At 56.3% G+C, this 455,045-nt stretch carries 463 protein-coding genes, 12 tRNA genes, 1 other RNA gene, 2 pseudogenes and 1 riboswitch (1 of these 479 running past the window's edge); of the genes and pseudogenes, 212 read left to right on the plus strand and 266 right to left on the minus strand.

Annotated features, from left to right (window positions below):
* Positions 1–277: 277 nt before the first annotated feature.
* Together rfbA and rfbC are read right to left on the minus strand one after the other, a co-directional pair.
* Complete coding sequence (gene rfbA / locus M2119_RS00005; RefSeq protein WP_280802927.1) at positions 278–1,144, minus strand: glucose-1-phosphate thymidylyltransferase RfbA; 867 nt, start codon at positions 1,142–1,144, stop codon at positions 278–280.
* Positions 1,145–1,148: 4 nt separating this feature from the next.
* A complete protein-coding gene (rfbC, locus tag M2119_RS00010) occupies positions 1,149–1,757 on the minus strand; it encodes a dTDP-4-dehydrorhamnose 3,5-epimerase (protein WP_280802928.1) in 609 nt (202 codons plus the stop codon).
* A gap of 278 nt (positions 1,758–2,035) precedes the next feature.
* Here rfbC and rfbD point away from each other — a divergent pair, with 278 nt between their 5' ends.
* Positions 2,036–2,887 (plus strand): dTDP-4-dehydrorhamnose reductase, encoded by an 852-nt coding sequence (rfbD, locus tag M2119_RS00015; RefSeq protein ID WP_280802929.1) that lies wholly within the window; start codon positions 2,036–2,038, stop codon positions 2,885–2,887.
* Here the strand turns inward: rfbD and M2119_RS00020 are convergent.
* The gene (locus M2119_RS00020) at positions 2,884–4,497 is read right to left on the minus strand and encodes a glycosyltransferase family 2 protein (protein ID WP_280802930.1); all 1,614 of its coding nucleotides are present in this window, start codon (positions 4,495–4,497) and stop codon (positions 2,884–2,886) included. The two genes, rfbD and M2119_RS00020, sit on opposite strands and share 4 nt — an antisense overlap.
* 91 nt (positions 4,498–4,588) lie before the next feature.
* Here M2119_RS00020 and M2119_RS08145 point away from each other — a divergent pair, with 91 nt between their 5' ends.
* Positions 4,589–5,476 (plus strand): glycosyltransferase, encoded by an 888-nt coding sequence (locus M2119_RS08145; RefSeq protein WP_432418488.1) that lies wholly within the window; start codon positions 4,589–4,591, stop codon positions 5,474–5,476.
* Between the two features lie 234 nt (positions 5,477–5,710).
* Here the strand turns inward: M2119_RS08145 and M2119_RS00025 are convergent, their stop codons facing one another.
* Together M2119_RS00025 and M2119_RS00030 are read right to left on the minus strand one after the other, a co-directional pair.
* On the minus strand, positions 5,711–6,955 hold the full coding sequence (locus M2119_RS00025) for an oligosaccharide flippase family protein (protein WP_280802931.1): 1,245 nt from the start codon (positions 6,953–6,955) through the stop codon (positions 5,711–5,713).
* A 51-nt stretch (positions 6,956–7,006) separates the two neighbouring features.
* The gene (locus tag M2119_RS00030) at positions 7,007–7,885 is read right to left on the minus strand and encodes an alpha-1,2-fucosyltransferase (protein WP_280802932.1); all 879 of its coding nucleotides are present in this window, start codon (positions 7,883–7,885) and stop codon (positions 7,007–7,009) included.
* A gap of 121 nt (positions 7,886–8,006) precedes the next feature.
* Here M2119_RS00030 and gmd point away from each other — a divergent pair, with 121 nt between their 5' ends.
* The 5 genes from gmd to M2119_RS00055 all read left to right on the plus strand — a co-directional run bounded on the left by gmd (position 8,007) and on the right by M2119_RS00055 (position 12,522).
* Complete coding sequence (gmd, locus tag M2119_RS00035) at positions 8,007–9,035, plus strand: GDP-mannose 4,6-dehydratase (RefSeq protein ID WP_280802933.1); 1,029 nt, start codon at positions 8,007–8,009, stop codon at positions 9,033–9,035.
* Positions 9,036–9,037: 2 nt separating this feature from the next.
* Positions 9,038–9,988 (plus strand): GDP-L-fucose synthase family protein, encoded by a 951-nt coding sequence (locus M2119_RS00040; RefSeq protein WP_280802934.1) that lies wholly within the window; start codon positions 9,038–9,040, stop codon positions 9,986–9,988.
* 71 nt (positions 9,989–10,059) lie between these two features.
* On the plus strand, positions 10,060–11,352 hold the full coding sequence (locus tag M2119_RS00045; protein WP_280802935.1) for a hypothetical protein: 1,293 nt from the start codon (positions 10,060–10,062) through the stop codon (positions 11,350–11,352).
* A 67-nt stretch (positions 11,353–11,419) separates the two neighbouring features.
* Positions 11,420–12,160: a glycosyltransferase family 2 protein gene (locus tag M2119_RS00050; protein WP_280802936.1), complete on the plus strand. Its 741-nt coding sequence runs from the start codon at positions 11,420–11,422 to the stop codon at positions 12,158–12,160.
* On the plus strand, positions 12,157–12,522 hold the full coding sequence (locus tag M2119_RS00055; protein WP_280802937.1) for a DUF2304 domain-containing protein: 366 nt from the start codon (positions 12,157–12,159) through the stop codon (positions 12,520–12,522). Before M2119_RS00050 ends, M2119_RS00055 begins: the two co-directional genes overlap by 4 nt.
* 21 nt (positions 12,523–12,543) lie before the next feature.
* Here the strand turns inward: M2119_RS00055 and M2119_RS00060 are convergent, their stop codons facing one another.
* Positions 12,544–13,668 (minus strand): glycosyltransferase family 4 protein, encoded by a 1,125-nt coding sequence (locus M2119_RS00060; protein WP_280802938.1) that lies wholly within the window; start codon positions 13,666–13,668, stop codon positions 12,544–12,546.
* Between the two features lie 66 nt (positions 13,669–13,734).
* On the opposite strand from M2119_RS00060, the gene galE reads away from it, so the two are divergent.
* Positions 13,735–14,712, plus strand: coding sequence for a UDP-glucose 4-epimerase GalE (gene galE / locus M2119_RS00065; protein ID WP_280802939.1), 978 nt, complete (start codon positions 13,735–13,737; stop codon positions 14,710–14,712).
* Positions 14,713–14,997: 285 nt separating this feature from the next.
* Positions 14,998–18,633, plus strand: a complete 3,636-nt coding sequence (locus tag M2119_RS00070; protein ID WP_432418508.1) for a multifunctional oxoglutarate decarboxylase/oxoglutarate dehydrogenase thiamine pyrophosphate-binding subunit/dihydrolipoyllysine-residue succinyltransferase subunit — start codon at positions 14,998–15,000, stop codon at positions 18,631–18,633.
* 10 nt (positions 18,634–18,643) lie between these two features.
* Here the strand turns inward: M2119_RS00070 and M2119_RS00075 are convergent, their stop codons facing one another.
* Genes M2119_RS00075 through M2119_RS00085 form a run of 3 tightly spaced genes read right to left on the minus strand, consistent with a single transcriptional unit; the run spans position 18,644 to position 20,220 of the window.
* Positions 18,644–19,396, minus strand: coding sequence for a hypothetical protein (locus M2119_RS00075; protein WP_280802941.1), 753 nt, complete (start codon positions 19,394–19,396; stop codon positions 18,644–18,646).
* Between the two features lie 9 nt (positions 19,397–19,405).
* Positions 19,406–19,645 (minus strand): zf-HC2 domain-containing protein, encoded by a 240-nt coding sequence (locus tag M2119_RS00080; protein WP_280802942.1) that lies wholly within the window; start codon positions 19,643–19,645, stop codon positions 19,406–19,408.
* A complete protein-coding gene (locus M2119_RS00085; RefSeq protein ID WP_280802943.1) occupies positions 19,645–20,220 on the minus strand; it encodes a sigma-70 family RNA polymerase sigma factor in 576 nt (191 codons plus the stop codon). The genes M2119_RS00080 and M2119_RS00085 overlap by 1 nt, the downstream gene beginning before the upstream one ends.
* A gap of 89 nt (positions 20,221–20,309) precedes the next feature.
* Here M2119_RS00085 and aroA point away from each other — a divergent pair, with 89 nt between their 5' ends.
* Positions 20,310–21,686, plus strand: a complete 1,377-nt coding sequence (aroA, locus tag M2119_RS00090) for a 3-phosphoshikimate 1-carboxyvinyltransferase (RefSeq protein ID WP_280802944.1) — start codon at positions 20,310–20,312, stop codon at positions 21,684–21,686.
* Positions 21,686–22,732 carry a ribosome small subunit-dependent GTPase A gene (gene rsgA, locus M2119_RS00095; RefSeq protein ID WP_280802945.1) on the plus strand — a complete coding sequence of 349 codons (1,047 nt, stop codon included), beginning with the start codon at positions 21,686–21,688 and terminating at the stop codon, positions 22,730–22,732. Before aroA ends, rsgA begins: the two co-directional genes overlap by 1 nt.
* Before the next feature lie 13 nt (positions 22,733–22,745).
* Here the strand turns inward: rsgA and rfbB are convergent, their stop codons facing one another.
* Positions 22,746–23,744: a dTDP-glucose 4,6-dehydratase gene (gene rfbB, locus M2119_RS00100; RefSeq protein ID WP_280804426.1), complete on the minus strand. Its 999-nt coding sequence runs from the start codon at positions 23,742–23,744 to the stop codon at positions 22,746–22,748.
* A gap of 103 nt (positions 23,745–23,847) precedes the next feature.
* Between rfbB and bcp the strand changes: the two genes are divergently transcribed.
* Positions 23,848–24,315: a thioredoxin-dependent thiol peroxidase gene (bcp, locus tag M2119_RS00105; protein WP_280802946.1), complete on the plus strand. Its 468-nt coding sequence runs from the start codon at positions 23,848–23,850 to the stop codon at positions 24,313–24,315.
* Here the strand turns inward: bcp and M2119_RS00110 are convergent.
* Positions 24,312–24,764: a hypothetical protein gene (locus M2119_RS00110; RefSeq protein WP_280802947.1), complete on the minus strand. Its 453-nt coding sequence runs from the start codon at positions 24,762–24,764 to the stop codon at positions 24,312–24,314. The genes bcp and M2119_RS00110 overlap by 4 nt on opposite strands.
* 205 nt (positions 24,765–24,969) lie before the next feature.
* Here M2119_RS00110 and M2119_RS00115 point away from each other — a divergent pair, with 205 nt between their 5' ends.
* A complete protein-coding gene (locus M2119_RS00115; protein WP_096380259.1) occupies positions 24,970–25,218 on the plus strand; it encodes a WhiB family transcriptional regulator in 249 nt (82 codons plus the stop codon).
* 30 nt (positions 25,219–25,248) lie between these two features.
* Here the strand turns inward: M2119_RS00115 and M2119_RS00120 are convergent, their stop codons facing one another.
* The 4 genes from M2119_RS00120 to M2119_RS00135 all read right to left on the minus strand — a co-directional run bounded on the left by M2119_RS00120 (position 25,249) and on the right by M2119_RS00135 (position 27,686).
* Positions 25,249–25,467, minus strand: coding sequence for a hypothetical protein (locus M2119_RS00120; protein ID WP_280802948.1), 219 nt, complete (start codon positions 25,465–25,467; stop codon positions 25,249–25,251).
* Positions 25,468–25,616: 149 nt separating this feature from the next.
* Positions 25,617–26,195 (minus strand): GNAT family N-acetyltransferase, encoded by a 579-nt coding sequence (locus M2119_RS00125; protein ID WP_280802949.1) that lies wholly within the window; start codon positions 26,193–26,195, stop codon positions 25,617–25,619.
* A 17-nt stretch (positions 26,196–26,212) separates the two neighbouring features.
* Positions 26,213–26,929, minus strand: a complete 717-nt coding sequence (locus tag M2119_RS00130) for a uracil-DNA glycosylase (protein ID WP_280802950.1) — start codon at positions 26,927–26,929, stop codon at positions 26,213–26,215.
* On the minus strand, positions 26,907–27,686 hold the full coding sequence (locus tag M2119_RS00135) for a potassium channel family protein (RefSeq protein WP_280802951.1): 780 nt from the start codon (positions 27,684–27,686) through the stop codon (positions 26,907–26,909). Before M2119_RS00135 ends, M2119_RS00130 begins: the two co-directional genes overlap by 23 nt.
* Before the next feature lie 18 nt (positions 27,687–27,704).
* Here M2119_RS00135 and M2119_RS00140 point away from each other — a divergent pair, with 18 nt between their 5' ends.
* The 4 genes from M2119_RS00140 to metX all read left to right on the plus strand — a co-directional run bounded on the left by M2119_RS00140 (position 27,705) and on the right by metX (position 32,188).
* Positions 27,705–28,739, plus strand: a complete 1,035-nt coding sequence (locus M2119_RS00140; RefSeq protein ID WP_280802952.1) for an acyltransferase family protein — start codon at positions 27,705–27,707, stop codon at positions 28,737–28,739.
* A gap of 73 nt (positions 28,740–28,812) precedes the next feature.
* A complete protein-coding gene (locus M2119_RS00145) occupies positions 28,813–30,120 on the plus strand; it encodes a bifunctional o-acetylhomoserine/o-acetylserine sulfhydrylase (protein WP_280802953.1) in 1,308 nt (435 codons plus the stop codon).
* 55 nt (positions 30,121–30,175) lie between these two features.
* Complete coding sequence (locus tag M2119_RS00150; RefSeq protein ID WP_280802954.1) at positions 30,176–30,961, plus strand: crotonase/enoyl-CoA hydratase family protein; 786 nt, start codon at positions 30,176–30,178, stop codon at positions 30,959–30,961.
* Between the two features lie 12 nt (positions 30,962–30,973).
* The gene (gene metX / locus M2119_RS00155; protein ID WP_280802955.1) at positions 30,974–32,188 is read left to right on the plus strand and encodes a homoserine O-acetyltransferase MetX; all 1,215 of its coding nucleotides are present in this window, start codon (positions 30,974–30,976) and stop codon (positions 32,186–32,188) included.
* On the opposite strand, the gene galU is transcribed toward metX, so the two are convergent.
* Genes galU through M2119_RS00180 form a run of 5 tightly spaced genes read right to left on the minus strand, consistent with a single transcriptional unit; the run spans position 32,185 to position 37,537 of the window.
* Complete coding sequence (gene galU, locus M2119_RS00160) at positions 32,185–33,069, minus strand: UTP--glucose-1-phosphate uridylyltransferase GalU (RefSeq protein WP_280802956.1); 885 nt, start codon at positions 33,067–33,069, stop codon at positions 32,185–32,187. The two genes, metX and galU, sit on opposite strands and share 4 nt — an antisense overlap.
* A gap of 2 nt (positions 33,070–33,071) precedes the next feature.
* The gene (locus M2119_RS00165; protein WP_280802957.1) at positions 33,072–34,319 is read right to left on the minus strand and encodes a glycosyltransferase 87 family protein; all 1,248 of its coding nucleotides are present in this window, start codon (positions 34,317–34,319) and stop codon (positions 33,072–33,074) included.
* A 2-nt stretch (positions 34,320–34,321) separates the two neighbouring features.
* On the minus strand, positions 34,322–35,158 hold the full coding sequence (locus M2119_RS00170; protein ID WP_280802958.1) for an ADP-dependent NAD(P)H-hydrate dehydratase: 837 nt from the start codon (positions 35,156–35,158) through the stop codon (positions 34,322–34,324).
* A gap of 11 nt (positions 35,159–35,169) precedes the next feature.
* Complete coding sequence (locus M2119_RS00175; protein WP_280802959.1) at positions 35,170–36,222, minus strand: hemolysin family protein; 1,053 nt, start codon at positions 36,220–36,222, stop codon at positions 35,170–35,172.
* Positions 36,215–37,537: a hemolysin family protein gene (locus M2119_RS00180; RefSeq protein WP_280802960.1), complete on the minus strand. Its 1,323-nt coding sequence runs from the start codon at positions 37,535–37,537 to the stop codon at positions 36,215–36,217. Before M2119_RS00180 ends, M2119_RS00175 begins: the two co-directional genes overlap by 8 nt.
* Positions 37,538–37,787: 250 nt before the next feature.
* Between M2119_RS00180 and M2119_RS00185 the strand changes: the two genes are divergently transcribed.
* Both M2119_RS00185 and M2119_RS00190 read left to right on the plus strand, forming a co-directional pair.
* Entirely contained in the window at positions 37,788–38,348 is a 561-nt protein-coding gene (locus M2119_RS00185) for a nucleotidyltransferase domain-containing protein (protein WP_280804427.1), read from the plus strand.
* Positions 38,345–38,731: a hypothetical protein gene (locus M2119_RS00190; RefSeq protein WP_280802962.1), complete on the plus strand. Its 387-nt coding sequence runs from the start codon at positions 38,345–38,347 to the stop codon at positions 38,729–38,731. The genes M2119_RS00185 and M2119_RS00190 overlap by 4 nt, the downstream gene beginning before the upstream one ends.
* A gap of 8 nt (positions 38,732–38,739) precedes the next feature.
* Here the strand turns inward: M2119_RS00190 and M2119_RS00195 are convergent, their stop codons facing one another.
* Positions 38,740–40,239 (minus strand): sensor histidine kinase, encoded by a 1,500-nt coding sequence (locus tag M2119_RS00195; RefSeq protein WP_280802964.1) that lies wholly within the window; start codon positions 40,237–40,239, stop codon positions 38,740–38,742.
* 17 nt (positions 40,240–40,256) lie between these two features.
* On the opposite strand from M2119_RS00195, the gene M2119_RS00200 reads away from it, so the two are divergent.
* Positions 40,257–41,321: an alpha/beta hydrolase gene (locus M2119_RS00200; RefSeq protein ID WP_280802965.1), complete on the plus strand. Its 1,065-nt coding sequence runs from the start codon at positions 40,257–40,259 to the stop codon at positions 41,319–41,321.
* On the opposite strand, the gene M2119_RS00205 is transcribed toward M2119_RS00200, so the two are convergent.
* Positions 41,275–42,129 (minus strand): AAA family ATPase, encoded by an 855-nt coding sequence (locus M2119_RS00205; RefSeq protein ID WP_280802966.1) that lies wholly within the window; start codon positions 42,127–42,129, stop codon positions 41,275–41,277. The two genes, M2119_RS00200 and M2119_RS00205, sit on opposite strands and share 47 nt — an antisense overlap.
* Complete coding sequence (locus tag M2119_RS00210) at positions 42,126–42,788, minus strand: SAF domain-containing protein (protein WP_280802967.1); 663 nt, start codon at positions 42,786–42,788, stop codon at positions 42,126–42,128. Before M2119_RS00210 ends, M2119_RS00205 begins: the two co-directional genes overlap by 4 nt.
* A gap of 50 nt (positions 42,789–42,838) precedes the next feature.
* Here M2119_RS00210 and M2119_RS00215 point away from each other — a divergent pair, with 50 nt between their 5' ends.
* On the plus strand, positions 42,839–43,108 hold the full coding sequence (locus tag M2119_RS00215) for a helix-turn-helix domain-containing protein (protein WP_280802968.1): 270 nt from the start codon (positions 42,839–42,841) through the stop codon (positions 43,106–43,108).
* A 5-nt stretch (positions 43,109–43,113) separates the two neighbouring features.
* On the opposite strand, the gene M2119_RS00220 is transcribed toward M2119_RS00215, so the two are convergent.
* Positions 43,114–43,701, minus strand: a complete 588-nt coding sequence (locus M2119_RS00220) for a hypothetical protein (RefSeq protein ID WP_280802969.1) — start codon at positions 43,699–43,701, stop codon at positions 43,114–43,116.
* 101 nt (positions 43,702–43,802) lie between these two features.
* Between M2119_RS00220 and M2119_RS00225 the strand changes: the two genes are divergently transcribed.
* Complete coding sequence (locus tag M2119_RS00225; RefSeq protein ID WP_280802970.1) at positions 43,803–44,228, plus strand: Rv3235 family protein; 426 nt, start codon at positions 43,803–43,805, stop codon at positions 44,226–44,228.
* A gap of 22 nt (positions 44,229–44,250) precedes the next feature.
* Here the strand turns inward: M2119_RS00225 and M2119_RS00230 are convergent, their stop codons facing one another.
* The 10 genes from M2119_RS00230 to M2119_RS00275 form a co-directional block, all read right to left on the minus strand.
* Complete coding sequence (locus M2119_RS00230; RefSeq protein WP_280802971.1) at positions 44,251–44,832, minus strand: hypothetical protein; 582 nt, start codon at positions 44,830–44,832, stop codon at positions 44,251–44,253.
* A gap of 43 nt (positions 44,833–44,875) precedes the next feature.
* Positions 44,876–47,680, minus strand: coding sequence for a preprotein translocase subunit SecA (gene secA / locus M2119_RS00235; RefSeq protein ID WP_280802972.1), 2,805 nt, complete (start codon positions 47,678–47,680; stop codon positions 44,876–44,878).
* 145 nt (positions 47,681–47,825) lie between these two features.
* Positions 47,826–48,272: a ribosome hibernation-promoting factor, HPF/YfiA family gene (hpf, locus tag M2119_RS00240; RefSeq protein ID WP_280802973.1), complete on the minus strand. Its 447-nt coding sequence runs from the start codon at positions 48,270–48,272 to the stop codon at positions 47,826–47,828.
* Between the two features lie 109 nt (positions 48,273–48,381).
* Positions 48,382–49,086: a ComF family protein gene (locus tag M2119_RS00245; protein ID WP_280802974.1), complete on the minus strand. Its 705-nt coding sequence runs from the start codon at positions 49,084–49,086 to the stop codon at positions 48,382–48,384.
* Between the two features lie 74 nt (positions 49,087–49,160).
* Positions 49,161–50,855, minus strand: coding sequence for a GerMN domain-containing protein (locus tag M2119_RS00250; RefSeq protein WP_280802975.1), 1,695 nt, complete (start codon positions 50,853–50,855; stop codon positions 49,161–49,163).
* A complete protein-coding gene (gene mtrB, locus M2119_RS00255; protein ID WP_280802976.1) occupies positions 50,855–52,435 on the minus strand; it encodes an MtrAB system histidine kinase MtrB in 1,581 nt (526 codons plus the stop codon). Before mtrB ends, M2119_RS00250 begins: the two co-directional genes overlap by 1 nt.
* Before the next feature lie 7 nt (positions 52,436–52,442).
* On the minus strand, positions 52,443–53,129 hold the full coding sequence (mtrA, locus tag M2119_RS00260; protein ID WP_280802977.1) for an MtrAB system response regulator MtrA: 687 nt from the start codon (positions 53,127–53,129) through the stop codon (positions 52,443–52,445).
* A gap of 79 nt (positions 53,130–53,208) precedes the next feature.
* Positions 53,209–54,687: an adenosylhomocysteinase gene (gene ahcY / locus M2119_RS00265; RefSeq protein ID WP_280802978.1), complete on the minus strand. Its 1,479-nt coding sequence runs from the start codon at positions 54,685–54,687 to the stop codon at positions 53,209–53,211.
* Between the two features lie 9 nt (positions 54,688–54,696).
* Entirely contained in the window at positions 54,697–56,121 is a 1,425-nt protein-coding gene (locus M2119_RS00270; RefSeq protein WP_280802979.1) for a phosphomannomutase/phosphoglucomutase, read from the minus strand.
* The gene (locus tag M2119_RS00275; RefSeq protein ID WP_280802980.1) at positions 56,114–56,332 is read right to left on the minus strand and encodes a DUF3499 family protein; all 219 of its coding nucleotides are present in this window, start codon (positions 56,330–56,332) and stop codon (positions 56,114–56,116) included. The genes M2119_RS00270 and M2119_RS00275 overlap by 8 nt, the downstream gene beginning before the upstream one ends.
* Positions 56,333–56,364: 32 nt before the next feature.
* On the opposite strand from M2119_RS00275, the gene M2119_RS00280 reads away from it, so the two are divergent.
* Entirely contained in the window at positions 56,365–56,799 is a 435-nt protein-coding gene (locus M2119_RS00280; protein WP_280802981.1) for a metallopeptidase family protein, read from the plus strand.
* A gap of 8 nt (positions 56,800–56,807) precedes the next feature.
* On the opposite strand, the gene M2119_RS00285 is transcribed toward M2119_RS00280, so the two are convergent.
* The 4 genes from M2119_RS00285 to manA all read right to left on the minus strand — a co-directional run bounded on the left by M2119_RS00285 (position 56,808) and on the right by manA (position 62,964).
* Positions 56,808–58,376 (minus strand): DUF5719 family protein, encoded by a 1,569-nt coding sequence (locus tag M2119_RS00285; protein ID WP_280802982.1) that lies wholly within the window; start codon positions 58,374–58,376, stop codon positions 56,808–56,810.
* On the minus strand, positions 58,360–61,257 hold the full coding sequence (locus M2119_RS00290; RefSeq protein WP_280802983.1) for a glycosyltransferase: 2,898 nt from the start codon (positions 61,255–61,257) through the stop codon (positions 58,360–58,362). Before M2119_RS00290 ends, M2119_RS00285 begins: the two co-directional genes overlap by 17 nt.
* Positions 61,258–61,336: 79 nt before the next feature.
* Positions 61,337–61,660 (minus strand): WhiB family transcriptional regulator, encoded by a 324-nt coding sequence (locus M2119_RS00295; protein ID WP_280802984.1) that lies wholly within the window; start codon positions 61,658–61,660, stop codon positions 61,337–61,339.
* A 143-nt stretch (positions 61,661–61,803) separates the two neighbouring features.
* Positions 61,804–62,964: a mannose-6-phosphate isomerase, class I gene (manA, locus tag M2119_RS00300; protein ID WP_280804428.1), complete on the minus strand. Its 1,161-nt coding sequence runs from the start codon at positions 62,962–62,964 to the stop codon at positions 61,804–61,806.
* A gap of 21 nt (positions 62,965–62,985) precedes the next feature.
* On the opposite strand from manA, the gene M2119_RS00305 reads away from it, so the two are divergent.
* The 3 genes from M2119_RS00305 to M2119_RS00315 are packed head-to-tail and all read left to right on the plus strand — an operon-like array spanning position 62,986 to position 66,760.
* A complete protein-coding gene (locus tag M2119_RS00305) occupies positions 62,986–64,164 on the plus strand; it encodes an acyl-CoA dehydrogenase family protein (RefSeq protein WP_280802985.1) in 1,179 nt (392 codons plus the stop codon).
* 9 nt (positions 64,165–64,173) lie between these two features.
* Positions 64,174–65,487, plus strand: coding sequence for an O-antigen ligase family protein (locus M2119_RS00310; protein ID WP_280802986.1), 1,314 nt, complete (start codon positions 64,174–64,176; stop codon positions 65,485–65,487).
* A 4-nt stretch (positions 65,488–65,491) separates the two neighbouring features.
* On the plus strand, positions 65,492–66,760 hold the full coding sequence (locus tag M2119_RS00315; protein ID WP_280802987.1) for a hypothetical protein: 1,269 nt from the start codon (positions 65,492–65,494) through the stop codon (positions 66,758–66,760).
* Positions 66,761–66,774: 14 nt separating this feature from the next.
* Here the strand turns inward: M2119_RS00315 and M2119_RS00320 are convergent, their stop codons facing one another.
* Genes M2119_RS00320 through M2119_RS00330 form a run of 3 tightly spaced genes read right to left on the minus strand, consistent with a single transcriptional unit; the run spans position 66,775 to position 69,858 of the window.
* Positions 66,775–68,157 (minus strand): LCP family protein, encoded by a 1,383-nt coding sequence (locus M2119_RS00320; protein WP_280802988.1) that lies wholly within the window; start codon positions 68,155–68,157, stop codon positions 66,775–66,777.
* Entirely contained in the window at positions 68,154–68,654 is a 501-nt protein-coding gene (purE, locus tag M2119_RS00325; protein ID WP_280802989.1) for a 5-(carboxyamino)imidazole ribonucleotide mutase, read from the minus strand. Before purE ends, M2119_RS00320 begins: the two co-directional genes overlap by 4 nt.
* 16 nt (positions 68,655–68,670) lie before the next feature.
* Entirely contained in the window at positions 68,671–69,858 is a 1,188-nt protein-coding gene (locus M2119_RS00330; RefSeq protein ID WP_280802990.1) for a 5-(carboxyamino)imidazole ribonucleotide synthase, read from the minus strand.
* Here M2119_RS00330 and M2119_RS00335 point away from each other — a divergent pair.
* Both M2119_RS00335 and M2119_RS00340 read left to right on the plus strand, forming a co-directional pair.
* A complete protein-coding gene (locus tag M2119_RS00335; protein WP_280802991.1) occupies positions 69,857–70,339 on the plus strand; it encodes a GtrA family protein in 483 nt (160 codons plus the stop codon). The genes M2119_RS00330 and M2119_RS00335 overlap by 2 nt on opposite strands.
* Complete coding sequence (locus M2119_RS00340) at positions 70,336–71,085, plus strand: polyprenol monophosphomannose synthase (protein WP_280802992.1); 750 nt, start codon at positions 70,336–70,338, stop codon at positions 71,083–71,085. Before M2119_RS00335 ends, M2119_RS00340 begins: the two co-directional genes overlap by 4 nt.
* Here M2119_RS00340 and M2119_RS00345 read toward each other — a convergent pair.
* On the minus strand, positions 71,082–71,636 hold the full coding sequence (locus tag M2119_RS00345; protein ID WP_280802993.1) for a PH domain-containing protein: 555 nt from the start codon (positions 71,634–71,636) through the stop codon (positions 71,082–71,084). The genes M2119_RS00340 and M2119_RS00345 overlap by 4 nt on opposite strands.
* Before the next feature lie 7 nt (positions 71,637–71,643).
* On the minus strand, positions 71,644–72,468 hold the full coding sequence (locus tag M2119_RS00350; protein ID WP_280802994.1) for a biotin--[acetyl-CoA-carboxylase] ligase: 825 nt from the start codon (positions 72,466–72,468) through the stop codon (positions 71,644–71,646).
* A gap of 104 nt (positions 72,469–72,572) precedes the next feature.
* Between M2119_RS00350 and M2119_RS00355 the strand changes: the two genes are divergently transcribed.
* Together M2119_RS00355 and M2119_RS00360 are read left to right on the plus strand one after the other, a co-directional pair.
* The gene (locus tag M2119_RS00355) at positions 72,573–74,144 is read left to right on the plus strand and encodes an acyl-CoA carboxylase subunit beta (protein WP_280804429.1); all 1,572 of its coding nucleotides are present in this window, start codon (positions 72,573–72,575) and stop codon (positions 74,142–74,144) included.
* Positions 74,141–74,356, plus strand: coding sequence for a hypothetical protein (locus M2119_RS00360; protein ID WP_280802995.1), 216 nt, complete (start codon positions 74,141–74,143; stop codon positions 74,354–74,356). Before M2119_RS00355 ends, M2119_RS00360 begins: the two co-directional genes overlap by 4 nt.
* A gap of 2 nt (positions 74,357–74,358) precedes the next feature.
* On the opposite strand, the gene M2119_RS00365 is transcribed toward M2119_RS00360, so the two are convergent.
* Positions 74,359–75,648 (minus strand): class I SAM-dependent RNA methyltransferase, encoded by a 1,290-nt coding sequence (locus M2119_RS00365; protein WP_280802996.1) that lies wholly within the window; start codon positions 75,646–75,648, stop codon positions 74,359–74,361.
* 33 nt (positions 75,649–75,681) lie between these two features.
* On the opposite strand from M2119_RS00365, the gene M2119_RS00370 reads away from it, so the two are divergent.
* Both M2119_RS00370 and M2119_RS00375 read left to right on the plus strand, forming a co-directional pair.
* Positions 75,682–76,308: a Maf family protein gene (locus M2119_RS00370; protein WP_280802997.1), complete on the plus strand. Its 627-nt coding sequence runs from the start codon at positions 75,682–75,684 to the stop codon at positions 76,306–76,308.
* Positions 76,309–76,395: 87 nt separating this feature from the next.
* The gene (locus tag M2119_RS00375; RefSeq protein WP_280802998.1) at positions 76,396–78,171 is read left to right on the plus strand and encodes an acetyl/propionyl/methylcrotonyl-CoA carboxylase subunit alpha; all 1,776 of its coding nucleotides are present in this window, start codon (positions 76,396–76,398) and stop codon (positions 78,169–78,171) included.
* 63 nt (positions 78,172–78,234) lie between these two features.
* Here M2119_RS00375 and M2119_RS00380 read toward each other — a convergent pair whose 3' ends face one another.
* Entirely contained in the window at positions 78,235–79,671 is a 1,437-nt protein-coding gene (locus tag M2119_RS00380) for an NAD(P)H-quinone dehydrogenase (protein WP_280802999.1), read from the minus strand.
* Between the two features lie 39 nt (positions 79,672–79,710).
* On the opposite strand from M2119_RS00380, the gene M2119_RS00385 reads away from it, so the two are divergent.
* A complete protein-coding gene (locus M2119_RS00385) occupies positions 79,711–80,565 on the plus strand; it encodes a purine-nucleoside phosphorylase (RefSeq protein WP_280803000.1) in 855 nt (284 codons plus the stop codon).
* On the opposite strand, the gene M2119_RS00390 is transcribed toward M2119_RS00385, so the two are convergent.
* Together M2119_RS00390 and M2119_RS00395 are read right to left on the minus strand one after the other, a co-directional pair.
* On the minus strand, positions 80,562–81,686 hold the full coding sequence (locus tag M2119_RS00390; RefSeq protein ID WP_280803001.1) for an adenosine deaminase: 1,125 nt from the start codon (positions 81,684–81,686) through the stop codon (positions 80,562–80,564). The genes M2119_RS00385 and M2119_RS00390 overlap by 4 nt on opposite strands.
* A 36-nt stretch (positions 81,687–81,722) precedes the next feature.
* Positions 81,723–82,847 (minus strand): mannose-1-phosphate guanylyltransferase, encoded by a 1,125-nt coding sequence (locus M2119_RS00395; protein ID WP_280803002.1) that lies wholly within the window; start codon positions 82,845–82,847, stop codon positions 81,723–81,725.
* 138 nt (positions 82,848–82,985) lie between these two features.
* On the opposite strand from M2119_RS00395, the gene sdhC reads away from it, so the two are divergent.
* From sdhC to M2119_RS00415, 4 genes are read left to right on the plus strand one after another with little or no spacing between them, the layout of a single operon-like run.
* The gene (gene sdhC / locus M2119_RS00400; protein WP_432418509.1) at positions 82,986–83,330 is read left to right on the plus strand and encodes a succinate dehydrogenase, cytochrome b556 subunit; all 345 of its coding nucleotides are present in this window, start codon (positions 82,986–82,988) and stop codon (positions 83,328–83,330) included.
* On the plus strand, positions 83,327–83,779 hold the full coding sequence (locus M2119_RS00405; protein WP_280803004.1) for a succinate dehydrogenase hydrophobic membrane anchor subunit: 453 nt from the start codon (positions 83,327–83,329) through the stop codon (positions 83,777–83,779). Before sdhC ends, M2119_RS00405 begins: the two co-directional genes overlap by 4 nt.
* A 35-nt stretch (positions 83,780–83,814) precedes the next feature.
* Positions 83,815–85,629 (plus strand): succinate dehydrogenase flavoprotein subunit, encoded by a 1,815-nt coding sequence (gene sdhA / locus M2119_RS00410; RefSeq protein WP_280803006.1) that lies wholly within the window; start codon positions 83,815–83,817, stop codon positions 85,627–85,629.
* Between the two features lie 2 nt (positions 85,630–85,631).
* A complete protein-coding gene (locus M2119_RS00415; RefSeq protein WP_280803007.1) occupies positions 85,632–86,387 on the plus strand; it encodes a succinate dehydrogenase iron-sulfur subunit in 756 nt (251 codons plus the stop codon).
* A gap of 90 nt (positions 86,388–86,477) precedes the next feature.
* Here M2119_RS00415 and ptsP read toward each other — a convergent pair whose 3' ends face one another.
* Positions 86,478–88,121, minus strand: a complete 1,644-nt coding sequence (gene ptsP, locus M2119_RS00420; protein ID WP_280803008.1) for a phosphoenolpyruvate--protein phosphotransferase — start codon at positions 88,119–88,121, stop codon at positions 86,478–86,480.
* Between the two features lie 224 nt (positions 88,122–88,345).
* On the opposite strand from ptsP, the gene M2119_RS00425 reads away from it, so the two are divergent.
* From M2119_RS00425 to M2119_RS00495, 15 genes are all read left to right on the plus strand, one after another.
* Entirely contained in the window at positions 88,346–89,107 is a 762-nt protein-coding gene (locus M2119_RS00425; protein WP_280803009.1) for a DeoR/GlpR family DNA-binding transcription regulator, read from the plus strand.
* Positions 89,104–90,090, plus strand: a complete 987-nt coding sequence (locus tag M2119_RS00430) for a 1-phosphofructokinase family hexose kinase (RefSeq protein ID WP_280803010.1) — start codon at positions 89,104–89,106, stop codon at positions 90,088–90,090. The genes M2119_RS00425 and M2119_RS00430 overlap by 4 nt, the downstream gene beginning before the upstream one ends.
* On the plus strand, positions 90,087–90,551 hold the full coding sequence (locus M2119_RS00435; RefSeq protein ID WP_280803011.1) for a PTS sugar transporter subunit IIA: 465 nt from the start codon (positions 90,087–90,089) through the stop codon (positions 90,549–90,551). Before M2119_RS00430 ends, M2119_RS00435 begins: the two co-directional genes overlap by 4 nt.
* The gene (locus M2119_RS00440; RefSeq protein ID WP_280803012.1) at positions 90,548–90,976 is read left to right on the plus strand and encodes a PTS fructose transporter subunit IIB; all 429 of its coding nucleotides are present in this window, start codon (positions 90,548–90,550) and stop codon (positions 90,974–90,976) included. The genes M2119_RS00435 and M2119_RS00440 overlap by 4 nt, the downstream gene beginning before the upstream one ends.
* Before the next feature lie 79 nt (positions 90,977–91,055).
* On the plus strand, positions 91,056–92,180 hold the full coding sequence (locus tag M2119_RS00445; RefSeq protein WP_280803013.1) for a PTS fructose transporter subunit IIC: 1,125 nt from the start codon (positions 91,056–91,058) through the stop codon (positions 92,178–92,180).
* Positions 92,173–92,448: an HPr family phosphocarrier protein gene (locus M2119_RS00450; protein WP_280803014.1), complete on the plus strand. Its 276-nt coding sequence runs from the start codon at positions 92,173–92,175 to the stop codon at positions 92,446–92,448. Before M2119_RS00445 ends, M2119_RS00450 begins: the two co-directional genes overlap by 8 nt.
* Positions 92,449–92,518: 70 nt before the next feature.
* Positions 92,519–93,427 (plus strand): YihY/virulence factor BrkB family protein, encoded by a 909-nt coding sequence (locus M2119_RS00455; RefSeq protein WP_280803015.1) that lies wholly within the window; start codon positions 92,519–92,521, stop codon positions 93,425–93,427.
* Between the two features lie 9 nt (positions 93,428–93,436).
* Positions 93,437–94,282: an exodeoxyribonuclease III gene (locus M2119_RS00460; protein ID WP_280803016.1), complete on the plus strand. Its 846-nt coding sequence runs from the start codon at positions 93,437–93,439 to the stop codon at positions 94,280–94,282.
* A 3-nt stretch (positions 94,283–94,285) separates the two neighbouring features.
* Complete coding sequence (trpS, locus tag M2119_RS00465) at positions 94,286–95,293, plus strand: tryptophan--tRNA ligase (RefSeq protein ID WP_280803017.1); 1,008 nt, start codon at positions 94,286–94,288, stop codon at positions 95,291–95,293.
* A 76-nt stretch (positions 95,294–95,369) separates the two neighbouring features.
* Positions 95,370–95,508: riboswitch (FMN riboswitch) on the plus strand.
* Between the two features lie 91 nt (positions 95,509–95,599).
* Positions 95,600–96,637: a bifunctional diaminohydroxyphosphoribosylaminopyrimidine deaminase/5-amino-6-(5-phosphoribosylamino)uracil reductase RibD gene (gene ribD, locus M2119_RS00470; RefSeq protein ID WP_280803018.1), complete on the plus strand. Its 1,038-nt coding sequence runs from the start codon at positions 95,600–95,602 to the stop codon at positions 96,635–96,637.
* 2 nt (positions 96,638–96,639) lie between these two features.
* Entirely contained in the window at positions 96,640–97,266 is a 627-nt protein-coding gene (locus tag M2119_RS00475; protein WP_280804430.1) for a riboflavin synthase, read from the plus strand.
* On the plus strand, positions 97,266–98,540 hold the full coding sequence (gene ribA, locus M2119_RS00480) for a GTP cyclohydrolase II (protein ID WP_280803019.1): 1,275 nt from the start codon (positions 97,266–97,268) through the stop codon (positions 98,538–98,540). The genes M2119_RS00475 and ribA overlap by 1 nt, the downstream gene beginning before the upstream one ends.
* A complete protein-coding gene (gene ribH / locus M2119_RS00485; RefSeq protein WP_280803020.1) occupies positions 98,537–99,010 on the plus strand; it encodes a 6,7-dimethyl-8-ribityllumazine synthase in 474 nt (157 codons plus the stop codon). The genes ribA and ribH overlap by 4 nt, the downstream gene beginning before the upstream one ends.
* 13 nt (positions 99,011–99,023) lie before the next feature.
* Positions 99,024–99,383: a hypothetical protein gene (locus M2119_RS00490; RefSeq protein ID WP_280803021.1), complete on the plus strand. Its 360-nt coding sequence runs from the start codon at positions 99,024–99,026 to the stop codon at positions 99,381–99,383.
* 10 nt (positions 99,384–99,393) lie between these two features.
* Positions 99,394–101,331 (plus strand): ABC transporter ATP-binding protein, encoded by a 1,938-nt coding sequence (locus tag M2119_RS00495; protein WP_280803022.1) that lies wholly within the window; start codon positions 99,394–99,396, stop codon positions 101,329–101,331.
* Here the strand turns inward: M2119_RS00495 and M2119_RS00500 are convergent.
* The 7 genes from M2119_RS00500 to M2119_RS00530 all read right to left on the minus strand — a co-directional run bounded on the left by M2119_RS00500 (position 101,328) and on the right by M2119_RS00530 (position 107,948).
* On the minus strand, positions 101,328–101,468 hold the full coding sequence (locus tag M2119_RS00500) for a hypothetical protein (protein WP_280803023.1): 141 nt from the start codon (positions 101,466–101,468) through the stop codon (positions 101,328–101,330). The genes M2119_RS00495 and M2119_RS00500 overlap by 4 nt on opposite strands.
* A gap of 6 nt (positions 101,469–101,474) precedes the next feature.
* Complete coding sequence (locus tag M2119_RS00505; protein WP_280803024.1) at positions 101,475–102,947, minus strand: NAD-dependent succinate-semialdehyde dehydrogenase; 1,473 nt, start codon at positions 102,945–102,947, stop codon at positions 101,475–101,477.
* 125 nt (positions 102,948–103,072) lie between these two features.
* A complete protein-coding gene (locus M2119_RS00510) occupies positions 103,073–105,361 on the minus strand; it encodes an MMPL family transporter (protein ID WP_280803025.1) in 2,289 nt (762 codons plus the stop codon).
* A 46-nt stretch (positions 105,362–105,407) separates the two neighbouring features.
* A tRNA-Thr gene (locus M2119_RS00515) sits at positions 105,408–105,483 on the minus strand.
* 57 nt (positions 105,484–105,540) lie between these two features.
* Complete coding sequence (locus tag M2119_RS00520; protein WP_280803026.1) at positions 105,541–106,134, minus strand: copper resistance CopC family protein; 594 nt, start codon at positions 106,132–106,134, stop codon at positions 105,541–105,543.
* Complete coding sequence (locus M2119_RS00525; protein ID WP_280803027.1) at positions 106,131–107,363, minus strand: Dyp-type peroxidase; 1,233 nt, start codon at positions 107,361–107,363, stop codon at positions 106,131–106,133. Before M2119_RS00525 ends, M2119_RS00520 begins: the two co-directional genes overlap by 4 nt.
* A gap of 30 nt (positions 107,364–107,393) precedes the next feature.
* Entirely contained in the window at positions 107,394–107,948 is a 555-nt protein-coding gene (locus M2119_RS00530) for a copper chaperone PCu(A)C (protein ID WP_280803028.1), read from the minus strand.
* Positions 107,949–108,035: 87 nt separating this feature from the next.
* Between M2119_RS00530 and M2119_RS00535 the strand changes: the two genes are divergently transcribed.
* Positions 108,036–108,401 carry a BlaI/MecI/CopY family transcriptional regulator gene (locus M2119_RS00535; RefSeq protein ID WP_280803029.1) on the plus strand — a complete coding sequence of 122 codons (366 nt, stop codon included), beginning with the start codon at positions 108,036–108,038 and terminating at the stop codon, positions 108,399–108,401.
* Positions 108,402–108,410: 9 nt separating this feature from the next.
* The gene (locus tag M2119_RS00540) at positions 108,411–109,190 is read left to right on the plus strand and encodes a M56 family metallopeptidase (protein ID WP_280803030.1); all 780 of its coding nucleotides are present in this window, start codon (positions 108,411–108,413) and stop codon (positions 109,188–109,190) included.
* Here the strand turns inward: M2119_RS00540 and M2119_RS00545 are convergent.
* The 9 genes from M2119_RS00545 to M2119_RS00585 form a co-directional block, all read right to left on the minus strand.
* Complete coding sequence (locus M2119_RS00545; protein WP_280803031.1) at positions 109,187–110,701, minus strand: alpha/beta hydrolase; 1,515 nt, start codon at positions 110,699–110,701, stop codon at positions 109,187–109,189. The genes M2119_RS00540 and M2119_RS00545 overlap by 4 nt on opposite strands.
* On the minus strand, positions 110,698–111,867 hold the full coding sequence (locus tag M2119_RS00550) for a DNA polymerase III subunit delta' (protein ID WP_280803032.1): 1,170 nt from the start codon (positions 111,865–111,867) through the stop codon (positions 110,698–110,700). Before M2119_RS00550 ends, M2119_RS00545 begins: the two co-directional genes overlap by 4 nt.
* Before the next feature lie 46 nt (positions 111,868–111,913).
* A complete protein-coding gene (gene tmk, locus M2119_RS00555; RefSeq protein WP_280803033.1) occupies positions 111,914–112,534 on the minus strand; it encodes a dTMP kinase in 621 nt (206 codons plus the stop codon).
* Positions 112,534–115,371, minus strand: coding sequence for a type I DNA topoisomerase (gene topA, locus M2119_RS00560; RefSeq protein ID WP_280803034.1), 2,838 nt, complete (start codon positions 115,369–115,371; stop codon positions 112,534–112,536). Before topA ends, tmk begins: the two co-directional genes overlap by 1 nt.
* A 63-nt stretch (positions 115,372–115,434) precedes the next feature.
* Entirely contained in the window at positions 115,435–115,776 is a 342-nt protein-coding gene (locus tag M2119_RS00565) for an Rv3654c family TadE-like protein (RefSeq protein WP_280803035.1), read from the minus strand.
* On the minus strand, positions 115,766–116,104 hold the full coding sequence (locus tag M2119_RS00570) for a hypothetical protein (RefSeq protein WP_280803036.1): 339 nt from the start codon (positions 116,102–116,104) through the stop codon (positions 115,766–115,768). Before M2119_RS00570 ends, M2119_RS00565 begins: the two co-directional genes overlap by 11 nt.
* Positions 116,082–116,267 (minus strand): DUF4244 domain-containing protein, encoded by a 186-nt coding sequence (locus tag M2119_RS00575; RefSeq protein ID WP_280803037.1) that lies wholly within the window; start codon positions 116,265–116,267, stop codon positions 116,082–116,084. The genes M2119_RS00570 and M2119_RS00575 overlap by 23 nt, the downstream gene beginning before the upstream one ends.
* A gap of 75 nt (positions 116,268–116,342) precedes the next feature.
* The gene (locus tag M2119_RS00580) at positions 116,343–117,272 is read right to left on the minus strand and encodes a hypothetical protein (RefSeq protein WP_280803038.1); all 930 of its coding nucleotides are present in this window, start codon (positions 117,270–117,272) and stop codon (positions 116,343–116,345) included.
* Positions 117,190–118,110, minus strand: a complete 921-nt coding sequence (locus M2119_RS00585) for a CpaF family protein (RefSeq protein ID WP_280803039.1) — start codon at positions 118,108–118,110, stop codon at positions 117,190–117,192. The genes M2119_RS00580 and M2119_RS00585 overlap by 83 nt, the downstream gene beginning before the upstream one ends.
* A gap of 364 nt (positions 118,111–118,474) precedes the next feature.
* Between M2119_RS00585 and acs the strand changes: the two genes are divergently transcribed.
* Entirely contained in the window at positions 118,475–120,430 is a 1,956-nt protein-coding gene (gene acs, locus M2119_RS00590) for an acetate--CoA ligase (protein WP_280803040.1), read from the plus strand.
* A gap of 63 nt (positions 120,431–120,493) precedes the next feature.
* Here the strand turns inward: acs and M2119_RS00595 are convergent, their stop codons facing one another.
* Together M2119_RS00595 and M2119_RS00600 are read right to left on the minus strand one after the other, a co-directional pair.
* The gene (locus M2119_RS00595; protein ID WP_280803041.1) at positions 120,494–120,964 is read right to left on the minus strand and encodes a RidA family protein; all 471 of its coding nucleotides are present in this window, start codon (positions 120,962–120,964) and stop codon (positions 120,494–120,496) included.
* A 24-nt stretch (positions 120,965–120,988) separates the two neighbouring features.
* Complete coding sequence (locus M2119_RS00600) at positions 120,989–121,147, minus strand: hypothetical protein (RefSeq protein WP_280803042.1); 159 nt, start codon at positions 121,145–121,147, stop codon at positions 120,989–120,991.
* A gap of 48 nt (positions 121,148–121,195) precedes the next feature.
* Here M2119_RS00600 and M2119_RS00605 point away from each other — a divergent pair, with 48 nt between their 5' ends.
* Both M2119_RS00605 and M2119_RS00610 read left to right on the plus strand, forming a co-directional pair.
* Positions 121,196–123,805 (plus strand): transglycosylase domain-containing protein, encoded by a 2,610-nt coding sequence (locus M2119_RS00605; protein ID WP_280803043.1) that lies wholly within the window; start codon positions 121,196–121,198, stop codon positions 123,803–123,805.
* Positions 123,805–124,752: a metallophosphoesterase gene (locus M2119_RS00610; protein ID WP_280803044.1), complete on the plus strand. Its 948-nt coding sequence runs from the start codon at positions 123,805–123,807 to the stop codon at positions 124,750–124,752. The genes M2119_RS00605 and M2119_RS00610 overlap by 1 nt, the downstream gene beginning before the upstream one ends.
* On the opposite strand, the gene M2119_RS00615 is transcribed toward M2119_RS00610, so the two are convergent.
* On the minus strand, positions 124,749–125,825 hold the full coding sequence (locus tag M2119_RS00615; protein WP_280803045.1) for a lipid II:glycine glycyltransferase FemX: 1,077 nt from the start codon (positions 125,823–125,825) through the stop codon (positions 124,749–124,751). The genes M2119_RS00610 and M2119_RS00615 overlap by 4 nt on opposite strands.
* A 66-nt stretch (positions 125,826–125,891) precedes the next feature.
* On the opposite strand from M2119_RS00615, the gene murJ reads away from it, so the two are divergent.
* Both murJ and M2119_RS00625 read left to right on the plus strand, forming a co-directional pair.
* Positions 125,892–127,508: a murein biosynthesis integral membrane protein MurJ gene (murJ, locus tag M2119_RS00620; RefSeq protein ID WP_280803046.1), complete on the plus strand. Its 1,617-nt coding sequence runs from the start codon at positions 125,892–125,894 to the stop codon at positions 127,506–127,508.
* Positions 127,509–127,560: 52 nt separating this feature from the next.
* A complete protein-coding gene (locus tag M2119_RS00625) occupies positions 127,561–128,397 on the plus strand; it encodes a polysaccharide deacetylase family protein (RefSeq protein ID WP_280803047.1) in 837 nt (278 codons plus the stop codon).
* Here the strand turns inward: M2119_RS00625 and M2119_RS00630 are convergent.
* The 11 genes from M2119_RS00630 to ffs all read right to left on the minus strand — a co-directional run bounded on the left by M2119_RS00630 (position 128,394) and on the right by ffs (position 140,245).
* Positions 128,394–129,707 carry a UDP-glucose dehydrogenase family protein gene (locus tag M2119_RS00630; protein ID WP_280803048.1) on the minus strand — a complete coding sequence of 438 codons (1,314 nt, stop codon included), beginning with the start codon at positions 129,705–129,707 and terminating at the stop codon, positions 128,394–128,396. The genes M2119_RS00625 and M2119_RS00630 overlap by 4 nt on opposite strands.
* A gap of 67 nt (positions 129,708–129,774) precedes the next feature.
* A complete protein-coding gene (locus M2119_RS00635; protein WP_280803049.1) occupies positions 129,775–130,437 on the minus strand; it encodes a thymidine kinase in 663 nt (220 codons plus the stop codon).
* On the minus strand, positions 130,437–131,093 hold the full coding sequence (locus M2119_RS00640) for a DNA-binding response regulator (RefSeq protein WP_280803050.1): 657 nt from the start codon (positions 131,091–131,093) through the stop codon (positions 130,437–130,439). The genes M2119_RS00635 and M2119_RS00640 overlap by 1 nt, the downstream gene beginning before the upstream one ends.
* On the minus strand, positions 131,080–132,180 hold the full coding sequence (locus tag M2119_RS00645; RefSeq protein WP_280803051.1) for a hypothetical protein: 1,101 nt from the start codon (positions 132,178–132,180) through the stop codon (positions 131,080–131,082). The genes M2119_RS00640 and M2119_RS00645 overlap by 14 nt, the downstream gene beginning before the upstream one ends.
* The gene (locus tag M2119_RS00650) at positions 132,173–133,378 is read right to left on the minus strand and encodes a sensor histidine kinase (RefSeq protein ID WP_280803052.1); all 1,206 of its coding nucleotides are present in this window, start codon (positions 133,376–133,378) and stop codon (positions 132,173–132,175) included. Before M2119_RS00650 ends, M2119_RS00645 begins: the two co-directional genes overlap by 8 nt.
* Positions 133,379–133,425: 47 nt before the next feature.
* Positions 133,426–134,901, minus strand: coding sequence for a malate:quinone oxidoreductase (locus M2119_RS00655; protein WP_280803053.1), 1,476 nt, complete (start codon positions 134,899–134,901; stop codon positions 133,426–133,428).
* A 124-nt stretch (positions 134,902–135,025) separates the two neighbouring features.
* Positions 135,026–136,087, minus strand: coding sequence for an aspartate-semialdehyde dehydrogenase (locus tag M2119_RS00660; RefSeq protein ID WP_280803054.1), 1,062 nt, complete (start codon positions 136,085–136,087; stop codon positions 135,026–135,028).
* On the minus strand, positions 136,084–137,349 hold the full coding sequence (locus M2119_RS00665) for an aspartate kinase (RefSeq protein WP_280803055.1): 1,266 nt from the start codon (positions 137,347–137,349) through the stop codon (positions 136,084–136,086). Before M2119_RS00665 ends, M2119_RS00660 begins: the two co-directional genes overlap by 4 nt.
* Positions 137,350–137,461: 112 nt before the next feature.
* Positions 137,462–138,058, minus strand: coding sequence for a recombination mediator RecR (recR, locus tag M2119_RS00670; RefSeq protein WP_280803056.1), 597 nt, complete (start codon positions 138,056–138,058; stop codon positions 137,462–137,464).
* Between the two features lie 2 nt (positions 138,059–138,060).
* Entirely contained in the window at positions 138,061–140,076 is a 2,016-nt protein-coding gene (locus M2119_RS00675; RefSeq protein WP_280803057.1) for a DNA polymerase III subunit gamma and tau, read from the minus strand.
* 72 nt (positions 140,077–140,148) lie between these two features.
* Positions 140,149–140,245, minus strand: an RNA gene (ffs, locus tag M2119_RS00680) — signal recognition particle sRNA small type.
* A gap of 109 nt (positions 140,246–140,354) precedes the next feature.
* On the opposite strand from ffs, the gene M2119_RS00685 reads away from it, so the two are divergent.
* From M2119_RS00685 to M2119_RS00710, 6 genes are all read left to right on the plus strand, one after another.
* Positions 140,355–140,439 (plus strand) — tRNA-Ser (locus M2119_RS00685).
* A gap of 118 nt (positions 140,440–140,557) precedes the next feature.
* Complete coding sequence (locus M2119_RS00690; RefSeq protein ID WP_280803058.1) at positions 140,558–140,956, plus strand: VOC family protein; 399 nt, start codon at positions 140,558–140,560, stop codon at positions 140,954–140,956.
* 79 nt (positions 140,957–141,035) lie between these two features.
* A complete protein-coding gene (locus M2119_RS00695; RefSeq protein WP_280803059.1) occupies positions 141,036–141,302 on the plus strand; it encodes a muconolactone Delta-isomerase family protein in 267 nt (88 codons plus the stop codon).
* Between the two features lie 56 nt (positions 141,303–141,358).
* The gene (locus M2119_RS00700) at positions 141,359–141,628 is read left to right on the plus strand and encodes a hypothetical protein (RefSeq protein ID WP_280803060.1); all 270 of its coding nucleotides are present in this window, start codon (positions 141,359–141,361) and stop codon (positions 141,626–141,628) included.
* Positions 141,616–142,011 (plus strand): type II toxin-antitoxin system VapC family toxin, encoded by a 396-nt coding sequence (locus tag M2119_RS00705; RefSeq protein ID WP_280803061.1) that lies wholly within the window; start codon positions 141,616–141,618, stop codon positions 142,009–142,011. The genes M2119_RS00700 and M2119_RS00705 overlap by 13 nt, the downstream gene beginning before the upstream one ends.
* A 77-nt stretch (positions 142,012–142,088) precedes the next feature.
* A complete protein-coding gene (locus M2119_RS00710) occupies positions 142,089–142,562 on the plus strand; it encodes a phage tail protein (RefSeq protein ID WP_280803062.1) in 474 nt (157 codons plus the stop codon).
* 1 nt (position 142,563) lies between these two features.
* On the opposite strand, the gene M2119_RS00715 is transcribed toward M2119_RS00710, so the two are convergent.
* The gene (locus M2119_RS00715; RefSeq protein WP_280803063.1) at positions 142,564–142,992 is read right to left on the minus strand and encodes a cupin domain-containing protein; all 429 of its coding nucleotides are present in this window, start codon (positions 142,990–142,992) and stop codon (positions 142,564–142,566) included.
* A 70-nt stretch (positions 142,993–143,062) separates the two neighbouring features.
* Here M2119_RS00715 and M2119_RS00720 point away from each other — a divergent pair, with 70 nt between their 5' ends.
* Entirely contained in the window at positions 143,063–143,266 is a 204-nt protein-coding gene (locus tag M2119_RS00720) for a hypothetical protein (protein WP_280803064.1), read from the plus strand.
* Here the strand turns inward: M2119_RS00720 and M2119_RS00725 are convergent.
* The 5 genes from M2119_RS00725 to M2119_RS00745 all read right to left on the minus strand — a co-directional run bounded on the left by M2119_RS00725 (position 143,263) and on the right by M2119_RS00745 (position 147,516).
* Positions 143,263–143,706: a hypothetical protein gene (locus M2119_RS00725; RefSeq protein ID WP_280803065.1), complete on the minus strand. Its 444-nt coding sequence runs from the start codon at positions 143,704–143,706 to the stop codon at positions 143,263–143,265. The genes M2119_RS00720 and M2119_RS00725 overlap by 4 nt on opposite strands.
* A gap of 26 nt (positions 143,707–143,732) precedes the next feature.
* The gene (locus M2119_RS00730) at positions 143,733–144,089 is read right to left on the minus strand and encodes a DoxX family protein (protein WP_280803066.1); all 357 of its coding nucleotides are present in this window, start codon (positions 144,087–144,089) and stop codon (positions 143,733–143,735) included.
* 82 nt (positions 144,090–144,171) lie between these two features.
* Entirely contained in the window at positions 144,172–144,699 is a 528-nt protein-coding gene (locus tag M2119_RS00735) for an ATP-binding protein (protein ID WP_280803067.1), read from the minus strand.
* A 34-nt stretch (positions 144,700–144,733) separates the two neighbouring features.
* Entirely contained in the window at positions 144,734–146,086 is a 1,353-nt protein-coding gene (gene argG / locus M2119_RS00740; protein ID WP_280803068.1) for an argininosuccinate synthase, read from the minus strand.
* 146 nt (positions 146,087–146,232) lie between these two features.
* Positions 146,233–147,516 carry a saccharopine dehydrogenase family protein gene (locus M2119_RS00745; protein ID WP_280803069.1) on the minus strand — a complete coding sequence of 428 codons (1,284 nt, stop codon included), beginning with the start codon at positions 147,514–147,516 and terminating at the stop codon, positions 146,233–146,235.
* Positions 147,517–147,620: 104 nt separating this feature from the next.
* Between M2119_RS00745 and M2119_RS00750 the strand changes: the two genes are divergently transcribed.
* Positions 147,621–148,871, plus strand: a complete 1,251-nt coding sequence (locus tag M2119_RS00750) for an Nramp family divalent metal transporter (protein ID WP_280803070.1) — start codon at positions 147,621–147,623, stop codon at positions 148,869–148,871.
* 64 nt (positions 148,872–148,935) lie between these two features.
* Here M2119_RS00750 and rplL read toward each other — a convergent pair whose 3' ends face one another.
* Together rplL and rplJ are read right to left on the minus strand one after the other, a co-directional pair.
* Positions 148,936–149,322, minus strand: coding sequence for a 50S ribosomal protein L7/L12 (rplL, locus tag M2119_RS00755; RefSeq protein WP_280803071.1), 387 nt, complete (start codon positions 149,320–149,322; stop codon positions 148,936–148,938).
* Positions 149,323–149,370: 48 nt separating this feature from the next.
* Positions 149,371–149,886, minus strand: coding sequence for a 50S ribosomal protein L10 (rplJ, locus tag M2119_RS00760; RefSeq protein WP_280803072.1), 516 nt, complete (start codon positions 149,884–149,886; stop codon positions 149,371–149,373).
* Positions 149,887–150,244: 358 nt separating this feature from the next.
* On the opposite strand from rplJ, the gene M2119_RS00765 reads away from it, so the two are divergent.
* Positions 150,245–151,261: a 1-phosphofructokinase family hexose kinase gene (locus M2119_RS00765; RefSeq protein ID WP_280803073.1), complete on the plus strand. Its 1,017-nt coding sequence runs from the start codon at positions 150,245–150,247 to the stop codon at positions 151,259–151,261.
* Between the two features lie 61 nt (positions 151,262–151,322).
* Here the strand turns inward: M2119_RS00765 and M2119_RS00770 are convergent, their stop codons facing one another.
* Both M2119_RS00770 and M2119_RS00775 read right to left on the minus strand, forming a co-directional pair.
* Positions 151,323–152,810: a sensor histidine kinase gene (locus M2119_RS00770; protein WP_280803074.1), complete on the minus strand. Its 1,488-nt coding sequence runs from the start codon at positions 152,808–152,810 to the stop codon at positions 151,323–151,325.
* Complete coding sequence (locus tag M2119_RS00775) at positions 152,810–153,550, minus strand: response regulator transcription factor (protein ID WP_280803075.1); 741 nt, start codon at positions 153,548–153,550, stop codon at positions 152,810–152,812. The genes M2119_RS00770 and M2119_RS00775 overlap by 1 nt, the downstream gene beginning before the upstream one ends.
* 133 nt (positions 153,551–153,683) lie before the next feature.
* Here M2119_RS00775 and M2119_RS00780 point away from each other — a divergent pair, with 133 nt between their 5' ends.
* Positions 153,684–154,319, plus strand: coding sequence for a YqaJ viral recombinase family protein (locus tag M2119_RS00780; protein WP_280803076.1), 636 nt, complete (start codon positions 153,684–153,686; stop codon positions 154,317–154,319).
* A gap of 23 nt (positions 154,320–154,342) precedes the next feature.
* A complete protein-coding gene (locus M2119_RS00785; RefSeq protein WP_280803077.1) occupies positions 154,343–154,936 on the plus strand; it encodes a GNAT family N-acetyltransferase in 594 nt (197 codons plus the stop codon).
* A 20-nt stretch (positions 154,937–154,956) separates the two neighbouring features.
* Here M2119_RS00785 and M2119_RS00790 read toward each other — a convergent pair whose 3' ends face one another.
* The 7 genes from M2119_RS00790 to M2119_RS00820 all read right to left on the minus strand — a co-directional run bounded on the left by M2119_RS00790 (position 154,957) and on the right by M2119_RS00820 (position 159,205).
* The gene (locus tag M2119_RS00790; protein WP_280803078.1) at positions 154,957–155,553 is read right to left on the minus strand and encodes a LysE family translocator; all 597 of its coding nucleotides are present in this window, start codon (positions 155,551–155,553) and stop codon (positions 154,957–154,959) included.
* Between the two features lie 27 nt (positions 155,554–155,580).
* Positions 155,581–156,648 carry a histidinol-phosphate transaminase gene (gene hisC / locus M2119_RS00795; protein ID WP_280803079.1) on the minus strand — a complete coding sequence of 356 codons (1,068 nt, stop codon included), beginning with the start codon at positions 156,646–156,648 and terminating at the stop codon, positions 155,581–155,583.
* 86 nt (positions 156,649–156,734) lie between these two features.
* Complete coding sequence (rplA, locus tag M2119_RS00800) at positions 156,735–157,424, minus strand: 50S ribosomal protein L1 (protein WP_280803080.1); 690 nt, start codon at positions 157,422–157,424, stop codon at positions 156,735–156,737.
* 11 nt (positions 157,425–157,435) lie between these two features.
* The gene (rplK, locus tag M2119_RS00805) at positions 157,436–157,867 is read right to left on the minus strand and encodes a 50S ribosomal protein L11 (RefSeq protein WP_280803081.1); all 432 of its coding nucleotides are present in this window, start codon (positions 157,865–157,867) and stop codon (positions 157,436–157,438) included.
* 111 nt (positions 157,868–157,978) lie between these two features.
* On the minus strand, positions 157,979–158,755 hold the full coding sequence (nusG, locus tag M2119_RS00810) for a transcription termination/antitermination protein NusG (RefSeq protein WP_280804431.1): 777 nt from the start codon (positions 158,753–158,755) through the stop codon (positions 157,979–157,981).
* A gap of 67 nt (positions 158,756–158,822) precedes the next feature.
* Complete coding sequence (secE, locus tag M2119_RS00815; RefSeq protein ID WP_280803082.1) at positions 158,823–159,113, minus strand: preprotein translocase subunit SecE; 291 nt, start codon at positions 159,111–159,113, stop codon at positions 158,823–158,825.
* 19 nt (positions 159,114–159,132) lie between these two features.
* A tRNA-Trp gene (locus tag M2119_RS00820) sits at positions 159,133–159,205 on the minus strand.
* Positions 159,206–159,353: 148 nt separating this feature from the next.
* Between M2119_RS00820 and M2119_RS00825 the strand changes: the two genes are divergently transcribed.
* Positions 159,354–160,553 carry a pyridoxal phosphate-dependent aminotransferase gene (locus M2119_RS00825; RefSeq protein ID WP_280803083.1) on the plus strand — a complete coding sequence of 400 codons (1,200 nt, stop codon included), beginning with the start codon at positions 159,354–159,356 and terminating at the stop codon, positions 160,551–160,553.
* On the opposite strand, the gene M2119_RS00830 is transcribed toward M2119_RS00825, so the two are convergent.
* From M2119_RS00830 to M2119_RS00845, 4 genes are read right to left on the minus strand one after another with little or no spacing between them, the layout of a single operon-like run.
* Entirely contained in the window at positions 160,546–160,902 is a 357-nt protein-coding gene (locus M2119_RS00830) for an iron chaperone (RefSeq protein WP_280803084.1), read from the minus strand. The genes M2119_RS00825 and M2119_RS00830 overlap by 8 nt on opposite strands.
* Positions 160,902–162,017, minus strand: a complete 1,116-nt coding sequence (locus M2119_RS00835) for a UDP-N-acetylmuramate dehydrogenase (RefSeq protein WP_280803085.1) — start codon at positions 162,015–162,017, stop codon at positions 160,902–160,904. Before M2119_RS00835 ends, M2119_RS00830 begins: the two co-directional genes overlap by 1 nt.
* A 3-nt stretch (positions 162,018–162,020) precedes the next feature.
* Positions 162,021–162,440 carry a MaoC family dehydratase gene (locus M2119_RS00840; protein WP_280803086.1) on the minus strand — a complete coding sequence of 140 codons (420 nt, stop codon included), beginning with the start codon at positions 162,438–162,440 and terminating at the stop codon, positions 162,021–162,023.
* Between the two features lie 2 nt (positions 162,441–162,442).
* Positions 162,443–162,892 carry an FAS1-like dehydratase domain-containing protein gene (locus M2119_RS00845; RefSeq protein ID WP_280803087.1) on the minus strand — a complete coding sequence of 150 codons (450 nt, stop codon included), beginning with the start codon at positions 162,890–162,892 and terminating at the stop codon, positions 162,443–162,445.
* Positions 162,893–163,409: 517 nt separating this feature from the next.
* Between M2119_RS00845 and M2119_RS00850 the strand changes: the two genes are divergently transcribed.
* Genes M2119_RS00850 through M2119_RS00860 form a run of 3 tightly spaced genes read left to right on the plus strand, consistent with a single transcriptional unit; the run spans position 163,410 to position 166,577 of the window.
* Positions 163,410–164,792 carry a pyridoxal phosphate-dependent decarboxylase family protein gene (locus M2119_RS00850; protein WP_280803088.1) on the plus strand — a complete coding sequence of 461 codons (1,383 nt, stop codon included), beginning with the start codon at positions 163,410–163,412 and terminating at the stop codon, positions 164,790–164,792.
* 41 nt (positions 164,793–164,833) lie between these two features.
* Positions 164,834–165,844, plus strand: coding sequence for an agmatine deiminase family protein (locus M2119_RS00855; protein WP_280803089.1), 1,011 nt, complete (start codon positions 164,834–164,836; stop codon positions 165,842–165,844).
* A gap of 25 nt (positions 165,845–165,869) precedes the next feature.
* Positions 165,870–166,577 (plus strand): type 1 glutamine amidotransferase, encoded by a 708-nt coding sequence (locus M2119_RS00860; protein WP_280803090.1) that lies wholly within the window; start codon positions 165,870–165,872, stop codon positions 166,575–166,577.
* Here the strand turns inward: M2119_RS00860 and M2119_RS00865 are convergent.
* Complete coding sequence (locus tag M2119_RS00865; protein ID WP_280803091.1) at positions 166,574–167,545, minus strand: quinone oxidoreductase family protein; 972 nt, start codon at positions 167,543–167,545, stop codon at positions 166,574–166,576. The genes M2119_RS00860 and M2119_RS00865 overlap by 4 nt on opposite strands.
* A 150-nt stretch (positions 167,546–167,695) precedes the next feature.
* Here M2119_RS00865 and M2119_RS00870 point away from each other — a divergent pair, with 150 nt between their 5' ends.
* Together M2119_RS00870 and M2119_RS00875 are read left to right on the plus strand one after the other, a co-directional pair.
* Positions 167,696–169,534 carry an ABC transporter ATP-binding protein gene (locus tag M2119_RS00870; RefSeq protein ID WP_280803092.1) on the plus strand — a complete coding sequence of 613 codons (1,839 nt, stop codon included), beginning with the start codon at positions 167,696–167,698 and terminating at the stop codon, positions 169,532–169,534.
* Entirely contained in the window at positions 169,531–171,339 is a 1,809-nt protein-coding gene (locus M2119_RS00875; protein ID WP_280803093.1) for an ABC transporter ATP-binding protein, read from the plus strand. The genes M2119_RS00870 and M2119_RS00875 overlap by 4 nt, the downstream gene beginning before the upstream one ends.
* Before the next feature lie 329 nt (positions 171,340–171,668).
* Here the strand turns inward: M2119_RS00875 and M2119_RS00880 are convergent.
* Positions 171,669–173,354, minus strand: a pseudogene (locus M2119_RS00880) (amidase); the annotation flags it as partial.
* 208 nt (positions 173,355–173,562) lie between these two features.
* Here M2119_RS00880 and M2119_RS00885 point away from each other — a divergent pair.
* Positions 173,563–175,449, plus strand: coding sequence for an alkyl/aryl-sulfatase (locus M2119_RS00885; RefSeq protein ID WP_280803095.1), 1,887 nt, complete (start codon positions 173,563–173,565; stop codon positions 175,447–175,449).
* A gap of 12 nt (positions 175,450–175,461) precedes the next feature.
* Here the strand turns inward: M2119_RS00885 and M2119_RS00890 are convergent, their stop codons facing one another.
* Genes M2119_RS00890 through M2119_RS00905 form a run of 4 tightly spaced genes read right to left on the minus strand, consistent with a single transcriptional unit; the run spans position 175,462 to position 180,049 of the window.
* On the minus strand, positions 175,462–177,078 hold the full coding sequence (locus M2119_RS00890) for a cytochrome b/b6 domain-containing protein (protein ID WP_280803096.1): 1,617 nt from the start codon (positions 177,076–177,078) through the stop codon (positions 175,462–175,464).
* Between the two features lie 3 nt (positions 177,079–177,081).
* Positions 177,082–178,053 (minus strand): electron transfer flavoprotein subunit alpha/FixB family protein, encoded by a 972-nt coding sequence (locus M2119_RS00895; RefSeq protein ID WP_280803097.1) that lies wholly within the window; start codon positions 178,051–178,053, stop codon positions 177,082–177,084.
* Positions 178,054–178,065: 12 nt separating this feature from the next.
* Positions 178,066–178,842, minus strand: coding sequence for an electron transfer flavoprotein subunit beta/FixA family protein (locus tag M2119_RS00900; protein WP_280803098.1), 777 nt, complete (start codon positions 178,840–178,842; stop codon positions 178,066–178,068).
* Positions 178,843–178,882: 40 nt separating this feature from the next.
* Positions 178,883–180,049, minus strand: a complete 1,167-nt coding sequence (locus M2119_RS00905; RefSeq protein ID WP_280803099.1) for an acyl-CoA dehydrogenase family protein — start codon at positions 180,047–180,049, stop codon at positions 178,883–178,885.
* 236 nt (positions 180,050–180,285) lie between these two features.
* Between M2119_RS00905 and heR the strand changes: the two genes are divergently transcribed.
* Positions 180,286–181,125, plus strand: coding sequence for a heliorhodopsin HeR (gene heR / locus M2119_RS00910; protein ID WP_280803100.1), 840 nt, complete (start codon positions 180,286–180,288; stop codon positions 181,123–181,125).
* Positions 181,126–181,163: 38 nt separating this feature from the next.
* Here heR and M2119_RS00915 read toward each other — a convergent pair.
* Positions 181,164–181,237 (minus strand) — tRNA-Met (locus tag M2119_RS00915).
* 52 nt (positions 181,238–181,289) lie between these two features.
* Positions 181,290–181,361: transfer RNA gene (locus M2119_RS00920), tRNA-Thr, on the minus strand.
* Between the two features lie 142 nt (positions 181,362–181,503).
* Here M2119_RS00920 and M2119_RS00925 point away from each other — a divergent pair.
* Positions 181,504–183,147 (plus strand): glycoside hydrolase family 13 protein, encoded by a 1,644-nt coding sequence (locus M2119_RS00925; protein ID WP_280803101.1) that lies wholly within the window; start codon positions 181,504–181,506, stop codon positions 183,145–183,147.
* Here M2119_RS00925 and M2119_RS00930 read toward each other — a convergent pair.
* Both M2119_RS00930 and M2119_RS00935 read right to left on the minus strand, forming a co-directional pair.
* The gene (locus M2119_RS00930; RefSeq protein ID WP_280803102.1) at positions 183,144–184,427 is read right to left on the minus strand and encodes a M23 family metallopeptidase; all 1,284 of its coding nucleotides are present in this window, start codon (positions 184,425–184,427) and stop codon (positions 183,144–183,146) included. The genes M2119_RS00925 and M2119_RS00930 overlap by 4 nt on opposite strands.
* A 106-nt stretch (positions 184,428–184,533) precedes the next feature.
* Positions 184,534–185,361 (minus strand): inositol monophosphatase family protein, encoded by an 828-nt coding sequence (locus tag M2119_RS00935; RefSeq protein ID WP_280803103.1) that lies wholly within the window; start codon positions 185,359–185,361, stop codon positions 184,534–184,536.
* A 346-nt stretch (positions 185,362–185,707) separates the two neighbouring features.
* On the opposite strand from M2119_RS00935, the gene M2119_RS00940 reads away from it, so the two are divergent.
* The 4 genes from M2119_RS00940 to M2119_RS00955 are packed head-to-tail and all read left to right on the plus strand — an operon-like array spanning position 185,708 to position 187,803.
* Entirely contained in the window at positions 185,708–186,052 is a 345-nt protein-coding gene (locus M2119_RS00940) for an ArsR/SmtB family transcription factor (protein WP_280803104.1), read from the plus strand.
* Between the two features lies 1 nt (position 186,053).
* Complete coding sequence (locus M2119_RS00945; RefSeq protein ID WP_280803105.1) at positions 186,054–187,103, plus strand: permease; 1,050 nt, start codon at positions 186,054–186,056, stop codon at positions 187,101–187,103.
* Positions 187,104–187,121: 18 nt separating this feature from the next.
* The gene (locus tag M2119_RS00950) at positions 187,122–187,373 is read left to right on the plus strand and encodes a thioredoxin family protein (protein WP_280803106.1); all 252 of its coding nucleotides are present in this window, start codon (positions 187,122–187,124) and stop codon (positions 187,371–187,373) included.
* A 4-nt stretch (positions 187,374–187,377) separates the two neighbouring features.
* The gene (locus tag M2119_RS00955) at positions 187,378–187,803 is read left to right on the plus strand and encodes an OsmC family protein (protein ID WP_280803107.1); all 426 of its coding nucleotides are present in this window, start codon (positions 187,378–187,380) and stop codon (positions 187,801–187,803) included.
* On the opposite strand, the gene M2119_RS00960 is transcribed toward M2119_RS00955, so the two are convergent.
* A complete protein-coding gene (locus M2119_RS00960) occupies positions 187,800–189,536 on the minus strand; it encodes an amidohydrolase (protein ID WP_280803108.1) in 1,737 nt (578 codons plus the stop codon). The two genes, M2119_RS00955 and M2119_RS00960, sit on opposite strands and share 4 nt — an antisense overlap.
* 171 nt (positions 189,537–189,707) lie before the next feature.
* Between M2119_RS00960 and M2119_RS00965 the strand changes: the two genes are divergently transcribed.
* Complete coding sequence (locus M2119_RS00965) at positions 189,708–190,709, plus strand: FUSC family protein (RefSeq protein ID WP_280803109.1); 1,002 nt, start codon at positions 189,708–189,710, stop codon at positions 190,707–190,709.
* A 33-nt stretch (positions 190,710–190,742) separates the two neighbouring features.
* On the opposite strand, the gene M2119_RS00970 is transcribed toward M2119_RS00965, so the two are convergent.
* From M2119_RS00970 to M2119_RS01000, 7 genes are all read right to left on the minus strand, one after another.
* The gene (locus M2119_RS00970; RefSeq protein WP_280803111.1) at positions 190,743–191,579 is read right to left on the minus strand and encodes a CPBP family intramembrane metalloprotease; all 837 of its coding nucleotides are present in this window, start codon (positions 191,577–191,579) and stop codon (positions 190,743–190,745) included.
* Between the two features lie 74 nt (positions 191,580–191,653).
* The gene (locus tag M2119_RS00975) at positions 191,654–193,873 is read right to left on the minus strand and encodes an NADP-dependent isocitrate dehydrogenase (RefSeq protein ID WP_280803112.1); all 2,220 of its coding nucleotides are present in this window, start codon (positions 193,871–193,873) and stop codon (positions 191,654–191,656) included.
* Between the two features lie 83 nt (positions 193,874–193,956).
* Positions 193,957–195,726, minus strand: coding sequence for a sensor histidine kinase (locus M2119_RS00980; RefSeq protein ID WP_280803113.1), 1,770 nt, complete (start codon positions 195,724–195,726; stop codon positions 193,957–193,959).
* The gene (locus M2119_RS00985) at positions 195,723–196,370 is read right to left on the minus strand and encodes a response regulator transcription factor (protein ID WP_280803114.1); all 648 of its coding nucleotides are present in this window, start codon (positions 196,368–196,370) and stop codon (positions 195,723–195,725) included. Before M2119_RS00985 ends, M2119_RS00980 begins: the two co-directional genes overlap by 4 nt.
* A gap of 16 nt (positions 196,371–196,386) precedes the next feature.
* Positions 196,387–197,859, minus strand: coding sequence for a hypothetical protein (locus M2119_RS00990; protein ID WP_280803115.1), 1,473 nt, complete (start codon positions 197,857–197,859; stop codon positions 196,387–196,389).
* A gap of 205 nt (positions 197,860–198,064) precedes the next feature.
* A tRNA-Tyr gene (locus M2119_RS00995) sits at positions 198,065–198,149 on the minus strand.
* Between the two features lie 76 nt (positions 198,150–198,225).
* A complete protein-coding gene (locus M2119_RS01000; protein ID WP_280803116.1) occupies positions 198,226–199,002 on the minus strand; it encodes a hypothetical protein in 777 nt (258 codons plus the stop codon).
* Positions 199,003–199,067: 65 nt separating this feature from the next.
* Here M2119_RS01000 and M2119_RS01005 point away from each other — a divergent pair, with 65 nt between their 5' ends.
* The gene (locus M2119_RS01005) at positions 199,068–199,556 is read left to right on the plus strand and encodes a YajQ family cyclic di-GMP-binding protein (RefSeq protein WP_280795356.1); all 489 of its coding nucleotides are present in this window, start codon (positions 199,068–199,070) and stop codon (positions 199,554–199,556) included.
* A gap of 54 nt (positions 199,557–199,610) precedes the next feature.
* On the opposite strand, the gene M2119_RS01010 is transcribed toward M2119_RS01005, so the two are convergent.
* Together M2119_RS01010 and M2119_RS01015 are read right to left on the minus strand one after the other, a co-directional pair.
* Positions 199,611–201,191 carry a carboxylesterase/lipase family protein gene (locus M2119_RS01010; RefSeq protein WP_280803117.1) on the minus strand — a complete coding sequence of 527 codons (1,581 nt, stop codon included), beginning with the start codon at positions 201,189–201,191 and terminating at the stop codon, positions 199,611–199,613.
* Between the two features lie 3 nt (positions 201,192–201,194).
* Positions 201,195–202,223: an alpha/beta hydrolase gene (locus M2119_RS01015; RefSeq protein ID WP_280803118.1), complete on the minus strand. Its 1,029-nt coding sequence runs from the start codon at positions 202,221–202,223 to the stop codon at positions 201,195–201,197.
* 158 nt (positions 202,224–202,381) lie between these two features.
* On the opposite strand from M2119_RS01015, the gene M2119_RS01020 reads away from it, so the two are divergent.
* Together M2119_RS01020 and M2119_RS01025 are read left to right on the plus strand one after the other, a co-directional pair.
* A complete protein-coding gene (locus M2119_RS01020) occupies positions 202,382–203,737 on the plus strand; it encodes a transaminase (RefSeq protein ID WP_280803119.1) in 1,356 nt (451 codons plus the stop codon).
* A 5-nt stretch (positions 203,738–203,742) separates the two neighbouring features.
* Complete coding sequence (locus tag M2119_RS01025) at positions 203,743–205,068, plus strand: aspartate aminotransferase family protein (protein ID WP_432418489.1); 1,326 nt, start codon at positions 203,743–203,745, stop codon at positions 205,066–205,068.
* A gap of 18 nt (positions 205,069–205,086) precedes the next feature.
* On the opposite strand, the gene M2119_RS01030 is transcribed toward M2119_RS01025, so the two are convergent.
* The 7 genes from M2119_RS01030 to phoU all read right to left on the minus strand — a co-directional run bounded on the left by M2119_RS01030 (position 205,087) and on the right by phoU (position 210,570).
* Positions 205,087–205,467 (minus strand): type II toxin-antitoxin system death-on-curing family toxin, encoded by a 381-nt coding sequence (locus M2119_RS01030; protein WP_280803120.1) that lies wholly within the window; start codon positions 205,465–205,467, stop codon positions 205,087–205,089.
* Positions 205,464–205,667 (minus strand): CopG family transcriptional regulator, encoded by a 204-nt coding sequence (locus M2119_RS01035; RefSeq protein ID WP_280803121.1) that lies wholly within the window; start codon positions 205,665–205,667, stop codon positions 205,464–205,466. The genes M2119_RS01030 and M2119_RS01035 overlap by 4 nt, the downstream gene beginning before the upstream one ends.
* Before the next feature lie 45 nt (positions 205,668–205,712).
* Positions 205,713–206,492 carry a phosphate ABC transporter ATP-binding protein PstB gene (pstB, locus tag M2119_RS01040; protein ID WP_280803122.1) on the minus strand — a complete coding sequence of 260 codons (780 nt, stop codon included), beginning with the start codon at positions 206,490–206,492 and terminating at the stop codon, positions 205,713–205,715.
* Between the two features lie 24 nt (positions 206,493–206,516).
* Positions 206,517–207,587 carry a phosphate ABC transporter permease PstA gene (gene pstA, locus M2119_RS01045; protein ID WP_432418490.1) on the minus strand — a complete coding sequence of 357 codons (1,071 nt, stop codon included), beginning with the start codon at positions 207,585–207,587 and terminating at the stop codon, positions 206,517–206,519.
* Positions 207,587–208,531: a phosphate ABC transporter permease subunit PstC gene (pstC, locus tag M2119_RS01050; protein ID WP_280803123.1), complete on the minus strand. Its 945-nt coding sequence runs from the start codon at positions 208,529–208,531 to the stop codon at positions 207,587–207,589. The genes pstA and pstC overlap by 1 nt, the downstream gene beginning before the upstream one ends.
* Before the next feature lie 87 nt (positions 208,532–208,618).
* Positions 208,619–209,716 carry a phosphate ABC transporter substrate-binding protein PstS gene (gene pstS / locus M2119_RS01055; RefSeq protein WP_432418491.1) on the minus strand — a complete coding sequence of 366 codons (1,098 nt, stop codon included), beginning with the start codon at positions 209,714–209,716 and terminating at the stop codon, positions 208,619–208,621.
* A gap of 188 nt (positions 209,717–209,904) precedes the next feature.
* Complete coding sequence (gene phoU, locus M2119_RS01060) at positions 209,905–210,570, minus strand: phosphate signaling complex protein PhoU (RefSeq protein ID WP_280803124.1); 666 nt, start codon at positions 210,568–210,570, stop codon at positions 209,905–209,907.
* Positions 210,571–210,747: 177 nt separating this feature from the next.
* On the opposite strand from phoU, the gene M2119_RS01065 reads away from it, so the two are divergent.
* Complete coding sequence (locus tag M2119_RS01065) at positions 210,748–211,890, plus strand: sensor histidine kinase (RefSeq protein WP_280803125.1); 1,143 nt, start codon at positions 210,748–210,750, stop codon at positions 211,888–211,890.
* Positions 211,887–212,570: a response regulator transcription factor gene (locus M2119_RS01070; RefSeq protein WP_280803126.1), complete on the plus strand. Its 684-nt coding sequence runs from the start codon at positions 211,887–211,889 to the stop codon at positions 212,568–212,570. The genes M2119_RS01065 and M2119_RS01070 overlap by 4 nt, the downstream gene beginning before the upstream one ends.
* Positions 212,571–212,624: 54 nt before the next feature.
* On the opposite strand, the gene M2119_RS01075 is transcribed toward M2119_RS01070, so the two are convergent.
* Both M2119_RS01075 and M2119_RS01080 read right to left on the minus strand, forming a co-directional pair.
* Positions 212,625–213,032, minus strand: a complete 408-nt coding sequence (locus tag M2119_RS01075; RefSeq protein WP_280803127.1) for an arsenate reductase ArsC — start codon at positions 213,030–213,032, stop codon at positions 212,625–212,627.
* Positions 213,025–213,702 carry an MIP/aquaporin family protein gene (locus M2119_RS01080; RefSeq protein WP_280803128.1) on the minus strand — a complete coding sequence of 226 codons (678 nt, stop codon included), beginning with the start codon at positions 213,700–213,702 and terminating at the stop codon, positions 213,025–213,027. The genes M2119_RS01075 and M2119_RS01080 overlap by 8 nt, the downstream gene beginning before the upstream one ends.
* Positions 213,703–213,852: 150 nt before the next feature.
* On the opposite strand from M2119_RS01080, the gene M2119_RS01085 reads away from it, so the two are divergent.
* Positions 213,853–215,556, plus strand: coding sequence for a sensor histidine kinase (locus M2119_RS01085; RefSeq protein WP_280803129.1), 1,704 nt, complete (start codon positions 213,853–213,855; stop codon positions 215,554–215,556).
* On the opposite strand, the gene M2119_RS01090 is transcribed toward M2119_RS01085, so the two are convergent.
* From M2119_RS01090 to M2119_RS01110, 5 genes are all read right to left on the minus strand, one after another.
* Positions 215,522–216,808, minus strand: coding sequence for a glycosyltransferase (locus M2119_RS01090; RefSeq protein ID WP_280803130.1), 1,287 nt, complete (start codon positions 216,806–216,808; stop codon positions 215,522–215,524). The two genes, M2119_RS01085 and M2119_RS01090, sit on opposite strands and share 35 nt — an antisense overlap.
* Positions 216,809–216,998: 190 nt before the next feature.
* Entirely contained in the window at positions 216,999–217,775 is a 777-nt protein-coding gene (locus M2119_RS01095; protein ID WP_280803131.1) for a HEAT repeat domain-containing protein, read from the minus strand.
* Between the two features lie 204 nt (positions 217,776–217,979).
* Entirely contained in the window at positions 217,980–218,348 is a 369-nt protein-coding gene (locus tag M2119_RS01100) for a response regulator transcription factor (protein ID WP_280803133.1), read from the minus strand.
* 67 nt (positions 218,349–218,415) lie between these two features.
* The gene (locus tag M2119_RS01105; RefSeq protein ID WP_280803134.1) at positions 218,416–219,258 is read right to left on the minus strand and encodes a GGDEF domain-containing protein; all 843 of its coding nucleotides are present in this window, start codon (positions 219,256–219,258) and stop codon (positions 218,416–218,418) included.
* 53 nt (positions 219,259–219,311) lie between these two features.
* Positions 219,312–220,670, minus strand: a complete 1,359-nt coding sequence (locus M2119_RS01110; RefSeq protein ID WP_280803135.1) for an FAD-dependent oxidoreductase — start codon at positions 220,668–220,670, stop codon at positions 219,312–219,314.
* 66 nt (positions 220,671–220,736) lie between these two features.
* On the opposite strand from M2119_RS01110, the gene purD reads away from it, so the two are divergent.
* The 10 genes from purD (at position 220,737) to M2119_RS01160 (ending at position 228,691) form a co-directional block, all read left to right on the plus strand.
* On the plus strand, positions 220,737–222,005 hold the full coding sequence (purD, locus tag M2119_RS01115) for a phosphoribosylamine--glycine ligase (RefSeq protein ID WP_280803136.1): 1,269 nt from the start codon (positions 220,737–220,739) through the stop codon (positions 222,003–222,005).
* Positions 222,006–222,893 (plus strand): phosphoribosylaminoimidazolesuccinocarboxamide synthase, encoded by an 888-nt coding sequence (locus M2119_RS01120; RefSeq protein WP_280803137.1) that lies wholly within the window; start codon positions 222,006–222,008, stop codon positions 222,891–222,893. It begins immediately after the preceding gene.
* Positions 222,894–222,954: 61 nt separating this feature from the next.
* Positions 222,955–223,611: a YczE/YyaS/YitT family protein gene (locus M2119_RS01125; protein WP_280803138.1), complete on the plus strand. Its 657-nt coding sequence runs from the start codon at positions 222,955–222,957 to the stop codon at positions 223,609–223,611.
* 65 nt (positions 223,612–223,676) lie between these two features.
* Positions 223,677–224,153 (plus strand): hypothetical protein, encoded by a 477-nt coding sequence (locus tag M2119_RS01130; protein WP_280803139.1) that lies wholly within the window; start codon positions 223,677–223,679, stop codon positions 224,151–224,153.
* Positions 224,154–224,241: 88 nt separating this feature from the next.
* The gene (locus M2119_RS01135) at positions 224,242–224,844 is read left to right on the plus strand and encodes a DUF305 domain-containing protein (RefSeq protein WP_280803140.1); all 603 of its coding nucleotides are present in this window, start codon (positions 224,242–224,244) and stop codon (positions 224,842–224,844) included.
* Positions 224,845–225,054, plus strand: coding sequence for a heavy-metal-associated domain-containing protein (locus tag M2119_RS01140; protein WP_280803141.1), 210 nt, complete (start codon positions 224,845–224,847; stop codon positions 225,052–225,054).
* 102 nt (positions 225,055–225,156) lie between these two features.
* Positions 225,157–226,026, plus strand: a complete 870-nt coding sequence (locus M2119_RS01145) for an SGNH/GDSL hydrolase family protein (protein WP_280803142.1) — start codon at positions 225,157–225,159, stop codon at positions 226,024–226,026.
* A gap of 19 nt (positions 226,027–226,045) precedes the next feature.
* Positions 226,046–227,194: a glycosyltransferase family 4 protein gene (locus tag M2119_RS01150; RefSeq protein ID WP_280803143.1), complete on the plus strand. Its 1,149-nt coding sequence runs from the start codon at positions 226,046–226,048 to the stop codon at positions 227,192–227,194.
* Positions 227,169–227,801, plus strand: coding sequence for a DedA family protein (locus M2119_RS01155; protein WP_280803144.1), 633 nt, complete (start codon positions 227,169–227,171; stop codon positions 227,799–227,801). The genes M2119_RS01150 and M2119_RS01155 overlap by 26 nt, the downstream gene beginning before the upstream one ends.
* Positions 227,798–228,691: a UTP--glucose-1-phosphate uridylyltransferase gene (locus tag M2119_RS01160; protein ID WP_280803145.1), complete on the plus strand. Its 894-nt coding sequence runs from the start codon at positions 227,798–227,800 to the stop codon at positions 228,689–228,691. The genes M2119_RS01155 and M2119_RS01160 overlap by 4 nt, the downstream gene beginning before the upstream one ends.
* Positions 228,692–228,736: 45 nt before the next feature.
* On the opposite strand, the gene M2119_RS01165 is transcribed toward M2119_RS01160, so the two are convergent.
* Positions 228,737–229,246: a hypothetical protein gene (locus tag M2119_RS01165; RefSeq protein ID WP_280803146.1), complete on the minus strand. Its 510-nt coding sequence runs from the start codon at positions 229,244–229,246 to the stop codon at positions 228,737–228,739.
* Positions 229,247–229,383: 137 nt separating this feature from the next.
* On the opposite strand from M2119_RS01165, the gene M2119_RS01170 reads away from it, so the two are divergent.
* Entirely contained in the window at positions 229,384–233,355 is a 3,972-nt protein-coding gene (locus M2119_RS01170) for a Pls/PosA family non-ribosomal peptide synthetase (RefSeq protein WP_280803147.1), read from the plus strand.
* A 2-nt stretch (positions 233,356–233,357) separates the two neighbouring features.
* Positions 233,358–234,650, plus strand: coding sequence for a M1 family metallopeptidase (locus M2119_RS01175; RefSeq protein WP_280803148.1), 1,293 nt, complete (start codon positions 233,358–233,360; stop codon positions 234,648–234,650).
* On the opposite strand, the gene M2119_RS01180 is transcribed toward M2119_RS01175, so the two are convergent.
* The 3 genes and pseudogenes from M2119_RS01180 to M2119_RS08150 form a co-directional block, all read right to left on the minus strand.
* On the minus strand, positions 234,647–235,183 hold the full coding sequence (locus tag M2119_RS01180; RefSeq protein ID WP_280803149.1) for a 4'-phosphopantetheinyl transferase family protein: 537 nt from the start codon (positions 235,181–235,183) through the stop codon (positions 234,647–234,649). The genes M2119_RS01175 and M2119_RS01180 overlap by 4 nt on opposite strands.
* A gap of 165 nt (positions 235,184–235,348) precedes the next feature.
* Positions 235,349–237,511, minus strand: coding sequence for a fibronectin type III domain-containing protein (locus M2119_RS01185; protein ID WP_280803150.1), 2,163 nt, complete (start codon positions 237,509–237,511; stop codon positions 235,349–235,351).
* Between the two features lie 18 nt (positions 237,512–237,529).
* Positions 237,530–238,912: pseudogene (locus tag M2119_RS08150) on the minus strand (fibronectin type III domain-containing protein); the annotation flags it as partial.
* Positions 238,913–239,037: 125 nt separating this feature from the next.
* Here M2119_RS08150 and M2119_RS01190 point away from each other — a divergent pair.
* From M2119_RS01190 to purL, 5 genes are read left to right on the plus strand one after another with little or no spacing between them, the layout of a single operon-like run.
* Entirely contained in the window at positions 239,038–239,817 is a 780-nt protein-coding gene (locus tag M2119_RS01190; protein WP_280803151.1) for a TetR/AcrR family transcriptional regulator, read from the plus strand.
* Between the two features lie 57 nt (positions 239,818–239,874).
* The gene (gene purS, locus M2119_RS01195; RefSeq protein WP_110234659.1) at positions 239,875–240,123 is read left to right on the plus strand and encodes a phosphoribosylformylglycinamidine synthase subunit PurS; all 249 of its coding nucleotides are present in this window, start codon (positions 239,875–239,877) and stop codon (positions 240,121–240,123) included.
* A complete protein-coding gene (gene purQ / locus M2119_RS01200) occupies positions 240,123–240,824 on the plus strand; it encodes a phosphoribosylformylglycinamidine synthase subunit PurQ (protein ID WP_280803152.1) in 702 nt (233 codons plus the stop codon). The genes purS and purQ overlap by 1 nt, the downstream gene beginning before the upstream one ends.
* A gap of 5 nt (positions 240,825–240,829) precedes the next feature.
* Complete coding sequence (locus tag M2119_RS01205; protein WP_280803153.1) at positions 240,830–241,321, plus strand: DUF3817 domain-containing protein; 492 nt, start codon at positions 240,830–240,832, stop codon at positions 241,319–241,321.
* Positions 241,322–241,372: 51 nt separating this feature from the next.
* Positions 241,373–243,664 carry a phosphoribosylformylglycinamidine synthase subunit PurL gene (gene purL, locus M2119_RS01210; RefSeq protein ID WP_280803154.1) on the plus strand — a complete coding sequence of 764 codons (2,292 nt, stop codon included), beginning with the start codon at positions 241,373–241,375 and terminating at the stop codon, positions 243,662–243,664.
* Here the strand turns inward: purL and M2119_RS01215 are convergent, their stop codons facing one another.
* Complete coding sequence (locus M2119_RS01215; protein WP_280803155.1) at positions 243,665–244,132, minus strand: HtaA domain-containing protein; 468 nt, start codon at positions 244,130–244,132, stop codon at positions 243,665–243,667.
* A gap of 101 nt (positions 244,133–244,233) precedes the next feature.
* Here M2119_RS01215 and M2119_RS01220 point away from each other — a divergent pair, with 101 nt between their 5' ends.
* The gene (locus M2119_RS01220) at positions 244,234–245,019 is read left to right on the plus strand and encodes a hypothetical protein (RefSeq protein WP_280803156.1); all 786 of its coding nucleotides are present in this window, start codon (positions 244,234–244,236) and stop codon (positions 245,017–245,019) included.
* A 64-nt stretch (positions 245,020–245,083) separates the two neighbouring features.
* Here the strand turns inward: M2119_RS01220 and M2119_RS01225 are convergent, their stop codons facing one another.
* From M2119_RS01225 to M2119_RS01275, 11 genes are all read right to left on the minus strand, one after another.
* Complete coding sequence (locus M2119_RS01225) at positions 245,084–246,034, minus strand: Gfo/Idh/MocA family oxidoreductase (RefSeq protein ID WP_280803157.1); 951 nt, start codon at positions 246,032–246,034, stop codon at positions 245,084–245,086.
* A gap of 2 nt (positions 246,035–246,036) precedes the next feature.
* Entirely contained in the window at positions 246,037–246,882 is an 846-nt protein-coding gene (locus M2119_RS01230) for a class III extradiol dioxygenase subunit beta (protein WP_280803158.1), read from the minus strand.
* Positions 246,882–247,280 (minus strand): protocatechuate 4,5-dioxygenase subunit alpha, encoded by a 399-nt coding sequence (gene ligA, locus M2119_RS01235; protein ID WP_280803159.1) that lies wholly within the window; start codon positions 247,278–247,280, stop codon positions 246,882–246,884. Before ligA ends, M2119_RS01230 begins: the two co-directional genes overlap by 1 nt.
* A 2-nt stretch (positions 247,281–247,282) precedes the next feature.
* Positions 247,283–248,170, minus strand: coding sequence for an amidohydrolase family protein (locus M2119_RS01240; protein ID WP_280803160.1), 888 nt, complete (start codon positions 248,168–248,170; stop codon positions 247,283–247,285).
* Positions 248,167–249,186, minus strand: coding sequence for an amidohydrolase family protein (locus tag M2119_RS01245; RefSeq protein ID WP_280803161.1), 1,020 nt, complete (start codon positions 249,184–249,186; stop codon positions 248,167–248,169). The genes M2119_RS01240 and M2119_RS01245 overlap by 4 nt, the downstream gene beginning before the upstream one ends.
* Positions 249,183–250,283, minus strand: coding sequence for a 4-oxalomesaconate tautomerase (locus M2119_RS01250; RefSeq protein WP_280803162.1), 1,101 nt, complete (start codon positions 250,281–250,283; stop codon positions 249,183–249,185). The genes M2119_RS01245 and M2119_RS01250 overlap by 4 nt, the downstream gene beginning before the upstream one ends.
* Positions 250,276–250,959 (minus strand): 4-carboxy-4-hydroxy-2-oxoadipate aldolase/oxaloacetate decarboxylase, encoded by a 684-nt coding sequence (locus tag M2119_RS01255; protein ID WP_280803163.1) that lies wholly within the window; start codon positions 250,957–250,959, stop codon positions 250,276–250,278. Before M2119_RS01255 ends, M2119_RS01250 begins: the two co-directional genes overlap by 8 nt.
* Positions 250,960–251,064: 105 nt before the next feature.
* Positions 251,065–251,853, minus strand: a complete 789-nt coding sequence (locus M2119_RS01260; RefSeq protein ID WP_280803164.1) for an IclR family transcriptional regulator — start codon at positions 251,851–251,853, stop codon at positions 251,065–251,067.
* 9 nt (positions 251,854–251,862) lie between these two features.
* The gene (locus M2119_RS01265; RefSeq protein ID WP_280803165.1) at positions 251,863–252,129 is read right to left on the minus strand and encodes a HepT-like ribonuclease domain-containing protein; all 267 of its coding nucleotides are present in this window, start codon (positions 252,127–252,129) and stop codon (positions 251,863–251,865) included.
* A gap of 62 nt (positions 252,130–252,191) precedes the next feature.
* Positions 252,192–252,677, minus strand: a complete 486-nt coding sequence (locus M2119_RS01270) for a nucleotidyltransferase family protein (RefSeq protein ID WP_280803166.1) — start codon at positions 252,675–252,677, stop codon at positions 252,192–252,194.
* Between the two features lie 66 nt (positions 252,678–252,743).
* On the minus strand, positions 252,744–253,505 hold the full coding sequence (locus M2119_RS01275; RefSeq protein WP_280803167.1) for an IclR family transcriptional regulator: 762 nt from the start codon (positions 253,503–253,505) through the stop codon (positions 252,744–252,746).
* Positions 253,506–253,624: 119 nt separating this feature from the next.
* Here M2119_RS01275 and M2119_RS01280 point away from each other — a divergent pair, with 119 nt between their 5' ends.
* Positions 253,625–254,818: a 4-hydroxybenzoate 3-monooxygenase gene (locus M2119_RS01280; RefSeq protein ID WP_348520936.1), complete on the plus strand. Its 1,194-nt coding sequence runs from the start codon at positions 253,625–253,627 to the stop codon at positions 254,816–254,818.
* A 70-nt stretch (positions 254,819–254,888) separates the two neighbouring features.
* On the opposite strand, the gene M2119_RS01285 is transcribed toward M2119_RS01280, so the two are convergent.
* From M2119_RS01285 to pyrE, 16 genes are all read right to left on the minus strand, one after another.
* Entirely contained in the window at positions 254,889–256,346 is a 1,458-nt protein-coding gene (locus tag M2119_RS01285) for an aldehyde dehydrogenase (protein ID WP_280803168.1), read from the minus strand.
* A 7-nt stretch (positions 256,347–256,353) separates the two neighbouring features.
* Positions 256,354–257,010, minus strand: a complete 657-nt coding sequence (locus M2119_RS01290; RefSeq protein ID WP_280803169.1) for an HD domain-containing protein — start codon at positions 257,008–257,010, stop codon at positions 256,354–256,356.
* An 11-nt stretch (positions 257,011–257,021) separates the two neighbouring features.
* Positions 257,022–258,266 carry an NAD(P)/FAD-dependent oxidoreductase gene (locus M2119_RS01295; RefSeq protein WP_280803170.1) on the minus strand — a complete coding sequence of 415 codons (1,245 nt, stop codon included), beginning with the start codon at positions 258,264–258,266 and terminating at the stop codon, positions 257,022–257,024.
* A 5-nt stretch (positions 258,267–258,271) separates the two neighbouring features.
* Positions 258,272–258,592 (minus strand): 2Fe-2S iron-sulfur cluster-binding protein, encoded by a 321-nt coding sequence (locus M2119_RS01300; protein WP_280803171.1) that lies wholly within the window; start codon positions 258,590–258,592, stop codon positions 258,272–258,274.
* A gap of 36 nt (positions 258,593–258,628) precedes the next feature.
* Complete coding sequence (locus M2119_RS01305; RefSeq protein WP_280803172.1) at positions 258,629–259,390, minus strand: SDR family NAD(P)-dependent oxidoreductase; 762 nt, start codon at positions 259,388–259,390, stop codon at positions 258,629–258,631.
* Positions 259,390–260,103: an HD domain-containing protein gene (locus M2119_RS01310; protein ID WP_280803173.1), complete on the minus strand. Its 714-nt coding sequence runs from the start codon at positions 260,101–260,103 to the stop codon at positions 259,390–259,392. Before M2119_RS01310 ends, M2119_RS01305 begins: the two co-directional genes overlap by 1 nt.
* Before the next feature lie 25 nt (positions 260,104–260,128).
* The gene (locus M2119_RS01315; RefSeq protein WP_280803174.1) at positions 260,129–261,976 is read right to left on the minus strand and encodes a PEP-utilizing enzyme; all 1,848 of its coding nucleotides are present in this window, start codon (positions 261,974–261,976) and stop codon (positions 260,129–260,131) included.
* A gap of 72 nt (positions 261,977–262,048) precedes the next feature.
* Positions 262,049–263,119, minus strand: coding sequence for a PEP/pyruvate-binding domain-containing protein (locus M2119_RS01320; protein WP_280803175.1), 1,071 nt, complete (start codon positions 263,117–263,119; stop codon positions 262,049–262,051).
* Between the two features lie 9 nt (positions 263,120–263,128).
* Positions 263,129–264,355, minus strand: a complete 1,227-nt coding sequence (locus M2119_RS01325; protein ID WP_280803176.1) for a cytochrome P450 — start codon at positions 264,353–264,355, stop codon at positions 263,129–263,131.
* Between the two features lie 139 nt (positions 264,356–264,494).
* Positions 264,495–265,265: an IclR family transcriptional regulator gene (locus tag M2119_RS01330; protein ID WP_280803177.1), complete on the minus strand. Its 771-nt coding sequence runs from the start codon at positions 265,263–265,265 to the stop codon at positions 264,495–264,497.
* Positions 265,266–265,568 (minus strand): chorismate mutase, encoded by a 303-nt coding sequence (locus M2119_RS01335; protein WP_280803178.1) that lies wholly within the window; start codon positions 265,566–265,568, stop codon positions 265,266–265,268.
* Positions 265,569–265,592: 24 nt separating this feature from the next.
* Positions 265,593–266,507 (minus strand): DMT family transporter, encoded by a 915-nt coding sequence (locus M2119_RS01340; RefSeq protein ID WP_280803179.1) that lies wholly within the window; start codon positions 266,505–266,507, stop codon positions 265,593–265,595.
* Positions 266,508–266,590: 83 nt separating this feature from the next.
* Positions 266,591–267,877, minus strand: coding sequence for an adenylosuccinate synthase (locus M2119_RS01345; RefSeq protein WP_280803180.1), 1,287 nt, complete (start codon positions 267,875–267,877; stop codon positions 266,591–266,593).
* A gap of 98 nt (positions 267,878–267,975) precedes the next feature.
* Positions 267,976–268,599, minus strand: coding sequence for a class I SAM-dependent methyltransferase (locus M2119_RS01350; RefSeq protein ID WP_280803181.1), 624 nt, complete (start codon positions 268,597–268,599; stop codon positions 267,976–267,978).
* A gap of 11 nt (positions 268,600–268,610) precedes the next feature.
* Positions 268,611–269,192: a TrmH family RNA methyltransferase gene (locus tag M2119_RS01355; protein ID WP_280804436.1), complete on the minus strand. Its 582-nt coding sequence runs from the start codon at positions 269,190–269,192 to the stop codon at positions 268,611–268,613.
* 62 nt (positions 269,193–269,254) lie between these two features.
* Entirely contained in the window at positions 269,255–269,809 is a 555-nt protein-coding gene (pyrE, locus tag M2119_RS01360) for an orotate phosphoribosyltransferase (RefSeq protein ID WP_280803182.1), read from the minus strand.
* Positions 269,810–269,975: 166 nt separating this feature from the next.
* Between pyrE and M2119_RS01365 the strand changes: the two genes are divergently transcribed.
* The 3 genes from M2119_RS01365 to M2119_RS01375 are packed head-to-tail and all read left to right on the plus strand — an operon-like array spanning position 269,976 to position 271,835.
* A complete protein-coding gene (locus M2119_RS01365; RefSeq protein WP_280803183.1) occupies positions 269,976–270,653 on the plus strand; it encodes an Abi family protein in 678 nt (225 codons plus the stop codon).
* A gap of 4 nt (positions 270,654–270,657) precedes the next feature.
* The gene (locus tag M2119_RS01370; RefSeq protein WP_280803184.1) at positions 270,658–271,491 is read left to right on the plus strand and encodes an exodeoxyribonuclease III; all 834 of its coding nucleotides are present in this window, start codon (positions 270,658–270,660) and stop codon (positions 271,489–271,491) included.
* Positions 271,492–271,499: 8 nt separating this feature from the next.
* Positions 271,500–271,835, plus strand: coding sequence for a hypothetical protein (locus M2119_RS01375; protein WP_280803185.1), 336 nt, complete (start codon positions 271,500–271,502; stop codon positions 271,833–271,835).
* Here the strand turns inward: M2119_RS01375 and M2119_RS01380 are convergent.
* Entirely contained in the window at positions 271,832–272,425 is a 594-nt protein-coding gene (locus tag M2119_RS01380) for a hypothetical protein (protein WP_280803186.1), read from the minus strand. The two genes, M2119_RS01375 and M2119_RS01380, sit on opposite strands and share 4 nt — an antisense overlap.
* 48 nt (positions 272,426–272,473) lie before the next feature.
* Positions 272,474–273,307: an SDR family NAD(P)-dependent oxidoreductase gene (locus tag M2119_RS01385; protein ID WP_280803187.1), complete on the minus strand. Its 834-nt coding sequence runs from the start codon at positions 273,305–273,307 to the stop codon at positions 272,474–272,476.
* Positions 273,308–273,434: 127 nt separating this feature from the next.
* On the opposite strand from M2119_RS01385, the gene M2119_RS01390 reads away from it, so the two are divergent.
* Positions 273,435–274,793: a DUF6421 family protein gene (locus M2119_RS01390; protein ID WP_280803188.1), complete on the plus strand. Its 1,359-nt coding sequence runs from the start codon at positions 273,435–273,437 to the stop codon at positions 274,791–274,793.
* 32 nt (positions 274,794–274,825) lie between these two features.
* Positions 274,826–275,869: a threonine aldolase family protein gene (locus tag M2119_RS01395; RefSeq protein WP_280803189.1), complete on the plus strand. Its 1,044-nt coding sequence runs from the start codon at positions 274,826–274,828 to the stop codon at positions 275,867–275,869.
* Between the two features lie 60 nt (positions 275,870–275,929).
* On the opposite strand, the gene M2119_RS01400 is transcribed toward M2119_RS01395, so the two are convergent.
* From M2119_RS01400 to M2119_RS01410, 3 genes are all read right to left on the minus strand, one after another.
* Positions 275,930–276,505, minus strand: a complete 576-nt coding sequence (locus M2119_RS01400; RefSeq protein ID WP_280803190.1) for a nitroreductase family protein — start codon at positions 276,503–276,505, stop codon at positions 275,930–275,932.
* 111 nt (positions 276,506–276,616) lie between these two features.
* Positions 276,617–279,565: a DEAD/DEAH box helicase family protein gene (locus M2119_RS01405; RefSeq protein WP_280803191.1), complete on the minus strand. Its 2,949-nt coding sequence runs from the start codon at positions 279,563–279,565 to the stop codon at positions 276,617–276,619.
* Complete coding sequence (locus M2119_RS01410) at positions 279,562–281,544, minus strand: site-specific DNA-methyltransferase (RefSeq protein WP_280803192.1); 1,983 nt, start codon at positions 281,542–281,544, stop codon at positions 279,562–279,564. The genes M2119_RS01405 and M2119_RS01410 overlap by 4 nt, the downstream gene beginning before the upstream one ends.
* 96 nt (positions 281,545–281,640) lie before the next feature.
* On the opposite strand from M2119_RS01410, the gene M2119_RS01415 reads away from it, so the two are divergent.
* Positions 281,641–281,937: a helix-turn-helix domain-containing protein gene (locus tag M2119_RS01415; RefSeq protein WP_280803193.1), complete on the plus strand. Its 297-nt coding sequence runs from the start codon at positions 281,641–281,643 to the stop codon at positions 281,935–281,937.
* A 19-nt stretch (positions 281,938–281,956) separates the two neighbouring features.
* Here the strand turns inward: M2119_RS01415 and M2119_RS01420 are convergent, their stop codons facing one another.
* The 9 genes from M2119_RS01420 to dnaK all read right to left on the minus strand — a co-directional run bounded on the left by M2119_RS01420 (position 281,957) and on the right by dnaK (position 290,750).
* Positions 281,957–282,562 (minus strand): hypothetical protein, encoded by a 606-nt coding sequence (locus tag M2119_RS01420; RefSeq protein ID WP_280803194.1) that lies wholly within the window; start codon positions 282,560–282,562, stop codon positions 281,957–281,959.
* Positions 282,563–282,567: 5 nt separating this feature from the next.
* Positions 282,568–282,747 (minus strand): hypothetical protein, encoded by a 180-nt coding sequence (locus M2119_RS01425; protein ID WP_280803195.1) that lies wholly within the window; start codon positions 282,745–282,747, stop codon positions 282,568–282,570.
* Positions 282,748–282,933: 186 nt separating this feature from the next.
* The gene (locus M2119_RS01430; protein ID WP_280803196.1) at positions 282,934–285,135 is read right to left on the minus strand and encodes an ATP-dependent Clp protease ATP-binding subunit; all 2,202 of its coding nucleotides are present in this window, start codon (positions 285,133–285,135) and stop codon (positions 282,934–282,936) included.
* A 117-nt stretch (positions 285,136–285,252) separates the two neighbouring features.
* Positions 285,253–286,413, minus strand: coding sequence for a class I SAM-dependent methyltransferase (locus M2119_RS01435; RefSeq protein ID WP_280803197.1), 1,161 nt, complete (start codon positions 286,411–286,413; stop codon positions 285,253–285,255).
* Positions 286,414–286,446: 33 nt separating this feature from the next.
* Positions 286,447–286,710, minus strand: coding sequence for a hypothetical protein (locus M2119_RS01440; protein WP_280803198.1), 264 nt, complete (start codon positions 286,708–286,710; stop codon positions 286,447–286,449).
* Between the two features lie 106 nt (positions 286,711–286,816).
* On the minus strand, positions 286,817–287,233 hold the full coding sequence (locus tag M2119_RS01445) for a heat shock protein transcriptional repressor HspR (protein ID WP_280803199.1): 417 nt from the start codon (positions 287,231–287,233) through the stop codon (positions 286,817–286,819).
* 26 nt (positions 287,234–287,259) lie between these two features.
* The gene (locus M2119_RS01450) at positions 287,260–288,237 is read right to left on the minus strand and encodes a DnaJ C-terminal domain-containing protein (protein WP_280803200.1); all 978 of its coding nucleotides are present in this window, start codon (positions 288,235–288,237) and stop codon (positions 287,260–287,262) included.
* 30 nt (positions 288,238–288,267) lie between these two features.
* Positions 288,268–288,885, minus strand: a complete 618-nt coding sequence (locus tag M2119_RS01455) for a nucleotide exchange factor GrpE (RefSeq protein ID WP_280803201.1) — start codon at positions 288,883–288,885, stop codon at positions 288,268–288,270.
* Positions 288,886–288,887: 2 nt separating this feature from the next.
* Positions 288,888–290,750: a molecular chaperone DnaK gene (dnaK, locus tag M2119_RS01460; RefSeq protein WP_280803202.1), complete on the minus strand. Its 1,863-nt coding sequence runs from the start codon at positions 290,748–290,750 to the stop codon at positions 288,888–288,890.
* Between the two features lie 221 nt (positions 290,751–290,971).
* Between dnaK and M2119_RS01465 the strand changes: the two genes are divergently transcribed.
* Entirely contained in the window at positions 290,972–292,348 is a 1,377-nt protein-coding gene (locus M2119_RS01465) for an MFS transporter (protein WP_280803203.1), read from the plus strand.
* A 26-nt stretch (positions 292,349–292,374) separates the two neighbouring features.
* Here M2119_RS01465 and M2119_RS01470 read toward each other — a convergent pair whose 3' ends face one another.
* From M2119_RS01470 to M2119_RS01495, 6 genes are read right to left on the minus strand one after another with little or no spacing between them, the layout of a single operon-like run.
* Positions 292,375–293,289 carry a prenyltransferase gene (locus M2119_RS01470; protein WP_432418492.1) on the minus strand — a complete coding sequence of 305 codons (915 nt, stop codon included), beginning with the start codon at positions 293,287–293,289 and terminating at the stop codon, positions 292,375–292,377.
* On the minus strand, positions 293,253–293,579 hold the full coding sequence (locus M2119_RS01475; protein WP_280803205.1) for a lycopene cyclase domain-containing protein: 327 nt from the start codon (positions 293,577–293,579) through the stop codon (positions 293,253–293,255). The genes M2119_RS01470 and M2119_RS01475 overlap by 37 nt, the downstream gene beginning before the upstream one ends.
* Entirely contained in the window at positions 293,576–293,887 is a 312-nt protein-coding gene (locus tag M2119_RS01480; protein ID WP_280803206.1) for a lycopene cyclase domain-containing protein, read from the minus strand. The genes M2119_RS01475 and M2119_RS01480 overlap by 4 nt, the downstream gene beginning before the upstream one ends.
* A 5-nt stretch (positions 293,888–293,892) precedes the next feature.
* On the minus strand, positions 293,893–295,506 hold the full coding sequence (gene crtI / locus M2119_RS01485; protein ID WP_280803207.1) for a phytoene desaturase family protein: 1,614 nt from the start codon (positions 295,504–295,506) through the stop codon (positions 293,893–293,895).
* Positions 295,503–296,417 (minus strand): phytoene/squalene synthase family protein, encoded by a 915-nt coding sequence (locus M2119_RS01490; protein ID WP_280803208.1) that lies wholly within the window; start codon positions 296,415–296,417, stop codon positions 295,503–295,505. Before M2119_RS01490 ends, crtI begins: the two co-directional genes overlap by 4 nt.
* Positions 296,414–297,484, minus strand: a complete 1,071-nt coding sequence (locus M2119_RS01495) for a polyprenyl synthetase family protein (protein WP_280803209.1) — start codon at positions 297,482–297,484, stop codon at positions 296,414–296,416. The genes M2119_RS01490 and M2119_RS01495 overlap by 4 nt, the downstream gene beginning before the upstream one ends.
* Before the next feature lie 34 nt (positions 297,485–297,518).
* Here M2119_RS01495 and idi point away from each other — a divergent pair, with 34 nt between their 5' ends.
* Positions 297,519–298,064 (plus strand): isopentenyl-diphosphate Delta-isomerase, encoded by a 546-nt coding sequence (gene idi, locus M2119_RS01500; protein WP_280803211.1) that lies wholly within the window; start codon positions 297,519–297,521, stop codon positions 298,062–298,064.
* 38 nt (positions 298,065–298,102) lie between these two features.
* On the opposite strand, the gene dcd is transcribed toward idi, so the two are convergent.
* From dcd to M2119_RS01515, 3 genes are read right to left on the minus strand one after another with little or no spacing between them, the layout of a single operon-like run.
* Entirely contained in the window at positions 298,103–298,708 is a 606-nt protein-coding gene (gene dcd, locus M2119_RS01505) for a dCTP deaminase (protein WP_280803212.1), read from the minus strand.
* 42 nt (positions 298,709–298,750) lie between these two features.
* Positions 298,751–299,173 carry a thiol-disulfide oxidoreductase DCC family protein gene (locus M2119_RS01510; RefSeq protein WP_280803213.1) on the minus strand — a complete coding sequence of 141 codons (423 nt, stop codon included), beginning with the start codon at positions 299,171–299,173 and terminating at the stop codon, positions 298,751–298,753.
* Positions 299,174–299,175: 2 nt separating this feature from the next.
* A complete protein-coding gene (locus M2119_RS01515) occupies positions 299,176–300,471 on the minus strand; it encodes an ATP-dependent DNA helicase (RefSeq protein WP_280803214.1) in 1,296 nt (431 codons plus the stop codon).
* Between the two features lie 66 nt (positions 300,472–300,537).
* Between M2119_RS01515 and M2119_RS01520 the strand changes: the two genes are divergently transcribed.
* Positions 300,538–301,536 carry a hypothetical protein gene (locus M2119_RS01520; protein ID WP_280803215.1) on the plus strand — a complete coding sequence of 333 codons (999 nt, stop codon included), beginning with the start codon at positions 300,538–300,540 and terminating at the stop codon, positions 301,534–301,536.
* Here M2119_RS01520 and M2119_RS01525 read toward each other — a convergent pair whose 3' ends face one another.
* The 10 genes from M2119_RS01525 to M2119_RS01570 all read right to left on the minus strand — a co-directional run bounded on the left by M2119_RS01525 (position 301,537) and on the right by M2119_RS01570 (position 308,774).
* Positions 301,537–303,510, minus strand: a complete 1,974-nt coding sequence (locus M2119_RS01525) for a cytochrome c oxidase assembly protein (RefSeq protein WP_280803216.1) — start codon at positions 303,508–303,510, stop codon at positions 301,537–301,539. It lies immediately after the preceding gene.
* 90 nt (positions 303,511–303,600) lie between these two features.
* On the minus strand, positions 303,601–303,879 hold the full coding sequence (locus tag M2119_RS01530; protein ID WP_280794712.1) for an HU family DNA-binding protein: 279 nt from the start codon (positions 303,877–303,879) through the stop codon (positions 303,601–303,603).
* 244 nt (positions 303,880–304,123) lie between these two features.
* Positions 304,124–304,429, minus strand: a complete 306-nt coding sequence (gene rpsN / locus M2119_RS01535; RefSeq protein WP_280803217.1) for a 30S ribosomal protein S14 — start codon at positions 304,427–304,429, stop codon at positions 304,124–304,126.
* On the minus strand, positions 304,430–304,597 hold the full coding sequence (gene rpmG / locus M2119_RS01540; RefSeq protein WP_096382799.1) for a 50S ribosomal protein L33: 168 nt from the start codon (positions 304,595–304,597) through the stop codon (positions 304,430–304,432).
* Positions 304,597–304,833, minus strand: coding sequence for a 50S ribosomal protein L28 (rpmB, locus tag M2119_RS01545; RefSeq protein WP_110234752.1), 237 nt, complete (start codon positions 304,831–304,833; stop codon positions 304,597–304,599). Before rpmB ends, rpmG begins: the two co-directional genes overlap by 1 nt.
* Before the next feature lie 189 nt (positions 304,834–305,022).
* Positions 305,023–305,418 (minus strand): Fur family transcriptional regulator, encoded by a 396-nt coding sequence (locus M2119_RS01550; protein WP_280803218.1) that lies wholly within the window; start codon positions 305,416–305,418, stop codon positions 305,023–305,025.
* Positions 305,415–306,224 (minus strand): metal ABC transporter permease, encoded by an 810-nt coding sequence (locus tag M2119_RS01555; protein ID WP_280803219.1) that lies wholly within the window; start codon positions 306,222–306,224, stop codon positions 305,415–305,417. The genes M2119_RS01550 and M2119_RS01555 overlap by 4 nt, the downstream gene beginning before the upstream one ends.
* Entirely contained in the window at positions 306,221–307,075 is an 855-nt protein-coding gene (locus tag M2119_RS01560; protein WP_280803220.1) for a metal ABC transporter permease, read from the minus strand. The genes M2119_RS01555 and M2119_RS01560 overlap by 4 nt, the downstream gene beginning before the upstream one ends.
* A 2-nt stretch (positions 307,076–307,077) precedes the next feature.
* Positions 307,078–307,845 carry a metal ABC transporter ATP-binding protein gene (locus tag M2119_RS01565; RefSeq protein ID WP_280803221.1) on the minus strand — a complete coding sequence of 256 codons (768 nt, stop codon included), beginning with the start codon at positions 307,843–307,845 and terminating at the stop codon, positions 307,078–307,080.
* Positions 307,842–308,774 (minus strand): metal ABC transporter substrate-binding protein, encoded by a 933-nt coding sequence (locus tag M2119_RS01570; protein ID WP_280803222.1) that lies wholly within the window; start codon positions 308,772–308,774, stop codon positions 307,842–307,844. Before M2119_RS01570 ends, M2119_RS01565 begins: the two co-directional genes overlap by 4 nt.
* A gap of 80 nt (positions 308,775–308,854) precedes the next feature.
* Between M2119_RS01570 and M2119_RS01575 the strand changes: the two genes are divergently transcribed.
* Positions 308,855–309,760 (plus strand): rhodanese-related sulfurtransferase, encoded by a 906-nt coding sequence (locus M2119_RS01575; RefSeq protein ID WP_280803223.1) that lies wholly within the window; start codon positions 308,855–308,857, stop codon positions 309,758–309,760.
* Here the strand turns inward: M2119_RS01575 and M2119_RS01580 are convergent.
* The 7 genes from M2119_RS01580 to M2119_RS01610 all read right to left on the minus strand — a co-directional run bounded on the left by M2119_RS01580 (position 309,750) and on the right by M2119_RS01610 (position 316,103).
* Positions 309,750–310,538 (minus strand): uroporphyrinogen-III synthase, encoded by a 789-nt coding sequence (locus M2119_RS01580; RefSeq protein WP_280803224.1) that lies wholly within the window; start codon positions 310,536–310,538, stop codon positions 309,750–309,752. The genes M2119_RS01575 and M2119_RS01580 overlap by 11 nt on opposite strands.
* Positions 310,539–310,624: 86 nt before the next feature.
* The gene (locus M2119_RS01585) at positions 310,625–310,942 is read right to left on the minus strand and encodes a DUF3618 domain-containing protein (protein WP_280803225.1); all 318 of its coding nucleotides are present in this window, start codon (positions 310,940–310,942) and stop codon (positions 310,625–310,627) included.
* Positions 310,932–311,354: a phage holin family protein gene (locus M2119_RS01590; protein ID WP_280803226.1), complete on the minus strand. Its 423-nt coding sequence runs from the start codon at positions 311,352–311,354 to the stop codon at positions 310,932–310,934. Before M2119_RS01590 ends, M2119_RS01585 begins: the two co-directional genes overlap by 11 nt.
* Positions 311,355–311,356: 2 nt before the next feature.
* On the minus strand, positions 311,357–311,674 hold the full coding sequence (locus tag M2119_RS01595; RefSeq protein WP_280803227.1) for a hypothetical protein: 318 nt from the start codon (positions 311,672–311,674) through the stop codon (positions 311,357–311,359).
* Positions 311,675–311,723: 49 nt separating this feature from the next.
* Complete coding sequence (locus M2119_RS01600; RefSeq protein ID WP_280803228.1) at positions 311,724–312,626, minus strand: hypothetical protein; 903 nt, start codon at positions 312,624–312,626, stop codon at positions 311,724–311,726.
* A 19-nt stretch (positions 312,627–312,645) separates the two neighbouring features.
* Positions 312,646–314,031 carry a glycine--tRNA ligase gene (locus M2119_RS01605; RefSeq protein WP_280803229.1) on the minus strand — a complete coding sequence of 462 codons (1,386 nt, stop codon included), beginning with the start codon at positions 314,029–314,031 and terminating at the stop codon, positions 312,646–312,648.
* Between the two features lie 23 nt (positions 314,032–314,054).
* Positions 314,055–316,103 carry a M13 family metallopeptidase gene (locus M2119_RS01610; RefSeq protein WP_280803230.1) on the minus strand — a complete coding sequence of 683 codons (2,049 nt, stop codon included), beginning with the start codon at positions 316,101–316,103 and terminating at the stop codon, positions 314,055–314,057.
* A 64-nt stretch (positions 316,104–316,167) separates the two neighbouring features.
* Here M2119_RS01610 and M2119_RS01615 point away from each other — a divergent pair, with 64 nt between their 5' ends.
* The 4 genes from M2119_RS01615 to M2119_RS01630 all read left to right on the plus strand — a co-directional run bounded on the left by M2119_RS01615 (position 316,168) and on the right by M2119_RS01630 (position 319,110).
* Positions 316,168–316,971 (plus strand): SDR family NAD(P)-dependent oxidoreductase, encoded by an 804-nt coding sequence (locus M2119_RS01615; RefSeq protein ID WP_280803231.1) that lies wholly within the window; start codon positions 316,168–316,170, stop codon positions 316,969–316,971.
* Complete coding sequence (locus tag M2119_RS01620) at positions 316,968–317,675, plus strand: HAD hydrolase-like protein (protein ID WP_280803232.1); 708 nt, start codon at positions 316,968–316,970, stop codon at positions 317,673–317,675. Before M2119_RS01615 ends, M2119_RS01620 begins: the two co-directional genes overlap by 4 nt.
* Positions 317,676–317,684: 9 nt before the next feature.
* Positions 317,685–318,380, plus strand: coding sequence for an endonuclease NucS (gene nucS / locus M2119_RS01625; RefSeq protein WP_280803233.1), 696 nt, complete (start codon positions 317,685–317,687; stop codon positions 318,378–318,380).
* Between the two features lie 73 nt (positions 318,381–318,453).
* A complete protein-coding gene (locus tag M2119_RS01630) occupies positions 318,454–319,110 on the plus strand; it encodes an HAD hydrolase-like protein (RefSeq protein WP_280803234.1) in 657 nt (218 codons plus the stop codon).
* On the opposite strand, the gene M2119_RS01635 is transcribed toward M2119_RS01630, so the two are convergent.
* The 6 genes from M2119_RS01635 to M2119_RS01660 all read right to left on the minus strand — a co-directional run bounded on the left by M2119_RS01635 (position 319,096) and on the right by M2119_RS01660 (position 324,490).
* Positions 319,096–320,055 (minus strand): DMT family transporter, encoded by a 960-nt coding sequence (locus tag M2119_RS01635; RefSeq protein ID WP_280803235.1) that lies wholly within the window; start codon positions 320,053–320,055, stop codon positions 319,096–319,098. The two genes, M2119_RS01630 and M2119_RS01635, sit on opposite strands and share 15 nt — an antisense overlap.
* A gap of 65 nt (positions 320,056–320,120) precedes the next feature.
* Positions 320,121–320,522: a hypothetical protein gene (locus M2119_RS01640; RefSeq protein WP_280803236.1), complete on the minus strand. Its 402-nt coding sequence runs from the start codon at positions 320,520–320,522 to the stop codon at positions 320,121–320,123.
* 191 nt (positions 320,523–320,713) lie between these two features.
* Entirely contained in the window at positions 320,714–321,118 is a 405-nt protein-coding gene (locus tag M2119_RS01645) for a hypothetical protein (RefSeq protein ID WP_280803238.1), read from the minus strand.
* A 143-nt stretch (positions 321,119–321,261) separates the two neighbouring features.
* Positions 321,262–321,771: a hypothetical protein gene (locus M2119_RS01650; protein ID WP_280803239.1), complete on the minus strand. Its 510-nt coding sequence runs from the start codon at positions 321,769–321,771 to the stop codon at positions 321,262–321,264.
* 404 nt (positions 321,772–322,175) lie between these two features.
* A complete protein-coding gene (locus M2119_RS01655; RefSeq protein WP_280803240.1) occupies positions 322,176–323,342 on the minus strand; it encodes an HNH endonuclease family protein in 1,167 nt (388 codons plus the stop codon).
* Positions 323,339–324,490: an adenine-specific methyltransferase EcoRI family protein gene (locus M2119_RS01660; protein WP_280803241.1), complete on the minus strand. Its 1,152-nt coding sequence runs from the start codon at positions 324,488–324,490 to the stop codon at positions 323,339–323,341. Before M2119_RS01660 ends, M2119_RS01655 begins: the two co-directional genes overlap by 4 nt.
* A gap of 111 nt (positions 324,491–324,601) precedes the next feature.
* Between M2119_RS01660 and M2119_RS01665 the strand changes: the two genes are divergently transcribed.
* Positions 324,602–324,895 carry a helix-turn-helix domain-containing protein gene (locus tag M2119_RS01665; protein WP_280803242.1) on the plus strand — a complete coding sequence of 98 codons (294 nt, stop codon included), beginning with the start codon at positions 324,602–324,604 and terminating at the stop codon, positions 324,893–324,895.
* Positions 324,896–324,966: 71 nt separating this feature from the next.
* Here M2119_RS01665 and M2119_RS01670 read toward each other — a convergent pair.
* The 5 genes from M2119_RS01670 to M2119_RS01690 all read right to left on the minus strand — a co-directional run bounded on the left by M2119_RS01670 (position 324,967) and on the right by M2119_RS01690 (position 328,469).
* A tRNA-Leu gene (locus M2119_RS01670) sits at positions 324,967–325,049 on the minus strand.
* A gap of 47 nt (positions 325,050–325,096) precedes the next feature.
* A complete protein-coding gene (locus M2119_RS01675) occupies positions 325,097–326,635 on the minus strand; it encodes a 2Fe-2S iron-sulfur cluster-binding protein (protein WP_280803243.1) in 1,539 nt (512 codons plus the stop codon).
* Positions 326,632–327,597, minus strand: coding sequence for an FAD:protein FMN transferase (locus tag M2119_RS01680; RefSeq protein ID WP_280803244.1), 966 nt, complete (start codon positions 327,595–327,597; stop codon positions 326,632–326,634). Before M2119_RS01680 ends, M2119_RS01675 begins: the two co-directional genes overlap by 4 nt.
* A 7-nt stretch (positions 327,598–327,604) precedes the next feature.
* Positions 327,605–328,021, minus strand: a complete 417-nt coding sequence (locus M2119_RS01685) for a hypothetical protein (RefSeq protein WP_280803245.1) — start codon at positions 328,019–328,021, stop codon at positions 327,605–327,607.
* On the minus strand, positions 328,014–328,469 hold the full coding sequence (locus tag M2119_RS01690) for a hypothetical protein (RefSeq protein ID WP_280803246.1): 456 nt from the start codon (positions 328,467–328,469) through the stop codon (positions 328,014–328,016). The genes M2119_RS01685 and M2119_RS01690 overlap by 8 nt, the downstream gene beginning before the upstream one ends.
* 122 nt (positions 328,470–328,591) lie before the next feature.
* Here M2119_RS01690 and M2119_RS01695 point away from each other — a divergent pair, with 122 nt between their 5' ends.
* The 9 genes from M2119_RS01695 to pknB all read left to right on the plus strand — a co-directional run bounded on the left by M2119_RS01695 (position 328,592) and on the right by pknB (position 339,538).
* A complete protein-coding gene (locus tag M2119_RS01695; RefSeq protein ID WP_280803247.1) occupies positions 328,592–329,269 on the plus strand; it encodes a response regulator transcription factor in 678 nt (225 codons plus the stop codon).
* The gene (locus M2119_RS01700; protein ID WP_280803248.1) at positions 329,266–330,657 is read left to right on the plus strand and encodes an ATP-binding protein; all 1,392 of its coding nucleotides are present in this window, start codon (positions 329,266–329,268) and stop codon (positions 330,655–330,657) included. Before M2119_RS01695 ends, M2119_RS01700 begins: the two co-directional genes overlap by 4 nt.
* Positions 330,658–330,751: 94 nt before the next feature.
* A complete protein-coding gene (locus tag M2119_RS01705; RefSeq protein WP_280803249.1) occupies positions 330,752–331,495 on the plus strand; it encodes a DUF3662 and FHA domain-containing protein in 744 nt (247 codons plus the stop codon).
* Positions 331,488–332,009 carry an FHA domain-containing protein FhaB/FipA gene (locus M2119_RS01710; RefSeq protein WP_280803250.1) on the plus strand — a complete coding sequence of 174 codons (522 nt, stop codon included), beginning with the start codon at positions 331,488–331,490 and terminating at the stop codon, positions 332,007–332,009. Before M2119_RS01705 ends, M2119_RS01710 begins: the two co-directional genes overlap by 8 nt.
* A 10-nt stretch (positions 332,010–332,019) precedes the next feature.
* Positions 332,020–333,243: a PP2C family protein-serine/threonine phosphatase gene (locus M2119_RS01715; RefSeq protein ID WP_280803251.1), complete on the plus strand. Its 1,224-nt coding sequence runs from the start codon at positions 332,020–332,022 to the stop codon at positions 333,241–333,243.
* Between the two features lie 2 nt (positions 333,244–333,245).
* Positions 333,246–334,643 carry an FtsW/RodA/SpoVE family cell cycle protein gene (locus tag M2119_RS01720; RefSeq protein ID WP_280803252.1) on the plus strand — a complete coding sequence of 466 codons (1,398 nt, stop codon included), beginning with the start codon at positions 333,246–333,248 and terminating at the stop codon, positions 334,641–334,643.
* A complete protein-coding gene (locus M2119_RS01725) occupies positions 334,640–336,097 on the plus strand; it encodes a peptidoglycan D,D-transpeptidase FtsI family protein (protein WP_280803253.1) in 1,458 nt (485 codons plus the stop codon). Before M2119_RS01720 ends, M2119_RS01725 begins: the two co-directional genes overlap by 4 nt.
* Positions 336,094–337,764, plus strand: coding sequence for a protein kinase domain-containing protein (locus M2119_RS01730; RefSeq protein WP_280803254.1), 1,671 nt, complete (start codon positions 336,094–336,096; stop codon positions 337,762–337,764). Before M2119_RS01725 ends, M2119_RS01730 begins: the two co-directional genes overlap by 4 nt.
* A gap of 31 nt (positions 337,765–337,795) precedes the next feature.
* Entirely contained in the window at positions 337,796–339,538 is a 1,743-nt protein-coding gene (gene pknB, locus M2119_RS01735; RefSeq protein ID WP_280803255.1) for a Stk1 family PASTA domain-containing Ser/Thr kinase, read from the plus strand.
* A 4-nt stretch (positions 339,539–339,542) separates the two neighbouring features.
* On the opposite strand, the gene M2119_RS01740 is transcribed toward pknB, so the two are convergent.
* The 3 genes from M2119_RS01740 to M2119_RS01750 are packed head-to-tail and all read right to left on the minus strand — an operon-like array spanning position 339,543 to position 341,061.
* Entirely contained in the window at positions 339,543–340,175 is a 633-nt protein-coding gene (locus M2119_RS01740) for an anthranilate synthase component II (protein WP_280803256.1), read from the minus strand.
* Positions 340,172–340,330 (minus strand): hypothetical protein, encoded by a 159-nt coding sequence (locus tag M2119_RS01745; protein WP_280803257.1) that lies wholly within the window; start codon positions 340,328–340,330, stop codon positions 340,172–340,174. Before M2119_RS01745 ends, M2119_RS01740 begins: the two co-directional genes overlap by 4 nt.
* Positions 340,330–341,061: a class E sortase gene (locus M2119_RS01750; protein WP_280803258.1), complete on the minus strand. Its 732-nt coding sequence runs from the start codon at positions 341,059–341,061 to the stop codon at positions 340,330–340,332. The genes M2119_RS01745 and M2119_RS01750 overlap by 1 nt, the downstream gene beginning before the upstream one ends.
* Positions 341,062–341,130: 69 nt before the next feature.
* Between M2119_RS01750 and M2119_RS01755 the strand changes: the two genes are divergently transcribed.
* Positions 341,131–341,373 (plus strand): cell division protein CrgA, encoded by a 243-nt coding sequence (locus M2119_RS01755; protein ID WP_280803259.1) that lies wholly within the window; start codon positions 341,131–341,133, stop codon positions 341,371–341,373.
* A gap of 59 nt (positions 341,374–341,432) precedes the next feature.
* On the opposite strand, the gene M2119_RS01760 is transcribed toward M2119_RS01755, so the two are convergent.
* Both M2119_RS01760 and M2119_RS01765 read right to left on the minus strand, forming a co-directional pair.
* Positions 341,433–342,311 (minus strand): rhomboid family intramembrane serine protease, encoded by an 879-nt coding sequence (locus M2119_RS01760; RefSeq protein WP_280803260.1) that lies wholly within the window; start codon positions 342,309–342,311, stop codon positions 341,433–341,435.
* Positions 342,312–342,317: 6 nt separating this feature from the next.
* Complete coding sequence (locus tag M2119_RS01765; protein WP_280803261.1) at positions 342,318–342,857, minus strand: peptidylprolyl isomerase; 540 nt, start codon at positions 342,855–342,857, stop codon at positions 342,318–342,320.
* 100 nt (positions 342,858–342,957) lie between these two features.
* Here M2119_RS01765 and M2119_RS01770 point away from each other — a divergent pair, with 100 nt between their 5' ends.
* Genes M2119_RS01770 through M2119_RS01780 form a run of 3 tightly spaced genes read left to right on the plus strand, consistent with a single transcriptional unit; the run spans position 342,958 to position 345,130 of the window.
* Entirely contained in the window at positions 342,958–343,437 is a 480-nt protein-coding gene (locus M2119_RS01770) for a hypothetical protein (RefSeq protein ID WP_280803262.1), read from the plus strand.
* A gap of 6 nt (positions 343,438–343,443) precedes the next feature.
* Entirely contained in the window at positions 343,444–344,073 is a 630-nt protein-coding gene (locus M2119_RS01775; RefSeq protein ID WP_280803263.1) for an LON peptidase substrate-binding domain-containing protein, read from the plus strand.
* Positions 344,074–344,101: 28 nt separating this feature from the next.
* Complete coding sequence (locus M2119_RS01780) at positions 344,102–345,130, plus strand: lipid II:glycine glycyltransferase FemX (RefSeq protein WP_280803264.1); 1,029 nt, start codon at positions 344,102–344,104, stop codon at positions 345,128–345,130.
* Here M2119_RS01780 and M2119_RS01785 read toward each other — a convergent pair whose 3' ends face one another.
* Both M2119_RS01785 and M2119_RS01790 read right to left on the minus strand, forming a co-directional pair.
* The gene (locus M2119_RS01785) at positions 345,131–345,397 is read right to left on the minus strand and encodes a YdeI/OmpD-associated family protein (protein WP_280803265.1); all 267 of its coding nucleotides are present in this window, start codon (positions 345,395–345,397) and stop codon (positions 345,131–345,133) included. It lies immediately after the preceding gene.
* A gap of 9 nt (positions 345,398–345,406) precedes the next feature.
* Positions 345,407–345,601 carry a hypothetical protein gene (locus M2119_RS01790; RefSeq protein WP_280803266.1) on the minus strand — a complete coding sequence of 65 codons (195 nt, stop codon included), beginning with the start codon at positions 345,599–345,601 and terminating at the stop codon, positions 345,407–345,409.
* Between the two features lie 56 nt (positions 345,602–345,657).
* Between M2119_RS01790 and M2119_RS01795 the strand changes: the two genes are divergently transcribed.
* Positions 345,658–346,023: a hypothetical protein gene (locus M2119_RS01795; protein WP_280803267.1), complete on the plus strand. Its 366-nt coding sequence runs from the start codon at positions 345,658–345,660 to the stop codon at positions 346,021–346,023.
* Positions 346,024–346,058: 35 nt separating this feature from the next.
* A complete protein-coding gene (locus M2119_RS01800; protein ID WP_280803268.1) occupies positions 346,059–346,352 on the plus strand; it encodes a cupin domain-containing protein in 294 nt (97 codons plus the stop codon).
* A gap of 38 nt (positions 346,353–346,390) precedes the next feature.
* Here M2119_RS01800 and M2119_RS01805 read toward each other — a convergent pair.
* The 9 genes from M2119_RS01805 to dnaA form a co-directional block, all read right to left on the minus strand.
* A tRNA-Ala gene (locus M2119_RS01805) sits at positions 346,391–346,463 on the minus strand.
* A 44-nt stretch (positions 346,464–346,507) separates the two neighbouring features.
* Positions 346,508–346,581 (minus strand) — tRNA-Ile (locus M2119_RS01810).
* A 61-nt stretch (positions 346,582–346,642) separates the two neighbouring features.
* Entirely contained in the window at positions 346,643–347,083 is a 441-nt protein-coding gene (locus M2119_RS01815) for a DUF3566 domain-containing protein (protein WP_280803269.1), read from the minus strand.
* Complete coding sequence (gene gyrA / locus M2119_RS01820) at positions 347,076–349,550, minus strand: DNA gyrase subunit A (RefSeq protein WP_432418510.1); 2,475 nt, start codon at positions 349,548–349,550, stop codon at positions 347,076–347,078. The genes M2119_RS01815 and gyrA overlap by 8 nt, the downstream gene beginning before the upstream one ends.
* Positions 349,551–349,617: 67 nt before the next feature.
* Complete coding sequence (gene gyrB / locus M2119_RS01825; RefSeq protein WP_280803271.1) at positions 349,618–351,591, minus strand: DNA topoisomerase (ATP-hydrolyzing) subunit B; 1,974 nt, start codon at positions 351,589–351,591, stop codon at positions 349,618–349,620.
* 124 nt (positions 351,592–351,715) lie between these two features.
* A complete protein-coding gene (locus M2119_RS01830) occupies positions 351,716–352,261 on the minus strand; it encodes a DUF721 domain-containing protein (RefSeq protein WP_280803272.1) in 546 nt (181 codons plus the stop codon).
* Entirely contained in the window at positions 352,254–353,378 is a 1,125-nt protein-coding gene (recF, locus tag M2119_RS01835; RefSeq protein ID WP_280803273.1) for a DNA replication/repair protein RecF, read from the minus strand. The genes M2119_RS01830 and recF overlap by 8 nt, the downstream gene beginning before the upstream one ends.
* 22 nt (positions 353,379–353,400) lie before the next feature.
* Positions 353,401–354,543, minus strand: coding sequence for a DNA polymerase III subunit beta (gene dnaN / locus M2119_RS01840; protein WP_280803274.1), 1,143 nt, complete (start codon positions 354,541–354,543; stop codon positions 353,401–353,403).
* 342 nt (positions 354,544–354,885) lie between these two features.
* Positions 354,886–356,301, minus strand: a complete 1,416-nt coding sequence (gene dnaA / locus M2119_RS01845) for a chromosomal replication initiator protein DnaA (RefSeq protein ID WP_280803275.1) — start codon at positions 356,299–356,301, stop codon at positions 354,886–354,888.
* Between the two features lie 330 nt (positions 356,302–356,631).
* Between dnaA and rpmH the strand changes: the two genes are divergently transcribed.
* The 8 genes from rpmH to M2119_RS01885 are packed head-to-tail and all read left to right on the plus strand — an operon-like array spanning position 356,632 to position 361,470.
* On the plus strand, positions 356,632–356,769 hold the full coding sequence (gene rpmH, locus M2119_RS01850; RefSeq protein WP_022881903.1) for a 50S ribosomal protein L34: 138 nt from the start codon (positions 356,632–356,634) through the stop codon (positions 356,767–356,769).
* A gap of 8 nt (positions 356,770–356,777) precedes the next feature.
* Positions 356,778–357,113, plus strand: coding sequence for a ribonuclease P protein component (rnpA, locus tag M2119_RS01855; RefSeq protein WP_280803276.1), 336 nt, complete (start codon positions 356,778–356,780; stop codon positions 357,111–357,113).
* Positions 357,110–357,418 carry a membrane protein insertion efficiency factor YidD gene (yidD, locus tag M2119_RS01860; RefSeq protein WP_280803277.1) on the plus strand — a complete coding sequence of 103 codons (309 nt, stop codon included), beginning with the start codon at positions 357,110–357,112 and terminating at the stop codon, positions 357,416–357,418. The genes rnpA and yidD overlap by 4 nt, the downstream gene beginning before the upstream one ends.
* 7 nt (positions 357,419–357,425) lie before the next feature.
* The gene (yidC, locus tag M2119_RS01865) at positions 357,426–358,388 is read left to right on the plus strand and encodes a membrane protein insertase YidC (protein ID WP_280803278.1); all 963 of its coding nucleotides are present in this window, start codon (positions 357,426–357,428) and stop codon (positions 358,386–358,388) included.
* A gap of 2 nt (positions 358,389–358,390) precedes the next feature.
* Positions 358,391–358,894 carry a protein jag gene (locus M2119_RS01870; protein ID WP_280803279.1) on the plus strand — a complete coding sequence of 168 codons (504 nt, stop codon included), beginning with the start codon at positions 358,391–358,393 and terminating at the stop codon, positions 358,892–358,894.
* Between the two features lie 14 nt (positions 358,895–358,908).
* Positions 358,909–359,535: a 16S rRNA (guanine(527)-N(7))-methyltransferase RsmG gene (rsmG, locus tag M2119_RS01875; RefSeq protein WP_280803280.1), complete on the plus strand. Its 627-nt coding sequence runs from the start codon at positions 358,909–358,911 to the stop codon at positions 359,533–359,535.
* Positions 359,536–359,570: 35 nt separating this feature from the next.
* Positions 359,571–360,524 carry a ParA family protein gene (locus tag M2119_RS01880; protein WP_280803281.1) on the plus strand — a complete coding sequence of 318 codons (954 nt, stop codon included), beginning with the start codon at positions 359,571–359,573 and terminating at the stop codon, positions 360,522–360,524.
* Positions 360,511–361,470, plus strand: a complete 960-nt coding sequence (locus M2119_RS01885; RefSeq protein ID WP_280803282.1) for a ParB/RepB/Spo0J family partition protein — start codon at positions 360,511–360,513, stop codon at positions 361,468–361,470. The genes M2119_RS01880 and M2119_RS01885 overlap by 14 nt, the downstream gene beginning before the upstream one ends.
* Positions 361,471–361,509: 39 nt before the next feature.
* On the opposite strand, the gene M2119_RS01890 is transcribed toward M2119_RS01885, so the two are convergent.
* From M2119_RS01890 to M2119_RS01910, 5 genes are all read right to left on the minus strand, one after another.
* Positions 361,510–362,457: a D-alanine--D-alanine ligase family protein gene (locus M2119_RS01890; protein WP_280803284.1), complete on the minus strand. Its 948-nt coding sequence runs from the start codon at positions 362,455–362,457 to the stop codon at positions 361,510–361,512.
* 17 nt (positions 362,458–362,474) lie between these two features.
* Complete coding sequence (locus tag M2119_RS01895; RefSeq protein WP_432418493.1) at positions 362,475–363,824, minus strand: PLP-dependent aminotransferase family protein; 1,350 nt, start codon at positions 363,822–363,824, stop codon at positions 362,475–362,477.
* Positions 363,825–363,877: 53 nt separating this feature from the next.
* A complete protein-coding gene (trxA, locus tag M2119_RS01900; protein WP_280803286.1) occupies positions 363,878–364,204 on the minus strand; it encodes a thioredoxin in 327 nt (108 codons plus the stop codon).
* Between the two features lie 21 nt (positions 364,205–364,225).
* Positions 364,226–365,179 carry a thioredoxin-disulfide reductase gene (gene trxB / locus M2119_RS01905; protein ID WP_280803287.1) on the minus strand — a complete coding sequence of 318 codons (954 nt, stop codon included), beginning with the start codon at positions 365,177–365,179 and terminating at the stop codon, positions 364,226–364,228.
* A 124-nt stretch (positions 365,180–365,303) separates the two neighbouring features.
* Positions 365,304–367,301: a DUF6049 family protein gene (locus M2119_RS01910; protein ID WP_280803288.1), complete on the minus strand. Its 1,998-nt coding sequence runs from the start codon at positions 367,299–367,301 to the stop codon at positions 365,304–365,306.
* A 61-nt stretch (positions 367,302–367,362) separates the two neighbouring features.
* Between M2119_RS01910 and M2119_RS01915 the strand changes: the two genes are divergently transcribed.
* The 8 genes from M2119_RS01915 to M2119_RS01950 all read left to right on the plus strand — a co-directional run bounded on the left by M2119_RS01915 (position 367,363) and on the right by M2119_RS01950 (position 373,285).
* Positions 367,363–368,787: a CCA tRNA nucleotidyltransferase gene (locus M2119_RS01915; RefSeq protein ID WP_280803289.1), complete on the plus strand. Its 1,425-nt coding sequence runs from the start codon at positions 367,363–367,365 to the stop codon at positions 368,785–368,787.
* 168 nt (positions 368,788–368,955) lie between these two features.
* Entirely contained in the window at positions 368,956–369,333 is a 378-nt protein-coding gene (rpsF, locus tag M2119_RS01920) for a 30S ribosomal protein S6 (protein WP_280803290.1), read from the plus strand.
* 5 nt (positions 369,334–369,338) lie between these two features.
* Positions 369,339–369,818, plus strand: a complete 480-nt coding sequence (locus tag M2119_RS01925) for a single-stranded DNA-binding protein (protein WP_280803291.1) — start codon at positions 369,339–369,341, stop codon at positions 369,816–369,818.
* Between the two features lie 55 nt (positions 369,819–369,873).
* Positions 369,874–370,137 carry a 30S ribosomal protein S18 gene (rpsR, locus tag M2119_RS01930; protein WP_096382948.1) on the plus strand — a complete coding sequence of 88 codons (264 nt, stop codon included), beginning with the start codon at positions 369,874–369,876 and terminating at the stop codon, positions 370,135–370,137.
* A 12-nt stretch (positions 370,138–370,149) separates the two neighbouring features.
* A complete protein-coding gene (rplI, locus tag M2119_RS01935) occupies positions 370,150–370,602 on the plus strand; it encodes a 50S ribosomal protein L9 (protein WP_280803292.1) in 453 nt (150 codons plus the stop codon).
* Between the two features lie 464 nt (positions 370,603–371,066).
* Positions 371,067–372,434, plus strand: a complete 1,368-nt coding sequence (dnaB, locus tag M2119_RS01940) for a replicative DNA helicase (protein WP_280803293.1) — start codon at positions 371,067–371,069, stop codon at positions 372,432–372,434.
* A 39-nt stretch (positions 372,435–372,473) separates the two neighbouring features.
* The gene (locus M2119_RS01945; RefSeq protein ID WP_280803294.1) at positions 372,474–373,046 is read left to right on the plus strand and encodes a DUF308 domain-containing protein; all 573 of its coding nucleotides are present in this window, start codon (positions 372,474–372,476) and stop codon (positions 373,044–373,046) included.
* The gene (locus M2119_RS01950; RefSeq protein WP_280803295.1) at positions 373,043–373,285 is read left to right on the plus strand and encodes a hypothetical protein; all 243 of its coding nucleotides are present in this window, start codon (positions 373,043–373,045) and stop codon (positions 373,283–373,285) included. Before M2119_RS01945 ends, M2119_RS01950 begins: the two co-directional genes overlap by 4 nt.
* Positions 373,286–373,345: 60 nt before the next feature.
* Here M2119_RS01950 and purB read toward each other — a convergent pair whose 3' ends face one another.
* Entirely contained in the window at positions 373,346–374,725 is a 1,380-nt protein-coding gene (purB, locus tag M2119_RS01955; RefSeq protein ID WP_280803296.1) for an adenylosuccinate lyase, read from the minus strand.
* A 115-nt stretch (positions 374,726–374,840) separates the two neighbouring features.
* Between purB and M2119_RS01960 the strand changes: the two genes are divergently transcribed.
* Together M2119_RS01960 and M2119_RS01965 are read left to right on the plus strand one after the other, a co-directional pair.
* The gene (locus M2119_RS01960; RefSeq protein ID WP_280803297.1) at positions 374,841–375,074 is read left to right on the plus strand and encodes a hypothetical protein; all 234 of its coding nucleotides are present in this window, start codon (positions 374,841–374,843) and stop codon (positions 375,072–375,074) included.
* Positions 375,071–376,420 (plus strand): hypothetical protein, encoded by a 1,350-nt coding sequence (locus M2119_RS01965; RefSeq protein WP_280803298.1) that lies wholly within the window; start codon positions 375,071–375,073, stop codon positions 376,418–376,420. Before M2119_RS01960 ends, M2119_RS01965 begins: the two co-directional genes overlap by 4 nt.
* Here the strand turns inward: M2119_RS01965 and M2119_RS01970 are convergent, their stop codons facing one another.
* On the minus strand, positions 376,421–376,819 hold the full coding sequence (locus M2119_RS01970) for a phage holin family protein (protein WP_280803299.1): 399 nt from the start codon (positions 376,817–376,819) through the stop codon (positions 376,421–376,423).
* Between the two features lie 109 nt (positions 376,820–376,928).
* On the opposite strand from M2119_RS01970, the gene M2119_RS01975 reads away from it, so the two are divergent.
* Genes M2119_RS01975 through M2119_RS01985 form a run of 3 tightly spaced genes read left to right on the plus strand, consistent with a single transcriptional unit; the run spans position 376,929 to position 380,450 of the window.
* Positions 376,929–378,065: a thiamine pyrophosphate-dependent dehydrogenase E1 component subunit alpha gene (locus tag M2119_RS01975; protein WP_280803300.1), complete on the plus strand. Its 1,137-nt coding sequence runs from the start codon at positions 376,929–376,931 to the stop codon at positions 378,063–378,065.
* A complete protein-coding gene (locus tag M2119_RS01980) occupies positions 378,065–379,045 on the plus strand; it encodes an alpha-ketoacid dehydrogenase subunit beta (RefSeq protein ID WP_280803301.1) in 981 nt (326 codons plus the stop codon). Before M2119_RS01975 ends, M2119_RS01980 begins: the two co-directional genes overlap by 1 nt.
* A gap of 10 nt (positions 379,046–379,055) precedes the next feature.
* On the plus strand, positions 379,056–380,450 hold the full coding sequence (locus M2119_RS01985) for a dihydrolipoamide acetyltransferase family protein (protein WP_280803302.1): 1,395 nt from the start codon (positions 379,056–379,058) through the stop codon (positions 380,448–380,450).
* Here the strand turns inward: M2119_RS01985 and M2119_RS01990 are convergent.
* Genes M2119_RS01990 through M2119_RS02000 form a run of 3 tightly spaced genes read right to left on the minus strand, consistent with a single transcriptional unit; the run spans position 380,447 to position 383,133 of the window.
* Complete coding sequence (locus M2119_RS01990; protein WP_280803303.1) at positions 380,447–381,085, minus strand: LysE family translocator; 639 nt, start codon at positions 381,083–381,085, stop codon at positions 380,447–380,449. The genes M2119_RS01985 and M2119_RS01990 overlap by 4 nt on opposite strands.
* Before the next feature lie 2 nt (positions 381,086–381,087).
* Positions 381,088–382,668 (minus strand): phytoene desaturase family protein, encoded by a 1,581-nt coding sequence (locus M2119_RS01995; protein WP_280803304.1) that lies wholly within the window; start codon positions 382,666–382,668, stop codon positions 381,088–381,090.
* 33 nt (positions 382,669–382,701) lie between these two features.
* Positions 382,702–383,133 (minus strand): Lrp/AsnC family transcriptional regulator, encoded by a 432-nt coding sequence (locus tag M2119_RS02000; protein WP_280803305.1) that lies wholly within the window; start codon positions 383,131–383,133, stop codon positions 382,702–382,704.
* A 24-nt stretch (positions 383,134–383,157) separates the two neighbouring features.
* Here M2119_RS02000 and M2119_RS02005 point away from each other — a divergent pair, with 24 nt between their 5' ends.
* From M2119_RS02005 to M2119_RS02020, 4 genes are read left to right on the plus strand one after another with little or no spacing between them, the layout of a single operon-like run.
* Positions 383,158–384,441: a Mur ligase family protein gene (locus M2119_RS02005; RefSeq protein WP_280803306.1), complete on the plus strand. Its 1,284-nt coding sequence runs from the start codon at positions 383,158–383,160 to the stop codon at positions 384,439–384,441.
* Positions 384,438–385,151, plus strand: a complete 714-nt coding sequence (locus M2119_RS02010) for a type 1 glutamine amidotransferase (RefSeq protein WP_280803307.1) — start codon at positions 384,438–384,440, stop codon at positions 385,149–385,151. The genes M2119_RS02005 and M2119_RS02010 overlap by 4 nt, the downstream gene beginning before the upstream one ends.
* A gap of 10 nt (positions 385,152–385,161) precedes the next feature.
* Positions 385,162–386,637, plus strand: coding sequence for a peptide MFS transporter (locus M2119_RS02015; protein ID WP_280803308.1), 1,476 nt, complete (start codon positions 385,162–385,164; stop codon positions 386,635–386,637).
* Complete coding sequence (locus tag M2119_RS02020; RefSeq protein ID WP_280803309.1) at positions 386,637–387,482, plus strand: alpha/beta fold hydrolase; 846 nt, start codon at positions 386,637–386,639, stop codon at positions 387,480–387,482. The genes M2119_RS02015 and M2119_RS02020 overlap by 1 nt, the downstream gene beginning before the upstream one ends.
* On the opposite strand, the gene M2119_RS02025 is transcribed toward M2119_RS02020, so the two are convergent.
* Positions 387,479–387,805: a GNAT family N-acetyltransferase gene (locus tag M2119_RS02025; RefSeq protein WP_280803310.1), complete on the minus strand. Its 327-nt coding sequence runs from the start codon at positions 387,803–387,805 to the stop codon at positions 387,479–387,481. The genes M2119_RS02020 and M2119_RS02025 overlap by 4 nt on opposite strands.
* Before the next feature lie 37 nt (positions 387,806–387,842).
* Between M2119_RS02025 and M2119_RS02030 the strand changes: the two genes are divergently transcribed.
* Both M2119_RS02030 and M2119_RS02035 read left to right on the plus strand, forming a co-directional pair.
* Positions 387,843–388,694 (plus strand): DNA-methyltransferase, encoded by an 852-nt coding sequence (locus M2119_RS02030; RefSeq protein ID WP_280803311.1) that lies wholly within the window; start codon positions 387,843–387,845, stop codon positions 388,692–388,694.
* Positions 388,687–389,352: a pyridoxamine 5'-phosphate oxidase family protein gene (locus M2119_RS02035; RefSeq protein WP_280803312.1), complete on the plus strand. Its 666-nt coding sequence runs from the start codon at positions 388,687–388,689 to the stop codon at positions 389,350–389,352. The genes M2119_RS02030 and M2119_RS02035 overlap by 8 nt, the downstream gene beginning before the upstream one ends.
* Positions 389,353–389,400: 48 nt before the next feature.
* Here the strand turns inward: M2119_RS02035 and M2119_RS02040 are convergent, their stop codons facing one another.
* The gene (locus tag M2119_RS02040; RefSeq protein ID WP_280803313.1) at positions 389,401–391,212 is read right to left on the minus strand and encodes an MDR family MFS transporter; all 1,812 of its coding nucleotides are present in this window, start codon (positions 391,210–391,212) and stop codon (positions 389,401–389,403) included.
* A gap of 106 nt (positions 391,213–391,318) precedes the next feature.
* Here M2119_RS02040 and M2119_RS02045 point away from each other — a divergent pair, with 106 nt between their 5' ends.
* Positions 391,319–391,726, plus strand: a complete 408-nt coding sequence (locus M2119_RS02045; RefSeq protein ID WP_280803314.1) for a winged helix-turn-helix transcriptional regulator — start codon at positions 391,319–391,321, stop codon at positions 391,724–391,726.
* A 6-nt stretch (positions 391,727–391,732) separates the two neighbouring features.
* Here M2119_RS02045 and M2119_RS02050 read toward each other — a convergent pair whose 3' ends face one another.
* A complete protein-coding gene (locus M2119_RS02050; RefSeq protein ID WP_280803315.1) occupies positions 391,733–392,962 on the minus strand; it encodes a CapA family protein in 1,230 nt (409 codons plus the stop codon).
* Between the two features lie 23 nt (positions 392,963–392,985).
* Between M2119_RS02050 and M2119_RS02055 the strand changes: the two genes are divergently transcribed.
* Entirely contained in the window at positions 392,986–393,762 is a 777-nt protein-coding gene (locus tag M2119_RS02055; protein ID WP_280803316.1) for a M15 family metallopeptidase, read from the plus strand.
* Positions 393,763–393,774: 12 nt separating this feature from the next.
* On the opposite strand, the gene pgm is transcribed toward M2119_RS02055, so the two are convergent.
* Entirely contained in the window at positions 393,775–395,397 is a 1,623-nt protein-coding gene (gene pgm, locus M2119_RS02060; RefSeq protein ID WP_280803317.1) for a phosphoglucomutase (alpha-D-glucose-1,6-bisphosphate-dependent), read from the minus strand.
* Between the two features lie 35 nt (positions 395,398–395,432).
* Between pgm and pheA the strand changes: the two genes are divergently transcribed.
* The 8 genes from pheA (at position 395,433) to M2119_RS02100 (ending at position 401,238) form a co-directional block, all read left to right on the plus strand.
* Complete coding sequence (gene pheA / locus M2119_RS02065; RefSeq protein ID WP_280803318.1) at positions 395,433–396,377, plus strand: prephenate dehydratase; 945 nt, start codon at positions 395,433–395,435, stop codon at positions 396,375–396,377.
* 18 nt (positions 396,378–396,395) lie between these two features.
* Complete coding sequence (serS, locus tag M2119_RS02070; protein WP_280803319.1) at positions 396,396–397,664, plus strand: serine--tRNA ligase; 1,269 nt, start codon at positions 396,396–396,398, stop codon at positions 397,662–397,664.
* Entirely contained in the window at positions 397,665–398,492 is an 828-nt protein-coding gene (locus M2119_RS02075) for an HAD family hydrolase (protein ID WP_280803320.1), read from the plus strand. It abuts the gene before it with no gap.
* 90 nt (positions 398,493–398,582) lie between these two features.
* Positions 398,583–398,670, plus strand: a tRNA-Ser gene (locus M2119_RS02080).
* A 36-nt stretch (positions 398,671–398,706) separates the two neighbouring features.
* Positions 398,707–400,050 carry an LCP family protein gene (locus M2119_RS02085; protein ID WP_280803321.1) on the plus strand — a complete coding sequence of 448 codons (1,344 nt, stop codon included), beginning with the start codon at positions 398,707–398,709 and terminating at the stop codon, positions 400,048–400,050.
* A gap of 70 nt (positions 400,051–400,120) precedes the next feature.
* Positions 400,121–400,212 (plus strand) — tRNA-Ser (locus M2119_RS02090).
* An 88-nt stretch (positions 400,213–400,300) separates the two neighbouring features.
* Positions 400,301–401,095, plus strand: coding sequence for a transglutaminase-like domain-containing protein (locus tag M2119_RS02095; RefSeq protein ID WP_280803322.1), 795 nt, complete (start codon positions 400,301–400,303; stop codon positions 401,093–401,095).
* 70 nt (positions 401,096–401,165) lie between these two features.
* Positions 401,166–401,238: transfer RNA gene (locus M2119_RS02100), tRNA-Arg, on the plus strand.
* A gap of 296 nt (positions 401,239–401,534) precedes the next feature.
* Here M2119_RS02100 and M2119_RS02105 read toward each other — a convergent pair.
* Complete coding sequence (locus M2119_RS02105; protein ID WP_280803323.1) at positions 401,535–403,229, minus strand: ABC1 kinase family protein; 1,695 nt, start codon at positions 403,227–403,229, stop codon at positions 401,535–401,537.
* A 39-nt stretch (positions 403,230–403,268) separates the two neighbouring features.
* Entirely contained in the window at positions 403,269–403,811 is a 543-nt protein-coding gene (locus M2119_RS02110; protein ID WP_280803324.1) for a PadR family transcriptional regulator, read from the minus strand.
* 105 nt (positions 403,812–403,916) lie between these two features.
* Between M2119_RS02110 and M2119_RS02115 the strand changes: the two genes are divergently transcribed.
* The 5 genes from M2119_RS02115 (at position 403,917) to M2119_RS02135 (ending at position 408,001) form a co-directional block, all read left to right on the plus strand.
* On the plus strand, positions 403,917–404,057 hold the full coding sequence (locus tag M2119_RS02115; protein WP_280803325.1) for a DUF2256 domain-containing protein: 141 nt from the start codon (positions 403,917–403,919) through the stop codon (positions 404,055–404,057).
* 82 nt (positions 404,058–404,139) lie between these two features.
* On the plus strand, positions 404,140–405,837 hold the full coding sequence (locus tag M2119_RS02120) for a circularly permuted type 2 ATP-grasp protein (RefSeq protein ID WP_280803326.1): 1,698 nt from the start codon (positions 404,140–404,142) through the stop codon (positions 405,835–405,837).
* Positions 405,831–406,760: an alpha-E domain-containing protein gene (locus M2119_RS02125; protein WP_280803327.1), complete on the plus strand. Its 930-nt coding sequence runs from the start codon at positions 405,831–405,833 to the stop codon at positions 406,758–406,760. The genes M2119_RS02120 and M2119_RS02125 overlap by 7 nt, the downstream gene beginning before the upstream one ends.
* Complete coding sequence (locus M2119_RS02130; RefSeq protein ID WP_280803328.1) at positions 406,757–407,602, plus strand: transglutaminase family protein; 846 nt, start codon at positions 406,757–406,759, stop codon at positions 407,600–407,602. The genes M2119_RS02125 and M2119_RS02130 overlap by 4 nt, the downstream gene beginning before the upstream one ends.
* A gap of 36 nt (positions 407,603–407,638) precedes the next feature.
* Complete coding sequence (locus tag M2119_RS02135) at positions 407,639–408,001, plus strand: rhodanese-like domain-containing protein (RefSeq protein ID WP_280803329.1); 363 nt, start codon at positions 407,639–407,641, stop codon at positions 407,999–408,001.
* Between the two features lie 53 nt (positions 408,002–408,054).
* On the opposite strand, the gene M2119_RS02140 is transcribed toward M2119_RS02135, so the two are convergent.
* Complete coding sequence (locus tag M2119_RS02140) at positions 408,055–409,473, minus strand: cryptochrome/photolyase family protein (RefSeq protein WP_280803330.1); 1,419 nt, start codon at positions 409,471–409,473, stop codon at positions 408,055–408,057.
* Positions 409,474–409,657: 184 nt separating this feature from the next.
* Positions 409,658–410,275: a winged helix-turn-helix domain-containing protein gene (locus M2119_RS02145; protein WP_280803331.1), complete on the minus strand. Its 618-nt coding sequence runs from the start codon at positions 410,273–410,275 to the stop codon at positions 409,658–409,660.
* Between the two features lie 229 nt (positions 410,276–410,504).
* Here M2119_RS02145 and tadA point away from each other — a divergent pair, with 229 nt between their 5' ends.
* On the plus strand, positions 410,505–410,975 hold the full coding sequence (gene tadA / locus M2119_RS02150) for a tRNA adenosine(34) deaminase TadA (protein ID WP_280803332.1): 471 nt from the start codon (positions 410,505–410,507) through the stop codon (positions 410,973–410,975).
* Here the strand turns inward: tadA and M2119_RS02155 are convergent.
* Positions 410,972–411,934, minus strand: coding sequence for a cation diffusion facilitator family transporter (locus M2119_RS02155; RefSeq protein ID WP_280803333.1), 963 nt, complete (start codon positions 411,932–411,934; stop codon positions 410,972–410,974). The two genes, tadA and M2119_RS02155, sit on opposite strands and share 4 nt — an antisense overlap.
* An 84-nt stretch (positions 411,935–412,018) precedes the next feature.
* Between M2119_RS02155 and proC the strand changes: the two genes are divergently transcribed.
* Positions 412,019–412,831 carry a pyrroline-5-carboxylate reductase gene (proC, locus tag M2119_RS02160; RefSeq protein ID WP_280804437.1) on the plus strand — a complete coding sequence of 271 codons (813 nt, stop codon included), beginning with the start codon at positions 412,019–412,021 and terminating at the stop codon, positions 412,829–412,831.
* On the opposite strand, the gene M2119_RS02165 is transcribed toward proC, so the two are convergent.
* Positions 412,832–413,503, minus strand: a complete 672-nt coding sequence (locus M2119_RS02165; protein WP_280803334.1) for a potassium channel family protein — start codon at positions 413,501–413,503, stop codon at positions 412,832–412,834.
* On the minus strand, positions 413,496–414,914 hold the full coding sequence (locus tag M2119_RS02170; RefSeq protein WP_280803335.1) for a TrkH family potassium uptake protein: 1,419 nt from the start codon (positions 414,912–414,914) through the stop codon (positions 413,496–413,498). Before M2119_RS02170 ends, M2119_RS02165 begins: the two co-directional genes overlap by 8 nt.
* Before the next feature lie 68 nt (positions 414,915–414,982).
* Between M2119_RS02170 and M2119_RS02175 the strand changes: the two genes are divergently transcribed.
* From M2119_RS02175 to M2119_RS02190, 4 genes are all read left to right on the plus strand, one after another.
* Positions 414,983–415,456 carry an ArsR/SmtB family transcription factor gene (locus M2119_RS02175; protein ID WP_280803336.1) on the plus strand — a complete coding sequence of 158 codons (474 nt, stop codon included), beginning with the start codon at positions 414,983–414,985 and terminating at the stop codon, positions 415,454–415,456.
* An 81-nt stretch (positions 415,457–415,537) separates the two neighbouring features.
* Positions 415,538–415,636: a 30S ribosomal protein bS22 gene (locus tag M2119_RS02180; RefSeq protein ID WP_003792170.1), complete on the plus strand. Its 99-nt coding sequence runs from the start codon at positions 415,538–415,540 to the stop codon at positions 415,634–415,636.
* An 81-nt stretch (positions 415,637–415,717) separates the two neighbouring features.
* Positions 415,718–415,975, plus strand: coding sequence for a glutaredoxin family protein (locus tag M2119_RS02185; RefSeq protein ID WP_280803337.1), 258 nt, complete (start codon positions 415,718–415,720; stop codon positions 415,973–415,975).
* Positions 415,972–416,274, plus strand: coding sequence for a Dabb family protein (locus M2119_RS02190; RefSeq protein ID WP_280803338.1), 303 nt, complete (start codon positions 415,972–415,974; stop codon positions 416,272–416,274). The genes M2119_RS02185 and M2119_RS02190 overlap by 4 nt, the downstream gene beginning before the upstream one ends.
* Positions 416,275–416,329: 55 nt before the next feature.
* Here M2119_RS02190 and M2119_RS02195 read toward each other — a convergent pair whose 3' ends face one another.
* Positions 416,330–416,710, minus strand: coding sequence for an SHOCT domain-containing protein (locus tag M2119_RS02195; RefSeq protein ID WP_280803339.1), 381 nt, complete (start codon positions 416,708–416,710; stop codon positions 416,330–416,332).
* 92 nt (positions 416,711–416,802) lie between these two features.
* On the opposite strand from M2119_RS02195, the gene M2119_RS02200 reads away from it, so the two are divergent.
* The gene (locus M2119_RS02200) at positions 416,803–417,063 is read left to right on the plus strand and encodes a glutaredoxin family protein (protein ID WP_280803340.1); all 261 of its coding nucleotides are present in this window, start codon (positions 416,803–416,805) and stop codon (positions 417,061–417,063) included.
* Between the two features lie 66 nt (positions 417,064–417,129).
* Here M2119_RS02200 and aspS read toward each other — a convergent pair whose 3' ends face one another.
* Positions 417,130–418,440: an aspartate--tRNA(Asn) ligase gene (gene aspS, locus M2119_RS02205; protein ID WP_280803341.1), complete on the minus strand. Its 1,311-nt coding sequence runs from the start codon at positions 418,438–418,440 to the stop codon at positions 417,130–417,132.
* Positions 418,441–418,505: 65 nt separating this feature from the next.
* On the opposite strand from aspS, the gene M2119_RS02210 reads away from it, so the two are divergent.
* From M2119_RS02210 to ccsB, 5 genes are read left to right on the plus strand one after another with little or no spacing between them, the layout of a single operon-like run.
* Positions 418,506–419,165: a histidine phosphatase family protein gene (locus tag M2119_RS02210; protein ID WP_280803342.1), complete on the plus strand. Its 660-nt coding sequence runs from the start codon at positions 418,506–418,508 to the stop codon at positions 419,163–419,165.
* Positions 419,162–419,770, plus strand: coding sequence for a TlpA family protein disulfide reductase (locus tag M2119_RS02215; RefSeq protein WP_280803343.1), 609 nt, complete (start codon positions 419,162–419,164; stop codon positions 419,768–419,770). Before M2119_RS02210 ends, M2119_RS02215 begins: the two co-directional genes overlap by 4 nt.
* On the plus strand, positions 419,767–420,519 hold the full coding sequence (locus M2119_RS02220; protein ID WP_280803344.1) for a cytochrome c biogenesis CcdA family protein: 753 nt from the start codon (positions 419,767–419,769) through the stop codon (positions 420,517–420,519). The genes M2119_RS02215 and M2119_RS02220 overlap by 4 nt, the downstream gene beginning before the upstream one ends.
* Entirely contained in the window at positions 420,503–422,101 is a 1,599-nt protein-coding gene (resB, locus tag M2119_RS02225) for a cytochrome c biogenesis protein ResB (RefSeq protein ID WP_280804438.1), read from the plus strand. The genes M2119_RS02220 and resB overlap by 17 nt, the downstream gene beginning before the upstream one ends.
* Positions 422,094–423,011, plus strand: coding sequence for a c-type cytochrome biogenesis protein CcsB (gene ccsB / locus M2119_RS02230; RefSeq protein WP_432418494.1), 918 nt, complete (start codon positions 422,094–422,096; stop codon positions 423,009–423,011). Before resB ends, ccsB begins: the two co-directional genes overlap by 8 nt.
* On the opposite strand, the gene M2119_RS02235 is transcribed toward ccsB, so the two are convergent.
* Complete coding sequence (locus M2119_RS02235) at positions 423,000–423,980, minus strand: o-succinylbenzoate synthase (protein WP_280803345.1); 981 nt, start codon at positions 423,978–423,980, stop codon at positions 423,000–423,002. The genes ccsB and M2119_RS02235 overlap by 12 nt on opposite strands.
* 46 nt (positions 423,981–424,026) lie before the next feature.
* Between M2119_RS02235 and M2119_RS02240 the strand changes: the two genes are divergently transcribed.
* Genes M2119_RS02240 through M2119_RS02250 form a run of 3 tightly spaced genes read left to right on the plus strand, consistent with a single transcriptional unit; the run spans position 424,027 to position 427,014 of the window.
* Complete coding sequence (locus M2119_RS02240; protein ID WP_280803346.1) at positions 424,027–424,917, plus strand: 1,4-dihydroxy-2-naphthoyl-CoA synthase; 891 nt, start codon at positions 424,027–424,029, stop codon at positions 424,915–424,917.
* A 9-nt stretch (positions 424,918–424,926) separates the two neighbouring features.
* Positions 424,927–426,096, plus strand: a complete 1,170-nt coding sequence (locus M2119_RS02245; protein ID WP_280803347.1) for an AMP-binding protein — start codon at positions 424,927–424,929, stop codon at positions 426,094–426,096.
* A gap of 9 nt (positions 426,097–426,105) precedes the next feature.
* Entirely contained in the window at positions 426,106–427,014 is a 909-nt protein-coding gene (locus tag M2119_RS02250; protein WP_280803348.1) for a 1,4-dihydroxy-2-naphthoate polyprenyltransferase, read from the plus strand.
* Here M2119_RS02250 and M2119_RS02255 read toward each other — a convergent pair.
* Positions 426,985–427,275 (minus strand): DUF4229 domain-containing protein, encoded by a 291-nt coding sequence (locus M2119_RS02255; RefSeq protein ID WP_280803349.1) that lies wholly within the window; start codon positions 427,273–427,275, stop codon positions 426,985–426,987. The genes M2119_RS02250 and M2119_RS02255 overlap by 30 nt on opposite strands.
* A 62-nt stretch (positions 427,276–427,337) precedes the next feature.
* Between M2119_RS02255 and M2119_RS02260 the strand changes: the two genes are divergently transcribed.
* Positions 427,338–427,622, plus strand: a complete 285-nt coding sequence (locus M2119_RS02260; RefSeq protein WP_280803350.1) for a PLDc N-terminal domain-containing protein — start codon at positions 427,338–427,340, stop codon at positions 427,620–427,622.
* Positions 427,615–429,306 (plus strand): 2-succinyl-5-enolpyruvyl-6-hydroxy-3-cyclohexene-1-carboxylic-acid synthase, encoded by a 1,692-nt coding sequence (gene menD / locus M2119_RS02265; protein ID WP_280803351.1) that lies wholly within the window; start codon positions 427,615–427,617, stop codon positions 429,304–429,306. The genes M2119_RS02260 and menD overlap by 8 nt, the downstream gene beginning before the upstream one ends.
* Here menD and M2119_RS02270 read toward each other — a convergent pair.
* The gene (locus M2119_RS02270) at positions 429,303–430,577 is read right to left on the minus strand and encodes an isochorismate synthase (RefSeq protein ID WP_280803352.1); all 1,275 of its coding nucleotides are present in this window, start codon (positions 430,575–430,577) and stop codon (positions 429,303–429,305) included. The two genes, menD and M2119_RS02270, sit on opposite strands and share 4 nt — an antisense overlap.
* A gap of 36 nt (positions 430,578–430,613) precedes the next feature.
* Here M2119_RS02270 and ubiE point away from each other — a divergent pair, with 36 nt between their 5' ends.
* Genes ubiE through M2119_RS02290 form a run of 4 tightly spaced genes read left to right on the plus strand, consistent with a single transcriptional unit; the run spans position 430,614 to position 433,070 of the window.
* On the plus strand, positions 430,614–431,321 hold the full coding sequence (ubiE, locus tag M2119_RS02275) for a bifunctional demethylmenaquinone methyltransferase/2-methoxy-6-polyprenyl-1,4-benzoquinol methylase UbiE (protein ID WP_280803353.1): 708 nt from the start codon (positions 430,614–430,616) through the stop codon (positions 431,319–431,321).
* Between the two features lie 19 nt (positions 431,322–431,340).
* Positions 431,341–432,402 carry a polyprenyl synthetase family protein gene (locus tag M2119_RS02280; protein ID WP_280803354.1) on the plus strand — a complete coding sequence of 354 codons (1,062 nt, stop codon included), beginning with the start codon at positions 431,341–431,343 and terminating at the stop codon, positions 432,400–432,402.
* Between the two features lie 4 nt (positions 432,403–432,406).
* The gene (locus M2119_RS02285; RefSeq protein ID WP_280803355.1) at positions 432,407–432,766 is read left to right on the plus strand and encodes a sterol carrier family protein; all 360 of its coding nucleotides are present in this window, start codon (positions 432,407–432,409) and stop codon (positions 432,764–432,766) included.
* 1 nt (position 432,767) lies between these two features.
* Entirely contained in the window at positions 432,768–433,070 is a 303-nt protein-coding gene (locus M2119_RS02290) for a hypothetical protein (RefSeq protein ID WP_280803356.1), read from the plus strand.
* Positions 433,071–433,076: 6 nt separating this feature from the next.
* Here the strand turns inward: M2119_RS02290 and purF are convergent, their stop codons facing one another.
* Positions 433,077–434,534, minus strand: coding sequence for an amidophosphoribosyltransferase (gene purF / locus M2119_RS02295; protein WP_280803357.1), 1,458 nt, complete (start codon positions 434,532–434,534; stop codon positions 433,077–433,079).
* A gap of 96 nt (positions 434,535–434,630) precedes the next feature.
* Here purF and purM point away from each other — a divergent pair, with 96 nt between their 5' ends.
* Entirely contained in the window at positions 434,631–435,737 is a 1,107-nt protein-coding gene (purM, locus tag M2119_RS02300) for a phosphoribosylformylglycinamidine cyclo-ligase (RefSeq protein WP_280803358.1), read from the plus strand.
* An 11-nt stretch (positions 435,738–435,748) separates the two neighbouring features.
* Positions 435,749–436,507 (plus strand): sulfite exporter TauE/SafE family protein, encoded by a 759-nt coding sequence (locus tag M2119_RS02305; RefSeq protein WP_280803359.1) that lies wholly within the window; start codon positions 435,749–435,751, stop codon positions 436,505–436,507.
* Here M2119_RS02305 and M2119_RS02310 read toward each other — a convergent pair.
* The 4 genes from M2119_RS02310 to M2119_RS02325 form a co-directional block, all read right to left on the minus strand.
* Positions 436,504–436,695 carry a DUF3073 domain-containing protein gene (locus M2119_RS02310; protein ID WP_280803360.1) on the minus strand — a complete coding sequence of 64 codons (192 nt, stop codon included), beginning with the start codon at positions 436,693–436,695 and terminating at the stop codon, positions 436,504–436,506. The genes M2119_RS02305 and M2119_RS02310 overlap by 4 nt on opposite strands.
* Positions 436,696–436,786: 91 nt before the next feature.
* Positions 436,787–437,167 carry a fluoride efflux transporter FluC gene (locus tag M2119_RS02315; RefSeq protein WP_280803361.1) on the minus strand — a complete coding sequence of 127 codons (381 nt, stop codon included), beginning with the start codon at positions 437,165–437,167 and terminating at the stop codon, positions 436,787–436,789.
* Entirely contained in the window at positions 437,164–437,565 is a 402-nt protein-coding gene (locus M2119_RS02320; protein ID WP_280803362.1) for a fluoride efflux transporter FluC, read from the minus strand. The genes M2119_RS02315 and M2119_RS02320 overlap by 4 nt, the downstream gene beginning before the upstream one ends.
* A 9-nt stretch (positions 437,566–437,574) precedes the next feature.
* Positions 437,575–439,635, minus strand: coding sequence for an APC family permease (locus tag M2119_RS02325; protein ID WP_432418495.1), 2,061 nt, complete (start codon positions 439,633–439,635; stop codon positions 437,575–437,577).
* Between the two features lie 101 nt (positions 439,636–439,736).
* Between M2119_RS02325 and M2119_RS02330 the strand changes: the two genes are divergently transcribed.
* From M2119_RS02330 to M2119_RS02340, 3 genes are all read left to right on the plus strand, one after another.
* A complete protein-coding gene (locus tag M2119_RS02330) occupies positions 439,737–442,934 on the plus strand; it encodes an efflux RND transporter permease subunit (RefSeq protein ID WP_280803363.1) in 3,198 nt (1,065 codons plus the stop codon).
* Between the two features lie 13 nt (positions 442,935–442,947).
* Entirely contained in the window at positions 442,948–443,871 is a 924-nt protein-coding gene (locus M2119_RS02335; protein WP_280803364.1) for a DMT family transporter, read from the plus strand.
* Positions 443,872–444,111: 240 nt separating this feature from the next.
* Positions 444,112–446,199: a DEAD/DEAH box helicase gene (locus M2119_RS02340; RefSeq protein WP_280803365.1), complete on the plus strand. Its 2,088-nt coding sequence runs from the start codon at positions 444,112–444,114 to the stop codon at positions 446,197–446,199.
* Between the two features lie 66 nt (positions 446,200–446,265).
* Here the strand turns inward: M2119_RS02340 and M2119_RS02345 are convergent, their stop codons facing one another.
* Positions 446,266–447,180 (minus strand): EamA family transporter, encoded by a 915-nt coding sequence (locus M2119_RS02345; protein ID WP_280803366.1) that lies wholly within the window; start codon positions 447,178–447,180, stop codon positions 446,266–446,268.
* A 167-nt stretch (positions 447,181–447,347) separates the two neighbouring features.
* On the opposite strand from M2119_RS02345, the gene M2119_RS02350 reads away from it, so the two are divergent.
* Positions 447,348–449,375, plus strand: coding sequence for an acyl-CoA dehydrogenase (locus M2119_RS02350; protein ID WP_280803367.1), 2,028 nt, complete (start codon positions 447,348–447,350; stop codon positions 449,373–449,375).
* Between the two features lie 65 nt (positions 449,376–449,440).
* Here M2119_RS02350 and M2119_RS02355 read toward each other — a convergent pair whose 3' ends face one another.
* Positions 449,441–451,054: an MFS transporter gene (locus M2119_RS02355; protein WP_280803368.1), complete on the minus strand. Its 1,614-nt coding sequence runs from the start codon at positions 451,052–451,054 to the stop codon at positions 449,441–449,443.
* Between the two features lie 103 nt (positions 451,055–451,157).
* On the opposite strand from M2119_RS02355, the gene M2119_RS02360 reads away from it, so the two are divergent.
* The gene (locus M2119_RS02360; protein ID WP_280803369.1) at positions 451,158–452,468 is read left to right on the plus strand and encodes an NRAMP family divalent metal transporter; all 1,311 of its coding nucleotides are present in this window, start codon (positions 451,158–451,160) and stop codon (positions 452,466–452,468) included.
* Here the strand turns inward: M2119_RS02360 and M2119_RS02365 are convergent.
* Positions 452,465–452,677 carry a DUF5652 family protein gene (locus M2119_RS02365; protein ID WP_280803370.1) on the minus strand — a complete coding sequence of 71 codons (213 nt, stop codon included), beginning with the start codon at positions 452,675–452,677 and terminating at the stop codon, positions 452,465–452,467. The two genes, M2119_RS02360 and M2119_RS02365, sit on opposite strands and share 4 nt — an antisense overlap.
* A gap of 59 nt (positions 452,678–452,736) precedes the next feature.
* Here M2119_RS02365 and M2119_RS02370 point away from each other — a divergent pair, with 59 nt between their 5' ends.
* The 3 genes in view from M2119_RS02370 to M2119_RS02380 are tightly spaced (at most 35 nt apart) and all read left to right on the plus strand, a layout consistent with a single transcriptional unit that may run on beyond the window.
* A complete protein-coding gene (locus M2119_RS02370) occupies positions 452,737–453,396 on the plus strand; it encodes a Pr6Pr family membrane protein (RefSeq protein WP_280803371.1) in 660 nt (219 codons plus the stop codon).
* Between the two features lie 35 nt (positions 453,397–453,431).
* Positions 453,432–454,364: a polyphosphate kinase 2 gene (gene ppk2 / locus M2119_RS02375; RefSeq protein WP_348520937.1), complete on the plus strand. Its 933-nt coding sequence runs from the start codon at positions 453,432–453,434 to the stop codon at positions 454,362–454,364.
* A 26-nt stretch (positions 454,365–454,390) separates the two neighbouring features.
* Positions 454,391–455,045 carry the 5' portion of a DUF2252 domain-containing protein gene (locus M2119_RS02380; RefSeq protein ID WP_280803372.1) on the plus strand. It continues 731 nt past the right edge of the window, so 655 of the gene's 1,386 nt are visible here — the first part of the coding sequence; its start codon is at positions 454,391–454,393; its stop codon lies off the right edge, out of view.

Raw genomic sequence — 455,045 nt, forward strand, 5'->3', positions numbered from 1 at the left:
AACACCCTTACGCTCCCCCCAGGACAACACACAATCTGTGTCAAGGGGGTCAACGTCGGTGTTGGACAAGACGCCCAACTCACAAACGGCTGCACGACTAAGTCTGTCGGATAAATAAATTCTCAGTCTACGCTTCCAGGCTCTATCGTTCAACCAAACCAACCAACCAACCATACTGGTGGTCGATTGGGCGCAAGCGTAAATTGTTTATCTGTCACGGAATTAGTCTGTAATGATATTGGCGGAAGTAATTCCAGGTAAAGTAAACAAAATTTATTTATTCAGACTTGATAAGATTTATTAGATAGGAGCCATATCCGCTTTTGAAGAGTTCTACCCCCAAGGCATGCATTTCATCGCCCGAGAGCCAACCGTTCCTCCACGCAATTTCCTCAACACAGCCAATCTTGAAACCCTGGCGATCCTCGATAACTCTTACGAATTCAGAGGCCTGCATCATTGATTCGAAGGTTCCTGTATCTAGCCAGGCGGTGCCCCGATCAAGCATCTCGACTTGTAGCTTCCCGCGTTTGAGGTATTCCTCATTGACGCTGGAGATTTCCAGTTCCCCGCGAGCGCTCGGCTTGATGCTAGCCGCAATTTCGACTACATCATTGTCATAGAAATAAAGTCCTGGAACAGCGTAATTACTCTTTGGCTGTGCTGGCTTTTCTTCGATGGAAATAGCCTTCATATTTCCGTCGAATTCAACAACACCATAGGCAGTTGCATCACTCACGCGATAAGCAAAAATAAGACCGCCATCAATGTCTGTGTTGCGCTTCAAAGCAGAGCCTAACGAGGTTCCATGGAAAATGTTGTCCCCCAAGACCAGTGCAACCTTTTCATCCCCGATGAATTCCTTACCGATGAGGAATGCCTGTGCAAGGCCATCAGGGGAAGGCTGAACTGCATACTGTAATTCAATTCCCAATTGAGAGCCATCGCCCAACAACGCTTTGAATTGCTCGTTGTATTCAGGAGTTGTAATGATAAGAATTTCCCGAATTCCAGCCATCATCAACGTAGACAGGGGGTAATAGATCATTGGCTTGTCATAAATAGGCATCAATTGCTTAGAGATGCCCTTGGTAATTGGCCAAAGACGAGTGCCGGATCCACCAGCTAAAATTATTCCCCGCATAATGCTAGTTCCCCTTACTTAGTGATTCATAGTATCCACGTGCTTGCTCCCATGAAGGAAGTAGACCTAGTTTTTGGGCGTTTTCCAGTGTCGGCGCTTCCAAATCCTTAGGAGATAACAGCAATAACGCGGAGTCAATTCCGAAGTCAAGTCCAATCGCGGGATCGAGAGGATTGATTCCGTGTTCGCGCTCTGCATTGAAGGTCGCGGTCACGAGGTAGCTCACAGTTGCGTTGTCAGTCAACGCAACGAAGCAATGCCCGATTCCTTCAGATATGTAGATTGCGCGGCGATTGACGTCATCGAGAAGGACTGAATCCCATTGCCCGAAGGTGGGGGAACCAACTCGAATATCAATGACGAAGTCTAGGACAGCCCCATGAGTTGCCGTGACGTATTTAGCCTGACTCGGTGGAATTTCAGCAAAGTGAATACCCCGGACAGTCCCCCGCTTGGAAACTGAAGTGTTTCCCTGAACAAAGTTGAGGGGATGCCCGACAACATCTACCAATTTATCGAAACGATACCACTCCAAAAAAACACCACGATCGTCTTTGTGCTGTCGAGGCGTGATTTCGTAAGTGTCGGGAATCTTGAGTTCTCGAATTTGCATAACTTGGTACCAATTACCTTTGCACTGGGTTCGAATCTCGTATATTAGAGACTCAACGATGTTACTTCACTGTAATTTGACACGTTCCTAGAGAATTTGCCGGAATATCAGTATTCGGTTTCCTGAAGTTGAAAGCACACCAATATATTTTCAAAGGCACGAATTTGTTCTCCAAGATGAGAATCAATCCGTCATCCTGGAAACTAAATCTGTGTGCCGCGAGTCCAATCTTATAGCTTCGGTAGGCTATACAGAGAGTTGAGTTAGGGAAGCCAAATATGCGGTTCGTTGTCACAGGAGCACGGGGGATGCTGGGTTCCGACCTCACAGAAATTCTTCGTGATCGCGATGTACTTGCTCTAGGTCACGCTGAACTTGATGTGACGGATCTTGACGCTGTGAGAAATGTCATACTCCCCAACGATGTCATCATCAACTGTGCTGCATACACACGAGTCGATGATGCAGAGTCACACGAAGATGAAGCATTTGCAATCAATGCCGTAGGCGTGAAGAACTTAGCCATAGTTGCGCGTGAGTCCAAATCTCGGCTCATCACCATTTCATCTGATTACGTTTTTGGGGGAAATGCAATAAGTCCTTACTCGGAGAATGAGTTGCAGGCTCCCATTTCCGCTTATGGGCGGAGTAAAGCATCCGGTGAAAAATTTGCCCTCGATATTTATCCTGAAGGCACCTTCATCGTGCGATCCGCTTGGATGTATGGCAAATATGGTGCGAATTTTGCTCAAACAATGCTCAACCTTGCTAACACAAAGGACACTTGGGCAGTTGTTGACGACCAACTTGGGCAACCAACCTGGTCAGTGGACTTGGCTCATCAAATTTTGCTTTTGGTTGAATCGAATGCGCCTGCAGGAATTTATCACGCTACAAATACGGGTCAAACCACGTGGCACGAATTCGCCAAAGTAGTTCTTCAGGAAGCGGGTCTCGACCCCTCGCGAATCACCCCTACTGATAGCGGATCATTTACAAGGCCTGCACCCCGCCCGGCATATTCAGTCCTCGGGCAAGGACATTGGTCCGAAGCTGGCCTCTCTCCAATGCGAAGCTGGCGTGCAGCTCTGCACGACGCATTTGAATCCGGAGTCTTTACCTGGAACTAATTTTCCAGACCACGATAGTGTCGGTCATGTTGAATCTTGTTGCGCCACCTGGCTTGGAGCAACAAGATTTCTGATTTCTTTACGGTTGCATCCCTGGATTTGGATTCAAAATGGTACAGACGTGCAGAACCAGCGACAGCTATATCTACGCCAATAAGCGCCAACTTCATACTCAAGTCGACGTCATTATAGCTTCCCGGAAATTCAACCGAAAAACCGCCCACTCGTTCAAAAAGTGACTTCGAAACCAAAGAACAGGCAGCTGTAACCCCTGAGACTTTTCGATCAAGATGGGTTAGCTGATTCGGATCCTTGAGGCGCATCTTTTCGCCAAAGCCAATGTGACCGGCCCCGCCTTTGTATACGTGCCCGGCGTGCTGAATCGTTTGGTCATCAAAAAACAGTAGGGCACCTGCGTAGCCAATCCGGTCTACCCCAATTAGCGACAACATGTCTTCCATCCAATGCGGGCTGACCACTTCCGTATCATCATTGAGAAATAGCAAGTACTCTCCCGATGCGCAAGCAGCACCTAGATTCATTTTTTCGCTGAAGTTGAAGGGTTTTGACCATCGCACCCATTTCACCGAACTTGAATTAAAAGCATCAATCGTATTAATTACGCTTTGTGGAGTGTCGTCATCAGCCACAATGATGACCTCAAAGTTTGCGTACGAGGATTTTTGAATTATTGAATCAACCGCATCAACCACGAACGCCCTACCACTGTCATTAGCTGTTCCACGAGTGGGAATGATGATCGAAATGTAGGGGATTTGTCCAAAGTCGTACGCGACCATACGCCGGGAATTCGAAACTTCGGTAACTGTCGCTTGTATGTGAGACCTTTGTAGTTCTGAACGAACGATACTCGCTGCTGTTTTTTCGGACCCGTGCAAATTTGAAACCGTTACGTCCCCCAGCGCAAGAATCTCTGGGATGAGTTCGATTTCATTTTCAAGCGAATTGAGGCCTACATAAAGCGGCCACAGGTGCGGGGGAATTGCTTGGGGAATTCTGCGTAACACGTTGGTTCGAATGACTACAACAGGGCCTAGAGCGTCGACTTGCCGAAGTAGGAGTCTGTTAAATTCCGACCGGCGTTCGATTCTGCCCAAACGATTTCGACTATCACCAAACCACATAATCGCGCTCGAGTGACTGAGAACGCGGCGAATGGCTCTTACCCCTTGCGGAAATAGCTTTGCATGGTCGCGCGTGAGAACCCAAAACTCAGAATCCGTTGTTTCCAGCCTTTTCCGAAGGTTCGCATTATTTAAGTGAATAATTTCGACTTTGCTTGGATTTGAGCCTCTCGGTTGCCAGCGAGAATTTCCTAGGAATTTTCCTAGTCGCCGAAACCATTGCGCCTTGAGGAACTCAATCGGGCGCAATATGAAATATCTATAGGACTTCCTGAACTCAATCCTCAGCCGGTTTGCGACACGCTCCATGAAACTTCGTCGAGGCAAAACACCTTGCGCACGGCGTTGTTCCTTGCCTATGTTTCGGTCTGTCATTTGCAGTGCAGCAATGAACGACGATTCTTCTAGGGTTATCGTGTGTTCGCGAGCAGAACTCCAGGTTTCAATATTCGAGCCCAGCGACACGTTGAATCCTTTCGATTGACATAAACTAGTTTAGGCTCCACCGGTGTGAGGCTTTGGCGAAAGGTCTGATGTGGCGCTTATTTTCGGCGTAATGAGTACATTTCGACCTGACCAAGATGTCGTAGAGCGTGCCTTAGTCCATGCTCGACTAGTTGATCACCTCATTGTGGTTGACGACGGGAGCCCCGATTCCGCGATTCTTAATTCATTTACATCAGACAACATCCAAGTCGTTAGGCTCAACCAAAATTCAGGAATTGCTAAGGCGTTAAACACAGGCCTCAAGATTGCACTCGACGCCAATGCAGACTTTATTTTGACGCTTGATCAAGATTCAGTTCTTGACGAGAATTACCTCAGTCGAGTCATGGACACATTTGATCGCGCTGCACGGGCAACAAGGTTGGGAGTTGTCCTCACTGACTGCGTCAATCATCAACCGTCGATTCCACCCTTATACACTCCAGAAGGATTTGGACTTGTCGAAGAGGGCATCCAATCTGGGCTCGTCGTCTCAGCAGCTTGCTTAAAAGATATTGGACTACTTGATGAACGTCTTTTCATCGACTGTGTTGACATCGAATTTTGCTTACGTGCACGTGATAGAAATTGGCGAGTCGCGGTAGCGCCTGGTTCGAATATCACGCATTCCCTCGGGCATATGACACCATTCCGGCCCTTCGGTAGACAAAAGTTTCGAAACGGAATGGCTGTCGAATATCAATATCATCCGCCGTTTCGAAGGTACTACATCGTCCGAAACAATGTGGACCTTTGCATCAGAAATGTAGTTAAGAGGCCGCGGTGGGTCTTATCGGTCCTGCGGCGCGAACTAACGCCACAAATTAAAGTATTGATAAGCGGACCTCACGTTTCCCAGCAATGGCTGGCGACGACGGTGGGCTTATTCCATGGACTAGTGCGACGCAGAGGGAAAATCCCAACTTGGCTTACTAGGGCTTTACAAAGCCGTTTGTAGCAGAGGTCGTCAACTTAGAATTTGACGTCACACGAAACGATACCCTCCGAGATGCACCGCAGAGTGCCTCTGTGACCAGTCGCGTCAATATTTATCTGAATAAAACGATGGCCAGGTTCGACGTTTTACGCGCGCTGATGGATGGCATACCAAAGTATTCATTTCGCATGAGACACGTTGCAGCGTGATGGGTGAAAGAGCTCAACAACTATCGAGCAAAATCGACTTTAAAAATTACCGAGCTTTGAGTTCTTCTCGTTTGAGAAGAAACATCGTTGAGATCGAGCGGGCGACCGCTGAGATTGCCAGGGCCCAGAATGCTCCTGAAATTTCATAATCGGGAATAAGCAGCGCACATGCCACAAAACTCGCCAAAACTGCGATAACACTGAGTGTGATGGTGTGGCTGTACATATTTTGAATGATGACGCCGATATTGGAGAAACTCGCATAAGGAAGGGCAAGAATCGCGACGCCAATCGGAATCGCGATCGCGATTGAAAGCTGAAAAGTAGGCCCGAAAATAACTGGTATGAGGTAATAAGAAAGTATCAAACCGATTATTGCCACGGGGGTCACAAGCAACGTCCACAAGAATGCGGTTTTGGCCAAAAAGTGGAAAAAACCACGGGGCGCTATGTTGTCATCTGTGCGCGCTTGTCGGGCTCTCGGTATCCACCCTTGAGCAACTGTTCCCAGGAAAATGTCTGCGACAGCAAAAACATAGAAGTAAATTGCAAAATGTGCCACAGCATCTGCACCGAAGTTTACAGAGAGAAAATATTGCGGCATCGAGGCAAGTAGCGCAACGAGCGCCCCGCCAAGGCCGATGGGCAAACCAGCGCGCAAAATGTCACGACTAGGGCGAGCGGATTTCGACAGTCCCGCATTATCTGTTTTCTCGAATGCGGCCAGGATCCGATTCCCAGGGCGCCACAGCAATATTAACGACGCCAGGAGAGAGACAAGGAAAAGTGCCACGAGTGTGAGTTCAAGGCTGTGCGTGGCGATGAGGACAGCTATGGAAATGACAGCCGAAGATATTGCAGTGAAGAAGAAACCATTAAAAATCAGGTTGGTTTTTGAGTGACTCTGCAAAGGACCCGAATATAGATCAGATATTGCATCAACACACTTGATTAGCGAAACAATTCCCACAGTGATGGCCAACGTGACATCGGTAATCATCGCTACTGCAACCGACAATAGCGAAGCGCTCAAGACAGCGAATAATTGAACCTCTAAGTAGCGGGAAAAACGAAAGGCAGATTTATGAGTGAGATAAATCCCCTTCAGCCCAAGCTGCGCAAAAACGAAAATTGGTGCCGTGATTGCCATTGCCAAGGCATAGCGGCCGACTGTCTCGGCTGTTGTAAAACGAGCTAGGACAATCAGAATGACGAGAAGGCCTGCAGTCTTAGAAAGATTTGCACCAAACAGCCAGCCTGTATCTCTGGCCCACGACTTTTTTGAAGTCATCGATGCCTCAATTTAAAACTAACACTCGATTCAACAGACACAAGTTCTGTATTAAGCACCAAGAGTAAGCCAATGTCCCGGTAGTAACGTGTGCGCAGAAGAACCGCCGGCTAACCATGGTCTGGGTGCTATGAACACAGCCTCCGGAGAACGTTGAGATGAAATCCAAGCTGCCCACCAACTAAATGAGGAATTACTCATAATTAGGCCATTATTTTCTGCCAGCATCAGTAACGCTTCCAATGGAGCTGCCTGGAGCTGTTGCTGATCTAACGTCGCATCCCACCGTTTCAGAAACTCTTGTGGAATTTGCTCGGGTGAATCGGTAAATACACGGAACGCTGATTTTGGTTGGACCGCACGAATCAGCTCGGCACCCCGATCAAAATAATCAAGCGATGCGACCCCATGATGGTTTTGATGCTTAGCAAGTAGGTAGTCTCCACGCCGGATGTGCATAAACACTTCCTTAGACGGGGCCAAATCAAATTTCGCTGACAAAGCGGAGAAGGCCGCCGTTAAAATTTCCTCCGCACCATGCGTGAAATAGAAGGGCGATTGAAAATAGCCGCTCAGAATGGTGCCTGGACGAATCTTCTCTATGGCATTGGAATAATCTAGGCCTGGCTCTTTGAAGTATCGGGTACCGGGAATTCGTGAAGCCGCCTCGCGAAATGCACTCACTCCAGCTGAAAGACGCCTGCCCGCGAATGAGATTGGAAAGTCGATGCAATCCAATAGCGGGGCAATCTCCAAATCGCGACTTACGTGTTGACCGGAATAAGAATCCAATTTGCTTGTGTCTAAAGTTAATGGGACTTCGAGCCGTTTCGCTTGAGAAAGACCTGCAGCAAGTTGAAAGAGTTGGTTGCCAGCGCCACCTTGCAGTTCAACCGAAATCGCGTTTGAACGAGAGTGGTTACCTAACATTTTGTCAGCCTAACATCCAACTTATTTCTTTCGTTTGCTAGTGCCACGGAACCGCAAATTCAAGGATTTTAAGTACCTACCGATATCCTACAAAGCAGTGCACAGCATTCGAGAGGCAACCATGACAAAACGCGCTTTTATAACGGGTATCACCGGTCAAGATGGGTCGTACCTCGCGGAATTGCTTCTTTCGAAGGGTTACGAAGTCCACGGCCTGATTCGACGTGCGTCGACATTTAATACTGCACGTATCGAACACCTTTACGTCGATCCACACAATTCTGACGCGAAATTATTCCTGCACTATGGAGATTTGAGCGACGGCTCTCGTCTCGTGACGCTGCTATCTGAAATTCAGCCCCACGAGGTCTATAACTTGGCTGCTCAATCGCATGTACGAGTTTCATTTGACGAACCAGAACATACCGCTGATACAACTGGGACGGGGACTGTACGTCTCCTTGAAGCCGTCAGGGTTTCAGGAATTCAGACCAAGTTCTATCAAGCATCGTCATCCGAACTCTACGGGGCCACTCCGCCCCCACAAAGTGAAACTACTCCGTTTTACCCAAGATCTCCCTACGCGGCAGCCAAACTTTACAGTTTTTGGATTACGAAGAACTATCGGGAGGCATACGGACTTTTTGCCGTAAATGGGATTTTGTTCAACCATGAATCTCCACGACGAGGCGAGACTTTCGTAACCCGCAAAATCACCCGCGCTGCCGCGAGAATCGCCGCGGGCAAGCAAGATCAACTGTTCATGGGGAATTTAGATTCAATTCGAGATTGGGGTTATGCACCCGAATATGTCGAAGGAATGTGGCGAATGCTCCAAGCCGATGAACCCGATGATTTTGTTCTCGCAACGGGTGTCGGCATTACGGTGCGCGAATTTTTGGAAATTTCTTTTTCTAGGCTCGGCCTTGACTGGGAAAAGCATGTTCGGTTTGATGAAAAATACCTTCGCCCGACCGAGGTAGACGCCCTCATTGGAGACCCATCGAAGGCCAAAGAAAAACTGGGATGGGTTCCCACAGTCGATGGCCGTAAACTTGCAGAAATTATGGTGGATGCTGACATTCAAGCGCTTGCCGCCGAAGGTCAACATTGGATTGATAAAGTTGCCCTTTCAAATTGGAATGCCTAAGCATGAGCGCACTGGCCCGCTCCGAACCCTTTTACATCGCTGGGCATCGCGGCCTCGCCGGATCGGCAATTTGGCGACACCTCGCCAACAATGGTTTCGACAATTTAATTGGCCGTCGTTCTTCAGAGCTCGACCTTCGAGATCGAAATAGCGTCTTCAAGTTCTTTGAGTCTGAACAGCCCAAATACGTGGTGCTGGCGGCTGCAAAGGTTGGCGGGATAAAGGCAAATAACGACTTCCCCGTGGACTTTCTCTCGGAAAATTTGCAGATTCAGACCAACGTTATGGATGCCGCAGTTAGCGTAGGCGTCGAGAAATTCCTGTTTCTCGGTTCATCTTGTATCTACCCAAAGTTTGCGCCTCAACCCATCAAGGAAGATTCTTTACTCACAGGGCATCTTGAACCCACAAATGATGCCTATGCGATTGCAAAAATCGCTGGAATACTCCAGGTGCAGGCGGTCCGGAGACAATACGGATTGCCTTGGATTTCGGCAATGCCAACTAACTTATATGGCCCAAATGATAATTTTTCGCCAAATGGTTCCCACGTACTTCCTGCTCTTATTCGGCGCTATTTAGAAGCTGTCGATTCACACTCAAGTTCTGTCACGAATTGGGGTTCTGGTTCACCACGCAGGGAATTCATGCATGTTGATGACTTAGCATCCGCCTGTCTGTTTCTCATGGAGAACTATGACGACTCACAACATGTGAATGTTGGAACCGGGACTGATGTCACGATTCGAGAAATTGCGGAAAATATTGCGGCTGTTGTCGGCTACACAGGCACTACCGAATGGGATACCTCACAGCCCGACGGTACTCCCCAAAAGCTCCTTGATATCAGCAAGATCAAAAAATTGGGCTGGACTCCGACCCACGACTTACAATCGGGGCTCAGCTCCACGGTTGACTGGTACTGCCAACATCGAAATGAAGCGCGCTTATGACCTATTCGACAACTTCAAATAATGGATCACGGTTAACAAGAACCTGGCAATGGTTTCGAGTGCGTTGGGTAGTGACGGTACTCGTCACTATCGGCTTGTTAGCCCCTGCGTCTTTCGCTCTCATCCACAATTTAGAGACTTCTCCTCTGGATGAGTGGGTCTTTGTTGACTACACGGAAAAAGCTCTGCGTCAAGGGTTCGTTCATCGTGGCGAGAACGTCGGTCTGTACACCGCTGAATTGATGGCTTGTCACGGAGTTATTCCTGGCAGCACCTTTGGGGAATGCGGAAGCGGACAAGAGATTTATTCAAAGCTTCCTTACGGCGGCCGTAATGGTGCAGCGGATTACACGCCTGTTTATTTTTGGTCTACTGCGATTCTCGGAGGTGGCATTCAACTCCTTTCTGGACTGGACCAACTCACATCATGGCGAATGACTGGCGCACTATGGTTGTCTGGCGCGATGTTGATGATGTATCTGCTATTCCGAAGGTGGAAAATTCCCAATGGGACCACTCTCGTTTTAGGCTTACTGGTCATTGGAAGTCCGTACACGCTATGGGCCAATACTTTCGTCTCAACTGATGCCCCTTCCCTGTTTATCGGTGCCACACTTCTCTATCTGGCAACTCGGATCAGGGCTGGTGACTTGTCGCCTTGGTGGCTAGTCATTGCCTCGCCAATCGCTCTAGCCTTCAAAGTGACAAATATGGCCGCAATTGGACTCGCAGTGACTTACCTCATCGGGAGCTGGGTTGTTCAATTAATCAGACGAAAAAACACCTCGGGTCACACTAAATTAGCCATAACTTCGGGGCTATCTGCCCCAATTTTGGCCCTCGTAGCTAGCGCTGCACTTGAACTTGGTTGGTTGCAAGTGCTCAAATTAACCGCAATTCCGACGCCACCGGTTGATCAGGGCATTTCTACTCCACTGACCCCGCAGGAACTGGGGCTCCAGGCAACGAATTTCTTGAGCAGCAGCTTGTCCTATAGCCCATTTTCGAGTCTTGATTTTGGATTCATTTGGGCGCCTCTGAGCTGGATATGTATCACCGGCGTTATTGGTGCAGCTCTCATTCTTCGAAAGTGGAATAAGCGAGCAGAAGTTTCAATTGCGATTGGTATAGCTGCAGTGGCTATGGCTCCCGCTCTGGCAATCATTTTTTGGGCAGTAAACCATAGCTACTTCCAGCTCTCCCCCCGGTACGGAGCATCATTGAGTATCGCATTCATGCTCTCGGCAGCATTCCTTGTGAGAAACAACCTAGCTCGCTGGATTATTGGCGGCTATGGAACGCTCCTCATTCTTGCGAGTTTGCTTGCTTCCATTCAATTAAATCTTGTTGTTCCAAGCAGCTAGCGAGAATTTAGACCTGAAATCGAAATGACCTAAGTGGTGCTTCTAAACCCACTGGTACCATCAAGTCATGGCGTTTGAAGTAAAAGATGTGCTCATTGTGTTGCCTGCATTCAACGAGCAAGCATCCATCGTTCACACGCTCAACGACATCGATAAGAATGTGCCTGGGGCAAATAAGCTCGTTGTCGATGACGGTTCTACAGACAAGACGGCTGATTATGCCCGGCAAGCAGGTGCCCAGGTGGCGCAACTGCCCTTCAATATTGGAGTTGGCGGGGCGATGAGGTTTGGTTTTCGACACGCCTCTCGCAACGGTTACAAAGTCGTCATACAGCTTGATGCAGATGGTCAACACGATCCGGCATACATACCGGAACTTTTGCGCAATTTAGATCAATCAGACTTAGTGATAGGTGCACGCTTCGCTGGTGAAGGTGACTATGAAGTTCACGGCCCCCGGAAATGGGCTATGGGACTTCTATCGACCGTGATCAGCCGAAGTGCCAACTCGAAACTCACGGATACCACGTCAGGTTTTCGTGCCAGCGGGCCACGGGCCATAGAGCTCTTTGCGAAAGACTACCCTGCCGAGTATCTTGGCGACACTGTCGAGTCCTTAGTCATCGCTTTGAAGAGTGGTTTGACCGTCTCCCAAGTTCCCGTTGCGATGCGAAAGCGCATCGGCGGTCAACCTTCCCAAAATGCTTGGCAATCGGCTGTATTTCTTTTTCGCGCTGCAACAGCTCTCATAATTGCCTATATGCGACCAACTGATCCTGCAAATGAACCTCACGGAGAAAAATCATGACCTACTTCATAGGACCAATCCTCTCCATTGCCCTCATTGCAATTATTGTCACTCAACTCATGCGAAAACGACTCCGGGAGCGGCACGCGCTTTGGTGGGCTATTGGTGCAATTACAACCCTTTTTTTGAGTATATTCCCGGGCATACTTCTCAATTTGAGCAGCTGGCTAGGTTTCGTTGCGCCCTTGAATCTTGTTTTGATCCTTGGTCTAGCTCTCATGTTGCTCGTAAACCTGCAACACAGCGCCGAACTCACAGATCTTGAAAATAAAGTCAGAACGCTTGCTGAGGAAATCGCTGAACTAAAGCTTGAAGACAGTATCGGGAAAGTGAATGTGTCTGATTTCCCCGAAAGCAATTAGAATTCTGAGCTCAGATGGGTCTCATGGATTTCGTGGATCCCATGGGCAGGATGCCATTTTCACTTTTTCAAGATACTGCTTTGCACGAACACCCCAACCCCAATTTTCGGCCGATGCTTCCGATAACGATGATGGAACAATCTTCAAGCAAGCCTCCATCTGTGCTGACAAGTTTTCAAACGAGCTTGCCCGCAGGATTGTAGCTCCCGAATTCGACAACTCGTTCAGTCCTGGAACCTCATAAGAAATGATTCCGGCATTACAGACAGCAGCCTCGATGAGAGTTGTTTGAAAACCTTCAGCCAACGTAGTCGGGTTGATAAGCCATTGCCCTTTGAGCAAGAAACGCACTTGTTCATGTGATTGTCGTCCATGGACGAAAATTTTTTCCTTAGCTTGTGACGCGTCGACCTGACCCGCTAAACGCTCAAATTCGGGCCCATCTCCAGCGATGTGCAATTCATATTCTGAACTTGGATTTCGAAGTTGAAATATTTCGAATGCCCGCACACTTTCATCCCAGCCCTTATCTGGGACGATTCTGCCGACGAAAACAAACCTCTGCGGTTTTTCAGCAGAGGCCACTCGCCAGAAATCTAAATTGATTGCGTTCAAAAAAACGTCAGCTGATTTTCCAGCGAGGCGCTGAACGAAACGAGCGGATTCGCTCGAAACCGCCAGTCTAGTCGTTGCCATCCTGAGCGACCAACGGCCCACTGTCTTGTCCACAAGCCAACTTGCAATCCTCACAAGCGGGGATGCTCCCCTAACATGCGAAGAGCCGTGCTCCGTCAGAATAACTGGAACCTTTGTTTTGAGCCCGGCTGCCACTCCAGCCCAAGTCATAGGGAAAAACCTTGTGTGAACGGATATAGACGTTACTTTCTCTTCTCGGATAAATCTCGACAGAAGATTTTTGATACCAGTCCTAGGGAAGGAGATTACATCGCCAATATTTCCCCATTGTGGCAAACGTATGACTCGAATTCCATGTTCGACCGTATCACTTGCCACCAAAGATAGCGTCACAACTGTACATCGGGTCCCTTGGCTAGCAAGGTGTCGAGCTAGTTCAAAAACATGCTGCTCGAGCCCGCCCGTAAATGGAGGAAATTTGTTGACGACAAAAAGAATGTGTTCAGTCAATTCGAACTTCCTCTTTACATCTCGCCAAAAAGTTTCGGTTTATCCTCTAAGGATAGACTGAAGCCCATGGCTGTTTTGGTAACTGGAGGCGCCGGATACATAGGCGCTCACGTTGTGCGACTTCTCCTACAACGTGGAGATGTAGTTGTCGTAGTTGATGATGGGCTAACCGGGGTGTCTCAAAATATTGCACCACTCACCCCCCACGTAATGAACATTGCCGACGATGACTCTGTTGACAAACTTGAACAAATTATGCTGGACCAAGACGTCGATGCGGTGATCCACCTGGCTGCTCGAAAGCAAGTTGGCGAATCAGTTTCTAGACCGGCGTGGTATTTTCGCGAAAACATAGGTGGCCTCGCAAATCTTTTGGAAGCGATGAACAACGCGGGCGTTCGAAATCTTGTTTTTTCATCATCTGCATCGGTTTATGGAGATGCCCCGGCAGGCCTCATTTCTGAAGACTTCCCTACCATTCCTGTCAGCCCTTATGGTGAGACAAAGTTAGTTGGAGAGTGGCTCATATCTGATTGCGTTCGGGCTCAACTGCTCAATGCAGTCAGCTTGCGATACTTCAACGTTGCAGGTGCCGAACTTCCCCAACTGGGTGATCCTGCCGTTTTAAATCTGATCCCGATGGTGTTTGAGCGACTTGACCAAAACAAGCCCCCTCGGATCTTCGGAAATGAGTACTCCACAGATGACGGGACATGTGTTCGTGATTTTGTCCATGTGGGTGATTTAGCAACCGCGCATATTCTCGCACTCGATTCGCTCAAATGTGAGGGGCCAGCCGGGCACAAAATTTATAACGTCGGGACAGGTACAGGGACTTCTGTCAAGGAAATAATTGATTTAATTATTGAAGTATCGGGGACAAGCCTCCGAGCTGAAGTCCACGCCCCAAGACTTGGCGATCCAGCTTATGTCACGGCTGATCCCAGCAAGATTAAATCTGAGCTCGGCTGGTATGCCACTAACAATGTAACGGACATAGTGAAAACCGCATGGCAATCTCATGAGTTTAAGCGACGAAGCTAAACTTAAATCGAGATCAAAAAGTGCTGAGTTTTCTCTACCTAAAGGGAAACATGAAATCAAATCGCTGTTGTTTTCAATACGAACCTGATATCAATTACCCAACCTGCAGATGTATTCATAAACTTTCACTTACAAATCGATTCAAATTATTCCATGTGGTCGAGTTGTTGAATTCGAAGTCCGGTTAAGATTGAAAAAGTAGATTTAACAAAAGAGGGATACGAAATCGTGGCCGATTTGGACAGTAACAACAACCTCACAGAAGACTTTGGTGCCAACGAGTGGATGGTCGAAGAGCTCTATGAGCGCTTTGTCGTCGACAAGAATTCAGTTGGCCAAGCATGGTGGCCGACTTTAGAGAAATACGCCGCTAAATCTGACTTCACGGCCCCTGTGGATCCCCCGGTAACCCTCCCAACAGCTGCAGCAACACCTCCAGCAACGGCAACGAGTTCGGCTACTCAGCCGATTGCGACGACCACCTCCCGTCCGGCTCAGGCAGCGCCCATCCCTGCAGATGCTCCGGTCATTGCCCAGGATTTTGCAGCTGCAGAATCTGAAGAGCAAGATGTTGTCACTGTTCTGAAGGGTATGCCCAAGGCACTTGCCGCCAACATGGACCTGTCTCTATCCATGCCGACTGCTACCAGTGTCCGCGCTATTCCCGCAAAGTTGTTGATTGATAACCGCATTGTGATCAACAACCACCTCAAGCGCACCCGCGGCGGCAAAGTCTCCTTCACCCACATCATTGGCTGGGCTCTGGTGCAAGCGCTCAAGGTATTCCCCAGCCAGAACGTCTACTACGACGAGGTTGACGGCAAGCCTGCGCTTGTAGCACCTGCTCACGTCACACTGGGTCTCGCCGTAGACGTGCCAAAGCCTGACGGCTCTCGTGCCCTCATGGTCCCTGGAATCAAGCGTGCTGACACGATGACTTTCGGCGAGTTCCTCGCCGCCTACGAAGACCTCGTGGTCAAGGCTCGCAACAACAAGCTTGCTGCCGAGGATTTCCAAGGCATCACGATGTCTCTGACCAACCCCGGAGGAATTGGCACCGTGCACTCCGTGCCTCGCCTCATGCGCGGCCAAGGCTGCATTATTGGTGCAGGTGCACTGGACTACCCAGCAGAATTCCAGGGCGCCAGCGAAGAAACTCTGGTCAAGATGGCCATCAGCAAGGTGCTCACTCTGACCAGCACCTACGACCACCGTGTGATTCAAGGTGCCGGTTCTGGTGAGTTCCTCAAGATTGTTCACGAGTTACTTATCGGTGGACGGAATTTCTACGAAGACATCTTCGCCGCATTACGTATTCCCTACGTCCCCATTCACTGGGGCACCGACGTCAGCGTAGCCAAGGGCTCTGCCATTGACAAAACTGCCCGCGTCCAAGAGCTCATCAACGCCTACCGCGTTCGCGGCCACCTCATGGCTGACATTGACCCACTCGAGTACAAGCAACGCAGCCACCCCGACCTTGAAATCGAAAGCCACGGCCTGACGTTCTGGGATCTGGACCGCGAATTTGTCACCGGCGGCATTGGCGGAACCCGCACTGCTCCCCTTCGCAAGATTCTCGGAATTCTTCGTGACTCCTACTGCCGCACTGTTGGTCTGGAATACATGCACATCCAGGACCCAGAGCAACGCAAGTGGATTCAGGAAAAGGTTGAACGTAACTACGAAAAGCCTGGCCACGATGAGCAAATGCGCATCCTCGGCAAGCTCAACGAAGCAGAAGCTTTCGAAACTTTCCTGCAGACCAAATACGTCGGCCAGAAGCGCTTCAGCCTTGAAGGTGGAGAGTCCGTCATCCCTCTCTTGGATGAAATCCTCCAGGATGCAGCCTCTGCAGAATTAGATGGTGTGGGCATTGGTATGGCCCACCGTGGTCGTCTCAACGTTTTGACCAACATTGCAGGAAAGACCTACGGTCAGATCTTCCGTGAGTTTGAGGGCACCCAGGACGCCAAGACTTCTCAGGGTTCTGGCGACGTCAAGTACCACTTAGGTACAGAAGGTCTCTTCACTGCTGCTGACGGTAAGACTATTCCCGTCTCCCTGGCAGCAAACCCTTCGCACCTCGAGACCGTGAACTCGGTCCTGCAGGGAATCGTTCGCGCCAAGCAGGACCTCAAGCCCATTGGCACCTTCACCACCCTTCCTGTGCTTATCCACGGAGACGCGGCTATGGCTGGTCAGGGCGTGGTACTTGAAGGCCTACAGATGTCACAGCTGCGTGGGTACCGCATTGGTGGAACCGTCCACATCGTGATTAACAACCAGGTTGGTTTCACCACCCTGCCAGAGGCATCACGCACCTCGGTCTACGCAACCGACGTTGCCAAGACCATCCAGGCACCTATCTGGCACGTCAATGGAGATGACCCCGAAGCTGTTGTTCGTGTTGCCCACTTGGCTTTTGAATTCCGTCAGCGTTTCAACAAAGACGTTGTTATTGACCTTGTGTGCTACCGCCGCCGCGGTCACAACGAGGGCGATGACCCCTCGATGACTCAGCCACTGATGTACAACCTCATCGAAGCAAAGCGTTCGGTTCGTCGCCTCTACACCGAAGCCCTTGTTGGTCGCGGTGATATCACTCAGGAAGAGTTTGATAACGCCCAGGCCGACTTCCAGGGACAATTGGAAACAGCATTTGCTGAGACCCACGAAGCCCAGACCGGTGTCATGAGTACTGTCGGCGCAACTGACACTGTTACTGGTGGCAATGTTCTCGACAACCAGGTACTCGAACCAGCTTCAACCGGTGTTGATGTTTCAGTTATCCACCGCATTGGTGACGCATTCAACAATGTTCCAGCTGGATTCACTGTTCATAACAAACTCCAGCAGCTTCTAGCAAAACGGCTCGACATGAGCCGCAATGGCGATGTCGACTGGGGCTTTGGAGAACTCCTCGCATTTGGGTCAATCCTGTTGGAGGGAAAGCCAGTGAGGCTCACTGGCCAGGATGTGCGCCGCGGAACCTTCGTTCAGCGTCATGCCGTTTTCCACGACCGCGAAAACGGCCAGGAATGGTTGCCATTGCTCAACTTGAGCGAGAACCAGGGGCGTTTCTGGATCTATGACTCTCTGCTTAGCGAATACGCCGTGCTCGGTTACGAATATGGGTATTCCGTGCAACGCGAAGATGCACTTGTCCTCTGGGAAGCACAGTTTGGTGACTTCGCCGATGGTGCACAGACCGTCATTGACGAATACATTTCCTCCTCGGAACAGAAGTGGGGACAGCGCTCCTCACTCGTTATGCTTTTGCCTCACGGCTACGAAGGACAAGGCCCCGACCACTCCTCCGCACGTATAGAGCGCTTCCTGCAGCTCTGTGCTGAAAACAACATGGTTGTAGCCCGCCCTTCCACACCTGCGTCGTACTTCCATTTGCTGCGCCGCCAGGCATACAGCAAGCCACGTAAGCCACTGGTTGTGTTCACCCCCAAGGCCATGCTTCGTCTTCGCGGCGCATCAAGCCCCGTGGAAGAATTCACTACGGGCAAGTTCGAACCTGTCCTGGACGATCCCCGTCAGCTTGATCGCAATGCAGTCCAGCGCGTGATCCTCACAGCAGGTAAGCCGTATCACGACCTCGTTGCTGAACTGGAGAAGACTCCAAACCCAGCAATCGCTATCCTGCGTCTCGAGCAGTTCTACCCTGCACCCATGCAGCAGCTCAATGATGTTCTGGCCACCTACCCCAACGCAGAGTTGGTCTGGTACCAAGATGAGCCCGCCAACCAGGGCGCATGGCCTTTCATGCTCTTGGAAGTTTCTCCCAAGCTCGAAGGACGCGTTCTACGCAATGTTTCACGTCCGGCTTCTGCATCTCCTGCAGTTGGTTCTGCGAAGCGTCACGCCGTCGAAGCAGCAGAGATACTCCATAGAGCACTCAATATTTGATTGAAGAATACTAAATAAGTCTTTTTTTGAACCGAGTTATAAATAATTTCTCAACATGAGATATTACATTGCTCAAGCCATCCTTGGTAAACCCGCCATAGGCCACGCCATTAGATCCAGAAATTCCCTTGATTTTTGGAATTTTGGAAAACTGCGACACGGTCAGCCCGCCGCCAAATTCACCAAGCACTGAATTGTTTGCAATCACATGCTCAATATATTTGTCAGGGAAAAGGTCGTTCGTAAATTCACTCATCCCTGAGAAAAACGCTTGCCAAGTACCTAGAGTGGTCGAGAAAATTCGGGTATCGCAGACTGATCTATCTAGCGATCTGCGAATTGTGATTTCCCGGTCCGCCTGAGGACGAAGGATGGACTTAACATTTGGGACTATCAGTTTTCCGGTGACTTTATGAAACGTTGTTTCTGGCGCATAAAGATCCGACATAACTGAAACAGCATGGTCCAAACACTCAGCTTCTAATGCGCCCTTACCAAACTTGTTAAATCTCGGATTTGGCGAAAAATTTATGAAATGTACAAATGCTAATTCTTCATCTGTGAAGAAACTGTGAGCGGGTTGGCCCGTTGTCTCGACAACAACTAGCTTCAACTCCATGGAAATAGCCTCAGCGAGCCAAAAGCTGAATCCCGCTTTGTAAAGCTCTAATCGTTCTAACGGCGATAACGCCGTAAACGGGACATCACTATGGGGGCTGACTGCTGCAGTTAAAACGATCAAACCAGATTTCGTAGAATCCATCTGAAAAGTCTAGTGTTTTTGATAAGAACGAATTTGTAGCAAGACCTCAGCTTTCAACTGCTCAGGAGCCGTCTCTTCGCACGCACGCTTGACTGCCTCGGTGAGCACAACACCCACTTTGAGTTCGTCAGAACAATCAGTGCAGTTCTCCATGTGCTCACGAATATCTGCAGCTTCTTCGCTACATAATTCGTTGTGGAGATATTCTTCGAGGTCCTTCTTGGCCTTGTCGCAACCGCAATCACCCATTACTTGCCCTTTCCAATGCCTTGCTCATGCGCGTAGTCCGCTAATTGTTCGCGGAGAAGTTTTCGTCCTCGGTGAAGTCGACTCATGACTGTTCCCGCAGGAGTGTCCATAATGTCAGCGACTTCTTGGTAGCTATAACCCTCAACATCTACTAGATAGACCGCAGCTCTGAAGTCTTCTGGGATGGCCTGCAGCGCATTTTTGACCGCACTTGCGGGCAGATGGTCAATGGCTTCTGCTTCGGCGGAACGGCTCGAGGTAGCTGTCCGGCTCTCGGCTTCTCCGAGTTGCCAATCCTCGAGCTCCTCGAGGGGTGAGTAGAAAGGCTGATTCTGTTGCTTGCGGTATTGATTGATATACGTATTCTCAAGAATCCGGTGGAGCCAAGCTTTAATGTTGGTGCCTTGCTGGTACTGCTCAAAAGCAGCAAAAGCCTTGAGATAGGTTTCCTGCACCAGATCGTTGGCGTCCGCGGGGTTCCCCGTCTTGCGCATGGCATGGGCATAAAGCTTGTCAATGTGCTCCATGGCCTGTTCTTCAAACAGCGCGCTCTTGGGGGTGGGTGCAGAAGTCATGTTATTCAAGCCTATGCCCGACCTCTCTAGGACAAGTGAACTAGCCATATCGCTCACTCCCTTTCCCAATCCTCGATAACCTAGAACAGATGCTGACCTCGCCTTATTCCCGCCCAGAGTTTGACCCCTATGGGTCAAATGACGTTCCTGACTCTTCTTCGGGACATTGGAAGGCACCTCGCGCCCACGGATCAGTCACAGGTTCACTCCAGATCCCAGGATCAAAGTCCCTGACCAACCGTGAACTTGTTCTTGCTGCCTTAGCTGACAGCCCGTCAACTATTCGTCGCCCTCTTCACTCGCGAGACAGCCGACTCATGATCGAGGCACTCCGTTCTCTGGGGACCGTTATCGAGGAAGTGCCTGGCCTGGGAAGCTTTGGTCCTGATTGGAAAATCACTCCTTCTGAACTCATCGGTTCCACCACCATTGATTGCGGCTTGGCCGGAACTGTGATGCGCTTTATGCCTCCTGTTGCCGCGTTGGCACTTGGTCCCACAACTTTCGATGGCGACGAGGGTGCCCGGAAGCGCCCCATGGCCACGACCATTAGCTCGTTGCGGGCTCTCGGCGTCGACATCGCCGACGAAGGCCGCGGAAGCCTGCCCTTCACTGTGCATGGCACGGGAACCGTCGAAGGAGGCATGCTCACCATCGATGCATCCAGCTCCAGCCAGTTTGTTTCTGGGCTGTTGCTTGCGGCCGCACGATTTGAACAGGGACTAGATCTCACCCATTCAGGCGAAAGACTCCCTAGCCTTCCCCACATCGAGATGACTCTCGAGGTGCTGCGCAAGCGCGGCGTCCAGGTTTCCAATCCCGAGGTTGGTCATTGGATTGTTCAGCCCGGGGTTATTGCAGCCATTGATGTGGACATCGAGCCAGACCTGTCTAATGCAGCGCCGTTCTTAGCAGCGGCTGTTGTCACAGGCGGGTCTGTCACCATCTCCGGTTGGCCTCAAGTAACAACTCAGGTAGGCAATGATTTGCTGGAAATTCTGCCTCTCTTTGGAGCAAGCGTCAGCCGCGACGGTGACAAGGTCACGGTTTCAGGGAAAACCGACCAATCCGGTAAACCTGTCATTTCAGGAATCACACTTGATCTCACCACCGGCGGTGAACTGGCCCCAGCGATTATTGCGATTGCTGCCCTTGCCTCCTCCCCCAGCACAATTACTGGCATTGGCCACATTCGCCATCACGAGACAGACCGCCTGGCAGCTTTAGCAACTGAAATCAACAAGCTGGGCGGCAACGTCACCGAACTCGAAGATGGCCTCCACATTGAACCGGCAGAACTCCACGGTGGCGTGTGGCTGAGCTATGAGGACCACCGTATGGCCACTTCGGGTGCCATTATTGGCCTCGTGGTGGACGGGGTGGAGGTCGAAAACATTGGGACCACTTCCAAGACACTTCCCGAGTTCCCTGAGCTCTGGAAAGAACTCGTGGAGCCCTCACTCTAATGAGTTGGTGGTCTGCAGACTCAGATGAAAACTCCCTGGGGGAGCAATACGACGAGTCCGACATTCGTGTTCGCCCCAACCCCAAGGCCAACCGTCCTCGCACCAAAACCAGACCAGATCACGCGGACGCTGTCACCGGAATGGTGACTGGCGTCGACCGTGGTCGATACACCGTCCTCATCAACGAAATTCCGGTCACCTGCTCCCGTGCCAGAGAGCTCAGTAAAAATGCCATTGTCATTGGCGATGTCGTCAACGTGGTGGGAGATGTGACCGGTGAACCCGGAACATTGGCCCGCATCGTTCGAGTTGATCCGAGGCAAACCATCCTTCGGCGCAGTGCAGATGACACTGACGAGGTTGAACGCGTCATCGTGGCCAACGCAGATCAACTTCTCATCGTTATCGCGGCAGCTAACCCTGAGCCCCGGGTTCGATTGGTGGACCGGTACCTCGTTGCAGCTTTTGATGCAGGTATCAAGCCGCTCCTGGTCATTACTAAGTGCGATATTCATGACCCAACAGAATTCCTGGCACACTTTGCAGGGCTTGATATCCCCATCTTTAGAAGTGGAACCGACCAAGTTCCTCTTGAGGCGCTCCAACAAGCGCTCGCTGATCACACCACTGTTGCTGTGGGCCACTCGGGCGTGGGAAAGTCCACACTTGTCAACGTTCTCGTCCCTGGCGCTCATCGTGCCACAGGGCATGTCAATGAAGTAACAGGACGTGGACGCCATACTTCAAGTTCGAGCATCTGCTTCAAACTAGAAACACCGTTTGGAAACGGCTGGGTCATAGACACCCCTGGCATCAGATCCTTTGGGCTAGGCCACGTTAACCCCGAAAATATCCTGGGTTCTTTCAGTGATCTATCCTCTATTTCTGAATTATGCCCGCGAGGTTGTTCACACCTTGAAAACGCGCCAGACTGCGAAATCAATATATCGACAGAGAACAGCCCACAAGATTCATCTTTGCGAAGAAGGCTAAACTCTATGCAGCGCCTCCTCCTCGTACTCAGTAAAAAGCATCCAGAAAAATAAACGAGGAAGCTGGCTACTGTCCTTTGGAAGCGTAGAAGGCCTCGGTGGCGTCCTTCGTGGGGGCCCACCAGGCTTCATTATTTTTGTACCAGTCGATGGTCGCCGCAATGCCAGACTCAAAATCTGCGTGAGTGGGCATCCAGCCGAGCTCGGTTCGAAGCTTGGTTGAATCAATGGCGTAACGCAGGTCATGACCAGGGCGGTCCGTCACGTGATCATAGGCATCTGCGGGGAGTCCCATGGTGGTGAGGATGAGTTCCACAACGTCCTTGTTGTTCTTCTCACCGTCAGCGCCGATGAGGTAGGTCTCCCCCAAAACACCCTTGTCCACAATCGTCATTACTGCGCTTGAGTGATCATCAGCATGGATCCAGTCACGGACGTTCTCACCAGCTCCATAGAGCTTGGGTCGAACACCCCGAATAACGTTTGTGATTTGGCGAGGAATGAACTTCTCTACGTGTTGGTAGGGACCGTAGTTGTTGGAGCAGTTAGAGATGGTGGCTCGGACGCCAAAGGAACGCACCCACGCACGGACCAACAAGTCACTACCCGCCTTGGTTGACGAATATGGGCTAGAGGGGTTGTAGGGAGTCGATTCGCTAAACCGTTCAGGATCATCTAACTCAAGGTCACCATAAACCTCATCGGTGGAGATGTGGTGAAGTCTGGTGTCATATTTACGCGCTGCCTCGAGCAAGGTATACGTTCCCACGATGTTGGTCTCGAGAAACGGCCTGGGGTTATCCAGAGAATTATCGTTGTGAGATTCAGCAGCGTAGTGAACAACGGTGTCGTTCTTGCTGAAAAGTTCGTCCACCAACTCAGCGTCACGAATGTCGCCGTGTACGAAGCTGAAGCGATTGGCTGGCAAGCCTTCCACCGAAGCCTTATTTCCGGCATACGTCAATGCGTCGAGGACTGTAACTTCGTGATCGGTGTTGCTCATCAGGTAGTGAACAAAGTTAGAACCGATGAAACCTGCACCACCGGTGACGAGTATTTTGCTCACTGTATTTCCAATACGTAAAAGTCGAGTTGTTGTCTCAAGTTTATCCGACAATTTGGAACAATTCAGCTGGAAAGCTGCAGCATCCTCAGAGTACTCTTGAGCCATGACTACACGCCTAGAAGCAGGACAGGCCGCACCAACCTTTACCTTGCCTGATCAGGACGGTAATCCCGTCAGCCTCTCGGATTTCGCAGGCAAGAAAGTCATCCTTTACTTCTACCCTGCGGCTTCAACTCCTGGCTGCACAAAGCAAGCATGTGACTTCCGTGACAGCCTTGCTTTACTTGCAGCTTCCGGTTACGTAGTGTTGGGTGTTTCCAAAGATGCTCCCTCTAAGCTCAAGAAGTTTGAAGCCAACGAAAGCATTACCTTCCCTCTTCTAAGTGACCCTGAACTCACAGTCCACAATGTCTACGCGACGTATGGCGAGAAGTCCATGTATGGAAAGACGGTCATGGGAGTGATTCGTTCAACATTCGTCATCGACGAATCCGGAAACATTGAACTTCCGCTCTACAACGTCAAAGCAACCGGCCACGTTGCAAGCCTGAAGGGCAAGCTCGGCCTCTAGACCTTTTTCGCGTTTGCGCGGGTAAAAGCAGCCGTCGTTGCGGGCAGAAATAGCAGGACGACAACAAGAAGAGATAGGGCCGCTAAACCCCACCCCACCGGCTGCCAGACAGTGATTCCTTGAATGAAGGACGTTGCCACAGCAAACTGGAGTATTTGCCATGTCACAATGGCACCGCGAGTCCAGGGCTTTGCACGACCAACTGCTACGGCAGCAATACTGACTCCAACTGCAATCAGCGCAGTAATGACAAAGATCACGACAGCGCCCATGAGGTTCTGGGGAGTCTCTAGAAAGATTCTGCTAAGAAAATAAAGTGCCCCTGCAATCAGCGCCAATGCTTCCACACCAACCAGTGCAGAAATCAGCACCAGCAGGGGTGAAACAGTCGTCGTAGGACGGTTCACATCGCCATTTTGTGTGTTTTCTGGCTGTGATTCTTCAGACAATCTGACTCCAATTTAGAAAAAACCCTTGACCTTAACTTGAAGGCATGTCACCATTATCTAAGTCGAAAGACCCCTACGTTGTTGTGGGCAAGAAAATATTCGCTCTGAATATTCCTTGGGACTGGCTTTTGACACGCATTCGTTTATTAGTCCGAATGCATCTGTTCTTGATTTTTTATCATGCCCACTAACAAGGAGTATCCCCATGGATTGGCGTAACGACGCAGCTTGCCTCACGGTTGACCCAGAGCTGTTTTTCCCCGTAGGAAACACTGGCCCTGCTGTTGACCAGATCGACAAGGCTAAGGTTGTCTGCTCACGCTGCACCGTCACCGAGATGTGCCTCCAGTATGCGCTGGAGACCGGTCAGGACTCTGGCGTTTGGGGTGGCCTCAGCGAAGACGAGCGTCGCGCTCTAAAACGTCGCGCAGCACGTGCACGTCGTGCGAGCTAGATGAATAAGTTCGAAAATTCAGTAAGCCAGCTATTTGCAACCGGCATAATCAAGTTCTTGGTTTAAATAGCTGTCCAATGCATCATTTTTTTTCGAATATTCACTGCTTAGCAACTTCAATCCTTCACAATTCTTTTCTTTTGCAAAATACTCTAATTTAGCTTGTAGGCCAGGAAAAAGCTCCCAGATAACTTCAAGTTCAGGACCAACCCCCGGCTTGGGAGAAGGAGAAATAGCCTCACCTGACATAGACAGAGTGGGGGTAGGAGTGTGAATGGGTGTAGTCGCGGATCGAGTTTGCAGATTCTCATCAATAACGGGGCTAACTCGCGGCGCGCACGCAGAAAGTAATGGGACTAACAAAAAAGCAGCACATAGAATTTTCAAACGCACAATAATTATTTTATTGTTTTTTGAAGCAACACAGTCCCAAGCCAACGATCAAACTTGAAACCGACGCGCCCCATCCGGCCGATTTCTTTGAAGCCAAAGTCTTCGTGGAGTTTGAGGGAAGCCTCGGCTCCACCGTCGGCTATGACGGCAATGATTTCCTTCAGTCCCGCTGCTTCTGAACGCGCAATGAGCTCGGTCATCAGAGCTTTCCCCAATCCCTTGCCTGTCGACGCAGCGCGGAGATAGAGAGAGTTCTCGACTGTGTAGCGATACGCGCGTTTTTGCTTCCACGGGGTCACCAGCGCATATCCCAGCACCTGTTGACCAGGAGAGACTGCCACGATAAAGGGCATCTTGAGTTTCTCTAGATAGGCGAACTTCTGCTTCCACTCCTTGAGGGTCATTTGATCCTCATCGAAAGTGACCACGCTATTCATCACGTAGTAGTTGTAGATCTCACGAATGTCGGGCAGATCTTCAGAAGTTGCCTCACGGATTTCAAAAGAAAAAGGCGCCTCTGGCTCTGGCCTCTTCTGCAAGTGGGGAGGGAGCTGTCGGGGTTTGAGATATTCCTCTTGAAGCACGAGCCCAGCCTAACCGACTAGAACAATGCTGTCTCGTGTGGAAGGGCCCAATTTATGGGAGTTTTTCCTAAGTTGGTTAGTGCTTCGTTGACCTTACTAAAAGGCCGAGAACCAAAGAACCCCCGCGATGCGGAAAGAGGACTGGGGTGTGCGGACGAAATCACAGTGGAGTGCGGAAGGAAAGACTGAGCGGTGTGCGCATCGTTCCCCCACAACACAGCAACAACACCCTGATCAGAGCGGTTGTCCAGGGCCCGAAGTGCGCATTCAGTGACGGCTTCCCAACCCAGCCCGCGATGTGAACCTGCCTCACCTGAGCGCACGGTGAGCACTCGATTCAGGAGCATCACTCCCTGCTCCACCCACGGGGACAGATCGCCTTTGACCTGCTTCTGAACAAGAACATCCGAACACAACTCGGTGAAGATGTTGTTCAAGCTTCTCGGGAGCACTCGCTGTTCTGGTGAGACCGAAAAAGAGAGGCCCACAGCATCTCCCGGGGTGGGGTAGGGGTCCTGTCCCACAATGACCACGTTGATTCTTTCAAATGGCGTTTTGAACGCCCTCATGATGTTGTGTGAGGCAGGAAATACGTCGACACCTCGAGCTTTTTCTTTCTCGAGTACTCCCGCAATGTCATCCAAGATGCCCCGGACCGGGGCCAAGACCTTTACCCAGCTAACATCTATGAGATTTTGCCGGGCAAGGTTCTCAAGACTGAGGGTGCTGCTCATCTGATGTGTGTTCACCGGGTTCAAGGTGATGTTCATGCCCGTGCGATGCATGTTCTTGTGCACGGCGGTGAACGTTCTGAACCTTCTCACCAAGGTAAGAGATGGCTGTTGCTGTCGTGGCACCCACTATGACAACACCACCAAGCATCAACAGCGAAGCATAAATACGACCAAAGACGGTGACCGGGACCATATCCCCGTATCCCACCGTGGTGATAGTTTCGATGGCCCACCACACAGCATCTCCATAGTTAGTGATACTCGCTCCGACCGCACTGCGCTCAGCTGCATAGACAGCGAGAGACAAGACATAGATGTACATCACAGCGAAAGAAGCAGCGTAGGCCACCAGTCGCGCACGGACAGAGGAGCCCTTCTTGCCTTGGAACCATCTCAAACGCGCCAAATACATCAGCAACAAGAAAGGACGAGTGAATGGAATGGCCATAGACAGAAGGTCAATGACGTTCTTCCTAAAGAACACTCGTTTATTGGTAGAGAGCCAAAGTCGCACAAAGTAATCAACGATGAACAAGATCCAGATGATACCCAAGACGAGGAGCACATATTGATCGAGCCCCTGGTTAAACACCTCATCACTCAAGATGAGCACGGAGTATCCCAGCAGGAATACGAAAGACAGAATGATGAACGGGATGGTGGTGTATTTTTCCCATTTAATCTCGCCCGGACTGCGTGTATCGGCCACGAGCATTCCGTCTGCGTTCCGGACAAGTGGCTTGGGCGAAGATTTCATAGTTCTAGGCTAGTAAATATGAGCACACAACGGGTCGCGTTATGGGATAACGCACGTTTTGGAGCCATCGCACTCATGGTTGCAGGCCATGCCCTGACCAAGATGGTGGGCGAAAATGATGCGGCTTTCACACTCTATGTCTTTATTTATGCCTTTCACGTTCCGGTGTTTGTTGCCGTCTCTGGCTACTTCACCAAAGGGACCGCTCCGGATGACCGCCGCATTCGATCTGTCTTCACCGACATTCTCGTGCCGTATGTCATTTTTGAACTGATCTGGTCAGTTGTCTACTTCCTTTACAACGGCAACTATCGCTTGGACCTTACGCGTGCTTCCTGGACACTGTGGTTCTTGCTTGCGCTGGCAGTCTGGCGAATCCTTCTCCCGTATCTCGTTGCACTGAAATACCCCCTGCTCATCAGCATCGTTATTTCGATTGAAGCCGGCTACTTCCCCATTGATCAGACATTCTCCGCAGCACGCGTACTGGGATTCCTGCCTTTCTTTGTTTTTGGCTGGCAGCTCCGTGAATGGAACCTCGGCGAGCGCTGGATGGCACTGTGTTCACAGTCCGTCCTGCGCTGGCGGATTCTCGCTGTTGGATTCATGGCTGTCGTTGCCGTCTTTATTGCGCTGAATGTCCCCCTGCTGCGCGAGCTTCAGATCCGCAGCTTCATTACCTACGACTCCGGCTTTGCCACGTTTGGCTACGACCAGTGGTGGGCAGGTCTAGGCCGACTAGCCGCCATGATGGTGGCTGCGGCCATGATTATGGCTTTCTTGATTCTGATCCCCCGAGAAAAGACATGGTTCACGCAATTCGGTCAAGCCACAATGTATGTCTACCTGCTTCACACATTCGTGCTGTTTCCGCTCCGGGAATACGGAGTACTCGATGGGGAGCGTCCCCTCTGGTACATCCTTCTTGTGCTCGTGGGGGCTGTGGGGCTCACGGTGCTGCTGTCCACACCGCTCATCGTGCGGATATTCAAGCCTCTGGTTCAGCCCAGCATGTCCTGGCTTTTTGTTACACCCCGTGACTCACACCGTTGAGCAATTAACCAAGGGGGCGTAACGTCAAAGCAAGTTTTCACCACACGTATTGACCACCAACAAGGAGCACCTCATGAGCAACGACCAAGCTAACTGGAAATTTGAAACCAAACAGATCCACTCGGGTGCACAGCCGGACCCCACAACCAATGCGCGTGCGACCCCGATTTACCAAACTACGTCCTATGTGTTCAACAACGCAGAGCACGCAAAGAACCTCTTTGCTCTGGCTGAGTTCGGAAACATTTACACCCGTATCCAAAACCCCACACAGGACGTTGTCGAGCAGCGCGTCGCAGCACTTGAGGGTGGAACAGCAGCGCTGCTGGTTTCCTCCGGTCAGGCTGCTGAAACCTTTGCTGTGCTCAACATCGCCGAAGCCGGAGACCACATTGTGTCCTCCAGCTCGATCTACGGCGGAACCTACAACCTGTTCAAGTACACCCTGGCCAAGCTCGGCATCGAAGTGACTTTCGTGGAGAACCAGGATGACGCTGACGAATGGCGTGCAGCCGTTCGCCCCAACACCAAGCTCTTCTTCGGCGAGACCATCGGTAACCCTCGCATCAACATTCTGGACATTGGTCTGGTCTCCAAGGTTGCGCACGAAGCAGGTGTCCCGCTCATCGTGGACAACACCATTGCAACTCCTTACCTGATCCGTCCTCTCGAGCACGGAGCTGACATCGTGATCCACTCAGCAACGAAGTTCCTCGGTGGCCACGGAACCGTCATCGGTGGTGTCATTGTCGATGGTGGAAAGTTCGAATGGTCCAAGAACGTGGAGAAATTCCCTGGCTTGACCGAACCCGACCCTTCGTACCACGGCGCAAGCTACACCACCGTGTTGGGTGACGCCATCGCTTACATCATCAAGGCACGCGTGCAGCTTCTTCGTGACCTTGGTTCTTCTATTGCTCCTGCGAGTGCGTGGCAGATCATCCAGGGCATCGAGACTCTGAGCCTGCGAATTGAGCGTCACGTGGAGAACGCCACCGCTGTTGCGCAGTGGTTGGAAGCACACCCCCAGGTTGCTTCCGTCAACTACGCAGCACTTCCTTCCAGCCCTTGGTACACCGCAGCTAACCGTTACGCCCCAAAGGGCGTGGGTGCTGTGCTGTCCTTCGAACTTAAGGGCGGCGTAGAAGCTGGTAAGGCATTCGTGGACAACCTCGACCTGTTCAGCCACCTGGCCAACATTGGTGACGTTCGCTCCCTCGTAATTCACCCCGCCTCAACCACGCACTCGCAGCTCACCCCTGAGCAGCAGCTCACCAGCGGCGTGACCCCGGGCTTGGTTCGTCTCTCTGTGGGTCTCGAGAACATCGAAGACATCAAGGCAGACCTTGAGAAGGGTCTTGCTGCTGCTGCAGCAATCTAGCCACACAAGTAATACAACTAGTCGAGGGGCTCGGCTGTGGAGTAGCGTCTACTCCATGGCTGAGCCCCTCATTCTCTTTTCTACGACTGGTCACATTCGTCACCTGCAGTTCAACCGTGCAGAGAAGATGAATGCTGCCAATCGGAAGCTGCTCTCTGAGCTGTCCCTCGCCTATGCAGACGCTGACGCAGACCACAACATTCGCGTTGTCGTTGTCTCTGCTGTGGGTCCTCACTTCACTGCTGGTCTCGATCTTGCAGACGTATTGGGAACCGCATCTGAATCCGGGCTCAACCTCACTCCTGAAGCCGGGATTGATCCCTGGGGAATTACAACACCCCCCATTTCAAAGCCTGTGGTTATTGCTGTGCAGGGAACCTGTCTCACCCTGGGAGTTGAGCTGATTCTTGCTTCTGAACTGACCGTGGCAGATGAGACAACCATTTTTGGTCAGCTCGAGGTGACCCGAGGAATCATGCCTTTTGGCGGGGCAACAACCAGGTTCGCCCAACGGGTCGGCTGGGCACATGCCTCTCGCTACCTCCTCACTGGTGAAACGTTCACCGCCGGGGAAGCTCTTCGTATTGGCCTCGTCAACGAGGTGGTTCCTGCAGGGACTCAGGTAGACCGCGCGATGGAGCTTGCAGCACTAATAGCGGAGCAGGCGCCCCTTGCCGTGCAAGCAACGCTGAGAAATGCACGAGTTGCTCGCGCTGCCGCGGAGCGCGAAGCGCTCAGTCAGCTGCCCCACGAGCTGGGCACACTTCTCGCCAGCGAAGACTTTCGCGCCGGAGTTGCAGCGTTCACTACGAGGTCGAAGCCAGAGTTCACGGGCAAGTAGGCTTAAGGGACTATGGATTGGCAAGATTCGGCCGATAACCTGCCCTCAGGCTTCATTACTGACGAGCAGGTTCGTTCTGTTGCCGGAAAGCCTCCCGTCACAGGCGCTTGGCGCGATGGAGATGCACCTGGTAACCGCCAGTTTGCCAACCTGGGTCCGTTCGATTTTGAATGCGGCGGCAGTCTCCCCCACGTTCGCATCGCCTATGAAACCTGGGGCACGCTCAACGAGGCTAAAGACAACGCCGTTCTTGTTCTGCACGCACTCACCGGTGATAGCCATGTTGTGGGACCCGCCGGAGGCGGCCACAGCACAGCAGGGTGGTGGAACGAGGTTGTGGGACCCGGTCTCGCTGTGGACACGGACACATGGTTTGTGGTGGCCCCGAATGTTTTGGGCGGCTGCCAAGGATCTACCGGCCCTGCTTCGCTTGCGCCAGATGGATACGAATGGGGTTCCCGCTTCCCCTACACAACGATCCGCGACCAGACGCGTGCGCAAGCGCAATTCTCAGATGTGATCGGCATCGACACATGGGCTGCCGTCATTGGTGGCTCCATGGGAGGCATGCATGCACTCGAATGGGGAGCAATGTTCCCTGAGCGGGTGGAGCGACTGGCTGTTCTTGCCGCCCCCCCTGCAACAAGTGCGGACGAAATTGCCCTGAACACCGTCCAGATCGAGGCAATTCTGCTGGACCCAGCTTTCCGTGCAGGACATTATTACGAAGCTATGGATGGGGATGGCCCCTACCGCGGCCTTGCTCTGGCACGCCGTATTTCGTTCCAGAACTTCCGCACGCCTTCGGAGCTCAACGAGCGCTTTGACCGTTCTTCCCAGAGCGACATCAGCCCCTTGGGTAAAGGGGGACGCTTTGCTGTGGCCAGCTACCTCGATTTCCACGGAAATAAATTCACCCGACGCTTCGATGCCAACAGTTACATCACCCTGGTCGAGTCCATGAACTCCCACGACCTGGGTCGTGGCCGAGACAGCATCGAAGATGTGTTGGAATCTATCGAGATTCCCACGCTCGTCATTGGTATCGATAGCGACCGCTTCTTCCCCCTAGATGGCCAAAAGCGTTTAGCAGCTCACATCCCCGGAAACATCAACGGTGACGAACCTGCGCTGCTTGAATCAGATTTTGGTCACGATGCGTTCCTGATCGAATCTGAATTCGTGGGAGCTCAGCTGGCTCGCTTGTTGGCTAGCTCAGCTAGCTAGAGCTTTGCACTGAAGTCCTTAAGCCAGGAAGAGAAATCCTGGCCTAGGTCTTCTCGTTCTGATGCAAGTTCCACAATCGTCTTCAGGTAGGAGAGCCTGTCTCCTGTGTCGAAACGTCGTCCTATAAAAACAAGGCCAATTACTGGACCAGCTAATTCAGGATTTTTAGCCATCTCGTTCAAAGCATCAGTCAGCTGAAACTCCCCGCCAACTCCAGGCTTGAGGCTTCTCAAAACTTCAAATACTCCTGGTTGCAGAACATAACGTCCAATGACCGCAAGATTTGAGGGAGCAGTTTCAACACTCGGCTTCTCAATCAATTCAGTCACTTCTAGAACATTCCCCACGCGGTTCCCTGGATTAACAATTCCATACTTGACTACGTCTTCTTCAGGAACTTCCATTAACGCGACAACGTTTGCACTTTTAGCTTCCGCCAGTTGCAACATTTCAGAGAGCAATTTACTTTCAGCTTCAATGAGGTCATCACCAAGCAAAACAGCAAAAGCATCATCTCCCACGAAGGTTTCTGCTTTTGAAATAGCATGACCTAGACCTAAAGGATCTCCTTGACGGACATAGTGTATGTCCGCCAATCCGGTAGCTTCATCGACTACTCCAAGGCGATGCTTGTCGCCTTTTTCGTGAAGGAGGTTTTCAAGTTCAACTGCACGGTCAAAATGATTCTCAAGAGCGTTTTTATTACGTCCAGTAATCATGAGGACATGAGATAAACCGGCGTTCACGGCTTCTTCAACTACATATTGAATGGCTGGCTTGTCCACGACGGGGAGCATTTCTTTGGGCAATGCCTTCGTTGCGGGGAGGAAACGTGTTCCCAAACCCGCAGCAGGAATCACTGCTTTTGTAATTTTGCTCACATTTACACTCTAGCTTCCTTGTAATCAGCACCAAGATTTTGGTGTGGAATAGCTTGAATCATGGAGAACACGGCCAACCCCAGCAACACCATCTCACCCAGGTTTCTGAGACTGAGAATACTCAGTTCGATGGGTTGCACTGCGAGCAATCCGCCATAGAGATACGGGTAGAAAGCCTGTGTCAGTGCGGCAAGCAGGAGTGCCACGACTCCCAAGACGCGGTATTTCCTGGGTGCCCACACCAGTCCAGCGATCACAGGGGCTGCAATCCACCCAATGTATTGCGGAGATCCCACTTTATTGAACACGATGAGAACCAGCGTGAGGGTGAGAGCAAGTGCTGGTAACAGTTCTTCAACAGCGCTCCCCTTGCGGTTCAGCCAGACTCCCCACAGCAATACAGCGACGAAGCACAGGGCCAGCAGAACCGTGGACACTTCTGAAGCGTCAACTGTTCCCTCCCCCATAACTTGGAACGTGAGGATGTCATTGTCGTAATACACCGCATAGCCAGCCACCCCTGCAGCTGCAAGCCACAGGAACGGCAACGCGAAGGGCGACTCGATTTGTAATCCGCGGCCGGATTGCTGTCCAAGGAAGCTCAACAGACTTGCCCCGCCTCCCAGAATCACCGCGATCACGACGATGACAGCGCTCGTGACGGCCACGGACAGAATAAATACTTTTCGCTGTCGGACTGAAATGAGAATGGCTGCAATCAGTGCCGCCGGCCACACCTTGATCCACGTGGCAAGTGCAAGCAATGCCCCGGCCAATGCGGGGCGGCTCACTGCCGCGAGCAGCCCAACAATAGCCAGTGGTGTGACGATGCTTTCTAGCCGCGAGACCGCAATGGGGCCAAGAAGAAGCAGAAAAGCCAACCACCACCCCGCGGCGGTCCGCTGAATTCTGTTCTGCTGGTCCTGCCGGCGTGAATACAGCAGATACGCAAAAGCCCCAGCATTAGCCAGCGTGACCAGAACAATCCAGCCGAGTGCATAGTTTCCAGGTCCTGCCAGCGCAGGCAACAGAATGGGAATCAGCGCCGCAACGGGATACACCCACTGGGTCTGCAGACCCACAATGGCGAATCCAGCAGTCGCTTGTCCAGCCCACAATTCGTAGACAAAGCTCACGTCGCCGAATGGAACCGCTTCCGCCACATAGCCTTGCCACCCGAGCCAGAGACTAACTGCGGCAAAGGCGCTCCACATCAGCACAGAGTTGTGCCACTTGGTTGAAGAGTTCATAGCTACCTCACCGATTGTGACAGGAGGGTGGCAACAGCTGAATTCACACGCTCTGCAACATCTAGTGCAGGGAAGGGCCCGTTCTCCGCAGCGAGCGCTGCGGCTGCGCCGTGAAGAAATACACCTGTTGCCGCAAACTGAGCGAGTTCTGCAAGATGTGGAACACGACCCACGGAATGTGTGGCCACGAGTGCAGCAATGATGCCCGCGAGAACATCACCTGTGCCAGCTGTTGCCAGCCAGAAAGTCGGCGCTGTCACTCGGACAAGGAACCGATCACGCTCGTGCGCTTCAGGCGAGGCAACAATCGTTTCATGTCCTTTGAGCACCACTACAACTCCGAGCTGGTCAGCGGCGCATGCCGCCCATTCGCCGCGACTTCTTCCTTCCCGGGGCAGGAGTCTTTCGAGTTCACCCTCGTGTGGCGTGATGATGGCCGGAGCGCTCACGAGCGGAAGTAACCCGAGCCCTCCGGCGTCGACGATTACCGGTTGGAGTCCTTGGCAGGCCCGGGCCGTATCTGGAAGATCAGGGTTGAGTGATGTTGTGGGTTCCCAGCCAGACCCCAACAACCACGCATCGACGGCCCCCGAAACAGTGACTGTTTCAGGCCGTCGAGCAAGAACTAACTGTGCAGGTTCCTTTTCACCGAGAAACCGCACCATGCCAATTCCAGTTCGGTGGGCTGCTTCCACCCCGAGTACTGCAGCTCCTGGATACTTCTCGGAACCTGTCACGACACCCAGTGCACCGTGGCTGTATTTGTTGTCTTGTGGTCCGGGTATGCGAATGACCGCAGCTGCGTCTGCAGCTCCCCATTCTGGTATTTCTGTGGTCATAGTTCCCCCAACTATGAGCGCCGTGTGGCGTCCTGTACTTCTCCGACTAACTCTTCAATGATGTCCTCGAGGAAGAGCACTCCCGTGGTTGTGCCGGTGACGTCGACAACTCGAGCAATGTGGATTCCGCTGCGTTGGAGTTCTGCCAGAGCATCTTCGAGATCTGTGGTTTCCGCCAGGGTCGCGAGTTGGCGGATGCGCTTAGTTTTGATGGGTCCTGTGTGTGTTCCCGCTTCGGAGACGTCGTCATCGAAGGTGAGAACATCTTTGAGGTGAACATAGCCAATGGGTTCACTCTGGGCGTCGCTGATGACGTAACGCGAGAATCCATACTTCGCCACTGCCTGTTCCAGGTCGCCCACGCTGGCCTGTTCCGGCAGGGTGATGAGGTCTTTCAGGAGAACCTTGATGTCCCCTGCCTTCTTGGTGGTGAATTCAAAGGCTGCAGAGAGTGTGCCCGAGGAATCCTCGATCATGCCCTCTCTCGTGGAGTGAGACACAATTGTTGCAACTTCGGTGAGTGAGAAAACGCTGTTGGCTTCTTCGCGGGGCACAACCCGGAATATTTTAAGCACCGCATTAGCTATGCCGTTCATTGCCACGATGACGGGCTTCACTATCCGCGCAACAAACACAAGTGGCGGAGCAAGAATCAAAATGGCACGATCAGGTACAGAGAAGGAAGCGTTCTTGGGAACCATTTCGCCAAAGATGACGTGCAGGAAAGTCACCAAAATCAGTGCGAAGGTGAAGCTGATTCCGCTAATCCATCCGTCGGATAAGCCTGTTCCCACCAGCGCCAACTCAGCTAGGTGGTGAATCGCGGGTTCTGACACGTTCAGGATCAACAAAGATGCAACAGTAATACCCAGCTGGCTGGTGGCCAGCATGAGACTGACATGTTCCATCGCCCACAGCGCCGTCTTTGCTGCAGCACTCCCCTTTTCAGCGAGAGGTTCGATCTGAGAACGACGTGCAGAAATAACAGCGAATTCTGCTGCCACAAAGAATGCATTGACGGCAAGCAACACTACGAGCCATACCAGGCCAGCCCAATCACTCATGGGTCTCACCTGCTTCCTCTGGAATCACAGGAGTGAAACGGAGACGGTCAATGCGGCGCCCGTCCATTCGGACGACCTTGAACTCACCTGCGGCAACGGTAACGGTGTCACCTTGTTCAGGGATCCTGCCCAGTTCACTCATCACGAAACCGGCGACGGTTTCGTAGTTTTCATCCTCTGGCACAAGAATGCCTGTGCGCTCCTCGAGCTCGTCTGGACGCAGAGAGCCCGGGAACGTGAGGTAGTCGGCGGAGCTGACAACACCCGCACGCGTGCGGTCATGTTCGTCAGCGACTTCGCCGACGAGTTCTTCCACGAGGTCTTCGAGAGTAGCCAAACCTGCAGTGCCACCGTATTCGTCGACTACGACGGCCATCTGGAATCCCTTGCCACGTAGCTCCGAGAGCAGCGCGTCCAAGGGCATGGTGTCTGGAACGCGGAGAGGCTCCCCCATCAAAGCCGAGATTGGAACATCATTTCGACGTTCACGAGGCACCGACATCGCGCTCTTGACGTGCACAATTCCCACCACGTCATCGAGTCCATCTTCGGTCACGGGGAAACGAGAAAAACCAGTCTTCCGAGCCAGTTCCAGCACAGCTCGAGCTGAATCGGCGGGCTCTAACGATTCAATCCGTAGACGGGGCGTCATCACATCACTGGCCGAAAGTTCACTGAAGGCCAGGGTTTTGCCCAGCAGCGTTGCGGTGTCTACTTCTAGAGCACCCTCACTTGCAGAACGGCGAAGTAGCGACGCGAGCTCTTCTGGCGAACGCGCTCCAGAAAGCTCTTCTTTCGGTTCCAGCCCAAAACCGCGAAGAACAGCGTTGGACAGTCCATTCAACGAAAGCACCAGTGGTTTGAAAACCACCGTAAACAGAGTTTGGAAAGGCATCACGACACGAGCCGTGCGCTCGGGTAGGGCCAGAGCAAAGTTCTTGGGAACCAGTTCACCAATAATCATGGAGAGGAACGTCGCGATGAAAATAGCCAAAATGACGGCAATGGTGTGAACTACGCCGCTGCTCCAGCTCAGACCAGCCAGTAGTGGGGTGAAGAGTGCAGCCAGTGCTGGTTCCATCAAGAAACCGGTCAACAGGGTAGTCAGAGTGATGCCCAGTTGAGCACTAGAGAGGTGTGTTGACGTTTTGGTCAGTGCCGAAATAGTCAGGCTGAGTCCGCGAACCCCTCGATCACGCTTTGCTTCCAGTTCTGGACGGTCAAGGTTCACCAGAGCAAACTCTGCTGCTACGAAGAAACCGGTGCCCACGGTGAGCACAAGCCCAAAACCGAAGGAAATCCATTCAAGCGCCACTACGCCACCTCGAGAAGAGTGTCGAGGACAGACAGAGTTGTTTTACTGTGTCGGGCAGGCGGGGGGTCGTCCATTGCCCTTCCAGCATACCGATGTGGTTCGGTAAACAACTGTGCCAGCTGAATAACGTGCTGTACTTCTCCACCTTAACCAACTATTCTTGGTAGATACCAATAATAGTTGGAGTTCTATGCGTTTACAGCACCCCCTTGAAATAGTCACACCCACGCTCGATGGGGACGTATTGGCCGTGCTTGCAGGCGCACAAGAGTGGTTTGCTGTGCACACTATCAATGCACTAATCCCGGGGCGCTCTGACGAAGGCATTAGAAAAACTCTCAAGAGATTAATCTCTGTTGGCATTGTTGAAGAACTTTCTGTGAGCAGAGCTCACCTCTACAGACTGAACCGAGAACATCTCGGGGCAGAGCTAATCGTGCAGCTGGCTTCTCTCAAACACGTCTTCTTCGCACGACTCCACAATGAGATGAGTCAGTGGGACATCCCGCCGATTTTTGCGTGCATCTTTGGTTCCGCAGCTCGAGACCAAATGTCGACTGGAAGCGATGTTGATCTTTTTGTGATTCAACCCGACAAAACCTCATCAACGCAATGGGATGCCCAAGTTCTTGAGCTGACTGCGCACGCCACCCTGTGGATTGGATCGGAGGTCCGTCCATTGTTATACACAGAAAGTGAAATTCGACGTCTCGGATCAGCTGAACCTGTGTTTGAATTCATCGCGAAGGAAGGCATTCATGTGTGTGGCGAACGGCAATCTTTTCTGAACCTAATGAAGGAGAGACAATGAACCCCCAAGTTGTTGATCCCACATTCAAAATTGGTCGTCTACAGAAAGCGCGCGAATTTGCTGAGACTGCCGCCGTCTTATTTGATGACGCAACGAGAAATTCAGACCATGGAGATGTCTACGTCACGATGGCGATTCATTCGGGTATTGCCTCGTCAGATGTTATTTGCGCAACCAAACTAGGTGAATATTCCGCAGCAGACTCTCATGCAGCGGCTGTTGCCTTGTTAAAGAAAGCGGACTCGACTGCCGCATCACTACTGAGCAAGTTGCTGAACATGAAAACTAAGTCTGCGTATGGTCATCGTGCAGTAAATGGATCTGAAGTGCGGACAGCTGAAAGCGCGCACAAAAAATTGCTCGCCCTCGCTGAGCAGGTTTAATCCACCTACTACGTGGTGGGGTTCACAAATCTCAGCGGAACCTCAATGGACACATCGGTTCCACCTTCCAGGCCGCCATTCCATTCAATGGAGCCGCTGAGTTCACCCTGGATGAGGGTTTTCACAATCTGCGTGCCGAGGCCGTCCCCGATAGCCCCTTCGGGCAAGCCGGTTCCGTTGTCCACGATGTGGACGGAGAGAACTTCTTCCGTTCGGTTTGCTTCGATGACCACGGTTCCTTCACGTCCTGCCAGGCCGTGTTCCACCGCATTGGTGACCAATTCCGTGAGGGCGAGGGCTAGAGGGGTGGCATATTCGCTGGGGAGAACGCCAAAGCTGCCCGTCAAACGAGGGTGCACGGTCGTGCCGTGAATAGCTGCAACCTCGGCACTGAGCATGAGCACCCGGTTGAATACTTCGTCGAAGTCCACGTTCTGACTTAATCCTTCGGACAGGGTGTCGTGGACCACGGCAATAGATGCCACACGGCGCATGGCCTGTGTCAGTGCTTCGCGCGCTTCATCTGACTGGGTTCTCCGGGCCTGAATACGCAGGAGGGACGCCACCGTCTGCAGATTGTTCTTCACACGGTGGTGAATTTCACGAATCGTGGCGTCCTTAGTAATGAGCTCCATTTCCTGGTGACGCATCTCAGTCACGTCCCGGCAGAGCACAATGGCACCGGTTCGCTCTCCCAGGTGGCGAATCGGAATGGTGCGCAAGGAAATCGTCACGCCGCGCGCATCGATATCTGCGCGCCAAGGAGCACGACCGGTCACGACGACTGGAAGGGACTCGTCCACGTTGATCTTGCCGGTGAGAACTCGGGTCGTGACTTCAGCGAGGCTTTCGCCTTCAAGCTCATCATTGAAACCCACACGGTTGAAAGCGGAAAGTGCGTTGGGGCTCGCGAAGGTGACCACACCATCCACGTCCAGACGAATCAAACCATCGCTGGCACGGGGTGCTCCACGCCGGGGGGACGGTGCTGCATCGAGGTCCGGGAAGTCGCCTGAGGCAATCATGTCGAAGAGGTCGTTGGCGCAGGAGTTGAATGTCAGTTCCTGACGACTCGGGTTTCTGCTCTCTGACAGGTTGGTGTGGAGAGAGATCACGGCGATGGGATCGGACGGGGCACTGTCTTGTGAGCCCTGCCGAACGCGGCGAATGACCGGAACAGCCCGCACGCGCGTCGGGGTTTCTTCATACCAGGCAGGCGAAGAGGACTCGATGATGGACGCAGTTTCATAGGCTTCACTGACTTGGGCTTTCCACTCGGCCTTGATTTTCTGGCCGACGAAGTCGCGATAAAACAGTGTTGCCGAGCTGGATGGACGCGCATGGGAAACTGCAACGAAAGAACCATCTGTGGTGGGTGCCCAGAGCACAATGTCCGCAAAGGCAAGGTCAGCAATAAGCTGCCAGTCACCAATGAGCATGTGCAGCCATTCAATATCGGCAGCACTGCCAATTCCTTGGGCTTCCATGATGTTACTGAGCGTCGACATACCTCTAGCCTAGAGTCATGAGTAAATCCTCACCGCGCGAACGCAGACGCCTCTGGCGTTCACCGTTCCTGTGGTGGCCTCTCGGAGTTATCTCCGCATTAGTGGTGGTGAGTGTCGTGGTATTCAACGTGAGCCCGTGGCCAAGTGCTCTGATTATTCGCCAGGTCTTCCAAGACGGCGCGAAGAAGACAGCCGCCATCATGGCGCCCTATGCCCCCACCTCAGGTGTGGAGTCGATATATAACGTGCAATATGGTGACGGCAAGTTCGAGACCGCAAGCACCTTCACCGAGCTTGATGTGTTTTATCCCACCGGCACCACCGAGCCCCTGGGCACGGTCATCTGGACACACGGTGGGGCCTGGGTTTCTGGCAATAAATCCAATGACACCGTGTATTTCCAACTTCTTGCGCAGGCTGGATACACCGTCGTGGGGCTGAACTACACCTACGGCCCCGAAGCGCAGTACCCCACAGCCGTCAACGAACTCAACCAAGCTCATGCATTCCTTCTGGCCAATGCGGAGAAGTACCACATTGATCCAAACCGTATTGTGCTGGCCGGCGATTCCGCCGGGGCACAATTGAGCAGCCAACTGGCCACACTCATCACGAGCCCTGAGTATGCGCAAGAAGTGGGAATCACCCCAGTATTGAAGCCCGAACAGCTTCAGGGAGTAGTTCTCAACTCCGGTATCTACGAAGTGACGACCCTGCTGGGCCAGAAAGGCATTCTCGGGTGGGGCGATGACGTTGCCCTCTGGGCATATACAGGAGATAAGGATCTTCAAAATTCTCCAGCTGTGGCAGAAATGTCCACCATGAACCATGTGACGGCAAACTTTCCAGAGACCTGGATTTCAGGCGGGAACGCGGACCCTTTGACGAATGGAAACTCAAAGCCGTTCGCTGCGAAATTGCAGTCACTGGGCGTGAACGTCACAGAACTGTTTTGGCCAGCCGATTACACCCCTGCCTTGCCCCATGAGTATCAGTTCAAGCTCAACCTGGATGCTGCTCAAACTGCCCTGTCATCTACGCTGACTTTTTTGAGCGACCGAATCGGCCCGACCGCAAACTAGCTTGCAGGCGCTCGCCGTCGATAGCGGCGGCCAATGCTGTGAAATCTTTTGCTATCGCGGACCCCGTGCCCGCGACTCGAACCGGTATGCCGGTATGTGCTGCTGACGCTACGGCTTTTTCATCCCAGCGAATCTCAATCGGGTGATGAATACCGGCGTAACGACTCAGAGAAGCCACTGGATCTGCACTCCCTAGCCGAGTGAGCGCTCCCCGGACCTTGTTGAGCACCACAATGCGCTGCGCTTCTGGGAAATCTTCGAGGAGAACACTATGTGCACGGATAAATCTCGCCACCGATACTGCATCTGCCCCCGCTACCTGCACGACCCGTTGAGCAGCTTTCACCACAGTGAGGGTCGCTGCATTGCGCCGAGGGGCGAACAGATCACTGGTGATTTCTTCATCTGTTTCAAGATTGAATCCCACGTCTGCAACGATGAACTCAAAACTTCCCCCCAAGAATGAGAGCGCAGCTTTGATGCGCTCTGCAGAGAGCTCAGGCCATCGATCCGATCTGACAATTCCCGTCAGAACAAGCATTTCTCTGTGTCCGGTTGGCACTCGATGGGACAGCCGCTCAAGCTCTTCCTCACTCAGACCACCATTGCCGGCCAACCGACACACAGCCGCAAACCCTGCTGCCTCATCGACGATGCCGAGCAGAGGTGCAATGGTGCCACCATAGGTGTCGGCGTCAATGAGCAGAACGCGGTGGCCTCGTTCTGCAAGCTCAGCTGCGAGGTTGATCGCCACAGTGGTTCGCCCCGGTGCACCGGTTGGCCCCCATACCGCCACGAGCTGCGTCATGAGGATTTCCCCGTGCGACTCGGAACGAGAGAAATAGCATCGCCGTTGGCTTGCGCTTCCAGCAGTGCAGCTACTTTGGTATGTGGAACAAGAATCTCCACCTGTGTCTTGCCGGATGACGCGCCCAGTCCCGTCGCTTCTGTGATGTGAGCGATGTGTGCTCCCGAGATAATGACCGCTGGTGGGCCAAATACCCCTTGGCCAGCAGCGATGGACGCCCAGACATCCACGGTGGAGCCCTCCGTCGCATCTTCCGGGAGCGGAACATCCAACATCACAACCACGGTAGTGGTGGTGACTTGTTGGGCAGTTCCCACCGCGGACAGTGGAACGAGCTCCCCCGCAGCAATCGCTTGCGTAACGACCGAACCTGCTTTGAGTTCGGTTGCGCCGAGGTAGGCCTGTTGAGACTGCCCTAATTGAACCTCAGTCAGAACAAGGTCTGATTTCTGGAGGACATGACCTGGACTCAGCGAGGTCGTTGCCACATACACAGCGGTGTTCTGGCCGGCTGCACTCAACAGGGCATAGCCGGCGAGCGCGGAAACGAGAACAATAACGAGGCCAATGATGAGTCGCAGATCGAGGCGACGGGTGCGTAAATGAGACATGACAGGCATCATGGCGGACGGGTCTGGGAATCTGCGAAAGTTATCCACAGATTGAGATTTCCCGGGTTCTTATCAACTTAATTCTTTACTCTGTGAATATGAATGAATACGAGTCACAGCTTGGATCTACTGACCGATTCCTCACCGTGGTGGAGACTGCGGAAATCCTCAAAGTGAACGTCGCCCACGTTCACGAACTGATCGAATCAGGCGAACTCGCTGCATTTAAAGTGGGCACAACAGGCCCTTGGCGTATCGAGCACGATATTCTCGAGCTCTTCATTGCTGAACAATATGAGCTGTCTCGTCGCTCAGCGATGTGGAACAACTCTGAGATTGCTTCTGCACACAACGTTTTCGAGCTCTAATCCATTCACAGCACTCTGACATAGAGCACATCTTTCAGGGGTAAAACAACGGCTGACTGACCACCAACCTCAATGTGGTCTGCTCCTACCCTGTCTATCGTGCCGCGATATTTTCCCGCCGAAGTGACAACATCAAGCTGTTTCCGTCTGCGCCCCACATCGCGCAAGACAAAGGCGTAACTCACCTGTGCAATCAGACGTGGTCGTGCTGATATGGAATGGAGATCTGCCGCCGACAGAACGTCCACAGATTCCCCCAAACTCGCCTTGTTCTGCTCTGGAGTAAGGACCATCGATTCAATTCCCGAGACAGCAATGATTGCGAGGCCAACAAAGTCGTGTGGTTCCAGGATCTGCGCCACGAACCAGTCTTTCCCCACTCGTTCAGGTAATAACACCAATGTCACTCCGCCCTTCATTACGACGGTGACGGGGTCACAACCAGCGGCATGTGTAAGTGCAAAAATTCTGTCCCGAATACTCAGCGCACATTGCCTCTCCCTTTCCTCGTCATCGAGACGATTTTGCAATTGCGCATCCAGCTCTCGTTCCAGCTGGCTTTCGAGGTCATGAAACAGATTGTCCAAGGTCATAGTCAGCGACGCTAAAGAGTGAACCTGAGAATCCGCCGGAGTTATCCACATATTTGCTGAGAAGTAGACTATTGGTCTATTTTTCGTGTCAGAGTGTCTCCATGAAAACCGCTAAAGCCGTCAACACTCGGCTCTCCAGCTTTACTCCTGAGGAATTCTTTGGCCACCAGCCAACGTCCACCGCGGAACTCCCCGACCCACAACCATTGGTGGAAAACCTGGCACGCACCGTGATGGAAATCTTGGCAGGATGCAGGGATATCGATCAGATTTCTCGCTGGGTCACTGATGACGTCTACAGAAATCTGCTGCAAAGAGTCCACATTTCACGCCGTGCACGCGCGGTGAAGAAACAGGCTGTCATTCGCCCCACATTTGGCCTCGGTAAAACAATCATCACCGAACCCTCTGATGGCGCGATTGAAGCAGTGGTGATTATTCATGGCAAAGCACGAACGCGCGCTATTGCGGTTCGGCTCGAGGGTCTAGACGGACGCTGGCGGGCAACCGCGATTCACGTTCTCTAGCTCCCCCACTCCAGGTCTGATGTTACTTCTCACCCGATGCTGGAACAGAGTCGCCTGATGCAGAGTGTTCTGAAGCGGACTGATCTGAAGCAGAGTGTGCTGCCACTTCTTTGTTGTAGCGGGTAAACAGCATTCCCACCCGGAATGCCGATTCACTCACAATCATGAGCAGGCCGACGGTGATGAACAAGCTGACAAAGTAATTGCTGAAGCTCGTGTTCTCAGAGACCGTCTTGACCACCAGCAGGAACACCAGTGCCAAGTATTCTGCGCCGCTATTGCGCACAACCACGGCCTTTTTCTCAGGCAACGGACGAACCCACATGATGCGTGTGCGGTAACGGGCAAAGAAATAGCCCAGAACAACTCCAACAGCTCCTGCAACCCAGTGCCACGTGTCCTTGGTGAGGTCATCCCACAACACGATGCCTATGAAGAGAACTTCGAAGACAGGATCCAAAATGGCAAGCCATAACAAGCTCACGTAATGCTTTTTGGGGAGCTGCAGTACTTTCTTGCCGTAATTGCGTGCTCGGAGATCAAAGATCACCATGACCAAAATCAGTGGCGATAACCACGCCAACATGATCCAGTCGTTTTCCATGAGAAAAGCTTAGACCGACCAGTTGTCTCCGAAAGAAGAGAAACTACTTCTTCTTGCGGCGATCTGCGCGATTGCCCGCAGGTGCATCTCCTGAAGCCTGACCGAATGCACCGCGCTTAGTCACAGTTGGACCAACCGGACGGGTGTCCTCGGGAACAATCTGGCGACCGTTGTCAGCTGCCTGCTGTGCCCGGGCAGTTTCTGCCTGCTCCACACGACCTGTTTCATCGCGCACCTCGACGTGACCGTCTTCGGAAGGAGCTATGTAGCTGAGGTGTGCGTTGGCATCTTGGCCTTGACCTAGTCCCTTAGCAGCGATGCTGGGGTGCTCAGGGTCGCCCTCAGCGAGGTTAACCTGGACTTCGAGGTTGAACAAGAAGCCCACAGATTCTGCCTTGATGGAGGCCATCATGCCCTGGTACAGAGCAAAACCTTCACGCTGGTATTCCACCAGTGGATCGCGCTGTGCCATGGCACGCAGACCGATACCGTCCTTGAGGTAGTCCATCTCGTAGAGGTGGTCGCGCCAACGGCGGTCCACCACCGAGAGCACAACACGACGCTCGAGTTCACGCATGGCCTTCTCGCCAATGCTTTCTTCACGACGCGAATAGCCAAGCACTGCATCCGACTGAATCTCACGGCGCATGAACTCCTTGTTCACACGGCCCTTGTTTCCAGCTTCCTGGATGACCTCATCGATGGTGATGGAAACAGGGTAGATGGTCTTGAGCTCTGCCCAGAGAGCGTCGAAGTCCCAGTCATCTCCGTTGCCTTCGCTCGTGTGTGCAGAGAGAACTTCATCAATGACGTCTTCGAGGAATGCGTGGACGCGGTCCTTGAGGTCATCGCCTTCAAGGATGTGTGCACGGTCTGAGTAGATTGCTTCACGCTGACGGTTGAGAACATCGTCATACTTCAGAACGTTCTTGCGCATTTCTGCGTTACGGGCTTCTACCTGCGACTGTGCCGAGCGGATTGCACGACTGACAATCGAGGACTCGATGGCGGTGTCGTCGGGGATGTTGCTGCGCGTCATAATGGCTTCGGCCGCACCAGAGTTGAACATGCGCATGAGGTCATCGGTGAGCGAGAGATAGAAGCGGCTCTCACCGGGGTCACCCTGACGTCCCGAACGACCACGGAGCTGGTTGTCGATACGACGTGACTCGTGACGCTCAGTACCGAGAACATAGAGACCACCAGCGGCGGTTACTTTGTCTGCCTCTTCTTGAACGGCAGCCTTCACCTTCGTGAAGGTCGCTTCCCAGGCGGCTTCATACTCTTCCGGAGTTTCGCCGGGGTTCAAACCCTTGGAAGCAAGCTCGGTCACCGTGAGGTGCTCCGCGTTACCACCGAGCATAATGTCCGTTCCACGGCCAGCCATGTTGGTTGCAACGGTGACGGCACCGAGACGGCCAGCCTGAGCAACGATTGCTGCTTCACGGGCGTGGTTCTTCGCGTTGAGGACTTCGTGCTTGATGCCCTTCTTCGCCAAAAGCTTGGACAGGTATTCGCTCTTCTCCACCGAGGTGGTACCTACGAGGACAGGCTGGCCGTTTGCGTGGCGCTCAGCGATATCCACGGCAACCTGCTCAAACTTGATCACTTCGTTCTTGTAGACGAGGTCAGGCTGGTCAATACGGGCCATGGGCTTGTTGGTGGGAATAGGAACCACACCAATCTTGTAGGTGCTCATGAATTCGCCGGCTTCGGTTTCTGCCGTACCAGTCATACCCGAGATCTTCTCGTAGAGACGGAAGTAGTTCTGCAGTGTGACGGTTGCCAGGGTCTGGTTCTCGGCCTTAACCTCGACGCCTTCCTTGGCTTCGATGGCCTGGTGAATACCTTCGTTGTAGCGACGGCCAGCGAGGATACGGCCGGTGTGCTCATCGACGATGAGCACTTCACCGTTCATCACGACGTAGTCCTTGTCGCGCTTGAACAGCGCGATGGCCTTGAGGGAGTTATTGAGGAAGGAAATCAGCGGGGTGTTGGCTGATTCATAGAGGTTGTCAATACCGAGGTAGTCCTCGACTTTTTCGATACCTGGTTCCAGCACACCCACGGTGCGCTTCTTCTCATCGACTTCATAATCCACGCCCTCTTCGAGAGTGGTAGCGATGCGAGCAAACTCGGTAAACCAACGGTTGGCTTCCCCGGATGCGGGACCAGAAATAATCAGGGGCGTACGCGCCTCATCGATGAGGATCGAGTCGACCTCATCGACGATGGCGAAGAAGTGTCCGCGCTGGACCTTGTCCTGCACGCTCCAGGCCATGTTGTCGCGCAGGTAGTCAAAACCAAACTCGTTGTTGGTGCCATAGGTAATGTCGCACAGGTACTGCTCGCGACGGACAGCAGGCTGCTGACCAGCGGTAATGACACCGGTGGTCATCCCCAAAGCGCGGAACACGCGGCCCATGAGCTCAGACTGGTAGCTGGCGAGATAGTCGTTCACGGTCACAACGTGGACGCCACGGCCTGCAATAGCGTTGAGGTAAGCGGGAAGGGTAGCTACCAGCGTCTTACCTTCACCGGTCTTCATTTCCGAGATATTGCCCAAGTGCAGGGCTGCTCCACCCATGACCTGCACGTCAAAGTGACGCAGGCCAATGGTGCGACGTGCTGCTTCGCGCACGGCAGCGAATGCCTCGGGCAGCATGTGATCGAGAGATTCACCCTCGATATAGCGCTTGCGGAAGTCTGTGGTCTCAGCACGAAGTTCTTCATCGGTGAGGTTGATGAAGCCATCCTCGAGTTCATTGACGGCCTTCGCCAGGTTCTCTAGTTTGCGAAGGGTTCGTCCTTCGCCAACGCGCAGGACTTTGTCAAGAATGTTTGCCACGAAAACTCTCCCGTGTGTGGGGCGCATACTGCGCAGGAACCGATCAGCATAAACAACGCTAGACCGCCCTCAATGCTACCGGGAATGCGCGTGCCCCGCCTGTGCAGGTGCTGACAGGCGGGGCACGCGATGGATTGCGACGAGTTTAGGCTGCCGCGGACGGCGTGATGGCATGCTCCTCTGCAGCGACCCTTTCAATGTCCTCTGGCGTTGCCGGCACAAGATCCACCTGCGCAAAGGCATCTGCACTTGCTTCGTGGATGGAGAGAGGCTTTTGGTGGCCGTGGTGATGAATTTTCTTCTTGTCCCGAGCGCGACGGAGCTGTTCCATCATGCGCCCCATGGCGAGATCAAAGGCAGCGTATTTATCTTCCCCGTCAGATTCTGCCCGCACAACGGGCCCAGCTTCGACGAGTGTCAGCTCCACATGATCACCCCCCACGAGTCCCTTGCCCCCGTGATGTTTGCTGACCGTGACATCCAGCTCAAGAGGACGATCTGCAAGCTTCTCAATCTTGTCGACCTTTTCCGCCACGTAGTTGCGGAATCGATCTGTGATCTCGGTGTGACGAGCGACGAAGTTGAGTTCCATGACGACCTCCTCAAAGTTGGCGTTTACGCCCAACTTTTGGGCGAGTCCTTTCACGCCAATCGATGTTGTTGAAAATGTAGTCCTGTTGGGGCTCACTTGTCACGCAATTTCACCTGTGTGTGTCCTGAAAATTTTTCGGAGTGGAGGCCAGCGCCACCGCCCCGAGGACGGTAGCGCCCCCGGCACGCAGTGCCCGGGCGCATTCCAGCAGGGTTGCCCCGGTCGTCACGACGTCATCGACCAGCACCGCCACAGCACCGTGGGCTAGCGGTTGTGCGTGATAAGCACCATGCATATTTCGGAACCGCTCCAGTCGACCGAGCGTGGATTGATCAGCACGGCGGCGAACATGTGTGAGAAGTCTCGTATGCCGGAAACCAGCTGCCTTGACCAGCATTTCGGTGGGGTGGTAGCCCCGAGTTCGAAAACTTGCTGCGCTGGAGGGCGGGGATACCCAGACGACTTCTCTGTCTGAACTCCAGAGATCCAACCGAATTCTCGCCGCCTCGATCGCCATCCGAAGTGGCGCAGCAAGCTCTGTCACAATCGAGGTTCTGTTGCGTTCTTTGAAGTGGTGCACCATCCCCGACAGCGGCGGTACAAAGTCCGTTGCGAACCACAGCGGGAGCCGGGTGAGGCTTTCAACATCGAAGAGTTCCCGATATTGAACATCAAGGGGCGACATGGCGAGGAGGTACTGCCGACACTCCTGACACAGATTTCTGTCTGGTGTGCCACACCCCGCACACTCAATGGGAAGAAAAAGTGACAGGGCATCCAGCGCGTGTTCGCGCAGTTGTGCAGACGTGATCATGGCCACAGTCTGCGCACCGAGACACCTGAGAATGCCTAGCTGAGAAATGCAGTGGGGAACTAAGCGGAAAGATGTTATTGCTTGACTGCTTGCGTCTTGACGCCCACAAACATGGCCTGCCACAGGCTTCCACCACGCAGAGACAAGAGGGTTCCGCCCGCGGTCAAGACACGCAAACCAGCCACGTTATTCGCACCGGAGAGCGAAATAGGCTCCTCGGCGGTGAGCGCGGACTGCAGTATGTAGCCACCGCCAATCATCTGGGCCACGACATGACTCGTACCCTCAGCAGAGCTTGCCAGAGAAGCCACCGTCGTGGGATCGACCCAGGCAATATCCACCGGAACACCCTCCGCCAAGCTGAGCTCGATCGGAGCTCCGACCGAGACGGGCACAGACTTCTCACCGCGCACGACAGAACTGGCCAGCAACAGATACTCCGCACCGTCACGAACCAAGGCCACCACGCGTGCGCCATCACGTGAGACCTTGACCGAGAGAATCTCATCCGCGTTCTTCCATGGCACTGTCACCTCACGCTGCTCACCGTTTGTGGACACAGCAAGCAGCCCAATGGGGTCGTTCGCAGGAACGGACCACATGTACCCAAAGGGATCCAGTGACGGGGCAATTAAGCCTTCGCGTGCATCAGCCAGGACGGTTTCGGCGTTTGCACGCACAAACGAAGCACCTTGAGGACTCAAGACGGCAGCAAGCTGCCCAGAGAATCCTACGCTGATCGCTGTGGGTTGCAGCGCAACCATGACCTGCGCCAACTGGGAAGACTGTTCGATGTTTCCGCCGCTGATATATCCATAGCGGTCTGAGGTGAGAACAAGCGCGCGCGAATCAACACTCGGGGGCATGACAGCATCTACCGTGTCGGCGATGAGCGCATTCTGTTCTGTGCCGTTGACGAGCAAATCAACGGAGGAAATATTGTCCACCGATTGCAGGCTGGCGGTGGCCTGTTGTTTCATTTTCCGAATACCCGCAGAGTCTGTATTCAATGCGTTCTCATTGAGGTCAACGGAAGCTACACCTCGGGTGACAGGAACAGAATCTGCAACCAGTGCTGTGCCCGGCGGATAGGCACTCACCACCGCACCACCTTCGGCCAACCAGGGCGACGGCCCCACCAAGAGCGCCTTCATGATGCGCGTGCTGGAGGAAGCGCCGTTCGGGAAGTACCTCACATCAGGCACCAACAGTGTCTGCGTGGAGTCAAAGAAATAGAGCGGGTGGGAGGCGTAAACCTGATCGAAAGTAAAGCGGTCGATCACCACACCATCCGGTGCTGAACTGATGCGCCACTGACCCTCTACTTCTTCGAAAGTGAAGGGATAGGTCACACGCTCATTAGCCGGGGCCTGGGCATAGCGCCCTTGCGCATCCACCGTGGCCGAGAGCGTGAATTCCAGCTCAGCAGCTGTTGTGTCTGTCTGCGTAATGGATCGCAGGCCTGAATCCACGTGCACGGCACTGTTGGCATCCCAACGAGTTGCGAAACTGGGGGTGAGGTATTGACGAGCAATGGCGTAGTCCGACACCGGTGAGGATGCTGCTTCGATGAAGCCACGAAGAATCTGCTCAATCGTGCCATCTTCGAGAGGCCCAGCAGGGATAAATTCAATGACGCCGCTGTCAGCTTGCACCACAGCAGATCCTTGTTGCACGCTGCCCTCCACCGGGATACCAGTGCAAGCAGTGAGAAAAAGCAGGAGGCTGGAAACCAGTGCCAGGAAAGAAAGTCGAAGGGTGCGTCTCATCACTCGTCCCTCTCAGCGGGGTTAAGCGGCAGCGGAGAGGAGGCGATGGAAACATCCAGTGAACGGGGAAGTGTCAGACGGAAAACCGCGCCTTCACCTGGCGCCGCCCAGACGTCCAAGACTCCGTTGTGAACGCGGGCATCCTCGAGCGAGATAGCCAAGCCCAGGCCGGTGCCCCCGAGGGTGCGTTGGCGTGAGGGGTCCGCGCGCCAGAAACGGCTAAAGACTTGCTCCAGTTGGTCTGGATCCATGCCCACGCCGTGGTCTCGCACACTGATTGCCACGGCCGTTGCATTGCTGTCCACCGCCACATCGATGGGTTTGTGTTCACCGTGTTCGATGGCGTTGCCAATGAGGTTCATCACGATACGGCGAACACGACGTGGATCGATGTTGGCATCGAAGTGACCACCCGGAGCACTGAGGGTCAAATCACATCCGTGTTCCTCTGCCAACGTCACCATGCTGCCGACCACATCCTGCACGAGTCCCGCGACGTTGGTGGGTTCTGGCTCGAGGTTCACACTTCCCGCGTCATACCGGCTGATCTCAAGAAGGTCCCCCAGCAGCTTTTCAAAGCGTTGGATCTGAGCGTGGAGCAGCTCAGTACTGCGCCGCGTCTTGCTATCGAAGGTATCCCGCTCGTTGTAGAGCACATCGCCGGCGAGCTTGATGGTGGTCAAGGGTGTGCGGAGTTCATGAGAAACATCAGAGACGAACCGCTGTTGCATGACCGACAGGTCTGCCAGCTCAGTGAGCTGGCGCTGCATGCTGCCGGCCATGTCATTGAACGAACGGGCAAGAGTGGCGACCACGTCTTCACCCTTTTCAGGGATGCGGACTTCCAAATCACCGGCAGCGAGCTTCTGACTGGTTTCTGCTGCGTTTTTAATGGGGGACACAACCATGCGCGAAACCACCCAGGCCACACCACCGACCAGCAACAACAGCCCGAGACCTGAAATCCACAACACCTGCTGAATGAACTGCAAGGTTTGTTCAGACTGGGCAAAGTCATATCCGATGAAGAGCTCGTAGATCCCCGCACCTGGAATATCCAACTGAGAGCCCACCACGACGCCAGGTTCTAATGAACCACGGATGGGAAGGGCAACAGACTGCCAATATTGCTGGTCTGCGTTTTCGGCCACCTCCGTGCGAAGTTCGGGAGTGATCACCGAGCCGGTGAGCTCCGTACTCGAAAAGTCTTGGGGTGCTAGAGCTGAGGATTCTTGTCCCGGGGCGCGATACACAGCCACCAGACCACTCGAAGTCGCATCACGAATAGCCGTACGAGCCGCATTCATGACCGATTGCATCGAGGCCTGATCTGTGGCATCCGAGGAGTCAAAGATGCGTTGTGCAGCGACCTGGGCTCTCTGGGACTCGGACAGGACTTGTTCAAGTCGGGAGTTGAACAGATCCGAGCTGATGGAGAGGGACATGTACACCCCGACCAGCACGATCGCCACACCAGAAAGCGCCATGGAGATGACGACGGTTCGAAATTGGAGAGACCTCCGCCACACCCTCAGCAGGCGTGCTGGAAATCCCAAGAAGTCGAAGCGCCGGACTTTCATGGAAAAGTTAGATCACAGCTCCGGCACGGTAACCGATGCCGCGCACGGTCGTGACGATGGTGGGGTTGTCTGCATCGAACTCGACCTTGCTGCGCAAGCGTTGCACGTGCACATTAACCAAGCGAGTATCTGCCTTGTATTGGTAACCCCAGACCTGCTCGAGCAACATCTCACGAGTGAAGACCTGCTGTGGCTTGGACGCTAATGCGACCAGAAGATCGAACTCAAGTGGAGTCAGGCTAATCGCAACTCCCCCACGCTTAACCTCATGGCCGTCAACGTCGACAACCAGGTCTCCAATGCGCAGGGTTGACGCGTTGGTTGCCGTCGACGCCATCGAACGCAGGCGGGTACGAATACGTGCAACAAGCTCACCCGGGTTGAAGGGCTTGACCATGTAGTCATCTGCGCCTGCTTCGAGGCCGGCAACAACATCTGTTGCGTCACCCTTCGCGGTGAGCATGATGATGGGAACACCGGATTCGGCACGAATCTGGCCACAGACCTCGATGCCGTCAAACCCTGGCAACATGAGGTCGAGCAGAACGAGATCAGGGTTACATTCCCGAAATGCACCAAGGGCTTCTGCGCCGTCAGCGCAGAACGTGGGGGTGAAACCCTCGCCTTCAAGGACGATGCCGACCATCTCTGCGAGAGCGGCGTCGTCGTCTACAACCAGAATGCGTGCACTCATGGTTTAGAGCCTAGTCTTGTGTGCCCTGAGAACGAATTACGCATTCATTCTCAGGGCACATCACAGACTCGTGTGTAGCTTAGTAGCGGTAGTGATCGACCTTGTAGGGGCCTTCGACGGGAACGCCGATGTAGGAGGCCTGCTCAGTGGAGAGCTTGGTCAGCACGACACCCAAAGCATCCAGGTGCAAACGAGCGACCTTCTCGTCAAGGTGCTTCGGAAGCACGAAGACGCCCACTGGGTAGTTCTCACGACGAACATAGAGTTCGATCTGTGCGAGCACCTGGTTAGTGAAGGAGTTGCTCATCACGAAGGAGGGGTGACCGGTTGCGTTACCTAGGTTCATCAAACGACCTTCGGACAGCACGAGGATACTGCGACCGTTGGGCATAATCCATTCGTGCACCTGAGGCTTGATCTCGACGCGGGTCGCGCCGGGAAGGCTCTCGAGTCCAGCCATATCGATTTCGTTGTCGAAGTGACCCACGTTGGACACGATGGCGTTGTGCTTCATGCCCTGCATGTGCTCGAGAGTAATGACGTTCTTGTTACCAGTGGTGGTGACGAAGATATCGACCTGGTCGAGAACAGATTCAATCGTGGTGACCTGGTAGCCATCCATGGCTGCCTGAAGTGCACAGATGGGGTCGATCTCGCTGATGATGACGCGAGCACCCTGCCCGCGAAGGGCCTCTGCAGAACCCTTACCCACATCGCCATAGCCACAGACGAAAGCAACCTTGCCGCCCATCAACACGTCTGTTGCGCGGTTGATACCGTCGGTGAGCGAGTGGCGGATGCCGTACTTGTTGTCGAACTTGCTCTTGGTGACCGAGTCGTTGACGTTGATCGCGGGGAACAGGAGTTCGTTCTTCGCGAAGAGCTCGTAGAGACGGTGAACACCCGTGGTGGTTTCCTCGGTGACACCGATGAGTTCAGCAGCAACGGTCTGCCAGCGGGTAGGAGTCTCAGCGACAGTCTGACGAAGCAGGTCGAGGATGACGCCATATTCGTGACTGTCAGCTGCGGTAGTTGCAGGAACTGCACCCGCCAACTCAAATTCACGACCCTTGTGCACGAGCAGTGTTGCATCTCCACCGTCATCGAGGATGAGGTTGGGGCCGATCCAGTCTGCACCGGCTTCAGCTGCCTCGACAGACCAGTCGAAGATGCGGTCGGTGCACCACCAGTACTCTTCGAGGGTTTCACCCTTCCAGGCAAAGACAGGTACACCAGCAGGAGCTTCAGGTGTTCCGGTGGGGCCCACAGCAATAGCTGCTGCAGCCTCGTCCTGCGTGGAGAAGATGTTGCAGCTTGCCCAGCGAACCTGTGCCCCGAGGTCCACGAGGGTCTCGATGAGGACAGCGGTCTGCACCGTCATGTGGAGTGAACCGGTGATGCGAGCACCTTTGAGGGGCTGCGTGGGGCCAAATTCTTCACGCAGTGCCATGAGGCCAGGCATTTCATGTTCAGCAAGACGAATCTGGTGGCGACCTGCTTCTGCAAGAGACAGGTCAGCGACACGGAATGAGGAGGAAGCCAAAACCTTGGAAGTCATGTTTCCAGCCTAGAGCCGAATAAGCGCCAATACTTCGTCTCGTATAGCGACCATCGTTGCGTCATCGCCAGCTTCTGCGTTCAAACGAAGCAAAGGCTCTGTGTTTGACGGGCGAACCGAGAACCACCAGAAGGCCTCGCCTTCTCCGGTGGTTCCGGTGATGGTCATGCCATCTAGGCTGTCTTCCACGCCACGGGAAGCGAAAGCCTCACGAACACGCTGCGTTGCGGCAGCAACATCTGTCACCGTGGAGTTGATTTCACCGCTGCTGGCGTAGGGCATGAATTCGGCAGCGAAAGCCGAAAGCGACTTGGGTTGGTGGCCAAACTCTGCCAACACATGCATCGCGGCGAGCATGCCGTTGTCTGCACCCCAGAAGTTACTGAAGTAATAGTGCGCTGAGTGCTCCCCGCCAAAGACGGCACCGGTGGCAGCCATTTGGTCTTTGATGAGCGAGTGTCCCACGCGGGTGCGGACGGGCGTAGCCCCCGCACCAACGATGGTCTCCCGCACGATGTTGGAGGAAATGAGGTTATGAATCACGAAGATTTCTTTACCCGGGTCGGCTTTCTTTGCTCGAGCAATCTCACGCAACGCAACAATGGCAGAAACGGCAGACGGGGTAACAGGTGCGCCCTTCTCATCGATCACGAAACACCGGTCCGCATCGCCGTCAAAAGCGAGGCCGAGATCCGCACCGTGTTCCACAACTGCCTTTTGCAGATCAACCAAGTTCTTGGGCTCGAGCGGGTTGGCTTCGTGGTTGGGGAAGTTTCCATCCAACTCGAAATACATCGGAATGATCTCGATAGGAAGTGCGGCAAGTCCAGCCGCTGTTCCCAGAACAGCAGGCACGGTCATGCCGCCCATGCCGTTACCGGCATCCACGACAACGCGAATGGGCTTGATCTCAGAAAGATCTACCAGCGAACGCAGGTAGCCGGCGTAGTCAGCCAGCACATCCACTTCTCGGTAGCTACCCGGAGTGGCCACAGCCTCGATGCCGTTCTCCAAGTAGTCACACGCACGATCACGAATGGCACCCAAACCGGTGTCCAGGCTGATGCCCTGGGCTCCTGCGCGGGAAAATTTGATGCCGTTATAGGCAGCCGGGTTATGGCTTGCTGTAAACATGGCTGCGGGTGCATTCCAGGATCCAGAGGCAAAATATGTCTCATCCGTGGAACAGAGACCCAGGTTCACTACATTCGCACCCCGGGCCTGAGCGCCGCGAGCAAAAGCCGCCGCAAACCCCGGTGACGAGTCACGCATGTCATGACCAACCACAACGTCAGAACCTGCGCCCTGAATCTCATCAACAAAGCCGGCAGCGAGTGCTTCAACCATGGCTTCGGTAAGTTGTTCCCCCACGAGGCCTCGAACGTCATATGCCTTGACGATGGAACGGAGGCTCTCGACTGCTGTTTTACTCATTGATTAAGTCTAAGTGACGGATAAGTTCCCAGCCTTGAGGCGCGGTGAAACCGCGGGCATGCTTGACACATAAATCGTGGGCGAGTGACTCTGGTTCGGGTGAGAGTGGCCCCACCACGGCAAGCTGATCGTCGTAGTCATAAGTGAGTGAAAACTCTGCGGGCTGTAGGCATCGTCCCTTGGAACACGGACGCTCTGACTTCGAACTCATACGTTGAGGGTACCCGGAGGTAGCATGGGCGCATGGATGACGCGTTCGCTGGCACGGTACCCAACCGCGGGTTGAGCCGGGACCGTCATGGCCGCGGAATGCGCGGCCCGGTGACGGGACCGCATCTGCCTCAACTGCGTGGACGCTATGAAACGTTTATGTTGACCGTCGCTCACACCGTGGACTACTTGCGCAGTATGTGGGCTGAGGAACTCTCGGATGTTCACTTTGATGTGGCACCCACTCCCCCACGGGTAGAGGTCAATGGCGTCGTGGAGCGCTGGAAAGTTGACCACGAACGACGTCGTATTGTGCTCTATCGCGTCCCCATTCAGCGCATGAGTAAACTCCACAAAGAAGACCCGCTGCACCGTCAGATGATGATCGAAAGCGTCGTCTTCCGGGCAGTAGCCGAGCTCCTAGGCAAAGACCCCTGGGATCTGGGGCCTGAGCGACTTCGGCCCTAACCCTGGCTTCAGCGAGGGTAGATCGTCAGGCTCGAACCCAACACGTTTGCCGGGTTTAAGGCAATCGAGGAACCCAGTCCCTGCGCAACAAATGTGAGTCCACCCAACAGGCCTTGGGCACCGGCAAGCGAGTATCGAACACCGGCTCGAAGGGGAACCGTAGTCATTTTGGCGCTATCCAAAGTGACCGTGACATCTGCTTCTCCCCGAGCGGACAGAACAGCTGTGATGCTCTTCGAGCCTGGGTTGTAGAGAGTCAATGTGGGGTTGAGCCATGCAGGAATAGGCAGCGCAACATCTCCGGTCAGCCTCGTGCTGGAGCTAAACCAGGTGAAGTCACCGCCGGCAAGAGGCACGGGAGCAATCGCTGGTTGTTCTGTAGGAGTGACGGGCGCAGCTGGAGCACCCGGGGTGGCGGACGGCGTCGGAGTCGGAGTCGCCGAAGTTTGTGGTGCGGTTTGGGCGTTGACGGTGGAGGGATCAGCTGTCGCTGACTGCAACGTCCGCACGCCTGCAACGACGGGTTGGTCGGACGTCACAATGACTGTATAGGTGCCATCTGCGACATCGGTGAAGGGAAGTTGAAGAGTGGTTTGTGCCCTCACCCGTGTGGTGATGGCTTGGGTCTCTCCCGTTTCGGAAATCAGTTTGAGGTTAACCTCTGCATCCTGGGTTCCGGGCACGAGCACGCGAACGGTAGGTTCGAGATCGCTCTGTACCGCGCCATGCTCATCCTCATCTTGCTTGGTTGCACCCATGAGGAAAACGCCCGGGAACACCTGGGACGTATTAGGACCAGCGCCGGGGCTCACCCAGTCCACACCGGAGGGTTGGAGTTTCCGGGTCACACTGTGTTGCATGCTGGCCAAAATCTGACCGCCCACGCTGTGAACGTGAACCACCGGCTCCACCACATCAGGTGCGAATGCGGCAAGAGAAACGATGCGCTGCTCTCCAGGAAGAACAATGATTCCTTCTTGGGAGACAGCGTCGATGTAACCGCTCTCCCCGAAGATTTCAAAAGTGACCGTAGCTGTCACGCCGGTGGGGTTGGCGAGCATCAGCAGCGTGGTGCGACCCAAATCTGTAGAGCCACCCACGAGCCAAGAATCATTGGCTGGTTCGCTGCAGGCAGCGGTAGCCAGCCCTGAAAGCTCATCGCTGGAGGTCTGCTGGTATTGGTTTCCGGCCAGTAGGGGCTGTTCCGCAGCATCTTTTTCCGCAGGAACTTCCAGCACCGTGGGCGCCCCCATGGAATCGGGCGCCATATTGTCCACGGCATCCAGATTGTTTTGCGTGACCTTGCTTGAGGGCGAATAGGTTTCCGTGGTCGGGGTGCCGCTGCTGAGGAATGTTGAGGCGTCAGTCGAGTTCGCCATCACCTGAACCAGTGGCCCTTGACACACACGACGCTGGTCAGTGGGGGCAGGAGCCACCGTCAGCGATGGAGCCGTTCCGATATAAGACGGCATTGGCAGAAGCGCCAAACCTGCAATAACGGCAGCGGCAATACCTGCACCCACAACCCCGGTGACACCGGTAATCCCGGCGCGCATCAACTTAGTTTTGTTCGACATCTTGATCACCAGCCAGAGGGTCTGCACTAACGGGGTCGTCGTCGCTTTCAATGAGTCCCGGAAGATATCGCTTGGGCCGCAGATCGGACATCACGGTTCCAGTAGGTATAGCAAGTAACAGAGTGAGCAAGATCACGAGTGCTTGACCACTCAGGATCAGCAGGCGCCAGGGCTCGACCGGCAGGCTGGGCTCAGGAATGGTTGTCGCGGCGGCGTCATAACCAGGAAAGCGCCACAGCAAACCAGCATCTGTCTTCCCGACAATCTCCACACCAGGGTTAGCATCTAACGTCGCTTTGACGCGCGCTGAGATGGTCTGCGCATCAGGTGAAATTTCTTCACCGACGGCTTGAAGTGGCGGGGTCAGCAGGATGAAGCCCACGCCCAAGGTGGTCAGTGCATCCGTGGAATCTGTTCCACTCACGGAAGAGAGGTTGCTGGCGGTTTCAGCCAGAACACTTTCCTGTTTCGCAAAACCGGCACCGGTCGTGACATAGGTCGACACAGATTCCAGGGTCAGCCCCGTTCCACGAACGAGATCGGTTCCCAGCCCGCCATCTGGTTGAGGAGTCAGAACGAGTGTTCCCACTTCAGGCTCGATCGCTGCTTGCGCAACAACATAGGCAGGAAGGGTCTGGCCGTTGCTGGCATAAACCTGGGCGGTGCCCAGATTGGCCGCAGCTAATGACGGTGCCGCCAAGAGAACAACGGCTGTGATTCCGACGAACGCAGGATAGAAGGAGAATCGGCGAAGAATGGATGCACCCGTGCCCGCAGCGACCATCAGGCCCAGCCACGCGAGACTTAAACCGCTGCCGGGCCAAATCGCCACGGCCTCACTGCCGTCGAAGGAGACCTGTAGTCCAGAGGCCAAGACCGCTGTGGCTAGTCCGAGCACCATCACGAGGACGGCAAGCTGTGCTCGAATCGGATATTGCGAGAACAAGCCCACGAACGCGAGGGCGACGAGAACGCCCACAAGAATCGCCACCCAGACACTGGCAACAGGATTAGCCCAGGGAAGCGAGTCAATGGAGAGAAGCCAGCCACCCAAACCATCGGTCGGGAAGCCCAGAGCAAGTTGCCACTGCGGGGGAACAACAGAGCCTGTGGCAGGTCCAGGGTCGGCAGCCAAACCAAAGAGGTTCAGACCCAGCACCTGCATGACAACCAGTGGTGCGACCAGGGCAGCGGCTGGAATGGGGATTGCGAGGAATCTGGGAACTGAACGACCCGTGAGAAGAATCGTGCCCAACCAAATTACCAGGAGTGCCGGTGTGAGCGAAGGGGAGCAGGCAACGACTGCAGCAAAGAGCAGTGCTGTGGTCGCAGAAGCTGACCACGACCGCGCTGCCCGGATGCCTGCAAAGAAAAGGAATGGAAGCAGTAAATGCGTCAGCACCGCTGCAGGGCGTGCCTCGGTGAGGCCCCCTAACAATGCCGGGCTCAGTGCGTAGCCAATTGCAACGAAGGCGCGAATGCCCGCTCGCTGTGTCATGCGTGCTGTGAGGAGCCAGGCACCCAAACCGGCAATAGGCAAGGCCAGGAACCAGAGCAGCACGAGGGAGAAGGACGGTTGCCAGAAGGTCAGCGTTCCAAGAAGAGCAATGACACCGGAGAATGCATCTGCCGGCCCCACAACGCCAAAGGCTCCAGCCCGCCAGCCCCAACCGAGGCTGCTCCAGAGTTCTGACACCGTCGCGCTCAACGGGAGTAGACCCCCGCCAGAAATGGCGGTTGCCCCTACTAGCGGTGAGTTCGCTCCAATAGAGACAAAGAGGAGAGCCATAACAACCCAGGCTCCGCCACCAGAGAAGAAATGTAAGGGTCGCTTTTCACCATGTTTGCGAATTTGTGCTGCCTCGCGGGCGAGTGCTTCTCGTCGTCGGACATCAGCCCTCGTCACACGCAAAGGTGCGAGTGCACTCCATGGTGCAGTCTTTGTGGAACGAAGTTTTCGGCGAGCTCGCCCAACAGATCCACCCGAGAATGCAGCAGAAAATGCGGAACGAAATTCTCCCGATACGGCACCGGGTCGCTTGGCGAGTAACTGTCCCAAAGACCGGAGTATGGCCGAGGGCAAAAGCCCCAGCCAATGCCAGAACACGGCAGCACCGGAGCAATAGACCAAGCGACGATACAGTTCAGCGGAACGATACTGACGAGCACGCTTCTTGCGGGCACGATAACTATCCGTGCCCACGGGTCCGATAACACCGTCGCCAGCATTGAGTACTCGTGCAGTGGGAACAACAGAAACACGGTGCCCCGCTAGTCGCGCACGAACGCAGAAATCTAAAGCGTCATCAACGACGGTGAGGTGAGGGTCGAAACCACCCAGTTGTTCCCACACCTGCTGGCGAACGAGCATGCCGTTTGCCCCCACCGCCATGACATCGCTGACCAGGTCGTGCTGAGCTTGGTCTAGCTCGTCTACGACAAGGGAAATAGTTCGACCACCCTGGGCCAACGTCACGCCGTATTCACGGATGTAATCAGGGCGTTCCCAATCCATCTGCTTCGGGCCTGCGATAGCAACAGAGGGAGAAACCTCGAGAGCGCCAATGAGTTGGGCGAGTGCATCGGGAGCTGGAGCGCTGTCCTGAGCAAGAAACCACAGGAAATCATCGGGCCCCGTAACGGCTGGGAAAGCTTTCGCGGCCACATCGAGAGCCTCGCCGTAGCTCAGCTTTCCACCGCCGCGGAGAACTTGGCTGGGACCGAACACTTGGAGCTGTGCCTGGGCCGTAACCTTCGTGGAATTGTCCACTGCAATAACGATGTCAGGACGTCTGGTCTGCTTCGCCAAGGCGTCGAGGGTTCGCGCGAGATGCTCGCCGCCCTGGCGGGCAACGATGATCGCAGTGACTCTCGTTTTCATCTTTGCCAGCCTAGGCAGGAGAAGCCAAAAACCCGCCCAATGGGGCGGGCGTGGCTAGGAAAGTGCGGGCCGAGAACGCTTAAGCGCGACGGCGGAGCTTGCGACGTTCGCGCTCGCTCAGGCCACCCCAGATGCCGAAACGCTCATCGTTGGAGAGCGCGTATTCGAGGCATTCGCTGCGAACTTCGCAGGAAGTGCAAATCTTCTTCGCATCGCGAGTGGATCCACCCTTTTCAGGGAAGAACGACTCGGGGTCGGTCTGTGCACAGAGTGCATCTGCCTGCCAGGAAAGGGGGTTCTCATCGAGATCAACGGGACGAGAGGAGGGGGTTCCGGGGACTCCTAGACGAACTGGATCTACAAACCAATTCTCTGGAACGCTTGCGCGGTATTCCGGTGCCATATGCAACTCCACCCCGGGTCGATGACTCGCGCCACCGTGGCGCGTCTAAGTAATTACACCGTTGTCATTCGATTCCGTCAAGTCGAGATTTGCGAAGTTTGAAGACGCGCTGGAGGGTTTGCAGGCGTTTGAGGGTTTATCCCCTAGAGAGCGAGGAAAAGTTCGCCGATTCCAGAGAAGCTTAATTCGGCTTCTTCCGCGGAAATAAAGGCATTTTGGCCCTGTGAAAGTTCCAGAGAAGAGTGAGCGCCCGTCACCGTAACTTTTCCGGCAGTGCAGGTAACAATCACATTTCGTGACAAAGAAAGTTGGCTCGTCTCCGAATTTTCTTTCGTCACGACCACGTGCGCGAGCCGGAAATCAGGAACATCGGGAACAAAAAGATCAATACCTGGGGCTACCGGCTGTGCCTCGAGCAAGGGGACCGGCACAACTGCATCGCTGACAACTGACAGCAGTTCTGGCACATCCACATGCTTCGTGGTGAGACCCCCGCGCAGCACATTGTCACTGGCCGCCATGAGTTCAATCCCGAGGCCACGAATATAGGCGTGCATATTTCCCGCGGGCAAATAGAGTGCCTGACCTCGCGTGAGAGTTACACGGTTCAACAGCAAGGCAACAATAACGCCCGGGTCCCCCGGGTAGTCCGTGCTGAGCTCAATGAGCAGGTCATCTTTCAGCACGCGCCCCGCCACGGCAACCTCAGCAACGAGGGCGACAGCGTTATCGCCTGACAGCGCCCACTCCAAAGCCCACCGAATGGCATTCTCCCCATGGGCAACAAGTTGCTCCGTGAACTCCACAATTGCGGAGGTGGAGTGGCACGCCTGAGTGTTGGCCTGTGCAAGAAGTTCCAGGTTGGTGAGTGTGTCTTCGAGTGGCCGAAAACCACATAACGCTTCGAATGTGTCCGAGAGCGCGAAGATGAGCTCCGGTTTGTGTGCATCATCCCGGTAGTTACGGTGGGGAGCATCGAGAGGAATACCCACCGCGTTCTCGCGGGCAAAACCTTCTCGGGCTTGCTCAGGCGAGGGATGAGCTTGGATCGAGAGTGGGTGAGCAGCGGCCAGAATCTTGAGGAGATGGGGCAGGGGCTGCTGGTCCGTTTGGGAAAGATATTCCGCGATAGTGCGTGCACCACCGGCAGATTCTGGCTCCACAATCTGCGTAGGAGAACCGGGATGGGTTCCCAGCCACAGCTCTGCTTCCGGCTTGCCAGAAGGTGTCAGACCTCGCAGGGTCGCAATGTCTGTCAGAGAACCCCAGGCATAGTCTCTCGGGGAGTTATCGACACGAATCATCACGAGGATTAGCCTAGCCACATGACCTTTGAGAGCCTGCCTTCTGACTTCTTCCAGCTTGAGGCGAGTCTGCCCGAACATCAGCTCGCCAAATTGATGGAGTTGCGCCACTATCTCGAGACCGAGATCAAACCTGTTCTCACCGATCACTGGGATCGTGCAGAGTTCCCCCAGGCCCTCGTGAAGGGCCTCGCCGACACCGGGCTGATCGGGATGGCGTGGGAAGAAACGCAGCCTTTTGAAACCTCAGCGGTTTTCCGCGGGTGGGTGGCGCTGGAGTTGGCCAGAGTTGATGCGAGCGTCGCAACCTATGTGGGCGTGCAAAACGGCCTTGCTATGGGCTCCCTCGGTGTCTGCGGTTCCTCAGAGCAACGCGCCTATTGGTTACCCAAACTTTCCTCCGGTGACATCGTGGGATCCTTTGGTCTCACTGAACCTCTCTCTGGTTCTGACTCGGCACAAGGCCTTCGGACCACGGCCACCCGTGAGGGGGACGACTGGGTACTCTCCGGGGAAAAGCGCTGGATTGGAAATGCCACCTGGGCAGACATCTGCGTGGTGTGGGCAAAAGATACGGCAGATGGACAGGTGAAGGGCTTTATTGTCCCCACCGATTCTGAGGGTTTTGTCGCGACCAAGATTGAACGGAAGCAGTCACTGCGGATCGTGCAAAACGCTGACATCACTCTGACGAAAGTCCGTGTTCCTGAGGCGAACCGTTTACAGAACGCCAACTCCTTTGCTGATACAGCCACCGTGCTTCGCCTCACCCGCGCTGAAGTGGCGTGGGCGGCAGTGGGCATTGCAGTTGGTGCTTATGAAGCCGCCCTTGCATACGCCAAGGAACGTATCCAGTTCGGCAAGCCCATTGCTTCTCACCAGATGGTCCAGGACTTGTTGGTCAAGAGCTTGGGCAACATCACGTCCAGCCTGAGCTTGGTCTTAGAAACCTCCCGGATGCAAGATGCCGGCAAACTCAAGGACGAGCATGCCTCGCTGGCCAAAGCTGTCGCCACCTCCCGCATGCGTGAATCGGTTGCGTGGTGTAGAGAGATTCTGGGCGGGAACGGAATCGTGCTCGATTATGACGTGGCACGCTTCTTCGCAGACGCAGAAGCGATCTATAGCTATGAGGGAACTCGCGAGATGAACACCCTCATTGTGGGCAGGGCCATCACAGGTCACGCCGCATTCGTCTAGCCTTGATACATGCCCGCCGCAGAATATAGAAAAGCAAAGACCGGCCTTGCCGTTGTCACGCTCTTTCTGCTGTTCGCGGGGGAAGCAGTTCGAAGTGCTGTGGGATGGATTCCTTTTGGCATTCTGACCGTTCTCGTGGCACTCACCTACGTGGTGATTATCGTGAAACAGCGCGCCAGAATTCGCTGGCGAAGCACACCCTTGTGGCTGGCACTCTTCGTTGCGCTGGCTGTTCTCTCGGTCAGCTGGGCTTACTCCCCTGCCGACACAGCGCTGACCCTTGTGCCATTCATCTTGGTTACGGTGGGGGCTTGTGGAATCGTCGTGACGCTCCCCTGGACTGACATCGTGCGCGCCCTCGGAACAACACTGCGCTGGATTCTGGCCGCGTCACTTCTGTTCGAACTGTGGGTGTCAGTCTTTGTTGGCCACGCCATCTATCCGGTTTATGTTGATACCACAGTCGGCAAGATTCCTGCCGTGTACCAGTGGAGCCGCAATCTCTTGTTTGAGGGTGGCCCCATCCAAGGCATCGTGGGCAACCGCAACCAGTTGGGCTTCATCGCCGTGATCGCCCTCATCATCTTCTGCGTGCAATTGGCGGACAAAACCGTCTGGCGCAGTTGGGGAATCATTTGGGTTGGAATTGCGGGATTAACACTGCTGCTGACCCGCTCGGCAACGGACCTGCTCGCTCTCCTCGGTGTGGCAATTGTGCTTCTCTTTGCGCTCTGGATGAGACGGGTTTCACCGGGTAAACGGAAACCTGTTTATGCCATCGCCCTTGTGCTGGCAATTGTGGGAGCGGCCCTCGTGACCGTCGCACGTCCAGCACTCCTAGGAGTGCTGGGGAAGAGTGAAGATCTCACCGGTCGCCTCGATATCTGGGCATCAGTCACTGCTTTGGCCGAACAGCGACCAGTTGCGGGGTGGGGATGGCTGAGTCCCTGGGTTCCGTGGCTTGAGCCGTTCAACGACTTGGCGGTGTATCACGGTGTCCACTACCTCCAAGCACACAACATGTGGCTCGACATTTGGCTTCAGCTCGGAGTCCTCGGCGTTATTGCGCTGGCACTGACCATGCTGAGTTTGATGTGGCGTTCGTGGTTTATTGCCATCGATCGACCCCGGTGGGACCTAATCGACACTCGTCCCTACACAGCACACTCCCTCCTGCCCCTGTTGATCACAACCGCTCTCGTTGTGCAGAGCTTTGCTGAAAGTCAGCTCGTCATTCAGTCAGGCTGGGCGCTTGTTGTCGTTCTGTCGCTGACGGTAAAAGTGCCCGCACGCATTCACCGCGCACCCACTCACGCGAGTTAACCTCATGACTCAGACTCATCCCCTGGCAGAGGCGGCTTACGCGTTCTTTTCCCATGCACGATTTGCTCGTGCGCTGAGTCTGATCACCATCGGGTCTGCGTTAGGGGCGCAGATGTTGCGTTCTCTGCTGGGGCCTGCCGGACTGAGTGCAGTATTCATTGCGGAACTGCTGCTCACTGCCGCGATGCTCCTCGCGCGGCGCCGAGTAGTGAAGTGGAGTGTGTTCATTCCGGTTTCTCTCGCCGTGTTCCTGGGCTGGCTGGTCCTCAGCTCTGTCTGGACCTACTACCCCAAAGCGAGCATTGCGGGCATCAGTTCACAGCTCACCTTCACTGCTCTCGCGCTCGGGGTTGCTGCAACCCGGGACACCATTCAGATTGTCCGTGCTGTCGGTGATGTGCTCCGCGTTTTCCTTGCCGCCTCACTGGTTCTGGAGATTTTCTCTGGGGTTCTGATTGATACTCCGATTGCCTTCCTCGGCATCATAGGGAATCTCATGAACGGCAACGGTATCCAAGGCATTTTTGGTTCGAGGAACGCGCTCTCCGTCATTGCCTTGATTGCATTAATTACGTTCTTTATTGAATGGCGAACAAAATCTGTCACCCGGGAACTGTCCATTTGGTCAATGCTGGGTGCCGCGGTGTGCCTCTATCTTGGCTCCTCACCGGTCGGTCTCGTCACACTGCTGGGCGTTGGATTCGTCGCTGTGCTGCTCTTCATTTTGCGCACGATGGAACCTGCTGCTCGACGAGGCGCCGAAATTGGTGTGGGGATTGCAGGTGTCCTTGCGGTCATCGCTGTGTGGGTATTCCGAGGCAGTGTCCTGGAAGCTCTGAGCAACTCAGGCCCACTCCAATATCGCCTCGCCCTCTGGTCAGAGGAATGGCGCTTGGCCACCATGAAGTTCTTGGATGGGTGGGGCTGGACGGGTTTGTGGCCACGCAAGACTCAGCCCTTCACCGTGATGAACTCCGGCAGTGGCGACGTGCACTATTCCGGTCTCAATATCTTCCTCGACACCTGGCTCCAACTGGGGCTCGTTGGCCTCGTGCTGCTGCTTATGTTGCTGGGGATAGCATTCACCCGCAGCTGGGCATTGGCCACTGCAAAAAAGAGCGAAATCTATCTGTGGGCTCCACTCGTACTGAGCACACTACTTATTTCTGGCCTGGCCGAAAGTAACGCCCTGACCGAGTGGGGCTGGTTCTTTGTCGTCCTCATCGTGGCCCGCACCTCAGCCGAGCTGAGCTGGCGTCGCACGAAAGACTAGGCAGTCGTTCAGAACTACGGAGTAGGTGACTCAGTTGGCTCAGGGGGGTGAATCACTGAGTTAATGTATGCCTGGATACTGGCAAAGTCAGGGAACTCTGTATCAACCGGGAAAGGCTCAAAATACGGCGTCAACTCGATGTGGGTAATCGGGAGCTCTTTTGTCTTGAGACCTAAGTCAACGAAATAACCCAACATCGACTGAGGAATATCTGTCTTCACGACCTGCGTGCCGGCAGCTGCAATTTCTTGGAACTTGCTCAAAACGTTCGCGGGGTTCATCTGGCGGAGCAGAGCCTCCTGCACCTGCTGCTGACGAGCCATGCGGTCGTAGTCACCGGTTCCACTCCAGCGTGAGCGCATGTACATCATGGCGTGGTAGCCATCCATGTGCTGTGTGCCGATCTCGATCCACTCGCCAACGAGTTCTTCTGGAGTCTCGGGCTCAGCAATCGCGATGCGTTCGGTCACGTCGATGGTGACGCCACCGAGTGAATCAATGAGGTTCTGGAGGCCCTGCATATCGATCAGAACGTAGTACTGAATCTCCAGGCCTGTGATGGCCTCTGCGGCATCGCGCATGGCTTCAATACCGGGTGAGCTGCCGTTAGCTGCAGCATCAGGATAGAGATCGGGGTGATCGACTTCTCCTGCAACATAGACCGTGTTGAGGCAGGCCCAGCGGGTGCAGTATTCCCCTGTTTCTTGGGTGTATCCGTCTGGGTAAATCGCGTGCAAGGGTGAGTCTTCATTGAACGGGATGTTCTGCAGGTCACGGGGCATACCCACGATGGTCGCTTGACCGGTTTCTGCATTAACACTGACAACTTGTGCGGTGTCGGGGCGCAAACCATCACGGTCCGCACCCGCATCACCTCCCAAAAGCAAGAAGTTGTATTGGCCGTCAACGGGTGGCTGGCTAGGCCCAGCGACGAAGATCTTGCCCAAGGCACTGTTGAGACTGCCGGTGATACTCGCTGCATAGGCGGCCCCACCGGAGATGAGCACCATCATGACCACGGTGACAGAAGCCACCCACCAGCGTGCACGGGGGCCGGTCTTGATAATACGAACCAAGCGCAACGTGTCAATGGTGAGAATCAACCACAGCACGGCATAGAAATAGAGCCCGATCTGGATCACAAAAAGTGACGGACCCCAGGTGCCGAGGAAGAACACTGCGGTGGGCCAGAGCATCCCAATCAGCAGGGTCAGAACGAGGAAACCCACCAGGACGAGTGTGGCCCCGATCCCGATTTTGCCCAGGCGCTTGTTCCCGGCCAGCACCTGCACGGATCCGGGAAGAATGAAGTTGAGGACAACCAACCACCAGGCGCGGGTGGTCATGACCTTAGGCGAGCTGGTGTCGGGATACCTCAGGGGGCTCGTCTGACTCATAGCTGAGACTTGAGCGCCTTGTTCTTTTCTTCGACCAGGTCAGCAAGGCCGGAAGCATACGCTTCCACAGCTGTGAGCAACTCAGGGTTGCTGGTAGCAAGAATCTTGACAGCAAGAAGGGCAGCATTGGTTGCCCCGCCGATGGAAACAGTGGCGACGGGAACGCCGGCTGGCATCTGCACGATCGACAGCAGAGAATCCAAACCATCGAGTTTGGCCAGAGGCACAGGAACACCCACGACAGGAAGGGGGGTCACACTGGCGAGCATGCCCGGTAGGTGTGCGGCTCCACCTGCACCGGCAATGATGACTTTGAGGCCACGGCCAGCTGCAGCCTTACCGAACGCAATCATCTTCTCGGGGGTGCGGTGCGCAGAAAGCACCTCCACCTCGAAGGGGATGCCAAAGTCGTTAAGCACATTGGCGGCCGAGCTCATGACGGTCCAGTCAGAGTCAGAGCCCATTACAACGGCGACGAGAGGGTGCGTTTCAGCCATTGTTCAAGGCTAGGGCTCAGACCTGAAAGAATCCTGCTGCGCCACGCGCCTGATAGGCAACCTCGGGAAGATCATCTCCGCTGACGTTGACGTGGCCCACCTTGCGGCCAGGTCGGGGCTCTTTGCCATAGGTGTGAATCTTGGCGGTGGGGTGGTCTGCCATGGCATGTGCAAAAGGTGCCAACATATCGCCCGAGGACGGGCCTCCCAAGATGTTCACCATCACCGTAAACGGTGCAGTCAATCCGGTTGCCCCCAGTGGCAGATCCAACACAGCACGCAAGTGCTGCTCGAACTGGCTCGTCGTGCTGCCATCTTGGGTCCAGTGACCTGAATTGTGGGGACGCATCGCCAACTCGTTGACCAGGATGCGGTCATCGGTGGTTTCAAAGAGTTCCACGGCCATCACGCCGGTGACCTGAAGTTCTGCAGCAATCTGTGTGGCAATAGAGCCAGCTATGTCGGCGATCTTGCCCTGCGAGTGCGGCGCAGGAGCAATCACTTCACTGCAGACCCCATCGGTTTGGATACTCTCCACGACAGGCCACAACGCAATCTCACCACTGGGGCGTCGGGCGATGAGTTGGGAGAGTTCACGGCGGAATTCCACGAATTCTTCCACCAGCAACGATTCGCCAGGGGCAAGTAGCTCAAGCCAGTCGGCAACCTCGGCAGCGCTCGTGATGACACGGACACCTTTGCCGTCATAGCCGCCGCGTGCAGTTTTAGCCACGGCGCGGCCACCCCACTCGGCGAGGAATTCGTCGACATGTGCAGCTGTGGATGCCTGCATCCAACCAGGAACCGGGACCCCCAAGTTTCCGAGGCGTTCACGCATGCGCAACTTATCTTGGGCAAACTCAAGAGCATGGGGACCTGGCTGCACCGAGTAGCCACGCTGAATCAGTTCAGCGAGAACATGTGCGGGGACGTGTTCGTGGTCGAAAGTGATGACGTCGCAACCCTGGGCAAAAGCCAGAACGGTCTCCACATCGGTGTAGTCACCGACCTGCGTGGCAGCGATCTGGGCAGACGAACCGTCGTTCTCAGCCAGTACCCGGATTTCTAGACCAAGATTAATGGCAGGGGGAACCATCATGCGGGCTAATTGGCCGCCACCTATTACGCCAACTACAGTTGTCAACGGCTCATCTTTCGCGTGGTTGAACGGGTTTGATAGTGCACAACACCGGGAGAGAAACATGACAGCTACGGAGCGAGAGATCGCAACCGAGGCTTCCCCGAGCCTGTTTACACGCTTGCGCCGTGGCCTGTTGGGCTACTTCGTCAAGTTTGGACTGGTCGGTTTAGTCGGCTTAGTTGTCGACGTTTCTCTCTTTAATCTACTCTCCCTCGGTGCACTCGGAGTTGGCTGGTGGTCTGATCCGATCGGGGCAAAGTTCATTTCTACGTCAGTGGCCATCGCGGTCAACTGGCTGGGTAACCGGTATTGGACATTCCGCCGAGATAAGCGCAGTGATGTAGTCCGCGAGTTGGTGGAGTTTGTTCTCGCCTCCGTCGCCGGCATGCTCGTCACCCTGGCCACGCTGTGGTTCACCCACTACGTGCTGGGGTTTGACAGCCTCTTGGCCGACAACATTTCTGGAAACATTATTGGTCTGGGACTGGGCACCTTGGTCCGTTTTGCGCTGTATCGCTGGTGGGTGTGGAACACCAAACGATGAGCAGTCTTGTCATCATTCCGACCTATAACGAAGTGCTCAACATCACTTCGGCCGTGAGCGCTGTTCGCTCTGCCGTTCCGGCAGCGAACGTGCTCATCGTGGACGATAATTCTCCCGATGGCACCGGAGCCACTGCGGATTCCCTGGCAGCTGGCGACCCTTTCGTGCATGTTCTGCACCGTCCCGCAAAGAGTGGCCTCGGCGACGCCTACCTGGCCGGGTTCGCCTGGGGCATGGAACGCGGCTTTGAAATCCTGGTCGAAATGGATGCCGATGGCTCCCACCCCGCTGATCGACTCGATGCTCTCATCGGCGCCGTATCTGCCCCCACCCTCCCGGGAGCTCACTACCCAGGCCTGGCCATCGGGTCACGCTGGGTAAAGGGAGGCTCAGTGGTGAACTGGCCTGCACATCGGCTATTCCTCAGCCGCGGAGCGAACTGGTACACCCGCGCCATGCTTGGTATCCAGGTACAAGATTCCACGGCGGGCTTTCGCGCATTTCGCACCGAAGTGCTGCAGAACATTCACCTCGACGAGGTAAACTCCCATGGCTACTGCTTCCAGATTGATCTGACATTACGTGTCCTCGACGCCGGGTACACCGTGGTTGAACTCCCGATTGAGTTCACCGAGCGTGTCACAGGTGAATCCAAGATGAGCAAAAATATCGTGGTCGAAGCGATGCGCCAGGTGACCAGCTGGGGTTGGCAGCGCCGTTTCGGCGCAAAGCCCACAGCTTCTTAGATTTCGCTGGTCCAGCGCTGGTCGTCACGACGCAGCTGAGCTGACAGTGGAGCTTGCGTATCGACTAATTCGGTCAGTGCGGAGAGCACCAGGTTCGCCTTGGGCAAGTCATAGAGGCGAATAGGTTTTTCAGCTCCGGTGTTGAGCAGGAGATCTCCTGCACCAAAGACTGCCTGCACGGCGTTTTGTCGAACCGTCACATCATGGATACGGCCAAACAGAACTTCCTGCTTGGAGCGCGTAAAGACGCCACGATAAATCACGACGCGGCGCGTAGTGATCACAACCCGATTACCCAACCAGACCACGAGGGGGAAAACCCACAAAATAATCAGCAGAAAAGCCAAGCCAATCCAGAACACAAGGTTCATCCAGAGCTCAGGAAAACCCTCCGAGAAAAATCCCAACGCCGTCGCAATACCGAGGAGGGCGAGGGTGGGCATAAACAGAATGCGTCCATGCCGACGCAGTCGCACAACGACCGGTTCCGCCGATTCTGAGCGCGCGCTGCGCGAAGACTCAAAGGCGACGGTTTCGTTGTGCGAGGACATTGTTCAATTATGACCCGGCGACCACGCGAAGATGCGTGACATCGCCGGCAGCCACAACAAGTGGTTCCGCACAGTTTCCCAGCTCCACGACGAGCGAGCCATCCTCGTTGATGCCCAGGGCTGTGCCCACAGGGCTTTCACCCGAAGGAAGTTCCACGCGCACCGACTTCCCCAAGGTTCCGCATGCTTCGCTGACCTGATCGAGTAAACCAGAGCTGCGCACATTGCCCGCTGCGGAGGTGAACACTTTCGTAATGCGAGAGAACTCAGCGAGATAAGCAGAAAGCACCGCATCAATCGTGGTGGTCTGGGGATCAGCACCACTGAGCAACAGTGAGGTCGCCGTTGGAACAGGAAGGTCCTCCTCTACGAGAGCAACGTTCACACCCGCACCCACAATGAGTGCAGCCCCCTGTGGCGTATTCACAATTTCGCTCAGCACCCCACATACTTTGCGGTCCCCTATGAGCACATCATTGGGCCATTTCAACTGTGCAGTGTTCTCGGGAAGGACAGAGTTACACGCCCTCGTCATGGCTAAACCAGCAAGCAGTCCAAACCATCCCCAGCTCTCCGGAGGCAACGGCCTCCCGGCCGGAGTCTGCGGACGGAGCAGAACAGAAACAGCCAGCGAGGCTCCGGCAGGTGAGCGCCAATCACGACCGAGGCGCCCTTTGCCCGCAACCTGGTTATCAGTTGCAACCACGGAGAAGTCACTCCACTGTTCAGCGTCTGCTCCGGTAATTCGGGCAGCGAGATCGGTATTTGTCGAGCCAACTTCGTCCAACCACAACAGACGTGACGCGAGCGGAGTGCTGAGGGGAAGATCCATAAGAACAGTTTGGCAGGTGATTTTTGTAGAGAAGCTCTAACCCTTTTTGGATACCTCTGGCAAGTAGAGTGAAAAGCGTGACTGAAAACGCGAAATCTCCCGACATGTACACCACTGCTGGAAAGCTGGCCGATCTCAAGGCTCGCTATAACGAGGCTGTCGTGGAAAGCGGCGCCAAGGCTGCTGAGAAACAGCACGCCAAAGGCAAGCTCACCGCCCGCGAGCGCATCACTGAACTTCTCGACCCCGGCTCCTTCGTGGAACTGGATGAGTATGTCCGCCACCGCACGACCGCGTTCGGCATGGACAAGAACCGTCCCTACGGTGACGCGGTCGTCACAGGAACCGGCACCATTCATGGCCGTCAGGTCGCGGTGTATTCGCAGGACTTCACCGTCTTCGGTGGATCACTCGGTGAAGTTGCCGGTGAAAAGATCATCAAGGTGATGGACCTGGCTCTCAAGACCGGTGTTCCTATCCTCGGCATCTTGGACTCTGGTGGAGCACGTATTCAAGAGGGTGTTGTTGCCCTGGGTAAGTACGGCGAGATCTTCCGCCGGAACACGGCCGCTTCGGGCGTCATCCCTCAGATTTCAATCATCATGGGCCCCGCTGCCGGTGGCGCTGTGTATTCCCCCGCACTGACTGACTTCGTCATCATGGTGGACAAGACCAGCCACATGTTCGTGACGGGTCCCGACGTGATCAAGACCGTCACCGGTGAAGAAGTGGGCTTTGAGGAGCTCGGTGGCGCACTGACCCACAACACAGTTTCTGGTGTCTCTCACTACCTCGCAGCTGACGAAAGTGATGCTCTCGACTACGCCCGCACACTCGTTGGCTTCCTGCCCGATAACAACATGGCAGAGCTTCCCGTCTATGAGTCCGAGGTGGAACTCGAGACCACCGACGAGGACCGCAAACTCAACACGCTGATTCCCGATAGCCCTAATCAGCCCTATGACGTGCACGAAGTAATCCGTGGCATCGTGGACAACGGAGACTTCCTCGAGACCCAGGCATTGTTCGCCCCCAACATCGTGGTGGGCTTTGCGCGCGTCGAAGGTCGCACCGTCGGCATTGTGGCCAACCAACCCTCCCAGATGGCCGGAACCCTCAACATCGAAGCCGGTGAAAAAGCGTCACGCTTCGTGCGCTTCTGCGACGCCTTCTCGATCCCCATCCTGACGCTGGTCGACGTTCCTGGCTTCCTGCCCGGCACCGATCAGGAGTGGACCGGCGTGATCCGTCGTGGCGCCAAGCTGCTTTATGCCTACGCTGAAGCAACTGTCCCGCTGGTGACCGTGATCACCCGCAAGGCATACGGTGGCGCCTACATCGTGATGGGCTCGAAGCAGCTCGGAGCAGACATCAACCTGGCGTGGCCTACTGCCGAGATCGCCGTAATGGGTGGCCAGGGTGCCGTCAACATTCTCTACCGCGGTGAAATTAAGAAGGCTGAAGAAGCAGGTGAAGACGTCAATGCCGTCCGCACCAAGCTGGCCAACGAATATACCTACAACGTGGCCAGCCCCTTCCTCGCTGCTGAACGTGGAGAACTCGACGGTGTGATTGAGCCTGCACAGACGCGTGTGGCCGTGATCAAGTCGTTGCGTGCCCTGCGTGGCAAGCGCGCATCACTGCCCCCCAAGAAGCACGGAAACATTCCCCTATGACGCTCGAGAACGTGCGCTTCCTCACCCGCGGGGTCACTCCCGAGGAGAAGGCAGCCGTGCTTGCAATCCTTGATCTCCAGATCGAAGAAGAATCTGCGCTGGAGCACGAAGTTCAGGGAGCAGGTATGAACGCGTGGCAAAAGTCACAGCGCGGCATCCGCGAAGACATCAAAGGTGGCTCACGCCGCTTCGGCTGGGACTTCGGTCGGTAGATTTACGCTCTGACGAAGCGGGCAACTGCTTCCACGTGGTGCGTGTTCGGGAACAGATCGAATGCCCGCAGCTCTTCTAGCTGGTAGCCCCGCTCAGCGAGTAGTGCCACATCGCGCGCTAACGCAACAGGGTCACACGCCACATAAACCAGCTGTGCTGGTGACAACTCAGCTAGCGAGTTAACGACATCTTTCCCTGCGCCTGAACGTGGCGGGTCAAGCACAATCGTGGCAGCTTCGAAGCGGGCTTTCTCAATTGCGTTGAGATCACGGCGCACACCTTCGAGGTAGCGATCTACGCGAGCGGTCACTGCTCGAGCACCCACCCATTCGGAGAGGTTATTGGAGGCATACTCGGTTGCCATCTCATCGGATTCGACAGAGATCATGCGGGTGGTGGAACCGAAACGATCCCCCACCGCAGCAGCAAACAATCCCACACCACCATAGAGATCGTGGTTGGCAGCACGAGGATCGAACAACGCTTCATCGATGACGGAGCTCACGGCCTCCGACAAAGTTGTTGCGGCATGACGGTGTACCTGCCAGAAACCGCGCACATCAACCTGGAAAGCCCGGGTGCCCACCATCTCCGTGATGGGTTCCGGTGCAGGACGCTTTTTGTTCTTTCCGGTGTCAATATTGCCGGCGATCGCCCGAGCAGAGTCACCACTGGGGCCAACTAGGTCAATGAAATCGATACCCGGTATGCGCTGTCCCAGTGGAGCAAGTTCAGCGATACGTGCAGCGGCAAGAGGCAAATCTTCCACATCGATGACGGTGTGGCTTCTGGAGGCATACGGGCCGACCCGTCCATCAGCATCCACATGCAGTCGAACACGCGTGCGCCAACCGGTGCCCTTGGATTCCTGATCCCCTTCGAGCGCTTCTACCTCGATGCTGCGTTCAATCTTGGCCATCCGAGACAGGGAGTCTTCGAGCACAAATGCTTTGAGGTCGCGCTGAGTGCTGAGTGTGATGTGACCAAACTCGGCTCCACCTGCGCGCAGTGCTGGATCGCGGTCAATACTGGCCGCTGACCAGATGTGTTCTTGGCGGTCTGCCGAGGGCTTCAGCACCTGCACGGTGTCTGCCCGCCAGAAACTTTTCTGCGAGGCATCGGTGATGCGGGCCAGCACACGTTCACCGGGCAGAGTATCTGCGACGAAGATGACACGACCCTCATGACGCGCCACAAAGACACCGCCGTGAGCGACATTGGTAATGTCGAGCTCACAGAGTGTGCCCACGAATTCGGAACCACGGTTGGGGGAAGATTGTCTCTGGGCCATCCTTCGAGCATTCCATATCTGAAAGGTGCGCGCGTGCGCTTCTATCTCGCTTCGACCTCTCCCGCACGTTTGGCTACCCTGCGCAGCTCAGGGATTGAACCTGTCGTTGTTCCCAGTGAGGTGGACGAAGATGCCGCTGTCGCCGCAGCAGAAGCTGCGGCGGGCGGCCCACTCGACCCGGCCGCGATGGTGTTACTGCTTGCGCAGGCCAAAGCAGAAGCAGTGTTGAATTCAGAAATTGATGGCATTGTGCTCGGCGGCGACTCGGCTTTCGTCCTCGATGGAGTGACCTATGGCAAGCCTCACACTCCCGAGGTGGCTCTCGAGCGTTGGCAGAAACAGCGCGGTCGCACCGGGCATTTGTATTCTGGGCACTGGTTGATTGACCACCGCGGTGGAACGAACAATGCGGCAGTCGGCGAAGTGACGGTGGCCGAGGTGACATTCTCGGCCGACATGAGCGATGCCGAGATTCAGGCTTACGTATCCTCTGGGGAACCGCTCAAGGTTGCCGGCGCCTTCACGATTGACTCACTGGGTGCTGCATTCATTGACCGCATCGTGGGAGACCCCTCGACCGTGGTCGGGGTCTCCGTTCCCGCACTGCGTCGGATGGCCAGTGAGTTGGGCGTGTTCTGGCCTGATCTCTGGAACAAGTAGGGCGTTGTAGGCATCGTCTACGACTCGCGTTCTTTTTTGTCGGAGTTGCCCAACTGAACGGCCCCTGCTCTTACTAGGCTGGGGACTATGTCACGCATTACAAAGGTCCTTATTGCCAACCGTGGTGAGATTGCCGTCCGCATTATTCGTGCAGCACAGGATGCCGGAATCGGCTCGGTTGCTGTCTATGCAGATCAGGACCGTGATGCACTACACGCCAAGCTCGCAGATGAGGCCTATGCGCTGAATGGCACCACCAGCGCTGACACCTACCTTGTAATTGACAAGCTCCTGGCTGTTGCCCGCAGGTCCGGCGCCAATGCCGTTCACCCGGGATACGGTTTCCTCGCAGAGAACGCTGACTTTGCCCGCAAGGTGCAGGCGGCTGGCCTGATCTGGATCGGCCCTAGCCCCGAAGCCATCGAACAGCTCGGTGACAAAGTTTCCGCCCGCCATGTGGCAGAAAAGGTGGGCGCACCACTGGCCCCCGGAACCATCAACCCTGTCTCTGGCGCAGAAGAAGTTCTCGACTTCGTCGACATCCACGGCCTGCCTGTCGCCATCAAGGCGGCATTCGGTGGCGGTGGCCGCGGCCTCAAGGTTGCCCGCAACCGTGAAGAAGTTGCCGAACTCTTTGAATCTGCCACCCGTGAAGCAATCGCAGCCTTTGGTCGCGGAGAATGCTTCGTGGAAAAGTACCTCGACGAACCTCGTCACGTGGAAACCCAGTGCCTCGCGGATGCCCACGGCAATGTTGTGGTGGTTTCAACCCGTGACTGCTCATTGCAGCGACGCCACCAAAAGCTCGTGGAAGAAGCACCTGCCCCCTTCCTCACTCAGGCGCAGACCGACGAGCTGTACCGGGCTTCGAAGGCCATCCTCAAAGAGGTCGGCTACCTCGGTGCCGGCACCTGCGAGTTCCTTATTGGGAAAGACGGCACCGTCTCCTTCCTCGAGGTCAACACGCGCCTTCAGGTGGAGCACCCCGTGTCTGAGGAAGTCACCGGCATTGATCTTGTCCGCGAACAGTTCCGCATAGCCGAAGGTGGCGTGCTGGACTATCCAGACCCTGTTGTAACCGGACACTCTTTCGAATTCCGCATCAACGGTGAAGATGGTGGGCGTAACTTCCTTCCCGCCCCTGGTCCCGTCCACGTCTTCCGTGCACCCGGCGGTCCCGGCGTTCGCGTAGACACCGGTGTCACCGCAGGTGATGTCATCTCTGGCTCGTTTGACTCACTGCTGGCCAAGCTCATCGTGACCGGGGCAACCCGCGAAGAGGCTCTCGAGCGTTCATGCCGCGCCCTCGACGAGTTCGAAGTAGCTGGTCTTCCCACCGTGCTTCCTTTCCACCGCAAGATTGTGCGCGATCCTGCGTTTGCTCCCGAAGGGGACAAGCCCTTCAGCATCTACACCCGCTGGATTGAAACCGAGTTCGTCAATGACATCGAGCCATGGAGCGGTGAAGCCGAGGAAACACCGTCCTTGGCTAAGCGTCAGCACGTCACCGTCGAGGTGGATGACCGTCGCATTGAAGTGTCCTTGCCCGCCAAGCTCCTCCGCGCGAATGCCGCAGACCTCGCCACTCAAGGCCCTGCGCCTGTCCGGAAGGTTGCAGCTCACGCTGTCGGAAGCGCCGGTGGTGCCACCGTCAAGGCACCCATGCAGGCCACCGTGGTAAAGATTGCCGTGGAAGATGGCCAGAAGGTTGTCAAGGGTGACCTCATCTTGGTCCTCGAAGCAATGAAGATGGAGCAGCCAGTGGAAGCCCACAAGGACGGCATCATCTCGGGCATCAATGCTGAGGTGGGCCAGACCGTCTCGAACGGCCACGTCCTGCTCAACATCGACGACGTCGAATAATCCCACTAAACGTAACGGTGCCCGCTGATTCTTCAGCGGGCACCGTTGTTTAACTTCTGAGGTTTACTTGCGCTCCACCTGATGAAGTGCACGAGCAGCATCCACGATGCTTCCGGAGATTGACGGATAAATAGCGAAAGACTTCGCCACATCATCGACGGTCAGGCGGTGTTCCACGGCGAGCGCGATCGAGAAAATGAGTTCTGACGCACGAGGGGCAACGACGACTCCCCCAATGACGGTGCGGGATGTTGTCGTGGTGATGAGTTTGACGAAACCATCACGAATACCCTGCATCTTGGCGCGGGGGTTGGCGGTGAGGGGAAGCTTGTAGACCGTTCCTCGAATCATGCCGGATTCGATCTCGGCTTGGCTCCAGCCCACGGAGGCAACCTCGGGCTGGGTGAAGATGTTCGCTGCCACATTGCGCTCATCAAAGGGGGTGACGGCATCGCCGAGAGCGTGGAAAGCGGCCGTGCGCCCCTGCATCATGGCGACCGATGCAAGAGGGAGAGCGGCCGAGCAGTCGCCCACACCATAGATATTGGGAACACTCGAACGTGCAACGCGGTTCACCACGATGCGCCCTCCGGCATCCATCTCCACACCTGCAGCTTCAAGTCCAAGGTTCTCCGTGTTGGGGACAGAACCCACCGCGATGAGGCAGTGACTACCTTCCACGGTTTCACCGCTGGCCAAGGTGACCCGAACACCGTTGTCTGTGCGCTCGACCTTTTCCATGCGCGCTTTGGACATCACGGTCATGCCGCGGCGGATAAACACTTCTTCCAGCACAGCTGCTGCATCCGCATCTTCACCGGGGAGGACGGTGTCACGAGAAGAAACCAAGGTGACCTTGGATCCCAACGAGCTATAAGCCGAAGCAAACTCCGCACCGGTCACACCCGAACCGACCACAATCATGTGCTCAGGAAGGGCTTTCAAGTTATAGAGCTGGGTCCAGGTGAGAATGCGCTCCCCATCAGGCTGTGCTGATTCGAGCACCCGGGGACGAGCACCCACCGACACGATGATGGTGTCTGCTTCGATACGATCAAAGTCCGTTCCGTCAGGACCGGTGGACGCAATGACCGCATGAGTTCCATCCAGACGTCCGTGGCCAGGGATGAAGTTCACGCCGGCTTTCTTCAGCGCCTTCTGCATGTCTTCGGAGGTGTCCCGGGCCAGACTCAGCAGACGCTTGTTCACGGTGGCCATATTGACGGCAACTTCAGGCTTGTGGGGCTTGTTGTCTTCTCCGGTGACGAAGTAGGACACCCCTAGTTCTGCGGAACGTTCCAAGGTTGAGGTGAATTCTGCTGTCGCGATGAGGGTCTTAGACGGCACCACATCGGTGAGTACGGCAGATCCACCAATACCAGCACGTTCAATGAGGGTCACCTCAGCTCCGAGTTGAGCAGCTGAGAGTGCAGCCTCGTAGCCACCGGGGCCACCACCTAAAATTGCGATCCGCTGCTTACGCTCAAACTCAAATGCCATGTCCTTATTCTGGCAGGAGGTTCGCAATAGGCTGGTGCCATGACCGGCTTAGGCGAGTGGGGATTCAACCCACTGGAAGATCCCACGCAAGATCCCTTCGACATTGCCAAAACTGCAGCCTTCGAAATCGCCGTGGCCACGGGGATTGGTCATCACGATATTGCGCTCACGCTGGGTTCCGGCTGGGGCGCCGTGGCGGACCTGATCGGCAAAACAACCGAAGAAATCCCCGCCGATGAAATCACCGGATTTAGTTCTTCCGGCATTCCCGGTCATTCGGGCACCATCCGGAGTGTGATTCTGCCCAACAACAAACGTGCACTGATTATTGGTGCACGGACACATCTCTACCAAGGCCATGGCGCCCAGGGATTTGTCCGTCGGGTTGTGCACAGCGTCCGCACGGCGGCAGCGGCGGGCGCCACCACGATGGTGCTCACACACGGAGCCGGCGGCATTCGTCCGGCGTGGCAGCCAGGAACGGCGGTTCTGATTAAAGACCACCTTAATCTCACGGGGACGACCCCGGTCGAAGGTCCGACCTTCATCGACATGACGAATATCTACACCCCTCGTCTGCGGGACATTGCGAAGGCGGTTGAACCAGGCTTAGCCGAGGCAGTCCTCGCACAAGTCCCCGGGCCCCAATACGAAACCCCTGCTGAGGTTCAGATGCTGAGAACCTTGGGTGCCGACGTGGTTGGCATGTCTGTCGCCCTCGAAGCCATGGCAGCCAAACAAGCAGGCATGGACGTGCTGGGGCTTTCCTTGATTACCAACCAGGCCGCCGGAATCTCTCCCACACCCCTCTCACACAGAGAGGTACTGGAAGCAGGTGCGGAAGCAGAACCGCGCATCAGTGCATTACTAGCGAGGATTCTGGAAAAGCTTTAGCGCGAATTCTGCACGGCTTGCAGGAAGCCCTCGGAAATGGCATCTGCGAGCGCTTCACGATCCTCCAACGGCAAGAATGCCGACGCAGCAGCGTTCTGCTGGAAGGTTTCCAGATCTGCCAAGCCATAGGCAAACGCGTCTGCCACGAGCCACAGTTCACGGGACAGGCTCGTGCCGCTTTGTAGTCGGTTGTCGGTGTTGACGGTGACCGTCATGCCGAGTTGATAGAGCAGATCGAAGGGGTGATCCAGAATGTCGTCTCCCCAGGCAGCGATGGCCCCTGTTTGGAGGTTCGAGGAGGGGCTCAGCTCCAACGTGATGCCGCGATCCTTGACCCACTGTGACAGGTCACCGAGCGACACGATGGTGGAGTTCTCATCGGTGCTCTCCACGGTGATGTCCTCGGCGAGGCGAACGCCGTGACCTAAACGCAGAGCGCGACCGTCGAACAAGGCACTTTCGATACTGGCCAGGCCATCTGCTTCACCCGCGTGAATAGTGACCGGGAAGTATTCGTGGGCGAGGTAGTTGAAGGCGTCGAGGTGCTTGGACGCGGGGAAGCCGAGTTCCGCTCCGGCAATGTCATATCCGACAACGCCGTTGTCTCGGTGGCGGACCGCAAGTTCTGCAATTTCAAGACCCCGGTCAGCGTGACGCATGGCAGTAATGAGCTGACCAATCTGGATGGACTGACCTTGAGCAGCAGCATCCACGATGCCTTGCTCGATGCCTTCTTGGACATACTCCACGACCTGGTCGAGGGTGAGGCCCTGAGTGAGGTGCTGCTCGGGTGCCCAGCGGAGCTCGCCATAGATCACACCGTCCTGGGCGAGGTCAATCACGGATTCCCGTGCCACGCGCGTGAGGCCTTCGCGGGTCTGCATGACAGCGCAGGTGAGATCAAAAGTTTTCAAGTATTCCACGAGAGAACCCGAGTTGGACTGCTCGGCGAACCAGGCACCGAGACCTTCAGCATCCAGCACAGGAAGTTCGATGCCCTCTGCTTCTGCGAGCTCAATGATCGTGGCGGGGCGCAGGCTGCCATCGAGGTGGTCGTGCAGGGAAATCTTGGGTAATGAGGTGACGTCTACCCCATCGATAACGAATTCGTTCTGAGTCATGGTGTTCTTTCGTGTGGAGTGATGAGGAGGAAAAATTTAGAGAACGTCGTCCCGGCCCGAAAGACGCAGGGCATCCACGACGGACTTCACCTTTTGAGCATTGGCCGTGGTGGTAACGAGCAATGCATCAGGGGTGTCGACAACCACAATGTCCTTCACTCCTACAAGTGCGATGGTACGTCCCGTGTCGGTGATGAGGATTCCAGAAGAGGCATCCGAAAGGACTCGCGCGCCTTCGCCCAGGATCGCGAGGTCTTTTTTGTAACCGCTGGAGTGCAGCTTGGCAATCGAGGCAAAGTCTCCCACGTCATCCCAATCGAACTCTGCGGGGATAACCACCAAGCGACCAGCGGCTGCGGCAGGTTCCGCCACGGCATAGTCGATGGCAATCTTTTTCAGCTTGGGCCAAATCTTGTCCACGGCAGGACCACGCTGAGCGGGGTCATCCCAGACTGCTGCGAGCGCGACAACACCGTCATGTAGCTCCGGCTGAGTCTTCTTCAGTTCTTCTAGGAGCACGGATGCCTTAGTGATGAACATTCCGGCATTCCAGAGATAGTCACCGCTGGCGACATATTCTTCCGCGGTGTGCGCGTTCGGCTTTTCCACGAAAGAGTCCACTGTCAGTGCCGAGGGGGCGCGTTCGAGGTCGGTTTCTTCCGTCGCGTGGATATATCCAAAACCAATGGCAGGTTCGGTCGGGACGATTCCGATGGTGGCAATGAAGCCAGCGCGGGCCGCCTCGACGGCTTCGGCGACGGCCATGTTAAAGAATCTGGTGCCTTTGATTACGTGATCAGCGGCGAAGGACCCGATGATGACGCCGGGTTCCCGCTTCTCCAAAATGGCAGCTGCCAGGCCAATTGCGGCAGAAGAATCACGGGGTTCACTTTCCAACACCACGTTCATATCCGCGAGTTCTGGCAGTTGTTCCTCAACTGCGCCCCGGTGGGCGCGGCCGGTGACGACCATGACGCGCTGCGGGCCGGCCAGAGGCGCGAGGCGGTCCCAGGTGTCTTTGAGTAACGAACTGCCCGAGCCGGTGAGGTCATGCAGGAACTTGGGGGCGTCCGCACGAGAGAGGGGCCACAGCCGGGAACCGATTCCACCGGCCGGAATAACCGCATAGAAGTCCGGTAAGGGTGTCGTTAGTCGTGCCATAACCCCAGACTATCGGGCGTAAAGTTGTGAGCAGTTATTGCCCACAACCAAGGAGGGTTGTTCGTGTCAGCTGTCACGGCACCACGCTCAGAAAAGAAGCCCCGTCCGGGCGGCACGCTGTATCGCGGCTACACCGGCATGTGGTCTTGGGTTCTGCACCGTATTACTGGTGTAGCCATCTTCTTCTTCCTGCTTGTCCATATTCTTGACACCGCCCTCGTGCGTGTCAGCCCCGAGGCGTACAACGCCATCATGAGCTCCTACAAAACCCCGCTCATGGGTCTCGGAGAGATTGCGCTTGTGGGTGCGATTGTTTTCCACGCACTCAACGGTCTGCGCATCATCTTGGTCGACTTCTGGAGCAAGGGCGTCAAGTACCAGCGCGCCATGTTCTGGGTTGTGCTCGGCCTGTGGGTTGTGCTGATGGCTGGCTTCCTGCCCCGTCAGATCATCAACATTGTTTTGGAGGTGAACGGACAGTGAGCACCGTAGAAACCCCTCGCAGTCCTTACGCCCGCACCAAGCCTTCCGGCACCAACTGGGAGAAGTGGGGCTGGATGTACATGCGCGCCTCCGGCGTCGTCCTTGTTGTCCTGATTTTTGGTCACCTCTTCGTCAACATGGTTGCCGGTGAGGGTGTGCGGGGCATTGACTTCGCGTTCGTTGCGGGCAAGTGGGCTTCCCCCTTCTGGCAGGTCTGGGACCTCCTCATGCTGTGGCTGGCACTCATCCACGGTGCGAACGGTATGCGCACGATCATCAACGACTACTCCAGCTCTCCTGCACTAGGAAAGGTGCTGCGCTTCGCCGTGTTTGCTTCGGCAGCAGTTCTTATCGTGCTGGGTACGCTCGTGATCTTCACTTTCGATCCCTGCCCTTCGGTCAGCCCCGAGCAGTTTGATTTACTGCCCTCGTTCTGCCCACCTCAGTAATTCTTTAGACAACCCCTACTAACGGAGTCTCCCTCGTGGCAACCACAAGCAACGACACTTACGAAGAAACCAAGCTCATCGACGGCGTCTACTACCACCAGCACGATGTTGTCATCGTGGGTGCCGGTGGTGCCGGTATGCGTGCCGCGATTGAGGCTGGCCCCAACGCCCGTACCGCTGTGATCAGCAAGCTCTACCCCACTCGCTCGCACACCGGTGCAGCTCAGGGCGGCATGGCCGCAGCTCTGGCCAACGTGGAAGAGGACAGCTGGGAATGGCACACCTTCGACACCGTCAAGGGTGGCGACTACCTCGTTGACCAGGACGCAGCTGAAATCCTGGCCAAGGAAGCCATCGACGCAGTCATCGACCTCGAGAACATGGGTCTTCCCTTCAACCGCACACCCGATGGCAAAATCGACCAGCGCCGTTTCGGTGGTCACACCCGTGACCACGGAAAGGCTCCCGTTCGTCGCTCCTGCTACGCCGCGGACCGCACCGGTCACATGATTTTGCAGACCTTGTTCCAGAACTGCGTCAAGCTCGGTATCGAGTTCTACAACGAGTTCTATGTTCTTGACCTCGTCATGGTGAACGTTAAGGGCAAGCAAGTTCCTGCCGGCGTAGTTGCCTACGAACTGGCAACCGGTGACCTGCACGTCTTCCAGGGCAAGTCGGTCGTCTTTGCAACCGGTGGTTTTGGCAAGATCTACAAGACCACCTCGAACGCTCACACCCTCACCGGCGACGGCGTCGGCATCATCTGGCGTAAGGGTATTCCTCTCGAGGACATGGAATTCTTCCAGTTCCACCCCACCGGCCTGGCAGGACTCGGCATTTTGCTGACCGAAGGTGCTCGTGGTGAAGGTGCGATCCTGCGTAATGCGTCCGGTGAGCGCTTCATGGAGCGTTATGCCCCCACCATCAAGGACCTCGCTCCTCGTGACATCGTCTCGCGCTGCATGGTTCAGGAAGTGGCCGAAGGCCGCGGCGCGGGCCCCAACAAGGATTACGTCCTTCTGGACTGCACCCACCTGGGTGCTGAGGTTCTCGAAACCAAACTTCCCGACATCACCGAGTTCGCTCGTACTTACCTGGGTGTTGACCCCGTCTACGAACCCGTTCCTGTGATGCCCACTGCGCACTACGCCATGGGTGGTATCCCCACCAACATCAAGGCAGAGGTTCTCTCCGATAACGACACCGTGATCCCTGGCTTGTATGCCGCGGGTGAATGTGCCTGTGTCTCGGTGCACGGATCCAACCGTTTGGGTACCAACTCACTTCTCGACATCAACGTGTTTGGTAAACGTGCCGGTCGCTACGCGGTTGAATATGCCAAGACTGCTGACTTCGTTCCCCTGCCCAAGGACCCTGCTAAGGAAGTTCGCGAGCTGATTGAGCACATCCGCAGCGCCAAGGGCGACCAGCGCGTTCCCGCACTCCGCAAGGAACTGCAGGAAGAGATGGATAAGAACGCTCAGGTATTCCGCACCGAAGATTCTCTCAAGTCGGTCACCAAGACCATTGAGAAGCTGCGCGAGGAATACAAGAACATCTCCATCCACGACAAGGGCAAGCGTTACAACACTGACCTTCTCGAAGCAGTGGAGCTGGGCTTCCTGCTTGACCTTGCAGAGGTAGTTGTCTACTCCGCTCGCAACCGTCAGGAAAGCCGTGGCGGTCACATGCGCGATGACTTCCCTGATCGCGATGACAAGAAGTTCATGAAGCACACCATGGCGTACCTCTCGGGAGACGCCAAGAGTGACGACGCGGGCGACCACATCAAGATCGAGTGGAAACCCGTCGTTATTACCAATTACCAGCCCATGGAGAGGAAGTACTAAGCATGGCTACCGCAGTCGCAGAACAGACCGCTGTACCCGAGGTACAGGCTTTCACCGTCACGCTGATTATTCGTCGCTTCCTCCCCGAGGTTGATGAAGAAGCTCGTTGGGAATCTTTCGACGTGGAGGTGTACTCCACCGACCGTATCCTCGATGCCCTGCACCGCATTAAGTGGGACCAGGACGGTTCGCTGTCCTTCCGTCGCTCCTGTGCACACGGTATCTGTGGTTCAGACGCGATGCGTATCAACGGTCGTAACCGCCTGGCCTGCAAGACCCTGATCAAGGATCTCGACATTTCGCAGCCCATCTACGTGGAAGCCATCAAGGGTCTGCCGTTGGAGAAGGACTTGATTGTGGATATGGAGCCGTTCTTCGCTGCCTACCGCGAAGTGAAGCCCTTCCTCATTGCGAACTCCGAGCCTGAAGCTGGCAAGGAACGTCGTCAGACCATCGAGGACCGCGAGCGCTTTGATGACACCACTAAGTGCATCCTCTGTGCTGCCTGCACCACGAGCTGCCCCGTGTTCTGGACCGACGGTCAGTACTTCGGTCCTGCCGCCATCGTCAACGCACACCGCTTCATCTTCGACTCTCGTGATGACGCCGGCGATGTTCGTCTCGATATTCTCAACGACAAAGAAGGCGTGTGGCGCTGCCGCACCACCTTCAACTGCACCGACGCATGCCCTCGTGGCATCCAGGTCACCCAGGCTATTGCCGACGTGAAGCAGGCCGTTCTCCGTGGACGCGCATAAGAACTAGTTCTTACTAAAAAGACCCGGCCCTTTGAGGAAGGCCGGGTCTTTTTGTAGTTCCACAGGTCGTCTCCCCTGTAGAAGTTGTGTTTACTCGCTGCCGAAAGCGCGAGCTTGGGCCGCTGTGCGGCCGGTCAGGGCACGTGTTGCACGTGCCTTCGCTTCCTCCAGGGTGACGGTGAGGAGAGCTGCGCGCACGTCGGCAAGTGCGGCTGGGGTCATGCTCAGCGTGGTCACACCAAGGCCAACCAGAACGATGGCCAGGTTAGGATCAGCAGCTGCTTCACCACACACCCCCACGGGCTTGCCTGCAGCGGCACCGGCATCGCCGAGCTGCTTGATCAGCCGCAGCACTGCAGGGTGCCAGGGATCCTGGTAGGACCCGACGGTGCCGAGCATACGGTCAGCAGCCATCGTGTATTGCGTGAGGTCATTGGTTCCAATACTGACAAAGTCAGCAGTCTCTAGAACCTGCTCTGCAACGAGGGCGAGGGAGGGAACCTCAGCCATCACGCCTGGAACACGAAGTCCCAGTTCGCGGCAGAGAGAAACGAAATAGTCCGTTTCTTCTGCATCAGCAACCATGGGTGCCATGACCCACAAGTCAGCTGACGTGTTGTTTTGCGCATTCACCAGTGCAGTGAGTTGGTCGCGCAGGATGTTTTCTTTGACCCGGAGGGCGCGCAGCCCTCGAAGACCCAGAGCGGGGTTTTCTTCGTGGTCTGCGTTCAAGAAGGCCAGGGGCTTATCTGCGCCGGCATCGAGGGCCCGAACGACGACCTTCTTTCCAGGGAATGCGTCGAGGAGCTCGGTGTATTGGGCTTCCTGCTCAGCCACAGTCGGTGCCGTTGCGGAATCCAGGAAGAGGAACTCGGTGCGGAACAGTCCCACACCTTCAGCGCCAAGTGCAATCGCACCGGCGGCTTCTTTCGGGGATCCCAGGTTAGCCAGCAGGGGGACCTTGTGACCATCCTTCAGTGCCCCATCAGTAATTGGTGCGTTGGACGCTTCGAGCCATTCGGCACGTTTGACCAGTGCTGCATCCACCTCAACCTGGCTCACTCCAGCAGTAATGGTGGAGGTTCCCGCGTTGACCACAACGAGAGTGTCGTCGGTCAGGCGTTCCGCACCTCCCCCCACACCCACGATGGCAGGGATGGACTTGGCGCGGGCCAAAATGGCAGTGTGAGAAGTGGGGCCGCCATCACGTGTGATGAGAGCGAAGACTTTAGTGAAGTCCAGCAGTGCGGTATCTGCCGGAGCTAGATCATGCGCCACCAGAATGAAGGGAACATTCGATTCAGGAACGCCGGGGGCAGGAACGCCGCGCAGGTGGGCAATCACACGCTGAGCAACATCTGCAAGGTCAGCAGCGCGCTCTCCCATGTACCCACCCATGCCTTCGAGCATTTTCTGGAAGGAAGAGAAGGCATCGAAGACAGCACGCTCGGCCGTCTTGCCTGACTCAATCCGCTTAGCAATATCTTTCGCCAGGGCAGGGTCTCCTGCCATGAGGGCCTGAGCATCGAGAACGTCCTTGGCTTCGCCGCCTGCGGTGACACCACGTTCCCGCAACCATTCGCCGACGGCAGCGAGAGATACGGTGGCAGCAGCGATTTCGGATTCAGCCTCTGCTGTGCGTTCGACGTCAGCTGGCTCGGCCAAGGGCTCGGGCATGCGCTTGATGGGGCCGGCCGCGATTCCGCGTCCTACTCCGATACCGGTGAGCTCCATTGCTGCTCCTTGAAAGTTGAAAACCTGAACTTATTGTCTAAAAATCGGACACAAACAGGCATGTATGCGTGGAATAAATCAGTGAAACCCGAATCAAACGGGCACAAAAGTTAACGATACCCCCCTTTCGGGTTGACAAACAAGTGAATTCGGGAGTAAAAAAAGACAAACAAACATTCTTCTGGCAATATGTAGGAAGAACATCCGCACGACAATGGAGTCCCATGTACGCACCTGAACGCCACCAGGCCATCCTGGCCAAGGCGCGTCATCAGGGACGTGTGGAAGTTCGCTCCCTCGCCGAAGAACTCGACGTCACCCCCGAAACTATTCGCCGTGACCTCACTGTTCTCGAACGTCGTGGACTCTTGCACCGTGCACACGGTGGTGCGATCCCCATTGATCGTTTGAGCGTCGAACCCGACGTTACCCAGCGCCAAGGAATGCTTTCCGAAGAAAAGGAACGCATCGCGCGCATGGCCCTCTCCGAGGTTCCTGCCGGAGGCTCCATCATCATCGATGCCGGAACAACGACCGCACGTCTGGCAGCACTTCTCCCCCAGGACATTGACCTCACCGTCGTGACAAACTCCATTCCTATTGCTGCTGTTCTTGCCACGCGCCCCAACATCCAGCTTCACTTATTGGGTGGGCACGTCCGCCCCCTCACATTGGCCATGGTTGGCTCGTGGCCCGATGACGCACTACGGACCCTGTCTGTCGATGTGGCATTCCTCGGCATCAACGGACTGACTCCCGAACGCGGGCTTACCACCCCCGATCTTGAAGAAGCGCGGGTGAAGACCGCACTGGTCAACGCCGCCCGCCGTACCGTCGTGCTCGCCGACCACACCAAATTTGGCCGCGAAGACTTCGCCCACGTGGCGCCACTGAGTCAGATTGACACCGTCATCACCGACAGCGGCATCGATAACGAACACCTTCTCGAAATCGAGATGGCCGGCCCCGATGTGGTGGTTGCATGATCGTCACCCTAACCGCCAACCCCAGCCTGGACCTCACCCTCGAGCTGGATAGCTTTGCCACTGGTGAAGTGAACCGCTCCGTCAGCAAGCACAAGGACCCCGCAGGCAAGGGCATCAATGTGTCGCGGGCGCTGCACAAGAATGCGATCGATACCGTCGCGGTGTTCCCCGCAGATGCTGTCGTAGGCTCCTGGATCGAATCAGCCCTGACCGAGCTGGGCATCTCCACCGTCACCACGCGTATTGGTGAGGAGGTACGTCAGAACATCACCTTGGTGGAAGCAGACGGCACCACGACCAAGATCAACGAAACGGGACCTGCGCTCAGCTCGTCTGAACAATCTGCCCTGTTGTCACAAATTGCCTCGGTGCTGGAATCAAAGCCTGAGTGGTTAGTTGTCGCAGGAAGCCTTCCCCCCGGACTCGACGGATCCTTTTATGTTTCCCTGGGCACGCTCGTGCACAAACACGGCGCACGCTTTGCCGTGGATACTTCTGGCGATGCACTCAAGACAGTGGCACACGCCGGTGTGGCAGATCTCATGAAGCCCAACCACGAAGAATTGGAAGAGCTGGCAGGTCGCCCACTTCCCACTGTGGGCGATGTTGTCGAGTTTGCACAGTCCATGTTGGGCAATCCCGAAGCTGCCATTGTGGTGAGCCTGGGTGAAAACGGTGCCCTGTTGGTCAACCATCGCGGCGCGATGTGGGCAGGCCATGATGCGGTTACGCCCGACAGTACCGTCGGCGCTGGGGACAGCACGTTGGCCGGATATCTGAGTGCTGACGTCACAATTTCTGCAGAGATTTCATCCCTTCAGGAGGGCGACATTGCGCGGATTTCGACCGCCGTCGCCTGGGGCTCGGCTGCCGTGCAACTCCCCGCCACCACTGTTCCAGGACCACAAGACATTACTATTGCCGCAGTTCACACTGTTGTACATCCCAGTCTCACTACCGCCATTAAGGAGCTCCACGTATGACTGACGCAACACCAGCAGCACTGACTACCGAAGACATCGTCATCGTCGGTCTGGTTGCAGAAACCAAAGAAGACGCAACGCGTCAGCTGGCTGTGAAGCTCGCTAACGACGGTCGTGTAACTGATCTCGATGGATTCCTCGCAGACGTTCGCGCCCGCGAAGAACAGATGGCAACCGGCCTTCCCGGTGGCATCGGCATCCCCCACGCTCGCTCGGCACACGTCACTGTTCCCTCAGTCGCCGTGGCCACCAGCGTTGATGGTGTGAACTTCGGAGCCGCAGACGGCCCCGCTCACCTCATCTTCTTGATCGCCGCACCTGACGGTGCTGACGACAAGCACCTTCACATCCTCGCCGCACTAGCCCGCAAGCTCGTGCACGAAGACTTCCGCCAGTCCCTGCGCGACGCCAACTCTGGCGCCGAAATCGCAGCCATCATCACCCGAGAGGTACAGTCATGAAAATTGTCGCCGTCACATCCTGCATCACCGGTATCGCCCACACCTACATGGCCGCTGAAGCTCTCGAGCAGGCAGCCAAGAAGGCTGGTTACGAAATCACCGTAGAGACCCAGGGCTCAGCCGGTTCTTCGCCCATGAAGCAAGCCACCATCGATTCCGCTGATGTTGTCATCTTCGCAACCGACCTTGAGGTCAAGGACCGCGGCCGTTTCGCCGGTAAGCCCTTCCTTCAGATTGGTGTGAGCAAGGCTCTCGCTGACGCTGAGAACGTTGTTGCACAGGCTGTTTCTTCCATCGCTACCCTCCCCAAGGATGGCGCAGCTGCTCCCGCAGCACCGAAAGCTGCTCCTGCAGCCGAAAAAGCACCGAAGAATGACTCTGGCGAAAAGCCTGGTTTCTTCTCTCGCCTTTTTGGTAGCAAGTAGTAGTTTCCCCCTAGAGTTCCTGGTGAGACGCCAGGATCGTTCAATACAAATAATGCAATGAGGCATTGGAGGCCAACAATTGTCTAGTAACACTGGAACAGGAACCCGCATCAGACAGTATCTGATGACCGGTGTGTCCTACATGATCCCGATGGTAGCCGCAGGTGGTCTGTTTCTATCGATCGGTTTTGCTCTGGGTGGATACACCCTTGGTGACTGGGACTGGAACTGGATGGGTTTCCTTTCAGCTCCGTGGGACCTCACATCTTCGCTTGACTGGGCTCGCTTCTTCGCAAGCCTCGGAAAGCTGGGTCTGACCTTCGCAGTTCCCTTCTTGACCATGTTTATCGCTTACGCCATCGCAGACCGTCCCGGTCTGGTTCCCGGTTTCGTTGGTGGTTTCATCGCAGCATTCAACGGTTCGGGCTTCCTCGGTGGTCTGCTCGCTGGTCTGCTCGCTGGTCTGGTTGTTAACCTGCTCGGTCGCATCAAGCTCCCTGCGGGCATCCGCCCCATCATGCCCGTTGTGGTTATCCCCCTCGTCGCATCATTCATCATCGCGTTCCTGATGACCACTGTCATCGGTGTACCCGTTGCTGCAATCATCAACGGCCTCGAGGGCTGGCTCCTGTCGCTCTCCGGTGGAAACCTTGCTCTGCTCGGTATCCTCCTGGGCCTCATGATGGCATTCGACATGGGTGGTCCTATCAACAAGGTCGCCTACACCGTTGCTGTTGGTCTTCTGACCGAAGCTGCTGCAGTGACCGACCCTTCGGACCCTCGTCTGGTCATCATGGCAATCGTCATGGCTGCAGGTATGACTCCTCCCCTGGGTCTCGCACTCGCAACTGTTCTTCGCAAGCGCGCATTCTCCAACTCGGAGCGTCAGGCTGGTAAGGCTGCATGGGTACTCGGTGCTTCCTTCATCACTGAAGGTGCGATTCCGTTCGCTGCAGCTGACCCCGTTCGCGTGATCCCTTCGATCATGATTGGTTCCGCAACAACCGGTGCACTGGTTGGTCTGTTCCAGATCGGTAGCCACGCACCTCACGGTGGTATCTGGGTTACCGCAATGGTGTCCAACCCACTTCTGTACTTAGTAGCTATCGCTATCGGTACCGTCGTCACCGCCCTCCTCGTCCTCGCTGCAAAGAACATCAAGCCTGGTGTTTCTGATGCAGAGCTGGAGGAAGCAGTTGCCTAAAGCTCAGAGAACCGTCACTGTAGGTTCGCGCGTCGGACTCCACGCTCGCCCTGCCAGCACTTTTGTGCAGGCAGTGGCAGCAACTGGTCACGACGTCACGATCACTAAGACAAGTGGCGATAGTGCAGATGGTGCCAGCATCCTTTCGGTGCTTGCTCTCGCTGTGGGACACGGAGAAGAACTCGTGCTCGATGTCGAAGGCGACAACGCTGAGGTTGTGGCAGATGAGCTGGCTAGCCTGCTCACATCTGACCTCGATGCTGACTAATCGTTAGCAGGGCTCTGTGGCCCGTGGGTTCCGTCAGGAATCCACGGGCCTTTCCCTTTAAGCTGAAGGTATGAAGGCAGCGATGGCGTGGGTTCAAGCTTTACGCCCCACTCGGGTTTACCGGTTGTATGCCTCCGCAGGTGGAAACCTGTTGGCTGCTGGAATGTCCTTTCAAGCCCTGTTTGCTGTCTTCGCCGCTGTCTGGGTGGGCTTCTCACTTTTTGGCATCTACCTCAATGACCACCCGGAAGTTCGCGATGCGGTCATTGCCTATATCAACGTTCAGATTCCCGGTTTCATCAAAACGGGCGGTCCGATCGATCCGGCCATTTTGGACAAGTCCACAGCTTTAGGGTGGACCGGTGGTCTCGCCATCGTGGTCGTCCTCTACACCGCGATCAACTGGTTCACCTATGCCCGCACGGCCGTGCGGAGGGTTTTTGATCTGCCCCCTTCTACTCTCAACTTCATCGCCCTGAAGTTGTATGACCTCGTTCTGGCCTTGGGCTACGGCCTCGTCATCATTGTCTCGGCCACCGCTTCTGTGATTGCCAGCCAACTCTTGGCGTATTTCGTTCAGGTCTGGGGATTCGAAGACGAGTCAGGTGTGATCACCGGCAGCTTCCAAGGAATAAGTTTCCTGATCATCCTCGTCCTGGATACCGCGGTGCTGGCCACCTTCATTCGAGTACTCAGTGGCGTTCCTATTCCTTGGCGACACCTCTGGCGAGGATCTCTGCTGGGAGGCTTGGCTTTTGGGGTCTTGAAAATTGTCGGGGTGTGGCTGTTGGGCCGCCCCGAATCCAATCCCCTCATTGCAAGCTTCGCAATTTTCGTAGGGTTGTTGGTGTGGTTCAACCTGGCATCTCGCATTTACTTGCTCACGGCGTCGTGGATTGCCCTCGGTATGCAAGATGAAGGAATCGACGCAGAAGACCTGGGCTGGGTAGTTCCCCGACGCCACTCGCACGAGCCCTAGAATTAAGCCATGTCCATCCGCATCGCCACCGTCAACGTTAACGGTGTCCGCGCCGCCTTCCGCAAAGGTATGGGTGACTGGTTAGCACACCGCGAGATCGACATTCTTGCTCTGCAAGAGGTTCGCGCCTCGACAGAGGATCTTGAAGAACTCCTCGGTCCCGACTGGAATATCGTGCATGATGCAGCCACGGCAAAGGGCCGTGCTGGTGTTGCTCTGGCGAGCCGCAACACCGCGGAGATTCACCGCGTGAGCTTGGGCGCAGATGACTTCGATACCGCCGGCCGCTGGCTGGAAGCCGACTACAAGGTTGGAAACAATGTTCTGACCGTAGTGAGCACGTATGTGCACTCCGGTGAAGTGGATACTCCCAAGCAGGTGGAGAAATTCAAGTTCCTGGAAGCCATGCAGGAGCGACTTCCCCTGCTGGCTCAGCACACCCCCTATGCAGTCGTCGTCGGTGATCTCAACGTCGGGCACACCGAACTGGACATCAAGAACTGGAAGGGCAACGTTAAACGTGCCGGGTTCTTGCCGGAAGAACGTGCCTACTTTGACCGCTTCATGGGTCCTTCCGGTGAATCCGTGACCGGGCCTGATGGCTCCATCGGAACCGGCCTGGGCTGGGTCGATGTGGGACGTCAGGCCGAAGGCAACGTCCCAGGGCCCTACACCTGGTGGTCCTGGCGTGGGCAAGCGTTTGATAACGACGCTGGTTGGCGGATTGATTATCAGCTGGCCACTCCCGCACTTGCAGCCCTCGCGTCGAACTACACCGTGGATCGTGCCGAGAGCTATGACACCCGCTGGTCAGATCACACTCCCGTCGTTGTCGACTATTCACTTGAGGACTAGAACATGAGCACCAAGCCCGTCATTCTTTCTGGAATGCAACCCTCGAGCGATTCTCTTCACCTCGGTAACTACATCGGTGCCCTGGGCAACTGGGTCACTATGCAGGATGAATTCGAAGCCTTCTACTGTGTTGTGGATTTACACGCCATCACGGTGCCTCAAGATCCAAAGGAACTCCGCGAGCGCACCCGCTCTACTGCCGCGCAATACATTGCAGCCGGCATCGACACTGATAAGTCGACGCTTTTCATACAGTCTCATGTTCAGGCCCACACCCAAATTGCATGGGTACTTAACACCATTACCGGCTTCGGTGAAGCTAGCCGCATGACCCAGTTCAAGGACAAGTCATCCAAACAGGGAACGGATGCGGCCTCCGTCGGTCTCTTCACCTATCCCATCCTTATGGCGGCAGACATCCTGGCCTACCAAGCAAATGTTGTTCCCGTCGGCGAAGATCAGCGTCAGCATCTGGAGCTCACCCGCGACCTCGCCCTGCGTTTCAACTCACGTTTCGGTCAGACATTTACCGTTCCCGAGCCTCACATTCTCAAAGAAACTGCCAAGATCTTCGATCTGCAAAACCCCACGGCAAAGATGTCTAAGTCTGCAGAGACCGAGGCAGGCTTGCTCAAAATCATGGATGACCCTGCTGTGACGGCCAAGAAAGTCATGCGTGCGGTGACAGATGCTGACGGTGAGATTCGTTTTGACCGCGACGAGAAACCGGGTGTGGCAAACCTGCTCACAATCTTCTCCGTCCTCTCGGGAAAGAGCGTCGACTCACTGGTGGAGGAGTATGCCGGCGGCGGCTATGGCGCCCTCAAGAAAGACTTAGCCGAACAGGTCACCGCAAGCTTTACCCCCATCCGAGAACGCACTACGGAGCTTCTGGCAGACCCTGCGGAGCTCGACCGTTTGCTGGCGAAGGGTGCCGATCGGGCTTCCGAGGTGGCTGACGCCACGCTCAAGAGGGTCTACGACGCCATCGGATTGCTCCCGCGTTTATAGGGTTTTAACCACAAAGTGACAAAATTTTGCACACTTTGTCCGGTTGTGCGCGACCAGGCGTACACTGTAGATGAGCAACGCGCTTCGGGGTCAGTGAAAATCTGAACCGGCGGTTATAGTCCGCGAGCCTTGATCACTCACTTCGGTGGGGGAGATTGGTCGATTCGGTGAAATTCCGGAACCGACTGTTAAAGTCTGGATGAGAGAAACGCGAAGCAGGGCATTTTTTGTACCCTGCTTAAGTTCGGATGCAGTTTTACGCACCCGTTTACCCCGAAACGCCTCAATGACGAGAGCGACAGGTAAATGGACAAGACAGCAGAATCGCAGGGCTACGAGCCCGCGATGCGTCGTGCCATCGAACTGGCCGCCCTGGGATCACGCCACACCATCAACCCACAGGTTGGATGTGTTGTTCTCGACGCCGAGGGAAACACCATCGCCGAAGGTTGGCACCGTGGCTCGGGAACCGCTCACGCTGAGATTGACGCGATGAGCCGGTTGACCCCTGAACAAGCCCAAGGATCCACCTTCGTTGTTACCCTGGAACCCTGCAACCACACCGGTCGCACAAGCCCCTGCTCCCTTGCACTCATCACGGCAGGCATTGCCCGCGTCGTGTTTGCAACGGACGACCCCGGTAAGCAGTCTTCGGGCGGAGCAGAGCGCCTGCGTGAAGCCGGCATAGAGGTCATCGGTGGAGTGCTCCGTGACGAAGTTGAAGAATTAATTGCCGAGTGGATGCTCGCTATCCGTTTGGGACGCCCCCACGTCACGGTGAAGTGGGCATCGAGCCTGGACGGCCGCGCTGCTGCCAACGATGGCTCCAGCCAATGGATTTCTGGCGCACGCTCACGTGCCCGCGTGCACGAACAGCGTGCAGCAGCAGATGCCATCGTGGTCGGAACCGGCACGGTATTGGCCGACAACCCTGCACTCACCGCACGCACACCTCAGGGCGACTTACACAATCACCAGCCCATTCCCGTCGTGATCGGTAAGCGCAAGATTCCTGGTGACGCTCTCGTCCACCAACACCCGCTTGAGGCACTAGTCGTTGGCCACAACGATCTGCACGCAGCACTGTCTGAGATGTATGACAACGGCATTCGTACCGCGTTTGTAGAAGGCGGACCAACTCTGGCCAGCGCATTCATCGCTGCGGGACTCGCAGATCGCCTCTACATCTATCAGGCACCCATGCTGCTGGGCGGGGACAAAATGGCCCTCGGCGACCTGGGCATCTCTACCCTCAGTGAGCGCATCGACCTGGAGATTTCCTCGGTCGAACAGCTCGACTCAGACATTTTGATTACTGCTCAACCCACCAGAAAGGATGTGTAGTGATGTTCACCGGGCTCATCGAAGAACGCGGCACCATTACCGCCATTGAGAAACTGCCTGATGCCGTTCGTCTCACTGTCGAAGGCAACAAAGCACTTCAGGGTGCACAGCAGGGTGACTCGATAGCCGTGAGCGGCGTCTGCCTGACCGTGGTCGAACAAACCCCCACGACCTTCACTGCTGACGTGATGGAACAAACCCTCGAGATGAGCACCCTGCGGGATGCTCGTGTGGGTCTCAACGTCAACCTTGAGCGTGCTGCCGAATTGGGTAGTCGCCTCGGAGGCCACATCGTGCAAGGTCACGTAGATGGCACCGCCACCATTCTTTCCATCACCCCTTCAGAAGACTGGACAGTGATTCGCTTTGGCCTCAGCCGCGAACTCGCTCCCCTGCTCGTCGACAAGGGCTCGATCACGGTGGATGGGGTCTCGTTGACCATCAGCACCATCAGTGATCCCACAGAAGCTTCCCAATGGTTTGAGGTTTCCCTCATTCCAGAAACCTTGGCCGTGACTACTCTCGGCTTACGCAAGGTTGGGGAGGCAGTGAATCTGGAAACAGACATTATCGCTCGGCAGGTGGCCAGAATGCTGGCCTTCCTTCCACAACAGAATGCAGGTGCCTAATGGCTCTTACACCCATGCCCGAAGTCCTCGACGCCATTCGCGCAGGCCGCATCGTCATCGTCGCTGATGACGAGGGTCGCGAAAACGAAGGCGACGCCATCATGTCAGCAGAGCTTGCGACGAAAGAATCCATTGCCTGGATCGTGCGCAACTCGTCTGGTCTGCTGTGTGCACCGATGCCACGCGACTATGCAGACCGCTTGAACCTGCCCATCATGGTGGAGCAGAGCCAGGATTCCCGGAAGACCGCCTACACTCTCACTGTCGATGCAGCTGTAGGAACAACCACGGGTATCAGCGCTTCTGACCGCGCACTCACCATGCGTGTGCTGGCAGACCCCAGCTCTGTCCCCGGCGACCTCATCCGTCCCGGTCACGTGCTTCCATTGCGCGCCGTGGACGGTGGTGTCCTCCAGCGTGGGGGCCACACCGAGGCTGCTGTAGACCTCATGCGTCTGGCCGGACTCATGCCTGTCGGCGTCATCGCCGAAATCGTCGACGAAGACGGTGACATGATGCGCATGCCAGGCCTCGAGAAGATGTGTGCACGAGAAGACATGCCTCTGACCACCGTGGCAGCCATTATTGAGTACATCGAAGCCAACCCGCTTCCTCTGCGTGACAACCTTGACGCGAACCGCGTGGGCTTTGAAGTGGAGACCACCGTCCCCACGGAGAACGGATCCTTCCGCATGCGCGGTTACCGCGACCACGCAACGGGTGCGGAGCACGTTGCCATCATCGCGGGTAACCCTGGTGGTTCGGATGTGCTCGTTCGCGTGCACAGCGAGTGCCTCACCGGTGAAGCCCTGCACTCGATGAAGTGCGAGTGTGGACCACAGCTCGATGCTGCGTTGCGCATGATCGAGAACGACCCCAAGGGTGGTGTTGTTCTGTACATGCGTGGACACGAAGGCCGCGGTATTGGTCTGCTCAACAAGTTCAAGGCATACAAGTTGCAGGAGCAGGGCATGGACACCCTCGACGCCAACTTGGCGCTGGGCTTCCCCGCTGACGATCGTGACTACACCGCTGCTGCACGCATGCTCGATGACATGGGCATCAGCTCTGTCCGTTTGCTCTCCAACAACCCGGAGAAGCAGCGTCAACTCGAGCAGTACGGCATTGAGATCAATGATCTCGTTCCTCTGCTTGTTGGTCGTTCCAAGCACAACGAAGGTTACCTCAACGTCAAGCGTGACCGCATGGGTCACCAGATTCCGGAGAACTACCCTTTAGTTGAGCTCGCCTTCGCCCGAGAGTTTGTTGCATGAGCGGCGCAGGATCACCGAGCATCTCCGTAGACGCAACTGGTCTCACCGTTGTTATTGTCGCTGGACAATGGCATGACGTCATCACCGACGCCATGATTGCTTCGGCTCAGCGCACGATTGAGGCCAGTGGCGCCAGCCACTCCCTCATTCGTGTGGCCGGAAGCTTTGAGCTTCCCATCGTGAGCAAGGCAGTTCTGGAACAGGGCGCCGATGCAGTTGTTGCCCTGGGCGTCATCATCCGCGGTGGCACCCCCCACTTTGAGTTCGTTTCCGATGCAACAACCAGCGGGCTTACCCGTGTTTCCTTGGACACGGGTAAGCCGGTTGGCTTCGGAGTATTGACACTCGACGACGAACAGCAAGGTCTTGACCGTGCTGGTTTGCCGGATTCGAAGGAAGATAAGGGAGCAGAAGCAGCGACAGCAGCCTTAGAAACAGCTGTCACCCTTCGCGCCATCCGCAGCAAGTAGTTAGGCTGGGCGTATGGAAATTCTTGCAACTATTCTCGTCATCCTGCACTTTGTTGGTTTGTCACTTCTCCTGGGTGGCTTCTTCTCCCAGATCAAGGAGATTGCCAAGGGCACCGGTCGTGTTTTGCGCATCATGCTCGATGGTGCCTACACCCAGCTGGTGACCGGTCTCGCGTTGACCGGCATCTACTCGGCAGGTCTGATCGAGGGTGAAGAGGTCAACAACGCAAAGGTCGGCGTCAAGCTCGTCGTGTTGGTTGCGATCCTCGTGATTGCACTCATCTTCCGCAAGCGTGAGATCGCACCTTCCTGGGCACTGTGGACCATCGGTGGTCTGACTTTGCTCAACGTCGTCCTCGCCGTCGCCTGGTAATCGGGTCCTGATGAGCTCACCCCGCATGGGCCGTCGTTCATCGACCCCGGAGAATTCTTCTGTCCCCAAGGCTAAATTCGGGCAGTTGATGCCCTACCTGCTTGAGCATAAGAAGGTTCTATCCTTCGTTATTGTGCTCAGCATCTTGGGTGCTGCAGCCTCCTTGGCCCAGCCGCTTCTGGTGGGCCAGGTGATCAACCGTGTCAGCGCGGGTGAACTTATGGGCAACCTGGTGTGGCTGTTGATTGGGCTGGTCGTTGTTTCGGCACTGATCAGTGGGTACCAGCACTATCTCTTGCAGCGCACCGGGGAAGGTGTGGTGCTCTCGTCACGACGCCGGCTGGTGGCTCGCATTCTGCGCCTGCCAATTAGCGAATTCGATACCCGACGCACAGGAGACCTTGTCTCCCGCGTCGGAAGCGATACGACGCTCCTGCGTGCAGTGCTCACCCAAGGTCTCGTGGAGGCCATCGGTGGTTCGCTGACCTTTATCGGCGCCATCATTGCGATGGCGATCATCGACCCGGTTCTGCTGGGTTTGACTGTGCTTGTGGTTTTCACCGCGATCATTGTGGTCACGGTGCTTTCTCGTCGTATTCGCGTGGCCAGCCGAAAAGCACAGGCCAAGGTGGGCGAACTGGCCGCCTCGGTTGAACGTGCCATTTCCGCCGTGCGCACGGTTCGTGCTGCGAATGCCACCGACCGTGAAACCGCGGTTGTCTACGAAGAAGCCGAAGGCGCCTGGCGCATGGGCATCAAGGTGGCGAAGATTTCTGCCCTCGTCGTTCCGGTGGCAGGTATCGCGATGCAGGTGGCCTTCCTCACCGTCCTCGGCGTCGGTGGTTACCGTGTCGCCTCCGGTGCGATTACCGTGGCCAACCTGGTGACCTTCATTCTGTTCTTGTTCATGATGATCATGCCCTTAGGTCAAGCCTTCGGTGCGATCACCTCGGTCAACTCCGCGCTCGGTGCCCTCGGCCGAATTCAAGAAATCATCGCTCTCCCGAGCGAAGGTGAATTCGACCGCGACCTCGCTCCTCTGGCCACCGTCGAAGGTGGTGCTCGGGGCGCTGTGAAGAACTCCCCCGTGGCCGTCGAATTCGCGGATGTGCGCTTCTCCTACCCCAAGCTTGTCCTCCCTGTCGAGGAAGACGAAAGCACCACTGATCCCACCTCGAAGCTCTCACGCGCCGAGAAGGCGCGCCTGAAAGCCGGTGGAGCTGCCGGTGAAGCCCTTGCTCTAGATGCGACACCTGAGCTGGAAGCCCCCGAGATTCTTAAGGGTGTCTCGTTTTCCGTTGCCCATGGCACCCGAGCTGCACTTGTGGGTCCCTCTGGTGCGGGAAAGTCGACCATTCTCGGACTCATCGAACGTTTCTATGACCCTAACTCAGGTGAAATTCGCCTCGGTGGCATCGATATCAAAGCCCTCAACCGTGAAGATCTGCGTGCACAGATTGGCTATGTTGAGCAAGATGCTCCTGTTCTAGCTGGCTCCTTGCGCGATAACCTCCTGCTGGGTTCTCCTGACGCGACCGATGAGGACTGTATCGCCGTTTTGGCTGATGTGAATCTCACCTCCGTGTTGGAACGCAGCGCCTTCGGCTTGGATGCTCCGGTGGGCGAAGAGGGTGTCATGCTCTCCGGCGGTGAACGTCAGCGTTTGGCCATTGCACGTGCACTTCTGGCTGCACCTCCCATCTTGTTGCTTGATGAGTCCACCTCCAGCTTGGATGGGGCCAACGAGCAGCTCATGCGAGAAGCGATTGACCGTGTTGCGCAAGATCGCACGCTCATCATCATTGCGCACCGCCTGTCTACCGTGGTCGACAGCGATCAGATCATCGTGCTGGAAAACGGTGCCGTTGTGGGCACCGGCACCCACTCAGAACTGATCACGAGCACACCGCTGTATAAGAACCTGGCAAAGCACCAGCTTCTGGTTTAGAGAATTCCGCCCTGGGAAACCAGGACGCCAATAATCACCAACGCCGGAAGCACCCAGACATACCAGCGGGTATACCAGGGCGACTCGTCATCTTTAGCTTTCTCAAAGTCGTTCCCACCAGGAATGAAGTCCGACATCGTCGTCTAGGCGAAGGGGTTCGGCGTCATCGTGTATTTGGTGGAGAGGTATTCATGAATACCTTCTGCACCACCTTCACGGCCAATACCGGACATCTTGACGCCCCCAAATGGTGCTGAGGCGTTGGAAATCACGCCCACATTCAGGCCCATCATGCCCGTCTGGAGTTTCTCAATCAGGCGTTGTCCACGCTTAAGATCTTCGGTGAACACATATCCAATCAGGCCGTATTCGGTGTCGTTGGCGATGCGAATTCCCTCTTCTTCCGTGGCGAACGTCGTAATCGACAGCACGGGACCAAAAATTTCTTCGGTGAGGATGTTCGCACCCGGTGTGACTCCGGTGAGCACGGTGGGTTCGTAGAACGTTCCCGCACCTGCGATGGCGTGGCCACCGGTGGCCACGGTCGCGCCCTTGGCAACAGCATCTGCAACGAGTTCACTGGCCTTGGCCACGGCCTTCTCATCGATGAGGGGGCCGATGGTGACGCCCTCTTCGGTTCCCCGGCCAACTTTCATGGCTTTCACACGTTCGGTCACGCGCGCGGCAAATTCTTCAGCGACGGATTCGTGCACGATGATGCGGTTGGCGGCGGTGCAGGCCTGTCCGATATTGCGGAACTTTGCCAACATGACGCCGTCGACGGCCTTATCCAAATCTGCATCCTCGAAGACCACGAAGGGTGCATTGCCGCCGAGTTCCATCGAGGTGCGGAGCATGTTCTCCGTCGCCAGCTTCATCAGCGACTGTCCCACCCCGGTTGAGCCGGTGAAGGAGAGCTTTCGCAGACGCTGATCCAAAATGATGGGGTCAGATACTGCCGCGGTGCTCGTGGTGGTGAACACGTTCACCACACCATCGGGCAGACCGACTTCCTGCAGAATCTTGGCAAAGAACAAGGTGGTCAGAGGAGTCAGCGTGGCTGGCTTCACGACGACCGTGCACCCGGCAGCTAAGGCAGGAGCTATCTTGCGGGTCGCCATGGCCAGGGGGAAGTTCCACGGCGTGATCATGTAGCTGGGACCCACCGGCATCTGAGTCACGATCGTGCGACCGGTGCCTTCGGGATTGATGCCATAACGACCGTTGATGCGCACGGCTTCTTCACTAAACCAGCGGAGGAACTCTGCGCCATACGCGACTTCGCCGAGGGACTCAGCCAGGGGCTTTCCCATCTCGAGAGTCATCAGCAGAGCGAACTCGTTCTTGAGCTCGATCACACGCTCAAAAGCTTTCCGGAGAATTTCTGCGCGAACGCGAGGCGCCGTGGCGGCCCAGGCATCCTGTGCTGCGACCGCAGCATCGAGGGCCTTCATGCCATCTGCAGGGGATGCATCCGCGATGGTTTTGATTACGGCACCGGTTGCAGGGTCCTGCACGTCCACGGTCTTTCCCGCCGTGGCATCGAGCCACTTGCCGTTGATGAACAACTGAGAAGGAATCTGTGCAAGCAGTTCTGATTCGGAAATCGTTGACATTCTTAACCTTTTCTACGGATTCCTTATTCTATGCCGTAAATACCTGCGGAATAAAGAAGTTTGTAGACTTGACAGCGCTTAACCAGTGAAGCCCCCGATAATCGGGGGCTTCACTGGTAAGTGCACTACTTCTGAATGCGACCGAGTTTGCTCGGCCACCAGATCTTGGGCCCAATGTCGTATGCCAAAGCGGGAACCAGCAGGGTGCGCACCAGCACGGTGTCAATGATGACACCTACCGACACAATGAAAGCCAGCTGAACCAGGAACAACAGTGGAATAACACCGAGCGCGGCAAAAGTTGCGGCCAAGACCACACCAGCTGAGGTGATCACGCCACCGGTGACGGTGAGACCCTTAAGGATTCCGGGACGGGTGCCCATATTGATGCTCTCTTCTCGAACTCGCGTCATGAGGAAGATGTTGTAGTCAATACCCAGCGCCACGAGGAAGACGAAGCCAAACAGTGGCACGCTCGCATCTGCACCGGGGAAACCAAACACGTTGTTGAAGAAGATTGCTGCAAGACCCATCGTTGCAGCGAAGCTCACCACTACAGTTCCAATCAGAATCAGCGGCGCAATTATCGAACGCAACAGCAACATCAGGATGATGAAGATGACGGCAAGAACGAGCGGGATGATCTTGACCAAGTCAGCTTGAGCTGTCTGGTTAGTGTCGAGGGCGATAGCTGTTTCACCACCGACGAGGACACTGGGGTCCACGCTGATGAGATCGATACGCATGCCCTTCACAACGTCTTCAGCTGCCGACGAGTCTGCCTGGTATTCCAGGGTTGCATTGATGAGGACCTTGCCGTCAACGACCTGGGCAATGGTGTCGATTTCGGGAAGTTCAAATGCGGCAGCGTCACCGGCCATGGCACCTGAGGGGGGACCTGTCATACCACCGGCCGCTCCTGCCGCCGCCATTGCGGCAGCGGCCTCTTCTGCAGCTTTTTCAATTGCGGCGGTGTACGCAGCAGCCATTGCTTCAGCGTCTGGCTGAACTGTCACCTTGGTAATACCCTGGGTGCCTTCAGCTGCCGTGATCACGGCAGCGTAGTTCGCTTCATCGGCAATGATAATGATGGGTGAGCCATCACCAGCGTCAAAGTGTTCGGCCAAAACTTCTTGGCCATCCACGGACTCGATGTTGTCCCCGAGCAGGAACTCGGTCTGAGGAATACCGCTGGCCTTCAGGCCTGGCAGACCCGCAATAGCAGCGAGCAAAAGCAACAGCGTGACGATCCAGGTAGTACGCGGGCGTTTGCCGACGAGGTTACCGATGCCCTTCCACAGGCCACGGACGCCTTCGAGGCCAGGAAGCGTGTTGGCATCAACGGGTGCGAGCTTCTTCTTGCCAGGCTTAGGCATAAAGGGCCAGAAAGCTGCGCGGCCAAAGATCGCCAACAGTGCAGGCAGGAATGTGATGGCAGCCAGGAATGCGAAGCCAATGCCGAATGCGGCAATGGGCCCGAGTGACTTATTGGAGTTGAGGTCAGAGAACAACAGACACAGCAGGGCGGCAATCACGGTCGCTGCCGAGGCGAAAATGGGTTCGAACGATCCGCGGAAGGCGCGACCGATCGCGGTCCACTTGTTCTGCACCTCGAAGAGAGCCTCGCGATATCGCGCCACAAACAACAGGGCGTAGTCGGTGGCTGCACCAATGACCAAAATCGAAAGGATTCCTTGGCTCTGGCCTGACACCTTGATGAGGTCGTTGAGGGCGAGGTAATAAATACCCAGAATGGATCCCGACAGGGCAAAGACCGAGGTCAACAGCACCAGGATGGGCAACAAGAGTGCGCGGTAGACAACCAACAAAATGATGAAGACCGCCAGGAGAGCAACGATAAGCAAGATGCCATCGATGCCCGCAAAACCGGCAACAAAGTCAGCTAACAGACCGCCAGGACCGGTGACATAGGAATCGAATCCGGCGGGTGTCACATCGGCAAGACCCGTGCGCAGATCGGTGATACTCACGTTGAGTTCTTCACCGTTTGCGTCAAAGAACACAAGGTATTCCACGGCCTTATTGTCTTCGGAATAGATCGGACCCAGGACGGACGGTGCTTCACCCTCCACGGTGGGAGCGACACCTTCAGCATCAATGAATACCTGCGTCAGATCTTCAAACTCAGTTTTCTCAGCGTCGGTAATCTCGCCAGACTGCTTGTTGAACAGAACAATGGCAGGGATGTTTTCGGAGTCATTGAACTTGGACTGCCACTGGTTAACCTCGGTGCTTTGAGCACTGGCGGGAAGGAACCCGGCCTGGTCATTCGTGGAAACTTCAGAGATTTTGCCGAAGGTGGGTCCTCCCAGACCCGCGATGACAAACCACACCACGACAAGCACGGTCGGCAACAAAATACGCAACCAGAGTTTTGGGTTCCAGTCCTTCATGTCTTTCCCCTTTGAAAAGCTGTAATACAGACGCACATAAGAGCTATGGGGCCGCCTAGGGGAATTGAACCCCTGACCTATTCTTTACGAGGGAATCGCTCTACCAACTGAGCTAAGGCGGCGTGAACCGCTGTGGAAGCGGAACAGTAGTCAAGCTTAGTAGCTTGCGTGATGCAGTTCTATTTGCTGCCAGCGTTGCGACGACGGCGCACTGCAACGAGGACAAGAACCCCCGCCAGCACGACCGCAGCCGCTGCCAGCCCGCCAAATACCCACTCCACGGTGGAGGTGGTTTCGGCCGCCGTCGTGGTGCGCAGCATGTCATCGGTCACTTCTGTGACGACGGGCTCTTCCTCGAGGGGCACGAACACGAGGGGTTCAGCCGAGGAGTCTTCCACGGTGAATGTAACCTCACCTGAGGCAGGATGCCCATCGACGGACACAATGCGATACGCCGCGGTGTACGTCCCGTTCGGGAGTTCGCCCAAGTTAATCGGAACGGTCATTGTTGCACCGCTTGCATCGAAGGTGGGTGCCCCGAGTTCAATACCGGCACCTTCTGACGAGTTGAGGATCACCTCGGGTGGAAAACTCAGTTCGACAGCCTCTACAAACGTAAACTGGAGTTCAACGACAGGGGTGGTGACCGTGCTGCCGTTTTCGGGAACAGACTGGAACGTGTCACTGTGGGCAGAAGCAGGCCCGACAACCACAACAGACATCACAAGGGCAGCGACAAGGGCACTGAATGCGAGCGGCATTTTACGAATCATGCAAGAAGTCCTTCACCGATATAGCCTCCGGCCTGGCAGCCCGGGGGAAGAGCGAATACAGCTGAGCCTATGGGAGTAGTCCAGGTATTGAGCAAATCAAGATCTGAAAGCCTCTGTTGCACAGGAACATATTGTGTCTTGATATTTGCCATATACGCGGCGAAGAGCAAGCCGGCATTTGTGCGCCCATCGGCGTGAATACCGTCGTCATAGTTCAACGGACGACGAAGGAACTTCTCATGCGGGTTGTCTGTCTTCGCCCGGCGCATATGCGCAAAGGTTGGAATGACATGCAAACCGCTGGCATCCTTGGCCGCCAAATCAGGGGCATCGAATTCGTTTTCCCCCGTCAACGGGGCACCGTTGGATAACTTACGACCCACCGAGAGCTCTTTCGCTCCTTCGTCGAGCTTGTCCCAGGTGTCGAGGTTCATTTCGATCCGACGCAAGACCATGGAGGTTCCCCCGTCAAACCAGGACGGAGATCCGGTAGCCCACACTTGGGCGGCAAATTCGTCTGCACGTCGAGGATTGACAGTTCCGTCAACTTGCCCGAAGAGATTGCGTCCGGTTTGCCCCGCAGGTGCGGTGCCCTGATCACGGGTAAACCCGGATTGTGACCATGCGACCGTGGCAAAGCTGCGGGCGGTGCGGGTGAGTTGTCGCACCGCATGCGACAGCGTGAGCGGATCATCAGAACCCAGTTGAATGAGGAGATCTCCCCCACTGTATTCGGGCTGTAATTTGTCGATCGAGAACGCGGGCAGCTCGGCAAAGCCTGCCGGAGCCTCTGCAGAGAGGCCGAGTTTCTGAAAGAAACCAGGTCCAAAACCAAAAGTGGCCGTCAATCGTGCCGGGTTGGTAGCCAGGTAGGGGTCGTTATCCGGCAGGGCCGCTTCGCCTTGGGTCAACCGCGCCGCATCGTCGGTCAACAGTCGCATCATCCGGCGCACAGTTTCGCGGTCAGTGCCGGGCTTGAGCGTCCACCCCAGAAAGGTGCCAGAGGACTGGGGTGGAGTGTCAATCCCGGCCTGGTGAACGCCGTAGAACGGGACAACCTCAGTTGCACCTGGGGCGACTGCCGGCCCCGTTGTGCCGTTATTGACAGCTGCTGTCACGCCCACAGCCCCCACCGCGAGCGCGCCTGTAGCGACGCCCGCGGTGAGAAGGAAACCTCGACGTGAGACTCGGGAAGAGTCGTCGGTTTTCGGTGGTGTGTGGGGAGACATTGATGTCTTTCTAGCGTACGAAGCTGAGAACTAGTGGTTCATCTCGGTTGAACCTTCGGCATCTGCCTCAGGATCGTAGGTTTCGTTTGCGTTCGCAATTTCACGTGCGACAGCTTCCACATCAAGAGTTGTTCCGTTGGAGAACTCGAGGGTGAGGGTGACGGTGCTTCCCACGGGAATGGGCTTAAGGAGATCCCAATACATGACGTGGTAGCCGCCGGGCTTGAGGGTGACAGATCCCTGTGCGGGAATCACAATTCCACCCTCGGTTTCCTGCATAACCATCTCGCCTGCGGCGTTCTTCACGACTTCGTGGGTTTCCAGGGGCTTCTCAGTGAGGCCTTCAGTGGTGTTGGTGGCACCCACAAGTTCGATGTCCTCATCGGTGGGGTTCTCCAATGTCATGAAGACTCCGGTCATTGCCATTCCGTCCATCAACTCAGGAACAGCCTTAATCCAGACATCGGAAGCGGTGGGAGTCACCGGTGCAGTGACTGCTGGTGCGCATCCCACGAGGGCCAATGCTGCGATCGCCACGGCAACGAGAGAAAGTCCACGTTTTGTTACAGAAGTTGAGGTATTCACTGCAATTCCTTTGTTCAGGTATATTCTACGTAACGTAGAACAATCATGCTATTCTACAAGTCGTAGAAAACACAATCAGGAGATCTCATGCCCTCTAGTCGCAACCGAGGCGAACTCGAATCCGACATCATGAACATCCTGTGGTCGAGTTCGACGCCCCTCACCGCCAAAGAAGTTCAAGCGCGCTTCAGCGACAATGTGCCCGCGATCACCACGCTTATCACCGTCCTGGACCGGATGAAAGCCAAAGGTCAAGTGGTGAAAGAAGCAACCGGCGGTCGCAGCCAAACCTTCGCGGCCGCCCAGAGTCGCATTGATCACGTCACAACTGTGATGAATTCAGCACTCCATAGTGCCGATGACCACGTTGCGGCCCTCATGCATTTTGCCGGAAACCTGTCCGACGAAGACCGAGCATTTCTGCGTCAGGCCATCGACAAAAATAACGGATAGTTTGAACGCATGGAGCTTCGAACAATCGTTGTGTTGATTGCGCTCTATGCCGTCATCTCCCTGACCGCACCCCGGATACTCGCAAACCCCCGCTTGGTCAGCACGAGACCACAACTTGTTCTCATGGTGTGGTTCTTGTCCCGCAGCATTGCCGCCCTGTCCCTTCTGACTGCGTTGATCGCCCTCATAGTTCGTGCACTCGCGCAATACGTGACGGATGACAATTCTGCACGCATCATCGGTCCCATTCTGGAAAACGTGTTTGGGTGGATTGCTGTTGCGGCACTAGGGATTGTGGTGTTCCGCTGCGGTGCAGCTGTCAGTGAGCTGCGTTCACAGAACCGTCAACTCGCCGAACAATTCGCTTCCGTCTCCACGCTCGGCGAGCGCACAGAACTCGATGGGCACCACGTCCTCCTATTCCCGTCTTCGCAGCCACTCCTCATGGCCGTGCCGAGTGCCCAGATCATCATGATGAGCAGCGACCTAGCTCAGAATCTTTCCCCCGAGCTCCGAGTTGCCGCTTTAGCCCACGAACAAGCTCATATCGATCAACGCCATGACCTCCTTCGTTCAGCAGGCGTGCTGGCCATGGCCATTGCTCCCGGTTTTTCTGCAAGTTCACGCATGGCGCAGGCTACGCGCATCACCACCGAGCTCTTGGCCGATGATGCGGCTGCCCGACAAACATCCCCTGCAATTGTTGCTCACGCGTTGGTTGCCGCGTTTGGGGACAGCCCACTCATTGCCGAACGCGTCCAGCGTTTGAGTGCGCGTTCAACCAGCTAACACTGAGGGTCGCGTGCGGGAACAGTCCCGCGCAATAGAAAGCCATCCACTGCGTCATTCACGCAGGAGTTGGACTTGTTATATGCCGTGTGACCTTCGCCGGTGTAGGTGACGAGATGGCCTTTATCCAGCTGGGCGGCGAGTTCCTGAGCCCATCGATAGGGAGTTGCAGGGTCGCCGGTCGTGCCCACCACCAGAATGTCTGCGGAGCCCCGGGCATGCACCTGGGCAGGGGCGAGAACAGCTTCCGCGGGCCACAGTGAGCACAGCTGATCTCCCCATGCGAGGTAGGGACCAATGACAGGGGCTTGCTCCTTTAGGGTGGCGGCATCTGCAGCCCACAGAGCTTTATCTGCCGAGACGGGATAGTCCAGACAATTGATGGCGATGAATGCTTCAGTGGAGTTATCGCTATAGGAACCTGTGGCTGAGCGTTGGTAATACCAATCCACGGAGGTGTAGGCAGGGTCCGCATCTCCCTGCAAGACGGCAGAGAACACGTCAGAGAGGTAATCCCAGGACTGACGGTCATAGAGCGGGCTGATGATGGCCGTGACCATACTGTCTGCTCCGAGCAGTCGACCGTCGGTGGCTTCAAGGGGAGAAATATCCAGTTGAGCGAGCAGTTCTGAGATGCGCTGCACACTCTCGTCGACGCTTCCCTCAAACGGGCAACTGTCTGTGGTCACACACTCGGTCAGATACGCCGTGAGGGCCTTCTCAAAGCCCACTGCCTGCGTCAGCATGACCTCTGAACTGGTCGAGGCAGGATTGAGTGCTCCATCGAGAACCATGCGCCCCACGTTCAGAGGGAAATTTTCTGCATAGATCGCTCCCAGAAGCGTGCCATAGGAATAGCCCAGGTAGTTCAGGCGCGAATCCCCCACCACTGCTCGAAGCATGTCCAGATCATGCGCAGCGCTCAGGGTGTCGACATGAGCGAGGAGATCCCCAGAATTCTCCACGCATGCTGCTGTGTAATTGGCAGATGCCTGCTCACCTTCGGCAAACCATGCATCTGATTCTCGGGGCGTCGGGGTGTATTCGAAGAGGAACTGATCCATCTGAGTGGGATCTGTGTAGCAGGTCACAGAAGTCGATGCCCCGACACCGCGGGGATCAAACCCAATCACGTCGTAGTTCTTTTTCACATCTGCACTAACCGCGTAATCGAGCGAGTTAGCTACAAAGTTCACCCCCGAGGCACCAGGGCCTCCAGGGTTCACGAACAATGAGCCTAACCGGTCCTTGCTCGAAGCCTCATGCTTAACCACTGCCAACGAAATGGTCTCCCCGGTGGGATGAGCCCAGTCCAAAGGTGCCGTCGCCTCGGCGCACTGCATCTGGTCCTCACACTCAGACCAGTCCAGTTCCTGCTCATAAAACGGAAGGAGATCAGCCGCAACGGCTGCAGGGGACTGGGACGGAAGGGGAACGACGGGTGCCGCACAGCCACTGAGCACAAGGGCAACAACCCCCGCTCCAAGACTGAGAAGTGAGAAACGATTCATGCCGCAACGTCAGAGCGGGATGCTCGGATCAACAACGCTTCCATCGCGAGTGCTGGTGCAACGTTGGCATCGATACGTTCACGTGCAACACCAATCGCCTCCATCGTGGCGAGAGTGTCTTCGCTGCTTCTGGCCAGGGCTGCGGCATGAAGTTCCGTGCCGAACTCCACGTTGATGAGATCTTCGCCCATCCCCAGCTGCAGGCGCAAAACATCCCGATAGACCGAGAGTAAATCGACGAGGATCCGGTCTAAACCATCACGCAAGCTCCGGGTTGCCCGGCGCTTCTGCTGTTCCTCAAGTCCTTTGACCTGACTGCGCAGGTTGGAAGGAATAGCATCGCCTTCGGCGATACCCATCGACCGGCGAAGTTGTTCGAGCTCTTTCTCATCGCGTTCCTCCGTGATGGCCTTGGCATCATCGGTGGCGATCTCAATCAGACGCGCAGCAGCCAGAACTGCCTCGCGCACCGTCATAATGCCCAACACAAGTCGAACGGTTTCTTCTCTGCGGGCAGCTGCGTCAGGATTTGTTGCCAAGCGATGAGCCATGCCGATATGAGATTGGGCATGGCGGGCAGCACGTTCAGCAGTGGCGGGATCAACGCCATCTCGGGCCATAATGAGGTCGGCCACGGCACTCACACTGGGGACACGTAAGCGAACAGAGCGAACGCGAGAACGAATGGTGGGGATGAGATCGGCTTCACTCGGTGCACACAATATCCACACCGTGCGCTCGGGAGGTTCTTCAAGAGCTTTGAGGAGAACATTGGAAGTGCGCTCGGCCATACGGTCAGCATCTTCGATCACAATCACGCGATAGCGCGAGACCGCAGGCGAATACTGCGAGCTCTGCACGAGTGCACGCACCTCATCGATCGAGATGATCACACGTTCGGTGGTGAGCGTGGAGAGGTCAGGGTGCGTGCGGGCGGCCACCTGCGTGCAATCCGAGCACGCGCCACAGCCCCCGTCACGACACAATAGCGATGCCGCGAAGGCATACGCCAGGTTGGACCGACCGGAGCCAGGTGGGCCCGTGATCAACCACGAGTGGGTCATTGCTGAGTCATGTGTGGTGGCAGAAGCAAGTTCTGATTGTGATGCAGCACGGAACACATCAATGGCCTCCTGCTGGCCAACGAGTTCATCCCACACGCTCATGCCTCAAGGTTACCGGCAGGAACTGACAGGAAACTTCGAAGATGCTCTAAGAAAGTTCTTGTTGCACACGTGTGCGAATCGCGGAAGCGAGTTCCTCAATCGGCAAGGCGGCATCCAGCACGACAAAACGCTGAGGCTCTGCTGCCGCAAGGGCAAGGAATCCTGCGCGCACGCGGGCGTGAAACTCTGCCTTCTCGTTTTCCAGACGGTCAAATGGCTTATCAGCAGCATCCAAACGGGTGCGTGCCACGGTTTCGTCAAGATCCAGCAGTACCGTGACGTCCGGCAGCAGGCTATCCGTAGCCCACAGGGAGAGGTCGCGAACCTCTGTTGCATTCAGCACACGGCCGGCCCCTTGATAGGCGACCGAAGAATCGAAGTAGCGGTCTTGGATGACAACCTCGCCACGCTCCAGTGCGGGACGCACTAGCGTGGCCACGTGATGTGCTCGGTCCGCGGCATACAACAGTGCTTCTGCGCGGGGGTCGATGTCTCCGCGGTGGTGCAGCACAAGGTTGCGTACCTCGAGGCCTACGTCGGTGCCACCGGGTTCGCGCGTGCGCACAACAGTGCGGCCCTGCTCCGTGAGCCACTCGGCGAGCAGGCTCGCTTGAGTGGACTTACCCGAGCCATCTCCACCCTCAAAGGTGATGAAAAGACCGGACATTACTCAGCGCTGGCCTTGGACGACACACCTGACTTGCCCAGAGTGGTAGCTGCCTTCTTGGCACCAGCTTTCTTCACCACAATGGTGTCGCCAACCTTCTTGGTAGCCTTCTTCGCTGCAGGCTTCTTCGCTGCAGGCTTCTTAGCGGGAGCCTTCTTACGAACGACGGGTCCCTTGGCGCGCTTGATAGCCAAGAGCTCTATCGCGCGATCAAAGTCAATCTCTTCAGGAACTTCACCGCGGGGAATGGTGGCGTTGGTTGTTCCGTCGGTGACATAGGGACCGAAACGGCCGTCCTTGATCTTGATGGGCTTGCCGCTTTCAGGATCGGCGTCGAATTCCTTGATTGCACTTGCGGCTTTGCGTGCACCGTATTTGGGCTGTGCAAAAAGTTCAAGTGCTCCGGCAAGATCGATGCCGAAGATATGGTCTTCGCTTTCGAGAGATCGGGTGTCGGTACCCTTCTTGAGATAGGCGCCGTAGCGACCATTCTGCGAGGTAATCATCTCGCCAGATTCAGGATCTGCACCCACTTCACGAGGAAGGTTGAGCAGCTTCAGAGCAGTTTCGAGATCCACGGTTCCGGGATCCATGCTCTTGAACAGCGAGGCAGTGCGTGGCTTCACAACGACTGCCTTGGCCACGCGCTTCTTTTTCTTGACCTCGACAACCTCGCCAGTGGCGGGATCAATCTCTGCCTCATCGAGAGCGACCTCGGGTTCAGGCTCGAGCTCGGTGACATAGGGGCCGAAACGGCCGTCTTTGGAGACGACTGTCTTGCCGTTATCGGGGTTCACACCGAGCACACGATCGGTGACGATAGGAGCATCGATGAGCTCCTGAACCTTCGCTGGGGTGAGCTCATCTGGAGCCATCTCCAGAGGAATGTTCACGATGCGTGGCTTGTCATCCTCACCTGTAGCAGGATCGGTCACCTCGATGTAGGGGCCATACTTGCCCACACGAATGGCTGCCCCGTTTTCTCCAATGCGGAAGGTGTTGAGTTCACGAGGATCGATGTCCCCAATGTTGTCCAGAATCTCGCGCAGACCGTGGTGTCCTGGTTCGCCGAAGTAGAACTTCTTCAGCCACTGTGAACCGGTTCCCTCGCCGCCGGCAATCTTGTCGAGGTCTTCTTCCATCTCTGCGGTGAAGGCGTAGTCGACGAGGTCGGTGTAGTGCTCTTGCATGAGGCGAACAATGGAGAACGCGACCCAGGCCGGGACAAAAGCGGAACCCTTGGGGGTTACATATCCGCGATCCACAATCAGACCCAGAATCGATGCGTAGGTCGAGGGGCGGCCAATGCCGAGCTCTTCGAGCTTCTTCACCAGGGTGGCTTCGGTGTAACGGGGAGGAGGCGTCGTGTCGTGGCCTTTGGCTTCAACATCAGCCAGCACAAGCACCTGGCCTTCGGTCATGATGGGAAGCTTGGCTTCGGCCTGAGCATCCTGCGCATTGCGCTCTTCGTCCGTGCTCTCCTCGTAGGCATTGAGGAATCCACGGTAGGTGATGACGGTGCCGCTGGCGGTGAACTCTGCAATCTGGCCTGTAGCTGGAGTTGCCTTCACGGTGACCGTTGCCGTTTGACCTTTGGCGTCTGCCATTTGGGACGCGACCGTGCGCTTCCAGATGAGGTCGTATAGCTTCCATTCGTTTCCACGAAGGACGTTCTGCAATTCAGCAGGGGTCTGGAAAGTTTCACCCGCGGGGCGGATAGCCTCGTGCGCTTCTTGGGCATTCTTGCTCTTGCCCGAGTATTGACGGGGTGCATCAGGAATCTGGTCTGCACCATAGAGAACGGTGGCCTGCGTGCGAGCCGCAGCAATCGCCTGACCGGAGAGGGACGGCGAGTCAGTACGCATGTAGGTGATGTACCCGTTCTCATACAGGCCTTGTGCAACGCTCATGGTCTGCTTCGAAGAGAACTTCAGCTTGCGGGCTGCTTCCTGCTGCAGAGTCGATGTAGTGAAAGGGGCTGCGGGACGACGGGTGTAGGGCTTAGTTTCTAAACCGGCTACCACGATCTCGGTGCTTGCCTCACGAAGTGCTGCAGCAAGTGCCGTAGCCGCAGCTTCGCTGAGAAGCGATGCTTTGCTGGTGAGCTGACCGTTGTCGTCAAAGTCTTTACCGGACGCAATGGCCTGGCCGTCGATACGAACGAGCTTCGCTTCGAACTGGGTGGTGGCTTCTGCAGATGTTCCGAGGTTTGCCAGGAGATCCCAGTAGTTGGCCGACGTAAACGCCATGCGTTCACGTTCACGGTCAACGACCAAACGCAACGCGACGGTCTGTACACGACCAGCAGAGGTTCCAGGCCCCACGCGGCGACGCATCACGTCCGACATTTCCCAACCATAGAGACGGTCGAGGATACGACGGGTTTCCTGGGCGTCTACCAGGGCTGTATCAAGCTCACGCGTGTTTGCTTGCGCTGCTTGAATTGCTTCTTTGGTGATTTCGTGGAACACCATGCGGTGGACAGGAACTTTGGGCTTGAGCACTTGGAGCAAGTGCCACGAGATCGCTTCACCTTCGCGGTCCTCATCCGTTGCGAGGTACAGCTCATCGGCATCTTTGAGGGCCTTCTTCAGTTCCGCAACAGTTTTCTTACTGTTTTCACTGACCACGTAATAGGGCTCGAAGTTATCTTCAACGTTGACGGCAAACTTGCCGAACGGACCTTTCTTCATGTCCACAGGCAGCTCGCTGGGCTTCGGCAAGTCACGGATGTGACCGACAGAAGCGAGTACCTCATAGTCTTCGCCCAGATACTTGCCAATAGTTTTGGCTTTTGCTGGTGACTCTACGATGACGAGCTTTTTAGTGCTGGACAAGCATTCCTCCGAATATGTGGTGTTCCCAAGAGGTCAAGATACACGGCAAATCGTGTTCGTCAATCATCGACGCAAATTTTGGGGTCCTGCCTTGGCTCGGATTTCTACCTCAATTCCCAGCACGGTGACCCCGAGGGTCACTCGAGAAATGAGATGGGAGATGGTGCAGGAATGGAGTGAATAGTTATTTTTCTTGGCGAGTCTTTCCACCCGATCGCAGGGGTATCCCGCGATGCGGCCGGAAGCTGCATCGGCCGCTTCCAGAGCTGCGGTGTCGGTGAGCGATTGTGCACGGTCCAATTCGATAAATACGGCAGCTGCACTGAAAAATACTGAGCTCAGGGCGAGCACGCCACCAACCAGAATCAAGGTTCCTGCAGCACCCGAGCCGTCATCACTGCGCATTCTGGGCACATTCTTTAACTCTCACTTCAGGGATCACGAGGGCAAGAGGACCAGGACCTAATTCTTGAGAAATATGAACACAAACAATTTCTCCCTGGCGCACCTCGCTTGCGTGAGCTGAAGAATTTGCCTGAGCAAGAAAATTTTCTACCACCGAAAAGTCTGTGCCGCGAGAGAGATCCCGCACAGCCTGTCTCGCCAGAGACGCATTGGAGAGCTGGAGACCCACAGCAACAAGGGCTTGGAGTACGAAACTCACCACCACCATGATGGCCGGGAGCACCATGGCCAACTCAGCCGTGACGCTACCCTCCGAACGTGAGAGCACGGCGCACCATATCTAACAGGATCTGTTTGACTTCATCACCTTTGAGAATCGCAACGAGCAATCCGGCGAATCCCACAGCCGCCATCGTGGCGATGGCATATTCCGCCGTGGCAGCTCCGGTGTCATCTCGACAAAGTCGTGTGAGGAGTGAGCGTGTATTCATGTGTGGTCCTTTCCGAACACCAGTTCACCCCCTGGTTACGACCTAGAACCGCACCTCTGTATAAGAGGTGCAGAACTAGCTCGTGGCCAGCACTGTGGAGGAGATGATGCCCACCACAATCGGAACAACACCGACTGCGATGAACGCCGGCAGAATGCACAGGCCCAGCGGAAGCATGAGGGACACAGAGAGCTTTTCCGTGCGCTCGTGCGCTTGATCTCTGGCAGCACTTCGTTCGTGCTGTGCGACGCTTCGAAGCAGGGAATATAACGAGACTCCTGTGGCCCGCGCCAATGAAATGTACTCGTCACACTGCCGAAGCTCATTCTGAGCGTGGATCGAGGTAGTGGAGTATTCGCTAGAAATCTCTCCTGCAGCGTCCCGGGCTTGTGCCAGCGAACATCCTGCCCGGAGTAACAGTGCCATCACTTCTGCGGGCATCCCCCGCGCCCATTCCCACTGCTGAGCGCCCCGAACCATGCGTGCAGACCATCTCGACGCAAGCCACACCATTCCCGCTGCGAAAAGCACCATCACCCACCCCAGAGGGTTCAACAGCAGGAATGTCACCGGGCTGTACCCGGTGACAACAGCCGCGAAAACTGCTACCAGAGGCAAAGTCATCACGACACGAGTTGCAGCCTGAGGCCCGGCCAGGTGCACCCGAGCAATACGGGCATTCTCTGCCGCGGCGTCTAATGCCTCTGCGCAGGTTTTCAACAGCTGGGCTGGGGGCGCTCCCGTTTGTTTCACAAGATTCCAGATCGTCACCAGAAAGGCATGTGGGCTTGCCCGAACTGCGTCGTGAAGTGTAAGCCCGGTATACCCCGTCGTGTAGCTCACGGCGTCTGCCGAATTCAGTCCTGCCTCCAACAAGACTGCCAGCATGCGAGCCTGGGCGGCCACTGTGCTGAGTTCACTTCTATCCGCAGTCCGTGAGCGAGGCAACCACGAGCTGACCTTGTTCTTGAGTGAATTCACCCAGTTGAATACGACGGGAACCATCCTCACTCCGTTCAATATGTACGACAAGATCGCACGCCCCTTGCACCGCGGCATTCACAAGTTCTGCATTCATCCCCGCCATGAAACCCAACAGTCCCAGACGCGCAGGTATCTCGTCCAAAGAATTTGCGTGCAGCGTCATGCCCCCACCGCGGTGTCCGGTATTCAGCGCCGCCAGCAGCGGTGCGATTTCTCCTCCTCGACATTCGCCCAGCACCAGTCGATCGGCACGCATGCGTAGAGCTTGAGGTACCAGCATCTCGACTGAGACACCGCCGACCCCCTCAATGTTGGGTTGCTGGGCTTCCAGACAAACCACGTGGGGGTGAGAAATCTGAAGTTCGGCCACATCCTCGAGAACGACAATGCGCTCATGTGATGGCACATGCGAGAGAAGCACAGATAACAGAGACGTTTTCCCTGCGCCGGACGCACCGGTGATGAGCAGTGTCTGCTTCTGTTCAACTGCTGCCTTCAACCGACGTGCCTGCACCTGTGTGAGCATCTGCGATTCTCGAAGAGATTCCCAGGTCACGAGATGCCGCCGTGAAATGCGGATGGAGAGAACGGTCCCCGAACTGGCCACCGGGGAAAGAACTGCGTGGACACGAATTCCACCGGTGAGGCGGACATCCATATAAGGATGTGCAAGATCGAGATGACGCCCGCCTAAGCCAATCAATTCGCTGGCAAGTTCTCGAACAAGGCTTTCCGAGCAGTGCAGCACTGGTTCCTGTTCTAGCCCACGCCCTCGATCACACCAGATCCCTGTGGATGCCGACAGCAAAATATCGGTGACGGCGGGGTCTGCCACCAACTCTTCAATTCGCTCTCGCATGGGCACACGCTAGGCAAAAGGGGCAACTTTTCAGGAATTTTTCCCTACCCTGCGGCCCTTTTGTACCCCTTTTTGAGCTGTGGGGACAACTTTCAGAATGCGCCACCACGCACCTTAACAGAGGAAGGCGACACCAGTTGGGGGGAACGGTGCCGCCTTCGTGGCGCCAGATTGGGGGAATCGGCGGCGCCACCAGTCAGATACGAAGCTCTGAACTATTCGAGTGTAAGGCATAAATCCCTGAAATATCTTGTACCCCGAGTCTAAATTCTCACTTTGTATACAAAGTGCCTATTAAGTACTACTCTCAGTACAGACTTTCAATAGTTCAATAGTCACCGCCCGATGAAGTGAGGTGCTCGAGATGAGCAACAATATTGACAACTTGATGCATGAAGATCGTCGCTTCCCTCCCCGCGACGAATTCATTGCTCAGGCAATCGGCACTGCCGATTTGTATACCGACTCCGCTGCAGACCGCTTAGGTTTCTGGGATTCACAGGCAAAACAGCTCCTGCACTGGCACAAGCCCTTTACCCGCGTGCTGGACTGGAGCGATGCTCCCGTCGCCAAGTGGTTTGACGATGGCGAACTCAACGTGGCTTACAACTGTCTCGATCGTCATGTAATTGCCGGTCACGGAGACCGTGTTGCTCTCTACGGCGAGGGTGAGCCCGGAGACCAACGTGTATACACATACAGCGAATTGACAGCAGAAGTTAAGCGTGTAGCAAATGTATTTCTTTCACTGGGCGTAAATGCCGGTGACCGCATTGCCATTTACATGCCCATGATTCCCGAAGCCGTCATTGCCATGTTGGCCTCCGCACGCATCGGCGCAGTGCACACCGTTGTCTTCGGTGGCTTCAGCTCCGACTCGCTGCGCAGCCGTATTGATGACGCTCAGGCCAAACTCGTGATCACCGCAGACGGCGGATGGCGCAAGGGGAAAGTATTCCCACTCAAACCAACTGTTGATGCCGCACTGGACGCACACGGTGGCGGAAGCACCGTCACGAATGTGCTCGTGGTCAAGCGTGGCGAAAACGAGGTCGAATGGACTGCGGGTCGGGACCTGTGGTGGGACGAAGCACAAGCCGGAGTAGATGCTGAGCATGTAGCGCAGCCCTTCCCCTCTGAGCACCCCTTGTTCATTCTGTACACCTCGGGCACGACCGGAAAGCCTAAGGGCATTTTGCACACTACCGGCGGGTACCTCACACAGGCAGCCTTCACGCATAAGAATGTGTTTGACCTTCACCCCGAGACCGATGTCTACTGGTGCACCGCTGATGTGGGCTGGATCACGGGACACTCCTACGTTGTGTATGGCCCCCTTGCCAATGGTGCGACGCAGGTTGTCTATGAGGGAACTCCCGATGCACCACATCCTGGTCGCTGGTGGGAAATCATTGAGAAGTACAAGGTCACCATTCTCTACACCGCTCCCACGGCCATCCGCTCCTTCATGAAACTCGGTCGAGAGATCCCTGGAAAGTTCGACCTTTCCAGCATTCGACTACTCGGCTCTGTGGGCGAACCCATCAACCCTGAGGCCTGGATTTGGTACCACGACATCATCGGCGGTGGCAAAGCCCCAATCGTGGACACCTGGTGGCAGACCGAAACCGGGGCAATCATGATTGCTGCCCTTCCGGGCGTCACCACCCTCAAGCCGGGTTCCGCTCAGGTCCCCATTCCTGGAGTAGTCATCGACATTGTGGATGAAAAGGGTGTCTCTCAGGGAAAGAACTCTGGTGGCCTGCTGGTGATCTCAGAGCCATGGCCTGCCATGCTCCGTGGCATCTGGGGTGACCCTGCACGATTCCAGGAAACCTACTGGGAAAAGTTCGGAGACAAGTACTTCGCCGGTGACGGCGCCCGGTATGACCGCGATGGTGACATTTGGCTACTGGGACGCGTCGACGATGTGATGAACGTCTCTGGTCACCGCCTGTCTACTGCCGAGATCGAGTCTGCTCTCGTGGGTAACCAGATTGTGGCGGAAGCTGCAGTGGTTGGTGCCGCGGATGAAACCACGGGACAAGCAGTGGTTGCCTTCGTGATTCTGAAGAAGAGCCACGTGGACGACCAGACCCCGGCAGAAGCCAGCGCCCTCTTGCGCAAGCATGTCGCCGACCAGATTGGTGCGATTGCTCGCCCCTCCAAGGTCTACATCGTGGAAGAGCTGCCCAAGACGCGCTCTGGCAAAATCATGCGCCGACTTCTCCAAGACGTCGCCGAGGGCCGCGAAATAGGCGACACCACAACCCTGACCGACACGGGCGTGCTCAGCATCATCAGTGCACAGGTTCACTAAATCGAAGCATGAACGCAAGAACCCCGGGCCGAAAGGACCCGGGGTTCTTGCGTTGCGTCAGGACTACCTGAAGGAAACGGTGATTTCTACTTCAACCGGTGCATCCAGGGGAAGCACAGCGACGCCCACAGCCGAGCGGGCGTGAACACCTGCGTCGCCGAAGATGTCACCCAGGACCTCGGAGGCACCATTGATCACTCCAGGCTGACCGGAGAAACCGGGATCGCTCGCGACGAAACCAACAACCTTCACTACGCGAGTAACGCGATTGAGGTCTCCGAGAACACTCTTCACTGCAGCGAGCGCGTTGAGCGCGCAGATGCGGGCGTAGTCCTTGGCATCGGATGCGGGGATGAGGCCGTGACCTTCACCCACCTTGCCGGTGGCAGGAAGCGCACCGGAGACCATGGGCAACTGACCAGATGTGAAGACGAGGTCGCCGTGGATCACAGCGGGGGTATAGGCGGCTACGGGGGGCACGAGATCGGGGATATCGATACCGAGTTCGGCCAGACGTGCGTCAATGTTCGACATGAGTTTTCCTTAACTTAGAGGCTTTTACGCGAGGGGACGTTTGAGGTAAGCGACAAGTCCACCTTCGGGGCCGGTCACGATCTGCACAAGTTCCCAGCCCTCTGAACCCCAGGTATTCAAAATAGCGGTGGTGTTGTGAATAAGCAGCGGGGTGGTGATGTACTCCCACTTTGTGTCGGCCATGGTTCTCCATTCGGTAATTTCTCAGTAATTCCGGATACCCTAGAGTCTATGTTTGCCACAAAGCCTTCGAAGTCAGGCGTGGTCGGGGGACTGCTCGCATTTATCGGCATGAGTGCCGTTGCAGCCGTCCTGATCGCCGCTGCCGTTACCCCTGCAATTGCCGTCACGGGAGTGACAACAAACAGTGCACTGGGTGTCTTCGATGAGCTGCCTGACTACCTCAAGATCAACGATCTTGCTGAAAAGTCCAGCATGTATGCCAAGACTCAAGATGGCACGGAAGTCCTTCTGGCGTCGTTCTATGCACAAAACCGTATTACGGTTCCCCTCGAGCAGATTTCTCCTTACGTTGTCGACGCCGCTATCGCAACTGAGGACCCGCGTTTCTATCAGCACGGTGGTATTGACCTGATTGGTACTGCCCGCGCGATCATTTCCAATGCCACCGGCGGTGACGTCCAGGGTGGTTCGTCCATCAGCCAGCAGTATGTCAAAAACATCCTGGTGATGCGTGCAGAGGACATTGCAGACCCCGAGGCTCGCAAAGAGGCTTACTATGCTGCAACCCAAACCAGCATCGAGCGCAAACTCAAAGAGATGAAGCTGGCCGTCAGCATCGAATCCAAGTACTCCAAGGATGAGATTCTCAACGGTTACCTCAACATTGCCTCCTTCGGTGGACGCGTCTATGGCATTGAAGCAGCGTCGCAGTACTACTTCGGCGTGAAGGCAAAAGACCTGACTCTTCCCCAGGCCGCCAGTCTGCTTGCTACCGTGAACAACCCCAACAACTTACGTATCGATATTCCTGAGAACGTTGAACTCAACCAAGAGCGCCGTGACTATGTTCTCGGCCGCATGCTGGCAGAGGGCAAGATCACTCAGAAGGAATACAACGCCGCAGTAGCTGAACCTGTCACACCCGTGATTACTCCGTCGAGCACCGGTTGCCAGACTGCTGGTGGGGCTGCGTTCTTCTGTGACTACGTCACCTGGATTATCAAAAACGACCCTGCCTTCGGTGCGACCGAAGACGAGCGTTGGACCGCCTTCCAGCGTGGTGGCTGGAAGATCATGACCACCCTGGACACTGAGCTGCAGGCTGTCACAGAAACCGCCATCAACGAACGTGTTCCACGTATCGTGCCCGAAGGTGACATCGCGGGTTCTGCCGTCTCGGTCCAAGTTGGAACCGGGCGTGTTCTGGCCATGGCTCAAAGCAAGGATTACTCCTCAGATCCTGAAGTTGTGGCCTCCGGTGCGAACTACACGTCGGTCAACTACAACACCGACAGCAAGTATGGAAGCTCTACCGGGTTCCCCGTGGGCTCTACCTACAAGATCTTCACCATGATTGAATGGCTCAAGCAAGGTCACGGCCTCAACGAAGTTGTTTCGGGCAAAGTCAAGGACTGGAAGATGTCCGAGTTCAAGAACAGCTGTGAACCCACCGGCGGCCCGAACTGGCGCCCCGTGAACTATGCAGGCGCCTTCGACTCGACCACCTCTGTGATGAACGCGTTGAAGAACTCCTACAACCTCAACTTCGTCACGATGGCCTCGAAGATGGACCTGTGCAACATTCGCAAGGATGCCGAAGCGTTCGGAGTCCACCGTGCTGACTACGGCACTCTCAAGTCCAACCCTGCAACCATCATTGGTACCGAGGAAATTGCTCCGTTGACTATGGCCGTTGCCACGGCAGGTATTGCTAACGACGGTAAGACCTGTACCGCCATCGCCATTGATGAAATCACGGACTACAAGGGAAAGAAGATCTCTCCCCCTAAGTCCAAGTGCACACAGTCCGTGACTCCAGCTATTGCTCGCACCGCGGCATACGCCATGGAGAACGTTCACTCCGCTGGTGGTACCGCAGCTCGTGCCAACCCGAACGATGGTGTGCCCTGGATTGCAAAGACAGGTACCTCTGATAACGCCGAACAGAACTGGATCATTGGCTCGACCACCAAGGTCGCCACCGTGGTCTGGCTAGGTAACGTCACGGGTCACGTTGCGCTCTCCAGTGTTGATTTCACGGGTGGCCGTCAGTACAACACGAAGCAAGATATCTTCCGGGACATCATGACCCTGGCCAATGCACAGTTTGGTGGTGACCCTTTCGGAGCACCTGACGCCAACCTGGTCAAGGGCAAGTCAGTCACCGTTCCTGCTATCAACGGCCTAACCAAGGAACAGGCGAAAGCACTAATCGAAAGCGTTGGACTCACCTTTGAAGACGGTGGGGAGATGGATTCGGAACTTCCGAAGGACACTGTTGCAAAGTCTGAGCCTGCCCAGGGTGAACCCACTGCAGTAGGTGGCGAAGTGAAGGTCTACTTCTCCAACCAATCACTTGTTGCTGGTCCTCCTAACGTTGTTGGCTTGGATGAAACCAAGGCAAGGAGCGCCCTTACGTCGGCAGGTTGGACGGTTGGCCCCACTGTAGAAACCCCTATCCCTTCTGCACAGTGTGATGTTGTGGATCCCAACCCAAACCCCAACCCTGCTCCAACTCCAACTCCAACCCCATCCAAGACACCTTGTCCTGGGCAACCCAACCCGCAACCGGTTGGTACTCGGTTGGTAACTGCTCAAACACCGGTGGGCGGATACATCAAGCCCAACACAGTTATCACAATCACTGTCCAGAAGTAATGGGGAATTCTTCAGCTTTCGGCCGCGATGTCCTCCTGGGCATCGGGCTGGTTGCTGTCGGAACCCTGGCCTGGGGGATGTTGGTTGAACGCAATGCCTTCACTCTGCGCAATGTAGAAACGAAGGTGCTGGAACCAGGAGCCACCCCGCTTCGAATCCTGCACATTTCTGATCTTCACCTTGCTCCGTGGCAAAAGGCAAAGATGGAGTGGGTCACCTCGCTCGCGGAGCTTGCCCCGGACCTCATCGTGAACACCGGGGATAACCTCGGCCACGTCAATGCCCTTCCCGCTTTACGGCAGACCCTGTCCGCATTCCAGGGAATTCCTGGAGTGTTTGTCAACGGCTCCAATGACTATTTCGCGCCGGAATTCAAGAACCCCTTTACCTACTTTGCGGGGCCTTCGAAAGCCAAGTCCGTTGCCACCCGCTTGGACACCGCGTCCCTGATGGACTTCTTCACCGAGAATTTGGGCTGGGCTAACCTCAACAACTCGGCAGCTTCGGTCACCTTGGGTGGTCGCCGTCTCGATTTCATGGGCGTGGATGACCCCCATCGCTCGTTTGACTCTCTGTCGCGAATGGAACGCTCCCTCGAAGCGCTGCAGTCAGAGGACATCATCGAAGACAGCACACCAGAACTCACTATTGGTGTTGCCCATGCCCCATACCAACGCATCCTCAACGAGTTCGTCTCGTTGGGTGCGGAAGTGATCTTTGCCGGCCACACACATGGCGGTCAGGTCTGTGTTCCTGGCTACGGTGCATTGGTAACCAATTGCGATATCCCTCGCGACCAGGTCAAGGGTTTGAGTACGTGGCACCACGGCGGTCACTCCGCGGCTCTCAACGTCTCTGCAGGCCTGGGAACGTCCATCTATGCTCCCGTGCGCTTTGCGTGCCCGCCTGAGGCCACACTCATCACACTGACAGCTCGGGATAGTTAGAAATAGACCTCTTTGCGGAACATGCGGTTGAGCTTGCCGGCAATGCGGTAGCCAAACGTGTTCCAGCGGTTCACGGCTGAGGGTTTAATCACCAGGTCATAGGTTCCCGTGCGATCAATCACCGTGGGACTCAGACTGGTCTTGAACATGCCAATACCGTGCAGATGGTGTGAGGGATCTTTGAGCTGATCAGAAGGTGGGCAGCCCATCATGTCGTAACTGGAAGCTTGTCCGCGCGCTTTGTGCCATTCAATAATGTGCCACTGCAGTGCATGGCTGGCGCCATACGCCTTGCGATCCCGGATCGACGCACCATCTTTGTACCAGGCCTTGGTGCCCATCCAGCCGGTGTAAGCGCCGGCCACAACGTCGCCGTCGACGTAGGCGAAGAACATCTTGCCCTGGTCGCGGTTGGCGTATTCGTTCCAGAAAGACACGTAGTACTCGTAGGTGCGAATCATGAAACCGGCGTCATCACCGGTGACACCGAGCAAGCTATACATCCGGCGCATATTCTCCTCAGAAAGAGGGACTTCCTGCACCGTAACACCGTCACGTGCAGCGCGGCGAATGGCATAACGACCTTTCTGCGGCATCTCGGCCAAGATGGTGTCGATATCTGGCGTCAGATCGAGCATGACGGTCGAGGAAATGGGCTGGACGTTATCAACCTTGACGAGGCCTGCAGAGGCGAGGGTCTTTCGCGCCTGATCGTTATCAGGAAGTTCTGACTCGAGCTTGACCAGGAATACTCCCTGCTCGTGGGCGAACGATTTCAGAGCGGGAACAATCGCTCCAAGCTGCTGGGCAGAGCCAAAACCAGGGCCCGTGGGGGAATACCAGAGGAGGCCGAAGCCGGGGATCTTGCGTTCAATGAACAGTGCGGCAACCAGCGGAGCATCGGCAGTATTGGCCTCATTGAAGATGAGGTGGCGAGGAGTCCAGCCGCCCAAAGCTTTCGCAATAGCGAAGCTTTCCGCCTGATACATCGCTCCCCCATCAGGGTTCGCCACAACCAGATTGTCCCAATTGGCAATCTCTGCGTCGGTCGCGAAGCGCACTGGAAGAGTCATCGAACTAAGCTTAGAGCACGGAGTGTGGCTTAACTTGGAGCCCCCGGCAGTGGAAGGAAACCTCTCATGGCCTCTTCCACGATTGCCCGCGCAAGCACCCTGATGGCGGCTGGAACGACGGCGTCTCGTGTTCTGGGCTTTGTCAAAGCGATGGTGTTGGCCACCGCGATTGGTGTGACCGCCTCCGTCGGTGCTGACTCTTTTGCAGTCGGAAACATGCTCCCCAACAGCGTCTATATGGTGCTCATCGGCGGCGTGCTCAGCGCTGTACTGGTACCTCAAATCGTGCAAGCGATGGCTGGGCACGATGGCGGCAGTGCGTATGTAAACAAACTCGTCACCATCGCGATGGTGTTTTTGCTGGTCATCACAGGTATCGCGATGGCCTGCGCGCCACTGCTGGTTCGCCTGTATGCCATGGCGTGGTCGCCAGAGCAACTAGCCTTGGCAGTCGGCTTTGCCTACTGGTGTTTGCCCCAGATTTTCTTCTATGGCCTATTCAACATTTTGGGTGAAGTTCTCAATGCCAAGAAGGTCTTCGGCCCTTCCTCCTGGGCGCCGGTGCTCAACAACATTGTTGCCATCACCGGACTTGTGATCTACATTGTCGTCTTTGGTGCAGACCCTGATGGTAACCGCGGCGTCAATGACTGGGAGCCCGCACAAATTGCTCTTCTGGCCGGTAGTGCCACGTTAGGCGTCATCATTCAGGCGGTTATTCTCTCTGTTGCCTGGCGCAAGGCAGGCATTCGTTACCGCCCTGACTTTGTCTGGCGCGGAGTTGGATTTAGCGCTTTGGGCAAAATCGCGGGCTGGTCGCTGGCCACCGTGATTGTGATGCAGTTGGGCGGGATCGTCACCACGAACGTGGCCAGCACTGCCTCTGGCCAGGGAGCCTCGGTTGCTGCCCTGCAATATGCCTGGCTCATTTTTATGTTGCCGTATTCGATCTTGGCTTTCTCCATAGGCACTGCGTACTTCACTCGGTTAGCCGAGCATGCCCGCAATGACAGACCAGAGGATATGCGCCAGGATGTCTCTGCTGCATTACGCGTCATAGGCCTGGTGATGACCGGCTCTGCTGCCATCATCTTTGTCACCGCGCCCTTTATCGCTCTTGTTCTGATGGATGGCGCGAAGCCTGCCGATATTGCTGCACTAGCGGTAGTCATCATGATGTATATCTTGAGCCTGACACCGTATGGCATGTTGTTCGTGATTCAGCGAACCTACTTCGCGTTCAACGACACTCGCACGCCCTTCTTCTTCACGGTGCTCCAGATCACCGTGTTTGTAGCTGGTTCTCTGCTGGTCCTCGCCTTCTCCCCCGTCAACCTCATCGCTGCCATGTTGGCACTCTCGTTCACAATTGCGACCATTATTCAGGTCACCGTGGGATTGATCTTTTTACGTCGCAAGATCGGTGGGATTGAGGGTAAGCGCGTCTTTGTCAGTCACCTGAAATATGCCATTGCCGTGGTTCCCACCGTGGTTGCTGGCTATCTCATGCTGCAACTGAGCGCCGCCTATTTCGATACGGATGAACTCTTCCTCGTTATCCTCGAAAGCATTATTTACGCCGGGATTTTGGGCAGTATTTACCTCGGCACGCTGTGGTTGCTGCGCTCTGCAGAAATCGCTGAATTGCTCACACAGGTGAAAGCCAAAGTTCGCAAACAGTAAAGCTTCACCGGTTACACTGTCCACAAAGCGTGGCCGGTAAGGGGTGACAGACATGGAAAGACGGACTTTCCTAGAGCTTCTTGCTGCCGGCGTCATCACGGCGGCCACCGCGACTGCGGCAGGCTTTCTGGTGCCCAGGCTTATCGAAGATAAGAATGCTGCGGGCTTTGGAACACAGGGTTCCCCGCTTCCCAAGATGGCCCGTGACGACACCGTCTATCCCACAGGTCAACCCTTCGTATTTGATGCTCCCTCCATCACCAAAATCCCGGTTCCCTACGGCACAATTAACGCCATTCCAGAATTTCCCGGAACATTCGCGCTCACGGTCGACGACGGCATTTCTAGTGAGGTCGTCCGTGAATACACGCGTTTTTGCAAGCGAACGGGCATGCGCATGACTTTCTTTGTCACTGGTCAATATCCTTCCTGGGCAGATAATGCCTCTGCTTTGCGGCCGCTGGTAGAGAGCGGCCAAGTTCAGTTGGCCAATCACACGTGGTCACACCCATCCCTGCTCAAAACCAGTGACGGCGGCGTGACGGATGAGCTCGGAAAGACGCATGACTTCTTGTTCAAGACCTATGGCGTGGATGGAACCCCCTACTTCCGTCCCCCGTTTGGAAATCATGATGCTCGCGTGGACAGCATCGCTGCCCGCCTGGGATACACCACCCCCGTGATGTGGCACGGATCATTGTCCGACGCTGGTCAAATTACGCCAGAGCAGCTCCGAGAATTTGCACACAAATGGATTGGCGAACAACGAATCGTGATTGGCCATGCCAACTTCCCCGCGGTAACACAGTGTTTTGATTACATCACTGAATTGATTCAGGAACGGAAATTACAACCGGTGACCCTGAACGACCTGTTCCTCAAGGCTTAGGGGCGACCCAGGCTGCTGTAGTGGAAGCCCTCTGCTCGCCACTGCGCAGGGTTCAACACGTTTCGGGCATCCACGATGCGCTTGTGTGTCATGAGATCTCCGACGCGGCGTGGATCGAGTTCAACAAACTCAGGCCACTCGGTCACCAATACTGCAATGTCTGCGCCGAGGAGTGCCTGATCTACGTTCTTCGCAACGACCAGCTCAGGGAAACGCTTCTGCGCTGCCCCCATGGCTTCAGGGTCATATGCAACAACTGTTGCTCCTGCTGCCACAAGGCCGAGGGCAACGTCTAAGGCGGGGGAATCACGAACATCATCCGAGTGTGGCTTGAAGGCGAGCCCCAAAACAGCAACCGTCAGACCGGTTTCAGCACCGCCACCCTCAGTGAGCACCCGCTCAATTACCCGTTGACGCTGGCGCAGGTTGATGGCGTCCACTTCACCCAGGAACGCAACGGAATCTCCCAGACCAAGTTCCTCAGCACGGGCAGAGAAGGCCCGAATATCCTTAGGCAAACATCCCCCACCAAAGCCCACACCGGCGTTGAGGAATCGACGTCCAATACGAGTGTCATATCCGATGGCATCTGCCAGCTCGGTCACGTTCGCTCCGGTAGCTTCTGCAATCTCGCTCATCGCGTTAATGAAACTAATCTTGGTGGCCAAGAAGGCATTCGCCGCCGTCTTCACGAGCTCAGCGGTGGCCAGGTCTGTCTCCACAACAGGAACTCCGCCGGCAATCGCGGTGGCATAGACCTCATGCAACGCTCTGAGGGCAGCATCATGGCCTGTGCCCTGGGCGACCCCAAAGACGAGACGATCAGGCGCGAGGGTATCCTTCACCGCAAAGCCTTCACGCAAGAACTCTGGGTTCCATACCAGCGTGGCGGTGGAGCCTGCAGTCAGTAACCGTTCTGCTAACCGCTCAGCGGTTCCCACTGGAACAGTGCTCTTACCGACAACAATGTCCTGGGGGCCGAGGTGAGGAATGAGCGCATCGAGAGCTGCATCGACGAAGCGGAGATCTGCTGCGCCACTAGCATCACTTTGAGGTGTGCCGACAGCAATAAAATGCACGGTGGCCCCTGCAACATCAGCCATTTCCGTGGTGAAATTCAGTCGTCCTGAGGCTAACGAGGTGGAAAGGATCTCGGGAAGGCCTGGTTCAAAGAACGGAGGTAGCCCAGCCCGGAGTGTTGCGATCTTCTCAGCATCAACGTCAACAGCAATGACGTCATGGCCCAGGTCTGCCATCGCGGCTGCATGCACAGCACCGAGATAGCCACAGCCGATGACAGAAACTCTCATGAGTTAAACACTAACTAGTCGCGTGACCGTCGAGCACAGGCCGAAGTGAATATCGCGTAAACCGTGATTAGCTAAAGTCAGGGTCTGGCTCGAAGGAGTATGCAACAGGCCACTGGCGGCGGCCTGCATTGAGCACACCATTGCTCTCGATGAGGTAGCAGTTACCGCAGAGAGGCTCGTAGTTCACGGCCACACCATCAATTGCAACCTGCTCACCGTCGAAGATGAACCGCTCGTTGTATTTGCGAGCGTTAAAGATGGCTTTAGATCCACAGCGGCAGATGGTCTTGAGTTCATCAATCTCGTGCGCGATTTCGAGCAGGCGACGAGAACCGGGGAAGGCCACGGTTTGGAAGTCGGTGCGAATACCAAACGCCATCACGGGAATGTCCTCGAGCAATGCAATACGCAGAAGGTCATCAACCTGAGCTTCGGTGAGGAACTGTGCCTCATCGATCATGAAGCACTTGACGTCAGCACCGGTCTTGCGGATGACTTCTTCGCGCTCGTGCTGGAAGAGTCCGTAAACGTCGCTCTCTTCGGCAATGACGAAGTCAGAGCGACGGGTAATACCCACACGGGACAGAATGCCCATGTCGCCCTTCAGGTCGATTGCGGGCTTGGAGAGAATGACCGAGTGGCCACGTTCTTCGTAGTTGTAAGCGGCCTGGAGCATCGCAGTGCTCTTGCCGCTGTTCATCGCGCCATAACGGAAGTAAAGCTTGGCCATTAGGTCAAATATCCATCCTCGGCTGCACGCCGAACCAAATCTGCCCGCCGGGACGCGGGTCTATCTGCTCTAGCGTACTTCTCGCGCACCCTTCTCAAGTACGTTTTCGCCGTCTCAAATTGAACATTCATTGACTCTGCCACCTCATTTGTGGCTAACCCTTGGCAATACAGGACTAGAGCCCTCTCTTCACCGGCGCTCAGGCGTGGTCGAAGGACTGCGTCGGCGTGTTGAGTGGGCGAATTTCCGCCCAGCGAAGGCACTCCTTGGGGCTCCATACCCACCAGGGAACGAATTCTGGCCGCCACAATGGCCATCGAAGTGGACTTGTCGAAGAAAGCATCTGCGCCAGCACCCATGATGCGGTCGACAAGTTCCTCTCCACCCAATGCACTCATCACCACAACCGTGGCACCCGCTGCTTTACAGGTCAGCACTCGAGCCTCTATCGAGACAGGTTCTGCGAGTTGATAATCCATCAACACAACCCGTGCCGGGAATTTAGAATCAGCCAAGCACCTGGCCCACGATGTTTCCTGGACAGTGACAACAAAGTCAGTGGCATGACTGTCAAACCAGCTGGAAATACTGTCCACGAGAAGACCGTGGTCATCGAGCACGGCTAACGTCACGGGTGGCTTGTTATGAGCTTGCATAGTAGAACATCACATTCACTTGACCATCTTTATCGATGAAACGCACATCTTCGAACACCACATACATCACTCGAAGGAAGGAAGCCATATCGGTTCTCAATTTGCTGGATTTGGTGGCCGTATCTGCTTCTGTTCCTTGAATGACAAACGACAACTTCGAGCTGACAGGGTCCGTCCGCAGGGAGACCACAATGTTCGTCACACCGAAACTGGCGAGGCCACTGAGGAGTGCAGAAATAGAGGACTGCGCGGAGAGGTCAAGCTGTGGAAGGACCCGCTCGGGATCATGCAGAGTACAGCCCGCACGCTCCACCCACGTTTGCTGTGAAAGTTCAACGAGTTGCGCTCGAATATCCTGGGAGAGCGAACGAGCTTTCTGAATATCCTGCTCCGTCACACGACCAGATTCCAGCAGCGACAGAAAGAATGCGCGGGGCTGCTCGGTCAGAGGCAGTGAAAGCTCTGGATTTCCCACGAGGGACGGGGCAACCGGTGACTCTGCCATTGTTTTCTGCCATGCCCGAAGAATGCGGGTCGCCTTGTTCGTATAGCTGGCCTGCCCCAACACGATGATGGCAATCAGGCTCACCCCAGAGACGGCGTAATACAGAGCACCAAAGGGAAGATTTTCATCTCTCCCATCGAGGTAGAGCACCGTTCCTAAGGCTAGAACAGCAGCGAGGCCTGCAAAATGTTGATCCGGAAGTGAACGATACCCACTCGAGGCAGCAAACATTAGTGCTAAACCGACGGGCCCCCACATGGTTGTCAGCGATGTGTAACCGTGTCCATCCGACGCTATTTGGAGGGCTGCTGCAGAGATGGCAAGAAAAACAAAGATGCTGTAATTCACTCGGCGATAGGGCGCATTCCTGGGTGCGGAGGACCACAAATGCACCACAATTGCTGCCGTGAACAGAACAACGGAAAGCAGCAATAACCAGCCGTTACTGGTGTGAGGGAAATTTGCGACCGAAACAAAGACAGCGAATGACCAGGTCGAAATACTGATGAATACCGAAACGTCCCAGCTTGTTCCTGCAGCTAACGGGTCGATCTGTTGCATGGTGCGTTCTGGATTACGCATCTGTGTCACCCCGTTCCACCGGAAGTTGCAACATCACCGCTGTGCCTTGGCCCTCGCTCGACCAGATTCGAACCGTTCCGCCGCACTGTTCGATCCGGTCACGAACCGAAAGCTTGAGCCCCATACGATCCTCAGGGATCGCATCAACCTCGAAACCACTGCCCCCATCGATGACGGTGATCGTAATGTTTTCCCCAGCGTTGAGAATCACCACTTCGACAGCATTTTGACCGGAGTGACGTTTCACATTGGTCAAACATTGTGACAAAGCTCCCACGAGAGCCTCCACGTGATCCCCACTGAGCAAATTCAATACGCCCGGATCCCCACTGAGGTTGACGCTTAATCCTGATGCTTCTGCCTTCGAAATCACCTCAGAGATAACATCTGGGTGGTCTTCAGCAGTGTTGCCTGGTACCTGAGTCGCAGACCACGTCACGGGAGTGTTGGACTCGAGGACCGCCAGTTGCGACTGCAGCGCTTCGCGGAGGGGGTCCTGCAACATTCCTGGTTTCGTAGCAGAAATTACTGCCAAGTTGGCCAAAACGGTGTCATGAAGTTCTGCCGCAACAGCACGGGCCTGCACGCTGCGCTCCGCATCGGTCGCAATTTCCTCGGCACTGCGATCAAAGGTGACTTGAAACTTTGTATTTGCTTCGAGGAGTCTCGGAGTTGCAATGATCGCGATACACACAATGACATAGCCGATGAGCAGACGAATATCGAAAGCATACGTCCCTCCAGCAACCACAGCTCCGGCAAAAGTTGCGATGTTTGCGACGACGTATCCCACGGCCGCCCAGGCCAACCTGTCACCGGTTCGCGTGGCGGCACCACTGGCCGTCACCAGCGCAAAGCCCACCAACGTTAGGGGCAGGAACATGGTCGAGTCCACCTGATCGGTGTTGGTAAACACAACCCAGGTGGCGAAGGCTAACGAGGTTCCCAGCGTGCCGATATAGAGCGCCACGGTCAGTGGAGACATAGGGGTAAACATCACGCGCCACAACACGAAACCTGGCATCCCAATGGCCACACCAGCTGCGACAAAAGTCCAGTTCTGTTCATGTACTGCAATGACCAGTAACAGTAGCTCAGCCAGGATGACCGCATACGCGGAATAGACCAGGAACAGACGGGAGAGTGCTTGGGCAAAGAGGACGGGCGCGAGCTTGCTGGGTATACCTAACTGCTGCATGTCACACCCCCCTTGTGTTTGTGTTGGCTATCGCCTACAAGTCTTCCCTATTTGGAGAGTTTGAGAGCCTTTGCTGATGCTGCGAAAGACTTCTTAGCCACGTCGGGGTTGTCTGAGAGGCGTGTTCCGAAGCTCGGGATCATCTTGGTGATCTCTGGCTCCCATTTCTTGAAATCGTGAGGGAAGCAGCGCTGGAGAACATCCAGCATGACGGGGACGGAGACAGAAGCTCCCGGTGACGCACCGAGCAGACCTGCGATGGTGCCGTCTGCGGCAGAAATGACTTCCGTACCGAACTGGAGAACACCCACCTTCTTGGGGTCCTTCTTCATCACCTGAACGCGCTGTCCAGCTGTGATGAGTTCCCAATCCTCGTGCTGTGCATCTGGGAAGAATTCACGCAGAGCGTTGAGTTTCTTCTCGGGGCTGGCCACAACTTCGCCGACCAAGTACTTGATCAGGTCAAGGTTGGTCGCACCCACAGCAACCATGGGAAGAATGTTGTTGGCACGAATGGAACCGGGAAGGTCAAACCAGGATCCTTCTTTAAGGAACTTGGGCGTGAAGCCCGCAAATGGTCCGAACAAGAGTGATTTCTCGCCATCGACCACACGGGTGTCGAGGTGGGGTACGGACATGGGTGGTGCACCCACGGATGCCTTGCCATAGACCTTGGCCTGGTGGCGAGCGACGATGGCGGGGTTGGTGGTGCGGAGGAATTGTCCCGAGATGGGGAATCCGCCGAAGCCCTTGGCTTCCGGAATACCGGCGCTTTGCAACAGCGACAATGCTCCGCCACCGGCGCCGACAAATACGAACTTGGCGGTGAGCTGATGAGGAGTGTTGCCGACGGAGTCACGCAGCTTAATTTTCCAGTGACCATTCTTGAGCTGGGTCAAGCTCGTCACCTGCTTGCCCGTGCTCAGCGTGGCACCGTTGGCGGTGATGTAGTTGAGGAGCTGTCTGGTTAGTGCGCCATAGTCAACGTCTGTCCCGGAGGTGATACGGGTTGCCGCGATGGGCTCATTTCCGGTGCGACCGTCCATAAGCAAGGGCGTCCAGGTGCCGATGACGGCAGGGTCCTCGGAATATTCCATCCCGGCGAAAAGGGGCTCATCCTTCAGCACAGTGAAGCGCTTGCGCAGATACTCCACGTTGTCCTGACCCCACACGAAAGTCATGTGGGGGGTGGAGTTAATAAACGACGTGGGGGCATCCAACATCTTGGCGGCAACCATATATGCCCAGAACTGCAGAGAGACCTGGAACTGCTCATTGATCGCAACAGCTTTGGAAGCTTCTACGGAACCGTCAGGTGCCTGCGGCATGTAGTTCAGTTCACACAGGCCTGCGTGACCGGTACCGGCGTTGTTCCACGCGTTGGAGCTTTCCTGGGCAACCTCACCCAGACGTTCAAAAACCTGAATACTCCAGTCGGGTTGGAGCTGCTTAATCAGAGCGCCGAGAGTGGCACTCATGATGCCGCCACCAATCAGGGCAACGTCGACTGTCTTTGCATTCACATCCGCCAGTTTACGGGGAAATAGGCACGTGCTCGTGCCTCGGGTATCCCACCTACCGGGAGGAAAAGCTGAAGGCCACCCGAGAGGAACTCTCAGGTGGCCTTCGAAGCGTCAACAGAACGGGCTACGACTGGTCCGCCGCAATCAGTTCCGCAATCTGGACGGCGTTGAGGGCAGCACCCTTACGCAGGTTGTCGTTGCTCACAAACAGCGCCAGGCCACGGCCACCGTCGACGGTTTCGTCAGCACGAATACGTCCGACGAAGCTGGGGTCCGCACCTGCGGCCTGCAAAGGCGTGGGAACTTCTTCCAGCTGAACACCGGGTGCCGTCGCGAGCAATTCACGTGCGCGTTCTGGAGAAAGTGGCTTCCCGAACTCTGCGTTGATGGAAAGTGAGTGCCCGGTGAAGACAGGAACGCGAACGCAGAGGCCTGAAACCAGGAGACCTGGGATTTCAAGAATCTTGCGGCTCTCGTTACGAAGCTTCTTCTCTTCGTCGGTTTCGTTGAGACCGTCTTCCACGATGGCACCTGCCAGCGGAACAACATCAAATGCAATGGTCTTTACATACTTGACCGGTGCGGGGAAGTCGATGGCTGAACCATCGTGAACGAGGTCCTCCAAGTTGCCCTGCTCCACGGCTGCACGAACCTGGTTAGCCAATTCTTCAGCACCGGCAAGACCCGAACCAGATACCGCTTGGAAGGTGGTGACGCTCATGCGCTCCAGGCCCGCCTCAGCATGCAACACCTTGAGTGCGGGCATAGCCGCCATGGTGGTGCAGTTAGGGTTCGCAATAATGCCCTTCGCAGCCTGCTTGATGGCGTGAGGGTTGACTTCAGAGACCACCAGTGGAACCTCGGGGTCCATGCGCCATGCAGAAGAGTTGTCGACAACGGTCACACCCGCTGCAGCGAAGCGAGGCGCCTGGGCGCGGGAAGCGGTAGCTCCCGCGGAGAACAGAGCGACATCGATGCCGGAAGGATCGGCTGTTTCCACGTCTTCCACGACAACGTCGTGACCAGCAAATGGAAGTACTGTTCCAGCCGAACGTGCAGAGGCGAAGAAACGAATCGACTTCACGGGGAAGTTACGCTCCTCGAGGAGGCGACGCATGACCTTACCGACCTGGCCGGTTGCACCGACCACGGCAATGTTGAGCCCCTCGGGGGCAATCGCGGTCATCGGCCGGTTCCCGCGTGAACGACAGCCTCAACATCAGAGTCAAGACCGAATGCAGTGTGAACCTTCCGCAGTGCTTCGTTGAGCTGGTCAGCACGCATGATGACCGAGATTCGAATCTCGGACGTGGAGATCATGTCGATGTTGACACCCGCTTCAAACAGTGCGGTGAACAGTTGAGCAGAGACACCCGAGCTGGTGCGCATCCCGGCACCGACGACGGAAAGCTTGCCAATGTTTTCGTCCAGGGCCAGGTCTGTGAATCCCACCTGCGACTGAGCAGCCTGAAGAGCAGCCAGAGCAGCATCAGCCTCTGCCTTGGGCAGGGTGAAGGAAATATCGGTCTGACCTGAGCCACCAGAGGACACGTTCTGCACGATCATGTCAATGTTGATGTCTGCCTCGGCCACGATCGTGAAGATCTGTGCTGCCTTACCTGGCACATCTGGAACACCTGCGACGGTGATCTTGGCCTCGCTCAGGTCACCAGCAACACCGGTGATGATGGGCTCTTCCACTGTTTCTCCCTCCGTGGGGTTGTACACAATTGTTCCCTCGTCGGATACGAACGAGGAACGCACGTGCAATGTCACGCCGTGACGGCGGGCATATTCTGTTGCGCGAATGTTGAGAACTTTGGCACCGCTGGCTGCCAGCTCGAGCATTTCTTCGCTGGAGATACGGTGAATCTTGGACGCGTTGGGAACCACACGAGGATCGGCAGTGAAGACACCGTCCACGTCGGTGTAAATCTCGCAGACATCTGCCTCGAGTGCCGCAGCCAATGCCACAGCAGACGTATCCGAACCGCCACGGCCCAAGGTGGTGATGTCACCGGTCGAGCGGTTGAAGCCCTGGAAACCAGCCACAATGGCGATGTCGCCGTCTGCTACGGCATCACGCAGACGACCGGGGGTGACCTCCACGATGCGAGCAGTTCCGTGCTGGGCATCGGTGATCATGCCTGCCTGGCTCCCGGTGAAGGACTTTGCTTCATATCCGAGCGAACGCACAGCCATCGCAACCAAAGCCATAGAAATACGTTCACCAGCGGTGAGAAGCATGTCGAGTTCACGGGGTGCGTGGGAGGAGGACACTTCGTTCGCGAGGTCCATCAGTTCGTCCGTGGTGTCGCCCATGGCAGAAACCACGACCACAACGTCGTTTCCGGCCTCTTTGGTCTCGACAATGCGCTTGGCGACGCGCTTGATGCTCTCAGCATCTGCGACGGAAGATCCGCCAAACTTCTGCACAATCAAGCTCACGGTAGATAACTCCTGGAAAACAAAGAGAAAAGCTCGCGGCTGCATTTCACACGAGCAGGAGTCTCTATTCTACGGGGAGTTTCTGGCATGTTTCGCCGGAAAAGAGCCTCCGCTAGGAAACGGTACGACGACCCTCAAATGCACGGCCCAGTGTGACTTCATCTGCGTATTCCAGGTCTCCGCCGACGGGAAGACCCGAAGCCAGACGTGAAACTTTAATTTCGAGGGTTTTCAAAAGTCGTGAGAGATAGGTCGCCGTTGCTTCGCCCTCAAGATTGGGGTCTGTCGCAATGATGACTTCGGTGACCGTGCCATCAGCCAACCGAGTCATGAGTTGGCGTATACGCAGATCATCGGGTCCGATACCGTCAATGGGACTGATAGCTCCGCCGAGCACATGATAAAGCCCACGGAATTCGCGAGTGCGCTCAATGGCAACCACATCTTTAGCTTCTTCGACAACGCAGATATATGTGGGGTCACGGCGAGGATCCCGGCAAATACCGCAGGTGACTTCTTCACTGACGTTGCCGCAGATGTCGCAGAACTTCACCTTCTCGCGCACCTCGACCAGGACAGAGGCAAGGCGGGAAACATCAAAGGATTCCGTCTGCAGAATATGGAACGCAATGCGCTGAGCAGACTTGGGCCCAATACCTGGCAGACGCCCGAGCTCATCAATGAGTTCTTGAACTATCCCGTCGTACATTCCTAGACCTCAGGAGTGACGATTGGGGTGGGAGCAGTTACTTCTTCTGCGATGAACTTGGCATCAAGCAATTCCCGCACAACGGCTTCGCCGTATCGGGCATCTTCGACAGCAGCCTGTTCCGGGGTGAGCTGCTTCACGGGCTGTACAGGAACATCAGCGGGTGTCTCCACCACAACCTCTGCAACAACCTCTTCCACCATGAGCACGGCAGGAGTATCTCCACCTGGAATGGCCACAACATCCCACCCGTCATCTGAAGGAGCTTCAGGAAGTGGTGGTTCCTCTTCCAGATTGACAGGTGGCTCCTGGGGAAGCGGCGGCTCTTCTTCTGCTGGTGCAGGGGTTGCAAACTCGCGAGGCGCGTTCGGCGATGCTGCAGGTGCGGGAACCGAACCGGTCGGGGTCAGGCGATCAATGGGTGCCGTTGCGGTGGTGTCACTCGAGACTTTAAAGGCTACGCGAACACCGAGAGTGTCCACGATGGCTTGGCGCAGAATCTCGTGCACACCGCCGGGCACACCCTTTTGAGGTCTAAAGGATGCCGCATCTGCTTCATTGCTGAAAACCAATGTGAGCACGTCATCTTCCAGAGAGCGCACCTGTGCCGAAACAACGACTAGCCACGCGGCGCGGCTCTTCTTCTGAATGAGATCCAAGACGGAGGGCCATGCCTCGAGCAGCTCTCGCGTTCCCACGGGACCCGTGGGAACAACAACCTGAGGTGCTTCCACCTCGGCTGCAGGAGCAGGTGCAGGAATTGCAGGAACAACAGGAGCGTGAACCTTTTCAACGGGCGCAATGGCTGGCGTTGAAGTGCCAGAGGGCGCAGGGGGAGCAGACGGCGCAGCAACAGCAGGTTTTGCTACCGGGGCAGCAACAGGTGCTGCAGCTGCAGACCCAACGGCGGGAGCACCCCCCGCGCGAACCAGCAGGCGGGCAATCATGAGCTCGAGGTGCAGACGGGGAGATGTTGCTCCCGTCATTTCGGTGAGAGAAGAGTTCACCACATCTGCCGCACGAGAGAGTTCAGCTGAACCAAAGTTTGTTGCCTGGGCCTGCATACGTTCGAGTTCATCCGCAGGGATGCCGCGAAGCACAGCGGTTGCGTTTGCGCCCGTGGCGGCAACAAGAATGAGGTCACGCAGGCGCTCGAGAAGATCTTCCACAAAACGACGAGGGTCCTGGCCCGTGTGAATCACCCGGTCCACAGCATCAAACGCGGCCGCGGGATCGGCAGCTGCGAGGGCATCCACGGCTTCATCCAGGAGAGCGCTGTGGGTGTATCCGAGGAGGGACACTGCACGCTCATAGGTGACGGCATCGTTTTCAGAACCCGCAATGAGTTGATCGAGCAGAGACAGGGTGTCGCGGGCGGAACCGCCACCCGCACGGACGACGAGTGCGAGAACTCCCGGCTCCACGCTGATCTTCTCTTGTGCACACAGGCTCTCGCAGTACTCGAGCATCTGTGCAGGAGGAATCAAACGGAAGGGATAGTGGTGGGTGCGCGAGCGAATGGTGCCGATGACCTTTTCCGGTTCGGTGGTCGCGAAGATGAACTTCACGTGCTCGGGGGGTTCTTCTACCAACTTGAGCAAAGCGTTAAAGCCTTGCGGGGTGACCATGTGGGCCTCATCGAGGATGAAGATTTTGTAGCGGTCACGCGCAGGAGCAAAGACGGCACGTTCACGAAGGTCGCGAGCATCATCGACACCGTTGTGACTGGCGGCATCGATCTCGACGACGTCGAGTGAGCCACCACCATCTCGGGAAAGTTCCACACAGCTCGGGCACACACCACAGGGTGTATCGGTGGGGCCTTCTGCACAGTTGAGGCATCGGGCCAAGATTCGAGCAGAGGTCGTCTTGCCGCAGCCACGGGGTCCACTGAAGAGGTAGGCATGGTTGACCCGGTTGGTCCGCAGCGCCGTCATCAGCGGTTCGGTGACGTGGGATTGCCCAATCACGTCAGCGAAAGATTCTGGCCGGTAACGGCGATACAGTGCGGTAGCCACAGCTCAATCGTACTTGGCTTAGCCGACATCGCAGCCAGGCTGGTGGGGATAACCTCACGCTCTGAGCACAATAAAAAGGACCCCTCGCGCACCCGCCAGAGCCCGGTTACCCTTGCTACGTTTCCGTCCTGGGGGAGTTGGCCTGGATGGCGCCACGCGAGGAGCCAGTTACAAGTGTAAAGCACACTCCGAGGGTGCATCCACGCGAGTTCGTCAGCACCCCGTGGAAGCAGTTAGAATATTTATGTTGTCCTCTCACGCAAGTGAGCGGGTCGCGAGGAGGATTCGCCTAGTGGCCTATGGCGCACGCTTGGAAAGCGTGTTGGGTTAACGCCCTCGGGGGTTCGAATCCCCCATCTTCCGCGGTGGCGAAAGCCAACCGATAACTGGTTGAGACAGTTGAAATGCCCCTGAGAAATCGGGGGCATTCTCATTTCCCCCAGGACTATCGAGTCTTGAACTCCGCCATTACAGTGAGTTCATGCTCACCTCCATCTTTGTTAATCTCCCTGTCGCAAGTGTCCAGAAGTCTGTGGAATTCTTCACAGAACTCGGCTTCACGTTTAACGCGCAATTTACCGATGACCAATCAACCTGCATGATCGTCAACGAAACCATTTACGTGATGTTGATTGAGCATGAAAAATTCTCCGGTTTCATCGACAAACCGATCGCTCCCACGACCTCCACCGAAGCCATTTTCGCTTTCTCGTGTGAATCAATCGATGAAGTGAAGTCCCTGTCCGAGAAAGCTTTTGGAATGGGTGCCAGGCGAATCAACGACCCGGAAGACCATGGCTTTATGTTCAGCTGGGGTTTTGAAGATCTCGATGGACACCTGTGGGATTTGTTCTGGATGAACCCGGACCACGTCAACTAGCGCACAATTAACAATCGCCCAGGAATAAAGCTTGTTCCCTGAATGTTCTAGACCTCAACAACAAACAATGGAGTCACAAATGAACGCGTTTATGGTGGTGTGTACTTTTAAGCCTGGAACAAACATGGATGACGTCTTTGCTGTTGTCGCAGAAGAACAAGCGGCAGTGCAGTCGTTGCAAAGCGCAGGTCGACTCGAATCGGTGAAACTTTCTCTCGGCCGCGGGACTGTGTTCCTGGAAGTCAGGGCAGAAAACCCAGTCGCTGCCGCCACAACGGTTGAAGAGCTCCCCATGGCCAAGTGGTGGAATCTAGATGTCTTCCCCTTAGGTGCACCCTCGGCCTAATTCGAAGTTCACCTATAGGCGGTGTAACACTTAGAACAAAGTGTTACACTTTGACTATGCCCACCGCGCGTCAACGACACATGATTACCGAGACTGCTCCCATCGAACGCGCCCTCGATGAAGCGAGTGCCTTGTGGCCTGAGGTTGCTTCAGAGAGAAGCAAACTTTTGCAGAAAATTCTGTCGGAAGGCATAGAGGCAGTTCACCTCCGCGTCGAAAATAAGAAACTCGACAGAGAACGAGCAATCCGTGAAATAGCGGGCAGCATGAACGGGGTATGGCCACTTGGCTGGCGTGAAGAGTTATTGAACGAATGGCCCGAGTAATTGTTCTGGACGCTAATGTCCTGATCGCACTGCTCTCCTCACAGGACGCTCATCACGGATGGGCTGTTGATCTCTTCATTGACTCTGTTGACGACACACTTGTTATTTCTTCACTTACCCTTTCCGAGGCAATGGTCCACCCAGCACGTAATGGACAGATAGATGTGATGTTGAGAAACATCACATCATTAGGGATCAAGGTTGCCCCGCTCGATCAGGCAGACAGCATTAATCTTGCTTACGTCCGTGCACGCACTCAGTTGAGAATGCCCGACGCACTCGTTCTTCACACTGCGATAGAACACCATGCCTCCCTCGCAACTCTTGACGCCCGACTGGCACAAGCCGCCCAGAGTGAGGGCCTGAACGTCATTTCTTTGTAGCACTTGTGTACATTGTGTGTAGCCCTGACCCTAAGCTCGGTTGAAGGCTAAAGTTTCAACTCGAAGAAGGTCACGCATTGGGAACACCCATAGATTTCGTCAACGTCTCCACAACTGGACTCGAGTCTTCCCCCTGGGCGGACAACCTCGCTGGTCTGCGAGCTAATGAGGCCCGCTACTTCAAAAACAAGTACGACATAGTTTTTGAAACTACCCCTGCCAGCGAAGCCCCCGAGCTTGTGGACTACGTGGCCAAGGTTTTACTCGAGCGCGACATTGTGATCTCCTCAAAGCCGCTCGAAGTCACCGAGATGATGGTGGACGCTGCCGAAGGTCTCGTGCGCTGGACCTATGTGTTCTATGAAAGCGGTCTGGCTGTCAACGTGCTGTACACCGTGGACTCAGCGAAAAAGCGCGCCGTTGGCTTCAAGCTCTCTATGGGCATGGACATTCCCGAGGAGCTCGCGACAAAGTTTAAGTTTGCGCGCATGAAGTCCAAGCTTGCCGGCGAAATTCGCGGCAGCTTTTTTGTTGTGAAGGGTGAGTACTAACTCACCACAACATGGGACGTTCGACGTCCTTGGTGGCATCGTCCGGGAAGTGGGCAAGCTCCGTCGAACCTGCACGAATACACAACCACTGCAGCTGCCCCGTGCCGCCTGGCGTTGCACGCCATGTGCGCCACGTTCCTGGACTCACCCGCACAACTGATCCAGCTGCGACCTCGACCAGATCATCGCCGAGGCCCATCTGGCCCTCGCCGGCGAGGAAAACATACAGTTCCTCCACGTCGGAGTGGGTGTGCCAGTATCCGGCTTCTTCGCCTGGTTCCAGCGCATTGGCTGTCATGCCGATGTATTGATTTGTCATCTCGTGGTCAACCACGCGGCGACCATCTCGGGACGTATCAGGTCTGAATCCTCCGAAGTGTTCACGCCAGGAATCAGGGGCACCAATGTTGACGACTTCATATCCGCTCATGTCCTCAAACTAACAGGCCACTGCGGGCGTGGCTATTGCCTTTGAAGAATTTCAGGAGAAGACTGCAGATATGAAAAATCCCTGGGTTCGTGGAATTTACATCTTTATCGTTTTCACGTGTATTGCATTCACGGTCAACATGGTCATTAGCGGAGGAACCGTAGGTTCCGTGCTGTTGACCAGCGCGATCTCTGGCGTCCTCTTTGCTGTGTTGTTCTCGATCTATCTCTCGGTTGTGGCCAAACGTCGAGCTCAAGCACAGCAGAAAGACTAGTTCGCCACCAAGAACAACATGTATTGCCCGCCACCAGAAGCGATCTGTGTGGTCGCGTCGAGATCTGGCGCGTACCGGGAGAGTCGATCCAGCAACCACTCGGACGCCTGGTCGGCATCTTCCTGACTGGGGCAGCGGGCAATGACTTCCCGGCCACCCTTGCGCTGCAGGCGATCCACCGTGGCGACAATGGGCGAAGGGTCGACGACCAAGAGCTCGGGCGACCAGGGAACGACAGGTGCCTTCTTACCCTTCATGGTGTTGCAGTCACGGTGCGCGAGACGCTCGATAGTGACGACGTTCTTCTTCGTCTTCGCAACGGAGTAGCTGTCCACGCTGGGGCCACGATCGGAGTTCACCGACGCATCGGGGTCCACGGGGGCATCACACAACCAGCAGCGCCAGTTATCGCGCTCGCCTACTTCGTTTAAATCACTCATGCTTTCAGGCTAAATGATGTTTCGAGTTAGGCCACCATGAAGAGCGCCACAACAGCCAGCAAAACGGCCAACACAATGCTGGGGATAGCTCCCTTTGTGTCTTTCTGACGCAGGTGCCAGATGGCTGCACCAATCATGAGGATTGCGAGGCAGACAGCCGCAACAAGTTGAAGAATGCCCAAGCCCACCGTGCCGGGCAGCACAAGACCCATACCACCGAGAAGTTCAGCCCAGCCGATCAGGCGAACATTCCGAGTACTGAAGTCGTTGACCCAGGGCATTTTGACTGCAAGTTTTTCGATCGGCTGAAACGCTTTCGTCGCCCCCGCAAAGACAAAAACGAGTGCCAACAGAACGTTGAGAATAGACAGCGCAATAACCATGAGAAACCTCCCGAGAAAATGGAGGCACCCCAACGTCCCCCACTACCAAGACTAACCCCCGTGGGGTCTGGAATATTCCTGATTAGAGCCGCTCGAGGATGAAGGCAACACGTTCTTCTGCCGACAGCACGGGAACTCGGACAACATCAAAAGACATGGCCTCATATGTTGCAACGAGAAAGTCCTGAATCTGTTCTTGGGTGTGCGTGTCTTCGATGCGTGAGCCATCATCGTGCAGCGTCAGCAAATCGAGAATGAACACCCGTCGATAGCGGGCCCGTTCTGAAGCTGCGTGAATCTCGGCGTCCTCCTCAATCTGGAGAAAGTGTGCATAAGCCAAGCCATCGGGAATGCCACGATCCAGAAACACAATCTCGTTCGGATCGAGGGAAGATTCCGTGGCGAGTTGGCGTTTGAGAATCTCCTGCTGAAACTCGTGGGCATCGCCCCGAATCTCTTCCAGGGGGCGCCCCTTGGCCATCTCCTCTTCGATGATGGCGCGAGCCTGCTCATCGGTGACGTGATACCCGCGTTCCCGGAGCAGACCAATGGTGGTGCTCTTACCGGAACTGGGACCACCACTGATCACATACCAGGGAGGTGAATCCACTGAGCTCATCGTGAGGACCACAAAGTAGTAGGAACTACTTCTTTCCCTTTTCCAGAGCAGCAGCCTTGAGGTCACCCATCAAAACAGCCGCGCCGCCTTCAACAATGCCCTGAGCTGCATACTGCTCGAGACGCTCACGGGAGTCTGCGATGTCCAGGTTGCGCATGGTGAGCTGACCAATACGGTCTTCGGGACCAAAAGCTGCATCTTCCACGCGCTCCATCGAGAGCTTGTCAGGGTGGTAGCTGAGAGCTGGGCCTGAGGTGTTCAAGATGGTGTAGTCGTCACCGCGACGCAGGCGCAAAGTCACTTCACCGGTCACAGCAGAACCAACCCAGCGAACAATAGATTCGCGCAGCATGAGCGCTTGTGGGTCGAACCAGCGACCTTCATACATCAGGCGACCCAGACGACGACCTTCGGTGGCGTAGTTGGCCAGGGTGTCTTCGTTGTGTATTGCGTTGAGCAAACGTTCGTAGACGATGTGCAGAAGAGCCATTCCAGGTGCTTCATAAATACCGCGGCTCTTCGCCTCGATGATGCGGTTCTCCACCTGGTCAGAGATGCCCAGACCGTGGCGACCACCGATAGCGTTTGCTTCCAGAACCAGAGCAACAGGGTCGTCGTAACGCTTGCCGTTGATCGAGACAGGGCGACCTGCCTCGAAAGCAACCGTCACTTCTTCGGTCTTGACGTCCACATCGTCACGCCAGGCGGCAACGCCCATGATAGGGGTGACCAAGTCCAGACCCTGATCCAGGTGCTCGAGCAGCTTTGCTTCGTGGCTTGCGCCCCAAATGTTGGCATCGGTCGAGTAGGCCTTCTCTTTCGATGCACGGTAGGGAAGGTCGCGGGCGAGGAGCCATTCGCTCATCTCGTGACGGCCACCCAGTTCTTCGACGAACTCGGCATCCAGCCACGGCTTGTAAATGCGCAGGGCAGGGTTGGCCATCAGACCGTAGCGGTAGAAACGCTCGATGTCGTTGCCCTTGTAAGTGGAGCCATCACCCCAGATGTCCACGCCATCTTCATGCATGGCGCGAACGAGCATGGTGCCGGTTACAGCACGACCCAAAGGGGTGGTGTTGAAATAGGTCTTGCCTGCGGTGCGAATGTGGAAGGCGCCACACTGGAGTGCGACAAGTCCTTCTTCGACAAGAGGCCCGCGGCAGTCAATCAGGCGAGCAAGCTCAGCACCGTATTCCAGGGCGCGAGCAGGAACGCTGTCAATATCTGGCTCGTCATACTGGCCGATGTTGGCGGTATAGGTGCAGGGAATTGCACCCTTTTCACGCATCCACGCCACAGCAACAGAGGTATCAAGACCACCAGAGAATGCAATACCGACGCGCTCGCCCACGGGCAGAGAAGAAAGAACCTTAGACATGACTCAATTCTACTGAGACAACTCTGTTCGGTTTTTCTCCACAGCTCCAGCTGCCTGCAGAGAAAACTCTGGCGTTCGATTCATTCAGCTGTCACACTGAACAGATAGTGAGGGGGTCGACTGCATAAGTCGGCCTCCTCTTTTTTTTATGAAACCGGTGGGCGTTCTTCCAATCCCCACGCTTGGCCATAGCCACCCTCGGACTCGGGTTGTGCCATCAGAGTGAGGAATGGCACGGCATCAAATGCTTCAGGTCCGAGAACACCGGAGCCGGACCACGTGCCCGCGGCAAGGAGTTCGAGGGCAATCACCGGGTTGAGCGCGGTCTGCCAGACGACGCACTGGCTCTCATACTCGGCCATTGTCCACTCGTTATCACTGACGTGATACAGGTACACCTCACGAGGACGTCCGTCTTTACCTCGGCCCGTGACCCAGACCCCCGCACACGTTTTTCCGGTCATGCGAGGACCAATGGTGGCCGGATCCGGCAGGGCAGCAGCAACCACGTCACGGGGTGCAACCATAACCGGGCCGGCGGCACTTCTCACCTTCAGGGGTTCAATCGAATCTAATCCCAGCTGATGCAGGGTTTTCAAAATCCCAATGAATTCATCACCGAGTCCGTATTTGAAAGTGACCCTCTGTGCATCGAGCCACCGGGGCATCATGAGCACTTCCTCATGCTCGACATTCACGCACTCCACCGGTCCGATGCCTTCGGGAAATACAAATACTTCAGGCTCGCTAAACGGTGGGGTGGTGAACCAGCCGGTGTCTTTCTCCCAGATCACAGGAGGGTTGAGGCATTCCTCAATGGTGGTCCAGATGCTGAAGGACGGGGCAAAGATTTCGGTGCCATCCTCATCGCGCACGACCAGGTTTGCCCCGTCACGTGTGCCGAGCTCATCGATGGAGCTAAACAGGTGATCCTGCGCATAGCGAGCAAAGACGTTGGACATGCCTGGCTCCACGCCAATGCCAACAAGTGCCAGTCGACCTGCCTTCTCCCATCTGTCAGCGTCAGCGAACTGCTCGTCGCCGAGCTTGAGACCGGTTTCTGCATAGGGATTGGTGGGGTGGGGCAAAGAGAGAGACATAGCCATGTCGAGATAGTCGGCGTTGGCCGCTAAAGCCCCCGCAAAGATGGTTTGCACAAACTTAGGCTCCACCGCGTTCATGACGTGTGTCGCGCCGTGGCGCTGTGCAACCTCGGCGACACTGTCCGGGTTCGAGGCATCAATCTGGTCGGCGACGAACCGTCCCTCGATCGCGGCAGCGCCATGCTTGCTCGTCAACCAGGCGATAGTGCGCTCGGCACGAGTGATGTCATAGTCGGTCACCACCATGAGCTCAAAGAACGACCGACGTGCGGAAATCTTGGCGATAGCGTCACCGACGCCACCAGCACCAACAAGCAGAATTCTCATATTCCTGACGCTACTCCTCTGAACGCGAGCTGTCGCTGAGACTTTGCCGACAGTAGTCTGGTGGAGAAGACGAAACCCGTCCATCCCAGCGAAATTGAGTAGCGATGTCGACCCCCACTCCTGCACCCTCGGCACCTCGTCGAGCGCGTGCTCTGCGGGTCGTTCCCCTGCTCGGTCCTGCACTGGTTGCCGGCGTTGCCTATTTGGATCCTGGAAACGTCGCGAGCAACATGACCGCTGGCGCCCAGTTCGGTTACTTGCTGGTCTGGGTTGTCGTGGTGGGAAACCTCATCGCTTGGTTGGTGCAATATCTGTCCGCGAAGTTGGGTTTGGCTACGGGCAAATCCTTGACCCAGATTCTGGGTGAGCGGCTGACCAACAAATGGGCACGCAGAGGTTTTTGGGTTCAGGCTGAGATTGTCGCCATGGCGACCGACCTCGCAGAGGTGGTCGGTGGCGCTATCGCTTTCAATCTGCTCTTTGGTTTTCCCCTCCTCGCCGGCGGTATGGTGATGGGTCTGCTCTCACTGTTCTTACTGTCCTTACGAGATCGTTCCGGGGCGAAAGCGTTTGAGCGCGTCATTATTGCGTTGCTGCTGGTCATCGCGATCGGCTTCGGCATGGGCCTCGTCGTTGCCCCACCTGATCCCGCGTCTGTGCTCGGTGGTCTCGTTCCACACTTTGAGGGTTCAGCGTCGATCCTGCTGGCTGCCTCCATCCTGGGTGCAACCATCATGCCCCACGCTATTTATGCCCACTCCGCGCTGACGCGTGACCGTTTCGGTCAAGTATTAGCTGGCGTGGAGCGGGGGCGCATCCTCAAAGCCACCCGAGTAGATGTCACCGTGGCACTGGTCATCGCCGGGGGTGTAAACCTCGCCATGCTGCTCACCGCCGCCGTGAGCCTGCAAGGACTACCTGGAACCGACACACTCGAGGGCGTCTATGCCGCGCTGACAACTAACTTGGGTCCCGTCATTGCCGTGATGTTTGCCGTGGGCCTGCTGGCATCGGGACTTGCGTCGACCTCCGTCGGCGCCTATGCGGGTGCCGAGATCATGAGTGGTCTCACCGATATCCAGATTCCTCTGTTGTGGCGCCGGGTGATTACCCTCATCCCTGCCTTTGTGATTTTGAGCATTGGTGCCGATCCCACCTGGGCGCTGATCATCAGCCAGGTCATCTTGTCTTTCGGTATTCCCTTTGCGTTGATTCCACTGGTGTGGCTCACACGCGATAAAAGCATTCTGGGCGTGGACATCAACACCAAGCTCACGACGGGACTGGCCATCGTGGGAGCTGCCTTTGTCATCGCGCTCAACCTCATTCTGCTTTGGGTGACTTTCACCGGGTAGAGAAGTTAAACCACAAGAGCGCCGATCCGAAAAGGATCGACGCTCTTGACGTGAGTCGTTGAGACTACTTGAGGACGACGGTTGCGCCAGCCTCGGTAAGAGCAGCCTTAGCCTTCTCTGCAGCGTCCTTGTTAGCGCCTTCGAGAACGGTTGCAGGTGCGCCATCAACGAGTGCCTTAGCCTCACCCAGACCGAGGTTGGTGATGGTACGCACCTCCTTGATGACAGCAATCTTGTTTGCGCCAGCAGCTTCGAGAACGACGTCAAAAGAGTCCTTCTCTTCTGCTGCCTCAGCAGCTGCAGGTGCAGCGCCGCCAGCGGCTGCAACAGCTACGGGAGCTGCTGCGGTGACCTCGAAGGTCTCCTCGAATGCCTTTACGAACTCGCTGAGCTCGATGAGCGAGAGCTCCTTGAAAGCCTCGATGAGCTGCTCAGTGGTGAGCTTTGCCATGATTTTCTCCTTGTTGTTATTTCGTCTAAACCGAGAACTAGTAAGTGACTAGTTGCCGGACTCTTGCTTTGCACGCAGTGCGTCGACCGTGCGAACGGCCTTCGACAGTGGTGCGGTGAACAGGTATGCGGCACCGAAAAGTGAGGCCTTTGCAGCTCCGGCAAACTTTGCCAGGAGTACTTCGCGGGACTCGAGATCGGCGAGCTTTCCAACCTCAACTGCGTCGAGAGGCTTACCGTCGAAGTAGCCGCCCTTCATAATGAGCTGAGGGTTTGCCTTGGCAAAGGTACGCAGGGCCTTCGCTACAGCGACAGCGTCGCCGTGCACGAATGCGATAGCCGATGGACCAGCAAGCTGGTCATCGAGACCGGTGATGCCAGCCTTAGCGGCGGCAATCTTGGTCAGCGTGTTCTTTACCACGGCGTAAGTCGCGTGCTCACTGATGGACTTGCGCAGCTCCTTGAGCTGAGCAACAGTGAGGCCGCGGTACTCGGTGAGCAGAACTGCATTCGAACCAGAGAAATAGTTCTCGAGTTCGGAGAGCATTGCTTCCTTGTTCGCCATGGCGCTCCTTGTGGTTTCTCACACTCCACTTGTGTGGAGTGATTACCCGCAGGCCGCTGAAAACTAAAAAAGCTCCAGCGCAGGGGCTGGAGCGAAAGAAAACACGCGAACGTGAACATCACTTACAGTTTGCCTGCGCGGGTCTTCGTCGAAACGAATCTTCGATGGGGACTGATTTTCATCAGATCACCATAACCAGCGGTCTTTGGTTATCTTTAGGTTACGTGAGGAAGCACTCTGCTGGCAAATCGGTAGACTAGAAACATCCCTCCCCTGTTAGCGCTGATGCTCACAATCGGATGCTGTGTGAACGGCATCAGCCTGTGAGTTTTGGCATGTCACGAAGATTTGAGGCCTCGTGAACGCTGTTGTAACCCTGACCCCTGCTCCCGTGCTGGACCGCACCTACCTTGCCGAAGGTTTGACCGTCGGCAAAGTGAACCGTGCGTATGAAGTGCACGAATACATGAGTGGTAAGGGTCTGAATGTCGCCCGTACCCTCCACCTCGCGAAGCATCCTGTTTCTGCTGTGTTGCCGATTGGTATGCAGGATCAGTACCTGCTGTTCTCCACCCCCTTCCCCCAGATTCTGCGCATCATGCCCGTTCAGGGTCGTGTGCGCGTGAACACCACGGTGGTTGAACGCGGTGGTCGCACCACCAACATCAACCAGCAGGCCATCCCCTTCTCGGAAGAAGACTGGCGCAACGTGGTCGAGACCACCTTGGAGCAGGTCTCAGACATGAACGCTGACTGGCTGGTTGTCTCGGGTATGCACCCCAAGATGACCGACACTGGTCTTCCCATCAACCTCAGCGAGCTCTTTGCTCGCGCCCGCGAAATGGGTGCCCGCGTCGGTCTCGACACTTCCGGCCCGGAGCTGAAGCACTGGGGTCGTAGCGGTGAAGTGAACCTGATCAAACCCAACGCAGACGAACTCGCGTCGCTGGTGGGTCACGAGCTCACCACGTTGGGCGATGTGATTGAAGCCGGTCGCGAACTCATTTCCACCGGTCTTGAAATTGCCCTGGTCAGCCTTGGCCCCGACGGCGCCATCGCCATCACGGCCGATGACGTGGTGTGGGCCAGTGCTGTGGCTCCCGAGGTCATCAACACCACCGGTGCGGGAGACGCGTTTCTCGCAGGATTCCTCAGCCAGGTCGTCACCCCCGAATCCTCTGCTGCCGGTCGTGAGTCGGGCACACTGCCCAAGCTCAGCCCTGAAGCTGCACTGACTCGTGGTTGCTCATGGGGTGCACTGGCTGTGTCTCTGCCCACCACGTTGATTAGCTCGTTTGGTGACGCTCCCGACGCTCAGCTGCGTCAGGTTGACCCTGATTATGTGCTGATGGAGAAGGCGACTGTTCGCTACTAAGTCGTGAGATCGTTGAGAAAGCCCCGCAGTGTGAACTGTGGGGCTTTCTTGTATCGAACCGTTAGTGAGCCGCCGGCTGAACAGGCAGGCTCACGACGAACTCTGTGCGTCCTGGTTCACTGCGCACAGTGACTGTTCCCTGGTGGGCATGAACGACGGCGCTAACAATGGCGAGACCCAGTCCCGTGCTGCCGGTCGCGCGGGTTCGTGAGGCATCACCTCTGCTGAACCGTTCAAACAGTTCCGGCATTTGTTCTTCAGGAATGCCGGGGCCGTTGTCTATCACTTTGATCAAGACGGCGTTATCTAGCTGTTCGAGCACCACCTGAACGGTGGATCCGGCAGGGGTGTGTACGCGCGCGTTAGCCAACAGATTCACCACAACTTGGTGCAGTCGGGCCTGGTCACCGATGACCTCCACGGGTTCTTCCGGTAGTTCCATGTCCCAGGTGTGATCCGGTCCTGCGGCATGCGCATCACTGACCGAGTCCACCACAATGCGTGAAAGGTCGACGGGTGTGTGTTCGAGTTCGCGACCTTCATCCAGTCGGGCGAGCAAAAGCAGATCCTCCACCAGCCCGGTCATGCGGGTTGCTTCGGACTCAATGCGGGTGAGTGAGTGACGAACATCGTCGGGCAGTTCGGCGCCTCCGCGACGCGTCAATTCGGCATAGCCACGAATAGAGGCCAGTGGCGTGCGCAGCTCATGGCTCGCATCCGCCACGAAGCGGCGAACTTTCGCTTCGCTGGCTTGGCGAGCAGACAGTGCCCTGCCAATGTGACCCAGCATGTTGTTAAAGGCAGAACCTACTCGGCCCACTTCGGTTCGAGGATCCGTATCTGCCTCATCTACGCGGTCCAGGAATGCAACCTCACCCTTATCAAGGGGAAGTTCCGCAACGCGCGTTGCGGTGTCGGCCACGCGGTCTAAGGGTCGCAATTCCAAACGAATGAGGAAACGTCCCGCAATAATCACGGCGCCCACACCGAACGCGGTGACGAGCAGAATCACGGTAAGCAGCTGTGCACTGGCAGCATTAACTTCGGTCATGGGCAGTGCAATCACGAGTCTGGCATCGCCCTCGGTTGTGACAGCGAGTGCGCGGTAATCCTGATCACCGTTGACATGTACTGTGCTGGGCTCAGGACCGATGTCAACGGTGGTGAATTGGCTGATATCACCGACGTCAACGAGTCGGACTTCGCCCCGTTGATTCAAAATACCGGCCGTCGTCGACCCATCCGCGGCAATCAGGGCAATCAGTGTTCCGGCTGCTTGTCCAGGAGCTAGAAGGGCATTGTTGGGGCGATCATCGTGATCGAAGTCACCGTCATTGTGTCCCGGGCGACCCTCCATCCCGTTATCGACAGCAGCGGTGGAGCGGATGACCGCACTGTTGAGCTGCTGGTCAAGACGATCAATGAGGAACGAACGGAGGGACAGCACGCTGACGACACCGATCAGTCCTGCCGCCACGAGCAAGAGCCCTGCGACCGTCACGGTGAGGCGACGGCGCAGAGTCCAGGGTGTCCGGGTAGTCTTCGACATTATTCAGCCGGTTTGATCATGTACCCGGCACCGCGGACGGTGTGCAGCATGGGGGCTGCATCCGCGTCAATTTTCTTGCGCAGGTAAGAAATGTAGATCTCCACAACGGAGCTTTTGCCGCCAAAGTCGTAGTCCCACACACGGTCCAAGATCTGGCTCTTGCTCACCACACGGCGAGGATTACGCATGAGGTAGCGCAGCAGTTCAAACTCGGTGGCAGTGAGCTCAATGAGTGTGCCCGCGCGACGAACTTCGTGGCTGTCTTCATCCAGCTCGAGATCACCCACGACAAGCACCGGGCTTTCGTTGGCATCCACCGTCAGCGTGGACCGACGGATGAGTCCGCGCAGGCGTGCCACGACCTCTTCCAAGCTGAAGGGCTTGGTGACGTAGTCATCGCCGCCGGCTGTCAATCCGGCAATGCGGTCATCCAGGGCATCTTTGGCGGTCAGGAAAAGTACAGGAACATCGTTGCCGTCCGCGCGCAGACGCTGCAGCACCTGAAGTCCATCGATATCTGGAAGCATGATGTCGAGAACAACAGCATCGGGGCGGAAATCACGGGCCGTGGCGATGGCGGTAGAGCCATCGGCGGCCGTCTTGATTTCCCATCCTTCATAGCGCAATGCCATCTGCAATAGGTCTGTCAAGGATGCTTCATCGTCGACGACCAGCACGCGAATAGGAGAACCATCTGCACGGGTCAGGCGGGTGAGTGCGGGGGCTGGTGATTCGTTCACGTTCTGAGTATGACGGGGTTTCCTATGAGAATCCTATGAACTGCCTAAGAACCCTATGAATACGCTCAGAAGAAGTGGCAGCCGCCGGCGAGCGCAACGACTGTTGTCCGTGCGGGCCAGCAGAATAGGAGACGTGAGTTCAGCAGCGAATGTGGCAGATATGCCCGAGACCAAACCCCTTGCTGAGCAACCCCACGTGGCTTACCTCTCCCGCATGGTCACCGATGGTTCGGACGAAGCCGCCTGGTTACGTGCTCGCACTCGGGGCATCACGGCAACTGACGTAGCCAAGCTCAACAGCGTGAATGCCATCCCCACTGCAGCGCTGGAAAAACTTCGCGGCTCCAGCTTTACCGGCAACGTCTACACTGAACACGGTAAAACTCGTGAACCGGTCATCGCAGCCTGGGTCCAAGAGAATTTCTCCATCGAACCAAGTTCTGCCCTGTTCCATTCCGAGCAGGAATCCCGCCACCTGGCTACCCCTGACGGTATCGGCGTGGTGGAGGAAACTCTGATCTTGGCGGAGATCAAGACCAGCCAGAAGCCGTTTGAGGGCGTTCCTGCCGGCTACCTTCGCCAGGTGTATTGGCAACAATATGTTCTCGGCGCCGAGCGCACACTGTTCGTCTGGGAACAGCACGAGAACTTTGTGCCCGTATCCACGACTCCCAAGCACCTCTGGATCGAACGTGATGAGCGTGCCATTCGTGACCTGGTCTATTTGGCCAACGGCCTCATTGGTGAACTCCACCGTCTGACGAACTAGGACTCGTGGAGATGCTACCTGAGATGCCCATTCTTGACGGCGACTACGTTCGTCTCGAGCCGTTGTCTCTAGATCATGCCGACCAGCTCGGTGTTGCCTCTGGTGATGGAAACCTCTCTGAGCTCTGGTACACCTGGATCCCTGATGCTGTGGGGATGGTCGCAGAGATTAACCGTCGTCTCGGCCTGTATGCCACTGGCACCATGATGCCTTTCACCGTGTTCGACAAAGCCACCGAGAGCGCCATCGGGATGACGACCTTCATGAACATGAGGCTGGAGAATCTCAAAGTAGAGATTGGTTCCACTTGGTTAGCTCAGAGCGCCCAGGGTACGGCCATCAACCCTGAAGCAAAGCTGCTCATGCTCAGTTATGCCTTTGATGTCTTGGGCTGTAACGCAGTAGAGCTGCGCACCCATCAAAAGAACGCTCAGTCCCGTGCTGCCATTGAGAAGCTTGGCGCTCAGCTGGACGGCATGCTCCGCAATGACATGATCATGCCGAACGGAACCTTGCGTAACACGGCCGTGTATTCCATCACGAAGGATGAATGGCCTGCAGTGCACGATCGTCTGATTGCTCGACTCGATGATGTCGAGCAATCAAGCGAAGCCTAGGTTCTGGAGCGCGGTGTTCGCTAGATAAAGAGAACCGGCACCATCGACAACACCAGGACAACTGCCACGGTGTAATTGAATACGCGGCGCTTGGTTGGACTCGTAAGCCACGTGCTCAGCAACTGACCCAATCCCGTCCACAGCACAAGCCCCGGAGACGTGGCGACCACCAGAACGAGCGTGAACAAGAAAGCCCCGACGAAACTCCCGCCCGCCGGCACATACGTCGCCGTAAATGAGGCGGCCACAATCCAGGCTTTGGGATTAACAAATTGAAAGCCCAACGCTTTCCACAAGCCCACATAGTTCGTCGATTTTGTTTCCCCCGTGGCCGTACCGCTGGTGGCAATGCCCCATGCCATCCAGCAGATGTAAGCAAAGCCCACCCACTTGAGAATTTGATACAACACAGGCAACGTCGTGAAAACCCAGCCCAGGCCCACAATCACCGAGAAAAAGACGAGTGCTAATCCCGCCAGCACGCCGATCATGTAGGGAATGCTGCGCCGGAATCCGTGGTTCATTCCCGAAGCCAACAGATACGTATTGTTAGGTCCTGGCGTCAGGGATGTGACGAATCCAAACAGTGCTGCCGAAAGCAGCAGGCTCGTTTCCATAGAAATATCTCGACTGAGGAATCTGCGTTAGCCGCGCGAGTAGGAAGACAAGGCTTCCACCAAGGCGAGGTTAGCTTCTTCAGAACCGACGGAAATGCGGATTCCTGTCCCGGTAAATGCGCGGCCGATAATGCCACGGCTCATGAGGTGCGCCTGAAGCTCATCAGTTTCTTCTCCGGCAGCAAGCCAGACAAAGTTTGCTTGGGACGCAGGTGCATCCCATTTTGTCGTTGCCAAGTAGGCCTCGAGTTTGGTGCGCTCGTCCAGCAGAACATCGATACGGTCCTGGAGTTCTGCTTCAGCTGCCAGGGAAGCAACGCCTGCTGCCTGGGCGATATCAGTAACTCCAAAAGGAAGAGCGACCTTGGCCAAACCTTCCATCACGTCGGGGCGCGCCACGGTGTAGCCCAAACGCAGCGCCGCAAGACCGTAGGCCTTGGAGAAGGTGTGCAACACCGCCACATTGGCAAATTCGCGGTAGAGCTCCAGGCCACGAGCAGCAGCAGGGTCGTTCTGGAAGTGAACATACGCTTCGTCGATCACCACGAGCACGTGGGCAGGAACCTGAGCGAGGAATGCGCGCAGTTCCTCATGTCCCACCGCCGTCCCGGTGGGGTTATTGGGCGTGCAAATGAAAACGACTTTCGTTGCAGGAGTTATCGCAGCCAGCATGGCCGGAAGATCGTGGCGGTGATCTGCAGTGAGGGGAACTTCAACCGGGGTTGCCCCCGCGCCACGAACCAAAATGGGGTATGCCTCGAAGGAGCGCCAGGCATACATCACCTCATCGCCGTGACCCGCGAAAGCGCGAATGAGCTGGCCGGCGACTTCGACGGACCCGGTGCCAAAGGCGAGCTCAGATTCCTTCACACCTAATCGAGTGGCAAGGGCTGTCGTCAGTTCGGGCGCTGCCATGTTGGGGTAGCGATGCATCGTGGAAGCGGCCTCGGTAATGGCCTGTATCACGGAAGGAAGGGGCGGATAGGGGTTCTCGTTTGAAGAGAGTTTATATACCGGGCCATCCCAGCCGTCGACAGTGGACTTCCCTGGCTTGTAGGCAGGGATCTTCTCAATGTGTGCCGGCTGCTTAATCACCCCTCCACGATACCGGGGCACGGCTCTGGTTTAACCACAAGAGCCCGTCGCTGTCGCGACGGGCTCTTGGAATAGTTCAGTTGAACTTAGATGCTTGCAACATCGAGGGGGATGCCGGGACCGAACGTGGTCGAGACAGCACCCTTCTGGATGTAGCGGCCCTTTGCCGAGGAAGGCTTGAGGCGAACAACTTCGTCCAGAGCGGCGGTGATGTTCTCAGCCAGCTGCTCTGCGGTGAACGATGCCTTACCAACGATGAAGTGAACGTTGGAGTGCTTGTCTACCTTGAACTCGATCTTTCCGCCCTTGATGTCGTTAACAGCCTTCGCAACATCGGGGGTAACGGTACCGGTCTTGGGGTTTGGCATCAGGTTACGAGGACCCAGTACCTTACCGAGACGACCAACCTTACCCATGAGCTCAGGGGTCGAAACTGCTGCATCGAATGCAACGTAGCCTGCGGCTACCTTCTCGATGAGCTCGTCGCCACCAACCTCGTCAGCACCAGCTGCGAGTGCAGCTTCTGCAGCGGGACCAGTTGCGAACACGATAACGCGTGCCGTCTTACCGGTACCGTGAGGCAGCATGACGGTTCCACGAACCATCTGGTCTGCCTTACGAGGGTCAACACCGAGCTTGAGGGCTACCTCAACGGTGCTGTTGAACTTAGCGGAACCGGTTTCACGAGCAATAGCTACTGCTTCGTTAGCGGTGTAGAACTTGCCTTCTTCGATCTTTGCGGCAGCAGCAAGGTATGCCTTTGACTTCTTAGCCATGATGTATCCCCTTAGCCCTCTACCGTGATGCCCATGGAACGAGCGGTTCCGGCAATGATCAGCTTTGCAGCTTCGATGTCGTTTGCGTTGAGGTCAACCATCTTGGCCTCCGCAATGGTCTGGAGCTGAGCCTGAGTCAGCTTGGCAACCTTCACAGTGTGAGGAGTACCAGAACCCTTCGCAACGCCGGCAGCCTTCTTGATCATTTCAGCTGCGGGTGGGGTCTTGAGAACGAAGTCGAATGAACGGTCTTCGTACACGGTGATCTCAACGGGGATGATGTTTCCGCGCTGTGATTCGGTTGCTGCGTTGTATGCCTTGCAGAAATCCATGATGTTCACACCATGCTGACCCAGAGCGGGACCAACAGGAGGAGCTGGATTCGCGGCGCCGGCCTGAATCTGAAGCTTAATCAGACCCGTGACCTTCTTTTTCGGTGCCATTTCTTTATCCTTTTTTCGAATTCGAACTCATCGGGGTTCCGATGAACTCTCCCGTGACATCAGGTGAACCTGATCCGCGGTAATCCCGGCGACTGGCGCTGGGAAACTTTGTTACTGCTTGGTGACCTGGTCGAAGCTGAGCTCGACGGGGGTCTCACGCTCGAACAGCGACACCAGCACGGTGAGCTTGCCGCTCTCGGGCTTGATCTCGGAGATCGAACCGGGAAGACCAGCGAACGAGCCTTCCTTGATGATGATGGTCTCGCCAATTTCGAAGTCGATTTCGGCAATGGGAGTACGAGCAACCGCCTGTCCACCCTTGGCCTGTACAGCCTTGGCGGTAGGAACATCCTTGACCTCAACCAGGGGCTTGAGCATGTTGAATGCTTCCTGGAATCGCAGAGGAGTGGGGTTGTGAGCGTTACCTACGAAGCCGGTGACGCCTGGAGTGTGACGAACACACGACCAGCTGTCTTCGTTGAGGTCCATGCGTACGAGCACGTATCCGGGGATACGGACTCGGGTGACCATCTTGCGCTGGCCGTTCTTGATCTCGACAACGTCTTCCATCGGTACTTCGATCTGGAAGATGAAATCGTTGAGCTGCATCGAGGTACGACGGTTCTCAATGTTGTGCTTGACCTTGCGCTCGAAACCAGCGTACGAGTGAATGACGTACCACTTACCGGGCAGGGTACGAAGCTCTGCTTCGAATGCAGCGTAGGGGTCTTCAGCTACTTCTTCTTCGTCTTCAGATGCCACGATGGCAGCCTCTGCCTCTTCAATGGTGTCTACGTCGAGAGCGTCGTTGATGACTGCCTCAGCCTCTACGTCCACGACAGCTGCTGCGTCGGTGTCGGTTAGTGCGTCTAGGGCAGCCTCGAGCATCTGCTCGTCTTCGCGCGTCGAATCAGTCACGTTGTTCCTGTCTTGTTTGAGAAAAATTATGTGCCGGTTAGCCAGCAGGGGTGGATGCGCCAAGGTCACCGAATACGGCAATCACGGTCCATCCAAAGACTGCATCCAGTCCCGAAACAATGAGCAGCATGATCGCCACGAATACGAGGACGACGAGCACATAGTTGATCAGTTCTTTACGGGTAGGAGTGACGACCTTTTTAAGTTCGCCCACAACCTGTCGAAGGAAAAGAGCAAGGCGCGAGAAAGGATTGCGCTTGCTGGCGCTCTCCTTCTTTGCACGTGCGACGATGTCCTCACCGGGCTCGTCTGCGACGTCTTGCGACATGTTTTTTCCTTTCGATTTGCAGGGCGGACAGGACTCGAACCTGCAACCTGCGGTTTTGGAGACCGCTGCTCTACCAATTGAGCCACCACCCTTTGCTTCGCGTGCGACTGAATCGGAACTCAGTTACGACCTCCGTAAAGAAGGCGCGCGAAAGCATGGCATATTGCAACCACTTCGCAACAGCATAGGCGAGAACGAGTGCTTCTGTAAAGCTGAGCCCCGCGCTCTATAGTGGTAACCGTGCCTGAATTGAAGCGAATTTCTTCTCGTATCTCCGCCATTGCCGAATCTGCCACCCTCAAGGTGGATGCCAAGGCGAAAGCCCTGCAGGCTGCAGGCCGTCCCGTGATTAGTTATGCCGCGGGCGAGCCCGACTTCCCCACCCCTGCTCACATCGTGGATGCCGCACTGCTCGCCGTCAAGGACCCCAAGAACCACCGATACACCCCCGCAGCTGGCCTACCCGAACTCCGTCAGGCCATCGCGGATAAGACCAAGCGCGATAGTGGCTGGGCTGTTGACCCCAGTCAGGTTGTGGTCACCAACGGCGGCAAGCAGGCTGTCTACCAAGCATTTGCTACCTTGCTCGATCCCGGTGACGAAGTCCTCGTGCCGACACCGTACTGGACCACCTACCCCGAAGCCATCAAGCTTGCTGGCGGCGTCCAGGTCGATGTCTTTGCAGGTGCTGAGCAGAACTACCTCGTTACGGTGGAACAGCTGGAAGCTGCTCGGACCGACAAGACCAAGGTGTTACTGTTCGTCTCACCCTCCAACCCCACCGGTGCCGTCTACTCCCCCGAACAGACGAAAGCTATTGGGGAATGGGCCCAGAAGCATGGCCTCTGGATCATTGCCGATGAGATCTACCAGAACCTCACCTACGACGGCGTGAAGGCAATGTCCATCGTGGAAGCTGTTCCTGCTTTGCAAGATCGCACCATCTTGGTCAATGGTGTGGCCAAGACCTACGCCATGACCGGCTGGCGTCTGGGCTGGATGGTCGGCCCTGTCGACGCGATGAAGGCTGCCGCAAACTTGCAGTCCCACCTCACCTCGAACGTGTCCAACATTTCTCAGCGTGCTGCTTTAGCTGCCCTGACCGGCCCGCAAGAGCCTGTCGAAGAAATGCGTCTCGCTTTTGACCGTCGCCGCAAGATCGCGGTCGCGGAGCTGAACAAGATTCCTGGCATGATCGTTCCCACGCCCGAAGGTGCGTTCTATGTTTATGCGGATGTTCGAGGCCTACTCAACAAGGAATGGGCTGGCGTCACGCCGACGAACTCCTTAGAACTTGCTGACCTGATCCTGGACAAAGCAGAAGTAGCTGCTGTACCTGGTGAAGCTTTCGGCCCTAGTGGCTACCTCCGCTTGAGCTACGCACTCGGAGATGCCCAGCTTCTCGAGGGCATCCAGCGTCTGCAGAAACTCTTTAGCTAAGCCCCAGCTCAGCAAGTCGGAAAGCGACAAGGTCACAGACCAGTTCGCCATCCACGTCCCAATCCACGGGAACTTTGAACAGTCCCTTCGTGGTTTCATACGGGGCTAATCGCTCGGAAAAGCTTGCCATCGCTGCTTCACTCCAGGGAGCAAGGGACAAGTGATTTTTCGCCGCCGAGACACCAAAGACATACTTGCCTTCAATCTGAACCTGGGGAACGTTCCACGCCAGTTTGAGCGTGGCCTCAGGATAGGCGGAGGTAATGCTGTTGAGCACGCGGCGAAGGGTTTCCCCCTTCGGTTCCGGCAGGCTCGCTAAATAGTCCTCGACGGTTTCGAACGCAGCCATTAGATGTCCACACCAATCAAGTTCGGTTCCGGATACAAAATGATGCCGTAGTGGGACTGCACCATCGCCTGAACGTAGGTGGCTAAGCCGACAACCTCTGCAGCGGTTGCCCCGCCCTGGTTCGTGATGGCGAGGGTGTGCTTGGACGAAATTGCGGCGTGAGATCCCGGGATCCGGTAGCCCTTGGAAATTCCCGCATTCTCAATCAGCCAAGCAGCAGAGAGCTTAACCAAATTTGGTCCGGCTTGTGTGGACGGTAGCGGGGGCACCTCGGCGCCCAGCGGCAGCACCCGGTCTTGCGCAGTCCGCGCGACGGGATAGCGCGGGGCCTCAGCAGGCAAGTGGCGCGCAAAGTTTTCGGTCACAATCGGGTTCATAAAGAACGATCCGGCGCTGGCCGTGTCGGGATCGGCAGGGTTGAGCACCATGCCTTTGCTCGCACGCAGAGCAAGTACGGTGTTCCGCACCTCGGCGAGCGCGACCTGTGACCCGAGATCCACACCGAGTGCTGTGGCCAGTTGAGGGAACGCTATCGGTGCAGACAAGCCCTCGCCATAGCTGGCCAAGCGCAGCTCGAGAGTGAGAATCACGCCTTCCTTACCCTGCTTAAACACGGAATCTCGATACCCCAGTGCGAGTTCTGCCGCGGGGATCCACGAGATCTCGTGGGTGTAGCGGTCAAGGTATTCCACGGCAACGAGTGCGCTGGAAAGTTCTTGGCCATAGGCACCGATGTTTTGGATCGGGGCAGCTCCGCTGCTTCCGGGAATTCCCGAGAGGGCTTCAATGCCGGCTAAACCTTCGGCCACACTCCACGAAACCAAGTCATCCCAGGGCTCCCCCGCAGCGACGCGAACGGTGCTGTGGTTGGGGGAGGAGGAGATGTCTTGCAGGCGTTCGATGCCGCGGCTGCACACATGAATGACCGTTCCATCAAAGCCTTCGTCCGCGATGACCATGTTGGAGCCACCGCCCAGAATTAACCACGGTTCGTTCGAATCCCAGGTATCCAGGGCTGCCTCGATGAGTTGTTCTCGGCTGGTTACCGTGAGGAGTTCGCGCGCGGGACCGCCCACCTGCAAGGTGGTCAGGCTCGAGAGCGGAACAGAGGTCATGCGCTAGGCGAGGGTGACACGAACCTGGGCTTTACCCAGGACGGTCTCATCGTTGTATTTTGCAGTGAGGTCAATACGCGCGATCTGGGTGTCTTCTTCCAGCGCGCCCACTGTTGCGGTCACCGTGACATCAGCACCCGTTGCACCATCAACCAACACAGGGCGGGTAAAGCGCACTTGGTAGTCCACAATGCGCGCAGGGTCTCCCACCCAGTTGGACACAGGCTGCACAGCCAGCCCCATGGTGAGCATGCCGTGAGCGAGGACGCCCGGTAAGCCGACGGACTGCGCGATGTCATCGCGGTAATGAATGGGGTTGAAGTCACCGGATGCGCCGGCATAGCGCACGAGGTTATCTCGGGTGAGGTGGAACGTCTCTTCGGCGACCACATCGCCCTTGGTCAAGGAACTGAAATCAACCATGGTTAGTCCTCATCTCCTCGAACAACAAGCGTGGAGATCGCGGTAACGACGTGTGTGCCCTGGGCATCAACGATGTCGGAATCAGCGGTGATCATGTTGTGGCCACCCAGGCTCTTCACACTGGAGACCGTGAGGGTTGCCGTGAGCTCATCCCCGGCCACAATTGCTCGGGTGTAGGTGAAGCGCTGTTCGCCGTGAACTACGCGGGAGAAGTCGATTCCGGCGTCAGGCTCCGCCAAGAGCTGCGCCAATGTGGCTTCCTGCACGACGACCGGAAAGGTCGCAGGTGCAACAAGATCTGCATGGCCAGCAGCGACAGCGGCATCCACGTCAAAGTTGACGGGGTTCGTGGAGAGAACAGCACGCGAGAATTCGCGAATCTTCTCTCGTCCGACGAGATACGGTGCGGTCGGAGGAAAAACACGACCTTGCAATTCAGGATTTACAGCCACGCCATAATTCTAGGCGTGGCCAGCTCCCCCGGTGCGGGTTAAACGAGAAGAACCCCGGTTCATCATTGTCCCGGGGTTCTTGGTTGCAGCAATTGCTGCGAAGTTACTGAATTACTGGCAGCTGTCGCACTGGAGCAGATCCATTGGATCTACGGGTACTGCGTAGCCACCGACGGTGTCGTTTGATTCGAATTCCATTGTTGCCTCCATAAAACTTGACGAAATACTTGCGTATTTCTGCCGCACCCCTGCGGTGAGTTATCACTATATAACGGGAATCACACCCGTGTCATTCCCCTACATGTAGTGTTTGTGAGTTTTTTTATAACCTGCTGAGAGTTTGCCCAGAGAACCGCATATTTGCGCCATTTCCTGCCCAAAAAAACTTTTTTGCGGCCGAGGTTTCGGCGTGTCGAGTTCCCCCGGTAGTGTGGTCTCAGCCTGTTGAAGGGCCCCAGTCGCACGACACTCGTCGTGGCGGGCATTTGGCAGATGTCACAGAGTGGATGTCAGCACCATGACAACGCCCCACGGCAATCACATGCACACCGTCGATCTTGAAACAATGAAGCTGCGCGAGCAAGTCTTTGACTACGCCCGCCGCCGCATGAACTACGACCCCCCACCACTGGATGGCCCCAAGACCATCTCAGAGTTGAGGGCTATTGTTCCGGCCACTGTCACCGAAGAAGGCCTGGGTGGAATAGAAGCCCTGAGCCTGTTCGAGAACGTGTTGGCCGAAGCCACCATCTCCAACGACCACCCCAACTATCTCTCCTTTATTCCGTGTGCCCCGACCGAGGCCGCAACCCTGTTCGACCTCATCGTCTCCGCTTCTACTATTTATGGAGGATCGTGGATGGAAGGTGCCGGGGCGGTGTATGCCGAGAACCAGGTACTCGAATGGCTCGCGACAGAGGCCGGATTGCCGGAGGGTGCCGGAGGCGTCTTCGTCCAGGGTGGAACTCTCGGTAACCTTTCCGCTCTCGTTGCGGCTCGCCACACGGCGAAAGAAGCCTTGTTGGCTGCGGGAAAAGAAATACCCTCGCGCTGGCGCTTCGCTTGCAGTTCCGAAGCGCACTCGTCACTCAAGGCAGCCGCCCGGGTTATGGATGTGGACATTGTGCCTGTCCCGGTTAACGCCGAAGGTCGATTAACCGGCCAGGCACTCGAATCCACCCTTGAGGGTGACTGGGATGGCATCTTTGCTGTCGTGGCAACCGGCGGCACCACTAACTTTGGCATTGTGGATGAACTCCACGATGTCGGCACCGTGGCCAAGGCCCATGGCGTCTGGTTCCATGTTGACGGCGCCTATGGCTTGGCAGCCATGCTGGCACCGAGTACCCGGCACCTCTTCGCCGGAGTTGCGTTGGCGGATTCGTTCATAGTCGATCCACACAAGTGGCTCTTTGCCCCCTTCGACGCGTGTGCCCTGGTGTATCGAAACCCAGAACTTGGCCGCATCACGCACTCCCAGCACGCGGATTATCTGGATGCCCTAGAGAACCCCGACGAGTGGAACCCCAGTGATTACGCCTACAACCTGACCCGTCGCCCTCGAGGGCTTCCGCTGTGGTTCTCGCTGGCGACCTACGGTGTTGCCGCCTACCGCAACGCGGTGGAAATGAATATTCAGCTCGCTTACAAGATCGCGGACGAGATTCGTCGCCGTCCTGACCTCGAGCTCGTCCGAGACCCAGAGCTTTCGGTTGTGGTGTTTACCAAGAAGGGGTGGGAACTCGCGGACTACAGTCGCTGGTCAGCCAAACTGCTGGAAGACGGTATCGGTTTTGTGGTTCCCAGCTCCCACCAGGGCATACCTAACACCCGTTTCGCCATTGTGAACCCGAGAACTTCTTTCGAATCTTTGGTCGAAATACTCGACACGATGGTCTAACCAGGAATACGGTTCTAATCGTGACATTGCGTGAATTTCACATGCCCGCCGAGTGGGCTGAACATGAGCGCACCTGGATGGCCTGGCCTTCCTCCGGATACACCCTGGGTGAAACGGAAGAACTAGCCGACGAAGCCCGCCGGTGCTGGGCCGAGGTGGCGAACACCATCGTGCGTTTTGAACCCGTGACCGTACTGGTCGACCCCAGCGCAGTCGAGGAAGCCCACAGGTGGCTCTCTGCCGAAGTCGAGCTCCTCGTGACACCTCTGGATGATGCTTGGATGCGCGACATCGGACCCAGCTTTGTGCAGAAGGCAGACGGTGGCCTGGCCGGCATCAACTGGATTTTCAACGGCTGGGGCGGGCAAAAATGGGCCAGCTGGGAACATGACGCCCATGCAGCCAGCACCATCTTGAAAGCGATTGAGGTGCCGATCGTGGAATCACCTCTGACGAACGAGGGTGGCGGTATTCACGTTAACGGGTCGCGAACTGTCATGATCACGGAGACGGTGCAACTTGACCCCGGCCGCAATCCAGACTGGACCAAGAAACAAGTCGAGGCAGAACTTCACCGCACGTTGGGTGTCGATCACGTGATCTGGTTACCCCGAGGTCTGACACGTGATTACGACGAGTTCGGCACCCGTGGTCACATCGACATTGTGGCGTGTTTCATCAACACCGATACGGTGCTGTTCCACGATCAAAAGAACCCCGAACACCCTGATTTCTGGATTAGCAAAGAAACTAAGCGTGTCCTCAAGGGCGTTCGGGACAGTGACGGGAACAAACTCAACGTCATCTCTGTTCCTGCCCCCGAGATCCTCCACGACGATGAGGGTTGGGTCGACTACAGCTATATCAACCACTACGTGTGCAACGGTGCCGTGATTCTCTGTGCATTTGATGATCCCGGGGATGCCAAAGCCAAGAAGGTGCTGAAAAAGGCATATCCTGATCGTGAAATCGTTCTGGTTGACGCCAGGCCGTTGTTTGCACGAGGTGGCGGAATCCACTGCATCACTCAACAGCAACCACGCCTGGGTTAGCTCACTTCCCCGTGAGGACTGGTCTGTGAAAGCTCTCATCATCCAGCACTTCCACATGAGTCCAACCGGGCCCATCGGCGAGCGCTTGCGCCACCACGGTTTTGAACTCGATGAGTTCTTGCTGGTCCCCGAAGCCCAGTTCGACACCCCCAACCTCGTAGTGGAGTTCCCCAACTTTGATGACTATGACCTCATCGTTCCACTCGGTGCCCCCTGGGGTGCATGGGATGACCGCTGTATTGGTAATTGGCTAACTCCTGAGCTGGAACTTTTTCGCAATGCCATTCTCGCCGACAAGCCCGTGCTCGGCATTTGCTTTGGTGGCCAGATGATTGCCCGAGCACTCGGCGGCTCAGTTGCTCCTGCACCACGAGCAGAACTCGGGTGGCGTTCAATTTGGAGTGACGATCCATGCTTGGTCAGTCCAGGACCCTGGCTAGAATTCCACCGCGACCGTTGGGAGCTTCCCCCCGGAGCCACGGAAATTGCGCGAACTCCTGCTGCATCGCAGGCTTTCACCTACAACAAAACTTTGGCACTTCAGTTCCACCCGGAAATCGAGGTGAGCACCCTGACTGCCTGGCTCGCAACAGGTGGCCGCCAGGAAGTCCTTGACGACGGCCAAGACCCCGACGTAATGGCTGCTCAAACCATCGCCGAAGTAGCAGAGGCTGATAGGCGAGCACACGCACTGGTAGATGCCTATCTCAGTAAGGTCGCGGGCCTGATCTAACTGCCGGAAAGCAGCAAGAGTTTTCCTGTTGTCGTGCGCGCAGCAAGGTCATCTTGTGCCTGGGCAGCGTGGGATAGCGGATAGGTCCCTCCCACGCGAACAGTGAGCTGACCGTCACCGACCAGACGAGTGAGCTCGTTCCAGCGGAATGCCAGTTCATCGGGGGTGCGAACATAGTCGCTCAGAGTGGGGCGGGTAATAAACAGCGATCCGCCAGCGTTCAACCGCTGAAGATCAAAATCTGGAACAGGCCCCGATGCGGCACCGAAGAGCACCATCATGCCCCGCACGGAAAGAGCTTTCAAGGATCTATCAAAAGTGGAAATCCCCACCCCGTCATAGACCACGTCAACGCCGTGACCATCGGTGAGCGTACGAGCCGCACCGTCGAAGTCGTCATAGCTAAGGACCTCGTCTGCCCCCGCAGCGAGCGCAAGCTCTGCCTTCTCAGGAGACGAGACGGTGGTGAAGACTCGGGCACCACGTGCCTTGGCCAATTGAATCAGCAACAGGCCCACGCCCCCAGCACCGGCATGAACCAGGGCAGTGTGCCCCGGCGCTAGAGGGAAAGTAGACGTTGCGAGATAGTGAGCAGTGAGCCCTTGCAACGGCAGAGCTGCCGCGGTGGCATCATCCATCCCGTCAGGCACGAGCAATGCCCGTCCGGCAGGAACGAGGGCGAAGTCTGCGTAGGTGGCGATGCCGTCAGCAAAGGCCACGCGTTGCCCCACTGCAAGAGTGGTAACCCCCGCTCCCAGGGCTTCTACGATCCCCATACCCTCAGTACCAGGAGTGTGGGGAAGAGCGACGGGATAGATGCCCTGGCGGCGATAAATATCAATGAAGTTCACACCCGTGGCGACCATCTTCACCAGAATCTGGCCAGCGCCAGGAGTGGGAACCGGAGTTTCTTGATGTTTCAAAACGGAGGAATCTCCGTACTCAGACATCACTATCGAAGCGCTCATGTCTTGAGCATAGAACGAGTTTCAGACCAAAACCCACTGACAGGAAAGGAAATAAACCTCGCTCGAGAAGAGTTGTTAGCTTTAGTAACGCACCTTGTCGAATCCCTTCCGGCAGCGTGTTTCCCCCGACAAGAACCGCAGAGAGTAGCCATGACAGTGCAGTCCGCGCAGGAAGCCCCCCGGGGTACTGCACCTCTGGCTACTGCACCTCTGGGCACTGTGCGGAGCCTGCGCCGAGTCTTCCCCCTCATTCAGGGCGCAATGCCCCGGTTAATCATCGGCATGATTATTGCCCTGGCCGCAGCCGCCACGGCGTTAACAATTCCGTTGGCCCTGCGCTGGCTCGTAGAGAACCCCCTGGCTACCGGCGACGTGGCCCAGATCCTGCCTGCTGTGGGATTGATTTTCATTCTGGGCCTCGCCGAAGTGACCTTCATCTACCTCCGCAGATGGCTAGTACTGGGCCCCGGGGTCTTCCTCGAAGGCAAGATGCGCAACTCCATCTTCATTCACCTGCAAAAGCTTCCCGTGTCTTTCCACGACTCGTGGCAAAGCGGTCAACTGCTCTCCCGCGCCATGGGCGACATCAGCACCGTGCGCCGCTGGATCTCGTTTGCTTTCGTGCAGCTGTTCACCAGCACCATCATGCTCATCGCTGGTTTCTCAGTGCTCTTTGCCTACAACGGTCTACTGGGATTGATCTTCCTGGTCGCCTCGTTGCCGCTGATTGTGATCAGCCTGCGCTTCCAGCGACGCTTCACGAAACTCGCGCGCAGCACACAAGACCAGCAGGGTGACCTCGCAACCACCGTCGAAGAGTCAGTGCATGGCATTCGTGTACTCAAAAGTTTTGGTCGGGCAGGGGAAGCCCTCGAAGAATTCCTCGACCAGGCTGCCATTCTGCGCGGAACAGAACTGGCCAAGGGCCGCGCCAATGGACAGATGTGGTTCTGGATGTTGCTTATCCCCGACGTCGGATTCGCCATCGCGCTCCCGCTCGGTATTTACCAGGCCAGCCTGGGCAACATCAATGTGGGAACGCTCATTGCGTTCTTTGCCACAGCAGCTCTGTTGAAAGGGCCCATGCAATCCATTGCCCCCATGATGTCGATGTCGATTGAAGCGGGCAGTGCGCTCAATCGCTACTACGACGTCATGAACACCCCCATCGAAATACTCGAAGTGCGCGGTGCTCAGGAAGTTCCAGCCGGTCCCGGTGCACTGGTCTTTGAGGACGTGCACTTCCGCTACGAAGACTCTCCTGCCGACCATGCAGACCTGCTGGATGGGGTGAATCTCAGCATCGCTCCGGGTGAAACCATGGCACTGGTGGGACTCACTGGTTCAGGCAAAACCTCTCTCACGGCATTGACCACCCGCCTCTTTGATGTCACCGGTGGACGAATTCTGATCGACGGTATCGACATTCGAGAAGTCACCATTGACAGCCTGCGCTCCCGCGTTGCCATGGCATTCGAAGATGCCACCTTGTTCTCCATTTCAGTGCGCGACAATGTGCTGCTCGGCCGTGAAGACCTCACCGACTCCACGGATCCCGCTCTCCAAGAGCGAGCAGGTGCTGTGCTCGACCAATCCCTGGATGTGGCACAGGCGGACTTTGTCCGCTCGCTTCCTCTAGGAGTCGACAGTGTGATCGGTGAAGAGGGGTTAAACCTCTCCGGTGGTCAGCGCCAACGCCTGGCGTTGGCCCGCGCCATTGCCATGGAGCCCAGCATCCTCGTGTTGGATGACCCGTTATCTGCCCTCGATGTCACAACCGAAGCGGCTGTCGAGAAGGCCCTCCGCCAAGTCCTGGCCACGACAACCGCGCTGATCGTGGCGCACCGCCCCTCCACCGTCATGCTGGCAGACCGGGTGGCCCTGCTGCACGAAGGCAGGATCTTGGATGTGGGCACCCATTCTGAACTCTTAGCTCGGTGCCCCGAATATCGCAATGTCATTGCCTCCCTTGAGGAGGAAAAGCGATGAGCGTCACCGGCGTCCGCGGAGAAGAACGCTCCGACTTCACTGTCAACGAGGGCAAGGCCCTGCGCCAGCGTTCGCTATCGCTCCTGGGCTCTCTGCTGCACCCCGTGCGCGTTCGGGTCTACTTCACCCTCATCATCGTGGTGATCAGCACCGCAGCCCAGGTCGCCGGTCCGGCACTACTGGCACTGGGTATTGACCAAGGCCTGACCCAGGTTCTCGACAACAACAACTGGCTCCCCGCAGAGCTGATTGTTGTGGCCTACATTCTCACTGCTTTAGTGAGCTCCAGCATGATGGCCATCTACATGCGTTCCTCTGCCCTGATCAGTCAGACAGTGTTGCTGGATCTGCGCGAGCGAGTGTTCACTCACACTCAAAACCTGAGCATGAGCTTCCACGAGAACTACACCTCCGGCCGCATTATTGCTCGCCAAACCAGCGATATTGAAACCCTGCGTGAACTCCTCGATGGCGGCTTGAGCAGTCTCTTCCGCGGCATTCTGCTGATTACGTTCACGGCAGTGGCACTGGTTGCTCTCGACCCCTCGAGTGCATTGCCCCTACTCGTTGCACTCATCCCCTGCTACTTCCTCACCCGCTGGTTCTCGGACACCTCGAAGAAGCAGTTCCGTGAAGCCCGCACCTTCTCCGCTCGACTGATCGTGCAGTTCGTGGAAACCATGACCGGTATTCGTGCCGTGAAGGCATTCCGCCGCGAAGCACGCAACGAAGCCAGCTACGCCATCGGCGTGGACGACTACAAAGAAGCTAACCGGAAGGTCATCCGCCTGTTTGGGACCTATGACCCAGGCCTGAAAGTCATTGGCGTCTTCACTCTCGCCAGTGTGCTTCTCCTGGGATCCTTCCGCGTCGCCAACGGCGCCATGGAGGTCGGTGTGCTTCTGGCCGCCGTGCTCTACACCCGCCGGTTCTTTGAACCGATGGAAGAACTCGCCATGTTCTATAACTCGTTCCAGAACGCCTCTTCTGCTTTGGAGAAGGTCTCGGGAATGTTGGAGGAAAAGCCCACCGTGCTGGAACCCGAGTTCCCCACCGCACTCGTTCACCCCCGTGGTTCCCTCGATTTCAATAACGTGACATTTGGCTACAACTCCAGCTCCGTTGTGCTTCCGAACCTGGATCTTCACATCCCTGCCGGACAAACCATCGCAATGGTGGGAACCACCGGTGCAGGAAAATCCACCCTGGCCAAACTGGTGGCACGTTTCTATGACCCCGTTGAAGGTTCGGTAGAACTGGACGGAATTGAGCTCACCCAGATTGCGAATGCCGACCTGCGCCGCACCATCGTGATGGTGACGCAGGAGTCATACCTGTTCTCAGGTTCTGTCGCCGACAACATTGGTCTCGGAAAACCCGGAGCAACACCGGCAGAAATTGAATCTGCTGCTCGAGCCGTGGGCGCGCATGATTTCATCATGCGTCTGCCCGAAGGCTACGAGACAGATGTGAACAAGCGTGGTGGACGCCTGTCCGCCGGACAGCGTCAGCTGCTCTCCTTTGCACGCGCCTTTATCGCCGACCCCACCGTGCTCATCTTGGATGAGGCCACCGCATCCCTGGATATCCCCAGTGAACGTCTCGTGCAGCATGGTCTGCAGACCCTGCTGGCTGATCGCACCGCGATCATCATTGCGCACCGTCTCTCCACCGTGGCCATTGCGGACCGTGTGCTCGTGATGGAGCATGGCGACATCATCGAAGATGGTAGCCCCGAAGAACTCATTGCCGGAACAGGGAAGTTTGCCAGCCTGCATTCGGCATGGCGTGACTCCCTGGCTTAGCCGACCCCACACACCACGGTGTAGTCCGCAACCACGGTGTCTCCTGTACGGGCCATCACGATGATCATGCGGCCATAGGCGCCGCGCCATTCACTGTGCAGCTTGTAGTGATCTACTTCCGGAACATACTTCTCAATGACATAGCCAGTGGGGGTTGGCTCGCCGAGAATCTTGGCCCCGTCCACCGTGACGCAAATCTCTGTGGCATTAGTGATGATCTCGGCTCGGATGAGCACCATGCCGCCAACCGCAGGGCCTTCTGTTGCCACGATTTGGAGTGTGGGCTCCCCATCAGCCGGTGGGTTTAACAACTCCCAGCGGGAGCGTGGAAGTTCATGCACTGACTTCGGTGCAGTGCGTCGATTACGAGGGTTATCAAATGCCCAGGCATAGGACAGCAAATTGGCATCGTCATAAGCGCGGCCGGCGAAGGTCAACCCCACGGGCATTCCGATGTCACTCATGACCCCCATCGGTACGGTCACGGTGGGGATTCCAAGGTGGCGGGGCACCAAGTTGCCATTGGCCACCCAGGTGCCGTTGCGCCAGGCCAGCCTGGCTGATTCTTCCTTCACATCAGCATCGGCAGGTCCCACATCTGCCACGGCAGGGAACACGACCGCGTCAAACTTGTTGACATCCATCCACTGCTCGAGATCGAGCATGCGGGTTTTCTCAAGCCCAGTCACGCCTTCGGCTATGTCAGGTATCTGTTCGAGTGGGGTGATGCCGTGCTCCCGAGCACGAACCACATACTGCTCCAGGGGGACATCCTCCGGTGCAAAGCGATGCAGGTGGTCATCATATTTACCCGGTAATGAACCCGTTGGCACGGGGAATATCTTCTCCCCGTCCACCTGGGCCAGAGCGTGCAAGTGTGGGTCATTGTTGACCTCGAGGAAGTCGTGCCATCCCCACATAGACAGATCCCATAACTCATGCTCGGCAAACGTCTTGGGCACGAGTCCGCGGGCAACCATGTTCTGTGCGCCATCGCCATGGCTTTCATAGTTGGTCACGACGGGGAAGTCGGTCTCGACCACTTCTGCCCCCAGGAGTTCTAGGTCTTTACGCGCAGCATTCCACAACGCAATGACGCTCTCCCGGGTTTCGATGGTGTCGTCGCTGTCGACATCCTTGTTGATATACATCCGGGGTATGGCGATGCGCTTCCCCCGCAATGCCTGGGGATCCATCAAGAAGGGATAGAACGGTGGGCGTAGTTCTGAAGCTTTCGGAATCTCCACCCAGGGCTGCATGCGCCAAAAGTCACCGCGGGTTTCGGTGTCGTCATCCACGACCACTTCGAGCAGGGTGAGCATGTCCTCCATGGTGCGCGTGTGGGGAACCACGACATCCATGGTGGGGACCAGGGGCCAGTTACCGCGGGTGGAGATCACGCCGCGCGAGGGCGTATATGCACACAGCCCGTTATTGGAAGCTGGTGCTCGGCCCGACGACCACGTCTCTTCACCCAGTCCGAAGGCAGCAAAGCTGGCCGCAGTTGCCGTGCCCGAACCATTCGAGGATCCCGAGCCAAAGGCTGCCGTGAGGTAAGCAGGGTTGTAGGGGCTTTCCGCGCGGCCATAGAGACCACGCTGCATTCCCCCGTTCGCCATCGGCGGCATGTTGGTCAGCCCAATGAGCACAGCACCCGCATTCCGGAGCTGAGCAATAGTGAACGCATCCTCAGTTGCGATGAGGTCAGCAAAAGCAGGAGAACCTGCTGCAACCGTCATACCTCTGACTTTGTAGCTGTCTTTGGCGGTGTAGGGAATGCCATCCAGCAAGCTCAGTTGTTCCCCCTGCGCAATACGTTTGTCAGCCTCCCGGGCTTCGGCAAACATCTGCGGATTCAACACCGGAACGGAGTTCAAGCACAGACCGTGGCGGTCATAGTGGGCGATGCGATTGAGATACATCCCAACAAGTTCAACGCTGGTTATTTCACCACTATCGAGTGCGCGCCGAAGTTCAGCAATGGTTTTTTCGACCACTCTGAATAAGGGGGGCATCGCATTCCTTTGAGGTGTGACCTCCAGCCTATTGCTGAGCTGAGAAGCTATCTAGTCCTTGCACGCAGTCCCGTTCGAATCCCGAACAGGGATTTACCCCTGTTCGCAAAGCACGGTTTGTCCGAACACCTCGAAACCAATCTTTGCTGCCAATACAGTGAAAGAACGGGGGGCTTCCCTCGCTTTGTGAGACATAGAAATGGTCCCCATGAACTCCTCTGCACCCGTCAGCGAAGCCGTTATTCAGTCCAACCTCAAGGTTCTTGCAACCCTGCCATTCGCTGACACTCGTGACTTCGAAAATGCCTCACGCGGTCTTCTTGCCCGCCATGGCGGTGGCACCATCACGGATGACAGCGGGCATGTGGTCTGGGACTTTAACCGTTATGACTTCTTGGCCGGAGATGCCCCTGCGAGTGTGAACCCCAGTCTGTGGCGTCAGGGTTTACTCAACTGTCAGCAAGGCCTCTTCGAAGTTGTCGAAGGTATTTACCAAGTGCGTGGTTTTGATATTGCGAACATCACCTTCATCGAGACCGATACCGGTGTGGTGATCATGGATCCCTTGACCGCCGCTGAGACCGCGCGGGCGGCACACGCGCTGTATACCGAACATCGCGGACCCCGCCCCGTCAAAGCCGTGATCTACACCCACAGTCACGCCGACCACTTTGGCGGTGTCAAGGGTGTCATGACCCAAGAACAAGCAGACAGTGGCGAGGTCCTCGTCATTGCCCCGGAGGGGTTCACTGAGCATGCCGTGGCAGAGAATGTCTATGCCGGAACTGCTATGGCTCGTCGTGCGGCGTATATGTATGGTGCTGCTCTTCCAGCCAGTGCAGTGGGCCAGGTTGGTGCGGGCCTCAATCAGACACTGGCAACGGGAAGCATCACCCTCATCGCTCCTACGGTTCTGATTACCACCACCGGGGAAACCGTGAATGTGGACGGTCTGGAGATTGAGTTCCAAATGGCCCCGGGCTCCGAAGCCCCCGCAGAAATGCACTTCTACCTGCCGAAGTACCGAGCACTGTGCATGGCAGAAAATGCCAGTCACTCCCTGCACAATCTGCTTACACTGCGCGGTGCTTTAGTGCGCGACCCTCGCGTGTGGGCACAGTACATTTCGCACGCCATCGAGCTCTTTGGTGATCGCACCGATGTTGAATTTGGTGCACACCACTGGCCCACCTGGGGTCAGGAAGAAATCCGAGAATTCCTCACCGTGCAGCGTGATCTCTATTCCTACCTCCATGACCAGACTCTGCGCATGCTCAACCAGGGACTGACCGGCATCGAAATTGCAGAGCAGATTCAACTCCCTCCAGCATTAGAGAATGCATGGAGTGCTCGGGGCTATTACGGTTCTGTAAGCCACAACGTCAAAGCCATCTACCAGCGCTATATGGGCTGGTTTGATGGCAACCCTGCCCACCTCTGGCAGCACGTTCCCACAGAATCTGCCACTCGATATGTGTCGGCACTGGGCGGTGCAGACCGCACCATCGAGCTCGCCCACGCGGCCTTCGCCGAAGGCGACTTCCGCTGGGCAGCGACCTTGCTTGACCATGTGGTCTTCGCTGACGCGAGCAACATGGCAGCTCGTGAACTTCTGGCGAAGACGTATGACCAACTCGCGTTCGGGATCGAAAACGCGACCTGGCGTAACTTCTATCTCTCTGGAGCAGCAGAGTTGCGCGGTGAGAACTTCGGTACTCCCACGATTGCCACCTCCCCCGACATGATTGCCCAGTTGGAGATCACGCAGGTTTTCGATGCCATCGCCATCTCAGTCAACGGCCCCCAGGCCTGGGATCTGGATCTCAGCATGGACTGGATTTTTGCCGACCAGGGCCGCCAGTTCCGCACCACACTCAAAAACGGTGTGTTCGTGGCCATCGAGAAAAAGGATTCCTCCCCCGCACAGGTGACAATCACATTGGCAAAGCCACTGCTTCCGCTGTTCCTGATGGGTCAGATTGAGCGGGCCACTGCTGCTGGCGCTGTGATTGAAGGTGACGCCAGCGTGCTGGCGACACTTCTGGGAACACTGCAGCCCGGTAATCCTGCATTCGCTATCGTCACACCCGAATAATTCGGGTGTGCGTTAGCGGCTAGTAACCGAACCGAAAAGTCGTGCGATCGGCGCGATGACCAATGGTCGCGCCGCAGCCCAGGCGCCGCCAACGAGAACCATCGAACCGACAAAGATCCAGAAACCTGTCCAGTCCACAACATCCTGCGATGCGTAGATGTGGTTGAGGTTACGCAGTGCTCCGGTCGTGAAGACCAAGAAGACGTGAATCACGATAAAAGCACAGAAGTAAATCATCACGGGGAAGTGAATAGCGCGTGCCCACTCCATGGGGTAGAGAGCGTTGAGCTTCTTCCAATTTGCTGGCCAGGCAGCAGACATTCGGAAACCGGTGATGGCCGCCAGTGGTGCAGCGAGGAACACGGTGGTGAAGTAGGCGAGAACTTGCAAGCTGTTGTAGTTGACCCAGCCGTTTTCGGTTGGCCAATCCAGCGTCAAGTACTGCAGACCTGCAGAAACGGCGTTAGGAATAACTTCCCAGCTCGTTGGAACGATTCGCATCCACTGGCCCGTGATGAACAGCAGAACAACGAAGACCACACCGTTGATGAGCCAGAGGAAGTCGAGTGACTGGTGGAACCAGATAGTGAGGCTGACCTTGTGGCCACCGGCACGACGTGGCGTGAAGTACGCGGTGGGGCGTTGCTCACGGCGAATTGTGATTCCCGAACGAATGATGAGGACCATAAGGAAAACGTTGAAGAAGTGCTGCCAACCGAGCCAGGCAGGAAGTCCCACGGGAGCGGTCTCGGGAAGGTGTGTTTCGCCCGGGTAGGTCTCAATGAAGGACTGGAGTGCGGGTGTCGCCACCAGAAGCCTGGTGAGGATGATGGCTAGACCAGCAATAACCAGGAATGCTGCGGAGCCCCAGAGAATCTTGCTCAGCAAGGGCAGCGCACTGATGCGATCCTTGAGCGATACCTTGGGGGCAACAGGAGCGGGGGCAGCAACTGGAGCAGCGGCAGGTGCGGGTGTGTCAGCAACAGCAGCCACAACAGGGGCGACTTCAACCGGTGCCTCCACAGGAGCCGCGACGGTCTCTGCTACTGGAGTTGCGATCACAGGTGCTGCGGCAACAGCGGCAACACGAATTCCTTCAGAAGGCCACGGGGAACCGCCGGCAACACGAGGAAGTCCACGGCGCAGTCCCTCAATCGAGGTGGCTGCAACGACGGGAGCAGCAACCGGTGCAGCAGGTGCGGGTGCAACTGCGGGAGCTTCACTGACAGGAGCAGCAGCGACAACGGGCGCAGCGGCAACGGGTGCAGCGGCAACGGGTGTAGCGGCAGGAGCAGAAGAAGCAACAGCAGCGCCCGAGGGCCACGGTGCACCACCGGCAACACGGGGCAGACCCGCACGCAGGTGAGACGTGTTGATTGCTGGTGCTGTAGCTGGTGCGGTGGCAACCGCAGGTGCAACGACAGGTGCTGCCACAGATTCTACGACTGCTGCAGCAGCTACAACAGGAACGGCATCCACGGGAGCAGCCACAGGAGGCGCAGCAACAGCTTCAGTCACGGCAGGGGCAGCGACCGCTGCACCGCGCACGGGTGCAGGACCGTCACCGGGAGGCCACGCGAAGCCACCGGCTACGCGAGGCAGTCCACGCCGCAACTGAGGGACTGTCATGAATTACTTACCCGATGCCTCAAGTGCGGCGATGAGCTGTGGGACGACAGTGAAGACGTCACCGACAACACCAAAGTCTGCGATTTCGAAGATAGGTGCGGTCTCGTCCTTGTTGATCGCGATGATGGTCTTCGCGGTCTGCATACCTGCCTTGTGCTGGATAGCACCAGAGATACCCAGAGCAACATAGAGCTGAGGGGAAACCTGAACACCGGTCTGGCCAACCTGGAAGGTTTGAGGCACGAAGCCTGCGTCAACTGCGGCACGAGAAGCACCCACGGCGGCACCGAGGGCGTCTGCGAGCTGCTCAACGAGGACGAACTTCTCCGCCGTGCCGAGTCCACGTCCACCGGAAACAACCTTGGTTGCTCCACGGAGTTCGGGGCGCAGGCTGGTGGGTGCGTCCGCGACATCAATGGATTCGATGGCAGCTGACTTACGACCCGAAGGGGTGACAGCAAGCTTTTCGGCAACCACGGGCTGCGCGGTTCCGCGAGCTTCCACAACACCCTGGCGAACCGTGATGACGGGAGCTGCAAAAGTGACGGCAGAGGTAACCACGAAAGCTCCACCGTAGGCAGAGTGAGACGCAATGATGCCCTTAGCGTCACGGGTGACGTCGATGGCGTCGTAGTTCACGGCAGCGCCGGTGCGAACTGCAAAGCGAGCAACAACTTCCTTGCTCTGGTCAGAGTGTGCGGCGAGAACGGCAGCAGGCTGAACCAGTGCCGCAGCAGCCTGCAGTGCGTCCACAGTTGGAGTCGAGTAGATGGTGTTGTCACCGTCTGCGAGGAGAACCTTGGTTGCACCTGCAGCTGCGGCAGCAGCAGAAAGTGCGTCCGCGTGCTCGCCTGCACCCACGATGAGGGCAATAGGGTTACCGAGGCCTGTAGCAGCACCGAGCAGACCTGGAACGCTCTTGGAGAGCTGGCCGTCGGGGGTGCTGTCGAGAAGTACCAGAATGTTGTCCGTCATGATTACTCCGCCTTAGACCAGTTGGTTCTTTTTGAGGAATTCAGCGAGCTGGTTTCCAGCGTCACCTTCGTCCACGATCTTGACGCCGGCAGCACGTGGCGGCTTGGCCGAAATCTCGGTCATGATGGCGCGTGGCTTTGCCAACACGTCGATGTCTGCACCCAGGTCGGCAACCGAGAGAACCTCGAAAGGCTTCTTCTTGGCAGCCATGATTCCCTTGAAGTTGGGGAAGCGGGCATCGGGGAAGCGTTCGGTCACCGAGACAATCGCAGGGAGCTCTGCACGCAACTTGAGAGTCACGCGGTCAATGACGCGAGTACCGCTGACAGCCTTGTCGTCAAGCTCAATGGTGGTGAGCTTGGTGATCTGAGGAATGTCGAGCAGTTCAGACAGCGCAGCAGGAACCACACCACCGGCACCATCGGTCGACTGGTCACCAGCGATGACCAGGTCGTAGCCGATGTGTGTGAGTGCTGCAGCCAGAACCTCAGCCGTCAACGTCACATCAGCACCCACGAGTGCCCCATCGGAGATGAGGACGGCGCGGTCTGCCCCCATCGCGAGCGCCTTGCGCACGCTGGCGGTGGCGTCTTCGGTTGCCATCGAGAGCGCGACAACTTCGGTGCCCTCGTGCTTTTCTGCATAGGAGATCGCATACTCCAGCGCGCGTTCGACGATTTCGTCCAGGACGCGGTCGCTCTTGTTACGGTCTGCTAGACCAGTCTCGAGGTCAAGGAAACGTTCACCGTAGGTGTCGGGTGCTTCCTTGACGAGAACAACAATTCTCATGAGTGATCCTTATGTTGTGAGGTATCGCGTGAGGGTGGGTTTAGTTCTCAGCGAGCTTCTGCTTCATCAGGTTGGAACCGATGATGAGCTGCTGAATTTCGCTGGTGCCTTCATAGAGACGAAGGAGACGAACATCGCGGTAGATCTGCTCAACGGGGTATTCGCGGATGTATCCGGCACCACCGTGAACCTGCACACCGAGGTCTGCAACCTTGCCGACCATTTCGGTGCAGTAAAGCTTGGCAACTGAGGGGGCAATACGGGTGTCTTCGCCGCTCTGGTACTTACGCGCGGTGTCGAGGACCAGTGCACGACCAGCGGAGACGCCCACCTGCATATCTGCGAGCATGGCCTGAACGAGCTGGAAGTTACCGATGAGTTCGTCGCCCTGCTTGGCAATTGCTGCATAGGCGAGAGATTCGTCGAGTACACGCTGTGCCTGACCGACGGCGAGGGCTGCAATGGTGATGCGGCCCTTCGCGAGTGAGGTCATCGCTGCCTTGTAACCGATACCGGGCTGTCCACCGACGAGTGCGTCGTCGGTGACCTTGACCTCATCGAAGTGAACGTCTGCGGTCCAGGCTCCAGCCTGACCCATCTTCTTGTCGTGGGGCCCGACGGTAACACCGGGAAGGTTGCTAGGAACAATGAAGACCTCAACCTTGGCCTTGCCCGTTTCGTCGGTGACCTTAGCGAAAGCCATGAAGACATCTGCAATGGGTGCGTTGGTGATGTAGCGCTTCTCCCCGGAGATGCTCCAGCCATCAGCAGTCTTGACGGCCTTGGTGCGCATGGATCCAGGGTTCGAACCTGCTCCGGTTTCAGTCAGGGCGAAGGAGGCCACGATGTCACCGCTGGCGATGCCTTCAAGCCACTGCTGCTTCTGGGTCTCGGTGCCGAATCCGGCGATCACCTGACCGGCAATACCGTTGTTGGTTCCGAACATGGAGCGGAATGCAAGGCTGGTGTAGCCGAGCTCAATACCGAGCTCTGCCTGCTGCACGACGTCGAGGCCGATGCCGCCCCATTCTTGGTCAATGGCATAGCCGAAGAGTCCGAGGTCCATGGCCTGCTTGCGGAGAGACTGAGGAATTTCATCCTTCTCAGCAATCTCGCGCTCGAGAGGGATAACTGCCTCGCGGATGAATTCGCGGAGTCCGCCGAGAATCTCGACGAAGTCTTCTGGGGAAACTTGTGATTCAGACATGGCTTAATCTTCCTTGATTGGATTGATGTTGTCCAATACCAAGTAGCAGGTCGATTGATAACAATAAATGCATCAATTTGTAGTGCCTCACTGCACACTCGAGCAACTACTCCATCGTAGTAAATCCCCCGAACTGCCGGGCTTTCTGTCCAAAAAACACACAGAACTTTAGGGGTGCCCTGCGGAAAGGGGAAAAGTACTCGTTCGCATCTTCAAACTGGGCCAGACTAGGACCAATGGCCCCGTCAGCGGCCGCTAAGGATGGTCCAGCCATGGTTCGCAAAATTCGTTCCGAAGATGAGCAGATTAAACGCCTCCGGGTTTACAACATCGTCGCTGGTGCGATACATCTTCTCCAGGGACTGGTATTTCTTTTCGTCCTGACAAAGCTGAGCTCACAGGTCATGTTCCCGGTCACCGCCGACTACATGACCGGCCCTCCCGGTGTGGACCTCCCCACCGAGCAGGTCACTTTCTTTGAGGTGAACCTGGGTCTCGGCGTGGTGGCATTCCTCTTTTTGTCGGCCTTCTTCCACTTCCTCATCTCCCTCCCCGGTGTTTTCACTCGCTATGCCAATGGGCTCAAGCTCAATCACAACTACTTCCGATGGACTGAGTACGCGCTGAGCTCCTCCGTCATGATCTGGCTCATTGCCCAGCTCAACGGGGCCACCGACTTCGCGGCACTGTTTGCCATCTTCGCCGTCAACGCCTCCATGATCATGTTCGGTGCGTTGCAAGAGAAATACGAGAAGCCTGGAAACAAGAAGTTCCTGCCCTTCATCTTTGGCTCCATGACTGGAATCGTTCCCTGGATCATCATTGCCATCTATACCTTGCAGCCAGGATCAACCTCTGCAGCAGAGGTACCTGGATTTGTGTATGGCATTGTCATTTCACTCTTTGTGTTCTTCAACACTTTCGCCATCAACCAGGTTCTGCAGTATCGCCAGATCGGCGGATGGAAGAGTTACCTCCGCGGAGAGCGTGCGTACATCACGCTCAGTCTGGTGGCCAAGAGCGTCTTGGCGTGGCAGGTATTCTCGGGCGCACTCGTGCCCCTGTTCGTGAGCTAGAAATGAGAAAACCCCCTCAGTTGAGGGGGTTTTCGTTGTAGCTGGAGCGGGGCTCGATCCCGCGACCTCACGATTATGAGTCGTGCGCTCTAACCAGCTGAGCTACCCAGCCACGAACATTCGCCGGTCAAACAGGTGAACCTGTCGAAGTCGAAGAATGATCGGGCCCCGAGCGAGGATTGAACTCGCGACCCCTTCCTTACCATGGAAGTGCTCTACCACTGAGCTATCGGGGCGTATCCAGAATCCCGGAAAAGCTTTCCGAAAATTGGCACCGTAAGAGATTATCACCTCTGAGGGCATGCTAAAAACACGAGCTTCTCCGAGACTTTCCGCACAGTTCATTCGGTGCTGTTCTCACCTGCCTAAACTTGCTCCATGTCGTTAAAAGAGTGGTGGCGTTCCTCCGTTATTTACCAGATTTATCCCCGGTCATTTGCGGATGCAAACGGGGATGGCATCGGTGACCTCGCCGGCATTACCTCCCGACTCCCCCAGCTCACGGAGCTCGGTGTGGATGCTATCTGGTTGTCGCCTTTCATGACGAGTCCCCAGAAGGATGCCGGCTATGACGTGGCCGACTATTGCGATGTGGACCCACTCTTTGGCACCCTCCAGGACTTCGATGTCTTGGAGAAAACAGCACACGATCTGGGGCTGCGCGTCATTGTGGATTTGGTTCCCAACCATTGTTCCAGCGAGCACCCCTGGTTTATCGAAGCACTTGCTGCCGGTGAGGGCAGCGAACAACGCGCGCGCTTCATGTTCCGCGAGGGTCAGGGTGCCCACGGGGAGCTTCCTCCGAATAACTGGGAGTCAGTATTCGGTGGCCCTGCCTGGACCCGCACCATGAACCCGGATGGCACTCCGGGTCAGTGGTATTTGCACCTGTTTGATTCCAGCCAGCCTGATTTTGACTGGACCAACCCCTGGGTGCGCGAGCGTTTCCGCGAGATCCTCCGGTTCTGGCTTGATCGCGGCGTGGATGGATTCCGTGTCGATGTGGCCCACGGATTATCCAAAGCACCGGGTCTGCCTGACTTCCGTCGCGATGACGAATATTGGAGCACCCCGGCAGAAATTCGTCCCGATAACCCCTACTTCGGACACGAGGGTGTGCACGAGATCTATCGCGACTGGCATGAGCTTCTGGCCGAATACCCCGGCGAGCGCATTCTCTGCGCGGAGGCATTCGTGGAGCCCTTGACCAAGATGGCTCAATGGGTTCGTCCCGATGAGATGCAGCACGCGTTTAACTTCCCGTTCTTAGTTACCCGCTGGAATGGCGAGCAAATGCGCCACGTGATTAAGGACTCCCTCTCTGCGTTCCACGCGGTTGGGGCACCCAGTACCTGGGTGCTGTCCAACCATGACCAGATTCGCCACGCAACCCGACTGGCTCAGGATCCCAGTGGCAAAATCGCGGACCGCATCACCGGTATTGGTCCCTTGACCGAACCTAAGCCCGATAACGCTCTGGGTCTGGCTCGTGGTCGTGCAGCTTCAGTCATGATGTTGGCATTGCCAGGTGTGGCATATATGTATCAAGGGGAGGAGCTCGGTCTTCCCGAGGGAATGGATATTCCCGACGATAAGAGACAGGATCCGACATTCTTCCGAACTGGAGGTGCTTCCTACGGCCGTGATGGCTGCCGCGTCCCGATCCCGTGGGAAGCCGATGCACCAAACTTCGGTTTTGGTCCAGGCGGTGAGCCGTGGCTGCCACAGCCTGCGGTGTATCGCGAATATTCTCGCGATCTGCAAGAGGGTGTAGCTGGTTCAACCCTTGAGCTTTACCGTTCAGCGCTGGCGATCCGCAAGGATCGGGCGCTGGGTGAGGGTGATCTCGAGTGGATCGACGGAACTCCAGAAAACGTTCTTGGGTTCCGCAACGGGGACGTGACCGTGTTTATCAACTACAGCGAAAAGCCCTGGGCTCTTCCTGCTGGTGAGATCATCCTCGATAGTGGCAATAGTGCAGACGGGGTCTTAGCTCCCGCTGCTGCCGTGTGGATTGTCTAACCGGCAGATTCTGTCGGTGACTTTCCGGCTCGTTGAACGAGGAAGGTGTAGGGGTCAATCGGTGAGTCCCCCACACGAATTTCGAGGTGGAGGTGGGGGCCGGTTGTCAGACCTGTGAGACCAATATTGCCCACGAGGTCGCCCTTGTTCACCGTGTCACCAGCTTTGAAGGGTGGGGATCCTGGAACCATGTGGCAATAGACGCTCGTGAACTTCGTTCCATCGACGTTGTGTTCAATGAAGATAGAAACACCACAGGTTGGTCCCGGATCTTCCACCAACGAAACAATGCCATCGGCTACCGAATAAATCGGTGTTCCGTAATCGTGCGAGAAGTCCAGACCGGTGTGGAAGTTGTAATACCCAAAGAGGTTGCGGTCGCCGAAGGGCGAGGAAATCTTTACTTCCTTGACCGGCCACTGCACGCCATTGTTCGAGATAGGAACATTAACTGCAAGTTTCTTCACAGAATATGCGCCTGATGTGGGGGCTATTTGGGCAGACGTGACGCTCACTCCATCACGCCCTGCGGCGAGGTTCTCACCCGTACCTTCCACGCTTTGACCATCACCGATAGGCAAAGTGCTCAACCGTGATTGTTCAGCCATCAGGGCAACATCTTCGGGGGACAGCAACGCATTTGCCGGGATGCTGGTTGCAATTGCCAGACCTGCCACAAAAGCCATGGCGGTCAACGTGAAAATTCGGGCTATGCCTCCCTTGCGTTTCTTAGGTGCGACAACAGCCGGAACTTGTTTCCGGCTCTTGTGCCTGATGCGCACCTTCACATGGGGCTTCGGTGGAGACGGTGTGGAAACTTGCGCCATGAGCGCGATCGGGGCAGGAATAGGTCCCGTTGCGGGGTCCGACGCGGGGAGGAACACCACATCTTGCTGATCAAAGGGAACAGCAGGGACATCGACGGGAACCGCAGGAAGTGTCTGTTCCGCTGGAAGAGCCGCGTTCCGAAGTTCCCGGCGGCTCAGTGGCACTGGGTCAGAAACGACGGGCGTGACGACGGGCGTGGGCTGTGGCGCTGCCCGCTCGAGTGGTTCTCTGCTCTCTGACAGGTCCGAGAAGATAGCAACTTGAGAGGAATCTTCCTCTGCCGGATGGGCAACGGGGCGATAACTCAAAACCTGCCGTTCGAGTTCTTGCGCGAGAACTTCGTCCGACTCCTGCTGACGCATGTCACGTAACTGGCGACGAGTCAGGGGTTGTTCCGTGGGTTCACGACGAGACTGCTGCAGAGCAGCAGTCTCGTCGTGTTCGTCCACCACAGAAAATCCTCACGTGTTCATCGGCGGAGGACTTGTGCCTACCAGCTCGAAAGATAACGGAAGGGTTAAGGTTACCAAGCTTGCCTGAGAAAGACCACCCAAGAGGCTATGAAGAGGTGATTACCCCTGAGACCGTCAGAAGCTTTTCAATCTGCGGATACAGATGCGGATTCGTCGCGATAATCATCGCTTCACCTTCGGCTTGTCCGTCCAGGCCACCCACTAACGCCCCTGCTTCACGCGCGACGAGGCTTCCCGCAGCGTGGTCCCAGGGCTTGGTGCCGCGTTCAAAGTAGCCATCCAGGCGGCCTGCGGCCACGGCACACAGATCGAGAGAAGCAGCACCCGCTCGGCGAATGTCGCGCACAACCGGCAGTACGTTGGTGAGCAGGTGCGCTTGTTCTGCCCTGACCTGTGAGCTGTATCCAAAGCCGGTAGCAAAAAGTGAAAGTTCGATCACGCTTTCTTTATTGACGGCCAGCTCGGTGAGTTTGCCTGCGTGCAGTAACCACGCGCCGTCACCCTGCGAGGCAAAGTACAGCTCATCAACCAGCGGGTTGAATACCACGCCTGCCAGCTGCGTCCACGTGGCAGGGTTTGCCTCGCCCTGCACAACAGCAATGCTCACGGCGAATTGGGGAATGCCATAGAGATAGTTGACGGTGCCATCGATGGGATCCACGACCCATGTCAGTCCTGAGGTCCCAGGGAATTCGTTTCCCTCCTCGCCATAGAACCCGTCGTCGGGACGCAGTTCGGCCAGACGGTTTTTGACGAACTCTTCACATTCCCGATCGGCGAAGGTCACCACATCAATAGAACTCGACTTGGTGTCTGCCACGACAACGCCTTCCCGGCGGCGGCGCGCAATGAGCTCTCCCGCTTCGGTGGCAATCGTGCGGGCAATGTCCAGGAGTTCAGCGGGGGTAGCCATGTTTCAAGGGTAGTGCGCAGACAGAAAAAGGGAGGCCCCTCACGGAGCCTCCCTCTACCCAACTCGTGTTAGCAGCACGCTGCCTTCTCTGAGGAAGGAGTGCAGCAGGCCGAATCCTTGGCGTCGGTGGAGCAGCACGCAGCGGTCTGTGCTGATGAGTCGCAGCAGCTCTGTTCTGCAACATCAGTTGCGCAACAAGCTGCCTTTTCCTGGGTTTGTGCGTCAGTCATGAGTGTCCTTTTTCTCATTCCGGAGATCCACATCACTATATTGATGTTTATCTATATAGTTATATAATATAGATTGTTATCTATATAGCAAGTGTTTCTTCAGGAAGGCCTGGCACATGACATTGACCGCACCGGTAGCCTCAGAGGCAACGAGCTGCACCCCCCTCGATCTAAGTGCCGCCCTGACACGCCCTCAAGCTGAGCAACTCGCCACCCTCCTCAAAGCCATTGCAGACCCCACTCGTCTCCAGCTGGTGAGCTTCATTCAAGCCAGCAACAATGCAGAAGCCTGCGTGTGTAATCTGACGGAGCCACTGGGGCTGAGCCAACCCACCATTAGCCACCACCTCAAAGTTCTCACCGAAGCTGGGGTCATCATCCGCGAGAAGCGCGGCACCTGGGCGTGGTACTCCGTGAACCAGGAACGCTGGCAACAGCTCGCTCCTCTGTTAGCGAGCTGACATGTCCCTGGTCGACACCCTTCCCAGCTCTAAAGGAAAGCTTGCCCTCGTCGGTGCAGGTGCTCTGGCACTGTGGGGTCTGGCCTACTGGGTCAACGAATGGCTCTGGGACTGGGTGATGTATGGAGTGCTCAAACTCGACAGCGCCAATCGCGTCGTCGAAACTGTGCACTTCTTTGTCTACGACTTCCTCAAGATCATGCTGCTGTTAGCGGGCATCATTTTTGTGATCACATTCTTGCGTTCCTATATGAGCGTGGAGCGCACGCGTGCGCTGCTCGGGGGCAAGCGCTCGGGCGTGGGCAACGTCCTTGCCGCAGGCCTCGGTGTCATCACGCCGTTCTGCTCCTGCAGTGCCGTGCCGGCCTTTATCGGTTTTGTTGCTGCCGGCGTGCCCGTCGGGGTCACGATGAGCTTTCTCATTGCCAGTCCGTTGGTTAATGAAATTGCGATCGGGCTTCTACTCACCTTGTTCGGTTGGCAAATCACTCTGCTCTATGTCGTCTCCGGTCTCGCCATCGCTATCGTGGCCGGGTGGGTCATTGGGAAGTTCAAACCTGAGCGCTGGGTTGAGAAGTTTGTTTTCGAGACCAAGCTCCATGGCGAAGCCATCGATCCCTCCCGTGGACTCACGATTAAACAACGTGTGGGAATCGCCAGCGGTGAGGTGTCTACCATCATCCGCAAAACCTGGCCCTACCTTGTTGTGGGAATCGGTCTTGGTGCGATTATTCATGGCTGGGTTCCTGAATCTTTCTTCACCTCGGTTGCGGGGAAAGACAACCTGTTTGCCGTGCCCCTGGTGGTTCTCCTCGGTGTTCCGCTCTATTCCAACGCAGCTGGAATTCTTCCCCTCGTTGAATCCCTCTACGGGGCTGGTCTTCCCATTGGAACACTGCTGGCCTTCATGATGTCGGTTGTAGCGCTGTCGCTGCCAGAGCTCATCCTGCTCAAGCGCGTGCTCAAACCACAGCTGCTGGGCATCTTCGTGGGCGTGACCGCCACCGGCATCATTCTCGTTGGATACCTTTTCAACGCCATCATCCCCTAACAAGAGCAAGGAATACTCATGGCTACTCTCGATATCAAAGTTCTCGGCCCCGGTTGCCGCAACTGCGTCACCCTCGATAAAGCAACCCGCGCCGCGGTAGCCGAACTGGGTCTCGATGCATCCATCGAAAAAGTCGAAGACTACGCTCAGATTGCCAGCTACAACATCATGAGCACCCCGGGTCTCGTGATCGATGGCACTGTCGTTTCTTCTGGTCGCGTTCCCTCCCCGTCAGAGATCAAGGACCTCCTTCTCGCGGCACAGGCCTAGTCCGATGCCTGACACTGAGGACATCAAAACCTTCACGCTCTCCGCCCGACGGGTAGATGAGCACGGTTCTCTCGCCCACACCAAAGAAGCCGACATTGTTCTCGATACCAGCGTGGACGGCAGAGTGGACGCTGCGAACCCCGTCGAGCTATTGCTGGCATCACTGTCCGCCTGCATGCTCAAAGGCATCGAACGCCATAGCCCCGCAATGCCCTTTGCCTATAGCAGCGCAGCCATCTCGCTCACTGCACGACGCCCTGCGCTGGAAGCCCGGGTGACCGAGATCGACTACGTCCTGACAGTGGACACCACAGAGTCAGACTCCAAACTAGAGCTACTCCACAAAAACCTGCTGAAATTCGGCACGATCTATAACACCCTTGCGCCGGGCACGACCATCACGGGGCGCATTCAACGCGGAGCGAATTAAGCGCTGTAGGCGAGCGTTCCGTCGATATAGGTCTCGTTAACCACAATCTTGTCCCAGCTTGCTGGGTCTGAGGTCCACGGGTTGCTGTCCACGACGGCATAGTCAGCACGCTTTCCCACCTCGAGTGAGCCACGGTCATCGGCGTGGATTTGCCAGGCGGCATTCGTGGTGATCGCGGCAAGAGCTTGCGCAGGAGTTGCGCATTCAGCAGGGTTGAGGACTGAACCATCAGCCTGCAGGCGACGCAACACGGCGGTTTGAGCACTCAACAATGGGTGAACTTTCGACACGTTGTAATCGGAGTGCACGCTGGTGTTGATACCTGCTGCGATCGCCGAGGCCACGCGGTCAAGTCGATCTGCGCGGTCTGCTCCAAGGATGGTGTCACGGAACGCTGCGCCCCAGTAGAGCACGTGGTTCATCAAGAAGGTTGCTGAGATGCCAAGTTTGGCCGTGCGCGCCAACTGGTCGTCGGTCGTGATGGAGTAGTGGATGAAGGAGTGACGCAAATCTGAGTTCGCTCTACCAGGAAGGATCTCTTCCATCGCTTCGAGCGCCATTTCAACAGCAGCATCACCATTGGTGTGTACATTGATTTGCCAGCCATCGTTGAGACCTGCACGAATAGCGCCGCGCAAGGTCTCAGGCGTCCAGTTACCATGACCACCGTTGTTTTCACCGAGGTATGGCTGCATGAAGTAGCCCGAACGGCCCTGGTTAGATCCGTCGGCGACGACTTTCCAGGCATCTGAACGAACCATCTCGTCACCGCTGAACGGGGTGACTCCCGCGTCCTTCCAGGTTTGTGCAACCTGCTCTGGGGTCTTGCCTGCCATGATGGCGAACTGTGCAGTGGACACACGCACCGGGAGGCGCTTCGCGCCATTGAGCTGGTGCAGCATAGCCAATTCGCTGACGCCTGCAAGGGTGCCGGTGGCGCCTTCGCGCAAAGAGGTAACACCCTGCTTGGCGCACTCATTCAAAATTTCAGTGATACCAGCTGCAAGCTGCTGGGCAGAGGGCTTGGGGAACTTGGCCAACATCATCATCATGGCGGGAGCCTCACCGATAACACCTGTGAGTTTGCCGTCAGCACGACCGAAGGTGCCACCAACTGGATCTGGAGTGTCGTATGTAATGCCCGCGGCCGCAAATGCAGCAGAGTTTGCGTAGAGGTAGTGCATCGAGGCATTCATCACGATAACGGGGCTGTTGGGGGAAATCCGGTCAAGGATGTCGAGGGTCAGATCAGGCTCTCCGGGGAACAGGCTGGGGTCAAAAAGCTTGCCCAGCACATATTCCCCCGCAGTAGTCTGAGCGGCGGTGGTTTTGAGCGTGGCCACAACGTCATCGAAAGTCGCACAGACTTCGTGGGACACATCTGTCCAGGTCAGATTGAGCAGTGACGTCCAGATGTGCATGTGGGGCTCAATGAGACCGGGAACAACAACTCCCTCGGGCTTCACGGTCGTCGTGGAGGAATCAACAAGTCCCTCAACATCCTTGAGCGCACCGATGCCGATAATGGCACCACCAGAAATAGCCATTGCTTCCGCAAGAGGAGCTGCAGGATTTCCGGTAGCGATCGTGCCCACGACGAGGATCTCTGCAGTCTGCCCCACGGTAAGTCCTGCTGCGTGGCTAGCGGCGGTGACGGTAGTTCCTGCAGAGCTGAGAGCAGCGCCGAGGTGGTCTTGGGTGACGGGGTGTGCTGAACAGCAACCTGCAGACATGAACGAACTCCTTGGGGTCAGATGTTTCTCAAGCTATCAGGAGCAGTTGAACACAAGGTCCTATTGAGAGCAAACATTCAGTTACTGCTCAGACGCAGTCCCATCGCGCCTAAACGGGGCATAAGACAATCACCTCCAAAGTTAAACCTGCAGTCTGCTTTACTTGGCTACATGGCTAAACCCGCACTCAAAGCGAACGTGATGTTCTTTTCGTCCATCCTCATCATGATTATTCCCACCGCGGTTGTCATCCTCGTGGGGTGGCAGACTGCCGCATCGCTGGCCATCCTGGCAGCCATGGGTGGCCTGTTCTCCGTGATGGGCCTGCGAGGTCGTGGTCTGATTCTGTTCACTATCGCCAGCGGAGTGAGCACATTCATCGCCTCCCTGGTCAGCGAGAATGCCTGGGCTTCTGCAATCCTGATGCTGGTCTGTGGCGTGGCACTGGGAGCGGTGAACAAGTGGGGGCTGTCCCTCTGGAACTTTATGTTCCCCGTGTTTGCCGCTGCAGTTATCGCGGAACCACCCAAGCTTGTCTCAGGTTCCCTGCCCAACGCTCTGTTGACCGCGGTGGTTGCCATGGGCTGTATTGTCGTTGCCGCGTTGCTGACCATGATTATCGTGAAGCAGCCAGCCCAAAAAGAGGTTCTGGAATTCCCCCTCAAAGTGAATGTCATGTTTGCCGTGAACCTTGGTCTACTTCTCGGCGCAGCGGGCTACTTTGCTTCTGTGTATCGCCACGAACAAGTCGGAGTCTGGCTCACCCTCGCCATTGTGGTCATCATGATTCACCCCTACGCCGGTCAAACCACAAGCCGAGCACTTCAGCGTGCGGGAGGAACCATCATTGGTTTCCTCATCGCGATTGGGATCGGCGCTTCAGACCTGCCTGACTACCTGTTTTATGCAGCAGCGTTCGTGTTTCTGGAGATTGCTCTGCTCATGCGCATCACGCCCTCACGCAAGTACTGGGAATACGTCATGTTCCTCACCCCTGGCGTGGTTCTTATCTCAGGCTCTCCCGCTGATATCGCCACCGTGTCACACGACCGCCTCTATGCCACCATCATTGCGGCCGCTGCCTGTTTGCTCATTCTCGGTATCGAGCGCCTGCTGTTCTGGCGTGGTGGCCTGAACAAGCCCCACGAGATAACACCAGTCGACGCACACTAACGCTCGGCCCGAACTGACCCCCAGACGCTTCGGTTAGGGCGCGGGATACAAGAAGATTGGCACCCATTCTGGGTGGTGTGCGTAGATGAGCACGAGGAACACCACCACATCAAAAAGCAGGTGCACGGTAATCACGTAATACACCGATCTGCTCTTCTCGAAGATCCACGCCTGGATCAACGCAAAGGGAATGGTGAGCAGCGGTCCCCATGACCGATATCCCAATTCCCATAAGAATGAGACGAAGACGAATACCTGCAGGACATTCGCAATCCAGAAGGGGAAGTGGCGACGAAGCAGCGCAAAGACCGTGCAGATGAAGAAAAGTTCATCCCAGATTCCGACGAATCCCACCCCAAAAAACAGGCGCATGATCTCGGAGGGCGTTTCAACTGCTGGCCAGTTCAGATAGCTTCCAGAGCCAATGAAATAGACCGGCAGAATCAGCCAGCCGAGAACCAAAACAAGCGCAAGCCACGACCACTCCAGTTTGCTCCAGGGTTCACCAGCTCGACCGGGGAATTGGATGGCATGGTCTTTCCAGACCCAGCGGCTAAGGGCATAGGGAACAGCCACTGCCGCGCTGAGCACAGCGCCGAGCAGTGCCACGTTCCCCCACTCAAGATTTGCTTCCACCGAAATCTGAGCAATGCCCACAAGCGGGAGGGCAATAAGGAAGAGGTCCCGAGCAAAGCGGGCGGAGACCGACAGGCCCAACAGCAGGCCAGCAACAACGGTGGCGTATCCCCACGGCGAGAAGAACACAAAGAAGAGTGGCGCAGAAACCACAACCAAAATGGCTGCCAGCAGCATTTTCAGCTTGGTCAGCGCGGAAGTTTCCTCAAAGCGAAGGGAGTGCGTGAAGTCCACGGCTCCAGCGTAGAGGACAGAGAACACGAATGCCCGGGCACAGCGTGCCCGGGCATTCGCAGAAAGAAACTGACTTAGTTCACAGAGTCAATAACCGCATTCAAGGTGGCAGAAGGTCGCATGACCTTCTCGATCTTTGCGGCATCGGGCTTGTAGTAGCCACCGATATCAGCAGGCTTGCCCTGCACAGCGATCAGTTCAGCCACGATCTGCTCTTCCTGAGATGCGAGTGCCTTGGCAACAGGAGCAAACTTCGCAGCCAGGGCTGCATCTGCAGTTTGCTGTGCCAATTCCTGGGCCCAGTAGAGGGCGAGGTAGAAGTGGCTACCGCGGTTGTCAATGGTGCCGACCTTACGTCCGGGAGAACGGTCCTCTTCGAGGAAGGTTCCGGTCGCGCGGTCGAGGGTGTCGGCCAGGACCTGTGCCTGAGCATTGCCGGTGGTCTGAGCCAGGTGCTCGAGCGATGCTGCCAGGGCAAAGAATTCACCGAGGGAATCCCAGCGCAGGAAGTTCTCTTCCACCAACTGCTGCACGTGCTTGGGGGCAGAACCACCCGCACCGGTCTCGAACAAACCACCACCAGCCAGCAATGGAACGATGGAGAGCATCTTGGCACTCGTGCCCACCTCGAGGATGGGGAACAAGTCCGTGAGGTAGTCACGCAGTACGTTACCGGTCACCGAGATGGTGTCTTCACCCTTCCGAATGCGACCCAGCGAGTACTTCGTTGCCGCTGCAGGCTCCATGATCTCGATCGTGAGGCCGGTGGTGTCGTGGTCGGCGAGGTAGGTCTTCACCTTGGCAATGACCTGGGCGTCGTGGGCACGCTTCTCGTCGAGCCAGAAGATGGCAGGAGTATTGCTTGCACGAGCTCGGGTTACCGCCAGCTTGACCCAGTCACGAACAGGGATGTCCTTGGTCTGGGTTGCGCGCCAGATATCGCCAGCTTCCACGTTGTGTGAAAGCAGGACGTCTCCAGCTGCGTTGACAACCTCCACACGACCTGCTGATGCGATCTCGAAGGTCTTGTCGTGGCTGCCGTATTCCTCTGCTGCCTGAGCCATCAGACCAACGTTAGGAACGGTGCCGATGGTGGCAGGGTCGAGGGGGCCGTGGGCAATAACGTCCTCGATGGTCGCCTGGTAAATACCGGCATAGGACGAGTCAGGGATCACCGCGATGGTGTCGTCTTCGCCGCCATCAACGCCCCACAACTTACCCCCGTTACGGACCAAGGCAGGCATGGAGGCATCCACGATCACGTCAGAAGGAACATGCAGGTTGGTAATGCCCTTGTCACTGTTGGTGTAACTCAGGCGAGGACCGTTCTCAATTGCTGCGGTGAATTCTGCAGCGATGGCGTCGCCGCCGGCAATGTCGGTGAGGCCGGCAAGAATCGCACCCAAACCGTTGTTGGGGGTGAGGCCTGCAGCTTCGAGTGCTGCTCCGTGCTTGTCAAAGACGGCTGCGAAGAATGCCTTGACGACGTGGCCGAAGATGATGGGGTCAGAGACCTTCATCATGGTTGCCTTGAGGTGAACCGAGTAGAGCACGTTCTCCGCCTGAGCCTGCTTGAGCGTCTCAGCCAAGAACTCATCCAACGCAGAAGCGGACAAGAATGTCGCATCGACGATTTCACCGTCGAGTACCTTCAGGCCACTTTTCAGTACCGTCTCGGAACCATCAGCTGCGATGTGACGGATTGTCAGGGTGTCTGCTGCAGGAATGACAACCGACTTCTCGTTGGAGAAGAAGTCATCGTGTCCCATGGTGGCTACACGCGTCTTGGATCCTGCAGCAAAAGGCTTGTTCACGTGAGGGTGCTTGCGCGCGTACGCCTTGACCGAAAGTGGTGCACGACGGTCGCTGTTTCCTTCACGGAGGACAGGGTTTACGGCGCTTCCCTTGACGCGGTCATAGCGTGCTCGCACGTCGCGATCCTCATCGGTGACGACTTCTTCGGGGTAGTTCGGAACGTCATACCCGGCAGCCTGAAGTTCTGCGATGGCGGCATTGAGCTGGGGCATGGACGCAGAGATGTTGGGGAGCTTGATGATATTAGCTTCGGGGGTCTTCGCCAGGTCACCGAGTTCCTTGAGGGCGTCAGCTACACGCTGGCCTTCTGCCAGACGCTCGGGGAAAGAAGACAGGATGCGTCCCGAGAGGGAAATGTCGCGAGTTTCGATGTCGACATTCGCCGCATTGGCATATGCCTTCACGATGGGAAGGAATGATGCTGTGGCCAGTGCGGGGGCCTCGTCAGTGTGCGTGTAGACAATGGTCGAATCGTTCACGGTGTGCCATTCTTCAGGTCGTTAGGGAGCTCAAATTCCACCTCAAAGTCTACCCGACAGAACGAAAGTATCTTGATGTCGAGCTATTTTTGTTTCACTCGTGAGGGAATGTGCAGCGCACCGGCCTCCCCTGCCGATGCTGGTGTCGAGAGAGAACACCCCGCAATCGTTGCGGTGAGCGTCGTGCCCTCCGTGTCCGCTGTCAAGGACCACGAAGCACACAACTCATCGAAACTCCGACTGCCGTAACCAGGTTGTGTTGGATCTGCAATGGAAAGTCCGTCATTCCAGACAGTAATGAGAAGGTCTTCTTTCGAGTCACGAATGTTGATAGTGATGGTGGTGGCATTTCCATGCTTCACTGCATTGAGCACACCCTCGGTCACCACCTCAATGACAGCCTGGCAACTCGCTGGGTCATTGCGGAGGATGACGCATGCCCCTCGTTGGAGCTCGCTCTCGATACTGCACTGTGCAGACCACAGCACATGAAGGCCATGGAGCGACTCCCGCACTTCCTCGATGGACGTACTAATCGGAGCTTGGAGCTCAGAGAGTGCTTGTCGAACGTAGTCCAAGACCGGACTGACATCACGTAATTCACCAGAAGACATCTGCATGAACCTCATGGTGCCCGCTTGTAATGCGGCTTGTATGGGGCCATGAATTTTGGCTGCAATATGTTTACGTGCAAGCCACATTTCTTGTCGCGCACGGTGACTCTGCATTTCTAATGTTTTTTTCAATTGCTCGCGCTCTGCAACATAACCATGAAATATCTGGTCCGCTGCACGGAGTGCCGTAAGCATCATCGCAACGATCAAGACCCCCACCGAATAGCTCCAGGGGTAAGTAGGCTCCGGTGCACGTAACAACAAGCCTTCAGTAAACGCTGCAATGAGACCGGCCATAGCTGCAGCAAAAATTGCGAGGAACCCCGCGAACCACATCTGTACGTGAGCGTGACGAGCGGCGATCTTCATGAGAGCGAGGAGTAAAGCCGTCACAACAAGCGTAGGCAAAAACAGGAGGAATGAGCTCCCCGTGACGAGCAATCCAGCTGCACGAAAGATGGCCACGATCACGACAGTCCAGACAGGTTGGATCAAACTACTTGCAGAAATACGTTGTCGGAACTGTTCACCCCACGACTGCGGCTCTTGGATGGGTGACGAAGGTTCAACGTGAATGGTGAGTGTTGCAATTTCATGACTCAAAGGGCGGACAAAATCATCGGTGAAGTGTTGTATCTCAGCGACCGTAACCGCGTCCTGGGCCGAGAGTCGTTTTTCCAGCTCCCTCAGCTCGACTCTAAACATTTCCTGTGTACGTGTAATCAGTTCAGCGCGATCACGCTCAGCAAGTAGCGATGTCCGCTCAAGCTGACTTCGAAGGCTGGCCAACTGATTGCTGAGCTCCCAAGAACGTGCAGCAATAGCGTAAATTCGAGAAACGATTGCTTCTCCGATAATCAAGGTCAGTGCGGTGACCAAGATCGCGGCACCCATGCGAAACAGGATCTTTTCGTTTGGCACAAGGTCAAAGGGCTCACCTGCCCAAATGACAACAAGAGAGCGCAGTGAGCCAGAAACCAACCAGACCAGTGCCGTGACCGCAGGCCGTGCTCGACGGGCAGTGACCGGAAGTATCGTTTTCTGGGCAAGGACTAGTGGCGCCAGTCCCACAACTGTGCCCAGAATGGTGAGCCACAGCAGTGTGACCATGTCCCCGTCAAGTCGGCGAATATCAACGCTGATGTTAAATAGTCCGAGCGAAATTCCATAGAAAAGTAGCGTTGGCCACGCAACGGCATACCTTCCCCCAATGACAAGAAGCGTAGGGAATCGATTCACCGTAGCGTTGCCAAAATGTAGGTGCGGGCAGCGTGCACTCGTGCGGCACCTTGTTGGGGGTCAATATGAAGTGCCTCGAGTGTCCTGGCAAAAAGTCGCTCCACAGACCGCGTGCTGGAGTGACGGAGTTCGGCTATCTGGTCATTACTCAAACCTTCACTCACCAGACGCAGGACTTCCAGTTGAGCAGTCGTGAGGTGCGCCAATGGGTCACCCGCGTGTTGATCGTGACGTTGTTCGGGGGTGACCCGCTCACTCAAAACCGCGTTCAAAGCAACAACAAGTTCATCACTCGTTGCTAGCCGACTTTTCCGAAGATAGGCAACACTGTCCAGCACTGTTGCAGATGGTCGAGAGCTAAACCGTGCACTCGGCAGATTGGTTAGAAACACCATTGCTGTGCCAGGGGATTCCCGGGTAATGGCTTCAGCTAATTGCAGTCCATCTGGACCAATTCCCAGATCTATATCAATGACCACAGCATCAGGATTTGCCGTTCGAGTCAGGCCAATTGCTTCAATTGCGTTGGCCGCTGTGACGGTGTTGAATCCTGCCTTTTCGAGAACCTGCGCGATCATGTCGCGAAGTAAAGCATCGTCATCGACGATGAGCACCCCCCGGCGTTCTATAACTGGAGCGGCCATGGACACAGTGTACGTGTCAGCTTCGCCGTGCAACGAAGATACATAATGTTCCGAGCCCAAAGAGCAGACCAATCACACCAAATGGCACGTTATTCCCCGTGGCAGCAAGTACTTCCGGGGTGGATGCGTGCGTACTCCCGGAAACTGTCGTGCCTCCCGTGGAACCCAAACTTGAACTGGGAGCCAAACTGAGGCTCGAACCAGAAGAAGGTGAGGAAACTCCGAATTGGATAATCACCTGTGCAGGCGATGTAGCAGTGGCGTCTACAGTTCCCGCCATGGAGAACGAGCCGTAGCTTCCGACGAGGCTCGCCCCGATGGGATAGGCAGCGCCTGCTCCGCTCCCAAATCCAGAGCCTGCGTTCAATACGGTGCCCCCAGAAGAGGGAACCAGAACAGAGCTACTCGAATTCCAGCTTCGAATGGCTGCTGAGGTAGTACCGAAGGAAGTCGCCGTTAAGGATCCGCCGGTGACGTTCAGGGTGCTAGCGACTGGATACCCAATCCACAAAGCATTGGAATTACTCAAGATTGCAGTTGCAGTAACGGTTCCACCTGAAAGGGTATTGGTCGCGCCGATGAAATATATCGCTGGTGACCCCACGACATCGAGCGTTCCTCCCGACATATCAAATGTTCCCTCGCCGCTTCCCCCGACAATCATTCCGTAGCTTCCCGGGCTAGGCAGAGTTGTCAGAGAGCCTCCCGTCATAATGAAGCTTTTTACTTTCTGCCCGGACCAACCGCCGCCAATCGCTGCGGTACCACTACCGCCCGCAGTAGCTACAATCGTGCCCCCGTTTATCGTGACTACCCCGCCACTACGAGACCATCCGCCTCCGATAGCTGACCCACCAGAACCAGCAGTTGCAGTGACAGTCCCCCCATTAATGGTGATGTTCCCGGCTTTTCGATGGCTACCTCCACCAATAGCAGCAGACCAATTCCCCCCTTGCGCATTGATCACGCCGCCATTAATGGTGATGTTTCCTGTTGTGGGGATCTGGTTGCTTTGCGCATAAGAGTTTGAATCCCCGCCAATACCTGCACCACCGGTTATTCCGTTTGTAGCTCCGGTTACAGTGAGTGAGCCTCCGCCTGTTGCGTCAATCTGAAATGTCGAATCGCTGGGAACAGTAATTCCTGCCAATGCCCAGTTAGCGAGTGTTGTGGGTGTTTTGATTGCGGTGACGCTCAGATCAAATCCTGAAAGATCCAGAGTGACATTTGCGGCAGCGGGGATGGTGAGGTTACCTCCGGTCACTACGTCATTTGTAGGACCAATGATGGTCGCACCCAAACAGATAGTTGTCCCTGCGTTCGTTGCCGCGGCAAATGCACTTTGTAAATCAACAAAGGTTGACGGTGAACTGTCACACGTCGTCGCCGAAGCCGGAGCTACAATTCCGAAGCTGTTCCCTATGCCGATCCCGGTGCAGAGAGCTAGGAGGGCAAAAACCCGCGCCATGTGTGGGCGTGACAGACGCATAAATTACCTGACTCTAGGGATGTCAAAAACATTCTCAGAATAGGGTTGGCCCCGTGGCTCACTGGGGTCAATGTTCGCTCCAGCGACAGCGTCGACAAGTACCCGATATTTGAGTCGGAAAAAGTGTCTATTTGAGGGCGAAAAACAAAAAACACCCCATTACTGTTTCCAGTAATCAGGTGTCTGAAGTGTGAATAACTTCACATGGTGGCGTGTGAGGGATTCGAACCCCCGAATGCTGAGCAGTCTGATTTACAGTCAGATCCCTTTGGCCGCTTGGGTAACACGCCATCGCCGTCATCACAATTTCTCATGACTCAGTGCCCCTCAACAATACCGGGGCAAGGCGATAGTTGAAAATCGGTGTTAGTTGCTGGTTGCTACGGGAGCGGCACGGGCGTATTCGTTGGCCTTATCTGCCACGTCCTGCATATATTGGGGCACCTGGTTATAGGAGAAGATGGCATCCTGCCACCCCTGCACGGTGGAGAGATTTCCTCCCGAGAAGCACAGATACCGCCCCGCAGCAAGGACAGAATCGTCAATGTTTTGACCGTCTTCATTGCCGTCATTGTTTCCGTCGCTGTGCCACGCGGCCCAGGTGGGAGGAACAATCTGCATAGGTCCCACAGCCCGGTCAAACTCGGCGGTGCCGTCAAAGTTTCCGTCATCAAAATCGGGTAGTGCTTGCGTGTTGTTGGTGCCATCGAGAGGAATGCCAAAGATGGGTTCACTCATGTTCCCATCGGGAAGAATCTTCCCGCCAAAAATAGTCCCGTGGTGCGATTCCACCCAGCCAATACCTGCCAAAGTGTTCCACGACAAATGGCAGTCGGGCTTCACGACGGAGAGCCCTATCGCCACTCCGGCATAGGCGGTGAGTGCGCGTTCGGGAATGCCGGTTTTCTGTGCTGTGTCTTTTACCCAGGCAGGATCAGGGAGTTCAGCGATAGGACTGTGTGCTAATTGATCAAGCGTCAGATCTGCCGCATGGGGCGGATCTGGAAGGGCAGGAGCGAATGCCCCGCCCAGGCCGGAGTCCTGGGCTGCATTCGAACACGAGACAAAGCCCCAGGTGGCAAGGCCGAGCACCACGAGCAGAATAATCAGCGCGCGGTTCCGTCGTACTTTTCGTGAAGCCATCTGCCTCCATTCTGCGGGTGGCCCCTGACAATTCGCCGAAGGCAAGCTGCGGATAACATGGATGCATGGCTGATTCATCATTTGACGTAGTAAGCAAGGTCGACAAAATGGAGACCGATAACGCCCTCAACCAGGCAATCAAAGAGGTTGAACAGCGTTACGACTTCAAGAACGTGGGCGCCTCCATTGAATGGAGTGGTGAGAAGGTCCTCATGAAGGCCAACTCCGAAGAACGTGTGAAGGCAATCCTCGAAGTGTTCGAAGCAAAGCTCATCAAGCGCGGTATTTCTCTGCGCAGCCTAGACGCCGGTGACCCCTTCCCCTCGGGTAAAGAATTCCGCATCGAAGCCAAGATGAAGGAAGGCATCGACCAAGAGAATGCCAAGAAGGTAACCAAGCTGATTCGCGACGAAGGCCCCAAGTCGGTCAAGTCGCAGATCCAGGGAGATGAAGTTCGCGTCTCGTCTAAGAGCCGTGACGATCTCCAGGCCACGATGGCGCTGCTCAAGGGTGCAGACCTTCCGGTTGCGCTCCAGTTTGTGAACTTCCGATAACTCCAGAACATATACACAATGCCCACCTGTTTCAGGTGGGCATTGTCGTTATGGCTATTTGAAGCCGAGAATCTCTTCGCCCCAGGCTTTGCGAATCTCACCGTCGGGGTCGTTCTCAATCGTGTCGGTGCCGTTGATAATCAGCGTGGTGCGAGTGTGCTCGTCATAGCCTGGCCAGCTGAGCTCCAGCCCCGTGTCCGTGTCAGTTGTGACCGGGTTGGTGGTTCTGGCAAAACTGAGCCAACGCGCCATGATGCGGCGTGAAATTTCTTTGGCCTCTTTCAGGCCGCCGAGACGGAACTGCAGAGCTTTCTTTTCCGAGAGCTTGTCAGGAAGTGTGCCAAAGACGTAAGGAAGTTCGGTGGCATGGCTCGCGCCGATGCCCAGCAGCTTCATGAGTGGTGGGGCTTGGTCAAACCGATACATCCATGTGGGGGCAACCCGTGAGTGAGCCTCCGCCACCCAAATCGAGGGCATCCGGAAACCTGCATCGCGCGAGATTTCCATGGCACCCTTTTGTTTCGGGAATTCGGGATAGGCCGCAATGATGTCGGCTTCGGACCCCTTGAGTGCCGGGTTGTCTTTGGCCACAAGTTCGAACATCTCATCGATAGCGGACTCGCTGATCGGCATGAGGGGTGACTTCATCATCTTGAACAGCGCAGCCTCATCATGATTGGTTCCGATGATGAGGGGAACCTTGTGTTGTTTACCCGCACGGAATGCGGCCACGGGATACCCAGGAATAAGATCCCCATCGACCACGGGCGCGAACGCAACGGTACCGGGGGCGGTTGTGGCCACGTGATTGAGTAAGTTCGTGGTCTGTGTGGCCAACGTGACCGCATCAATTTCACGCAAGCGCTGTGCGGCATCCTTGGCTTCGACACCAATGAGATCGAGATAGGCCTGAGCGACTCCAGCGGCACGCTCGGGCTTATAAACACTGGTTGCGGGAGAGCTCTCTGCAATGGCCTTGTGGAACAGTCCCTCCGCCACGGGCATTGTCATGAGCGTGGTGACACAACCGGCACCGGCAGATTCGCCAAACACCGTCACGTCGTCAGGGTTGCCACCAAAGGCTGCGATGTTGTCCTTCACCCACGTGAGGGCGAGCACGATATCGCGCATGCCCAGGTTGGAATCGAAGGGGTCAGCGGGGTCACTGAACGAGGTGAAATCCAACCACCCGAGGGCGCCCAAACGATAGTTGATGGTGACAACAATGACATCACCCGACTCGGCGAGCGCGCGTCCGTTATAGACCGCTTGTGCAGAGAAACCGATGAAGTAGGCGCCGCCGTGAATCCAGAACATCACCGGACGCGGACGGGTGTCGCCGTGCGCTCGGGGCGGTGCCCAGATGTTGAGGTTCAAGCAGTCTTCGTTGATCTCAACACCCACGGGTAGTGGAATCACTTTGGTGGGTTCTTGTGGCGCAGCACTGCCGAACTCGAGGGCGTCCCGCACACCTTCCCAGGGCTGGGCAGGAAGGGGCGCTTTCAACCGCAGCGGCCCCACGGGCGGGGTTGCATAGGGGATGCCGAGCCAACGGTGAGTGTTCCCGTCGTGTGCACCACGGACAACACCGGTTGTTGTCGTGACGAGGAGGGTGGGGTCTGCGAAAGCGTCCATGGCTTAAAGGTATGCCCTCAGCCACCTCGTGAGCTCAGAGAAAGCCTTCAGCCGAATTGGCCGGGCTGACAACACAACATCGTGCATCGCGTTTTCGATGCGAGAAAGGGTGACGAGCTTGCCCAGGTTATGCACACGGGCAGCCACAATCTTCACGTCAATGGCGACGTCAGCGCGCATCATGTCCTCACTCCAGCGAGGAACTAACAAGCTGCGGGTGGAGAGCCAGGTGAAGACGGGCGCCTGGATATCTAGCCCTGCTGCAACGTGTGCGTGTCCAGTCAGAATCGCGTTCAGCCATGCGGGTCGAACAGGGAAGCCATGCTCGGGGCGCCAATCGTAGTTAAATTCCCACTCGCCGCTCTTGTGCTTATCCACTGCTCGGGAATAGAAACCAAAATCAATACTGGGCATGGTCGTCTTGGGGTTGATCTTGGTTCCTGCCCGCAGTACAGGTGCCACAAGTGCCCGCGCTGCCGCCGTGAGTTGATACTCCAGCCAGGGGCTGTTGAGCACAAGAACTGTGAAGCGGCCGGGGTTGCGATCAGCCCAGAGGCTGAAGATGAGACCGCCGGTGGAGTGCCCCATCAGCACAAGCTTGCGTCCAGCTTGAACAGCATGGTCGTGTCCCGAGGCACGAGTGCCATGCCCGATGGATTCCAGGGCAGCTTCGATGTCTTCGTCGTAGTCCGCGAGGTTGTCAATGAAACCTTCAGACTGACCTGGCCGCAGACTTCGACCATATTTGCGCAGATCGAGCGCATAGAACTGTGCGCCCTGTGACCGCCAATAGGCAGCCAGATTCTTTTGGAAGAAGTAGTCCGACCAGCCGTGCACATAGAGAACATCTGTGTTCGTGGCGACAAGGCTCTGCTTCTTCATCAGACGTGAAAAGAAGGAGGGTACGGGAGGTGCGGCGGCCTTGACCAGCGTCGCAACGACCGGTCCTTCCGAATCGGGCTTCAGCTCGAGGGTGGCCTGCAAGAACCCCTCGCCCAGAACATCGGGGGACCACTGCACCGACGAATTCATATTTCCATTGTGACGGACGAACTATGTGTTGTGTGGGAGTGAACTGACCTAATAGCATCACAGATGAGGGAATCCTCAGCATATTTGGCTGCGAACTACCTATTTCGATAGTAAAAGTGTTGAAACACTACTTATTTCGTATCCACAAAGGAATTGTGATGATCGATAGAAACCGACTCGCTGAACTGTTCGAGCGCGAACGCGCAACGTTTACTGCCGCCCGGCCAAAGTCTCAGGCGGCCTATGACAACGCAACCCATCTGTTTGGGCGCGTTCCCATGACCTGGATGAACAAGAAAGCCGGCGGATTCCCCATCTATCTCGATCGCGCCAAAGGTAACCGCGTGTGGGACATTGACGGGCACGAATACATTGACTTCGCTCTTGGAGACACCGGTTCCATGGCCGGCCACTCCAACCCCGATGTGGTGGCAGCGATTGAGAAGCGCATTAACGAGCAGGGCGGCTTGACCACGATGCTCCCCACCGAAGATGCCGAGTGGGTGGGAGCGGAACTCTCCCGTCGCTTTGGTATGGATAAGTGGAGCTTCTCGCTGACCGCCACCGATGCCAATCGCTGGGCGATTCGTTTGGTCCGTGCCCTCACCGGTCGCAGCAAGATATTGTTCCACTCCTACTGCTATCACGGCTCAGTGGACGAGTCCCTCATTGTGGTGGGGCCCGATGGTCACGGCATGAGCCGTCCCGGTAACGTCGGCGAACCGGTCGACGTGACCGTCACCAGCCGGGTAGCCGAGTTCAATGATCTCGAGATGCTGGAGCGAGAACTTGCTCACGGTGATGTGGCAGCCGTACTCATTGAGCCTGCACTGACCAACATCGGCATCGTACTTCCCGATCCCGGCTATCACGAGGGTGTTCGTGCCCTGACGCGGAAATATGGAACGCTGCTCATCATTGATGAGACCCACACCTTCTCCGCAGGCCCGGGAGGAATGACCCAGCGCGATAACCTCGAGCCCGACATCGTCATTATTGGTAAGTCCATTGCCGGGGGTATTCCGACCGGCGCCTATGGCCTCAGTGCTGATTTTGCGGAGAAAGCCCTAGCTCGCACCGACCTCGACCTGGTCGACATGGGTGGCGTGGGTGGAACTCTGGCGGGTAACCCGCTCTCGGTTGCCGCTATGCGTGCAACGCTGGAGAACGTGCTCACCGAAGAAGCATTCGACCACATGATCGCCACCGCCACCGTGTTCAACGACGGTGTGCAGGAGCTGTTCGACAGGTATGACCTGCCGTGGTCGATCAACCAGCTGGGAGCCCGTGCGGAGTATCGCTTCGCGAAGCCCTATCCCGTGAATGGCACTGAGGCGAACGCTGCGGCCGATGGTGAACTCGAGGACTTTCTGCATCTTTACCTCGCCAACCGAGGCATCTTGCTCACTCCGTTCCACAACATGGCGCTGATGTGCCCGACCACGACGGTGGCGGATGTGGAAAAACACCACGACGTCTTTGAACAAGCAATTAAAGAACTGTTGGGAAAATAAGGACCATGAGCGACTCTCCCCTGATGCACCCTGCCGACAACGCGACCGTCCGGGAAGCAGACACCGGCAATGTCTTCCACTCCTGGTCTGCCCAGGGAACCCTAGCGCCCTTCGTCATTGCTGGCGGTCAAGGTGCCCATGTGTGGGACTACGAAGGCAACACTTTCCTCGACTTCTCCTCCATGCTGGTCAACGTCAATATTGGCCACCAGCACCCCAAGGTGATTGAGGCCATCAAGGCACAGGCAGACATTCTGACCACCGTCGCGCCCGCACACGCGAACAATGTTCGCGCGATGGCGGCGCAAAAGATTCTCGCTCACGCACCGAAAGGCTTCGAGAAAATTTTCTTCACCAATGGTGGGGCGGACGCGAATGAGAACGCGATCCGAATGGCACGGTTATATACCGGCCGCGACAAAGTCATCTCCTTCTATCGTTCGTATCACGGCAACACCGGGGCGGCGATTGTTTCCACTGGGGACTGGCGTCGTATCCCGAACGAATATGCCCGAGGACACAAACACGTATTTGGCCCCTACCTCTACCGATCGGAATACTGGGCAACGACTCCTGAGCAGGAGAGTGAACGTGCTCTGCATTTCCTCGAGCGCACGATTCAAGCAGAAGGCCCTGCAAGCATTGCCGCCTTCTTGATTGAATCCGTTCCGGGCACCGCCGGCATCTTGACTCCCCCACCCGGATATCTCCAGGGCGTGCGCGCTCTGGCGGACAAATACGGCATCGTGCTCATCCTGGATGAGGTCATGGCAGGCTTTGGTCGCACCGGTGAGTGGTTCGCCTTCAACGCCTTCGATGTGGTTCCTGACCTCATAACTTTTGCCAAGGGCGTCAACTCTGGCTACATCCCTGTGGGAGGCGTGATCATCTCCAGTGAGATTGCCCACGCCTTTGATGAACGTGTCTTCCCCGGGGGTTTGACCTACTCTGGCCACCCGCTTGCGTGTGCGAGTATCGTCGCCACCATCGAAGCAATGGAAGACGAAAAGGTCGTCGAGAACTCCAAGCACATCGGCGAAAAGGTCCTGGGCCCTGGCCTCCGTGCACTCAAGGACAAGCACGCAGTGATCGGTGATGTTCGCGGCTCTGGCGTGTTCTGGGCCGTGGAGTTCGTCACGAACCGTGACACGAAAGAACCTGTGGATGCGGCCTGGATGGGCAAGCTCAAGGCTGCCCTGATGGCGCACAAGCTCTTGCCCTTCATGGCCGACAATCGCCTCCACGTCGTACCACCGTGTGTGGTCACCGAGGACGAGGCACGTGAAGGTCTCGCAATTATCGATTCCGTTCTGACGGAGCTTGTACACTAGCCAGAATATTTGACTCCGTTACCGAGAAGATTGTGCCCAACTGGCTAATCGGGTGGCAATCTCGAGGTAGCGGAGTTCACCCGATGCAACACCGATGACAAATTCGTATGCCACGTCGTCTTCGAGTTCGAGATAAATCCCGTTGAGAGCGTAAAAAGAAACAAGTGCTGCCCAACCGAGTCTTTTGTTTCCATCAACTAGTGGATGGTTCCCCACGATTGATTCCAAAAGTGCTGCACCTTTATCCGCAAGCATCGGGTAGGACTCAGCCCCAAAGACAACAGACTGAGGCCGCAGTGCTGCAGAATCGAGGAGGCCAACATCTCTCACCTCGAGGACGCCAAGTAACTGAGCTAGCTCGAGAAGATCTTCTGTGCTGAGGTACTTAACTTGGGTCATTGACCGAGACGGTCTATGACTTTTGCATAGCGAGTAAGGGCAAAGGCAAACGCTTCACTTACCTCAGCTTTGTGGGTGCGACGGGAGTATGCCTCGTCTATAGCCATCACAACAGCCTGCTGTTTACTCACTCCCTCTCGTTCGGAAAGAGCAGTGAGATGAGCTTCTTGCTCGTCAGTCAATCGAAGTGTCATTGCCATACGACAATGATACCACTTTGATACCACTGATTACAGAGGTGCCAGTTATCCGAAACGACCCGAGATGTAGTCCTCAGTTGCCTGAACGTGAGGGTTCTCGAAGATCGTGGTGGTGTCATCGAACTCGATGAGCTTTCCAGGTTCACCGGTTCCTGCAATGTTGAAGAAGGCGGTCTTGTCAGAGACGCGTGAAGCCTGCTGCATGTTGTGGGTCACGATGACGATCGTGTACTTAGCCTTGAGCTCCTCGATGAGGTCCTCAATAGCGAGGGTGGAGATAGGGTCCAGAGCCGAGCAGGGCTCATCCATCAGGATGACCTCAGGGGAAACCGCGATGGCTCGAGCAATACACAGACGCTGCTGCTGACCACCAGAGAGACCAGAACCGGGAAGATCCAGGCGGTCACGCACCTCTTTCCAGAGGTTAGCGCCCTTGAGGGACTTCTCAACCAAGTGATCAGCGTCAGACTTTGAAATCTTGCCGTTGTTGAGCTTCACACCAGCAAGAACGTTGTCCTTGATGGACATGGTGGGGAACGGGTTAGGCCGCTGGAAAACCATTCCGACCTGGCGGCGGACCATGACGGGGTCGACGTCTGCGTCATAGAGGTTCTTGCCATCGATGAGGACTTCACCCTGAACCGATGCGCCCGGAATAACTTCGTGCATGCGGTTGAGCGTGCGAAGGAAGGTCGACTTGCCGCAACCGGAGGGGCCGATGAAGGCCGTCACGGTGCGGGGCTCGATGGTGAGCGAAACGTCTTCGACGGCCTTGAACTTGCCGTAGTAAACGTTGAGGTCTTTGACTTCGATGCGCTTAGACACGAGTTTTCCTTCTGTGGTGGGGGCTTAACGGAGGCCCTTAGGGGCCAAAAGCTTAGAGACGAGGCGGGCAATGAGGTTGAGAGCCATCACGATCAGAATCAACACCAGCGCACCTGTCCAGGCGCGGTCGATGTAGGCCTGTGCATCAGAGCCCTGGCTGGCGTACTGGGTGTAGACAAACACCGGCAGAGTCGCCATACGGTCGGAGAAGAGGTTGTAGTTCATACTCGTGCTCATACCCACGATGATGAGCAGTGGAGCGGTCTCTCCGATGATGCGGGAGATGGAGAGCATGACACCGGTGATGATTCCACCAATAGCGGTTGGTATGACGATCTTCACGATAGTGAGCCACTTAGGAACACCGAGGGCGTAGGACGCCTCGCGCAGTTCGTTCGGAACCAGCTTGAGCATTTCCTCTGTGGAACGCACGACAACTGGAATCATGAGGATCGAGAGCGCAACCGCACCACCGATACCAAATCGGATACCGGGGCCAAAGAAGATGGCAAACAAGGCGAAGGCAAACAAACCGGCGACGATCGAGGGAATACCCGTCATGACGTCGACGAAGAATGTAATGGCTTTGGCCAAGCGGCCCTTGCCATATTCCACGAGATAAATCGCGGTCATGATGCCGATAGGTACCGAAATGATGGTGGCAGCCAGAGTAATTTCCAAGGTTCCGATGATGGCGTGAAGACCACCACCACCTTCGCCGACGACGTTACGCATGGAAGAGCTGAAGAACAGTGCATCAAAACGGGGAAGACCGTTGACGAGTGCTGTCCAGATCAAAGAAATCAAAGGCAACAACGCAACGATGAATGCTGTAGTGACCAAGCCAGTGGCCAGACGGTCAGCAGCCTTACGGCGACCCTCGACGATACGTGACATCACGTACGAGAGAAGAACAAACAATATTGCGCTGGCGAAGACAGCGGCAACAATGTTGAAGCCTTCAGAAATCCCCGCAGCCATGAGGACACCAAAGACGCCGAACGCGACGAACGCGCTGACTCCTGCAGTGAGCCACAGGGTGGGCTTTGACAGCTGGCGGGCGCTAGTTGGCGCGGGGACAACGAGGGCGGACATTAGTTAGCTCCCGAGAAAGCCTTGCGGCGGTTGATAACCATACGAGCAAGTGAGTTCACCAGCAGGGTGATGATGAACAGAATCAAACCAGTGGCGATCAGCACGTTCACACCAAGATCATGTGCTTCGGGGAAGTTCAGTGCGATGTTGGCCGCGATCGTGGTGGGGTTCTGCGACTGCAGGAGCGCGAAGGAAATAATGACCGAGGGTGAGAGCACCATGGCCACGGCCATGGTTTCTCCCAGTGCGCGACCTAGACCGAGCATCGTTGCGGAAATAATTCCTGGACGAGCGAAAGGCAGAACAGCTACCTTGATCATTTCCCAGCGAGTGGCACCCAGTGCCAGGGCAGCTTCCTCGTGCAGACGAGGTGTCTGCAAGAAGATCTCGCGAGTCAACGCGGTGATGATCGGCAGAATCATGACCGCAAGGACGACAGCGACGGTCAGGATGCTTCGGCCCGTTCCAGAAACGGGGCCGGCGAAGAGTGGGAACCATCCCAGGTTGTCTACAAGCCAGGTGTAGAAGGGCTGAACCGCGGGAGCTAGGACGGTGATACCCCAGAGGCCAAAGACCACCGAAGGAACGGCTGCCAAAAGGTCAATGACATAGCCCAGACCCTGTGCAAGTTTGCGGGGTGCGAAGTGGGAGATGAACAGGGCGATTCCGATGGCGAAAGGAAGTGCAATCGCGAGAGCGAGAGCAGCTGCCCACACTGTTCCAAAGACGAGCGGGATGACATAGACCCAGAAACCCTGACCGTCATTGACGTCAGCTGGATCTGCGAGGAATGCGGGGAGGCTTTGAGCCAGAAGGAAGATGGCGACTGCTGCGAGGACGGCGAGGATTAATGATCCTGCTATGAGGCTCGAGCGCGAGAAGACTTTGTCTCCGAGGCGACCAGGGGCTTTAGCCTGTGTCGATTCCTGAACTTCGATAGTCACGAGTCCTTCTTACTGCAAATGGGCGGAATTGTGTAATGCCCGGCCCAGAGAATCGTGAGGATTCCCCGAGCCGGGCATCACAAGGTGTTACTTGATGGCAGAAACGATTGCAGATGCCTTCTTGGCAGTTGCTGCATCGAGTGGTGCCGAGCCAGCAGCGGCAGCTGCGTCAGCCTGACCCTGCTCGCTGAGGATGTATTCGAAGTAAGGCTTGACCAGGTCAGCTACTCCAGCCTCTGCGTACACGTTGCAACCAATGAGGTAGGAAACGAGAACGATGGGGTAGTGAGTTGCGTCGGTGGTGGTGCGGTCAATCTTGATGGCCATGTCGGTCGCGTCGCGGCCATCTACAGCGGAACCGTCTGCAACTACTGCAGCAGCAGCTTCAGGGGTGTAGCCAACGAACTTGTCGCCAACCTTGATGTTTGCAACGGAAAGCTTTCCAGCCTTCGAAGCGTCTGCGTAACCGATGGTTCCGGTACCGTTCTTGACTGCGTCAACAACACCAGAGGTGCCCTGTGCGCCTTCACCGGTCTGGAAGGGGAATGGGTCAGCAGGCTTCTCGATTGCCCAGTCAGCCTTAGCGGTCTGGAAGAGGTAGTCGGAGAAGTTCTTGGTGGTACCCGAGTCGTCCGAGCGGTGAACTGCGGTGATGGCAGTTGCAGGAAGCTTGGCCTTGGGGTTGAGTGCAACGATTGCGGGGTCGTTCCAGGTGGTGATTGCACCCGAGAAGATCTTCGCGATGGTCGATGCGTCAAGGTTGAGGTCAGTGACACCCTCCACGTTGTAGATCACAGCGATGGGGGAGATGTAGGCAGGAACCTCGAATGGAGTGGTGTCTGCTGCACATGCTGCGAAAGGAAGAGCGAGCTCTTCGTCCTTGAGGTACGAGTCAGAACCGGCGAAGTTAGATCCACCAGCGATGAAGGTTTCGCGACCAGCACCCGAACCGGAGGGGTCGTAGGTGATGGTGACATCTGGGTTAGCAGTCTGGAATGCGGCGATCCAAGCTTCCTGAGCGGAACCCTGGCTGGATGCGCCTGCACCGACAAGAGAGCCGGCGAGGGTGGAGACGGTAGCTTCAGGAGCTGCCTCTTCGTTTGCTGCACAAGAGCTGAGTGCAATTGCAGCAGTAGCTGCGATAGCAATGGCTGCCATGGGGCGGCCGAAACGCGTGATGTTCACGTGAAATCCTTTCAGGATTTTTTCTTGGAGTATGGACTCGTTGTGTGTCCTGAGTTCACGGTAAGACAGCCGGGTGACCTATCGGCACACGCAAGGTAAACAACAGGTGAACGGTTTTTCACCAGTTGGGAGCAGCGAAACTTAATGACAAATGCCCCGCCGAAGCAGGGCATTTGTGCAGAAGGAATTTAGTCTTCTTGAGCACCGAGCTCAGGAGCCCATTCACCGGTGGAAAGGTACTTCACCTTGCGCGCAATCGAGATCGCGTGATCAGAAAAGCGCTCGTAGTAGCGGCTAGCTAGAGTGGCGTCGACGGTGTCCATCGAGGTTCCGCCCCATGCTTCGCTCAATACCTTGTCAAAGACGGACAAGTGCAACGCGTCGATCTGGTCATCGATGTCACGAATGGCATCAACAAACTTGAGGTCCTGGGTCTTGAGCATCTTGATGAGCTTCTCCGCAATCTTGATGTCGAGCTCGCCCATTTCCTTGAACGTAGAACGAAGGCCCTTTGCAATGACCTTGTCGGGGAAGCGGTAGCGGGTGAGCTGAGCCAGGTGCTCTGCCATGTCGCCCATGCGCTCCAGTGATGCGCTCATGCGCAGTGCGCTGACGACGACGCGAAGGTCGCGGGCTACGGGCTGCTGGCGGGCAAGAATCTGAATGGACAGTTCATCCAAGGTGAGGGCAAGCTCATCAATGCGGCCATCCTCTTCGATGACCTGCTCTGCGAGAGCGATGTCGCTGGTCTGAAATGCTGTAGTTCCCTTGCGCATTGCTTCTGCAACGAGTTCGGCGATCTCTACAAGGCGCTGCTGAACTTCGTGAAGTTCTTGCTGAAACACGTCGCGCATGTGGATTCCTTTAAATAGTGATGGTCAACCGCTACTCAGTTAGCCGTGTGGGGGTGAAGGACACCTGTCCCACAGGTTAACGAAGATAGCGAGTCTGGTTAACAGTTGACATTTCAAGCCTACTCCTGGCCTTTTTCTTTTTGAGGGAGGCTTTGGGTGGGTTAGCGTTATAGCATCATGTCAGCCACAGTGGTATTGCTCGCCCTCGCCGTGGGAGCCGTCGCAGGTGTGGCTATCGTTCTCCTCATTCTGTGGGTTCTGAAACAACGCAGGATAGACAACGAAAAAACTTCTGGTGACCTTCCTCGAGGTGTCGCTCAACTCGTGAGCAAACTCGATGGTGCCGTCATGATTCTGGACACGTCGTTAAACGTCCTCGTGGCGTCTGAGGGTTCAGGCAGACTCAATCTTCACGGCCAGCGCCGTTTGCTGCTGCCCGAACTTGTTGTCATAGCTGAACAAGCTGCCCGGGGCAAGACGGTCTCCCAAGAAGACTTTCAAATCTCTCGCGGCCCCCTGGGTGATGCCACTCTCACCGTGACCGTTCATGCCTCGCCGTTTCGTAACCGCTTCATTCTTTTGACCGTTATTGATCGTGGAGAATACCAACGCCTCGATGACGTACGCAGAGAGTTCGTCGCCAACGTCAGCCACGAGCTCAAAACACCTATTGCGTCCGTGGGCTTGCTCGCGGAAGCACTGCAAGAAGCAGCCGACGACCCAGACATGGTTCGCCATTTTGCAGAAAGTTTGTCTAACGAAGCACACCGACTCGGAGCAATTACTCGAGAAATTATTGAGCTCTCACGTTTGCAAGCAGAAGGCGCCCTCGCAGAATTTGAACCCGTCACCGTTGAAAAACTGGTGAACAAAGCCGTTGATCAAAACCGGGTGGTTGCTAAATCCCGCAATATCAAACTGGCTGCTGGCGGAGATCTCGACGCAATTATTTACGGTGATGAGGACCGACTTGTTGTTGCACTCAACAACTTGATTGCCAATGCGGTTCACTACTCGCCAGACAACTCACAAGTCGGTATTGGTGCTGTTCGTCGCAACTCATTTATTGAAATTGCCGTCACCGACCAAGGCATCGGCATGACAAAAGAAGAGGCAGAACGGGTCTTCGAGCGTTTCTATCGCACAGACCAAGCTCGCTCTCGTTCCACCGGAGGTAGCGGTCTGGGCCTCAGCATTGTCAAACACATCGTCTCCAACCATGGTGGCGATATCCGCGTCTGGTCTTCCCCGGGCAAGGGTTCCACATTCACCATCCGCATCCCTGAAGCAGCGAATTCCGGAAAGGAAACATCCGCGTGACACGCATCCTGCTCGTCGAGGACGAAAGTTCTCTGAGTGAACCACTCTCCTTCCTCCTCACCCGAGAAGGTTTTGAGGTTGAGGTCGTCGAGGACGGCCAGTTGGCTCTCGATGTCTTTGCCAACGGCAACTTCGACATCATTCTTCTGGATCTCATGATTCCCAAGGTTCCTGGCAATGAGGTGTGTCGCCAGATTCGCCAAACCTCCAACATCCCCATCATCATGCTCACGGCCAAGGACACCGAGGTGGACAAGGTTGTGGGTCTGGAACTGGGTGCGGATGACTATGTGACCAAGCCATACTCCACGCGTGAACTTCTAGCCCGCATCAAGGCCGTACTTCGCCGCAACGTGCGAGAAGACGAGCTGGATGATGACGGCGTGATCGACATTGCCGGAATCAAGCTCGATGCCGACCGTCACACCCTGCACGTTCAGGGAACACTTGTCGCGATTCCGCTCAAAGAGTTTGAGCTGCTCGAATATCTGATGAGCAACGTGGGGCGTGTGCTCACACGTGGTCAACTCATTGACCGCGTCTGGGGTACCGACTACTACGGTGACACCAAGACCCTCGATGTCCACATCAAGCGTCTGCGTTCCAAGATTGAGGCAGACCCTGCAGAACCTGTGCACCTGGTCACTGTGCGTGGTCTGGGTTATCGCTTCGATTCCTAAGCAGCATAAACACAAGAATCCCCCAGCAATACTGGGGGATTCTTGTTTACTGTTTTAGTTGGGTGCGATTTCAGAGATGAGCTGCTCAACGCGAGCACGAATGTTGTCGCGAATGGGGCGCACAGATTCGATGCCCTGGCCTGCGGGGTCTTCGAGCTCCCAGTCCTCGTAACGCTTACCGGGGTAGAACTTGCAGGCATCACCGCAGCCCATGGTGATGACCACGTCACTGCCTTCAACCGCTTCATCGGTGAGCACCTTGGGGGTGTTGTTGGCGATGTCGATGCCTTCCTCGAGCATTGCCTCGACAGCGACAGGGTTGATGGTGTCTTTGGGGGCTGAGCCGGCAGAGAGAACCTGGACGCGGTCACCTGCGAGTGCCTGGAGGTAGCCGGCAGCCATCTGGGAGCGGCCTGCGTTGTGAACGCAGACGAACAGCACGGTAGGGGTGGAGTTAGACATTGTGTGTCTCTTTCTGTGTGGGTGTGATGAAGAGAAGAGCAAGTGCCCACCCGATCAATGCGCCCAGTATCTGGGCTGCAATAAACGGCACGACCGACGCCGGTGCAATACCGGTGAAGGTGTTGGTGAACATGCGGGCAATCGTGACAGCCGGGTTGGCGAACGATGTGGAGGACGTAAAGAAGTAGGCGGCACCAATCCAGGCTGGAACCAGGATGGCCAGCAGGGGAGCTTTGTCGCGTGCGACGGTGAGCAGAATGAGGAAGATCAGTCCCGCCGTCGCCACCGCTTCACCGATGAGCAGTTCGAAGGAGTCTCGAGGGTTCTGAGAGAACTCGAGAGCGACCCCACCAAACATGACGTTGCCGAGTGCGACACCGGTAAGTCCGCCGAGGATTTGCACGACGATGTAGAGCAGCGCCGAAGTGACAGAAAGCTCTTTGCGCAGACCCATAATCACAGTCACAGCAGGGTTGAACTGTGCACCGCTGATGGGCAGAAAGAGGAAAATCAGCACACCGAGCGCCAGCACGGTGGCGAAGGCGTTGAGGAACAACACCACACCGATGTCTTCGGACAATGCCGATGCCATGATTCCCGAACCCACGACAGCTGCCACGAGCAATGCGGTTCCGAGAAATTCTCCCAGCAGTTTGACGGGAAGAGACATAGAGCGGTGTTCCTTTGTATCGATGTATATCTATGTTTACATACCCAACATTGACAAACGTCGATGTTTACCCAAAGTTCACCCTCTTCTGTGCTGGCCAGCAGCAAACCTGCGATACCTCATCGCACGCAAACATGACATGGTTAAGAGATGAGTGCGAAGACGCGAGGACCGCGAGTGGGCCTGACAAGAGCTCAACTCCTCTTCGTCCCTGCTGTACACCCCCGTTACGACGCCATGTTCCGGCAATTGCCTTTCGCCGGGTTTTTTCTGATCAGCCTCATTATCTTTGGTATTCAAGTCCCTGAGATTGTGCAGATTCCAGCTCTCTGGGTGGGTGCACTGGCAGGACTAATCGCCACAGTGCTGACGATTTTTAATACCAAACTCATCAACGATGGTGATAACTGGATCACAATCGTCCCGATATTGGACTACATCGCCCTGAGTTGTGTTTCCGTCGTTCAACCCGAGATCTATCTCGCGCCCATGATTCTGCTCTCGGTTATTCCTGCCCTGTGGCTGGGATCTATTGAGAGAACCTACGGATTTGTTCTCGTCCTCGTGATGTCCGGGCTCACCATGCTTCCTTCGGTCATCTTCCATGTTTTCTTAAATAAGGAACTTGAAGTCTCAGAAATCTTGGCACTGCTGTTGATCCCGGCATTCAGCGGAGTAGCAGCCGGAACCATGCACTCGATGACACTGCGCACAGCCATGAAAGAAAAGGCACTGCTCTATCAAGAAGCCCGACTCGAACGCACCGTCATTCAGGAGCGCGAATCTAATCGATTGCTGGACTCCGTCGTCCAGGCAGTGGGCCGTGGACTGCTTGTCATAGACGCGCAAGGGAACGAGATCCTCATCAATAAGCTCATGAGGGCCCATCCGATTCTTTCGTCCACAGAACTAGGTGCGGCAGAACTCGAACATCACGGATGGTTTTTTGGGGCCGATAAAGAAACTCCACTTCCACCTCACGAGGGTCCGGTTTCACGATCACTCCGCGGGGAAAGTTTCACCGCTGCTCTGTACTGGGTAGGTGACCCGAGCACGCATGAAAGATATGCGCTGTCCATCACTTCTCGACCGCTGAAAGAAGCTGACGGTACTTTTCTGGGTGCTGTTCTTGCCCTCCAAGATGTCACCAACTTCATGGATGCTCTCGAAGCAAAAGATACTTTTATCTCGACTGTTTCCCACGAGCTGAGAACTCCACTTACCTCGATAACGGGCTATCTCGAATTGATCCGAGACGAGCAAGATCACCTGCCTTCAGATGTGAAGCACTATCTAGATGTTGCTGAAAGAAATACTCAACGGCTCCTGCTCTTGGTAACCGACCTGCTCACCGTCGCTCGCTCTGAGCGCGGCGAAATTGACCTTAACCTGGAGCAGTGTGACGTGGGACAAATCGTGGATGAAGCCATGATCGCCTTCCAACGTCCAGCTGAAGAAAAGAACATCACACTCACCCGACTGGGGCTCACCGACCTGTCGCTCAATGCAGACAGGGTCCGACTTGCTCAAGTGGTTGAAAACCTTATTTCTAACGGCATCAAATACACCCCCGAGGGCGGGGCAGTCACGGTCAGCGTCCAGAAATCGACGAGCCGTTCAGGTGCCGAAATAATCATTTCCGACACGGGCATGGGCATTCCACTGGAAGAACAAAGCCAACTGTTCACAAAGTTTTACCGTGCGCTTGCTGTTCGAAATGGCTCCATTCCAGGAATGGGATTAGGGCTGTCCATCTGCCAAAAAATTGTGGAATCGCACGGAGGCCAACTCACTCTGGAGAGCGAGCCGAGCCACGGAACTACAGTGACTGTTTTCCTGCCGGCTGCACGTTAAATCCACTGCGGTTCATTTCACCCCAGCTGGCCTCGCGCCCGCGAATGGCTTGCCACCAACCTTGAACTCGCCATATTGCGGTCAACTGACGATAGCCAAAGTTCTCGGCCACAGCGCTAAAGAGTGCTTTCCACAAATCGCTCCAGTGGTCATATCTATGGAAGCTAGCTTCCTCAATAACCATGGCCGCCAGCGTCACAATCACGGCATAGACATAGGCAATCAGGATGAAAAACACTACATATACGGGATCAATGACGCCGAGAACGAGTCCGAGCGGAACGATGATGAGCCCTGCAATCTCCAGGACAGGAGCAAGGAGTTCAAAAAACCAGTAGTACGGAACAGCCAACATTCCCACAACCCCGTAGCGGGGGTTAAAACTCATACGCTTGTATTTCCACAACACTTCCCAGAGACCTCTATGCCACCGGCGGCGCTGGCGAGCTAGTGCTGAAAATGTCTCAGGAACCTCTGTCCAGCTCACAGGCTCTACGACAAAAACAACCCGATATTTGTTGGTCTGTTTGCGCATCCACTCATGCATCCGCATTACCAGCTCGAAGTCTTCACCGATGCTGGATGTATCCATCCCCCCAATTGCCATGACCACGTCACGGCGGAACATCCCGAATGCCCCGGAAATCAGGATCAATGCTTCCAACTGCGACCATCCTGCACGTCCCAACAGAAAAGCGCGAAGATACTCCACTGCTTGAATCTGAGGCAGTAATCGAGAGGGCATCCGGACATTAACCACACGGCCGTTGAGCACCTGAGATCCATTTGCCACACGAACGACGCCACCGCTGGCGATGACCCGGTCAGGATCATCAGCGAAGGGTTGAGAAACCTTGATGAGAGCATCTGGATCAAGGATGGAGTCGGCATCCACGATGGCGATGAGGTCATTGCGTGCAATGTTCAGTGCGCAATTGATGCTGTCCGTTTTGCCTGAATTATCGGAATCGACAACGGTCAGGCGGAGATTAGCGTGGGGGCTAGTCCACACACCGCGAATGCTTCCTAATAGAGGAATCGTGAGGGCAATAGGTCGAGTGTCGTTTACAAGCCCAAAACCGTCAATCAGTGCCTGCAGTGTCGCGTCTGTGCTTCCATCGTTGACCACGATGAGTTCATGATGCGGATGACGGAGGTCTAATACAGACCGGACCGAACTGACGATGACGGCTTCTTCGTTAAAAGCAGACATGATCACACTCACGCTCGGCGTCAAAGGTGATGCTGCCACCGTTCGATCAAGGCTAAACGAAGCACGCCGGAGGTGTTTCACGAATTTAATTCCGGCGAGGAGTACCAACCCCAGATAAGAAGAATTGATCAGCAAAAAATATAAGAGCAGCGGGAGTGCAGTGGCCGCGACAAATTGTGCAAAACCGGCCTGGAGCGCAACGTAGAAGTTCGATAAAAAATCCAACGCGTCACACCCCGTGTGGCGCGGGGAGGGCAGCGCGCTGAACTGCAGGGTCCATCTTGGGTGACTTGAGATAAACAAGGGCGTCAGAGGTCCAAGGTGACGGCAATTGCGCCAGGGCCTGGGTCGCTGCAATGCGGACCGACTTATGGGGATCGCTCAGGGCGGCAGTAGTAAGTGGTTCGACACCCACTCGCATTTGCACCCTGCCCAGTGCACGAGCTGCCATGACACGCACCAGGCGATCGGGGTCGTCCAACAGGCATCTGCCCAGGAGCAATCCGGTGTCAGACCGAGGCATCAAGCTCGCAATAGTGACGGCATTTTGGCGGACCACGGGGCTGGGGTGGCCAAGATATTTTGAAAGCTCAAAGTCGACCGGGCTTGCCGTATCTAACAAGGCACTGCCAGAAATCCAGGAAGGCACCGAGCGAGGTTGTTGAAAGAGACGTTCGAGTTGCCTGATGGCCAACTGAGTATCTGTTCTCCCCAAGGCGCGTGTGGCAACCATGCGAACCTCGCGATTTGAGTCAGACGACAAAGTAATCAGTGCGTCGACTGCCCCTACGGGATTAACCAGACCGAGTAACTCAGCGGCTCGTGCACGGCGGACAGAGTCTTTCGATCGCGCTCGCGTGAACGCTTTCTGAACTGCCCCCAATTCCGTCATCAGAAGGGCAAGGTTGCGTTGTGATTCGCCGCTCACCTCAGCCAACATGCGGAAAGAGATATCGAGTGCTTGTTGGCGAGCAAAAATTCGCAAAGATTTGATTTGGTCAATCAAATGCTCAATTTCCTCGGGATCAGCAACCGTCAACGAAAGCACGAGAGGTCGGACCCGGACATCAAGCCGCGCGAGATGCTGTTCATGTAGCTTTCATATGATGCGTAACCCAATCATGAGAATGAGCAGGGCAAACGAAAAAACTATGACGAAGAGCAGGGCTATCGTCAAGAAATCAATCGTGAATAGATTCATGCCGATGAGTTATGTGCGCGAAAGAACTGAGGTAACGCGTGCTAACAACTCTCGGGGACTAAACGGCTTTGACACATAATCATTGGCCCCCGCGTTGAATCCAGCCTCCACATCATGTTCCTGTGTCTTTGCGGTCAGCAAGATGACGGGGGTTTGGTTACCAGCACTTCGAAGTGCCTGAAGAACATCAATTCCTGACATTCCCGGCATCATGACATCCAAGACGATGGCATCAAAGCCAAGTTGGGTTGCTTTTTCAAGACCAGTGATGCCATCTGCCGCTGTGTCAACATCCAGCCCAGAGGCTTGCAATTTCAGGGCTACGAGGTCACGAATATCGGCGTCATCATCAACAACCAGAACCCGATGAGCACTCATTCAGACCACCCCTTAGCTACCAGAAACTCCTGTGCTTCCAGACTAACCGTGAAGTCTCGACAAATACTCACATGCTCAGAAGGCGCGCAAGCTTTCCGTCAGGTCGCTTCTTTGCTTCGGATAACGCTTGGTCCGCCGACATGAGGATTTCTTGAATGGTCCTGCGTGCTACCCACGGAGTAATTCCAGCGGATAGTTCACACGGTGCCATTCCCGACTGTGTGTGAACGTCACGTTGAGTGATTTCCTGAAGCGTGCGCTCGATATGGTTTTCGACATCTTCGGATTCTTGATAAATCAGAACGACGAATTCATCCCCACCCCAGCGCGCAACGACGGCCTCCGGGAAAGATGACGCCAACCGCCTCCCGACAGTGTTGAGAAATTCATCACCTGCTGAATGTCCAAATGACTGGTTGATAGTACGCAATCCGTCGCAATCGACCAAAACAAAAAACAGTGGGCTCCGCCCTTGCGACAAGTGCTCTTCGAGGCCGCGACGATTGAGAAGCCCCGTGAGGGCATCGGTGGTTGAGTGGTGCTCGAGCAGATCGGCGCGAACCTCTTCAATTCGAATCTCAGCTCGTTCTTTTTCTTGAATTTCACGTTGGCGTGCGGCCCAAATCGCCAGCACACCTACAAGCGCAATGATGACCAAACGAACATTTTGCGCAGGAACGTTACCGTCACTTGCCAACATCCCAAAAAATGCTGCAGACGCAAGGGTGATTCCGCTGATAACTGCGGTGGAAATAGTTCCACCAAATACGGCCGCGAGCATGGGAACAACAGCCAATACGCCCACGTAGGCGGTCTTGGGTCCTTCAAGTGCATCTGCGGTCAGAATGAGGGCAATTGCAATGAGGGGCAACAGAATGCTAAAAATCCAGGCCGGTTTCTTTGTGCTCACGATATTTCCCCCATTTTCCACGCGTTGAACTCTTAGCAGTGAATGTAGCCCACTTAGCTGAGCGAAACCTTCAGCATGGTTTCGCGGTCCACCACCTTGATGCGTGCACGGCCTTCTGGCTCGCCGAGCTTTTGCTCGTATTCATCGAGCTTGGTCCAGCCTTCAGCAGTGGTGTATTCAATGCCGCGTGATTCCATGAGGTCCACAATCGACCCCTCTTCGGGGTTCTCAGGGGTCCACCAGGTTGAGTGGTCGCCAAGAACGTGGGCGATGGTTTCCATCGCATCGCTCTTGGTGTGACCAATCAGACCAACTGGTCCTCGCTTGATCCAGCCGGTGGCGTAGACGCCGGGAATCTGCTGTCCCGCTTCGTCGATGACCTGGCCCTCGCGGTTAGGAATAACGCCCTTCACGGCGTCAAAAGGAACATCCTTCAGTGGGGAGCTGTAATACCCAATAGCGCGGTAGAACGCCTGAATCTCAACCTCACGGATTTCTCCCGTACCGACCACGCCGCCGTTGCCGTTGCCGTCCGGAGCAGTGCGCTCGTATCGCAGTGCGGCGACGTTGCCGTCAGCATCGGAGACAAGTTCGAGAGGGTTGGCATAGAAGTGCAGGTGCAGGCGACGCGACGCTTTCCCGGTTTCGCGGGTGCGCCATTCGTTCATCACCTTGTTGAGAACAAAGACTTGCTTGTTCGAGTCGATAAGGGCCTGGCTTGCAGGGTCAATCACGAAGTCTTCGTCATAGACGATCATGTCAACGTCGCGCAGCTCACCCAGTTCACGCAGTTCCAGGGGTGAGAACTTTGCCTGCGCAGGGCCCCGGCGGCCAAACACGTGCACATCGGTCACCGGAGATGCCTTGAGGCCTTGGTAGACATTGTCGGGAATCTCTGTCACAAGCAGATCATCGGCGTGCTTGGCCAGCATGCGAGCAGCATCGAGGGCAACGTTTCCGTTACCCAGAACGGCAACCGAGGAAGCAGTTAAGGGCCAGGTGCGTGGAACGTCAGGGTGGCCGTCGTACCAGCTGACAAAGTCAGCTGCGCCGTAACTGCCACCGAGGTCGATACCGGGGATATCCATCGGAACATCTTTGGTGGCACCGGTGGAGAAGATCACGGCGTTGTAGTGCTTCTTAAGGTCATCCATCGTGATGTCCACGCCATATTCAACGTTTCCAAAGAGACGAATATCTCCGCGGTCGAGCACCTCACGCAAAGCGCCAATGATGCCCTTAATGCGAGGGTGGTCGGGAGCAACGCCATACCGAACGAGACCATAGGGAGCAGGCAGGTGTTCGAACAGGTCGATAGAGATGTCAAAGTCACGCTCTGCTTTGAGAGCAATATCTGCGGCATAGATGCCGGCAGGGCCGGCGCCAACGATGGCCAGACGAAGCTTGGTCACGGGGAAAGTCCTCTTACATAAAGTCGAGTGAATTCCCAGTTTAGCTGGGGGCAATAGGCTTAACTCGTGAAAATCCTGGTTCTTGGCTCCGGCGCACGCGAGCACGCAATTGTTACTGCCCTCCTGGCTGAAAATGCCGACCACGACATCACGGTTGCCCCCGGCAACGCAGGTATCGCGCACGATGTACCGTGCGTGACCACCGACATCCTCGACCCTGAAGCCGTCGCGTTCCTAGCTGAAGGTCTCGACGTGGACATGGTTGTGGTGGGACCCGAGGCTCCCCTCGTTGCCGGAGTCGCCGACCCTCTGCGCGAAATGGGTATTCCGGTTTTCGGTCCCAACCAGGCCGCTGCAGCGCTGGAAGGCTCCAAGACGTTTGCCAAGCGCATCATGGATGAAGCTGGTGTGCCCACCGGTCGCGCGATCAAAGTTTCTACCCTCCTCGACGCCGAGACTGCTCTCGATGACTACGGCGCACCCTATGTAATCAAGGCTGATGGCCTGGCTGCCGGCAAGGGTGTACTGGTCACCCACGACCGCGATGCTGCTGTTGCCCACGCGTCCCACTACTTGACCCAAGGCTCTGTGCTGATCGAGGAATTCCTCGACGGCCAGGAAGTCTCCTTGTTTATGTTTGCTGACGGACACGATGTGCTCCCGCTGTCCCCTGCACAAGACTTCAAGCGTCTGAAAGACAATGACGAGGGCCCCAACACCGGCGGCATGGGTGCTTACTCCCCGCTGCCATGGCTGGCTGAGCAGTTCGGCAGCGAAGAAGCCTTCGTCACCGAGGTCATCGAAACCATTGCTCTTCCTACCGTGCGCCAGTTGGAAAAGGAAGGCACCCCCTTTCAAGGTCTGCTCTATTGCGGCCTCATCCTCACCGTCAAGGGCATTCGCGTTATTGAATTCAATGCACGCTTTGGGGACCCCGAGACCCAAGTGGTTCTCCCCCGTCTAAAGACTCCGCTGTCTGAACTCATGCTGGCCTCAGCAGAAGGAACCCTGGCTGGCCGCGAGCGCCCCGAGTTCTCTGATGAAGCAGTCGTCACTGTAGTTCTCGCCAGCGAGAACTACCCCGAAACTCCAGTCACCGGTCGCGTGCTGACCGGAATCGATGACGCCAACATGCTCGAGGGTGTGCACGTCACCCACGCCGCTACCGCCGTTCAGGACGGTGACCTCATCGCTAAGGGTGGACGCGTGCTCAGCGTGGTGGGCCGTGGTTCGGACTTCGCCGAGGCACGCTCGCGTGCCTACGAAGGCCTCGCCAAGATTAAGCTCGAAGGCGGACAGTTCCGCAGCGACATCGCGCTCAAGGTTGTGAAGTAAATGACCGGTTTCACCGGCGGAGAGAAGCTCGATCTTCCAGGCTGGGCTCATGCCTACTCGGGCAAGGTTCGTGACCTCTATGTCCCCACCGGAGAAACCCTCGAGTCCACTCCGCGGGTACTGGTGGTAGCCAGCGATCGCGTGAGTGCATTCGATCACGTACTTGAACCGGGCATCCCCGGTAAAGGTGAATTGCTGACACAGCTCAGCATGTGGTGGTTTGATCAGCTCGGTGTTCCCAACCACCTCCGTGAGGGTGACATCCCCGCAGAGGTTCAGGGCAAAGCAATGCTCGTTGCGAATTTGGATATGTTCCCGGTGGAGTGTGTCGTTCGTGGCTACCTCTCGGGCAGTGGCTGGTTGGAATACCAAGAGAGCCAGAGCGTGTGTGGCATTGCCCTTCCTGCGGGACTTCAGGATGGTGACAAGCTCCCCGAGCCCATCTACACCCCCGCATGGAAAGCTCCCTTTGGAGAGCACGATGAGAACATCACTTTTGAGCGCACGGTGGAGCTAGTGGGTCTTGAGGATGCCACCGCTCTGCGTGACCTCTCTCTTCAGATCTTCACCAAAGCAACAGAGTTGGCGGCGGCCAAGGGCATCATCTTGGCTGACACCAAGTTTGAGTTCGGCCGAGACCGCGAGACAGGTGTGATTACCCTTGCGGATGAAGTACTGACCTCTGACTCATCTCGCTACTGGGATGCTGCTGCCTATGCAGCGGGCGCCACCCCTGCCGAGAAGATGACCAGCTTTGACAAGCAAATTGTGCGCAACTGGCTCTCAGTCAACTGGGACAAGAAAGGCACCCCGCCTGAGCTTCCTGTGGACATTGTGGAGCGCACCGCGGATCGCTATCGCGAACTCATCTCTCGCATGTGCAGCTAGCGCTTAACATTTTCCGCGCACTTTTTCACAGCACAGCTGCTGTGCACCTAGCCTAAAGAACATGCCCAGTTTTCTAGATGCCATCTTTGAGGTTCCCCGCACGGGTGCGCCGCTCTGGAAGCGCCTCATTCTGGTCGAGGTGGGACTCATCATTTGCGGCCTCGCTTTTGCCCTGATGTTGCAAGCCACCATCGGTCTCGATCCGTGGGATGCGTTCCACCAGGGCCTCTCCAAGATCACCGGTGTTCCTATCGGAATTGTGGTGATTATTGTGGGTTTTGCCGTGTTGGGATTGTGGTATTTCCTCCGCCAAAAGCTCGGTATCGGCACGATTCTCAACGCCATCACCATTGGCCTAGCCATTGACTTCTTCATCGCGGTGATTCCTGTTGCCGCAAACTTCTGGTGGGGTCTGCTCTACTTCGTTGGTGCCATCTTGATCAATGGTTTGGGCATTGCCATGTATGTCGGCGGTGGCTTAGGTCCAGGGCCTCGAGATGGCCTGATGACAGGTCTGGTTCGGCGCACTGGAAAACCCTTGTGGTTAGTGCGCACCGCGATTGAAGTCGTTGTCTTGTTGCTGGGGTGGGCGTTTGGTGGAGCTATTGGGCTGGGCACCGTGCTGTATGCCTTTGGTATTGGGCCCGTGGCACACGTCATGATGCCCTGGTTCAACCTGGATAAGGTCAAGGAACCCGAAGAACAAGAAGGTCACTAGCTGACTGTCGCTAGATGGAACCCATTCCTAGCTGGTTCATAGGTTCACCTGTCACACTGACAACTATGAAGCGTCACTTGGGATCACCCGCGATTTACGCGATGGTGATTGTGGCGTTCCTGGTTGGCCTCGCCCCGGTTTTTCATGCCGTGTGCATTGCCCCCCATGGCAGCTCATCCCAGGCTTCTGCCCCCATGACGCACGTCATGGCTGATGGCACCGTTATGACTATGTCTACGCCGCACTCGTCTGACGCGATGGCGATGTCCTCACCTTCAGATACAGCTGCAGCTTCCAGCTCAACCCCTGCAGTGAACAACAACGGCATAGACGCAATGGATGTCCTCGGCGGCATCATGATCTCCGCCGGCATCACCCTCCTCACCTTGGTTGGACTCCGGTTCTGCCGGCAAGCTCTTGTCCGAGGGCAGCTAGCCCTGCTTCCGCAGCCTCTCGCAACCCTGCTGCCCTCATGGGGCCAAGCCAGAGCCAGGCCTCCCAGCCAGGTCAATCTGACTACCTTGTGCATTTCCCGAACCTAAGCCATACGTCACAGCGCGCAGGCGACATTCGTCGCGGATGCGCGCAGAAGTAAACACCCCTACTTATTAGACGTAAAGGAATACAACTATGTTCGCAACGAAATACCGCGTCGCCGGAATCACTGCATTGGCTATTGCTGCATCGGTTTCACTCGCAGGCTGCACCATCAATATGCCCGGAAGTACAAGCGACTCCAACGGCATGATGGATGGCGGAATGATGGGAAACAACCAGAATTCTTCTGGCTTCTCAGGTTCTGACATCATGTTTGCCCAGATGATGATCCCTCACCACCAGCAAGCCGTGGACATGTCGACGCTGGCAGAAACCCACACCACTAATCCTGAGCTTCTGGCCTTGGCCAAGCAGATCAAAGACGCTCAAGCGCCTGAGATTGAGCAAATGACGGGGTGGATTAACAACGCAAACGCCTCGATGGATATGGGGCACGACATGGGAATGGGCGGCATGCTCTCGGACAGTGACATGGCCGCACTCGCTGCGGCGAATGGTCCTGCCTTTGACAAGCTCTACCTCGAAGGCATGATCGGTCACCATGAAGGCGCCCTTGACATGGCGCAGATGGTCATTGACTCCAACAATGCAGAAGCCAAAACACTCGGTGAAAACATTGTGAAGAGCCAAACGGCTGAAATTGCTCAGATGAAGAAGATGTTGGCGGGGATGTAAATGGCGACAGCAACCTTCCACGCCACCGGCATGACGTGTCAACACTGTGTGGCAAGTGTGACCTCAGAAGTGAGTGCCATTGCGCATGTCACGCAGGTGTCAGTGGACTTGCCCACGGGCACAGTCACTGTAGACAGCGATGCGCCGGTCTCCCCTGATGCGGTCATCGCGGCCATCGACGCTGCGGGTTATCCAGCCATCGCTGAATAAGAATGCAGGTCAAGAGCCCTCACTTTGAGTGGGGGCTCTTGACCATCACGACGAATTTGCCCAACGTTTCGTGTCCTGTTCTCGAGTGTTTACCTTTCTTCGGTGAAGTGGGGTGTGCACACATCGACGTATCGCCGCTATGTAGCCCTCGGCGATTCCCTCGTTGAGGGTGTTGGTGATGACCGTTTCACCCAGGACCGGATGTATGCCGGCTGGTCTGACCGTCTTGCGGTCCTCCTCAATAGGGTCGCCCTCGACGAGAATGCTGATTTCCTCTACGCAAATCTTGCAGTCCGCAGTCGAAATTCAGAAGAAATCCTGACCGAACAGGTGCAACAAGCCTTGGCTCTGGAACCAGATCTCGTCACCATCATGGCCGGCGCGAATGACTTGTGGCGCCCCCGGAAAAGCTGGGACTCGGTCCGAGCAAACTTTGCGTCCGCAGTCGAACAGCTCCAGTCGGCGGGAATCACTGTTCTCTTGACCAATTGCATTAATCCGATTCATCACTGGTCGCTTCAGGCAGGAACGCAACGTTCCCGCGAACTGACAAAACTTATTGAAGACGTAGCAGCGCAATATTCAGTCGACGTCGTTGATGTTCACCGCAGTCCCACCCTGCGTCGACTCAGAGTGTGGTCCGAGGATCGCGTTCATTTTGGTCCTCGCGGTCACGCGCATGTTGCAAACAAGGCTGCCAAAAAACTCGGTCTGCCCTACCGGGTTGAAACACCGATTCTTCACCCTCGAGCTCGAGACAAGATGAGCCTCTGGGAACACGCGGTGTGGATCTACGTGCACGTCACTCCGTTCGTCGCCCGCCGACTGCGCGGCATTGCAGCGGGTGACAGCATTAATCCCAAGCGGCCCGTGCTCTCTCGTGTTCACGACCACCCATGGACCATTCGATACTCCCAGTCTTCACCGGTCGTTAAGGTGTCATTTCCCCAGACGTCGCTGGTAGCAGAATAAGTATTTATACCGTGTGGTCATGAGCATGAGAATCGCCATCGTCACCGAATCATTTCTCCCCTCACTCAACGGCGTGACCAACTCAGTATTGCGAGTTGTGGACACATTGAAAGAAGCTGGCCACGAGGTCATCATCATTGCCCCCACCGCTCCACAGAAGCGACACCTGGGGTTCAAGGTCATCCGAACACTTGCTGTTCCCCTTATGCAGTTCCAGATTGGTTTACCCCCGCTTGCGTTAGAAGCAACCTTGGAAGAATTCCAACCTGACGTGGTGCACGTGGCATCACCGTTCTTCTTAGGTGGCCAAGCAATTGCCATTGCCAACAAACTCGGTATCCCCACCGTGGCTATCTATCAGACAGATATTGCCGGCTATCTCCAGCGCTACGGCATGAGATTCGCCAAACCTGTTGTGGACAGATTCGTTGCCGCTATCCACGGGCCCGCAACGATGAATCTTGCTCCGACACCTGAGTCAGCTGCATATCTCCTCAAGCTCGGTGTGGAACGTGTCGGAGTGTGGGGCCGAGGTGTTGATCTGGAACTGTTCCACCCCCGCAATAAATCCGAACAGGCAACCCAAGAATTCAAAAACACACACCTCCTCGGCAAGAAAAACCTTGTGGGCTTCGTCGGTCGCCTCGCCCCCGAAAAGCAGGTCCACCGCATGCTAGAGCTGTGCTCCATCCCGGACACGGCCCTCGTGATTGTGGGAGATGGCCCGGAACGGAAAAAACTAGAGGCGCTGTTTGCCGGCAAACCCGTCACCTTCACGGGTGCACTCCGCGGAGCTGAACTAGCTCGTGCGTATGCCTCTCTCGATGCTTTTGTTCACTACGGCACCGAAGAAACCTTTGGCCAGACAATCCAAGAAGCCCAAGCTTCCGCTGTTCCCGTGGTTGCCCCCGCTGTGGGCGGCCCTCGATTCCTCATCACCGACCACGAAAATGGCCGCCTGATTGACCCTGAAGTCACTCACGGTTTCACCGAGGCAGTGGTGGATATTCTGGCAACACCTCGCCTGGCGGCCCGCATGGGTGAAGCTGGCCGACGTTCCGTCCTGAACAAGTCGTGGAAGGCCAACAACGAAAGCTTGTTGAAGACCTATCGCGCAGCTGCTGCTTTCAAGGGATCCGCATTTGAATCAAGCCCTGAATTGGTTTGATGCTCACAGCATCATTGATGCTCTGGGCGCCCTCGCGGTGGTGGGCGTTGCCCTTCTGATCTTCGCTGAAACAGCAACGATTCTGGGTTCCTTCCTGCCCGGGGACTCTTTGCTTTTTCTGGTAGGCCTCGTGCTCGCCACCACCCTGACCTCCTTTCCGCTCGTGCCCGCAATTCTGCTCATCTTTGTGGCTGCAGTTCTGGGTTCCGAAGTTGGTTATTGGGTGGGCCATCAGTTCGGCCCGAAAGTGTTTAATCGTCATGACACCTGGTTTTTCAACAAGAAAGTAGTGGAGAAATCTTCTGAGTTCTATCGGCATTACGGTCCCCGTGCCATCATCTTGGCCCGCTTCATACCCGTGCTGCGTGCACTCGTTCCACTGACCGTCGGAATGTCCAGCTTTGGCTGGCGAGAATATCTTGTCTATAACGTGGCGGGTGGAATTCTGTGGGTGGGTTCTCTCATGACTGCCGGCTACTTCCTGGGCTCCCTTGTTTGGGTGCAGGAACACATCGAACTCGTCGTGATTAGTTTTATTGTGTTGTCGTCACTCCCCCTTCCCATCGAGATCATTCGAAACAAAATAAAGAAGAGAAATAAGTCATGACATCCCCCATCACAAAAGCTGTTATCCCTGCCGCAGGAATGGGCACGCGCTTTCTCCCCGCGACGAAAGCCATGCCCAAAGAAATGCTTCCTGTCATTGATAAGCCCGCGATCCAATACGTGGTGGAAGAGGCTGTCAATAGTGGGTTAGGGCACATTCTGCTCATTACCGGACGGAACAAGCAGGCACTCGAGAATCACTTCGACCGAAATGTTGAATTGGAAACGTTGCTCACTGCCCGCGGAGACACCGACAAATTGGCACAGATTTCTCCCCTCAGTGAAGCCATCGACCTGCACTACGTTCGCCAAGGCGACCCCCTGGGTCTTGGGCATGCTGTGCTCAAAGCAGAGACTTTTGTCGCAGGCGAACCTTTTGCTCTCTTGCTCGGTGACGACATCATCGAGCACGGTGACGAACTCCTGGCGGACATGATTGCTCTGGCGCAACACACCAATGCCACGGTCATCGCACTGATGGAAGTTCCACAGGCACACGTTTCTCGCTATGGCGTTGCCGCCGTCTCCGAGACCGCAGATCCTCACATCTTCACCATTGAAGGCTTTGTTGAAAAGCCCCACGCCGTCGATGCCCCCTCCCGGCTCGTTGCAATAGGTCGTTACGTATTGCAGCCTGGAGTCTTTGACGTGTTGCGCACGGTTCAGCCAGGATTTGGCGGAGAAATTCAACTCTCAGATGCTCTCGACATCATGGCCCGGACGCCCACGATCACCGGCCCCGTCATCGGCCTTGTGCACCAGCACCGACGTTTCGACACCGGAGACAAGCTGTCCTACCTCAAGGCCATCGTTCAGCTGGCCGGGGAGCGAGAAGATCTCGGCACTGACTTCAACAAATGGCTCAAAAAGTACATCACGCGACTTATCTAAATATCGGCGCCAGCTGAAGCTGACGCCGATACTCAGAATGCTGAGTTACTTACCAGATGCCTTGATCTTGGCCAGAAGCTGAGCCTTGTTGAGACCGCTGTAACCCGCGATGCCCTTGGTGCGGGCATAAGCGACAAGTGCTGCCACAGTCCAGCCAGCTGATGGCGTAGCTGTCTGCTGGCGAGGAGCTGCTGGACGCTTGACTGCAGGCTTAGCAGGTGCTTTTGAAGTGGGCTTCGCTGGTGCTGCCTTAGGTGCTGCCTTAGGTGCTGCCTTAGGTGCTGCCTTAGGTGCTGCCTTAGGTGCTGCCTTAGAGGCAGGCTTAGCCGCGGCCTTCTTCGCCTTCTCCACCTGTGCGGTGGCCTTGGTGACGACCTTCGTGGCAACCTTGTTTGCCTTTTTTACGTCTTTCTTTGCCAAAGCCTCGGCTTCGTTAGCAGCCTTCTTTACAGACTTCTTTGCTTTGGTCTCAAGCTTCTTCGCTAGATCGCGAGCTTCAGTGAGCTTCTTGGAGAGCTTCTTCTTGAGCTCTTTTTCTTTATTTTCCTTGGCCATGAGAATTCCTTAATGGTGTGCGTTTCTCTGTGCGTGCGTGAAAAACGTAGGACTCGAAGGTTAACAAATGGCCAGAATTGGCCCGTGTCGCGAACTTGTTCACTTAGCGTTCACTGCCACAGACCATAATGACGGGCATGTCTATCGTGCCTGAACACACCTCACTCCAGGCAGAACTTTCACGCCTGGATGAAGCAACTCCAGCGCGAACACTGATAGATATTTTCACCAGCATGGTGGAGAAATACCCCGATGAATCAGCGTTGGACAATGGCGACGTGCGCCTCAGTTACCGCGAGCTGGCTGATCACAGCGCGGCTATCGCCTTCCAGCTCGAGGCGTGTGGGGTTCGTCGCGGGGATCGCGTGGGTGTTCGTTTGAGTTCCGGAACGACGGAACTGTACATCTCCATTCTGGGAATCTTGGCCGCCGGTGCTGCGTATGTTCCGGTCGATGCGGACGACCCGGACGAACGTGCAGAGCTTGTATTCACCGAAGCCCAGGTTCGAGGAACCATCTCAGGTGAGGGAATCTTCTCCAGTCGTGACGAAAAAACCGGGACGTTCGAATACGGCGGAACGCTTGACTTTGAACTGCTCGGTAGCGACCTCGAACTTCATCACACTCCACAACCAGCCGATGACGCGTGGGTGATCTTCACCTCAGGCTCTACGGGGAAACCCAAGGGAGTTGCCGTGAGTCATCGTTCGGCTGCAGCGTTCGTCGACGCGGAGTCGGAGATGTTCCTGCAATCGGATCCCCTCGGACCTCAAGATCGAGTCCTCGCTGGACTCTCGGTGGCATTTGATGCCTCCTGCGAAGAAATGTGGCTGGCCTGGGGACACGGAGCGTGCCTCGTTCCTGCTCCACGTTCCCTCGTCCGCAGTGGGTCAGACCTGGGTCCTTGGCTGATGGCCAATGGCATCACGGTGGTGTCGACAGTGCCCACGTTGGCCGCAATGTGGCCAGAGGATGCACTGGAAAACATCCGCCTCCTCATTTTTGGCGGCGAAGCGTTCCCTGTAGAACTCGCTGAAAAGCTCGCGGTACCAGGGCGTGAAGTGTGGAACACCTATGGCCCTACCGAAGCAACTGTTGTTGCCTGTGGAGCTCTAGCCACAGGTGTGGGCCCCATGCGCATTGGGCTCCCCCTCGCCGGCTGGGATCTCGCCGTTGTAGATGTGTTGGGTAACCGCGTTGCCCCCGGCGAAACGGGTGAACTCATCATCGGCGGTGTGGGACTCGCCCGCTATCTCGATGAAGAAAAGGATGCCCAGGTTTACGCCCCTTTCCCGACGCTGGGGTGGGAGCGGGCATACCGCAGTGGCGACATGATTCGGTATGAGCCTGAGGGTCTAATTTTTGTGGGGCGCGTCGATGACCAGGTAAAAATTGGTGGGCGCCGTATTGAACTCGGTGAAATCGAAAGTGCTCTCAGTGCTCTACCCAATGTCACGGCGTCGGCAGTGGTTGTGCAACAGACAGCAGCAGGCAACAAGGTCCTGGTTGGATACCTCTCTGTGGTTGATACAACTGCCTTTTCGACCGAAGATGCAGTAGCGGCCTTGCGAAAGTCACTGCCGGCGCCGCTGGTTCCGCTACTGGTTCCCCTGGCTGAACTTCCGGTTCGAACCTCGGGCAAGGTGGACAAAGCAGCGTTGCCGTGGCCGTTGGAAACTCCAGAACTCGAGGATCTTGGCCTGAGCGACATTGAACGCCGCGTAGCCAGCGAATGGGCCCAGGTATTGGGTGTCCCCGTCACCGACCTCAACACGCACTTCTTCGACATCGGGGGTGGCTCGCTCGCTGCCGCCCAGCTTGTGGGCCGACTTCGTTCCATCGATTCCAACATGACGGTGGCCGATATTTATGCCCACCCGCGTTTGGGTTCCATGGCGGATTTCATTGCACACAACACTGATGACTTGACTGCCGAGCCCCACAACTTTCACAAGTCAGAGAAAGTTCCCCGGTCCCCCCAGCTCATTCAGGCGTTACTCTCGATACCGCTTTATGGTCTTGCTGGTTTGAGGTGGTTGTTCTATGCCCTCACCGCCTCGACCGTGGTCAACAGTCTGGGAATTGTTCACTTTCTTCCCGCCATCTCGTGGTCAATTCTGATTCCTGGTGTCCTAATTTTTGGATCCCCGTGGGGACGGATGTTCCTGAGTGTTCTCATCTCACGGCTGGTGCTCTCCGGCGTTGGGCCAGGAAACTACCGCCGCGGAGGATCAACCCACCTTCGACTTTGGTTTGCCGAACAAGCAGCCGCACATATCGGCGCAGTGACCTTAGCCGGCGCTCCCTGGGTGACAGCGTATGCACGGGCACTCGGTGCCCGCATTGGCAAGGGTGTCACCATGCACACGCTGCCTCCGGTTACCGGGATGCTTTTCGTCGGCGAAGGAGCGTCCATCGAGCCTGAGGTGGATCTCACGGGGTATTGGATTGACGGTGACGTCGTCCGTATCGGAGAAATTCGTATTGGCGCTCACTCCACTATTGGTGCCCGCAGCACTTTGGCGCCGGGAACACGCATTGCCAAGTTTGCGGAAATCGCTCCGGGTTCCAGCGTTTTTGGAAAAGTGGCCGCAGGCCAGCTGTGGAGTGGATCTCCTGCCAAACGTGAGGGCAAGGTCAAAGCGTGGTGGCCGGAAGAGCCGGCCCGACAAAGTCGGGCGTGGGGTGCACTCTTTGCTCTGTCTTCAGGACTGTTTTCGCTCTTTCCCCTCATCGCACTGTTGGGCGGGGCTTCCGTCATCGCGTCTTCTCTGCATAACGTGCAGAGTGCGGCTGAGGCACTGGGCATCATCGGAAAGCTGTTCATTCCGGCGACCCTCTTGAGTGGCTTTATTTTTGCACTGTTGGTTCTTGCTTCTGTGAGACTGCTCAGCGTCACGATGCGCGAGGGCGTCTTCCCTGTGCACAGCTGGGCAGGGTGGCAAGCGTGGAGCATCGAGCGCATTCTTGATCTTGCCCGCACGTTCTTGTTCCCGCTGTACTCAAGTTTGTTCACCCCCATCTGGTTGCGCCTGTTGGGAGCCAAGGTGGGTAAGAACGTCGAAGCGTCAACCGTTCTCATGCTTCCCAAGATGTCCACGATCTCCGACGATGTGTTCCTCGCAGATGACACCATGATTGCCCCCTATAGCCTGGGCAACGGCTGGATGTATATCGGTCCAGTCGAGATTGGGAAGCGAGCATTCATTGGGAACTCCGGCCTTGCGCCCGCAGGCCGAAAAGTTCCCAAGGATGCTCTCGTCGCTGTTCTCTCCAGCGCACCACGTAAAGCTAAGGAAGGTTCGTCCTGGCTGGGGTCACCTCCCATGCGTTTGCGTCGCCTCATTGCAGAAGGTGACCGTGAGCGCACCTACCTCCCTTCCACAGGCCTGCGACTGGCCCGTTCAATATGGGAGCTGACACGTTTCATTCCCGTCCTCGTCACGGCTTTGATTGGTTTTGCCGTTGCCTCAACCCTTCTCCTGGTTACCCACTTCTGGGGCTTCTGGATCGCACTTCTGCTCAGCGGTCCGAGTCTGTGGGCTGCAGGAATCGTGGCCGCTGGAATCACGACCGCTGCCAAATGGATCTTGGTTGGGCGCATTACCCCCCAAGAAAAACCACTCTGGTCTTCATTTATCTGGCGTAATGAAGTGGCCGACACCTTCGTTGAGATGGTTGCCGCACCATGGTTTGCCAATTACATGAATGGCACGCTGGGTCTCGTCTGGTGGCTGCGTAGTCTCGGTGCTTCTATCGGGGGCGGCGTCTGGTGTGAAACGTATTGGTTGCCCGAGGCTGACCTCGTCACTTTGGGGGATGGTGCCACCGTCAACCGAGGCACGGTCCTGCAAACCCACCTTTTTCATGACAGAGTGATGAGCATGGACCGCGTGGTTGTAGAAACGGGCGGAACACTGGGGCCCCACAGTGTTCTCCTTCCTGCTGCGCAGATTGGTGCGCACAGCACCGTCGGTCCCGCTTCCCTCGTGATGCGTGGAGAGCTCGTCCCCGAAGGAAGCCGCTGGAGTGGTAACCCGATTGGTCCTTGGCGTGAGGTCACGGTGAGAAAGTATTTCTCTCACACGGGCGCCATTAAGACTGTGTGAGTATGAGCCTCGATCGATACACCCCCGACTCAGGGAGTGCCGACTATACGGTTGAGCACTACGACCTTCGCCTGCGCTACAGAATGTCCACCAGTCACCTCACTGCCGTCGCCATTCTTGACGTGACGTTGCTGGCTGCGGTGCGACAGATTTCCCTGGATCTGTGTGGAGTGCGGGCAGGCAAAGTATTAATCGCCGGTCGGGCTGTTAAAAATGTCAAGCAATCCTCCACCAAGCTCACCCTCAAGCTCCCCGAGGAAATGTCTGCGGGCAGCAAGTTCCAGTGTGAGATTCACTACGCGGGATACCCTCGTCCCCGGAGCTCCCGCTGGGGTGCTGTCGGGTGGGAGGAACTCACCGACGGTGTCGTCGTTGCCGGTCAACCCACGGGTGCTCCTACCTGGTTCCCCTGTAATGACCACCCCCGGTATAAGTCAACGTTCGACATTTCTGTGACAACCGAAAAGAACTACACGGTTGCCGCCACGGGTGAATTAATGAGCACGACCGAGAAATCGGGTCTGACCACCTGGAATTTCCGCCAAATGGCTCCTACTCCGAGCTATCTAGCCTCCGTCCAAATTGGCCGCTACCGTCAACACAATCAAGATGTGGGTGGCGTGAACGTCAACACCGTTTTCCCTCCCGACCGGGCGCACCAGGTTCACTCTGACCTCTCCAAGCTCGATGACATGATGGTCTACTTCTCTCAGATTTTTGGGCCATATCCATTCGAGAGCTACACCCTGGTTGCGACCGCTGACGAGCTCGAAATCCCGCTAGAAGCTCAAGGAATGGCCATTTTTGGAGCCAATCACCTCGACGGCACCAACCCTGAGGAACGTCTCGTTGCCCACGAGCTTGCCCACCAGTGGTTTGGCAACAGTGTGGGCATCGCCCAGTGGAGTGACATCTGGCTCAATGAAGGATTCGCCTGCTACGCCGAGTGGCTGTGGTCTGAAGCTGCCGGAGGCATCACCACCCAAGGCATGGTGGAATCCCACCATGTCCTGCTCCGTCAACTCGATCAAGACATCATTGTGGGCGATCCAGGCCCCGATCTCATGTTTGATGACCGGGTCTATAAGCGTGGTGCTCTCACATTGCACGCGCTGCGAAAGACGGTGGGTGACGAGGCGTTTTTCACCATCCTGCGTGAATGGGTTTCGCAGTATGCCCATGCCTTGGCAACCACGGAAGATTTCATTAGATTGAGCCAAGAACACAGCACAACATCGCTGGCGGCGCTCTTCGACAACTGGCTTTTTACGCCCCAGCTTCCAGCTCTGCCTTAACCGGGCAACGTCTCGATGACAGCAGAAACGACGACGCCTGCCGGTGCCTCGAGCGGGATGAAAGCGTAGATTTCTGCCGAGCCCCGCACCTGGCCATATTTCTCGCCGTCGCGTTCAGAAATCTCTACATCGGAGAAGTCGATCAGAATACCCCGTCCATCTGCCTTCACCACGGCTTCGTAGTCACACCAGCCCTGCAGAGTAATTGACGTGGTGCTGTGAAGAATCCCCACTTGACGTTCTTCTGATGGATGTCCGCTCTCGATATCGATGCCGACTTTTCGTCCGTGTGCAGCAAAGGCAACCGCATGGTCACCGCTATATGCCACCGACACATTCAGATCACTCCCGCGAATACTGATGGCGCCATGGTCGCCGCCACACACAGCACACTGAGCAGCGGGAGTGATGTTCTGCCAGTCCTGCTGGAGAATTTCAGAAGCGAGCTTGCGTGCATAAAATCTCCCCGCTAGATATCTCTTGGCGAGAGCGGGTGGGAGTGAGAGTGAACGGCTTTCCTCAGTTTGGGACAAATAAGGCAAGAGTGACTGATGTTGTAAATCCGTGAGACTCGGTGTTCCCCACATTAACGAATATGAGTGAAAGGTCTCGCTCACAGCAGCAGCTTTGCAAAGGGACAGAACACGTTCACCATTGTTCAACGCTACTCCCAGCTCAACACTCCACGCATCAAAGTTTCAAGTTCTGGGATTCACTCGCCGGATCATCCACGTGCCGACGAACAACATGAGCAATGCACATGAAATGTACCAACTTGTGTTTATACCCGTCTTAGCTAATTGCATAGAAACCTGTCCTGGCAAAGCGGAGGGATCTACGCCGGAAGAACCTATGAGCTCTCCCCTAGCGTTAATTTCAAACCAAGTCGTGCTAGAAGCCTTCAGTCCCCGATAGTCAATGCCTGAGAGTGTGAGCGCATGCCAACCCGCCTCAAGGCCGTAGGGAATGACGGTATTGCCAAGAATTGTTCCCGCAGCACCTGCAGTGCCTGACGAGAGCAATTGTGGAGTGGAGTGGACGACTAAGGACCAAGGGGAACTGGGTTCCAGGCCTGAGCTCGAGAATTCCGCAAGCCCACCTGTGACGGGGTCTCCAACGACAACATCAATCACAATTTCGAATGTCGTTTCTGTTTGGCTGGGAGATACTGGCTTCAGCGCAGTGGAAGTCAGACTCGATGAGCTCGTACCGATGTTGTTCACTGCATTCACTCTGAACGTGTAGTTCACCCCGTTGGTTAAGCCCGTGATGTCACAGGAAGTGACGGGCGCCAAGACCGTGCAGCTCGCTCCACCAGGTGTTGCCGTGGCTGTGTAGGAAACAAGCGCGCGCCCACCTGTCGCAGATGGTGCAGTCCATGCAAGAGCAACACCCTGATTTCCTGCAACGCCGGTCAGGTCGGTGGGTGGGTCTGGTGAAGTCACGTATGTCGCAGCCAAAGCTGTAGAAGCTGGTCCAGCACCGGCATCATTCACAGCACGAATGATCACGCCATAGTTCACCCCTGCTATTAGACCTGAAATGTGTTGCGGGCTCCCGGTTGATGTTGAACTGAAAGCAATCCAGTGGGCGCCCGCATCAACAGAGTATTCATAACTACTTATTGGATTACCTCCATCCGAAGATGGAGCATTGAAGATCACAGAAAGAAAATCGTTTCCGGGAGTCACTGAGGTGAGCGAGGGTGCATCAGGTGTGGTGTGAGGGGTTGAGAGCAAGGACGCGGTGCTTGCATCACTTTCTCCAACCGTCGCAAAGGCGGTTGAGCGGGCAGTCACTGTAAATGTGTATGCCTGGCCGTTTGTCAATCCGCCTACGAAACAGAGTGTCTGCGGCCAGGAAGTACTGCAAGTGTGGCCGCCGGGATTTGAGGTGACGAGATAAGTGGACAGCGATGCACCACCATTATCTACAGGTGCCATCCAGGTGACCACTGCAGATTGATCGCCTGCACCTGCCTGAATTGACGTTGGAGGGCCCGGTTTGGTCAGAGGGATGGTGGAACTCGACAAGACACTTCGTGGTCCATAGCCTTCTGAGTTATAGGCATAAACACCGAACCTGTATGGGTAACCATTTGTGAGGCCGGTAACGTCACAAGCCAACGATGGAGAAGGAATTATTAGCGTGCAGACACTTCGACTCACTCCCGCGCTGTCGTAAGCACGGACCTGATATTCACTCACGTCATCGCCCCCGTTATCTACTGGGGCGGTCCACGTGACTGTCGCGCCCGCGTTACTACTCGACCCCGAAACAGACGTCGGTGCACCAGGAATTGTTCGCGGGATGGCGGGGGATGATGGAAGACTTTCTGCGCCGTATGCAAGAGAGTTTTTGGCCTTAACCGTGAAAGTGTAAGCCGTTCCGTTGGTGAGTCCTGAAATCGTGCACGTCAGTCCAGAGACCACACATGAAAATGATCCAGGGGTGGAAGTGGCTGTGTATTCAGTGATCACATCGCCACCATTATTCAAAGGTGCAGTCCATGTGAGGGTAGCTTGCGTTGCCTGCGTAGATACCGTGGGGAGTCCCGGATTACTCGGAAGCCCCAGTGGCGTGACAGCGTTTGAAGCTGCGCTAGCCGCCAACGCAGCACCGGCAGCGTTAGTGGTCTTAACGGTAAACGTGTATGAAGTTCCATTGGTCAAACCATTTACGATGCAGGACGGGTTCGATACCGAAGAGGTTGGTGCAATACACGTAGCACCTCCGGGACTAGATGTGACAAGGTAACCAGTGACATTGGCGCTCACCCTGTTTGTCCACGTGACCCTCGAGCTGGCATCACCAACTTCTGCATTTGGGGTACCATCTAAAACTTCTACAGGTACCACCATCGGTGTAACAGTCACAGCATTACTTACCCCACTAACTCCAGATGAGTTATTAGCAGTAACAGTAAATGTGTAGGACTGACCTGTTGTAAGCCCAGAAACGGTGCAGGTCCTGGCTGTGGCTATCGCAGCACATGTTTTTCCGCCCACACTCGATGTAACGGTGTAACCCGTGATAGTGCTGGATCCTGAGAATGAAGGCGCAGTCCAATTCAGAGTTACGCTCGTTCCGCCCACGGACGCGGTCGCATTTGTTGGTGGTCCCGGTTTAGGACATCCTGTGCCAGTTGGATTTTGCCACAATAAGTAGGGATACCCGTTATTGAAACCGGAGCAAATTCCCCAAATTTGGGTTGTTCCGTTGTATTCAGCCCACCCATCAACAATTGTCCAATTTCCGCCGTTTGGGCCGAAAGTTGAATAGCTTTTCATCTCGGCAGTTGTCTTAGAAAACACTTCCGGTGGGACGACAAATGGGCTCACCCAGTCCCAGCCCATAAATCTTGAGGCAATTCCTGAACCAAAATGTGGTTCAAAAAATAGATTTCCTTCGAGTGTTGTTTTCGACATCCTTCTGAAGAGGACACCGCCGCCGTATCCCCCAACACTGGACTTGACTGTGACATTTGAGTAAGAATTTCCAACTATTGCATCGGGATAGCCAGCACGATAATTTCCGTCTTGCCCACCTACAAGACCACCCCCATCTCCAGCATCGATTGTCCCTTGCGAATAAGAATTTCGAATTATTCCTTGGTTGAGGCCCACTAACCCTCCGGCCATTGCTGCAGACCTGATCGTTGCCCACGCACCGCTGCTTTCAATGCGCCCGGAGTTGTAGCCCACAAGTCCCGCTGTATATTGCTCAGTACTCGAGATGCTCCCGCTGACATAAGAAGTTGAGATAACCCCCTGGTTTTCTCCAGCTAGCCCTGCAGCGTAGTAATTCCCGTTGACATTGACCTGCAGGTTCATCGATGCGATTCGAGCACTCGATGTAAGTTTCGAAAAAAAGCCAACATATTGAACCGTTGGCAAATTAATCGTCAATCCAGAAATTTGAAAGTGATCACCGTCGTAGTTTCCTGCGAAGGATGCAATGGGGATCCACGGGTTCATAGTGGCTAGAGAGATGTCCTGTGTTTGAAGAAAATATGTATTTTCAGTTCCGCAATCTCTCAGAGCCGATAGCTGACTTGCGCTAGCAACCTTCCAGGGATCAGTGGATAACCCGGTACCGCCTGCAAAGACAGTTGTGCAATTAGCCACAGCACGAGCTGTGTCTGCCATCCCCATCAGGGGACTCACCCCAACAGCTAAAGCTGCAAAAACAGTCAGTACCTTGCGTGTGGCCAGAACTGTTACTCGATTGGTGTTCTTTTGGAGTGCACGGAACAGCATCATCTGATTACCCGCCTCCACCCGGCATTTTTGCGCTGAAATAACTTCAGTAGTCTACCTGAAATGATTTCAGCACTGGGCTGAAATGATTTGAGCTTGATTTCTCCAAATCTTGATAGCCTCATCACATGGCAGATCTCGTGAAAAAGTCCTCGCGGAATACCGCGAAGCTTCACCCCGCCATCGCTGCCCAGGCGCCAAGAGAACGAGTCCTTGATTCAGCCTTTTGGTTACAGTTTGGGGAGGACCCAGAACCCTCAACCCGGCAGAAAATGATTTACGTCACTGCTGACGACGTCAGCAGGGTAGGACCCTCAACGTTCAATGCAGGGGAGATGACTCAAGCTTTGGGCGTGGCCTATAGCCTGGTTAACTTTCACTTTGGCAGTAGGGATGAACTCCTTGCAGAGACTATGTATTACGTCTACACCGGGTATGTGCAAGATGTGTGGGCCAAGGTAACCAGCGCCACGCGGACCCCCGAGATACGCATGAGAACGTGGATTGAGGCACTTGCGGATAAAGCTGCCGAAATTGGAGGCTGGGGTGCCGTAATTAACTTCCCCACAGCATCACTAGAAGTATCAGGTCTGGTTGCCGATAAATATGGCCAAGAGATAGTCGACTTGGCAGAGCTCAACTTGGCACGGGTGATGATGTTGATTAGTGACATGAACAAGGGCCAAGTCAGTGACAAAGAACCTGCGCTTGGCAAGGTTTCTTCTGTATCGCTACTAAGGAATCCTGCAAAGACTGCACAAGCCGTCAGCGTGATGATGTCTGCAAACGGTCTAGCCATCCTTCGGGGAGGACGCAGCGCCACCGAGGCGGCTCGTCAGAAGTCGATTGACAAGATACTGACCAAAACCCACGTGACCAGGATTATGGATTCACTCAAGCAGAAGTAAATCGCGCGGTAGGATTGAGGTATTCCCCCCGCTCGCGAAATCGCTGGAGTCGTACCCATGCCCACCATCGTCGTCGAGGTAATGCCCAAGGCTGAAATTCTTGACCCACAGGGCAAGGCAGTCGCTGGTGCTCTTACCCGCCTAGGACATAACCAGTTCTCCGGTGTTCGCATCGGCAAGCGCTTCGAGCTCACCGTTGACGGTCCCGTCACCGCTGAAACTCTCGCAGCCGCCAAGACCATCGCAGAGGACATCCTCTCGAACTCGGTCATCGAAGATGTCGTCAGCATCTCCGAGGCCAAGTAATGCGCGTCGGAGTCATCACCTTTCCCGGCTCGCTCGATGAGCGTGACGCGCAGCGTGCTGTGCGCCTGGCAGGCGGAACGCCTGTGGCGCTCTGGCACGGTGCCCACGACCTCGAAGGCGTAGAAGCCATCATTCTTCCCGGAGGGTTCAGCTACGGCGACTACCTCCGTGCCGGCTCGATTGCTAGCCACGCGCCCATCATGGCGGAAGTCATTGATGCCGCCCACAAGGGCATGCCCGTTCTCGGTATTTGCAACGGCTTCCAGATGCTGGCCGAAGCTCGTCTCGTTCCAGGTGCCCACGGTCGCAATGACTGTGGCACCTTTGTTCGTCGCGACCAGAAGCTCATCGTGGAGAACAACACCACGGCATGGACCAAGGATTTCACGCAGGGTGAAGAGATCATCATTCCCTTGAAAAACGCTGATGGCCGCTTCGTTGCAGATGCTGACACCATCAAGCGCATCGAGGACAACGGCCAGGTCACTTTCCGTTATGTCGGGATGAACCCCAATGGTTCGCTCGATGACATCGCAGGTGTGTCCAACGAAGCCGGCAACGTCGTGGGCCTCATGCCTCACCCCGAGCACGCCGTCGAGCCTGGTTTTGGTCCCGACACTGCTCAGGCGATGCGCTCGGGTCTGGATGGACTCAAGTTCTTCACCTCGGTTATTCAGAGCACTTTGCTCGCCAAGGCCTAGACATCGTGGAGACGTCTAGCGCTTCGAAGCAGGTGGGGTTCACTCCCCGCAAGCTGTATTTTGTCTTGGCTATCGCCGAGGCCTGCACCTGGACATTGCTGATTACCGGCCTGATTCTTCGCAACACAATCGGCGTCGACCAAGACATTTTCACCCTCATCGGCGGCCTCCACGGTTTCGTGTTTATTACCTACGGTGCTGCCTCGATCCTGATCGCGTTCAACCAACGCTGGGGTTTCTGGATGGGATTGCTGGCTGTTGTGACCGCCATCCTCCCCTACGCCACGATTCCGTTTGAACTCATTCAGGCTAAGCGTGGAGCCCTGGAAGGCCACTGGCGTTTCGAGGCCACCGACGACCCTCGCGATCACACCTGGCTGGACCGTCTCTTCCGCTGGTTCCTCAAGCACCCTGTGCTTCTCATTCTTGTCATCGTGATCGCAATCGTGCTGGTTTTCAGCGCGCTGCTCCTGCTTGGCCCTCCCGGAGGTCGCTAAACAGATGAGCTCCTCCACTTTCAGCTTTACCCACACAGAAGGGACCGACGCGTGAGCACCCACGTCGCCGACACCGTAGAGAACGCTCTAGCTACTCCAGACAAGGTTCAGCCCTATGGCGCCCTGGGTCTGAAGGATGACGAATACGCTGAGATTCGCAAGATCCTCGGCCGCCGCCCCACCTCCGGTGAATTGGCGATGTATTCGGTCATGTGGAGTGAGCACTGCTCCTACAAGTCCTCCAAGATTTACCTTCGCCAGTTTGGCCAGAAGGTCAGCGAGAAGATGAAGGAAAAGCTCATGGTCGGCATGGGCGAGAACGCCGGTGTTGTCGACGTCGGCGAGGGCTGGGCGGTCACCTTCAAGGTGGAAAGCCACAACCACCCCAGCTACATCGAACCTTTCCAGGGTGCTGCGACCGGTGTGGGCGGTATCGTCCGCGACATCATCTCGATGGGTGCACGCCCCGTCGCCGTGATGGACCAGCTGCGCTTTGGTGCCATCGACCACCCCGACACTCCTCGTGTGCTGCACGGTGTTGTCGGCGGTATTAGCTTTTACGGTAACTGCCTCGGTCTTCCCAACATCGGTGGCGAGACCTACTTCGACTCCTGCTACCAGGGCAACCCTCTGGTGAACGCCCTTTCCGTGGGTGTGCTTCGCCACGAAGACCTGCACTTGGCGAATGCTTCGGGTGTGGGTAACAAGATCGTTCTGTTCGGTGCCCGCACCGGTGGCGATGGTATCGGTGGAGCGTCGATCCTGGCCTCTGACTCCTTCGATTCCACGGGCCCCACCAAGCGTCCTGCTGTGCAGGTCGGTGACCCCTTCGCGGAGAAGGTGCTCATCGAATGCTGCCTGGAGCTTTACCGTGAAGGCCTGGTGGAAGGTATCCAGGACCTCGGTGCTGCCGGTATCTCTTGTGCAACCAGCGAGCTCGCCTCCAATGGTGACGGCGGCATGTTTGTCGAACTCGACCACGTTCTTCTGCGCGACCCCACCCTCACTGCAGAGGAAATCCTCATGTCGGAGAGCCAGGAGCGCATGATGGCTGTGGTCAAGCCTGAGCTGCTCGATCAGTTCATGGCTGTTGTGAACAAATGGGATGTTGAAACCAGTGTGCTCGGTGAAGTAACCGACACCGGTCGCCTCATCATTCACCACGGTGGCGAAGAGATCGTGAACGTAGATCCTCGCACCGTCGCTATCGACGGCCCCGTCTATGAGCGCCCCCTCGCTTACCCCACCTGGATTGATGCGCTCAACGCTGACTCAGCTGACAAGCTCGCTCGCCCCACCTCGGGCGCAGACCTCAAGGACCAGTTCTTGCAGCTCGTCGCGAGCCCCAACCTGGCCGACAAGTCCCTCATCACCACGCAGTATGACTACTTCGTGATGGGAAACACCGCACTGAGCTTCCCCGATGACGCCGGCATGATCCGCGTAGATGAAGAATCCGGCCTCGGATTCTCTATCGCCACCGATGCCAACGGTCGCTACTGCCAGCTTGACCCTTACCAGGGTGCTCGTTTGGCCCTGGCCGAGGCCTACCGCAACGTGGCTGTCTCCGGTGCTGTTCCCGCAGCGGTGACCGACTGCCTCAACTTCGGTTCTCCTGAGAACCCTGAAGTCATGTGGCAGTTCAAGCGTGCGGTCGAAGGCCTGGCAGATGGCTGCTTGGAACTCGAAATCCCCGTCACCGGTGGAAACGTCTCCTTCTACAACCAGACCGGTGACGCCCCCATCCACCCCACCCCTGTTGTGGGTGTGCTCGGTGTGATTGATGACGTTGCTCGTCGTATTCCTTCCTCCTGGCAGGACGAGGGCAACAACATCTACCTGCTCGGTATTACCCGCACCGAACTCGATGGTTCTGCCTGGGCGGGCACCATTCACAACCACCTCGGTGGTCTTCCCCCCATGGTTGACATGGGTCAGGAAAAAGAATTGGCTGACCTCCTGCACGGCGCTGCCATTGAAAGCCTTGTTCTTTCAGCTCACGACCTCAGCGATGGCGGTCTGGGTCAGGCACTGGCCGAGTCGGTCATGCGCTTTGGCGTGGGTGCCCGCGTCTGGCTCGATGAAATCATCGAGCGCGATGGCGTGGACGCTGCAACCGCTCTGTTCTCTGAATCCACCGGTCGTGTAATCGTCTCCGTTCCTCGCGAAGATGATGTCCGCTTTCTGGGACTCTGCGAAGCACGCAACTATCCTGTTTTGCGCATCGGTGTGACCGACCAGGGTGGCGCAGATGCCAAGCTCGACATTCAGGGCATGTTTGAAGTTACGGTCGACGAGATTCGTCAGCGCAGCAACGAGACCCTGCCAAAGTACTTCGGCTAACTAGCTCTGAGCAACGGCAATTCTGAGGGGGCTCAATTCCTGTCCCACGGAATATTGCTCACCCATTATTGACTTGCCACCCGCTGTGAGGCGAGTCGTGATGTCTTGTGCACTTCCGACTCCTGAGAGCTCCAACTGAGCAAAATCTATCAACGTCGCTGGTGAGAGCACTCCACCCACGAGGACAGAGAGAATTCCCTGTGTTCCCTGAATTCGAATTTCAGGATCACGAATGTCTACGTTCAGCATGCCCCAGTGCCCACTGAAAACTACGGAACCTTGAAATTGCATGGTTCCTTCCAGCGACGTGGTGTCGAAGTTGGATCGTTCAGCATCGAGTGAGTAGACAAATCCAGCTGGAGTCTGTTCGGCAGAGCCGCTCACAGTAATGGTGCCATCTTCGAGAGCTGAGATGTACTCCACCAGGCTCGTCTTGATTGCCCAAATGAGTTGTGTGCTGTCCGACATGTTTTTCCAATCTGCTCGAAGCAGAATCATCCTACTTTCTAACTTGGGGTGTGTTCAGAGCCTGTAACTTTAGTGAAAGAAACAAGGCGAGGAGATCAGGCGTGGAAACACCAATTCGGGTAACCCTGATGATTCAGGGTGAGATGAATCCTCTGCTTGCCCAGTATCTACAATCCGAAACGGTAGAGCTCACTGTTATTGAGATTTCTCACGTTTCAGATATCGCTACACAACACGTTGCCGCTGTGTCTCACGCTCAGGTTGTGTTCGCTCTCACCTCGCAGCATCACGCACTCACCGTGGCCGAACAGATCGTGCCTTTGTTAGCAACTGGTTGCATCTATGTCGACCTGACCACCGCAACACCTGCATCCAAGAAACGTCGTGCAGGTCTCTTCCCTGCCGAAACTTTCGTCGATGCAGCATTGAAAAATCAAGGGTCCCCCTCAGAACAACTCACACTCAGCGTGGCCGGTGCGGGTGCCCAGCGCCTCAGCGAACTTCTCTCACCCCTGGATCTTCAAATTGACGTCGTCTCCGATGTGCCCGGTGACGCAGCAGCACTCAAACTCCTGCACGATATGTTCACCAAGAACATCACGAGTGTGCTGATCGACACCCTCTGGGCTGCTGAAAGCATGGGCATGCAGGAGCGGGCATTTGAGGACATCAAACAGGGGTTTGACTCTTTTTCGGGAGCTCGCGCACAAGAGTTAATCACTGATGCCTCCGTGAACTTCAAACGCAGCCAAATCGAAATGGCAGATGTCGTCGAAATGCTCACTGACAGTGGGTATGAAAGCACGATGTTGGCACCGATTCAATTCAATTACGGGCGCATCATGCACGGGAAGAAAATTCCCTATAGCAAGCCAGCGAAGAAGTAACGAAGAGAAAGCCCCCGCCCTGATGGGCGGGGGCTTTCTACTGTCTGGACGAGTGAAGTTACTTTTAGTAGTCAAGCTGCTGCTGGAGCTGATCGAGCACGATATAGCAGGGGAGGACCTGCGCAACGCTGGCGTTTGGTTCGCGGCCTTCCTTAATGGCAGCAACGAATTCACGGTCCTGGAGCTCAATACCGTTCATCGAGACGGCAACGTTAGACACGTCAATGACTTCTTCCTTACCGGTGACGAGGTCGTCATAGCGTGCGATGTAGGTGTTGGTGTCACCGATGTAACGGAAGAAGGTGCCCAAAGGGCCGTCGTTGTTAAACGACAGTGACAGGGTGCAAATCTTTCCCGTTTCCGTAGCCAACTGAATGGACATATCCATTGCAATGCCCAGCTCAGGGTGCCGGGGGCCCTGAATAGCGTTGGCCTTCACAACCTTCTCTCCCGTTTGGTACTGGAAGAGATCAACCGTGTGGGCTGCGTGGTGCCAGAGCAGGTGGTCCGTCCAGGAACGCGGTTGGCCAAGAGCGTTCATGTTGGTGCGTCGGAAGAAATACGTCTGCACATCCATCTGCTGAATGTTGAATTCACCTGCGGTGATTTTGTTATGAACGTATTGGTGAGAAGGGTTAAAGCGACGGGTGTGACCGGCCATCGCGATGAGCCCGGTTTCCTTCTGCACATCCACGATTTCTTGAACGCCCTGAAGGTTATCTGCCATGGGGATTTCCACCATGACGTGCTTACCGGCCCGCAGAGCTTCGATCGTTTGATCGTGGTGCATCTGGGTGGGGGTAGCCAGGATGACACCATCGAGATCAGGCTGAGCCAGCAGTTCGGTGTAACTGTCGAAGCCCTTCACCGCGCCATATTTCTCGGCCACTTCATCAGCAATGTTCTGGCGACTGTGGCCTACATATTTGATCGTGGCATCTGGAATGTTCACCAGCGCATCGAGATGCTTTTGTCCGAAGGCACCGAGGCCGACAACAGCGAGATTGACAGTCATTCTTAGTCTTCCTTAGGGGTCAAGATGAGGTGTCCAACAGAGGTGTTGGAGGCAGGGACGTGGTTGAACCGGTAAACCTCGTTGACTTTGTCACCCAGGGCGCCACGCATGATGAGCCACATAATGAGTTCCACACCTTCAGAACCAGCCTCGATCATGTACTCGAGGTGGGGCTTGTATTGCAGCACTTCAGGCTGGTTGATCAGGTCATCCATGAACTGGATATCCCACGGCAAGTTAATGAGACCTGCACGAGCGCCCTGAATCTGGTGGCTCATGCCGCCAGTTCCCCAAATCTGAACGGTGAGGTCTTCATCGAACTGCTCCACAGCACGCTTGATGGCCTTACCCAGAGATAGGCAACGCTCGCCCGAAGGCTGAGGGTTCATCACGACGTTCACGGGCAGAGGAATGACCTTCGTGGGCCACGTGTCTGGAGTGCCAAACATGAGGGACATGGGCACGGTGAGACCGTGGTCCACTTCTAACACGTTCAAAACGGTCATGTCGAAGTCGTCCATGATGAGTGAAGCAGCCAGGTGTGTAGCCAACTCTGGAGCCCCCTCCACATCAGGAATGGGGCGAGGGCCATAGCCCTCATCGCAGATGGCGTAGCTATCTGCAATTCCCAAGGCAAAGGTGGGCATGATTTCCATGCCAAAGTACGAAGCGTGGTCGTTATAGACAATGATGGCGACATCGGCGGGGTTGTCTTTCACCCACTTCTTGGAGAATTCGTACCCATCGAACATGGGCTTCCAGTAGGCATCCTGTGTCTTGCCCGAGTCGACTGCGTGCCCCACTGCGGGAACGTGACTGGTCGCGATACCAGCAACAATCTTGGCCATTATGCTTCCCCTCGTTCCTTCTTGGAACGCCAGCCTTCAACGCTCCGTCCACCGTTGATCATCATCTGCTGGTATTCCTCCACGTTCATGTCTGTCATGGTGCTGACAGCCTCGACATAGCTCAAACCTTCTGAGGCAAAGATCTTAGACAGGAAGTAGACGTTGCCACCGAGGTCTAACATCTTCTGGAAATCGCGGTCGATGACGGCCTGCTTTTGCTCGTCGGTCATCTTCCACTCGGCCAGGTAGGCAGGGCCGTCAGCGAGGAATCGCGTGCGGTTTTCTTCTGAACGCAGGCTCATGCAGAACTGGTTGAGGTGAAAACCTTCACGCGCCTTCTCAATGGTGAAGATGGTGGTGCCTGGAATGTCATCGTATTGTTCAAAATTGGGCTTCATGATTAGCTCCAGTAGAGAGTGGTGGGGTTGGTAACAAGCAATTTCTCTTGCAACTGCGCTGTCGTTGCAATTGAAGGAACATAGTCAACCAAGATGCCGTCATCGGGCATCTCGGTCTTCATATTGGGGTGCGGCCAGTCCGTGCCCCACAAAACGCGATCAGGAAATTCTTCGACGATCTTCTTGGCAAAGGGAACAACGTCCAGGTACCCAGGTGAACCCGTCTTTGTCAGACGGTCAGGACAGCTGACCTTGCACCAGACATCTTTGTTTCCGCGCATGAAGTCGAGGAACATCTCAAACTCGTCATTATCCACGGGCTTAGTCACATCGGGGCGACCCATGTGGTCAATGACCAACGGAATTTTAAGTGAGTTGAAGAAATCCTTCTTTTCTTTCAAGTCAGCTGGTTCGAAGTAGAGAACGACGTGCCAGCCGAGGGGACGGATTTTCTCAATAATCTCGCGGTAGTAGTCATCGGGCTTGGGATCAACCAAACGCTTGACGTAGTTGAAGCGGACACCCCTCACGCCAAGATCGTGCATGCGCTGCAGTTCTTCAGCAGAAATGTCCGGCTTTACGGTGACAACACCGCGGGCTTTGCCGTTCGCACGCTCGAGCACATCAAGGAGTGCTGAGTTGTCAGATCCGTGGCAGGTGGCTTGGACGACAACGTTCTTGTCGAATCCTAGAAAGTCGCGCAGGGCAAACAACTGTTCCCAGCTGGCATCGCAGGGTGTGTACTTGCGCTCTGGCGCGAAGGGGAACACATCACCTGGGCCGAAAACGTGGCAGTGGGCATCTACAGCACCGGCGGGAACCTGGAACTTGGGCTTGCTGGGGTTGGGGTGCCAGTCGAGCCAATCTGCATCTTTCACAAACGCGCTCATAGTCCGCGTTCCTTCAGCTTGGAGTCCAGCCGCGGGAAGACGGTGCGAGCATTCTTCGAGAAGATGTTCTCGCGCTCGGTATCCGAGATTTTCGCAGCATCGATATAGCGCTTGGTGTCATCAAAATACTGTCCGGTCTGAGGGTCAATTCCTCGAACGGCACCGATCATTTCTGATCCAAAGAGCACGTTCTTGTTGTCGATCACATCAACCAAGAGATCGATACCAGGCTGGTGATACACGCAGGTATCGAAGAACACATTGTTCATCACGTGAGTATCCAAACTGGGCTGCTTGAGCATGTCCGCCAAGCCACGGTAACGGCCCCAGTGATACGGAACAGCCCCACCACCGTGAGGGATGATGAAACGTAAGGTGGGGAAGTCAGCAAACAAGTTGCCCTGGATGAGCTGCATAAACGCCGTGGTGTCCGCATTCATGTAGTGCGCACCGGTGGCGTGGAAGTTGTGGTTGCAGGATGCCGAGACATGAATCATGGCAGGAACGTCGAGTTCGACCATCTTCTCGTAGAGCGGGTACCAGAACTTGTCCGTCAGGGGAACGGTCTGCCACTGTCCGCCAGAGGGGTCAGGGTTCAGGTTCACTCCGATGAAACCAAGTTCATTAATGCAGCGTTGCATTTCCTTGATGGTTTCGGTCAGATCAGCTCCGGGTGACTGGGGCAGCTGAGCAACACCAATAAAGTCCTCGGGGAACAGGTCAACAACGCGCTTAATCAAGTTATTGCACGCAATGGTCCATTCAAGGCTGATGCGTTGGTCACCTTCGTGGTGGCCCATTGCAGAAGCACGAGGAGAGAAGATAGTGAGGTCTGAACCACGTTCCTTGATGAGCTTGAGCTGGTTCTGCTCAATGGTCTCGCGGATAATCTCATCTGAGATCTCAGGGTATTCGGGGCTGGGTTGACCTGCTGCATACGCAGCAAGCTGATCAATGCGCCATTGGTTGTGCAGCTCAGGGGCCGTTGTGTAGTGGCCGTGAATGTCGATAATCATGCGTTCTCCCAAGCAGATTCGAGGACGTAAACAGAACCCGACATAAGCATGCGGGCGGTGCGCAGCAGCGCAGACTTTGTCACAACAGGGGATCCAGAAGAATTGTCCACTTCCATCTGGACGGTGAAGAAACCAGTGGGGTGCTCCACTTCCACCTCCAGGCTGGAACCAATGGTGTCCAAGCCTGCGATCTGGGCAGCAACACTGCCTTCGAGCATGCACGCGGTGGCAACGGAGACAGCACCAAGAACACCAATACTTTCGTGCACCCGGTGAGGGATGAATGTGCGGGTAGTGAGCAGACCACCGTCCTGGGCAGGAGCAAGCAAGCTCATCTTGGGAACGGTCTTGTTCGACACATCTCCCAGATTCATGAGGGGGCCGACAGCAAGCCGAATCTCTTCCACACGTGCCTTGAGTTCAGTGTTTGCTTCAAGCTCTGCAGGAGTCTCGTAGCCTGTGATGCCAAAGTCAGAAGCGTTCAGACAGACAACGGGCATGCCGTTGTCGATGCAGGTGACCTGCACGCCAAGAACCTCATCAACCACGTTGCCGGTGGGAAGCAGAGCACCGCAACTGGAACCAGCAACATCTTCGAAGTTGATGTTGATCGGAGCGTGGGTTCCTGGAACACCGTCGATGCGGGCTGTACCGGCATAGTTGACGACTCCACCGGGAGTCTCAACGAATGCGGTCGCCCGTGAGTCGGTATTCTCCATATAGATCGCAACGGGGGTTACGCCATCTGCGGCGGCAACGAGTCCCTTCTCAATTACAAACGGGCCCACACCAGCCAAAATGTTGCCGCAGTTCTGCTGGTCGCTGACTTCTGCACGGTCTGGCCACACCTGCAAAAACAGGTAGTCCACGTCGATGCCGTCACGCTCGGACCTCGAAACAACAGCAACCTTGGAGGTCAGCGGGTGGCCGCCTCCCATGCCATCAATCTCGCGCACATCAGGTGAACCCATAGCAGCAAGCAAGAAGGTGTCCCGGGCAGCTCGATCAGCTGGCAGGTCACTGGCCAGGAAATAGAGACCCTTCGATGTCCCCCCGCGCATCACAGCGCAGGGAACAGCTACTTGAGAGTTATTCACCCGCGTAGTCCTCGTAGACGAGACCCTTTGCAGCGAGCTTGTCGCGCATGTTGTAGATGTCGAGACCGAGTTCACCGGTAGCCAAGCGCGTGCGCTTTCCGGCTTCCATGGCTTCGCGTTCCTGGGCTGCCTTGAGAACCTTTTCGGCATCTTCACGGCGAACCACGCACACCCCGTCAATGTCCGCCACAATGACATCACCTGGGCGAACCAGCTGGTCTGCCATCAAGATGGGTGTCTGCACGTTTGCAATGGTTTCCTTGACGGTGCCCTGGGAACTAATGGTCTTGGACCAGACGGGGAAACCCATCTCGGTCAGAGTTGCCACGTCCCGCACACCTGCATCAATCACGAGTCCACGAACACCGTGAGCCATCAAGCTTTCTGCGAGCAGGTCACCGAGGTAACCATCGTCGCAGGGGCTGGTGGGGGTCACGATGAGGAGGTCGCCAGGCTGTGCCTGTTCCACGGCAACGTGGATCATCCAGTTGTCACCGGGGGCAACTTCACAGGTCAGTGCGTTGCCAGCAATCATGGCGGGGAAGATGGGGCGCAGTCGACGGTTCAACAGCCCGATACGTCCCTGTGCCTCGTGCACAGTTGCGGATCCGAGAGCGGCAAGACCGTCCACAATCTCAAGTGGGGTTCGTGGTGTTCCTCGAACGACGCGTGCCATGATTCTCCTTCGAATATCTGCAGGTAAGCCTGTATACAGACAACCTCATTGTGAAGAAGAAAACCAAGGAGCCTTCCGGATAGTGGAAGGATAATTTGTGGGGGTTTAGGTGCTTGCCTGGAGGCGAGCCGCATCTCCTAGGCCAGCTTCAACCAACTTCTTCGACAGCGCGGCTCCGGTGACCTGCATCACGGGCACTAATTTGCCCAAATCCCGACCATCGCTGGGGGCCACAACTCCGAGTGCGGCGATGACATTGCCGCCCTTGCCCCGCAAGGGCACAGCAATGGAAACCGCACCCTCCGCGAGCTCCTCCTGGGTCTTGGCAAAGCCCTGAACCTTGATGGTTTTGAGCTGAGTTTCCAGAACCCCGGGATCCGTAATGGTTTGATCGGTAAAACGATCTAAGGAGTTCAGAACTGCCTTCTGCAGTTCCGCATCGCCATGAGCAAGAAGCACCTTCCCCACGCCGGTGGCATGGAGAGCAAGCCTAGAGCCCGGTTTACTCATGACTTCGAGGGTTCTAGACCCCGCGATGCGCTCCACAATCAAACAGCGCAGTCCGTCTAACACAGCGATCTGCACGGCATCATTGTGAAGTTGGTAGACGTCTTCCATATAGGGCAGTGCGACTTCACGCAGGTCTGAGTGCACTGAAGCCAGAAGTCCTAAGCGCCAAATCTTGCTGCCGATTTCGTAGTCGCCGTCAGAGCCTCGAACCAGAGCATTCTGTTTTTCCAGTTCGTGCACCAAACGGTGAACCGTGGTCAAGGGGAGGTCGGCTCGACGAGAGATTGAGGCAAGGGACTGCCGACGGTGCTTCACATCGAAGGTGTCTAAGACGGCGAGCGCGCGACCAGTGACGGTGCGGGTCGGAACGCTCTTCTCGGTCACCATTCCAGCCTAGGTTGAAATTTGGGCCAGTGCCTTACGAAGTTGGAGCTCGAAGTGCGGCACATCTTGTTCAATCGTGCCTTGGACGAGTTCTAAATCGAGCAGTGAATACCCATGAGAAATTCTGTTTCTCATGGACTTCATATGACGCCAATCATCACTGAAATATTTTTCTCGAAGCACAGAGCTTGTTTGAGAAATTGTCTCTAACGCAGCAGCAAGTCGCATATTCACAGCATCAGATATGGTCGGATCTTCAAAAGGTCCCTTTGCCATGTGGTACTTCAACATATCTAAATGATTCAGTGCGTCCCGGACTAGTTCCTCATCGGACCTACTCACAGAGGGACCGCTTCCCCCAGTACACGCTCACGAAGAAAAGGTCTGAGGCTTTTCTCTCCAACGACATCTACTTCGACTCCTAACAATTCGCCGAGTGCGAATTCCAGGCGAACGATACCCATAAGGGTGACACCCTTATCGAAAGTTACTAACAGGTCAATATCTGAGCCTTCATGCTCCTTGCCCGTCACCACACTCCCGAAAACCTTGATGCCCCTAGCTCCATGAGATTTCGCAACCTTGATGACCTCACTGCGGTGCTGGCGAAGCTTCTTCCCCAAAGGCGTCTGCCCATGGAAACGAACCAGTCTCGAAACCTCAGGTTGGCTTCTCCCCACAGCAGTAGCAATGTCTCGCTGACTCAGGCCCGCCTTGATTCCCGCCCGAACCGCATCCACCAAGATCTTCCGAGACCTCGCATAGAGAAGGTCAGCAGCGCGGGCTTCAGTCTGTAGCTGTTCGAAAGTTGAAACGGTAGACATATAGTAAATACTATCAGTTATACACAAGAACTGACAGAGCAGTATTCACATTGAACTACGGAGGTATTAGTGACCGTCGAGTTCCGCCGCAATAGACGCTGCTGCATCTGTCAGCGTGGAGACCAAGCGGTTGGTGTCGAGTCTGTTCAAGTGCACAATCACGCCCACAGCTGCCACACAGCGCCCGTTGCGCATGATGGGAACAGCGATAGAGCCACTTCCCCGCGTCATCTCTTGACGAGTAATGGAATAGCCGTTCTTGCGCACTTCCGCGAGATCCCTACGGAGTGCATCAGGTTGAGTAATCGACTGAGGCGTGGGCTTGGGCAGAGGCTGGGCCAGATACTGCTCGATCGCTTTCTCTGATTGATATGCCAACAACACCTTGCCCACACCAGTGGTGTGCAGGGGAAGGTGACCACCAGCACGACTGATGGTGGGGATACTTCTCTCCCCCACCAGGCGGTCAACATAGAGTGCCTGACCCCGGTCAAGCACGGCCAGTGTCACATTTTCGCCAGTCTCTTCATAAAGACGCGCAAGAGTGGGCAATGCGCTTTCACGCAGGCGCTCACTCAAGGGAGCATGCTGCGCGATGGTCCAGAGCTTGGTGCCGACTCGGAACTTACGGTCACTGCCTTTGCTCAAAAATCCCCCCTGTTCGAGGGTCCCCACGATGCGATGACAGGTGGACATGGGAAGTTTGGTCAGCTCAGCGAGCTCGGTCAGTGTGAGGGCACTGTGCTTGGGATCGAAGCAACTGAGGACCTCCATGGCGCGCTCCAGAAGCGCCGTGGGGGCACCGCTGTCGACTCGTGCTGGGCTCATGTGGGGCTCCGTTCTGAAACTTCCATCCCATGAAACTTTAGTCTTGTTGGCTTCTTCCGCATAGGTCTGAATAGACCTAGACGTTCACCACTACGCATTCCCCACACAGCAAAGGTTCAATGATGACCACAACAATCCGCACACAGGTAGGCATTCTAGGGTCCGGCCCTGCAGGTCTGCAGCTCGCCCACCTCCTTCAACGCGCAGGCATTGACTCAGTTGTTATTGACGGCCGGAGCCGCGAAGACATCGAAGGGACAGTTAAGGCGGGAATCCTCGAATCCCCCGCAGTCGAGGTACTCGTGGAAACCGGCGTTGTCTCGCGCGACTACGTTGAGACCATGCGTCACGACGGTGTCGAATTCCATTTCGATGGCCATGCACACCGCTTCGACTTTCCCAAGCTCACTGGAAAAGGTGTCTATCTCTACCCCCAGCACGAGGTGCTCAAGGACCAGATCAAGGCCCGGGTTGCAGCTGGCGTGACCCCGCTGTTCGAACACTTGGCAGAGAAGGTTATCGACGGCCCCAACGGACCCATGATTGTGGGAAAGACTGCCGAGGGGGAAGCCTTCGAAATCTCTGCAGACTTCATCATTGGCGCCGACGGTTCGATGAGCATTGCCCGTGAATACGTCACTGGTAACCGCTTCAGTGGGATGGCCCGAGAATATCCATTCGGCTGGTACGGCATCCTTGTTGACGCACCCCCCAGCTCGGAAGAATTGATCTATAGTCGCTCTGAAGAAGGCTTCGTTCTCATTTCGACTCGAGATGAGAAAGTTCAGCGCATGTATTTCCAGTGCGACCCCAACATGGACGTCAACGCAGTCAGCGACGAGCAGATCTGGGACAAGCTCCAGGCAGGTGTGGCCACACACGAACTCAAGCGCGGTCCTATCTTTCGCAAGGACGTTCTCAAGTTCCGCAGTTACGTGCACGACAGCCTCCGCAAGAACAAGGTCTTCCTCATGGGAGATGCCGCTCACACTGTTCCTCCCACCGGGGCTAAGGGCCTCAACCTCGCCTTCAGCGATGTGTTGTGGTTGAACCGAGCACTTCGTGAGTACTACCGTTCCGGTTCTGAGAAATTCTTAGACACGTACCAGCAGGACGCACTCAAGCGCATCTGGAAGGCCACCAACTACTCCTACATGATGACCACAATGTTGCACATCGCACCGGATGCAACCGAGTTCGATAAATTGCGCCAGGTCGCTGACCTCTACGCCATAACTGAATCTGAAGCGGGACAGACCTACATCGCTGAAGGTTATGTGGGCTGGGATTACAGCGCAGACGACTGGCGCTAACAACCTACGTGGCTCTTAACTACTCATCCCCCACAAAAAATGTGGGGGATGAGTAGTTGTAAAAAACAAATTAGCGCTTGCGGTGGATCGATTTCATCCGCGTATACGCCCCGATAGCTTCAGGGCCGTATTCCATCCCGATACCAGAGTCTTTCCAGCCCCCAAATGGTGCGGCCAGGTTAGAGCCATAGAAGTTGATTCCCACTGATCCCGACTCAATGCGGCGAGCAAGCGCAGCACCGTGTTTGGGGTCTTCGGTGAAGATGGAGCCTCCCAAGCCAAATGGTGAATCATTGGCGATGTTGACGGCATCGTTTTCATCTTCGAATGGGATCACGACAAGGACAGGGCCAAAAATTTCTTCACGTGCCACGCGCATCTGGTTATTCACATCTGCAAAGACAGTGGGCTTGTTGTAGTAGCCGCGGGTAATTCCTTCTGGCATTCCGGAGCCGCCCACCGCGACACGAGCGCCCTCTTCTTGGCCTATGCGAATATAGTCCGCCACTGTTGCTGCTTGCTTCTTCGACGCGGAAGGTCCATAGACCGTTGCTGGATCAAAAGGATCACCAATGCTGGTGTTGCCCACCACCGTTGCCACGGCATCAACGACCTCGTTGTAGATGGATCGAGGAGCCAAGATACGAGTGGAGTTGTAACACGTCTGGCCTGTGTTCCTCAGACAGGTTCTGTTCAACATGGATGCAAAGTAGTCCAGGTTGGCATCCGGCAGAACAATACTTGCTGACTTTCCACCCAGCTCAAGTGTGACAGGACGCAGTAGTCGTCCACACTGCTCCGCGAGCAAGCGGCCCACGCCGGTAGACCCAGTAAACGCAACCTTGGCGACCAGGGGGTGCTCCACGAGAGCTCCCACAACGTCACGACCACAGGTAATGAGATTGAGAACACCTTCAGGAATCCCAGCAGCCTGTGCTGCTTCCATCAGAACACGCAAATCCAGTGGAGTCTCAGATGCAGGCTTAATCACGACCGTGCAACCCGCAATGAGAGCAGGTGCCAGTTTGACCATTACGAGTGCGACAGGGAAATTCCAGGGAGCAATGAGCGCCGCAACACCCCGGGGCTGACGAACAACTTCAGTGAACTGGTCCACCACGCCAGGGAATGGACGTTCATCAACCTGGTCAACATAATCAGCAAGTCCCGCGTAGTAGCGAAGAAGTTTGCCGGCGTGACCAGCAGCCTGGCGAGTTTCAGTAATGCCCGTTCCGTTTTCACTGGTGATGATCATCGCCAGCCTTTCGGCACGTGCCTCAAATTCTTCGGCTAGACGAATCATCATTGCTGCACGCGCAGGGGCGCCTATGTCACTCCACCCAGTTCCACGGAACGCGCGAGAAGCAGCTTGCACTGCTGCATCGATATCCTCAGCACTTGAGGCAGGGACCGCTCCCCAGATCTCCTCGGTGGAAGGGTCAACTATCTCGATCTTTTTGTCAGAGAGTGACTTAACCCAGTCACCACTGATGAAGTTATCTTCGTGGTATTCCGCGAGCGTGGTCATAATGTCCTTACTGAATAACGTCGAGTTTGAGGAGCTCAATCGAGCGAGCAAGCTCTACTTCCGCAATGGCACGAGCTTCCGCAGTAATGAGCTGGTCATAAATGGTGTCTTCCAGGCGTAGACGGATTTCCTGGGGGGTCTTTCCAAACCACAATGCTGAGAACGCCATACCGGTGGGCTGGAAGCGCCACAGGCGGTCCGCATCACGCATGATGGCATCTTCGATGCCGTCGTGGTTGGGGTCGGTGTCGTGACCGTCAATGATGGTGCAGACAGCGTTGACTACTGCGTCGCTGTAACCCAGTGGGGGCAGAACTTCGCGGGCAATGTTGCAACCTTCGATTTCATGCAGGACACGAATGTCGGACTGCATGGCATTATCACTGCGGAAGCCCTCAGAAATGATCCGGTCCTCGTCGACTCGAGCCCAGCCGGTGTCGTGGAGAAGGATAGCGAGTCGGGTGACGAGTGAATCTGCCTCGGGGTGGTGATCCAGGAGCAATTCAGCAAAGTTGAAGGACAGGGGCAAGTGAATGTCATTGGCACGGGTCCGGAGATAGGGACGAACCGCAACCCAGACGGCGTCAAGGTTTTCCCAGTCGCCTCGGGGGCTCGCACCGTTTGCCAGCGTGGGGATGTCTCCCAAGACATGCGTGTATTCCATCGTCATTTTCTTTACGCTTCCCCGCCCGTAATGAGCGTTTTAAGAGGAGTTGAGGAGTCTGCTGCCGCATCTGCAGGGATGTTTGCTCCTGCATTAAGTGCGCGACGAACGGCCATATAGTCGCTGACGTCATTGACAGCGTCGATGGCCAACAGGGAACCGTTCTTGTAATAGAGAACGGAGAATTTGTCCGCGGCTCGATCACCTCGAATAACGGTCTGGTCGTATCCTGAAGAGAGGCCCGCAATTTGTAGTTTGAGATCTGCCTGGTCAGACCAGAACCACGGGACAGCCCGGTACGGCTCGCGAATTCCCATGAGTGTCTGAGCGGCAACTTTGGCCTGATCCACGGCGTTCTGCACAGATTCCAAACGGACAGTACCTTCATGCCCAAGTGGGTGAGGCAGGATAACTGCGTCGCCAGCAGCGACAACGTTCGAGTTGGAAGTTTCCGCAAACTCGTTGACCACGATGACGCCGTCTTCCATCTCGAGTGCCAGCTGATCAGCTAATTCCCCTCGAGCGGTTACACCGATTCCCACCATGACAATGTCTGCAGGAACAAGAGTGCCATCAGCGAGCTGAACTCCCGTAACTTTGCCTCTGTCACCCACAAGGTGTGACACCTGCGCGTTGAGGTGAACAGTGGTGCCACGCTTTTCATGTGCTGCCTTGTAAAAGTCACTCACAATCGGCGACACCGCCCGACTCATCAGACGAGAACCGGACTGCAAAACGGTGACGTTCTTGCCAGCTTTCTGAGCAACCGCGGCAACCTCGAGTCCAATAAATCCCCCACCGAGAACAACAAGGTTGTCGATAGAGTCCCAGCGTTTCTTGAGCTCTTTGGCGTCGTCGAGATGACGCATGTAGAGCACCCCGTCAAGATCGGCACCCTCGACTTTGAGCTTGCGGGGATCCGCACCTGTAGTCAGGGCCAGTTTGTCGAACTCGTAGGACTTTCCCGAGCCGCCGGTGGCTAATCCCCCAGCTGGGCCAAACTCGACATGCACAATTTTGTCACCCGTGACAACACCAATGTTGTTCTCAACATAGAAGTGTTCGTTGCGGAACTCTAAAGATTCTTCATCCATGTCGCCGGCAAGATATGCCTTCGACAATGGTGGTCGCTGGTAGGGGGCATATGCTTCCTCGCCCACGATAGTGACATCACCGGCATAGCCTTCGTCGCGCAGCGACGAGGCTATTTGCATACCGGCTTGGCCGGCACCGATGATAAGAATTTTTTCCTTCATGATGACTACTGCTTGGGAGCGATTCGGACCTTGAGACCGTCGAGCTCTGCACACATCTTGATCTGGCAAGAAAGTCGGGAAACCGGCAGACGTTCGGACTCTGCACCATCGAGCATGTCGTCTTCGAGGTCGGAGACCTCTCCGGCAGCAGCAATGAAAGCGTCATCGACATAGACGTGGCAGGTTGCGCAGGAACATGCGCCACCACATTCAGCGACGATGCCCTTGACGCCGTTCTTTACAGCGATTTCCATGACGGAATCACCATCACGAGCTTCGAGCGTGGTCTCGGTTCCGTCTGGGGAAATATAGGTTACGTGGGGCATTGGTTTCTCCTGTGATGTGTTCTGTCGATAAAAGTGTTAGATGAACTGCTTGCCGCCGTCGACGACGAGCGTCTGTCCTGTGATGTAGCCAGAGTCATCACCTGCAAGGAAAATGGCTGTTCCCACGATGTCTTCCGGCTGACTAGCGCGTTTGATGGCGCCTCGATCAACACCATAGGTTTCTGCATCTTCCATCAAACCGAGGCTTGCCTCCGTGAGAGTAAAGCCAGGGGCAATCGCGTTAACTGTCACGCCCTGTGCACCCACTTCACGGGCCATGACTCTGGTCATTCCGATCACAGCAGCTTTGGATGCCACATAGTGCATCCACAGAGGTGAGCCGCTGAATACCGTTGCGGAAGCCACATTCACAATGCGGCCGCCGGGCTGAGCCATCTTGGGGTATACCGAAGCTGAGCACAGCCACGCGCCCTTGACGTTCACGTTCATCACGCGGTCCCATTCGGCGGGGTCTATCTCTGTGAAAGGCTTGCGAGTCAACGTTGCATAAATAGCCGCATTGTTGATGAGGACATCAATGCGTCCAAAGGCATCCAGCGCGGCCTGAGCGAGCGCATCAGTGGATTCTTTGTTCGTGACATCTACCTTCACCGCGATGGCCTTCGCGCCAGTGGCGGTCAGCATTGCTGCCGTTTCTTCGACGCCAGCCTGGTCAATGTCAGCAACAACAAGCTGAGCACCCTCGGCGGCGAAGCCTTGAGCAAAAGCGCGGCCGAGCCCACCTGCAGCTCCGGTAACGATGACGACCTTGCCATCAAAATTCTGTAGTGCACCCATTAGGCGACATCCTCTCGGGTGTAAGTGTTAGCAATTTCATCACTGAAATCCATGCAGGCAGTAGTCACGAGCACACGTGACATTGCTTTTGCTTGGTCTGTAAAAAGTTCGTTATATGCCCGGTAAGCACACAGCCGCAAAGACTGTTGGGCATCGATGCCAAACCAGTCCATCACGACACGGCGACCGTGAGGGGTAACGCGCCAGACCTTGTCGGAGTCCTTGACCAAGGCATCGTTGGTGTTGATGGTGACGAGACGGGTGTCATGGCCATCAATGATGTCCACGATTTGCACGATGTCCTCCTCGGGAACTCCGACCTGCTCGAGGATCTCACGCGCTATGCGGGCACCCTCTTTTTCATGCTGAATGACCAGGTGGTGAAGAGAGTCATCAGCCCCAGGAGCGATCGCTTCGAGCGCAAGACGCTCATCTACAGTCGACCATCCCGTGTCATGCAACAGAATCGCTGGGAGCACGATGTTCTCATCAGCCTCAGGAATCTGTGAGAGTAATGCTTGCGCGATGGAATAGGCATAGAGACTATGCGCGTCGTTGTCACGGGTGCGAAGGTATCCCTTCGCCAGGGACCAAATCGCCCCATCCCGCTCGTTCAGTTCAATCATCCCGGGGACTCGCGATGCATCCGGAATCTTTCCGGTGACATCGCGGCCCAGGTGATTGACAACTGGTGAGTGGGATGGGGACGACATAGTTTATTCCTTAGTGGCTGCTTACTTAGCCAATGATCTCGACGGTACCGTTCGAGCCATCGACTCGAATCTTCATACCTGTCTTAATCTTGGTGGAAGCAGAACCGGTACCGGTGACGGCGGGGAGGCCGTACTCGCGGCACACGATAGCCGCGTGGCTCATCATTCCACCGATGTCGGTCACGGTTGCGCTGATCTTGCCGAAGACAGGTCCCCAGCTAGGTGCGGTCACAGGAGCAACAAGGATTTCGCCCTGCTGGAGCTGGTCAAGCTGCTCTGGTCCCATGATGACGCGAGCCTTACCCTCAACAACACCAGGGGATGCTGCCATACCCTTGAGCTGGTTGGGGTCGCCCTCGTCGGCGCCAAGCCACTGCTGAACCTGCTCGGTGGTGATACCCCAGAGCATGATGGTGAAGGGCTCGTTGATTTCTGCTGGAGGCTCGTTGAATGCAGGCTCGGGGCGTGCAGTCATCAGGGCATCCACGATCTTGCGACGACGCTCGATCTCAGCTGGCCAGTAGGTAGGTGCGATGCAGTCTGCGCCAACTCCCCAACCAGTTGCGAGGTCGAACAGGACGGGACGGACTTCGTCTCGGGTCAGGTAGAGCATGTCATCTGGTTCGGTCCAGAAGCCGTAGCTGTGCAGCAGACGAGACAGCTGACGAACCTTGCGCCAGAAGACGCCCATGGTCCAGTGCTCAATGTAGAAGTTGTGGTCCTCTACGTAGGGATAGACGGTGCGTGCTAGACCAAGCTTGCCGTTGAAGGTCTCAAGGGCTTCACCGTCAAGAAGTTCAGCGTATTCACCCGAGATACGGTCGCGCTCAATGATGAGAGCATCCTTCGGACGGTGAAGCTGCTCGCCCTTAGCTGCACGAACAACGTAGTCCTGGATGTAGCCCATAGGCAGATCGAGGTTGTCGCGCCAGTAGACGTCAGAGCCGTAGAAGCCGTTACCGCTGGTGTAGTTGAACCATGGCTCTTGAGCCTTCTCCCATGCAGCAATCCACTTCTTGCCGTCAGCTGATCCAGCAAGTTCCGCAAGGGTGGTTGCAGCGTCATTGTTCTTGCCGAAGACAGCAGTCAAGTTGTGCTTGACCGCGCGGTCGGCCAGATCCTTGAGCTCGTCGTCGGGACGGAACAGGACCGAGTCAACACCCATGACCATCTTTGCGATAGCAAGGTCAGGAATACCGGGGAAGGATTCCTTACAAAAGCCGAAGAAATCGAGGTAGGCGACGTATCCGAGGTTCAGGAACTCGAAGTGGTGCTCCCAGTTCTTGTAGGCCAACTGGATCAGGCGATCGTAGTCAGCCATCATCTTTGCGGTGGGGTCAATACCTGCACCGCTGGTGATGACCTCAATGTCAACCATGTCTGGGAGAGCTTCGAAGTTGATAGCATCCATCTCTTCGATGGTGGCCAGAACCTTCTTCTTCCAGTTCTCTAGGAGGGAATCCCAGTTCTGGAAGTAGAAACCAGCACGCTCCATGAAGTGAGGGACGCGGTCACCGATGAGTTCAGGAGCAACTGCAACAGGGCTCATGTAGCAGAAGCCGTTGTGGATGCGGAACTCAATACCGTTTGCCGGAGGAATGATGTAGTGGCGTGTGTTGTACGCACCGAGGCAACGAACGGCGAACTCAACACCGACGGTCTCGAAGGGCTTGAACACGTTAGGCCAGTGCTGCGAGTCGCAGAACCAGAACTTGGAGTTTTCCTTGTCCTTCAGGTTTTCCTGGAAGACGAGGTTATAGGGGTAGAGGTCTTGCCAACCTTCAGCGCCCTTGGGCGCTGGTAGGTCGTAAGGCGAGACGAAGCTCTTGCGAGCGGCACTTGGCGTCATTGCTTTAGCCTTCTTTCCGAACATGGGGTGGAGCCTTTCTCATCGTCGAGATTGGTGGAACAGGGTGGTGTTACAGGTATTGCGTGTGAGAAGTTTTTACTTCCGGTCACCGATTTGGGCCATCAGCGACTTTGTGATCGCTTCGATGCCGGAACCGGTTGAAGTGATTTTCACTTCCTGCTTCTTCTGCGACCAGACCGTTTCGGGCCGGCTTTGCAGAAGGAGAACGTTGGCGCCAACAGGGAGATCGGCATCAATAGCCCACTCAATGTCCTGTACGGTGCCGTAATGCTTGTGAGCTGCCTTAGCCAAAGTGGCAACCTGGATGAGTTCTTCATCGCTCAGGCTGGGGCTGTTTCGGCGCTCAGCGTCAACTTCCTTGCGGATCACGGTACCGTGGCCGGAAGGAACGAGTTCTTCGTGCTTATCGGAGATGATGCGATTAATGATGTGCATCATGACCTTGTCAATCACGAAGTTGTCAGGGGTAACTTCACCAGAGACAACCATCTCGCCCAAGCCCCAGCTGGAGTCCACCACGATCTTGGACTTGTCACCGTTGCTGGGGTCAATGGTCATCGCGACACCAGAGGTTCGCGAGTTAACCATCTTCTGAACCGCAACGGCCATAGACAGACCTTCATCAGAGATGTTGTTCGCCATGCGGTAGGTAATTGCACGAGCAGTGTAGAGAGACGCCCAGCACTCACGAATCTTGAGCATGACGGCTTCCTGGCCAATGATCCAGAGGTAGGTGTCCTGCTGGCCGGCAAAGCTCGCGTCGGGCAGGTCCTCTGCAGTTGCGCTCGAGCGTACAGCCACAGGAACTTCTCCTCCACAGAGTTCCATGAGTTTCTGATAGGCCGCGATAGTTTCTTCGCGAACATCCTCTGGAACTTCCTGCGTCATGATGAGCTCACGAATGTGAGCGGCACGCGTGTCGACATCGACCACATTGTTAGGATCAAGCCCCGCCAAATGCTTCACAATGTGATCACGCAAGGTGGTCTGGTTCATCACTGCATCGAATGCATCGGTTGTAACTGCGAATCCCGGCGGAACTGGCATGCCTGCACTGGTCATGATGGCCAGGCTGGTGCACTTGCCGCCCAAGCGATCGTGCTCAGGTGTCTCCGTACTATCGAAAGCGAAGGTGTATTTACCCATTGTTGTTCCTTAGTTTGACCATTCCACGGGAACCGACGTTGGCACCCGGAAGGAGAGGTTTTCAATGAAGTTGATGTCCGCACCCGGCATGAGTCGCAATGTGGGCATCTTCTTGGTAATTTCCTCCAGGACAACTTTGCCTTGCAGTTTTGCAAGGAGGTTGCCCAGGCAGAAGTGGATACCGTAACCAAAAGACATGTGGTTACGTGCATTTTCTCGACCAATGTCGAAGACATCAGGGTTCTCGAAAACAGCGGCATCTCGGTTTGCTGAACCCATCAGCAGCAGTACTCCTGAGTCCTTGGGAATCTTGACTCCGCCGATTTCTGCATCGCGCGTTGCCTTACGGCGCCAGGCGACGATGCTGCCACCCATGCGCAGGACCTCGTCGATAGCCCCAGGAATCTTTTCTGGCTCTGCTACGAGTGCCTGATATGCATCGGGGTTTGACAGGAGCAATCGCAAGGAATTGGAAATCAGAGTGGTCGTCGTTTCGTGACCGGCAAAGAGCATGGAGTAGAGCAGCGATGCAATTTCGTGATCTGAGATTTCATGCCCGTCAGCCTGCAGAACAAGCAAGTCATTGACGAGGTTGTCGCGACCAGGGTTCGCTTTATTGTCTGCGACTACTTCTTGGCAGAAGTTCCAGTACTCAACCAAGCTGTGCGCGTGTGGAATCTGTTCCTCATCCGTGAGCTCTGCCCAAGTCATCAGAGCACGGCTAGCTGACCACTTTTTGATTTCTGGGATGCGACTAATGGGCACGCCCATCAACGTCAAGATAGTAATCGTAGGGAGATCATGCGCGATGTCGCTGAGAATATCCCCGGGCTCACCGGCTGCAATCATCTTGTCGATCATGATGTCGACGTTTTCGCGAATAGCAGGTTCGAGAACTTTGTAGCGGCGAGGTGTAAACGCTTTAGAAGCTACAGAGCGAAGACGTGTGTGCTCTGGCGGTACACGTGCTGAAAGTCCGGAATATGCGGTGAATCCCCCGTCGGCCATGATCTTCTTGGCTGGTTCACCCATAGGGCGCACAGGAGCTTGAGCATTTTCAGAAGAGAAAGACTCCCAGTCCTCGAAGGTTGCCTTGACATCTTCATATCGAGAAACGACGTAGTAGCCGATGCGTTCGTCATACATCACAGGCTCTTCGCGACGTAGCTCTGCGTAGGCAGGAAAAGGGTCCTTCATGTCGAAGGGCTCATACCCGTGGTGAGTTTTTGCACTCATGTGCGTTCCTCCTTGAACGTGCGTAACTTCATAGTCACGCTGTTCGAGGCAAACACCTAGAGACTTTTCTCACTCAATGAGAAAGTGATGAAAAGTTAATAAAACAGTCGGGGTACACCGGACAACGAAAGACTACAAATTAGCGAATGGACTTACCCGAGAGAGTCGATTGGATGCTTTCCACCGTTCCCCGGAGCAAAGGCATGAGTCTTTTTACTTCTGTGATTTTCCCTTTATCCAGAACCATTCCCACAGACGCAATGGTCTGGCCCTCAACAACAACGGGGAGGGCGAGAGAAAATTGACCCACTCGCATTTGCTCGACAGTGATGGAATACCCCGTTCGCTTTACTTCTTCGATTTCAACTCGCAGAAGGGCGGGATCTGTCACCGTCATCGCAGTAGGGGCTTCCAACTCGCGTTCGAGATATGCCTCGACGAACCACTCAGGCTGCGCAACCAACAAAACACGGCCCACTGCGGTGGCATGAAGGGGCAAACGACCGCCCACGCGGGAAATGAGGGGAACCTTCTTGGAGCCATAAATCTTGTCGGTGTAGAGGGTCTGGGTTCCCTCCCGAACTGCCATGTGAACATTCTCATGAGTGAGATCGAAGAGGTCTTGAAGGAAAGGGTGCGCGCGGTCACGAAGTCGGCGCCCAGCTAATTGACCCAATTCCCAAATACGCATGCCGACTTGGTATTTGCCGTCTGCAACCTTATCTAGACCGCCCCATTCCTCAAGTTCGTGAACGAGTCGGTACGTAGTGGAGAGCGGAAGCCCTGCGCGATGCGCGATACGGGAAACTGAGAGGGCGCCCGGAGAGTTCTCAAAAGCTGAGAGAACGGACAAGGCTCTTGCGGTAACGCTTGCACCGCTTGGAGAGGTTGTCTGTTCTGCCTTAGGCATTTAACCTCTGGCCTGCTCGTGGTGGTGAATAACCTCTTCGACGACGAAGCGGAACCACTTCTCTGCGAAAGTCGGGTCAAGGTTTGCCTCTTCGGCGAGCGCACGCAAGCGTGCCACCTGGCGTGCTTCACGCGCGGGGTCTGAGGGGGGAAGATCGTTGGAGGCTTTGAGCTTGCCGACCTTCTGGGTGAACTTGAAACGCTCGGCAAGCATGTGAATGAGTGCAGCATCGATGTTGTCGATGCTCTCGCGAATACCTGCGAGTTCTACTGCGACCTCAGGGTCCATCTCGTTGTGCGCCATGCTTTCAGGTTAGCGCAGGAGGTGTTACTTCTTCGATTGCCGGCGCATGATGAGCACACCAGCGATCACGATGGCACCACCGACAGGTTCATACCAGTGCAGGTTTTCACCCAAGAACAGCACACCCAGCAGTACGCCCACAATTGGCATGACATAAGTCACTGCGGAGGAACGTGTGGGCCCCCAGGACTCGAGCACATCGTTGAACCAGAGATAGGCCAAACCTGTTCCACCCAAGCCGATTACGGCAATAGCGACGATGGTGGTCCAGTCAATCGTGACGGGACCTAAAGCGATAAAAGGTGTGAGCAGCAACATAAAGACAACAGCTGCGCCGACCTCAACGATGGTCATTGCGCGAACGGATACCCCGCTCGGGAACACAAACTTCTTCAGATAGGTGCCCGAGAGTCCATACATGACGGCAGCACCGATGCAGGCCATCTGACCCCAGAAGCTGCCACCAATCTCGGTCAGGGTCCACGGTGCGATCACGACGAGCAGACCAACCAGGCCCACGAGTACGCCAACGATCTGCCTGCGGTTGAAGTTCTCCACGCGCAACACATAAACCGCAATGATGGCGGTCATGATCGGAGTGAGGCCGTTATAGATCGTGGCAACGGCAGAGGTGATGTATTGCTCCGCCCAGGGGAAGAGCAGGAACGGAATACCGATACCAATCACGCCTGCCACAGCGATATGGCCCAAGAGATTGGGGTCCCGGGGAAGCTTCTGGCGGCTCACGATCAGAACAACCAGCATGAAAAGACCGCCGGCTAACACCCGTGACCACGCAATCTGTCCCCAGCTCAGGGTGTTCATTGCGATCTTGATGAAGTAGAAGCTGGAGCCCCAGAGCAGGGCCAAGAAAATGAACTTTGCGGTGACAATAACCGGAGATTGTCCAGGTTTATAGGTCGCGGCAGGAGTAGTCATAACCTGTTTAGCCTAGGGCCTGAAACGCACTCCCGGGCAGGGTAATTAACCCCACGTACTGGAGGGAAGGAAGTGGACTGAAGTTAGCCGACGAGGTCGTGTTGCACGATGATGGCATCGCGGGCAGGACCCACACCAATTGCGGAGAAACGTGCACCGCTCATAGCTTCCAGAGCAGTGACGTAGTCCTGAGCATTCTTGGGCAGATCGCTGAAGCTGCGGGCACCGGTGATGTCTTCGGTCCACCCGGGGAAGTATTCCAAGATGGGGGTGGCGTGGTGGAAGTCACTCTGGTTTACAGGAACCTCATCGTGACGAACACCGTCGACGTCGTAGGCGACACAGACCGGGATCTTCTCCAGGCCAGTAAGCACATCAAGCTTGGTCAGCACGAAATCGGTTACACCGTTAATACGTGCGGTGTAGCGAGCAATCGGTGCGTCGTACCAGCCACAACGGCGAGGACGGCCGGTCGTGGTGCCGAACTCAAAACCCTTGGCGCGGAGAAATTCACCATCAGCGTCGAAGAGCTCGGTGGGGAACGGCCCCGCACCCACGCGGGTTGTGTAGGCCTTGATGACGGCAATCACGCGTTCAACCTTGTTGGGTCCAATACCGGAACCGGTCGAGGCGCCACCGGCGGTGGCGTTGGAGGACGTGACAAATGGATACGTTCCGTGGTCAATGTCGAGCATGGTGGCCTGGCCACCCTCAAACAGCACGACCTTGTTTGCTTCAAGTGCCTGGTTGAGTTCCAGGGCGGTGTCTGCCACCATCGGCGCAAGACGCTCACGGTAGGACAGGAGTTCTTCAATCACAGCATCGGCAGAGATGGCACGGCGGTTGTAGATCTTGGCCAACAGGTGGTTCTTGATCTCGAGCGCAGCTTCGACCTTCTGGCGCAGAATGCCTTCGTCGAAAATGTCCTGGATGCGGATACCCACCCGGTTGATCTTGTCTGCATAGGTGGGTCCAATACCTCGACCGGTGGTGCCGATCTGGCGCTTACCCAAGAAACGTTCGGTCACCTTGTCCAGGGTGCGGTGGTAGTCCGTGATGACGTGCGCATTCGCACTCACCCGCAGCTTCGAGGTGTCAATACCGCGAGAGTTCAGCGCATCGAGCTCTGCAAAGAGCACCGAGATGTCGATGACAACACCGTTCGCAATAACGGGGGTGACGCCGGGGGTCAGGATGCCCGAAGGAAGCAAGTGGAGGGCGTACTTCTCATCACCAATGACGACGGTGTGACCGGCGTTGTTTCCGCCGTTGAACTTAACCACGTAGTCGATGCGATCTGCGAGAAGGTCGGTAGCTTTACCTTTACCCTCATCGCCCCACTGAGCACCAATCAACACAATTGCTGGCAAGACGATTTCCCCTCGTCGTGAAGTACGGCCTGTGCAACTGCGACCTGCCAGTAATTCATTCTACCGGCTAAAAATCCCCTGTTTCCCGGGGTGACGCCCTAGTCGACGGTGGCGACAAGAACCACATCGATGGCAATGTGGTCCAGACCCTCAGCGTGGACGGCACGTTCCCGCAATTCGAGCGTGCGAATGTTCAACCGCAGGTCTTCACACGCCGCACGCAACTCCATCATGCTGGGGTTCAGCTCACGAGCAGGTGGCCCGCCAAAGCCCCGGGTCACATTTTCCCGGGCATGCCAGACCCCAAACACAGTGCCGCCCCGGCGGGTGTTGAGCATAGCCACCCCGAGTGCAGCCCCCAGGTCTGCGGGAGGCAACTGGAGGTAGGCAAGAACGCTGAGATCAACCGGACGAGTTGTGCAGGACTGTGAGTTTGTGGCATCACCAACAGTGCCCGTGCAGAGGGCGGTCAGTCCTGCTTGTTCAGCACGCTGCAAGAATTTCTCTACCGCGACAGCAGAGAAGTCAGAGTTCTCTGCGTGCCACCCGCGGCTGGCAAACCACAGGGCATTGCGACCTTCGCCACCACCCAAGTCCAGCATGTTGCCCGTAGGAAGATCCAAGAGATACTCGACCACATATTGGTTGGGCTCTTGAGACCACACCAGTTCAGCTTCCGTATAGCGTTTATCCCAGGCTTCGGCTGCGTTCGGTGTCGACATCAATGTTCTTCTTACTTCTCAAAATCCACGTGCTGCATCACCCAGGAATGCATGGTGACGGCAGCTGCGGCGCTGGCGTTGATAGACCGGGTGGATCCAAACTGAGTAATCTCAATCACGGCTTCAGCGGCGTCAATAGCTTCGGGAGACAGGCCCGGGCCTTCTTGGCCGAACAGAAATAGGCACCGCTCGGGGAGGGCATAAGTTTCGATCTTCACGCAGCCTGGAACGTTATCGATGGCGAGGAGAGGAATGTCTTCCTTCTGTGCCCAGTTCACGAGGTCTGCCACAGTGTCGTGGTGAAGAACGTGCTGGTAGCGATCGGTGACCATGGCGCCACGCTTGTTCCAGCGGCGGCGCCCAACAATGTGGACGGTGTCCGCACCGAACGCATTGGCGGAGCGCACGATGGAACCAATGTTCATGTCGTGCTGCCAGTTTTCAATGGCAACGTGGAAAGGGTGACGCTTCTCATCCAAGTCAGCAACGATGGCTTCCATGGTCCAGTAGCGATACCGGTCAATCACATTACGGGTGTCGCCCTTTTCGAGTAGTTCCTGGTCATACCAGGGCCCCTCCGGGAGTTCCCCCATCCACGGCCCTACACCGGAGGTGCTCAGCTCATGCGTGGGTGAAACAGGAAGATCAGTCACGACTACTGAGGCTCGAGACCGAGGTCCTCGAGGGCAATCGCATAGAAGTAGGGGTAACCCGCGGTTTCAATACGCTGACGGGCATCGGTGGCACGGTCAACCACGACGGCAACGCCGACAACTTCAGCACCGACCTTCTCCAACGCTTCGATGGCCTTCAGTGGTGATCCACCCGTGGTGGAGGTGTCTTCGAGCACGACGACGCGCTTACCGGTGAGGTCTGGTCCTTCGACCTGGCGACCTCGGCCGTGGTCTTTAGGTTCCTTGCGCACAACAAAAGCGTCGTAGGTCAGCCCCCGAGCAGCACCTTGGTGTAACACAGCGGTGGCGATGGGGTCAGCGCCCATGGTGAGACCACCCACGGCATCCACATTCGGAATCTCAGCCAGCACGTCAAGCATGACCTGACCGATCAGAGGGGCAACGCGGTGGTCGAGGGAGATCTTGCGCATGTCCACGTAATACGTGGCCTTCTTGCCGCTGGTCAGAGTGAAGTCTCCGTGGAAGACGGCTTCCTCTTTGATGAAATTAATCAGCTGTTCGCGTGCAGAAGTCATGCCGTAAGTTTATCGACCGGCCAGCATGGTTACTGACGTTGCGGGTGCACTGTCCGTGGTGAAGGCAACAATACTCATACAAAAACCCCGGTCGTGTGATCGGTTCGTAAAGAACTACAGGGACGGTTCCGGGGTGTTCCATCCAAGAATAAAACAAGGTACTGACATGGTCAATATGAACGAGTGGGATATCGCGGTGCGCTACTTAGCTGGAGCTCGCCTTCGCCCATACCTCGAAGCCTGCTCGGGGAACGATGAGCTAGCTCTTCGCTTATATGAATGGAACACAGAGATATCCTCCGCGCTGTGGGAATCACTGTCATATCTTGAAGTCAGTGTCAGGAACACCATTGACCTGCAAATGCAATACCGCCAACAAAGGTTGGGTAGAGAATCCCATTGGATCTTTGACACCGATGGTGAGTTGGGAAGAAATCGAGAAAATCCTGCTGAATCCAAGCAACCTTATAGAGCAATTCACGAAGCGACCCGAAGGATTCACAACCAACACAAGGAAGTAACGCCTAACCGAATTATTTCAGAGCTGTCTTTTGGATTCTGGCACCAGATGATGTCAAAACAGCAGCGATTTTTGTGGCCTGATCTTGCATCAGGTTTCAGAAATTTGCCCTCGCGCGCTCCTGACGAGCTGGTAACAAAGTTCGAACCGTTGAGGGATTTAAGGAACAGGATTGGACACCATCACAAAATTTTTCATCTCGATGTTTATGAAAAGTTTGACCTGATTACATCTGTCGCGAGCTTCGTAGAACCAGCTCTAGCGGACATGATTCGTTCTCGTTCTCGATTGGAGGATTTACTTTCACACAGGCCGGTAACTTAGAAGTATGCGCATTGCCACCTGGAACGTGAACTCTATTCGTGCGCGCGTCGAGCGCGTGGTCGACTACATCGTGCGCGAAGACATTGACGTGCTGTGCATGCAAGAGATCAAGTGCCGGGATCACCAGTTCCCCTACGATGCCTTCACAGCGGCTGGCTACGAAGTCGTTCTTCACGGCCTGAATCAGTGGAACGGTGTGGCCATCGCCTCGCGTCTGCCCCTCGAAGATGTGCAGATCACGTTCCCGTCTCAGCCCGGCTTTGGCGAACCAGACGCTGACGGCAACGCTCCGCTGGAAGCGCGTGCGATTGCCGCCACCGTGGACGGTGTGCGTCTGTGGAGTTTGTATGTGCCCAACGGGCGCGAACTCGACCACCCGCACTATGCCTACAAACTCGAGTGGCTACGGGGCTTGGCCCGAGACACTGCCGGCTGGTTAGCTGACTCCCCCGATATGCCCCTGGCATTACTCGGTGACTGGAACGTTGTTCCCTATGACGACGACGTGTGGGACATTCGTGAATTTGCCGGCAGCACCCACGTCTCACCTCCCGAGCGTGAAGCTTTCTTCGCCTTCGAAGCTGTTGGCCTGAAAGATGTGGTGCGCCCCCTGATCCCCGAGGGTTACACCTATTGGGACTACAAACAGCTGCGATTCCCCCGGAACGAGGGCATGCGGATTGACTTCATTCTGGGCTCCCCCGCCTTTGCGGAGCTCGTCGACAGCGCGGTCATCGCGCGCGACGAGCGCAAAGGTGATGGCCCCAGCGACCACGTACCGGTTGTGGTTGATTTAATGCGTGACGGGGACGAAGACGACCGTCCCATGATTTGGTAGGTGCTGATATGAAATCTCCCGTTGCAAACCGTGTGACCACAATTGTCCTGCTGGTGGTCGCTCTGATCAGCGATGTTGTTCTCTTTGTCCCTGCCCTCATGCTGGCGATGGCCTCGGACGGGTGCAGCACCTCGTGCAACATGGTGGTGTTTGGCCTGGGCTACTACCTCGCCGTGGCAGGACCCATTCTGGTCACACTGACCGGCATCGTCTTCTCCATTATCAAGATGGTGAAAAAGCAAGATGCCATTACGACCGCCCTCATTGGAATCGGTGGCACCTACGGAGCATTTGTTCTGGGGCTGGCCATCGTGTTCATCACGGTGACGCTCGCCCAGGGTTAATACTCGGGCGTATTTTCTTCGATCAGCTGTGCCAAATCGAGATTGATGAACTGACGGAGTCGGTCATCACGCTCGTCTTCGTAGTGTTCGTCACCGAACTCCAGTGCTTCGGTCCGATCCAGTGAGCGTTCCATCTCTCGCGACAGCTCGGCCCATGCTTGGGAATGTGCTTCCTGGATCAACGACTGCACCAGCTCAACATCGTGTATTTGCTCGGCTAACTGCGCTGCGACAAGTTCAAGGGACTGCTTGCGAACAACAAGGTTTTTCACATCAATCTTGCGATAGTCGTCGCCGTATTCCGCTTCACCGGGACGTTTGCGAGCGCGAGCCAACTTCTTCTCGAGCTTTTCTGCAAGTTCTTGATGTTCACGGGAGAGCTGAGAAAGTACTTCGCCTGCCGGCACGATAAAGAGCTCTGTGTCCACGGCACCCGGTTGGCGAATGGCATGGATGAGAATGCGATTCTTCAGCTCCATCAATGCTGCTTGCCGGGCCATGGCATAGCCATCGGCTGCGGAGTCTTCGACAGTGGGGAGCTGGTATTTAACCGTGTCCTTGCTCCCGCGCCAGATGCGCCAGTCGAGCATCTCGCCTCCCCTGCTTGTCCTTCCAAGGATACCGAAGGGCAGAGCAGGTTACTTGCGACCGGTGAAATGATCCATGGTGTTGTAGACACCAAAAACCTTGCCCGCGATGGCATCAAACCAGCGCAGCGGCAAGATGCCCTTGAGAACTTTAGACAGGTGCACGGTCCACGGCAGCATGAGCATGGGCTTGCCCTGAATCATGGCTTTCCACACCCGATTGACCACGTAATCAGGTTGCATGATGGGGGTCATCAGCGGACCCTTGACTCCCTCAAACATGCCCGTGGCAATATAGCTCGGGCACACCGTGGTCACTTGAACGTGGTCAAAATGTTGCTGGGAAAGCTCGAGTCGAACCGAATCACTCCAGCCGATTAATGCCCACTTACTGGAAGCGTAAACACTCATCTTGGGGTTGGCGAGTGTTCCAGCAGCTGAGGCAATGTTCACAATGCGGGCCGGGCGTTCGGCATCGATCATGCCGCTGAGGAATTCATGTGTGATGAACATGGGGGCAAGAGCGTTGATCTTCATGATGAACTCGGTGTCACGCTCGTTCTCGTGATCCCAGAAGAAGGTGCCCCGAACAACGCCGGCGTTGTTGATAATGACATCCACCCCGCCCAGGTCGTCACGGACTTTAGCTGCTGCTTTTTCGATCGCGGTGCGCTCAGCAATATCCACGAGCATGGGAACAATCTTCTGCTGGGAACCAGCAAACGAAAGCAGTTCCTTCGTCGTTTCCGACAGGGCCGCTTTGTTGATGTCCCAGAGAATGACAGCAGCGGCACCTTCGGCGACCGCACGCTGGGCATAAAGCTTGCCCATCCCCATGGCTGCGCCGGTGATGAGGATTCTGGAGCCTGCAACTGTGAAGGTCATAGTTCCATCGTACTCACGCTGATTCTGTGCGTTCAGGCACAGAATTGATGCGTAAACACGGCAAAAATCGCCGTTTCTACGCAAGATTTCGCTGAAATGTGCGCGGATTCAGGCGTAGCGTGGAACCATGACACAACTCCTCGACCTCACCGCAGCAGTGGACATCACGGCCACCACTCCAGCCTGGCTGTCGCTCAAGAATGCGGCGACTGCACTGCAGGGGTTGCAAATCAAGGACGGTTCAATCCCAGACGTTGCCCACCACGGTCAGGCTCGTGAACTTGTAGCTGTCCTGGTGGATGCTATTACCGAGCTCTCTCCCGCGTTCCCCCACGATGCGTCCTACCTCAGTGCCGTGATTTTGGACCTGGGTAAATGGGGGGCGAGTGATTTTGCCGAGCCCGACTTCTTGGATTCCATCCTCGAGTTCGCCCCTGCAGCGAACCGGGTCAACGGTGTGCGCCACCTCGTACTCTTTCCGATGTACACCCAGAACGGCAGCACCAACCGTTTCATCGAGGCTGTGCTCATCGAAGTAATGTGGCCAGACTTCATCGCCGAGCTCGAAGCCGGGGATTACTCCAACAAGTTGTTTGTCCCCGTGCGCTTTATCGACTTCACTCCGGGTTATGACACCAACTCTGCCGTGTTGTTCCCCGAGACTGTCGCGATGCGCGAGGTCCCTGCCTTCACCTGGGGCGCAATCTTCCAAGACCGCGAAGCTGCCCGCTTCGCCGTGGTCACGAAAGCGGCTGCCGAGATTACCGGTCTCGAGCTTCCTGCTGACGCTGCTGAGTTGCTCACCAACCAGAGGCTCGCGGAAGAAACTTTCATCATGTGGGATCTCATTCACGACCGCACCCACATGAGTGGCGACCTGCCGTTCGACCCTTTCATGATCAAGCAGCGCATGCCCTTCTACCTCTATGGCCTGGAAGAGCTCCGCTGTGACCTCACTGCTTTCCGTGAATGCGTGAAAATCGAGCGGGGTGGCTCTGCTGACCCTGAGACGCGTCACCACGCACGACTGGTGCAATATGCCGTGGTCTTTGACCGCATCTTCCGCTTTGCTGTGACCGGCACCCGCGTGCGGAACTACGACGCTGTCGCCGGTCAGTTGCTCTTTGCCTGGATGCACCAGCATGGCGTGCTGCACTGGACCAACAACACACTCTCCATCGACTGGGCAAAACTGCCCGATGTCGTGGTGGAACTCGGCGATGCCATCGACGAGTTGTATTGGCGCTCGATTGACCGTCCCAAGACCGCACACTGGCTGGCCGCCTATGACTTGGTTGCCTCCACACTTACTCCCCACCCCGCGTCTGTCTGGGCAAAGGGAGCCGATGCTCTCCCCGTTGCTGGGGAGCCAGGTGGCCTGACCGACCAGCTCTTGGAAGACGAGTTCCCGCTTTCCATGTTCTATGAAGCACTCCAGCGCAAGATGGCTCCGGTGATTGTATCAACCACTGGGATTCGGGCATAGGTTCCACTGGTCTAAGAGCGTAGGCTCAGAGCATGCAGCGAGTACATGATGCCGCCTGGCGCGGCTTTGCCTCAGATAACTACGCCGGCGTGCACCCCCGAGTGCTGGAAGCACTCGCTGCGGTGAACGGTGGACATCAAATCGCCTACGGCGAGGATGTCTACACCGAGCACCTGCACCAGGTGATGACCACCCACTTCGGCATCGATATCGAGGTCTTCCCCGTGTTCAATGGCACGGGTGCGAATGTGCTCAGCCTGCAGTCCATGCTTCCCCGCTGGGGCGGGGTAATTTGTGCCCAGACCGCTCACGTCAACAACGATGAGTCAACAGCTCCAGAAACCGTGGGCGGTTTCAAGCTGTTGACCGTGGAAACTCCAGACGGAAAACTCACCCCCGAACTTATCGATACTCAGGCCCATGGCCTGGGTGATGAACATCGTGCCCAAGCACTGGCCGTCACTATTACTCAGTCCACCGAACTGGGAACCGTCTACACCCCCGAGGAAGTGACGGCCATAGCCGATCACGCCCACTCCCTCGGCATGAAACTCCACATGGATGGCGCACGCATTTCTAATGCCGCGGCATCCCTCGGTGTTCCTTTCCGTGCCTTCACCCGAGATGCCGGCGTGGATGTGCTCAGCTTTGGTGGCACCAAGAACGGCCTGATGGGGGCAGAAGCTGTTGTTGTGCTGAACCCTGAAGCAGTCAACGGTCTGATTTATCTGCGCAAAATGAACATGCAGTTATCTTCCAAAATGCGCTTCACTTCCGCACAGCTCACCGCTTTACTCGAGGGTGATCTGTGGCACCACTTGGCTAACCATGCCAACCAGATGGCTCAACGTCTGCGGAAGGGTCTCGAAGGAATTTCGAGCATTACTTTCACTCAGAAAACTCAGTCCAACGGTGTCTTTGTCATTCTTCCTGCCGGTGTCGCCGACGAGCTACGCAAAGAATTTCGTTTCTATGACTGGAACCCTGCCACCGGTGAAGTGCGTTGGATGTGTGCCTGGGACACAACCGAGGATGATGTGGACTACTTCATCGAAGCTGTCAAAAAGCTGGTCTAGCCGAACAAAAAGACCCCCTCTTCCGAGGGGGTCTTTTTTGGCGATGAAACTCTTCGCGACTTAGAACTGTGTGTAGTGCACTACTTCGCTGAGGTCCTTGCGCACACGAGGAGCGTTTTCACGCTCTTCAAGGGCTTCAGGAAGCTCACTTGCAGGAGCAAGCTTGCCTACGGTCATTGCAACGAGTGCTTCATACCCTTCAGGAATGTTGAATGCTTCCTTCAGTGCTGCAGCATCGGTGCCCGCAACCTGGTGAACGTGGTATCCATCGGTGTGTGCCTGAACAGAGAAGTGAGCTACGGACTGGCCGAGGTCGTACGCTGCGTAAGGGTTTGCCTTACCTTCCGCGTCAGCAACCTGAGCTATCGCGATCACGATGGCGGAAGCGTTGGGCATCCATGCCGAGTTCCAGCCTGCAAGGGTGGGAAGAATTGCGTTGAAGGTGTCATCGCCACGGAAGCCGACGAGGTAGGTCCAAGGCTGGCTGTTGTTTGCTGAAGGCGACCAGCGTGCTGCTTCGAACGAGGCGGTCAGGTCAGCAGGGGTGAGGACTGCGGTGGTGTCGTAGGAGCGTGGGCTCCAACGCTCTGCAAGGACGGGGTTGATGGGGGTGCTGGTAGTCGCGTGACGAGACATTCTTTTCCTTATGTTGAGGACTGATATTGATGAACTATCCGGCAACAGTGGCGGGTATCCGATTGAGATAACCGGATACCCCCTCTGTTATTCCCGAAGATGAGAAGTTATCTAAAACAGTTGACCAGCATCGCCACGGTCATCTTCAATAAGACGAGCGATATTGAGATAGTCGGTGCATCGAGAGCCATTAGTCATATTGTTACGGACGGCAGACTCGCCTGCCAAAACGTAGTGCCATGTCCTATTATCTCTCTGATTTGCCGATAAGGAATTAATTCGTTCACACCAAGAAACCGCAGAACGCTGTTTACGCAAAACGTTCTGGTCAGCGAGACCCGATTGAGACTTGGTCTCTACCACGTAGACGCGGTCAGTTGTCTTGACGAGGAAGTCCGGAGAATATTGAGCAGGCATACCGTCTGCCTTCAAATACGGGCGACGCATAAAGTCGTGCTTATATTCATGGAGTTTGATGAAGGCTTCAACGTTGCTGTCGGAATCTGCCCAGAGCATAAAGTCACGTTCCAACCCTCCACCTTGCGTGGGGTAGGGCAGCTTCTCAAAGATGCTCTTGGTTACATCTACGGAGGCACTTGATCTCACCGTGATTTCGGACACTTCTGAAACCCAGCGATACATAACTTCTGCAGTATCAACTGAAACGTTTTCTTGAAGTTCCACAAGCAATGATCCAAATTGACCCGCGATATCTTCAGCGACGTCTTTGAGGAGCAACACGCGCCAATTCTCCCCCTCCATGGGATCAAATTGCTGCCCAAACAGGCGTCCTCGGATATACGTGTTGAGCCACCCAATTAGGAGGGGCTTGTATGCCTGCATGACAGGGTATTGAGCAACTTTCTTATATTGTTGCGTCGTCGTCACAAATGCCCGAGTATGTGCTTCTGTAATCCGCGTAGCGAGGCGACTGAGGTAATCGTTATAGCCAGTTGCGGTCATCACTCCGCCATCTACCCGATAGTCACCGAATTGGGTCCCTGTCTCAACGGCCACAGAAGTGAAACTGTCACCCTTACCTATCGCGGAGATCAATACATTCAGAGGATATTTCGATTTTTCCAACGTGAGAGGGTCAATACTCGGGGCGCGCATCTCCTCGTCAGCGTCACGGACAACAAAAGGAACTTCAAAATCAAACTTTTCAAAACCGTCCCTGAGCTCGATACGCTCAAGATCACCAGCTGCACGAGTCGAAGATTCATCGTCACTGATTTCACCGACAAGACCACCTGAAATCAGTTCGTCATAGAACTTCTGAAAATTTGGATGCTCAACGATGAACAACATGTCGAAATAGTTTGTCGGTTCTAACTTTTGTCTAATTCGCGCTCGGTTTTCTTGTTTGAGTTCATCAATTCCGCTATCGCCGCGCCACATCAAACGCAAACCACGACCTATGGTCTGTTCAAGAAGAATCGAAGAGCCAGCTGAACGAAGCGGGACCACTACGCAGATGTTGTTTACATCAAATCCCTCCCGAAGCATGAGTACGCTCACGACAACTTTGGGTGATGCATGGCTATCTAGAGCGAAGAGTCGTTCGCGAACAGGTGCCCATTCTTTCTCGCCTAATTCTGCTTTTTTCCCCGAGTGAACACTGAGCACATCTTCTTCGCTCATGCCGGTGGAATAGAGAAATTCTTCAACTAGAGGCACGACTGAGGTGTCCTCACAGATCACCATCATTTTGGGATGCTTAGTTGGGTCAGTTTCTGCAAATTGCTCTTCCAAGATGCTGAGTTTCTTCAACCCTGCCCGGAGCATCACTCGTTGGCCTTCTGATAGCGCAATGGAACCAGATTCATCTCGCTCGACTTTGAAGTCGAGCGGAAGCGCAGCTATTTCTTTGCGCTTGTCGAGCAGGAGAGTTTTGACCAATCCCTTGGACATCGCTGCACGCAGGTCAAAGTCAACAACAATGTGCGGGAAGAATTTCTTGGAAGATTCTTTTCCTCTTCCTCCACCCACCTCGTTGTATGGTGTTGCAGAAAAATCCACTTGAATGAATCTGCGACCCTTCGTCGCAGCGATTGCGCGAAGGCTCTTTTGCCACTCGACTTCCGTGACTTCCGCGCCCTTCTTCAGCGAGTGAATATGGTGCGCCTCGTCATTGAAAACGACCAGACCTGAAAGATCCTTCAAAAAGTCGAGAGCCTCTCCACGTCGATGTCTCCGGTCCAAGACATCAAGTGCATTTCCAGCAGCAACACCTGGACTAAGTGGGAGTAGATCCCGAGCCATTTCCTTTTCGTCGATATCGGAACCAAGAGAAAGGAAATCATTTTCATCTGATTCTTCATCTAGGAAGTCAGGGTCTTCTTGACCAGCGAGCAAGTGCCAGTTGGTGATGGCGATAACGCCTGAGCCGGTAACCTTCCGACCAATGTCTTTCTTGGTTACAACTGAAGATTGAATAAACCCAAAGACTTGTTGGCGATAGGTGTCAGGAACAAACAAGTCCTTTACTCCATACATATCGCTGGTCTCAAAAACTCGTTGACCTTCCACCACGCGACCTTGGAATGAGTCGAGAAGACGTTCATACACAATCAGACCAGGTGCAACAAGCAAAAAATTACTGGTGAAACGTTCGTCTTCAGGCGCAGCAACAGCGTTCAAATGTTGCCAGACCATCAAAGCATTGAGCACCCAAGTCTTTCCAGTACCCGTAGCCATCTTGGCTGCGTACTTCGGGTGGCCGTTGCGAGAGTCTGTTACTTCCCCTAATACATCCCCGGACAACATGGCCTGCGGCGCTATCTGGTTATAAAGTTCGGCAAGTGTTGCTGCGCCCAGAATCTCGTGGGCATAGACAATCGCCAAAATGGCGTCGCGCTGACCCTCATGAAAATTGGCAGAACGCAGTGCGCAGTAATCCCGCTGAAACCAATACCTCAGAAGCTCTGCCGTCACCGGTGAAACTTCATTCACAAAGATGCCCGAACCCGACTCCACGAGCTCATGTACTGCCTCTGAAATGCGTTGTGTGATTCCCTCTGCTAGAGGAAATCGGTCTAGTGCTGGTGCAACACTCATCGTGCTGCCGCCGGAATATCGAGAACTACTTCTGATTCAAAGCCGAAGACATCCACCGCACGAACACAGACTCTACGAGCTCGGTCTAGACGATCAACTGTCAGATTGGCCTCCGCTATGACCCGGAGAGGATCATTGTCATTTTCCGTGTTGCCTCGATAGTCCTGCCACAGCGAGCGAAAAACAACACCGTCATAGTCAGGGTCAACAGCCCAATACTCAATGAGAGCCAATGGCTCTGCATTCATCACCTTGAGTAACTTCTCACGATTATCTTCATCAAGGTTGATGGCCTGAGGGTCTACAAGCACATAGTTGTCCAGTGCAATAGTGAGTTGCTCCGAAGTCTCAGAAGTGAATCGGCCTTCAAGGTGTGCCTCAAGGTACTGGAGAGTCGAGAAGCGGATGTTTCCGGCTAGACCCTCTACACCCTTCTTTTTGAGACGGTCAAGTAAATCTGGTGGAATGACTCGAACGTTGAGTCTGTCATCGCCCAAGTTCGTGAGAGCTTGAGCAATATCTGCAGAAAAGTTCCACCCTAGAACTGTCACACTCTTGAATCCACCCATTTTTGTATCACGTAACTGTTGAGCCCGTTTTAAAGTACTCAACGTGGTAACTCGAGAAGGGCTGTCAACAATGATGAGTTCGCTTCCCTCCGCTAAACGGCCAAGTTGACCACCTGTGTTTTCTTCAGGGGGAAGAGGCATTGCGCCAAATATTTGGAGGACCGTCCTTGATAAATCTCCAACATTGAACTTTTTACCTAGTGTGCTTTTCGCTTGTTCAACTTGATAGTCGCCAATGGACAGATGAAGGAATGGCCTTGCGTTTAGATCGATAAGTCGCTTTCGGGTAATCATGATTGCCGGCTTACCAAGATCAGATGCAATCCATTTTCTGCCCAACCTCTCGGCTACTGCTGCAGTAGTTCCAGAACCTATAAAGAAGTCCGCGACAATGTCTCCTTCGTCAGTCACCATCTCAATAATTCGTTGCAACAATGCAGTGGGTTTTTGAGTGTTGTACCCAACGCTTTCTTTAGCCTTTAGTCCTGTGGAAACAATGATGTCCGTCCAAATTGATCCGACTACATCCGCGCCTTCATCTAGATAGTACTTTTTGTATTTGCTACCTGTTGAAGTTGTATAAATGAGGCCCTCTTCCTCCATACGCGCAATGCTTGAAGCGGAGTAATCGCCTAGTGTGACATTTTTAAATCGTCGTCCGGTTCCAGGCTCAACTTTGTCATATACGGCCTGCTGTTTAGCGGAAAGGTCCCTGAGGGGTTGCTTGAACTTGTATTCGCTATTTTTTGAATAAAAATAGATTAGGTCATATTCATTGGGAAGCTTTTTTGAAGTTCGTTTAGCGCCCTTCCCAGTCGGGTCCCGTTGCCAAGTAATTGTGTTGCGGTAATTTTCTTTGGCAAAGATCTCATCAAGCATTATCTTGACGTAATGGCCAACTTTTCCGTCCAAATGTACGAACAAAGTGCCTGTATCTGAAAGCAATTCACGCATCAATATCAAGCGGGGAGTAATCATTTCCAAATATGAAGCTGTCCCCTCAGACCAAGTATCAGAATATGCAAATTGCTCGACAGTTGTTGGTTTTTGGTCTAGCTCAAAACCAGGCAATTCTATGTTTATTCGATAATCTGCTTTTGAATCAAAGGGAGGATCTATATATATGAGATCTACTTTGCCTCGCATACTTGGGGTATTGTCATCTCCTGCGAGGAGTGCCGCCATCGCAAGGAGATTGTCGCCATAAATGAGACGATTGGGGTCCTCTGGAACATCTTCAAGTGTTTGTCCAGAAGAGATCAAAGCTGAAGTGTCTCGAGCAGGAACTACAAGTTCACGTGTTTGCAGGCTCACCCGGTTCTGGCCCTCAAGCTGTTCTAGTATCTGTTTTGCTTGACGTTTTGCGTTCTTAACAATTTCTGGCAATTGTTCGAGCAGTGACTTTGCCACAATTTCCCCTTTGATCGCGACAACAAAACTTAGAGCGTTTAAGCCTCAGGTTTTTAAGCTCTGGTTAAACTTACCTCATGCAGGAACGCTAGAGGCATGGATATCTTCACGTCAGCCGCGGCTAAGGCTCTTGGTGAACGGCTACGTGAACGACGTGAAAGTCTTGAGCTAAGCCAGGAGGATGTGGCCCATTTAGCTGCGATGCATGTTTCTAACTACGGCAAAATTGAACGCGGACTAGCAAACCCAAGCCTTCATACGTTGTTACGCATTGCAAGCGTTATTGAAGTCGATCCTGGGGTTCTCATTGCTGGACTAAGCGGTGAAATGGTGACATCTCGTCCACACAAACTCACTGCGGGCGAACTCATTCGAGCCAGACAGCAAATTTAACTTCTGCGCGATTTGGCGTTTACCAGTCTCGTACTAAACAGCCGGCAGTGATGAAGTCTTTATCTTCCATGCCTTTAGGGGGCTTCGTGATGTGTAAACGTCTAAATCCAGCAGATTTATATAAAGTGTCAAAAATTACCTGCTGAGTATCTACAACCACAAGTCGACCGCCCACGTATTTGTGAGCGTCAAATACGACTTTTTTGGCTTCATCCAAAATCATGCTTCCGGGCAATTCTGAAGAGGTATACCTGTCAGAACGGGCAAGCTCTGCAATTGCATATGCTCCAGAAACTTCTTTTGAAACGTCTCCCATTAATTTCTTTTTTGCTGAGTTGCTCAGCTTTGAGAAATCCAAAGATGCCATGCCGACGGTGAAAAAAGCAGCGACGTCAAGATCCCCTGAATCGGAAAAAGTTACGAGGACATAGGTTCTGCTATTTCCATTTTGTTCATATTTCAAAACTGAATTTCTTGCAAAATTTTCAAGGTGTGGCGATTTTGCGCACTCGAACCGACCTAGTGAATCTAGAACTAATTGACGTATTACTGAGTACTCAGGTGCTGCAACAGAATGCAGCGAGAAAACATCATATTCAAGCCGCTCTTGAGTGGAGCGATTCATTGAAACTACGCGAACTTGCGCTCAGCCAAACTGGCTGCAATTTCCGCCAAACGCGCGGTATCTGCGGCACGTGAGACGAAACCTATCGAAGAAACAGGTGCGCTGCCTTCTTGCTCCATAGCTAGTAATTCTTTCGCGCTTTCATCACTCAGAATGTATGGGCTATCAAGGGCTGTGAATGCCATCGTTACTCCCTCTGTAATGTTTGGCGAAAAGGGCGGACAAGCCACCGGTTTCTTATTTTTACACACTTTCCTGTGAATCAGCATTTTCTTTTCCACAGTCTGCAAACAAGAACCCGGCCTATCGGCCGGGTTCTCAGCCGGGAGACAACACTCCCAGCGGGTTGTACACACGTTACCTCAAGACAATTAGCCTTCGTCTTCCATGAGCTCTGCTTCGATGAAGGGATCTTCATCCCCGGCATCGAAAACAGGGTGTGCTGAAGAGGCCACGGTGAGTTCGTCACCCTGGAGATCAACACGAACAACATCCCCGTCACGAATAGATCCGTTGAGGATCGCGCTAGCGAGGCGGTCATCGATTTCGTGCTGCATCAGGCGGCGTAATGGGCGTGCCCCATATATGGGATCGTATCCGCGCTCTGCCAACCAGGTGCGAGCCTGAGGTGTAACGGCAAGCTCAAGTCGACGTTCCGACAGTCGCTTCTGCAGGCGATCGATGTAGAGCTCGACAATTTGGCCCAGATCCTCTTGGCTCAGCGCCGAGAACACCACGATGTCATCGAGGCGGTTCACGAACTCTGGCTTGAAGGCTTGACGAACCGTCTCGTTGACGAGGCGTTCCTTCTCATCCCAGCTCAGTTCAGGGTCAACCAGATACTGCGAACCCAGGTTCGAGGTGAGAATCAAAATCACGTTACGGAAGTCGACGGTGCGACCCTGACCATCGGTCAGGCGACCGTCATCAAGGACCTGAAGTAAGACGTCAAACACTTCGGGGTGTGCCTTTTCAACTTCGTCGAGGAGGACAACCGAGTAAGGACGTCGACGTACTGCTTCCGTGAGCTGACCGCCTGCCTCATATCCGACATATCCCGGAGGAGCACCCACCAGACGTGAGACGGAGAATTTCTCCCCGTATTCGCTCATGTCGATACGAATCATGGCCTTCTCGTCATCGAAGAGATACTCCGCGAGCGCCTTAGCTAGCTCCGTCTTTCCCACACCAGTCGGCCCTAAGAACAGAAATGATCCGGTGGGTCGATCAGGATCTGAGATTCCTGCCCGCGAACGTCGAACGGATTCAGACACCGCCTGCACAGCCTTCTTCTGTCCGATCAGACGGCGACCAATCTCACCTTCTAGGTTGAGCAGTTTCTCGGTTTCACCCTTGGTCAAACGGTCCACGGGAATACCCGTCCAAGCTGCAATAACCGACGCAATGTCGTCACTGGTGACTTGGTCGTTAACCATGCGTTCTGCATCACTGTTTTGTTCTGCAGATTCTGCAGCTGCAAGCTGACGCTCGAGCTCAGGAATCTCTGCATAGAGCAAACGGCTAGCTTGTTCGAGCTGTCCTTCGCGCTGAGCACGCTCAGCCTGGATACGGGCAGCATCGAGTTTGGTCTTCAGTTCACCCACCCGGTTGAGCGCGGAACGTTCGAGTTCCCACCGCTCTTCGAGTGCAGCCAAGCGAGCAGACCGTTCGGCCATATCTTCACGAAGCTTGACCAAACGTGCCTTCGAGGCGTCATCCTTCTCTTTCTTCAGAGCAAGCTCTTCCAGCTTGAGGCGGTCAACGCTGCGGCGCAGTTCATCAATTTCGACCGGAGCCGAGTCAATTTCCATGCGCAACCGGCTTGCTGCTTCATCGATCAGGTCAATGGCCTTATCGGGCAGCTGACGGTTGGTGATGTAACGGTTGGACAGTGCTGCGGCAGCAACGAGGGCGTTGTCTGCAATGGCCACCTTGTGATGTGCTTCGTAGCGTTCTTTCAATCCACGCAGGATCGCCACAGTGTCTTCAACACTGGGCTCTCCGACAAACACTTGCTGGAAGCGGCGCTCCAGCGCAGCATCCTTTTCAATGAACTCTCGGTATTCATCGAGTGTGGTGGCACCGATCAGGCGCAGCTCACCACGGGCGAGCATGGGCTTGAGCATGTTGGCTGCGGCGACAGAACCTTCGCCGCCTCCCGCACCCATCAGGGTGTGGAGTTCGTCGATGAAGGTGATGATCTGACCATCAGAGTCATTGATTTCTTTGAGAACGGCCTTGAGGCGTTCTTCGAATTCGCCTCGATACTTTGCCCCTGCAATAAGAGCAGAGATGTCAAGGGAGACGAGTTGTTTTCCTTTGAGGCTGTCGGCGACGTCACCGGCGACGATGCGCTGGGCGAGTCCTTCCACGACGGCTGTCTTTCCCACGCCTGGTTCACCGATCAGGACGGGGTTGTTCTTGGTGCGACGAGTGAGCACCTGGCTGACTCGACGAATTTCCGCATCGCGGCCGATAACGGGGTCGAGCTTGCCGCTCTTTGCAATTTCGGTGAGGTTGACACCGTAAAGCTCGAGCGCGCTCTGTTGTTCTTCGTGCGGCTCTTGTTGCATGTTGTTCTATCTCCTTGTGTGGATTTCACCACCCAACAAAGTTGAGCGGTGATGACTCAAGTTTACCTGAGAGCACACAGAATATCTAGGGTGTGGAGGCTGAGAGAAAGCTGTGAACTATGCCTTGATGGAGCGTGTAACCGTGAACTTGGGAGTCCTGCGAACTTCCCGTGTTTCACCCACTAGCTTGCGCAGAGCGGGCTTGTAACTGAGGTGGCGATTGGCCACGACCCAGAGCTCTCCGCCGCTCTTGAGCACCCGACCGGCTTCCGCAAAGAGGCGCAGGCTGGTGCCTGCATGCACGGCAGCACCCGAGTGGAACGGCGGGTTGAACAGAATGAGATCTGCAGAAGAATCGGGCTGTGCCGACAGCCCATCATCCCGAAGGACACTCACTCTGTCACTCACGCCGTTGGCCACGATAGTTGCCTTCGCCGACTCCACCGCGGCGGCGGACTGATCGCTCGCGATCACCGTCGCTGAGGGACGTAGTTTTGCTATCTGTGTGGCGAGCACACCCGTGCCACACCCGAAGTCAATGATGCGCATGCCCTGCTGCCCCGAGACTCGGTCTAGCACCGCGAGGAGATCGTAGGTCCCGATATCAATTGAGGTTCCTGCGAATGCCCCACCCTCTGCACACACCACTAGATCCAGATCAGGGTGGTGCTGGGATTTAGGCCACTGGGTCAGCGCCTCCAGGGCAACAGCTTTCTTTGGTCCGCGGGCGCGCAGCACACGTGATTTCTGTTCGGCCAAACTTGCCTCGACGGTTTCAAAGTAGCTGCCGAAAACGTCATTCATTCCCAGGGTCATGTGCTTAATGCGCCCACCCCCGAAAACCAGAACGTCCTCGGCAGCATGAGATGCAATGAGAGCCGCCCACTGATCAAGTTGTTCAAGCCCCCGCGGCAACCGCAAGATCACAAGATGGGCGCCCTCCACCAATTCCGCCGACAACGGCAGATGTTGAAATGATGACTCCTCAGGGAGAAATGCGGTGAGCTGACGAGCATTATTTTCGAGTGCGCGTTCTCCCGAACGGGCATCTTGATGAACCTTAACCTGGCTAAACCCGAGTGCCGCGAGAGCACCTAGGGTGAGAGCACCGTGAGTATCACCAATGACAGTTAGTGGGCTGTGCAGAAGAGTGGGATCCCGATCAATGGCTTCCTTGAGCTCTGAGAGGAGAATCCTGTCCGCTGCATCAACGGCAACAAGTTCAGGTGATTCGAGATCCGGCCACCGTCGCAGTTCGTCGAAGGGGAAAGTGCTCACCCCTTGAGGATAGCGAGCAGTGCGGGGAGAAGACTAAGGGCGGTCCTCGAGCTCACGCTTCATCAAGAACTGAACATCACGGTCGAGGTGATCAATGCTGCTAGAGAGCGAGTCAAAACGAACGCCCATTTCGTTCCTCAATGAACCAATTTCTGAACCTAGCTCTGTTCGAACAGAGCCAATTTCTGTTTTGATTGTTCGTTGAATCGATGTCAGAACGAAACCAAGCATCCCAAAAAGAGCAGTGGCAAAAACACCAATCACTGCCCATATCTGCGGTTCATTCAATGTAATCACGCTCTTATTGTGGCTTGATTCTCACGAGGGTGCCAATGATTGTGGCAGGTTTCGAATGGTCAGCTGTTTTATGAGGATATGTCTACAAAAAGGGACCTGTGGACGATTAGTTACGTCCGAAGGGATGCCACACCACAACGTCTGTGCGGCGCCTGGCTCGTGTTCCCGCACGCAAACTTTCCACGTCTCCCGCGGTTCCCGCGGCGAAGACGCGGCGGCCAGGCTGGCTCAGGAGGGCATCCGCAAAAGCGGCTTCAAGTTCGCGCACCCGCTCGCGCAGAGCATCGTTCTGGTTCTCTAATTCGAGCACCCGGCGAATGCCCTCGAGGGAAAGCCCCTCTGCGCTGAGCCGAGCCACTTCACGAAGCTGGGCAACATTCCGCATGGAATAGCGGCGAGATTGACCCGCTGTTCGGCCTGGTTGAACCAGGCCGATGCGGTCATACTGTCGCAGTGTCTGGGGGTGCATCCCCGCCAGCTCTGCGGCCATCGAGATGGTGAAGATGGGCTGGTTCTCGTCCATACTTCTTCCTTCGTTCTCGTGGCGGGTTAGCGCTTGCCCTGTGACAACAAGTCTGCGCGAGGGTTGTCCTGAGGTGCAACCTCTGCGAACTTCTCTAGCGCTTCCTTGGCGGCAGGATCAAGGTGTGAGGGAACAGCGATCTGAATAACGGCAAGCAAGTCACCGGTGCCCTTCGCGGTCTTGATGCCACGACCCTTGACGCGCAGGGAACGTCCGCTCGGAGTGCCCGGGGCAACCTTGAGCTTCACGTTCTCGCCATCAGGAGTAGGGACTTCGATCGTGGCGCCTAATGCCGCCTCCGCGAAGGTGACCGGGACGTTGACCTTGATGTTGAGAGAATCACGTTCAAAGATCGGGTGCTTGCGCACCTTTACTGTGAGAACGATGTCGCCCGCTTCACCGCCGTCGGGGCTGGGGTAGCCCTTGCCACGCAGACGAATCTTCTGAGCGTCCGCGACACCGGCGGGTATCTTCACCTTGACGGTGCGACCCTCACTGGTGGTGAGCTCGAGGGTCTCGCCATGGAACGCTTCAAAGAAGTCGATGGTGACCGAGGAAACCAGGTCTTGGCCCTTCTGGGGTCCGCCAAATCCTTGGTATCCGCCGGAAGGTTGACCGAAGCGTCCGCCGCCGCCGAACATTCCGCCAAGGATATCTTCGAAGCCGCCGCCCTGCTGGAAGGTGTACTGCTGTCCGCCGCCGCGGCCGAAACCACTGAAGGCGTCATTGAAGCCGCCCTGGGGGCCACCCGCGGTGAAGCGGGCACCCGAACCCATGGCCCGGATCTGGTCATACTCTGCGCGCTGTTCCTTATCGGAGAGCACAGAGTAGGCCTCAGAGATTTCCTTGAACTTGGCTTCTGCTTTCGCATTGCCCTGGTTCGAGTCCGGGTGATACTCGCGCGCAAGCTTGCGGTAGACCTTCTTCAGTTCAGCTTCCGAGACGTCCTTGGAGACGCCGAGGACTTTATAAAAGTCTTTATCGAACCAATCTTGACTGGCCATATGCGCCCCCTTTCTTAATTGTTTCGGAAATTAGTCTGCTGGTACTGCAACGACAACCTTTGCTGCGCGCACCTGGGTCGTGCCCAGCATGTACCCGGTCTCGACAACGTCAAGAATGGTTTCACTGGTGGCATCAGGAGTGGGCTGCTGCAGGATTGCTTCGTGCTGGTTGGGGTCGAATGCCTCACCAGCGGCGCCATAGGCAACAAGGCCTAAACGTTCGGTTACCCCACGCAGCTTGCCGGCGATGGCGGCCAGGGCAGAGCCCTCCGCCAGGTCGCCGTGCTTTTCTGCACGGTCGATGTCATCGAGCACGGGAAGAAGAATCTTCACGGTGTCGCTGATCACACGTTCACGTTCGATTTCTCGGTTTGCTTCGGTGCGCTTGCGGTAGTTCGCATATTCAGCGGTGACACGTTGCAGGTCCGCCAGACGCTCCGCTGCCAGATCATTCTCTGCCTCTTCGAGGAAAGAAAGATCTGTGTCAGACAGTGATGTCTCCACGTCAGCATCTTCTAAAGAGATGCCTTCAGCGTCATAACCAGGGTCTTCAACAAACCCGGCGTTTTCGCCAGATTCGGTGGCGTCCCCGGCGGAGGAGCCCCCGTTCAGGGGCTCCTCTACTGGGTTCTCGTTCTGGTTAGACATGCTTACTTAGCGTCCTTGTCTTCTGCCTCGTCGTCTTCGACAACTTCAGCGTCCACAACATCTTCATCCGATGCGGCGTCGCCTTCGGCAGCACCTTCGGCGCTAGCTTCAGCCTGGCCGGCTGCGTAGATGGCTTCGCCGAGCTTGCTCTGGCTTTCGACAAGCTTGTCGTAGGCAGTCTTCACTGCTGCGTCATCCTCGCCTGCAAGAGCAGTCTTGAGCTCGTCAACGTCGGCCTGAACCTCGGTCTTGACGTCCTCAGGAAGCTTGTCCTCGTTCTCTTTGATCAACTTGTCGATCGAGTAGGCGAGCTGCTCAGCACCGTTGCGGGTCTCTGCAGACTCACGACGTGCCTTGTCCTCGGCTGCGTGCTCTTCAGCTTCGCGTACCATGCGCTCGATGTCTTCCTTGGGCAGTGATGATCCACCGGTGATGGTCATCGACTGTTCCTTACCGGTGCCCTTGTCCTTAGCGGACACGTGCACAATACCGTTGGCGTCGATGTCGAAGGTGACCTCAACCTGTGGAACTCCACGAGGTGCTGGTGCGATACCGCTGAGCTCGAAGTTACCCAGTGACTTGTTGTCACGAGTGAATTCACGCTCGCCCTGGAATACCTGGATAGATACCGAGGGCTGGTTGTCGTCAGCAGTGGTGAAGGTCTCGGACCTCTTGGTGGGGATCGCGGTGTTGCGCTCGATGAGCTTGGTCATCATGCCACCCTTGGTCTCGATACCGAGGCTCAGTGGGGTGACGTCGATGAGCAGAACATCCTTGCGCTCTCCACGGAGAACACCAGCCTGGAGGGCAGCGCCCACAGCAACAACTTCGTCAGGGTTGACGGTCTTGTTTGCTTCCTTACCACCGGTGAGGCTCTTGACCAGTTCAGCCACTGCGGGCATACGGGTCGAACCACCGACGAGAACAACATGAGCGATGTCGCCCACCTTGACGCCGGCTTCCTTGATGACATCCTCGAAAGGCTTCTTGGTGCGAGCGATGAGGTCTTCGGTCATCGACTCGAACTGTGCCCGGGTGAGAGTTTCATCGAGGTTGGCTGGGCCATTCTCGGTGAGGGAAAGGTACGGCAGCTGAATGCTGGTGCTCATGGAGGAGCTGAGCTCCTTCTTCGCCTGCTCGGCAGCTTCCTTCAGACGCTGGAGTGCAATCTTGTCCTTAGAGACATCCACACCGGTGGTTTCCTTGAACTTCTTGATCAAGTGCTCCACGATGCGCTGATCCCAGTCGTCACCACCGAGGCGGTTGTCGCCGGAGGTCGAGCGAACCTGAATAGTCGAGAAGTCGTCATCCTTGCCCACTTCGAGCAGGGACACGTCGAAGGTTCCACCACCGAGGTCGAAGACGAGGATGAGCTCGTCTTCCTTACCCTTGTCGAGACCGTAGGCCAGAGCAGCTGCGGTGGGCTCGTTGATAATACGCAGAACGTTGAGACCTGCGATCTCGCCGGCATCCTTAGTTGCCTGACGCTCAGCATCGTTGAAGTACGCAGGAACAGTGATGACCGCGTCGGTGACGGTGTCACCGAGGTAGGTCTCTGCATCGCGCTTGAGCTTGCCCAGAATACGAGCAGAAATTTCCTGTGGGGTGTACTTCTTGTCGTCGATTGCGACGGTCCAGTCGGTACCGATATGACGCTTGACCGACGCAATGGTGCGGTCAACGTTGGTGACGGCCTGGCGCTTGGCGGGCTCGCCCACGAGTACTTCGCCGTCCTTGGTGAAGGCGACTACCGAGGGGGTAGTGCGGAAGCCTTCTGCGTTTGCGATGACGGTGGGCTCGCCACCTTCGAGTACGGCAACTACCGAGTTGGTGGTTCCGAGGTCAATGCCTACTGCACGTGACATATGTGTTTATCTCCTTGTTTCTCCCCGGCTTGTGGCCGGAAGTTGTGGTTTGTTTCGAAGTCTGCTCAAGACTTGAGTCCTGATGTATCAAGTTTGCCACGAGGCGAGGTGCTCGTCAAGCGTTCACAGCAAATCTTGAGCTTTCTCGACTCAAGTTTTTGTTTTCCCGTTATTTACCGCAGATATTCCCTGCGAACACAGGCGCGGAGTACTCTGAGCTCATGACCACCGCAGCTCAGGCAGACGTGAAAATTCCTCGCAGACAAGTCATCTCCTGGGCGCTCTGGGACTGGGGCACCTCCGCATTCAGTGTGCTCATTACAACATTTGTCTTTGCTCGCTATATCGTCTCGAGCTATTTCATCGATCCCGAGATCGTCGCAAACTACGAAGCTGCCGGTGGCGAGGGTGTGGCCACCGGCACAGCTCTGACCAACTTCCAGGCTGCCGAGGCCAATCTCACCAGCTGGGTGGGCTGGGCTATGGCTATCGCTGGCGTTATTGTCGCCGTCGTCGCGCCCATCGTGGGTCAGCGCACGGATGCTGGCGGCAAGCGCAAGCTGTGGCTCGGCATCAACACAGGGATCGTCATTGCTGCCACGGCTGCCATGTTCTTTGTCGAAGGAACCCCGCAGTTCTTTGTCCTGGGCATTGTGCTGCTGACCATCGGCAACGTGTTCTATGAGATGGCCAACGTCAATTACAACGCCATGTTGCTTCAGGTCTCCACACCCACAAACATGGGCCGCGTCTCGGGCTTCGGCTGGGGCATGGGCTACTTCGGTGGCATCGTGGTGCTTCTCATCGCCTTGGTCGGATTCATCTTTGGAGATCCCCCTTATTGGTTTGGCGTGACAACTGAGGGCGGAATGAATATCCGTGCCGTGGCCGTGTTTGGCGCAATGTGGGCGCTCGTGTTCTCTCTGCCCGTGCTGTTCAACGTTCCCGAAAACGTGGCCAGCGCGCCCGGCAAGAAAGCCGGCATTATCGAGTCCTACACAATCTTGTTTCGCAAGATCACCGATCTCTACCGAAACGCTCGACCCACGTTCTACTTCCTGCTCGCCAGCGCGGTCTTCCGAGACGGCCTCGCTGCTGTGTTCGCATTCGGTGGAATCCTGGCCGGCACCGTCTTTGGTCTGAGCTTCACGGAAGTGATCCTCTTTGCTATTGGCGGCAACCTTGTTGCCGGCATTGGGGTGCTGTTCTCCGGCTGGATCGATGACAAGATCGGCTCCAAACGTGTCATCGTGATCTCGCTAGCAGGGCTTGTCCTCACCGGCATTGGCCTGTTCATCTTCCACGACGGTGGGGCAAATGCTTTCTGGATTGGGGGACTCATGCTCACGTTCTTCGTGGGACCAGCCCAAGCATCGAGCCGCGCCTACCTCGGTCACCTCGCCCCCGAAGGCCACGAAGGTGAGATCTTTGGGCTCTATGCCACAACCGGTCGAGCCATTAGCTTCCTTGCTCCCACACTTTTTGCACTCTTCGTGCTCTGGGGCGGGGCGACCTACTTCGGCATCCTTGGCATCGTGGTGGTACTGCTCGCAGGACTGCTGCTCATGATTCCCTTGCGTGCCAAGTTCATCCGCTAACGGGGCTAACCCCCGCCACGTGGGTGTTAGCTATTGAGCCACGTGACGATTATGAGCATCGTCACAACAAAGCCCGCAAAAAAATTAATGCCCAAGAACTTCTTCCAGCCTCGATTTGCTTGTTCACAGTTGGCATCACTCAGGTTTCTAAATGGCCAGACCATGAGGATGTAGGGAACAGCAGTGACGGAGGCCACCCAGAACGGCCACGTGGGTTCGGTAAAGAACGCACCGGAAAGAATGAGTACGCCGGCGAGCGCGTAGCACGCCAATGCAAAGCGAGACGTATTCGCGGCACCAATGACCGTCGCGATCGAGGAAAGCTCACCTTCCCGGTCTGCCTGAATATCTTGCACAGCGCCGAAGGCGTGAGAGGCCATGCCCCAGAGGAAGAAGGCAGCCAGAATCAGCCACAGTCCAGGGGTAAACACTGCCCCGGCAAGAACCGCTCCGTAGAGTGCAGGGCTGACAAAGTGTGTGCTGCTGGTGAGGGAGTCCAGGAACGGAATCTCCTTAAAGCGCAGACCCTTCATGGAATATGCCAGCACGGCAAACATGCTCACGGCAAGCACAAGCCAGGACAACGGGTTGCCCACAGCAACCAGATAGATCAGGAAGGGGACGTTCGTGATCACCACAGCCCACAAGGTTATGGTGTGGAGACTGCGGTCAAGGACCGCGCCCTCCACACCACCCTTCCGGGGATTGCGCATGTCTGACTCGTAGTCGAAGACATCGTTGATGCCATACATGGCGAGGTTGTAAGGAATGAGAAAGAAGAGGGTGCCCAGAATGAATGTGAGATCCACTTCACGCGTGGTCATCAGATAGGCCGCCGCAAACGGGAATGCGGTGTTAATCCACGACAGGGGGCGAGAAGAAACGAAGAGCTGTGTCAGAGTATTCACTTCTTCTCCTTTCGTGTGCCTAACAGAATCCACAGCGCCGGCAGAATCATGACACCGGCGACGGTGTATGCAAAGTCTTCCACGGGTGCGTTCCCGATGAAGACACCCAGCAGGGTGCTGGGGTCATAGGCCACCAGGCCCACCCCAATAATGACGTTGTCAAAGATGGCCGTCGTGATAAGCATGACCAGAAGTGTCAGCGCGAGGATTTTATATATCCGCGTGCCCACGTTGGCTCCTCGGCGAGCGGCGACCACATAAGCGATCACCATGAACCACAAGGCTAGGCCGAGAAATACGGTGTTGAGCAGGGCGTAGGTCACCTGGCCACCGCCTTGCTTAGCGCCGCAAAGACGTTCATGGTCATATAACTGAGCAGGGTAAGGAAGAACACTTCCTCGAGCGGAAGCTCAGGGGCCAGCTGAATGCCGGTCATCCACTGTCCAGCTCCACGGAAGAACACCCCGAGGTTAATTCCGGCAAGATCCCAGATCAGAAAAAACACAATGCCCGTGGTCAACACCACAGTTGCCCGGCGGGCATCCTGCCAAAAGAACAGGCGGAACCGTCTATCCAGCACCACCATGCCGGTGAGGGACACCAGCAATGCGGCGAGATAGAGAAAGCCCATGAGAACTAGGCGGTCTTATCGACCGTAGGGAAGAGCGGCTCGGGCAAAGGCTCCGTGGTGGTGTCTCCGCGCAGGCGCTTGACCAGGATTTCCGCACTGATCAAACACATGGGCAACCCGATGCCCGGGATGGTCGTTCCACCGGTGTAGAACAGGCCGTCCACCTTCTTGGAAACATTGCCCGAACGGAAGAAGGCACTCTGACTCAGGATGTGGCTGGGTCCCAGGGCACCGCCCTTCCAGGAGTTGAGGTCGGTGGCGAAGTCTTGTGGGCCCACCGTGCGACGCACAATGATGCGCTGGGCCAAATCAGGAACCCCTGCCCAGGTGGCAATCTGTTCAATCACACTGTCGGCGACGGCTTCAACCTGCTTGCTTCCCTTACCATCGATACCGCCCTTGCCGATAGACACATCTGCAGGAACGGGAACGAGAACGAAGAGGTTGGTGTCGCCTTGCGGGGCCACATCCTTATCCGTGGCGCTGGGCTTGCAGACATAGATCGACGCAGGGTCTGGAACTGAGGTGGGCTCGTTGAAGATCTTGCCAAAGTTGTCGTTCCAGTCATTAGTGAACAACAGGGTGTGGTGTTCGAGCTCGGGAACTTCGCCCTTGACGCCCAGGTAGACCAGCACGGCTGAAGGACCCGACGTCTTCTTGTCCCAGTAGCGTTCGCCGTAGGTCTGCAAGTTTTCTGGAAGAAGCTGGGTCTCGGTGAAGTGCAGGTCTGCGGCGGAGACGACAATATCGGCAGCGAGCGTGGTTGTCTTGGTCGACTTCCCCTTGGTGTATTCGACACCGGCGGCTTTCGCTTTGGCCTTGTGGCCGGCAGGGTTCACCGTGGTCAGAATCTTGGACACGTTGGCCTCGGTAATGAGGTCTACCCCTTCAGCAACGGCAATATCGCGGATGCTTTCAATCACCCGGTTGAAGCCGCCCTGGGCGTAGAGAACGCCATCTTCGAGGTCGAGGTAGCTCATGAGGTGATACATCGACGGAGTGATGAAGGGGCTCGAACCCAGGAATACCGCGGGGTATCCAAGAATCTGCTGCAGCCGCGGATCGCTCACGTGACGGGACGCAAACTTGTGCAGAGACTCCTGCAGCAGTTTGGTCAGCTTGGGGGTACGGCGCAGAACATCGGCGCGCACGAGGGGACCAAACTTTTCAAAGCTGGTGTAGAGAAAGCGCTTCTTTGCCATCTCATAGGTGTCTTTGGCGGAGTCAAGGTACCGTTCCATGGCAGGTCGAGAACCAGGCTCAATCTGCTCGAACAACTCCAGGTTGCCTTCGCGGTTATCAGCAACATCGATGGGGCGGGCAGGATAGACACCGTCATCTTCGAACAGCACGCGGTAGCCGGGGTTGAGCTTCGAGAGCTTGAGTTGTTCATCACTGGACGTGCCCATGAGCTTGAAGAAGTGATCGAATACTTCGGGCATGAGATACCAGGAGGGGCCGGTGTCGAAACGGAACCCGTCCTTCTCCCAGCTTCCGGCACGGCCGCCAACTTCTTTGTGCTTCTCCAGCAGGGTGACCTGATAGCCATCTCGGGCAAGCAGGGCAGCGGAAGCCAGGCCGGCGATGCCGCCACCGATAATGACAATGGACTGGGTCATGAGGTTTTTCCCATCAGTGCTGCAAGAGCGAGGCGTGCCTTGACGATTGTCGGCACGCTCACGCGGGTGTGCTTGAGCTCGGAGGCAGGGGTTCGTTCAATCCTGCGGTTGAGTTCAGCAAAAAGGTTTTGGGCTAGGGCCACAGCTTTGCGGCTGGTGCGGGGCAGCTCGGGCACGATGGCGGCCGAGACGGCGAGGTCGGCATCAATATCTGCCACCAAGCGCATCTTGTCATCTTCGGTAAACGTCGCAATATTGATGCCGGGGAAATAGCTGCGGCCCAGCGCATCAACATCCGCGCTGAGGTCGCGCAAGAAGTTCACTTTTTGGAAAGCGGCGCCGAGTTTCCGGGCACCGTGCACAAACCGTGCATCCTGCTCCGCAGTGACCGGCACCCCGCGCAGAAATGCGCGTAAACACATGAGGCCGACAACTTCTGCTGATCCATAAACGTAGAGATCAAAGCTCTCCGGGGTGTGCGTCACGCGAGTGATATCCACCCGCATGGACTCGAAGAAGGGTCGGGTGAGCTCAACTGGAATTCCAGTACGGCGTGCCGTCAAGGCGAATGCGTGCACCACGAGGTTGGTGCTGTAACCCCGCAGCATGGCAGCTTCTGTTTCTGCCTCGAGTTCATCGAGCAGGCGACGAATTTCTTTTTCGTTAATCCCTGCATACGCAGCAACCCCGTCCACGATTTCATCGGCCAAGCGAACCAAACCGTAGATGTTCTCCACGTCCTGACGAACGTCTTTACCCAGGAGTCGAGCAGCAAGACCGAACGAGGTGGAATACTCGCGAATGATCATGCTCGCGGTCTGCTCCGAGACGCGGTCATAGAGCGCACTCTGGCGCGTGGTTTGTTCACTCACCGGCACCGAAGCATCTTGAATGAGCTTGTCGTGACTCATCGGACTCGATCCACGACGGCCGAAACAAGCGGGGTGAGCTGATCAATGAGCTTCTGTGGGATGCCCGAACTGTGGAGTGCCGCCACAGCTTCGTCGGCGTAATCGGAGGCTAGTTTCTGCGTGAACTTCTTGGCACCAGTGCGTTCGAGCACGTCACGGACCGTGGCAGCTTCACTATCTGAGAGTGCGCTGTCACCGACCAGATGAGAAATTGAGGACCATTCGCTGGTCTGTGAGGCGAAGGCAATGAGCGCAGTACGTTTTCCTTCGCGCAGATCACCGAGAGTGGTTTTGCCCGTGGACTCTTCACTTCCGAAGACCCCCAGCAGGTCGTCCACGATTTGATAGGCAATGCCGATGTTGCGACCGAATTCTCCCAAGGCCGCAATGACATCGTGAGTGGCGCCGGCAAGCAGGGCACCTGCTTGCAGTGGCGCCTCGAACGAATACACCGCCGTCTTGAGGCGTTCCATTTGGACGATCTCTTCGATGCTCGGCATGCCGGTGTAGAGGGAGAAGTCCACGTCGATGAGTTCACCAGCGGCGGAGTCAAACACAGCACGATCCAGCAGCTCAACCAGGGCGTCACGAACCTCAGGGTTGGCGGATGCCCGCTCCATCAACCGGAACGAACCGGTCAAGGCGAGGTCACCGGCGATGACCGCCACAGACATGCCCCGATGTTCAGCTGTCGGAAGTGCCAACCCAGCTGTTTGTGCCACATCCCGGTAGCTCCCCGAAACGTTAGGAATACCCCGGCGGACAAAGTCCCGATCCACGACATCGTCATGCACGATCAGAGCGGTGTGCAAAAGTTCAAAGGACGCACCCACATTCGCGGCCGAACGAAGGTCGGAACCACCCAATGCGGTGTACGCCGTCATCACCATTTGTGGACGGAAACGCTTGCCGCCGGTGGTGTTAGAACGCAAAGTTTTCCAGAGCGACTCATAGGCGGGCGCGAGGGTCGCAGCCCGTTGAGTGGATAGGCTAAAGAAGCGCTCCAAAACCTCTTCGACGAGCGCGAGATGGCGCGTCGTTTCGGCTTCTTGGCTGGAAAGGCTCACCCCTCCAGACTAACCGAGATAACAGGTGCAAAACATGGGTGAATCCCCTGAACTTGTTGTGTTGCTGTCGAACGATGGCGACGCCATTGGCACAGCAGAGAAAGCCACGGTTCACACTGAGGACACTGCCCTCCACCTTGCATTCTCCTGCCACGTTTTCAATGCAGACGGACAGATACTTGTTACCCGCCGCGCACTGGAAAAAAAGACCTGGCCTGGGGTCTGGACAAACTCATTCTGCGGACACCCCGGACCTGGCGAGGACTTCGTGGAAGCCATCCACCGCCGAGCGGAACAAGAGCTCGGCCTCACCCTGACGTCTGTGACCAGTGCACTTCCTGATTTCCGCTATCGCGCGGTGGATGCTTCCGGCATTGTCGAAAATGAAATCTGCCCCGTGTTCATTGCGATTGCGGCCTCAGAGCCTGCGCCCAACCCCGCTGAGGTGGCTGAATATCAGTGGGCTGAACCACAGGCATTGTTATCGGCCGTAGAACAAGCGGAGTTCGCCTTCAGCCCCTGGCTCACGATGCAGCTGCCCCGCCTGGCCATCGCGGGCTTTCTCAACCCTGCCGGTTAACGACAAAAGAGGCCCGGAGGCCTCTTTTGTGGTGTGGTCTAGCCGCCGATTGCTCCAGCATCCGTTGCACTGACATCCGTGCGGTGGAAGTTCAAGAATGAGCGAGAGGCTGTGGGTCCACGCTGACCGTGGTAGCGGGACTTGTACTCAGCCGAGCCATAGGGCTTCTCAGCAGGTGAAGTCAGCTTGAAGAAGCAGAGCTGGCCAATCTTCATCCCTGGCCAGAGTTTGATGGGCAAGGTGGCCATGTTCGAAAGTTCCAGGGTGATGTGGCCGGAGAAGCCAGGGTCAATAAACCCTGCGGTGGAGTGTGTCACGAGACCGAGGCGACCGAGCGAGCTCTTACCCTCGAGGCGAGCAGCGACGTCATCCGGCAGTGAAACCTGTTCGTACGTGGCGCCCAAAACAAACTCACCGGGGTGAAGAATGAACGCTTCGTTGGGGTCAACCTCGATCAGACGTGTGAGGTCTGGCTGGTCTTCCGCTGGGTCGATATAGGGGTACTTGTGGTTGTCGAACAGACGGAAGTACCGGTCGATGCGAACGTCAACGCTGGACGGCTGAATCATGTCATCGGCTGAAGGGTCCAGGCCAATGCGGCCTGCCTCGAGTTCAGCACGAATATCGCGGTCAGAAAGAAGCATGTTCTAAGCCTATCTGAGGAAAACAGCGGTTTTGGGGCATGTTCACGGGCGATGAAGTAGGCCGCGAGGACCATAGGTTACTGCCGCAACCCGGGAATCAATCGGGCAGACTTCTTTCCGGCCAAACCAGTTCAACCTGTTGCGGGCTACCCAGCGATACAGTGCATCGCGCCACGGCCGCGGAACGCCTCTGCCCAGTGCAGCAAGAACCTTCCATCGCCTGGGAAGCACGTCGGAGAGCGCGAGCACCGCGTCTCCCTCTTGGTGAACATGACCGTTATTAAGCACCACCACGGAATCAAAGGCCGTGACACCTACTTCTGCGAGAAGCACTGTTCCCCAGTCAGACTCTCCTGGCACAAAAATGATGCACTCGGGGGTGAGTTTCTCTGCGGGGATGCGACGGCCCAACCACTCGACCAGACCAACGCAGAGGGCGCAGTCACCGTCGATAAGCACAATCATGACTATCCCTCGAGGGGTTGGCCGAGGGATTCAACCCGGCCCATGAAGCGTTCCACATCTGGATCCACGATGACATCTGAAGGGCGCAGTGGCCTGCTCAGATAGAGGCCCTCCAGGGAGGTGATGCGGCTCAGGGCCACATAGGTTTGTCCGGGCGCAAATGCACGCGAGCCCATATCGATCAGCGCGCGGTCATAGGTCTGACCCTGTGCTTTGTGGATAGTGACAGCCCAGGCCAGACGCAGCGGGAACTGGGTGAACTCGGCGACCACGTCACGACTGAGCTCATCCGTGCTCTGTTTGTAGGAGTACTTGTAACGCTCCCATGTGACGGGCTGAACTTCATATTCAGAACCTGCCACGGTGACGAATACAGTGTCGGTGATCTTGGTGACTGTTCCCACGGTTCCGTTGACCCAGCGGCCTTCGCTGTCGTTTTGGAGGAACATCACCTGAGCACCCAGCTTGAGCTCGAGGTCTTCATCTGCGGGAAAAGCATTGGCCGTGAAGTCTCCGCTGACATCTGCGGCGGCCACCTTCTTCTTGCCCGGAAGCTTAGCCAGCTGCTCCGCGTTGATCGCGTTCACCCGCGCATTGGTGGTGGCCAAAATGATGATGTCTTCGCCCTCGGGCGCGGGACGATTGCCGGCAGCGTTGAGCGCCGCACCCAGGGTGGGGGTGACTGTGCCGTGACGAACTGCGTTCAACATTTCTTTGAACGCATCGTCACGCTGACGGTGAATCTCGGTCAGCTCAATAATGCGCAGCGGGGTGTCCTGCCAGATGGCAGCATCAAAGAACCAGTTTGAGGCATAACGCGCCTGGAGATACTCTTTCTCCTCCGGCGTGCGGGGTGGAACGGGGGAGAGTTGGTAGGGGTCACCAAACATGATGACCTGCACCCCCCCGAAACTTTCCTTCTTCCGGTGACGCGCCTCGCGCAGAGCTCGGTCAATGGCGTCCATGATGTCGGCATTGACCATCGAAACTTCATCAATGACGAGAGTGTCGATGGCGTTAAGAATCTTGCGCTGATCTGGACCGTGGTTCAGATCCAATGAGCCGATCAGTCCGGTGGGAAGCCGGAACAGAGAATGAATCGTTTGGCCGCCGACATTCAGTGCGGCCACCCCCGTCGGCGCACATACGGCTATGGTCTTTTCCGTGGTGAACGCTAAATGGTTCAGCAGTGTGGATTTCCCAGTGCCAGCACGACCTGTAATAAAGACGTGTTCCCGAGTTTCCTCAATGAGGTTAAAGACCTCCTGCTGCTGGGCAGATAAGGAGACTTTGTTCACTCCCGAAGTTTACCGGCGCACCACCCTCACAGCCGGAGCACACAGCCGACTTTGTAGGATGAGGGAGTGAAGCTGACCCGACGCCACCGCATCATCATTGTCGTGGCCTCCGTAGTGGTGCTTATTGCCACAACTCTGGTCGGCATCGGCATCAATCACGCGCTGTTTAGTGCATCTGGTTTTGTCACCCAGTATCTCAATGCGCTTTCCCGTCACGATGCTGCGTCTGCCCTCTCCATGCCTGGTGTGGGCGATGCGCTGCCGGCAGATGCAGACACCACACTTTTGCGTGGTTCAGCGATGGGCGAGCTCACCGACATTCGCATCCTGAAGGTCAGTGGCTCCAACGAGCGCACGAACGTCACCGCCAGCTACCTGGTCGGTGGCGAGAACGCAACCGGCACGTTTGTTGTGACGCGGCTGGGCAACACATTCGGCATCTTTGAATCGTGGGGTTTCGCAGAGCTTCCAGTTGCCCGCACCAAAGTTTCTGTCTGGCATGACGCGTCATTCACGGTCGGAGATTCTGGCCAGATTGATCTGCGTTCCACACCATCCGGCAGCGAAGCAACCGGATGGGAAGGAACAGGAACCTTCCTACTCTTTGCTCCCGGAAACTACATCTTTACGCACAACTCAGAGTGGCTGACGGCCACGAAACAGTCGCTCAACATTGAGAGCCCGGGTGACACGGCTGAAATCGTCGTCGACGTCCAAGCCAACAAAAAATTCAACCAACGCGTTCAAGAAGAGGTCGACACCTACCTTGACGAATGTGTGACACAACACGTGTTGCAACCCACAGGATGCCCCTTCGGGTATGAAACAGGCAACCGCATCGTGGGTGAGCCCAGCTGGGAAATTGTCACCTACCCGCCCATTGCGGTGGAACCACGAGATGGTTCCTGGCAGGTCGTTAACGCTACCGGCACGGTCAAAGTCACCGGAGAAGTGCAGTCTCTCTATGACGGAACAATCTCTCCTCTGGAGGAAGAGGTTCCGGTCGTTCTCAACATTCTCATCACCATCACAGCAGATGGTCAGCTCGCCATCGAGCTGCGCTAACTACTTCTGTTGTGAATCTCTGGCAGCTTGGCGTGCCAGCATTTCGTTATAGGCCTTGAGCTCTGCATCATCCGTGCGATCTGCTTCCCGGTCCGTTCGTTTGGCTTCCTTGGCGTCTGATCTGTTCCACTGGAAACCGATGACTAACGCCAAGATGAGGTTGGGGATTTCTCCCACGCTCCACGCAATCGCCCCGCCTGCTTGCTGGTCTTCTAGAGGAGTAGAGCCCCAGGTTCGACCCATGGACCCGAACCAGTCGGCCAGCAACAGATTTTCACTCGACATAATGCCCAGACCAAAGAAGGCGTGCACTGTCATAGCGGCAAGGAGCTGAACTAAGCGGAAAGGGTAAGGGAATCTCGTCTTGACCGGGTCGATTCCAACTAACGACTGCACGAACAGATATCCGGCGAGCAAGAAGTGCACGATCATCCACTCGTGACCAATGTGGTCACTCGTGGCCCAGCGGAAGATGGGCGTGTAATAGAACAGCCAGAGTGATCCGACAAAGTTCACGGTGGCGAAGAGCGGATGCGAAATGACATTGGCATAACCCGAGTGGACAGCCTTGAGGATCCACTCACGACCACCTCGACTCTCGTCTTGCCGCTTGGCTATTGCTCTCATCGCCAGGGTGACCGGAGCACCGGGAACCAACAAAATCGGCACCATCATGCCCAAGGTCATGTGTGCACCCATGTGTGCAGAGAAGAGATACATCTCGTAAGAGTTGATGCCCCCGTTGGTGATGTAAAAGAGCAGACTCAGTCCCAGCACCCAGAGCACGGTGCGATACCACGGCCACTTGTCGCCGCGCTTGTGCAGACGCCAGACGCCCACCAGGTAGAAGAAAATACCGAAGGCACAAATCAGCAGCCAGATCAGGTCGATGCGCCACACAGTGAAGTACTTGTCAAAAGTGAACTCGGGTGGCAAGGGTTCACCAGTCAGAATCTCAGCCGGGCTGGGATTCTGATTGAGAACCTCGTCCTCGGGAGTGGGGGTGCGAGCAAGGCCTGCCGCAATACCTGCAGCAGCTCCCATGACAGCGAGCTCAATGGCAATAAACCACCAGAAAGCCTTCTGGGCTGCGGCACCGGCCATGCGCTTGACAAGATAACCGCGCTGCCAAAAACCGAACGCACCCAGGATCACCATGGCCCCGAGCTTGAGCAGGACGAGCTGGCCATAGGGAGTGGTGAAGAGTTTGTCGACGGAGCCGATGCGAAGCATCGCGTTGGCCACACCAGAGGCTGCCACCACCACGAAAGCGATGATGGCCAGGGTGGAGAATCGCGACACGATAGTGGCCAGGCGAGCAGGTTCAATAATGCCGCGCAGTAAGACCAGCGTGACCACGCCCCCGAGCCAGACCGAAACGAAGACGAGGTGCAGACCCATTGAGGTGATGGCCATTGCGTGACCGGAGACACCTGCAGAGTGTCCCTGCAGCGCCATGGGAACCAAGGTTCCCACCGCTGCCAGTCCGACAAAGAAGAGTGCCGTCTGATTCGTCACAGCTATACACAGCACCGCCACGAACGCAGCCAAGAGTGTGGTGATCAGCCAGGCTTGGCCGAGTGCAATCTCGGTGAAGAAGAAGCCGAGCTGAGTGCCGAAGGTGGCATCTAGCGAGAACGGGGTGACACTGACATTAAGAAAAGTGAGGAAGCCCGTGATCGCAGAAGCAATTGTCAGCACGAGTGCAGAAGCTGCCGCAATATCTATGCTGCGAATATAGGCACGTTCCCGCGAAGCGAAAGCCCAGAGCGCTAAAGCCAGTGAACCGATGAGCGTTGCGGCAGAAAGATTAACGGCCAGCTTGGCGAGAGGTAATCCCACCCGGACGAAGACCCCGGGATCACCCAAGGCGGGAGAGCGTAAACCCCCGCCAATTTCAAGGGCGAGGAAAAGTGCGCCGAACGCCACCAGCACCGCGAGGGCTGGGGTAGCAATCTTGAACAGGCGAGGCACACTACAAGCCTAGAGATAGTGAGCCCGGCTTAACTGCACAGTGGGTGCAGGCCCGAAGGCCCGCACCCACTTAAGCGAGTGAACTCGTGACTACTTGACTGCAGCCTTGAGCTTCGAACCAGCCGAGACCTTGACCGACTTGGAAGCGGCGATCTGGATGGTTGCGCCGGTCTGAGGGTTACGACCGGTGCGAGCTGCACGGTTGGTGCGCTCGAAGGAGATGAAGCCGGGGATGGTTACCTTTCCACCCTGAGCAACTTCTGCAGAAACAACTGCGAACAGTGCGTCGATAACGCCGTTGACGTTTGCCTGCGAAAGGTTGGTGTGAGCGGCAACTGCTGCGACAACCTCAGACTTGTTGAGAGCCATTTGTGTCCTCCTGGACGTTGAGCTACCGAGGTAGCACTGTGTTTGGAACGGTTGAGCCACAAGGGCCGTCTCGTTTGGTCGGTATGACCATTCGAAAAAGTATCAGCGATTCCTTGAATTGACGCGGAATTCGTCCCGGCGTGGCACGAGAACACCTCGAGTGAAGGTTGAAGGTTTGAAATGGCCTTAAAACAGTACTGGCCACGAACTTGAGAGTTCGTGGCCAGTAGCTAATCCTTGAGGATTACCAGCTCGACTTGGTGATACCGGGCAATTCGCCACGGTGAGCCATCTCGCGGAAACGTACACGAGAGATACCGAACTTGGTGAGAACACCACGGGGGCGGCCGTCGATTGCATCGCGGCTACGAACGCGGATAGGAGAAGCGTTACGAGGAAGCTTCTGCAGTGCTACGCGAGCCTCTTCGCGAGATGCGTCGGTACCGTTGGGGTCAACGAGTGCCTTCTTGATCTCGAGACGCTTAGCTGCGTAACGCTCAACGATTACCTTGCGCTGCTCGTTACGAGCAATCTTGCTTTTCTTAGCCATTTAGCGCTCCTCACGGAATTCAACGTGCTGACGCACTACGGGGTCGTACTTCTTGAGTACAAGACGGTCGGGGGTGTTGCGGCGGTTCTTGCGAGTCACGTAGGTGTAACCAGTGCCTGCAGTCGAGCGCAGCTTGATGATGGGACGTACGTCCTGTGCTTTAGCCATTAGATCTTCTCCCCACGAGCGAGAAGGTCCTTGACGACGGACTCAATGCCACGTGCGTCAATTACCTTGATTCCCTTAGCCGACAGAGTCAGCGTGACATTACGACGAAGCGAGGGTACGTAGTACGTCTTCTTCTGAATGTTGGGGTCGAAACGACGCTTGGTGCGTCGGTGCGAGTGTGAAATTGCGTGCCCAAAGCCGGGTACGGCTCCGGTCACCTGACAGGTCGCAGCCATGTCTATCCTCCTAATACCGCAAGACGGGATTGTCTTGCCCAAGATTCCTTGTCTGCACACGAACACCCCCAACTCACGAAGGGAGAGAGAACGTGCACTGCTCACGCGAGGAATTCCGCGCAGCCAAGGGTCAAGTTTACGCGGAGAGAAGTCCGTTAAGCAAACCGAGCACGGCTGACTCCCCCGCCATTAAGCCGAAGTTGCTGCACTGCACGTTGCGCACAACCCAAAAACATCCACCACGTGACGAGGTTGTGTGAATCCATGCTCTGCAGCAACGGTCGCTGCCCAAGCTTCAACGGCTTCTGCGCTGATTTCTTCGGTGTGTCCGCAGTTGCGGCATATCAAATGGTGGTGATGCCCCTCACTGGAGCAGGCCCGATACAGGTTCTCCCCGTCGGGTGACTGCAGTGCATCTGCTTCATCGGCTGAAACGAGGTCGGTGAGGGTTCGATACACCGTGGCGAGGCCAATCGTGGAACCTGCCTGCTTGAGGTCGGCATGTAAGCGCTGCGCGCTGACGAAGTCACCACGCTCGCTCAAGGCAGTCTTCACTGCTTCCCGCTGCCAGGTGTTGCGTTTCATGCTGCCGCTCCAATCAGGGCTGGTCGACGCATGGTGAAGGTACCCCACGCAATGAAGAAGATGGCAGCAGCCACGAGAGCGATACTGGCCCCCGCGCTCACACTGAACCAGCGAGAGATGAAAAGTCCGGTGACTCCAGACATCACACCCAAGACTGGGGAGAGCCACAGCATGACGCTCAGCTTGTCCGTGAAATAGCGGGCAGCGGCAGCCGGTGCAGCAATCAGGGCGATAGCCAAGATTGCTCCAGCCGCCGGCATTGCTGCCACCACAGCCAGTGTCGTGATGAGGAGAAGCACAGCGTCCATGACCCACACCTTGGCTCCTGTAGAACCAAAGGCTTCTGCATCAAAAAGGAAGAATACGAGTTGCTTGCCCCACACCAGCAGAGCCAGCACCACCAGTAGCAGTGCACCCCCCGCCACAAGTCCGTCTGTCCACGTGGCAGAAAGGATGGATCCAAACAGGAACGAATCCAGCTGAATAGGAATGTTCGGGTTCATAGCCTGCAACACCACGCCGGCAGCAAAACCTGCCGTGAGCATGACACCCGAGGCAGCTTGTGAACCTTGGCCCCGAATGCGGCCCAGGAGCGTCATGATGATGGCCAAACTCACACAGGCAATCAGAGCGCCCACCTGCAGGCTCGCCCCCAGAATGGTTGCCACGATGGCACCCGGGAACGTGGCGTGTGTCAGTGCCTGCGCAAACAAGACTCTCTTCCGCAAGACGACAAAGACTCCAGCTAAACCAGCGAGCGCGCCGACGAGAACGATAACAACGAGGGCCCGGTCAAAGTAACTCATGCGTTGGCCCCCTTACGAATCACGCGAACGATGAGCGCAATGGCATACAGAGCGATAAAGGTCAAAGCAACCGTGGCACCGCCTGGGACATCGACACCACCGTTGACGGAAATACTGAATCCAGCGGCAAGGCCAATCCACGACGCCAACAACCCCGCACTGATTGCCACCACAAACAATCCGCCCAGGCGGTTACTGACAAGGCGTGAGAGTGCACCCGGAACGATGAGGACAGCAAGCACCAGCAGGTTTCCTACCGCGTTAGATGCCGCGACAATCACCAACGCGATGGCCACGTTCAATACCAGTTCAGTCACCACACGGCGATAGCCGGCTGCTGCGCTCGCCACAGAATCGAAGGCACGGAAGACCTGACGTCGGAATGTCAGTAACACCAAGACCAGTGCTATCAGTGAGACAACAACTGTTGTGATGGCCTCCGTATCGGTCACGGTAAGGAGGTGGCCGAAGAGTAACTGTTCGAGTCCACCCGCACGGCCTGAGGAGGCCGAGACAATAATCACACCGATACTGAACATGGCAGTCAACACAATTGCGGTAGTGGCATCTGAGGCCACTTTGTTATTGCTCATCAGGGTGAGCACAATCGTGGCCGCCGCCGCCGCGATCAGGGCACCAATAAGCACGCCGTTGTGTCCGCTGAGCACAAAGCCCGCAGCGAGACCAGGGAAAACAGCGTGGGTGAGTCCATCGCTCAGGAACTCCAGTCCCCGCAAATTAATAAAGACACCAATCACACCGGCGGCGACGCTCAACACAAGCATCACTATCAGCGCCCGGCCCATAAAGGGCAGCGCGAAAGCCGTTGTGAGGGCGTCGAGGAAGTTCACGTTTAGTGACCTTCGTGTCCGGGCACCACAACAGTGTGTTCGTCGATTTCCACCTGGAAGTCACTGAAGACCTCTTGCAGATTAGCCAAGGTGAGAACGTCATCCTTGGGCCCAAAGGCAATCTGTCGGCCATTGACAAATAACACGGTGTCACAGACTTCTCGGGCCAGGTCGAGATCATGCGTTGTCACGATAATGCCGACGCCAGCTGCTTTGAGCTCCCGAATTGTCTGGAGGAGCGCATCACGGTTGGGCTGGTCGAGGCCGTTGAACGGCTCGTCCAACAACAACAGTCCAGGCTCCGACGCTAATGCGCGGGCAAGGAAACCGCGCTGCTGCTGGCCGCCGGAGAGGGAACCAAATCGCTTGTTCGCCACATTCGTCAATCCCACATCCGCAATAGCTTTCTTCACCGCGTGGCGATCTGCTTTGCCCGGAAAAGTGAAGAGGCCAAGCTTGCGATAGCGCCCCATCATGACGACCTGCTTGAGGGACACCGGGAACTCAGGGTCGATGTGTTCGGTCTGGGGAAGATACCCAATGCCCGTGTCAGCGCCTGCACTCTCGCCAAAAGTCATGGTTCCTTCCACCAGAGGAATGAGCCCCAAGACTCCCTTGAGCAGGGTCGACTTACCGGAACCATTAGGACCAATCAACGCCATTGCTTCACCGGGCATAACGGTGATGTCGATATCGGTCAGAGCGGTGGTCGTGCCGTAACTCAATGCGCCACCACGAATGGCCAGCGCTGGAGTGGAGATATTTCTCATGACTGCAACTCCGTAGGGAGGGGAAGAACGGGATAACCCCAGCTCGCCATCAACATCGTGACGTTGTGAATCGTGGCGGTGATGTAGGTCTCTCCATTGGATCCCGCCACCCCGAGTGAATCCGAATACAGCGCGTCATCACCCGAGTAGACCTTCACTCCTGCTTCCGCAGCGATGGTTTCTGCCAACTTGGGGGAGATCGAAGCTTCCGAGAAGATCGCCGTGGCACCGGAACTTTGGATCAGCTCAATGAGCTGATCCAGCTCCGCTGCACTGGGCTCTGCGTTGTCATCAAAACTGGGAATGATCGAGCCCAGGAAGGTGATGTCGTAGGCATCGACGAAGTAGGTGAACGCATCGTGGTTGGTGACCAGCAGTCGTTCTTCGGAAGGAACCTGTTCAAGGTTGGCCAGAATCCACTCATCGAGTGCCGCGAGTTGGAGGTTGTAGTTCTCAGCATTGACCGTGAGCTCTGCCTTCTGTTGGGCGTCTACTCCAGGCACGGTGGCTAAACCGGCACTGATGGTGGTGACCATCTGTTCTGCGTTAAGCGGTGCGGTCCAGACGTGGGGGTCTTTCTCTATCAGAGGAATCCCCTGAGATGCGTCGATGAGAACTCCCTGGAAGTTCGCTGCGGTCAACGCGTCTTCCAACCACGGTTCAAGCTCTGCACCATTCATCACCACGGCAGCTGCCTGAGACAGCTCGAGCAGCTGCTTGGCAGAGGGGTCAAAGGAATGTGCACTCTGGTTCGGTTGAATCAGCCCTGTCACCGTGCCCGTATCACCGACAACGGCCTGGGTGAATTCGGTTACTTGGGTGGTGGTGGCGACGACGGCCAGGCCGTCTCCGGCCACCGGCGTGGCACCACACGCGGTCAAACTAATGGTCGACAGCGCCAACGCCAGGAACAGAACAAGTTTCTTCACTCTGCGAACCTATTCCTTATTGATAATGATTGTCAATATGGATAGTGCGGACGGTGCGCAGGGCGCGTACCCTTAGAGACATGGCAGTTCCCAAAGTTCTTCTGTATTACGCATTCGCTCCCGTAGCAGACCCCGAGGCCGTGCGCTTGTGGCAGCGCGACCTGTGTGAAGGCTTGAACCTGCGCGGACGGATCCTTATTTCGACGCACGGCATCAACGGAACCGTCGGTGGAGACATCGACGACGTCAAGATGTACCTGCGCAAAACCAAGGAATACCCCGGCTTCAAGAAAATGGACGCCAAGTGGAGCGATGGAACCGGTCTGGATGAAAACGGTCTCAGCCTCGATTTCCCTCGCCTCAGCGTCAAGGCTCGTCCCGAGATTGTGGCCTTCGGTGTACCTGAAGAAATCGAAGTCAACCACAAGGGAATTGTCGGTGGCGGGAAGAAACTCAAGCCGCATGAACTTGATGCCCTCGTGGAAGAACGAGGCGAAGACGTTGTCTTCTTCGACGGACGTAACGCGTGGGAAGCAGAGATTGGTCGTTTCAAGAACGCCATCATTCCCGACGTCAAGACCACTCACGACTTCGTGCGTGAATTAGAAAGCGGAAAGTACGACCACATCAAGGACAAGCCCATCGTCACCTACTGCACCGGTGGCATTCGCTGTGAGATCCTCACCCCCATCATGAAAGCCCGTGGCTTTAAAGAGATTTACCAAATTGATGGTGGCATCGTTCGCTATGGCGAAGCTCGGGGAAACGACGGTCTCTGGGAGGGTTCACTCTACGTCTTTGACAAGCGCATCTCGATGGACTTCGCTCCCGACGCGAAGCTCCTTGGCACCTGCGTGAGCTGCGGGACGAAGTCGAACCACATGATCAACTGTGTCGACAAGTCGTGCCGGGAGCAGATGGTTGTCTGCGAAGAGTGCTCAACAGTACCTGTGTACTGCGAAGAGCACGCAGTAGTTAGCGCTTAGCCTGGGCGGCGCGGTCGACTAAGAGGTCGACCATGGATTCGATTTTGATATCCGGTGCAATGGCATCGATGCGCAAACCAGACGCGTGTGCGTCTTTGGCCGTGCGAGGGCCGATAGCGGCCACGAGGGACTGCTCGGGGATGTCCCCAATCTGCAGCGAGATTTGCTCTGCCACCGAACCCGAGGTCACCAGGATGTCTGTAATCTTTCCGCTGCGGACATCCGCGATGACGCCATCGGAGAGCTCCACGCTGACCGAACGATAGGCCACAACGGACTGCACGGTGTGACCAATACGAATGAGACCCTCGGTGAGAACCGGAACTGCAATCTGCGAACGCAAAGTCAGAACTTTGAGGGGAATCTTGCCACCTGTCGCTGCTGTCCACATCTCCAGCAGACCGTGAGCAGTGTTGTCGTCACTGGGTGCGAGGTCTGCTTTGTACCCCGCAGCAGCGAGGGCCGTGGCAGTGGTTTCACCCACGCAGGCAACTTTGGTGGTCGAAGGAATGACGACGTTGTGGGCCATCAACACATCCACTGTGGTGGCAGAGGTCAACGTGACCCAGTCGAACTCTCCCGCCGCAAGAGACTTGAGTGCGGCCTCGAGTGCAGGTGCATCGTCGGTTGCCGCAAAGTTGATCATCGGAGCGATCACCGCAGAAGCACCCTGTGTCCGTAAAGCGGATGCAACAGAATCACCCCAGGGCCCACCACGTGGCACAAGCACGCGGTGCCCATAGAGAGGGCGCGTCTCAATTGGAGAGGTAAATGACATCGCCTCTATTGTCACCGACTGTTTGTCTAGACAACAAACTGAGAAGTGCAGAATCGGCCCATTAATGGCCGACCGTAATCAAAAGGTTATCGACGACCAGAACGGAATACGCCGGCGATGATGACGCCGGCAAGCGCAACCGCGCCCACACCAATGCCGAGGAGGAGAAGTGGTTGCTCTTCTTTCATCACCCGGAAGCGTGCCTGGAGGCGAACTTTCGCCTTGCCAACTTGCTTCGGAATATCTGCCTTGTCTTCGAGCTGATCGAGCGTCGACGTCAACTTTGCGCGCGTTTCGAGAAGGTGCTCCTGAAGCTGTGCGTTATTCAGAGTGGAAACGTAGGAAGGCTCAGTGAAGAAATCATCCTCGCTGACTTTTTTCAGTCGTGTTGGATTAGAACTCATCGTCGTCCCCCGCGAATGCGCGGGCATCTGCCACAACGCTGTCAAATGTTTCTGTGGGAAGCGGAGGGCTGCCCTTCTTGAACAGCGCAACGGCGGCGCCCACGAGCGCGACAATGATCACAATCAAGGCGGCAGAGACAATCAGTGCTGCCGCCCACGTGGGAACAACAAGCGCGAGTGCGTAGATCGCTGCGAGCAGAAGCGTAAAGGTGAGGAACGTCACCAACACAAGAGCGATGATGAGCAGGAGAGTGCCCAGACCGAGGTTCTTGAGCTTGCGAGCCATCTCACGTTTGAACTGCTCAAACTCAGCACGCAGCAGTTCCATCAGGATGCCCGGAAGGTCGCGCAGCAATGCAAAGAGGGAACGCTCTGCGTTCTCCTTTTCAGGTTTGCCAGCGGTATTCGACATGACTACTCCGCAGCAGGCTTGGCTGCTGCCGTGCGTGCTGCAGGCTTGGGTGCTATTTTGGCCGCAGGCTTCTTGGCGGGTGCCTTCTTCGCAGGCTTCTCCCCGGTGACCTGGTGGATGACACGCTTTGCAGCCGTCAGCGCTTCTTCAGCGACGTCGCCAACGGCGTCCTGTGCCTGCTTGACCGACCACTGAACGGGTTCGGACTCCCAGATGTTTTGCGCTGCAGACTTAATCTGCTCATAGCGCTTACGTCCGGCACGTGTGCCAAAGACGTAGCCAATGGCTAGGCCGAGAATGAAAAGGAACTTGCCCCTCATGGTTTCTTCCGTTCAATATGTCGAAAATCGCATATGTTGCTTCTCTAGCCTAGCCCTCGAAGCTGAGAGTCCCAACGGGAGGTTTCTCAGGGTCACTGAAAAGCAGGCGTCGCATATGCAGAGCGGACAATTGGGAAGCGGGAATTGCGCGCTCCAAACCGGGTAATTCAGTCGACATACCGACCTCACCCACCAACTGTGGGTCAAGGCCCTCCGGGAGATCGACGTCTCCAAAGTCTGCCAACACGATGCGTGCCGCGTGATACCCCGATGCCAGTTTCTTGGTTGGGTCGCTCACGCGAATGACGGTGCCAGAGAAGTATTCCAGACGCGCACGAGCTGCCAAAGTTATTTCTTCGAGGCCACCGGGGACAACCACTGTCTGGACGCACCGAGGATCAGCAACCATCAACTCAACAACACCGTTGCTCAAGGAACCACCGCGCGTCATTGCCTGCACGAGGCCCGGCGCAACCGCGTCCACAGCGAGTTCCTCTGCGGGGAGCCCATAGCGCTCGAGGGTCACAGGGTTCACGAGCTTCTGTAGTGCAGCCTCCCCCAACCGGGTGCGAACCAACTTGCCGAGGTTCGTTTCATTTCCGATGGTCAACACCGGTTTGACGCGGTCGCGATAGACCCGCCACGCACCACGCCACCCCACTGCTGCTCGCACCCGCTGCGAAAAGGGGTTTGCCGGGATCCCACAGAGCTCTGCTTCACCCTCCGCCGGAATGACGACGTCGAAAGGCACGCCCAAATCTGTCAGTATCGCCGCGACGATACCGTCTCGATTGGAGAACCGGGCAGGTCCATCCAGCTGTGCATCTTTCGGAATCCACAGCTCAACCTTGAGGCCAATCCGGGCGCTCTCAATGGCCGCAATAAAGGCGGAGAGGTCGCTCCCAATAACCAACACATCCGTGCGGGGCGTTGCCGCTTTCCGTGCTGCCATGGTGCGAAGCCGTCAGGCTTTAGGCACCCTTGAGTGCCAACGCAAGATACATGTGCAGGTCCTCGATGAGGATACGTTCCTGCGACATGGTGTCACGGTGGCGAACGGTGACGGCCTTGTCTTCGAGGGTTTCGAAGTCCACGGTGATGCAGAATGGCGTTCCGATTTCATCCTGGCGACGGTAACGACGGCCGATAGCACCCGAGTCATCGAAGTCGATGTTCCAGGACAGACGCAGTTCGGCAGCCAGTTCCTTGGCTAGTGGTGAGAGCTGTTCATTACGAGAAAGGGGAAGCACTGCTGCCTTGATGGGAGCGAGACGTGGATCCAACTTCAGCACGGTGCGCTTGTCGGTGCCGCCCTTGGCATTAGGAACTTCTTCCTCCACATAGGCGTCCACGAGGAATGCCATGAGGGATCGCGTCAAACCAGCCGCCGGCTCGATGACGTAGGGGGTCCACCGCTCGTTCTTGTTCTGGTCGAAGTAGGAGAGGTCCTTGCCCGAGTGCTCCGAGTGAGTCTTGAGGTCGAAGTCAGTGCGGTTTGCAATACCTTCAAGTTCACCGAACTCGCCACTTTGAAAACCGAAGCGGTACTCGATGTCCACGGTGCGCTTGGAGTAGTGCGAGAGCTTCTCTTTGGCGTGTTCGTAAAGTCGCAGATTTTCAGGATCAATACCCAGCTCGACGTACCAATTGAAGCGCAGGTCAATCCAGTACTGGTGCCACTCTTCGTCCGTTCCGGGCTCAACGAAGAATTCCATCTCCATCTGCTCAAATTCACGGGTGCGGAAGATGAAGTTTCCCGGCGTGATCTCGTTACGGAAGCTCTTGCCGATCTGGCCAATACCAAAGGGCGGCTTCATGCGTGCTGCCTGGAGCACGTTGGCAAAGTTCACGAAGATGCCTTGAGCGGTTTCGGGGCGCAGGTAGTGCATCCCTGCTTCTTCAGCTACGGGGCCGAGGTAGGTCTTGAGCAAACCCGAGAAAGGCTTAGGTTCGGTCCATGCGCCACGCACACCACAGTCGGGGCAGGGAACACCAGCTAGACCACCTTCGGGAGCGCGGCCCTTGCGCTCTTCGAATGCCTCGATGAGGTGGTCCTCTCGGTGGCGCTTGTGGCAACTGGTGCACTCAACGAGGGGGTCAGAGAAGACCTCGACGTGACCGGATGCTTCCCACACCTTGCGGGGAAGAATGACGGAAGAATCCAGGCCGACAACATCGTCACGGCGCTGAACCATGAAATTCCACCATTGCTTCTTAATGTTCTCCTTGAGGGCAACACCCAAGGGGCCGTAATCCCACGCAGAACGCGATCCGCCATAGATTTCACCGGCTTGGAAAACAAAGCCGCGGTGCTGGGCGAGGGCGATTACAGAGTCAAGACGAGTGGTGGGGGCCATAACGAGCAATTCTACTGAACGGACTACCAGATGCTGACGCGCTTGTCCGCGTCAAGCCAGTGTTCATCCGCGGGCTGAACATCGAAAGCGTCATAGAAAGCATCAATGTTGCGAATGATTTGGTTGCAACGGAATTCGTTGGGTGAATGTGGGTCAATCGCGAGGAGGCGAATCACCTCTTCATCGCGGCCCTTCTGCTGCCAGGACTGAGCCCAGCTGAGGAAGAAGCGTTGTGCTCCAGTTAGACCCTCCATCACTGGCGGCTCCTGGCCGTTGAGGGAGATGAGGTAGGCCTTCCACGCGATGGCCAAACCACCCAGGTCACCGATGTTTTCACCAATGGTGAGTTCACCGTTGACGAAGTGGCCAGGCACCTGCTTGGGGGAGAGTTCGTTGTATTGGTCAATCAGAGACTTCGTGCGCTTCTCAAATGCGGTGCGGTCTGCCTCCGTCCACCAATCGGTGAGCAAGCCATCACCATCAAAGCGGGAGCCTTGGTCATCAAATCCGTGGCCAATCTCGTGGCCAATGACGGCTCCAATGGAGCCATAGTTGGCCGCATCGTCCCAGTCGGGGTGGAAGAACGGGGGCTGCAAGATGGCCGCAGGGAACACAATCTCGTTGAATCCGGGGTTGTAATACGCGTTGACGGTCTGCGGGGTCATAAACCACTCATCACGATCAATGGGCTTGCCAATCTTGCCCAGCTCGCGAGCAAACTCGAACTCGGCAACACGGCGCATGTTGCCCACCAGATCGGTGGGGCTCACGACCAGAGCGGAATAGTCCCGCCACTTCACGGGGTAGCCCACCTTAGGAGTGAACTTGTCCAGCTTGTGGAGTGCACGTCCACGGGTTTCTGCACTCATCCACTCGAGGTTGGTAATGGATTCGCGGTAGGCCTCGATGAGGTTGGCCACCAGGACATCCATTTCGGCTTTCGCGTTCTCTGGGAAATGACGCTCCACATACACCCGTCCCACTGCCTCGCCCATCGAGCCTTCGACGAGGGAAACACCGCGCTTCCAGCGTTCGCGCTGCTCGGGGGTGCCGGTCAGGGTGCGGCCGTAGAAGTCGAAGTTCTCTGCAACAAAAGCTGCCGGCAAGAATGGTGCTGCCGAGTGAATGACATTCCAGCTCAGCCAATCACGCCAGGCCTCGAGGTGCTCCTGCGTGAGCAGCGCACCGAGACCTTCGAGGAAACTGGGTTCGCGCACCACGACAGTTTCGAAAGCGCCCGCAGGTGCCTCGAGGGCAGTGAGCCACAGGTCCAGATCTGCCACATGCTCGTCCGGGTTGGACCCAGTGACAGCCTCGAGCTCGATGCTCGATGTCGCGCCACGTGCGACGAGCGCACAGACCTCAGCCCAGGTCATGGGGTTGTAGGTGGCGACAGAGTCACGGGTGCGCACGTTGTCCCAGTGCGCTGCCGCGAGCGCGGTCTCGAGATCAAACACTCGCTGAGCTCGCACAGCAGCGCTGTCGAGTCCTGCGGTGGTGGGCAGGAGTTCTTCGGTGAGTTCAAACATGCGCTGGATGTGGCCCACATACGCTTCACGTGCAGAGGCAAACTTCTCGTCGCGGTAGTAGCTCTCATCGGGCAGGCTCAGACCACCCTGTTCGGCGAAGACGAGGTACCGCTCAGGGTTACCGGGGTCGTTGTCGACAAACACGTTCACGAATCCGCCGACACCATGCCGTTCCAAGCGAGCGACAGTATCGAGGAGTTGCGAAATGGTGGCGACGTTGCTGGCCACGGCCAGTTGCGACTCGATGGGGGCGACGCCGAGGGACTCGATCAGTTCGGTGTCCATGAAGCTGGTGTAGAGGTCGCCCACTGTGCGCTGCTGCGACCCTTCGGGAGCTTGCTGGCCTTCAACAATGATGTCTCGGACGGCCTTTTCGGCCTCTTCGGCAAGGATATGAAAAGAGCCATAGCGTGCCTTGTCGGACGGGATGGGTGTGCGGGCTTCCCACTTCCCATTCACGTGACGGTAGAGGTCGTCTTGGGGACGAACTTTCTCATCGAGTTCGGTGATGTCGATTCCGGAGAGGGCACTGTCATTGCTCATGCCACCAGCCTAGAAGTCACACGACTCTGACACGTGCGTGTTCGCTGAGAGGTAGCCTGAGATTATGGCTTTCCCCCTCCTTCCTGACACGTATTCCCTCACCGGAAAAACTGCTCTGGTCACTGGTGCAGGCAGCGCATCAGGCATTGGCTTTGCTACAGCGCAGCTACTGGGTCAACTCGGGGCCCGCGTCCTCATCACGGGAACCACGGAGCGTATTCATGAGCGTGTGCGGGAGCTTGAGTCAGCCGGCATAGATTCCGTGGGAATTGTGTGCCGCCTCGATACTGAAGCTGGTGCGGCTGTGTTATCGACAGCACTGGCTGACGTCGCTGCCCAGCCCACCATTGTGGTCAATAACGCCGGGATGGTCACCGTCACAGACACCGACATTGCCCAGGGCGGGATCGAGATGAGCACGGCCGAGTGGAATGCCGCACTAGCCATGAACCTGACCACGGCCTTCCACGCCACCCAGGCTGTGATCCCTTTCATGCGCTCGGCGAAGTGGGGGCGCATCATTAACATCACGAGTGTGTCCGGCTCCGCGATGGCAACCCGGGGTGACCTCGGCTATGCCGCAGCCAAGGCGGGCATGGTGGGACTCACCCGTGGTCTCGCGGTTGACGAAGCAGAACATGGCATTACCGCCAACGCCGTTGCACCCGGCTGGATTTCCACGGGATCCCAGCTGGAATCTGAGGCGGCCGAAGGCCTCCTCGTTCCAGCCGGACGAAGTGGAACTGCTGCTGAGGTTGCCTCCGCTGTGGCCTGGCTCGCAAGCCCCGGTGCCAGCTACATCACCGGACAGGTCATCACGGTCGATGGGGGCAACACCATCGGTGAAGAGAGAGTTCTCCGGGCATGACCGCACATCCTGAACACATCTCTGAACCACCTCGCACCGTCGAGGTGGATTACGTTCCGGGTCCCATCCTGCGGACAGAGGGTCCCTGGGCACCCATTCTCTGGGATATGGACGGCACGATGCTTGATTCTGCTGTGGCCATTGTGCGCAGGCTCCGCGAAACCTTGGTTCATTTTGGTGTGACGCCCCCACCTGATGATCAACTGAGGTACCTGATTGGTCCTCCCACGGGAACGTCGTTGCTGCGTTTTATTGGCGCTGCCCGAATTGACGAGTCCCGTGCGTACTATCGGTCACTGTCGGAGCGCGACGGATTAACAGACCAGCATCTCTTCCCCTGGATTCTCTCTTCGCTCAAGACTCTGCATGAAGCTGGTATTCCGATGGGTGTGGCCACCAGCAAGCCCCAACATGAAGCAGAGCGGCTCTGCGATGCCTACGGCATGACTGACTACATGACCGCGATTGTCGGCGGCAATGAGGCGCGAGCTGACAAGGCTGCCGTGATTGCCGAATGCCTGGCTCAGCTCGGCCGCGAAAACGCCCTCATGATCGGGGACCGCTATTTTGACACGGACGGTGCCGCGCTGAACGGCATCCCCACGGTGTTGGTTCGCTGGGGATATGCGCACGAGAAAGAATTTGCGGGGGCGATGGCCACCGTGGACAACGCCGAGCAATTGCTCGAGCTGTTGCTGAAGTAATCTCGTTCTATGCGTCTCGTTGTTGCCAAGTGTTCGGTGGACTATGCCGGTCGGCTGAGTGCACACCTGCCTCTGGCAACTCGCGTGCTCATGCTCAAGCAGGACGGTTCACTGCTCATTCACTCTGACGGTGGGTCCTATAAGCCGCTGAACTGGATGAGCCCGCCCTGTTCCCTCACCACCCACGAACCTGAGAAAGATCAGGCTGATGTCGGGGTCACCGAGATCTGGCGGGTCACCCACGCGAAGACCGCGGACATGCTGGTGGTGAGCATCTATGAAATTTACAACGACGTTGAGCACGAGCTCGGCGAAGATCCTGGTCTGATCAAAAACGGTGTTGAGGCAGAACTGCAAGAGTTGCTCGCTGCCCAGATTGAACTCCTCGGGGAGGGCTACACCCTGGTTCGCCGGGAATACTTCACCGCGATTGGTCCGGTAGATATTCTGGCCCGCGATGCGAACGGCAACAGCGTTGCTGTGGAAATTAAGCGTCGTGGAGAGATCGATGGCGTGGAACAACTCACGCGCTATCTCGAACTGATGAACCGCGATCCCCACCTTGCACCGGTCACCGGAGTTTTCGCTGCGCAGGAAATCAAGCCACAAGCAAAAACCTTGGCCGAGGACCGTGGTATCCGCACACTGGTGCTGGATTATGACGAAATGCGCGGTGTCGAAGACACCCACGGCCGCCTGTTTTAGGTTCTACTCCCTGTGTGAGATGAACTCGTTCCACATCTTTCACGCCTAAGCTTGCCAAGTTATGAATTCTGTAGTGACGCGTACGTGGTCTGCTGTTCTCTTTGATCTCGATGGAACCATCCTGGACTCTGCTCCCGGAATCATTGCTGCTCTCACGGACACTTTTAAGTTTTTGGGGCTCCCGGTCCCCTCCCGCGATGAATTCATGGCCTATATCGGTCCACCTCTCCTGGCTTCGCTCCAGGAGCGCGCAGGGCTCCCCGCGGATAAGGCACAGGAAGCTCTTGAGATTTATCGTCGTGACTTCCGTCGTGACGGGGCGTTCAACTCTGCTGTGTTCCCCGGCGTCATTGGCTTGTTTGAATCATTACGTGATGCTGGTGTTCCTCTTGCCATTGCAACGAGCAAGCCAGAAGATCAAGCACGAGCAATTCTCGATCACTTCGAGCTCACGGACTACTTCACCACCATCGCCGGCGCGTCAGAAAGTGATGCCCGCACCTCCAAAGCACATGTAGTGGGACATGCCCTCGCACAACTCACAGCACAAGGTGCAGATGTGTCGCAGGCCGTGTTAGTGGGTGACCGCATCTATGACGTGGAAGGCGCTGCCGCCCACGACGTTCCCACCATCATCGTGGAGTGGGGTTACGGTTCTCCCGAAGAGGCCAAGGGCGCCATCGCGACTGTTTATTCTGCAGACCGACTGCGCGAACTACTCCTGGGCTAGTACTTTTTTAGCGGGCATACTCGCAACGATGACGGCGACGAAGATCACTGCCGTGCCCACCAGGGTTGACTCCACGAGGGGGTGCCCTGCAGGGCTCACCACATCAAAGATGACCGCCATCACGAGCTGACCGGCAATGGTGCCCAGGCTCAACACCAAAACACCCAGCGCCCGGACAACCACGGCGTTGGCTGCAATAAAGACAATCCCCACCGGTCCACCAAGATAGAGCCACCACTCACCTGGAAAGCTCGTAGGCAGTCCCGCCTGAAGTGCGTGAATGGCAGTGGCGATGAGCAAAATTCCTGTGCCGACGCCAAAGTTCAAGAACGTAGATGTCCAGGGCGTTCCGGCGGTCATGGTCATCCGACCATTCGCCGCCTGTTGCCAGGCCACGGCCACGCCAAACAGGAGAGGCATGATGAGCAAGAAGAGCTCGTTGGTCTGAACGGGTTGTCCAAGTACTCCCACAATCACTGCGATCAAACCGAGCACAGCACCGATGATGCGCCGCGGAGTGAGCGGGCGTTTACCCGCCGGACCCACACCCCAGAGATCCAAGAGAACAGACCCGATGGTCAAACCTGCTACGACGGCGACGGTAAACAGCGCCACGCCCGTGACACCGACCACCATGGCTTGCGACAGCACATACCCGGCACCCGCACTACCGGCTAGCGTGAACCACCACGGGATGGTGCGGGCTGCAATGTCGTTCCGAATGGCCGTGAATCCACGGCGGCCACGAGGGAATGCGAGCAACACGATGCACAGCACCAAGAAACCCAATCCGAAGGAGAGACTGGCTGCAACAAAGCCGTCACCCAACTCGAGGGCAAGCTGACCATTGATCCGAGCTTGGGTCGTCATGAACGCCCCCGCCGAAACCGCTAACACCAACGCTAGCCAGACGGGCAGCACGCGCGAGTGTCGAGGGGTGGTCACCGTTAAGAGACTAACGGCCCTCCCGTTTTCGGGAGAGCCGTCGGTCTTGTGGAGGCCGTGCAGTGTTACTTGACGTTGACCGTAAAGGTCACCACTGCACCGGTGGTCTTGTTGGTGAGTTCGACGGTAGTCGAACCCGCCTTGGCGCCCTGGAGTCCAGGGTTCATCACTGCGGTTCCGGTAGACCCTTCCGTGAAGGTCGCAACCGAAGGGTCAGAAAGGACAGCGGTCCAGTCTGCAGGATCGGTGTCACCCGTGGTGATGTCGATGAAGTTTCCGTTGTTAATGTCAATGGTCTGACCGTCAAGCGTTGCAACGTCCACGATGGTGGGAGCAACTTGCTGGCTGGTTTCAGAGGAGGAGCTGGAGCTGTCTTCAGCTGCAGTGGTGCAGGCGCTGAGGCCGAATGTGGCGGCGGCGGCGAGTGCTGCGATGGCGGATACCTTTGCGATCTTGTGGTTCATCATGAGTATTTCTCCTGGGGTGTAGAAGTCTTGGTGTGGGAGCGGGTGTGCTCGTAACACTCACGTTAGTCCTGTACCAATGGTTTAAGTTGGGATTTAGCTGTGTGTAGTCTGAGAGTTTTCTGAAAGCCCTGCACACCCGCTTAACAGCGAAAAGGCGCCCCCTCGGAGCGCCTTTTCGTGAAGAAGAAAACTTACTTCAAGAGAACTTGAACTGTCAGTTCCTTGGGGTCTTCCCCAGCAAAGAGGAAGGTCACGGTCGACTCGCCACCCGAGAGAGCAATGAGGCCGGCGGAGAACTGAGTGTCGTTCTCCATCTTTGCTGCTTCATACTTCACAACCTTGGGGTCAGAAATATCCACGGTGATCTCGCCATCGTTGATGCCGCCGTAGTTGATGTTGATGACCTGGCCCACAACAAGTCCGATGGTCTGGCCATCAATGTCTTGGTAGTTCAGTTCGATGGGCGCAACGATGTCCCCGCCGATAGCCGACTCAGCTGGAGTGGGCGAGGAGGACGAGCAGGCTGCGAGGCCAAAGGTTGCGGTTGCGGCAATCGCAAGAACAGCTGCTGCCGTGCGGAAAGAGAGCTTGGTCACGAAGGACTCCTTTGTTGTGGAATGCGCGTCACTGCGCGTTTTACATTCTCTCAGTTCACCTTCAGAAACTGAACCTTTGTTCTATATCTATTTTCGTAGTCGATACGAATAGACCAACGCCAAGTGAACTTTTTGAAGCATCGTTAGGCAGAGATGTCTGCGAGACGGACTTCCTTCGCCGTTCGAGCCTGCGCCAACTCGCCGTTAGCAATCTCGACAACATCGAGAGGAAGAGGTTTCTCGGCGTATTGCCGGGCAAGATTATTCTTCTCAGCCCAAGCGAATACATCAGAGCGCGCCCATGCACTTTTATTTCCTACTTGGGTATAGCGCCGAGGAAATCCGTTGCGGCGGTGGCCGTGAGTCCATAATCGTGCCGTCTCCCGGGAGACGCCGTAGTCAACCGCAATGTCCTGCACGCCAACGAGATCGAGAACGATGCGCACCACCTGGAGGTCAGTCTGTGCAATCGAGTCAAGTGCCAGCTCAACTGCCTCACGTGGCGAAGGAGCTTCGACAACGAAATCGAGATAGGTCTGAAAATCTCTCCAGGAAAACACAGCCTCAAATTTTTGCGTGGCAAAGAAATCAATCCAGGTCTCGTCCTCGCGGTCGATCTCCTCAACTTCTACATCAAACACATATGTCGTCACGGTGTGCCTCCTGTGAATAAAATAACAGCAATGTTGGCATTTGCCAACATTTACCAATGGTTTCGTGCTGGGCCAAATCCGTGTTCGCATTTCCTGGCGTTATTCCACAGAAAAACCGCCGTATTCGATGCTGTTGAATACACGGCCCTCTGGCAACCGCCTGGGCATCTCAACCACCCGGCAGAGTGTGCAGACCTACCTGAGCTAGGAACAAACTTCCAATGGAACTCGTCGATGAGCACCTTCATGCATCGACGAGTGTCCTTGTCGCGGGGAAGGCCTGCCATCATCATGCGTGCATGTTTGCACAACCCGTGTTGACAGGGTTGTTGTCAGGCCCGAGCTGTGGATGAACCCCGGAGCCTGGACGGTGTGAGTGTCCGCTTGATCAGCAAACGAAAGATTTAACGATTACCTTTAGCGCGGTTGTGCGTTTTGCAGAGCAACTCACAATTTCCTGCAACAGTGGCGCCGCCCTTGCTCCAGGCGGCCACATGGTCGGCGTCCATTTCGTCCAATTTCCAGATCTTGGCCTTGTTAGCATCGTGCCCCAAAGCACAATGAGAGCAGTTCGAACTCCCGGCGTCTTGGGCAGTCTTCGTTTGCTGTGAATAAGTTGACTTCTTAGTGGCCTCGTCAAATACTCGGACCTCGAGGAGCTTGGTCTCAGTTGATCCACCGAGCACATATTCCCAGATACCCTTCCTGCTCTTCACATAAGGGTCTCCATAGAGAGCACGAACCTCTTCGGACACCTTGGCAGGGTTATAGGCCGTGGCATGATGCTCTTCATATAGTCGCCCCCACTCCAGGCCACGCATTTCACTCTCCACATCAGTGAACACCGAAGAAACCCAATCAATCACGGACGTGAAGTAGTTCTTGACCTCCGTGATGTCTTTGTCATGACGGTGTTGGCTCATATAGCCACCGATGTTCTCCTTGCCTTTGCTCACCCACTCCAGAGCACGTTCCCAAAAGTCTTGGCGTTGTGCAGAGCCACTGATGTAAGCACTCCACTTCATAATGTTGGAGTTCTGGCTATTGCTGAACTCCGCTTTACCTGCCGTCACGAAAGGCCCCGAATACACCGCATTGAGCAATTCCTGATTGTTCAAGGGAACACCCACGGTGTTGATGGTCTTAAACCATTCCTTGATCTCGCTCTCCGTGCCTTCGCATTCATAGACAAGAATCTCGGAGTTCACAATGATCTCTTGCTTATCTTCAGGGAGACCAGAAAAGTACTGCTCCATGCCTCGTTCGTCTTTGATGGCGAACTTTCCCTTTACGAAACGGCCGAAGCTCGTAATGCGCTGCTGGCCATCAAGCACCTCGAGGTTGTCTTCGTGCACCTTGTTGAAATAGATCAAACCCAAGGGGTATCCCTTGAGAAGCGACTCAATCACAGCAACGTCTCTCTTACCATCGGCATAGATGTAGTTGCGCTGATACTCAGGCTGAATAGTCAAACGTCCAGCGAGACCAAAGAGTCCCTTACCCTCAAGCTCGTTATAGACGAAGCCTTCTGTGAGTTCCTTGACGGTGTAGGTGTTGAGAGAGGTTTTCACTTGGTCACCTGCTTGTGTTTGATGAAGATGCGCCTATACGGGACAACAGGCCTCTTGTCCCGGTCATAGTAGGCAGCATCGGGGTGGCCCGGAGATATCTGTCCGGTTTGACCTGACGCGTAATAGGCCTCAACAAATTCTTTTGACATTCCTGCGGTTTCGAAAAACCTAGGCATTCCAAGAATTTCAAACTGTTCTGGGCTGTACTTGTCTAAGAAAGTAATTGGGACCCCCATCATCCCCTCGAAATCTGTAGGTATTGCATCCGTGAAGGGAACTTCAATGGCGTCGTAGTTTTCGTACTTGTAATAGCCAAGTTCTCTTACTTCTTTGTGCCTACTGAACTTGATGTTGTCTTTTTCAGTCATTAGTGAAAGTGGTTCGTGACGGCGACCATGGTCAATCGTTGTAAACCAGCAAACCCCAGGAACTCGACTAGCTTTCTTTCCGTCAATCTCACGATCAAATTTGTACGTTGATGCGTAAACAAAATTTTCGGGAACAAAGAAATACATGCCAACGTTGAAATTGGTTGCCCCAAGCCAAAGCTTGTTTTCTTTTACAAGTGGAAACACTTCTTTGTAAGTAATCGCGTTCATATTCCCGATAATTACAAAGTCCTTATCAGCTTCAACAAGCCAAGCCAAGAACTCCCTAAAAAGCGAGAAAGGCGGATTCGTCACAATGATGTCGGCTTCATCTCGCAGCTTCGTGATCTCCTCGCTGCGGAAGTCGCCACCGCCTTCGAGATAGGACCATTCAAGGTCATCCACGTTGATGACGTTGTCACCTGTGGTGTCTCTAGACAGGGTGAAGATCTTTCCCTTTGTTTGAGTCTTTTCCGGATCGTAGCCCGGGCTCTCGATTTCAAACAGAGTGGGCTGGTAAGGAATGGCATCAGGTTTGCTGTCCGGGGCATAGCTCGTGCTGATCAGCTTCTTGAGACCAAGCGCCTCAAAGTTCTGCGCAAAGTACTTGGTGAAGTTGCTCCACTCGGGGTCATCACACGGCAAAAGAACCGTCTTTCCCCTGAACACATCTGGGTTGTAGTCCAGATAGGCGTTCATCTCTTTCTGAATGTCGCTGAACTGCGTATAGAACTCATCGTTCTTTGCCTTCTTCGCATTACCCAAGTTTTCGTTGGCCACTGCATCCCCTAGATGCCGCGACCTTCGTCGCGGCTAGGGGTTAAAAGTAGCGTTAAAACCTCAGGCTTTTAAGCTCTGGTTAATGGTGAGTGATGCCGGAACGCTTGAGGCATGGATTCACTTGCGTCAGCGGCAGCACAAATACTGGGGTCGCGTCTTCGCGAGCGCCGTGAAAGCTTGGATTTGAGCCAAGAAGATGTGGCGCACATGTCTGCAATGCACGTGTCTAACTACGGCAAGATCGAGCGTGGGCGGGCCAATCCGAACCTGCACACCCTGCTGCGGATTGCGAGCGTTTTAGAAATTGACCCAGGAGTCCTCATTGCGGGACTCTCCGGCGACATGGTAACGAAACGTCCACACAAGCTCACCGCAGCTGAGCTCATCAAAGCGCGCCAGGGATAAACGTCTGGCTGAAAGGCTCAGGTTCTCTGCAGAGAAAAATCCCCGGCCACTTAGACCGGGGATTTCGTTCGTGCGCGAGGGGGGACTTGAACCCCCACGCCCTTGCGGGCACTGGCACCTGAAGCCAGCGCGTCTGCCATTTCGCCACTCGCGCGAACTGGTCGAGGCTATCACGGGGAAGGGCCTCGGCGCCATTTGAGCCTAGATGTCGAGCGTGAGCTGCGTGCCCTCTGCGCGGGAAACGCAGGGATACATAATCCGAAGCTTCTCTTTCTCTGCGTCGTCCATGACCGAGTCCAAATGGACGGGGTGTCCCTCCACAACCCGGACTTCACAACTCCCGCAGACTCCCTTGCGGCACGAGCCAAGAACCGGCAAACCATTCTGCTCCAGGGACTCCAGGATGTTGCCCTCGGCAGGTACGACGAAGCTCTTCTTGCTCTTCCTACAGTTCACCGTGATGTCCTCGGCGGGGGCACGTGATTCACGAACGAGCGGAACAAAGCGCTCACAGTGCATCCGTTCGGCGGGAACGAAACTCGCAACGGCGCTCATCAGTGATTCAGGGCCACAGCAATAGACCTGTGCCGTGGAACCCGCAACAGCCGCATAGATATCGAGGGGTTGGGTTGCTTCGTCTGAAGCGTACGTCACGACGCGCTCGGGATATCGTTCAACAAGCTCGTCCCGGAAGGCCATCGTTGCCTGGCTTCTGCCGGCATACATGAGTTTCCACTGCCGGCGTTCAGGCAAAGATTCGATCATGGCTTTGATCGGGGTGATGCCGATGCCACCTGCGATGAAGAGATATTCACTCGCGGGTTCGAGCTCAAAGTGATTGAGTGGGCCCGTGACCTCCAGGGTCATTCCGGGCGACATGCTCGAGTGAATCCATTCACTGCCGCCCTCAGAATTTGCTGTCTTGAGCACCGCAATATCAAAATGAGTGCGCTCCGCGGGATCTCCACACAATGAATACTGGCGCTCCAGTCCAGAGGGTAGATGAAGCGTGATGTGGGCGCCTGGCTGCCAGACGGGCAGTTGGCCGCCGCCCAAAGGAAGCAACCTGATCGAGAGGACTCCCTCGGCAGCCGGTTCCACACGTGCCACCACCATGGTTCGGGAGGTGGGACGCGTTGCCACGGGAGTAGTTGCAGAGGAAGTGACCACAGGTTTTTTCGTTGCAGCGGCAATCGCAGGGCGTGAGGGAGTTCGGGTACTCGTGATGATGCGCACAATGACAGAAATGGTGGCGACAGAAATGAGGACAATGGCCAGGACCCGATACCACCACGCGCTGACATCAGTACCTGTCCAGCCCGCGTGCATCGAAACGAGAACCAAAGCAGCGTAACTCGAGTAGTGAAGACCTTTCCAAAACCTGCGCGGTAGGCGGTTCATCATCAGTGACGAGCCCTGAACGGCCACCAGTAAGTAAAAAGCAAGAATGCCGAGGGCGACGGGAAGGGCCTTGAAGTCCGTCGCGAAGGGAACCAACGTCTCCGCCAACGAAAACTGGAGCCACCCATCCAACATGAGCGTGACCATGTGCAGGGCAACCATGACGAGCGTCATACCGCCCAGATAGCGATGAAGATCCTGCAGCCACGCAGGGTTATCAATTCGTCGCATCACGCGGGTGGAAAGCAGAATTCCCCAGACCACAGAAAGGGTCATCAGCGCCCAGGCAATCAGTGCACTGGCACGCGTGATGTACCACCAGATATGTGGTTCATTCATGCGAAGGTGCTCCAATTCGTGGAAGTGAGATGAGACCCATCCGCCATAACGATAAAGCCTGCTGCACCCACTGTGGGTAGCCAATCGAGATAGAGACGCGGGCTTCGCTGGAACCCCGCCTTCGTCAATGCCTCTGCTCGAGCTCCCGAAGACGCAATCACCGTCACCGTCTGAACAGGTGAGTCTGCACTGATTTCAGTCGCAGGGTTGATGAGGTGATGTGTCGGCGCTTCAGGAGAGCCGAACCGACGTTTGAGCTGACTAGAGGTCACAATCGCACCTCGTTGAATTCTCACAACATCGAGATGAGTACCCGAGTCAAACGGGTCCTCCACGCCCAATCGCCAGGCAACTCCATCAGGAGCGTGCCCGTGCAAGACGATGTCCCCACCAAGTTCGACCATGACTCCGAATGCACCGTGGTCCATGGCATGTTGGGCGATCACGTCTGCGGCGACTCCCTTTCCCATGCCGCCAGGATCCAGAGTGGTGCCCCGTGGAACAACAACTTCTGTATCTGAAAAAGAAATGGCTTCGAGGTGTCCTGGTGCCTGTGCACTCGCCGGGAGAGTGGTGACTCGGGATGCATCTGTGGCCGAAGAGGTGTAGCCGGCTTTAATCACGAGAGGGAGAAGTGTGGGGTCATAGGTGCCCTCTGAAAGTGCATGCCCGGCAATCATCGCAGCAATGAGTTGTCTTGTCAGGGGTGCAATCTGGACAGGGGCCCCCTCGGACCAATTAATCCTCGAAATATCGCTGTCAGGGAGGAACCTACTCCACAATTCCTCACACATTTCCGCGAGAGCCCAACAGTCGGTGAGGAGTTGTTCACTCCCACCCACCAGGGTGATTGTTCCATGTCCACCCATGATCTTGTGGCGTCGCGAAAGAACCCCGGGCGCAGAATGGGTTTCAGTAAAAACTGCGCGCAGGGCGTCGTGAGAAATATTGTTCGCGACCAATTGTTTCCTATCCGCCTGAACCTGCCGTTGTGCCATTGACGGGGGCAGCCGGTACTGGCGCCACGGGGGCAGCCGGTACTGGTGCGACCGCTGCAGGTGCTGGTGCCTCCGCAGGGGCGACGGGTGCCGGGGCAGCGGGAGCCTCCACAGGAGCGGCAACCTGAGGTGCCGAACCTGCGCTCTGTGTGCCGGAATCAGCAGGAGCAGGAACTGCCTCTGGAGCGGCCTCCGGAGCAATGGGCTGACCAGTTGCGGGATCGAGTGCGACGGGGCTGGGCGAAGAGGTGGAGGTGGAGACGTCCTGCGCCTGCTCTTCAGCGTTGGCAGAAAATTGAAAACCCGTCACGATGCCGACGAGAGCAACTCCCGATGCCACGCCAACCAGTTTGCGTGCTGATTCTGCCGGGTGAATGCGCTTAGTCATCGTCTTCTTCTTCGTACTCTTCTTCGTGATCTTCATCGTGATCTTCTTCTTCATCTTCAACGTACGAAGGAGTGTTAGCCGCGGGGGCAACGCGGGATCCCGAACCACCGGTCGTTCCATTCACCACGGGGCTTGCGGGGGCCTGTACGGCAGGGGCCTGACCTGCATTGCTTTCGGTGCTCGGCGTCGTTCCGCCGGGTGCAGGTGTACCAGGGGCCACAGGAGTGATCGAAGGATCCGTGCTGGAACTGGGAGCAGGTGTGGCCGTGGCAGCATCGAGTGAGGCCGGGGCGTTGGATCCAGTGGGGTCTGGAAGCAGTGTGTCTGTTGCCGTACCCGTGGTGATCTGGTCCACGTTGGCAAGAACATCCGTGTTGACGGCCATAGCTGTCGTCGCGGTTCCGAGTACGCCCACAATCGAGAGGGCTGTCATGAGTTGAGACTTCATACCTCCACGTTACGAAACGACAAGTAAAGGGATGCCCTGAGAAAATCCAAGATTCGTCCAATATTTGCTGGGAGTTCTGTGGATTGTGTCCGTGAGGGAGCTGGCGAAGCCAGAATGGAGTCATGCGCGTGCTCGTTGTAGAAGATGACCCTTCGGTCGCTGATGGACTTCTCGACGGGCTCAGCAGTTCCAATTTCGAAACTCATCACGTGGTCACCGGCCAGGATGCCCTCGATGCTCTGACGTCCTTTGACCCGGAGATTATTCTGTTGGACTTAGGGCTACCAGACATGGATGGCACAGAAGTCTGTCGTCGAATTCGGGCAATTTCCTCGGTACCGGTGATTGTGGTCAGCGCACGTGATGAAGAAATTGATCGCGTTGTGGCCCTCGAAATCGGCGCAGACGATTATGTGGTGAAGCCCTTCGGAATGCGTGAACTGATCGCGCGGATCCGGGCGGTTGCCCGTCGGACGAACCCGGTGGATACGGAATCAGCGCAACCCACGGAGCGGGTCTTCGGAGCCTTGATCATTGACACTCGAACGCAACGTATCGTCCTCAATGGTGAGGATATCCATGTCACCCCCAAAGAGTTTGAACTCTTGGAATACCTTTCCAGTGACGCCGGGGCCGTGTTCAAGCGGTCCGATATTTTGCACGATGTCTGGGACACCAATTGGTATGGCACGAGCAAAACACTCGATGCACACATTGCTGCCATTCGAAAGAAGCTCGGCAACCCGCTGTGGATTGAATCCGTCCGTGGGGTTGGTTTTAGATTTGGCCCCCCTGCATGAAGTGGCGGTTCATCACCGCGCTGATGTCGGTGACGCTGCTCGTCCTGCTGGTCCAGGACATCCCGTTGGGTTTTTACCTGCAAAGTGTTGAACACGACCGGATCATCACCTCACTCGAACGAGATGCCTTCATCTTGGCGGGGCGGAGCGAACAGGCTCTCGAAACCGAAACCGTGACCGATGATGTCGAACTCATCACAGCCGCCAAAGACTACCGGGATGCTGGCGGGGCTCGAGTAGTTATCGTGGATCACAACGGAACTGCCGTTGTCATCAGTGACGATGATCAAGTTGATCTCGGCACGTCGTATCTCAATAGACCTGAAATTCAGGAAGCTCTCTCGGGGCAAATCAGCACCGGTCACCGCTTTTCAACAACACTCAACCAAGAGCTGCTCTATGTCACCGTGCCTATTCTGAGCGGAACTGAAGTACTCGGCGCCGTCCGGCTGACCTACCCCGATCAGGTGGTAACAACCACGGTGAACAACCAGCTGAGCTTGCTCAGCATTGTTGCTCTCATCGCCGTACTGCTCGCAGGGATCGTTGGATATATCGTTGCGGGCACCATTACGCGCCGGATCCGCCTGCTTCAAGAAGCAACCGAGTCACTCGCGGCAGGGGACCTCAGCAGTCGGGCAGATGAGAGGGCCGGCACCAGCGAACTGCGGTCACTGTCCGCATCCTTCAATGACATGGCCGAACGGCTGGAGAGCTTAATAGCGCAACAGCGCACCTTTGCCGCCGATGCATCACACCAATTGCGCACACCGCTCACCGCACTTCGACTGCGGCTGGAACGCGCAAGTGAGCTTCTCGAATCCGATCCAGCCGGTGCTGCAACGCGTCTTGCGGCAGCAGAAGCGGAAGCAGATCGTCTCAACAACCTCATTGAAGGCTTGCTGCTGCTCAGCCGCACCGAGGCTTCGCATGTGCGCAGAGAAGTCATTGATCTTTCGGGGGTCGGGCGCGGCCGAGTGGAGCACTGGGCAGCACTAGCTCAGGAAGCTGGCGTGACACTGAGATATGAAGGCCCCGCCGAGGCCTCCGTGATTGCAGTACCCAATGCGGCAGAACAAATCATCGACAACTACATCGATAACGCCCTCGCTGTCAGCGCGGATGGTGCACGTCTCACCATTCGTATTGTTCCTTCTGGTTCCCAGACGACTGTTCATGTCCTCGATGAAGGCCCTGGGTTGAGCCCCGAAGAGTGTGTGCGTGCTTTTGATCGGTTCTGGCGTGCAAACTCTGACCGTCATGGAAGCGGACTCGGTTTGGCCATCGTGGCACAGCTCGCACGAGCCTCCGGAGGGCACGCAGGCCTGAGTCCTCGACCTGAGGGTGGTCTCGATGCCTTCGCAACGTTTGATACCGCCCGAAACTGAGGCAGATTACTGGCGTACTCTCGGCGCGCATCCAGCTTGAGCACAGCTGCCCGGGTACGATTTGAGCAGGAGATTTACCCTTTAAAGGAGACCTGTGGGCATTCTGGACAACATTGAGCGTGGCCTCGAGCGCGCTGTCAATGGTGCCTTTGCAAAGACTTTTCGCTCAGGTCTGCAACCGGTAGAAATCACTGCAGCGCTCCGCCGTGAACTCGACACCAAGGCTGCTGTCGTATCGCGCGACCGCATTCTGGTCCCCAACGTATTCACTGTGCACTTAGCTCCAGCCGATTACGAGCGCATGCGCGATATGGGTGCCACGCTCACGGACGAACTCACCCGTCTTGTGACCAAACATGCGGCCACTCAGCATTACCAATTCGCCGGAGGAATCAAGATATCACTGATCTCGGATGCCACTCTGGCAGTGGGCGTCGTGCAGGTGGAATCTGAAAATGTCAGCGGCTCCGTCACCTGGGTCGCCGTTCTGGAAGTTGCCGGAAAGCGTTACCCCATTTCCAAGTCCCGCACCGTCATTGGCCGTGGTACTGAAGCGGATATCACCGTGGACGACTCGGGTATTTCTCGTCGCCATGTTGAGATTCTCTGGGATGGCACGCGCGCACAAGCAAACGACCTCGGTTCTACCAACGGTTCTGTGCTCAATGGTCAACGTCTCACCTCTGCTGCCCTGGAAGCGGATGCCGTCATCACCGCAGGTCAAACCACCATCACGTTGAGGTTGCTGCCCCAGGCCGCTGGCGCAGAGCCTGAAGCTGCAACCCAGCACACTCCTCGCGCAGCTGAGCCCGGGGGCTTCTGGGGTCCTCGTGAGTGAGCTCACTCTGCTGATCCTGCGGGTGGGGTTCCTCGTCGCGCTGTGGGTATTCGTTTTCTTTGTGGTGTATGCCGTGCGCAGTGACCTGTTTGGTCAGCGCGTTCGTCGAATGCCCGCAGCAACCAAGGTTCCTGTGGCCGCACCCGAAGCTGCAGCTTTCATGACCTCTGCACAGCCGCGCATCTCAGTTCCTGCCTCTGATGAGGTTGCCCCTGCCGATGGCACCCCTCTCAAAATTGTGATCACTTCTGGGGCACTCGAAGGTCACGAACTCGCGCTGGTTGGAGATGCCATCACGATCGGGCGTTCACCCGACTCGAGCTTGGTTATTCAGGATGACTACACCTCCACCCATCATGCTCGTCTTGAGGTGCGCGGAGGGCAGTGGATGTTGCGCGACCTCGATTCCACCAACGGAACCACCATTGCCGGTTCCCGCATCACGAGTCCCGTTCCCATTCCGTTAAACACGCCCATCGTGGTCGGATCGATGACCTTCGAGGTTCGCCGCTAAGGCTCGTGACATGTCGACTCATAGTGCAGCCGCCTCCAATGTGGGAGTAATCCGCTCATCAAACCAAGATGCGGGTTATGCCGGCACCTACCTCAACGTGGTGGCAGACGGAATGGGTGGTCATGCCGGTGGTGACGTCGCGTCCCACCTTGTGATTCGTCACATGTTGCAGCTCGATAAGGAATATCCCGACGTTGCGGCAGCACAAAAGGATCTCGTGGCGACCCTGCTGCAGGCCAATGACATGCTTTCGGACCTGGTCTTTGAACACCCCGAACTAGCTGGCCTCGGCACCACCGTCAGTGCCTTCATTCGCGTGGGGGAACAGGTCGTCGTCGGTCACATTGGTGACTCTCGGATTTACCTCCTGCGCGAGGGCACCATGTCTCAGGTCACCGTGGATCACACCTTTGTGCAGCGACTCATCGATAGTGGCCGCATCACCGAAGCTGAAGCACATGACCACCCACGCCGCTCCGTACTCATGCGTGTGCTGGGAGACGTGGATGCGTCGCCCGAGATCGACACGATGGTCTTGGACGTCAACGTGGGTGACCGGTGGCTGCTCTGTTCCGACGGGCTGACCGGTGTCGTCTTCGGCGAGCGCCTCCAGAACTTCCTCTCGGAACAGGCCACGGCCGACGACATCGCGGATACTCTCATTCAGGCCAGCCTGACCGGTGGCGCTCCAGACAACGTCACCGTTGTCGTGGTGGACATTGTTGCGGGAAAACTCGACAAGGTCGCTGAACTAGTTGGTTCTGCCGCAGGACCCATGCCCCTCAAGGCACCTGCTCCTCGCATGACTCTGGGCACGGGTCCCAAGTCCCGGCCCAAACCCAAATCCCTCCCTGTCACAACAGATGGCATGAGCGTCCCGCCATCGGCGTTGACTGCACAACTGGATGCGGTGAAAGCTCGACGTATTCGCCGCAGGTTTGTTCTTGCAGGCTCACTCATTGTTGTTGTGGGTGTTCTCGTCATCGCCGGAATCTTGGGATACCGCTGGACTCAGACCCAGTACTACGTCGGTGCGGACACAGACACTGTGGTGATCTATCAGGGCATCTCTCAGGCCGCAGGACCTTTCTCGCTCTCTGAGGTCTACGTCGATACCCAGGTTCCCCTCGAAGGCTTGACGGCGTATCAGCGTGAACAGATCTCCAGGACCATTGCATTCGGTTCCTTTGCGGAAGCTCAGGCCCTGGTTGATTCTTTGACGAGCGGGCAGTAGCCATGTCTGCCCCCGTTACTCCAGCTCCCGACTTTGCCCTGACCGGGTCGATTGGCAAGCTCAAGCGAGCCAAAGTGCCCCAGCGTATGCGCAACGTGGAGCTGGTTTTGCTCATTGTTGCCTGCGGCATCAATGTCGGTTCACTGGTGCTGGTCCAACTCGGTGTTCTCGGCGTTGTGGATGGTGGGCCCCTCGCCATCTGTGGACTGCTCACTGTTCTTGTTCTGGCTATCCACGTCGCAATGCGTTTTGTGGCCCCTCAAGCAGACGCACTTATTCTTCCCGTGGCCACTGTGCTCAACGGTCTCGGTATTGCTGAGATTTATCGCATTGACCTTGCTCTGGGCAATGAGGGCTGGGATGCGCTGGCAAATAAGCAGATTGCCTGGACGGCGTTAGCCCTGGGGGCTGCGTTTGCCACCATCGTGCTGATTCGCCACCAGCGGGTGCTGCAGCGCTACACCTATATTTTTGGCCTCGTTGCCGTGATCTTGCTCATTCTGCCGATGATTCCGGGGCTCGGCATTGAGGTCAACGGTGCTCGTGTCTGGATCCAAATTGGCACCCTCACTTTCCAGCCGGGTGAGATCGCCAAGATTGCGCTCGCTATTTTCTTTGCCGGCTACCTCGTTCAGCGCCGCGAAAGCCTGTCCATGGTGGGTAAGAGTTTCTTAGGAATGCGTTTCCCCCGTGGGCGCGACCTTGGGCCCATCTTGGTGGTCTGGGCCATGTCGATGGCTGTGATTGTCTTCCAGCGTGACTTGGGTACTGGTTTGCTCTACTTCGGGTTGTTCCTGGTCATGTTGTATGTGGCGACGGGGCGCGGAAGTTGGGTCATTCTCGGATTGAGCCTGGTCGGTTTGGGTGCGGTGCTGGCTAACCAGTTCCTGGACTATGTGCACGGCCGTTTTGCCAACTGGTATGACGCCTTCAATCCCGAAAACTTCAACGGTTACGGCGGGAGTTACCAGCTTGTGCAGGGCCTGTTCGGCTTGGCCCACGGTGGCGTGATCGGCACCGGACTGGGTGAGGGCTTGCCTGAGGTGACTCCGGTTGCCCAGAGCGACTACATCATTGCCAGCCTGGGTGAAGAACTCGGCCTGGCCGGAATCTTTGCCATTCTCTGCCTCTACCTTCTGCTCGTCGGGCGCGGTCTGCGCATCGGTTTTGCCGGCCATGACGACTTCAGCAAACTGTTGGCGGTGGGTCTGTCATTCACCATTGCCTTGCAGTGTTTCATTGTGATCGGTGGTGTGATGCGCGTGATTCCCCTCACCGGTCTGACCACACCGTTCCTTGCCGCAGGTGGTAGTTCACTCGTGGCCAACTGGATGATTGCTGCACTCTTGCTGCGTCTGTCTGACTCGTTACGCAATGAGCCCCGGTTGGTGGTTGGATGAACCGCGAACTCAAGCGCGTCACCTTTGTGGTGATCGGGATGTTCTTGGCCTTGTTCTTGGCTTCGAGCGTGATTCAGGTTGCCGTGGCGGATCAGCTCTATGCCGATAGCCGCAATACCCGCACCATTTTTGATAGTTACCGCTACCAACGTGGAGCGATCCTGGTCGCCGGTTCACCGATTGCACAATCGGTGCCGACCGACGATAACTACCGTTACCAGCGCACCTATCTCAACCCCTTCACGTATGCCAATGTCACCGGATATTTCACCCTCAACCAGGGCATGACCGGCATTGAAGGAGCCATGAACTCTTACCTCAGTGGGAAGACAGGTTCACAGTTCCTCAACCAAGTCAATGCAATCCTGACTGGACAAGAACCTCAGGGCGCGAGTGTGGGTCTCAGTCTCGATCCCGTCATGCAGCAAGTTGCCTTCGACGAGTTGGCTAACTACGAAGGCGCTGTCATCGTGACTGAGCCCAGCACCGGCAAGATTTTGGTGATGGCTTCTAAGCCTGGCTATGACCCCAATGCATTGGCTTCCCACAACACCGATGACGTGATTGCAAGCTACGACGCTCTCATCGCCGATCCCCAGCAGCCACTCATTGATAAGACCATCACGGGAGATATGAACCCTCCGGGGTCGGTATTCAAGTTGGTCATGGTTGCCGCTGCCCTCGAGTCCGGTAAATACACCCCGGACAGCACCTTCGATAACCCTTCGCAGTATCGACTACCCGGAACCGATGTGTTCATTGAGAACTCCACGCACACGTCCTGTGGTCCAGGTGCCACGGTGACCCTCGCGACTGCTCTGCGCCTGAGCTGCAACATTCCCTTTGCGGAACTCGGTCTCGAGCTGGGTCGGAAGGCGATCTTGGACCAAGCCAAGAAGTTTGGTTTCAACACCTCGTTCGATGTGCCCATGACAACGGCAGCCAGTGAGTTTCCTGTCGTGATGAACGAGCCGCAGACCGCATTGGCCTCGTTTGGTCAATACGACGTCCGCGCGACACCGTTGCAGATCGCGATGGTGTCCGCTGCTGTGGCCAACGGCGGCAAGGTGATGTATCCCACCGTGGTGGATCAGGTGCTGGAACCCACTCTCAAACCAATTTCACAGTTTGAGGCGAAAGAATACTCTCAGGCGATGAGTGCTGAAACAGCAGCAACGATGACCCAAATGATGATTAACAACGTCGATAACAGCAATCTCATAACTAATGTGAGAATTGATGGGGTAAAGGTCGCGGGAAAAACCGGGACGGCGGAGAATGGGGACGGGGAACCGTACACATTCTGGTTCACCGGATTCGCTCCGGCTGATGCTCCAAGATATGCCATCACAGTCCTCATCGAAAACGGTGCTGGACTTGGCCAAAGTGGTTATGCAAATGACACGGCGGTCCCTATTGCACGAAAAGTCCTAGAGGCGGGGTTAAACAAATGAGACCAACAGCTGGAATCACCTTCGGTGGTCGTTACGAGCTCCAGTCACGCATTGCCATTGGTGGCATGGGTGAAGTCTGGCAAGCCACCGACCTGGTGATCGGACGTCTCGTCGCCATCAAGATCTTGAAGGACGAATACCTGGGTGACCCCGGCTTCCTGGAGCGTTTCCGCGCCGAAGCCCGTCACGCTGCCTTGGTCAACCACGAGGGCATTGCCAACGTCTACGACTACGGCGAGGAAGAAGGTTCTGCCTACCTCGTGATGGAACTCGTTCCTGGTGAACCCCTCTCGGCCATTATCGAACGCGAGAAAACTCTGTCCATTGACAAGGTTCTCGATATCGTTGCGCAAACATCTGCAGCACTGCAAGCTGCTCATGCTGCCGGCCTGGTTCACCGCGACATTAAGCCTGGAAACATGCTTATTACCCCCGAGGGTCGCGTCAAGATCACGGACTTCGGTATCGCACGTATTGCAGACCAGGTTCCTCTGACTGCGACCGGCCAGGTCATGGGTACTGTGCAATACCTCTCCCCTGAACAAGCCAGTGGCCACCCTGCCTCGCCGTCGACCGACATCTACTCTCTAGGTATCGTCGCCTACGAATGCTTGGCTGGAAAGCGCCCCTTTACCGGCGAATCTCAGGTTGCGATCGCTATGGCTCAGATCAACGAAGAGCCTCCGCCGCTGCCAGACACCATTGCTGAACCAGTTCGCAACCTGGTTTACTCCTGCATTGCCAAGAAGCCTGCAGATCGTCCCGCCTCCTCGGCAAACCTTGCTCGTGCAGCACAGGCCCTGCGCCGCGGAGATCTCCAGGGTGCAGCTGCTGCTGTTCCCGGTGTCTTGGGCACCACCACTACTCCTCTTGATGCCACCACGGTGATGCCTCGAACCGCCGCAACCGGAGCAACGACTGTTTTGACTATTCCAGACGCACCTGAACCTCTCGAAGAAGAAAAGAAGAAGCGTAGCCCCTGGACCTGGCCCCTCGTGGCACTCGTCGGTGTGCTTCTGATCGTGCTCGTGGGTGCCATCATTGCCCTCACCTCTGGTGGCGGAACTCCAGAGCCCACCCCGACTGAAACCACCAAGTCGGCCACCCCCACACCTACTAAGTCGGCAACGCCTACCCCCACAGGCTCGGCTACTCCCACTACGGCAGCAATCAACAAGGCTGATTATGTGGGCAAGCCCATTGCGGATGCTACGGCCGCCCTGGAGAAGCTCAACATGACCGTCAACCAGGTCAAGGGAACCGCTGCACCCAGTGCAGACAAGGTTGGCATCGTCTATGACGTCAACCCGACCGGCCCACAAGTTGCCAACGGAACCACGATTAACGTGACCTATTACGGTGATCTTCCCGTTGCACCGGCACCCAGCACAGCGCCGACCCTGGACGAGTCAGACTCAAACTACACTCCAACCCAGGCAATCAACGTTCGATGGGCTGGATATACCGCGTGCCCTTCTGGCCACGCACTTTCCGGATACAACATCTTGCTCAACGGAACGTCAATTGCGACGGTCACGGGAACCTCGGGTGCCATTCCTGCACAGCCCGTGGGTGACTACACCGTGAGCTACCAGGCAAACTGTGCTGGACTTGACAGCTCTCCTGCATCTCCCACCACGCCATTTCAAGTAACGACTCTGGGCTAGATTAGACCGAGAGTCTTATCTAGGGGAATCAGTGGCACAGAATAAAAGTGTGATTGCGGGGCGCTACGAGCTAGGCAAAGTACTAGGCACCGGCGGTATGGCCGATGTCTATGCTGCCCACGACTCGGTCAGCGGCCAGAAGGTTGCACTCAAACTCCTCAACGAGGAGCTCGCCAGCAACCTCAAATTCCGCGAGCGCTTCAAGCAAGAAGCACGTGCTTCTGCATCTATGGTGCACCCCAATATTGTTCGTGTTCTCGACGCCGGTGAAGACACCTACCTCGATGACGCTGGTGTGGAGCACACCCGCTCTTACCTCGTCATGGAAAATGTGGATGGGCTTGAGCTCTCTAAGCTCGTTGCCCGCGGTGCACTCAAAGTAACCGAAGCAATCCGCGTTGCGGCTGAACTTCTCTCTGCAGTCGAATATGCCCACAATGCCGGCATTGTTCACCGGGATATCAAGCCCAGTAACATCATGCTCACCCGTTCGGGAAACGTGAAGATTCTTGACTTCGGGATTGCTCGAGCAGTTTCTGACACATTTGACGACCTCGCTGTCACCACCTCAATCCTCGGCACCGCAGCGTATTTCTCTCCTGAACAAGCCAAGGGTCAGAAAGTTGACGCGCGGACTGACATCTACGCCATCGGTATCGTGCTCTTCGAAATGCTCACCGGAAAGGTGCCTTTTGGGGGCGACACTGCTGTTGCCGTTGCTCACCAGCACATTCACGCTCAGCCCGTTGCGCCCAGCTCACTGAACCCCAAGGTTTCCCCCGCACTAGATGCTGTGGTGTCGAAGGCACTTTCCAAGGCCAAGACCCAGCGCTACCAAACGACCACTGCGTTTGGTCGTGCGCTGGGTGAAGCAGCTGCCGGACGTGTTCCTGCTGCCCCCACACCCCCCTCGCCCGTGGAAGAACTGTTAGGTCCCATTTCGGAACCAGCTCTCGCCTACACCCCCACGGTGAACACTGAACTTCCCGCTGACTTTGCCTTCTTGTTTGGTACGGATCCTCAAACTGCGCCGACTCTGATCGAACCTGAACAGTTCCGTCCGCCCGTCAAGCGCGTGGTGGCCATTGTGGGCGTCGTAGCACTGATCTTCGGAGCCATCATGGGTATGGGTCTCTGGGTCGCAACACTGCAGCCCGCCAACTTGTTCCCTGCGAGCACTGTCACTGTCCCTCAGCTCAACAATGTCACCGTGAGCAAGGCGGAGGCCCAGCTCAAAGATCTGGGTTTCATAACGAGTCAGGTTGTGGAGAATAGTGCGACCACAGATAAGGGCAAGGTCATTCGAACTGATCCGCCGAAGGGGACAGTGGTTGACCCCGGTTCACCCATCATTCTTTTTGTTTCTGCCGGGAAGACCGAGGTAGAGGTGCCGCAAGTTGCAGATATGACGGTGCCAGACGCGACAATCCAGCTCGAAGCAGCTGGATTCAAAGTGGGTACAGTAACCGAAGGCCACTCGCCGTCGTATTCTGCTGGCCTTGTCATTAGCACAACCCCGTCGTTGGGTACCAAGCTCATTCAAGGCAGCAAGGTGAATCTGCTCGTCTCTGACGGCAAGATCGAAATTCCTGACCTTCGGGGAATGAGTGTGACCGATGCCAACAACGTGCTGAGCACGTTGTCCATCACGCCCACTGTCCAGGCCGACACCGGATGCCCCAAGGCGGCGACGCCCACCGTGAAGACCCAGTCGGTCAGCCCCGGCGTGGTTCCTCAGGGAACCAACATCACGATTACCTACTGCGCAGGCTAATTCTTTAGCGAATCAGTGGGCTCTTGGTCAGAGCCAGCTCGGCTGCACCCTCGAGGCCACAGACTTCAAGCCAGTTGCCGAGCATGGTGTAGCCACCCTCAGTGAGCACAGACTCGGGGTGGAACTGAACGCCATAAATGGGTGCTTCTTTGTGCTGCAGGCCCATGATCACTCCACCGGCGGTGGAGCTCGTGATAGTGAGCTCTGCCGGTACGGTCGAGTTCACCACGGCGAGAGAGTGGTACCGCGTTGCAGTAAATGGCTGTGGAACTGCCGCATACAGCGCACTGGTGTCGTGAGTAATCAGGGACGTCTTTCCGTGCATGAGCTCTTCCGCATTGGTCACGGTCGCGCCAAACGCTTCACCAATTGCTTGGTGCCCGAGGCACACACCCAATAGGGGAATGTTCTGCTTTTTCGCACTGTGAACGGCCGCAATGGACACACCGGCATCCGAGGGTTTGCCGGGTCCAGGTGAGACAAGCACGCCGTCATACTGTGCGATCGTGGCATCTAGTTCAGCCAGAGGAATCTGGTCATTGCGCACAACAACTGTCTGGGCACCTAGCTCTTGGAGATAGCCGTTGAGTGTGTAGACAAAGCTGTCATAGTTGTCGATTACCAAGATTCTGGTCATTGGTCTACCGTAACCTCTCGCACCGAAATTGCCGCATCGACGGCAGGAAAAACAAACATCATGAGGAGGGTGACCAGAACAATGACACCTGCGGTCAAGATAGCTGCCTTGATCCACAGATTTCCCGGAAGTACTCGCCAGAGCGCTGCGTACATTATGAATTCACCTTCTGTGTCTTCGCCATTTCCGCAGGGGGGCCAGCAGAACGTGGCCGCCACGAATCCAGAACCCCATAGACGATCATGCGCTCGGCATCACCCAGGAGTGGATTACACGTGGTGATGGTGATGATGTTTTGTTCCCCCGGGGACTGGTTCGTTCCTGGTACGGGCAGAAGAACATCGACAGCGGTTGGCAAGACATACTCGTAGTTGCGGAAAGCGTAGGTGTAATACCCCTCTTCGGTCTCGACATAAATCTTGTCGCCGAGTTGGAGTTTCGGTGCATCACCGAAGGGGCTGCCCCAGTTGGTGCGGTGAACAGCTAATGCAAAGTTTCCCGGCTGTCCTGGCCATTGTGTATCGGGGTAGTGACCGAAATAGCCGTGATTCAAAATGGTGGGGAGGTCTATCCCGTTCTTCACAACACGTGTGGAATCAGCTCCCAGTCGGGGAATGTAGATTGTCGCGAATTGTGCTCCCGCGCCAACCCCCGCAAAAGCAGGGGCGGGACCGAAATCTTGTTCCGGCTGCGGTGTTGCCGTGAAATCTTGTGCGTCTGCCCATTCTTTGGTCAGTTCGGAACTAGCAACTTGTTGTTGTCCCTCCACCACGGCGTTATTGATCCACAGCTGCCACGCAAGGAACAACAACACGATGACACCGAAAGTGATGAGAAGTTCACCGACTACTCCCATGACACGAGAGAGGGTTCCGGGCTTCCACACTTAGCCAACTTTACCCGCTGCAACTGGACGCTTTCTGAGGGCTGGGAGAATTCCGGTAGAATTTTCACCATGGCTGGAACTCAGAAGCGCACCAAAGCACCTCGCACCCCAGAGACCTCAGGACACGACGCTCCGAACCCCGTCTGGTTCAAGCCCGTCATGTTCGGTTTCATGCTGGTTGGTCTGGTCTGGATCATTGTCTTCTACATCAGCCAGGGTTCGCTGCCCATTCCTTCGCTTGAAGCGTGGAATATTCTGGTCGGCTTCGGTATTGCCTTCATCGGTTTCTTGATGACCACACGGTGGCGCTAACTCTAATTACACGCGTGTAATTCTCCCCATGTGGATAAGCATGTGGATAACTTTCCGTTTTACCCCAACACAAACATGGGGGCATGGGAAAGAGCTAATCCCACGAACACGGCAACCGTGAGGCTAATCAACGCGAGTTGAAGCCGGCGCTGGGACAGCTTTCTGGTGGACACATAGATAAAGCCCAGAAGCGCGCCACCAATCAGGCCGCCCAAGTGTGCCTGCCAGGAAATACTCATGCCGGGGAGGAAGCCAATGACCAAGTTAATGCCCACCAGCACGAGTAACTGGGTTGTTTCGCCGCCCAGCTTGCGCTGGATCACCAAGAAGGCACCCATCAGACCAAAGATGGCGCCGGAAGCTCCCACCACAAATGTGGTGTGCGGGGCCCAAAACATGACGCCCAGCGATCCAGCCAGACCAGAAGCAAGGTAGAGGGTGAGGAATCTGCCCTTACCGAGCATTGCCTCAAGTATTCGTCCGAAAATCCACAGCGTGTACATATTGAGCAGGATGTGGAAAACAAAGCCCGTTGAGTGCGCAAAAACGCTCGTGAGCATGCGCCATGGCTCATACGGGGCACCCACCAGCGAATACTCGCCGAAACTGAAATACGGCGCATACGCCAGATAGCTCGTCGCATCGAGGCCTGGAATGAGCTGCAACAGATAAAACAGCCCCGTGATCACCATGAGTGTATACGTCACGACAGGTTTGTGGCCAGAACCGCCCATCACGAGAGCACGGGTCTTGGGTACCCGACCCTGGGCCTGTGCCACGCACTCCGGACACATCACACCGACAGGTGCTTGAGTTTGGCACTGCACACACACCGGACGCTCACACCGCTGACAGCGGATGTAGGTCGAGTTCGCCGGATGGCGATAACAGGAAGGGGCTGCCTCGTCGGCAGCCCCCCAGCCTGTTTCGTTGGTCACGAAGAGTTAGACCTGTTCGACGGTGATCGATTCGATGACTACGTCATCGAGAGGACGGTCACGGCCATCGGTCGAGACAGCACCCAGCTGGTCCACGATCGCACGGCTCGCTTCATCTTCGACTGCTCCGAAGATGGTGTGCTTGCCCTGCAACCAGGTGGTGGGAGCAGTGGTGATGAAGAACTGAGAACCATTGGTTCCCTTGCCGCCATAGGTTCCCGCGTTGGCCATGGCAAGGATGTAGGGCTGAGTGAAGTTCAGTTCCGAGTTGATCTCGTCATCGAACTGGTAACCGGGACCGCCGGTACCGGTGCCGAGTGGGTCGCCGCCCTGAATCATGAAGTCAGGAATGATGCGGTGAAAAACAACACCGTTGTAGAGAGGGTCGTTGCGCTTCGCGCCGGTACGAGGGTCAGTCCACTCGATATCTCCGGTAGCAAGTCCCACGAAATTCTTCACGGTCTTGGGTGCGTGGTTTCCGTAGAGGTTGATCTTGATGGGGCCAAGAGTGGTGTTCATCGTGGCTACTGCAGTGTGAATTGACATGCCCCAATCTTTTCACAAACGAAGGTTAACTCTGTGTTGCGTTCGCTCACCGGGGAAACACTCTGCTTCCTTTCAGCAACAACAGTGGCAAGATGGGAACATGGCACGCACAAAGATGACTGAAGCAGAAGCACTCAAAGCACAAGCGGAAGCACTGTTGCACGAACAGCAGCAGGTTCTTTCTCACGCCGGTGCCGTGGTGCGCCAGGCCAGCCGTGAGCTGGGTCGAGTCACGAGCGAGGAAGTTGTTCCCCGCGTCGTACGTGGAACACGCTCCGCTGCACAGACCACGCGTGACAAATTGGTCGACGAGGTTCTCCCTTCCGTCGCTTCTGTGATCGGCAGCACACTCTCTGTCATTGATGCCGCCCGCGACAAGCGCGTGACGGAAGTAACCAAGCAGGTTGCCAAGCTCGCTGCCGGGAAGAAGGCCGTGGCGAAGGTTGCTCCCGCTGCTTCTGTCGGCGCAGGAAAATATATCGCTGCAGGTATCGGTATTGCTGCCCTCCTGGGTATTGGTTACGTCGTCTGGCAGACATTCCGTGCCGACGACGAACTCTGGGTTTCTGAAGACGAATAATCGCTGATGGCATTCGTACTGCCCCAGTTCCCCGTGGGGTCAGTCGTTTTGCCGTTCATGCCGGTCGCACTGAGAGTCTTTGAACCCCGGTATCTGAAACTCATGGGTGACCTCGTGGGTTCCGAGAACCCCGTTTTTGGCATGCCTCTTTTTCCTCAACGTGTCGCCGCCGGTGAAGCACCCGACCGGATCACGGTGGGAACGGTTGTCAAGGTTGATGACTTTGGTATGACCGATGACAACCTCGGAATTACCGGTTCGGGCACCCGCAGATTCTTGGTGACCAAATGGCTAGAGCCTGACCCCTACCCCCGGGCTGAAATTGCCTACTTGCCAGACCTCGTCTGGGACGACCGTTTTGATTCCCAGCGATTGACGGTTGAACTGACAGTGCGTGACTTACTTTCTCGAGCTGCCAACTACGGCGAGATGTTGTGGGAGGCAGATACCGAAATCTCTGAAGAGCCCGTGGCTGCCCTGTGGCAATTAGCAGCCATGCTCCCGGTGGGCAACGCCGAGCAATACTCGCTCCTAGAGTCGGAAACGTTAGAAGATCTCATTGAAACCACCCTGGCTATCTGCGTCGGGGGAAACAAGTTCCTCGATGGCATCGACGCCGGGGAGTCACCCCAGTAGAGCCCCCTCCCTACGGGATACTGGAGCAATGACCAGCTCCGCTGCACCTGAATCGTGGGATGACGCAGTTCTGCGCACGCAACACCACCCTCATTTCATGCAGTCCCTCGCCTGGGCCCAGTTCAAGACCGGCTCGGGCTGGGAGCCCTCTGGTGAACACCTCCGGAATGTCGCCGGTGATGAGGTGCTTGCGGTTCAAGAATTCACTCGTCCTGCCTTTGGGCTGGGAAACCTCATCCATGCCCCTCGCGTCTCCGGAATCACCCCCGAGAAAGTGGCGATTCTGACCGAGCGAGCACAGCAGCTCGCCGGTGGGAAGAACCTGGCATACAAGATCGAGACGTATCAGGAAACAGATCCTGAACTCATTGCCGCCTTCACAGCACACGGCTGGGTTGAGGCATACCCATCCCAGTATCAGTGGTCGGTCACTATCGATCTGACTCCTGATGAAGAAACCATGTTTGCTGGCTTTGGTCCCAAGGCTCGTAACCACCTTCGTTTCGCGATGAAGGCGGACATCGAAGTGAACCGCGTTCCCTTCTCAGAAGAAAACATCGTGCAGCTGCTCGAGCTCGTCGGCGGGACGAAGGACCGCTCAGGTGCGTTCTTCCGTTCCGAGGACTACCTGCGCAAGGCCTGGGGTACCTTCGATGCCGCTGGGCAAGCACGCCTCTACATGGCACACCACGAGGGCACCCTCATTGCAGCCGCTGTCGTCTTCACCTTCGGCAAGAAGGCTTGGTACAAAGACGGCGGATCTATTCGAACCCAGAAGCGTCTTCCCGCTCCCCACCTCATGCAGTGGACCATCATGCGGGACCTTAAGGCCGAAGGCTTTGAAGCCTATGACCTCGGTAACGTTCCAGACCCTGAGAACATCACGGCAGGAGCAATGGAGGGCCTCTGGCACTTCAAGACCGGCTTCAATTCCACCGTGGATAGCTACATGCCTGCTTTTGAGTATCCGCTGAATTCCAAGCAAAAGCTGTGGAACAAGTACGAAACCAAGTTCTTGGCATTGTATTCACGCCTGCGCAAGGACTACTGGTACTAACTACTTCTTCGACGCAGGGTGGTCCATCCGCATATAGACGCCACCCTTCTTGAGTTCATCGAGCATTTGGTTCAGTCGCTTCTGACGTATCTCTTGACGCACAGCGCGCGTAATCCACGCCAGGTAGTCGTTGCGTTGATACGCAGGTCTGTGGTCAAAGTCTGCCCGGAGACCTGACTGTTCCAGCGCCAACTTCACGTCCGGGGGCATCTCGACAAGCTTGCGCCGAAGGTTTCCCTTCTTATCGCGCATATCGCGAGAAGACACAGACTTTCCTTAGGGCTTTCTGGTGCCAAAAGCACGGGTGAGCAGAATGTCACAAAAAATGAGGACGACCACGATCCAGTTAATCACCATGTTTGTGGGCTGGCCCATTGCCAGGAAAATCAGGGAAATGACAATGAGGAGTAATGAAACTCCCAACAAGCTTCTGTGCAGAATTGTGGTCGTGCGGGGGCTGAACTTCTTCATGGCTTCCTCTGGTCATTGAGGGGGAATTTTTCGTGGTTTCAGCGTAGCCTGTGGTTATGTCAGACGTGGAAAAGTACAACGCTGCTGCGTCAGCGGAAAACTCTGCTGTGATTGGGTTCTTGTTCAAGGAATTCCAACAAGCCCTCCCCACTGCCACCTTCAAGGTCTGGCACGGTGCCCCCGTCTGGTTCCTAGAGGACATTCCTGTCGTGGGCTACCAAGACCACACACACGGAACAAAAGTGTTGTTCTGGAGCGGCAAGGACTTTTCTGAACCAGGCCTTCTCGGTTTAGGCAAACACCGCGCTGCGGGAATCACGTATACCGACGTGGCCTCCATCAACGTGGAAGACCTCCGGCGCTATCTGCGTCTCAGCACAGAGATCATCTGGGACTACCGCTCGTTACGCCCCACGAAGTAATCCCACCTCCGTCTTTTCAACACGTTTGGATCTACATGTCACACGGTGATGTTCAGCTTGAATCTGAGAACTTCCGCGTCACGCAGTGGGTCCTTCAACCTGAAGAAGAAATTCCCCTCCATCTGCACGAACATCACTATGTCGTTGTTCCGCTTGTCAACGGAACCTTGAAGGTCGTGCCCACAGAGGGTGACAGTTTTGAGCTAGCCCTTACCAAGGGTGTTGCCTATGAGCGTTCCGCCGGAGCTCACCATGTCGTGGGGAACGCGGGGAGTGAAGAACTGAGATTCCTCGAGGTTGAAAACCTTCACACAGGCCTCACAGGCTAAACAAAACACCCTCCATTTCTGGAGGGTGTTTCTTGTTGTGGAGCCTAGGAGAATCGAACTCCTGACCTCCTGCTTGCAAAGCAGGCGCTCTACCAATTGAGCTAAGGCCCCGATTGCTTTTAACACTTTACAGCAATTTGAAAAGTGCAATTGCGTGGGGCTACCAGGACTTGAACCTGGGACCTCTTCATTATCAGTGAAGCGCTCTAACCACCTGAGCTATAGCCCCGCTAGGGCAGATTCGAGACTACCGGAATCCGGCGAAATCTCTAAATCGAGCCCGTTTGTGGTTACTGCTGGTTGGTGAAACCAATCGACAGACCGCCCACAATCTTGGCAGCAGCGTTGTAAATCACGGCACACACAGCACCCATCACGGTGATCACGATGAGGTTGACCACACCAATGGCAGCAGCGGCACCGAGGACTTTACCGATCGAGGCCACGGCGTTGATGTCGAAGGAGCTTCCGCTTCCCAACACTTCACCGGCAACGCTGTTGGCAGTGTCGAAGATACCGGTCTGCACGAAGACCATGTAGAGGAGGAAGGTTCCCACAACAACGACGATGAACTGTGCAACTCCCAGGAGGAAAGACAGCTTGAGTGCCGACATGAAGTCAATGTAGACAAGCTTGAGGCGAACTTGCTTAGCTTCGGGAGCCTTGGGTGCTCGCGGTTCACCCTTCTGGGGAATCTTGTTCTTGAGCTTCTGAGCCAAGGTGTTACTCATGTGGTGCCTCTTCCCCCGCAGTGTCTGCGCCGGTTACTTCTTCTTCGTTGTTCTCGTCTGTTGATTCAAGATTACGCTCTGAATTGCGAGCAACGGCAAGAATCTTGTCTCCGTCTTCGAAGCGAGCAAAGACAACACCCATGGTGTCACGTCCCTTGGCAGGAACTTCATTCACTGCCGAGCGAACAACCTTGCCCGTTTCGAGAACGACGAGTACTTCATCTTCCTCTTCCACAATCAGTGAACCAACCAGGTCTCCGCGGTCTTCGCTGAGCTTGGCCACCTTAATGCCCAAACCTCCACGGTTCTGTGTGCGGTACTGGTCAGCATCGGTGCGCTTGGCGTAACCACCTTCGGTAACCACAAAGACGAAGCCGGAATCAGAAACCAGCGAAGCAGACAGCAAGCTGTCACCGCCGCGGAACTTCATACCGGTCACACCCGAGGTGGAGCGGCCCATGGGGCGCAATGCCTCATCAGTTGCGGTGAAGCGGATGCTCATACCCTTGCGTGAAACGAGGAGAACGTCTGAGTCTGCTTCGATAAGCAGGGCGGAGACGAGCTCGTCACCTTCACGCAGCTTGATGGCGATGATGCCGCCGGTGCGGTTGGTGTCGTATTCGGTCAGCGCTGTCTTCTTGATCAGTCCATCGCGGGTTGCCAAGGCCAAGTACTTGGCAGCTTGGTAGTCGCGAATGTCGAGAATCTGGGTGACCTGTTCGTCTGGTGCCAGCGCGAGAAGGTTAGCGATGTGCTGACCCTTGGCGTCACGACCAGCTTCTTGAACTTCATAAGCCTTGGCCCGGTACACACGACCGGTGTTCGTGAAGAACAACAGCCAGTGGTGCGTCGTGGTGACGAAGAAGTGCTCGACGACGTCATCTGCTCGGAGCTGAGCGCCCTTGACGCCGCGGCCGCCCCGGTGCTGGCTGCGGTAATTGTCGCTGCGCGTGCGCTTGATGTAGCCGCCGCGGGTCACGGTGATGACCATTTCCTCTTCAGGAATGAGGTCTTCCACACTCATGTCGCCATCAAAGCCGAACATGATCTCCGAGCGACGGTCATCGCCATAGCGAGTGACGATGTCGGTGAGTTCTTCCGAAACAATCTCACGCTGACGTGAGGGGCTTGCAAGAATGGCGTTGAACTCGGTGATCTGAGTTTCGAGTTCGTTCGCTTCGTCAATGATCTTCTGGCGTTCAAGAGCGGCCAGACGACGAAGCTGCATCTCGAGGATGGCGCGGGCCTGGAGTTCGTCGATCTTGAGGAAAGACATCAGGCTGTCACGAGCATCTTCTACGGTGGAGCTCTTGCGGATCAGCGCAATGACGTCATCGAGGGCATCCAGTGCAGCTAGGTAACCCTTGAGGATGTGCATGCGCTCTTCGGCCTTGCGCAGTCGGAACTGCGTGCGGCGAACGATGACATCAATCTGGTGTTCCACCCAGTTGGTGATGAATCCATCAATAGCAAGGGTGCGCGGAATACCATCCACGATGGCCAACATGTTGGCACCAAAGTTTTCCTGCAACTGAGTCTGCTTGTAGAGGTTGTTGAGTACAACCTTTGCAACAGCATCGCGCTTGAGCACGATGACCAGTCGCTGACCAGTACGACCAGATGTCTCATCGCGGATATCTGCGATACCGGTGATCTTGCCTTCCTTGACCAGCTCAGCGATCTTAATCGCGAGGTTGTCGGGGTTGACCTGGTAGGGAAGTTCGGTGACGACCAGGCAGGTGCGACCCTGCAGTTCTTCGACGCTGACCACGGCACGCATCGTGATGGAGCCACGACCGGTGCGATACGCATCCTGAATACCCTTGATGCCCAAAATCTGTGCGCCGGTGGGGAAGTCAGGGCCCTTGATTCGGGAAATGAGAGCCTCGAGCAGCTCCTCACGTGTTGCTTCCGGGTTTGCCAATGCCCACAGCGTACCTTCTGCAACTTCACGCAAGTTGTGCGGTGGAATATTGGTGGCCATACCCACGGCAATACCAACCGAACCGTTGACCAAAAGGTTGGGAAAACGCGCAGGAAGAATAGAAGGCTCTTGTGTGCGGCCGTCGTAGTTGTCCTGGAAGTCGACGGTGTCTTCGTCGATATCGCGAACCATCTCCAGCGCCAACGGCGCCATTTTGGTTTCGGTGTAACGAGGAGCGGCAGCGGAGTCATTACCGGCTGAACCGAAGTTACCTTGACCAAGGGCCAGGGGGTAGCGCAAGGACCAGGGCTGGACCAGTCGAACAAGTGCGTCGTAGATGGCCGAGTCACCGTGCGGGTGGAACTGTCCCATGACGTCTCCGACAACACGAGCACACTTGGAGAATGCCTTGTCGGGGCGGTAACCACCGTCATACATCGCGTAAATCACACGACGGTGCACGGGCTTGAGGCCGTCACGCACGTCAGGAAGTGCGCGGCCCACGATAACGCTCATCGCGTAGTCGAGGTAGGAACGCTGCATCTCTAGTTGCAGGTCGACCTGCTGGATGCGGTTCTCTCCGTTTTCGTCTGTCGTGACGAGGTTGTCGTTAGATGTCAAGGAAACGCACATCCTTTGCATTCTTCTGGATGAAGTTTCGACGTGATTCCACGTCTTCACCCATCAGGGTTGAGAAAATTTCGTCGGCAGCAACTGCGTCATCCAGAGTGACCTGAAGCAAGGTGCGGGTTTCGGGGTTCATGGTGGTGTCCCACAGTTCGCGGTAGTCCATCTCACCCAGACCCTTGTAGCGCTGGATTCCGTTGTCTTTGGGAATCTTGCGTCCCGCAGCGAGACCCACCTCGAGCTGGCGGTCACGCTGATCATCCGAGTACACGTACTCGTGATCGGCGTTTGACCACTTCAGTCGATAGAGCGGCGGTTGAGCGAGGTAAACGTAACCCAACTCAATCAGTGGCTTCATGTAGCGGAAGAGCAGAGTGAGCAACAAGGTGGTGATGTGCTGGCCATCAACATCCGCATCGGCCATGAGCACGATCTTGTGATATCTGGCCTTTTCCGGGTTGAAGTCTTCCCCGATCCCAGCACCGAAAGCGGTAATCATGGCCTGGACTTCATTGTTGGCCAGGGCCTTGTCCAGGCGGGCCTTCTCCACGTTAAGGATCTTGCCACGCAAGGGAAGGATCGCCTGTGTTTCAGGGTTACGTCCCTGAACTGCGGAACCACCAGCGGAGTCACCCTCCACCATGAAGATTTCAGAGATCGAGGGGTCCTTGCTCGCGCAGTCCTTCAGCTTTCCGGGCATACCGCCACCCTCAAGCAGGCCCTTGCGGCGTGCGGTTTCGCGCGCCTTACGGGCCGCCATGCGAGCGGTTGCTGCCTGCAGTGCCTTGCGGATAATGTCCTTGGCCTGGTTGGGGTTGCGCTCGAACCAGTCACCGAGGAAATCACCGGTAATGCGCTGAACGAATGCCTTCGCTTCTGTGTTTCCCAGCTTGGTCTTGGTCTGACCTTCGAACTGGGGTTCTGCCAGCTTGATGGAGACAACAGCGGTGAGGCCTTCACGAACATCATCTCCGGAGAGATTTTCGTCCTTCTCTTTGAGAATGCCTTTTTCACGTGCGTACTTGTTGACCAGAGTGGTCATCGCGGCACGGAAACCTTCTTCGTGTGTTCCACCCTCGTGAGTGTTGATGGTGTTCGCGTAGGTGTGCACGCTTTCGCTGTAGGCAGTGGTCCACTGCATCGCGATTTCACACGAGATTTTCTTCTCGGTGTCTTCCAATTCGAAGTGAATGATCTCGTCGTGAACGATCTCGTTCTTCTTGATGCGGTTGAGGTACTCGACGTAATCCATCAGACCGTTTTCGAACATGTAGGAAACGGTGATGAAGTTACCCTCACCATCGACCTGGTTCTCATCGGTCAAGGTAATGCGCAGACCCTTGTTAAGGAAGGTCATTTGCTGGAAACGGGCACGCAGAGTTTCGTAGTCGAACTCCACGGTTTCGAAAATGTCAGCGTCTGGCCAGAACGTGATGGTGGTTCCAGATTCATTGGTTGCTGAGCCCTTGGCCAGGGGTGCTTCGGGAACACCAATGTTGAAGCTCTGGGTGTAACTAAAGCCTTGACGCTTAACTTCTACTTCCAAGTGAGAAGACAGCGCGTTAACAACGGAGCTACCGACACCGTGCAAACCACCGGAGACTGCGTATCCGCCGCCGCCGAACTTTCCACCGGCGTGGAGAACGGTGAGCACAACCTCCACGGTGGACTTCCCCTCGGTGGGGTGAATGTCAACGGGAATTCCACGACCATTATCAATGACGCGGATGCTGCCGTCTTTCCGCATGAAAACTTGAATGTCATCACAGTGTCCGGCGAGCGCCTCATCCACGGAGTTGTCCACGATCTCGTAGACCAAGTGGTGAAGACCGCGAGGACCGGTGGAACCGATATACATACCGGGACGTTTACGTACCGCTTCAAGGCCTTCCAGAACCTGAATATTACTTGCGCCGTAATCGGCTTCTGCAGACTGCTTTTCAGATTCTGTTGACATATGTTTCGATGGCTCCCTTACGCACGTCACGTGACCCCTTGATTCTACCTTTTGGGGCCTGGGAAAATCGGGAGAAACGGCCCTCTCGCGCGTTTTTATTTAGCGCTTGACCAGAAACCTATTTCTAGCCGTAAGTATCGCGAGGACCACGCCCTGGAATTGATTTGGGGCCACGTTTCCAGCTTGGGGCGTTGGGCCCTTGAAAGCGGATTGCTGTTACACCTGATTCTGGGTGTGCGTGCAGAACCTTTGTCAGCACCTCGGTGCGCATTAATCGAAGCTGTGTGGCCCAGGCCGTGGACTCACACAAAATGGTCAATACGGACTCGTCAATTCCCAGCGGTTTTGTCCGCGCGGCAATGTCGGGGCCCACAATGTCTGGCCAGTCTTCGAGCAGGTCCGATTTCGCCAGGGGCGCCTTCCAGCCGAGTTGCTGTGTCAGGTTTTCAAGAATGTCATCGAGGCCCTTGGGGTCTCGCCCTGGCATGAAAGGTTGTTCGTTGGGGTGATCCTGTGCGTTTTTCAGTCGAGCCCGGGCATCTCGGGAGAGCTTCACGCGGGGAGTTCCGGTCGCTTTCGACTTTAATCGCGAATACAGCGCTAAGGACTCTGTCTCCTCCAGCCCCGCGGCGTCAGCCGCGTCAGGCTGGTTAAATTCCTGGTCAGGCATTATTTGTGCCGAACTCAATAGTGCCTTTTTTCACGTGAAACACATGTTTCATCAGCTGTGCCGGCACATCTTCTGCCACGGCAGCGGTGATGAAGGTTTGCTCAAAATCAGCCACGGCCTCCGCCAAACGTTGACGTCGGGCGGAATCCAATTCGGCAAAAACATCATCCAGAATCAGAATCGGGTCACCGAGGACAGATTCACTGCGCAAAAGCCGAGCAGCGGCAAGCTTCAAGGACAGTGCGTACGACCACGTTTCTCCGTGGCTGGCATAACCCTTGGCCGGCAACGTGTTGAGGCCAAATTCCACATCGTCTCGGTGGGGGCCAACCAGGGTAATTCCGCGTTCAATTTCTTGCACACGTCCTGTTTCAAGAAGATTTTTAAATGCTTCGGCATATGCCTGGGGATTGTGTTCTGCCTCGATCGAGGTTTTCAGTTCAATCGAGACGGCATGGTCGGATCCGGCTATTGCTTCGTATGCCTGGGCCAAAGGCCCCGCTAAATCGGTCAGCAATCGGCGGCGTTCTCCCGTAATTTCTGTTCCGAGAGCAATCAATCGCTCATCCCAAATATCTAAGGTGCTGAGATTTCCGGCATCAATGTCTTTAACGCGGGCGGTCTTGAGCAGCGTATTGCGCTGTTTCAGCACGCGGTCATAATCAGCAACAACTCCGGCAAGGCGTGGGGTGCGCTGAATAATCAGATCATCCATGAATTTCCTGCGTCCAGCTGGTTCCCCGCGAATAAGCATGAGGTCCTCTGGAGCAAAGATGACAGTAGAAATATAGCGAGGGAAATCTCGTAATTTCGCAGCACTGTGGTTGACCTGTGCTTTATTGGCGCCATTTCGGTTCAATTGCGCTTCCAGCAGGATCGTGCGGCCGTCATGTGCGAGGTTTACTCGCACAATGGCCGCATCGGATCCTTGACGAATCAGCGCAGAATCAATACTTGTCCGGTGAGAACCGAGGGTCGCCAAAAAATTAATCGCTTCGACAATATTTGTTTTACCTTGGCCATTAGACCCCACTAAAACAACTGAACCTAGACCTGGTTCAATATCCGCAGCTGCGTAATTACGAAAGTCTCGGAGACTCAGTGAGCTGACGTGCATTTCTGCAGATACTCACTCATTCTTAGCGAAGAAGAAGGTTGGGCTGCAGGAGGTAGCGGTACGCATCCTCGGCAGGAGTGTCCTTCGACGTCTGGCTGGTGATCAAAACGGGGCCTGGCTTGGCAGGGTTTTCTACCGAGGTAAAGCCAATCCGGGTAAATTCTGAATGCACGGCACCCAAACCGTCCAGCAGGAAGTCTGGTTTCAGTGAGACAACCACGTCAGGACCAGAAATAACCGCATCAATAGTTTCCGAAGCCTGTGCCTGTTCTCCACCGATTGCTTCCAGAGTCAAACCATTGTTGGCGAACGTAAAACGAAGTGCCGCCTCACGTTCCACAACCAATTTCACACGACGCGTTGCCTCAATGAGGTCTGCAGTATTAACAACTGCGTAGTTTTCAACTTTTTCTGGGAAAAGACGCTTGACGGGTGGGAAGTTACCCTTGATGAGCAATGAGGTAACCGTCTTGTTATCAGCGGTAAAGGCGATTAATTCACGATCGTCCTTGTTTGTAATCGAGATGGAAATATTTCCGCTGTGACCAAAAGTCTTGCCAATTTCTTGAATCGTCCGGGCAGGAACAAGGGCCGTGATCTCTGCAACATCACCGGTTGACTCCCACGGAATATCCCGAATAGCGACACGGTAACGGTCTGTTGCAACGAGGCTTAAGGAATTTCCTGTGATTTCAAGTTGAACTCCGGTAATCACGGGAGTGACATCATCGCGTGATGCGGCCACAGCCACTTGAGCTACTGCGGCAGAGAATTCTTCAGCAGGGAGAACACCAGTTTCTCCTTCAACCTGAGGAATGGTGGGGTATTCCTCAACAGGCATCGAGAGCAGAGTGAAGTTTGCAGAACCACAGCTGACCTGAATACGAGATTCAATCGTTTCAAAAGTGACAGGTGCGTTAGGTAGACGGTTGGCAATTTCAGCGAGAAGTCGACCTGAAACCAATACTCGGCCTGGAGCTTCAACAGTTGCAGCAACTTTTGTTTGTGTAGAAACTTCGTAATCGAAAGAAGAGAGAACAAGACCGTCGCTCGTTGCTTCGATCAAGACGCCCGAAAGAATGGGCAACGTTGTTCGAGCTGGAAGCATCTTGACGGCAAAGGACACTGCTTCGCTGAGCACGTCTCTGTTTACTTGAAACTTCACCGTTGAGCCTTTCCGTCAATCCTGAACCGGGTTTCTTATGTTATCGCGGTTTAGGGTAGTCATTTATGCCGGCCGGATAAAGGTTACCGAGTGGATTTGTTTAATTTATTAACTCTTTAATCTTCTTAACCTCTGTGGATACTGTGGATAACTCAGTGCTTTCCGCCCCAGTGCTTGAAACTACAACCGCGTAAGTTGTGTTTGGCCTGTGTGTAGGAATCAACAAACGCCAGGCAACCGAGGGATCGAATCTGGCGTTATTCACACAAACGAATTTTTCGTACACAACCCATCTCGGCGATTTCCCCACATATACACAGGTTTATCCACAGGGGGAAAAGGCTAGTTTGTTCGCGAATATGCGTTGCGTTGCTTGATTCGAGTAGTCAATTCTGTGACTTGGTTGTAGATGGAACGACGTTCTTTCATCAGTTCCGCGATTTTCTTACACGCATGCATCACGGTGGTGTGGTCACGACCACCAAAGAGTTGCCCAATTTTAGGGAGTGAGAGGTTTGTCATTTCACGGCACAAATACATGGCAATTTGTCGCGCCGTGGCGATGGCTTGTGCCCGAGAAGTTCCGGTGAGTTCATCAATACCGAGGCGGAAGTAATCAGCCGTGTTGTTAATGATGTCGATAGGCGCGATGATCTCGTCTTCATCCAAGGTGATGAGATCTTTCAGCACTGCTTGAACGAGAGGTAAATCAACTGCTTGTTTATTTAAGTTGGCAAAAGCGGTAACACGAATAAGTGTTCCTTCAAGTTCACGAATATTGCTCGTAACTTTCGTTGCAATGAATTCCATAATGTCGTCAGGAACACTGAGTTTTTCACGTTCTGCTTTCTTGCGAAGAATTGCAATGCGTGTCTCTAAGTCAGGTGTTTGAACATCCGTAATAAGGCCCCACTCGAAACGAGTACGCATGCGGTCTTCAAAACCGGTGAGGTGCTTGGGCTGCACGTCGCTCGTAATCACAACTTGTTTGTTGTGATCATGCAGAGTATTGAAAGTGTGGAAGAACGCTTCTTGTGTTTCCGCTTTACCTTGCAGGAACTGAATATCGTCAATCAGCAGAATGTCGATGTTCCGATAACGAGACTGGAATGCTGCACCACGGTTATTAGCAATGGAGTTAATAAAGTCGTTAGTGAATTCTTCGCTACTGACATAGCGAACACGGATCGTAGGATACAAGCTCTGGGCATAGTGGCCGATGGCGTGCAGGAGGTGAGTTTTACCCAAACCTGATTCGCCGTAGATAAACAAAGGGTTGTAGGCCTTTGCAGGAGCTTCGGCCACGGCCACCGCTGCAGCGTGAGCGAACCGGTTCGATCCACCAATGACAAAACTGTCGAAGTTATAGCGCGGGTTGAGACGAGACTCTAACTCGCTTTCGGTGGCCATAATTGTCGGGGCAGTGACGGGGTGCGGTTCTTCCCGCACTTCTTCAACAACGACGGCACCTTCAGGAACCTCGAGTGCTGCAAGATCGGGATTGACCACAATGGCGAAGGTGGACACGTCGCTGAGTTCACCCAGGCTGGCAATTGCAGAAAGTAGCGGACCACGGAGTCGCTGCTCAATCATGCTGCGCGTGAAGTCATTCGGAACTTCAAGATAGAACGTCCCGGCCATGATGCCTTTGGGTTCAATGAGCGAAGCAAAGCCGTAGAGCGGTGCCGTTACACCCGGATCAGCGGTGAGAGCTTCAAGAATGGAGTTCCACGTGGCACGCATAGCGATATCACTCATGGCAACTCCCCTCAGAATTCAGTAGTAGTTATCCACCGAAGTAAACATGTTTCACGTGGACCCACGGCCTCATGCGTGAAAAGCTGGGGATAACTCACTTGACCGTATCGAAAAGCTGTGGACGAAGGCAACTCCAAAAAGCGATTTGTGGTGTGTCGTAACAAAAATTTATTGTTATTCACCGCCATAATCTGAACTTGGTTTGTGCGCTGGTTTGACGGGAGCGCTTCTAAGCCTTAGATTTAATCGGTTGATGCCGTCTGTGCATCCCAATGTTTTGCGCCGCGCTCTCGTGGGCGCGCGACATCAGCCCTTGATGGAGATTGACTTATGAGCAAGAGAACGTTCCAGCCAAACAACCGCCGCCGCGCTAAGGTGCACGGTTTCCGCCTTCGTATGCGTACCCGCGCCGGCCGCGCCATCCTGGCTGCACGTCGCCGTAAGGGCCGCACCGAACTCTCCGCTTAGTATCGGCCGTGCTCGATCGGGCACACCGATTGGCTTTGCCAACGGACTTCCGCCGAATTATTCGTCGCGGAACGAAACAGACCTCGTCGCTGGTGGTTGCATACGCAGCCGTCTCAGACCGAGGTCTTTCTCGTTTCGGCTTCATCACTTCTAAAGCAGTGGGTAATGCGCCCACGCGCAATCGGGTACGTAGACAACTCCGCGCCATTGCGTGGGAAGTCCGTGACCACACGAGTGCCGACATTGTTATCCGAGCACTCCCGGCTGCAGCGGAGGCAAGTTGGGATGATCTCCACCGGGACGTCACCAGGGTTTTAGCCAAGCTCAGAGGCACGTCGTCATGAAAAAGGCACTGTGGTTTGTTTTTCTTGTACCTCGCAATCTCGTGATTGTGTTGGCTCTGATCTACAGAAAATTGATCTCTCCGCTTTACGGTGATGTCTGCCGCTACTACCCCACGTGCTCACATTACGGACTTCAAGCTGTGCAACAACGAGGTCTCATTGTGGGTTCTGCGCTAACACTGCGTAGGCTAGGGAGGTGCAACCCGTGGGCACTCGGTGGCATCGATGATGTACCGCCCGCACGGCACACAGTTTTTCGAGTCACAACCCAAGGTTTTGTTGTGATGAATGAAGGAAGGGCGTAAGGCTCCTATGGACATTATCGGCACAATTCTGTGGCCTATTAAATGGGCTATCGAGCTCATCTTGGTTGCGTTCCACTGGCTGTTCACGGCCATTGGTATGGACCCGGATGAGGGTGCTACCTGGGTACTTGCCATTGTGGGTCTGGTTGTGGTCGTTCGCGCCGCGCTTATCCCCGTGTTTGTTCGCCAAATCAAGAGCCAGCGCAAGATGCTCGAGATTGCCCCGGAGCTCAAGAAGATCCAGGACAAGTACAAGGGCAAAAAGGATCAGTTCTCCCGAGAAGCAATGTCTCGCGAAACCATGGAACTCTACCGCCGCACGGGGAGTAACCCCCTGAGCTCCTGCCTCCCACTGCTCTTGCAGATGCCAATCTTCTTCGGATTGTTCTCTGTACTGAACGACGTTGCCGCAAAAGACGGCGCTGCAGGTGTTGGCCCCATGAGTGCAGAGCTCGCGTTGTCCTTCTACAACGCCAGCTTGTTTGGTATCGCGCCCCTGCACACCACCTTCGTCGAAGCAATGAACGCAGACCCTCAGCAGGTTGCCGTGATGGTTATCGCCATGACCATGGTTGTGCTGATGACGGCCTCTCAGTTCATTACTCAGCTGCAGATCGTGTCCAAGAACATGTCGGAAGAGACCAAGGCCAGCCCCGCCTTCCGCCAGCAGCGCATCCTGCTCTACGTTCTCCCCCTTGTCTTCGCTTTCTCCGGCTTCACTTTCCCCCTCGGCGTGATGTTCTACTGGCTGGTGTCCAACTTCTGGACCATGGGTCAGCAGTTCATTGTGATCCGCAACATGCCTACTCCTGGTAGTCAGGCAGCCAAGGACCGCGAAGAGCGCCTTGCTCGCCGCGGCAAGCTGCCCAAGGGAACCCCTGAAGTTATTGAGATTGAAGAACCTAAGCCAGTACAGCGCGCTCAGCCCGTGAGCAAGAACCGCGCTAAGAAGTCCGGAAAGAAGAAATAACCGTGTCTGAAGACATCACTCCCGAAGCAAAAGCAGCACCCAGCCTCAAAGACCTCGAAAACGAGGGCGATGTTGCCGCTGATTACATCGAAGAACTGCTCGACATTGCAGACCTCGATGGTGACCTGGATATTGACGCACGAAACGGTCGCGCCTATGTGTCCGTGACGGCATCTGAGCAGGGTAACGTCCGCGTTCTGTCCCGCCCCGAGACTGTTTCTGCCCTGCAGGAGCTCACCCGCTTGGCTGTCCAGAACAAGACCGGCCAGTTTTCTCGCCTCATTCTTGACGTCGGAGGCTCACGCCAGACCCGCGAACAGGAACTTTCCGCATTGGTAGATGCCGCCGCTGCACGCTTGGAAGCAGGTGCCGCCGCGGCCGCATTGCCCCCCATGAGCTCCTACGAGCGCAAGCTTGTGCACGATCTCGTGAGTGAGCGTGGCCTGGTGTCGCACTCTGATGGTGAAGGCAAAGACCGCCACACCGTTATCACTGCCGGCGCATAGTTTCACGTGAAACATTGACTCCCGAATTTGAAGCGGAGCCAGCACACGCGGCTCTTGTTTTTGGAGATCAGCTGGCACTAGCCCGCCAATTTACACTGAATTTGGCTACCCACGGCGAAGAACTGGGCTTGATTGGCCCCCTCGAACTTCCTCGGTTGTGGTCTCGCCACATCCTCAATTGCGGCATTGTTGCCCCGTTGCTTCATGGACGCGTGGGGGATGTGGGTAGCGGCGCTGGGTTGCCCGGCCTTGTCCTGGCTATTGCGCGGCCGGATGTGGATTTCGTCCTTATTGAGCCCATGGAACGCCGTACGGCGTGGTTGAACGACCAGGTCATGGAACTCGGACTGACTAATGTCACGGTCGTGCGTGATCGTGCAGAAGATGTCCGCCGAGATGTGCTGTTAGACCAGGTCACCGCACGTGCTGTCAGCGCGTTGAAGAAGCTCATCCCTATGACCGCTCCACTCGTTCGTCCCGGCGGAGAGCTCGTGCTCATGAAGGGCGCAGGCGCAGCAAACGAAATTGAAGCTGCAGCGAAGCAGATTCGTGCCTACAAACTCCGCGATATTGAGGTTCTCACCCTGGGTGAGGGCATCCTGGATGAAGCAACGAGGGTGGTTCGGGCTACAGTTGAATAGTTCCCGCATCACGACTGTAGAGCTAAAGGTTTCACGTGAAACATCCTGACGAATCCCCCGAGACGCCACGTGTGGGCGCGGATTCTCCATTGGCGCGCGAACTCAGTGACTTGACGGCCCGGAGGCGCATTCTGGAGCAGCCCGCTCCCCCGCTTCCTGCGCGACCTCGTGTCTTCACGGTGTCTAACCAAAAGGGGGGCGTGGGGAAGACCACGACGACCGTCAATATTGCTGCAGCTCTGGCACGCTTTGGCGCCCGCGTGCTCGTGATTGACTTGGATCCACAAGGAAACGCCTCCACTGCCCTTGGTGTTCCTCACCACGGAGAAATCCCCAGCATCTATGACGTCCTCGTGGAGGGAACCCCTCTCGCAGACGTTATTCAAAAGAGCACCGAAGACGGCGAGCTGTATTGCGCGCCCTCAAACTTGGACCTGGCAGGTGCGGAAATCCAAATGTTCGGCATTGACCGCCGTGAGTTCTTGCTGCGCGATGCCCTGGAGCGCCTCTTCAACGACAGTGAGAACTTTTACCACTACGTTTTCATCGACTGCCCGCCTTCGCTCGGCCTACTGACAATCAACGCGTTTAGTGCCGCCCGCGAGGTACTCATCCCTATTCAGTGTGAGTATTACGCGCTGGAGGGCCTCTCACAGCTCCTGAGCACCATTGAGATGATCAATAAGGGCCTCAACCCGTATCTCGAGGTCACCACGATCCTGCTGACCATGTTTGACACCCGTACACGCCTCGCTCACGAGGTGGCAGCCGATGTGAGGACCCACTTCCCCCAGCAGGTGCTCCAGGCCGTCATACCGCGCGCTGTGCGCGTTTCTGAGGCCCCGAGCTATAGCCAGACCGTGGTCAGTTACGACACCATGTCTGTGGGTTCTATTTCATATATTGAAGCTGCCGCAGAAATTGCTCAGCGCGGCGCCCCCGGAACAACACACACCACAACTCAGGAGGCCACTGATGGCAACCACTAAGCGCACCGGCCTCGGCCGCGGCATCGGCTCCCTCATCCCCACGGCGCCCACAACAGAGCGCCCTGTAGACGTGTTTTTCCCCGACCATGTGGGCACCGGCACCATTCCTGTGGTGGATGCCAGCGTGGAACTCGTGGAAGTCCCGGGCGCTCGTCTGGCCTACATCTCTCCAAACCTTGTCATTCCCAACCCTCAGCAGCCCCGTAAGGTTTTCAACCCAGAAGATCTCGCTGAACTGGTTCACAGCATCCGTGAAATTGGCATCCTCCAGCCCATCGTGGTCCGCACCATTACAGATTCTGAGAACTTCGAGCTCATCATGGGTGAGCGTCGTTTGCGGGCATCTAAAGAAGTTGGTCTTGAGCAAATTCCTGTCATCATCCGCGACACCGCTGATGAAGACATGCTCCGTGACGCGCTCCTGGAAAACCTCCACCGCTCACAACTGAACCCTCTGGAAGAAGCCTCCGCCTATCAGCAGCTCATGGCAGACTTCGGCATCACTCAGGAACAGCTCGCGGAACGTATTGGTCGTTCACGTCCTCAGATCTCGAACACCATCCGTTTGCTCCGCCTGCCACCACTCGTGCAGAAGCGCGTCGCAGCCGGTGTGCTCAGCGCCGGTCACGCTCGCGCCATACTGGCGGTCGGCGATCCCGACGCCATGCAGCGCCTGGCAGACAAAATTGTGAACGAAGATCTCTCGGTTCGTGCAGCCGAGGCCCTCGCGGGCGAGGCCCCTACGGCGAAGAAGCCTAAACCTGTTGCGGGCACCCGCCGGGGCCACCTTGATGAGATCGCGGAACGCCTTGGAGATCGCCTCGACACCCGCGTCAAGATTGCTCTGAGCGCAAAAAAAGGCCTGATCAGCATCGAATTTGCCACCATCGGTGACCTTAACCGTATCCTCACCGAGCTGGGTGAAACACCCTTCGGACAGAACTAGATTCAGTCCCCCGTTCCACGTGAAACGTGGGGGGCGGAGTTAGTCGTTAAGGGCTGCCAGAGCCAAAACTTCGTACAGCTGACCCACCTCAACACCGGACGCTTCGATAGCAAGCGGTGCGCTCGAGGTTTCAGTCAAACCAGGGAGAGCGTTGGCTTCTAAGAACCACGGCTCACCAGTCTCATCCACGATGAGATCAATGCGCGACATGGGGGACAGGCCCAAAGTTTCGTGGGCAGTGATCGCGGCGGCGGAAATGCGTGCGCTGATCTCGTCCGAGAGACGCGCAGGAACATAGAAGGTCGTTTCACCGGCGTTGTATCGTGCCTCGAAGCTGTACACGCCATCTAAAGGCACGATTTCAACCGCGGGCAAGGCACGAGCCCCTGCCGCACCATCTACGACCGTCACGGCCACTTCCGTGCCCGCGATGAACTTTTCAACGAGGGCAACGTCGTTATAGGTGAAGGCATCCACCATGGCGCGAGGAAGTTCTTCAGACGCCGTCACGATGGAAACACCCTGTGAAGATCCACCCGAAGCAGGCTTCACTACGACATGATTTCCCAGTTCAGAGGCGATTAATTCCAAAACAGACCCGGCACCGAGTTCACGGAAGGCTTCACGTGCAACAGTGAGTGACGCAGCGGTTGCAACTCCTGCACGGGAGACGAGGGTCTTGGAGACAGGCTTGGACCAGGCCAGGCGCGCAGCGCTGGCCGAAGGGCCGACGTAGGTGTAGCCAGCAGCGGCGAGGAGTCCCAGCAGGGCACCATCTTCCCCGCTGGATCCGTGCAGAGCAGGCCAGACCACATCTGGCTTGAGATCAGCAAGCTTGGTAAACAGTGACGCATCGGGATCGAGCAGAGTGACGTGGTGGCCGCGCGCGGTCAGGGCATCTGCTACTCGACGACCGGAGCGCAATGACACTTCACGCTCGTGAGAAATACCACCGGAAAGAACAGCGATGTTGAGAGATGACGACATAGATAGCCTCTTTTTCGTTAGCTCAGGTCAGGTGGTGGTGCAATGACGTTGTCGTCGCCCGCAGATGCGGTGAGAGATCCTGTTCCCGCAAAATCAGCCAGCAGATCTAGTTCACCGCGAATGACGGTGGCAAGACGGCGAATACCAATCTTGATGTTCTCCGGTGTGGGGTAGGAGAAAGACAGACGAATGTTCTGTCGACCGCCCCCGTCTGAGAAGAACGCGGTACCGGGGGTGTAGGCCACGAGTTCACTCACGGCACGGGGCAACATCGCCTTGGAATCAAGGTTTCCGGGCAACTCGCACCAGATGTAGAAGCCACCGGTCGGCACATTCCACGTCAAATCAGGCAGATATTCCTGCAACGCCTCGTTCATGGCGTCCCGACGCTCTTTATAGACACCACGGAAGGTCTCAATCTGGCCTTTCCAGTCTGCCTGGCTGAGGTATTCAGAAATAACCATCTGGCTGAAGGAGCTGGGGCACAAAATTGCTGCCTCTGCCGCGAGAACGAGCTTTTCACGGATAGCGTGGGGGGCTAGCGCCCAGCCCACGCGGAAACCGGGAGCGAGTGTCTTTGAGAACGAACCGAGATAAATCACACCGTCTTCGTCGAGTGAGCGAATGGCGGGAGGAACCTCTTCGTCGAAGGACAACAGCCCGTAGGGGTTGTCTTCCAGGATGAGAATGCCGTTACTTTGGCAGATTTCCAGGATTTCCGGACGACGCTCAGCGGAGAGCGTCACGCCTGCAGGGTTGTGGAAGTTCGGAATTGTGTAGAGGAACTTGATAGTGCGGCCAGACGCCTTCACCTCAGCGATTGCCTCACGGAGCTTTTCGGGAACCAAACCCTTGTCATCCATGAGCACGTGCACCACATCAGCCTGGTAGCTGCGGAAGACACCAATGGCGCCCACATAGCTGGGGGCTTCGGCGAGGATCACGTCACCAGGATTGATAAACAGTTTGGTCACGAGGTCCAGCGCCTGCTGGCTTCCAGTTGTCACGACGACGTCGTCGACCGAAGCAGAGATGCCTTCCAGCGCCATAATCTCAAGAATCTGCTCACGCAGGGCAGGAACACCCTGACCAGAGCCGTATTGCATAGCCATGGGACCGTTGTCCTTCATGACCTTCTCGAGCGCACCATTGACTAACGACTCAGGCAGCGCCCGGACGTAGGGCATTCCGCCGGCGAGAGAAACTACTTCGGGGCGAGAGGCAACGGCAAACAACGCTCGCACTTCGGAGGCGCTGAGCCCCGCGGAACGGCTTGCGTAGTGATTGAACCAAGGGTCAAGGTTGGTACCTTGCCCGGTTTCGTTGTTCTCGGCCACAGAACAATCGTAGTTGGCAATGCGAAGCATTAAATAACGAGGGCCACCTAATTGAACAGGCGGCCCTCGTTGTGTGCTCTCAGTTAGCCGATGAAGTCAGCCAGGTCATGCTCGAGAGCTGGCTTGGGCTTGGCACCAATGATGGTCTTTGCGACCTCACCGTTGACGAAAACCTTCATGGCAGGGATTGAGGTGATCTGGTACTGCATGGCGGTCTGCGGGTTTTCATCCACGTTGAGCTTGACGATTTCAAGCTTGTCGCCGTGCTCTTCACGGATCTGGTCCAAGATGGGCCCCACAGCGCGGCAAGGACCGCACCATTCTGCCCAGAAATCAACGAGAACGGGCTTGTTGCTCTTGAGTACGTCAGCGTCAAAGCTGGCGTCAGTTACTGCGGGTGCTGCAGACATGATGTCTCCTTCGAGTGGAACTTAGTTGTTTTCAGCCTGCGCGAGAACCTCGGCAGGAAGTGATTGGAGGTAGTGCTCTGCATCCAGTGCAGCCACTGTACCGCTGGCAGCAGCGGTAATGGCCTGACGGTAGGTGGGGTCCACCACGTCACCGGCTGCAAAGACACCGGTGAGGTTGGTCTTGGAAGTGCGACCCTTGACGGCCACGGTTCCCTCGGGTGCTAAGTCCAACTGCCCGTGGATCAGCTGGGTGCGGGGGTCATTACCAATGGCAATGAACAATCCTTGGAGTTCAACATCGATTGTGTCGCCGGTGACCGTGTTCTTCAGAGTCACCCCTGTGAGAGATTCGTCACCCAGCAAAGAATCGATGGTTGAGTTCCACAGGAATTCAATTTTGGGGTTTGCCAGGGCGCGATCCTGCATGATTTTTGAGGCACGGAGCGTCTCAGAGCGGTGAATGACATAGACCTTGTCCGCAAAGCGGGTGAGGAAGTTGGCTTCTTCCATGGCCGAATCGCCACCCCCGACGATCGCGACCGTCTTCTGTCGGAAGAAGAAGCCGTCGCAGGTTGCACACCACGAAACACCGTGACCGGACAGGCGGTCCTCGTCGGCAAGGCCGAGCTTTCGGTTAGCCGACCCGGTTGCGAAGATCACCGTGAGTGCTTCGAAGGTTTGACCGCCACCGGTCACGACGCGCTTGACGTCTCCGGTGAGCTCAACACTGACAACGTCATCTAAGAGGACTTCCGCCCCAAACTTTTCAGCCTGTTCCTGCATTTTCATCATGAGGTCAGGACCCATGACGCCTTCAGGGAAGCCGGGGAAATTCTCTACCTCTGTGGTGTTCATCAGCTCGCCACCAGCTTCAACGGAGCTGGCAATAACGAGGGGCTTGAAGTTCGCGCGTGCAGCGTAGATCGCAGCGGTATACCCGGCGGGACCTGAACCGATGATGATGACTTGACGCACGAAATGCTCCTCACACAGAAGAAAACGCCCCATATCCACGGGACACAAGAGTAAACCCAGTCTACCGGCTGGTTATTCCCGAAAAAGCTTGAGACAACCGGTTCTTCAGTGAAATACGGGTGAATTATTCAGCTGATGATGCAGCTTCAGAACGGCGTCGACGCACTGTGCGAATCACACCAGCGGTGATGAGCCCAGCAAAGGCCAATCCGAGAGCCGCCAGGCCCCAGGTTTCCCAGTCCGCACGCACATTGATCGGAATCACCGCGGGCTGGCCAATGACAACGCCGCTGGTGGAGGAGAGTGTCACCGTCAAGCTGACACTGCCGTTTCCCACCTGCGCCTTGACCGGTATCCGGGCCTTGGCTTGGGATTCGGGCTGAATAGTGATGGTTTCGCCGCCATCTACGAGCAAACGACCGTTACTGGGATCTGCAGTGACCACCACGGTGACCGGCTGCGTGAGGGCATTACGCACCGAGATGGGGATGTTGGCCTGCCCACCCACCATGTTGACGGTGCTGCTGGTGGATACCGCAACCGAATTGAGCAACGCTGTGGTGTTTCGGAGGTTCTCATTAACTGCTTCTGACCAGGACTTTTCTCCAAGCCAGCCAACAGAAAGTACAGCAGCAAGCTGACGTGCAGCAGGACGTGTGATGAGCGCGGGATTTTCAGCAATGGTGGAAAAGTCCGCCACAGCCTGGTTTCGTGTCAATAGCCCCTGAATGGTAGTGATTCGTGTGCTGGACTCGGCAGAGTCTGAAAGAGAAAGTCCTGTTGAAGCGGAAGAAAGCGCAGTGGACAATGATCCTGAACCGACCCACGGGAGTGCTGAAAACGCCGTCAGCGTCAGTTTCTGTTTGCCAAGCGCAGTGAGGGAGGTTTGGTCACGCGCCAATTCGGCAAACATGCGTCCAGACGTGCTGCTGTCGAGGAGTCCTGCTGCGGCGTATGCACCCGCGCGCGGGAGGTCACCACGAGAAAGAGCAGAACTCAGGCCAGTAGTCGTGACGGCTACAGAACTTCCGGCCAGTGTTCCGGAGCTCGGAGATTCACCGGCACTGGTGAGGTTATTGGAAGACAGAATGAGCGAGGTCAGCCCGTTGTTAGTAAAAACGGGCAGGTCTGAGCCGATGACACTGTGTGCAGCAGGCCAACCCAGGTTTGTGAGTTGTACGTCAAACCGGGGGAGGACATCTTTCGCCGGAGCAGGAGTCTCTGTCGGAGCAGGAGTTGCCGTAGTTGCAGGATCAACGGGTTCTGCCTGGATGACATCCGAGGTGTCCGGGGCAATTAGTGTGGTGGCACCGGCTTGCGCCTGGGCAGAAATATCGGCATCTGCATAGGAAAGCAGGAAGGTTTCCACGGGAAGGCCCGCGAGATCAGCCAGCCAAGACTTCGCCGACGCGGGAGCGTCAGCACCGAGTACCTCCAGTGACACCAGAATTCGAGGATCCACACCGAGCGCCACACTGTGGCCACGAACCATCTCGAGCTGGCGGGTGAGAACCCCGTCAGGCCCCGTGAACGTTGTGAGCTCATCAGCCGTGTAGAGACCGGACGCACTGGGCTCGGCAATAATGCTCATCACACCAGAAAACGCTGTTTTTCCAGGTGCTTCCGTGGGTGTCCAGACAAAGATGCTGCGAGCGCTCGCGCTCGCTGGCTCTGCCTCGTAATTCACCGCGAGACCGCGCGGACCCCACGCAGCACCGAATCGACCGAGGGACAGGGGCAGTTCTTGAACGACCGAGACAGACTTTCCAGCCGCCACGGCAGGAATCTCCACGGTACTGAGGAATCGACCGGGGGTGGCGGTGCCATCGCTGGCGGCAAGCCAAGAATCGAGTTCGCTCACTTGGGAAATGACATCTGAGGGAGCAGTAACAACCGCTTCGCCCGCAGGAAGGTCGTCGGTGCTCTTGTTATTGACCGTGATGGTCACCGAGAGTGCATCGTTTGGCCCTGCACTGACAGTGCTCGGAACCAAGCTCACGCTGACCTCGTCTGCTGCGTGGGCAACAGGGGAAGAAACGCTCAGAAATCCGGCGATGACCAGCAGCGTGGTGAGGAACACCACAGGCGCAGTCAGCGCGCGACGAATTTCGGCGGAGAGCATCCTGTCATTCTAGGCGTCGCGACCTGAGAACTCCTGTGTGCTCCCCGTAGAATGGCGGCAAATGCACAGCGTCGCCTCAGCTATCGAATCAATTACTCGTTTGAGTACCTCGCCCAGCGTCTCCCGCTTGGCGAAGGCCTTTGCGGACGCTGGATACGAACTGGCTCTCGTCGGTGGCCCGGTTCGTGACGCGTTCTTGGGCCATGACGTGCACGACTTGGACTTCACCACCAATGCACGCCCCGATGACATCATTCGAATTGTGGAACCCATCTCCGAAGCTCACTGGGATATTGGCCGTGATTTTGGCACGATTGGTGCACAGATTGCGGGCGAAAAGGTTGAGATCACGACCTACCGGGCTGATCAATACGACGGCAAAACCCGCAAGCCTGAGGTTGCGTTTGGCGAGAGCCTCGATGAGGACCTGATTCGCCGCGACTTCCGCGTGAACGCCATGGCGGTCCGTCTACCGGAACTGGTTCTGGTTGACCCTTCAGGCGGCGTCGAAGACCTCATGGCGGGTGTGCTCCGCGCACCGAAGTCGGCAGAAGTCTCCTTCAACGAAGACCCTCTGCGCATGATGCGCGCGGCGCGCTTTGCCTCCCAGCTCGGCTTCCACCTGGATGAGGAAACCGAGTGGGCCATGACGGAACTGGCTCCCGCGATCGAGAAGATCTCAGCCGAGCGCGTGAACGAGGAGCTGTGTAAGTTACTGCTCACGGACAAGCCCCGGGCGGGTATTGAACTGCTCGTGCGCACCGGGATTGCTGAAATTGTGTTGCCTGAAATTCCCGCACTACGCCTCGAGGTCGATGAGCACCACCACCACAAGGACGTCTACGAGCACAGCCTGACGGTGTTGGAACAAGCCATTGATTTGGAGCGGGAACGCCACCCCGGCGAACCCGCCGACCTCACCCTGAGGTTAGCTGCCCTCATGCATGACATTGGGAAGCCCGCCACCCGCCATCTGGAATCTGGCGGTGCCGTGAGCTTCCATCACCACGATCTCGTGGGAGCCAAGCTAGCGGTCAAGCGCATGAAGTCGCTGCGCTTCGATAAGGAAACCACGCAGAACGTGGCGCGATTAATCGAGCTTCATCTGCGCTTCTTTGGGTACTCCGATGCTGCCTGGAGCGATTCTGCCGTGCGTCGCTATGCCCGCGACGCCGGGGATCTGCTCGAACGTCTACACATTCTGACCCGCGCTGACGTCACCACCCGCAACAAGCGCAAGGCCGACCGCCTCGCTTTTGCCTATGACGATCTGGAAGACCGCATCACGGAACTCTCAAAAGCCGAGGAGATGGCCGCCGTACGCCCAGACCTCAACGGCGAAGAGATCATGGCAATCCTGGGTATCCCCGCTGGCCGTGACGTCGGTGAGGCATATAACTATCTCCTCAACGTCCGTTTGGACGAGGGCCCTATTGGGGCTGAGCTGGCCGGCGAACGTCTGCTCGCGTGGTGGGCAAACCGCTAGTTCATGCGGATGCAGGCCGACGGCGACTTTGCGTGCAGGTCCGAGTCGGTCTAGACTGAGGAAGTTGTCTGTGCGCCGGAAATATCCGGCCTCCGCAGATGGCACATGCACAACCCTCCTGATACAGACCGTCTGTATCCGTTTTAGTCCGAAGGAGGTGGGTTAGTCATGCATCAGTACGAGTTGATGGTCATCCTCGATCCAGAGATCGATGAGCGCACCGTAGCTCCCAGCCTTGACAAGTTCCTCAACGTCATTCGTAACGATGGTGGAACCATCGAGAACGTTGACATCTGGGGTAAGCGTCGTTTGGCTTACGAGATCAACAAGAAGGCCGAAGGCATTTATGCCGTCGTGAACTTCACGTCTAGCGCCGACGCAACTGTCGAGCTCGACCGCCAGCTGAAGCTTTCCGAAGCTGTCATGCGCACCAAGGTTCTGCGTGCAGAAGAAGCCATCGCGATGGTTGCCGCTGCTGCAAAGCTCGCTGACGAGAAGGCTGCCCGCAAGGCTGCCGCTCCCGCCAAGGCTTCGAAGGACGCGTAAGTAACATGGCCGGCGAAACCGTCATCACCGTTGTGGGAAACCTCACGAGTGACCCCGAACTGCGCTACACGCAGAACGGACTCGCAGTCGCCAACTTCACCATTGCCTCCACTCCGCGCAATTTCGATCGCGCATCAAGCGAGTGGAAAGATGGCGAGGCTCTCTTCCTTCGTGCCAGCGTCTGGCGCGAGTTTGCCGAGCACGTCGCAGGCAGCCTGACTAAGGGCTCCCGTGTCATCGCTACCGGTCGACTCAAGCAACGTTCGTACGAGACCAAGGAAGGCGAGAAGCGAACCACGATCGAACTTGAAGTAGACGAGATCGGTCCCTCGCTTCGTTACGCCACGGCAACTGTAAGTCGCGCGGCATCCTCGGGTCGCCCCGGAGTCCCTGCTGGAAATGACGAACCGTGGGGTTCGCCAACTGCTCCAGCTGCAGACCCCTGGAACACCCCCGGTGTCCCCGCAGACGATACGCCGTTCTAAACACTCCGGTTCAGCACGAGTTGAACCCCCAAACATTTACGAAAGTTAGGTAATCATGGCTGGAAAAGCTAGCGGCGGAGCCCGCAAGCCACTCCGCGGTGGCAAGGGCGCTAAGGCTCTCGCACCTGCGAAGGCTATCCGCGTTGGTGTGATCGACTACAAGGACGTCGCCACTCTTCGCAAGTTCGTTTCTGAGCGTGGCAAGATCCGCGCTCGCCGTATCACCGGTGTTTCCGTCCAGGAACAGCGCCTCATCGCCAAGGCAGTTAAGAATGCACGCGAGATGGCTCTTCTCCCCTACGCTGGCGCTGGCCGCTAAGGAGAGTAGAACATGTCTAAGTTGATTCTTACGAATGAAGTCTCCGGCGTTGGTTCGGCAGGCGATGTTGTCGAGGTAAAGAACGGCTACGCCCGTAACTACCTCATTCCTCAGGGCCTTGCTGTTGCATGGTCTCGTGGTGGCGAGAAGCAGGTTGAGCAGATTCGTGCTGCTCGCACCGCTCGCGAACTCGCAACTCTTGAAGAGGCACAGGCCCTCAAGGCCAAGATCGAAGGCACCAAGGTCAAGCTTGCTGTCAAGGTCGGCCAGGATGGTCGTCTCTTCGGTTCGGTCAAGACCGATCACATTGCCGCAGCAGTCGAGAGTGCCGGTATCGGCGCCATCGACAAGCGCAAGATCGAGATCGCAACCCCCATCAAGTTCACTGGTGAGCACGAAGCAACCGTTCGTCTGCGTGACGACATTGTTGCAACCATCACCCTTCAGGTTGTTGCTGCAAAGTAATTTCTGAACTTTACTCAGGGCGGGAGCGCAATGCTCCCGCCCTGAGTGTTTTAACCTTCAGAAAAGCATCTGGTAGCTAGCCCCCTTAAACCCCATATGGGGTACATAGCAAGGGGGTTAAGGGGTCAATTTTGTGCACAGAGGCATGAATTTTCCCCAAGCTTAAACACATGCTTGAAGGAAGTTAATGTTCACACCCGTTGAAAACTAAAAGCCCAGTTCAGAGCATATATATTAGGTAAACATATTTTGTTTTCCACAGGTTTCTCCCCAACTTATGAACAGACCGCACGGCGTTTCACAGGTTTCATGCACAGAGTTATCCACAGCTCTATTTGGTGGACGTAGACCGACTTCCTAATGTGGTGATACACCTCTCAATAGGTCTGTATCAGGCCATTGTCAGGGGCAGGGTGAATACTCCATAACACCCCCACAATTTTGAACTGGAAGGACCTGTGAGCATGTCCATTGCACACCTTGGTTCCCCAGCCGACTCCCGAGAAAACTGGCAGGGAGAACGCACACCTCCCCACGACCTTCTCGCGGAGCAAAGTGCTCTCGGCGGCATGTTGCTCAGCAAAGACGCTGTAGCAGACGTCGTCGAGATTCTTCGTGGAAATGACTTCTACATTCCCAAGCATGAAGTCATCTTTGACGCCATCATGTCGTTGTATTCGCACGGTGAACCCACCGATGTGATCACCGTGACCGATGAGCTCACCAAATCTGGTGAACTCGGCCGTGCCGGGGGAGCCGAATACCTGCACACCCTCACTGCCCTGGTTCCCACCGCTGCAAACGCCGGCTATTACGCCAACATCGTCTCTGAGCGTGCACTGCTGCGCCGCCTGGTTGAAGCCGGTACCCGGATTGTGCAAATGGGCTACGCCGGTGAAGGTGAAGCAGTTGACCTGGTCAACAATGCACAGGCAGAGATTTATCAGGTCACCGGATCGGTGGAGCAGGACGACTACGTCCCGCTGACTACCGCTGTCGACACCGCGATCAACGAAATTGAAGCCGCGAAGAGTCGCGACGGTCAAATGACCGGTGTTCCTACCGGTTTTGCTGACCTGGATGAGCTCACCAACGGTTTCCACCCGGGCCAGCTCATTATCGTTGCGGCACGTCCTGCTTTGGGTAAGTCGACACTGGCCCTGGACTTCTGCCGTGCTGCTTCAATCAAGAACAACCTGCCTTCGATCTTTTTCTCCCTCGAAATGGGTAAGTCAGAAATCGCGATGCGTTTGCTCTCTGCAGAGGCATCCGTTCCGCTGCAAAACATGCGGAAGGGAACGGTAGACAACCGCGACTGGACCACCATTGCCAGTACCCGTGGTCGCATCAACGATGCTCCCTTCTACATCGACGACAGCCCCAATCTCACCCTGGTCGAGATTCGCGCTAAATGCCGTCGCCTCAAGCAGAAGGTCGGCCTCCAGATGGTCGTTATTGACTACCTTCAGCTGATGACCTCCGGTAAGAAGGTCGAAAGCCGTCAGCAGGAAGTCTCGGAATTCTCCCGTGCTTTGAAGCTGCTCGCGAAAGAACTTCAGGTTCCCGTCATTGCTCTGTCACAGCTCAACCGTGGCCCCGAACAGCGTGCTGACAAGAAGCCCGCGATCAGCGACCTGCGTGAATCTGGATCGCTGGAGCAGGACGCCGACATGGTTATCCTTCTGCACCGTGAAAATGCGTTCGAAAAAGATAACCCCCGTGCCGGTGAAGCAGATTTCATCGTGGCGAAGCACCGTAACGGTCCCACCGCGACAATCACCGTCGGATTCCAAGGTCACCTCTCTCGTTTCGCCGATATGCCCAAGGTTTAGCCGGAAAATTCGGACTGGCTTCGGCCGTAGACTTGAGCCGTGGCACGCGCATCGACTCCTCACACCCGAATGGGTACAGCGTTGATTCTGCGTGCCCTTCCGGCACTAGTCGCTGCCGCGATCATTACTTTCTCTCGTAACCACGCGCCCGTGGTGGGGTTGGCTGTCTTCGTGGGCTTTGCTTTCCTCTTGGCCGGAGTTCTGATCTTCAGCATTGCCGCGGTTCCGCTCGAGGGCGTGAGCAAGACCATGGTCGGAATTCAGGCCATCGCTTCCGTCGTGGCAGCTGCGGTTGCCGCCGTCACCATCAACAGCGGTCTCACCGCCTTGATTCTGGTGATGAGCATCTGGGCAGGTGTGACCGGACTGGCTGAGCTCTATGCCGGGTATCGATCCACAGACAAGGCTCTCAGCCGTGAATGGCTCACTCTCGGTGGTTTCACAGCCCTCCTTGCCATTGTGTATGCAGCGATCCCGATGAACGATGTCTATGCCGTCGGACTTTTCGGTGCGTATCTTGCCATTATTGGAATTTTTCAAATCATCGCGGGAATCTCGCTTCGCGCAGACTCCCCCCAGACCACACCATCAACAAATGAGGTTTCTTCATGAGCACCCCCACCTTGCGTGATCGACTCAAGCCCGCTGAGCTCGTCGTTGTCTCCGCCGTTATCGGCCTCTTCACCGGACTTGTCGTCATGATGTCTTCGCGCGACTGGGTTCTGAGTGCCGTGAGCTTTGGCGTTGTCTTCATCATCTGCCTGGTTGTCATGGCGATGTTTGTGTTGGCCATCAAGCCCAACAAGAACGAACTTCTGGATATCGAAGAACTCGACAACTCCCCGCACTAACGACAGAGCACACGACGAAGGCGCCCCTTTTTGGAGGCGCCTTCGTCGTTAAGTCGTGAACTAGTTGAGGTAGTCGACCAAGTTCGATGCCAGACCAACGTAACCGGCAGGAGTGAGCACGAGGAGACGTGCCTTGGCCTCCTCGCCGATCTCGAGGCCAGAAACGAAGGCAATGAGATCTTCGCGACCAATGCGCTTGCCACGTGTGAGTTCCTTGAGCAGCGCGTAGGGGTCAGAGATGGTCGAGCGACCAGCAGCAACTTCTGCACGAATCACGGTCTGAATAGCCTCGCCCAGGATTTCCCAGTTGGTGTCGAGGTCGTGTGCCAGTGCGACAGAGTCAAGGTCGATTTCACTGAGGCCCCGACGAATGTTGTCCAGGGCGAGCATCGAGTGACCGTAACCCACACCCACGTTGCGCTGAGTGGTGGAGTCAGTGAGGTCACGCTGCAAACGGCTAGTGACCAGCGTTGCAGAGAGCGAATCCAGCACAGCACAGGAAAGCTCGAGGTTTGCTTCTGCGTTCTCGAAACGAATCGGGTTGATCTTGTGAGGCATGGTGGAGGAACCGGTTGCACCCGCCTGGGGAATCTGTCGGAAGTACCCCATCGAGATGTAGGTCCAGATATCCGTAGCCAGGTTGTGAATCACGCGGTTGGCGTGAGAGATACGGGTGTAAAGCTCGGCCTGCCAGTCGTGTGATTCGATCTGAGTAGTGAGGGGGTTCCAGGTCAGACCCAGAGAAGTCACAAATTCTTCCGAGATGATGGGCCAGTTAGCGTCAGGCTCTGCAGCAAGGTGTGCGGAGAAGGTTCCGGTTGCTCCGGAGAACTTGCCCAGGAATTCAGAAGCTTCAATCTGCTTCTGAATGCGCTCGAGGCGATAGACAAACACGGCAAGTTCTTTACCCATGGTGGTGGGAGTAGCGGGCTGACCGTGGGTCTTGGCCAACATGGCTTCATCACGGTACTGAAGGGAGAGTTCACGCAAACGAGCAATGACTGCCTGGTAGGCGGGAAGCCAGATGTTGGTGGTCGCATCGCGCACGATGAGGGCGTAGGACAGGTTGTTAATGTCCTCGCTCGTGCAGGCGAAGTGAGTGAGCTCGGCAATGTGGTCAAGCCCGAGCTCGGTGAGCTTGGCACGAACCAGGTATTCCACCGCCTTCACATCGTGACGGGTGGTAGCTTCCAGACGAGCAAGCTCATCAATTTCTGCCTGTCCAAAGTCAGTAACCAAGGCTCGTAGAGCAGCAACGTTCTCTGCACTCAAAGGAGCGGTGCCAAACATGCTGTGGTTGGTGAGGTAGATCAACCACTCCACTTCCACCGTGACGCGTGCACGGTTCAAGCCTGCTTCCGAGAGGTATTCGCCCAAAGGCGAAACAACGGCCTGGTATCGACCATCGAGCGGGCTAAGGACCTGAATAGGAAGCGTCATACCTCTATTCTCCCAAACAAAAGAGCCTTCCCTTCACAGCCACAACCCACAGACTTTCTCCACAAGATTGGGTTCATCCCACAACCAGGGTTACGGGAGTTGTCATTGTGTCCGAATGACAGAGTTCAGCTATCTCACGGGAGCTCCTACACTGACTGTGGGGCAGTGGCTCACGCTCGCCGGAGCTTTGGATTCTGCAGCACTCATGCTGCGCCAAGCAGTTCCAGATCCACTGTGGTTTGGCCCTTCCCGGCAGAGTTTTGATCAGAGCGCGGCTGAGATCTCGGCTGAACTGAACCGTGTGCAGGAAGAAGTTATCTTCCTCATCAATACCGGAGCTCTCACGTGATCCGGCTAGGTGCAGGTGCAGGTGCAGGTGCCGGAGCGGATACGGTCTATCTCGACGATCTTTCTGGACAACTACACGCACGAGTATGGCAACTCGAGCATGCCCTCGCGGTCACACGAGGTTCACTAAGCCTGAGCCCCCACGGGTACACAACGTGGAGCAGAGCACAGCACGCCATCGATCGTCTGCGGAACCTCGCCGCTGCCGCGGCAGAAGGTTCTCGCCAGTATGCACAGCGTGAACAATTTCTTCGCGGAGTGGCCGAGCAGGCCAGTTCCACCCTGATGTGGAATGTGGGTCGGATGATGCCGGCGCTGATGGTGGCATATGGTCCGGCAATCATCGGCGGCCTCGCGATCGTCTTTGCCTTGGCTGCCGCGAGAAGACTCATGCCGGGAAGCCCTTTCGATCACGTGATGGATGTTTTCGAGAGGAAACTGCCTGATACTGGTCAGTTCCTCAGTAATCCTGTGGTCGTGCAGGCCACGGCACATCTCGCCTCGGGTGCAGATGATTTTGTGGCGGGACTTGTCGGTTTACCCCAACCCGCTGGAAACGGGCCATTCACGGGAGAAGATGCTGTCGCGGCAGGGGTCATCACGAGTGCTGCCGTGCTGGGTACCCGGGCTTTCCAGGAAAGCTCTGTTCGAGTCAAGAGTGTGGAGGTCTCTCAGAGTATTCCGCCGAAGAATTACGAGGATCTTGTTTCACGCATTCCTCGGGCAGAGGAGGGGGCGGCCCAGATTCGCATCGAGAAATACGACAGCGGCTATGTCGTGTATCTGGGCGGAACCATCGACGCTGGAATTGAACCAACGGGAGAACCTTGGGATATGACGAGCAACATGGCAGCGATTGCCGAGATGGATTCCGGCAGTTACTCCGCAACTATCGCTGCTATGCGTGAGGCAGGAATCAGTGCTGAAGACAATGTGATCATGGTGGGGCATTCCCAGGGCGGATTGGTGGCTGCCCAGATTGCTGCGTCGGGGGAGTATCGCGTGAGCGATGTCGTGACGGTGGGGGCACCACTGCATCAAGTGGAGCTTCCTGAAGACGTGCATCTTGTTGCGATCGAGCACAGTGAAGACGTGATTCCTTCGCTCAGTGGCGTCGCAGCGCCTGCCGCTGTTGCCACGCACCTCACTGTGCAGAGAACGTTGTATCAGTCGGCGCCGCCGCCGAAAGGAGAGGTGCTTCCTGCCCACAATCTTTCCCGCTACATCGAGACGGCACGCGTGATGGATACGTCAGGGGACAACAAACTCAACACCGAACAGCGCCGGATTGCAGCGCGCACGCAGGGTGAGGGCACCACCACGATGTGGCGGGCAGATCGGGTGTAATTAGCGCTTGTCCGAGGGACGCAGGATCATGCCGAGGATCCAGCTGATCAGTGAAAGTACGATTGCGGCCCAGAAGCCACCCCAGAAGCCTGATACCTCGAGGCCATACCCGAAACCGAAGAGCTGGGTCAGCCACGCAACGAACAGGAGCAGCAGGGCATTGACTACGAGAGCCATCAAGCCCAGGGTCAGGATGTAGAGGGGGAAAGCCAGGAAGCGCAGCACGCGACCGATGGTTCCGTTCACGAAACCGAACACAATCGCCACGAAGGTCAGCGTCAATACATAGCCCAGGGACTGCTGATCTTCCGGAATGATGCGGATGTTGTCGGGCATCATCACCGTGGTTAGCCACAGAGCAATAGCGTTGATCACGGTCGAGAGCAGAAACGACTTCATGACTTCATTCTGCCATGGAGCGGGAGTGGTGGAGATGCTCCTACGTATTTCGCGAGAGATTGTAGAAGACCTACCAGTTTGGGCACCTCCGACCGGATAGATTGGGAACATGGCCGATGAGACCTTAGATCCCATGGTGCAGTTCCTCACGCCCGAGGGTAACTTTGCGCCCAGCGAGAGCGCGGAAGCTTTTCTGCCCTATTTTCAGCGCCTGACGGAAGCTGACCACCGCAAGTTCTACCGCGACATGGTTGTGATTCGTCGTTTCGATACCGAAGCGACCAATCTGCAGCGTCAGGGACAGCTTGCCCTCTGGGTTCCCAGCCACGGCCAAGAAGGTGCCCAGGTCGGTTCCGCCCACGCGGCAAAGCCTCAGGACCACATTTTCCCCGCCTACCGCGAGCACGCCGTTGGCATGATCCGCGGTATTGATGTTCTCGAGATCATTCGCGTACTTCGTGGTTTGACCCACGGCGGGTGGGATCCCACGAATCCTGCCCACAAGAACTTCCACATTTACACACTCGTGATTGGTTCGCAGGCTTTGCATGCCACGGGTTACGGCATGGGCATCAATTTTGATGGCGCCACGAACACGGGAAACCTGGACACGGACCAGGCCGTGATGGTCTACTTCGGTGATGGTGCTACCAGCCAAGGCGATGTCAGCGAAGCTTTCGTTTTTGCGGCCAGCTACCAAACGCCTCAGGTCTTCTTTATTCAGAACAATCACTGGGCAATTTCCGTCCCGGTCAGTGTTCAAGCACGCGTTCCCCTCTACAAGCGCGGTGAAGGTTTCGGTATTCCGGGTGTGCAGGTGGACGGTAATGACGTCTTTGCCAGCTACGCGGTTACCGCCAAGCAGCTCGACGACGCTCGCAGCGGTAAAGGCCCCAGCCTGATTGAGGCACACACCTACCGCATCGGTGCACACACCTCGAGCGATGACCCAACCAAGTACCGCACCGACGCAGAGCTTGATTCCTGGATTGCCCGTGACCCCATCGCGCGTATGGAAGCTTTCCTGCGAAACTCGGGTGCCCCGCAATCCTTCTTCGATGGCGTACACGAAGAAGCCGCTGACTTCGCCAGCGATATTCGTCGTCGAACGGTCACTCTCGAAAACCCAGAGCCCGCGAGCATGTTCACCAACGTCTACACAGATCCACACCCCGTGGTGGAGGAGCAAGCCGCATGGCTTGCGGCTTATGAAGCGTCCTTCGATGAGCAGGGAGGAGGCCACTAATGGTGATTGAAAACCTGCCCCTGGGTAAGGCCATCAACTTAGGGCTTCGTCAAGCCCTGCTCAACGACCCCAAGGTTCTGCTCATGGGTGAAGACATCGGAACCCTCGGTGGTGTCTTCCGTGTGACCGAAGGACTCAAGGCTGAATTCGGTGCGAACCGTGTGCTCGATACTCCTCTGGCGGAGTCCGGCATTGTCGGTTCCGCTATTGGTCTGGCCATGCGCGGCTACCGCCCCGTCATCGAAATCCAGTTCAACGGTTTCGTCTATCCCGCCTTCGACCAGATTACGAGCCAGCTGGCCAAGCTGACCAACCGTCACGAAGGTGCCATGCAATTCCCTGTCGTGATCCGCATTCCTTACGGTGGTCACATTGGTGCGGTGGAGCACCACCAGGAAAGCAACGAGGCCTACTTCCTGCACACCGCTGGTTTGCGTGTGGTCAGCCCGAGTAATCCACACGATGCGTACTGGATGATCCAGGAAGCGGTGCAGTCCAACGACCCCGTCATCTTCTTCGAGCCCATGAGCCGCTACTGGCCCAAAGCTGATGTCGACACGTCGGCTTCCGGTTTTCCGTTGCACGCCACTCGCGTAGTGCGCCAGGGAACCGACGCCACCCTCGTCGGCCACGGCGCCATGGTCAGCGTTCTGCTGCAAGCAGCAGATGTCGCTGCCCAGGAGGGCATGAGCCTGGAAGTAATCGACCTGCGTTCCCTCTCACCCATCGACTACGCACCTGTCCTCGAGTCGGTGCGCAAGACCGGCCGTTGTGTCATTGCACAGGAGGCGCCAGGAAATGTCAGCCTTGCCTCGGAAGTGGCAGCGACCATTACCGAGAAGTGCTTCTACTCACTCGAGGCACCCGTGTTGCGTGTGACCGGCTTCGATACTCCCTTCCCTCCCGCCAAGCTGGAGGCCATCTATCTACCCGACTCGGACCGCGTCCTCGACGCAGTCGACCGAGTGCTGAGTTACTAGGAGCGACACAATGACCGTGTCTAAGTTCTATCTCCCCGACGTCGGCGAAGGTCTCACCGAGGCAGAAATCGTTACGTGGATGGTGAAGCCCGGCGACGCTGTCGCGATCAACGACATCCTGGTTGAAATCGAGACCGCGAAGTCTCTCGTTGAGCTGCCCAGTCCTTTTGAAGGCCAGGTTGCAGAACTTCTCGTGCAGGAAGGTGAAACCGTCGAGGTGGGAACCGCCATCATCACGATTTCCACCGCTGGCCACTCCATGTTGACCTCCCCCACGCCGACCCTCGCACAGGCAGCGATGGCGAACGAAGTGTTCGTCACCGATGACAGCGAGATCGACGGCGCAGTGGACGCAAAAGACGAAGCTTCTGGCAGTGTTCTGGTTGGTTACGGTGTGGGCGGCCATGCTGCGACGCGGCGTCGCCGCGGCGGAAACACTCCCGCACCTACGCCTCCGGCAGCTCCTGCTGTGGTGGCACCCGCTCCTGTGGCGGTGGCAGCTCCTGCCCCGAAGCGCCCCGTGTCACTGCCGGTGACCGATGCTGTTCCCGTGATTGCCAAGCCACCGATTCGCAAGCTGGCCAAGGATCTTGATGTAGAGCTCTCTCAGGTTGAGGCCACCGGCCTCGCCGGAGAAATCACCCGCGATGACGTGATCCGTCACGCCTCGCAGGCCAGCGTGTTCCGCAACATTCAGACTCCCGAATGGCCCGAAGAGCGCGAAGAGCGCATTCCGGTCAAGGGTGTGCGCAAGGCCATCGCGACGGCGATGGTGCAGAGCGCATTCACCGCACCCCATGTGTCTGTTTTCGTCGACGTGGATGCCACCCGCACCATGGAGTTCGTCAAGCGCCTCAAAAACTCTCCGGACTTTGCGGGGGTGAAGGTGTCTCCTCTGCTGATACTGGCCAAGGCCATCATCTGGGCCGTCCGGCGCAACCCCACCGTGAACTCCACCTGGACCGACAAAGAAATCATTGTTCACCGCTATGTGAACCTGGGTGTGGCAGCTGCAACACCTCGTGGTCTCATCGTTCCTAACGTTAAAGATTCCCAAGAGATGAGCCTGCTCGAGCTGGCGCAGTCCCTCGAGCAGTTGACCCTCAACGCTCGTGATGGCAAGACCTCACCTGCGGACATGGCCGGTGGAACGATCACCATTACGAACATTGGTGTGTTCGGCATGGACACCGGAACCCCGATTCTAAACCCTGGTGAAGTGGGCATTCTTGCGCTCGGAACCATCAAGCAAAAGCCGTGGGTTGTCGACGGCGAGGTTCGCCCCCGCTTCGTCACCACCTTGGGCGCGAGCTTCGACCACCGAGTGGTCGATGGCGACGTCGCTAGCCGCTTCTTAGCCGATGTCGCCAGCGTGGTGGAGGAACCCGCGCTCCTGCTCGACTAAAGCGAATCGAAGAAGGCCACCCAGATGGCCAATCCGATAATGAGGATGCCTCCGGTGCCCTGAACGATACTCAAACGCTTCGGATCACGGGCGAACCAGTCGCGAGCCAAACCGGCACCGATGGCATACATCGAGTCACTGAGTGTTCCGATGATTTCGAAAATAATGCCGAGGACCAACAACTGGAACATGACATTGCCTTGGTCCACAGCGACAAAGCCAGGAAGTACCGCGGTGAAGAACACCATGGTCTTGGGGTTACTGAGCCCCACAAGAAAACCTTGACGCAGAGTCTTCCACCGAGATTGGGGCGGGGCAGAACCTGCGCTGACGTCAAAGCCATGATCATTGCGGTGGCGGAATGCTTGAACACCGAGGTAGGCGAGATAAGCAGCACCGGCGTATTTGATGCCATAGAACAAGAATTCTGAGCTGGCCACAATCGCGCCCAGACCCAGCACCACGGCAACAAGCCAGACAAAGGTGCCGAGCGAATTACCCACAACCGTGAGAACACCGGCGCCCTTGCCTAAGGCAAGTGAGCGCCCGACGGCAAACATCACGGAGGGGCCGGGGATCAAGATGATCACCAGCGCCGCGATGCTAAACGCAATCAGATTCTCAACGGGGGGCATGGTTAGCTTTCGAGAACAGCCATGGCGGCGTTATGGCCACCTATGCCGGAAACGGCACCACCACGTCGAGCCCCCGAACCACAGAGCAAAATGCCAGGGTTCGCGGTTGCCACGCCCCAGCGAGCTGCGGGAGAGGAGAGGTCCTCATCGTCTTCGACCCAGGGCCAGGACAACAAACCGTGGAAGATATTTCCCCCGGTCATGCCGAGGGCATCCTCGAGATCGAGGGTGGTCTTTGTCTCGACGCATAGCTCACCGTTGCTATCGCGCATAAGCACGTCTTCGATGGGCTCGGCCAACACGCTGTTGAGGGACCGTAAGACAGCAGCTTGGAGCTGTGCACGAACGTCGTCGTTGGTTTCTCTGGTGACCAAGGAATGGGGTGCATGGATTCCAAAGACGGTCAGTGTGTGTGCACCAGAGGCGCGCAGGTCAGGCCCCAAAATGCTGGGGTCACTGAGGGAGTGGCAGTAAATCTCACAGGGCAGAGTGGAAGGTATGCGTCCGGAGGACGCTTCGTCGAACGCTGTCTGCAACTGACTATAGGTCTCATTGATGTGGAACGTTCCGCCGAAAGCTTGTTCCGGGGTGACGGTGCTGTCTGCCAGTTTCGGCAGACGCTTCAGGAGCAAGTTCACCTTGACTTGTGCACCCTCGGGACGCACGGAAGGTTCCGGGTTTTCTCCGAGAAGCTCAGCAAGAACCCACGGGGACACGTTGGCCAAAACCCAGGTTCCCGAAACCTCGTGTGCTGTTCCCTCGTGGCTATAGAACACCTGTGTTGGCCCACCCGAATGTTCGGCGGGAACAAGTGCGGTCACCTCAGCTTCGGTGAGTAACCCCGCACCAGCCTCACGGGCAGCTCGGGCCATCTCACCCGTGACAGCACCCATTCCGCCTACAGGGACATCCCAGTCCCCGGTGGCGCCACCAATCACGTGATACAAGAAACAGCGGTTCTGGTCCAAGCTCTCATCGTGAGATGCCGAGAACGTTCCGATGATGCCATCGGTGAAAGCAACACCGCGGGCAATCTCGCCTGTGATGTCTCGCTCAATGACCTCACCCAGGGGGCGCTCAATGAACTCATCCCAGGCAGTGTCATCGCCGACGAGCTTCTTCGCTTCCGAGCGTGTCACCAGAGGTTCGGTCACAGAGGGCCAGAGGGCCTGAGCCAGAGTGATGGTCTTGGCATAGAACTTCTCGAAACCGGCGGCATCTGCTGCTTCCCCGATTCGCGAGAACGAGGACGCCGTTGCGGCAGCATCCTGATTGTCCACGAGCAGACCGAGCTCGGGGTTGCCAGGAAGAGGAGTGTAGGAGGAGTAGCGACGACGGATCAGTTTCACGTCGAGCCCCAGGTCAGAAATGATCTTCTGCGGCAGCAGACTCACGAGGTAGCTATAGCGAGACAGGCGTGCGTCAACTCCGTCGAACGCCTGGGCAGAGATGGCAGCGCCACCGAGGTGATCACTGCGTTCCAGCACGAGAACAGAACGTCCCGTCTGTGCAAGGTAGGCGGCAGCGGTGAGGCCGTTGTGACCTCCACCGACGATGACAACGTCGTAGTGAGAGTTACTCATACGCCCAGCCTAGCTGGGCGAAAACAGCACCGACTATTGTCGATAAATCAACCTCGACATCACGATGCTGGTGCGCGTGTGATCCACGTTCGGCGCATTGCGCACGGCCTCGAGGGCATCTTCCAAACTGGCAATATTGTGGCTGCGCATATGCACGATAGCGTCGGCACTGCCCGAGACTGTTCCTGCGTCAATGACATCGGGAACACCTTCGAGGAGGCGGCGAAGTTCATCTGGTGCCACGGTGCCTCGGCAGAACAACTCGACATAGGCTTCAGTCTCGAGACCCTCCACGGAAGGGTCTACGTGGATGGTGAATCCGCGAATCACGCCGTCTGCAACGAGGCGGTCTACTCGTCGTTTCACCGCAGAAGCAGAGAGCCCAATCAGCCCGCCAATGTCTCCATACGAGGCACGGGAATTCTGACGCAGCTGATCGATGATGCGACGGTCCAAGTTGTCCATGACATGAGCTTATAAAGTGGAGACGTGAATACGCCCCTGCGAACCCGTTTGGCGATTTCTGCGGGCAAGCTCGCAGCCGCCACGTCGAGGCTTGCTGGGCGCGGCGAGGGCATGATTATCGGCGGCAAGGTCGCGCTCGCCGTCTCGCCCCACGCACTTCGCGATCTGGCACAGGGGAGAGTCGCTGCACTCGTTTCAGCGACCAATGGCAAGACCTCCACGACGCGGTTACTGGCTACTGCTCTGAGTCAGAGCGGTCCTGTTGCGTCCCCCACCACCGGCGCCAACATGACCGAGGGCGCGGTGTGGGCATTGGCTACTGGCGAACCTGGGGCGCAGGCCGTTCTCGAAGTTGATGAAGCGTATTTACCCCGCATTGTGAGGGAGACACAGCCGAAGGTTGTGCTTCTGGCCAACCTCAGTCGTGACCAGCTAGACCGCATGAGTGAAGTGGCCATGCTGGCGCGCAAGTGGCGCGCCATGATTGCCGAAAACCCTGACGTGCTCATCATTGCGAATGCGGATGACCCCATCGTGGCGTATGCCGCCGAGAAAGCGACCAAAATCGTGTGGGTTGCGGCCGGTCAAGCGTGGACCGCGGACTCCTCGGTCTGCCCAGACTGCGGCACGCTGCTGAGCCGTGATGAGAAAACCTGGAGCTGCAGTGGCTGTGGCCGTTCGCGCCCGGAGCCTTCCTGGACATTTGAGTGGAGTGCGCAGCAGGGCAACACCTATGCCCGGGCCGTAGCTCCCGATGGCCAAAGCTTTGACCTTTCCCATCTCGGTTTGCCTGGCCGCTTTAATGCCTCGAATGCAACTATGGCCTTGGCGGCCTGCAGCGAGCTGGGACAGGATCTGCCCACCGCCCTGGAATTGATGAACACAGTTTCTGCGGTGTCCGGTCGCTTCGCAACCGTTCAGGCAGGCGCCCTCACGGTGAGATTGCTCTTGGCGAAGAACCCTGCCGGCTGGAGTGAGCTTCTCGACATCATGCCGCCGGCACCGACCCCGGTCATTGTGATGATCAACGCCAACCATGCCGATGGCCGTGATCCGTCGTGGCTGTGGGATGTTCCGTTTGAACGTCTGGCAGGTCGCACGGTGATCGCATCCGGCAATCGCCGCCGCGATCTGGCCGTGCGTCTCTTGCATGCCGGTGTTGATGCACACGTGATCGAAGACCCTTTTGCACCGAACGCAGATCTTCCGGACAGTGTTCGAGCACTCGAGGTCATTGACTGTGCGGCGACCTATACGGCATTTCAGAAGATTCGTGTGGCAGCTCTCGATGGGGAGGTGGACGCATGAGTGTGAAGATTGCGTCTATCTACCCCACGTTGCTGGGCACCTATGGTGACGGCGGTAACGTCGCAGCGCTGACACACCTGGCCACCCTGCACGGCATTGCCGTAGAGGTGACCGAGGTGTCCCCTGGCCACACCGTCCCGCACGATGCAGATATTTATGTTCTTGGTGGCGGTGAAGACACTGCACAATCAGCAGCGGCCGCTGCCCTGCATGCCAGCGGGGCGCTCGCAGAGGGCGTCAAGAATGGTGCGTCGGTGCTGGCTATTTGTGCCGGGTATCAGATTCTGGGTCACACCTTCCTGGACGCAGAGGGCAAGCCTTCGGCTGGTCTTGCACTGCTGGATGTCACCACGGACCGCTTGGATACACGTGCCGTGGGTGAGCTTCTGGCTCAGCCCAGTGAGTTCGCGCCAGCCGGTCTGACGGAGGTGTTCACCGGTTACGAAAACCACGGCGGTCACACGCATCTCGGCCCTGACGCGAAGCCCCTGGCAACCGTGACGCATGGTGTGGGCAATGGGGATGGCACCGAAGGTGCGATTAGTGGCCGGGTCATCGGCACCTATTTGCACGGTCCGTGCCTGGTGCGAAACCCACGCATTGCCGAGCGCCTTTTGGGGTGGGCAGTTGGCCGAGATCTGGATCACATCGTGGAAGCGGAAGTCGAAGCTTTACGTCAGGAACGCCTCGACTTTGTGACCAAGAAATAGGATTGCACTCATGAGCACCGTCATCGCCGACAAGCCCGACAAGCCCGAGAAATTATTCTTCGGTCAGCCCCGCCAACTCACGACCATTTTTGGCGTGGAGATGTGGGAACGGTTCTCTTTCTACGGCATGCAGGGCATCCTGCTGCTGTACATGTTCTACCCCGTCAGCGAGGGCGGACTGGGAATCGACGTCAAGGTCGCCACGGGCATCGTCGGCGCCTATGGCGGTGGTGTCTATTTGGCCACCATTCTGGGTGCCTGGCTCGCGGACCGCATGTTTGGCAGCGAACGCGTGCTGTTCTATGCCGCCGTCATGGTCATGTTTGGTCACATCGCGCTGGCCGTGTTGCCTGCGTATGCGGGGCTGACCGTCGGTCTGATTCTGATTGCTATTGGTGCCGGCGGCGTTAAGGCCAATGCGACAAGCATTGTGGGCCAGCTCTATGCCCCGGGTGATGTCCGTCGTGATGCCGGTTTCTCGCTCTACTACTTGGGTATCAACCTGGGTGCGTTTGTGGGTCCGTTGGCCACCGGTTTCTTGCAGACCACCTATGGCTTCCACTGGGGCTTCGGATTAGCCGCGGTCGGTATGGCTGCTGGTTTGATCCAGTACACCTTCGGTCGCCGTCGCCTCCCACCACAAACCCGCGTTGTTCCTAACCCGCTGCCCAGCTCGAAGAAGTGGCTGGTCTGGGTTCTTGCCGCTGCGGGCGCAGCAGTCATCGCCCTCTTGGTTCTCTCTGGCGTCATCACGAGTAGCAACCTTGCCACCGTCATCATCATCGTCACTGCGGGTGCGGCGATTGCCTACTTCATCGTGATTTTGGGCAGCAAGCTCATTACCCCCATCGAACGCAACCGCGTGCTGGCCTTCATTCCACTGTTCATAGCCTGCGCTGCCTTCTGGTCTCTTTATCAGCAGCAGTTCACCGTGGTGACGATTTTTGCCAATGACCAGCTGGATCTGAACATCTTTGGCTGGACCATGCCTGTGTCTTGGGTTCAGTCCATTAATCCCATTTTCATTTTGGCTCTCTCCGGGATCTTTGCTGCACTGTGGACCAAGTGGGGCACAAAGCAGCCCAGTACACCCGTGAAGATGGGCCTCGGAACCATCGTGATGGGTCTGGCCTTCCTCATGTTCCTCAGCGTCTACAACGCTGCTCCTCACACCGCACCTCTGCTCATGCTGGTGGGAATTCTGTTTGTGTTCACCATCGCGGAACTTCTTATTTCACCCGTCAGCCTCTCGGTGAGCACCAAGCTGGCACCCACCGCGTTCCGTACTCAGATGGTGGCGCTGCTGTTTCTCTCCAGCGCCTTGGGCACGGCCATGTCGGGCCAGCTTGCCGGTCTCTATGACGAGAAGCACCCCGAGTTGAACTTGGACTACTTCCTTTACTCCGGCCTGGCTGCTATCGCCCTCGGTGTCGTTCTGCTCCTGATTCGCAAGTGGGTTCTCAAGCTCATGGAAGGCGTGCGCTAATGATCACCTCTGAATTCACAGATGCCCATGGCGTCGTCATTACCTATGACGTGTATTCGATTCCAACCCCCCGGGCAGTCGTCCAGATCATGCATGGATTGGGTGATCACGCAGGACGTTATACCCACGTTGCTGCAGCACTGAACTCTGCGGGTTATTCCGTCTATGCGCCTGACCAACGCGGGCATGGTCGCACCGGCGTGCGGCAGTTCGGCGGGGACCTGTCCAAGCTTGGCAAGCTCGGTCCGGGTGGTCTGCGCGCCGCTGTGGCGGACTTCACACAGATGACGAACATCATCCGTGACGAGAACCCGGGTGTGCCCATCGTTCTCCTCGGCCACAGCATGGGTTCTCTGATGGGCCAGATACTGATCAACGAGCATGCCGCAGACTATGCCGCCGTGGTGTTCTCAGGTTCTGCCTATCGCCAGCCCGGTTCAATGAATGCCGGCAAGCTGAACAAGAACTTTGATGCGCCTGGCTGCACCGGGCACGAGTGGCTGAGCCGAGACCCTGCGGTCTGGACTTCCTTCAAGGAGGATCTCTGGACCTTTGAAGCGGACACCCTCAAGCTTTATGGCCTCGCCGATGGCTTACGCCTGTTCGGCAAGCCTTCTCCTCACATGGCACAGGTTCCCCTGCTGCTCATCGTGGGTGAAGACGACCCACTCGGTGGCAAGCCCAGCAACATCAAGCTTGCCGAGAGTTACATCGAGCGTGCAGGACAGGCAGATGTGACCGTGGGAATCTATCCCGAGGCCCGTCACGAAATCTTTAACGAGACCAATAAAGAACAGGTCATCGACGACATGATCTCGTGGATCTCTGAACGGAACGCCGACTAAATAACGCGGCAGGTGTTACCGAGTTCGGCATCAACACCACCCGAGCGGGCATCGTCCACGTAGTCGGGGTGAAGCTCTAACCATTGGGTGACAAACCAGCAGCCTGACGTGACCTTCTTGGTTGTGGTGGCAATAATGTCGTCAATCGCGCGACGAACCAAGATGTTACCCAGGCCTTCACCCCGTCTCGCGGTGGAGATGTAGGTGCCGGTAATCATGATGTCGTTCTCACGAGAGGTGTAGTGAGCAGCACCAATTTCTTCGCCGCCATCCAGAATGACGTATTGGTTACTTCCTGGTTGGTGCACCACTTCAATGCTCATAGAACGAGCCTAGGACGATAACTGCGAGAATGGGCGAATGAGTTCTGTGAGCGGTCGCGTGATCGAGGGAAACAACCTCGAGGTTTTAGCGACCCTTCCGGATGCCACGGCCACGCTGATCTATATCGATCCGCCATTCAACACAGGCCGTGAGCAAAGCCGCAGCAAGGTCACTACTGTCCTTGCTGCCGATGACTCCACCAAAGGCCTTGCCGGCTTTAAAGGCAAGAGCTACGAGCGCACCCGCAGTGACCTGATGAGTTACGACGACCGCTTCGATGACTATTGGGCATTCTTGGAGCCTCGCCTGCGCGAAGCGTGGCGTTTGCTCGCTGACGACGGAACGCTCTACCTCCACCTCGACTACCGCGAAGCTCACTACGCCAAGGTCATGCTTGATGCACTGTTTGGCCGGGAGTCGTTTATCAACGAACTCATCTGGGCTTATGACTATGGCGCGAAGGCGAAAGGTCGCTGGCCCGCCAAGCACGACACCATCTTGGTTTATGTGAAGAACCCCAAGGGCTATTACTTCAACTCGGAAGAAGTAGACCGTGAGCCCTATATGGCACCGGGTCTGGTCACGCCAGAGAAGGCCGCCAAGGGCAAACTTCCCACCGACGTTTGGTGGCACACCATCGTCTCGCCCACGGGCAAAGAGAAGACCGGATATCCGACGCAGAAACCAGAAGGCATTCTGCGCCGCATCATCCAGGCTTCCAGCCGCGAGGGGGACACCGTGATTGATTTCTTTGCCGGCAGTGGCACCACCGGTGCTGTTGCTGCATCATTGGGCCGTCACTTTATTTTGATTGATCAAAACCCTGAAGCGCTCGCCGTGATGCGCAAGCGTTTCGCCCCACTGGAGGGAGTTGTCCGCTTTGAGTAACCACGAACTACCCCGCACCGAAGAAACCCGCGTGAAGCGCCTGCCGGAGAAGCAGGTCTTTGATCGCGCGGCACTGAATGCATTGCTGGATGACGCCATCGTGGGTCACGTGGCCATCGTGCGGGACGGTAAGCCGCTCGTGCTCCCGGTGGGTATTGGTCGTGACGGAGATACTCTGCTTATTCATGGCTCCACCGGTTCGGGACTGTTCCGCGAAATCGCAGACGGCAGACCGTTGACCATTGCAGTCACGCTGCTGGAGGGTCTGGTCTATGCCCGCTCTGCTTTTGAAAGCTCCATGCACTATCGCTCTGCCGTGATTCAGGGCAGTGCAACCCTGGTTGAAGGGGAAGACAAGCTCACCGCGTTGGGGATCTTGACCAACCACATGATGCCGGGGCGCTGGGAAGAAGTTCGTGACACTACCAAGAAGGAACTGGCGGCCACGATGGTGTTGCGCGTCCCCCTGGATGTGGTGAGCGTGAAAATCAGCGACAAGCCTGTCGATGAATTCGAGGACGACGGGGATGACCGTGCGATCTGGGCAGGAATCCTGCCACTGCGCACGGTTGCAGGTGCACCCATTCCTTCGGCCATGACCCCGGAAGGAACTCCGGTTTCTCCTTCGGTGATCGCTCAAACGATCAAGCTGGCTTAACGCATTCTGCCCCGGTGAACCGGGGCAGAGATATTCACGCGGAGTGAACTAAGCGTTGGTCTTCTTTGCAGCTTTTTGTTGCGCCTTACGCTTGTGGGCTTCACGAGCAGCTTCCCGCTCTTCAGCCTGAGCGAGTGCAATCTGACCGGTTGCGGTGCCAGGCTCAACCATGGACCCCATCATGTCTGCCGCACGCTCGGCCAGTAGGGAGGCGTCTTCATCAGCGGCTTCCTGCATGGCGGACTTTTGGCGCAGCGGGGTTGCCTTGAGGAACCAGCTCAAGACGAACGCCACAATGACGACGCCGAGTCCGATCCAGTACACCGTGACCGTTGCATCAGCGAAGCCGACTAAGAACGGCTTAGCTAACGCTTCGTTGGCACCAACCAAGAAGGACGTGTCTCCATCGAGGGCAGTACCCACCGCCGCGGGGTTCTTGTAGACCTCGATGATGGCTGCGTTTGCGGGGTCGGAGGTGATGGTTGGATCAGCCAATGCCTTCGCGACACCCACCGTGATGGACGGTGTGGCAAAAGCGGACTTCAATGCTTCGGGAATGGTGTTGAACAGCACCGAGAACAGAATTGCAGTTCCCGCAGTGCCACCCATGGTGCGGAAGAAGGTGGAAGAGCTGGTGGCCACACCAATGTCTCGAGGGCCGACAGAGTTTTGGCTCGCCACGGTGAGGGTTTGCATGAGTTGACCAAGGCCAATACCCATAAAGAACATGCCGACCATGACAAACCACAGCGGGCTATCCCACGCCAAACGAGTAAACAAGAAGAATCCCAGAACCATGAATGCAGTACCGAGTCGGGGGAACCACTTGTAACTCCCGGTCTTCGCCATGACTTGACCACTGACGATGCTGGCAATCATGAGCCCCAAGATCATGGGCAACATGAGCAGACCGCTCTCGGTGGGTGTAGCACCCTTGACCAGCTGGAGGTAGAGGGGGATGGTCATCATGGCGCCGAACATTCCGAATCCCACGAACACACCCAAGATGGTGGCCATGGAGAATGTCTGGGACTTGAACATCTTCATCGGGATGAGCGCGTCATCTCCCATGGAACGTTCGATCATGACAAACGCGACCGCGGACAGCACGCCAACTAAGTAGCAGGAGATGGACGCTGTGGAGAGCCAGCCCCACTCGCGGCCTTGTTCAGCCACAACCAAGAGCGGAACGGTGGCAGTGATAACCGTGGCAGCACCCCACCAGTCAATGCGAACGCGACGATGAGTTTTGGGCAAGTGCAATGACTTGAGAACGATGGCCAGAGCCACAATTCCGATAGGAACGTTGATCAAGAAGACCCAGCGCCATCCGGTGATCCCCAGAATTTCGGGAGTGCCCGAGAGCACTCCACCAATGAGGGGGCCAATGACAGACGAGACGCCGAAGACGGCGAGGAAGAAACCCTGGTACTTTGCTCGCTCACGTGGTGCGAGCATGTCACCCATGATGGCCAACGGCAGGGCCATCAAACCACCAGCACCAAGGCCCTGAATAGCGCGGTAACCCGCAAGTTCGTACATGGTGTGCGCTGTACCCGCAAGCAGGGAGCCAATCACAAAGATAGAGATCGCGATAATGAACAGCGGGCGACGACCGAAGATGTCGCTGAGCTTGCCGTAGAGCGGTGTCGAGATGGTCGACATGATCATGTAGGCGGTGGTGACCCAGGCCTGGAGTGCCATACCGTCGAGATCATCGGCAATGGTGCGCATCGACGTGCTCACGACGGTTTGGTCGAGAGCGGAGAGGAACATACCGGCCATCAAACCGACCATGACGAGCAGGATTTCCCGCTTGGACATGATCGTTTCGGCTACGGCGGAAGGCTTGGAAGACATAGGCACTACCCTAGCAGTAACTAAAAGTAACTCGAGTACGCATGAGTAACCTAAAACCGATACAGTAAAACTCAATCACCACACGCAATGGCACGAGGAGGGGCTCATGGCGCACGATCAACGCGAAGCAATCCGGGCACTCTGTGCCGGGGATGAGAAAGAACTGTTCTATTCCATCCTCAGCCGCATCGGGGACAAGTGGAGCCTGCTCGTCATGGGTAACCTCGGCAAGAAGGCCGGGCGCTATACCGAACTCCTCGTTGCAACCCCCGGTATTTCTCGTCGAATGCTCACTGTGACACTGCGTCAGCTTGAGCGTGATGGTTTGATCGAACGCGTCGTGCACCCTGATGTGCCGCCTTGGGTGGAATACACCTTGACCGAGCTGGGACGCACTCTGCGCGAACCAGCACTCGCGGTGGCAACCTGGGCTCTGGAACACAAAGATGTCATTGTGAACAGTCGTGCAGCCTATGACGCATCCACTTCGCACCTCTCAGAGGTGGCGAGTTAACCCTCGCTATTCAACCGTGGCGACGGGACCCAGCACGGTCCGCACGTAGTTATATTGCTCCTCCACGCTGGTGGTAAATAGTGACCGACTGAGGGCCTCTGCTGCCGCACTAAACGGATACACGTGCAGGTTGGTGCGGGCCAAGAGGTCGCCAGCAGCGGCCTGTTCGGCTGTCCATTCGTAGTGCATATAGGTCGGGATGAAGCGGGGAGCTTCGATCGTGACGGTGCCATCCTTTTTCTTCACCGCGTCGAATTGTGCAACGCCACCAATGAGCTGAGGAAGTTCCAGCTGAGTGGAAAGTAAGTTACCGATCGAGTACCACACCAAGGTTTGTGCCCCGTTGGCACCTGGGATCCACTCCACGGGCTCGAGCACGTGAGGGCCGGTGCCAATAATGACATCCGCACCGAGTTCCGCAACACGAGCGGCAGCGGCCTGTTGGTTGGCGTTGACGCCGTTGGAATATTCAGTCCCCCAGTGCATGGAGACGAGCACGACGTCTGCTCCGGCATCCGCCTGGGCCATCAGATTCTGCACCAAGCCATCGTTGCCATAGAAGTTCACGCTGTAGTCATTACTGACCGCAGCATTGGAGTATTCGGCAAAAGAGACCAGCGCGAACCGAATACCGTCCACCTCGGTGAACATGACGGTGTTTTGCTCTTCAGGACTGCGGTTCGCTCCGCTGATCAAGAGCGGTGAGATGCTGTCCCACACTGCGCGGGTGCCCTCAATTCCACCCTGACCTTTGTCATTGGAGTGGTTGGTGGCCGTGTTGATGGCATTGCAACCAAAGCTGCTGAGGTCACGAGCAAACTGCTCGGGTGCGTTGAAAGAGGGGTAGCCGGTAATGCCAAAAGCTTCACCAGCACTGGGAACTTCTTGATTACAAAACACAATCCCCGAGGAGGCAATGATCGGCTTCAGGTCGCTGAGAAAAGGGGTGTAGTTATAGGAGCCATCTGCCTGACGGGCTTCTTGGTTCACGGCATCGTGGGGAAGCATGTCCCCCATAGCTGAGACGGTCACCCGCGTATCTGTTGGTGTCGGAGTAGGTGTGGCAGTGACCTCGGGAGAGCTACTCGAGCGGGGAGCGGCAACAGGCGCGGCCGGCTGAGCTGAGGTGGCCAGTGCCCAGACACCCACGCCAGCGACCACGAGGAGTATGGCAATCACCCCAACAATGGTTCGACGACGAGTCAAACTGAGCCCGCGCCATCTACTTCCACCCATTCCCTCATGCTAGCCGCGGTACTGTGGAGCACGTGGTGACAAGGCGGGTGTGGGCAACAACGGTGGTGGGCTATGCCTTGATCACCGGATTGCTCTTTGCGGGCTGCTCAGCAGCCCCAGAAACTGAGCCGACAGCGAAGCTCACCGTTACCCCAAGTGCTGACGCTGTTGTTTCTGCAACTCCCACGGCCCTATTTAATCGGACGGTACTGTCCCTCGATGACCCCATGTCGATCTGGGTCGTGAGCAACAAGCATCGCTCCCTCAACCCCGCCGAATTTGTGCCCAGTGATCTCTCGACTGTGGCAGGGGTACCCAACGAATTTAGTCAGCCACTGCGGGAACCGGCAGCACGGGCCGTGGAGCAACTCTACGCAGCAGCCCAATCTCAGGGGGTGAACTTCGGCATCATTAGTGCCTACCGTGACTACAACACCCAAGTGGCGCTTTATAACAAGTACGTCAACCGAGACGGCCAAGAAGCAGCAGACACTTACTCTGCCCGGCCAGGACACTCCGAACATCAGACCGGACTCGCCGTCGACTTCGACGATGGCGGCTCCTGTTATCTCACCGCGTGCTTCGAATCGACCGCGGCTGGCCAATGGCTAGCAACTCACGCTTATGAATATGGTTTTGTGCTGCGCTATCCCGCAGGCAAGGAAGCGATAACGGGCTTCACGTATGAACCATGGCACTTCAGATACGTAGGTGTGGAACTCGCTACCGAGATGCACAACACCGGCATTCAGACGCTCGAGGAATTCTTCGGCCTGGACGCGGCACCGAGCTATAAATAGCAGCAGATTTGCTTAGGCATTGAGCGCAGCGTCCACGATTTTCTTCGCTTCAGCCTGCACCAGCTTGAGGTGCTCTGGCCCCTTGAACGATTCCGCATAGATTTTGTAGACGTCCTCGGTTCCCGAGGGGCGTGCAGCAAACCACGCAAACTCGGTTTCCACCTTCACGCCACCAATAGCTTCGCCATTGCCGGGGGCGTGAGAGAGCTTCGCAATGATGGGATCGCCGGCAAGCTCTGAGGCGGTGATGTCGTCACCGCTGAGCTTGCCGAGGCGAGCCTTGGCTTCGCGGTTGGCGGGGGCATCGACGCGTTCATAGGCCGGGTCGCCGAAACGCTCGGTCAGCTCCCGGTAAAGAACGGAAGGACTCTTGCCGGTGACGGCAATAATCTCTGCAGCCAGAAGCGCCAGAATGATGCCGTCTTTGTCCGTGGTCCACACGGTGCCATCGTGTCGCAGGAAGGACGCTCCCGCGCTTTCTTCGCCACCGAAACCAACCGAGCCATCGACCAGGCCAGGCACAAACCACTTGAAACCCACAGGGACTTCCCACAGCACACGGCCGAGACCATCAGCGACGAAGTTAATCATGGAACTGGACACCAGTGTCTTGCCGATGCGCGCATCGTCACGCCAGCCGGGACGGTGGGCGAACAGGTATTCAATGGCGACAGCGAGGTAGTGGTTGGGATTCATCAACCCACCATCGGGCGTCACGATGCCGTGGCGGTCCGCGTCGGCATCGTTGCCGGTCAGCACATCAAAGTCAGCACGTTTGGCAATGAGGGACGCCATCGCGTTCGGGCTCGAAGGGTCCATGCGGATCTTCTCATCCCAGTCCAGAGTCATGAAGGCCCAGGCAGGGTCTACTTCTGGGTTTACGACTGTGAGGTTCAGGCCATAGCGCTCCTGGATGGCAGCCCAGTAGGCAACAGAAGCACCACCGAGAGGGTCGGCGCCTATGCGAACACCGGATTCGGCGATGACCTGCATGTTGATCACGTTCTCGAGGTCAGCAACGTAGTGCTCGAGGAAGTCGTAGTCCTCGGCGGCGCCTTCAGGGTTGGTGCGTTTAACATCAACCAGCCCTCCCTCGATGAGCTTGTTGGCCCGGGCGGCAATCCAGTTGGTGGCGGAACCATCCGCAGGACCGCCGTGTGGGGGGTTGTATTTGAAACCACCATCTTGTGGAGGGTTGTGACTAGGAGTGACCACAATGCCGTCAGCTTCATCGGCATGCCCCGCCTTGTTATAGGCCAAAATCGCGTGGGAAATCGAAGGCGTCGGGGTGAAACCATCACGGGAGTCTGTGAGCACACGGACCCCGTTGGCAACGAGTACTTCCAGAGCCGTTTCTTGTGCGGGACGGCTCAGACCGTGGGTGTCTGCCCCCATAAAGAGAGGCCCTGTGATGCCCTGCAGGGCACGGTATTCCACAATGGCCTGGGTGGTGGCGAGGATGTGCTGTTCATTGAAAGCTGCGTTGAGGGAAGATCCGCGGTGCCCGCTGGTGCCAAAAACGACGCGTTGTTCGGGCACGTTCATATCCGGGGTGAGGTCGTAATACGCCTTCACGAGGGCATCGATATCGATGAGATCGGAGGGGAGAGCCTGGGTTCCTGCGCGGTTGGTCACCAGACCAGTTTGCCAGTGCCGGTAGCATTTGGGACATGGGTTCTTCAGAAAAAGTAACGACAGCACCGGCGTATAGCTATCTCGGTCCTGCCGGCACCTTTACTGAGGCTGCCCTGGCGCAGGTCCCCGCCGCTGCGGGTCAGACTTGGCACTCGGTCAATAATGTCGGCGAAGCACTCGCTGATGTTGTCTCGGGGCGCTCTGTCGCGGCCATGATTGCGATTGAAAATTCAGTGGAAGGTGGCGTCACTGCCACGCAGGACGCCTTGGCCAACATTCCCAACCTGCGCATCATGGGGGAATACCTCGTGCCCGTGGCCTTCGACCTCGTTGCGCCGAAGGGCACCACCCTGGCAGACGTGAACGTTGTCAACGCGCATCCGGTTGCCTATGCACAGTGCCGCGGTTGGTTGGAAAAGAACCTCCCACATCACGGTCACATTCCCTCCTCCAGTAATGTGGCAGCTGCGGCCAGTCTGTTAGAAACAGACACCGCAGATGCAGCGATTGCGCCTGCAGGTATTGCCCGTCACTACGACGTGGAGGTTCTTGCTTCTGGAATCGCAGACAACCCCAATGCCGTCACCCGCTTCGTGCTGGTGAGCAAGACCACCGAGTTGCCAGCGCCTACCGGGTCCGATAAGACCAGCCTCATCGTGGAATTGCCTGACGACCGTGCCGGTGCTCTGCTGGAAATGCTGGAACAGTTCGCTACTCGCGGCGTGAACCTGACCCTGATTCAGTCGCGTCCCATTGGTGACGAATTCGGTCGCTACCGCTTCGTCATTGACGCTGAAGGCCACGCTCGTGACGAGCGTGTGGCTGATGCACTCCTGGGTCTTCGTCGCTTCAGCCCCAAGGTAATCTTCTTGGGTTCTTACCCTCGCGCAGACAAAGAGCAGACACAGCATTCCTCCCGCTATGCCGATGATGTGTTCACGGATGCTCGAGACTGGCTTGCGGAGATACTCGGCGACTAGTCACCGTAAACTGGGGGAGTGATTGACCCCGTATTGCTGCGCGAAAACCCTGACGTTATCCGAGCCTCCCAAGTGGCTCGCGGTTCAGACCCCAGTTTTGTCGATGTTGCGTTAGATGCTGATGCTGCACGTCGTGCTGCCTTGGCCCAGTTTGAAGAACTGCGTGCCGAGCAGAACGTGTTCAGCAAGAAGGTGGGACAGGCACAAGGCGATGAGAAGAAGGCCCTTCTGGCCGAGGTTGCACAGCTTGCAGCCAAAGTAAAAGAGGCCAACGCTGCTGCCAACGCAGCAGATGAGGCCTACACCGAGGCAGCTCGCAAAATTCAGAACCCGATCATTGACGGTATTCCTGCCGGCGGGGAAGACAACTTCGTCACCCTGCGTGAAGTGGGCACCATCCCCACCTTCGATTTTGAGCCCAAGGACCACCTGGAGCTCGGCGAAAGCCTCGGTGCTATCGATATGGCGCGGGGCACCAAGGTTTCCGGAGCACGTTTTTACTTCCTTAGAGGCATCGGTGCGCGTCTCGAACTCGCCCTGATGAACCTCGCACTTGACCGCGCACTGGAAGCTGGCTTTATTCCTCTCATTACTCCCACACTCGTGCGCCCCGACATCATGCAGGGCACCGGCTTCCTGGGAGAGCACTCGGATGAGATCTACTACCTCCCCGCAGATGACCTCTACTTGACCGGGACAAGTGAAGTCGCGCTCGCCGGGTACCACTCCGACGAAATCATTGACCTGGCTGAGGGCCCCCTGCGTTATGCCGGGTGGTCTACTTGCTACCGCCGCGAGGCTGGATCAAGCGGCAAGGACACTCGCGGGATTATTCGCGTGCATCAGTTCAACAAGCTCGAGATGTTTGTGTACACCCTGCCCGAAGAAGCCGAAGCAGAGCACGACCGCCTCGTGGCCTGGCAAGAAGGCATGCTGCAGTCTCTCGGTCTGAGCTACCGCGTCATCGATGTGGCTGCCGGAGACCTGGGCTCCAGTGCAGCCCGCAAGTTCGACATTGAAGCCTGGGTACCCACCCAGGGTGCGTTCCGAGAACTCACCAGCACCTCGAACTGCACGACCTACCAGTCACGTCGCCTGGAAACTCGCTACCGCACAGAGAGCGGGAAGACCGCTCCGGTTGCGACCCTGAACGGAACCCTCGCCACCACGCGCTGGCTGGTTGCGATTCTGGAAACACACCAGCAGGCTGATGGCTCAGTCATCGTTCCCGAAGCACTTCGCCCCTACCTCGGCGGCCTGTCTGTGATTACTCCGGTGGGCGTCTAAGTGTCGACCGTGACGCAGGTTCCAGAAGACGAGCGTTGGCTCGTTGCGCTCGACGTGGATGGCACCCTGCTGACCCACCGCGGGGACGTTGCTCCCGAGGTCGTTGCAGAAGTTAAGGCCATTGCTGCTCGTGGACACGAAGTGATGTTGGCCACCGGCCGCTCCTTGGTCGAGACCATCCCCGTGCTCCGTCAACTGAACATCTGGCCCGAATACGTTGTCTGCTCTAACGGGGCGATGCTTTTGAAGCGTGATCCTCTGGCCGGCAACGGGTATGTCACGCACCGCGTGGAGACCTTTAACCCCGAACGTGCCTTGCGTCTGATTAAAGAGCACCTGCCGGCAGGCAAGTATGCGGTCGAGGATGAGTTTGGCAACTACTACTACACCGAACCCATCCCGGGCGTAGACCCCAACTTGCTCTCCCACCAAGTGAAGTTCGAGGACATGCTGTCGCTGAATGCCACGCGTGTTGTCGTGGTGTCGCCCGACCATGACACCGAAGAGTTTCTCTCAGTGGTGAACCGCATCGGTTTGCAGCGCGTGACCTATGCCATCGGCTGGGCTGCCTGGTTGGACGTCGCTCCGGAGGGCGTCAGCAAAGCATCCGCCCTGGAGCAGGTTCGCGAAGCCCTGGGTTTCCCCCGCGCACGCATCTTTGCTGCCGGGGATGGCAACAACGACATTCAGATGCTCACCTGGGCAGGTGAACTCGGTCGCGGAGTTGCCATGGGCAACGCCGACCAAGATGTGAAAGATGTGGCTAGCGAAGTGTGTGGAGATGTGGCCAATCTCGGTCTCCTGGACGCACTGAAAACTCTGCCCTAATTCCACTCAGGGCTTTCGCAGGAAGCTCTGAAAGCCTAGAACCTGACAGTCCGGTAGACTCATCCAGTTGAATTCTTCGGAATTCAACATGGAGGGCTGTCCGAGCGGCCGAAGGAGCTGGTCTTGAAAACCAGTGTGCAGCAATGTACCGTGGGTTCGAATCCCACGCCCTCCGCCAGAGTCGCCCAAGTTCCGTAAACCGATCGGGGTAGGTATGAGCGAAGAGAAGCGTCCACGTGCGCGTCGCATCGCCACGCCCTCCTCTGCCGTTCGACACGGACAAATAGCTCCCACCTCTCGTCGCCGCAGTCTGCTTGGTGTGATTGGTGGCGGTCTCGCAGTCGTTCTCATTGCTGTTGCCTCGATTGCCGGCATCGCATTCTGGGATATCGCCCGCAGTGCAAATGCCGGTATTGCCTTGGCAAACGATCAAAAGATTCCTGACATCGGCGCCATCGAGGGCGGCGTGAACTTCCTCTTAGTTGGTTCTGACTCCCGTGAAGGCACAGACCCTGGCGTCTTTGATGAGGACCCCGGCAGCACCCTCAACGACGTGAACATTGTTCTTCACATCTCGGCTGACCACACCAACGCCACCATCATTTCCATTCCCCGCGACCTCGTCGTGCGCTATCCCGAATGTCCTGATGTGGACGGTGACGGCTATGGCGGAGGCGGATGGACAGGGCCCATTAACGCCTCCTTGAACGAAGGTGGCCTTCCCTGTGTTGTGCTCACCGTAGAAGAACTCACAGGCCTCAGCATTCCGTTCGCTGCCATGATCCAGTTCAACGGCGTCATCGAAATGGCCAACGCTGTTGGCGGTGTTGAAGTGTGTGTGGCCGAGCCCATCGAAGACGAATACACCCAGACCTTCCTCGACGCTGGAATGCACACCCTCTCCGGTCTCCAAGCACTTCAGTTCCTCCGCACCCGTCATGGCGTGGGTGACGGAAGTGACCTTGGCCGTATTAGTAACCAACAGGTGTTCCTGTCTTCCCTCGTTCGCAAACTGAAAAGTGCGCAGACCCTGACCAACCCTGTTGCTCTCTTCGGTCTGGCCAAGGCCGCCATCTCTAACATGACCTTGTCGAACTCGCTCAACAGCATGGACACCATGGTGTCTATTGCGATGGCGCTCAAGGACATCCCGCTTGAGAACGTGGTCTTTATCCAGTACCCGGGCACCACCGGTGGCGAGGGTGTCTATGCGGGCAAGGTTCAGCCTGACCAGGCTGCAGCAGATGCCATCTTTGCGGCCATTCTTGCCGACCAGCCTGTTGGCTTGAGCGGTGGAACGGGGAACGGTTCTGTCGCTGACCCTGAGGCGGAAGCCAAGGCTGCTGCGGCAGCAGAGGCTGCCGCAAAGGAAGCCGCCAAGGCTGCGAAGGCGTCACCGACGCCGAGCACCTCCTCCTCCGCATCCTCGAGTGCAGCAGCACAGCCCGCAGAAGCTGCCACCCCAGCACCCACTGTTGCCGTGCTTCCAGACACCGTCAACGGACAGACCGCAAACGACTACACCTGCTCTGCTGGCCGCACGCTCGACCAGCAATAACGCCCGATTATTACCGGGTAAATAGTGCCGGTATGATTGCACAGGTGCTTATGTTTACGCATGAGCGCATGGAGACGTCGCATAGTTCGGCCTAGTGCACCACCCTGCTAAGGTGGAGTCCTCGTAAGGGGACCGCGGGTTCAAATCCCGCCGTCTCCGCCAAGAACATCGCCCGGTCAGGGCGATTTCTTTTTTCGGCGGGTGGGGGCCTGCTCTTGTATTTGCCCCATCGGAGTCGGAGACTGTCATCATGCGTAGAACTGCTTCAGCCCATGTCGTGCTGCATGCCAAAGACCCTGCGCGCCTCATCATGTCTATCGCGGTGGCAGATAAAGACAATGCCGAAGAAAGCTTCATCGTTCGCCAAGACGAAGTTGATGTTCCGGTTCGAGAGATCCTGGACCAGCACGGTGCCCGCCTCCACATCGCCGATGTTGACTCCGGTCGTATTACGGTCGGCTATGACGCCGTCATCACCGGACAAACCCCGCCCCCGATGGTCGAGGAATCTGAACTTATTCACTACCTCCGCCAGAGCCGTTATTGCGAGTCGGACCAGCTGGGCAATGTGGCCCGGGCGGAGTTTGGCGGTATGAGCGGTGTTGACTTAGTCAACGGCGTGCGTGACTGGGTGTTTAGTCAGCTCAGCTATATCCCCGGCACCAGTCGTTCCTCGGATGGTGCGCTCCACACCCTGATCGCGCGTCACGGAGTCTGCCGCGACTTTGCTCATTTGAACATTGCGCTGCTGCGCGCGCTGGATGTTCCCGCACGTCTTGTTTCCACCTATGCCCCGGGTGTGACGCCCATGGATTTCCATGCTGTCACGGAAGCGTTCATTGACGGCTCCTGGCATGTGTTTGATTCCACCGGCCGTGCACCACGTCACACCTTGATGCGCATCGCGACGGGTCGAGATGCTGCAGATACGGCGTGGTTGACCGTGATGGGTGGCCAGGTGAACTTTGGTTCGCTCACGGTTGCCGCTCAGGCTGATGATTTCCAGGATGACAATCACGCAGACCTGGTCAACCTCTCGACCTAGTGGGAACTCACGTGCTCGATTTTTCGAGACAGTTCAGCCCTGCTATGCTTTCAAAGTTGTTTTCAACACTGCGCCCGTAGCTCAACGGATAGAGCATCTGACTACGGATCAGAAGGTTGGGGGTTCGAATCCCTCCGGGCGCACACATTTCTTGCTTCTTCTCCTCGGTGAACATTCCCGGGATTGTGGGTTTCGGTGTTACCTGACTTTTTCGATTGCGATCTCGAACAGCTTCGCTATCGGGTAGCAGAACTCGATGCTTATGCAGTGGCTTCCGAGCACAATCATCCTGAACTCGAGGTAATCCGAGACCGTGTGTTTGCCTTAGGCGGTTCCGAAGATGAGCCCTGGAACAATTACCACTTGGTAAGAAATGAGTATGATCGCAGGGCCGCGGAAGAGTTTGATTTGGGTCAGTAGCCCACCGAGCTCACCCCGGTTAGGGCAAAGGCCCTTTGCGGGCAACCACTTCCGCAAAAAGCGCATGCACAAGTGGCACCGCTGAAACAATCAGCATCCAGGTCCCCAGAACGCTATGGCGATCAATCACAATGAGCCCACCGATAAACAGCACTCCAAAGAGCACCGCCGAGATAACCCGTCTCACGCTTCTGTTCAGCGTGGATGTGCGACGCTCCAGCTCCGGATTACGCAGCGTCAATTGACCCGCTTCCGCGCGGCTAATGAGTGAGTCCACACGCTTGGGGAGGCGGGTGAGCAAAGCAAAGTTTGAGAGACCGTCCTTGAGGAAGGCCTGAATAACATTGCCGCCCTCCGCTCGGATGAGCTTGGCCGAGTAAGGCTCAATCGCGTTCCAGATATTGAACTGGGGGTTGACCGAACTACAGACTCCAGACGTGAGCGAGATAGCGCGGACGACGAGGAGGAAGTTCTCGGGGAACTGGAACGGCAGCGCACGAATAATGTCCGTGAATTCAGAGGCAAAGGCGCGGAATTCCCGGGGGTCAACTTTCTGCAGTTCCACAAAGCTCACGCCACCAAAACGGTCGAATACTTTGGTCAGTGCTCGCTCGAGTTCCACGGTGTCCGCACTGGGCATGAGCACACCGATCTCGCGCATGCCATCGACCATGCCCGCGCCATCGCGGGAAGCTGCTGCAATCACCGTGGTGCGGAGGGCGCGACCCAAGCTGGAGGGAACCTCGCCCATCATGCCGAAGTCGATAAACGTCATGCGCCAGGTCAGCCCATTGGCATCGGGCTCTGGCAGGGGCTGAATAAAGACATTGCCGGGGTGGGGATCGGCATGGAAGAAGTTGTGAATGAAGACCTGGTCAAACATGATCGCAGCGAACTCGTTGGCCACGTCTGCAGGATCAATACCGGCTGCTCGTAGTGCGGGCAGGTCGGTGATCTTGATGTCGGTGACATCTTCTTGGGTGAGCACTCGACGCGTCGTGCGCTCCCAGGCAACCGCGGGAACACGAACTCGGGGGTTGTCCGCAAAGTTTGCCGCAAAGCGCTCTGCGTTGGCAGCTTCGTTGAGGTAGTCGATTTCTTCGAGGCAGGTGGCCGCAAACTCGGCCATGAGTGCAGGAGCATCAGCTCGGCGGTTGACCAAACTGATTCTGCTGAGCCATCCGGCAATCTTGCCCAGCGCACGGAGGTCGACGTCCACGATGGTGTCGATGCCGGGGCGTTGAATCTTGATCACGACATCGGTCAAACCCGCAGCGTCAGCCTCAGCTGGAGAGAGCACAGCACGGTGGACTTGTCCGAGGGACGCAGCTGCCAGGGGCTCGGGATCTACGAAGCTAAAGATGCTCTCGAGAGGGACACCCAGTTCGCGCTCTGCGAGGGCACGAATTGCGGCGAAGGGCACGGCAGGGACTTCGTCCTGCAGCCCTTCTAATTCTCGAGTAATTTCCGGCGGGAGGACATCCAGACGCGTGGACATGAACTGTCCGAGCTTTATCAGTAGTCCGCTGAGGTCCAGCGCTAGCCGCTGGAAACTTCGGGCAATGATCTTGAGGCGGCGCTGCCTGGTTTTGTTGGCAATGACTCGAAGACCCAATCGGGGCAGTACAAGCTCATACCACCAGAGGGATGCGAGGTGTCTAGACGCGAATCGGAGGATGCGTCTATACCGCGCTCTGGAGGCGCGAGCCGACATCGGCTCGCTTGCTAGACCAGAGTTGGGACTTCCCACCCCTTAATTGTGCTTCAACATGGCGGCGAGTGTCGCCGTCGTTTCGTGGAGGAGCTCGGTTGCCTTCTCGATCTGGTCGGTTGAACCGAGGCGTGCAACGTCAGCTGCAGCCTTGGCTAGCTTCACCCCGGCAACAGCGAGATCGCTGCGAGGGCCGGAGGGGCGGTCAATAGTGGTGTCCCACGGTGCAGGGGAAGCGATCTCGGCTGCCGCAACGGCTTTTCCTGCTTCTGTGAGGGTGTAGGTGCGACGACCCTTGGTTTCTTTAGACTCCAGTAACCCTTCGTCGACCAACAGCTGGAGGGTGGGATAGACCGAGCCGGGGCTGGGCTTCCAGACACCACCGGAGCGGGACTCGATTTCGTGGATGATTTGGTAACCGTGCATAGGGGATTCGTTGAGCAGACGCAGTACTGCAGAACGAACATCGCCCTTGCGCATCCGGATTTCCACGTTGCGCTTGAATTGGCCGCCGAGGTCTTCCAGGCTCTGCCAGGCAGCACCAGGCCAGTCGCCACCAAAATTCTTGTTCCAGGACTCTTTCATGCTGACCTCCATCAGATGCTCTGAGAAGTTAACGATATATCGCTGGAGGGCATTGTGAAAAGTTTCTCACCACACTCACAGCGAATTCTGAACTAGCGTGGGCACATGCCTCGAGTTGCCCAGACCAAGAATGGTTATCCGCCCAAGACCTGTGAGCGCTGTGGTCTGCCTTTTGAATGGCGAAAGAAATGGGCCAGGGATTGGGAGAACGTCAAGTATTGCTCGGACAAGTGTCGAGGTAAATAACGTGTGACATCAGGGGATCTCTTCCCTCCCGCTGAGACCTCGCGGTAATCTGCTTGTAACGCAGAGCAGGCAGGATGTAAGTATGGCGACCCTGTTTGACGGCTATAGCAACACTCGCGAAACACCGCGGGTACGTAAGGGCGCATCTGCGTGGGACGAAATGTTCCCCAAGATTGACAAGCCCGGCAGTCCACGCCCTCCCTACAAAGACCTTTACAACGCCCTCGCGCAGATGACGCAAGAGGAACTGCGGGGCCGCACCGAAGCTCTGGCTAGCTCCTACCTGGCTCAAGGAGTGACCTTCGACTTTGCGGGTGAAGAACGACCCTTCCCCCTGGATGCTGTTCCCCGTGTGATCGAGTCGGATGACTGGAGCAACGTCGAAAAAGGCGTGCAGCAGCGCGTCAAAGTTCTCGAGATGTTCCTGGCCGATGTGTATGGACCTCAGGTTGCTGTGCGGGATGGAGTGATTCCTGCCCAGCTGATCAGTACCTCGAGTCACTATCACCGTCAGGCTGCTGGTATTCGTTCGGCCAATGGCGTGCGTATTCACGTGGCCGGCATCGACTTAATCCGCGACCAGCAAGGTGCCTGGCGCGTGCTGGAAGACAACGTTCGTGTTCCTTCCGGTGTGAGCTATGTCATCTCGAACCGTCGAGTGATGGCCCAGACTCTTCCGGAGCTCTTCCTCGAGATGAGTGTTCGCCCTGTCGGCGACTATCCCTACCGCCTCTTGCAAGCACTGCAGGCCTCTGCACCCGATGGTGTGGACGAGCCCACCATCGTGGTGCTGACCCCGGGTGTCTATAACTCTGCGTACTTCGAGCACACTCTGCTTGCCCGCCTGATGGGTGTGGAGCTGGTGGAAGGCCGCGACCTGTTCTGCTCGAACGGTCGCGTGTGGATGCGCACCACCGCAGGCCCTAAGCGCGTCGATGTTATTTATCGCCGCGTCGATGATGAATACATCGACCCACTGCAGTTCCGTCCCGACTCGATTCTGGGTTCCCCCGGCATGCTGTTGGCTGCACGACTGGGTCACGTCACGATCGCAAACGCCGTCGGTAACGGTGTGGCCGACGACAAGTTGGTTTACACCTACGTCCCTGACCTCACGCGTTACTACCTCGGCGAAGACCCCATCCTGCCCAACGTTGACACCTGGCGTTTGGAAGAGCCGGCGGCTCTCGAAGAAGTCCTTGACCGTCTTGACGAGCTCGTGGTCAAACCCGTGGATGGCTCGGGCGGGAAGGGCCTGGTCGTCGGACCCGACGCAACAGCGGAGGAGCTGGATGCTCTCCGCACGCGTCTGATTGCCGATCCCCGCGGCTGGATTGCCCAGCCGGTGGTTCAGTTCTCCACGATCCCCACGTTGGTCGAAGATGGTATTCGTCCCCGTCACGCCGATCTTCGCCCCTTCGCTGTGAACAACGGTGAAGATGTCTATGTTCTCCCCGGTGGACTAACACGAGTTGCACTTCCTGAGGGTGAGCTCGTGGTGAACTCCAGCCAGGGTGGTGGCTCCAAAGACACATGGGTTGTTGGTCCGATGGAAGATCGTCCCGGGAAAAAGGCCAAGCGGGAACACGTCAGTGTCTCTGACCTTGTTGCGGACCAAGCCACTCAAGAAAACTCGGATCCTGAAGGTTCCACCTCAGGAGCTCATGAGTCCAAGGCGTCATTGCCTTCCGTCCTGCCGCAAGATCATGACGCCACGAAACGTCACCAGCAGCAAGAACAGCAACAGCAGTCTCGAGCGGGGGAGGTGAGCTCATGCTGAGCCGTATTGCAGAGTCTTTGTTCTGGATCGGTCGCTATGTTGAGCGTTCGGACGGGACTGCGCGTATTCTCGACGTGCACCTCCAGCTTCTGCTCGAAGACCCGTGGATTGATGAAGACACGGCCTGCCGTTCGTTGCTCTCGGTGATGGGCACGGACCTTCCTCCTGGACGAGTTGTCACTCGTGAAGATGTGATCAATGACTTGGCTGTAGATCGCCAGCACCCGGGTTCGATCGCCTTTGCTATTGCCTCCGCTCGCGAGAACGCACGTCGTGCGCGCGAGATTGTGTCGACGGAATTGTGGGAGTGCCTCAACAGCACGAACGCACGTATTCCGAAAAAGGTGGCGGCAGAAAAGACCCACGAATACTTCCGCTGGGTGCGCGAGCGTGCAGCACTGGCCATCGGCATTGTGGACTCGGCAACGAGCCACGACGAAGCCTGGCAGTTTTTCACGCTAGGTCGTGCACTCGAGCGTGCTGATATGACCGCGAGGTTGTTGGCCACACGCTCGCTCACGGATGCGAGCGGTCCGTCCTGGACCACCATTTTGCGTAGCTGTGGTGCGTATGAGGCATACCTGCGCACGTATCGCGGTGTTCCTTCCACCCGGAATGCGGCAGAGTTCCTCCTCACCGACCGCTTGTTCCCTCGCTCGATTCTGTATTCGGTGACCAAAGCCGAAGAGTGCTTGCGAGACATTGATCCTCGTGAGGGCCGCGCAGGTGTGGTCGATCAGGCCCAGCGTTTGCTCGGCGGTATCCGCAGTGAGCTGCAGTTCCGCCCGATCATCGAGTTCATGGATGACCTCCCCGCCCACATGGAAGAAGTGCAGGCGGTGACGAGTGCGGCTAGTGACCAGATTCGCTTAAAGTACTTCCCCACCAGCGCGGTTCCCGTCTGGATTGGAGAGAACTCATGAGTCGTCTCCGCATAGTTCACCGCACAGGATTCTCCTACGAACTTCCTGCGACAGCGTCCTACAACGAAGCGCGCATGCTGCCCTTCAATAGCAACGAGCAGTTCGTGCTGACCGCGAATCTTCAGATTCACCCTGCCGCTGCGCAGCATGGGTATGTGGACTACTGGGGTACTCAGGTCAGCACTTTCGAAGTGCTGACTCCTCACACCGAGCTGTCGGTCACCGCGACGAGTGTGGTGGAAGTTCGACCAGCATTGCGTGATGTTCCAGACATCAGTTGGGAAGAACTCGAGAAGGCCCGCACGAGTTCCACCAAGTTTGTGGAGTTCACCGAGCAGACTCGTCTGACGTCGCCACCCCAAGAACTCATTGACCTTGCCTTCGATATTAAAGAGAAGGAAAGTAATCCTGGTGCTGCTGCACTGGCTATTGCCACGGCCATCTACGAACACATTGAATACACCAAGGGTGTGACCGGCGTGCAGACCACGGCTGAGCATGCTTGGGACAGCAAGAAGGGTGTCTGCCAAGACATTGCTCACGTCACGCTCGGTGCACTGCGCGCGGTCGGTATTCCTGCCCGCTATGTCTCGGGCTACCTGCAGTCCAAGCCGGATGCTGCCATCGGCGAGACCATCGTCGGTGAATCCCACGCGTGGGTGGAATGGTTTAGTGGTGACTGGTTCGGTTACGACCCCACCAACATGCTCAACATTGGGGAACGCCATGTGCTCATTGCACGCGGCCGTGACTACAAAGACGTTTCCCCGCTACGCGGGGTCTATGCCGGTGCGAGCGCTTCCGGGGTTTTCGTCAAAGTCGAGATCACCCGGGAAGCATAGTTAATACCCCAGGGGGTATCTGCTACTGTGGTTGTCATGAAGAAGATTTTTGCGATTATTGCGATCGCCCTCGCGGCGACTTTCGCCCTGGCGGCATGCGCGCCAGCTGCTGACCCCATCGCCGTGGGGGAGAACACCATCATTGTGGATGTTCGTACTCCTGCTGAATACAACGAAGGCCACCTTGAAGGCGCGGTCAATATTGATGTACAGGCACCAGACTTTTTGATCATTCTGGGTCAGTTGCCGACCGATGGTGACTACATCGTCTATTGCCGCTCGGGCAACCGCTCAGCGCAAGCCGTCGAGATTATGACAACCAAGGGTTTCACCAATGTCACTGATGCCGGCGGTATGGATGCAGCATCAGCTGCGACGGGCCTGCCAATCGTCAAATAACACGTCATTTTCACCTGTGGCTCTTCTTCGGAGGAGCCACAGGTCGTTAACGCTTAGTGATCAACAACCGGTGGTCGAATACTCCGCGGGATATCTCCGAGAGTCTTGAATGCCTCCAGGGCACGGTTGCGCGAGGCGAGCAGGTCAATTATCGGCATCGGGTACCCGCTGAGCAGCGGGTGTTCGTAGTCACCGAGGTAACGCTGAAGATAATCATGCTTGGGGTCAAACTTCTCTGCCTGTAGCAGGGGGTTGAACACACGGAAGTAAGGTGCTGCATCTGCACCGCTGCCGGCAACCCATTGCCAGGAGGCCGCGTTGCTGGCTGGGTCAGCATCAACCAAGGTGTCCCAGAACCAGGCTTCACCAATTCGCCAGTCCACTAACAGGTTCTTAATCAGGAATGAGGCAGCAATCATGCGCACGCGGTTGTGCATGTAGCCGGTCTGCCAGAGCTCGCGCATCCCGGCATCCACCATCGGAATACCTGTGCGACCTTGTTGCCACGCGTCGAGTATCTCCGGGTCGGCCTCTCCCCACGGGAAGTGGTTGAAGCGACCATCAAAGTTCACGGTTGCGAGATCTGGCCAGTGATAGAGCAAGTGGTAACTGAATTCTCGCCAACCCAGCTCTGCAATGAATTTGGCAGCATTGGTATTGATTTCAGCGGAGGGGTGTTCCCGGCGGTAGTGATCGGTGGCGTGCCAGACCTGGAAGGGACTGATTTCACCCCAGCGCAGGTGAGGCGAGAGTTCACTGGTGGAATATTCTGCGGGGAAGTCGCGGCCCTTGGCATAGCGGGTCAGGCGAGTGGTGAGGAACAGCTCCAGAGCAGCGTGTGCTCCGTTCTCTCCCACCGTCCAGCGGTGGGGGAACGCCAACGCCCAATCGGGGTGGGTAGGCAAGAGATTCCAGTACTCGAGGTTGTCAGATTCGGGCTGAGCTGTCGGAGCACGAAGTTTGGTAGGTGCTGGCAAAGGGAGCCGGGGAGGGGTGGGTCGGTTGATGCAGCTTTTCCAGAAGGGAGTGAACACCGTATAAGGGGTGTTATTTCCGGTGCGAACCGTCCAGGGTTCAAAGAGAAGGTTTGCCTGGAAACTTTGTGCATCGAGACCCGATGCTTTGGCGTATTCCTTGACCGCCGCGTCCATGTCGCGTTCGGGTTTGCCGTAACGGCGGTTCCAGTAGAGCGCCCCCGCGTCTGTTTCGCGAATCAGAGCACGCAGGACGTCGGGAGCTTTGCCCTGACGCAGAATGAGCTCTCCCCCGAGGCGGTGGAGCTTGTCCTGCATGGCAGCCAGGCTGTGATGCAACCACCACTTGGTGGCGCCACCTAAGGGACGGATGCCCTCCGAGACCTCGTCGAGGATGAAGACCACAACCACTGGTTCGCCTCGATCAACCGCTGCGAGAAGGGCGGGGTTGTCGGCCACGCGGAGGTCGTCACGTAACCAGACGAGAGATGTGCTCATGACTACAGCCTAGGCAATGGGAAAGGGCCGGAGGGAGGTTATCCATCCGGCCCTTGTAATACACCAAGAGTTTTGCAATCACATGTACGAAGCGACCACAGCTAGTAGCTTTCGTTGTGTTCAATATATAACGAAACGGTAACGGTGGGGAAGGATTTCTCAGAAGAATTCCCTGTGAACTTTCCTAGAACAAATCAGGGCTGGGCGTCCCGGCGTGCATAACAGTCACGTCAGCGTGCTGGTCGTAGCGATATCCCACACCGCGCACGGTACGAACAATGTCCTCGAATCGGCCAAGTTTGGAGCGCAGGCGACGCACGTGCACATCGATCGTGCGCTCGTTGGGGATATCGATATCGTCCTCACGCCACAGCGCTTGAATGATTTCTTCACGGCTGATGGTCATGCCCTTGTGCACAACAAGGAACTGCAGCAGTTCAAATTCTTTGAACGTCAGCGGTGCGGCCTGGTAGTCAATGAGCACACGCTTGCGAGAGATGTCGACCACGACACCACCGTCCCCGTCAGAGGGCTCAAAGTCGTCCTCAGGTCTGTACTTCGCCACTGCAGAAGGTTCTTGCAGAGCCAGCCGCACGAGGTCGACCTGACGGCCGCGGGAGCTGGCTGGTGCCAGCGCGACCGCAGCATAGGTTTCGGTGCCAGGAACGAGTTCGTTGGTGAGCTTCTTGAGGGCTTCAACAACCTTGCCCAGGTCGAGTCCACGCTCAGCGGCCTGGATTTCATCGAGGCCAACATAGAGCGCGAAGCCTTTAGGAATAGGGCGTTCGTGGGGGGTAGACATGGGGGGAATCCTTTGTGGTGCCGTAAACATCAAGCCGGCTGAACACGGGCGATGTGTGGAGTGTCGAGTGGAAGGAGCGTGTTTAGTTGCTGCAACACATTCGACGGCAGGCACAGCTCATCATGGGCATCGCATTGCATGCACCAAGGTTGTGAGCGCCAGTAGTCATAAGACAAGTTAACCGTAAAGACCAAGAACCCGTCAAATAAGCGGTTTATGCTTGGGAACTATGGCCATCCCCACCGCTGCCGAACGTCGAGCCCAGATGGAGCTCGCACTCGTGGAGGCGCGTGCGTGTGCGCACAGTGATGACGTTCCTGTGGGAGCCGTCATCTTTGATCCCCAGGGTGCTGTGTTGGCCACCGGTCGTAACACCAAAGAACGTGACCAGGATCCTCTGGGCCACGCAGAAGTGTTGGCCATCCGTTCAGCGGCCGAGAAGCTTGGCTCCTGGCGCCTGACAGATTGCACGCTCGTGGTCACGCTCGAACCCTGCGTGATGTGTGCGGGGGCAATCTTGGCCGCCCGCATTCCGACCGTGGTTTATGGCGCTTTCGATGAAAAAGCCGGTGCAGCCGGGTCGGTCTACGACCTGCTGCGTGATCGCCGACTCAACCACCAGGTTGAAGTAATTTCAGGAATTAGAGCAGACGAATGCGGTCAGTTACTGACCGAATTCTTCCGAGAGAAGCTCGGTTAGTCCACACCCTTAATCACAACGGCATCCGTGTTGGTTGCTTGACCGTGAGGAACACGAGCCACATCAGGTTCGATATAAATCACGCGGGCGGCGGGAACGGCGTCTCGGATGCGATCCTCGATGGTGTCGATTGCCGTGGCCACCTCGGAGAAGCGCAGCTCGGCGGGGAACGCGAGTTTCGCGCCCACCATAAATTCATCCGGTCCGAGATACAGGGTCTTCATGTGGATGATGCCGTCGGTTTCTCCGCCCGAGATGATGGCCTTCTCAATGTCCTGCACGTCTTCATAGCTGGCACCTTCACCCACCAAGAGGCCCTTCGTTTCGAGACCCAAGATGATGGCGACGATAACCAGGAGGACACCAATCGCAATTGTGCCCAGCGCGTCATACATGCTGTCCCCAGTAATCACCGTGAGACCAACGCCGAGGAACGCAAGAACCAGACCAACCAAAGCTGCAGCGTCCTCCAGCAGAACCACAGGAAGCTCCGGTGCTTTGGCGTGACGAATGAACTGAATCCAGCTCGCTTTTCCACGCAGGGGGTTAGATTCCTTGATGGCGGTGCGCAGCGAAAAGCTCTCGAGCACAATCGAAATGCTCAACACGAGGATGGGCAGCCACCACATTTCTAGGGGCTCAGGGTGCTGGAGTTTGTGCACGCCCTCATAGAGCGAGAACACACCACCGACGCTAAAGAGAATGATCGACACCACAAAGGCATAGACAAAACGCTCACGGCCATAACCGAAGGGGTGCTTGCCGTCGGCACGCTTCTTCGCCTTTTTGCCACCGAGTAACAGCAAGAGCTGGTTACCTGAGTCCGCCAGCGAGTGCACACCTTCAGCGAGAAGTGAGGTGGCGCCAGAGAAGCCCCACGCAATGAATTTGGTGGCCGCAATTCCGAGGTTCGCCAGTAGTGCAGCAATGATTGCTTTGTTTCCGCCTGATGCACTCACGTCGTATCTCCCTCGTTGCTTGTCTCCCAATCCTAGAATGAGCAGGTGAGTGACAAAACACAGGTAACCCTTCCGACCATCGCGATGCTGGGCGCAGGCTCAATGGCCCGCGCCATTTTGGCCGGACTCCTCGCCCCCCATGTTCACGTAGACGGCGCCATTCGCGTGACCAATCGGAATGCCGAGAATGCCGCACGCTTTGATGACGAGCCTCGCGTCACCGCCTGGGCGACGGCCACCAGTCCGGAAGCAAACCTCCAGGCAGTGCGCGGGGCCAGCATCGTTCTCGTTGCCGTCAAGCCCGCCATGGTGCCCGACCTGCTCGATGAGATTTCCCCGGCGCTATCTGACGGCACCATCGTGGTCAGCGTCGCCGCTGGCGTGACGACCGCCACGATGGAAGCACACTTGCCTGCACACGTCTCCGTGATTCGCACCATGCCTAACACCCCAGCAAAGGTGGGCTTGGCGGTGACCGGTATTGCCGCAGGAAGCAGATCGACTGCTGCGCAGTTGGACCTCATCTGCGCACTCTTTGGCACCGTCGGGGAGGTCATTGTCCTACCCGAAGATAAGATCGATGCCCTGGGTTCCGTCTCAGGCTCAGGCCCTGCGTACGTGTTCTACATGATCGAGAAGCTCACGGCTGTGGCCAGGGAGCACGGCTTCAGCGCGGAGGAGGCTGCCCGCATGGTGCAGGGCACCTTCCGCGGCGCCGTGGAGCTGCTTGAGCAGTCCGGAGAGGACCCTCAAGAACTCCGCCGCCAGGTGACCAGCCCCAAGGGCAGCACCGAACGCGCCATTGCCGTTTTTGATGATGCAGACATCCAAGGAATTCTGCTCAGAGGCACGCAGGCAGCGATAGCACGCTCGGAAGAGATGGCGCGCGGCGAGTAGTTACTTGTCTAGCGCTGCAAATTTCTCTATATCGTCCGGGTGGCCCGAGACAATGATTTGATCCCGAGCTTCGATGTACGTCTCTGCAGTGCAATACACGAATGACCCACCGGGCTTTTTTGCTCCGACAACAGTGATCTTGTAATCACGTCGAAGTGCTGCCTCAGAGAGCGTCTTGTTCTGGATAGCGAGCGGTGGGTACATCTTCACAATGGCGAAGTCTGTATCAAGTTCAACGAAGTCCAGCATTTGACCTGAGAGCAAGTGAGCGACGCGCTCGCCAGCCTCGGCCTCAGGGTAGATCACGTGGGTCGCACCGATACGTTGCAAAATCTGGCCGTGAGATTTGCTGATTGCCTTAGCCCAAATATCGGGCACACCGAGGTCGACAAGATTTGCGGTGATCAAGACACTTGCTTCGATCGAGGAACCCACTGCAACAACAGCCGTAGAAAACTCTTGGGCGCCTATCTGCTGCAATGCTTCAATCTTGGTGACGTCTGCTTGGACGGTGTGGGTCACACGCTCAGACCATTTCTGCACGAGCTCAAGGTTTGCGTCAACTGCGAGAACCTCTCGGTCGAGGCGGTCTAGCTGTCCAGCGGTCGCGGCACCAAACCGGCCTAATCCAATGACGAGGACTGCACTGTCTTTCTTTTTGCGATCAACCAACGATGGGCCTTTCTTCGGGGCGGGTGAAGTACTGACCCACCTGATTAGCAGCAAGAGCAGCAGCAAGAGTTACTGTACCGACGCGTCCCATAAACATCACGAGTGCTAAGACATACACACCGGGATCGGGGAGCTCGGCAGCTACACCAGTAGACATTCCCACGGTGGCAAATCCTGAAATGACGTCGAAGAGCACGTATTCAAAAGGTGCATCCGTGAACTCGCTGATGATGAGCGTTCCCATTGCGACGGTCGTTGCACCCCACAACCCGACGCTCACAGCCAGACGCAACACATCACCCGGAATGCGTCTCTGGAATGCTTCGATGGACTGGCGACCGCGGGCTTCCGCTAACGCCGCCAAAATAAGGACAGCAAAAGTTGTCACCTTGATGCCACCGGCGGTCGAGGCAGAACCACCACCAATGAACATGAGCATGTCGGTGAATAACAGCGTCGAGGAATCAAGCTGAGAGATATCAACTATGTTGAATCCACCAGACCGGGCCATGGTTGAAAGGAACGTTGCTTGGTAGGTCAACTCTCCGGGGCTCATCCCGGTGAAAACGAGGGAGTTTGAAGGCTCGAGGAGGAGGTATGCCACGATGCCTCCCACCCAGAGGATGGACCAGGTGAACAGTGTCATTTTGACGTGCAATGACCACCGGCGAGGGTTGCGGAGATTGCGGCTGAGAGCATAAATCACCGGGAAACCCACACTTCCCAAAATCACACCAATCATGATGAGTGTGAGGAACCAATAGTCAGTCACAAAGGGTGACAACCCCCCAATATTGGGAGTAAATCCGGTATTCGTAAATGCCATCGCTGAGTAGTAGAAGCTGTACCACAAGCTGTCTGGCAGAGAGTAGCCAGCTGCAAGCACACTGGGCAGCATCAACGCCGCGATGACGGTTTCAATGATGATCAGGCTCAACGCAACCGTGGCGAGCAAGCCACCGACTTCACTCAGGCGGATAGCTTGACCTTCAGCGACAGGACCGCTGTGTAGGCGGAGGGGATTGGTGTCACTGGCGGCAATGAGTCGAGTTCTCAGCCCCAAACGGCCGGAAATGATTGTGCCCAGAATCGAGGCCAAGGTCAGAACACCCAAGGCTCCTATTTGGGTTCCCGTGAAAATGAGTGCATTCCCGAGGGGCGACCAATACGTGGCCATATCAAGGGTGCTCAGACCTGCAACGCAGATAGTAGAGACGGCTGTGAAGAGGGCATCGGCGAAGTTTGTAGGCGTTCCAGATGCGCTCGCGAAGGGCTGTGCTAATAAAGCAGTGAAGAGGGCAATCAGTGACGCAAAAACGAGTATGGCAAACCTGGAGGGAGATCGTGACGCGAAGCCTTCAATACCTTCCCGCACTGAGGCTAAAAAAGACACACGTCGTTCTGTCGACATATTCCCCTCCAAGCGTTGATTCTCAATCTCTATGCTACGCGGTGCATATAGCGCGATAACCTAGTTCTATGGCTGACATATTTGACGTAGTCGCAGACGCAACCCGTCGCGAGATGTTGCAGATCCTTTTAGAGAGCGTTGCTTCCGGCACAGGCGAGATGAGTGTCTCGGAGTTGGTTGCGCGCACCGGACTGAGCCAGCCCACGGTATCTAAGCAGCTCAAGGTCCTGCGTGATGCAGGTTTGGTGAGCGTGCGCGAAGAAGGTCAGCACCGTCTCTACCACCTCGACCCCACTCCACTGGAGGAACTTGAAGACTGGGCTATCCCCTTCTTAAGTGTCGACTTCCCCGGTGATGATGACGCCGAACGTCACGAGCGTCTGATCGGAAACGACGCCGTGACCCAAGCTGCGGGCACGGTGGGGAGTGCGGCGGCCACCACGGTGTACCAGGTCACGCAGGCACTGGGTGACCTGCAAAACAGCACCAAGGATGCCGTCACCAAGGTTGCATCCATGCTCCGTAAAACCAGTGGCCAGTAATCCGCTAGACTTCCACGAGGCATTATTTGCCAATCACTGACCGCAATCGTCGCGGTCTAGCCCAATTTTTGTGAGGTTCGTGTGGGTTCAGTCATCAAGAAGCGCCGCAAGCGTATGGCGAAGAAGAAGCACCGTAAGTTGCTTCGTAAGACTCGTCACCAGCGTCGTAATAAGAAGTAGTCACTACTTCTTGCAGCGTAAAGGCGTCAGACCAGCAGGTCTGGCGCTTTTTGCTGTCTGCGGGTGTTCTAGTCTGGAGGGGTGTCCGACGTTACCCTCACCCTGATTGGGAAGCCTGCGTGCCACCTCTGCGATGATGCGGAAGACGTCGTGGCCCAGGTGATTGCCAACTTCGACACCCTCACCATTTCGGTGGAGAAGAAGAACATCGAAGATGATGAAGATCTTTTTGAGGCCTACTGGGAGCAGATCCCTGTTCTGCTCATCAATGGCAAAGTACACAATTATTGGCGCATCGATCCCGAGCGTCTCACGAGGGCTTTGAAGGAGCTGGCATGAGTATTCGTCACATTGTGATGTGGAAGTTGGGCGCACAAGATCCTGCAGAGAAACTGAAACAGGCCGAAGAGATGCGTGATGTACTCGAAGCCCTCCAGGGTGTTGTTCCCACCCTGCGCAGTATCACTGTTCGCCCGAATGCCCTCTTTGTAGGAGCTAACTGTGATGTCGTGCTGGACACAACCTTCGATGACGCAGAAGGCCTCGCTGCCTACGCTGCTCACCCTGCCCACCTGGCAGCCGGTGAGGTTGTGAAGAAGTACAGCGTCGAACGCAGTGCGGTCGACTACGAGTTCTAAGAGTTAAACAAGAAGGGCCCCGGGAGCAATCCCGGGGCCCTTCTGACGTTCAGACTTACTTGCCTGCAAGTGCCTTCTTCTTGAGCTCAGTGAACTCAGCTGCGGTGATCGCACCAGAGTCCTTGAGTGCCTGAGCCTTAGCAATCTCGTCAGCAGTGGAAGAACCAGCAACCTGCTTGATGTATGCGTCGGTCTCACTCTTTGCAGCGGAAACTGCAGCCTGCTGGCGCTGAGCCATACCGCCACCGCGAGCGATGAGGTAGATCAGTGCTGCGAGGAAGGGAACAACAATGAGGAACAGTACCCACATTGCCTTTGCGAAGCCACCGATGGTGTGGTCGCGGAAGAGGTCAGTGATGATCGAGAAGAAGATCATGATGTACGCGATGATCAAGAACGCGATGATGAAAGTCCAGATGAAATCAGCCAGAGCCATTGTGTAAAACCTTTCGAAGTTGCGTGGCTACAAATGTGCCCCGCACGGGAACTTTTCCCCAAGCCCTGATTCTAAAGGATTAAGCTTAAATCATGACTGAACAAACAGGGAAAATTACCTTATACGGCGCCCAGTGGTGCAGCGACTGCCGCCGCTCCAAATCACTGCTCGACACACTCAATGTGGACTACGACTATGTCGACCTCGAAGCAGTTCCTGAGGCTGCAGATAAGGCCGCTGAATTGGCTGGGCGTAAGAACATCCCCGTGATTTCATTCCCCGACGGTGTTGTCCAGTGCGAGCCTTCCGATAGCGAACTTCACGCCAAGCTCACCGAGCTGGGTGCCATTTAGTTCTTCACGACTTAACCAACGAACGCCACCTCTCGAAGGTGGCGTTCGTCGTAGGACTGCGTTGTTTTATGGCGTGAGACGGTTAGGTCCACGGAAGAGGTACGTAACCTCACGCAGGTTGGGCTGGTGCAACATGAGCATGAGCACACGTGCCAGACCCATACCGAAGCCACCGTGTGGGGGCACGCCGTAACGGAAGAAGTCGAGGTAGAACTCGAGTTCGGCGGGGTCCAGACCCTTATCGCGTGCCTGTGCTTCGAGGATCTCGATGCGGTGCTCACGCTGAGCACCGGTGGTGATTTCCGTCCCGCGCCAGATGAGGTCGTAGCTGTTGGTGATGGTCTGATCTTCCGCATTACGCATGTGGTAGAAGGGACGAATGCTCGAGGCGTAGTCGGTCAGGAACACGAATTCGTGGCCAAACTTCTCTGCCACGTAGGCAGCGATCTGACGCTCACCCTCGGGGTCCATGTCGTCATCGTTACGCGGAACTTCGTATCCGCGCTCCGCCACAATCTTCTTGGCCTCGGCCAGAGGAATGCGAGGGAAAGGAATAGAAGGAACAACGACATCCACGTCGAAGAGTTCCTTGATTTCCTCACCGTGCTTTTCCTTGACAGCGCTCAGCGCTGCAACGAGAAGCTCTTCCTGCATGGTCATCACGTCTTCGTGGCTGTCGATCCAGCTGATCTCAGCATCCACCGAGATGAACTCGGTGGCGTGACGAGACGTGAAAGAAGGGTCTGCACGGAAGACGGGGCCAATCTCGAAGATTTTGCCGAATCCAGCGGACTGCGCCATCTGCTTGAAGAACTGTGGAGACTGCGCGAGGTAGGCCTTGCCTTCGAAGTAGTCCACCTCGAAGAGTTCCGCGTTCGACTCGGAAGGGCTTGCCATCAGCTTGGGCGAGTGAATCTCGATGTAGTCGCGGTCAATCCAGTAGCAGCGCATGGCGTGCTCGAGGGTGGTCTGTACCCGGAAGATGAGGTTGTTACGTGCTTCGCGCAGGTCAATGAAACGCCAGTCGAGGCGCTTGTCAATGCCGCTGTCGGCAGCGATGGGAGTTTCAGGGTTGGCGGCGGAGACAACCTCGATGCCATCCAGCTTGATCTCGAGACCGCCGAGCTTGACACGCTCGTCCATCTTGAGTTCACCAGTTACACGAATGAAGGAACCGGTTGCCAGGCCGGAGATGATGTCCGCCAGGGGGTCAGATTCTTCGGCGCGAGGGTGGACCAGCTGTGCTGCACCGCTCTCGTCGCGAAGCACAACGAACTGCACCTTCTTCTGGTCACGGACTTTGTCCACCCACCCGGCCACGGTTACGGGGCCTTCGGAGAGGGTTGCCAGGTTCTTAATTACGATGCGTTCAGTCACAAGGTACGAGTTTACTGGCCCATTCTCGGCGAATTCACCGGAACCGCTTCCGTAGACTGGGAGGTATGATTGCCACGCAGTTGCACCTCGTCCGGCACGGCGAGGTCGAGAACCCGTCACGGGTGCTCTACGGCCGCCTACCCAACTACGGTTTGTCTGAATCGGGCCACAAAATGGCTGCCCTTGCTGCAGCTGATTTAGCCGGCCGAGGACGTGCTTATTCCCGGGTTATTGCCTCCCCGCTGCAGCGCACCCAGGAGTCCGCTGCCCCGGTGATTCAGGCCCTCGCTTTGCCGCTCGATCTCGATGAACGCGTGATGGAACCCACCAACGCGTTCGAGGGGAAGCGCATGCGCGGACCAGAGTCGGCCCTCAAAGATCCCGGCAACTGGAAATACCTCCTCAATCCTTTCCGCCCCAGTTGGGGCGAGCCCTACCGTTCCATCGCTGACCGCATGCGCGACGCCATGGTGGATGCGGCAACGTCTGTTCCCCACGGTGACGTCGTTATTGTCAGCCATCAGCTGCCCATCTGGATGGTTCATCGGGATGTCAACGGGAAGAACCTGTTCCACGATCCGCGTGCACGACGCTGTTCTCTCTCCAGCATCACCACGCTGGAACTTATCGACCCGATGAAACCTGAACTGGGTTTTGTGGAGGTGGGTTATGTGGAGCCTGCCGCTGAACTCACAGCCCACGCTCTGGACGTGGGGGCTGTATGACTTCACGCATCCTCACATTCGGCCTTGCTGCAGTGACAGCTCTCTCGCTGACCCTCACCGGGTGTGCCAGCGACCCCCTTGCCGAGCAATACCGTGAAGGTTCAAATAAGAATTACATCGCCGGTGATGGCTCTGTGACCGAGATCACTGTCGAGAACCGCGGCGAACCCATTACGTTCTCCGGCACCACAGAGAACGGCGACACTGTCTCGTCGGCCGACTATCTCGGTGATGTTCTGGTGGTCAACTTTTGGTATGCCGGTTGTGCCCCGTGTCGTGCTGAAGCTCCAGACCTTGAGGCAGTGTTCCAAGAGACCGCTGTTGAAGGCACGAACTTTCTGGGCGTGAATGTCCGCGATCAGGCAGCAACAATCATCTCGTTCAACGAACGCTTCGGCGTTACGTACCCGAGCATCATTGACCAGGACGGTCAAGCGCAGCTTTCCTTTGCCTCCCAGGTTCCCCCCAACGCTGTCCCCACCACGCTGGTTCTTGATGCACAGGGCCGGGTTGCTGCCCGCATTCTGGGTCAGCTCAAGGATCCGTCAATTCTCACCACCCTCATCACGGACGTGGCTGCTGAATCGAGCGCGAGCTCACAATGAACATTGGTGAGCTGGTCTATAGCGGGCAACTTCTGGTTGCCGTGCCCCTGGCGGTTCTTGCCGGGTTGATCTCTTTTGCGTCACCCTGTGTTCTCCCCTTGGTCCCTGGCTACCTGGCCTATGTCAGTGGTGTCACTGCTCCTGCCAGTGATGCAGTGACCAAGCGCAAGAACATGTGGCGCGTGGTGGCCGGGGTGGCCTTGTTTATTGCCGGTTTCTCGCTGGTCTTTATTGCCTACGGTGCAGCTTTTGGCGCGCTCGGTGGCTGGCTCATTCAGTACCAAGAACTCATCACCATGATCCTCGGCTTCGTGGTCATCGCCATGGGCTTTGTCTTCATCGGGCAATTTGGTTTCTTTCAGCGCACCGCCAAACTGCGGATCACACCCGCGACGGGTCTGGCAGGTGCCCCTCTATTGGGCATTGTCTTTGGCCTCGGCTGGACTCCCTGCATGGGTCCCACGCTCGCCGCGATTCTGTCGTTGAGCGTGGACTCCGCGTCACCCTGGCGCGGTGCGTTGCTCGGCTTGGCTTATTGCGTAGGCCTGGGCATTCCCTTTATTCTGTTGGCCTTTGGCCTGAGCGGGGCAACCGGTTCGGTAGCCTTCCTCAAGCGCCACATCCGCGCAATCAACATCTTTGGCGGCATTTTGCTCATCATCATGGGTGTGCTCATGGTGACAGGTCTGTGGACGGCATGGATCTATGAACTTCAGGCGGTGATTGGCAGCTTTGTCCCGACCATCTGATCATTACGACTCCCGTGAGGATGCCCGCATTGTGAACCCTAACCTCGGGGTCACCGGGTGGTTGCGCTGGTTCTGGCGTCAGCTCACCAGCATGCGCACGGCGCTGTTGCTGCTGTTGCTTCTGGCTATTGCCGCCGTGCCGGGCTCGCTCGTCCCTCAGCGCAGCTCAGACCCCAACGGGGTCAGCCAGTACTTCGCAGATCACAAGGACACCGCACCCATTCTGGATTCCTTCCAGATGTTTGATGTCTATTCTTCAGCGTGGTTCTCAGCGATCTACATCCTGTTGTTCATCTCGTTGATTGGCTGCGTGCTGCCACGCACCAAGCACCACTTTGAAGCACTTCAGGCACAGCCACCCACCACTCCAGCCAACTTGAGTCGGCTTCCCGCCTTTGCGGAGTTCACGGTGACGGGAACCAGCGCAGAAGCAGTTCTCGAGGCAGGACGTTCCGCACTCAAGGCAGATCGTTATCGCGTTGCTCGCTATGACCGTGGTGACACCATCTCGGTTTCTGCCGAGCGCGGTTACATGCGGGAAACCGGAAACCTGGTTTTCCACTTCGCGCTCGTCGGTGTCCTCATCGCCGTGGGGTTCGGAGGTGGATTTGGTTTTGCTGGTCAGCGCGCCTTTTATGAGGGGCAAGCTTTCACCAACAGCTTGATTGCTTTTGACTCGTTCAACCCGGGCCGATTCTTCAATAGTTCCACTCTGACGCCGTACACCATCACGTTGGATAAGTTCACGGCCACCTATGAGGAAAAGAACACCAACGCCATCGGTCAACCCACCGATTTCACGGCCGAGGTGACCACTCAGGTTAAGGGTGAAGACCCACAAAAGAACACCATCAAGGTGAACGAACCGTTGCGCATTGCGGGCACCGATGTGTATTTGTTGGGCCATGGCTATGCCCCCACCATCACCGTGCGGGATCCCGAAGGCAATGTTGTGTTTACTGACTCAGTGAACTTTCTTCCCCAGGATAAAAACCTCACCTCGCTTGGTGTGGTGAAGGTTCCAGACGGACTAGCGGAACAGCTGGGCCTCATCGGCTTCTTCTATCCCACGGTGAGCGAAGGCCACAGTGGCGCCTACTTCTCGATGTATCCGGACCTCATTGATCCTCGCTTGACCTTAGACGTGTACACCGGCGACTTGGGTCTTGACGAAGGTATTCCGCGTTCTGTCTATGCACTCGACACCGCCGATATGACCAAGCTGGCGGGACGTAAAGCACCCCAGAAGTCTCTCGAGTTCTCCGTGGGTGAGACCGTCGAACTTCCCAACGGGCTGGGTACCGTCACCTTCGACGGCGTGAAGCGTTTCGTCTCCCTCGATATACACCGCGACCCCACTCAGGGCTGGGTGTTGTTCTTCTCTCTTGCTGCACTGGCAGGCCTGCTGATCTCCCTGTTTATCCCCCGCAGGCGGATGTGGGTTTCGGTCACTGAAAACAGTGACGGTTCGGTCACAGCGCAATGTGCTGGTCTTGCGCGCGGAGATGACCCCACGCTCCTGGGCGCTGTGGATGCCCTGAAAGACAAGATGGAACGCACCGTAGGATTGTCCCGTGACTGACGCCCTCTCTCAGTACTCCGTACTGGCCTTGTACTCGGCCATGGCGCTCTACGCCATCGCCTTTGTGCTCTTCACGCTCGACCTCGCTCGAGGTGCGAGTGACGATGGTGCACCCGTGGGGGAATCGAAAGACGTTACCTTGGCGGCACCCAAGCGCAAGCTTGCTCGCATCGCGATGGCACTGACGGTCCTGGGCTGGGTACTCCAGCTCGCTGCCACGGTTATGCGTGGCCTGGCTGCTTCTCGTGTGCCCTGGGCCAACATGTACGAATTCGCCATGACCGGAACTCTGATCATCATTGGCGTGTTCCTGATTGTGAACCTGAAATGGGACATGAAGTTCCTCGGTTCTTTTGTCACCGGGCTCGTTCTGCTTCTTCTCGGTCTTGCTGCCACCCGCTACTACGTCGAGATCGTTCCTCTTCCTCCCGCACTGCAGTCCTACTGGCTCGTGATTCATGTCTTCGTGGCCACGCTCGCCACCGGTTTCTTTGCTCTGGGCTTTGCCCTGTCCCTGATGCAATTGCTGCAGTCTCGTCGCGAAGCGGCGGCTGCGGCTGGTGCGAAGACCAAGCTGGCCTTCCTCACGCGTTTGCCCGATGCTGCGCAGCTTGAGAACTACGCCTACCGCCTCATCATCATCGGCTTCGTGCTCTGGACCTTCACCCTTATCGCGGGAGCAATCTGGGCAGAAAAGGCGTGGGGTCGTTACTGGGGCTGGGACACCAAAGAGGTATGGACCTTCATTATCTGGACCATCTATGCCGGCTACATCCACGCGCGTTCGACGCGCGGATGGCGCGGTACGCGTTCAGCTTGGCTGGCCATGATTGGTTTTGCGGCCGTGATATTCAACTTCACCGTAGTGAACATCTTCTTTAAGGGCTTACACGCCTACTCAGGACTGTAGAAGTTCGTAGCAGCGCTCCAGCCGTTCCATCCACCACGCGGTGGTGTCTGGGTCTGCTGAGAAGCGCTCCACAAGGTCTTCGCTGACGTGTGGACGTTGCACTGCGATACGTCCCCCCTCGGGCACGAGAGGCAGTGTGGTGACATCTGCCGATAACAGGGCAGCAGTTCCGAGTCCACAGTCGTAAGTCAACTCAGGCACAGCAGCAGCTGCATAGAGTCCCATTGCGATACCGACGGAGGACTCCAGTGCACTGGAGAGCACCAAGGGCAAAGAAACCTGGCTACTGAGGTTCACAACTGCACCGATGCCACCCAGGGGCTGCGCCTTGAGTACTAAGACATCAGCAGCAACAGCCTGGGCCACGAGAAGGGGATCCTCGGCCTTTCGTATGCTCTCATCTGCAGCGATGAGGATATCCATGTAGTGGGTGCGCTCACGCAGTTCTGCCAGTTCACTCAGGTCAGAACACGGCTGCTCGACGTATTCCAGATCGAACTCAGCGAAGGCGTGGAAGGCATGTTCGGCTTCGTCCACGTTCCACGCACCGTTGGCGTCCACGCGAATGCGGCCCTCGGGGCCCATCAGGCGGCGAACTTCCTTCACCCGGGCGACATCGTCGGCCAGAGTCTGGCCGCGTTCGGCCACTTTGATCTTGGCCGTGCGACAACCGTCAAAGTGTGCCAGTACCTCTGCCACCTGATCCGAGGCAACTGCCGGCACGGTGGCATTGACCTGAATGTCGTCGCGGTGCAGAGCGGGCACGGGAGCCCAGCCAAACTCGAGTGCAGCCTTCAGCCAGCTCGACGCCTCGCCGTCGTCGTATTCGACGAAGGGGCTAAATTCGGTCCAGCCTTCCGGGCCCTGGAAGAGCATGATTTCGCGCGTCCACAGTCCACGAAACTTCACTCCGAGGGGAAGTTTCACCACACGAGCGGTGGCACGCAGTTCAGACAGATCGGGCAGCACGTGCCTAGTCTCCCACTGAACCGGCCAGCTTGCGTAGGCTGGAGGCATGGCATCTGCGGTTTCTGAGATTTTTGACCCCACCGAGTGGGTTGTCGCACCCGGTTCTGAAGGGTTCACCGACATTACCTACCACCTCGATGTCATGGGGCAAGTGGCACGCATCGCCTTCAACCGCCCCGAGGTGCGCAACGCATTCCGCCCTCAGACGGTTGACGAGCTCTACCGAGCTCTGGACGATGCACGCCAGAACCCCCGGGTGGGTGTGGTCTTGATCACCGGCAATGGCCCAAGCCCCAAGGATGGCGGCTGGGCTTTCTGCTCCGGTGGAGACCAGCGCATCCGTGGCAAAGCAGGGTACGAATACGCCGATGGCACCACGGGCACCGGCCGACTGCACATCCTCGAGGTGCAGCGCTTGATTCGCACGATGCCCAAGGTGGTGATTGCTGTTGTTCCCGGCTGGGCCGCAGGTGGCGGTCACTCGCTGCACGTGGTCTGCGACCTCAGTATCGCCAGCCGTGAACATGCACACTTCAAGCAGACCGACGCTGATGTGGGATCTTTTGATGCCGGTTATGGCAGCGCCTTCTTTGCTCGCCAGGTGGGACAGAAGATTGCCCGCGAAGTGTTCTTCCTCGCAGAGGAATACAGTGCACAGCGCGCCTACGAAATGGGTGCGGTGAACAAGGTTGTCGACCATGCTGATCTGGAAACCGAAGCACTGGCTTGGGCTCGCACCATCCTGACCAAGTCTCCTACTGCTATTCGCATGCTGAAGTTCGCCTTCAACGCTGTGGACGACGGCATCATGGGCCAGCAGGTGTTTGCAGGCGAAGCAACCCGTCTGGCCTATGGCACGGACGAAGCAGCAGAGGGTCGAGATTCTTTCTTGCAAAAGCGCGAACCTGACTGGTCTCCCTACCCCTGGCACTTCTAGGCCCTGCCCGTGAACTCTGTTCTCGTCTGTGATGCTGCAGCACCGCTCCAGGTGTTTGAAGCACTGTGGAATGCCCTGACAGCTGAGGGCCCTGCTGTGTTGGTGCGTGATGCCCGAGCGACCAGACTTGTGGGCGCCGGAGAAGCTGAGATCACCGAAGTTCCAGTAGGAACTGCACTCGTGATTCAAACCTCGGGCTCTACCGGGACTCCCAAATCAGTCGCACTCTCTGCAGCAGCACTCCGGGCCAGTGCTGCTCAGGCACATGAACGACTGGGGGGCCCAGGTCAATGGCTGCTCGCCCTGCCACTGACCTACATCGCCGGGATGTCAGTTCTCGTCCGCTCTATCGATGCCGACCAGGGACCTGTTCTCATGCCGTCTGGGCCCTTCGATGCCAGGACCTTCGTGAAGAGCGCAGCAGAACTCACCGCGGAGCGTCGCTACACCGCCCTCGTGCCCGTGCAGCTCTCCCGTGTGATTGAGTTGGCGGAAGAAGACCCTGAAGCAACAGAAGTTATCCGACGCTTCAACGGCATCCTCATTGGTGGCCAGGCCCTCGAGGCAGACCTGCGTTCTCGGGCACACGACCTGGGCTTCACTGTCTTCGAAACGTATGGTTCCAGCGAGACGGCTGGGGGCTGCGTCTATAACGGAGTGCCACTGGCTGGTGTGGAAGTAGAGATTGATGAGTCAGGCGAGATCCTGATCTCAGGACCTCAGCTCGCCACCGGATACCTCCTGGACGACCAGCGCACTGCTGACACATTCCAAAACAAGAATGGAAAGATCTGGTATCACACGGGAGACGCGGGCGTCCTCGATAACGGCGTGCTGACCGTACTGGGCCGTCGCGACCGGGTCATTATTTCCGGCGGATTGAAAGTAGATCTCGACGCGGTGGAAGCCTCAGTTCGGCGTATTTCCGACTGTTTCGGGGCTTTAGTAATACATATTCCAGATTCGGAATGGGGTGTGAGGCCAGCTGTTGTCGTGCCCGGGGAGTTCTCCAGTGAACAGCAAGATGCACTTCGTGGGGAGGTCTACGACACCATCGTGGCTGAACTTGGACGTGTGGCGGCACCTAAAACGGTGTGCTTTATGTCTGAGATTCCTCGCCTGAGTTCAGGCAAGCCAGACCTGGTTGCACTGGCTGACTACGCAGCTGGTCAGAAGTAGGCTCGCTCTATGAGTAAGTCCACTTCTCCTCGTAGCGCTGCCGCGAACAACGCCACTGCACGTGACTGGATTGACGGCGCACGTCTGCGCACACTGCCCTTGGCTTTTGCTCCTGTGGCCATCGGGTCTGGAGCTGCAGCTGTCTCGGATCAGTTCAATGCCCCGATTGCGGTGCTGTGTTTGCTTGTTGCTCTGGCTTTGCAAATTGGGGTCAACTACTCCAACGATTATTCGGACGGGATTCGGGGAACCGATGATTTCCGGGTGGGACCTGCCCGGCTGACCGGTTCAGGAGCTGCACACCCCAGACGTGTGCTGGCTGTCGCATTTGCCTTCTTTGGCCTTTCTGCGCTGGCAGGCCTGGCGATTGTGGTGCTCACCGGAATGTGGTGGTTCCTGATTGTGGGAGCCGTCGCAATTGTTGCTGCCTGGTACTACACCGGTGGAAAACGTCCCTATGGTTATGCAGGCCTGGGTGAAGTGATGGTGTTCATCTTCTTCGGCTTGGTTGCGACTGTGGGAACAACCTATGTTCAAACCGGGACCTTCAGTCAGGAAAGCCTGCTGGGTGGAATTGGCATCGGCTTGATTGCCTGTGCTGTTCTTGTCGTGAATAACATTCGCGATATTCAGACGGATACTCAGGCCGGTAAGAAGACTCTCGCGGTTCGCATGGGGCGCACACCCTCTGCCGTGCTTTTCGCTCTTTTGATGCTGGTGCCATTTGTGATCGTGATCTATTTGGCCATGTTCTATAGCGTCATGTTTGTCACGCTCTTCGGCCTACTCTTGGCAGTGCCTGCGGTTCTGATTACGTTCACGGCAAAGACCCCGAAGGAATACATCCTCGCGTTGAAGCTGTCCAGCTTCACCGGACTGGTCTATGGCTTAGGCGTTGCCTGGGGTTTCTTTAGCTAGAGAGTTATCGACAGCTTCATCTTCTGCGGCTTCGTCTGCCTGCTGAGTTGAGATGCGTTTGGTCTTGCGATTCTCATAAAGCGACTGCGACAGTGCATTGCGCGTGCGGGCGAAGAAGATGTAGGACACACACAGACCGATGATGGCTGCGAGAAGTGCGGCAAGCCATGGAATCATTCCGAGCAACAGCATGATGACCAGAGGAATGGCGAAAGCGGCCAAACGCATCAGGCTGAACCAGATCCAGGTTGATTTCTTCACCCTTCAAGTCTAAGTGCGCAGAGCTGGGACCATTCAGCTGGCCAACCTAGACTGGAAGCATTATGACCCGCTTCGCCATCGTTGGAATTGCACTGCTCATCGCACTGACTGTGTTTGCGTTGGTCGATGCCATCCTCATCGATCGCTTTCGGGTCAGAGGTGTGCCTAAGGGCGTCTGGGTTTTCCTGATTCTGATTCTTCCGGGTATCGGCGCAATTCTCTGGCTGCTGGTCGGCCGAGGACGCAAGGGAACCGGGGGCAAAGGTCGACGAGGCGTGGCGCCAGATGACGATCCAGACTTTTTACGAGGCCTGAATTTCCCTCCACCGGGAGATAACAATGGCTGAACCAGCACCCGCCTCCGTTTTTGCAGGCGAGTTTTTGGTTTCCCTGGTCGAACGTGGTGTTCGACACATTGTTTTGTCACCGGGTGCCCGCTCTCAAGCACTGGCCCTTGCAGCAGCAGAACTCGAACGCCGCGGTGATGTTCAACTTCACGTCCGTATTGATGAACGTGTTGCCGGGTTCGTTGCACTCGGATTAGCCGTCGAGTCAAAGACTCCCGCCGTCGTGATCACAACTTCTGGTTCAGCCGTGGCGAATCTGCACCCCGCAGTGCTGGAAGCTCACCATGCTGGTGTTCCCATGATTGTGGTGACGGCGGATCGTCCAGAAGAACTGCGCGAAATTGGCAGCAATCAAACTACTCACCAACACGACATTTTTGGACCTGCTGTTCGGCTGAGTATCGACGAGCCCGCTCCGGCTCCGGGCGCGACTGCTCTTCGACGGGCTGAAGAGTTATCGGCTCAGGCCTGGAGAGCGGCGACAGACTTTTATGCACCAGGCCCTGTTCACATCAACGTTGGTTTCAGGGAACCGCTGTCCAGCACTCTTCCTCTTCGTGCGGTGCAGCAGAAAACCTCTGATGTACAGGCTCATGAACCTGCCATTGAACTTGTGCTGGAGCGCGGTCCACGAACTCTGGTGATTGCCGGTGCAGACGCTGGTCCACGGGCTGAAGAGGTCGCCCACGAAGGTGGCTGGCCGCTTATCGCAGAGATCACGAGTGGATCCCGCTACGGCCGCAATCTCGTTGCTGCCTATCGCGCGGTGCTGACGGACACAGAACTGACTTCGGGCATTGAGCGCATTGTGGTGTTTGGGCATCCCACCCTGAGCCGAGAGATTCCCGCCCTCATCGGTGATGTGGCCAGCGGCATTCAAACCATCGTTGTGCGGGGCCAGGCCCCAGAGGGCTACAACCCCGGGCACAACGTCAGTGCGTTCGTCAACGAGGTGACGGTCGAACCGGGTGAAACCGAAAGGGCATGGCTCGGTCAGTGGATTACTGCCGGACGCACACATGCAGCCGTCCAAGAGTCTGAATATCTTGATGCTGCCCTGGCCACCGCTCCGAACGTGTCAGCGTCACGCTCCGAAAGCATGGAAGACAAGAAAGCATTCCTTGCTGCAGAGCTCGCGGCAGCACGGGTTCCGTTGAACAGGCAGCTTCTGGTCGACGCCGTCTGGCGAGCAACGTGGCCCCACGACCGCCTCGTCTTTGCTGCGTCCAGGCTGATTCGTGTGGCAGACAAAGTTGTTGCTGGGAAGAAGATAACCGTTCACGCCAACCGCGGTTTGGCCGGGATTGATGGAAACATTGCGACGGGAATCGGTATAGCCCTCGCCGCAGAAAACGCCTTGACCCGTGTGGTCGTGGGCGATCTAGCCGCACTGCATGATGCCGGCTCTCTGCTGTTCGGCACTCAGGAACATCGTCCTCGAGTCCAGGTGATTGTGGGTAACGATTGCGGCGGAACAATCTTTGATTCACTCGAGGTGGGTCAGAGTGCCTCTGCAGAAAACATGGACCGTGCTTTTCTTACGCCCCAGTCCGTTGACTTTGAATCGCTCGCTCGGGCCTATGGCTGGAGCTATGTCTCGGTCACCACCGTAAGCGAACTGGAGCGGGCATTAACGGCTGCGGGGGAAGGCCCAGAGCTCGTTGAAGTGAAGCTCGAACGCTAGCTCAAGGCGTCAATGATGGGACGGAACTTCATTTCCGTCTCAATCAATTCCGTTTCTGGAATGGAATCAGAAACTATTCCACATCCGGCATATGCCGTGACGGTTGCGCCGGACAGCTGGGCGCAGCGCAGTGCGATGGCCCATTCGCCATCGCCGTCTGCGCCGATCCAGCCCACGGGGCCGGCATAGCGACCTCGGTCAAATGGCTCCAACGCATCAATGACCTCCACCGCTGTCACGGTCGGAGTTCCGGCGACGGCTGCAGTGGGGTGCAGGGCAGCTACCAGGTCCAGCGCCGTCGATCCCGAGGCCAAAGTGCCGACGATGTCGGTCGCGAGGTGCCAGAGGTTCGGCAGCTTGAGAGTAAAGGGAGCTTCACTCACGGTGAGCTGCTCGGCATAGGGGGTGAGGGCGTTGACGACCGAGCGAGTGGCAAAGCCATGCTCGTCGAGATCCTTATGGCTCGAAGCCAACTCTGCGGCATTGCTCACATCGGTTGCGGTGTCACTGCCGCGTCGAGCAGTACCCGCCAGCACGCGTGCGGAGACCTTGCGGTCATGCACGCTCACCAGGGTCTCTGGGCTAGAGCCAAAGAGTCCATCCACGCTAAATGTCCAGCAGTCGGGGTAACTTTCAGCCAAGCGACGGATGGGTCCACGAAGATCTTTGGTCCCGGCCAGCGTGCCCTCGAGTTCACGTGCGAGAACAACCTTTTCCAGTTCACCCGAGCGAATGCGTTCGATGGCCTTGTTCACTGCGGCGGTAAAACCTGATTCAGATTGTGCACCGGGAGTGAGGTGGACGGATGGCTCTGCAGCAAGAGAGCTTGAAAACTTCATCTGTTCCGTCAGCAGAGCGAGTGCTGTGGCAGTGGTCAGCACGTCCCCGTCGACATCTGCAAAGCGGATGCGAGTGACCCAGTTCGTTCCTGCACGCTGTCCCACGATGAGTTGAGGAATAAGAAGCACACTCTCCACCGCAGAAGTGGAACGAAATGCGAAGGTGCCAAATGCGATGAGGCCACTGCCAGCGGTGTTGACGTGGTCAGTAACCTGAGCTTCCTCGGCGATGTGATGCCATGCCGTCCCCGCATCTGCGATGCGGGTCTTGCCGGAGAAGCTGAGTTTTTCCAGAATGCCCAGACCGACCATGCCATCGTTACGACGGCGCCACAGCAGGGGAGCCTGTGCAGAGAGAACATCAAGGAGCTCGGGGGCATCGGGCACGAGCACCGATTCGACCACGAGGCCTCGAGAAGCAGACTGACTCACCCGAGACAGCCTACGCCTGAGCCGTAGACTTCTCTTGTGACTACAGCTGATCTCTCTAAGAAGCCCGAAGCCGTTTCGGCCATGTTCGATGACGTTGCTGCCGGCTACGACGTCACGAACAACCTGCTCTCGGCAGGTAATGCCCTGTTGTGGCGTATTGCGACCACGCGCGCGGTCAATCCCCAGCCAGATGAGCGGGTTCTTGACCTTGCAGCTGGCACAGGTACGAGCTCTGTCGCCTTGTCTAAGACAGGTGCTCACGTTGTGGCTGCTGATTTCTCGCCGGGAATGATCGAAGTGGGGCGTCAGAAGCACGGCAGCAATCCCCTCATTGAATTCGTGCAGGCAGATGCTACGCAGCTCCCTTTTGAGGACAACAGCTTCAATGCAGTCACCATGTCTTTCGGTCTTCGGAATGTTGTGGAGCCCACAAAGGCTCTTGCGGAGCTCTACCGGGTGACTAAACCGGGTGGTCGCATCGTGATCTGTGAATTTTCCACCCCACCGGCTGCCCCTATTCGTGCCGGCTATAACTTCTACCTGCGCAAGGTCATGCCGATGGTGGCGAAAGTCTCCAGCTCGAACACGGAGGCGTACACCTATCTCGCAGACTCGATCGAAGACTGGCCCAACCAGAGCACCCTGGCGTCGTGGATTCGGGAAGCCGGCTTCACGAACGTGGCCTACCGCAACCTCACCGCGGGCGTTGTCGCTCTTCACCGGGGACTGAAGCCTGTCTCTTGAGTGAGACTAGGCTGAACGAGTGAACACCAGCGTGAGTGCACCAGCGGGGATCAAGGGACAACTGTCTCTTCGTCAACGCCTGTTTGCCTCGCCTGAAACCAAGCACCTTGCCGACACCATCGATGCGGGCGTTGCCACTATCGAAGAGGGTCTCAGCCAAGAGTTGCATTTTGCTGATGCGCTCGCTGATGTGTCTGCCCGCTATCTCTTCGGTGCGGGTGGTAAGCGCGTGCGCCCCATGCTGACTTTGCTCACTGCCCAGTTGGGTGAAGGCACAACACCGAAAGTGATTACTGCTGCGCAGGCGTTAGAAATTACCCACCTTGCTTCGCTGTATCACGATGACGTCATGGACGAAGCTCCCCTTCGCCGCGGTGTTCCCAGCACCCACGAGGTCTGGGGTAACTCCGTTGCCATCTTGACCGGTGACCTGCTCTTCTCTCGCGCCAGTACCCTGATGACCCGCCTGGGTGAACGGGCCATGCAATTACAGTCGGAAACTTTTGAACGCCTGTGCCTCGGACAACTGCACGAAACCGTCGGCCCGCGACCTGACGAAGACCCGGTGGCCCACTACATCCAGGTGCTTGCGGACAAGACTGGCTCTCTGATTTCTACAGCAGCCCGCTGCGGCATCATCTACTCCGGTGCACCTGAAGAATACGAACAGCCCATGGTCGAATTCGGAGACAAGATCGGTGTGGCCTTCCAGCTCGCTGACGATGTGCTCGATCTCTCCCCCGAATCTACTGCCACTGGCAAGCAGGCCGGAACAGACCTGCGTGCCGGTGTACCCACCTTGCCCACGCTTCTGCTGGAACAGCAGGCTGCCTCGGACCCCGCAGCTGCCGCTTTGCTGGCCCGCATTCGTGATGATGCGGGGGATGATTCTCCAGAAGCAGACGCGGATCTGCAGCTCGCCATCGCTGAACTTTATGCACACCCCGTGACGCAGGCCACGCGCCAGGAAGCTCGTCGATGGGCATCCGAAGCTGTGGCAGCCCTTGCTCCGCTTCCAGCCGGTGCGGTGAAGCAAGCACTGTCTGCCTTCGCTGAGCACGTCGTTTCGCGTACTGCCTAGGGCCATGGCTAAGCCACGCGTTGATCCCACCGAGGGTCATCTTGCCGTTACTGCTGTCCTGGCAGGGTCCGCAGAGCGCACAGATATTGCCGCCGCCGTGAGGTATCTGCTGCAACGGGTTACGGATGTTGCCCCCGGCCACACCGTGGAACTGCGCGTTCCCCCCTTCGGAGCTGTCCAGTGCGTGGAAGGACCCGAACACACGCGGGGAACCCCGCCCAATGTGGTGGAGATGAATTCTGTTACCTGGATTGCACTTGCGACGGGCTCACAGAGCTGGGCGCACGCCTACGACTCCGGCAAGATCAGTGCGTCGGGTGTACGCAGCGACCTCAGCGGACTACTGCCACTGGCAGAATGGTGACATGAGCGAAAAAGAAACCGTCAGCACCGAGAAGGTAGTTGTTCGTCGATCACCGAAATTCTTGGCGTTCATGTTCGCCGGCATCATTCTGGGAATTATTGCCGCACTCATCCTGACTTTCTCGCTGCCGAACGAGAGTGAGTTCACTCTCACTCAGATCTTTGGTTTCCTGCTGCTCATCACAGGAACCGTGGGCGGCACGTTGGGGCTGATCTTTGCACTCATCGTGGATCGCTATTACTCGCGCCACGTTTCCCAGGCAACAGCGGAGAAGTTCGAAGTCACCACAGATCCTGCTGACTAAGCGGGTTTAGCTCAGCTGGTTACGCTCGACCCAGTCCAGGTATTCGGGAGTGATCGTTCCGGTGACGTACTCGCCGGTGAAGCAGCTCACGTCGAGGCCGGTCAGGTTGGAGCCTTCCATGATGGCTGCTTCCATATCTGCGACCTCTTGGTAGATGAGGTGGTCTGCACCCAGCTCCGCAGCAATCTCAGGGATCTTGCGGCCGTGGGCAATGAGTTCCTGACGTGACGGCATGTTGATGCCGTAGACGTGGGGGTAACGGACAGGGGGTGCTGCCGAGGTGAAGGTCACCTTGTTTGCTCCGGCTGCACGGGCCATTTCGACGATTTCTCGGGAGGTGGTTCCCCGCACGATGGAATCATCCACGATCAGAACGTTCTTGCCCTTGAATTCTGCCGACATGGCGTTGAGCTTCTGGCGGACCGAGCGCTTGCGCTGAGCCTGTCCAGGCATGATGAAGGTGCGACCAACGTAACGGTTCTTGAAGAAGCCTTCGCGGTATTCCACACCCAGCTTGCGAGCCACCTGCATGGCCGAGGGGCGGGAAGAGTCTGGAATGGGCATGACCACGTCGATGTCACCCAGAGGTGCATATTGTGCGACGGTTGCAGCGAGGCGGTCCCCCATGCGTAGACGGGTTTCGTAGACGGAAATACCGTTCATCACCGAGTCGGGACGGGCGAGGTAGACGTACTCGAACGAACAGGGACGCAGGATGGGATTTTCTGCGCACTGACGCGCGTGCAGCTCACCGTCCGCGGTGATAAAGATTGCTTCGCCGGGTTCGACGTCGCGGACGATCTCGTAACCACCACTTTCCAGCACGAGGGATTCTGAGGCAACGACGTAGTCGGTTCTGCCATTGTCCATGTCCCGCTTGCCCAAGATGAGCGGGCGAATACCGAAGGGATCCCGGAAGGCGAGGAGGCCATGGCCGGCAATCAGTGCAATAGAGGCATAGGAGCCTTCGACGCGCTTGTGCAGGTTCTCAATGGCGGTGAACACGTGCTCCGGCCCCAGTTCCGTGCCCGAAACGGTGCTCTGCAGTTCGGTGGCCAAGACGTTGAGGAGAAGTTCGGTGTCACTGGAGGTATTGACGTGACGGCGATCAATGCGGAACAGGTCATTGGTGAGTTCACGCGTATTGGTGAGGTTTCCATTGTGAACCAAGATGATGCCGTAGGGGGCGTTGACATAGAAGGGCTGGGCCTCTTCTTCATTTGCAGCAGCACCTGCGGTGGCGTAACGCACGTGACCGAGCCCAACGTTACCCAGCAGTGAGCGCATGTCACGCGTCCGGAAACCTTCGCGCACTTGACCCTTGGTTTTGTGCATATGCAGGTGTGAACCTTGCGCGGTTGCGATACCGGTGGAGTCCTGGCCGCGGTGCTGAAGCAGCAACAGGGCGTCGTAAATCTGTTGATTGACCGGCTCTGCTGAGACGATTCCGACAATGCCACACATGTGCGGTGGGAACTCCTGAGGTCGTGGTGCGTGAAGGAGCTCTTCTCGAGTTCCTCCTCAAGTCTGGCATAACTTTCCTGAGGATAGACTTGGGGTGTGAGCCACAATTCTTCCTATGCACGTGCGGGTGTTGATACCGCAGCCGGTGACCTTGCGGTCGAGCTCATGAAGGCTTCGGTGAAGGCCACGCATGGCTCCGAAGTCCTCGGCGGAGTCGGCGGATTCGCGGGACTTTTCGACGTCTCGTTCCTCAAAACTTTTGATCGCCCCCTGTTGGCAACCAGCACAGATGGTGTCGGCACCAAGGTTGCCATTGCTCAGGCGCTCGACAAGCACGACACCATTGGCCAGGACCTCGTCGGCATGGTCGTGGACGACATCATTGTTTGCGGTGCTCGCCCCTTGTTCATGACCGACTACATCGCCTGCGGCAAGGTTTACCCCGACCGTATTGCCGCGATTGTGAAGGGCATTGCAGATGCCTGCTCCGCAACCGGCACCGCACTGGTCGGTGGCGAGACAGCTGAGCACCCTGGTTTGCTCGGCGTAGATGACTACGACGTGGCAGGTGCCGCGGTCGGTGTTGTTGAAGCTGCTGATGCTCTGGGTGCCGAGCGCGTGGTCAACGGCGACGTGGTTATCGCGATGGAATCTTCCGGTCTGCACTCCAACGGTTACTCCCTCGTGCGCCACATCCTGGCCGAGAACAAACTTTCCTATGATGCCACGTCTGACGACTTCGGCGGTGTAGTCGGCGAGGTTCTGCTGGAGCCCACCCGCCTCTACACAGGCCCACTCGTTGAGGTTCTTGGCGACCCCGCCCTCGCCGGCAGTATTCACGCTCTCAGTCACGTGACCGGTGGCGGTATCGCAGCCAACTTGGCCCGCGTTCTGCCTGTCGGGTCCTGGGTTGAAGTGGACCGCTCGACCTGGTCTCCCTCAAACGTCTTCCGTGTTCTCACCTCACTTTCGGGTGAAACTCTGGAAAGCACAGAGGGAACCTGGAACCTCGGTATTGGCATGTTTGCTGTGGTGAGCTCGGGTGCCGCTTCCGCGGTCACCCAGAAGCTCACAGAGCTGGGCATCCCGTCCTGGGTTGTCGGTATGGTTTCGACCACGGCGCGCGACTTCACCGGATTCGAACAAGGCGCCAAGGGCGTCAACGGAGGCGCTGTGCGCCTCGTTGGTTCCTACGCAAACTAAGGACTCCTGCTGTGATTCTGGCCCTCCTCATCACCGGGGCCGTGGGTGGATTCTTATCTGGCTTCTTCGGAGTTGGTGGCGGAATCATCATGGTTCCTTTGCTCATGATGTGGGCAAAGTTTGATCAGCGCCGCGCCTCGGCGACCAGCCTGGCAGCTATCGTTCCCACGTCCATCGTGGGTGCCCTCACCTATGCTTCCCAACATCAGGTGGATTGGCTCGTTGCGGCCATCGTTGCCGTCGGAGCCATTATTGGTGCACCTTTGGGTTCACGCCTATTGCGCATTCTTCCCATCAAGTTGGTGACGTGGATTTTTGTCACGCTCATGGTGGTGGAGGCAGTGCGCTTGCTTTTTGTCGGAGACACATCCCATGACCGCATCCCCATGAACGCGCTCGCCATTATGGGCTTGATCGGCCTGGGCATCATCATGGGAATTGCATCCGGCATGCTGGGTATTGGCGGCGGCGTGATTGCTGTCCCAGTATTTATGTCTGCATTTGGTCTGAGCCCGCTGCTGGCGAAGGGAACATCGCTCCTCGCGATGATTCCGACCGCCATTGCGGGAACCATCCCCAACTTCCGGGCACACATTGTGAGTTTGCGCGACGGCGCGATTGTGGGAGTTGCGGCTGTGGCCGCATCGTTTGGCGGCGTCGCAGTGGCGTTCCTGTTGCCTGCTGATGTGTCGGCTCAGCTCTTTGGGGGGCTGCTGCTCATCGTTGCGATCCACACGGCGTATCGCACCATTAAAACAAAAAAGAATTAGGCGGAAGCCGCTTCTTCGGTTTCGTCGTCCTCATCGGGGTAAAGGTCTGCCCACTTGTCGATGAGCTCGTCGTTCTCAGAAACGTGACCGATCTCTTTTTCGAGTGCAGAGAGGTCAGTGTTTGGGCTGAAGTACTTCAGCTCGCGCGCAACTTTGGTGTGCTTCGCTTTTTGACGGCCACGCCCCATGCGAGACCCCTTACCTTGCTAACCGGGAATAATTCACCGGATGACCAATGGGAAAAATCTAAGGGTGAGTCTACCACGCGCAGCCCCGTCATTAACTGACAGGACCACCGGCGAGAAGGTATCCGGCGCCCACGGCCAGCAGGCCGAGCGCCGTCGAGCCCACGATGTTGAGTCCGGCAATGAGCCACAGACCTGCTCGCAGTCGTTCAATTGACTCCACGGCGAAGGTGCTCATGGTGGTGAAACCACCGCAAAATCCCACGGCGAGAACAAAGCTGACGTCCTCGCTCAGTACCGAGTTTGCAGCAAGTGCGGCCGTCATTCCGATGAGGAAAGATCCCACGACGTTGACCAGCAAGATGGCCAAGGGGAAGCCCGTGGTCTGAGTGGGGAGTATGCGGGTGACTGCTACACGCAGACCAGCACCGAGACCGCCGGCCAGAATCGCGAAAAGAAACGGCACGATATTCATCGAGTGGCCGCCTTCCGCTTGTTCTTGAGGGCAAAGGGCTGTGCTACCCAGAAGCCAAGAAGGGCAGCAAACATGCTCGTTCCGATAGAGAGGGCGAGGAAGCCTGCTGTGGCCCACATGTTTTGAATAAACAAACCTTGCAGCATGACGCCCGAGAAGGTGGTGAAGGCACCAAGTACACCGGGGCCCATAAAGATCTTCACCCAGTGGGGTGTGGATTTCCGGGTCCAGAGACCTGCGACTAAGAATGCGAGCAGGAATGAACCCACCGCGTTAACCGCCATGATGCTGACCAGCGAGAGTGAAAAGAAAATCAAGCTGAGGACAACATCCAGCACAATACGCAGCGCCGTTCCCACGGCGCCACCCAGAATGACAGGAACAATGTCCTTCTTCACGACGGAGATTTAGCTTTCGTCTTCGGCGGTCTTGCGCTTAGCAGGCGTAATCGGCTTGCGCGCAGTGGGCCGCACGGGCTCACCACGACGTGACTGACCAGGAACGGGACGCGAACGACGGCCATAGATCATGTCGGAGGAGTCGAGAAGCCACGGCACCAGGGCAATGGCCACGCCATGCTCCATCATCAGCTTGAGCTTGAGACGACGTGCCTTGTGGTTGTGCAGCGCATGCTCCCACCAGTGGCCCACGATGTATTGGGGCAGGTAGACGGTCACAATCTCGGAACCGTGCTGGGCACGGTGATCACGAATGTGCTGAATCAAGGGCCAGCTCAGGTCGCGGTAGGGCGAGCTAATAATGCGAAGTGGCAAGTGAATGTTTTGACGGATCCAGTCGAGTTCCAGCTTGGCGGTGCTGACTTCGTTGATCGAGACGTGCACAGCTTCCACCGAGTCGTGACGAGCAGCGATGGCGTAGTCGATGGCCTTGAGAATGGGCTTTTGCATCTTGCCCACCAGCACAATGGCGTGGTCTCCCTTTGCCCCGAAGGTCGTGACGGCGTCCACGGCGACTTCGGCTTCGACGTCACGATAGTAGCGGTTCACACCCAGCATCAGCACGTAGAGAATAGGCATCGCGAGGAACACAATCCACGCGCCGTGGGTGAACTTCGTAATAGTCACGATGACGAGAACAGTTGCCGTGAAGGTTGCCCCGGTGATGTTGATCACTCGAGACCAGCGAATGTTTTTGGCGTTGTCAGGTTTGGTCTTGAGTAGTTTCGTCCAATGCACGACCATGCCTGTTTGACCCAGGGTGAAGGAGACGAAAACGCCGATGATGTAGAGCTGAATGAGTTGAGTAAGGTCTGCCTGGAAGACGGCCAAGATCACGATGGCGGCGAGACCGAGGGCAATCACACCGTTTGAATAAATAAGGCGGTCACCGCGGGTTTCTAGTGCCTTGGGGGCGTAACCATCGTGGGCGAGAACAGAACCTAGCAAAGGGAAACCGTTGAAGGCGGTGTTTGCAGCCAGGAGGAGTACCAGTGCGGTGCCGGCCTGGATGGCATAGAAAAGAATCGTGTTATTGCCGAATGTTGCGGCAGCAATCTGCGCTATCAATGACCGTTGCGGAACGGTTTCACAGTTCGCATAGCCAATGAGATGACAGGCATCTTCGGCATAGTGCACTCCGGAGATAAACGCCATGGTGATGAGACCAGCAAACAATGTGATGGCAATGACACCCATGACCACGAGGGTGGTCTGCGCATTCTTGATCTTGGGAACACGGAAAGCAGGAACACCGTTGGCGATTGCTTCCACACCGGTGAGTGCAGCACACCCGCTCGCGAAGGAGCGCAGCAACAGCAGAATGAGTGCGGCCTGCGCAATGCTCTCGCCTTCGACCATGTACTGGGCAGATTCAGCGATGGGCGCATCGCCCATCAGGGTGCGAGTGATACCCACCACGATCATGATGAAGACGCTGGCGACAAAGAAGTAAGTCGGGATGGCGAAAGCCTTGCCCGATTCGCGCACACCGCGCAGGTTGATGGCCGCCAAGATCACGACGAAAGCGATGGCAAGTATGACGCGCTCGGGGGCCAGTTCGGGGATCGCCGAAATGATGTTGTCTACACCGGAGGCAACAGATACCGCCACGGTCATGACGTAGTCAACGAGGAGCGCTGAGGCAACAACTACACCGGATTTTTCACCCAGGTTCTTGTGGGCTACTTCGTAGTCACCGCCGCCAGAAGGGTATGCCTTGATCAGTTGGCGGTAGCTGGCAATGACCACAATCATGAGCAAGATCACGCATGCGGCAATCCAGGGGGCAAAGCTGAGGAAAGCCAAACCACCGATGAGCAGAATCATGAGGAGTTCTTGCGGTGCATATGCCACTGACGAGAGGGGGTCACTCGCGAAAATGGGAAGAGCGATGCGCTTCTTGAGTAGTTCGCCTTCGAGCATTGCGGTGGGCAGGGGGTCCCCGATAATCCAGCGCTTGGGCGACTTGGATTCTGGGACGGAACCGGTATCAGTGTTGTCAGGACTCACGAACAGCCACTTTACGCCGATTCCCCTCACAGAGAACTCACATCTTGAGAATGTAAGGAACTGCCAGACTGAACTTTGTGTTTATCTTGACTAAAGCCAGTATGAAAAACCGCGCCCTTATTGCGCTGGTGACCATTGTTGTAGCCGTCTTTGGAGGGCTCGCACTCACAAGCTTGAAGCAAGAACTCGCGCCCAGCGTCCAGTTCCCCCAGCTCGCTGTGCTCACTGTGTATCCCGGTGCAGCACCCGAGGTCGTGAATCAGGACATCTCGCTGCCGATTGAAACGGCAATCCAGGGTGTTCCGGGCATCGAAAACACGACTGCCACCTCGAGTACCAACCTCAGCCTGATCTCGGTGTCCTTCACCTATGGCACCGACCTCATCATTTCTGAGCAGAAGATTAACCAGGCAATCAACCGCATAAAGTCGCAGTTGCCGAGTGACGTCGAACCACAGGTGATCTCTGGAAGTTTCAGTGACTTCCCGGTGATGCAGATTGCGGTCTCGAGCGACCTCCCCACGTTGGAGCTAGCGGACCTCCTCCGCGCATCCACCCTGGCTGAAATCAAAGATGTTGAGGGCGTACGTGACGCGGCCCTCGTTGGTGCGCCAGAAAAGCGCGTGACAATTCAGCCCAACCAGACCGAATTGATGATGCAGGGGCTGACCTCCGCGTCCATCAAGGACACGTTGGATGCTAACGGCCTGCTCATCCCTGCCGGTGAAATTACCGAGAACGACCAGACTCTCTCTGTCCAGATTGGTGGCAGGATCACCTCGGTCGACGAGATTGCCGCGTTGCCCATCGTGGGCGCCAAGGGACCCGGTGTCGTCACTATCGGTGACGTCTCCACCGTCTCACTCACCGATGCCCCCGTCACCACCATCTCCCGCGTTAACGGAGAGCCAGCACTGACCATTGCCGTGACCAAGCTTCCTGACGCCAACACTGTTGATGTGTCCAAGGCTGTCAGCGCAATCCTGCCTGATCTTGAAAAGAGCCTCGGAAACAACGCCAAGTTCACGACCGTCTTTGACCAGGCTCCTTACATTCAGCAGTCGATTGAGTCCCTCACCACGGAAGGTCTGCTGGGTCTGCTCTTTGCCGTAGTTGTCATCCTCATCTTCTTGATGTCGATTCGCTCCACCCTGGTGACCGCGATCTCCATTCCGACCTCGGTACTGATTACCTTCATCGGTTTGCAAGCAGCGAACTACACTCTCAACATCCTGACCCTGGGCGCCTTGACCATTGCCATTGGTCGTGTGGTGGATGACTCGATCGTTGTCATCGAGAACATCAAGCGCCACCTCGTGCCCGGCGCAGACCGCGAGAAGGTCATTCTCACTGCGGTCAAGGAAGTTGCAGGAGCTATTACCGCTTCCACCGCAACGACCGTTGCCGTGTTCTTACCCCTGGCCTTTGTGGGAGATATCACCGGCGAACTGTTCCGTCCCTTCGCGTTGACGATCACCATCGCTCTTGTTGCGTCGTTGCTGGTGTCGCTCACTATCGTCCCCGTGCTGGCCTATTGGTTCCTGCGGGCACCTTCAGGTACCGGTAAGCGCGCTGAAAAGGCGAAGGCCGCGCAGCTCGCTGGTGAAGAGAAGGCTGGCTGGCTCCAAAAGGGCTACCTGCCCATCATCACCTGGACACTCAAGCACAGCGTGACCACCATCCTCCTGTCTATCCTGATTCTGGTGGGCACCGGAGCAATCCTGCCGTTGATGAAGACAAACTTCCTCGGTTCTTCGGGTCAGAACACCTTCACCGTCACCGAAGCCATCAAGCCAGGCACCAGCTTGGAAGCACAGGATGCTTTGGCAACCGATGTCGAAGGTGCCTTGCTGGATACCGAGGGCGTCGAAATCGTTCAGGTCTCCATTGGTTCTTCCGGTAACGCCCTGCGTGACGCCTTCGTGGGTGGTGGCGATACCGCGATCACTTACTCCGTCACCACTATTGAAGGCGGAGACCAAATCAAGATCCAGGAAGATGCACGCATCGCTGTGGAGAAGGTTGCGGACCCTGACACCATCACCATCGGTACACAAAGTGGTTTCGGAGCATCGAGCGATATCGCTATTGAGATCACCGCGCCGAACCAGGAAGCACTCGACGCAGCTGCTGCTGAGGTAGACAAGTCCATGCGGGCCCTGCCAGAAGTCAAGCAGGTCACCAGCAACCTCACCCAAGCACGTCCCTACATCGCCGTCACCGTCAACCGTGACGACGCTGCGGCTGCTGGCTTCTCTGAAGTCGCGCTCGCCGGCTTTGTGGCTCAGTCCATGCGACCTACCACTATCGGCACTGTCGTGATCGAGGGCACAACCCTTGATATCTACATCGCTTCGGAAGATCCCCCTGCAACTGTTGCTGAGCTGGAAGCTCTGCAGGTTCCCACCGCTGCAGGTCCTGTTGCGTTGGACACTCTTGCAGATGTCTCGGTCAAGGATGGTCCTGCTACCGTGACCACCGTCAAGGGTCAGCGCAGCGCAACGGTTACCGTAACTCCCAACAGTGAAGATCTGGGAACAGCAACAGCAGCAATCCAGAAAGAACTGGACACGATCACCCTTCCTGCCGGCGCATCCGCACAGATTGGTGGCGTGAGTGCTGACCAGGCAGCTGCGTTTAGCTCGCTCGGTATTGCACTGTTGGTTGCCATCCTTGTGGTCTACATCATCATGGTGGCGACCTTCGGTTCGCTTCTGCAGCCCCTGCTTTTGTTGGTCTCGGTCCCCTTCGCGGCCACCGGTGCTATTGGCCTCCAGGTCATCACCGGCGTCCCGCTGGGTGTTCCCTCCTTCATTGGTCTGTTGATGCTGGTCGGTATCGTCGTGACGAATGCCATCGTGCTGGTCGACCTGGTCAACCAGTATCGAAAGCAAGGGCTCCCGGTTAAGGAAGCGCTCGTCGAAGGTGCAACCCGTCGTCTGCGCCCCATCTTGATGACCGCATTGGCCACTATTTTCGCGCTGATCCCCATGGCTGTGGGTATCACAGGTTCCGGCGGATTTATCTCCCAGCCGCTGGCTATTGTGGTGATTGGTGGTCTGATTTCGTCGACCGCCCTGACCTTGGTCGTGCTCCCTGTGCTCTACAACCTTGTGGAGGGTGGACGCGAGAAGCGCAAGGCCAAGCGTGCCGAGAAGAAGGCTGCCAAGAAGGCTGATCAACCCGACGCTGCTGCCGCCACAGCACCTGTTTCAAAAGAGCCTGTCTTCGAAACTCTTGTTGTTGAAGATGACGGTGACGACGACAGTCCGATCCGTCGCCGCACTCCCAACGCCTAGCTAGGCTGAGGGGATGAAGACATCCCGCCTCGCATTGTGGTCACTGGTTTCAGTGGCCGCAATGTGGGGCGTTGCCTTTGTCGTGATGAAGCCGGCAATTGAGCAACAGCCCTTCTTTGACTTCCTCGCCATTCGGTTCACGATTGCTGCGGCAATCATGCTGGTGATTAAGCCCAAAGTCGTCCTGGCACTGCGCGGCAAGATGCTTGCCGTGGGTGCTGTTCTGGGCGCTGTCTTAGGTCTTGCCTATATCGCCCAGACCATTGCCTTGGAGATGACGACAGCAGCGATTACGGGTTTCCTCACCGGAACCTATGTGGTGCTCACCCCGGTCCTGGGCTGGATTATTTTCCGCCGCAAAGTCGGGTTCAAGGTGGCCATTGGCGCCGTCCTGGCACTAATTGGTTTGGGGCTGATCTCGATCACCGGCGTCAGCATTGAGGTCGGCCAGATCTGGGGCATTGTGTGTGCGGTGTTGTATGCCCTCCACATTGTGGGGCTCGGACGGTATAGCTCTGGCCTGGATTCTTATGCACTGACGTTCGTGCAATTGGTGGCCGTGGCCGTCGTGTGCTGGATCGGTGCATTACCCGATGGCTACCAGGGCCCACCTACCTGGGACGTCTGGATGGCTGTTCTCTTTACCGCCATCTTCGCCACCGTCATCGGCTTCTTTGTGCAGACCTGGGCCCAGGCTCAGATGGAGCCTGCCCGGGTCGCCATCATTCTGACCCTCGAGGTTGTCTTCACCGCGGTTGTTTCAGTTGGAGTGGGTCAAGAAATCTTGGCCCTGAAGACCATTATTGGCGGCGTATTCATGATCGCCGCCATGGTGATTGTGGAGTGGCCTACTCGAGGTAAAAAGGAACACATTGCAGGCACCCCAGGATCAGGAGACGACGAAGATATCGTCCCCTTGGAGCCCCTGGCCCACTAACCAACCTTCGAGTTTTGGTTGAACCCTAGTAATTAACCACAACCTGCTCTATAGTCAAGAGGTCGGCTCTTGACACCGCATTTGTGATGCGGATGGGTTTGTAAGTCAGGTGGGCCGGTTCCCCAACAATTCTGTTGGTGATAGTCACTCAATGTGAATCGGTCCCGGCCATAGACTGCCCGGGTTCTTATCAGCGCGTTTGTGCGCTGTTTTGCCTTGAATCCAACCCAGAGAAATGTCATGCCTAAGAACAAGAAACCAGCCGGCGGTCGTCCGGCGAAGAACTTTGAACCCCGCTACGGCGCGAAGAAGACCGGCGGTCCTTCCGCTGGATCACGTAGCCCTGGCCACCGCGGTTACCGCGCAGAGCCCGCTGAGGCTCCTCGCAAGGACCGTTGGAACAGCGAAGATCGCGACGCACGTCGCGGAGCTCCAGCTGGCGAGCGTCCTTCTTACAACCGTGGTGAGCGTTCTGAGCGTCCCGCCTACGGTGACCGCAACGAACGCCCTGCCTACAACCGTGCAGAGCGTTCCGAGCGCCCTGCGTATGGTGACCGCGCTCCACGCGGAGACCGTCCTTCCTACGGTGACCGCGGACCTCGCGCAGACCGTCCCAGCTACGGTGACCGTACCGAACGCCCCGCATTCAACCGCGGTGACCGCAACGATCGTCCTGCTTATAACCGTGGTGAGCGTTCTGAGCGTCCCGCATATGGTGGCCGTAACGAGCGTCCACGTTTTGACCGTGATGCACCCCGCGGCGAACGTCCTTCGTATGGTGATCGTGCTCCTCGTGGAGATCGTCCCAGCTACGGTGACCGCAACGAACGCCCCGCCTACAATCGTGGTGAGCGTTCCGAGCGCCCTTCCTACGGCGACCGCAATGACCGTCCTGCCTACAATCGTGGTGAGCGTTCTGAGCGCCCCTCGTATGGTGACCGTGCTCCTCGTGGAGACCGTCCTTCCTACGGTGATCGCAACGATCGTCCCGCACGTAACTTTGGCGGTGACCGTCCCCGTTACAACAAGGACGAAGCACCTCGTCGTTCCGCTTCTGACTTCTACCCCGCAAAGGACGAGAAGGCACGCTTTACCCCTGAGGAAGACGTCGTACTCGAGCGTCTCGAAGCGCAGGCAACTACCGCTGCTGATGTCGATGGCGTGAGCTTTGGTGACCTCGGTCTGGGTGACAACATTTGTCGCCAGTTAGCTTCCATGGGTGCAGCAGCACCGTTCGCTATCCAGGCAGCCACCATTCCTGATGTTCTCGCAGGTAAGGATGTTCTGGGCCGCGGAAAGACCGGATCGGGCAAGACCATTGCCTTCGGTTCTCCTGTCGTTGAGCGTCTGATGGAAAACAATGGTGGCAAGGACCGCAAGCAGGGCCGTGCACCTCGTGCCCTCATCATGGCTCCTACCCGTGAGCTCGCAATGCAGATCGACCGCACCGTGCAGCCCATCGCTCGCTCTGTCGGCTTGTTCACCACCACCATCTTTGGTGGGGTGCCACAGCACAAACAGGTCATGAGCCTGCGTCGCGGCGTGGACATTATTATTGCGACCCCTGGACGCTTGGAAGACCTCGTCGAGCAGGGTCATATCGACCTTTCGAACATCACCATCACGGTGTTGGATGAGGCTGACCACATGTGCGACTTGGGATTCCTCGAGCCCGTGCAGCGCATCCTGCGCGCCACCAAGGCTGACGGACAGCGTTTGCTGTTCTCGGCAACCTTGGACAAGGGCGTTGCCGCAATTGTGAAGGAATTCCTCAAGGATCCTGCAGTGCACGAAGTAGCCGGTGAAGACCAGGCTTCTTCCACCATTGACCACCGCGTCTTGGTTGTGGAGCACCGCGACAAGCCCATGGTTATTGAGCAGCTTGCGTCTCGGGAAGGAAAGACTCTGATCTTTGCTCGTACCCGCGCGTACGCTGAGCAGCTTGCTGACCAGCTCGAGGATGCAGGAATTCCTGCAACCAGCCTGCACGGTGACCTCAACCAGTCGCGTCGTACTCGTAACCTGCAGCTGCTCACCAGCGGCCGCGTGAACGTGCTCGTTGCAACTGACGTTGCTGCTCGCGGTATTCACGTGGACGACATCGACCTGGTTATCCAGGCAGATGCTCCAGATGAGTACAAGACCTACATGCACCGCTCCGGTCGTACCGGCCGTGCAGGTAAGCAGGGAACGGTAGTTACCATCATTCCTCGCACCCGTCAGCGCCGTATGAACGAGCTCCTGGGTCGTGCTGAGATCTCAGCCGACATGGTTCCCGCTCAGCCCGGCGACGAACTGCTCGACCAGCTTGCAACTGCGACTGTCTAAATCCGATTTAAACACAAACGCCGCATCCCTTCGGGGGTGCGGCGTTTGTGTGTGTAGGTGTCGTCTTTAGCTCAGCGCTAGGAGACCTGCGGCGGCCAGTGCCAGCACCATCCCCACCAGCTGGAGTTTCGTAATCTTCTCGCGCAGCACGATGGCTGCCAAGATGATCGTTCCTGCCGGGTACATTGCTGTCAGGACGGACATCACGCTGAGGTTGCCGGATTGAATGCCGAGCAGAAGCAAAGCGTTACCGATGGAATCCAGGACACCACAGCCGAGGGCAAACAATATGCCGTTTTTAAAGTCAACGCTGCCGGCATCGCCCACAGCCAAGTCCGCACGCGCTGTGCCATCCCGGCCGAACAGGCCCTTGCGGTGAGCCCAGCGCAGCAGGGCCATGATCGCCACGGCAGAAAACATGATGCCGATGTTGACAAAGCGGTTATAAACCAGGGGGTAGAGTCCCGAATCTGCGGGAACCTGATCCATGATGATGAGGAAAACCCCGATGAGCAAGCCGGAAACGGAAGCGAAGATAATTCCTCGCAGGCGAGGCTTGACGGCATTCTTCTCTGGAGTGAAGGCGACGAGGACAATCGCGATGGCGCCGAGACCGAGGGCAAGGTAACCAAACCAGGCCAAGGTTTCGTGAGAGACAACAATCGCCCAGATCACCGGGAAGATCGCCGAGATGAGTGCGCCGAGTGGGGAAAGAATACTCATCGGTCCGATGGCCAGCGCTGCATACAGCAGCAGAATGGCCAATGCCCCGGCAACACCAGAGAGCAGACCCCACCAGATCGTTCCGGAGGAAATCTGTCCGGGGATGACAAAGGTCAGCCCAACGAGGACAAAGAGTCCCACAATTCCCGCGATGCCGGTGGCCAAGAAGGCCCCCATCCGCTTGGAGGCCATCCCGCCCAAGAAATCACCGCTGCCAAAGACGAGGGCACCGGAGAGGCCGAGGATGACGGTGAGCATTGTTCCAGCCTAGGTGTTGTCAGCCCCGATGCGGTGCGGAATTAACAAAGCAGAACGCGGTTTGGGGGCTTGTGTTGTAGGAGCCCCACAGAGGAATTGATGCTATCGAAATCCTCGGCTGAAATAGGATTCCAGTTGTAGAAAAACACCTGAGAAAGGTCTCTTCCATGTCAGTCATCGACAAGATTGAGAAGGAAAACGACGCAGCCGCCGTTGATCGTGACTTTCTTGAGCAGTTCTTGCTCGGAACGTGGGCTGATGTGCGACGAACATCACGGGCCTTGGCAGCGACTCCGGAGATGCGCGGCATTCCTGGTCTCTCGAAGGACGAGCACCGTGCCCGGGTATTAGAACAACTGAAACTCCTGGTAGCTCATGGTCAGGTCCACCGCGCTTTTCCTACAGCGTTTGGTGGCCTGGCCGACCACGGCGGTAACTTAGCCGCGTTCCAAGAACTCATTGCTGCCGACCCCTCACTGCAAATTAAGTCGGGTGTGCAGTGGGGATTGTTTGCTGCCGCAATTCTCCACCTGGGCACAACCCCCCATCACGAACTCTGGCTACCTGCGGCCATGTCACTGGAGACCCCGGGCATTTATGCCATGACCGAAACTGGTCACGGTTCAGATGTCTCAGCCATTGCCACCACCGCAACCTATGACCCTGAGTCAGATGACTGGGTCATTAACACGCCCTTCCGTGGCGCATGGAAGGACTACCTCGGCAACGCAGCCCTGCATGGCCGCGCAGCCGTGGTCTTTGCCCAGCTCATCACCCACGGCGTGAACCACGGCGTGCACGCCTTCTATGTGCCCATCCGGGATCACAACGGTCACTTTTTCCCCGGAGTCGGCGGTGAAGACGATGGACTTAAAGGTGGTCTGAACGGTATTGATAATGGTCGCCTGCACTTCGACCACGTTCGCGTTCCCCGCACCAACCTCCTGAACCGCTATGGCGACGTGGACGAGAACGGAAATTACTCCTCTCCCATTGCCAGCCCGGGACGCCGCTTCTTCACCATGCTCGGCACCCTCGTTCAAGGCCGGGTGTCCTTGGATGGTTCCTGCGTCAATGCGTCCAAGATGGCGCTCCAGATTGCTGTGACCTACGGCAATCAGCGCCGCCAGTTCGCCGCCCCCGGCCAGCAAGAAACGGTCCTGCTCGATTATCAACGTCACCAGCGCAGACTCATTCCCCTCATTGCGACGACCTATGCGCAGACGTTCTCTCACGACGTCCTGTTAAGAAAGTTTGATGCTGTCTTTAGTGGCGCAGATGACACGGACGAGAGCCGTCAGGACCTCGAGACCCTCGCGGCGGCCTTCAAACCGTTGTCCACCTGGCATGCTCTTGACACGCTGCAAGAATGCCGTGAGGCATGTGGCGGCCAGGGATTCCTTGCCGAAAACCGGTTGACGGGCTTGCGCGCTGACCTCGACATCTATGTCACCTTTGAAGGTGACAACAATGTGTTGCTGCAACTTGTGGCCAAGCGACTCCTGACCGACTACAGCAGGAAGTTTAAAGATGTGGGGGCTGGAACACTCGCCCGCATGGTGGTCGAACACGCTGCTGATCGTGCCGTCACAGGATCGGGGCTGCGTCGCTTAGGGCAAAACGTCAAGGACCTGGGTTCCACGGCACGCTCCGTCAAGGAACTCCGTGACCCCGAGATGCAACGAGAACTGCTCACCGACCGTGTGGAAACGATGGTTGAAGAGATTGCCTTGGAACTGCGTGATGCCAAGAAATCACACACCGAAGCTGACGTGTTTAACCGCAAACAGAATGCACTGATTGAAGCGGCAGCAGCTCACGGGGAACTGCTGCAGTGGGAAGCCTTCACCGAGGCACTCGCGCAAGTCCCTGATGAAGATACGCGACAGATTTTGACGTGGCTTCGCGACCTATTTGGTTTACACGCCATTGAACGCAATCTGGGCTGGTATCTCATGAAGGGCCGCCTCTCGGCCCAACGTGCGGAGGCAGTGACCGCGTATGTGGATCGTCTGATTGCTCGCCTGCGTTCACACGCGCAAGGACTCGTGGACTGCTTTGGCTATGGCCCTGAACATCTGCGTGCTGAAATTGCGACCGGGGTCGAGGGCATGCGCCAGGACGAAGCACGACTGTATTACGAGAATCTTGCCGCCTCCGGACATTCCCCAGTTCCGGAGAATCACAACGTTTAAATGTTGCCTCCAAGCACACAGGAGCCGACCCAGTAGGGCCGGCTCCTGTGGTTAATGCTCAAGATTTAGATGACGTGAGCGTCGCCTGAGGTTTCCATTTTCTCTACTTCTTCCTGACGGGTTTTGCCGAGAGAAAGAGTAGCGAGGAAGCCTAAGCCGAGGAAGCCCGCTGCGGCGAAGGCACCGTAGCGGGTGCCATCAGAGATGGCCTGCTTGGCGTAGTCAGCGATCGGGATGGTGGCGGGATCCTGCTCGAGACCGATGATGGCACCACCGGCACTATCGACCACGGAGTCAACAACCTGCGTGACCTGCTCTTCCGGAAGGCCCTCGTTGGTGAGGTCGTTGGTGAGCTGAATCTGCACGGAGGCGAAGAGGATTGTTCCCAGAATCGCGATACCCAGTGCGGAACCCAGTTGACGGGAGGTGCTCTGAGTTCCGGAGGCCTGTCCAGATTCCTGTACAGGAACGTCCTTGAGGATCACGTTGGTCAGCTGTGCGGTGGCCAGGCCTACGCCCAAACCATAAACGAACAGCCAAGGAACAACGCTCACCCAGGTAGCCGTGGGACTAATCATGAAACCGACACCTGCGACACCCACAATTTCCAGCAGGATGCCCAGACGCACCATCGAGACGGGAGAGACGCGGCCAGAGAGTGCACCAGCGACACCGGATGCGACGAAGGCACCACCGGCGAGACCGAGCAAAACAAAGCCAGTCTGCAAGGCGTCATACCCAATCACAAACTGCAACCACAGGGGCAGCGAGAGAATGATGCCGAACTCACCTAGCGAGATCACCATGGCGGCGACGTTTCCGTTACGGAACGAAGCGATGCTGAACAGGTTGAAGGCAATGAGGGCAGGCTTTCCCTTCTTTATCCGGGCAGCACCATGGGCAATGAAGGCGGTGGTGGCGAGGACGAAGATGAGGAACATGACGGGAATGATCGAAATGCTGCCGGGCCAGGTCCAGTTACCGACAGTGAATTCCTTGTTGACTTCCCACCAGCCATAGGTGCGACCTTCGATGAGGGCGAACACCAGGGTCGACATCGCGATGACTGAGTAGACAGCGCCGAGCCAGTCAATACCGCGGTTGTTGCCGGCTTCCTTCGACTCCGTCACTGTCAGCAAGGCGCCAATAATGATGATGATGCCGAGGGGAATGTTGATTCCGAACGCCCAGCGCCAGGAGTAGTCCGTGGTGAGCCAGCCACCGAGTAGTGGCCCGACGGCCACCATTCCACCAATGGTGGAGCCCCAGATGGCAAACGCGATTCCGCGCTCCTTGCCCTGGAAGTTGGCGTTGACGAGCGAGAGGGTGGTGGGCAGCACCATGGCGCCACCGATACCCTGCAGCACACGAGCCGCAATGAGAATGTCACCACTTTGGCTCAGGCCGGCAATGACCGAGGAGATGACGAAAATCGCCATACCCAGGATCATGATGCGGCGGCGACCGAAGCGGTCGGCAAGTGCCCCAAAAACGAGCAGCAGGGCTGCGAAGACGAGAGTGTATGACTCTTGCACCCACTGCACCTGGGTGCTGGTGATGCCGAGGTCCTCGATGATCGAGGGGATGGATACGTTGATGATGGTCGAGTCAACGATGATGAGAGACACGGCAAGGCTGATGAAGAGCAGGCCGAACCAGCGTGTGCGAGGGGAAGTCATGTATCCAATCTACTGCGCTGAGTAGACGGATGTTCTGCTCGGGGGAGGGGAATTTACGTGTGAGGGTAAGCGTAGGCTGAGGCTCAGGAATGGGGAGGTGCGGATGTCTGAAACAGTTGCCGAGAGCGCTGCTCCGCGGGAGCCCAGCAGAAACTCTTCCAAACACCATCCCTCCCGAGAAGCTGTCAAAGGAAAAGGCTACTTTCGCCGTCTCGGTCCCGGCATCGTCACGGGCGCAGCCGATGACGACCCTTCAGGGATTGGAACCTATTCTCAAGTCGGTGCGGCCACCGGTAACCGACTGCTGTGGAGCGCACCTCTGCTTCTTCCGCTGGCTTTCGCTGTGCAAGAAGCGTGTGCACGCCTCGCCCTCGTAACAGGTCACGGTCTTGCCGGAGTGATCAAACGGCAGCTGCCTCGCCCTCTTCTGTATCTCTGTCTCGTGCTGGTCGTGACCGCGAATACGGTCAACATTGCGGCTGATCTGGGTTCCATGGCCGCTGCGTTGCAGCTTCTCGTTCCAGTTCCACAGTTGTTGGGGGTGATTGGGTTCGCTGCGGTGATCGTGCTGGCTGAAATCTTTGTTCCGTATCACCAATACGCCAAAATCCTGCGTTGGCTCTGCCTGTCCCTTCTGGCCTATATCGCGGTGATGTTTGTGGCGGACGTGGACTGGGGTGAGGTTCTCGGGGATCTACTCGTGCCCCACTTTGCCTGGAGCAAGATTGACATTGCTCTGCTCATCGCAATCGCGGGAACCACCATTTCTCCCTACCTGTTCTTTTGGCAGTCAGCCGAAGAGGTAGAGGAGCGTCGCCGGGTCAAGCACTATCACGTCAGTCACACCCACATCCGGGCGATGCGCGGGGATGTGTTCGTGGGGATGTTCACTGGCGTCTTCGTGATGGCCGCCATCATGATTACTGCAGCTGCGACGTTGCATAAGAACGGTGTCACAGATATCCAAACCGCAGAGCAAGCCGCACAGGCTCTGGTGCCCATCGCGGGTGATTTCGCTGGGGTACTGTTCTTGCTTGGCATCGTGGGCACAGGTTTACTCAGCGTTCCGGTTCTGGCGGGCGCCAGCTCGTATGCCATGGCCGAAACCTTTGGCTGGCGGGAAAGTCTCGAAAAGCGACCGAGCCAGGCCCGAGCTTTCTATGCCGTGATTCTGTTGTCCATCGTGGTGGGCCTCGTATTGAACCTGGTGGGGCTGAACCCTATGCAGTTCTTGGTTATCGCGGCGATCACCAACGGACTTGCAGCACCAATACTCATGGCCGTGATCTGGTGGCTCGCCAGTAGTGAGAAGTTATTGGGCAAGTGGAAGAGTCCGCTGTGGTCCAGAATTCTGCTGGGGGCGGCCACCCTGGCTATGGCCGTCCTGCCATTGTTGTGGCTGTTAGCGCCTTAGCGCTTTTTCTTGCTGAAAATAAAGAGGTAGAGAATCTCGAGAATGCCAGCGGTGTTGAGAATAAACAACACAATGAACCAGGGGACAGACTTGAGAGAGCCAGCGCGGTACAGGGCGAAGCCCTTCCAGATGCTGCTCCAGAAGACGAGCAAACCAATCAGCACAAACAGCAGTGGTTCTTCAACGAGTAGTCCTTGGTCGGTATCCATATCTTCATGCTAACTCTTCCCCCTGTTGGTGGGGCGTCTGGGGTGCTAGCGTCTTCTTCGTGAGCTCACCGTCGCGCAAAATCACTGCTGTTGTCCGTTGGGGTATTTCCGCATGGGTGCTGGCCGCCATCGTGACGCAAATCTGGTCGGAAGTGGCCAATGATGCCTTCTATCCCGAGCACTACTTCAGCTACTTCACCATTCAATCCAGCCTGATTAACATCGTGGCTTTCGCTGCAGGTGGTGTCCTCGCCTGGCGCACAGCGCGAGACACCAAGCTCTTCACGCTGGTGCGGATGTCGGTCTTCTCCTATGCAATTGTGACCGGGGTTGTCTATAACGTCTTGCTGCGCAACATTCCCTCTGACGGGTATGAGCCACCCGCCTGGTGTAACGAGTCAACCCATGTCTGGGTACCGATTGTGATCGTGCTGGAGTGGCTCTGTGCCACCGGCAGGATCTCGTTGCGGTTGCGTGCCATGTGGTGGGTGTTGCTCTATCCCCTGGGCTGGGTCGCCTTTACCGTTATTCGAGGAATCTTGACCGGCTGGTGGCCGTATCCCTTCCTCCAACCCGATGGTCCCAACGGGGTGGGCGGAGTCGTGGCCTATATCGTCGGTATCGCAGCGTTCATGAGCCTGAATGCTTGTATCGCTCTGCTCATTGCGAAGCTCTGGACAAAGTGGAAGAACCTCGCGCCCTCTTCAGAAGCAGATTAACCTCTCGTTAACCCCGAGAGTTCTAGGCTGGAACAATGAGTCCAGAATCAGACGGCACCTTCGACACGGCCGAGATCCTTCGTGCAACATTTACCGCCGAGGATTTGCTCGACGACGATGCACCGAAAACTCTGGCTGAGGATGACGCGTGGCGTCAGGGATTCCCCTATGAGGAGAAGCTCACGCGCCGGGAGTATGAGCACCGCAAGCATGTTTTGCAGGTGGAATTGCTCAAGCTGCAGGTGTGGATCAAGGAAACCGGTCAACGCGTCATCATTCTCTTTGAAGGCCGTGACGCCGCGGGCAAGGGTGGAACCATCAAGCGATTTATGGAGCACATGAATCCTCGCGGGGCACGAGTGGTGGCTCTCGAAAAGCCCACCGAGCGAGAACTGGGGCAGTGGTATTTTCAGCGCTATGTGGAGCACCTGCCCGCAGCTGGGGAACTCGTCATGTTTGACCGTTCTTGGTATAACCGTGCTGGCGTAGAGCGGGTGATGGGGTATTGCTCGGACGAGCAATATCAGGAGTTCATGCGCTCAACTCCCGAGTTCGAACGCATGCTTGCACAGTCGGGTATCAAGATTTTCAAGTTCTGGTTTTCGGTCGGCGAAGCAGAGCAGCGCCGCCGCTTCTTGGAGCGACGCACCGATCCGGTTAAACGGTGGAAGCTCTCTCCGACAGACCTCGCATCATTGGACAAGTGGGATGCCTACACTGAGGCGAAAGAAGCCATGTTCCTCGCCACCGACACCGAAGTTGCACCCTGGACGGTGGTGAAGTCGAACGACAAGAAGCGCGCTCGCCTCGAAGCGATGAAGTGGGTACTCAACTCCTTCGACTATGACGGAAAAGATGCCACAGTCATCGGAGTGAACGATTCCCTCGTGATTGGAAGCCCCTCCACGGTCTATGACCAGGGTGAATCACCCACGACAGCCATTCCTGTTATTTCTAAACTTCGCTAAATTCTCCCTATGAGGACAGGGCAGTCATGATGAATGAGCGGACATCCCCTGAATCCGTTCGGGAGTTCTTCTCCCGCCCTCGGCCAAGCCGGGAACAGCGCCGGGCGCTGGGCGAAAGCCTGAGAACGGCCGTTCCGCTGGACGCACATAGTCAGCTGCCGACATTAGCGTCACGCCCTGATTCTTTGGGGATTTTGCAGGGCCAAGAATTCGAACGCGAAGCCGATTTGGTTCCGTTGCGCTATGAACGCATGGCGTTAAACCCCTTTGCGTATTTGCGCGGTGCGGCTGCTGTGATGGCGCATGACCTCTCGCTCGTGCCACGTTCCGGGATTACGGTGCAGCTCTGCGGAGATGCGCACTTAGCCAACTTCGGCATGTTTGCCTCACAGGAACGCAGCCTCGTCTTTGACCTCAACGACTTTGACGAAACACACCCCGGACCCTTCGAATGGGACGTGAAGCGCTTGGCGTCCAGCTTTGCCATTGCTGCCCGCAACAACGGTTTCGATGAACCCACCCAACGTTCGATTAGTGCACTCGTGGCCCGTTCCTATCGGGAATGGATGGCCGCCTTTAGTGAGCGCAAGACTTTAGATGTCTGGTTCGCCAAGGTGGACGTGGAGTGGATGGTGGGACAAATGAAGAATCCCGTCATGCGCAAAATGTTCGACAAGGCCA

The sequence above is a fragment of the Aurantimicrobium minutum genome (assembly GCF_029894165.1).
GTDB lineage: Bacteria > Actinomycetota > Actinomycetes > Actinomycetales > Microbacteriaceae > Aurantimicrobium > Aurantimicrobium minutum_A.

Excerpts from the sequence above, each read along its gene's own strand:
- rfbA (WP_280802927.1), bottom strand. The coding sequence starts at position 1,144 with ATGCGGGGAATAATTTTAGCTGGTGGATCCGGCACTCGTCTTTGGCCA.
- rfbC (WP_280802928.1), bottom strand. The coding sequence starts at position 1,757 with ATGCAAATTCGAGAACTCAAGATTCCCGACACTTACGAAATCACGCCT.
- rfbD (WP_280802929.1), top strand. The coding sequence starts at position 2,036 with ATGCGGTTCGTTGTCACAGGAGCACGGGGGATGCTGGGTTCCGACCTC.
- M2119_RS08145 (WP_432418488.1), top strand. The coding sequence starts at position 4,589 with ATGAGTACATTTCGACCTGACCAAGATGTCGTAGAGCGTGCCTTAGTC.
- M2119_RS00025 (WP_280802931.1), bottom strand. The coding sequence starts at position 6,955 with ATGACTTCAAAAAAGTCGTGGGCCAGAGATACAGGCTGGCTGTTTGGT.
- M2119_RS00030 (WP_280802932.1), bottom strand. The coding sequence starts at position 7,885 with ATGTTAGGTAACCACTCTCGTTCAAACGCGATTTCGGTTGAACTGCAA.
- gmd (WP_280802933.1), top strand. The coding sequence starts at position 8,007 with ATGACAAAACGCGCTTTTATAACGGGTATCACCGGTCAAGATGGGTCG.
- M2119_RS00040 (WP_280802934.1), top strand. The coding sequence starts at position 9,038 with ATGAGCGCACTGGCCCGCTCCGAACCCTTTTACATCGCTGGGCATCGC.
- M2119_RS00050 (WP_280802936.1), top strand. The coding sequence starts at position 11,420 with ATGGCGTTTGAAGTAAAAGATGTGCTCATTGTGTTGCCTGCATTCAAC.
- M2119_RS00055 (WP_280802937.1), top strand. The coding sequence starts at position 12,157 with ATGACCTACTTCATAGGACCAATCCTCTCCATTGCCCTCATTGCAATT.
- galE (WP_280802939.1), top strand. The coding sequence starts at position 13,735 with ATGGCTGTTTTGGTAACTGGAGGCGCCGGATACATAGGCGCTCACGTT.
- M2119_RS00070 (WP_432418508.1), top strand. The coding sequence starts at position 14,998 with ATGGTCGAAGAGCTCTATGAGCGCTTTGTCGTCGACAAGAATTCAGTT.
- M2119_RS00075 (WP_280802941.1), bottom strand. The coding sequence starts at position 19,396 with ATGGATTCTACGAAATCTGGTTTGATCGTTTTAACTGCAGCAGTCAGC.
- M2119_RS00080 (WP_280802942.1), bottom strand. The coding sequence starts at position 19,645 with ATGGGTGATTGCGGTTGCGACAAGGCCAAGAAGGACCTCGAAGAATAT.
- M2119_RS00085 (WP_280802943.1), bottom strand. The coding sequence starts at position 20,220 with ATGACTTCTGCACCCACCCCCAAGAGCGCGCTGTTTGAAGAACAGGCC.
- aroA (WP_280802944.1), top strand. The coding sequence starts at position 20,310 with ATGCTGACCTCGCCTTATTCCCGCCCAGAGTTTGACCCCTATGGGTCA.
- rsgA (WP_280802945.1), top strand. The coding sequence starts at position 21,686 with ATGAGTTGGTGGTCTGCAGACTCAGATGAAAACTCCCTGGGGGAGCAA.
- bcp (WP_280802946.1), top strand. The coding sequence starts at position 23,848 with ATGACTACACGCCTAGAAGCAGGACAGGCCGCACCAACCTTTACCTTG.
- M2119_RS00115 (WP_096380259.1), top strand. The coding sequence starts at position 24,970 with ATGGATTGGCGTAACGACGCAGCTTGCCTCACGGTTGACCCAGAGCTG.
- M2119_RS00120 (WP_280802948.1), bottom strand. The coding sequence starts at position 25,467 with ATGTCAGGTGAGGCTATTTCTCCTTCTCCCAAGCCGGGGGTTGGTCCT.
- M2119_RS00130 (WP_280802950.1), bottom strand. The coding sequence starts at position 26,929 with ATGAGCAGCACCCTCAGTCTTGAGAACCTTGCCCGGCAAAATCTCATA.
- M2119_RS00135 (WP_280802951.1), bottom strand. The coding sequence starts at position 27,686 with ATGAAATCTTCGCCCAAGCCACTTGTCCGGAACGCAGACGGAATGCTC.
- M2119_RS00140 (WP_280802952.1), top strand. The coding sequence starts at position 27,705 with ATGAGCACACAACGGGTCGCGTTATGGGATAACGCACGTTTTGGAGCC.
- M2119_RS00145 (WP_280802953.1), top strand. The coding sequence starts at position 28,813 with ATGAGCAACGACCAAGCTAACTGGAAATTTGAAACCAAACAGATCCAC.
- M2119_RS00150 (WP_280802954.1), top strand. The coding sequence starts at position 30,176 with ATGGCTGAGCCCCTCATTCTCTTTTCTACGACTGGTCACATTCGTCAC.
- metX (WP_280802955.1), top strand. The coding sequence starts at position 30,974 with ATGGATTGGCAAGATTCGGCCGATAACCTGCCCTCAGGCTTCATTACT.
- M2119_RS00165 (WP_280802957.1), bottom strand. The coding sequence starts at position 34,319 with ATGAACTCTTCAACCAAGTGGCACAACTCTGTGCTGATGTGGAGCGCC.
- M2119_RS00170 (WP_280802958.1), bottom strand. The coding sequence starts at position 35,158 with ATGACCACAGAAATACCAGAATGGGGAGCTGCAGACGCAGCTGCGGTC.
- M2119_RS00175 (WP_280802959.1), bottom strand. The coding sequence starts at position 36,222 with ATGAGTGATTGGGCTGGCCTGGTATGGCTCGTAGTGTTGCTTGCCGTC.
- M2119_RS00190 (WP_280802962.1), top strand. The coding sequence starts at position 38,345 with ATGAACCCCCAAGTTGTTGATCCCACATTCAAAATTGGTCGTCTACAG.
- M2119_RS00195 (WP_280802964.1), bottom strand. The coding sequence starts at position 40,239 with ATGTCGACGCTCAGTAACATCATGGAAGCCCAAGGAATTGGCAGTGCT.
- M2119_RS00200 (WP_280802965.1), top strand. The coding sequence starts at position 40,257 with ATGAGTAAATCCTCACCGCGCGAACGCAGACGCCTCTGGCGTTCACCG.
- M2119_RS00205 (WP_280802966.1), bottom strand. The coding sequence starts at position 42,129 with ATGACGCAGCTCGTGGCGGTATGGGGGCCAACCGGTGCACCGGGGCGA.
- M2119_RS00215 (WP_280802968.1), top strand. The coding sequence starts at position 42,839 with ATGAATGAATACGAGTCACAGCTTGGATCTACTGACCGATTCCTCACC.
- M2119_RS00220 (WP_280802969.1), bottom strand. The coding sequence starts at position 43,701 with ATGACCTTGGACAATCTGTTTCATGACCTCGAAAGCCAGCTGGAACGA.
- M2119_RS00225 (WP_280802970.1), top strand. The coding sequence starts at position 43,803 with ATGAAAACCGCTAAAGCCGTCAACACTCGGCTCTCCAGCTTTACTCCT.
- M2119_RS00230 (WP_280802971.1), bottom strand. The coding sequence starts at position 44,832 with ATGGAAAACGACTGGATCATGTTGGCGTGGTTATCGCCACTGATTTTG.
- hpf (WP_280802973.1), bottom strand. The coding sequence starts at position 48,272 with ATGGAACTCAACTTCGTCGCTCGTCACACCGAGATCACAGATCGATTC.
- M2119_RS00245 (WP_280802974.1), bottom strand. The coding sequence starts at position 49,086 with ATGATCACGTCTGCACAACTGCGCGAACACGCGCTGGATGCCCTGTCA.
- M2119_RS00250 (WP_280802975.1), bottom strand. The coding sequence starts at position 50,855 with ATGAGACGCACCCTTCGACTTTCTTTCCTGGCACTGGTTTCCAGCCTC.
- mtrB (WP_280802976.1), bottom strand. The coding sequence starts at position 52,435 with ATGAAAGTCCGGCGCTTCGACTTCTTGGGATTTCCAGCACGCCTGCTG.
- mtrA (WP_280802977.1), bottom strand. The coding sequence starts at position 53,129 with ATGAGTGCACGCATTCTGGTTGTAGACGACGACGCCGCTCTCGCAGAG.
- ahcY (WP_280802978.1), bottom strand. The coding sequence starts at position 54,687 with ATGACTTCCAAGGTTTTGGCTTCCTCCTCATTCCGTGTCGCTGACCTG.
- M2119_RS00270 (WP_280802979.1), bottom strand. The coding sequence starts at position 56,121 with ATGAGTAAAACAGCAGTCGAGAGCCTCCGTTCCATCGTCAAGGCATAT.
- M2119_RS00275 (WP_280802980.1), bottom strand. The coding sequence starts at position 56,332 with ATGAGTTCGAAGTCAGAGCGTCCGTGTTCCAAGGGACGATGCCTACAG.
- M2119_RS00280 (WP_280802981.1), top strand. The coding sequence starts at position 56,365 with ATGGATGACGCGTTCGCTGGCACGGTACCCAACCGCGGGTTGAGCCGG.
- M2119_RS00285 (WP_280802982.1), bottom strand. The coding sequence starts at position 58,376 with ATGTCGAACAAAACTAAGTTGATGCGCGCCGGGATTACCGGTGTCACC.
- M2119_RS00290 (WP_280802983.1), bottom strand. The coding sequence starts at position 61,257 with ATGAAAACGAGAGTCACTGCGATCATCGTTGCCCGCCAGGGCGGCGAG.
- M2119_RS00295 (WP_280802984.1), bottom strand. The coding sequence starts at position 61,660 with ATGGCACCGGAATACCGCGCAAGCGTTCCAGAGAATTGGTTTGTAGAT.
- manA (WP_280804428.1), bottom strand. The coding sequence starts at position 62,964 with ATGATTCGTGTCGATAACTCCCCGAGAGACTATGCCTGGGGTTCTCTG.
- M2119_RS00305 (WP_280802985.1), top strand. The coding sequence starts at position 62,986 with ATGACCTTTGAGAGCCTGCCTTCTGACTTCTTCCAGCTTGAGGCGAGT.
- M2119_RS00310 (WP_280802986.1), top strand. The coding sequence starts at position 64,174 with ATGCCCGCCGCAGAATATAGAAAAGCAAAGACCGGCCTTGCCGTTGTC.
- M2119_RS00315 (WP_280802987.1), top strand. The coding sequence starts at position 65,492 with ATGACTCAGACTCATCCCCTGGCAGAGGCGGCTTACGCGTTCTTTTCC.
- M2119_RS00320 (WP_280802988.1), bottom strand. The coding sequence starts at position 68,157 with ATGAGTCAGACGAGCCCCCTGAGGTATCCCGACACCAGCTCGCCTAAG.
- purE (WP_280802989.1), bottom strand. The coding sequence starts at position 68,654 with ATGGCTGAAACGCACCCTCTCGTCGCCGTTGTAATGGGCTCTGACTCT.
- M2119_RS00335 (WP_280802991.1), top strand. The coding sequence starts at position 69,857 with ATGACAGCTACGGAGCGAGAGATCGCAACCGAGGCTTCCCCGAGCCTG.
- M2119_RS00330 (WP_280802990.1), bottom strand. The coding sequence starts at position 69,858 with ATGTTTCTCTCCCGGTGTTGTGCACTATCAAACCCGTTCAACCACGCG.
- M2119_RS00340 (WP_280802992.1), top strand. The coding sequence starts at position 70,336 with ATGAGCAGTCTTGTCATCATTCCGACCTATAACGAAGTGCTCAACATC.
- M2119_RS00345 (WP_280802993.1), bottom strand. The coding sequence starts at position 71,636 with ATGTCCTCGCACAACGAAACCGTCGCCTTTGAGTCTTCGCGCAGCGCG.
- M2119_RS00350 (WP_280802994.1), bottom strand. The coding sequence starts at position 72,468 with ATGGATCTTCCCCTCAGCACTCCGCTCGCGTCACGTCTGTTGTGGTTG.
- M2119_RS00355 (WP_280804429.1), top strand. The coding sequence starts at position 72,573 with ATGTACACCACTGCTGGAAAGCTGGCCGATCTCAAGGCTCGCTATAAC.
- M2119_RS00360 (WP_280802995.1), top strand. The coding sequence starts at position 74,141 with ATGACGCTCGAGAACGTGCGCTTCCTCACCCGCGGGGTCACTCCCGAG.
- M2119_RS00365 (WP_280802996.1), bottom strand. The coding sequence starts at position 75,648 with ATGGCCCAGAGACAATCTTCCCCCAACCGTGGTTCCGAATTCGTGGGC.
- M2119_RS00375 (WP_280802998.1), top strand. The coding sequence starts at position 76,396 with ATGTCACGCATTACAAAGGTCCTTATTGCCAACCGTGGTGAGATTGCC.
- M2119_RS00380 (WP_280802999.1), bottom strand. The coding sequence starts at position 79,671 with ATGGCATTTGAGTTTGAGCGTAAGCAGCGGATCGCAATTTTAGGTGGT.
- M2119_RS00385 (WP_280803000.1), top strand. The coding sequence starts at position 79,711 with ATGACCGGCTTAGGCGAGTGGGGATTCAACCCACTGGAAGATCCCACG.
- M2119_RS00390 (WP_280803001.1), bottom strand. The coding sequence starts at position 81,686 with ATGACTCAGAACGAATTCGTTATCGATGGGGTAGACGTCACCTCATTA.
- M2119_RS00395 (WP_280803002.1), bottom strand. The coding sequence starts at position 82,847 with ATGGCACGACTAACGACACCCTTACCGGACTTCTATGCGGTTATTCCG.
- sdhC (WP_432418509.1), top strand. The coding sequence starts at position 82,986 with ATGTGGTCTTGGGTTCTGCACCGTATTACTGGTGTAGCCATCTTCTTC.
- M2119_RS00415 (WP_280803007.1), top strand. The coding sequence starts at position 85,632 with ATGGCTACCGCAGTCGCAGAACAGACCGCTGTACCCGAGGTACAGGCT.
- ptsP (WP_280803008.1), bottom strand. The coding sequence starts at position 88,121 with ATGGAGCTCACCGGTATCGGAGTAGGACGCGGAATCGCGGCCGGCCCC.
- M2119_RS00425 (WP_280803009.1), top strand. The coding sequence starts at position 88,346 with ATGTACGCACCTGAACGCCACCAGGCCATCCTGGCCAAGGCGCGTCAT.
- M2119_RS00430 (WP_280803010.1), top strand. The coding sequence starts at position 89,104 with ATGATCGTCACCCTAACCGCCAACCCCAGCCTGGACCTCACCCTCGAG.
- M2119_RS00435 (WP_280803011.1), top strand. The coding sequence starts at position 90,087 with ATGACTGACGCAACACCAGCAGCACTGACTACCGAAGACATCGTCATC.
- M2119_RS00440 (WP_280803012.1), top strand. The coding sequence starts at position 90,548 with ATGAAAATTGTCGCCGTCACATCCTGCATCACCGGTATCGCCCACACC.
- M2119_RS00455 (WP_280803015.1), top strand. The coding sequence starts at position 92,519 with ATGAAGGCAGCGATGGCGTGGGTTCAAGCTTTACGCCCCACTCGGGTT.
- M2119_RS00460 (WP_280803016.1), top strand. The coding sequence starts at position 93,437 with ATGTCCATCCGCATCGCCACCGTCAACGTTAACGGTGTCCGCGCCGCC.
- trpS (WP_280803017.1), top strand. The coding sequence starts at position 94,286 with ATGAGCACCAAGCCCGTCATTCTTTCTGGAATGCAACCCTCGAGCGAT.
- ribD (WP_280803018.1), top strand. The coding sequence starts at position 95,600 with ATGGACAAGACAGCAGAATCGCAGGGCTACGAGCCCGCGATGCGTCGT.
- M2119_RS00475 (WP_280804430.1), top strand. The coding sequence starts at position 96,640 with ATGTTCACCGGGCTCATCGAAGAACGCGGCACCATTACCGCCATTGAG.
- ribA (WP_280803019.1), top strand. The coding sequence starts at position 97,266 with ATGGCTCTTACACCCATGCCCGAAGTCCTCGACGCCATTCGCGCAGGC.
- ribH (WP_280803020.1), top strand. The coding sequence starts at position 98,537 with ATGAGCGGCGCAGGATCACCGAGCATCTCCGTAGACGCAACTGGTCTC.
- M2119_RS00490 (WP_280803021.1), top strand. The coding sequence starts at position 99,024 with ATGGAAATTCTTGCAACTATTCTCGTCATCCTGCACTTTGTTGGTTTG.
- M2119_RS00495 (WP_280803022.1), top strand. The coding sequence starts at position 99,394 with ATGAGCTCACCCCGCATGGGCCGTCGTTCATCGACCCCGGAGAATTCT.
- M2119_RS00500 (WP_280803023.1), bottom strand. The coding sequence starts at position 101,468 with ATGTCGGACTTCATTCCTGGTGGGAACGACTTTGAGAAAGCTAAAGAT.
- M2119_RS00505 (WP_280803024.1), bottom strand. The coding sequence starts at position 102,947 with ATGTCAACGATTTCCGAATCAGAACTGCTTGCACAGATTCCTTCTCAG.
- M2119_RS00510 (WP_280803025.1), bottom strand. The coding sequence starts at position 105,361 with ATGAAGGACTGGAACCCAAAACTCTGGTTGCGTATTTTGTTGCCGACC.
- M2119_RS00520 (WP_280803026.1), bottom strand. The coding sequence starts at position 106,134 with ATGATTCGTAAAATGCCGCTCGCATTCAGTGCCCTTGTCGCTGCCCTT.
- M2119_RS00525 (WP_280803027.1), bottom strand. The coding sequence starts at position 107,363 with ATGTCTCCCCACACACCACCGAAAACCGACGACTCTTCCCGAGTCTCA.
- M2119_RS00535 (WP_280803029.1), top strand. The coding sequence starts at position 108,036 with ATGCCCTCTAGTCGCAACCGAGGCGAACTCGAATCCGACATCATGAAC.
- M2119_RS00540 (WP_280803030.1), top strand. The coding sequence starts at position 108,411 with ATGGAGCTTCGAACAATCGTTGTGTTGATTGCGCTCTATGCCGTCATC.
- M2119_RS00545 (WP_280803031.1), bottom strand. The coding sequence starts at position 110,701 with ATGAATCGTTTCTCACTTCTCAGTCTTGGAGCGGGGGTTGTTGCCCTT.
- M2119_RS00550 (WP_280803032.1), bottom strand. The coding sequence starts at position 111,867 with ATGAGCGTGTGGGATGAACTCGTTGGCCAGCAGGAGGCCATTGATGTG.
- tmk (WP_280803033.1), bottom strand. The coding sequence starts at position 112,534 with ATGTCCGGTCTTTTCATCACCTTTGAGGGTGGAGATGGCTCGGGTAAG.
- M2119_RS00565 (WP_280803035.1), bottom strand. The coding sequence starts at position 115,776 with ATGCGCAGTGATGACGGCTCGGGTGCTGCAGGAACCTTGATTCTGGTT.
- M2119_RS00575 (WP_280803037.1), bottom strand. The coding sequence starts at position 116,267 with ATGAATACACGCTCACTCCTCACACGACTTTGTCGAGATGACACCGGA.
- M2119_RS00580 (WP_280803038.1), bottom strand. The coding sequence starts at position 117,272 with ATGGTTCCCGTCGTATTCAACTGGGTGAATTCACTCAAGAACAAGGTC.
- M2119_RS00585 (WP_280803039.1), bottom strand. The coding sequence starts at position 118,110 with ATGCGAGAGCGAATTGAAGAGTTGGTGGCAGACCCCGCCGTCACCGAT.
- acs (WP_280803040.1), top strand. The coding sequence starts at position 118,475 with ATGAGCAACAATATTGACAACTTGATGCATGAAGATCGTCGCTTCCCT.
- M2119_RS00595 (WP_280803041.1), bottom strand. The coding sequence starts at position 120,964 with ATGTCGAACATTGACGCACGTCTGGCCGAACTCGGTATCGATATCCCC.
- M2119_RS00600 (WP_280803042.1), bottom strand. The coding sequence starts at position 121,147 with ATGGCCGACACAAAGTGGGAGTACATCACCACCCCGCTGCTTATTCAC.
- M2119_RS00605 (WP_280803043.1), top strand. The coding sequence starts at position 121,196 with ATGTTTGCCACAAAGCCTTCGAAGTCAGGCGTGGTCGGGGGACTGCTC.
- M2119_RS00610 (WP_280803044.1), top strand. The coding sequence starts at position 123,805 with ATGGGGAATTCTTCAGCTTTCGGCCGCGATGTCCTCCTGGGCATCGGG.
- M2119_RS00615 (WP_280803045.1), bottom strand. The coding sequence starts at position 125,825 with ATGACTCTTCCAGTGCGCTTCGCGACCGACGCAGAGATTGCCAATTGG.
- murJ (WP_280803046.1), top strand. The coding sequence starts at position 125,892 with ATGGCCTCTTCCACGATTGCCCGCGCAAGCACCCTGATGGCGGCTGGA.
- M2119_RS00625 (WP_280803047.1), top strand. The coding sequence starts at position 127,561 with ATGGAAAGACGGACTTTCCTAGAGCTTCTTGCTGCCGGCGTCATCACG.
- M2119_RS00630 (WP_280803048.1), bottom strand. The coding sequence starts at position 129,707 with ATGAGAGTTTCTGTCATCGGCTGTGGCTATCTCGGTGCTGTGCATGCA.
- M2119_RS00635 (WP_280803049.1), bottom strand. The coding sequence starts at position 130,437 with ATGGCCAAGCTTTACTTCCGTTATGGCGCGATGAACAGCGGCAAGAGC.
- M2119_RS00640 (WP_280803050.1), bottom strand. The coding sequence starts at position 131,093 with ATGCAAGCTCATAACAAGCCACCCGTGACGTTAGCCGTGCTCGATGAC.
- M2119_RS00645 (WP_280803051.1), bottom strand. The coding sequence starts at position 132,180 with ATGCGTAATCCAGAACGCACCATGCAACAGATCGACCCGTTAGCTGCA.
- M2119_RS00650 (WP_280803052.1), bottom strand. The coding sequence starts at position 133,378 with ATGCAGCAGTTAGGTATACCCAGCAAGCTCGCGCCCGTCCTCTTTGCC.
- M2119_RS00660 (WP_280803054.1), bottom strand. The coding sequence starts at position 136,087 with ATGACCGCGATTGCCCCCGAGGGGCTCAACATTGCCGTGGTCGGTGCA.
- recR (WP_280803056.1), bottom strand. The coding sequence starts at position 138,058 with ATGTACGACGGGATAGTTCAAGAACTCATTGATGAGCTCGGGCGTCTG.
- M2119_RS00690 (WP_280803058.1), top strand. The coding sequence starts at position 140,558 with ATGCTCACCTCCATCTTTGTTAATCTCCCTGTCGCAAGTGTCCAGAAG.
- M2119_RS00695 (WP_280803059.1), top strand. The coding sequence starts at position 141,036 with ATGAACGCGTTTATGGTGGTGTGTACTTTTAAGCCTGGAACAAACATG.
- M2119_RS00700 (WP_280803060.1), top strand. The coding sequence starts at position 141,359 with ATGCCCACCGCGCGTCAACGACACATGATTACCGAGACTGCTCCCATC.
- M2119_RS00705 (WP_280803061.1), top strand. The coding sequence starts at position 141,616 with ATGGCCCGAGTAATTGTTCTGGACGCTAATGTCCTGATCGCACTGCTC.
- M2119_RS00715 (WP_280803063.1), bottom strand. The coding sequence starts at position 142,992 with ATGAGCGGATATGAAGTCGTCAACATTGGTGCCCCTGATTCCTGGCGT.
- M2119_RS00720 (WP_280803064.1), top strand. The coding sequence starts at position 143,063 with ATGAAAAATCCCTGGGTTCGTGGAATTTACATCTTTATCGTTTTCACG.
- M2119_RS00725 (WP_280803065.1), bottom strand. The coding sequence starts at position 143,706 with ATGAGTGATTTAAACGAAGTAGGCGAGCGCGATAACTGGCGCTGCTGG.
- M2119_RS00730 (WP_280803066.1), bottom strand. The coding sequence starts at position 144,089 with ATGGTTATTGCGCTGTCTATTCTCAACGTTCTGTTGGCACTCGTTTTT.
- argG (WP_280803068.1), bottom strand. The coding sequence starts at position 146,086 with ATGTCTAAGGTTCTTTCTTCTCTGCCCGTGGGCGAGCGCGTCGGTATT.
- M2119_RS00745 (WP_280803069.1), bottom strand. The coding sequence starts at position 147,516 with ATGAGAATTCTGCTTGTTGGTGCTGGTGGCGTCGGTGACGCTATCGCC.
- M2119_RS00750 (WP_280803070.1), top strand. The coding sequence starts at position 147,621 with ATGTCGACCCCCACTCCTGCACCCTCGGCACCTCGTCGAGCGCGTGCT.
- rplL (WP_280803071.1), bottom strand. The coding sequence starts at position 149,322 with ATGGCAAAGCTCACCACTGAGCAGCTCATCGAGGCTTTCAAGGAGCTC.
- rplJ (WP_280803072.1), bottom strand. The coding sequence starts at position 149,886 with ATGGCGAACAAGGAAGCAATGCTCTCCGAACTCGAGAACTATTTCTCT.
- M2119_RS00770 (WP_280803074.1), bottom strand. The coding sequence starts at position 152,810 with ATGTCGAAGACTACCCGGACACCCTGGACTCTGCGCCGTCGCCTCACC.
- M2119_RS00785 (WP_280803077.1), top strand. The coding sequence starts at position 154,343 with ATGCCCATTCTTGACGGCGACTACGTTCGTCTCGAGCCGTTGTCTCTA.
- M2119_RS00790 (WP_280803078.1), bottom strand. The coding sequence starts at position 155,553 with ATGGAAACGAGCCTGCTGCTTTCGGCAGCACTGTTTGGATTCGTCACA.
- rplA (WP_280803080.1), bottom strand. The coding sequence starts at position 157,424 with ATGGCTAAGAAGTCAAAGGCATACCTTGCTGCTGCCGCAAAGATCGAA.
- rplK (WP_280803081.1), bottom strand. The coding sequence starts at position 157,867 with ATGGCACCGAAAAAGAAGGTCACGGGTCTGATTAAGCTTCAGATTCAG.
- nusG (WP_280804431.1), bottom strand. The coding sequence starts at position 158,755 with ATGCTCGAGGCTGCCCTAGACGCACTAACCGACACCGACGCAGCAGCT.
- secE (WP_280803082.1), bottom strand. The coding sequence starts at position 159,113 with ATGTCGCAAGACGTCGCAGACGAGCCCGGTGAGGACATCGTCGCACGT.
- M2119_RS00830 (WP_280803084.1), bottom strand. The coding sequence starts at position 160,902 with ATGGCTGCGTTCGAAACCGTCGAGGACTATTTAGCGAGCCTGCCGGAA.
- M2119_RS00835 (WP_280803085.1), bottom strand. The coding sequence starts at position 162,017 with ATGACCTCTGTTCCGCTCTCGAGCCTGACCACCTTGCAGGTGGGCGGT.
- M2119_RS00840 (WP_280803086.1), bottom strand. The coding sequence starts at position 162,440 with ATGGTTGATTTCAGTTCCTTGACCAAGGGCGATGTGGTCGCCGAAGAG.
- M2119_RS00850 (WP_280803088.1), top strand. The coding sequence starts at position 163,410 with ATGACAACGCCCCACGGCAATCACATGCACACCGTCGATCTTGAAACA.
- M2119_RS00855 (WP_280803089.1), top strand. The coding sequence starts at position 164,834 with ATGCCCGCCGAGTGGGCTGAACATGAGCGCACCTGGATGGCCTGGCCT.
- M2119_RS00865 (WP_280803091.1), bottom strand. The coding sequence starts at position 167,545 with ATGAGCGCTTCGATAGTGATGTCTGAGTACGGAGATTCCTCCGTTTTG.
- M2119_RS00870 (WP_280803092.1), top strand. The coding sequence starts at position 167,696 with ATGACAGTGCAGTCCGCGCAGGAAGCCCCCCGGGGTACTGCACCTCTG.
- M2119_RS00875 (WP_280803093.1), top strand. The coding sequence starts at position 169,531 with ATGAGCGTCACCGGCGTCCGCGGAGAAGAACGCTCCGACTTCACTGTC.
- M2119_RS00885 (WP_280803095.1), top strand. The coding sequence starts at position 173,563 with ATGAACTCCTCTGCACCCGTCAGCGAAGCCGTTATTCAGTCCAACCTC.
- M2119_RS00890 (WP_280803096.1), bottom strand. The coding sequence starts at position 177,078 with ATGACAGTCCCTCAGTTGCGGCGTGGACTGCCTCGCGTAGCCGGTGGC.
- M2119_RS00895 (WP_280803097.1), bottom strand. The coding sequence starts at position 178,053 with ATGACGGACAACATTCTGGTACTTCTCGACAGCACCCCCGACGGCCAG.
- M2119_RS00900 (WP_280803098.1), bottom strand. The coding sequence starts at position 178,842 with ATGAGAATTGTTGTTCTCGTCAAGGAAGCACCCGACACCTACGGTGAA.
- M2119_RS00905 (WP_280803099.1), bottom strand. The coding sequence starts at position 180,049 with ATGTCTGAATCACAAGTTTCCCCAGAAGACTTCGTCGAGATTCTCGGC.
- heR (WP_280803100.1), top strand. The coding sequence starts at position 180,286 with ATGGCCCCGTCAGCGGCCGCTAAGGATGGTCCAGCCATGGTTCGCAAA.
- M2119_RS00925 (WP_280803101.1), top strand. The coding sequence starts at position 181,504 with ATGTCGTTAAAAGAGTGGTGGCGTTCCTCCGTTATTTACCAGATTTAT.
- M2119_RS00935 (WP_280803103.1), bottom strand. The coding sequence starts at position 185,361 with ATGGCTACCCCCGCTGAACTCCTGGACATTGCCCGCACGATTGCCACC.
- M2119_RS00940 (WP_280803104.1), top strand. The coding sequence starts at position 185,708 with ATGACATTGACCGCACCGGTAGCCTCAGAGGCAACGAGCTGCACCCCC.
- M2119_RS00945 (WP_280803105.1), top strand. The coding sequence starts at position 186,054 with ATGTCCCTGGTCGACACCCTTCCCAGCTCTAAAGGAAAGCTTGCCCTC.
- M2119_RS00950 (WP_280803106.1), top strand. The coding sequence starts at position 187,122 with ATGGCTACTCTCGATATCAAAGTTCTCGGCCCCGGTTGCCGCAACTGC.
- M2119_RS00955 (WP_280803107.1), top strand. The coding sequence starts at position 187,378 with ATGCCTGACACTGAGGACATCAAAACCTTCACGCTCTCCGCCCGACGG.
- M2119_RS00960 (WP_280803108.1), bottom strand. The coding sequence starts at position 189,536 with ATGTCTGCAGGTTGCTGTTCAGCACACCCCGTCACCCAAGACCACCTC.
- M2119_RS00965 (WP_280803109.1), top strand. The coding sequence starts at position 189,708 with ATGGCTAAACCCGCACTCAAAGCGAACGTGATGTTCTTTTCGTCCATC.
- M2119_RS00985 (WP_280803114.1), bottom strand. The coding sequence starts at position 196,370 with ATGGCCGCTCCAGTTATAGAACGCCGGGGGGTGCTCATCGTCGATGAC.
- M2119_RS00990 (WP_280803115.1), bottom strand. The coding sequence starts at position 197,859 with ATGCGTCTGTCACGCCCACACATGGCGCGGGTTTTTGCCCTCCTAGCT.
- M2119_RS01000 (WP_280803116.1), bottom strand. The coding sequence starts at position 199,002 with ATGGCTTCACGAAAAGTACGACGGAACCGCGCGCTGATTATTCTGCTC.
- M2119_RS01005 (WP_280795356.1), top strand. The coding sequence starts at position 199,068 with ATGGCTGATTCATCATTTGACGTAGTAAGCAAGGTCGACAAAATGGAG.
- M2119_RS01010 (WP_280803117.1), bottom strand. The coding sequence starts at position 201,191 with ATGGACGCTTTCGCAGACCCCACCCTCCTCGTCACGACAACAACCGGT.
- M2119_RS01015 (WP_280803118.1), bottom strand. The coding sequence starts at position 202,223 with ATGAATTCGTCGGTGCAGTGGTCCCCCGATGTTCTGGGCGAGGGGTTC.
- M2119_RS01020 (WP_280803119.1), top strand. The coding sequence starts at position 202,382 with ATGATCGATAGAAACCGACTCGCTGAACTGTTCGAGCGCGAACGCGCA.
- M2119_RS01025 (WP_432418489.1), top strand. The coding sequence starts at position 203,743 with ATGAGCGACTCTCCCCTGATGCACCCTGCCGACAACGCGACCGTCCGG.
- M2119_RS01030 (WP_280803120.1), bottom strand. The coding sequence starts at position 205,467 with ATGACCCAAGTTAAGTACCTCAGCACAGAAGATCTTCTCGAGCTAGCT.
- M2119_RS01035 (WP_280803121.1), bottom strand. The coding sequence starts at position 205,667 with ATGGCAATGACACTTCGATTGACTGACGAGCAAGAAGCTCATCTCACT.
- pstA (WP_432418490.1), bottom strand. The coding sequence starts at position 207,587 with ATGTCCGCCCTCGTTGTCCCCGCGCCAACTAGCGCCCGCCAGCTGTCA.
- phoU (WP_280803124.1), bottom strand. The coding sequence starts at position 210,570 with ATGCGCGACGTGTTTCAGCAAGAACTTCACGAAGTTCAGCAGCGCCTT.
- M2119_RS01065 (WP_280803125.1), top strand. The coding sequence starts at position 210,748 with ATGTCAGCCACAGTGGTATTGCTCGCCCTCGCCGTGGGAGCCGTCGCA.
- M2119_RS01075 (WP_280803127.1), bottom strand. The coding sequence starts at position 213,032 with ATGTCTAACTCCACCCCTACCGTGCTGTTCGTCTGCGTTCACAACGCA.
- M2119_RS01080 (WP_280803128.1), bottom strand. The coding sequence starts at position 213,702 with ATGTCTCTTCCCGTCAAACTGCTGGGAGAATTTCTCGGAACCGCATTG.
- M2119_RS01085 (WP_280803129.1), top strand. The coding sequence starts at position 213,853 with ATGAGTGCGAAGACGCGAGGACCGCGAGTGGGCCTGACAAGAGCTCAA.
- M2119_RS01100 (WP_280803133.1), bottom strand. The coding sequence starts at position 218,348 with ATGAGTGCTCATCGGGTTCTGGTTGTTGATGATGACGCCGATATTCGT.
- M2119_RS01120 (WP_280803137.1), top strand. The coding sequence starts at position 222,006 with ATGACCGGTTTCACCGGCGGAGAGAAGCTCGATCTTCCAGGCTGGGCT.
- M2119_RS01125 (WP_280803138.1), top strand. The coding sequence starts at position 222,955 with ATGCCCAGTTTTCTAGATGCCATCTTTGAGGTTCCCCGCACGGGTGCG.
- M2119_RS01130 (WP_280803139.1), top strand. The coding sequence starts at position 223,677 with ATGAAGCGTCACTTGGGATCACCCGCGATTTACGCGATGGTGATTGTG.
- M2119_RS01135 (WP_280803140.1), top strand. The coding sequence starts at position 224,242 with ATGTTCGCAACGAAATACCGCGTCGCCGGAATCACTGCATTGGCTATT.
- M2119_RS01140 (WP_280803141.1), top strand. The coding sequence starts at position 224,845 with ATGGCGACAGCAACCTTCCACGCCACCGGCATGACGTGTCAACACTGT.
- M2119_RS01150 (WP_280803143.1), top strand. The coding sequence starts at position 226,046 with ATGAGCATGAGAATCGCCATCGTCACCGAATCATTTCTCCCCTCACTC.
- M2119_RS01160 (WP_280803145.1), top strand. The coding sequence starts at position 227,798 with ATGACATCCCCCATCACAAAAGCTGTTATCCCTGCCGCAGGAATGGGC.
- M2119_RS01165 (WP_280803146.1), bottom strand. The coding sequence starts at position 229,246 with ATGGCCAAGGAAAATAAAGAAAAAGAGCTCAAGAAGAAGCTCTCCAAG.
- M2119_RS01170 (WP_280803147.1), top strand. The coding sequence starts at position 229,384 with ATGTCTATCGTGCCTGAACACACCTCACTCCAGGCAGAACTTTCACGC.
- M2119_RS01175 (WP_280803148.1), top strand. The coding sequence starts at position 233,358 with ATGAGCCTCGATCGATACACCCCCGACTCAGGGAGTGCCGACTATACG.
- M2119_RS01185 (WP_280803150.1), bottom strand. The coding sequence starts at position 237,511 with ATGGTGGTACCTGTAGAAGTTTTAGATGGTACCCCAAATGCAGAAGTT.
- M2119_RS01190 (WP_280803151.1), top strand. The coding sequence starts at position 239,038 with ATGGCAGATCTCGTGAAAAAGTCCTCGCGGAATACCGCGAAGCTTCAC.
- purS (WP_110234659.1), top strand. The coding sequence starts at position 239,875 with ATGCCCACCATCGTCGTCGAGGTAATGCCCAAGGCTGAAATTCTTGAC.
- purQ (WP_280803152.1), top strand. The coding sequence starts at position 240,123 with ATGCGCGTCGGAGTCATCACCTTTCCCGGCTCGCTCGATGAGCGTGAC.
- M2119_RS01215 (WP_280803155.1), bottom strand. The coding sequence starts at position 244,132 with ATGTCGGACAGCACACAACTCATTTGGGCAATCAAGACGAGCCTGGTG.
- M2119_RS01225 (WP_280803157.1), bottom strand. The coding sequence starts at position 246,034 with ATGACTGTCAATCTCGCTGTTGTCGGCCTCGGTGCCTTCGGACAAAAG.
- M2119_RS01230 (WP_280803158.1), bottom strand. The coding sequence starts at position 246,882 with ATGGCCAAGATTGTTGCTGGTATCGCGACCAGTCACGTTCCCGCAGTG.
- ligA (WP_280803159.1), bottom strand. The coding sequence starts at position 247,280 with ATGAAGCCCAATTTTGAACAATACGATGACATTCCAGGCACCACCATC.
- M2119_RS01240 (WP_280803160.1), bottom strand. The coding sequence starts at position 248,170 with ATGAGCGCGTTTGTGAAAGATGCAGATTGGCTCGACTGGCACCCCAAC.
- M2119_RS01245 (WP_280803161.1), bottom strand. The coding sequence starts at position 249,186 with ATGATTATCGACATTCACGGCCACTACACAACGGCCCCTGAGCTGCAC.
- M2119_RS01255 (WP_280803163.1), bottom strand. The coding sequence starts at position 250,959 with ATGGCACGCGTCGTTCGAGGAACACCACGAACCCCACTTGAGATTGTG.
- M2119_RS01265 (WP_280803165.1), bottom strand. The coding sequence starts at position 252,129 with ATGGCAAAGGGACCTTTTGAAGATCCGACCATATCTGATGCTGTGAAT.
- M2119_RS01270 (WP_280803166.1), bottom strand. The coding sequence starts at position 252,677 with ATGTCTACCGTTTCAACTTTCGAACAGCTACAGACTGAAGCCCGCGCT.
- M2119_RS01275 (WP_280803167.1), bottom strand. The coding sequence starts at position 253,505 with ATGAGCCCAGCACGAGTCGACAGCGGTGCCCCCACGGCGCTTCTGGAG.
- M2119_RS01280 (WP_348520936.1), top strand. The coding sequence starts at position 253,625 with ATGATGACCACAACAATCCGCACACAGGTAGGCATTCTAGGGTCCGGC.
- M2119_RS01285 (WP_280803168.1), bottom strand. The coding sequence starts at position 256,346 with ATGACCACGCTCGCGGAATACCACGAAGATAACTTCATCAGTGGTGAC.
- M2119_RS01290 (WP_280803169.1), bottom strand. The coding sequence starts at position 257,010 with ATGGAATACACGCATGTCTTGGGAGACATCCCCACGCTGGCAAACGGT.
- M2119_RS01295 (WP_280803170.1), bottom strand. The coding sequence starts at position 258,266 with ATGAAGGAAAAAATTCTTATCATCGGTGCCGGCCAAGCCGGTATGCAA.
- M2119_RS01300 (WP_280803171.1), bottom strand. The coding sequence starts at position 258,592 with ATGCCCCACGTAACCTATATTTCCCCAGACGGAACCGAGACCACGCTC.
- M2119_RS01305 (WP_280803172.1), bottom strand. The coding sequence starts at position 259,390 with ATGGGTGCACTACAGAATTTTGATGGCAAGGTCGTCATCGTTACCGGA.
- M2119_RS01310 (WP_280803173.1), bottom strand. The coding sequence starts at position 260,103 with ATGTCGTCCCCATCCCACTCACCAGTTGTCAATCACCTGGGCCGCGAT.
- M2119_RS01315 (WP_280803174.1), bottom strand. The coding sequence starts at position 261,976 with ATGTTCGGAAAGAAGGCTAAAGCAATGACGCCAAGTGCCGCTCGCAAG.
- M2119_RS01320 (WP_280803175.1), bottom strand. The coding sequence starts at position 263,119 with ATGGGTAAATACACCTTCGCTTTCGATAGTACGGAGACACCTGAGCAC.
- M2119_RS01325 (WP_280803176.1), bottom strand. The coding sequence starts at position 264,355 with ATGAGTGCAAAAACTCACCACGGGTATGAGCCCTTCGACATGAAGGAC.
- M2119_RS01330 (WP_280803177.1), bottom strand. The coding sequence starts at position 265,265 with ATGCCTAAGGCAGAACAGACAACCTCTCCAAGCGGTGCAAGCGTTACC.
- M2119_RS01335 (WP_280803178.1), bottom strand. The coding sequence starts at position 265,568 with ATGGCGCACAACGAGATGGACCCTGAGGTCGCAGTAGAACTCGCAGGT.
- M2119_RS01340 (WP_280803179.1), bottom strand. The coding sequence starts at position 266,507 with ATGACTACTCCTGCCGCGACCTATAAACCTGGACAATCTCCGGTTATT.
- M2119_RS01350 (WP_280803181.1), bottom strand. The coding sequence starts at position 268,599 with ATGTCGACACCGAACGCAGCCGAAGCCTGGGATAAACGCTATACGGAA.
- M2119_RS01355 (WP_280804436.1), bottom strand. The coding sequence starts at position 269,192 with ATGGGGGAACTCCCGGAGGGGCCCTGGTATGACCAGGAACTACTCGAA.
- pyrE (WP_280803182.1), bottom strand. The coding sequence starts at position 269,809 with ATGACTTCTGCACGCGAACAGCTGATTAATTTCATCAAAGAGGAAGCC.
- M2119_RS01365 (WP_280803183.1), top strand. The coding sequence starts at position 269,976 with ATGGTCAATATGAACGAGTGGGATATCGCGGTGCGCTACTTAGCTGGA.
- M2119_RS01370 (WP_280803184.1), top strand. The coding sequence starts at position 270,658 with ATGCGCATTGCCACCTGGAACGTGAACTCTATTCGTGCGCGCGTCGAG.
- M2119_RS01375 (WP_280803185.1), top strand. The coding sequence starts at position 271,500 with ATGAAATCTCCCGTTGCAAACCGTGTGACCACAATTGTCCTGCTGGTG.
- M2119_RS01380 (WP_280803186.1), bottom strand. The coding sequence starts at position 272,425 with ATGCTCGACTGGCGCATCTGGCGCGGGAGCAAGGACACGGTTAAATAC.
- M2119_RS01385 (WP_280803187.1), bottom strand. The coding sequence starts at position 273,307 with ATGACCTTCACAGTTGCAGGCTCCAGAATCCTCATCACCGGCGCAGCC.
- M2119_RS01390 (WP_280803188.1), top strand. The coding sequence starts at position 273,435 with ATGACACAACTCCTCGACCTCACCGCAGCAGTGGACATCACGGCCACC.
- M2119_RS01395 (WP_280803189.1), top strand. The coding sequence starts at position 274,826 with ATGCAGCGAGTACATGATGCCGCCTGGCGCGGCTTTGCCTCAGATAAC.
- M2119_RS01400 (WP_280803190.1), bottom strand. The coding sequence starts at position 276,505 with ATGTCTCGTCACGCGACTACCAGCACCCCCATCAACCCCGTCCTTGCA.
- M2119_RS01405 (WP_280803191.1), bottom strand. The coding sequence starts at position 279,565 with ATGAGTGTTGCACCAGCACTAGACCGATTTCCTCTAGCAGAGGGAATC.
- M2119_RS01415 (WP_280803193.1), top strand. The coding sequence starts at position 281,641 with ATGGATATCTTCACGTCAGCCGCGGCTAAGGCTCTTGGTGAACGGCTA.
- M2119_RS01420 (WP_280803194.1), bottom strand. The coding sequence starts at position 282,562 with ATGAATCGCTCCACTCAAGAGCGGCTTGAATATGATGTTTTCTCGCTG.
- M2119_RS01425 (WP_280803195.1), bottom strand. The coding sequence starts at position 282,747 with ATGGCATTCACAGCCCTTGATAGCCCATACATTCTGAGTGATGAAAGC.
- M2119_RS01430 (WP_280803196.1), bottom strand. The coding sequence starts at position 285,135 with ATGCAACAAGAGCCGCACGAAGAACAACAGAGCGCGCTCGAGCTTTAC.
- M2119_RS01445 (WP_280803199.1), bottom strand. The coding sequence starts at position 287,233 with ATGGACGAGAACCAGCCCATCTTCACCATCTCGATGGCCGCAGAGCTG.
- M2119_RS01450 (WP_280803200.1), bottom strand. The coding sequence starts at position 288,237 with ATGGCCAGTCAAGATTGGTTCGATAAAGACTTTTATAAAGTCCTCGGC.
- M2119_RS01455 (WP_280803201.1), bottom strand. The coding sequence starts at position 288,885 with ATGTCTAACCAGAACGAGAACCCAGTAGAGGAGCCCCTGAACGGGGGC.
- dnaK (WP_280803202.1), bottom strand. The coding sequence starts at position 290,750 with ATGTCACGTGCAGTAGGCATTGACCTCGGAACCACCAACTCGGTAGTT.
- M2119_RS01465 (WP_280803203.1), top strand. The coding sequence starts at position 290,972 with ATGACCACCGCAGCTCAGGCAGACGTGAAAATTCCTCGCAGACAAGTC.
- M2119_RS01480 (WP_280803206.1), bottom strand. The coding sequence starts at position 293,887 with ATGGGCTTTCTCTATCTCGCCGCATTGCTGGTGTCCCTCACCGGCATG.
- crtI (WP_280803207.1), bottom strand. The coding sequence starts at position 295,506 with ATGACCCAGTCCATTGTCATTATCGGTGGCGGCATCGCCGGCCTGGCT.
- M2119_RS01490 (WP_280803208.1), bottom strand. The coding sequence starts at position 296,417 with ATGAGTCACGACAAGCTCATTCAAGATGCTTCGGTGCCGGTGAGTGAA.
- idi (WP_280803211.1), top strand. The coding sequence starts at position 297,519 with ATGGGTGAATCCCCTGAACTTGTTGTGTTGCTGTCGAACGATGGCGAC.
- dcd (WP_280803212.1), bottom strand. The coding sequence starts at position 298,708 with ATGCTTCTTTCTGACCGCGATATTCGTGCTGAACTCGAGGCAGGCCGC.
- M2119_RS01510 (WP_280803213.1), bottom strand. The coding sequence starts at position 299,173 with ATGATTGTGCTTATCGACGGTGACTGCGCCCTCTGCGTTGGTCTGGTC.
- M2119_RS01530 (WP_280794712.1), bottom strand. The coding sequence starts at position 303,879 with ATGGCTCTCAACAAGTCTGAGGTTGTCGCAGCAGTTGCCGCTCACACC.
- rpsN (WP_280803217.1), bottom strand. The coding sequence starts at position 304,429 with ATGGCTAAGAAAAGCAAGATTGCTCGTAACGAGCAGCGCAAGGTAATC.
- rpmG (WP_096382799.1), bottom strand. The coding sequence starts at position 304,597 with ATGGCTAAAGCACAGGACGTACGTCCCATCATCAAGCTGCGCTCGACT.
- rpmB (WP_110234752.1), bottom strand. The coding sequence starts at position 304,833 with ATGGCTGCGACCTGTCAGGTGACCGGAGCCGTACCCGGCTTTGGGCAC.
- M2119_RS01550 (WP_280803218.1), bottom strand. The coding sequence starts at position 305,418 with ATGAAACGCAACACCTGGCAGCGGGAAGCAGTGAAGACTGCCTTGAGC.
- M2119_RS01555 (WP_280803219.1), bottom strand. The coding sequence starts at position 306,224 with ATGAGTTACTTTGACCGGGCCCTCGTTGTTATCGTTCTCGTCGGCGCG.
- M2119_RS01565 (WP_280803221.1), bottom strand. The coding sequence starts at position 307,845 with ATGAGAAATATCTCCACTCCAGCGCTGGCCATTCGTGGTGGCGCATTG.
- M2119_RS01575 (WP_280803223.1), top strand. The coding sequence starts at position 308,855 with ATGGCAGTTCCCAAAGTTCTTCTGTATTACGCATTCGCTCCCGTAGCA.
- M2119_RS01580 (WP_280803224.1), bottom strand. The coding sequence starts at position 310,538 with ATGTCATTTACCTCTCCAATTGAGACGCGCCCTCTCTATGGGCACCGC.
- M2119_RS01585 (WP_280803225.1), bottom strand. The coding sequence starts at position 310,942 with ATGAGTTCTAATCCAACACGACTGAAAAAAGTCAGCGAGGATGATTTC.
- M2119_RS01590 (WP_280803226.1), bottom strand. The coding sequence starts at position 311,354 with ATGTCGAATACCGCTGGCAAACCTGAAAAGGAGAACGCAGAGCGTTCC.
- M2119_RS01595 (WP_280803227.1), bottom strand. The coding sequence starts at position 311,674 with ATGAGGGGCAAGTTCCTTTTCATTCTCGGCCTAGCCATTGGCTACGTC.
- M2119_RS01600 (WP_280803228.1), bottom strand. The coding sequence starts at position 312,626 with ATGGCAGCACGGAAAGCGGCAACGCCCCGCACGGATGTGTTGGTTATT.
- M2119_RS01605 (WP_280803229.1), bottom strand. The coding sequence starts at position 314,031 with ATGGCCCCCACCACTCGTCTTGACTCTGTAATCGCCCTCGCCCAGCAC.
- M2119_RS01610 (WP_280803230.1), bottom strand. The coding sequence starts at position 316,103 with ATGAGCAATGACAGTGCCCTCTCCGGAATCGACATCACCGAACTCGAT.
- M2119_RS01615 (WP_280803231.1), top strand. The coding sequence starts at position 316,168 with ATGGCTTTCCCCCTCCTTCCTGACACGTATTCCCTCACCGGAAAAACT.
- M2119_RS01620 (WP_280803232.1), top strand. The coding sequence starts at position 316,968 with ATGACCGCACATCCTGAACACATCTCTGAACCACCTCGCACCGTCGAG.
- nucS (WP_280803233.1), top strand. The coding sequence starts at position 317,685 with ATGCGTCTCGTTGTTGCCAAGTGTTCGGTGGACTATGCCGGTCGGCTG.
- M2119_RS01640 (WP_280803236.1), bottom strand. The coding sequence starts at position 320,522 with ATGATGAACCACAAGATCGCAAAGGTATCCGCCATCGCAGCACTCGCC.
- M2119_RS01665 (WP_280803242.1), top strand. The coding sequence starts at position 324,602 with ATGGATTCACTTGCGTCAGCGGCAGCACAAATACTGGGGTCGCGTCTT.
- M2119_RS01675 (WP_280803243.1), bottom strand. The coding sequence starts at position 326,635 with ATGAATGAACCACATATCTGGTGGTACATCACGCGTGCCAGTGCACTG.
- M2119_RS01685 (WP_280803245.1), bottom strand. The coding sequence starts at position 328,021 with ATGACTAAGCGCATTCACCCGGCAGAATCAGCACGCAAACTGGTTGGC.
- M2119_RS01690 (WP_280803246.1), bottom strand. The coding sequence starts at position 328,469 with ATGAAGTCTCAACTCATGACAGCCCTCTCGATTGTGGGCGTACTCGGA.
- M2119_RS01695 (WP_280803247.1), top strand. The coding sequence starts at position 328,592 with ATGCGCGTGCTCGTTGTAGAAGATGACCCTTCGGTCGCTGATGGACTT.
- M2119_RS01700 (WP_280803248.1), top strand. The coding sequence starts at position 329,266 with ATGAAGTGGCGGTTCATCACCGCGCTGATGTCGGTGACGCTGCTCGTC.
- M2119_RS01715 (WP_280803251.1), top strand. The coding sequence starts at position 332,020 with ATGTCGACTCATAGTGCAGCCGCCTCCAATGTGGGAGTAATCCGCTCA.
- M2119_RS01720 (WP_280803252.1), top strand. The coding sequence starts at position 333,246 with ATGTCTGCCCCCGTTACTCCAGCTCCCGACTTTGCCCTGACCGGGTCG.
- M2119_RS01725 (WP_280803253.1), top strand. The coding sequence starts at position 334,640 with ATGAACCGCGAACTCAAGCGCGTCACCTTTGTGGTGATCGGGATGTTC.
- M2119_RS01730 (WP_280803254.1), top strand. The coding sequence starts at position 336,094 with ATGAGACCAACAGCTGGAATCACCTTCGGTGGTCGTTACGAGCTCCAG.
- M2119_RS01740 (WP_280803256.1), bottom strand. The coding sequence starts at position 340,175 with ATGACCAGAATCTTGGTAATCGACAACTATGACAGCTTTGTCTACACA.
- M2119_RS01745 (WP_280803257.1), bottom strand. The coding sequence starts at position 340,330 with ATGTACGCAGCGCTCTGGCGAGTACTTCCGGGAAATCTGTGGATCAAG.
- M2119_RS01755 (WP_280803259.1), top strand. The coding sequence starts at position 341,131 with ATGGCTGGAACTCAGAAGCGCACCAAAGCACCTCGCACCCCAGAGACC.
- M2119_RS01765 (WP_280803261.1), bottom strand. The coding sequence starts at position 342,857 with ATGTCAATTCACACTGCAGTAGCCACGATGAACACCACTCTTGGCCCC.
- M2119_RS01770 (WP_280803262.1), top strand. The coding sequence starts at position 342,958 with ATGGCACGCACAAAGATGACTGAAGCAGAAGCACTCAAAGCACAAGCG.
- M2119_RS01775 (WP_280803263.1), top strand. The coding sequence starts at position 343,444 with ATGGCATTCGTACTGCCCCAGTTCCCCGTGGGGTCAGTCGTTTTGCCG.
- M2119_RS01780 (WP_280803264.1), top strand. The coding sequence starts at position 344,102 with ATGACCAGCTCCGCTGCACCTGAATCGTGGGATGACGCAGTTCTGCGC.
- M2119_RS01790 (WP_280803266.1), bottom strand. The coding sequence starts at position 345,601 with ATGAAGAAGTTCAGCCCCCGCACGACCACAATTCTGCACAGAAGCTTG.
- M2119_RS01795 (WP_280803267.1), top strand. The coding sequence starts at position 345,658 with ATGTCAGACGTGGAAAAGTACAACGCTGCTGCGTCAGCGGAAAACTCT.
- M2119_RS01800 (WP_280803268.1), top strand. The coding sequence starts at position 346,059 with ATGTCACACGGTGATGTTCAGCTTGAATCTGAGAACTTCCGCGTCACG.
- M2119_RS01815 (WP_280803269.1), bottom strand. The coding sequence starts at position 347,083 with ATGAGTAACACCTTGGCTCAGAAGCTCAAGAACAAGATTCCCCAGAAG.
- gyrA (WP_432418510.1), bottom strand. The coding sequence starts at position 349,550 with ATGCAGCGTTCCTACCTCGACTACGCGATGAGCGTTATCGTGGGCCGC.
- gyrB (WP_280803271.1), bottom strand. The coding sequence starts at position 351,591 with ATGTCAACAGAATCTGAAAAGCAGTCTGCAGAAGCCGATTACGGCGCA.
- M2119_RS01830 (WP_280803272.1), bottom strand. The coding sequence starts at position 352,261 with ATGCCTGACCAGGAATTTAACCAGCCTGACGCGGCTGACGCCGCGGGG.
- recF (WP_280803273.1), bottom strand. The coding sequence starts at position 353,378 with ATGCACGTCAGCTCACTGAGTCTCCGAGACTTTCGTAATTACGCAGCT.
- dnaA (WP_280803275.1), bottom strand. The coding sequence starts at position 356,301 with ATGAGTGATATCGCTATGCGTGCCACGTGGAACTCCATTCTTGAAGCT.
- rpmH (WP_022881903.1), top strand. The coding sequence starts at position 356,632 with ATGAGCAAGAGAACGTTCCAGCCAAACAACCGCCGCCGCGCTAAGGTG.
- yidD (WP_280803277.1), top strand. The coding sequence starts at position 357,110 with ATGAAAAAGGCACTGTGGTTTGTTTTTCTTGTACCTCGCAATCTCGTG.
- yidC (WP_280803278.1), top strand. The coding sequence starts at position 357,426 with ATGGACATTATCGGCACAATTCTGTGGCCTATTAAATGGGCTATCGAG.
- M2119_RS01885 (WP_280803282.1), top strand. The coding sequence starts at position 360,511 with ATGGCAACCACTAAGCGCACCGGCCTCGGCCGCGGCATCGGCTCCCTC.
- M2119_RS01890 (WP_280803284.1), bottom strand. The coding sequence starts at position 362,457 with ATGTCGTCATCTCTCAACATCGCTGTTCTTTCCGGTGGTATTTCTCAC.
- M2119_RS01895 (WP_432418493.1), bottom strand. The coding sequence starts at position 363,824 with ATGCTTCGCATTGCCAACTACGATTGTTCTGTGGCCGAGAACAACGAA.
- trxA (WP_280803286.1), bottom strand. The coding sequence starts at position 364,204 with ATGTCTGCAGCACCCGCAGTAACTGACGCCAGCTTTGACGCTGACGTA.
- M2119_RS01910 (WP_280803288.1), bottom strand. The coding sequence starts at position 367,301 with ATGCTCTCCGCCGAAATTCGTCGCGCGCTGACTGCGCCTGTGGTGTTC.
- M2119_RS01915 (WP_280803289.1), top strand. The coding sequence starts at position 367,363 with ATGCACAGCGTCGCCTCAGCTATCGAATCAATTACTCGTTTGAGTACC.
- rpsF (WP_280803290.1), top strand. The coding sequence starts at position 368,956 with ATGCATCAGTACGAGTTGATGGTCATCCTCGATCCAGAGATCGATGAG.
- M2119_RS01925 (WP_280803291.1), top strand. The coding sequence starts at position 369,339 with ATGGCCGGCGAAACCGTCATCACCGTTGTGGGAAACCTCACGAGTGAC.
- rpsR (WP_096382948.1), top strand. The coding sequence starts at position 369,874 with ATGGCTGGAAAAGCTAGCGGCGGAGCCCGCAAGCCACTCCGCGGTGGC.
- rplI (WP_280803292.1), top strand. The coding sequence starts at position 370,150 with ATGTCTAAGTTGATTCTTACGAATGAAGTCTCCGGCGTTGGTTCGGCA.
- dnaB (WP_280803293.1), top strand. The coding sequence starts at position 371,067 with ATGTCCATTGCACACCTTGGTTCCCCAGCCGACTCCCGAGAAAACTGG.
- M2119_RS01950 (WP_280803295.1), top strand. The coding sequence starts at position 373,043 with ATGAGCACCCCCACCTTGCGTGATCGACTCAAGCCCGCTGAGCTCGTC.
- purB (WP_280803296.1), bottom strand. The coding sequence starts at position 374,725 with ATGACGCTTCCTATTCAGGTCCTTAGCCCGCTCGATGGTCGATACCAG.
- M2119_RS01960 (WP_280803297.1), top strand. The coding sequence starts at position 374,841 with ATGACAGAGTTCAGCTATCTCACGGGAGCTCCTACACTGACTGTGGGG.
- M2119_RS01970 (WP_280803299.1), bottom strand. The coding sequence starts at position 376,819 with ATGAAGTCGTTTCTGCTCTCGACCGTGATCAACGCTATTGCTCTGTGG.
- M2119_RS01975 (WP_280803300.1), top strand. The coding sequence starts at position 376,929 with ATGGCCGATGAGACCTTAGATCCCATGGTGCAGTTCCTCACGCCCGAG.
- M2119_RS01980 (WP_280803301.1), top strand. The coding sequence starts at position 378,065 with ATGGTGATTGAAAACCTGCCCCTGGGTAAGGCCATCAACTTAGGGCTT.
- M2119_RS01985 (WP_280803302.1), top strand. The coding sequence starts at position 379,056 with ATGACCGTGTCTAAGTTCTATCTCCCCGACGTCGGCGAAGGTCTCACC.
- M2119_RS01990 (WP_280803303.1), bottom strand. The coding sequence starts at position 381,085 with ATGCCCCCCGTTGAGAATCTGATTGCGTTTAGCATCGCGGCGCTGGTG.
- M2119_RS01995 (WP_280803304.1), bottom strand. The coding sequence starts at position 382,668 with ATGAGTAACTCTCACTACGACGTTGTCATCGTCGGTGGAGGTCACAAC.
- M2119_RS02000 (WP_280803305.1), bottom strand. The coding sequence starts at position 383,133 with ATGGACAACTTGGACCGTCGCATCATCGATCAGCTGCGTCAGAATTCC.
- M2119_RS02010 (WP_280803307.1), top strand. The coding sequence starts at position 384,438 with ATGAGTGTGAAGATTGCGTCTATCTACCCCACGTTGCTGGGCACCTAT.
- M2119_RS02015 (WP_280803308.1), top strand. The coding sequence starts at position 385,162 with ATGAGCACCGTCATCGCCGACAAGCCCGACAAGCCCGAGAAATTATTC.
- M2119_RS02020 (WP_280803309.1), top strand. The coding sequence starts at position 386,637 with ATGATCACCTCTGAATTCACAGATGCCCATGGCGTCGTCATTACCTAT.
- M2119_RS02025 (WP_280803310.1), bottom strand. The coding sequence starts at position 387,805 with ATGAGCATTGAAGTGGTGCACCAACCAGGAAGTAACCAATACGTCATT.
- M2119_RS02030 (WP_280803311.1), top strand. The coding sequence starts at position 387,843 with ATGAGTTCTGTGAGCGGTCGCGTGATCGAGGGAAACAACCTCGAGGTT.
- M2119_RS02040 (WP_280803313.1), bottom strand. The coding sequence starts at position 391,212 with ATGTCTTCCAAGCCTTCCGCCGTAGCCGAAACGATCATGTCCAAGCGG.
- M2119_RS02045 (WP_280803314.1), top strand. The coding sequence starts at position 391,319 with ATGGCGCACGATCAACGCGAAGCAATCCGGGCACTCTGTGCCGGGGAT.
- M2119_RS02050 (WP_280803315.1), bottom strand. The coding sequence starts at position 392,962 with ATGGGTGGAAGTAGATGGCGCGGGCTCAGTTTGACTCGTCGTCGAACC.
- pheA (WP_280803318.1), top strand. The coding sequence starts at position 395,433 with ATGGGTTCTTCAGAAAAAGTAACGACAGCACCGGCGTATAGCTATCTC.
- M2119_RS02085 (WP_280803321.1), top strand. The coding sequence starts at position 398,707 with ATGAGCGAAGAGAAGCGTCCACGTGCGCGTCGCATCGCCACGCCCTCC.
- M2119_RS02095 (WP_280803322.1), top strand. The coding sequence starts at position 400,301 with ATGCGTAGAACTGCTTCAGCCCATGTCGTGCTGCATGCCAAAGACCCT.
- M2119_RS02105 (WP_280803323.1), bottom strand. The coding sequence starts at position 403,229 with ATGTCGGCTCGCGCCTCCAGAGCGCGGTATAGACGCATCCTCCGATTC.
- M2119_RS02110 (WP_280803324.1), bottom strand. The coding sequence starts at position 403,811 with ATGAAAGAGTCCTGGAACAAGAATTTTGGTGGCGACTGGCCTGGTGCT.
- M2119_RS02115 (WP_280803325.1), top strand. The coding sequence starts at position 403,917 with ATGCCTCGAGTTGCCCAGACCAAGAATGGTTATCCGCCCAAGACCTGT.
- M2119_RS02120 (WP_280803326.1), top strand. The coding sequence starts at position 404,140 with ATGGCGACCCTGTTTGACGGCTATAGCAACACTCGCGAAACACCGCGG.
- M2119_RS02125 (WP_280803327.1), top strand. The coding sequence starts at position 405,831 with ATGCTGAGCCGTATTGCAGAGTCTTTGTTCTGGATCGGTCGCTATGTT.
- M2119_RS02130 (WP_280803328.1), top strand. The coding sequence starts at position 406,757 with ATGAGTCGTCTCCGCATAGTTCACCGCACAGGATTCTCCTACGAACTT.
- M2119_RS02135 (WP_280803329.1), top strand. The coding sequence starts at position 407,639 with ATGAAGAAGATTTTTGCGATTATTGCGATCGCCCTCGCGGCGACTTTC.
- M2119_RS02140 (WP_280803330.1), bottom strand. The coding sequence starts at position 409,473 with ATGAGCACATCTCTCGTCTGGTTACGTGACGACCTCCGCGTGGCCGAC.
- M2119_RS02145 (WP_280803331.1), bottom strand. The coding sequence starts at position 410,275 with ATGTCTACCCCCCACGAACGCCCTATTCCTAAAGGCTTCGCGCTCTAT.
- tadA (WP_280803332.1), top strand. The coding sequence starts at position 410,505 with ATGGCCATCCCCACCGCTGCCGAACGTCGAGCCCAGATGGAGCTCGCA.
- proC (WP_280804437.1), top strand. The coding sequence starts at position 412,019 with ATGCTGGGCGCAGGCTCAATGGCCCGCGCCATTTTGGCCGGACTCCTC.
- M2119_RS02170 (WP_280803335.1), bottom strand. The coding sequence starts at position 414,914 with ATGTCGACAGAACGACGTGTGTCTTTTTTAGCCTCAGTGCGGGAAGGT.
- M2119_RS02175 (WP_280803336.1), top strand. The coding sequence starts at position 414,983 with ATGGCTGACATATTTGACGTAGTCGCAGACGCAACCCGTCGCGAGATG.
- M2119_RS02190 (WP_280803338.1), top strand. The coding sequence starts at position 415,972 with ATGAGTATTCGTCACATTGTGATGTGGAAGTTGGGCGCACAAGATCCT.
- M2119_RS02195 (WP_280803339.1), bottom strand. The coding sequence starts at position 416,710 with ATGGCTCTGGCTGATTTCATCTGGACTTTCATCATCGCGTTCTTGATC.
- M2119_RS02200 (WP_280803340.1), top strand. The coding sequence starts at position 416,803 with ATGACTGAACAAACAGGGAAAATTACCTTATACGGCGCCCAGTGGTGC.
- M2119_RS02210 (WP_280803342.1), top strand. The coding sequence starts at position 418,506 with ATGATTGCCACGCAGTTGCACCTCGTCCGGCACGGCGAGGTCGAGAAC.
- M2119_RS02215 (WP_280803343.1), top strand. The coding sequence starts at position 419,162 with ATGACTTCACGCATCCTCACATTCGGCCTTGCTGCAGTGACAGCTCTC.
- M2119_RS02220 (WP_280803344.1), top strand. The coding sequence starts at position 419,767 with ATGAACATTGGTGAGCTGGTCTATAGCGGGCAACTTCTGGTTGCCGTG.
- M2119_RS02240 (WP_280803346.1), top strand. The coding sequence starts at position 424,027 with ATGGCATCTGCGGTTTCTGAGATTTTTGACCCCACCGAGTGGGTTGTC.
- M2119_RS02250 (WP_280803348.1), top strand. The coding sequence starts at position 426,106 with ATGAGTAAGTCCACTTCTCCTCGTAGCGCTGCCGCGAACAACGCCACT.
- M2119_RS02260 (WP_280803350.1), top strand. The coding sequence starts at position 427,338 with ATGACCCGCTTCGCCATCGTTGGAATTGCACTGCTCATCGCACTGACT.
- menD (WP_280803351.1), top strand. The coding sequence starts at position 427,615 with ATGGCTGAACCAGCACCCGCCTCCGTTTTTGCAGGCGAGTTTTTGGTT.
- M2119_RS02285 (WP_280803355.1), top strand. The coding sequence starts at position 432,407 with ATGGCTAAGCCACGCGTTGATCCCACCGAGGGTCATCTTGCCGTTACT.
- M2119_RS02290 (WP_280803356.1), top strand. The coding sequence starts at position 432,768 with ATGAGCGAAAAAGAAACCGTCAGCACCGAGAAGGTAGTTGTTCGTCGA.
- purF (WP_280803357.1), bottom strand. The coding sequence starts at position 434,534 with ATGTGTGGCATTGTCGGAATCGTCTCAGCAGAGCCGGTCAATCAACAG.
- M2119_RS02310 (WP_280803360.1), bottom strand. The coding sequence starts at position 436,695 with ATGGGGCGTGGCCGTCAAAAAGCGAAGCACACCAAAGTTGCGCGCGAG.
- M2119_RS02315 (WP_280803361.1), bottom strand. The coding sequence starts at position 437,167 with ATGAATATCGTGCCGTTTCTTTTCGCGATTCTGGCCGGCGGTCTCGGT.
- M2119_RS02330 (WP_280803363.1), top strand. The coding sequence starts at position 439,737 with ATGAAAAACCGCGCCCTTATTGCGCTGGTGACCATTGTTGTAGCCGTC.
- M2119_RS02335 (WP_280803364.1), top strand. The coding sequence starts at position 442,948 with ATGAAGACATCCCGCCTCGCATTGTGGTCACTGGTTTCAGTGGCCGCA.
- M2119_RS02340 (WP_280803365.1), top strand. The coding sequence starts at position 444,112 with ATGCCTAAGAACAAGAAACCAGCCGGCGGTCGTCCGGCGAAGAACTTT.
- M2119_RS02345 (WP_280803366.1), bottom strand. The coding sequence starts at position 447,180 with ATGCTCACCGTCATCCTCGGCCTCTCCGGTGCCCTCGTCTTTGGCAGC.
- M2119_RS02350 (WP_280803367.1), top strand. The coding sequence starts at position 447,348 with ATGTCAGTCATCGACAAGATTGAGAAGGAAAACGACGCAGCCGCCGTT.
- M2119_RS02355 (WP_280803368.1), bottom strand. The coding sequence starts at position 451,054 with ATGACTTCCCCTCGCACACGCTGGTTCGGCCTGCTCTTCATCAGCCTT.
- M2119_RS02360 (WP_280803369.1), top strand. The coding sequence starts at position 451,158 with ATGTCTGAAACAGTTGCCGAGAGCGCTGCTCCGCGGGAGCCCAGCAGA.
- M2119_RS02365 (WP_280803370.1), bottom strand. The coding sequence starts at position 452,677 with ATGGATACCGACCAAGGACTACTCGTTGAAGAACCACTGCTGTTTGTG.
- ppk2 (WP_348520937.1), top strand. The coding sequence starts at position 453,432 with ATGAGTCCAGAATCAGACGGCACCTTCGACACGGCCGAGATCCTTCGT.